Source organism: Cryobacterium sp. 10C3, assembly GCF_034314285.1.
GTDB lineage: Bacteria > Actinomycetota > Actinomycetes > Actinomycetales > Microbacteriaceae > Cryobacterium > Cryobacterium glucosi.
Genome location: NZ_JAVIWF010000002.1, coordinates 1,774,947 through 2,235,349 on the forward strand (window position 1 = coordinate 1,774,947; position 460,403 = coordinate 2,235,349).

Sequence of the window (460,403 nt, forward strand, 5' to 3'; positions counted from 1 at the left end):
AACATCCACGGGACCATCATCGACTTCGTGGTGGACGAGGCCAACCCCGCGGCCTGTGCCTTCCACCGGATGCCGCAGGGGCAGTTCATCGGCGGCTCGCTGCTCAACCCCATGCCGGCGGCGATCTCCGGGGCGCTCGGCGACCTCTGCGCGGAGGTCCTCGAGCAGGGTGTCCCCTGTCACCGCGACGGTTTCCGGGCCGCCTCACCTCACGGCGACCGGCCGGACCGGTGGTACGACTTCCACGCCGCTCCTGTCGGTGACCGCGTGTCCGTGATCTGGCGGGATGTGACCGGGCAGCACCTCGCCCTCCAGGCCCTGCAGGATTCGGAGCAGCCCTACCGGCTGCTCGCCGAAAACGCCTCCGACGTCGTACTCATGGTCGACTCCGCCGACCGGTATGTCTGGGCGTCGCCCTCCCTCGAAGAGGCGCTGGGCTGGAAGCACGATGACCTGCTGAATCGGATGTCCGCCGAATTCGTGCACCCCGACGACCTGCCGGGCGTGCTGGCGGCCCGCACCAACCAGAACGAGGGCGTGCGGCGCCATCGTCCGTTCCGGGTTCGGCGCAGTGACGGCACCTATCGCTCGGTGTCGACCATCACGCGCGACCTTCACGACGCGGCAGGCCAGACCGCCGGCCGGGTGATTCCCCTGCGCGACGTGCACGAGGAGACCGTCGCGCGGCAGTCCCTCGAGAAGTCGGAGGAGCTGTTCCGGGTCGTGCTGACGTCATCGACGACGGGAATGATCCTCTGTGACCTCACCGGACGCATCCAGGTCGTGAACGAGGCCTTGTGCACCATGCTCCTCCGCGACGAGGCCTGGCTTCTCGCCAGGCGCACCGACGAGCTGGTGCACCCCGACGACAGGGCGACCGTGATCCAGGCCAGGGCCTTGACGATCGCCATCGCCGCCAGGGCTCCTTTCCGCGAATTGCGGATGGTCAGGGCCGACGGGGCCATTATCTGGGCCCGCCGGACCGCGTCGGTGATCCGGACCAGTGCGGGCGCACCGGAACGTTTGGTCGTGCAGCTCGAAGATGTCACGGCCGAGCACGAGTCCCGCGAGGAGCTGCTGTTCCAGGCACACAACGACCGGCTGACCGGGATGCACAACCGGGACTGGATCCTCCGCGTTCTCGAGCAGGACCGTCGTCGTCGTTCCGAATGCATCCGAGCCCGCGGATGTCGAACGTGTCGCGGTGAACATCACGGCTGCTCTCAGCACCGAGCTCTCGATCCACGGACACCGGATCATCCCGACGGTGTCGATGGGAATCGCCCTCTCCACGGACAGTTCCACCGCCGCCAGTCTTCTTCGGGACACCGACTCCGCTCTCTTCCGGGCCAAGAAGTCGGGCAGGGCCCAGTGGCAGTTCTTCGACGACACGATGCACTCCCAGGCGATGGAGCGGCTCACCATCGAGGACGAAATCCGCATTTCGCTGCGGAAGGGCGATTTCGTCGTCTACTACCAGCCGATCGTCGCCCTCCTCGATCGCTCCACCGTCGGCTATGAGGCACTCGTCCGCTGGCAGCACCCCGGGCGGGGACTCCTTGCGCCGGCCGAGTTCCTCCCGATCGCCGAGGAATCCCGGCTCATCCTCGGAATCGATCGCTACGTGCTCGACCAGGTCTGCGCCGTCCTGGCCTCGGATCCCAACGGTGCGACAACGATCAGCGTCAACGTGTCCGCCGTCGACTTGGCCCACGAGTCCTGGGCCGAGACCTTCCGGTCGGCCCTCCGGACCCACGGCGTCGACCCGTCCCGACTCATCGTCGAGGTCACCGAAACGGCCGTGCTGTCACTGCGGCCATCCACCACAGGAAGCCTCGATGCGGTCCGCGATCTCGGCGTCGGCCTGCACGTCGACGATTTCGGCACCGGGTTCTCCTCCATCTCGCTGTTGCGCGACCTCCCGGTCACGGGACTCAAGCTCGACGCGAGCTTCGTCGCGGGCCTCGGTGACGGCAACCGCGGCGCAGATGCCCTGGCGGCAGACCTCGCGGGGCTCGTCGCGCACCTGGGCCTGACCGGTGTCGCCGAGGGCGTCGAGACCGAGACGCAGGCGCGGACCCTGCTGTCACAGGGCTGGCTGCACGGGCAGGGCTATCTCTTCGGCCGGCCGGCGCCCTGGCCCGGACAGGCCGGGCGAGCCCAATAGCCTGAACGACCCGAACGACCCGAACAGGTCTAGCCGATCCTGGATAGCCCGACCAGGACCATGTGAGTGCTGTCGCCGTTCAGGCAGGTCTGAAAGACGAGGTCGTGGCCACGCGGAACGTCGCTGACCATCGCGGTGCCAGCGCTCAGGGAGCCGATCACACCGGTCACCCGGTAGACGCCGGAGTCGATGCCGGCCAGGCGGACCTGCGCCCCGGTCCACCGCGGGAAGAGTTCGCCACCGCAGCCCCAGTGCTCGACGAGCATCGGCGTGCCGTACCAGGCTGTCGTGTCCACGAGCCCGGAACACAGGTCGATCTCGGGCTGCCGGCCGGCGAGCGTGACGGTGGACGTGTAATCGTCGCCCATCGACGATCGAGGCTGGACCGGGCCAGCGCCCTGGTCCACGATCGACGGGGAGGAGAGTACATCGACACTGAGCTCGATCCCGGAGTCATGGGAGTTGTCCAGGCCATCCACCGACTCCGCTGGGCCAGGGAGAGTCCCGGTCGCCACGGTCACGACGGAACCCGGTCCTGACGACGTTGCGCTCAGGTGCTGGCTGGCTCCGAAGACACAGACCGCAGAGACGACCGCCGTCGCGACGAGGAAACCGCCGACGATGAGGAGCCGGGCTCGAACCGACTGGCTACTGTCGCGCTGCGCATCTCTCGTGGGGTACTCCGGTCTCGGAAGCCCGGCGCACCGTGAGGCATCCGGTCGGCGTGACGGACCCGCGAAGCCCCACCGCTCATCGATACCAGCTCACGTTCACCGATCGATCAGGCTTCGTTCACCCGTTGTTCACCTTTTCAACATAGTCCGTTAAGAGTCGGGCAGGCGGCAGCCACGCCCCTGACGAGCAGGCAGGCCACCCGAAGGCTGAATCAGCGGATGAGCCCGGCCTCGCGCGCGGCAGCAACCGCCGCCGTGCGACTCGTCGCACCGAGCTTGGGGAAGATATGGGCGAGATGCGACTTGACGGTGGTCTCACTCAGGTGCAGCCCGCGCGCGATGTCGCCATTGCTGTGCCCGGCCGCCACGAGGGTCAGGACCTCGAGTTCGCGGATGCTCAGCGCCGACTGCGCGTCGCGCACCCGAGCGAGCAGCCGGGTGGCCACGGCCGGTGCCAGTGCCGACTGCCCGGACGCGGCGGCGATCACGGCAGTGATGAGATCGTCCGGCGGGGTGTCCTTCAGCAGGTATCCGGCGGCGCCGCTTTCGATCGCGGTGACGATGTCGCTTTCGGCGTCATAGTTCGTGAGGATCAGCACGGCGGGCGCGTTGTCGAGCGCGCGGATGCGCTGCGTCGCCGCGGCGCCCTCGAACTGGCCCTGGAACTGCAGGTCCATCAGCACGACGTCAGGGCCCAGGCGCACGGTTTCGGTGAGCGCTTCGGCGGTCGTACCGACCGCGGCGACGACAGTGATCGACGGTTCCGTGTCCAACAGGGCAAGCAGCCCGGTGCGCATGATGGGATGGTCGTCTGCGATCAGCACCCGGATGGTCATCGGGCGAGCTCGAAGCTGGCTACGACGCTGGTCCCGTGCCGGTTCCGGTCGCCATCCGGGCGCGTGCTCTCGACCGTGAGCGTCCCGCCCAGCTCGGTGACACGCTCCCGCATGGCGTGCAGGCCGAAGGTGTTGCGAGCGGTGGGGACGGCAGCGGGAACGACGGCAGCGGGTACGACGGTATCGGGTACGACCTGTGGGCCGGACTCGGGGTCGAACCCCACTCCGTCGTCGACCACGTCCAGAATGACCTCCGAATCGAGCCGGCTCAACGTGAGGTCGATCCGGCCGGCCCGGGCATGCTGCACGGCGTTGGCCAGCGACCCCTGCGCAATCCGGAGCAGGGCCGTTTCGAGCCGGGTCGGCAACAGGCCGATGTCCCCGGAGATCGTGACGTTGACCGGTACTCCGCTGGCCGCATCCGTCTCGGCGGCAAGCCGGCGGAGCGCCTCGACCAGCGTGGTCTGCCGCAACGCCGGTGGCGAGAGTTCGTCGATGAAAGAACGGGTTTCGCCGAGGGCCTGAGTCGCGGCATCCCTGGCCTGGCCCACGCGCATGCGCACGGCGGCACTCGAATCGGCGGAGCGCTCGGCAGCGTGCAGCAGCAGGACGATGCTGGAGAGGCTCTGGGACACCGTGTCATGGATCTCGCGCGCCAGCCGGCCGCGTTCGTCGAGCACTCCCGCGGCCCGCTCGGCCGCAGCGAGCTGGGTTCGGGTGTCCTGCAGCTCGGCGATCAGAAGGTCCCGCTCCCGGGCTTCCCTGGTGAGCGACCGGTACGCGAGCCCGATGACGACGGCGACCACGGCACCGATCACGGGACCGATCACGCCGCCCACGCTGAATCCGCGATGCACGCCGAATGCGACGATCGCGATCCCGGTCGCGAGGGCGATTGCTGCGGGGCCCGTCCAGCCGGGAAGCAGGTGCAGGTAGATGAAGAAGAGCGGGAAGAGCAGGTAGATGGCCTCCGGGCTGAAGACCGTGAGGACAACCCACTCGAGGCTCAGCGCGGCCGTCCAGGCCAGTGCCCACCCGGGCAGGGAACGGCTCGGGAGGTTGTATGCGACGAGTGTGCCGGTGGCATAGGTTCCGAGCAGCACGGCGGAAAGGCAGATGATGACTCCCGCGGCGGGCATCCCCGCCTGCCCGGCCATCGCGACCACGAGCACGACGAGGCCGAGCACCAACAGGTGCAGGCTCACGCGCAGACCCAGGAAGACGGAGTCGAGTCCGGAGCCGTGCGCGGTCATGGCGTTGCTTCTCTCACTCGGCGATCACCAGTCCACCGTACGGGGAATAGGCCGGGACGGCATCCTTCGAAAGGTGTAGCGGATGCTCCGCCCTTCGTCCCGGAATGACCGTTCGGGTGCACGATGACCGGGCGTTCGGTTCTCGGCAGAGTGGTCAGTGGCGGGCACGGGCTCGCCATCTGCAGCCGGTCCAGTGACGGGACCGGCGTGAAAAGGAGTCCTCTGTGTACGTAGCGTGGCGCGATCTGAGATTCGCCAGGGGGCGATTCGTCCTCATCGGAACCGTGGTGACCCTGATCACCCTGCTGGTCGGATTCCTGTCCGGCCTGACCGGCGGCCTGGCCGACCAGAACATCTCCGCGATCACCGGCCTCGGCGCCGATCGGATCGTCTTCTCTGCCCCGGTCGCGGACTCCGAACGCAGCTTCGCCGATTCCGCTGTGACCGAAGCGGATGCGATCCGGTGGCGAGACCAGGCCGGGGTCCGGGACGTGCACCCCCTGGGCATCAGCCAGCAGAGGGTATCGGCCGGCGACAACCAGGTCGCCGTCGCGCTGTTCGGCAGCGCCTCCGGGTTCGGTTCCGGCAGCGCTCCCGCGAGCGGGCACCTGACCCTGCCGCGGACGGCCGCTGCGAAACTCGGCATCGGGGCAGGCGATTCGGTCACCATCCTGGGTTCAACATTCGTCGTCGACCGGGTCACCGACGACACCTGGTACTCGCACACGCCGGTCAGCTGGCTGGCCCTGACCGACTGGCAGAAGCTCGCCGCCACGACCGGCAGCCCCGGCGCATACGCGACCGTCCTGGCCGTGACCGCCTCGGGAACCGACTGGTCCGCCGCGGACACGGCGACCGGCACGTCCTCGGCCGGCGTCCTGCAATCGCTGACGGCCCTGTCGGCATTCCGCTCCGAAATCGGCTCGCTGCTCCTGATGGTGGCCATGCTCTTCGGCATCTCCGCCCTCGTGGTCGGCGCGTTCTTCACCGTCTGGAGCATGCAACGCCAACCGGACGTCGCAGTCCTCAAGGCGCTCGGTGCGTCCAACCGGATGCTCGTCGGCGACGCTCTCGGCCAGGCCGCCCTCGTCCTCATCGTGGGCGTCGGGCTCGGCATCGCGCTCACCGCCCTGCTCGGCGCACTGGCCGGCACCGCGTTGCCGTTTGTGATCAGTCCCCTGACGACCCTCCTTCCCGGTGCGGCGATGATCGCGCTGGGTCTCGCCGGCGCGGCCTTCGCGCTCCGTTCCGTCACCACCGCCGACCCCCTCACCGCCCTCGGGAGCAACCGATGATCCGCCTTGACCACATCACCCTCAGCTTCCCGGACGGCGACCGGCGGATCACCGCCGTCGACGACGTCAGCCTCAGGGTCGATCGCGGTTCCGTGGTCGGGATCACCGGCCCATCCGGATCGGGGAAGTCGAGCCTGCTCGCCGTGGCTTCGACCCTGATCAGCCCGGATGCAGGAACCCTGCACGTCGATGACGTGGACGCGACCGCCCTCTCCCTCGCCGAACGGGCGGAGCTGCGAAGGGACAGCATCGGCATCGTCTTCCAGCAATCGAACCTGATCCCGTCGTTGACCGCAGAGGAGCAGCTTGTTGTGATGGGGGAACTCGACGGACCCCGCCGGGGTCGCAGTGCCCGCAACGCCGCACGGGCGCGGGCCAGGGAGCTCCTGGATGCCGTCGGCCTCGCCGATCACGCCGCCAAGCATCCGGCGCAACTCTCGGGAGGGCAACGCCAGCGGGTCAATATCGCCAGGGCACTGATGAATGAGCCGAGCGCACTGGTGGTCGACGAGCCCACGAGTGCGCTGGACCAGGAACGCGGTTCGAGCATCCTGGCCCTGATTCTGCGGCTGACAGCGGAGTTCGACACCGCCACGATCCTCGTCACCCACGACCAGCGCCTGCTCCCGCTGATGACCTCGGTGCATTCGATGGTCGACGGCGCGCTCACAACACGGTGAACGCCCGCTATCGCTACCAGGTCGCGTCCCCCGGATGACCACATCCGAACCCCGTCGATGAAAATCACCTGACCGCACAGGTGGGCGTTTTCCTCGCCGGCGAGCCACGCCAGGAGGTAGGCGACCGAGCGCGGTTCGAAGATCCCGTTGAGGGGCATCGGAACCATCGTGGCCATCGCCTCGCGCTGCTGCGGCGTCTTGATCATGTCGGAGGTCATCGGGGTGTCCACGACCCCGGGTGCGATCGCGTTCAGGGGGATCGAGGCGCCGGCCCAGTTGTCCGTCGCAGCGTTCCGGCGGATCCACCGGGCCAGGGCGCGCTTGGTCGTGCCGTAGATCAAGGCTCCCAGCTCCTCGCCGCCCGCTTCGAGCTCTGCGGCGCGGGCCAGGGCATCCGCTTCGTTGCCGGCGAGGAGTGCGGCGAGCAGGATGTCGTCCGGCGGGAAGAGCGAGGCCATCGACGCGACGGCGACGGCGCGGGGGCGGCCGAGCCGACCAGCAGGGGGCGCAGGTCCTCAAGCGTCGCGATGGTTCCGAAGTAGTTCACGGCCACGGTGGTGGCCGTCGGCGAAGCCAGACCGGCAACGGCGAGCACGGCGTCGACCGCACCGCCGCTCAGGTCGCTCACCTGTTCGACGAGGGACGCGCGCCCTGCAGCGGTGGACAGGTCGACGACCACGTCCGCATCATGGATATCGACGCCGATGACGGTCTCACCGCGCTCCATGAGAAGTTCTTTGGTTGCCTTCCCGATGCCGCTTGCCGAGCCGGTCACAACGGAGGTACGAGGCATGGGAACGACCTTTCGACGGTGAATCGGGCACGGTGTCCACGATGCATGGTGCCCCCACGACCGGGAGCACACAAGGGCGCCGGGCAGGGCGCCGGAACGGGGTGCACGGGGCCGGCCCACTGTCGACGGTCACCGCACCCCGCGCCGTCCTCGATAATGAAAAGGGTGACTCACCTCCAGGAACCCGCCGATATCCGCCTGATCGTCTCGGACATGGACGGCACTCTCCTCGATGATTCCGGCCGGGTGCCCGACGGCTTCTGGCCCGTGCTCGAGGCGCTGCTCCTCGCCGGAGTGATGTTCTCCCCTGCCAGTGGACGCCAATACCAGACCCTGCGGGAAACCTTCGGTGAGCGCGAGGGCCTGGTGTTCATCGCCGAGAACGGCACGAACGTCGTTCGCGACGGCACGAGCATCGCACTGGAACCCATCGTCTTGTCCGTCATCCCCGCCATCGTCGAGTGGGTGCGCACCGCGGCCGCCACGGGCTCCGACGTGGGCATCGTCGTGTGCGGGGTGCGAACGGCGTATATCGAGCGCACCGACGCCGAGTACTTCGCCAGGGTCAAGCCGTACTACGAGGCCCTGGCGATCGTGGACGATGTCCTCGCCGCGTCCTCCGACGACGAGGTGGTGAAACTCGCGATCTACGACTTCGCCTCAGCGGAAGAGCACACCGGGCCGTCCCTGCGCGGCCTCGGACTCGAGGCCGATGTCGTGGTCTCGGGCGAGCACTGGGTCGATGTGATGCGTCCAGGGGTCAACAAGGGGCGGGCGCTGATCCGCCTCCAGCGCGAACTCGGGATCACCCGGGAGCAGACGATGGCGTTCGGCGACTACCTCAACGACGCCGAGATGCTCGACGCCGCCGGAGAGTCCTACGCGATGGCCAATGCGCACCCGAGCATCCGTGCCCGTGCCCGCCACCTCGCTCCGTCGAACGACGATGACGGTGTCGTCACCAGCATCCTCGCCGCTTTTCCCGGCCTGATGCTGGGCGCTCGTTAAGCTGACACGCCCCGTGTCGGCCGGGCCCGATCGGGACCCGGCCGATGCACGAGTGACTACTTCAGGATGCGGATGAGCTTGCGGTTGGCGAACTCTGCGATCCCGAAGCGTCCCAGTTCCCGGCCGAAGCCGGACCGCTTCACGCCGCCGAAGGGGAGTTCCGGGCTGTCCAGGAGCGACCCGTTGATGAACACCATCCCGGCCTCGATCTGGTCGGCGACGCGCAGTGCCTGCTCCGGGTCGGTCGTGAAGAGGTAGGAACCGAGGCCGTAGGGGATGTCGTTGGCCACCTGAACCGCCTCCGCCTCGTCCTGCACACGGTAGATCGCGGCCACCGGGCCGAAGAATTCTTCCCGGTAGGCGTCGCTCTGCGGGGAGACCCCGGTGATCACCGTCGGCGAGAAGAAGGCGCCGTCCCGCGTTCCCCTGGCAACGACGGTGGCGCCCTGGGCCTCCGCCCGCTGGAGCTGTTCCTCGAGGTTTTCGGCGGCGCCGAGGGAGGAGAGCGGTCCCAGTGTCGTCTCCGGTGACGTCGGGTCTGCCGGCACGTTGCCGGTGATCTTGGCGGTGAAGCTCTCGGTGAAGGCGTCGAAGAGGCCGTCGATGACGATGAAACGCTTGGCCGCGTTGCAGGACTGCCCGGAGTTGTCCAGGCGGGCCGCGACGGCAGCGTCGACGGCTTCCTCGAGGTCGTCCGCGCTGAGCACGATGAACGGGTCGGATCCGCCCAGTTCGAGCACGACCTTCTTGAGATTGCGGCCGGCGACCTCCGCGACGGCCGCGCCTGCCCCCTCCGACCCGGTCAGGGAGACGCCGTGCACCCGCGGATCGGCGATGATGTCGGAGATCTGGGCGTTGGATGCGTAGAGGTTGCGGTATGCGCCGGCGGGGAACCCGGCATCCGTGAAGATCTCTTCGATGGCGGCGGCGGATTCCGGGCACTGCGAGGCGTGCTTGAGCAGGATGGTGTTGCCGAGCACCAGGTTCGGGCCGGCGAAACGGGCGACCTGGTAGTAGGGGAAGTTCCACGGCATGATGCCGAGGAGAACGCCGAGGGACGCGCTGCGCATGAACGCGGTGCCCTCGCCACCCAGAAGTTCGATCGGCTCGTCGGCGAGGAAGGCCTCGCCATGAGTCGCGTAGTAGGAGTAGATGTCGGCGGAGAAGTCGACCTCACCGAGGGCCTGCTCGACGGGCTTGCCCATTTCGCGCACGATGAGCTCGGCCAGGTGCTCGCGACGCTCGGTGTGCAGGTCGGCGACGCGCTGCATGAGTGCCGCCCGCTCCGCGACGGATGTGCGGCGCGAGAACTCCGTGTGGGCGCGGTCCGCCACGCCGATCGCGTCCGAAACCTCGTCGTCGGTTGCCAGCGTGAAACTGGGGCCGCTCGTCCCCGTGGCGGGGTTGGTGACAACGTACTTGTTCATGAATTTCTCCCTGGGTGTCCTCGTTAACGCCGAACGCACTCGCAGCATACCTGTCCGGGCAGGGCTCACGAGGCCGGGCTATCCTGTCATTTTCATTCCGACGATTCTTTGAAGGAGATCCCTCTTGCCGTACTTCAGCACATCCGACGGAACCGAGATCTACTACACCGACCAGGGCGAAGGACAGCCGGTCCTCCTCAGCCACGGCTGGCCGCTCTCGTCCGACGCCTGGCAGGTCGAGGTGAAACTGCTCGCCGACAACGGGTACCGTGCCATCGCACACGACCGCCGCGGGCACGGTCGCTCAGCGAAGACGTATACCGGAAACGACATGGACACGTATGCCCGCGACCTGGCCGAACTCGTCGAGTCGCTCGACCTGAAGAACCTCGCCGTGATCGGTCACTCCACGGGCGGCGGCGAGGTGGTGCGCTATGCGGCGCAGCACGGGGTCGGCCGGGTGACCAAGGTCATCACCGCCGGCGCGGTGCCGCCGCTCATGGTGAAGACGGAAAGCAACCCCGACGGCCTTCCGATCGAGGTGTTCGACGGCATCCGTGCGGGTGTCCTGAGCGATTCGTCCCAGTTCTACATCGAGCTCACCGAAGCGTTCTTCGGGGCGAACCGGCCCGGAAGCGCGGTCTCTGAGGGTGCCAAGCGCGAATTCTGGCGCCAGGGAATGCTGGTGAACCTCGCCGCGGCCTACGACTGCGTCAAGGCGTTCTCGGAGACCGACTTCACCGCAGACCTCACGGCGCTCGAGGTACCGATCTTCATCGCCCACGGAGACGACGACCAGATCGTTCCCATCAAGGACGCAGCACTTAAGTCGATCAAGCTGGTCAAGAACGGCACCCTCAAGGTCTATCCCGGCGCGCCCCACGGAATCTATGGCGACTACCAGGCGGAGCTCGACCAGGACATCCTCGCCTTCCTCGCGACCTAGGCCCCCCACGAACGGTGTGACCGGGCACCGGCCGACGGATAGGCTCGGCTCGTGCCCGTCACCCTGGAACCCCTGTCCCCCAAACGTCTTCCGAAATGGCTGCGACGCAGCGCGGAGGAGTACGCATCCGATCTGATCAGCCTCGGCCGCTCCCCCTCAGATGCTCATCGGCTCGCCGCCCGGAGTCTCGGAAATTCCTTCCCCGGCGGACAACCGGCATCCGGTCAGTACGTGTTCGACGTGCACGACGGCCCTGGCCGCCCGGTCGGCTACCTCTGGATCGGCCGCGCCCAGGGTGAGGACGATTCGGACTGGTGGGTCTGGGATATCTCCATCAACGAGGACGAACGTGGCAAGGGGCTGGGCCGGGAGACCATGCTGCTCGCGGAACAGTTCGCGAAGTCCCACGGCGCCAGGACCCTCGGCCTGAGCGTCTTCGGTTTCAATACGGTGGCGCGGCGGCTCTACGAGACGCTGGACTACGAGACGACGTCGATCAAGATGAAGAAGACCCTCGGCTGAGCCACCCGCTCACTCCGAGGCACCCGTCTCCGGGGCACGAGTCTCCGGGAGCACCGGCAGGGTGCGCACTCCGTCGAAGTAGCGCGGATGCCCGTCGATCGGATCGGTGAAGCTCACCTCGCTCGCCAGGAGCTGCAGCGGCCGGGAGAAGTCGTCGATGGCGACGTCCTGGACCACAGGGTAGAGCGGGTCGTCGATGATCGGGATGCCGAGGCCCAGCATGTGCATCCGCAGCTGGTGGGTGCGTCCCGTGCTCGGCGTCAGCCGGTAGACGGCGGCACTGCCGAGCGAGGTCTCCAGCTCGATCAGCGACTCGGCGTTGACCGGTGCCCCGGGCACGACCTCGGCCTGCCAGTGACCGCGCCGGGTGAGCAGGTGGTTGCGGACGGTGACGGGGAACTCAAGCCCCGGTCGGGCCGGGGCCAGGGCCCGGTAGGTCTTGTGGACTTCACCGCGCTGGAACATCGACTGGTACGCCCCGCGCCAGCGCCTCTCGGTCGCCAGCACAAGCAGCCCCGATGTCACCCGGTCCAGCCGATGCAGCGGAGAGAGCTCTGGCAGTCCGAGCTCGGCGCGCAGGCGCACCACGACACTCTGCACGACGTGCCGGCCGCGCGGGATCGTGGAGAGGAAGGCCGGCTTGTCGATCACGACGAGCCGCTCGTCGCGGTGGATCACATGAATGGTCCCCGGCACGACCACCTCCGCGGCGAGATCACGATGAAACCAGACGAAGGTGTGCGGCCGGTAGGGGTCGCTGGTAGCGACGGGCGTGCCCGTTTCGTAGGCGAAGCGCTCCGCGGCCAGGAACCCGGCCACGTCGACGAACCCGGCCAACCGTTCTGCCAGCCAGGCGCCCATGGTCGGCCACGGCTGCGGCCGGGATGGGTCGCGCTCCGGGGTGCAGACCCAGGCCGCGTCGAGCCCGTGACGTTGCGGAAGGGGCGAACGCGGGGGCATCCACTGATCGTACCCACCCGACGATCACAGGTCAGGGTCGCAGGGTCAGAACAGCGGCCAGGGGACCGCGGGCATCTGGCCGCGCGGGGCGGGGAACCGGCCCGCCGCCCGCAGCCGGTCACAGCGGGCGGCCAGGGCCTCGAGCTCGTCCGCGTCGAGCAGTTCCCCGAGGGTGACACCGAGGTCGCCGTCGAGCCCCGCGCGCACCCGGTCGACCCCGTCGAGCTCCTCGGCGCTGAGGGCATCGCCCAGCCAGCCCCACAGCACCGTGCGCAGCTTGTGCTCGACGTGGAACGTCAACCCGTGGTCCACGCCGTGCCGGTGGCCATCCGGCATGGCGAGAATGTGGTTGCCCTTGCGGTCGGCATTGTTGACGACGATGTCGAACACGGCCATCCGGCGCAGCGCGACCGAGTCTTCGTGCACGAGCGTGACCGCCCGGTCCTGCTCGTCGCGACCGTCGAAGACGCGGCGCCAGCCAGCGCCCGGCCCGATCTCCCAGGGCACCAGGTCGACGGCGTCCTGTTCGGGATCCGCGTCCTGCCACAGCTGCACCATCCCCGGGCCCATCGGACCGTCACGAAGCCATGTCCGGGGTACGACCTTCCACCCGAAGGCCTCGGAGACCCGGTATGCCGCAACCTCCCGGTTCGCGAGGGTCCCGTCGGGGAAATCCCAGAGCGGATGCTCGCCGGCGACCGGCTTGTAGACCACCGGGACGCCGCCAATGCTGCCGAGGAATGTCGCGTTCGAGGCGGTCGTGATGCGGCCCGTGAGTTCGAGCTCACCGCGTTCAAGCCCGCCGGCCTCGAGCTCGCCGGAGCCCGGCGTCATCAGGGCTCGTCGCGCAGCACGCAGTCGTGCCCGTCCGGGTCGATGGGGTCACCGCAGAGAGGGCAGAGGGGCCGCCCGGCGCCGACGACTTCGTGGGTGCGCTTCGCGAAGGCCCTGGCCGTGCCGACCGGAATCCGCAGCAACAGCATCTGCTCGGGGTCGGCCGTTGCGGCATCGACGACGGCGAGGGGGTCGTCTCCGAGGCCCTCCTCGTCGACCACCACGATCGGGAAGGCCTCGATCACGATCTGCACGGTCGAGGGGTCCCAGCCCAGGGTCATGGTTCCGGTGCGGAAATCCTCCTCGACGGGTTGCTCGAGCGGTTCGTTGTCCACGAGCTCCACAGGTGTCGCGGTGGGGACGCTGAAGGGATTCCCCTCTGTGGACATCAGCTGATCGAGGATCTCGTCGATGCTGTCGGCGAGGAGCGCCGACTGCTGCTTCTCCATGGCGATGCTGACGATCTGGGTTCCGCTGCGCACCTGCAGATAGAACGTGCGCGACCCCGGCCGGCCGACGGTTCCGACGACGACCCGGTCCGGCCAGTCGAACTCATACAGGATTGTAGGCATGGGGATATTTTAGGCTCCGGTTTCCTGCGGCCGCTCAGTGCCGGCCCCACCGCCGACCGGCGCATCGGCCACCGGGCCGGCCGCCGCCAGCCAGGACAGGTCGCCTGCGTCGGTGTTGATGGCGTGGACACTCGGGCGATGGGGCCCGTAGCGCACGATCGAGACGGATGCCGGTCCGACGTTGATCCGCTGGAACAGGTCCAGGTGCATCCCGAGTGCGTCGGCGAGGACGGACTTGATGATGTCGCCGTGGCTCACCGCGACCCACACCGCACCGGGACCATGCTCGGCTTCGAAGATCGCATCATGGCGCCGGATGGCCGCGACCGACCGCGCCTGCATGGCGGCCATCGATTCGCCGCCGGGAAAGACGACCGCAGAGGGGTGCGCCTGCACCACCGGCCACAGGGGCTCCTGGGCGAGGTCGATCAGGGTGCGGCCCTGCCAGTCGCCGTAGTCGCACTCGGTGATGTCCTCGTCAACGGGAGTCGAGGGAATGCCGCCCTGCAGGTCGAGGATCAGCCGGGAGGTCTCCCGGCATCGCTGCAGGGGGCTCGAGACCACGCCGACCAGAGGCACGACGGAGAGCCGCTCGCCGGCGCTCGCGGCCTGGGTGCGCCCGATCGCGTCGAGTCCGACCCCGAGAGATCGCCCTGCCAGGAGTCCGTCGGCATTCGCGGTGGTGCGGCCGTGCCGCACGAGGATGACTGTGGCCATGCGTACAGCCTAGGGAGTCGGCGGCCCGAGTCGCCGAACCCATCGGGCGCCGATGCGTGCGGAGTGCCCTCCCCGCGGTGATGCGAGGATGAGGTGCCGGCTGGCTCTCGGCCTGTCGCCGACTCTTCTCAGCGCAGCCGGGCGAGTGCCGACCGGAACGCGTCGATCGCGTGAGCGTTGAACAGCACGAACGTGACGACATCCACGGCCGTGGAGCTCGCGGCCACCGTCTCGACGGCGATACGCGCCGCGTCGTCCATCGGCCACCCGTAGACGCCGGCGCTCACCGCAGGAAAGGTCACGTGGTGGGCGCCGAGTTCGTCGGCGACCCGCAGCGACTCGACGTAGCAGGAGGCGAGCAGGTCCGATTGGTCGAGGGTCTTCGCCCATATCGGGCCGACGGTGTGGATGACCCACCGGACGGGGAGGAGCCCCGCCGTAGTCGCGACGGCGGCACCGGTCGGCAGCCCGTCCGGCAGCGTCGTGGCACGCAACCGGCGACACTCCGCGAGGATGCTCGGGCCTCCGGCCCGGTGAATCGCGCCGTCCACTCCCCCGCCCCGAGCAGCGTGTGATTCGCCGCGTTGACGATCGCGTCCGCGGGCAGCGCCGTGATGTCGCCTCGGACCAGCTCGATGAGTGCCATGATCCGACGTTACCAACCGCGTGCACGGGCGACGCACGAGGCTGATACGGCTGGAGCTACGCCAGCGTCGGCTGCAACAGCCCCTCGAGGCGCTGGTAGCTGGTCTCCATTCCGCCGGTCATGCCCGTAGCAAGCACCGCGTCACGCTGCTCCGCATTGGCGTAGGTGATGACGAGTGAGAGCAGGGTTCCGCCCTCGACTTCCGTGAGGGTCAGCTCGTTGAGCGTTGCCGGGAAGTCCATCCCGATCATCGCCTCGGTCGTGACCGCGCGGTGCGGTTCGACCGACTCGAGGAGCTCACCGGTGAAGCCGAATCGCTCCTCTCCGCCGTCCCGCTGCCACTCGTAGCGGTAGCTGTCACCGACGGCTGCTGCGATCTCACAGACGGGCATCGACCAACCGTCCGGTCCCAGGAGCCACCGCTTCATGAGCGCGGCATCGTTGTGGGCCCGCCACACCTGGTCGACGGTGCCGCGGATCACCCGTGCCACCCGCACCTGGGTGTCGCTGAGGATCTGCGCCTCCGCCAGGTGGTCGGCGGCGTATGACGCCAGGTCGGCCAGCACCTGGTCGATCTGGGCCATCGCCTGGCGGGTGCCTTCCAGCATTCCCATCTCGATGAGCTGCTGCATCTGGTCGAGGGAGCCGAAGTACGACGTCGTCTTCAGGCGACTGCCGCCGGGCGTCTCCTCAAAAGCGAAGTCCATTCGGGTGGTGGGGAGGTCGGCGTTGGGCACACCCGCCGCATCCGAGAAGCTGTCAAGCACTTCAAACGCGTGGGGAGCATCGGTCGAGGTCCAGTCCCAGCAGCCGTAGTGCGTATCGCCCTCCGGCCCGGTCATCGCATACACGCTGCGTCCCCCGGTCAGAGCGTCGTGCCGGTAGAACGTGGCCGGATAGGTCGGCGGGCCCCAGAACCGTTCGATCTGGCGTGGATCCGTGTACGCATCCCAGAGCCGGCGGAGGGGCACAGGGAAGTCGGCGACGATCGTGATCGTGAGCTGGTCGAGGTCTTTCTCGACGGAGGTGACGGGCATGATGATCCTTTCGGTTAGGTGTCAGGTGTAGCCGGAGAGTCTTCCGCGAGCAGGCTGTCGAGGCGGTCGATGCGCGAACGCCAGAGCTCCTCGAAGTGGTCGAGCAGGCGCTGGGCCTGACGGATGCGATCAAGGTTTCCCCGTACCATCCGCTCACGGCCCCGCGCTGCCTTCGTCACGAGATGGGCCTCCTCCAGCACGGCAATGTGTTTCTGGACGGCCGCGAAGGACATCTCGTAGGAGTCCGCCAACTGCGACACCGAGATGTCGGTGACCAGCGTGCGGCGCACGATATCCCGCCTCGTCGCGTCTGCGAGGGCGCGGAAGAGGCGGTTCACATCCTGTTCGGAAAGTTCTGATACAACCATTTGATTGTACGATACCCAGCCACAACGAATCGCGCAAGCGGTCACCGCGCTCGCCTTGACCGGTTTCGGAACGGCTCACTATGGTGTTGACGCGGAGTACCTGATCGATGACGCCCTGGAACGGCTCGTCGCAGGATGGACTGTTGAACTCGAGCCGCACCGCTTCGCGGCGCCGAGCAGGTGTTCGGCGCGCTTCCCGCGACGGCTACGTCAGCCGCGCGATCGCGAACGCGAAAGGAGCACGCAGAGTGGACGGTGCGTACATCGGGCTCACCTCCTCAGATCGTGTCACGTTCAGGACGATTCCAACGCCGGCCCCGCTATATTCGTGTCATGAAGCGCATCACGTACGCAGGCGGGTCCATTGTCACCGGTGATGCCGTTACAGCGGCCCTACTGGATTTCGCGACGCACCTGGATCCCGGCGCGGGGAGCCTGACCGTGGACATACCCGTTCGTGAGACGAACGGGGCTACGACTACGCACACGTTCCTGTTCGGTCCGGCAAGCCAATTCGAGGTGGCCGATGCCGAGAACTTGCCGGCCGGCGACGAAGGCGAGCTTTTTCCCGTTCCGGTCTTTCCGACCAGCAGACCGGTCGCCGTGACCGAGCCGTCCCCCGCCGCCGAAACGGGGGCGGAAGACTTCAATCGGGCAATCCTGGACATCGATGGCGGACTGGGGCAGGGCGCCACGACCTGAATCAGGAGAAGACCGGGGTTTCTCAATATGCACCGCGACCGCTTCGGCCTATGATCAGAATAATCGTCCCCAAAGCGCTGTTGCCCTCACCTCGGCCCTGTCGTCGATGTATTCCCATTCTCCCGATCACACGAGGTTTCCCGTGGGTAAATTCATTTACGGAACCCCGGCCATGTCGGTCGAGATTGACGATCGCACCCTGGCTCACCTGAAGGTCGTGATCATCGCGAAGCTGCGCCGCGGCGAGAGCTTCACGTTCTCCTGGGAGAAGTCGCCGGAATCGGGAAGCGGTCGCAGTTCAATCTGGCTCAACCCGGCCGTACCGCTCCAATTCGAATTCGCCGGCAGTCAGGAACCGCACCTGAACCGGGCCTGGTTGGAGCAATTGGTCGGCCTTTCCAACACGCCGGCCGGCCTGCGCATAGTCGCAGAACCGGCTGCGGCCGCTGCTCCTGGTGACGCCGAGTCGAGGCAGTTACATCAGCGACACCCGCACCCTCGCCCGTGACCCGTCCCCTGGCTGAGTAAGACGGTCCAAGCGCTGGGCTGCGTGCTCACCGCGGGGAAGGCTACCCGGCGGGCACCGACTTCGTCGGCCACCCGGAGCGACTCGACGCAACATGACGCGAGCTGCTCCGGGTGGTCGATCGCCCGACTAGCGGGCCGGGTCGGTCACCCGGATCAGCGGTTGCTTCCCCTGACGGCGCGAAGGACCCACCCGATGATCGCGATAATCAGGAGGACAGCACCAACCCAGAGCAGGAACTGGAGGGCTTGAACGAAACCACCCACCACAAGCAAGACAACCGCGATGATGGCGACGATGACAAAGAGATTCATTTTTTGCTCCCTTGACTTGCGAGAAAAACGGAGCTGCCAGGGTCTGGGGCAACCAGCGAAGTGTGTGTGAGTGATGCGGCACACGATGCCATGATCCAGCCTACGCGCGGGCATCGACGGCGGAGGAGCGGCGTCCCACCGTTCGTCCAACCTCCACAGCTCCGCGCACATACCCGTGACGACTCTGAACGGTAGCCAACCACAGTCGATTCAACGAGACTGGGGGTAAGCCCCCGAGAAAAAGGAACCCCCACCATGACTCGCAGCGACATCGGCCCCCACCCGGACTCTTTCGACCTGGAAACCGCCACCACCGAGAACACGAACTATCGAACAGTGGCCTGGAGCGGCAAGTATTTGCAGGTCACCCTGATGTGCATCCCTGCCGGAGAATCCATCGGACTTGAAATGCACCCCGACACCGACCAGTTCCTGCGCCTCGATGCGGGCGCCGGGAGGGCACAGATGGGGCCGGAGAAAGACAACCTCGTTTTCGAGCAGGACGTTTCTGACGGGTGGTGCATCCTCGTCCCCGCGGGCACCTGGCACAACGTCACCAATATCGGTGACGGACCCATGAACCTCTACGTCATCTACGCACCGGTCCACCACGCCGCCGGGAATATCCACAAGACGGCCGCCGAAGCCGCGGCCGACGAAAAGGCTGGAACGGACACACCGCCCGCCTGGACACAGCAACCCGCCTCGTCCCGACCCGACGAGGAAGCAAGCTCCTCGTAGCTCTCCTGAGCCCTGAGGCGGCTTCCTTCAGCGCCAGAACTCGGTAAGCCCCTCCGCACGGACCCGGCCTTGGTCGAATCCGGCCTGGGCGGCGGACGGGCGCAACGAGACGTCCATCGCCCTGGCGCCGAACAGGTATTCGGCGCTGCCCTCGGGGAAGATCGTTTCGACGCGGCTGCCGCCTGCGCGCAGCGCGTCGACCTGGGTTGCAAGATGCAGGCCCCACGCCACCGGCGTCAGTGCCCGGCCGCCGAACGGTGACAGCACCAGCACTCGCTCGGACCCGGCAGCCAGATCGGCATTCTCGGCGTTGGACCGGTAACCGCCGTCGATATATCGGCCGCCGCCGATACCGTAGGCGAAGCCACTGGCACAGCTGGCGGCCACGGCGTCCACCAGATCGACCCCGCTGTGCCGGTCGAACACCACCGGCGCACCGGTATCCGCATTGACCGCGGTGATCTGCACCCTTCGTTCGGGCCAGTCGTGGCTGGGCAGGCGCGAGGCGACGGTGGCGCGCCACCGGGCCTGCACCGCCGGGTCCGATGCCGCAGCCAGGTCGAGCGCAACGGCACCCATTCTGCGGCGCATGTCGGCCGCGTCCTCGGCGGCGGCGATGATGCGGCGCCGACGTTCCAGGTGATCGGTCACCGGACCACCCTGAGCGCGATGGCCGTCCGAACCGGCCGGGGCGGTGCGCTGCGCAGACACGGGCACGGGCACGGCGATCAGGGTGGGCGCCAGGAGGTCAGTGGGGTTCGCGCCCGTGAACTGAGCCGCAGCTGTCGCTCCGGCCGAGGTCCCGATGATGAGATCGGCGTCGGTCACGTCGAGACCGGCCTCGTACAGGCCGGCGATGACCCCGATCAGCCACGCGTTACCCGTCGATCCGCCGCCACCGAGGACCAGGGCCGTGCGGGAAGGGCGCGGGGAGACGTCGCGTGAGATCGGCTCCGCATTGTGCAAACGGTGTTGATTCATAGTCGTAGCTTTCTGAGAGTGCGCGAAGCGCTCCCCGCGACGGCTACGTCAGTCGCGCGATCGTGAACTCGAAAGGAGCGCCCAGAGTGGACAGTGTGTGCATCGGGCTCACCTCCTCAGATCGTGTCACGTTCAGGGGAACTCTACCGGTTCGGGGTCGGCGAGCCAACCGATGAGCCTCCTGGGAGATCATGCGGCGCCGGTCCTGTCGCATCGGGCCCGCCGCATGCGCCTGAGAACCCGACGCTCAGCGTCGAACGCTGTATCGGTGCTCGGGGCGACCGGTCGAACCGTAACGAAGGGTCACGTCGACATCACCGCGGGTTGCCAGGGCGGCAAGGTGCCGCTGCGCCGTCGCGCGCGACAGACCGGCACGGCCGGCAATCAGGCTTGCGGACGATTCCCCGTCCTGGAGCAGTTCGATGAGCAACTTCTCGGTCGTGGACCGCGACACCGACGCGACTCCACCATCCCGCCCGTGCAGCACCCGCTGGGCCCTGTCGATGGAATCCTGGTCGAGTTGGCGGTCCTCGGCGACCAGGGTGCGGAACCGGCGATATGCCCCCAGCCGTTCGCTCAACCGCGCGGGTTCGAACGGTTTGATGAGGTAGTCCAGCGCGCCGGCGCGGAGGGCACGGCGCACGGTGGCGCCATCCGACGCCGCACTGATCATGAACGCGTCCACGTCGATCTCCGCAATGAAGGCGATCCCGTCGCCGTCGGGAAGGTAGACGTCGCAGATGACGAGGTCGGGAGACAAATCCCGCACCGCCGCGCGCGCGGCCCGCACTCCCCGAACCGGCTCAAAAGCGGTGTAGCCGGTACACGCATCGACGATATCGCGATGAAGGCCGCCGACGTGGAAGTCGTCGTCGACGACGAGGACGGAAATCGGATCGGTCATTGTTCTTCTCCTTGTAGTGGGCGTGCCTGCTCCCCCATAACCCCGGGCAGCCGGGCGCAGAACACGGCACCGTGTCCTTCCCGGCCTCCGGCGTCGACCAGCCACACCTCTCCGCCGAGGCGCGCCGCGATCTCGCGCACGAGCGGAAGGCCGATGCCCCGCCCATGCACCGCGTCCGGGTCCAGATCCGTGCTCCGCACATCACTGAACACGCGTGCCCCGTTGGGCACGCCCTGCCCGGAGTCGGCCACGGTCATGACGAGCGTGTCGCCGTCGTCGAGCAGCTCCACCTCCACCCAACCCGGCTGCTGACCGCACACGGCCGCACTCACCGCGTTCTCAATGAGGTTGGCGAGCACGGTGGCCACATCCTCGGGCGCAGAGACGACCCCGCGCACCAGTGAGTCCAGACCCACCGACAGGCGGACTCCACGCTCACCGGCCTGAGCGGCCTTGGCTTCCACCAGCGACACCAGGAAGGGCTCGGTCAGGTGCTCGCCGGCGAACGGACCGCCGGGGGTGCGTGACGCCTGAAGCACGTCGTTGAGGTAGCCCCGAGCGTCGGACACGCGGCCCGCATCCATCAGACCGGCCGTCACGTGCAGGCGGTTTGCGAACTCGTGACGCTGCACCCGAAGTGCGTCGGTCATCGACGCCACGGTTTCCAGGCGGTCCGTGAGACTCACGATGTCGGTGCGGTCGCGGATCACCGCGATCAGGCCCAGGTCCCGATTCGCCCGCGACACCACGTGAGTGTCGATGTAGACGACATGGTTGGCGATTACGACCGGATCGGCGGCATCCGTTCCCCGCTTTCCCCGAGACGGTGGCTTCGGCTCACCGGCCAGAGCTGCGACCACCGGCCCCGGCAATTCGAGGTCGCGGATGCGCCGTCCGACCAGGTCCGAGATGCCGAGCAATCGCGCGGCCGTCGCGTTGGCGACGGTCACGACGCCGTCCGGTCCGGATGCGAGCACTCCGTCCCCGACGCCGTCGAGCACCGCCGCCTGATTCTGGACCAGCGCGGCCAGTTCCTCGGGCTGCAGGCCGAGGGTGAGTCGCTCGAGGCGGCGGCGAATGACGAACGACACGACAGCGCCCAGTGCGAGGGCAACGGCGGCAGCCAGCGCGACGCCCCCCAGCAGCAGGGGAAGCTCCTTGAAGACACTGCTCGGAGCGAATCCAACGCTCACCTCACCCACCGGCGCGCCGGTGGTGGGATCGCGGACAGGAACTTTTGCGCGAGCTGACTCGCCGAGGGTGCCCGATTCCCACGACACCGTCTCGCGTCCGGCCAGAGCCTCGGCGAACTCTGTGCTCACCACCGCTCCGAGCAGCTGAGGCTCGGGGTGTGCGAATCGGATTCCGTGATCGTCGGTGATCACGATGAACAGTGCACCGGTATTGGCTTCTGCCGCCGCGGCGAGGGTTGACAGCGGTCCGCCGCGGAGGCCCGCGTTCGTCGGCGTGCCGACGTCTGCAGAAGCGCGGGCGATACCCTCGCGCACATCGGAGTCGGCGGCGACCGTGCGGGCGATCGACAGCGCCGACGCCTCGGCCTCGGCCCGGAGCTGTTGCACGCCGATCCAGACGAACACGCCGGTGCAGATCACGACGACCGCGCTCACGCAGGCGAGTTGCAGCAGCAGCATCTGCGTCGAGAACCGCATCTCCGCCCCCTTGCGGCGCATTGTGCAGAATGCGCACAACCAACCATATGCGCAATACGTGCAGCAAAGGGAGATACCGGATGCTTCATCATCGGTCTGCCTAAGCTTCAGGCCATTCGTCATACGCCTCGGCAGTGACTGCCGATCGGGATTCGCCTGGCTCGGCTGCACCATTCAGACATAGACAAAGGAGTCGATGTGCTCGTCATCCTCGGATTCACCATGATCCTCACCTTCATGGTGCTCATCATGACCAGGCGGCTCACGCCGATGGTCGCCCTCATTCTCGTCCCCACGATCTTCGGCCTCTTCGCCGGTGCCGGCCTGGGCCTCGGCGACATGATCATCGAGTCGATCAGGGACCTGGCCCCGACGGCGGCGCTCCTCATGTTCGCGATCATGTTCTTCGGCATCATGATCGATGTCGGGCTGTTCGATCCCCTCATCCGGTTCATCACCCGCTTCCTCGGCAACGACCCGGCCAAGGTCGTCCTCGGCACGGCGATCCTGGCCGGTGCGGTGTCGCTCGACGGCGACGGGTCGACGACCTTCATCATCACGACCTCAGCGATGCTGCCGATCTACCTGCGTCTGGGCATGAGCCCGGTCGTACTCACCTGCGTTGCAGGCCTGATGAACGGCACGCTCAACATCGTTCCGTGGGGTGGCCCCACCGTGCGGGCGGCCTCGGCACTCGGCGTGTCGCCGACCGACATCTTCGTGCCGATGCTGCCGTCTCTTGCGACGGGAGTCATCATTGCACTGGCGTTCGCCTGGTTCCTCGGGCTCGGCGAACGCAAGCGCATCGGGTCGCTCGAGTACTCACAGGCTGCGCAGGCGAATGCCGCCCCGCTGGCGTCGCCCGGCTTCTGGCGCGGCTTCTTCGGCGGCAACCGCGTCGTGCGCGGCACGGAGGTCAGTCCGGGTGCAGCGGCAACCCTGTCGACGACCGGTATCGTGACGGTGCGGCCGGGCCAGCGTGTGCCGGTGGGTCACACGGCCCTGGCCGAACAGAAGGTGCTCGACGCCGAAGATCACGACACGATGATGGCCGACACGATGATGCGGGCGGATCGGCCGACGCTGCGGCCCAGACTCATTTGGGTGAACCTCGCGCTCACCGTCGCCGTCATGGTGCTGCTCGTGCTCGATGTCATGCCCTTGGCTTATATCTTCATGGTGGGCACCGGCGTGGCGCTCGTGATCAACTTTCCGAAGCTCCGCAGCCAGGCCGACGAGATCGTCGCGCACGCGCCCAGCATCGTCGGCGTCGTCTCGATGGTGCTCGCCGCGGGCGTCCTGGTCGGAGTGCTGAACGGTACCGGGATGGTCACGGCGATGGCCGACTGGGTTGTCCAGGTCGTGCCGGCATCGATGGGTGAGTACCTCGCGGTCATCACCGGAGTGCTCTCCATTCCGATGACCTTCTTCATGTCCAACGACGCGTTCTACTTCGGCATTCTTCCCGTGCTCGCCGAGAGCGCAGCAACCTACGGGATCTCCCCGGTCGAGATGGCCCGCGCCTCGATCATCGGTCAGCCCGTTCACCTGCAGAGCCCGCTGGTACCGGCCATTCTTCTGCTCGTCTCTCTTGCAGGCGTCAACCTCGGCGACCACCACAGGAAAGTGCTCTGGCGAGCCTGCGTGATCTCGCTTGTGATGCTGGTCGTCGGAGTGCTTGTCGGCGCCGTCCCGTTCGGCTGAACGCGGTTACAACCCGGACAGCCAGAGAGTCCCGGAGACCTGTGCGTTTCCGGGACTCGTGGTCGGGTCGACGGGATTCGAAACTGAGACCGGGCTCAAGTCCTCAGTGGGTCACCAGATGCATCGGAAGCCGACGGGGCCGGTCGGGCGGCGTGTTCAAACAAATCGCGCAATATGTTGAGTACGGGAATCGCGGACGCCAGAACGTCTTGTTCGGCGGGCGAGAGCATGTCGATGGCCGCGGCCACGGTCGCCGTGCTCGTCCGGTCGAACCGGTAGAGCATGTCCCTCGCGTGGGGCGTCGCGACGAGTATCGCTGAGCGGAGGTCCCCTGTCGAGGCGCGCTCAACCAATCCAGCCGCCGTCATGGCTTTCACGAGGTTGCTGACGGTCGGGCGAGCGATGCGGAGAGCGATCGCGGCGTCACGGGTATTGACCGGGCCGGAGGCGACGAGAACTCGCAGCAGCTCAATCTGCGCTTCGGGGATGTCCGGCAAGTCTTCGGCGGCCCGGGTCGCCCGGGACATCTCCCGACGCAAAGGCCCGAGCAATCGGGTGAGTTCGGTCGCGATCTCGCTCACGGACAGCCTCCGGCATCGATGTAGGTTTGCCACAAACATAGGTTTGTGGCAATCTCAGTTTAACGCGAATTTCAGGAAGCGACCGTTTCCGAAATCGCCCTGAGAGAAGGCCCTGACGATGCTTGAAGAAAAATACCGCGTTCTATTCGAACCCCTGAAAATTAAGAACCTGGAGATTAAGAACCGCTATGTGATGGAGCCGATGGGCCCCGGCGGATTCTGCGACGAACAGGGCGCCTACACGGAGCGTGCCGCGGACTATTACGTGGAGCGGGCCAAGGGTGGCGCCGGTCTCATCATTACGGGTACGACGATGGTGGAGAACGAGGTCGAGGTCTGCTCCCTGCCCTCCCTCCCCTGCGCCACGTTGAACCCGAACCACTTCATCCAGAACGCGAAGCAAATGACCGAGCGTGTGCACGCATACGGCGCCAAATTCTTCTGCCAGCTGACCGGAGGTTTCGGCCGCGTGTCGATTCCCTCCATTCTGGGCAAGACGGCCATTGCTCCATCACCCATCCCCCACCGCTGGATCGACGGAGTGGTCTGTCGCGAGATGACCGTTGACGAGATCCACTACATCGTCAGGAAGTTCGGTGAGGCCGCCCTGGTCTGCAAGAAAGCCGGGTTCGACGGTGTCGAGGATCCATGCCCTCCACGAGGGCTACCTGCTCGACCAGTTCGCGATCTCCTTCTTCAATCACCGCACCGATCAGTACGGCGGATCGCTGGAGAATCGCCTCCGATTCGCGACGGAGATCGTTCAGGAGATCAAGAAGACCTGCGGCGCGGATTACCCGGTCTCCCTGCGCTTCGGCCTCAAGTCGATGATCAAGGACTGGCGCCAGGGCGGACTCCCCGGCGAGGAATTCGAGGAGAAAGGCCGCGACATCGAAGAAGGCATCGAGACGGCCAAGGCCATGGAGGCTGCCGGCTACGACTGCCTCAACGCGGATGTCGGCACCTACGATTCCTGGTACTGGACCCACCCGCCGATGTACCAGGCCAAGGGCCTCTACCTGCCATACAACGAAATCCTCAAGCGGCACGTCGACATCCCCGTGATCACAGCCGGACGAATGGAAGATCCCGACCTCGCCTCGGACGCCATCCGGAACAAGCAGACCGACTTCATCGGCATGGCCCGCCCGCTCCTCGCCGACCCCGACATCCCCAACAAGATCCGTGCGGGCAAGTACAACACGGTCCGCCCGTGCCTGTCCTGCCAGGAGGCCTGCATGGGCCGTCTGCAGCACTTCACGTCGATCTCCTGCGCCGTGAATCCGGCCGCCGGTCGCGAGAAGACCTACGCCCTCGAGCCCGCGGTCACCAAGAAGAAGATCATGGTGGTCGGCGGCGGGGTCGCCGGTTGCGAAGCAGCCCGCAACCTCCACCTGCGCGGCCACGTCGTCGACGTGTTCGAGAAGTCCGATCACCTCGGCGGCAACCTCATTCCCGGCGGAGCGCCTGACTTCAAGGAAGACGACCTCGCTCTGGCCCGGTGGTACACCAACGAACTGGTGACCATGGACATCCCCGTTCACTACAACACCACCGTGACCCAGGAACAGCTTGAGGCCGGCGACTACGACTGTGTCATCATCGCCACGGGCTCCAAGCCCAAGCGCATGACCCTCGAGGGCTCCGACAGGGTCTTCACGGCGGAAGACGTCCTGCTCCTGAAAGAAGACGTCGGCGAATCTGCCGTGATCATCGGTGGAGGCCTCGTTGGTTGCGAGCTGGCCTTGTGGCTGGAGGGCCTGGGCAAGAAGGTCACTCTGGTTGAATACCAGCCGGACATCCTGCAGCTCGGTGGCCCACTCTGCACCGCGAACTCCGACATGATCCGGGACCTCATCGCGTTCAAGAACGTCGACCTGGTCGTGAACAGCATGGTGACCGGCGCCCGCGATGGCGGCTTCGTCATCAAGGACCGCGAGACCAACGAGGAGACGGTCCTGACGGCGGATTCGGCAGTTGTGGCCGTCGGCTACGTCTCGGAGCGCTCACTGTACGAGGAGCTGCGCTTCTCCGGTCCCGAATTGCACCTGATCGGAGATGCCGGCGAGGTCTCCAGCATCATGTACGCCATCTGGAATGCCTATGAGGTCACGAAGAACATCTGATCGTCATCGGTGGAGGCCCCCATCCCGCGTGAGCGTGGGTGCGGGGCCTTCACCGTGATTTGTGCGGTGACGAGCGCGTCATCTGTGCCTGTTCGCTGATCGCCATCGTGTTCACGCCTCCGGAATCACGAAGCGGTTCTCGTCGATGCGGCGGGTGTCGGGTTCGGGGCCGCGGCGGATGCCGAGGTCGAGCCCGTCGATCGCCGCGAGTTCGGCATCCGTCAGTTCGAAATCGAAGACATCGAAATTCTCGACGATGCGGGACGGCGTGATCGACTTCGGGATGGCACTGCGCCCCTGCTGGACGTGCCAGCGGATCATGACCTGCGCCGCCGACTTGCCGTGCACGGCTCCGATCGCCTCGATCACCGGGTCATGCAGCGGGTTCTTCGCAGTGCCGTCGCCCCAGCCCGGGTAGAAGTTGATGCCGCCGATCGGAGACCAGGCCTGGGTCAGGATGCCGCGGGCAGCATCCGCCGCCTGGGTCTCCTTCTGCACGAAGTACGGGTGCAGTTCGATCTGGTTGACGGCAGGAACGATGGTGCGCGCCTCGAGGAGCGCATCGAGGTGTTCCGGCTTGAAATTGCTCACGCCGATCGCCCGCACCTTGCCCTCGGCGAGGAGGGTCTCAAGCGCGCGGTAGGCCTCGAGAGTCTTGTCGAAGCTCAGCGGGACCGGCTGGTGCAGGATCAAGAGGTCGAGGTAGTCGAGGCCGAGCTTGCCGGTCGCGACGTCGAAGGCGTGCAGGGTCTCCTCGTAGCCGTACTGGCTGATCCAGACCTTGGTCTCGACGAAGACCTCGGCGCGATCGACACCCGAGTTGCGCAGTCCTTCGCCGACCTGCCGCTCGTTCATGTAGGCGGCAGCCGTGTCGATGTGGCGATACCCGGTACGCAGCGCGGTCTCGACGGCGGCCGCGGTGTCCTCCGCGGAACTCTGGAAGACCCCGAGACCTACCGCGGGGATATCGACGCCATTGTTGAGGGTGAACGAAGTAGTCATGCTTCGAGGCTACGTGCGGTCCCGTCAACGAGGGAGGGTGGCTCAGTACCTCCCTGTGCCACCCCGGCCCGCTGCCCGGCGAGGCCTGCTCACCACCGTTGCCGGGCACGCGGTTGGAGAGAATCGTCAGAGGACCTTCGCGCCCATGGCGATGTCGAAGCCTGCGCCATGGGCGGCCAGGCCCACCAGGAGGATGCCGGCCCATTCAAGGGCGTGGGCCATCTCAAGCGCTCCTGCGTCGAGGGGCCGCATGCCCAGGCTCTCCACAAACGCGGCGACCTCTGCCTTCGCCCCGGCGCTGTCGCCGGCGAAGAACACATCGACGGCCTTGTCCTCAGCAATGACGCCGCCGAAGATCGTGTTGAATGCCTTCACGACATGTGCGCCCTCGGGGCGGCCGCTGCCATCTGCTGCGACACAGAGTTACCCGGGGTCGTCACGACTCCACTGGCGTCAGCGTTGAACGGGTTGGTGATGTCGACGAGGATCTTGCCGGCCAGCGCATCGCCGTAGTGCGCGACCACGTCAACGGCGCCGGCGTAGAGGACGGCCACGATGACGATGTCCCCCGTCGGCCGTGCGCCGAACGCGCCGACGGTGGCACCGTTGCCGATCTGTTCGGCGAGAGCCTGCGCCTTGGCGGCGTTGCGGCTCATGAACTCGATGGTGTGGCCGTGCTTCGCCGCCCGTGTGCCGATGGCGGTCGCCATGTTGCCCGAGCCGATGATGCTGATGGTGGTCATGAGGTGTCTTCCAATCGCCGCGTCGATGTATGTACACCGATCTGAGTACCTAACCTAACGGGCTGATGCGCGGCGAGTCAAGCTATGCACACCGATCGGTACCAACGGGCTACGCTAGGGACTATGACGGAGTTGGAGAAGGGACCGCGCGGCCTGCGGAGCGGCAGGGGCGCTCGAGAGCGCCTTCTCAGCGCGTCCCAGCAACTGTTTCCCGATCAAGGCATCAACTGCACCGGCGTTGACCAACTCTGTGCGGTGGCCGGGGTCTCCAAGCGGACGCTGTACCAGCACTTCGACGGCAAGGACGAGCTCATCGCCGAGTATCTGCGCCGTTTCGATCCCGACATCCTGCCCGAAGTCTTCGACCGCTCCGACCTGACGCCGCGCGAGCGACTCCTCGCCATCTTCGACATCCACTCCCCCTGTGCCCGTTCATCGGAGCTGCCGTCGAAATCGAGGACCCGGGCCATCCAGCACGCGTCTTCGCCCGCACCTATAAAGAGGGCTTCGCCGCCCGGCTCGCTGATACCGCCCGCGAGGGCGGCGCCACCAACCCCGAACAGCTCGGCGAGCAACTGGCACTGCTCCTGGACGGTGCCTCGGCTCGCAGCCGAGTCCTCAACACCGACACGTTTGCCACCGCGGCCGCCATCGCCGTCGTCCTCATCGACGACGCCCTCCCCAAGGCGTCGGCCTAAGCATCGATCCTCGTCGACGCACGACAGTCCGAGCTTTGGTGTGACCGGCGGCAACGCTCCGCAGGACACGGGAATGGAGACTCGCGTGTCCTGGCAGTGAAACCGCCGGCCGGGCGCGGTGATCAGGCATTGCTCAGGGCCCTCAAGCAGAATGGCCGCAGAGCCCCTGACGGTTCCCGGACGATGGCCAAGTACCCGGTACGCGACAAGACTTGCCAGTGGAGTCATCATGTTGCCATGGGTCGTTCTGTCCCTCTCCGGAGTTCTCGAGGCCGTCTGGGCAACCGCCCTGGGCAAGTCGGCGGGATTCACAAAGCTCGTCCCGACCCTCGTGTTCGGTGCGGGGATCATCGCAAGCATGGCAGGACTCGCTTTCGCACTGAGAGAGATCCCGATCGGGACCGGCTATGCCGTCTGGGTCGGGATCGGTGCGACACTGACCGTCGTCTACGCGATGGTCACCGGCACCGAATCGCTCAGCATCCTCAAGATCGTGCTCCTCCTGGGACTGATCGGCTGCGTGATCGGACTGAAGCTCGTGAGCGACGCCGGTCACTAACATTCAAAACAGATACCCCGGCCGTTCGCTTTCACCGGCGAATGTCCGTGCCCGACGGCTGGAACCACCGCCTCGAAGCGCATTGGGCTCACCGCTTCGTGCCACGGGTCGAGCGCGGCATCGTTGACGATCGATCAGGTGTAGCCGCGGGTGCCGAATTGGAGTTTGTCGCCGGGATGGATGGTGGACATCCCGACCTTGCCGCCGACGAGGGTCTCGACCTGCTCGGGGTAGACGCCGAAGCGAGTGGCGATGGGTGTTCAGTCCCTGAGGTGTTCGGGCATTTGTGGGCATTGTTTGTAGATGCCTCGATCGGGGGCCCCTGGTCGATGTGTGCATAGGGCTGCCAGGTCACGGTTGCGGGGCCTTGGCCGGTGTAGTTGGCCATGAAGGATTCCAGGGTCGGTGGCGGATCAACCCGGATGTGGGCGGTTTCCAGGCACGGCATGAGGACCGTTGTTTGGTACTGGTAGAGGTAGGTGACCTGCGACTCGTTCAGCGGAACGGAGTTCTTCGGGTCGCTGGGAAACCGGGTATTGCAGACGTAGTCCGCGATCGCATGACGCTCCTCATCGCCGAGCGCCACGTAGGTTTCGATGCCGCCCTCAGGGCTCGCGACCGCAGGGACTCCTGCGGCGGTCAAGCAGGCGGCGATCACCGACGGGATTTCCTCCAGACTCAGGAACCTCTCCCGCGTCGCCGTCGGCACGGCCACGTCCGGATAGCTGGCGACGAATCCGTCGCGCAAGGCAGTTTGCGCCTGATCGGCCAGCTCCTGCCGGGCGGCCTCGGTCATCACGGGCGGGATGGGCGCCGGGATGGGCGTGGCCGACGGTGGAGCGACCGGCGCGGCGGCGCATCCGCTCAGCACGAGGAGCACGAGCGCAATGCCGAGGACCTTCCAGGACACCCGTGCCGCGCGCGGAGCCGGGACCTTCAGTGTTGGGCGCACCCGATGGATGCTGCCGTCAGGGAGAGACGCGGAAGGTGCCGAGAACGGTGGTGCCGTCGCTTCCGAAGAGCGGACACGGTCGAACAGCAACCCGGACGCGCGGCGATCCGCACTATTCGACCCGCGCGAAAAAACCAGATCGGACTCCCCCGCAGTCTTCATGACCACCCCCATGACTATTGAACGCCATCCGCGGGCATTCACGGCAAATTGCCCCTGATCGGGTCAGAAAATTTCAACGCGCCTTGTGCCGATCACGTGTCAGCATGGTCGCGTTCCCGCAGCCTGCGTCACGGTGTTCGGCGACTCACTCACGGCAACACCTCAAAGATGCCGCGCGCGCCCTTCTCGGCGTCCGACATGACGTGGCTCACGAACGGATAGTGCCCAGCCTCGGAGAAGGACAGCTCCACGAATCCGCCCTGCGCGGCGGCCAGATCGAGCACTTGCGAGCCACCCGTCCCGGTGCTGCCGCCGTCCTTGAGCGGGTAGTCGCCCTCCTTATAGACGGTATGGAACTGGCCGCCGACGATGTGGAAGGCGCTGCCCACGTTCGGGCCGGCATCCAGCACCCAGACCCGCACGGTCTCGCCGACACGGGCCGGAAGCGGACGGGCGGCGTACTGGTTGGAGTAGCCGTTGAAGACCATCAGGTCCGGGGTCTGCGCCTTGACCTTGACGGCGTCGACCTCGCCGCCCTGCGCGCCGAGGTAGAGCTCGGACTGCACCAGAAGGTACTCGCGGTCCACGTCGGCCAGGCCGGGCGGGTCGATGATCACGGCACCGAACATGCCGTTCGCGATGTGCACCGACATGGGCATTGTGGAGCAGTGATAGAGCCAGATGCCCGACCGGGTGGCGGTGAACGTGTAGACCAGGCTCTCACCGGGCTGGATGGTGCGCATCACGGCGTCGGGGGCGACGGCGCCTGCGTGGAAGTCGATGGAGTGCCCGACCGTGCCCTTGTTCACCAGGGTGATTTCGAACACGTCGCCCACCCTGCCGCGCAGTGTGGGGCCGGGCGCGGTGCCGTTGAAGGTCCAGAGCAACTGGGTGACACCGGGGGCCACCTCGGTTTCCACATTGCGCACGACCAAGGTACGGCGATGCACCGTGGCGTCTGGAGCGGGCGGCAGCACGGCATCGTGCGCCTCGAAATTCGCGTCGGGTACGGCCGAGGGGTCGATGTCGGCGGCCGCAGAGGTTCCGGTCGCGGCCGCGTCCTGGCCGGTGTGACTGCCGTCCGCGGACATGCCCGCCATGCCGCCCATCGAGGTGCTGTCGCCGGTGGCGGATGCGCCCGCGTCGCCCACCGCGACGATGCTGATCTCCATGCCCAGCAGCCGGTGTCCGGCGATCGAGCACCAGCCGTCCACGCTCGCGCCGATCACGCCAACGGCCACGGTCGTGGTGGTGCCCGGGTCAAGTGACCCCGACACAAGGCCGGACTCCAGCACCAGGTTGTGCGCCATGTCGTCGCTATTGGTGAGGGTGATCCTAAGTGCGTCGCCGAGCGGCACCTCGATGCGGTCGGGCACAAAGCGGGTGTGCACCATGTCCACGGCGACCGTGGTGGTGTGACCGGTCGCGGCAGCGGTTCCAGAGGAGCCCGCGGCCTGGGTCGACACCGCCGACAGTTCCACCGAGGCCGGGTCGACAACGATGCCCACGGTCACCGTGAGGAGCAGCACGCTCGCGGCCGCGAGCATCCGCCCGGTGCTGCGCGGTCGCGGGCCCGCCACCGGCCGTTCGCCCGGCGCCACGCGCACGAGCGGCAGGGCGCGCACCCGCCGGTTCGCGCGAAGGGCCCGGGTGAACAGCACCAGGAAGCTGGCCAGGGTCGCCACGATCAGCATCGACAACGCCACGGTGAGGGTGCTGGAGACCGGCAGCAGCGACAGGAGGAGGGCGCCGTTGACGACCACGACCCGGAACAAGCCGCCGCGATCGAGCTCGGCGGCGGTGGCTTTCAGGGCGGCCGGGCCGCCACCGAGCACGACGGGCACGAGGTGACTGAGGGCGCCGAGCAGGATCTGGGCGGCGAAGCCGATTGCGAAGTACGGCACCAGGGTTTCCACGCCGGCGGCCGCGACCGTCCAGCTGGGGGCGATCGCCACCCGCAGGCCGAACCCGAGGGTGCAGAGCGCGAACCAGATCTGCGCGGAGCCCAGGCTCCAGGCTGCGAAGGTCACGGCGGGCGCCCGGCGCAGGTGACCGACACCCTCCCAGAGCATGCGGCCGAGGGCCACCAGGTAGACCAGAACACCGAGTGCAACGACGAGGCGCAGGTCGGCAAGGCAGCCCAGCCCGACGAGAACCAGGCCACCCACCAGCACCGACAAGGTGCTGCCGGCCGCCACTGTGGCACCCGCGATTCGGGTGTGCAAGACGGTCGGCCAGAGCAGCGCGACGGTGCCGATCACGGTGAGGCCGACCCAGCCGAGCAGGTTGAACGCGAGGTGACCGATGAACAGGCGTTCGTAGTCTTCGCCTCCCCCGTCGAGCCGGGCCATCAGGATGCCCAGAGTCACGCCGGCGGCGAGCATCACCGCGCTCGCCACGTAGTAGCGCACCAGCGGGGCGAACCGGCCCGGCATCGCACCACGGGTCTGACCCACGATGACGGCGGCGTGGGCCAACGCGTTCAGGCCCACCAGGATGCCGCCGACCAGCACGAGCGGATACCCGCCGATGACAATGCCCGTCATCACCGCGATGGCGCCGACGGTGTGCGCACTCAACCGTAGCCCGAGCGAGAGACGATGGCCGAGGGCCTTGCGGCGCAGCAGCGTGTCGGCGAAGTGCTGGCTCCAGATCAGGATGGCCGTGCTCACCGCGCCGAGGAGCAGCAGGTGCACGAGCAGCCAGCCCGACGAGGGCAGTTGGCGGTGCACCACGGTGAGGATCACCGCGGCAGCCAGCCACGCGGGCACCAGGCTGCCCGAGACGATGTGCCAGAGCTTGTCTTTCACAGCAGCGACCTCCCCAGGGGCGGTGCTGACGGGGCCGCAGTGCTGCGCGGTGTTGTCCGCACGGGCAGCACAGTGGTTCCGCGCAGAACCGAGACTGCCGCAATCGCCACGAACAGCAGCACCGCGACGATGTTGAACACTCCGCCCCACTGCACCAGCACGGGCCGGCCATAGGTGTCGCCGAGGAGTACCCGCACCAGAAGCGACACATGCAGCAGCGACGCCGGCAGGTACATGACCGGCCGATACGGCAATGGCCGGCGCAGCACGGCCGGCAGGATGGTGGGAGCATGCGCCATGATCATCGACATGACGAAGCCCAGGAACACGGCGTGCATCATGGCGTCGTAACCGGGGCCGGAGTAGACCGGACCCCGCAGCAACCAGATGCCGCCCACGACGGCGAGCCAGCCATACCCGGCCAGCAGGCACCAGGCCATGTAGCGGGGCGACCCGACCGAGCGCACCATGCGGGTGGCGATGTCGTGCCGGAACAGCCAGGCCACCAGCGCCAGCATCCCGGCACCGAGCAGGGGGTAGCCGGCGATCGGCCAGACCAGGGCGACGACCGAGCCGAAGCTGAGCGCGAGGCTGATGCCGAGCATCCACTGTTCGGCGCGCCGGTTGACGGTGGGCGAGATGCGGGACAGTTCGAGGCGTTCGCCGGCGATCGTGAGCACCAGGAAGAGAATGAGCAACGGTGCGAGCTGCGGGATGCCGATTCCGCGCAGCCAGAAGATCGTGGCCATGAGCCCGGCCAGGGCGCCGAGCACCTGTACGGCGGTGGAGACCGAGCCCTGCTTGCGCCAGATCTCGCTGTAGATTGCCAGCAACATGGTGGTGCCGGCGACCAAGGCGGCCTGGCCCACGACCACCGGCAGCGGTGAGATGAGCGCGATGCCGCCGGCACCGAGCAGGCCGGGCGAGAGATAGGCCCACGTGCGGCGGACGGCCACGGCCCGCTCGAGCACCACGACGGTGCCGACGAAGCCGAACACCATCAGCGGGCCGTGCACCTCCGTTAGTCGGGTGCTGTCGACGGGCGCCCAGAGGCCGAGCAGGAGCAGCGCGCCGTTGAGTCCGGCGAGCAGGGCGATGCCCCCGAGGAGCAGGAAGACCAGCCGGGCGGTGACAGGAGGCCGCTCCATCGGGCCGGTGCCCCGCGTAGCGCTGCCGGTTCGGCGAAGAGGGCTCGGCGTAGTCATCGGCGTGGGTCAGGTCAGGATAGCGTCGGGGTCAGATGGCGCGCGTGGGCGCTTCGGCCGATGCTTCATGGTCGGCAGGTTCGGCACGGCGACGGTCCGATGACAGGATGATCGGTTCGACGGTCACGGCTTCTCCTTCGGGCGGGTCGAATGACCCCAGAGTGCCATTATAGAGGACGAACATCCTTTTAATAGGATCGTGCCATAAGAGCGCTGGCTGCTACACGCGGCCGGCGAACGACACGGCGAAACCGATGACGCGGTCGCACACGGAGATCCCGCTAATCTGCGGTCCAGGACGTGTGCTCGTGCGTGATCCAGACGTGTTCAGGATGCAGCGAGCGAATCAGTCGCTGGCCTTCGGTCTCGGGGTTGTCCAGCTCGCCGAACCACACCGCGGTGTCTCCGGCGATGATTGTCGGACGCTCGCCGGTATCGACGACAACGATCTGTGAGCCGCGGGTGTGGCCCGGCGCCGGGAGGAGTCGAATCCCGGGAAGCAGGTCGAATTCTCCATCGACGGGTACATAGTGCACGCCGGGCGGGTCCACCCATTCTCGGATGGTGTAGTCGTCTTCGGTGCGGGCATCGTCAAGTTCCTGGCGCTGGACGTAGATGGGCGTGCCGGGGAAGAGGTGGTTGCCGCCACAGTGGTCGAAGTGAAGGTGTGTGTTGATGACGATGTCGACGCTCTCGAGGTCGAATGCCTGCGCCTTGAGAGAGTGGGGGCGAGGGTCGAGATCGGCCGCTGCGGGGTGGATCTCTGTGAAACCGGTGTCGACGAGCACCCTCGCATCGGGATGTTCGATGAGGTGCACGTAGACGGGCATTGGGTACCCCTCTGCGGTCAAGTCACCGACATGAATGGGCGTGATTGTGATGGGGGCGTTCATGACGCGTCTCCTTCGCGAGTAGCGGATGTTGTCGTTCGTTCAGCCCAGATTCCGACGTTCACAGCACCCAACCTAGAAGCTCTACGGTCCAGCGTGAAGGGCCATTTATTGACCAGTTGAGTGGACCATTCGCCAAGGTGAGCGTGTGTCTGTGGACTGGGGGCGCGGAGGCCTCGACCTTCGCGACTCCCCCAGTTTGGGGCGGTGACCTCGGGTCGACACCTCTTGAGGGGAATGTCACTCAATGGGTCGATAGATTGGTGGGAGTTCTAGGGGGACTGTGGTTGATCGTTCGAGCGTCTGTCCTCGCGAACGCGACCTGTTCCGGAGCACTACCTCGAGTCTGCCTATTCCGGTGAGGCGCTGATGCGCGCGCGGATTCATACCGGACTGGTGTGGGCGATGGTCCTGGTCCTGGCCGCCAGCGTGGTCGGGCTGGCTGTGCATTGGGGCGGATGGGGCCCGGCAGGTGACGTCTGGTTCGAGCCGGTCCTTGTCGTCTCGGTAGGGCTGACGGACCTGTTACCCGTCGCAGTGTGCTGGATGGCTGTCGGAAGGGTCGGACTTCGGCGCCCGGAGGTTCTGCTCGCCGCGACCGCGATGACCGCCTACGTTGCTGGTGACTGTTACAGAGCCTGGGTAGAGGCCACGACCGGCTCGATTCCGTTCCCGTCGGTTGGCGACGTCCTGTATTCGCTGTTCTACCTGCTGATGCTGGCCGCTCTGATCGTTGCGGTGCGCCGCCACGTGCGGACGCTGGCATCGTCGGTCTGGCTGGACTGCGTGGTGGGGTCGCTCGGCGCAGCCGCGGTGCTGGCGATTCCGCTGAGCCCGGTGCTGGACTCGGCCCTGACCAGTTCATCGTGGTTGGCCACCGTGACGGCGATCTCCTTCCCACTCTTCGATCTGCTGCTCGTGGCCGCTATCGGCGGGATCGGCGCCTTGGGGGGCAGGCGGCTGGGAAGACGGTGGGTGTTGCTGTTCGTGGGCCTGCTGGTCTTTGCCGCGGCGGACGTGCTCTACGCGCTGCAGGTGAACGCCAACACCTATGTGCGCGGTACGCCGCTAGCCGCGGCCTGGGCGATCGGACTTGCCCTGTTGGCATTGTGGGTCGACGGTATGGAGCGAACTCATCCGGCCGCGGTACCCGAGACGAGCCCAGCGACCGGCAGGGCGGCACTGATGGTGCCGGTGGTGGCCACCGCCGCAGGGCTAGGGGTGCTCTTGGTGAGCAGCCGGGTGCCCTTGTCAACGTTTTCAGTCGCTCTTGCGGGGGCGACGTTGGTCGCGGCGACAGCTCGCACCCAGGTCGCCTTCCGTCAGGTCGCGTGGATGGCGCATCTGCGCCGCGTTGCCTCTGCAACGGACGACTTAACAGGCCTCCCGAACCGGCGGGCCCTCCACGTAGAGGGGCACGCGCGCTTGGTGGACCCGGAGCGTCGCCGCCAGTCGCTGCTGATGCTCGACCTGGATAAGTTCAAAGAGGTCAACGACAGCCTGGGCCACCACGCCGGAGACCAGCTGCTGGTCCAGGTCGGCGCCCGCCTGCGTGAGCACCTGCGGCCTGGGGACCTGCTGGCGCGTCTGGGCGGCGATGAATTCGTGGTCCTGCTCGAGGATGCCGGCCACGCCGAGGCCATTGACGTGACCGTCAAGTTGCGCGCCGCGCTGGCCGAGCCATTCGCTCTGGAGGACATCACACTGCACACCAGTGTCAGCGTCGGTATCGCGCTCTTCCCGGACCACGGTCTGGACCTGAGCTCCTTGTTACGCACGGCCGATATCGCCATGTACAAGGCCAAAACATCGGGCCGTGGCCAGCACGTCTACAACACCGCCGACGACACCGACGCCACCACCCGGCTGAAGACGGTCGAGGAACTGCGAACCGCACTGACCACCGACCAGCTCGTGGTGCATTACCAGCCCAAGATCGACCTGGACACCGGCGAGGTCCACAACGTGGAGGCGCTGGTGCGCTGGGATCACCCCACCCGAGGCCTGCTCTACCCCGACGCGTTCCTGGCCTTGGTCGAAGAATCAGGATTGATGCGGACCCTGACCCGGGTCGTCCTTCAGGTCGCCCTGGACCAGGCGGCGGTGTGGCACGCCGAAGGCCGACCCTCACGGTCGCAGTCAACCTCTCGGGCAGCACGCTGATCGACACCAGCCTGCCCGACGAGGTCGCAGCGATGCTGACGGTCCGTAACCTCCCGCCGGGTGCCCTCCAGCTGGAGATCACCGAGGAGTTCCTGATGGCCGACCGCGACCGGGCCCGGAGCATCCTGACCCGGCTGCGGAGCAGCGGTATCCAGATCTCCATCGACGACTTCGGCACCGGGTACAGCTCACTCTCCTACCTGCGCGATCTGCCCCTCGACGAGCTCAAGCTGGACCGCTCGTTCGTCTTCCCGATGGTCGACGACGCCCGGGCTGCAGCACTGGTCGCCTCCACGATTGGCCTGGCCCACAGCCTCGGCCTGCGGCTGGTTGCCGAAGGCGTCGAGACCAAGGCCGCTTACACCGAGCTCGTCCGCCTCGGCTGCGATCAAGCCCAGGGCTACTACATGTCCCGGCCCGTCCCCGCCGCCGAGCTCGACCTGTGGCTCAGCGCCCGAGACATCGCCGACGAGTTCACTGAGATGACTGGCCTGCTGCCTTCTCTCGACTGACCCAGTGCCATCGAGACCGACATCCCGCCAATCGTTCCCGCCGTCCGGCGAATCGAGAGCGCACGAATAGTCTCGACACTCGTGCCTCGGTTTGCGTGCGACCTCGGGTGGAACGCGGCACCGTTGGCCTTCGGTCACGTGTAGCCGCGGGTGCCGAATTGGAGTTTGTCTCCGGGGTGGATCGCGGACATCCCGACCTTGCCGCCGCCGAGGGTCTCGACTTGCTCGGGATAGACGCCGAAGCGAGTGGCGATCGTGCTCGCAGAGTCCCCGCTGACGACGGTGTAGGTGATCTTGCCCGAGCTGTCGATCGTCGTGGTACCTTCGGCGCCGTCAAACGGTCCTTGGTCTCGCGGCGTCGGATACTTCGACAGGTGCGAGGTCGCCGTCGGCGAGGGCGTGGCCGGCGGTGCAGGGATCGGCGCGGCGGCGCATCCGCTCAGCACGAGGAGCGCGAGCGCAATGCCGAGGACCTTCCAGGAGATCCGTGCCGGGCGCGGAGCCGGGACCTTCAGCGGTGTGTGCACCAGATGGATGCCCGTGTCAGAGAACGAGGCGGACGGTGCCGAGAACGGTGGTGCCGTCGCTTCCGAAGAGCGGAAACGGTCGAACCGCAGCCCGAATGCGCGGCCATGCGCTCTCTGCGACCGGTACGAAAGCACCAGGTCGGACTCCCCCGTAGTCTTCATGACCACCCCCATGACTAGTCAATGCCATCCGCGGGAAATTTACGACAAATTGCCCCTGATCGAGTCAGAAAATTTCACCGCGCCATATTCCGATCACGTGTCAGCATGTGCGCATACTGAATGTGAGCAGCTACCAGGATTCTGTAACAAATGGAGAAGGAGTCCAACTATGGGTGCACGCAGTTCCGGACGGGCACGCGCTCGCGACGTCCTCGCTGCGGTCGCAGTTTGGGTCCCCCTCGCCGCAGTCGTCACGACCTGGCTCATCTGGCGAGAAGAGCTTCCGACCGACCTGCCCCGCCAGTGGGGCAGCCATGGGGTCAGTTCGACGTGGCCGACGTGGATGGCAATCGCGCTCTTGGTCGTGGTCTGCTTAGCTTCGGCTCTCATCGCAACGTTCGCGTTGCGGGAGGGTGCGGCACCGACTCGCCGCAAGACATTCCTGTGGAGCGGCTTCGCGGCAGGGTTGGCAACCGGAGGCTGGCTGATGATCGCCGGATCAACGATCACGTCCGGTCCCGGCGCGGAACCGCAGGTCGGTGCGTGGCCACTGCTCCTCATGGCGTTGCTCGGGTACGGCCTGATTCCGTTCCTACTCGCGCACCGGTGGGTGGCTGCCGAACCCGAACATCATCCGGTGGAGGTCGTGCTTGGGCCGACAGAGATCGGTGCCTGGATCACCACAGTCACTGTTCCGTTGTTCGCGATCGTGAGCCTGGCACTGTTCGCCGCCGCAGCGGCATTGCTCATCCTCACAACCAGAGAGGGCGAGCCCGGGGCGGATGTCTTCGGTGCCGTGGTCCTTCTCCTTCTGGCCGTCCTCATGCTGGGGTTTGCCCGACTGCGGATCAGCGTGGACTGGCGCGGCCTGAAAGTCGTCACCTGGTTCCTGGGCATCGCACTGAAGACCATTCCGCTCACGGACATCGAGTCCGTGCACACCAATACGCTGGAACCGATGCACTGGGGAGGCTGGGGCTACCGATTCATGCCCGGGCGGTCAGCGATCATCCTCCGCACAGGACCAGGGGTCGTCGTCACCCTCACCAATGGGAAGCAGTTCGCACTCTCACTCAATGAGCCTGAAACACCTGCCGCGCTGCTGTCGACGCTGAGCACTTCCGCGAAGCAGCTGCGCCCGCCCACGGATTCCGGTGCAGAGCTTCCCGGCGGCCCTGGCTGCTCGTAGGGAGGAGGATTGGTGTCGTGAAGATTCTCTCGATTCAGTCGGCCGTCGCTTATGGCCACGTTGGCAACTCCGCAGCCGTGTTCCCCTCCAGCGCATCGGGGTCGAAGTGCTGCCGGTCAACACGGTGAACTTCTCCAATCACACGGGATATGGCGCGTGGCGCGGATCCCTCATCGCACCCGAGGACGTGCACGATGTCATCCTCGGTATCGAAGAACGTGGTGTGCTCCCCCAGATCGACGTCGTGCTCTCGGGATACCAGGGCGGCACCGGGATCGGCGACGTCATCGTGGATGCGGTGCAGCGGGTGAAGGCGGCGAACCCGTCGGCCATCTACGCGTGTGACCCCGTGATGGGTAACGCGAAGTCCGGGTGCTTCGTGGCGCCCGAGATCCCCCACCTGCTTCGGGATCGCGTCGTCCCCGTGGCCGACATCATCACTCCGAACCAGTTCGAGCTGGGATTCCTCACCGGAACCGAGCCCTCGACGCTGGACTCCACACTCGCATCCGTCGACATCGCCCGGGCGATGGGACCGGACACCGTGCTCGTGACCAGCGTGGAACGCCCCGACCGCGAACCCGGCACCGTCGAGATGCTCGCCGTGGATGCTACGGGAGCGTGGATCGTGCAGACGCCCCATCTCCCTTTCAAAGCGAACGGATCGGGCGACGTCACCGCGGCGCTTTTCTCGGCGCACTACCGCGCGACAGGTGACGCTGCGGTGGCGCTGGAACGGACCGTGTCCAGCGTGTTCGATCTCCTCGAGCTGACCTACCAGTCAGGTGAGCGAGAACTGCAGCTCGTTCAGGCGCAAGAATCCTATGCGCACCCACGCATGCAGTTCACCGCCCAGCGCGTGCGATAACCGCTGGAGGCCCCGAAAGCGGCCAACACAGCAGCCGGTGGATGCGCGACGTGCAGAGCGAATAACGCGTCGCCTCCACAAAGCGCACCATCTGTCGGGCCGCTTCGTTTCAATGGCAACCGCGCTCTGAATTGTCCTCAGGACAGCAACACTCGGTTGCAACTTTTTGGTTGCAGTTTTTCTTCGCTTGTGCAACGCTTAGGTTGCAGTAATCAACTGAAGGACTAATCCACCGAAGGGATGCACCATGAGCACGAAGATCAACGAGTTGTCCGTTATCGATGCCGACAAGTTCACCGTCTCACGAACCATCACCATCGCAGCCCCCATCGAGAAGGTCTGGGCCGCCGTCACCGAGGCGCAGCACATCGCCCGCTGGTTTCCCGAGCACGCAACCCTGTCACCGCTCGCGGTCGGCACCACCGGCGTCTTCGGCTGGTCCGACCATGGCGACTTCCCGGTCCGCATCGAGGAGCTCGACCCGCCGCACATGATCGCCTACCGCTGGGGCAACAGCAACGCCGCCGCATCCACTCTCGAGTCGGGCGAGACCACCGTCTTCCGCTTCACCCTCGAAACAGTGGATGCCGGCACGCAACTCACGGTCGTCGAATCCGGTTTCGACGCCCTCCGTGACCCCGCCGCGAGCATGGACGGCAACCGCGGTGGCTGGGACTTCGAGCTGGACGAGTTGGTCGCCTACCTCGAAGGTTCCGAGTGACCGCGTCCACCCTCGTTCCCGTTTTCGCCGCCCTCGGCGATGACACGCGCTGGAGCATCCTGGCAGCCCTCGGCGGGGCGGACGCATCGGCGTCCGCCCTCGCCGAGGTCCTCCCCGTCTCGCGCCAGGCGATCGCCAAGCACCTGGCGGTGCTGCAGGACGTCGGACTGGTCGAGCCAGTGCGAGTGGGTCGCGAAGTCCGGTACCGGGTGCTGGGCAGCCAGCTCGCCGAGACCGCCCGGCGGCTCGACCTGATCGGGGCGCAGTGGGACCGCCGGCTGGCGACGATCAAGCAGATCGCGGAGGCGCTGGAGTCGGAGTAACGCACTCGATCCCGAGACCCGGCGACATCCCCGCGGAATCTGTTCCCGACGCTGCCGTCGTCTGTGCGCGTACCTCGGAATCCGAGACAGTGGCGACGGGAAGGACCCCGGTGAACTATCGAACAGCAGCGCTGAACAAGCTCCTCTTTTCCAGGGCCACGATGGCCTGGGGGCTGAACCCTCTGAAGATCAGCCAGATGCCGAGCGAGAACTCGAATACGGCAACGAGGAGCGCTGAGGCTCCCGCCAATGCGTCGTGTTGACCGATGAGCCCGGTGAATACGGCGAGATAGCTCGCAAGGAGTACGGGGGCTCCAACGATTCCGATCAGGGACAGGGCCCGGGGCACCAGACGGGACTGGAACAGCAAGATCCCCAGGAGCAGGTCACAGACGGCCGGCATGAAACTCTGACTCAAGAGGAAGATGCGATCGTACAGGTAGGCGAGCGTGTGGCCGGCGACCACGACGTCTGTTCCAGTACCGCCCTGCCGTAATGCCACGATCGTCAGGATCACGGCAACGCCGAGCAAGATGGCGCTCGACTCCAGTATCCGTGCGGCCACCAGGCCCAGTGCGGCCGCTTCGTTCTGCTTCTTGAGCACGGGGAACAGAACGACGGCGGTGCCGATACCCGCGAGGGCGACAATGATCTCCGAGAGACCGCCGAGCAAGGCCCCGGTGTCCGGGCCGGGGCCAAGAACATAGTCCGCACCCTTTACCGGGCCGTACAGGACGAGGGACGGAATCGAGACGAAGGTGAGCACATAAAGGATGCCCGCGATCAACGAAGTCCTTCGATATGGGGAGCGAGCCGGGACGGTTGCGTGTTCGGTGGCCATGTTCGTTCCTCCACTTTTCGGTTTTCAGGTCGAGGCAGGTCGATCGGGCAACCACGATGGTCTCGACGGGATTCGCAAGATCCTGAGCTTCGTCAGCGTAGTCCCGCGTCCCCGCTGGGGATAGGAGCGCCCTCCAGTGGCCGTCCGAACCCCTTTGAGCGATGACAGCTACGACCCGGTGACGGATGATATGGACCTCACGCGACCGATGCTACGTGCCCACTCGCATCCGTCACTGGCTGAGTTGGGCGAGGAGTTGTAAGGCGTCGGCGTCGGGGGTGCCCGGCTGTGCCTGGTAGGTGAGGACGCGCAGGTTGGATTCAGCTGGCCGGAGGACGTCGAAGTCGAGGGTGAGCCGACCGACCAAGGGGTGGGCGAAAAGGTGTTGGCCATAGCTGAGGTCGTGCACGGGGTGCTCAGCCCAGATCCTGGCGAACGCGTCGCTGCGTTGTGCGAGCTCACCGATGACTCCGCTGAGTCGTTTGTCGTCGGGGCAGGTGCTCGACGAGTACCGGAGGAACCCAACGACTTCACGCGCCATGGTCTCTGAATCCTCGAACAGCTCGGGGCCAGCGCATCCGAGGAAGAAGCGCTGGGCGAAATTCGGACGGATGTCGTCCCGCTCGGTCGCGTCAAAGGGAAGGTCGTGGGCAAGTAGTAGGTGACCGAGCCTGTTCCAGGCGTAGATATCGTTGGCGTGATCGAAGACGATCGCAGGCCCGGGAAGGGCCGCGATGAGCCGCAAGATGCTCTGGCGCGGCCGTTCGGCTGGGACACCGATCGCACGCGCGTACGAGGGGCGCGCGAGGCGACGGAGGTGGAGTGCTTCATCGGGGTCGAGCCGCATGGCGCGAATGAGGGCTTCGATCACCTGATCAGATGCTCGCTCTGCATCCGCTGCCTGCTCGAGCCGGGTGTAATAGGCGACGCTCACGCCGACCAGCTGAGCGATCTCTTCTCGCCGCAGTCCGGGAACACGCCGCGCCCCATAGGCATTCACCCCAACCGCTTCCGGAGTCAGCGCGGCGCGGCGGCTGCGAAGGAAGTCCCCAAACTCTGTTGACATCATCCCAGTATGCGCGGTGCAGCGACCGGTCGGGAGGATCAGCCTGACCCTGCTGGTGGTACGCACACCGGGGGTCTGGCTGGTCATCACCGACAACGACAGGCTAGGGCAAATGCACTCACGTATGACCCGACACCAACTCGTCGCACTCCTGATCCTCCTTTCCTCGCAGTTCCTGCTCTCGGTGGACTTTTCGATTCTGAACGTCGCACTTCCGGAAATCGGGTCGGCATTGGGGTTTGCGTCCGCCGATGTGCAGTGGGTCGCGACGACGTTCGCGCTGTGCGCGGCGGGCTTCACGTTGTTGCTCGGGCGGCTGGGCGATTGGGTCGGACGTCGCCGGATGTTCGTCATCGGTATGGCAGTCCTCGCTGGAGCATCGCTCGTGGGCGGCTTCGCTGGCTCTCCCGCGGTTCTGCTCGTAGCGCGGGCGCTGCAGGGCTTGGCGACAGCGGCCGCGATGCCCGCCGCGCTCGCGCTGATCACCTCCATCTTCCCGGAGGGGCCGCTCCGACGCCGGGCACTCGGGCTGAGCAGCGTCCTCGCCTCGCTGGGATTCACTGCCGGCGCGGTGTTCGGCGGGATCTTGACGAACTACCTGTCCTGGCGGGCAGCGTTCCTCGTCAACGTCCCGATCGCCGCCGCAGTCGTTGTACTGGCGCTACTCATCATCCGCGAACCAACCAGAGAGCATCAGGCCCGCCTTGACGTGCGCGGTGCGGCGCTCATCACCACGGCGCTGATCACCCTGGTCTTCGCGATGTCCCGCTTCGGTGAGCACGGCGTCACGGACCCGAACGGCCTGATCTGTCTCGCCGCCAGCATTGTCCTGATCGTCTTCTTCATCCGCACCGAGCGACGCCACAGCGCCCCGCTGGTGCCCCTGAAGCTCCTGACACGGCCGAATATCCTCGCCGGTCACCTCATCGGCTTCGCATCGCTCGCGATGGAGACCGGCCTTGTGTTCCTGTCCACGATGTACTTCCAGCACGTGCTGGAACTCGACCCGCTCATCACCGGTCTGATCATCGGCTTGACAGGCGTCGGCGCTGTCGTCGGCGGCGTCATCGGGCCCCGCGTCGTCGGACGGCTGGGTATCCGCGGCGCGATGCTCCTTGGCCTCGGAACCCAGGCGCTGGCAACCGCCGCACTCGTCGCCGTGAACGACCACCCCGGATCGATCGCCCTCTACTCCGTGGTCGGCTTCATAGCCGCGATCGGTCATATGGTCGCCGTCGTCACATTCCTGGTTGCCGCGACGTCCGGTGTCGAACCGGGACAACAGGGCCTCGCGACCGGCTTGGTCACAATGACACAGCAGGTCGGCATGACCCTCGGCACCCCGATCGTGTCGGCGATCGCGACCGCTGCCGGCGGCCTCTCCAGCCTCCTCGCCCTACGCATCGGAATCGGCATCGACGCCCTCATCGTCGCCGCATTCATCGCGGTGGTCGCCATCGTCCTCCGACGAGTCAGCATCCGCCGTGCGCCAGGGTCACCGCTCGACGCACACCCCGACGCTCACTCCGAAGCAGAACAGGCGACAACCCTCTCGTGATCCTCCACAAGCACCCCCATCCCACGGTTCTCCCGCGAACAGAACGCACCTTTCTCCTCATCGACCCCGGCACGTTCACACCTGCTGCGCCTCGGCTGGTCGGCGGGACGTCCGCCGTCCTGGTCACACACGACCACCCCGACCACTTCGACGTCGACCTGCTCTCCGCGGCACTCGAGTCCCAGCGAGAGCTCCGGATCTGGGCGCCGGCAGACGTCGTGGCGCAGGTCCACAACAACGACGGCCGGGTTACGGTCGTCGCACCCGGGGACAGTGTCGATATCGATGGATTCCAGGTGGACGTCGTCGGAGGAACGCACGCGGTGATCCATCCGGACATGCCCGAGACTGACAACTCGGTCCTGCATCGAGACGATCGCGATCCTTGGATCCATGAGTGGTTCGTCAACCAACGCCGCGGTCGCCCGTGACACGACGCAGAGCAGCCTCTGCACGAACCGGCGAATGAAATAGTCGCCCGATGCGACTGTCATGGTCTAGAAGGCCCGGAAGTCCAGCTTCGATTCCGCGACGGCGAGAACCGACCAGGTGCCGCCCTCGGCATCCGTGAATGCGAACGCGGGAACCACCAGGACGCTCCCGTCCGGCTGCCACTGGGTGGTGAGACCTAGGCGTGCACTGACGATCTCGACCTTGTTCACCGGCCAGGAGACCGAGGTGCCGGCGACTGGTGTTGCCGGCGGCTCCGTCGGTGCCACCCACTCCTCGGTCGTCGACGCCTGATCGCGGAGGGCGATCGGCAGAGACGTCGCCGCTCCGCTGAACCGCGGGTCTGAGAGGCGTTCGAAGCCCTCTTGCTCGCTGACCACCGGGTACGTTCCCAGAGCGATGACGTCGGCGAGGGCACCGTTGGCGTTGACGACACCACCTTCGGCCATCTCCAAGGACCAGCCCTGGTCGACCTGCTGCCCGTCGATGACCGGTTTTGCCGTGACGGTTCGTGTGGGAGAGCCCTCCGACACCTGAGAGGTGAATTCGAACTCGGCGGGGTCCCGGCCGGCGGCGGCGAGGAGCGCACGAAGCGCTCCGATCGCGGCGTCTTCGCTCGGCGGCTGGCCGGTCGGCTCGCAGGCGCTGTCACCCTCGCACTTCCACGGGTTTATTTGCGGGTTCTGGAAGTAGAAGGACAGCATGCCGTCGAGACTCACGGACAGGCTCGGGGCGCTGCCATCCTGCGGGCCGGCGACCCAGCTGCCGTCCCGCAGTTCGGCTGGTGACCCGATGCCGAGCGCCGCGGCGAGCGCGGTGACCTTGTCTGAGCTGGATGCCGAACGAGGGTCGTAGGCGTAGGCCTGAGCTGTGCCCGCCTGTGTGCCAAGACCGGACGCGCTGAAGGCGTTCCGGCCGGATCCGTGGGGGTAGGTCGAGGAAGACATCTTCTGGTCGGTCGCGGCGCCAGAACCCACGGATGTCTCCATTCCGCCGTGCGCGACGCTGTCGGGGCGCCCATTGGACTGCAGAGTGATGGGCGGAGCAGCGCCGTCGGCCAGGCTCTTCGGCCCGCCTTCGCTCGCTCCGATCCCGTATCCCGCGGCACCGACGATCGCGATCGACGCCGCGACCGCGACGAACGGGAGCCAGCGCGGCCGTCGGCGTGCTCGTGCCGTCTCCAGGTCGGCCACGGGTGCCGATCCGGACATCGGTTCAGCCTCAGGGCCGGTCATCCGAGCGACGACCTCGTCGGCGAACCCGGCACGTGCCTCGATATCCCCCGCGGGGTCGGCGGCACGCAGCCGGGCGACCGGGTCTTGTTGTTTGTCGTCGTCGTTCATGTCAATCAGCCTCCGGGCTTTCGGTTCACCTGGTATATGTGCGCTCCGTGCCGCATCTTGCAGAAGCCCTAGAACGACATCCGCTCGCCCCAGGCTTCTCGCAATCGCTTGCGCGCACGCGACAGCGCGGCGTCCGCCCCGGATCGGGAGATACCGAGCACCTCGGCGAGCTCGGCTCCGTCCAGGCCCTCCCACGCGTGCAGAAGAAGGATCTGCCGGTCGCGCTCGCTCACGCTTGCCAGCGCGCCACGGAGTTCCGCATCGAACAGGCTGTTCAGCTCCGGATCGCCGTCGACTCGCGCCACGCCCGACTCGGGCACCTCGTCGACCGGAAGATCGATGTGCTTCCTGCGCGCATTCGCGAGCGTGAATCCCGCCGTGCGATACAGCCACGGCAGCACGGCCTCCCGGGGCACGTCGTTGCGTCGACGCCAGGCTGTCGCGAAGACCTCAGCGGCCAGGTCCTCGGCATCCTGACGCGGCCCGCGGCGGGCGAAATAGCGGATGAGCGCGGTCGAGTACTCGCGGACCATCACGGTGAACCAGTCCACATCGGCCGCAGTCGTGGGCGGGTCCGCACTGTCAGGCAGCGCCACTCCTCGCTCCTGTCCGCGGTGGCTGGGGTGTCGGCGATGCTCACCTACTGAATATGTCGCATCCGCCGTAACTCTTGCACGCAGCGCCCGAATTTTCGGAGAACATCGTCACCTTCCTGCCCTCTCGTAAGAAGCGAAAGCTTTCTGGGTCGGAATACTTTTGGTTTCGATGTCCTCCAACGTGCGGCCACGAGTTTCGGGGACACGAGTCCGAATGAAGATGACACCAAGAATGCAAATGGCACCAAAGATCGCGAACACCGCGTCCTGGCTCATCAGTGCGGTCATGATCGGGAACAAGAGACCGACAGCGAACGATCCGATCCAGTTGAAGGACGATGCGATACCAGAGGCCCTGCCGCGAATCGCCATTGGGAAGATCTCTCCAACGATCACCCAGGTGAGTGGGGCCCACGTGAACGAATAGGCTGCCACGTAGATGCTCAAGAACACCACGATCATCATCGGGTTCGCGTCCTTCATCACGGTATTCAGTATCGCGGGCAGCAGGAAGGACACACCCATGATCGTGCCGCCCACGGTCAGCAAGAGGCGTCGGTTGAACTTGTCCGCGATCACCAGGAACAGCAATGAGCCGAGCACTAGGAGCACGCCCTGGATGATCGGCCACATCAGCGCCGAACTTGCCGCATTACCTGTGGCCTTTTCCACGATCAACGGGATGTAGTAGAAGATCGCGTTGGCACCTTGGAGCTGCTGGAACGCGGCGACACCGACACCCGCAATGACGAGATACCGGTACTTGCTGTCGAACAACGTTGCAAGTGAGGTATTGCCAGCCGCCTGCTTCTCGACTTGGGCCGTTTCTGTGATCGATCTGAGCTCGGCATCGACCTCGTCTGGGCGGCGAATGTAGCGAAGTACCGTGAGTGCCTCGTCTTCCTTGCCGACTTTCACCAGGAACCGGGGCGATTCGGGCAACCGCAACACGCCCAGATACAGAATCACAGCCGGCACTGCGGCCGTCGCGAGCATCACTCGCCACGCCCACGCTTCGGGCAGATCCTTCAGCAGGAAATCCAAGATGTATGAGATCAGCATGCCGGAGACAATCATTGTCTGATTCAGGCCGGACAAGCGTCCACGTAGCCGCGCGGGTGCAAGCTCGGACATGTACGCGGGAACCGATGCGGACGCCGCGCCGACCGCCAGCCCCAGGAAGATTCGGGCGATGACCAGATAGATGACACCATCCTCGGGTGCCAGGCCGCAGAGAATTGATCCGAGCATGAAGACGACCGCTGCGGCGAGAATCATCTTGCGCCGTCCGAATCGATCGGAAAGCTGTCCGGCCACAGCGCCACCGAAGATGGCGCCGAACATGACGCCAGAGGTTACCCAACCGATGATGGCGGCATCGTCAAGGCCCCAGTCGCTTTGCAGGAACGGGAGCGCCCCAGTCATGACTCCGATGTCGTAGCCGAAAAGGATGCCTCCGAATGATCCGAAGAAGTAGATGAACTTGCTGTCGATCTTTTTTCTTTTTCCATTTTTCACTCCGAGTGAGGAACTAGTTTCAGCCCCGGTTGATCACTAGGAAGGATGGCTGGCCGGGACGTCGTCTCGGGCCTAGGCCGTTGTGCCATGAGTGCGTTCTCGGCGATGAAATGGAGCGCGGCACATTATGGTGTGCTCAGCTATTCCCTATCGCAGCTGTCCACTCTGACGCATGCCTCTGACGCATGCCCTTCCCGGTTATGGGACTTGGATGCCACGCCAGTGGGCTCTTTGGCCGAAAGTGATCGCTAACATCAAGCTTTTTGTTAGCCTAGCTCACAAGATTTCAGCATCGTGCCGCTGACCGACTTGGGTCGAGGCGGTGGTTCGCCGACCGGGCCCGCTCCTTCGGCCCGGCCGCGGGGTCAGTCTCCGGCTGTTCCCCGGCTGGAACACCACCACGACCACCAACCACGATGACAACCGTCTTGACTTCCGCCTCGGAGCCGGCGCAGCGGAGAACAGCGAGCTGGGGCACGTCGCCATCTAAGCTGGGCCTTCTGCCCACGGAAGGAACCTCAATGAGCATGGAAAGCGCGGCCTGGAGCTCGCTGTACAAGATCTCTTCCGCCAGGGACGGCAAGAACGGCTTCTCCCGTGAGTCCGTTCGGCGGATCCTGACGTTCGCGGTGCCCTACCGGTCCAAGCTTCTGATCTTCATCACCCTCTCCATCGTGGGAGCTTTCCTCGCGGTCGCGACGCCGGTACTCGCCGGCAAGGTGGTCGACGTCATCGTCGCCCAGGGCGCGGTCACCACGATCGTTTGGATCGCAGTGGTCATCGCCCTCGTGGCCGTGGCCGACGCCGCCGTATCACTCGTGACGCGCTGGTACTCGGCGCGGATCGGCGAAGGCGTGATCCTGGACCTCCGCACTGCCGTCTTCAACCACGTGCAGAAGATGCCGATCGCGTTCTTCACCCGCACGCGGACGGGCGCCCTCGTGAGCCGCCTCAACAACGATGTGATCGGCGCTCAGCAGGCCTTTAGCGGCACGCTGTCCGGCGTGGTCACGAACCTCGTGGCGCTGACCCTCACCCTGATCGTCATGCTCAGCACGTCCTGGCTCGTGACGGTTCTCGCCGTGATCATGCTCCCCATCTTTCTGGTGCCCGCGCGCCGCATGGGCAGCCGCCTCGCCGCGCTGCGCCGCGAGGCCGCCGACCACAATTCCGCCATGAGTACGCAGATGACCGAGCGCTTCTCGGCGCCCGGCGCCACCCTCGTCAAGCTGTTCGGCCGGCCCGACGAGGAGGCCGAGGAGTTCCGCGTCCGCGCCGCCCGCGTCCGCGACATCGGGGTCCGGACCGCGATGCTGCAGTTCGTCTTCTTCACCGCACTGATGCTCGTCTCTGCTCTCGCTCTGGCGCTCGTGTACGGGCTCGGCGGCTCCCTCGCACTCGCCGGCCAGCTGAATACGGGTGACGTGGTCACCTTGGCGCTCCTCCTCACCCGCCTCTACGCGCCGCTCACCGGCCTGGCAAACGCACGGGTGGAGATCATGAGCGCGGTGGTCAGCTTCGAGCGCGTCTTCGAGGTGCTGGACCTCGAACCGCTCATCCAGGAGAAGCCCGACGCCGTCCCCATCCCCGAAGGCCCAGTGGCCGTCGAGTTCGACAACGTCCGCTTCGCCTACCCGTCCGCGGACAAAGTCTCCCTCGCCTCCCTCGAAGAGGTTTCCACGCTGGACACCCGCGGCGGCGAGGAGGTGCTGCACGGCGTGTCCTTCAGGATTGAGCCGGGGCAGACCGTTGCCCTCGTTGGTTCGTCCGGTGCCGGAAAGTCCACAATTGCGCAGCTCCTCTCGCGCCTGTATGACGTCGACAGCGGCGCCGTACGCCTCGCGGGGACGGATGTCCGCGATGTCACGTTCGTCTCCATGCGGCACAGCCTGGGCATGGTGACGCAGGACGGCCACCTGTTCCACGAGACCATCCTCTCCAATCTGCGCCTTGCGAGGCCGGAGGCGTCCGACGACGAGGTGTGGGACGCCGTCCGCCGTGCGCGGCTCGAGCCGCTTATCCGGTCGCTGCCGGACCAGCTGGACACCATGGTGGGAGAGCGTGGCTACCGGCTGTCCGGGGGTGAGCGCCAGCGGATGACCATCGCGAGACTCCTGCTCGCCCAGCCGCGCGTCGTCATCCTCGATGAGGCAACGGCGGCGCTGGACTCGACGTCTGAGGCCGCCGTGCAGGCGGCGCTCAGCGAGGCGCTCAAGGGACGGACGGCGATGGTGATCGCACACCGCCTCTCCACCATCCGCAACGCGGACCTGATCCTCGTGGTTGAGGACGGCTCGATCGTGGAGCGCGGTACGCACGAGGAACTGCTGGCTGTGGGTGGTCGGTACGAGGAATTACACCGGACCCAGTTCGCCGTGCAGAAGAATGTTGCGGCCGATGAGGAAGCGCTGAGCCGGACCTAGTCGCTGAGCTCGGCCGTGTCGGCACAGGGAAGGATCCGTATATCGCTGTGCTCATGCCTCGATCACACACGCATGTGTGCTTGTATGGTAGTGTGCAGACATCCCCGGAACGAGCCTGGGACCCTGAAGCAGAAGGCACAATGACGTGAGCCCCCTCATCGACAAATCGACCCCACGCGTGTACACGGCCCGACCCATCACGCTTGCCCGGAGCATCGGCTTCGGTGTCCTGGACCTCATGGGCGGCGGCTGGAACACCATCATCAGCGGCCTGATGCTGTACTTCTTCACGACCTACGGGGACGTCAGCGCCGTCCAAGCCGGCACGATCCTCTTCATCGCCCGCATCGTCGACGCGGTCGTCAGCCTCATCATCGGCCCGCTGACCGACAACTTCTATCGGACCCGCCTGGGCAAAAAGTTCGGCCGCCGCCACTTCTTCCTGCTCATCGGCGCACCCTTGCTCCTCGTCGTCTTCCCCCTGCTGTGGATCTCGCAACAGGGCTTCTGGTACTACCTGATCGTCTACCTGGCTGTTGAGATGATCATGGCGATGATTCTCATCCCGTGGGAGACCCTGCCCACCGAGATGACGGACAACTACAAGCTGCGGACGAAGCTCAGCTCAACCCGCATGTTCCTGTCGGCCACGGGCACCTTCCTCGTCTTCTTCATCCCGGCCCAGATCAAGGGGACGAACAACCCGAACGCCTACCTCATCACCGGTCTCATCTTCTCCGTGCTGTTCGCCGGCGCCGTCATCACGACGTACTTCACCACCTGGGAGCGCAAGCTCACCCCGGAGTTCCTCGCGGAGCTCGACGCCCAGCCCAAGGTGCCTGTCGGAAAGCTCATCACCGACAACCTCAAGGACTGTCGGCTCGACGTTCAAGAACTCGAGCTTCCGCAAGCACCTGGCGATCTATCTCTTCTCCTTTACGGGCAAGGACATCTTCGCCACAGCGCTGACGTTCTTCGTCGTGTACGCCGTGCACGGCAGCGAGTCTTTCGGCCTCACCCTCCAGGCGCTGTCCATCATCGGGCTGCCGACCACGGTGCTCGCCGCATTCCTCATGATCCGCAAGGGCCCGCGCTACTTGTTTGCCATGTCCTACTCCGTGATCATCGCCTGCCTGCTCGCCCTCGGCGCGATCTACCTCATCCAGCCGTCCTCGACGATGGTGCTGCTCGTCATCGTCGGCCTCGCGTATCAGGCCGGACGATCCATCCTCGAGTTCACGCCGTGGAACGTCTTCCCGTTCATCCCCGACGTCGACCGGATTATGACCCGCCAGGACCGCGCCGGAATCTATGCCGCGGTGATGACCTTCGGCCGCAAGTCGACAGGCGCGGTCGCGACCCTCATCGTCTCGTGGTTCCTGGACCTGGGTGGATTCCTCAAGCCCGGCAGCGAGGGCGGCGTGCAGCTCGACGCCTCGTGCCTCAACTCCTGCCCCCTCGTTCAGAGCTCCGGCACCCAGCACGTCATCGCACTCGTCGTCATCGTCGGGCCGCTCGTCCTCATCGCTATCGCGTTCGCCATCTCACGGTTCATGTACCTCGACCCGCAGAACCACGCAGTTCTGCGCGCCGAGATCGACCGCCTCGAGGCCGGCGGCTCCAAGGACGAGGTCACCTCCGAGGCCCGTGTGGTCGTCGAGAAGCTGACCGGCCACCCGTACGAGTCGGCCTGGCCCGAGGACGCGATCTCCCCGACCGCCACGACCGTCTCCAACGGGGGCTGACCGGCACACCGGCTCGATGCCCCACACCCGTCGAGGGCCGCACGCACTAGGAGCGCTGAACCGTGACCGACACGTCGAGCAACACCGGCACCGCCAAGGAAGTTACGGACGTTCTTCCGCTTTCGCGGATGGAACGATTGAAAACGCTCGATCCTCGGCGCAAAGTGGAAGGTAGATCGGCGGGTCGGTGAGCCAGTCCATGTGCGAAATCCACGCGGCTGCTCCTGAAGGAGACATCACGGTCGTTTCATTGCCCGTTTGGCTGCATCAGATCCCCGGTGGAGGCACATCGGGATGGTTCCGGCAGCAGCACTTCCACGGATCCCTTATCCCACCCGAGGATGTGCAGGAGTGATCCTCGGCCTCGGATCGGTCGTGCCGTAAAGTGCATCGCGTGCGCACTGATCCGAGTACCTGGTTCCTCAGCCGGGCCGAGCGCGGAAACCTGTCCACGGACGTGCATGCGGGTAGTGCCGGATCGCCGGCCTGGTCGGAGGGCAACCTCGTGGTGCCCCTGGTGCATGGCACCACCTACTTCGCCCGGCTGCACGAGGAGTTGACGGCGTTGCAGGCGGGAGACCGCGTCTGGTTCACCGACTGGCGTGGCGATGCCGACGAGCGGATGCTGCCGGACGGGCCATCGATCGGCGATCTGCTCGCTGGACTGGCCCGCTCGGGAGTGGAAGTGCGCGGCCTCGTCTGGAGATCCCACGGGGAAAGCGTGTCGGCCCCGATGAGCGGCCGCTCCAACGAACGGCTGGGTCGCGAGATCAACGAGGCTGGCGGCGAGGTGCTGCTGGACGAGCGCGTGCGCCTCTTCGGCTCGCATCACCAGAAGTTCTTCGTCATCCGCCGTCGGGACGACCCGTCGCGGGACATCGCGTTCGTCGGCGGACTCGACCTTTGCCACGGCCGCCGGGACGACGCCGGACACACGGGAGACCCGCAGGCGCTGGATATGGATCCGCGGTACGGCAAACGCCCGCCGTGGCACGATGCCTCCCTCGAACTGCACGGCCCCGTGGTGGCAGACCTACTGGCGGTGTTCGCCGAGCGATGGAACGACCCTCACCCACTGGACCGGCGCACGCCCTACCGGATGCTGCTACAGCGTCTCGCCCGCATGCCCCGGCACCCCAGGCCCCTGCCGGAATCCGCGCCACCACCGCCGCCGGCGGGCCCGCACGCCGTGCAGCTGCTGCGCACCTACGGTGTGAAGCGCCCACCGTTCCCGTTCGCGCCTGCCGGGGAGCGCAGCATTGCCCGCGCCTACGGGAAGGCCTTCGCCCGCGCGCGCTCGCTGATCTACATAGAGGACCAGTATCTGTGGTCCACGGAAGTCGCAGCCGCTCTCGCGGCGGCCCTCACACGCAACCCCGAGTTGACCCTGATCGTCGTCGTGCCCCGGTATCCCGACTCCGACGGGCGTCTCGCCGGGCCGGCAAGCCGGCTGGGCCAGTTGCGGGCACTCAGCATGCTCCGCCGCGCCGCGCCAGGCCGGGTCGGCGTTTTCGACCTCGAGAACGCCGCGGGCACTCCGATCTACGTGCACGCCAAGGTCTGCATCGTCGACGACACGTGGGTCACCTGTGGCTCGGACAACTTCAATCGCCGATCGTGGACCACCGACAGCGAGCTCACGTGCGCCGTCATCGATACCACCCCGGGCACCCCGGAAGCACCCGGCGCAGGGAACGGCCCCGATGCTTCCGGGCGTCTGGCCCGGGACCTCCGCCTGCAACTGTGGTCGGAACACCTGGGCCTGGACCCGGACGATCCCGCGCTCGGCGACCCCGCCGCCGCGCTCCGCCTGTGGAACACCACCGCCGACGGCCTCGACGACTGGCACGCAACCGGCCACCGCGCGACCCGCCCCACGGGACGAGTGCGCCACCACACTCCCGAACCGGTCACGCGCATCCAGCGGCTCTGGGCGGTCCCCATCGGGCGCTTCGTCATGGACCCGGATGGCCGGCCCCGCCCGTTGCGAGGTACCGCGCGCTTTTAGGCCGCGCAGTTCTAGGTCCGACGGTTTCGCCCAGGCAGCCGCATCCGCGAAATGTTCAACCTCGCTCACATGCCGGCGCACCAGCAGCCGGCACCGAATCGCAAGTCCTTGGGCAGCCTGAGTTGCGTCTTAGGACTCCGAGGGCACCAAGGGAAGTTCGGCTCCGTAGTTCCAAGACACGATGGCCGGCTGCTCACGGTAGAAGCTGAGCACGGAGACTGATCCAGCATCCAGGGTGATTTGAGCACCGAATCGAGGGGCCATCCTCAGGTACACGGCGGTGAGAATGCGCAGGAAATGGCCGTGCGCGATCAGGGCGACATTTCCCTCCTCCATGGCAGGCAGCACCCGCGTGAGCACCCGCGACGCGCGGGCGGCGACCTCCTCGACCGTCTCACCGGGCGTGTGACCACGAATCACGCCGTGGGTGAATGCGCTCCAGTTGTAGCCGAGTTCGCTGCGGATATCGCGCGTCGTACGCCCCTCGTACCCGCCGTAGTCCCACTCAATGAGAAGCGGATCAACCTCCGCTTGAAGGCCAGCGAGCTCAGCAGTGCGTCGCGCACGCTGCAGCGGCGAGGTCAGCACGAGGGAGAAATCGTAGCCGGCCACTAACCTGCCCGCGCCGCGGGCCAGTTCCTCTCCCCGGTCGGTGAGCGGAACATCCGTGAGTCCAGTGTGTTTACCCTCCTTCGACCACTCCGTCTCCCCATGGCGCAAGAGAATCAGCTTCCCTGACGGGTTATCCGGAGCGGGGTGGCTGGGCAGCGGCTCGTTCATGAACATACGGCAACAGTAGTATCACCCCCGGTTTCGATGGAGGTTCTTGATTGATGGAAAGGCCAGCGTTCACCCCGCGGGCGTTCGAAACGGGTGGGGGAATGGGCATCCCAGCAATCACGCGGCTACGGCCGTTCATGGTGAGCGCAGACGACTCGGGAAGCGAAGAGATGCTCGCCCCCGGGAACCCCGGATGCCGCTCTCGACATGGACGTACTGCGCTCCCACGCGGGTGTGAGTTCTAGCGCTGCCCGTCGCGGCCGACCGAGAGGTCCACGAGACCTTCGACACGACCGCCCGGATGACCTCAGGAGCCTAGACGTTCCGTGGGCCTTTACGGTTTTAGCCGGGTGCCTCGATGAGACCGCTCGCGTAGCGCGGGGCTCTCGTTAAATCCTCTAACCAAAAAGTCCCGGAAACCCTTGAGTTTCCGGGACATTTGGTCGGGCTGACAGGATTTGAACCTGCGACCCCCTGACCCCCAGTCAGGTGCGCTACCAAGCTGCGCTACAGCCCGTCACCCTCCGCCAACACACTTCGAGAAGCGCATTCTGCAGGAGACAACTTAGAAAGCTTACCGCCTCCGGCGACCTCTTGTGTGCACAACGGACGCCCGGCGACGCCCGTCCCTCAGCGCGGCGTCCACCGGGGCGAACGACCGCTCCCGCCAGCGGACCGCCCGGCCCCGAACTCGCGGCGCAGCTGCCGCCAGATCCGGGGCAGGAGAACGGCGTCGCCGAGGAGCGGGCGGCGGTGCTGCACGATGACCGAACCGAATCCGGGGGCCGCCGGGCTGAAGCTGAGACGCTCCGGGAAATTCGCGAGCGTCCAGCCGCGCACGCCCAGGTCGACCGCGGAGACCGAGCCAGGTGCGGACGGCGAGGGCGGTGAGGACGGCCCGGACGCGGCGCGGGCCGGCATGGCCAGGCCGCGGGGGGCATCCACTTCGGCGGGCACGGCCGCTACTCCCCCGGCCCGACCGCTACGGAAATCGCCGAGGGCACTCGTGCGGATGAGCGCGGTGGACCCGACCCAGAACGAGGCTCCATACCGGGACGCGCTGCGGTGCAGGAGGCTGCGGATCCCCGGGAAGAATCGCCCGGTGCACTGGCCGCCCTGCGGGAACGACGGGGTTTGGACCACGGCGACACCGCGGTGCTCCGGTTCGTCCAGGAAGTAGATCGAGCGCAGGCAGTAATCGCTGAGGAGCTGGGCTTCCGGCCCGAGGGTGAGCAGGTAGTCCGTCTCGGCGACATCGCCGGTGCCGGTGCCGGTGGAAGTAGCAGTGGCACCGATCTGGTCCACGTAACCGGCGAGGCTGCCGTCGAAGATCTCCAGTTCGGCGGAGAACGTCCAGGCGAGGCGGCGCTGAAGACGGAGCATCCGCTCGGGGGTCTGCGGGATGTGCTCGGAGATGGCCCGGTCGAGGTCCGCGGCGATGCGGGCGAAGTCGGCGGCGGGACCGCCGAGGGTGTGCGTGCTGAAGACGGCACTCGACGGGTCGGTGACGGCCTCGTCGAGGCGCTGCCGGGCCAGCCAGGCGACGGCCCAGCGGTAGTCGGCGGCGAGGCCGTCGATGAGGTCTTCGGCCACCTCGTGGGCGTCGGTCGCGTCGTGGCCCCAGGCGAGTTCGAGCTCCAGCACGAACAGGGCGTCTTCGAACCGGGCGCGGGGTTCGGCCAGGGCATCGGTGAGCCGGCGCACGATCATCAGGGCCTCGGCCTGGGCGCTCGGCTCTGAGCTGGCGTCGAGCAGCAGCACGACCCGGAGCGTGGGGTATTCCTGCAGGGCCGCGGACCAGAGCGAGGCGCGCAGGGCGTGCGGCCCGGTTCGGGCACCGGCACTGTCGCCCCCGGCGACGAGCACGGTCAGGGCCTCCTGGCGTGCGGCGAAGTGACGCTCCAGTTCCCTGCGCGGGACGCGCACGTGCTCGTTCAGCCGGATCAGGGCGCCCTGCCGAGCGGCTAGGTAGCAGAGGAGCGCGATCGCACACAGGGTCGCGCCAGCCACGGACAGCGCGCGGTCGAGGATCGACCAGGGCGCGCCGTCGATTCCCGTCTGGCGGAGGATGACGACGGCGAGCAGGGCAGCCCAGCCGACCACCACGGTGAAGATGGCGGCGCGACCATAGGCGATCTCGGGGACTGCCTCGGCGCGATGCCCGGTCAGACGGGCGGCGCGATGCGGGCATCCGACGGCGCAGTCGACGCGAGTGGTGCGGCGGGCGGCACCGTTCGGGCGGCGAAACGTTTTCGGGTCAGCGAAGCAGGGAACTTCGTATGCATGGACAATCCTCGGGTAAGGCTTGAATGTCGAAATCCCCGATTCGGGCGGGGATCCGACACGTGTGGCGGGTGGCGAGCTCCCCGATTCGGGCGGGGATCCGACACCTGTGGCACCGCTGGGGCGCTAGCCCGAATGTAGAGGAGAGCGCCGATGCGCGACAGTCCCCGGTTCGGGGCGGCGGCGCATCCGTGCACGTCGATCGGCCCGGCAACATCGCCACAGGCGCTTAAACGACGGATGCGTCGCCTCCCCTACCGGGGACGGCGACGCATGCGTCAGGTCAAGCGTGGAACGACTGCTTAGCGCTTGCGCTTCTCGCGGACGCGCATGCTGATGTTGATCGGGCTGCCCTCGAAACCGTAGACCTCGCGGAGGCGACGCTGGATGAAGCGACGGTAGCCCGGGTCGAGGAACCCGGTGGTGAAGATGACGAAGGTCGGCGGGCGGCTCGAGGCCTGGGTGCCGAACAGGATGCGCGGCTGCTTGCCGCTGCGCACGGGGTGCGGGTGCTCTGCGGCGAGCTCGGCGAGGAAGGCGTTGAACTTGCCGGTGGCGACGCGGGTGTCCCACGACTCGAGGGCGACCTCGAGGGCGGGGACGAGCTTCTCCATGTGGCGGCCGGTCTTCGCCGAGATGTTCACGCGGGGGGCCCATGCCACGTGGGCGAGGTCGAGCTCGATCTCGCGCTCGAGGTACCGGCGACGGTCGTCGTCGATCTGGTCCCACTTGTTGAAGGCGAGCACGAGGGCGCGGCCGGATTCGAGGACGAGGTCGATGACGCGCACGTCCTGCTCGGAGATGACCTCGGTCACGTCGATGAGCACGACGGCGACCTCGGCCTTTTCGAGTGCGGCGCTCGTGCGGAGCGAGGCGTAGAAGTCGGCGCCCTGGGAGAGGTGCACGCGACGGCGGATGCCGGCGGTGTCGACGAAGCGCCAGACCTTGCCGCCGAGTTCGACCTGCTCGTCGACCGGGTCGCGGGTGGTGCCGGCGAGCTCGTTGACGACAACGCGCTCTTCGCCGACGACCTTGTTGAGGAGGCTGGACTTGCCGACGTTCGGGCGGCCGAGGATGGCGACGCGGCGGGGGCCGCCGACTTCCTGCTTGGCGACGGCGGAGATCTCGGGAAGCTTCTCGAGGATCGCGTCGAGCAGGTCGGCGACGCCGCGGCCGTGCAGGGCCGAGACGGGCCACGGCTGGCCGAGGCCGAGCGACCACAGGTTGGCCGATTCGGGCTCCTGGCGCACGTCGTCGACCTTGTTGGCGACGAGGAAGACCGGCTTGCCGGCCTTGCGGAGCAGGCGAACGACGGCTTCATCGGTCGAGGTCGGGCCCACGTTGGAGTCGACGACGAACATGACAACGTCGCACAGCTCGATGGCGAGCTCGGCCTGCATGGCGACGGAGGCGTCGATGCCCTTGGCGTCGGGCTCCCAGCCGCCGGTGTCGACGATGCTGAACTTGCGTTCGTGCCATTCGCCCTTGTAGGTGACGCGGTCGCGGGTGACGCCGGGGGTGTTCTCCACGACAGCCTCACGGCGGCCGAGGATGCGGTTGACGAGCGCCGACTTGCCGACGTTCGGGCGGCCGACGATGGCGATGACCGGCAGGGCCGGGAGGTAGGTGATCGCGTCGGGGTCGTCCGTCACCGAGTCGAGGACATCGAAGTCCTCGTCGTCGAGGTCGTAGTCGTTGAGCCCGGTGCGGAGGGCGGCGGCGCGCTGTGTCGCCAGGTCGTCGTCGAGATCGTCCAGTCTTGCCCCGAGGTCGGGGTCGAGATCGGGAAGTGTTTCGTCGTATTCGTTAGTCATGCGAGGTCCTCGCGGTACGTGTGTTGATGACCTCGATGACCGCGCCAATGGTCTGTTCGAAGTCGAGATGGGTGGAGTCGACGGTGTTCACACCGTCTGCGGCGCTCATGAATTCGACGACCTGTGAGTCGGCGCGATCCCTCGATCGCAACTGATCTGCCACGGTTTGAGCCGATTGAGTCGATATTTCCGCAGAGCGCCTAGCCATTCTAGCTTGTTCGGATGCCGTGAGCAGGATCCGGACCTCCGCCTCCGGTGCGACGACGGTCGTGATGTCCCGTCCTTCGACGACGATTCCGGGCCGGTCGACGCCCGCTGCGATGCTGCGGAACAGCGCGGTGAGGTGGGCGCGCACGGCGGGGACGCGGGCGACGGCGCTCACGATCGCCGAGACGGCCGGCTCCCGGATGGCCTCGGTGACGTCGACCGCTCCGACGCTGACGGCCGGGTCGTCGGGGTCTGTGCCGATCGCATAGTCGAAGGAGGGCAGGGCGCCGATGACGGCATCCGTGTCAGCGGGGTCGATGGCGCGGTCGCGCACGAACCAGGCGAGGGCCCGGTAGGCGGCGCCGGTGTCGAGGTAGCCGTAGCCGAGGCGGCGGGCGACGGCACGGCTGACGCTCGACTTGCCGCTCCCGGCGGGGCCGTCGATGGCGACGACGAGCGGATGCGTGGATTCAGTCATGTGCTAGCCGGCAATCCGCCAGCCGCGTGCGGCCAGCTCTTCGGTGAGGCGGGTGACGGCCTCTGGGAGCACGGAGATCTCGGCGAGGCCGAGTTCCGCACCGGGTGAGTGCTCGAGCCGGAGGTCTTCGACGTTGACGCCGAGGGCGCCGATCTCGTTGAGGAGCCGGGCGATCTGGCCGGGTGTGTCGTCGACCATCACGGTCAGGGAGACGAAGCGGCGGTCGTGGCCGTGCTTGCCGGGCAGCCGGGAGACGCCGGCGTTGCCGCCGGCGAGTTCTTCGGCGACGCGGCGGCGGGCGCCGGGGGCCGCCGGGTCGGCGAGGGCGGTGATGAACCGGTCGAGGTCGTCGCGGTATGCGGTGAGGATCTCGCGCACCGGGGCCGCGTTCGCGCCGAGGATCTGCACCCACAGTTCGGGGTCGCTCGCAGCGACGCGCGTCACGTCGCGAAGGCCCTGGCCGGCGAGGTTGAGGGACGCGGCGGGGGCATCCGTGAGACGCCGGGCCATCAGGGTCGAGACGACCTGGGGCACATGGGAGACGAGGGCGACGCCGCGGTCGTGGTCTTCGGGACTCATCTCCACGAGGGTCGCACCGAGGTCGAGGATGAGGTCGTCGATCGCGGTGGCCTGCTGGTAGCTGATGCCGTCGTGGGCGGCGACGACCCAGGGCCGACCGAGGAAGAGGTCGGCGCGTCCGGCGAGGGTCCCCGCGTTCGCGGCCGGCGAGGGGGTGCGAGCCGATGTAGCGGGAGATGTCGGCGCCGCGGGCGCGCAGTTCGGCGAGGGGCGCGAGCTTGACGCTCGCGACATCCGTCACGATGGCGTCGGGGAAGGATTCGAGTTCGCGGGCGACGATCTCGGCGGTCACGTCCGGCGGCACGCACACGACGATGAGCTGCGGCCGGTCGCCGGCCTGGGCGGCCCGGCCGGCGCCGTAGTCGATCGCGATGCTGAGGTTCGTCGGCGAGGCGTCGGCGAGGATGACCTCGATGCCGCGCGCGCGGAGGCCGAGGCCGATGCTCGTGCCGAGCAGCCCGGTGCCGACGACGCGCACGGGCCCGATCAGGCGACTTTCGACCACGGGTGTCTCCTGACTTCGTGCGTGTTGTGCCTCTAGTATTCGGTGTCCGCCCGCGAAATCGTGAGCAGCTGACCGAGTTCAACCTTAGTCAAGTCGCGCAGGTCACCGGCCCGCAGGGTGCCGAGGTGCAGGGGTCCGAACTGGCGGCGGACGAGGTCGACGACGGGGTGGCCGACGGCCTCCATCATCCGGCGCACGATCCGGTTGCGCCCGGAGTGCAGGGTGAGCTCGACGAGGCTGAAGCCGTCGCCGGGAGGGCTCGTCAGGATCCGGGCCTTGTCGGCGTTGATCGGGCCGTCGTCGAGTTCGATGCCGGTCTTCAGCAACTGGATGGTCTGCGCGGTGACGCGGCCCTCGACTTTGGCGATATAGGTCTTCATCACGCCGAAGGAGGGGTGCGCGAGGATGTGGGCGAGGTCGCCGTCGTTGGTCAGGATGAGCAGGCCGCTCGTCATGGCGTCGAGGCGGCCGACGTTGAAGAGGCGCTCCTCGAACTGCTCGGTGAATTCGCGCAGGTCGGGTCGGCCGCTCTCGTCCTGCATCGAGGAGACGACGCCGACGGGCTTGTTGAGCATCACGTAGCGGCGGCTGGTGTCGAGCTGGATGGCGACGTTGTCGACCATGATCTGGTCGTGGTCCGGGTGGATGCGGCGTCCCAGTTCGGTGACGACCTTGCCGTTCACGCGCACCCGGCCCGCGGCGATGAGGTCTTCGGAGACCCGGCGGGAGGCGACACCGGCCGAGGCCATCACCTTCTGCAGGCGCACGCCGTCCGCGGCGGCTTCCGGGTTGGTGGGCGTGCCCTGGGGGTCGATCGTCATGGTGAATCCTCAAATCCATTTGCGCCGTCTGCGAGCAGGGGCGATAAGTAGGGCAACTCGTCGAGCGAGTTGATTCCCAGCTGTGTGAGCAGCAAGTCTGTGGTGCCGTAGTTGATCGCACCGGTCTCACTATCGGTGAAGACCTCGGTGATCAGGCCGCGCCCCACGAGGGTGCGTACGACCGAGTCCACGTTAACGGCCCTGATTGAGGCTACCGCCCCGCGGCTGATCGGTTGCTTGTATGCGATCACGGCGAGGGTCTCGAGGGCCGCCTGGGACAGTTTGCTCGGGTTCTGGGTGAGCACGAAGTCGGCGACGGCGGTGTCGTATTCCGGTCGCACGTAGATGCGCCAGCCGCCGGCGACCTCGCGCAGCTCGAAACCGCGGCGCACGGTGCCTGCCGTGCCGTCGAAGTCGGCGACGAGCCGGGCGATCGAGCGGCGCACGTCGCTCAGCGGCCTGCGGAGCGCGGTGCCGAGGTGCAGCAGGCTCTGCGGTTCGTCGGCGACCATCAGGATCGCCTCGAGAGAGCGGTCCAGGGCGGCGGCCTCGACGGCAAGTGCGCTGCCGGGTGCAGGAGCTGCGCCGGGCGTGCGGGTCGCGCCGGTTCCTGCACCGGGGCCGGCCAGGGTGTCAGTTGTCATAGTCCGCTCCGAGGTTCGCGAGGGTGTCGTCCGACCAGTCCTCGTCCGGGGACGCCGCGGCACTCCAGTGCAGGCTCAGGTCGCCGAGGGGTTCGAGCTGGTCGAAGGAGAGGAAGCCGCGCCGGTAGAGCTCGAGCACGGCGAGAAAACGCGCGATGATCACGCCGGTCAGTTCGACGTCGGCAATGAGTTCACGGAAGGTGAGCGTGTCGCCTGAGCGCAGCATCCCGACGAGCCAGGCCGCCTGCTCACGGATGCTGACCAGCGGCGCGTGCAGGTGGTCCAGCCCCACGGTGGGCACCTCACGCGGGGTGAGCGCCCGGGTGGCGAGGGCGGCGAAGTCGGCGAGGGAGAGCGTCCAGACGAGCTCAGGGGTCTGCTGCCGGAACTTGTCCTCGAGGCGCACGGAACGCACGTGCCGGCCGGACTCGACCTCGATCCGGCCGAGGAACCAGGCCGAGGCGGTCTTGAAGGCGCGGTACTGCAGGAGCCGGGCGAACAGCAGGTCCCTGGCCTCGAGCAAGGCGGCATCCTCGGCGTCGACGAGCTCGCCCTGCGGCAGGAGCCCGGCGACCTTGAGGTCGAGCAGGGTCGCGGCGACGACGAGGAATTCGCTCGCCTGGTCGAGTTCCTCGGCCTGGTCGAGCCCCTTGAGGTGGGCGATGAACTCGTCGGTGACGCGGCTGAGCGACACCTCGGTGATGTCGAGTTCGTGCTTGCCGATCAGGGAGAGCAGCAGGTCGAACGGGCCCTCGAAGTTGCCCAGGGCGACCGAGAATGTCCGCGAGGGGACGGTGTCAGGCGACAGCGCCACGCTGGATCAGTTCCCGCGCCGCCTGGCGGTAGGCCTTGGCGGCCGCGTGTTCCGGCGCGAACTCGGTGATCGGCACCCCGGCGACGCTCGCGTCTGGAAACTTCACCGTGCGGCCGATGACGGTTTCGAGCACGCTGTCGCCGAAGGCGTCGACGACGCGCTCGAGGACCTCGCGGGAGTGCAGCGTGCGCGAGTCGAACATGGTCGCGAGGATGCCGTCGAGTTCGATCGCGGGGTTGAGGCGGTCGCGCACCTTGTCGATGGTCTCGATCAGGAGGGCGACGCCGCGCAGGGCGAAGAATTCGCACTCGAGCGGGATGAGCACGCCGTGGCTCGCGGTCAGGGCGTTGACGGTGAGGATGCCGAGCGAGGGCTGGCAGTCGATCAGGATGACGTCGTAGTCGGCGGACACCTTGCGGAGCACCCGGGCGAGGATCTGCTCGCGGGCGACCTCGTTGACGAGGTGCACCTCCGCGGCGGAGAGGTCGATGTTCGCGGGCATGATGTCGAGGTTCTCGACAGCGGTCTTCTGGATGACCTCGGCCGGGGTGTACTTGTTGCCGAGCAGCAGGTCGTAGACGGTCGGCAGGTCGTGCGTGGGGATGCCGAGGCCCGCGGAGAGTGCGCCCTGGGGGTCGAAGTCGATGGCGAGCACGCGGCGGCCGTAACCGGCGAGTGCGGCACCCAGGTTGATGGTGGTCGTCGTCTTGCCGACGCCGCCCTTCTGGTTGCAGAGCGAGATGATGCGCGCGGGGCCGTGGCTTTTCAGCGCCGCGGGTTCGTCGAATTCGTGTTTCGGCCGTCCGGTTGCACCGACGACCACGTCCTCGAATCCGGGGAGTAGTGTCCGGTCAGCTTTTTCGCGCTTCACTCCGGTGTCCTCGTTCCGTCCTGCACCCATCACTCAGTCGAGTGTAGCGAGCCGATCGGCGCCCTTCCGCAAGGATCGCCGGGAAGCCGCGGTTCCGCATCCGCCTGATACCGCGGATGCCCCGGATTCAGCGGGCTCAGCGGGCGCGCGGGTGTGCCGTGGTGTACATGTCGCGGAGGGTGTCCGCCGTGACGAGGGTGTACAGCTGGGTCGTCGCGACGGAGGAGTGGCCGAGGAGTTCCTGCACGACGCGCACGTCGGCGCCGCCGGCGAGGAGGTGCGTCGCGAAGGAGTGCCGGAGCGTGTGCGGCGAGACGTGGCCCTCGAGGCCGGCGCGCTCGGCGGCGGCGCGGATCAGGAGCCAGGCGTTCTGGCGGCCGAGGCGCCGGCCGCGCAGCCCGAGGAAGAGCGCGGGGGTCGCAGGGCCGCGTGCAGAGAGCAGGGGCCTCCCCCGCACCAGGTAGGCCTCAACGGCCGCACGGGCGAAGCTGCCGACCGGAACCAGGCGTTGCTTGGCGCCCTTTCCGGTGAGCCGTATGACGTCGAGGTCGAGCACGTCGTCGACGTTGAGGTCGACGGCCTCGGAGATGCGCGCGCCGGTCGCGTAGAGCAATTCGAGGAGCGCCTTGTCGCGCAGCTGGTGAACGTCCTCGCCGTCGGTCGCCGCGAGCAGCAGGGCCACCTGCTCGATGCTGATGGCCTTCGGCAGCCGGGTCGCGAGCTTCGGCGGTTTCACGTCGTGGGCGACGTCCGCGTCGACGAGGGATTCCTCGAGCAGGAACCGGTGCAGCCCGCGCACGGTCGACAGCATCCGCGCGATCGACGCGGCCGTGAGCGGCGACTCGGATCGGGTCGCGAGGTGCCGCACGAACGCGGAGACGTGCAGCGCCGTGACCTGACCGGGTTCGGTGAGGCCCTCGGCCTCGAGCCAGCCGGCGTAGACCACGAGGTCGCGCCGATAGGCGGCGACGGTGTTCGCGCTGAGCCCGCGCTCGATCGCGACGTGCCGCAGGAACGCTTCGACCGCCGCCGCGACCGTCATCGGCCGGTGTGATTCCAATTGTTCGGGTGCCGCGGCCAGGGCAGGTCTGCGGCGCCGAGGGTGCTCCAGTTGCGTTCCTTCGCGGCGAACGCGGCGAGCACCGAGATCACGAGCGCGGGGTTCTGCACCCGGCGTGCGAGCACGGCGTCGAGGCAGTCGGCGAAGGGGACCCAGCGGATCTCCATGTCGGCTTCCTCTTCGGTGCGGTTGAAGACCTCGGGCGCGGCGGTGAGGCCGCGGGCCAGGTAGACGCGCAAGGCCTCGTTGCTGCCGCCCGGTGACGTGTAGAACTCGCTCAGAACGTGCCACTCGGCGGCGACGTAGTCGGTTTCCTCGCCCAGTTCGCGCTTGGCCGCCTCGACCGGATGCTCGTTGGCCTCGTCGAGGAGGCCGGCGGGCAGTTCCCACTCGCGCATGCCGACGGGGTGCCGGTACTGCTTGATCAGCAGCACCCGGTCGTCCTCGTCGAGGGCGAAGACGGCGACGGCACCGGTGTGGTCGACGTAGTCGCGCACGATGTCGGAGTCGCCGTAGCGGAAGGTGTCCTTGCGGATGTCCCAGACGTGGCCGGCGAAGACCACATCGGACTCGGAGACCGCCGCGGAGGCGACCTCGTCCTCGAGGAGCTCAGTCACGGCTCAGGCCTCGGCGCCGACGACCGCAGCGACGTCGACGGTCTCGTCGCCCGTGTCGTTGCCCTCATTGACCTCGAACAGGCGGCTGGCCTGCTGGCGGTCGAGTGCGGCGCCGATCAGGCCGCGGAAGAGCGGATGCGCGTGGCTCGGGCGCGAGCGGAGCTCCGGGTGCGCCTGGGTCCCGACGTAGAACGGGTGCTCTGCACGCGGCAGCTCGACGTACTCGACCAGGTGGCCGTCGGGAGAGGTCCCGGAGAACCACATGCCGGCATCCGCGATCTGTTCGCGGAACGCGTTGTTGACCTCGTAGCGGTGACGGTGGCGTTCGGAGGCCGAGGGGGCCCCGTAGAGCTCGGCGACGAGGGAGCCCGCCGCGAGGTCGGCCGGGTAGAGGCCGAGGCGCATGGTGCCGCCGAGGTCGCCGCCGGCGATGATCTCGACCTGCTCTTCCATGGTCGCGATCACGGGGAACTCGGTGTCCGGGTCGAACTCGGAGGAGGACGCCCCGGTGAGGCCGGCCTTGTTGCGGGCGTATTCGATGACCATGCACTGCAGGCCGAGACAGAGGCCGAGCACGGGGATGCCGTTCTCGCGGGCGAAGCGGAGAGCCCCGAGCTTGCCCTCGATGCCGCGCACGCCGAAGCCGCCGGGAACGCAGATCCCGTCGAGGTCGCCGAGCAGGCGGGTGGCGCCTTCCTCGGTCTCGCACTCGTCTGAGGCGATCCAGCGGACGTGGACCTTGGTCTTGTGGGCGAAGCCGCCGGCGCGGAGGGCTTCGGTGACGGAGAGGTAGGCGTCGGGCAGGTCGATGTACTTGCCGACGAGGCCGATCGTGACCTCGTGCTTGGGTTCGCGCACGGCGTCGAGCACCTTCTGCCAGCCGGTCCAGTCGACGCTCGTGACGGGCAGGCCGAGGTGGTCGGTGATGTATTTGTCGAGGCCCTGCTCGTGCAGCACGGCGGGGATCTCGTAGATGCTGGGCACGTCGACGCAGTTGACCACGGCGTCTTCGTCGACGTCGCACATCAGCGCGATCTTCCGCTTGTTGGCGTCGGAGACGGGACGGTCGCTGCGCAGCACGAGCGCGTCGGGCTGGATACCGATCGAGCGGAGCGCAGCAACGGAGTGCTGGGTGGGCTTGGTCTTCTGCTCGCCGGCCGCGCCGAGGAAGGGCACGAGGGAGACGTGCACGAAGAACACGTTCTGGCGGCCGAGCTCGTGGCGCACCTGGCGGGCGGCCTCGAGGAACGGCTGCGACTCGATGTCGCCGACGGTGCCGCCGATCTCGGAGATGATCACGTCGGGGCGCAGCGCGTCGTCGGCCTGGAGGCGCATCCGGCGCTTGATCTCGTCGGTGATGTGCGGGATGACCTGTACGGTGTCGCCGAGGTACTCGCCGCGGCGTTCCTTCGCGATCACCTGCGAATAGACCTGGCCGGTGGTGACGTTCGCGGCCTGGTTGAGGTTGATGTCGAGGAACCGCTCGTAGTGACCGATGTCGAGGTCGGTCTCCGCGCCGTCGTCCGTGACGAAGACCTCGCCGTGCTGGAACGGGTTCATCGTTCCCGGGTCCACGTTGAGGTAGGGGTCGAGCTTCTGCATGACCACGCGTAAGCCGCTGGCCGTCAGGAGATTGCCGAGGCTTGCCGCCGTCAGGCCCTTGCCTAATGAAGAAACGACACCACCAGTCACAAAGATGTGCTTGGTCGTGCCGTCTGAATTGTCCGCGTTTCTATTTTCCACCACGGGCTTCGACTCTATCATCGGATCTTCGTGGATCCGCCAGCACTCGCGAGGTTCATCAGTTCGCGGGCGTGTTCGAGGCCGCTCACGGAGTCGGGCAGGCCGGACAACAGCCGGGCCATTTCGGCGGCGCGATCGTCGCCGGTCAGCTGGCGAACACTCGACTCTGTGACGGAACCGTCGCTGTCCTTGACGACGCTCAGGTGGTTGCCCGCGAAGGCCGCGACCTGGGCGAGATGGGTCACCACGATGACCTGGGCGGTTTCGGCAAGCCGGGCGAGCCTTCTGCCGATCTCGATCGCGGCCGCGCCGCCGACGCCGGCGTCGACCTCGTCGAAGACGAAGGTCGGAACCGGGTCTGTCGCGTTGATCACGACTTCGATGGCGAGCATCACCCGGGACAGTTCGCCGCCGGACGCGCCGCGGGCGAGGGTGCGCGGTTCGGCTCCCGCGTGCGGGCGCAGGAGGATGCCGACCTGGTCGCGGCCGTGCGCGGTGAGCTCTCCTCCGCTGTCGACCTCGACGACGAGGGCGGCGTCGGGCATCGCGAGGGCACTGAGCTCGGCCGTGACGGCGGTGCCGAGGGCTGCGGCCGCCGTGGTGCGGATGCCGGTGAGCCGGTCCGCGAGCGCCTCGACGACGAGCAGCTCGGCTTCGGTGTCGACGCGGAGCTGCTCGATCCGGTCGGTGTCCCCGTCGAGTTCGAGCAGGCGGGCGCTGCCGGTGTCGAGGAAGGCGATCGCCTCGTCGAGGCCGCCGGCGTACTTGCGGGCCAGGCCGGTCAGCACGGCCCTTCGCTCCTGCACGATCTCGAGCTCGCGGGCGCCGTCGGCGTCGAGGCCGGCGAGGTAGCTCGAGAGCTGCGCGGCGACATCCGCCACGAGGAAGCCGGCATTCGCGAGGCTCTGGGCGAGCTCGGACAGGGCAGGGTCGTGGTCGCCGGCGCGTTCGAGTTGCCGGCGCGCGGCGTCGAGCAGGGTGACGGCATCCGGAAGCCCGTCGGGGTTCTCTTCCGCGGAGAGGAGTTCACGGGACTGGGCGGCGGCGAGCCGGAGCTCCTCGAGGTTGCCGAGCCGTTCGGCGCGGGCGGCGAGGTCGTCGTCTTCGGCCGCCTGCGGGGCGATCGCCTCGATCTCGTCGATGGCGGCGCGGAGGTCGGCGGCCTCGCTCGTGCGCTCGTCCTGTTCGGTGACGAGGCGGGCGAGTTCGGCGCGGTCGTCCTGCCAGCGGTGGTAGTGGGTCTCGAAGTCGGTGAGCACCGGGCCGAGTTCGGGGCCGGCGAAGCGGTCGAGGGCGGCGCGCTGGGCGCCGGCGGAGCGGAGCCGGACCTGGTCGGACTGCCCGTGCACGACGACGAGGTCGCCGCCGAGGTCGCCGAGCACGCTCGCGGGGGCGCTGCGGCCGCCGACGATGGCGCGGCTGCGGCCCTCGGCCGAAACCGAACGGCTGAGGATGAGGTCCGGGCCGTCGAGGTCTCCCCCGGCGTCGCGCACGCGGCCGGCGACGGTGCCGTCGGCGTCGACCTGCCAGCGGCCCTCGACCCAGGTCTGCTGCGCGCCGTGGCGCACGAGGCCGGGGTCTGCGCGGGCGCCGAGCAGCAGGCCGAGCGCGGTGACGACCATGGTCTTGCCCGCGCCGGTCTCGCCCGTGACGGCGGTGAAGCCGGGGCCGAGCGGGAGGGTGGCTTCCTTGATCACGCCGAGGTCGCGGATGACGAGTTCTTCGATCACGAGCGGGCCTCCCCCGCGACGGGCCTGGTCACGCGCGGCTCACTCGCGCGAGGCGCGCAGGGCTCATCCACGCGGGGCTCACTCACGCGGCGCTCACTCACGTCCGACCGGTCCGCGCCAGCCCGTGACGGGCAGGTTGAACTTGTTCACCAGGCGGTCGGTGAACGGGCCGGAGTGCAGGCGGGCGAGGCGCACCGGCACCGGGGAGCGGCGCACGATCACGCGGGATCCGGCGGGCAGGTCGTGCACCCGGCGGCCGTCGGCGCAGAGCACCGCGGCTCCGCCGTAGTGCGCGAGCACCTCGACGGCGAGCGACGAGTCCGGCCCGACGACGAGCGGGCGGGAGAAGAGCGCGTGGGCGCTGAGCGGGACGAGCAGGAGCGCGTCGAGGCTCGGCCAGACGATCGGGCCGCCCGCCGAGAAGGCGTACGCGGTCGATCCGGTCGGGGTGGACATCACGATGCCGTCGCAGCCGAAGGAGGAGAGCGGCCGGCCGTCGACCTCGACGACGACTTCGAGCATCCGCTCACGGCTCGCCTTTTCGACGGTCGCCTCGTTGAGGGCCCAGGTTTCGTAGATGACCTCGTCGCCGAGTTTGACCCGCACGGCGAGGGCCATGCGCTCTTCGACGAGGTAGTCGCGGAGCAGGGCGCGGCGCACGGCTTCGCCGAGGTCGTCGCGTTCGCTCTCGGCGAGGAAGCCGACGTGGCCGAGGTTGATGCCGAGCAGGGGCGCCGAGCAGCCGCGCACGACCTCGGCGGCGCGCAGGATGGTGCCGTCCCCGCCGAGGACGATGACGAGCTCGAGCTCGGTCGCCTGCACGGTTTCGCCGAGGATGGCGAGACGGCCGTCGAGCTCGGGGCAGGCGGCGAGGATGTCGGTGAGTTCGGTGGGCGCGAGCACGGGGGTCGCGTCAGAGGCGAGGAGCTGCTGGCAGACGGTCACAGCAGCCCGGAGCGAGTCCGTGCGCCCGGTGTGCGCGACGACAAGGATGTGCCGGGGTGATGCAGTCATCTCGTCACGCTCCCACCAGTGCCGTTGTGCGGTCGATCCATTCTGTCGGATTGCTGCCCACCCGCGCGCTCATCCAGCACAGATACTCCCGATTGCCCGCGGCGCCGACGATCGGGGATGCGATCAGGCCGTTTGTGCGGAGGCCGAGGTCCCAGCCCGCCCAGAGCACGCCGGCGATCGCGTCGGCGCGCAGGGCCGGCCGGTGCACGACGCCCTCGCGGATGCTCTCCTTGCCGACCTCGAACTGCGGCTTGATCAGCAGCACGAAATCGGCGCCCTCCGCTGCCGTCGCCACGAGGGCAGGCAGCACGGTCGGGAGTGAGATGAACGACAGGTCGCCGACGACGAGGTCGGGGCGGGTGTCGACACCGGATGCCGCGGCGAGCGTTTCCGGCGTCGCGTAGCGCAGGTTGAACCCCTCGACGGCCGCGAGGCGCGGTTCGAGGGCGAGTTCGGGGGCGAGCTGGCCGTGGCCGACGTCGACGGCGAGCACCTGTGCGGCGCCGCGTTCGAGGAGCACCTGGCTGAAGCCGCCCGTCGAGGCGCCCGCGTCGAGCACGGTCCGGCCCGCGACGGGGATGTCGAACGCATCGAGCGCCGCGATGAGTTTGTGGGCGCCGCGGCTGACGTAGTGGTCGGTCGGGGCAACGACGAGCACCTGGTCGGCGCGCACCTTGGTGGACGCCTTGACGACGGGCTGGCCGTCGACCGTCACGAGGCCTCCGGCGATCACCTGCGCCGCTACCGTGCGCGAACGCACGAGCCCGCGGTCGGCGAGGGCCGTGTCGAGGCGCTGGTCGGGCATCCGCTCAGGAACAAGCTCAGCCTCGGACCCGGAGTCCGCCCCGGCATCCGCGTTCGCCTCAGGGCCGGGGTGCACTGTCGCCGCCCTCGAGGTGCGTGCGCAGCTCGTCGTGCAACTGCGCGTATGCCGCCGCGCGGTCTTCGAGGGGCAGGTCGCCGATGTCTCCGAGCCGGGACAGGAGTTCGTCCGCCATGGTCACATTTTCGTGGCTGACGCCCTGGGGGATGTCCGCTGGGTTCTGCTGCACCCTCTCCACGTTACCGTCTGAGATACAGTCGCTCCGGAACATTCAGCCCATAGACGGGCCGGCCGGACGCCCAGATCACGGCGCACGCGGCGCGGAGCAGATTGATCCCGCCGTCGCCCTCCGCGACGATCTCGACGTCAGCACCAGTGATGCGCACGCTCGCGCCTGCGACGCTCGCAGTGGCGCGGTCCTTGGAGAACACGGTCTCCGGGTAGGGCTCGTGCAGCTGGCGCAGGTCGTCGAGGATGAAGCGGGGGCGCTCCTTCTCTGCGGCGGCGAGGGCCTGCTTGGCCTTGTCGATGCCGGTGAGCACGAGCACCGCGGGAATGCCCGCCCGGTTGGCGCCGAGGATGTCGGTGTCGAGCCTGTCGCCGATGAAGAGCGCGTGCTTCGCCTGGAAGCGGGTCATGGCTTCGTCGAAGATCGCGACCTCCGGCTTGCCGGCCACGATCGGGAGACGGCCGACGGCGCTGTGCACGGCGGCGACGAGAGTGCCGTTGCCGGGCGCGATGCCGCGGGCGACGGGGATCGTCCAGTCGGTGTTCGTCGCGACCCAGGGGATCTCGATGCCGTCTTCGTTCGGGTGCAGAGCGAAAGCCGCCTCGGCGAGGTCCTTCCAGCCGAGTTCGGGCGTGAAGCCCTGGATCACGGCTGCGGGGTGGTCGTCGGCGGAGCGGGTGATCTCGAATCCACCCTTCTCGACCTCCTTCACAAGGCCGGCTCCCCCGATGACGAGGATGCGCGCGCCGGCGGGCACCTCCTGGGCGAGCAGCCGGACGGCGGCCTGCGGCGAGGTGACGATGTCCTCGGCGCGGGCGTGCAGCCCGAGCTCGGTGAGGTGGTCGGCGACGGTCTGGTCGGTGCGGGAGGCGTTGTTGGTGAGGTAGCCGACCCGCACGGTCTCCGCGGCCTTGTTCAGGCTCTCGATCGCGAACGGGATCGCGTGCGGTCCCTGGTACACGACTCCGTCGAGGTCAGCGAGCACCACGTCGACGCCGGTGAGCGGCGTCGTCGTTTCACTCATGCGTCGGCGCCTGAGCATCGGACTCCTCGTCGGTTCCCGTCGCCGGGTCCCCTTCGGAGTCCGGCAGCACCACGTCGATGGTCTCGTCGGCGACGTCGATCTCGTCGATCTCCTCGAGCTCTTCGACCTCGTCGATTTCGGCGGCGGGCTCGTCGGTTTCGGGCTCGTCACCGTCTTCGTCGTCGTCGTCGCTCGCATCGTCGACGTCGAAGTACTCGTCGTCGGTGTCCTCTTCGTCGATCTCGAGGATCTCGATGGTCTCGTCGATGTCGGCGGCGGATGCCTGGGCGGCATCCGCGCGGTCGGCGCGCTCATTCCACTGCGCGGCCTCGTCGGTGCGGCCGAGTTCCTCGAGCACCTCGGCATAGGCGGAGAACAGCTCGGCACTGTAGGAGAACGCGGTCTTCGGGTCGAGCTGCGGGATGTCGAGCTCGGCCAGGGCGGCCTCGGTCTCCCCGAGGTCGAGACGGGCACCGGACATCGCGATCGCCAGGGCGACCTGGACGCCGGCGGGCAGGGTGGAGCGGTCGACGGAACGGCCGAGCTCGAGGGCGCGGTCCGGGCGACCGACGCCGCGTTCGCTGTCGACCATGAGCGGCAGCTGCGAGTTGGACCCGGAGATGCGGCGGTAGGTGCGCAGTTCGCGCAGAGCAAGGGCGAAGTCGCCCGTGGCGTACGCGGTGATCGCGAGGCTCTCCCGCACGACCGCGATGCGGCCGGCACGGCGGGCGGCGCTCATCACGTGACGGTGGGCGAGCTCGGGGTCTTCGTCGATGACCCGGGCGGCCATGGCGAGGTGGGCGCCGACGGCCTCGGCGTTGTCCTTGGTCAGGGTCTTGAGTTCGTTCCGTGCGATCCGGTCGAGGTCGGCAGACGAGATGTCGTCGGGGAGCTCGGGGTCGTCGTGGCGCGGGCGCACCGAACGCAGCTCGCGCTGCATCCGCTGCTCTTCGGTCATTTCCTCTTCGACGGCGCGGGCATCGCGGTCGCCGCGGGCGGGGGCGCCGTCGCGGGTCCAGAGCTTCTTGCCGGCGTCGCCACGCGGTGCTCCGGCGCGGGTGGCCGAACCGCCGCGCTGGGTCGCGTTCGCCCAGGGCTTGCGGTCGCCGCCCGACTGCGGACGCTCGGTGCGCGGTGCGTCCTTCGACCACGGCTTGCGCTCGCCGGTCTGGGGACGATCGGAGTTGCCGCGGTACGCGGGACGTTCGCCGTCGCGCTGCGGGCGGTCGGTGCGGGGCGCGTCTTTCGACCAGGGCTTGCGCTCGGCGCCGCCCTGCGGACGGTCGGAGTTGCCACGGTACGGGGCGCGCTCGCCCGACTGCGGACGGTCGGAGTTGCCACGGTACGGAGGACGCTCACCATCACGCTGCGGGCGCTCAGTGTTGCCGCGGTAGGGCGCGCGCTCACCGGACTGCGGACGCTCGGAGTTGCCACGGTACGGAGCACGGTCGCCCTGGGGGCGCTCGGAATTGCCGCGGTACGGGGCACGCTCGCCCGACTGCGGACGCTCGGAATTACCGCGGTACGGAGGACGCTCACCATCACGCTGCGGGCGCTCAGTGTTGCCGCGGTAGGGCGCGCGCTCACCGGACTGCGGACGATCGGAGTTGCCACGGTACGGAGCACGGTCGCCCTGGGGACGGTCGGAGTTCCCGCGGTAGGGGGACGCTCACCATCACGCTGCGGACGATCGGAATTGCCACGGTAAGGGGCACGCTCGCCACTCTGCGGACGCTCGTTGTTGCCGCGGTACGGAGGACGATCGCCGTCGCGCTGCGGACGGTCGCTGTTTGCACGGTACTGGGGACGATCGCCCTGGGGGCGCTCGCTGTTCCCGCGGTACGGGGCACGCTCGCCGCTCTGCGGGCGGTCGGTGTTGCCGCGATAGGCGGGACGGTCGCCGTACTGGGAGCGGTCGCCCTGGGGACGGTCATTGTTTCCGCGGTACGGTGCACGTTCGCCACCCTGCGAACGGTCGTTGGTGCCACGGTAAGGGGGACGTTCGCCGTCACGCTGGGGACGGTCGGAGTTGCCCTTATAGGGAGGACGCTCACCGTCGCGCTGAGGGCGATCGGAGCGGCCCTGATAGCCGCCGGAGCCGTTGTTGCCGCGAGCCCCGGGCGGGCGTCCGCCGTCGCGTGCGTCATTACCGTTAGTTCCTGAAGGGCTCACTGTGTCTCCTGTGTAATTGGTTGCCTCGAAGGCAGACTCGTCAAGCCTACGGCTTAACGCAAAATGGCCACCCGTTAGGTGGCCATTTTGTGTATTTCTGGTGTGGCTAAGTTAAGTCCGGCGGTGTCCTACTCTCCCACAGGGTCCCCCTGCAGTACCATCGGCGCTGAGAGTCTTAGCTTCCGGGTTCGGAATGTGACCGGGCGTTTCCCTCTCGCTATAGCCGCCGAAACATCTTTCGATGGATCGATTCTATATTTTTCAGTTATAGACCCCGACTGCCTGTGAGGGCGATGCCGGGGTTGTTCTCGACCGTACGTCGAGAACCACATAGTGGACGCTTGCAGCTTATTCAAACTGGTGTGTTATCAAATTATTGGCTTATTAGTACCGGTCAGCTCCAAGGGTCTTTAGTCCCCTCTTCCACATCCGGCCTATCAACGCAGTAGTCTAGCTGCGAGCCTCTCCCCCGAAGGGATGGAAATCTCATCTCGAAGCCGGCTTCCCGCTTAGATGCTTTCAGCGGTTATCCTGTCTCCGAACGTAGCTAATCAGCGGTGCTCCTGGCGGAACAACTGACACACCAGAGGTTCGTCCATCCCGGTCCTCTCGTACTAGGGATAGATCTTCTCAAATTTCCTGCGCGCGCAGCAGATAGGGACCGAACTGTCTCACGACGTTCTAAACCCAGCTCGCGTACCACTTTAAAAGGCGAACAGCCATACCCTTGGGACCTACTCCAGCCCCAGGGATGTGATGAGCCGACATCGAGGTGCCAAACCTGCCGTCGATATGGACTCTTGGGCAAGATCAGCCTGTTATCCCCGAGGTACCTTTTATCCGTTGAGCGACAGCGCTTCCACAAGCCACTGCCGGATCACTAGTCCCGACTTTCGTCCCTGCTCGACTTGTCAGTCTCACAGTCAAGCTCCCTTGTGCACTTACACTCGACACCTGATTGCCAACCAGGTTGAGGGAACCTTTGGGCGCCTCCGTTACTTTTTAGGAGGCAACCGCCCCAGTTAAACTACCCACCAGGCACTGTCCCTGAACCGGATCACGGTTCGAAGTTAGATATCCAATATGACCAGAGTGGTATTTCAACGTTGACTCCACCTGAACTAGCGTCCAAGCTTCAAAGCCTCCCACCTATCCTACACAAGCCACATCCGAACACCAATGCCAAGCTGTAGTAAAGGTTCACGGGGTCTTTCCGTCCTGTCTGCGCGTAACGAGCATCTTTACTCGTAATGCAATTTCGCCGAGTTCGCGGTTGAGACAGCTGGGACAGTCGTTACGCCATTCGTGCAGGTCGGAACTTACCCGACAAGGAATTTCGCTACCTTAGGATGGTTATAGTTACCACCGCCGTTTACTGGGGCTTAAATTCTCAGCTTCGCCTTGCGGCTAACCGTTCCTCTTAACCTTCCAGCACCGGGCAGGCGTCAGTCCGTATACATCGTCTTGCGACTTGGCACGGACCTGTGTTTTTAGTAAACAGTCGCTTCCCACTGGTCTCTGCGGCCTTCGAACGCTCCAGGAGTAAATCCCTTCACGCCTCCGGCCCCCCTTCTCCCGAAGTTACGGGGGCATTTTGCCGAGTTCCTTAACCACGATTCTCTCGATCTCCTTAGTATTCTCTACCTGATCACCTGAGTCGGTTTGGGGTACGGGTGACTAAAACCTCGCGTCGATGCTTTTCTTGGCAGCATAGGATCACTGATTTCGCCCTTACGGGCTACCCATCGGGTCTCAGCCTTATATGAGAGACGGATTTGCCTATCTCTCGGCCTACATCCTTAGACCGGGACAACCATCGCCCGGCTCAGCTACCTTCCTGCGTCACACCTGTTAATACGCTAACCGCACCAGCATAGGGTCGCACGCTAGGCCTCACGCTTCACCCCGAAGGGATCCATCTAGAGGATTCAGATGCTTAGCATTACTGGATTAGCTTGGACGGTTTTTCGCCAGTACAGGAATATTAAACTGTTTTCCATCGACTACGCCTGTCGGCCTCGCCTTAGGTCCCGACTTACCCAGGGCGGATTAGCCTGGCCCTGGAAACCTTGATCTTTCGGAGGACGGGTTTCTCACCCGTCTTTCGCTACTCATGCCTGCATTCTCACTCGTGTAGCCTCCACGGCTGGTTTACACCGCCGCTTCGCTGGCCACACGACGCTCTCCTACCCATCAACACGGCTGAACCAACACAACAAGTGTGCGGCTTACCAAAAATATCAATGCCACAACTTCGGTGGCGTGCTTGAGCCCCGTTACATTGTCGGCGCGGAATCACTTGACTAGTGAGCTATTACGCTCTCTTTAAAGGGTGGCTGCTTCTAAGCCAACCTCCTGGTTGTCTGTGCAACTCCACATCCTTTCCCACTTAGCACGCGCTTTGGGACCTTAGTTGGTGGTCTGGGTTGTTTCCCTCTCGACGATGAAGCTTATCCCCCACCGTCTCACTGCTGCGCTCTCACTTACCGGCATTCGGAGTTTGGCTGACGTCAGTAAGCTTTTAGGCCCCATCGGCCATCCAGTAGCTCTACCTCCGGCAAGAAACACGCAACGCTGCACCTAAATGCATTTCGGAGAGAACCAGCTATCACGAAGTTTGATTGGCCTTTCACCCCTATCCACAGCTCATCCCCTCCATTTTCAACTGAAGTGGGTTCGGTCCTCCACGACGTCTTACCGTCGCTTCAACCTGGCCATGGATAGATCACTTCGCTTCGGGTCTAGGACATGCGACTGAATCGCCCTATTAAGACTCGCTTTCGCTACGCATTCCCCTCTCGGTTAAGCTCGCCACATATCACTAACTCGCAGGCTCATTCTTCAAAAGGCACGCTGTCACCAGAATCAGACTGGCTCCAACGGTTTGTAAGCAAACGGTTTCAGGTACTATTTCACTCCCCTCCCGGGGTACTTTTCACCTTTCCCTCACGGTACTTGTTCACTATCGGTCATGTAGGAGTATTTAGGCTTATCAGGTGGTCCTGACAGATTCACACGGGATTTCTCGGGCCCCGTGCTACTTGGGATACTCTTCGGGCGATTACTGCATTTCGACTACGGGGTTCGCACCCTCTATGACCAGGCTTTCAATCCTGTTCGTCTATACAACGCTCTAACCCTCACTGTTCGGCAGAATCAGCAGAAAAGTCCCGCAACCCCGACCATGCAACGCCTGCCGGCTATCACACATGATCGGTTTAGCCTCATCCGGGTTCGCTCGCCACTACTAAGGAATCACTATTGTTTTCTCTTCCTGTGGGTACTGAGATGTTTCACTTCCCCACGTTCCCTCTACCCGCCCTATATATTCAGGCGGGAGTCACCAGGTCACCTTACGGGCCTGGCGGGGTTTCCCCATTCGGACATCCTCGGATCACAGTTCGTTTATCAACTCCCCGAGGCTTATCGCAGATTACTACGTCCTTCTTCGGCTCTACATGCCAAGGCATTCACCGTTTGCTCTTAGAAATTTGAAATCACATGAGTTTGAATCGATTAAGAATCGTAAAACTTTCGTCTCACGATCGAAATTGACCAATGATCTATAAATAGATCTTTGTAATTTGCAGTCCGAAGACTGTCAAATTTAAGATGCTCGCGTCCACTGTGTAGTTCTCAAAGTACGGGCGGTACCCTCACCTGCCCACGATTGATGTGAACAGGAAAAGGTCCAGAGGAACAGTCCAACCAGGCAAAACCCAGTTGTTCCGGTCCCTCAGGACCCAACAGCGTGCATATATGTTTCCTTCATAACCGGACCTTTCCAACGAGGCACCGCAAGCGGTACCAGGCGTACTGGATCCAGAGATGATCTCTGCATATCAATGTCAATGTTCCACCCATGAGCGCCATCGAAGAACATTCGTCTTCGTATGGCTTGGCAGTGTTACTCCGCTGTATACAGACGGCACTGCTGTGCTCCTTAGAAAGGAGGTGATCCAGCCGCACCTTCCGGTACGGCTACCTTGTTACGACTTAGTCCTAATCACCGATCCCACCTTCGACAGCTCCTTCCCGTGAGGGTTAGGCCACCGGCTTCGGGTGTTACCGACTTTCATGACTTGACGGGCGGTGTGTACAAGGCCCGGGAACGTATTCACCGCGACAATCTGATTCGCGATTACTAGCGATTCCGACCTCACGCAGTCGAGTTGCAGACCTCAATCCGAACTGAGACCGGCTTTTTGGGATTCGCTCCACCTTGCGGTATTGCAGCCCTTTGTACCGGCCATTGTAGCATGCGTGAAGCCCAAGACATAAGGGGCATGATGATTTGACGTCATCCCCACCTTCCTCCGGATTGTCACCGGCAGTCTCCATAGAGTGCCCGCCATTACGCGCTGGTAACATAAGGACGAGGGTTGCGCTCGTTACGGGACTTAACCCAACATCTCACGACACGAGCTGACGACAGCCATGCAGCACCCTGTATAGAGACCTTGCGGGGCGACTGTTTCCAGCCGTTTCCTCTATATGTCAAGGCCTGGTAAGGTTCTTCGCGTTGCTTCGAATTAATCCGCATGCTCCGCCGCTTGTGCGGGCCCCCGTCAATTCATTTGAGTTTTAACCTTGCGGCCGTACTCCCCAGGCGGACAACTTAATGCGTTAGCTGCGCCACTAAGAGCTAAAGGCTCCCAACGGCTAGTTGACATCGTTTACGGCGTGGACTACCAGGGTATCTAATCCTGTTTGCTCCCACGCTTTCGCACCTCAGAGTCAGTTACGGCCCAGAGATCTGCCTTCGCCATTGGTGTTCCTCCTGATATCTGCGCATTCCACCGCTACACCAGGAATTCCAATCTCCCCTACCGCACTCTAGTCTGCCCGTACCCACTGCAGGCCCGAGGTTGAGCCTCGGGTTTTCACAGCAGACGCGACAAACCGCCTACGAGCTCTTTACGCCCAATAATTCCGGACAACGCTTGCACCCTACGTATTACCGCGGCTGCTGGCACGGAGTTAGCCGGTGCTTTTTCTGCAGGTACCGTCACTTTCGCTTCTTCCCTACTAAAAGAGGTTTACAACCCGAAGGCCGTCGTCCCTCCACGCGGCGTTGCTGCATCAGGCTTTCGCCCATTGTCCAATATTCCCCACTGCTGCCTCCCGTAGGAGTCTGGACCCTGTCTCAGTCCCAGTGTGGCCGGTCACCCTCTCAGGCCGGCTACCCGTCGTCGCCTTGGTGAGCCATTACCTCACCAACTAGCTGATAGGCCGCGAGCTCATCCCTGACCAAAATTCTTTCCACCCCCAGAGATGCCTCCAAGGGTCGTATCCGGTATTAGACGTCGTTTCCAACGCTTATCCCAGAGTCAAGGGCAGATTGCTCACGTGTTACTCACCCGTTCGCCACTAATCCGAAGAGCAAGCTCTCCATCATCGTTCGACTTGCATGTGTTAAGCACGCCGCCAGCGTTCGTCCTGAGCCAGGATCAAACTCTCCGTAAATGTTTGATTGCACAAGACCCGAAAGCCCCGGCACATCTAGTGTGACTGACCGCCGGAATGGGCGGACCAGACACAAGTTTGAAACTGACAGAACAAATCATTACTGACTTGCTTTGTTGTTATAAATGTTTTCCAAAGGAATCTCCTGGCCCTTCACCGCTAGAAACGGATCCAAACCACGAGGTTTTTGGCATTTGACATTGTGCACGCTGTTGAGTTCTCAAGGATCGGACGCACCCGGCTTCAGGCCACACCGTAACCGGCTTAGTGGCTGTCGCTCCGAGGCAACTTGTCTAACCTAACCTCCCCGCAGCCCCTGTCAAATCGGCCGGAACCCCGCTTCTCGACACGAAAACGCGTCCACAAAAGGAGTTCAACCAATCCGACAAAACTTACGGGAGGAAGACTTTCAAGCCTACGCCTCGCACATCCGAATCAAGGATTCGAGAGTGAGAAAAGCGTAAAACTTCGGTCCCACGTGAGGCCGGAAAGCACTGCGGCTTTTCCGCACCTTTGGGGTACGTGAAGACATTACGTGCCTCCACCACCCCCGTCAAAACCCGCACCACCCCGGGCGTGTCACGCCCCCGCCCACGCCGCCCCCAGCATCCGCGAGAGTACGATTTTGGCCCTTAAACCTCCGGTTTAAGGGCCAAAATCGTACTCTCGCGGCGGGGACTGCTCGACGAAGACGCCGGGCAGGGACTACTCGACGAAGACGCCGGCCAGGGTCTTCTTGCCGCGGCGGAGCACGGCGACACCACCGGGGAGCACGGCCCCCTCGATGGTCTGGTCCTCGCTGAGGACCTTGACGTTGTTCAGGTACACCCCGCCCTGCTTGATCGCGCGCCGGGCCTCGCTCAGGCTCGTCGTGAGTCCGGTGTCCACGAGCAACTGCATGACAGGTGCGTGCGGGGCCGTTGTCGTGTTGGGGAGTTCACGCAGGGCGGCCTCGAGGGTCTCCTCGTCGAGGTCGGCGAGGTCACCCTGGCCGAAGAGGGCCTGCGCGGCGTGGATGGCAGCATCCGTCGCCGCCCGCCCGTGCACGAGGCTCGTCACCGAGACGGCGAGGGTGCGCTGGGCGAGCCGCTTGAAGGGTTCCGTGGCAACCGATTCCTCGAGGCCCTCGATCTCGGCCCGCGTCAGGAACGTGAAGATCTTGAGGCGCAGGATCACATCGGCGTCGTCGGTGTTGAGCCAGAACTGGTAGAAGGCGTATGGGCTCGTCAGGGTGGGGTCGAGCCAGACGGCGTTGCCCTCGCTCTTGCCGAACTTGGTGCCGTCGCTGTTCGTGATCAGGGGTGTGCCGATGGCGTGCACGCTCGCACCCTCTGCCTTGCGGATCAGGTCCGTGCCGCTCGTGAGATTGCCCCACTGGTCGCTGCCCCCGGTCTGCAGCACGCAGCCGTGCGCGCGGAAGAGCTCGAGGAAGTCCAGGCCCTGCAGCACCTGGTAGCTGAACTCGGTGTAGCTGATGCCTGCGTCGGAGTTCAGCCGCGCGCTCACCGCATCCTTCTTGAGCATGGTGCCGACCCGGAAGTACTTGCCGATGTCGCGCAGGAAGTCGATCGCGCTGAGCGGACCGGTCCAGTCGAGGTTGTTCACCAGGGTGACGGGATTGTCGCCCTCCGCGCTCAGGAAGCGCGACACCTGCGCCTGCAGGTAGCCGACCCAGGTGCCGACGGTGTCCTTGGTGTTCAGCACCCGCTCCGCGGTGGGCCGCGGGTCGCCGATCAGACCGGTGGAACCGCCGACGAGGCCGAGCGGCCGGTGACCGGCGAGCTGCAGGCGGCGCATCAGCAGGAGCTGGACGAGATTTCCGAGGTGCAGGCTCGGCGCGGTCGGGTCGAACCCGCAATAGAAGGTGATCGGCTCCCCCGCGAGCAGCGCGCGCAGCTCGGCCTCGTCGGTCGACACCTGCACGAGGCCACGCCAGGAGATCTCCTCCCAGACATTCTCGAAGGTGACGTCGTTGGACTGCTGCTTGAGGATCACGGGATCTGACACGCAGCCCAGATTACCAGCGCGGCCGTGCCGGGCCGGGAGGACAGGCCTGAGCCTTCATCGTGAATAATTAAGCCTGAAGAATGAATATTGAGATATATAGCGTGTACGCTTACTTTATGCGGGCGAACTCCCGCGCTGCACAGCAATCGCACCGGAGGGCGCGCTCATGTTCGTGATCACCGCAGACCAGATCGACAGCCGCCACGACCGGGACCGGGCCGGCGAGATGATCGCCCGCCTCGCCGCCGACTTCGGCCCCGCCTTCCTCCTGCCGCCAGACCAGACCTCCGGCGACGAGATCCAGGCGCTGCTCACCGACGCCGCGACCGCGCTCGACGTCGTGTTCGCGCTGCACCGGTCGGGGCACTGGAGCATCGGCCTCGGCATCGGCCCGGTCCGGGTGCCGCTCCCCACGCCACCCGGCAGGCCTCCGGCGCGGCATTCATCGCCGCGCGGGCCGCCGTGACGCGAGCCAAGAAAGCGGATGCCCGCTTCGCCCTCGACGCAGACGGGTCCGGGGCCACGGCGGCCGGGGCATCCGCCGGCCGGCCCCACCCCGGCTTGCCGCTGGCGCACCGATTCTGGCCGGCGCCGAGGTCGAGGCGCTCATCGCGACCGTGCTCCTGCTCCGCCAGCGCCGCTCGCCGGAGGGCTGGGCGGCGGTCGACCTGCTGCGCGGCGGGCTCAGCCAGGTCGACATCGCCGCCCGGCTCGGGATCACGCCCGCCGCGGTGAGCCAGCGGATCAAGTCCTCGCTCTGGAGGGTCGAGGAGGCTGCACACCCCGCACTCGTTAGGCTCGTGGAAGACCTCGAGCAGACTTCGACAGAAACGGACACCGCCGGATGACGATCCAGTCCTTCCAGATCCTCGCCACGCTGTACTGGATGCTGCTGTTGCTCGTGACGATCGGCTCGCTCGTCTGCGCCGTGCTCGCGTTCCGGTGGCGGAAGCAGACCTTCGCGATCATCTCGGCGGGCGGCCTCGCCGGCGCCCTGCTGATCGCGGCGGCCCCCGCTCCGGGCGGCAGCGACACCTTCGGCGTCATCCTCGGACTGATCGCACTCGCCCTCGCCGTCGTCGGCGGCGGTCCGATGGCCCTGCTCGCACTCGACTTCGCCACCCACGATTCCGCGCGGCCCGGCCAGCACGGCGGCATCCTCGTCGACGACGGCGCGACGCCCGCAGTACCCGGCGCGGCCGGTGCCGTGCACGAGGTGCTCCGCGGCGGTCTCATGATCGGCATCCTCGAACGGCTCGCGGTCGCGGGGGCGATCCTTGCCGGGTTCCCCGAGGCGATCGCCGTCGTCGTCGCCATCAAGGGCGTCGGCCGGTTCACCGAACTCACCGAGGCCGAAACCCGTGAGCGCTTCATCATCGGCACCTTCGCGAGCCTGATCTGGGCCTGCGCGTGCGCCGCCCTCGTGAAGATCGCGACGAGCTGAGCGACTGCGTGCGCTGAGTTACGGCCCCTCTGCGCGATCGGGAGGGTGTTTTGTCCGTGACTCAAACCCCCGACGCGTTTCGAAGCTGCGGATGCCGCCGGTAGGGCGACACGGTCGGCTCGCCCGGGAGCCAGAATCGCCACGGGAACGCCACTCCCCCGCCGGGACCGCTGACGCCGGTGCGCGGACCGGTGCGTACCGCAGGCGCGGGAATGGCGGGCAGGGTCAGCTCGAACGGCAGGGCGCCGAGATCGGCGCCGTCGTCGCCGAGCCCGATACCGAGGGCGATCGTGAGCCGCGCCGGTCCCCTGGCCAGATCGCCGTCGGTCTTCGAGGTCGTGCGGCGCGACCGGGCTTCGGCCAGTCCGTCGACGATCTCGCCTCCGCGGAGCAGGAGCGCTGACGCGGCACCCTCCGGGGAACAGACGATGTTGGCGCAGACGTGCATCCCATAGCTGAAATACGCGTAGAGGTGCCCGGGCGGGCCGTACATGGCCGCATTACGCCGGGTGCGACCCCGGAAGGCATACGAGCCCGGGTCGGTTCCGTCGCCGAGGTAGGCCTCGACCTCGGTGATGCGCAGCGCGACCCCGCCGTGGCGGAGAACCGCACCGAGCACGAGCGGGGCGAGTTCGATCGCCGGCCGTGCGAGCAGCTCCCGGTCGAGGCTCACCGGCGGCGCCCGTCACGTCGCAGTTCCCGCGCGGCGTTCACCCGTGGCGCCCGCTAGAGCGCGAGTGCCGAGGCGAGCACGCGCACCCGGGCGACGAGCACGGCACGCTGCTCGGCAACGCGAACCGGGGCGGTGCCGCCCTGGCCGTCGCGACCCTCGACGGACCCGTGGATGCTCAGCACGCTGCGCACCTCGGGGGTCAGGTGCGCGGAGATCGTGAGGAGCGCGTCATCGTCGACCTCGTGGAGTTCGAGTTCGTTCTGCTCGGCGTACTTCACGAGGAGCCCGGTGATCTCGTGCGCGTCCCGGAACGACACACGCTGCTTGACGAGCCATTCGGCGACATCGGTGGCCAGGGAGTACCCCGCGGGGGCGAGTTCCGCCATCCGCTCGGTGTGGAAGGTCAACGTCGCGATCATGCCGGCGAAGGCGGGCAGGAGCACCTCGAGGGTGTCGATCGAGTCGAAGACGGGTTCCTTGTCCTCCTGCAGGTCGCGGTTGTACGCGAGCGGGAGACCCTTGAGGGTCGTGAGCAGGCCGGTGAGGTTGCCGATCATGCGACCGGACTTGCCGCGCGCGAGTTCGGCGATGTCGGGGTTCTTCTTCTGCGGCATGATCGAGGACCCGGTCGAGTACGCGTCGTCGAGGGTGACGAAACCGAATTCGCGGGTGTTCCAGAGGATGATCTCCTCGGCGAGGCGGGAGATGTCGATGCCGATCTGGGCGGTGATGTACGCGAACTCGGCGACGAGGTCGCGGCTCGCGGTTCCGTCGATCGAGTTCTCGACGACGTGGCCGAAGCCGAGGTCGGTCGCGACGAGCCGGGCGTCGAGGCCGAGGGTGTTCCCGGCGAGGGCGCCGGAACCGTACGGCGAGTAGTCCGCGCGCTTGCCCCAGTCGGTGAAGCGTTCGAGGTCGCGCACGAGTGGCCAGCAGTGGGCGAAGAGGTGGTGGGCGAGGAGCACCGGCTGCGCATGCTGCAGGTGGGTGCGCCCGGGAATGATCGCGGTCTCGTTGGCCTCGGCCTGGGCGGCGAGGGCATCGATCACCGTGATCAGGTGCGCGGAGATGCTCGCGGCCTTGTCGCGGAGCAGCATCCGGATCAGGGTGGCGACCTGGTCGTTCCGGCTGCGCCCGGCGCGGAGCTTGCCGCCGAGCGGGGCGCCGACGATGTCGATCAGGCCGCGTTCGAGGGCGGAGTGCACGTCCTCGTCGCTCTCGGCAGGCTGGAAGCTTCCATCGTTGATGGCGGCGTCGAGCCGGTCGAGCCCGGCGATCATGGCGGCGAGTTCTTCGGCGCTCAGGTAACCAGCGGCGGCCAGGGCACGGGCGTGAGCCCGGGAACCCCGGATGTCGTATGGCGCGAGTGGCCAGTCGAACTGGGTCGACTTGCTCAACCGTGCGAGCTCGGGGCTCGGTCCCCCGGCGAAGCGGCCACCCCAGAGGGCGCCCGCCTCACCGGCGCGGTTGACCGGAGAATCGCCTGTCATGCTCCGGACCCTACTTGCCGGCCAGGTCGCGGCGTGCGGAGATCTTGCTCGGCAGCGACCACAGCTCGATGAACCCCTTGGCCATGCTCTGGTCGAAGGTGTCTCCGGTGTCGTAGGTGGCGAGGTTGAAGTCGTAGAGGCTCTGCGGGCTCGTGCGGCCGGTGACGACCGCGGTGCCGGCGTGCAGCTTGAGGCGGATGTCGCCGGTCACGTACTTCTGCGTCTCGTCGATGAACACGTCGAGGGCACGCTTGAGGCCGGAGAACCAGAGCCCGTCGTAGACGAGTTCTGCCCACTTGGCCTCGACGCCGCGCTTGTAGCGGGCGAGGTCGCGTTCGATGGTCATGTTCTCGAGCTCTTCGTGCGCGGCGATGAGGGCGATGCCGGCGGGGGCCTCGTAGACCTCGCGGCTCTTGATGCCGACGAGGCGGTCTTCGACCATGTCGATCCGGCCGACGCCCTGGTCGCCGGCGAGCTTGTTCATGATCTCGATGGCCTGCAGAGGCGTGACGGGCTTGCCGTCGATCGCGACGGGGACGCCCTGGTCGAAGCGGATGACGACCTCGGTCGCGTCCCGCGTGACCGTGGGGTCCTGGGTGTACGTGTAGAGGTCCTCGATCGGCGCGTTCCACGGGTCTTCGAGGAAGCCGGTCTCGACCGCGCGGCCGTAGACGTTCTGGTCGATCGAGTACGGGCTCTTCGCGGACTGCTTGATCGGCAGGTTGTGCTCCGCGGCGTAGATGATGGCCTTGTCGCGGGTCAGCGCGAAGTCCCGGACCGGGGCGAGGGAGATCAGGTCGGGAGCAAGCGCGGCGACGGCGGCCTCGAACCGGACCTGGTCGTTGCCCTTGCCGGTGCAGCCGTGGGCGACGCTGTCGGCGCCGAGCGCCTTGGCGGTGGAGGCGAGGTACTTGGCGATCAGCGGGCGGCTGAGCGCGGAGACGAGCGGGTAGCGCTTCTGGTACAGCGCGTTGGCCTTGAGGGCCGGGACGATGTAGTCGTTGGCGAATTCGTCCTTCGCGTCGACGACGATGGCCTCGACGGCGCCGCAGTCGAGCGCACGCTGGCGGATGGCCTCCATGTCTTCGCCGTCCTGTCCGACGTCGATGGCGAGTGCTACGACCTCCTTGCCGGTCGCATCCTTCAGCCAGCCGATGCCGACCGAGGTATCCAGTCCACCGGAGTATGCGAGCACAACACGTTCAGCCATGGTTCTCCCTCTAAATATCTACTAAGTCTCAGTTTACGGGTTGGTGTTGTGGCCGAGCAGCCAGACCAGCAGCGCCTTCTGCGCGTGCAGGCGGTTCTCGGCCTCATCCCAGATGATGCTCTGCGGCCCGTCGATGACGTCCGCGGTGACCTCGTAACCGCGGTCGGCGGGAAGGCAGTGCATGAAGAGCGCGTCGGGCTTGGCGCGGGCGAGCAGCGCGCTGTCGACGCGGTAGGCGCCGAGGGAGGCGACGCGTGCGGCCTTCTCCTCCTCGAATCCCATCGACACCCAGGTGTCCGTGACGACGACGTCGACGCCGGTGACCGCTTCCGCGGGGTCGGTGTAGAGGGTGATCGAGCCGCCGGTCTTCGCGGCGATGGCCTCGGCATCCGCCAGCACCTGCGGCTGCGGGGTGTAGCCGGCCGGGGAGGCGACACGGATGTGCATGCCTGCCGTCGCGCCGGCGAGGAGGTAGGAGTGCGCCATGTTGCAGGCGCCGTCGCCGAGGAAAGTCAGGGTGAGGCCGGCGAGCTCGCCGCGGTGTTCGCGGATGGTGAGCAGGTCGGCGAGGAGCTGGCAGGGGTGGAAGTCGTCGGAGAGCGCGTTGACGACGGGCACGGTGGTGCCGAGGGCCATCTCCTCTAGGCCGGCCTGGCCGTAGGTGCGCCAGACGATCGCGGCGACCTGGCGTTCGAGCACGCGGGCGGTATCGCCCGCGGTCTCCTTGCCCCCGAGCTGGCTGTTTGCGGTGCTGATGATCAGCGGGCTTCCGCCGAGGTCGGCGATGCCGACGGCGAAGGACACCCGGGTGCGGGTCGACGACTTGTCGAAGATCACGGCGACGGTCTGGGGGCCCGCGAGGGGTTTCGCCTGGAATCGGTCGCGCTTGAGCTCAACGGCCAGGTCGAGGATCTCGGCTTGTTCGGCCGGGGAGATGTCGTCGTCGCGCAGGAAATGGCGGGTCACGGGGTCACTTTCGCTGGAATGGGGGATTCTTCAGCCTAGAGGCTGGCCAGGGCGAGCCCGAATCGGCGCCCGAATTCGGCCAGCTCGGCCTCGCCGACGATGAGGGCGGCGCGAGCCGGATGGTGGACTCGTTTGCGGCGTTGATGATGAGGCCGGCCTCGAGGGCCGCGTCGGCGAGCTTCAGGGCCACGGGCTCGGCGAGTCCGATTCCGAGCAGCAGGCCGCGGCCCCGCACCTCGAGGATGTGCGGGGAGTCGAAGCCGAGGATCAGGTCGCGGAGCTGCTCGCCGCGGCGGGCGGCGTTGGCGACGAGGCCGTCCCGCTCGATGATGCCGAGCACGGTGTTGGCGGTCGTGGTCGCGAGCGGGTTCCCGCCGAAGGTCGAGCCGTGCTGGCCGCGCTGGAACAGCTCGGACGTCGCACCGAAGGTGACGAGGGCGCCGATCGGCACCCCGCCGCCGATGCCCTTGGCGATCGAGATCGCATCGGGCAGGATGCCGTCGTGCTGGTACGCGAACCAGTCTCCGGTGCGTCCGGCACCGGTCTGCACCTCGTCGAGGATGAGCAGGACCCCGTGCCGGGTGCAGAGCTCTCGGGCGCGGCGCAGGAAGCCGTCCGGCAGGTCGATGACGCCGGCTTCCCCCTGCACGGGCTCGAGGAACAGGGCCGCGACGGTGTCGTCGATCGCGGCCTCGAGGGCCTCGAAGGTCGCGTGGATGTGCTCGACGCCGCCGGGCACCGGCAGGAACGGCGCCCGCATGGCGGGCTTGCCTGACAGGGCGAGGGCGCCCATGGTGCGGCCGTGGAAGGACTCGTGCAACGAGAGGATGCGGGTGCGCGGCCGACCGGGCTCACTCCCGATATTGAGGCGGGCGAGTTTGAAGGCCGCTTCGTTGGCCTCGGCGCCCGAGTTGCAGAAGTAGACGCGGCCGGCCGGGCCGGCCCCGGTGATGCGCTTGAGCCGTTCGGCGAGCTCGATCTGCGAGGGGGACGCGAAGTAGTTGGAGATGTGCGCGAGGGTGCCGACCTGGGCTGACACGGCGGCGACCAGCTCGGGGTGGGCGTGCCCGAGGGAGTTGACGGCGATGCCCGCGAGGAAGTCGAGGTATTCGGTGCCGTTCTCGTCCCAGACGTAACAGCCGGCGCCGCGGACGAGCATCGCGCGCGGCGGCGCGAAGGTGAGCATCATCGCCGCGGTGTATCGGTCACGCCAGCCCTCGCTGCGTTCCGCGAGCGTGGCCGCGTCGGTCGTGCCCGCGTAGGTTGCCGGTGAGTCGGTGATCGTTTCGCCTGTCATTCTCAAATCCGTCGTGTCGGTGGTGTGGTGCGGTTGGGCTCAGTTCGCCCGGGGTACTACTTCGGTGCCGATCGCCGCTCCCGGTGAAGACCTCGAGCAGGATCGGCAGTGCGGCACGCGCCCGTCGATGATGTGCCGCCTTGGCGACGCCGCCCTCGACGGCGTCGAGGCAGGCGGTCATCTTGGGGATCATCCCGGATTCCAGGTCGGGCAGCAGGGCGCGGAGCTCGGGCACTTCGATGATCGAGACGAGGGAGTCCCGGTTCGGCCAGTCGCTGTAGAGCCCGGCGACATCGGTGAGGATGACGAGCTTCTCGGCCCCGAGCGCGATGGCGAGGGACGCGGCGGCGGCGTCGGCGTTGATGTTCAGGGACTGGCCCGGGACATCCGTGTCTGGCGCGATCGAGGAGATCACCGGGATGCGGCCGGCGTCGAGCTGGGCGTGCACGGCCTCTGGGTCGACGCCGATCACGTCGCCGACGAGGCCGAGGTCGACCTCCTCGCCGTCGATCATCGTGCCGCGGCGGCGGCCCTGGAAGAGTCCGGCGTCCTCGCCGGAGAGGCCGGCCGCGAGGGGGCCGTGCTCGTTGATGTGGCTGACGAGCTCGCGGTTGATCTGGCCGGTGAGCACCATCCGCACGACGTCCATCGCCTCGGGGGTCGTCACGCGGTAGCCGCCGCGGAATTCGCTCTGGATGCCGAGGCGGTCGAGCATCGCCGAGATCTGCGGGCCGCCTCCGTGCACGACGACGGGGCGGAGGCCGGCATAACGCAGGTAGACCATGTCCTCGGCGAAGCTGCGCTGCAGCGCCTCGCTGACCATGGCGTTGCCGCCGAACTTGACGACGATGATCTTGTCGTGGAAGTGCTTGAGCCAGGGCAGCGACTCGATCAGGGTCTCGGCCTTGACCGCGGCCTCGGCCCGGGTGTTCGACTCGGCCTCGGTCGTGTCGACCTCCGCGTCGCTCGCGTGCGTTCCGGTGCCGGTGTCCGCGAGCGGATGCCGGTGCGAGGCCTTGCCGTGCGTGTGACGGGTCAACTCGAGTACGCGCTGTTCTCTTCGACGTAGGCGTGCGTGAGGTCGTTGGTCCAGATCGTCGCTTCCGCGTCCCCCGCGTGCAGGGTGATCAGCACCGTGACGGAGCGTGGCGTGAGGTCGACGAGTTCGCGGGGCTGGTCCGGCTCCCCCGCGGTGCAGACCTGCACCCCGTTGATCGTGACGTCGATGTTGTACGGGTCGAAGGCGGCATCCGTCGTGCCGACGGCGGCGAGCACGCGGCCCCAGTTCGGGTCGTTGCCGAAGATGGCGGTCTTGAACAGGTTGCTGCGGGAGACAGCGCGGGCCACGGTGACGGCGTCGGCTTCGGTCTCGGCGTTGCGCACGGTGATGGCGACGTCGTGGGCGCTGCCCTCCGCGTCGGCCTGCAGCTGCAGGGTGAGGTCCTGGCAGATCGCGGTGAGCGCGGCGGCGAATTCGGCTTCGTCCGGCGCGATGCCGCTCGCGCCAGAGCCGAGCAGGCTCACGGTGTCGTTGGTCGACATGCAGCCGTCGGAGTCGAGGCGGTCGAAGGTGATCCGGGTCGCGACCCGAAGCGCCCTGTCGAGCTGGGCGGAGTCGAGGACGGCGTCGGTCGTGATCACGACGAGCATTGTCGCGAGGCCGGGGGCGAGCATGCCTGCGCCCTTGGCCATCCCGCCGATCGACCAGCCGGCCGGCGCGGTCACGGCGGACTGCTTCGGAGTGGTGTCGGTCGTCATGATGGCCCTGGCGGCGGACAGGCCCGCTTCGGCGGACGTCGAGTCGTCCGTGCGCAGGGCGAGGGTGGCGTCCCAGATGCCTGCGGTGATCTTGTCCAGGTCGAGCTGTTCGCCGATCAGGCCGGTCGAGCAGACGAGCACCTCCCCGGCGGACACGCCGAGGCGGTCACCGACGGCCTCCGCGGTCGCATGGGTGGTCTGGAAGCCGATGCTGCCGGTGTAGCAGTTCGCACCGCCCGAGTTGAGCACGATCGCGCGGACGCTGCCGCCGCGCATGACCTGCTGGCTCCAGATCACCGGGTTCGCCTTGCAGCGATTGCTCGTGAACACGGTCGCGGCACTGGCGAGCGGGCCGAGGTTCTGCACGACGGCGAGGTCGAGTCCGCCGGACTTCTTGAGGCCGGCTGTGACGCCGGCTGCCGCGAATCCGGCGGGGGTTGTGACGCTCACGGGGCGACTCCATTCATGCTGAGGCCCAGGGTCTCGGGCAGCCCGAGGGCCAGGTTTGCGGATTGGATCGCGGCACCGGCGGTGCCCTTGGCGAGGTTGTCGACGGCGGTCACCGTGACGACGCGGCCGACGGCCTCGTCGACGGCGAGGCCGATCAGTGCGGTGTTGGCGCCGAGCACGTCGCTCGTGCGCGGGAAGTGTCCGGCCGGGAGCAGGTGCACAAACGGTTCGTCTGCGTATGCGCTCTCCCAGGCTGCGCGCACGGCGGCTGCGGAGGTGCCGGGCACGAGGCGCGCCGTCGCCGTCGCGAGGATGCCGCGGGACATCGGCACGATCACGGGCGTGAAGGAGATGGTCGGATTCACGGCGCCCGCCCAGCGCAGGCTCTGCTGGATTTCGGGAATGTGCCGGTGGGTGCCGCCGACCGCGTACGGGTTGGCGGATCCGAGCACCTCTGCGGCGAGGTTCGGGACTTTGAGGCTCTTGCCCGCACCCGATGGTCCGACGGCGAGCACGGCGACGAGGTCGGCCGGTTCGATCACGCCGGCGTGGATGCCGGGCGCGAGGGCCAGGGCGACCGTGCTCGCGTTGCATCCGGGCGCGGCGATCCGGCGGGCTCCGACCAGGCGGGAGCGCTGCTTGCCGCCACCGGGGATCGGGAGTTCGGGGACGCCGTACGCCCACGAGCCGAAGTAGTCGCCGCCGTAGAACGCCGCCCAGTCCGCTGCATCCTCCAGCCGGTGGTCCGCGCCGCAGTCGATCACGAGCGTGTCGGGCGACAGCTCCGCGCTCAGGGCACCGGATGCCCCGTGCGGCAGGGCGAGGAAGACGACGTCGTGCCCGGCGAGGTTGACGGCGTTCGTGTCCACGAGGGTGAGGTGCGCGAGGCCGCGAAGGTGCGGTTGCACGTCGATCAATCGCTGGCCCGCGTTGCTGTGCGCGGTCACCGTGCGCACCTCGAATTCAGGGTGTCCGGCGAGCATTCGCAGCAATTCTCCGCCCGCGTAACCGCTCGCGCCTGCAATTGCTACCGAAAAAGCCATGTGACAAACCTATCGCGCTGCCCCGCGCCCCCGGGAATCCGGGCGACATCGGGTCGGTTCCCGCCGGCATCCGCACCCGGCCACCCGAGCGCACGTCAGCTGCGCACGCAAGAAAGTTGCGCGCCACCTCCGCCGCGACGCGCCAATCGCGCCCGATCGCGCGCCATTTCCGCCGTTTCGCGCCAGGCGTGCCTGGCGCGAAACGGCGCACGTGGCGCGCACCCCGGAGACTTACTCGCGGAGGGTCGCGTCGAAGCGGGCGGCCGCGACGGCCACGCCGGCGAGCTTCGCGTCGCTCGCTTCCGCGGCGGTCAGGGTGCGGTCGGGGGCCCGGAATCGCAGCGCGAACGTCAGCGACTTGCGGCCGGGCTCGATCCCGGTGCCGCGGTAGTCGTCGACGAGCTCGATGTGGTCGAGCAGCGCGCCGGCCCCTTCAGCCACTGCCGCGAGCACCTCGGCTGCGGGCACCGTGGCGCTGACGACGAGCGAGAGGTCCTGGGTCGCTGCGGGCATCGTCTTGATCGGTGCGGCGTGCAGTTCGGAACCGGCCTGGGCGAAGACGTCGGAGAGGGTGATCTCGGCGACGGCGACCACGGCGGGCAGGTCGAAGCCGGTCGCGACGGCGGGCAGCAGTTCGCCCGCGAAGCCGACGCTCAGCTCCCCGTCTGCGGTGGCGACGAACAACTCGGCGGTGCGGCCGGGGTGCATCGCCGGGTGCACTCCCTGGCGCACCAGGATCGGCACGCCGGTCGCGAGCGCGACCTGCTGCACGGCGGCGAGGGCGTCCTGCCAGCCTGCGGCGATCGGCGCCCGGCCGGGCTGGTGCCGCACGGTGTTCCCGGTGAGAGCGACGGCGACGGAGTACGGCTGCGGCGGGATGCCCGCGTTGAGCTCGGCCTCGAGTGCCGTGCTGGGGCGGGTGGCACCCGCCGGTACGACGAGGCTGCCGTAGCGGATGCCCGCCACCGGCCGGAAGACGAGTCCCTGTTCGAAGACGGCCAGGTCGGTGATCCCGCGAGAACGGTTGCGGTGCGCGATCCGCAGCAGGCCAGGGAGGATCGAGGTGCGCAGGAAAGGCGCCTCGCCGTCGAGCGGATTGGCTACGCGGATCTGGGGGACCTCGGCGACGGCGGGGATGCCGGCGGCGGCACCGGCGGCATCCGTCGTGGTCGCGAGCGGTGCGAAGAGGCGGTTGTCGGCCTCGGATACGAACGGGTAGGCGAGCACCTCGGTGTGGCCGGTGGCCGCGAGGGTCTGCGCGACCGTGCGGCGCAGGCGCTGCACGAGGGTCAGGCCGCGGCCGGGCGGGGCGACCGGGAGCACAGAGGGGATGCTGTCGTAGCCGACGATGCGGGCGACCTCCTCTGCGAGGGTCCACTTGTCGGTGAGGTCGGGGCGCCAGGTCGGCGGGGTCACCGAGAGTCCGGTCGGGGTTTCGACGAGCAGGCCGCCGATCTCGGCGAGGGCTGAGCGCTCCTCGTCGTCCGAGTAGGTGCGCCCTATCAAGCCGGAGATGAAGTCGCGCGGGAGCTCGATCGCGACGGGCGGCACGGAGGAGTCGAGCGCGGAGCCGAGGCCGTCCGCGGTTCCGCCGGCGAGGTCGACGAGCAGCTGCACGACGCGGGCAGCTGCCACGGCGGCGACCTGAGGGTCCACTCCGCGTTCGAAGCGACGGGAGGCCTCGCTCGGGAGCTTGTGGCGGCGGGCGCTGCGGGCGATCGACACCGGGTCGAAGTTCGCGGCCTCGATGAGCACGTTCGTGGTGGATGCACCGATCTCGGTGCTGCGGCCGCCCATCACGCCGGCGAGGCCGATGGCACCGGACTCGTCGGTGATCAGGAGGTCCTCGGAGTGCAGGGCGCGCACGACGCCGTCGAGGGTCGTGAGCTTCTCCCCGGTTCCGCCCGGCGCACCAGGATGCCGCCGGCGAGGGCGTCGAGGTCGTAGCCGTGCAGCGGCTGGCCGAGTTCGAGCATGACGTAGTTGGTCACGTCGACGACGAGCGAGATGGACCGCATGCCCGCGAGGGCGAGCCGGGTGATCATCCAGGCCGGAGTGGGCCGGGACGGGTCGACGCCGCGCACGGCGCGGGTCACGAAGACGCTCGCGCCCACGCGACCGCGGATGGGGGAAGCGTCGGCGAGCGTGACGGGGAAATCAATCGTGGAAACCGCGGTCACCGTCGCGAGGGCGGGGTCGCGGAAGGCGGCCCCTGTCGCGTGCGAGTATTCGCGGGCGATGCCGCGGATCGAGAACGCGTAGCCGCGGTCGGGGGTCACGTTGACCTCGACGGCGGTGTCGTCGAGTCCGAGGAGGGCGATCGCGTCGGTGCCGACCGGGGCGTCGTCGAGGCCGAGGTTCTTCAGGAGCAGAATGCCATCATGCTCGTCGCCGAGGCCGAGCTCGCGGGCCGAGGCGATCATGCCGTCGGAGACGTGGCCGTAGGTCTTGCGGGGCGCGATCGGGAACGGGCCGGGGAGCACCGCGCCGGGCAGGGTCACGACGACCTTGTCGCCGACGACGAAGTTGTGGGCGCCGCAGACGATGCCGTGCACGGCGGGGCCGCCGTCGGCCGCGGTTTCGTCGCCGGGCGCGACGCGCACCTGGCACCAGTTGATGATCTTGCCGTTGGTCTGCGGCTCTCCGACGAACTCGAGCACCTCGCCGACGACGATCGGGCCGGTCAGCTCGAAGCGGTGGATCTCTTCTTCTTCGAGGCCGACGCTCACGAGGGCGGCGTGTACGGCTTCGGGGGTCGTGCCGGGTTCGAGGTCGACGAATTCGCCGAGCCAGCTCAGGGGAACGCGCATCAGACGGTCATCCCGTACTGCTGGCTGAACCGTGCGTCGCCTTCGACCATGTCGTGCATATCCTTCACATCGTTGCGGAACATCAGTGCTCGTTCGACGCCGACGCCGAACGCGAAGCCCGAGTAGACCTCGGGGTCGATCCCCGCGGAGCGGAGCACGTTGGCGTTGACCATGCCGCAGCCGCCCCACTCGATCCAGCGCGCGCCGCCCTTGAAGGTCGGGTGCCAGACGTCGAGCTCGGCGCTCGGTTCGGTGAACGGGAAGTAGTTCGGCCGCAGCCGCACCTTCGCCTCCGGGCCGAAGAGGGCCTGCACGAAGTGGTCGAGGGTGCCGCGGAGGTGCGCCATCGTGAGCCCCTTGTCGACGGCGATGCCCTCGATCTGGTGGAACACGGGAGTGTGGGTCGCATCGAGCTCGTCGGTGCGGTACACCCGGCCGGGCGCGACGACGTAGACCGGCAGCTCGCGGGAGAGCAGGGCGCGCATCTGCACGGGCGAGGTGTGCGTGCGCAGCACGAGGTGTGCCTCGGGCGGGTCGATGAAGAAGGTGTCCTGCATCGCGCGCGCCGGGTGGTCCTCGTCGAAGTTGAGCGCGTCGAAGTTGAACCACTCGCTTTCGAGCTCGGGGCCTTCCGCGACCTCCCAGCCCATCGCGACGAAGACGTCGGCGACGCGTTCCTGCAGCAGGGCGAGCGGATGCCGCGCCCCGGCGTGCCAGGTCGACGCCGCTGCCGTGACATCCACCGTTTCAGCGGCGAGCTGTGCGGCGGCCTCTGCCGCGCCGATCTCCGCCTCGCGGGCGGAGAGGGCCTGGTTGACCCGGGCCCTGGCCTGGCCGACGAGCTTGCCGGCCGCCGCCTTCTGTTCCTTCGACACCGAACGCATCAGTGCGTTCAGGCGGGAGAGCGGAGACGCCTCACCGGCGTGTTCGCTCCGGGCCGCCTTGAGGGCGGACGAGTCGGCGGCGGCGGATATGGCGGCCAGGGCGGCGGTGACCGCCGCGGTCACGGCCGCTTCGGAGATTTCGGCCGGTGCGGGGTTTTCGGTGGATTCAGACACAAGTCCCAAGTTTAGTGCGTGGGCTTCGAACCGCTCCGCCGGGCGATCCGCCGGGCCAGCCACGACAGCGACAGGTTCATCGCGAGGTAGATGACGAGCACGACGAAGAAGAAGGAGAAGGAGTATCGGTTGCCGAAGAAGTTGGTCAGGTCACGCATGCTGCGCAGGAGTTCGGAGTATCCCACCACGAAGGCGAGCGAGGTGTCCTTGAGCAGCACGACGAGCTGGGCGATGATGATCGGCAGCATCTGCCGGAAAGCCTGCGGGAATTCGATCCGGAGTCGCGTCGCGATGGGGGTCAGGCCGATCGCGAGACCGGCTTCGCGCTGGCCGCGTGGGAGCGCCTTGATACCGGCCCGGAGGGCCTCGCCGATGATCGCGCCGTTGTAGACGGCGAGGGCGGCGACGCCGGCCCAGAACGATCCGGTTGAGAAGACGAGCAGGACGAACAGCATCATCAGCAGCACGGGCATGCCGCGGAAGAATTCGAGGACGACCGTGGTCGGCACCCGGATCCAGGCCGTGTCGGAGGCGCGGCCGAAGGAGAACAGCACACCGAGGACGAGGGCGAGGACGGCCGCGACACCGGCCATCTCGAGGGTCGCGAGCGCGCCGCGGCCGAGCGAGCGCCAGACCTCGAGGTCGTTGAAGACGTCCCAGCGGCTCAGGTCCCAGAGTCCGGGCTGCACGGCGCCGTTGGCGCTCGCCTTCGGGGCTCCCAGGGCGAGCACGAGGGCGACGACACCGACGGCGATCACGGCGACGCCGACGTAGGAGATGATGCGGGACATCCGCCGGGCCTTGGGGCCTGGCGCATCGTAGAGGACCGAGGTCATCGGAGCACCGCCACTCTCTTCTCGACCCGGCCGGCGATGATGCCGAGGGTCACGGTGATCAGCAGGTAGAAGACGGCCACCGCGAGCAGGATTGCGAGAACCTGGTCGCCGCGGTCGTTGGTGACCTGGCGGGCGGCGCCGAAGAGTTCGAAGACGAAGAAGGCGCCGGCGACGGAGGTGTTCTTCGCGAGGGCGATGAACACGTTGATCAGGGGCGGCACGACCATCCGCAGCGCCTGCGGCAGGATCACGAAGGCGAGCGACTGGCCGAAGCCGAGCCCGATGCTGCGGGCGGCCTCGGCCTGGCCGACGTGCACGCCGTTGATACCGCTGCGCACGGCTTCGGCGACGAACGGCGAGGTGTAGACGGTGAGGCCGATCGCTGCGAGCGTGAAGTAGCCGGGCGAGAACTGCAGGTATGGCAGCAGGAACGCGCAGAAGAAGAGGATCAGGGTCAGGGGTGTGTTGCGGATGATCTCGGTGTAGACCGTGGCGAAGCCGCGGAACGAGCCGATGGGCGAGATGCGCAGGCCGGCAACGATCAGGCCGAGAATGAGTGCGCCCACCCCGGAGATGACGAGCAGGCCGAGGGTGTTTCGAAAGCCTTCGAGGAAGACCGGCAGGTTATCGATGACTGCGTCCATGCCTCAACTCCTCTTCTATGTCTGTGTCTGTGGGTGTCGGTGGGTGCATTCGAACGCGAGGCCGGGCGTATGCCGCATCAGGCATCCGCCCGGCGTCGCGCGGGTTCTAGTAGCGGTTGATGGTCGGCGGGGTGGGGGTGTCGAGGACCTTGCCTGCGGTGGCCTCCCAGGCCGCTGCCCAGGTTCCGTCGGTGAAGGAGGCGTCCAGGGTGTCGTTGATGAAGGCGCGGAATTCGGTGTCGTCCTTCTTCAGCCCGATGCCGTACGGCTCCTTGGTGAATGGCTTGCCGACGACCTCGAATTCGCCGGAGTTCTGGTCGGCGAGACCGGCGAGGATGACGTTGTCGGTCGTGACCGCGACGACTTCACCGCTGCGCAGCGGGCCGAGGCAGTTGGAGTAGGTGTCCGTCGCGATCACGTTGGTCGTGTACGCGGCGATGTTCTTCTCAGAGGTCGAGCCGCTCACGGTGCAGACCGGCTTCCCAGTGAGGTCTTCTGGCCCGGTGATCTTGTTCGGGTTCCCGGCGAGCACGAGCAGGTCCTGTCCGGCTTCGTAGTACGGGCCGGCGAAGGAGACGACCTCCTTGCGCTTGTCGTTGATCGTGTAGGTCGCGATGACGATGTCGACCTGGCCGTTCGTGATGAACGGTTCCCGGTTGGCCGACACGGTCTCGACCCAGTTGATCTTGTCCGCTGCGATGCCGAGCTTGGCCGCGATGAGCTTGCCGATCTCGACGTCGAATCCGACGGGGCCGTTCGGGCCCTTGAGTCCGAACAACGGCTGGTCGAACTTGGTGCCGATGGTGATCTTGCCTGCTTCGGCGAGCTTGGCCATGGTCGTGCCCGGCGCGAACGTCGGGGTGGCGGCGACGGGGGCCGCAGAGGGGGATGCACCGGAGTCGGTGCAGGCGCTGAGCGTGAGAACGCTCGCGAGGGCAATGGCAGAAATCACTAGACCTTTATTGAGTCGCATGGTGTCCTCCTGGGTGCTGTGTGCGGGGATCGCCGGTCGTGTGACCGGCAAGTACTGCGGGAAGAGGATCCTCAGTGCGCGAGGATCTTCGAAAGGAAGTCTTTGGCGCGGGTGGTCTGCGGGTTGGTGAAGAAACGGTCCGGGGTCGATTCCTCGACGATCTCGCCCTCGGTCCATGAAGATGACCCGGTTAGCGACCCTGCCGAGCGAAGCCCATCTCGTGGGTCACACACGAGCATGGTCATTCCGTCGTTGGCGAGATCGATCATGACCTCGAGAACCTCGTTGATCATTTCGGGGTCGAGTGCGCTCGTCGGCTCGTCGAGGAGGATGACCTTGGGTTCCATGGCGAGGGCCCTGGCGATCGCGACGCGCTGCTGCTGGCCGCCGGAGAGCTGAGCGGGCATCTTGTGGGCCTGGTCGGCGACGCCGACCCGCTCGAGGAGGGCCATCGCCCGGGTCTCGGCGTCGGCCTTGGACAGCCCGCGCACCTTGATCGGCCCGAGGGTGACGTTCTGCAGCACCGTCATGTGCGCGAACAGGTTGAACGCCTGGAAGACCATGCCGACGTCTGCCCGCAGCCGGGCCAGGCCCCTGCCCTCTTCGGGAAGGGCCTGACCGTCGATCGTGATGACGCCGGAGTCGATCGTCTCGAGGCGATTGATCGCCCGGCAGAGCGTGGACTTGCCCGACCCGCTCGGGCCGATGACGACGACGACCTCGCCACGGGTGACGACGGCGTTGATGTTCTTGAGGACGTGCAGCTCGCCGAAGTGCTTGTTGACATCGGTAACGACCACGAGGGGCTCGCCCCGACGCACCGTGATGTTCGACGTAGCCGGCGTGGGATCTGTAGGCTCCATATCCCCCAATCTAGGGGAAATTGTTAGCAGCGCAAACCAATCCGCACGCCGGCGGGCCCGGTTCCCGCGACTAGCTGCGCTGCGCGAAGGCGCTTTCGTACAGGCAGACGGATGCCGCGGTCGCGAGGTTCATCGATTCGGCGTGGCCGTAGATCGGCACGGTGATCGAGCGGTCGACGAGGGCCAGGTCCTCATCGGTCAGGCCGCGGGCCTCGTTGCCGAACAGCCAGGCTGTCGGCGCGAGAAGGAGTCCCTGATTGCGGGCGGCGAGCAGGTCGGTGCCCTTGATGTCGGCGGCGAAGATCTGGAGGCCGGCGAAGCGGGCGCGCTCGCGGACGTCGTCAAGGGTGACGCCGACGGCGACGGGCAGGTGGAAGATCGAGCCCGTGGACGAGCGCACGACCTTGGGGTTGTAGAGGTCGACGCTGCGACCGGTGAAGATCACGGCGTCGGCGCCGGCGGCATCCGCTGCCCGGATGATCGTGCCGGCGTTGCCCGGGTCGCGCACCTCTTCGAGGATCGCGATGAGCTTCGGTTCCTTGGCGAAGATCTCCTTGACCGAGGTGGGGAACTGGTGGCAGACCGCGACGAAGCCCTGCGGGGTGACGGTGTCCGCCATCGTCTCGAGGACCTGCTCGGTGACGAATTCGACGTCGACGCCCGCATCGACGGCGGTTTCGGCGATCTCGGGGTGGCGCTCGAGGGCCGTCGGGGTTGCGTACAGCTCGACGACGAGCTCCGGACGGAAGTTCAGGGCCTCGGCGACGGCCTGCGGGCCCTCGAGAAGGAACAGCCCGGTCTCGGAGCGCGCGGCCCGGTTCGACAGCTTCGCAACGGCCCGCACGCGCGGAGAACGGGGATTATCTAACATGCTCCCAGCCTACTTGCCGGGGCTGTGGCGGCGCGGTTGCCGCGCTGACAGCCGGCCATAGCCATCTCATAGCGCCGGCATAGCTGGCCCATGGACGCACTCGGCAAGCTCAAAGGATCAACCTTTGGAGGAGCCATGACCGGCCACATCGTTCCGGGTCACGTGACCCGCCCACCCGTATCCGTGCCGCGCACATCCGGCGCGACCACAGGGTCCAGCACGTCCGGCGCCGCAGCGCCGTCGACGGCGCGCCGCGGACTGATCGCCCGGATCATTCTCGGAGAGCGCACGGACGCCGCCTGGATCCGGCCGTCGTTCTGGGCGCTCCTGATCGTCACCGGCCTGCTCTACCTCTGGAACCTGAGCGAGAGCGGCTGGGCGAACAGCTTCTACGCCGCCGCGGTGCAGGCAGGGTCCAGGAGCTGGACCGCCCTGTTCTTCGGATCTCTCGACTCCTCGAACTTCATCACCGTCGACAAGCCGCCGGCATCGCTCTGGGTGATGGGGCTCTCGGCGCGGATCTTCGGTTTCTCGAGTTGGAGTGTGCTCGTGCCGCAGGCGCTGATGGGCGTCGCGGCCGTCGCCCTCGTCTTCGCGACCGTGCGGCGCAGCCTCGTGGCCTTCGGCCAACGGCTGGGCGCCGTCGGCGGGCTCGTGGCCGGCGCGGTGCTCGCGTTCACGCCCGCCGCGGCGCTGATGTTCCGCTTCGACAACCCCGATGCACTCCTGACGGTGCTGATGACGGCTGCCGCGTACTGCGTGGTCCGCGCGCTGCCCGCCGCGAGCTGGCGCTGGCTCGCCCTCGCCGGCGTCGCCCTCGGCTTCGCCTTCCTGACCAAGATGCTCCAGGGCCTCCTCGTGCTGCCGGCCTTCGGCCTCGCCTACCTGCTCCTGGCGAATACGACCGTCTGGCGCCGCCTCGCACACCTCGGCGTCGCCGCGGGCGCCCTCGTCGTGTCGGCGGGGTGGTGGGTGCTCGCGGTCGCCCTGTGGCCGGCATCCGCTCGCCCATACATCGGCGGGTCCACGGACAACACCGTGCTCGACCTCGTCTTCGGCTACAACGGCCTCGGTCGGATCTTCGGGGCGACCGCAGGCGGCGGCGGAAACGCGGGGGCAGCACGACAGCCGCGGCCGGCTCGAGCTTCGGCGGAGCGACCGGGCTCAGCCGCCTGTTCAGCAGCGAGATGGGCCTCGAGATCTCGTGGCTGCTGCCGACGGCGCTGCTCGCCCTGGTCCTCGGTCTCTGGGCCACCCGGAAGCGGCACCGTACCGACGGCGCCCGCGCTGCTCTCGTGATCTGGGGCGGCTGGCTGCTCGTGACGGGACTCGTCTTCAGCTACATGAGCGGCACCATCCACCCGTACTACACCGTCGCCCTCGCCCCGGCGATCGCGGGCCTCGTCGGAACCGGCGGCGTCGTGCTCTGGCACGGCCGTTCGCACTGGTTCGGCCGGCTCGGCCTCGCCGCGATGATCGCGGCCGCCGGCGCCTGGGGCTTCGTGCTCCTGTCCGAGAACGCGGACTGGCTGCCGTGGCTGCGCTGGACGCTGCTCACGGTGACCCTGCTCGGCGCGGCCGGTTTCGTCGTCGGTGCCGCATTGAGCTGGCGCCGCCTCACGACCGTCGCGGTTCTGGTCGGCATGCTCGGCGGCCTCGGCGGGAGCGCGGCATACGCGATCGCGACGGCTTCGGTCGCGCACAACGGCTCGATTCCCGCTGTCGGTTCTGTCTCGTCCTCGAGCGGAATGGGCGGCGGCGCGGGCGGCGCGATGGGCGGTGCCCCCACCGGCGACGGCGGCGGCACGAGGCCCGATGGCGGCACGGCGCCGGACGGCGCAGGCGGCACTCCCCCGACGGGAGGCACCGGCGGTCCGGACGGCTCGGGCACGACCGGAACGACGGGCACCGATACCGGCTCCGGCACGAGCGACACGGGCACGGATGCCGCGGCGAACGCCGGCGACTCCGGCTCCGCTCCCTCCGGCGCGGGTTCGGATTCCGCGACCTCGTCCGAGCTCACCGCCCTGCTCACGGCCTCGACGGCTCGCTGGGCCGCGGCGGTCGACGGATCGCAGTCCGCTGCGACGCTCGAACTGTCCACCGGCGTCGCCGTGATGGCGATCGGCGGCTGGAGCAGTGACCCGACGCCGACCCTCGCCGAGTTCCAGGCGTACGTCGCGACCGGTGACGTCGGCTACTACATCTCCGGAAGCCAGGGCGGCGGCATGGGCGGCGGCGACAGCACCGCGACGGCCATCGCGACCTGGGTGGCCGCGACATACACCGCGACCACGGTCGGCGGCTCGACGGTCTACGACCTCTCGACCCCCACCGCCTGACCCGGTTCCGGGCGCGGGAACGCAAAAACGGGAGTGGGCCCTGGGGCCCGCTCCCGTTTTGGGTGATGCGGAGTGCTGGTGGAACGAACTGCTCGCGAACTGAACGGCGCTGAAGCGTGAAGGCTAGGCCTTGACCTTCGGTGCGGACGTGTCGGCGGGCAGTGCTGCCTTGGCGCTCTCGACGATGGCGGCGAAGGTGGCCGCTTCGTTGACCGCGAGGTCGGCGAGGATACGACGGTCGACCTCGATGCCGGCCAGGGCGAGGCCCTGGATGAGGCGGTTGTAGGTCAGGCCGTTCTGGCGGGACGCAGCGTTGATCCGCTGGATCCACAGGCGACGGAAGTCACCCTTGCGTGCACGACGGTCACGGTAGCTGTAAGTGAAGGAGTGAGTGAGCTGCTCCTTGGCCTTCGTGACCAAACGGGAGCGCTGGCCGCGGTAACCCTTGGCGCGCTCGAGGATGACGCGGCGGCTCTTGTGAGCATTGACCGCTCTTTTTACTCTTGCCATTTTCTTGTTCCTTTAGGGGTACGGGGTCTAGCGACCGAGAAGCTTCTTGATGACCTTGGCGTCGGCCTTGGCCAACACCTGGTCGTGGTTCAGGCGGGACTTGCGCTGGGTGCTCTTGACCTCGAGGTTGTGGCGCAAACCGGCCTGCTGCTTCATGATCTTGCCGCTGCCGGTTACCTTGAAGCGCTTCTTAGTCCCGGAGTGGGTCTTCATCTTAGGCATTTTTTTCCTCCTGTTTCGCTGCCTTATCAGCAGCTCTATGTGCATTGGCCTCTGCCTTGGCCTCTGATTTGTTCTTCAGTGGGCCAATCACCATGACCATGTTTCGACCGTCGATAGTCGGGCTCGATTCGACCGAACCGAATTCCGCGACATCCTCGGCAAATCTTTGGAGCAGTCGTACGCCCTGGTCGGGACGGGACTGTTCACGGCCACGGAAAAGAATCATGGCCTTGACCTTGTCGCCGGCCTTGAGGAAGCCTTCGGCGCGTTTGCGCTTGGTCTCGTAGTCGTGCGTGTCAATCTTGAGGCGGAACCGAACTTCCTTAAGAATGGTGTTCGCCTGGTTGCGCCGGGCCTCCTTGGCCTTCTGCGCAGCCTCGTACTTGAACTTGCCGTAGTCCATGATCTTTGCGACCGGCGGCTTGGAGGTAGGGGCAACCTCGACGAGGTCCAGATCCGCCTCCTGTGCCATGCGCAGTGCGACGTCAATGGCCACGACCCCGATCTGCTCGCCGGCGGGGCCGACAAGACGGACTTCAGGGACGCGGATACGGTCATTTGTACGGGGATCGCTGATGCGTCTCTCCTTCTCTCATGCATCGTGACTACAGCCAGGCAACGGATGCCGCCTGGCGACGAAGAGAGGAAAATCGCGTGCGAAATGGTGGAGCGTTATTGCTCAAACACTGCGTACGGCACCCTGTCTACCTTCGCGCCACTGTTTCCAGTGCCACGACGGCGGAGTGCAAACAACCCGGTAACCTTTGTGAAGCGGTATGCGCGGGTGGGAGATTATCCACTTTCGTACCGAGATAAATACCTCGGAGCCCGGACGAGTCTAACAGAGGAATGCAGTGACCAGTAGCACAAGCCAGGATGCCAGCCAGGAAACCCGCGATATCGCCGATGTGGCCGCCGTGGAGATCATCACGACGGCGTGCGTGCACCTGATGAGCGCCGCTGCGGTGAAGTGCGGGCTCGCCGACGACCCCGACACGCAGATCGACCTCGACGAGGCCCGGAAGCTCATCAACGCCCTCGCCGGGCTCGTGACGGCGGCCGCCCCCGACATCGCCGACATGCACGCGCGGAGCCTGCGCGACGGGCTGCGTTCGCTGCAGCTCGCGTTCCGCGAGGCCTCCGCGATCCCGGACCCGATCGGCGCGGGCCCAGGCGAGAAGTACACCGGCCCGGTCAACTAGCCCGATCACCCTTCCCTGAGGTGTCGCATATCGACGTTCCCGCGACCCGCGAACGTCGATATGCGACACCTGAGCCGGCACGTCAGGTCTGGCAGCGGGGACACCAGTAGGTGACCCGCTGCTCGAGCTCAGAGCGGCCGAGCGTGCCCTGGCGGATGCGGGTGCCGCAGCGTCGGCAGGGCCGGCCGGCACGGCCGTAGACCCAGGACTGTTCGCCGCGGCGGGCGGAACCCGTGGTGATCCGGTCGGTCCTGCCGCGGTTCGCGACGATCAGCCGGTGCGCGAGGTCGACGAGACCGGCGACATCCGTCACGTCGGCCACCGGCCGGGTGGGCAGCACGCCCCGCAGGAAGCAGAGCTCGTTCACGTACTCGTTGCCGAGACCCGCGAGGTTCGCCTGGTCGGCGAGTGCGACCGCGATCGGACGCTCGGGCCGGTCCTCCAGGCGGCGCACGGCCTCGGCGGGGTCCCAGTCGGCGCCGAGCAGGTCGGGGCCGAGGTAGTCGAGCCTGGCGCCTTCCTCCCCGATGGGCAACACCTCGAGCACCCCGAGTTCGAAGCCGACCGCGATCCAGTCGGCCGTCTCGAGCACGGCCCTGGCCTGGAAGGCCGGCCGCTTCCAGGCCGAGCCGTGCCGGTAGAGGTGCCAGGCGCCCTCCATCTTCAGGTGTGAATGGATGCTGGCCTCCCCCACCCGGATCAGCACGTGTTTGCCGCGACTCGTGACCTCGTGCACGGTGTCGCCGGTGAGATCGACGGTCGCATAGGCCGGCACGCGGATGTCGCAGCGGGTCAGGACGGCCCCGCGCAGCGCCGTGTCGAGGTTGTGCGCGGTCAGCCAGACGGTGTCGCCCTCAGGCACGGTCGGCCTCAGGCATGCAGCTTCAGTCCCTTCGGCGTCACGCCGAATCCGGCGGCCTGGAGCGCGCGGCCGAACGGGGTGCCGATCACGAAGGCGCCATTGACCGTCTCGACGCCGAGTTTGGCGATCCGGCCGCTCGTCACCGTGGCGGCGAGGGCACCGGCCGCGGCCGCGAAGAGTGCGTCACGGGCGGCGGCGACGTCGGCACCGATGGGAGCACCAACGGCATCGTCGGCATCGGCGCGGTTACCCGCCGGCACGGCGCCGGCGTCGACATCGTCGGCCCCTCCGACCTGGCTTCCGTCGAAGGCGAGCACGGTCTTGCCGCCGCGTTCGACGTAGAGCGCGAGGGCGCCGTCGACGAGCACGACGATCGCGCCGGCCTTCCGGGCAGCACGGTGAGTGGTGCCGGCCGGCAGGGCCGGCCACGGCAGCACGGCCCCGTACGGGTTGGCCGGGTCGGTCGCGGCGAGCGTGACGACGACCGGCGCCCCCTGCCCTGCCGCGGCGGGACCCGCTCCCCGGCCACCGTGCGCGCCGGACTCCGACTCGGTGAAGGAACGCAACCGGTCGATCGTTCCGGCGGTCGCGAACTGTGCGGCGCCGAGCCCGTCGATGAAGTAGCCGCGCCGGCAGCGGCCGGATTCCTCGAAGCCGCTCAGGGTGCGGTAGACGAGCGCGAAGCCGCCAGTGACGCCCTCCCCACGACGGCGCCGCGGGTGACGACCCCGTAGCGTTCGAGCAGGGTCTCGCCGAGGGCATGGGCGCGGCGGGTGGGTGAATCGTCGGCGACAGGCACGATCGACCAGCGGCCGGACACCGTCGGCGGTCCGCCGCGCAACGGCATCGCCGACCGGGCAAACCCGCGGCCGCCGTGCAGGCGTGCCCGAGGCACCGCCCTCCGGGTGCTGTGCGCCGTGCGGCCTCCGGAAAGCAGCGCCCGCACCGGGGCGAAGGTGTCGTTGCCGACGAGGCCGGCCCAGACCAGGTCCCAGAGGGCGTCGGCGAGGAGCACGTCGTCCTGGCTGCCGACCGCGTCGGCGAGCTGCCGGAAGAAGAACCCTCCCCCGCCGCCGAGGGTCGCGAGCACCTCGCGCTGCAGCTCCGTGGTCTCGACGAGGGCTGGCGGCGGCAGGGTGAGCGCGGCGGTCTCGGCGAGGTACAGGCTGATCCAGCCGTCGTTGCCCGCGAGGGTGCCTGCCCCCGCCCAGAGCACCTCGCCCGCGTTGGTGAGTTCGTCCAGCATCGCCGGCCGGTAGTCGCTCACCCGGGCGGGCAGCACGAGCGATTCCCAGGCGGACGCCGGGATGCGGGCCCCCTCGAGCTGTTCGATGACGGATGCGACGCCGTCGACGCCGCGCAGCCGTCCGCCTACATGTTGCCAGGACGGCAGGAACCGGCCCATCGTGATTTGATCGACGGGCTCGACCTCGTGGCGGAGCGCCGCGAGGGACCGCCTGCGGAGTCGGCGCAGAACCTCGGCGTCGCACCATTCGCTGCCGGTGCCGTGCGGCCGGTACTCGCCCTCGATCACCCGGCGGGTGCCGGCGAGACGTCGCAGCGCCCCGAGGGCGACGACCGGACCGAGACCGAAGCGGTCGGCGACATCCGCCACCGTGAACGGGCCGTGCGTCCGCGCGTACCGGCTGACCAGGTCGCCGAGCGGGTCTGGCACGGCCTCGGTGAAGGCGGCGGGCACCCCGAGCGGCACCGGAACGCCGAGGGCGTCGCGAAGCCGGCTGGCGTCCTCGATCACGGCCCACCACTGGCGGCCGGCGAACCCGGCCCTGAGTGCCCTGCGTGCGGCGACGAGCTCGAGCAGGCCGGTTTCGGCGTCGGGGTCGTCCTGGGTATCGAGCCGGGCGGCGACCTCCTCGGTCGTGAGGGGCCCGAGCTGGCGGAGGAGGTCGGCGATACCCTCGACGCCCCGCGCGTGCCGGTCGGCGGGCAGGCGCTGGAGTTCGGCATCCGTCTGCTCGATCACGGCGGGGTCGAGGAGCTCTCGCAGTTCGACCCTGCCGAGCAGCTCCGCGAGGAGGCTCGAGTCGAGGGACAGCGCCGTGGCCCGGCGCTCGGCGAGCGGTGAGTCGCCCTCATACATGAACGCGGCGACGTAACCGAAGAGCAGGGTGCTCGCGAAGGGGCTCGGGGTCTCCGTGCGGGTCTCGACGAGGCGGATCGTGCGGCTGTTGATCTTGCGGGTGAGGTCGAGCAGGGCCGGCAGGTCGTACACGTCCTGCAGGCATTCCCGCACGGTCTCGAGGATGATCGGGAAAGTGGGGAACGTGCGGGCGACCTCGAGCAGCTGGGCGGCCTTCTGCCGCTGCTGCCAGAGCGGCGACCGGGTGCCGGGGTTGTACTTCGGGAGCAGCAGGGCGCGGGCGGCGCACTCACGGAACCGGGCGGCGAAGAGGGCGGAGCCGCCGACCTCATCGGTCACGAGCTGCTCGATCTCCTCCGCCTCGAAGACGAAGAGTTCGGCGCCGGGCGGTTCGGCGTCGGTGTCGGGGATGCGCGCGACGATTCCGTCGTCGCTTGCGACGCACCCGCCGTCGAGCCCGTAGCGTTCCCGCACCCGGGCGGCGACCGCGAGCGCCCACGGCGCGTGCACCTGCATGCCGTATGCGGAATGCAGGATCACCCGCCAGTCGCCGAGTTCGTCGCGGAACCGTTCGACGACGAGGGTGCGGTCGGTCGGCAGCTGGCCGGTGGCCGCGCGCTGGTCGGCGAGGAAGACCAGGAGGTTGTTCGCGGCGCGCTCATCGAGCCCCCGGCCGCGCAGCGGACCCGGGCGGCGGCCTCCGGCAACGCGGAGACCTCCCGGACGAAGGCGCCGACGGCCTCGCCGAGTTCCGCCGGCCGGCCCAGGCCGTCACCCTTCCAGAACGGCAGCCGCCCCGGCTCGCCGAACGCCGGGAGCACGAGCACCCGGTCGTGGGTGATCTCCTGGATCCGCCAGCTCGTCGTGCCGAGTGCGAAGACGTCGCCGACCCGGGATTCGTAGACCATCTCCTCGTCGAGTTCGCCGACACGACGCCCTGTGGTCTGCTCGCCGCCGACCATGAAGACGCCGAAAAGCCCGCGGTCGGGAATGGTGCCGCCGCTTGTGACGGCGAGGCGCTGCGCGCCGGGACGCCCGGTGAGCAGGCCGGTGTCGCGGTCCCAGACGATCCGGGGGCGGAGCTCGGCGAACTGGTCGGAGGGGTACCGCCCGGCCAGGAGGTCGAGCGTTGCCTCGTATGCCGAGCGGGGCAGGCCCTGGAATGGGGCGCTGCGGCGCACGATGTCGAACCAGTCCTCGGCCTGGATCGGCTCGAGCGCCACCGCCGCGACGGTCTGCTGGGCGAGAATGTCGAGCGGGTTCGAGGGCACCGCGATCGACTCGATCAGTCCGGCGACCATCCGCTCGGCGGCGACGGCGGCGTGGATGAGGTCGGCACGGTGCTTGGGGTAGATGACGCCGCGGGAGATCTCGCCGACCTGGTGCCCGGCGCGGCCGACCCGCTGCAGCCCGCTCGCGACAGAGGGCGGAGACTCGACCTGCACGACGAGGTCGACGGCACCCATGTCGATGCCGAGTTCGAGGCTCGACGTCGCGACGACGCAGCGCAGCCGCCCGGCCTTGAGGTCCTCCTCGATCATCGAACGCTGTTCCTTGCTCACCGAGCCGTGGTGCGCGCGGGCGAGCAGGGGCTCGGCCCCTGCGCTCTGGCCGCTCGCTCCCATCAGGTCTGCCGGCGGCCGCACAGGGCCCGCTGAACCGCGTGCTGAGCCTTCACCGACTGAGCCCGCACCGTCTGAGCCCGCACCGGCTGCGCCCGCTGCAGCGCCCTCGGCAGCGGATGCCGGTGCGACCCCTGCCCCGACCGGCGCGAGCTCGCCCGCGGCCTGCTCCGCGGCATCCGCCAGGCGCCCGGCGTAGATCTCGTTGAAGCGCGCGGTCAGTCGCTCGGCAAGGCGGCGCGAGTTCGCGAAGACGATGGACGAGGAATGCGCGAGCACCTCGTCGACAATGGCTTCTTCGACGTGCGGCCAGATCGAACCGGCCTGCGGCGCGGCGGCCGCTGTCGACCCCTCCCGTTCGGGAACGGGGCCCAGCTGCGTCATGTCGTCGACGGGGACGACGACGCGGAGGTCGAAGCGCTTGCCCGCGGCAGGATTGACGATCTGCACGGGGGCGGCGCCGCCGAGGAACCGGGCGACCTCCGCGGCCGGGCGGACGGTCGCAGAGAGACCGATCCGCTGCGCCGGCCGCGCGAGCAGCTCGTCGAGGCGTTCGAGAGAGACGGCGAGGTGGGCGCCGCGCTTGCTCGACGCGACGGCGTGCACTCGTCGATGATGACGGTGTCGACACCCCGCAGGGAGTCACGGGCGGCGGAGGTGAGCATCAGGAAGAGCGACTCGGGGGTCGTGATCAGGATGTCGGGGGGCGTCTTGACGAGGCTGCGCCGGTCGGCGGCCGGGGTATCCCCCGAGCGCACGCCGACGGTCACCGTGACCGGAGGGAAGCCGAGCCGGGCCGCCGCCTGGGTGATGCCGACGAGCGGAGCGCGGAGGTTCCGTTCCACGTCGACGCCGAGCGCTTTGAGCGGGGAGATGTAGAGCACCCGGGTGCGCGGCAGCGGGGCGGCGACCGTCCCTGCGGCATCCGTGGCCGCGGAAGACTCAGGGGCCGGCGTCGCCAGCCGGTCGATGGCCCACAGGAAGGCCGCGAGGGTCTTGCCCGAGCCGGTCGGGGCCACGACGAGCGCGTGCGAGCCACGGGAGATGGCGTCCCAGGCGCCGAGCTGGGCCTCGGTCGGCGCGGCGAAGGCCTGGCCGAACCAGGCCCGGGTGGCGGGCGAGAATCTCTGCAGGACCTCGGTCATCTCTCCATCTTCCCGCCCACCCCTGACAATCGGCCCCAGCGACCGGCCCGGTCAGCGTGACGCGGCGAGCTGCACGCGCAGGGAATCGACCTGGGTGGCGATCGTGTCGCTCGCCGACCACCGCGCGGCGAGCCGGGCGAGCGTCGCGTCGAGTTCGGCGCGGGTCAGGCCGTCGACGAGCTCGAGGCGCACCACGAGCTCTGGCCCGGCGAGCCGGCCGAGCGGGTCGCCGGCGGAGAGCGCGACGCCGAGCACGCTCAGCTCGCTCGTGATCGACGCCGCGAAGGCGTCGGCGACGGCGCGGCTCGCGTAGCTCGGCGTCCAGGGCTGGCCTTGCGCGATCGCCCACAGGGCCGGCCTCCGCACGACATATTCGGTCGGCGCGGTCGGGTCGAGCACGACGAGGTCGGTGTTCTCCTGTGCCGCGGCGAGGGCGATCCGGATGCCGTCGGCCGGCACCGGCCGCGCCGCACTGTTCCACGCTGCCATGGCTTCGGCCGAGGTGAACACCGGGAGCACGTTCCGACCGTCCGGTCCGGCGACCGTGATGACCGAGAGTTCCTGGGTCTTGTCGACGAGGAGACCGGCGTCGGTGTGCCCGGAGTCGCCGAGCGCCGTCACGAGCGGGATCAGCAGCCGGGACGAGCGGATCGCGTCGACGACGGCCTCCTCCCCGGACTCCCTGTCGCGGTAGCGGGCGAGGGCGGCGAGGAGGTCGAGCGGGGCCGATCCGTCGTCGTCGGCGTGGTCGTTGGCTTCGAAGGCACGGCCGGCCCAGGGCTGCCCGGCGGAGTCGGCAGGGACGCCGGCGCGACCGGGGCCTCCCTGGCCTTCTGGGCCCCCGGGGAGGCCGGTCGATCCGAGATTAACGGCCGGCGACATCCAGGGCCTCACCGAGGGTGAAGGCGCCGGCGTAGAGCGCCTTGCCCACGATCGCGCCCTCGAGTCCGAGCGGGACCAGCTCGCGCAGGGCGACGAGGTCGGCCAGGCTCGAGATGCCGCCGGAGGCGACGACGGGACGGTCGGTGTGCGCGAGCACCTGCCGGAGCAGGTCGAGGTTCGGACCCTGCAGAGTACCGTCCTTGGTGACGTCGGTCACGACGTAACGGGAGCAGCCCGCTTCCTCGAGGCGGGCGAGCACCTCCCAGAGGTCGCCGCCTTCCTTCGTCCAACCGCGGGCGGCAAGGGTCGTGCCGCGCACGTCCAGGCCGACGGCGACCTGGTCACCGTGTTCGGCGATCACGCGGGCAGCCCAGTCCGGGTTCTCCAGGGCCGCCGTGCCGAGGTTGATCCGGCTGACGCCCGCGCCGAGCGCCGCCTGCAGGGAGGCGTCGTCGCGGATCCCGCCGGACAGTTCGATCTTGACTCCGGAGACCTCGCGGATGACCCGGCTGATCACGTCGGTGTTCGTGCCGCGCCCGAAGGCCGCGTCGAGATCGACGAGGTGGATCCACTCGGCGCCCTGCCTCGCCCAGTCGAGGGCGGCGTCGACGGGGTCGCCGTAGTTGGTCTCGGTCCCGGCCTCGCCCTGGGTGAGGCGCACGGCCTTGCCGTCTGCGACGTCGACAGCCGGGAGCAGGACGAGGCGGGGGTGGTTTCAGTCACGGTAGTCCTCAGATCAGGGATGGGTGCGGCCGGGCCGCCGAACAAAAGCGAGAGGGGACGGTCAGTCCCGCAGGGTACCGATCCAGTTCTTCAGCAGGCGGATGCCGGCCTCGCCCGATTTCTCCGGGTGGAACTGGGTCGCGGAGAGCGGTCCGTTCTCGACAGCGGCGAGGAACGGTCCGCCGTGTTCCGCCCAGGTGAGCCGGGGCCGCGGGAACGGCGGCGTGACCTCGAGCGTCCACTCCTGGGCGGCGAAGGAGTGCACGAAGTAGAACCGCTCGTCCTCGATGCCGGCGAAGAGGCGCGAGTCCGGGTCGGGGGTGACGGTGTTCCAGCCCATGTGCGGCAGGATCTTGGCGGGCAACTGGGCGACGGTGCCGGGCCATTCGCCGAGTCCCTCGGTGTCCGAGCCGCGTTCGACGCCGTGCTCGAACAGGACCTGCATGCCGACGCAGATGCCGAGCACCGGCCGTCCCCCGGCGATGCGGCGGTCGACGATCTCGTCGCCGCGCACGGCGGTGAGGGCGCTCATCACGGCGCTGAACGCTCCGACGCCGGGCACGACGAGGCCGGAAGCCTCGAGGGCGGTGCGGCGGTCGCTCGTCAGGGTCACGTCGGCGCCGGCGAGTTCGAGGGCTTTGACGGCCGAGTGCACGTTGCCGGTGCCGTAGTCGAAGACGACGACGCTCGTCACAGGGCGCCCTTGGTCGAGGGGATGCCGGAGACGAGCGGGTCGTAGGCCTTGGCCTGACGGAAGGCGCGGGCGAAGGCCTTGAATTCGGCCTCGGCGATGTGGTGCGGGTCACGGCCGCCGAGCACGGTGACGTGCACGGTGAGGGCCGCGTTGAATGCGATCGCCTCGAAGACGTGGCGCACCATCGAGCCGGTGAAGTGTCCGCCGATGAGGTGGAACTCGAAGCCGGCAGGCTCCCCGGTGTGCACGAGGTACGGGCGGCCGGAGATGTCGACGACAGCCTGGGCGAGGGCGTCGTCGAGGGGCACGAGCGCGTCGCCGTAGCGGGAGATGCCGGACTTGTCTCCGAGCGCCTGCCGGATGGCGAGTCCGAGCACGATGGCGACGTCTTCGACGGTGTGGTGCACGTCGATCTCGATGTCCCCCGACGCGCGCACGGTGAGGTCGGTCAGCGAGTGCTTGGCGAACGCGGTGAGCATGTGGTCGTAGAACGGCACCGAGGTGTGGATGTCGGAGACGCCGGTGCCGTCGAGGTTGATCGTCAGGTCGATGCTCGACTCGCTCGTCTCCCGCTGCAGGTGCGCGATGCGGGCCTGTGCGGTCGATGACTGTGCGGCCGGTGACTGTGAGCTCATGCGGCTAGTTTATTGGCCCGGGCGGTTACGCGTGGCCCAGTGCTTCGAGGGCGTCGAGGAATACGCTCGTCTCGCGCTCGGTGCCGGCCGTGACCCGCAGGTGGCCGGGGATCCCGACGTCGCGCACGAGGATGCCCTCGGCGAGCAGCGCCTCGAAGGTTCCGCGCGGGTCGGAGACCCCGCCGAACAGCACGAAATTGCTCCAGCTCCGCAAGGGGCGGTAGCCCAGCCGGTGCAGCTCGGTGACGAGGCGGTCGCGCTGGCCGCGGATGTCGTCGACCATGCGCAGCATCTCCGGCGTGTGCGCGAAAGCGGCGACGGCCGCGGCCTGGGTCAGCGCGGAGAGGTGGTACGGCAGGCGCACGAGCCGCAGCGCATCCGTCACGGCCGGGTCGGCGGCGAGGTAGCCCACCCGGGCCCCGGCGAATGCGAAGGCCTTGCTCATCGTGCGGGAGACCAGCAGGCGTTCCCTGCCGGGCAGCAGGGTGAGAGCGGATGCCGTTCCCACCGGAGCGAATTCGGCGTAGGCCTCGTCGACGACCACGATGCCGTCACAGGCGTCGTAGACGGCGGCGATCACGTCGAGAGAGAGCGGGGTGCCGGTCGGGTTGTTCGGGGAGCACAGGAAGACGAGGTCGGGATTGACCCGGTTGACCCAGTCGACGGCGCGTTCCGGGGTGAGTTCGAAGTCGGCGTCGCGGTCACCGGCGACCCAGCGGGTTCCGGTTCCCGAGGCGAGCAACGGGTACATCGAATAGGTGGGGGCGAAACCGAGGAGGGTGCGTCCCGGCCCGCCGAAGGCCTGCAGCACCTGCTGGAGAACCTCGTTGGAGCCGTTGGCCGCCCAGATGTTCTGACGGGTGAGACCGTGTCCGAGGTAGCGGGCCATCGCCTCGCGCAGTTCCGTGAATTCCCGGTCCGGGTACCGGTTGATCCCCCGGATAGCGGCGGCCAGTGCTGCGGCGATGTCGACGGCCACGTCCTCGGGGATGCCGTGGGTGTTCTCATTCACGTTGAGCGCGACCGGCACGTGCAGCTGCGGCGCCCCATAGGGAGTGAGCCCGCGAAGATTGTCGCGGAGAGGCAGGTCGTTGAGACTGGTCACTCCCCCCATGTTACCGATGGGCCTCAGCACCGGCGGGTCATATTGCCCGTGGTTCAGTATTTGGCTTGCTCAGTACTCCGGTGGTTCAGTATCCGGCTTGCTCACTGTCCGGCTTGCTCAGTATCCGGCTTGCTCAGTATTCGGCAGGGAGAGCCAAGCGCTGGCCCGGCTGCACGCTCTCGGAGGGCAGCTGGTTCAGGTTGACGATCTCGGCGATGACCTCGCGCGGATCGGCAGAAGGGGCGATGCGCTCGGCAAGCTGCCACAACGACTGGCCCGACTGGATCGTGACGTAGTCGAAGGTCGTCGCACTTCCACCCGCGTCGGCGCTCATGCCGCTGCCGCTCAAGGTGCTGCCGTCTGCGGCGGCGAGGCCGCCGTTGAGGGCGAGGGCAAGCGCGCCGACGACGAGGGGGACGCCGGCGATCGCGGTCAGCACGGCACGACCGCGCCGGGTGATGCGCAGCCGGGTGTGCGCCCCCGGGACCAGCTCGATTGTTGTGCTCATGTCTGCCTCCTGTGTATTCGTATCCGGCTCTCGGCCGGGAGAGCCGGATACGAAGCTATGTTCCGAATATATATTCGATTGTTCGAACAATCAAGACTTTCTCCGGTTATTATTGGGGTGAAGTACACGACACACTCGAATGAATGTCTGCACTTCGCCCCAGGCTGGTTACAGTTTCGATTGACTGGTGTGAACTCAACCAGCGACCACTGACATTCGGATACGGTCGCCTCACGGCATCCACCGGGGCGACCGCCCGCCACCGTCCACCGCCACCGACAGGAGCGACATCGTGACCCAGGACAGCGTGACCCCGGACAGCGTGACCCCGTTCGCCGGCAGTTCCCCCGAGCGCGGCGGAACACGTCGGAGGAAGAGCCTCAGCGACAAGCAGCGCGCGATCATGGACGTGATCCAGCGCTCTGTCGGCCAGCGCGGCTATCCGCCGAGCATGCGGGAGATCGGTGACGCCGTGGGCCTGTCGTCGCTGTCGAGCGTCACCCACCAGCTCAACCAGCTCCAGCTGAGCGGCTACCTGCGCAGGGACCCGAACCGGCCCCGGGCGCTCGAGGTCCTGATCGAGCTGCCGCAGTCGCCGGAGGACACCGCGGCCGGCGCCGCCGAGAACTTCCAGCAGGGTACCCCGGTGGGCGACGCGGCAATGGTGCCGCTCGTCGGGCGGATCGCGGCCGGTGTTCCGATCATGGCCGACCAGCAGGTCGACGAGATCTTCCCGCTCCCGCGCCAGCTCGTCGGCAAGGGCGAGCTGTTCATGCTCAAGGTCGTCGGCGAATCGATGATCGACGCCGCGATCATGGACGGCGACTGGGTCGTCGTCCGCCAGCAGAAGACCGCGGAGAACGGCGAGATCGTCGCCGCGATGCTCGATGGCGAGGCGACGGTGAAGGTCTTCCGGCAGCGTGACGGCCACACCTGGCTGCTGCCGAGGAACACCAACTTCGAGCCGATCCTCGGTGACCACGCCGAGATCCTCGGCAAGATCGTCGCCGTCCTGCGTTCCCTGTAGCTCCCTGTAGATCCCCCGTGCGCGCCAACTGCGCCGCTTCGCGCCAGGCAAGCCTGGCGCGAAGCGGCGCAAACGGCGCGTCGCGCGCGGCGGGTGTTCGCCGCGAGGAGGATCAGGCGAGGGCGGGCACGCCTGCGGCGAGGCGGGCGCGCACGATGCGGGTCGCCTCGATCATGTTTCCGAGAGACTCGACCGTCTCCGCGTAGCCGCGGGTCTTGAGCCCGCAATCCGGGTTCACCCAGACCTGACCGGCCGGGATGGCGGCGACGGCACGGTCGAGCAGCTCCGTCAGCTCGGCAACGCCCGGCACCCGCGGTGAGTGGATGTCGTAGACGCCCGGGCCGATGCCGTGGTCGAAGCCATTGGCCTGAATGTCCGTCACGACCTCCATCCGGGAGCGGGCCGCCTCGATGCTCGTCACGTCGGCGTCGAGAGCGCGGATCGCCTCGAGCACGACACCGAACTCGGAGTAGCAGAGGTGGGTGTGGATCTGGGTGGCGTCCCGCACCCCGGCGGTCGCGAGCCGGAACGAGCCGACGGACCAGTCGAGGTAGTCTGCGTGGCCGGCCTTCTTGAGCGGAAGCAGTTCGCGCAGGGCCGGCTCGTCGACCTGGATGATGCCGATTCCGGCGGCCTCGAGGTCGGCGATCTCGTCGCGGAGGGCGAGGGCGACCTGGCGCGCCGTCTCGCCGAGGGGCTCGTCGTCGCGCACGAAGGACCAGGCGAGGATGGTGACCGGGCCGGTCAGCATGCCCTTGACCGGCTTCGCCGTCAGCCCCTGCGTGTAGGTCGACCAGTCGACGGTGATCGGCTTCGGGCGGGAGACATCGCCCCACAGGATGGACGGGCGGGTGCAGCGGCTGCCGTAGGACTGGACCCAGCCGTTCTCGGTGACCGCGAAGCCGTCGAGGTTCTCGGCGAAGTACTGCACCATGTCGTTGCGCTCGGGTTCGCCGTGCACGAGCACGTCGAGGCCGATCTCCTCCTGCAGGGCGACGACCCTGGCGATCTCCGCGCGCATCAGGTCGCGGTATTCGGCGTCGCTGAGCACTCCGGTGAGGAAACGGGCGCGGGCACGGCGGATCTCCCCGGTCTGCGGGAAGGAGCCGATGGTCGTCGTCGGCAGGAAGGGCAGCGCGAGTGCGGCCTCCTGGGCGGCGAGCCTGTCGGCGTAAACCCCTCGGCTGTACGAGGCGTCGGTGAGCTCCGCGGCACGGGCCCTCACGGCACCGTCGCGGACGCCGGGGGCGGCGCTGCGGGAGGCGAGTGCGCCGGTCGCAGCGTCCAGTTCGGCGCTGATGGCCTCCCGTCCGTCGGCCAGGCCGCGGGCGAGGGTCACAACCTGGCCGACTTTCTCGTCGGCGAATGCGAGCCAGCTCACGAGTTCGGCGCCGAGCGCGGTCTCGTCCGCGACGGTGTGCGGGACGTGCTGGAGGCTCGTCGAGGTCGAGACGGCGATCCGCGGCGACAGTGCGCCGGCCCCGGTGACCTGAGCGAAGGCATCCGCCAGGTCACCGCGCCAGATGTTGTGCCCGTCGATGACACCGGCGACGAGGGTCTTCCCGTCCAGCCCTGGGGCGGTCTCGGGGAGCGTGCCGCGGACGAGATCAAGGCCGATGGCCTCGATCGGTGCGCCGGCGAGCACGGGCAGGGCGTCGTCGAGGCTGCCGTAGGGGGCAGCGACGAAGATCGCCGGACGCTGGGCGAGGTGCCCGAGGGTCCCGTACGCCCACTGCACGGCGCTGAGGGTCTCGGCGCGGGGCACGTGGATGCTCTCGCTGACGAGGCCGGGTTCGTCGAGCTGCACCCACTCGGCACCGGCGTCGGCGAGGCGCTGCAGCAGGGTCGCGTACACCGGAATGAGGTCATCGAGCCGGTCGAGGGGCTCGAAGCCCGCAGGGGCTTCGTCGCTCGGCTTGCTGAGCAGCAGGAACGTGACCGGGCCGACGATGACGGGCCGGGTCAGGAAGCCGGCGGCGCGTGCCTCCTCGAATTCGCGCACGATCCGGTCGCTCGAGAGGGAGAACTCCGTTTCCGGCCCGATCTCGGGCACGAGGTAGTGGTAGTTCGAGTCGAACCACTTGGTCATCTCGAGCGGGAGGCTGTCCCCCTCGCCGCGGGCGAGGGTGAAGTATCCGGCGAGGTCGATGTGCCCGTCGGCGTCGACGAGTCCGGCGAAGCGGGCGGGCACGGCGCCGACCGTGCAGAGCGCGTCGAGCATCTGGTCGTAGTAGGAGAACGACTCCGGGATGGCGGAGTCGGTGCGGCCGAGGCCGAGGGCGGCGAGGCGGTCGCGGGTGGCCTGACGGAGTCCGGCCGCGGCGGCCTCGAGTTCGACGGCGCTCGATGTGCCGGCCCAGAAGGATTCGACGGCCTTCTTGAGTTCTCGGCGCGGGCCGATGCGCGGATAGCCGAGGATCGTGCCTGCGGGGAACGGGGCAGTGCTGGTCATAACGTTTCCTTTGCGGTTGGGCGGTGCAGCGGATGCTGGCGGGTGGTGTGTGGGGCGGATGCCGCGGCGTGCAGGGTGCTTTCGGGCGCGACGGAAATCCGAGGCGCCCGTACGGCGTTCGGTGGAGCGGGAGCGGCGCTGGCGACCGGGGCGGGGCGGGGCGCCAGGCCGGGTTACACGATCGTGGGCAGTGCCGTCGGTGTCCGGACCGGAGCCGGCGCGCCGAGCAGGCCGCAGCCGTCGAGCACCTCCAGTACGGTCTCGTGCTGATTGAAGGCGTAGAGGTGCAGACCGGGCGCTCCCCCGGCGATCACCTGGCTGGCGAGGTCGACGGCGTGCTGGATGCCGATCTCACGCTGTCCTTCCTTGGTCGGTTCGATCTCGAGCCGGATGGACAGGTCTGCCGGCATCTGCTCACCGGAGAGTTCGATGATCCGCCGCAGCCTGGCCGGGCTGGTCACCGGCATGATGCCGGGCAGGATCGGGAAGAGCACTCCGGCTTCCCTGGCGCGCTGGACGAAGCTCAGGAAGTGGTCGGCGTGGAAGAAGAGCTGGGTGATGCCGAGGTTCGCGCCCGCGGCCTGCTTGGCGAGCAGGGTGTCGATATCCTGCGCCGAGGAACGTGACCGGGGGTGGCCGTTCGGGAACGCCGCAACGGCGATCCGCACCTTCTCGTGGCCGGGCTTGACGGCGCGTGCGGCGGGGATACCGGGGATGATCGTCTCGCGGTACGGGGACTTCTCGGCCTGAACCCGGTGGATGAGCTGCACGAGTTCGGCGGCGCTGCCGAAGTCGCCGAGGAACGCCTCGCCCTCCTTCGTGCCTGCCGGGGGTCGCCGCGGAGGGCGAGGAAGCTGCGCACTCCGGCGTCGAGGAATTCGCGGATCAGCCGGTTCGCCTCGTCGTGGGTGGAGCCGACGCAGGTGAGGTGGGCCATCGCTTCGACGTTCGTCGTGCGGAGGATGCGGCTGAGAACGTCGAGCGAGGAGCGGCGTGAGGATCCGTTGGCCCCGTAGGTGACCGAGAGGAAGTCGGGGCCCGCCGCTGCGAGATGGTCGATCGTCGTCGCGAGAGCGGATGCTGCGGCATCCGTCTTCGGCGGATACAGCTCGAACGAAAAGGGGATGCGCCGTGTGCGGGCGGAGTCCGTTGGAGTGGACATTCATTCCTCATTCGACAGTAGCCAGTGTGTGCACTGAATGGCCGGGCGGCCGCGGACCGCCAGAAAGCCCTGGCGGGTGTTCGCGGGCGGGTGCCGGGCTCGGCTGTCGCTCCATGCCGGCGGAAGAAATCCGTCGGCAACGATTGAAGAAAACTCTAGCAATCCCTTAATCGGATTGCACGAGTGTGACCGTTCGTTACCTGGTTCAGCTTGCGACGGCGGGCACGGCGGCCGCCGGTGCGACGGCGAACGGTGCGAACTGGGACTGGATCTCCGTCGTGACGAGGGCGCGCACCCGGGTGCCGGTTTCGGCGTAGTCCGTCGTGAGCACCGTGCCCTGGGCGTGCAGCATCGCGATCAGGTCGCCACGCTCGTAGGGAATGAGCAGGTCGAGTTCGATGGACGGGCGCGGAAGCAGTCCGGCGATCGCGGCGAGCACCTCGTCGACGCCCTCACCCGTGCGGGTGGAGACGAAGATGCCCTTCGGCCAGAGGCCGCGCAGCACGAGACGATCGTCGTCCGTGACGAGGTCGCTCTTGTTGAAGACGACGAGCTCAGGGATCTCCCGGGCGCCGACCTCACCGATGACCTCGCGGACCGTCGCGAGCTGGCTCGCCGGGTCGGGGTGGGAGGCGTCGACGACGTGCACGATGACGTCGGCGTCGGCGACCTCTTCAAGGGTCGACCGGAAGGCCTCGACGAGTTGGTGCGGCAGGTTGCGGACGAAGCCGACGGTGTCGGTCAGCGTGTACAGCCGGCCGTCGCTCGTTGTCGACTTCCGGACGGTCGCGTCGAGCGTGGCGAAGAGGGAGTTCTCGACGAGCACGCCGGCGCGCGTGATCCGGTTGAGCAGGCTCGACTTGCCCGCGTTGGTGTAGCCGACGATGGCGACGGAGGGCACGGCGTTGCGCTTGCGGTTGGCGCGCTTGGCCTCGCGGGCCGGCTTCATGGCCAGGATCTGCTTGCGCAGCCGGGACATCCGGGTGTGGATGCGACGACGGTCGAGTTCGATCTTCGTCTCGCCGGGGCCGCGGGAACCCATTCCGGCACCGGTTCCGCCGACCTGGCCACCGGCCTGGCGCGACATGGAGTCACCCCAGCCGCGGAGGCGGGGCAGCAGGTATTCGAGCTGGGCGAGTTCGACCTGCGCCTTGCCCTCCCTGCTCTTGGCGTGCTGGCTGAAGATGTCGAGGATCGTGGCGGTGCGGTCGATGACCTTGACCTTGACGACGTCCTCGAGGGCGCGTCGCTGGCTGGGCGCGAGTTCGGTGTCGGCGATGACGGTGTCGGCGCCGAGCGCCTTGACGATGCCGGCGAGTTCCTGCGCTTTGCCCTTGCCGAGGTAGGTGCTCGTGTCCGGGGTGGCGCGGCGCTGCATGAGGCCGTCGAGCACGGTGGCGCCCGCGGTCTCGGCGAGGGCAGCGAGTTCGCGCATGGAGTTCTCGGCGTCCGCGACAGTGCCCTGGGTGTAGAGGCCGATCAGGATGACGTTCTCGAGGCGCAGCTGCCGGTATTCGACCTCGGTGACGTCCTCGAGCTCGGTGGAGAGGCTGGGAACGCGGCGGAGGGCGTTGCGGTCTTCGCGGTCGAGCTGGGCGCCGTCATGGCCGTCATCGTGTTCGTCGGAGCGGGGCTCGGCGTCGAGGGCCTGGGCGCTCCCGCTGCGGAACAGGGAGTAGCCGGCGGCCTTGGAATCGGCACTGGCAAGGACCCGTGCCACAACGTCGTCGTCCGGGGTTTCAACTGGTTCAATCATTCCTTTAACCTTACTTCCTCGAAGAGCGGTAGGTTCCCTCTATGCCCTCCGACCATTACTTCACCCCTGCCCCCGACAGCAAGCTCAGGCTGCAGCAGGTGACCGTGCACCTGGGCGGTCAGGCGCGGGAGGTCACGACCGCCAATTCGGTGTTCAGTCCCGACCACATCGACACGGGTACCAAGGTGCTCCTCGAGAACACGCCGGCGCCGCCGCCGGGGGCGACTTCCTCGACCTCGGCTGCGGCTGGGGTCCGATCAGCTTCCACCTCGCGCTCGCTTCGCCGCGCGCCACGATCTGGGCGGTCGACGTCAACGAGCGCGCCCTCGACCTCGTACGGCTGAATGCCGAGAAGCTCGGGCTGACGAACATCACGGCCGTCACACCCGACCAGGTTCCCTCGCACGTGCAGTTCCGCACGATCTGGTCGAACCCGCCGATCCGGGTCGGCAAGAACGAGCTGCACAACCTGCTGAGTAGCTGGCTACCGCGCCTCGAGCCCGATTCGGATGCCTGGCTCGTCGTGCAGCGCAACCTCGGGTCCGATTCCCTGCAGCGCTGGCTCGACGGCGAACTCCCCCACGACTTCGCGGTCTCCCGCTTCGCGATCAGCAAGGGCTTCCGGGTCCTCCGCGTCAAGCGCCACGGCGACCCCACCCTCTAACCGCGAGAGCACTCCCCCGCTGAGCCCGCGCCCGCAAGGTTCCGCGAGAGCGGAGATATGGCCCTTTCGCGGACCGCGAAGGGGCCATATTCGTACTCTCGCGGCAGGGACGGGCGAATCCCCGACCTGGGGGCCTTGGTCAGTTGAGGCGGAAGACGCCGTCGTAGACGAGCTCGGCCGGCCCGGAGAGCGCGACGTGCTCGCCGTCCTCTGCAGGGAACATCCGCACGCCGAGCGTGCCGCCGGTCACCTCGACGCGCCACTGGTTCGGGGCTCCCGCGCCCGCCCAGTGCCGGGTCGCGAGGGCGGCCGCTGCGGCTCCCGTGCCGCAGGAGAGCGTCTCGCCGCTGCCGCGTTCGTGGACGCGCATCCGGATGTGTCCGACGCCGTCGACGACCAGGGGGTCGCCCGGCACCACGAATTCGACGTTGGCCCCGTCGGCCGGTTCGGGGTCGAGCTGCGGGATGTAGCCGAGGTCCGCGCTCTCGAGTTCACCGAGGTCCGCGAGGGCGACCACGACGTGCGGGTTGCCGACGTTGATCCCGAGACCGGGCCGGGCGACGGCGAGGTTCCTGGCACGGACGAGCGGTTCGCCGCCGTCGAGCCGCCAGCGGCCCAGGTCGACCTGGTAGCCCGCAGCGTTCCGCTGCACGTCACGGACGCCCGCGCGCGTTCCGACGACGAGGGTGTCCCCGCCGGGCACGTCGGCGAGGCCCTGTTCGGCGAGGAACCGGGCGTAGACACGGATGCCGTTGCCGCACATCTCGGAGAGCGTCCCGTCGGCGTTCCAGTAGTCCATGAACCACTCGGCCTGGTCGTCCTCCGCGAGGGCTGGGGCGCCGGCCTCGAGGCTGCGCGAGCGGACCGCGCGGATGATGCCGTCGGCGCCGATGCCGAAGCGGCGGTCGCAGATCGCGCGGATCTGCGCCGGGGTCAGCTCGATCTCCCCGTCCGGATCGGCGAACAACACGAAGTCGTTGCCCGTGCCCTGGCCCTTGGTGAAGTTGAGATCGATGCCCATCAGACCAGTGTAGGGAGCAGACCGGGCACCACAGACCCACACTCCCCGTCGAATCGGTTCCGGGTCAGAGGTGCGAGCGGGCAGCCTCGACGCGGTCGGGGGCGTCGTAGTCGATCCAGTGCGTGTCCTGTGAGCGCTTGAACCAGCTGACCTGCCTGCGCGCGTAGCGACGGGTGAGCTGTTGGGTCTGCTCGATCGCCTCGGCCTGGCTGAGCCGGCCGCTGAGCTGGCCGAGCGCCTGCGCGTAGCCGATGGCGCGGCTCGCGGTCACCCCGGTTTCGAGGCCGGCCGGGATGAGGCCCCGCACCTCGTCAAGGAGACCGCCGGCCCACATCCGGTCGACACGGGCATCGAGGCGCGCGGTGAGTTCCTCGCGCGGCGCCCTCAGGCCGAGGGTCACGGCCGGACGCCAGTACACGGGCTCCCCCGGTAGGGCGGCGAGGTGCGGCGCTCCGGTGAGTTCGACGACCTCGAGCGCGCGCACGAGGCGGCGGCCGTTGCTCGCGCCGATCCGGGAGGCGGCGCCGGGGTCGACGACCTTCAGGCGCGCATAGAGGACGCCGGGGCCCTGCTCGACCAGGTCGGCCTCGAGCCGGGCGCGCAGTACCGGGTCGGTCGCCGGGAACTGGAAGTCGAAGACCACGGAGGAGACGTAGAGCCCGGATCCGCCGACGAGGATGGGCACGGCCCCGCGGGCGGCGATGTCCTCGATCGACGAACGGGCCTCGGTCTGGTAACGGGCGACCGCGGCCTCGTCGGTCACGGCGAGCACGTCGAGCAGGTGGTGCGGGATCCCCCGCTGCTCGTCGGCTCCAAGCTTGGCGGTGCCGATGTCCATGCCGCGATAGAGCTGCATGGCGTCGGCGTTGACGATTTCGGCCGGGGTGCCCTCTGCCCTGAGGCTCTCGGCGAGGTCGAGCGAGAGCTCGCTCTTGCCGGTGCCGGTCGGTCCGACGATGACGACAAGCACCCGGTTAGCGCTCACCGTCGTCGACGGCATAGATCGGTACCGTCGAGCTGGCATTGACCGCCGGGATCCGGCCGGAAGCGGTCGGAACGGCGGGCACCGGAGCAGGGCCCTGGGCCGCGGCGGAGGCCGCAACAGGATGCGGCGTGGCAGAGTGCGGCGTGGCAGAGTGCGGCGTGGCAGAGTGCGGCGTGGCAGAGTGCGGCGTGGCAGAGTGCGGCGTGGCGTGCGGGGCCGCGGGACGAAGGCCGAGCGTGGGCATCCCGAGCGAGACGGAACCAGCAGCGGAGGTGCCGGCGTGGCTCGGCACGCCGCAGGCATCCGCCTCGGCACGGTCCCAGGCGTCGCCGGCCGTGGTCCGGCGGATGCGCAGCGGCGCCCCGTCCGGGGAGTCGGCGATGAGGTGGAACGGTGCGGCCTGGGTCACCGTCACCGTGACGAGGTCCCCGGGACGCGGGCGCTCCGAACCGTCCGGCACGTCGAAGTGCACGAGGCGGCTGTCGGGCGCACGCCCGCTCATCCGATGGGTGTCCGAGTCCTTGCGGCCCTCCCCGTTCGCGACGAGCAGTTCGAGCTCCCGGCCGATCACGGCCTGGTTCTCTTCCCACGAGATGCGTTCCTGAAGCACTGCGAGGCGCTCGTACCGATCCTGGACGATCTCCTTGGGCACCTGGTCGGCCATCTCCGCGGCCGGTGTGCCCGGGCGGATCGAGTACTGGAAGGTGAAGGCCGTCGCGAACCGTGCCCGTTCGACGACACGGAGGGTCTCCTGGAAGTCCTCCTCCGTCTCGCCGGGGAAGCCGACGATGATGTCGGTGCTGATCGCCGCATCGGGCATCCGCGCACGAACCCGGTCGAGGATTCCGAGGAAACGCTCGGATCGGTAGGACCGGCGCATGGCTTTGAGCACCCGGTCGGAACCGGACTGCAGCGGCATGTGCAACTGCGGCATCACGGCGGGAGTGTCGGCCATGGCCTCGATGACGTCGTCGGTGAACGCGGCGGGGTGCGGGCTCGTGAAGCGGATGCGCTCGAGTCCCTCGATCTTCCCGGCGGCGCGGAGAAGTTTGCCGAAGGCGAGGCGGTCGCCGAATTCGACGCCGTAGGAGTTGACGTTCTGGCCGAGCAGCGTGACCTCGATGGCTCCGTCGTCGACGAGGGCCTGGATCTCGGCGAGGATCTCGCCCGGCCGACGGTCCTTCTCCTTGCCACGCAGGGCGGGGACGATGCAGAAGGTGCAGGTGTTGTTGCAGCCGACGGAGATGGAGACCCAGCCGCTGTAGCTCGAGTCGCGCTTGGTCGGCAGTGTCGAGGGGAAGGTCTCGAGGGCGTCGAGGATCTCGAGCTGGGCCTCGCCGTTGTGCCGGGCGCGTTCGAGCAGGCTCGGCAGCGCACCCATGTTGTGGGTTCCGAAGACGACGTCGACCCACGGCGCCTTCCCAAGGATGACGTCCTTGTCCTTCTGGGCGAGGCAGCCGCCGACGGCGATCTGCATGCCCGCGTGGCGCCGTTTGATCGACGCGAGCTGGCCGAGGTTGCCGTAGAGCTTGTTGTCGGCGTTCTCGCGCACCGCGCAGGTGTTGAGGACGACGATGTCGGCTTCGGCCCCGTCGGCGGGAACGTACCCGGCCGCCTCGAGGGAACCGCTCAGCCGTTCGGAGTCGTGCACGTTCATCTGGCAGCCGAAGGTGCGCACCTCATAGGTGCGTGCCCGGCCGTCGTCGTCGCGGGCCGCCGGCGACGGGGCGATCAGGGTCTTCATGCTCAGGGTCATAGTGACTCCAGTTTACGCGACCGCGCCGGACCTTCCCGATTCGGCTACTGGAACCGCACGCCGGACGAGCCGCCGCCGTTGCGCGAGTCGAGCGCGGCCTGGACCGCTTCGCGCACGACCGAGGACGGGTAACCCTTGCGCATCAGAAATGCATTGAGCCGGCGATCGATGGTGCGATCGTCGAGGCGGCCCAGCTGCTGCACGCGCTTGATCGCGACCTCGATGGCCCGTTCGGTCTCGTCGTCGGGCATGGCGTCGAGCGTCTCCGCGATGAGCTCCTTGTCGAGGCCGCGGCGGCGCATCTCGGCCTGGACGCCGGAGCGCCCAAGGCCCTTGCGCTCGTGCTGGCTGTAAACGATCTGCTCGGCGAGCTTCGCTTCGTCGAGATAGTCGAGGCGGATGAACCGTTCGACGATCTCTTCGATCTCGCTCTCCGGAAGGTCGAGTCCGACGAGCACGCCGCGGGCCTCGGAGATGGACAACGAGCGACCGCGAAGCCGCTGCAGGAGGACCTGCTCGGCGTGTTCGCTGTCCGGGTCGACGGCGTGGTCGAGGTCTCCGGTATCGACCGCACCCGAGGCGACCCCGCCGGAGTCAACCTCGGAGACGTCCCCGGCAGAGGAGGATGCCTGGGCGCCCGGCAGGTAGCTCACCGTCGCGAGAGTGCCCCGACGCTTGGCCGGGGCTCCGGTGGCCGCCGCGGCGGCCGGCTTGATGTCCGGCTCGGCCTTGGGTTCGAAGTGCACCATGCTTACGCGCCCTTCCGGGCGGCGAGCCTGGCCTGGGTGGTCTTCGGCTGAGTCACGTCGTCCCCTGCCGCCGCGCGGGCAGCGGTCGCGGCCTCCTTCGCGGCGAGCTCCGTCGCAGCTTCCGCGGCGGCGGCGGCCTTCTTGGCGGCTGCGCCTTCCGGCGAGATGCCGAGCTTGAAGAGGATCTTGCTCTCGATCTCGTTGGCCATGTCCGGGTTCTTCAGCAGGAAGTTCCGGGAGTTCTCCTTGCCCTGCCCGAGCTGGTCGCCGTCGTAGGTGTACCAGGCGCCGGACTTCTTCACGATTCCCTGTTCGACACCGAAGTCGATCAGGCTGCCCTCGCGGGAGATGCCGATGCCGTAGATGATGTCGAACTCGGCCTGCTTGAAGGGCGGCGCCATCTTGTTCTTGACGACCTTGACCCTGGTGCGGTTACCGACGGCTTCTGTGCCGTCCTTCAGGGTCTCGATCCGGCGGATGTCGAGGCGAACCGAGGCGTAGAACTTGAGTGCCTTGCCGCCCGCGGTGGTTTCCGGGCTGCCGAAGAAGACACCGATCTTCTCGCGGAGCTGGTTGATGAAGATCATCGTGGTGTTGGTCTGGCTGAGCCCGCCGGTGAGCTTGCGGAGGGCCTGCGACATCAGCCGGGCCTGGAGGCCGACATGGGAGTCGCCCATCTCGCCCTCGATCTCGGCGCGGGGCACGAGGGCGGCGACGGAGTCGATGACGATGAGGTCGATCGAGCCGCTGCGCACGAGCATGTCGGCGATTTCGAGCGCCTGCTCCCCCGTGTCGGGCTGGGAGACGAGGAGGGCATCGATGTCGACGCCGAGCTTCTTTGCGTAATCAGGGTCGAGCGCGTGCTCGGCGTCGATGAACGCGGCGATGCCGCCGCCCTTCTGGGCATTGGCGATGGCGTGCAGGGTGAGCGTGGTCTTACCGGAGGACTCCGGACCGTAGATCTCGACGATGCGCCCGCGCGGGAGCCCGCCGATGCCGAGGGCCACGTCCAGTGCGATCGAACCGGTGGAAATGGTTTCGACCGGTGCCCGGTCGTCGCTGCCGAGGCGCATGATCGAACCCTTGCCGAACTGGCGGTCGATCTGGGCGAGCGCGGTGTCGAGCGCCTTCTCGCGGTCTGCTGCTGATGCCATGGTGGGTCTCCTTCGGTCGTGCGTTTCGGCGCCTATAGGCTGTCGCGAAACACTCACCGGGAGGACCCCGGTGTGTGCTCTGGGACAAGGCATTCGCTGTCTGTCACTGACGAAGGCGACTGTACGCCGCACCCCCGACATTGATCGGGAAGCGCTACGACGGTGGACACTTCTGCACTGACTCCTGCTGGTGAGGAGCCTACCAAAGGTCGAACACGTATTCGAGCACCGACGCGCCGAAACGGGTGCGTCGTCGAAGTCCGGAGGAAGACTACGGGCGCGGCGCCGGCACCCCTGCGCCGAACCAACGGCTCTTGGGCACGTCGGTCTCCGCGCACAGCGCGAGCCAGACGTCGCGCGCCGGAACACCGCCGGCCAGGGCCTGGTCGGCGGTGTTCCCGAGCGAGGTGAGCACGAGGTCGCGGGTCAGCACACGACCGTACGACTCGCCGAATTCGTCTTTCAACGCCTGACGGAATTCACTGAGTCTCACGAAGCCACCTCAACGGCGGGGAAGGAGGGGATGGGGAAGGCCGGGGTCAACGAACCATCATGCCGGTGTCGTACGTCGCGACGAGCTCGTCGGGAACGGTGTCGGGGAAACGATCGATTCCCTCGATGACGGCGAGGCGGTCTCCCACCTCACGCATGATGACCGAGATCGGGGTGTCCAGCGCGTCAGCGACGGACGCCAGAATCTCGGATGACGCTTCCTTCTGGCCGCGCTCCACTTCGCTCAGGTAACCCAGGGCCACGCTGGCCTTGCTGGCGACCTGACGCAGTGTGCGCCCTTTCTGAAGTCGGAAGTCCCTGAGCACATCGCCGATTTCCTGTCGTACAAGAATCATCGGAACCTCCTTCTATTACTTATCAAGTGCAGCCTTATCAAGTAAAGCTACTTCGGTCATGCCGGTGGCGGATGGATAACAGTACTACATCCACCCGACTCCTGCAGACTACCCAGAACGACTGGGGTTTGCTTGTGAATATGTACTGTGTAACCCAGCGTTTACGCGAACTATTCCGTCGGTAACGTGGCTATCAGCCCACGCACAGCTTCGACGGCCGCCCGGACCGTTTTCGCCCGGATCGCGGCGCGGTCACCGGTGAGGGTGAGCAGGACCGCCGAGGATTCGGTTCCGATTGAGAGGCCGAGATAGACCGTCCCCGGTTGCCGGTCGCCCTGGGGGTCCGGACCGGCGACACCGGTCGTCGCGACCCCGATATCCGCGCCGCGGCCGCCGAGGGTGAGCCGCCTGCGCGCGCCCGCGGCCATCTGGCGCGCGACCTCCGGATCGACGGGGCCGTGCGCGGCGAGGAGTGCGGGGTCGACGCCGAGGAGGGTGTGCTTGAGTTCGGTCTGGTACGCGACGATGCCGCCGGCGACGACGACGGATGCCCCGGGGATCCTGATGAGTTCGGCCGCGAGTGCTCCCCGGTCAGGGACTCGGCCACGGCGATGGTGAGGCCCCGGCTGGTGAGTTCGAAGATCAGGGCCGCGGTCGGATCATCCGCTTCGGTCGCATTCACCGTCACATCGGTCGGCTCGGGCACATCAGTCGGATCGGGCACATCGGTCGTATGGATGGTCACGGCAGGTCAGCCGTCGTGCCGGGACTGGCGCGAGACACGCCGGGCGGCGACGAGGTAGTCGATGCCGGTCGACACGGTCAGCACGAGCGCGACGGCCATGGCCGCGTAGTTGACCCAGTGGATCCAGTCGCCGAGCACGAGCCAGAGCGGCACGAGGAAGAGCGAGATCGCGACGGACTGCATGATCGTCTTGAGCTTGCCGCCGCGGGAGGCCGGGATGACCCGGTCGCGGAGCATCACGAAGCGGAACGCCGTGATGCCGAGCTCGCGGACCAGGATCACGATCGTGACCCACCACCACAGTTCGCCGAGGATCGAGAGGGCGACGAGCGCTCCCCGGTGAGCACCTTGTCGGCGATCGGGTCGAGCAGCTTGCCGAGGTCGGTGACGAGGTTGTACTTGCGGGCGATCGCTCCGTCGATCCCGTCGGTGGCGATCGCGAGGATGAACAGCACGGCGGCCGCCCAGCGCAGCGCGCCGTCCTGGCCGGCGTCGGCGAGCAGCATCCAGATGAACAGCGGGGCGAGCAGGATCCGCACGACCGTGATGAGGTTGGGCAGGTTCCAGTTGCTGGGGTGTGCGACGGGTTCGGATGCTGTGGCCATGATCAGTCCCTGCCGGTGAGGTTCCAGGCATCCTCGTCTGCTGACGACGCCTCTTCCTCAGGGTAGCCCTCGCTCATTTTCGCGACCGGGTCGCCGGCGTAGCGGGGGTCGGGCTGGGAATCGCGGCGGGCATCCGCCTCGTGGGCGGCGTTGGCCTGGCGGGCCGCCGTTGCGGCGTGGTGCTCGTCGTCGGAGCCGCGGAGCAGGGCGAGCACGCTCGGGAGCTGTTCGACGGTGACGAGCACGTCGCGGGCCTTCGACCCCTCGGACGGGCCGACGATCTCGCGGGACTCGAGCAGGTCCATCAGCCGGCCGGCCTTGGCGAAGCCGACGCGCAGCTTGCGCTGCAGCATCGAGGTCGAGCCGAACTGGGTCGACACGACGAGTTCGGCGGCGGCGAGGAGCACCTCGAGGTCGTCTCCGATGTCGGAGTCGATCTCCTTGCGCGGCGCCTCCATCGAGACGTCCGGCCGGTAGTCGGGGCGGGCCTGCTGGGTGACGTGCTTGACGACCCGTTCGATCTCCGCCTCGCTGACCCAGGCGCCCTGCACGCGGATGGCCTTGGATGCGCCCATCGGCAGGAAGAGCGCGTCGCCCTGGCCGATGAGCTTGTCCGCGCCCGGCTGGTCGAGGATGACCCGGGAGTCGGTGACGCTCGTCACCGCGAACGCGAGGCGGGACGGCACGTTGGCCTTGATCAGGCCGGTGACGACGTCGACGCTCGGACGCTGGGTGGCGAGCACGAGGTGGATGCCGGAGGCACGGGCGAGCTGCGTGATCCGCACGATCGAGTCTTCGACGTCGCGCGGGGCGACCATCATCAGGTCGGCGAGCTCGTCGACGACGACGAGCAGGTACGGGTACGGCTTGAGGGTGCGGGCGCTCCCGGCCGGAAGCACGATCTCGTTGCCGACGACGGCCTTGTTGAAGTCGTCGATGTGGCGGAAGCCGAAGCTGGCCAGGTCGTCGTAGCGCATGTCCATCTCTTTGACGACCCACTGCAGCGCTTCGGCGGCCTTCTTCGGGCTCGTGATGATGGGCGTGATGAGGTGGGGCACGCCGGCGTATGCGGCGAGTTCGACCCGCTTCGGGTCGATCAGCACCATGCGCACGTCGCTCGGCTGGGCGCGCATCAACAGGCTCGTGATCATCGAGTTCACGAAGCTCGACTTACCGGAACCGGTCGAACCGGCGACGAGCAGGTGGGGCATCTTGGCGAGGTTGGCCACGACGAATCCGCCGCCGACGTCCTTGCCGACGCCGATGGTCATCGGGTGGGTGCTGTTCGTGGCCGCCGCCGAGCGGAGCACGTCGCCGAGGGTGACGATCTCGCGGTCGGTGTTCGGGATCTCGATGCCGATCGCGCTCTTGCCGGGGATCGGCGAGAGGATGCGCACCTCGTTGGACGCGACCGCGTACGAGAGGTTCTTGCTGAGGGCGGTGACCCGTTCGACCTTGACGCCGGGGCCGAGTTCGATCTCGTACTGGGTCACGGTCGGGCCGCGGGAGAACCCGGTCACCCGGGCGTCGACCTGGAACTGGGTGAGCACCTCGGTGATCGACGTGACGATGACGTCGTTCGCCGCCGAGCGCGCCTTCGCGGGAGGTCCGGCGGTCAGGGTCGTGTTCGACGGCAGCTCGTACGGCACGGCCGGGTGATCGCCGGTGTCCGGGTGCAGCGGATGCCCGTCCTCGCCGGGCACCGCACCGGTCGCCCCTGCGGCACCCAGGCCGTCGAGTCCCGGAAGCACCTCGGTGAGTCCCGCCGCCGCGGCCGAGCCTGGGCCGCCGGTCGCCTCGTCGTCGTGCAGGCCGAAGTCCGAGCCGCGCGGCACATCGATCTCGCCGGTGAAACGCTTGATGGCGTCCTCGGCGCGGAGCAGGTCCTCGAGTACCTCTGTGCCGTAGTGGTCGCCGCCGGAACCGCCGCCGGACAGCCCGACCGAGAACGGCGTGGCCGGTGTCGGCACCGGGGACCCGTCCGCGGGCGCGATGGCGCTGTCGAAGCCGCCGCGGCCGTCGCCGCCGAGAAGGGTGCTGAGGGGATCGTCGCCGGCCCCGGACGGGCCGTCGCCCGCCTTCGAACCGTGAGCGCCGGCATCCGACACGAGGGCGCCACCGAAGTCAGGGTCTTCCTCGCGCTTGCTGTTGTTGCGACGCCACCAGGGCAGGGCGCTGTTGCCGTCCGGCTCGCCGTCGAGACCGTCGAGTTCGACCTGGGCGGTCTTCTCGGCGCGCTCGATCTTCGCGGTCTTCGCCGCCGCGCGCTCGTCCTCCGTGGAGAGCTCCGCGCCGAACAGCCAGGCGTAGAGCTCGCGCGAACGCTGGCCGATCCGGTTCGGCGGGGTCTTCGTGATGATCAGCAGGCTCAGGGCGAGCAGCAGGATGATGATGGCGGTGGCGCCGATGGCTGTCGTGAGGGCGATCAGCGGGGCTGCGATCATCCAGCCGATCACGCCGCCGGAGAGGGCGAGCACGTTCATGCCCTGGGTGGGCGTCGGCTGGCCGCCGTAGACGTGGCAGAGCCCCGAGACGGAGACGAGCAGCAGGCTCAGGCCGATGCCGATGCGCCCGTTGTCGTGCACAGAACTGGGCTTGCGGAACAGCCAGATCGCGAAGACGAAGAGGATCACCGGCAGGGCGAACGCGACCCGGCCGAAGAGCCCGCCGAAGGTCCAGGCGTCGAAGTTGCGGGCGATCGCGTTGTCGATCAGGAACCATTCCACGACCGCGCCGGCAACGGCGAGCAGCACGAGGAAGAACGGCAGGCCGTCGCGGCGTTCCTCTTTGGAGAGCTTTTCCGGGCCGAGTGCGCGAGCGGCGGCGCCGGCGACATGGGCGAGGGCGAGCCAGGAGCGCACGAAGAGGCCGGGTTCGGCCTCCGCTGCGGCGAACTTGACCGTCTTCTGTGCTGTGGTGCGGGCAGCCGGCTTGCGCGCGGGCGTACCGCGGGCCGGCGTGGTGCGGGCGCGCCCGGTCGACTTAGTGCTCGTGGCCATGAAGTCCACGGTACCGCCGAGCCACCGATTCCGCGTGAGCCCACGCGGTCCTGGTCGTGGCGCCGCACACGCGAGCGCCTCCGGCGACCCTAGGCCTCGATGACGAGCGGCACGATCATCGGGCGGCGGCGGAACGTGACGTTGACCCACCGGCCGACCGTGCGGCGCACGATCTGCTGCAGCGCGTGCGGGTCGCGGACCCCGTTCTCGGCGGCCTCGCCGAGGGCGGCGCGAATCTTGGGCAGCACCGCATCGAAGACAGAGTCGTCCTCCGCGAAGCCCTTCGCGTGGATCTCCGGGCCGACGATGACGTTGCCGGTCTTGGCGTCGACGACGATGATGATCGAGATGAAGCCCTCCTCTGCGAGGGTGCGCCGGTCCTTGAGGTCGGCCTCGGTGATCTCGCCGACGGTGGAGCCGTCGACGTAGACGTAGCCGAGGTCGAGCTGGCCGACCTTCCGCACGACGCCGTCCTTGAGGTCGAACACGGTGCCGTCTTCGGCGAGGATGACGTTCTCCGGCGGCACCCCGGTCTCGGCGGCGAGCTTCGCGTTGGCGACGAGGTGCCGGTATTCGCCGTGCACCGGGAGCACGTTCTTGGGCTTCAGGATGTTGTAGCAGTAGGTGAGCTCGCCCGCGGCGGCGTGGCCGGAGACGTGGACCTTTGCGTTGCCCTTGTGCACGACGTTGGCACCGAGCTTGGTCAGGCCGTCGATGATGCGGTAGACCGCGTTCTCGTTGCCGGGGATGAGTGAGCTCGCGAGGATCACGGTGTCGCCGGGGCCGACCTCGACCTGGTGGTCCTGGTTGACCATCCGCGCGAGCACGGCCATCGGTTCGCCCTGGGAGCCGGTCGACATGTAGACGATCTTGTCGTCGGGGATGCTGCCGGCCTTCTTGAAGTCGACGAGCACCCCTTCCGGCACGGTCAGGTAGCCGAGATCGGCTGCGATGGTCATGTTGCGCACCATGGAGCGGCCGAGCAGGGCGACCCGGCGTCCGTTGGCGTGCGCGGCGTCGAGCACCTGCTGCACCCGGTGCACGTGGCTGGAGAAGCTCGCGACGATGACGCGGCGCGGAGCCCGGGCGATGACGTCGTCGAGGACGGGACCGATCAGCCGCTCCGAGGCGGTGAAGCCGGGGACATCCGCGTTGGTGGAGTCGACGAGGAAGAGGTCGACTCCCTCAGTGCCGAGCCTGGCGAACTCGCGCAGGTCGGTCAGCCGGTGGTCGAGAGGGAGCTGGTCCATCTTGAAGTCGCCGGTGTGCAGCACGGTGCCGCCCGCGGTCTTGATCGCGACGGCGAGGGCATCCGGGATGGAGTGGTTGACCGCGACGAACTCGAGGTTGAACGGGCCGAGCCGCTCGGTCTGCCCCTCGGCGACCTGGAGCGTGTACGGCACGATCCGGTGTTCCTTGAGCTTGGCTTCGATGAACGCGAGGGTGAGCCCCGAACCGATCAGGGGGATGTCCGCCCGCAGCTTGAGCAGGTACGGTACGGCGCCGATGTGGTCCTCGTGCCCGTGCGTCAGCACCACGCCGAGAATGTCGTCGAGGCGGTCCCTGATCGGGCTGAAGTCGGGCAGGATCAGGTCGACGCCCGGCTGGTGCTCCTCGGGGAAGAGCACGCCGCAGTCGACGATCAGGATCTTGCCGTCGATCTCGAACGACGTCATGTTCCGGCCGATCTCGCCGAGGCCGCCGATCGGGATGATCCGGAGCGTTCCCGGTTCGAGTGTGGCCGGTTCGTAGACGTCGATGGGCATGGGCCCTCCTCGTGGTTCGGTGTGCTGACTAGCGGGTGGTTCCGGCGATCTTGGGCAGGGCCCCGCCGGCGGCGGCGTTGCGGTCCGGGCGGAAGTTGGAGAAGTCCACACCGGGGATGTTCTTGACGAGGTCGATCTCGTCCTCGATCTCGGCGGCTTCCCATTCCTCCGGGCCGACGAGGGGCAGCCGCACGCGGGGGCTCGTGATGCGCCCGAGGCCGTGCAGGATGTACTTGGCGGCGACGGTTCCGGGCACGTGGGTCATCACGGCGCGCACGAGCGGCTCGAGCTGCTTGTGTGCGGCGGTTGCGGTCTTGAGGTCGCCGGCGTTGACCGCGTCGACCATCTGCCGGTACGGGGTCGCCGCGATGTTCGCGGTCACGCCGATCAGTCCGGTCGCGCCGATCGACAGGTGCGGGAGCACGTTGGGGTCGTCGCCGGAGAAGTAGAGCAGGTCGGTCTGGTTGAGCACGCGGCTCACCTGGGCGAGGTCGCCCTTGGCGTCCTTGACGGCGAGGATGTTGGGGTGCTTCGCGGCGCGCAGCAGAGTCTCGTATGCGATCGCGACGCCGGTGCGGCCGGGGATGTCGTAGAGGATCACCGGCAGGTCGGTCGCGTCGGCGATCATGCGGAAGTGGGTGAGGATGCCGGCCTGTGTGGGCTTGTTGTAGTACGGGGTGACGATCATGTTGCCGTCGGCGCCGGCCTTCTCGCTCTGCCTGGCCAGCTGCATCGCGTGCGCGGTCTCGTTCGAGCCACCGCCCATGATGATCTTCGCGCGGCCGGCCGCGACGTCCCTGCCGACCTCGACGAGGCGCAATTTCTCCGCGTCGGTGAGGGTCGAGGTCTCCCCGTTGTTCCGGTCACGACGATGCCGTCTGCTCCGGCCGTGATCACGTCGTCGATGTGCTTCGCCACGCCCGCCCAGTCGACCTCACCGTCGGCGGTGAAGGGGGTTACCAGGGCGACGAGGACCTGGCCGAACGGATTCTCAGACATAGACACGTGGACAGGCTATCGCCTTGCCGGCGTCCGGCGGCAGTCCCGGCCGCGTTAACCGGCCTTCTGGGCGCACGACTCGTCGGGATGCCCGAAGATCAGCCAGCCCGGAAGATCGCTGAGGAAGGCCGACCGTACCGCGGCGCTGCGGGCGAGGGTCCAGTCGACGCGCGCCCCGATCTCGGTCTCGTATTTCTCCCACTCGAACCAGTTGATCATGTGCAGCCTGGGGAACCTCGTCGCCGTGTCGGCCGAGAACACCTGGCGCCACCACGCCCGCTTGATCGCCAGTTCCTGGGCCGGATCTCCCCGGACACCACGAGCGCCGCGGTTTCCGGGATCGCGACGGGTTTGCCGTGCCCCTCGCCGTAGACGCCGTAGAAGTCGGGCGTGGCGGTCTCGTCGCCGGCGAGCCCTGCGTAGGTTCCGGTGAGCTGGGCGGCGAACTTGCCGGGCTCCGGCACTTCGTCCTCGCCCCAGGGGTATGCGGATCCCCAGTGGTACAGGGACATGCCGACCCAGTCCACCACGTCGTCTCCGGGGTAGTACGGCAGGTAGGGGTCGTCCCTGATGGTGAGCGTGCCGTCGCCGTCTGTGTCCAGGGCGGTGAAATCGGGCGTGCCGGGCTTCGCCGCGTACACTCCACCGGCGAAGGGATAGCCGCCGCCGTAGTTCGGCGCCCACATCATCGCCGAACCAGGGGCATCGCGTTTCACGGCGTCCGCGACCCTGCGGAACGCCGCGACATACTCCGTCGGCTGCTGGCCCCACTCGTACCAGGACCCGTTCATTTCGTGGGCGAAGCGCACGACGACGGGTACGCCGCGGTTGTTGAGTCCGCCGAGCAGGGCGCCGAGGTTGTCGGCAACGGCAGGGGTGATGGCGGCGAGACCCGCGCGAGGTTCGAGGGTGAGCAGGAGTTCGCCGCCGTTGGCGAGCACCTGGCCCGCTGCGGCCCCGACGTTGGCGCGGTCGTCCGCACTCATCGGCAGGCCGGAGAAGGAGACGGCGACCGCGGGACGGAGGCCGCTACCGCTGAATTCGGCGAGGGTCTCGGCGCCCCAGTCCAGGTTGACCCCGAACAGAACCCCCGTGTGTGGAACCAGGTCGGCCGTCGATGTGACCGCGCACGAGACCGTCGGAGACGCGGAGCCCGGTGCCGCTGTGCAGCCGGCGAGGAGCGCTACGACGCTGACGACTGCGCCGACAGCGGCGGAATGGCGGAGCGCGCGGGAGGGACGCGCCCGGGAATTGTGAGGCACGGGTCCCACCCTAACGGGGGTGCCGTCCGTAATCTCTCGTCACACGAAGATTCCTCGCTCGAGTCCCGCGTAACGTCGACCCCATGAACCCCTTCGGCGCCGCACTCGTCGTGGTCGCCCTCGTCGCGGTCGCGACCGTGCTCGGCCTCGTCTACCGCTCGCGCCAGGGGTTGTTCCGCGACGTCGCCGACACCGAAACGACCGTGCTGACCCCTGCGGATGTCGGCAGCCAGGTCCCCTTCGGCCCCGCGGCCACCCTCGTGCAGTTCTCCACGGAGTTCTGCAGCCACTGCCCCGGCACCCACCGACTCCTCAGCCAGATCGCCGATGGCCGTCCCGGCGTTGCCCACGTCGACGTCGACCTCACGCACCGGGCCGACCTCGCGAACCGCTTCGGTGTGCTGCAGACCCCGACGACGCTCATCCTCGACGGCGCGGGTCGCGTGCACGCCCGCGTCGGCGGCGCGCCGCACCGGGCGGATGTCCTCCGTCACCTCGACCATCTCGCCGGGCCCGAATCGGCGAACCCCCTCACCGCGTCACACCTGCCAGGGAGCCCCCATGCCCAGTGATTCCTCCGCGAACCGCGCAACCACGCCGAGCCCCGCCGCTCCGCCCCGTCGCGCGCCCGTCGACCCCCGAGGCCCGCGGTTCAGCGCCGCCATCACGGCCGTGCTCCTGCTCGTCGTGATCTTCCTCTCCCTGACCGGGGCATCCGTCGCCGCTCTCGTGTTGCTCGCCGCGATCGCGGCGCTCTTCGCCTGGGGAGCATTCGCAGGCGTCGGCCGGCACCCGTACGGCCTGCTGTTCAAGCGATTCGTACGTCCCCGCCTTGCACCGCCCGCCGAACTCGAAGACGCCGCTCCGCCGACCTTCGCCCAGGGCGTCGGCCTGTTCGTGACCGTCATCGGCGTCGTGCTCGGACTGTTCGGTCTCGCCCCCGCAGTCGGGATCGCCGCCGGTTTCGCGTTCATCGCGGCGTTCCTGAACTCGGTCTTCGACTACTGCCTCGGCTGCCAGCTCTACCTCCTGCTCGTGCGCGCCCGGATCCTCAGTCGCTCCCCCGCCGCGGCCTGACGCGCGTGGACCGGGCTCCCTGTCAACTCCCAGACTGAGCCTGTCCCTCTGAGTGGATGCCCGGTTAGGCTGGGGCTTTCACACCCAGGAGGTAACACCATGGCACTGACCAGCGAAGCGTCAACCGTCTGGACCGGAGACCTCAAGTCCGGCCATGGCACCGTCTCACTCGACTCCTCCCACGCCGGCGAGTTCCCGGTGACCTGGAAGGCACGGAGTGTCGGGAGCCCGAACACCACCAACCCGGAAGAGCTCCTCGGCGCCGCGCACGCCGCGTGCTTCTCGATGGCCCTCGCGAACGGGCTCGGCGCGGCCGGGCACACGCCGGAGAACATCCAGACGACCGCTGCCGTGACCTTCGAGGCCGGAGTCGGCATCGTCGGCAGCCACCTGCTCGTCAGCGCGAGCGTGCCCGGCCTCACCGAGGAACAGTTCGCGGCATTCGCCGAGGACGCGAAGGCGAACTGCCCGGTGTCGAAGGCCCTCGCCGGGATCCCGATCACGATCGAAGCGGAACTGGCCTAGGCGCAGGAGCGCCCGATGCGCGTACTGATCGCCGGAGCCTCCGGGCTCATCGGAACCGAACTCGTCCGCCAGCTCGGCGAAGCCGGGCACACCGTCGCCCGGCTCGTGCGCCATCCGGCCACCGGGCCGGACGAGGTGACCTGGAACCCCGCCGTCTTCGACATCGACCCTGCAGCCCTCGACGGGGTCGACGCGGTCGTCAACCTCTCGGGGGCCTCGCTCGCCCGTCTGCCGTGGACGAACGGCTACCGGACCGAGATCCTGGCCTCCCGGACCCACGCGACCCGCACCCTCGTCGAGGCGATCAGGAGGACTCCCACCCCGCCGGCCGTGTTCCTGAGCGGCTCGGCTGTCGGCCTGTACGGCAACCGGCCCGGTGAGATCCTCACCGAACGGTCCGCTCCCGCCGACGATTTCCTCGCTGCCGTCGTCGAGGCCTGGGAGGCCGAGGCCCTGCGCACACCGGCGCCGACCCGGGTCGTCCTGCTCCGCACCGGGCTCGTGATCGCGCGCGGCGGGGCGTTGAAACCATTGCTCCCCCTCGTCAGGCTCGGCCTCGGCGGCCCGCTCGGCCGCGGCATCCAGCACTGGCCGTGGATCAGCCTGCACGACGAGGCCGCCGCGATCGTGCACCTGCTCGGCTCCACCCTCAGCGGCCCGGTCAACCTCGTCGGACCGGCCCCGGCCTCGGCGAACGACGTGATCCGGGCCGTCACGGTCGCCCTGCACCGCCCGTTCCTCCTGCCGGTGCCGGAGTTCGCGCTGACATTCGCGCTCCGTGACGCCGCCCGCCAGCTGCTCCTCGCCGACCAACGGGTGAGCAGCGCCCTGCTGCAGGGCGACGGCTTCGTGTTCCGGCACGGCACGGTCGCCGAGGCCGTCGACGCGATGCTCGCCGAGGCGTGACCCGGCTGCGCGGCTCCACCGAGTGATGTCGCCGCCACGCCCCACCCTCATCCGGGGGTGATATTGCCTCGTTTTCCGCTACGCTGAGGCACAGGTCGCACCACCGTCGAGGGAGGCCGTCAGGCCAGACGTCGGGGGTAGCAGGTGCAGGTTTCCAGAGCACGCGGCTCCCGATCCCGTGTTCGACGGGTGGCCGCAGTGCTTGCCATGGTTCTGGCGCTGGCGCTTCCCCTGGCCACGCCGGCAACGGCCGCACGGGCCACCCCCACAACCTCGGCCACCGCCACCGCTACGGCCACGGAATCGGCAACGGCAACGGCAACGGCAACGCCGGAACCTGCGCCGACGCCCGCCGTGACGGTGACGCCGGCGCCCGCGACGGACGGCGCTCCCGTCAGCCTCGAGCCGACCGCCGGAGCGTACTTCGGGTCGATCCTCGACTGGAGCGGTGACAGCGCCACCGAGCAGGCGTCCCGCCTCGGCTCCCCGAGCGCTTTCTACGAGCACTCCGTCTCGATGCCGATGTCCGACGCCGACACGAGCTACAGCGCCCAATTCCTGCAGAAGACGAACGGTGCCGGCTCCCTCCCGTTACTCACCATCCGACCGACGACGAGCCTTCTGGCGATCACTGCGGATGCCGCGACGCGGCTGGTCGACGGCATCGCGGCCGCGCGGGGCACCAGCACCGCCCCGCTGTACCTGCGCTTCGCCCCCGACATGAACAGCACCTGGGTGTCCTGGGGACAGCAGCCCTCCGCATACCGCCAGGCCTTCGCCGCCGTCGCCGACGTCGTGCACCGCCGTCTGCCCGGGGCCGTGATGGTGTGGTCGCCGAACTGGGGAGGCGGGTATCCGTTCACCGGGACCCGGGCCGCGGACACCGACACGCTCCGCGAGCTCGACACCAACCGGGACGGCTCCGTCGACGGCGGCGACGCGTACGCCCCCTACTATCCCGGCGCCGTCGCCGACTGGGTGGGGCTCTCGGTGTACCACGACGACACCGCGGGAGGCGACGCCCGCAACACCGTTCCGCGCGACGGCGAGCTGCTCGCCCGCCTCGGCTCCCCCGCCGCAGACGCCGCAGGCGACGACGACTTCTTCGGCCGGTATTCGACGGCGACCGGCACGCCGTTCCTCTTGGAGACCGCGGCGTTCTACAGTCCCTCAGCGGGCGGCCCCGGCGAACTCGCGATCAAGCAGAACTGGTGGCGCCAGGTCTTCGCCGCCGTCGCCGACCCGCGATACGCCACGCTCAAGGCCGTGCTCTGGCAGGACACCACGGCGACCCGTGCGGTCGTCGGCGGGACCTTCGTCGACTGGAGCGTGACACTCGGCGACAAAACCCGGGCCGCCTTCGCTGCCGACCTTGCCGCAAGCGACCTCACGCTCGGCCCGCTGTTCGCGCCGACGACGACGAACGAGGCCGGGGCATCTGCCACCGGACCGGGGGTGACCATCGGCGGCTGGTGGGCCTGGCTCGTGGCCGCGCTCGTGATCGCCGCAGTCACGCTGCTTTTCGCGCTCGCGGTCGCGCGGCGCGGCCGGTCGGCGCTGAGCTATGACGGCCCGACCGACCGGGACCTGCGCATCGACCTGCTGCGCGGCCTCGCGATCGTGTTCGTCGTGGTCAACCACATCGGCCTGGTCTCCCTGTTCCAGGAGATCACCCAGGAGGCCATCGGAATCGTCTCCGGCGCCGAGCTGTTCGTGTTGTTCGCCGGCGTCGTGCTCGGCATGGTCTACCGGCCCAAGATCGCCATGAGCGGCATCGGCGAGGTGGTCATCCGAACCAGCCGGCGCGCCTGGAAGCTGTACTACACCGCCCTCGCCGTAGTGATCCTGATCTTCGCGGTGAGCCTGCTGCCCTTCGTCAACGCCGGCTACCTCACGACGTTCACCGACCAGGGCACCGGGGCGCGAGGCAGTTCGGCGTCGGGCCACGTCTACGACCTCTATGCCAACGCCGGGCAACTGCTGACCTACCCGGTGAACCCGCACATCCTCCTCGACCTGGCACTCCTCCGGCTCGGGCCGTGGCAGTTCAACGTGATGGGCCTGTACGTCGTGCTGCTCCTGGTCTGCCCGCTCGTGCTGTGGGCGTTGTCGAAGCGGTGGTGGGTGCCGGTGCTCGCGCTCAGCTGGGGCTTGTACCTGTTCAACGCGCTCGCGGGGGTGCGTCTGTTCCCCTCCGAGTTCGAGGACTCGTTCCCGCTGCTGACCTGGCAGGTGCTCTTCGTCACGGGAATCGTGGCCGGGTACCACCGTGTCGCCCTGCTCCGCTGGTTCGCCTCGCGGTGGGGCCTCGTGGCCGCTGCGGTGATCGTGCTGCTCGCGACAGCGTTGATGTTGTTCTCCTGGAGCAACCCGTATCTCCCCAGCGCCTTCTCCGTTCGCCTCGGACTCGTTCCTGACGCGCTCTTCCGCTCGATCTACGGCGCATTCTTCGGGCGCACCAACCTCGAGCCCGGTCGTCTCCTCAACGTGATGCTCGTGGTCGTCAGCCTCTACGCCCTGGTCAGCGCATACTGGCGTCCGATCCGGCGCGCCCTCGGCTGGTTCCTGATCCCGCTCGGGCAGGCCACCCTCTACGTCTTCATCATGCACGTGTTCTTCGCCCTGATCGCCGCCAACATCCCGGCGCTCCAGGACGGGAACGTGTGGCTGAACACCGGCGCATACGTCGTCATCCTGGCGCTGCTCTGGGTGATGGTCAGGACGAAATTCCTGTTCCGGATCGTGCCGCGATGAATCGTGCCGCGATGAGAGGGGTGCTCCGATGAGCCGGATGCTGGCACTGCGGATCGTGGTCGTGCTCACGCTCGCGCTCGGTATCAACTACGTGGCGTGGCGCTGGATGTTCTCGCTCAACTGGGACGCGTGGTGGATCGCCGTCGCCCTCGTCGCCGCCGAAACGTACAGCCTGATCGACGTCAGCCTCTTCGGCATGATGATGTGGCGCGCGTACACCCGCCCGGCACCGCCGGCGCCTCCGCGGACGCGACCGTCGACGTGCTGATCGCCACGTACAACGAGCCGATCGACCTCGTGATGACGACGGCACTCGCCGCGCGGGAGATCACCTTCCCCATCGCACCTGGGTGCTCGACGACGGCGCCCGGCCGGAGCTCGCAGCGGCGGCGGCGGCAGCCGGCATCGACTACCTCTCGCGGGGAACCGAATGGATCGACCGGCCGCGCCACGCGAAGGCCGGGAACGTCAACAACGCGCTGATGGAGACCCAGGGCGAATTCCTGCTCATCCTCGACGCCGACCAGATCCCCCGGCCGGAGATCCTCGACCACACCCTCGGTTACTTCACCGACCACAAGGTCGCGCTCGTGCAAACCCCGCAGGTTTTCAGCAACGTCACTGTCGAGGACCCGCTCGGCAGCCAGGCGCCCCTGTTCTACGGCCCGATCCAGCAGGGCAAGGACGGCTGGAATGCCGCCTTCTTCTGCGGATCGAACGCCGTGCTGCGCCGCGAGGCCCTGATGCACCTCGGCATTCTAGGGTACGTGCGCGAGGTGGAGGGTTCCGTGCGCACCGCGCTCCGCGACGCGAGCCGTGTGGTGCGGGGTGCCCGCCGGCATCCGGCCGCCCGCAACCCCGCGGTCGCGCACGCCCTCACGGAAGTCACCCACGCGATCAGGCAGGCGCGTGCCGCGATCCGGCGCGACGAGCCGCTCGCCGAAGTCACGTTCGTGCTGCACGAGCGGGTGGATGCCGCGGCCGCCGGCATTGTGGTCGGCGAGGTGACGTCGCTCGCGGACGACCTGCGCGAGATCAGCGAGTTGGCCGGCACACCGGAGTCGCCGTACCTCCTCGACATCGATGAGACGGTCGCGAGGCTCGCCACCCGCGAGCTCTCACCGTTCAAGGCGCTCGAGGCCGTACGCTCGGCCCTCGACACGATCGCGATCGACCGCGGCCACGAGGCCCAGCCGGTGATGCCGCTCGCGACCATCTCGGTCACCGAGGACATGGCCACGTCGATGCGGCTGCACGGCCTCGGCTGGAAGAGCGTCTACCACAACGAGCTGCTCGCGGACGGGCTCGCCCCCGAAGACGTGGGCACGATGCTCACCCAGCGGCTGCGCTGGGGCCAGGGCACCATGCAGGTCTTCCTCAGGGAGAACCCGCTGCTGCAGTGGAAGATGAGCCTGCCACAGCGCCTGATGTACTTCGCCACGATGTGGAGCTACCTCTCCGGTTATGCGGCGGTCATCTATTTCGCGGCGCCGATCGTGTTCCTCGTCTTCGGGATCCTGCCGGTGTCCACCAATGCCTGGGACTTCTTCCTGAGGTTCATCCCGTTCATGATCGCCAACCAGCTCCTGTTCTTCGTGGCCGCGCGGGGTATCCCCACCTGGCGGGGCCAGCAGTACAGCCTCGCCCTGTTCCCGGTGTGGATCGACGCCTGCACCACCGCCTTCAACAACGTCGTGCTCGGCATCCCGCTCAACTTCGCCGTGACGCCGAAGACAAGGCAGGCTCACACCGGACCGCAGTGGCACCTGATCAAGCCGCAGATCACGGTGATGGTGATGCTCGTCGTCGCGATCATCGTCGGTTGTGTGCGCCTGTTCGTCAACGGCGCCGAACCGATCGGCACCGGGGTCAACATCGGCTGGGCCGTCTACGACCTCGTCGTCCTGAGCGTGTTGTTCAAGGCGGCCACCTACCAAGGCTTCACCCCTGAGGCCGCACCAGAGGAGCACCCAGAGCAATGAATTTCCGGACTGAAACGATAGCCGGCAACGTGGCGGCCATTCGCGCGGACGGCCGACTCAACATGGTCTCCGCGCCGCTGTTGCGCGAGGTGGTGTCCGCAGCGATCGCCGCGGGGACGGTGCGGATCGTCGTCGACCTGAGCGGGGTCGACTTCATGGATTCGTCAGGGCTCGGAGCCCTCATCGGCGGCCTGAAGGTCGCCAGGCAGGCCGGCGGGGACCTCCGCATCGCCGGTGCGACGCCGCAGGTCGCGCTCGTGTTCGATCTGACCCATCTCGACCGCATCCTGCAGAACCACGCGACCGCAGAGACCGCATACCGTGACTGATTCCGACACCACCCTGGCGCTCAGCACTCCGCCCGACGATATCGACACCGTGCAGGACTTCGTCCAGCGCGTGCTCGAGCCCCACCCCGACATCGTCGACATCGACCGGTTCGCGTTCGAGACGGCCCTCGTCGAGCTGGCGTCGAACGTCATCCAGCACGCCGCCGCGGGAACCGGCATCACCTGCGTGCTGTCGATCCACGCCGACGACCACGAGCTCAGCGCCCGGATCAGCGACACCGGAACGGCCGGAGCGGTAACGCTGAGCGGACCTGTGCTCCCCGACGACCTCGCGGAGTCGGGCAGGGAGCTCGCGCTCATCCAGATGCTCGTCGATTCCGTGCACTTCGAACGGGTCGGAGACCGCAACGTCTGGACCATCTCCCGCGCCAGGCATCCGCTGCCCTGACGAATCAGACGGAGTCTTCGGGCGAGAGTCAGGCTGCGGCGCGCTCGAGCGTGATCGCTGTGCGGATGGCGCCGCGGGCGCGTTTCCGGTCCCCGGCGGCGTCGTACGCGAGGCCCAGCCGGAACCAGGCCTTCCAGTCCTCCGGTGCCGCGTCGACCGCGTCGCGGTACTGCGGGAAGTCCGCGTCGGCCGCGTCCCTGACCGGGCGGCCGCTCGCGCGGATCGGCAGGGTCTCGACCGGGAGTTCTCCGCTCGCCTCGAGCAGGCGAACGAGCCTGGCCGAGCGGGATCCGAAGGTGACCTCGAGCACGAGCGCCCAGATCCCGATCAGGGGCAGAACCAGCAGCGCCACGCCGATCGCGATGCCGACGGGTGCGCCACTCTGCAGGAAGAGCACCGCCCGCCACCCGACGAGCACCAGGTAGAAGGCGAGCAGGATCGCCATCATGCCGGCGCCGATGCGGCCCTTCATTCGAAGATCTCGGAGTCGGCGTCGATCTCGGGGACGCTGTCGAGGTCGGGCTCCGCTGCGATCGCGACGATCGCCGCCGGCGGGGTGGGGGGCGCGCCGAGGCCGAGGTCGACGACCTGGTCGAGGCCGACGGTCACGCCGACGGCAGTGCGGGCAGCGTCGAGGGCGAGCAGAATGCCGCGCCGGTACGCGTTGGCGGACAGCGTGTTATGGGAGATCGTGACCGTCTCCCCCGCGCCGCCGAAGATGACGTCCTGCCGGGCGAGCACGCCGTCGAGGCGCAGGCTGTGCACGGGCACGCTCGACACCTGCTGCCCGCGTGCTCGCTGGTCGTTGTGCGGTGCAGACACCGGGCCGAGCTCCGTGCGTGCGAGACCGATGAGCTCGGCGGTGCGGACCGCAGTCCCCGAGGGAGAGTCGACCTTGGCGGCCTGGTGCGTTTCGACGATCTCGATCGAGTCGAAGAGCCGGGCGAGCATGGCCGAGACGGCGGTCGCGACGACGGAACCGATCGAGAAGTTCGGCACGATCACGACGCCGGTGTCACTCCGGCCGCGGATCCGGCGCTCGAGCGTCGTGATGCGGGACTGGGACCAGCCGGAGGTGCCGACGAGCACCCGGATGCCGTTGTCGACGGCGAAGTCGACGACGCTCTGGCTCACGCCGGGCAGGGTGACGTCGACGACGACATCCGCCCCGAGCATGTCGGACAGCGGGCTGCGCGAGTCGAGGCCGGCGTGCAACTCGTACCCGTCGGTCTCCTCGACGAGCCCGCTGATCAGTCGGCCCATCGTGCCCGTAACGCCGACGATGGCCACCCGTGTTGTCATACGACTAATCTACCAAGCGGCAATCCGGCAATCCGGCATCCGGCATACGGGCCCCGCACGACCCGGCGCGAACTGGGCTCACCGGGTTCCCCGACGTAGCCTTGTGGCATGCCAGCCACCCCGAAAGCACCCGGCCCCGTCTTCCGCGAGGTATCCGTGACGGATGCCGGTTCCCTCGCCCTCCTGACGGCCTACTTCAGCGATCGGCAGTCGAGCTTCCCCGTCGAGCAGGGTGCCTACCGAACGACCTTCCCGGTGGCCGGGGACTTCCTGCCGCCGAACGGTGTCTTCCTGCTCGTCGGCGAACCCAGCGGGAACCCGGAGCAGGCCTGGGTCGGGTGCGGCGGCATCCGTCGGATCGGGGACACCCCGGGCGGCGGCGCCCGCTACGAGGTCAAGCACCTCTGGCTGCAGCCGGGCACACGCGGGAGGGGCTGGGGCCGGGCCTTGCTCGCCGAACTCGAGCGGCGGGCGCGATTGTTCGGCGCCGCCGAGCTCGTGCTCGACACGAACGCGAGCCTGCGGGCCGCCGGAGCGCTCTACCGGAGCGCCGGCTTTGCGGATTGCCCGCCGTACAACGACAACCCGAACGCCACCAACTGGTACCGGAAGGGCCTCGCTCGCGACTAGTACAGAGCCCCGCTCGCGCCTGAGAGAGAGTCTCGCTCGCGCCTAGTACAGCAGCGGGTCAGGCAGTCCGGTGCGCATCTCCACGGGCAGGTGCCCGGTGTCGTTGTGGGTGACGAGCGTCCACGGGCGGCCCGGCTTCTGCAACAGCACGGTGAGGCCGCAGTTGGCCTGGTTGATGCTGATCCAGCGCCAGTCCGGAGCACCCAGCACTGCGCGCACGAACCAGCCGATGACGAAGTTGTGCGTGATCAGCAGTTCGTGGCGCTCGCCTCTGCGGGGCTGCAGGAATTCGGCGACGGCGTCGTCCATCTGCGCACGGCCGGCTTCGATCTCCTCCTCGGTGACGGCACCGAAGAACGGGGCGTATGCCGCGGGCGTCTCCGGCGCCATGCCGGTCGGGATGCAGTCGAACAGCAGCGGGGAGGGAACCGGGGTGAGCGAGGGCAGCCGCCCGGCGACGATCTCTGCGGTCTCGGCCGCGCGCTGCAGGGGCGAGTGCCAGGCGTCGGTGAACGGCACGCCGCCGAGGCGTTCCGCGATCAGCTGCGCCTGCCGTTTGCCGCGCGCCGAGAGCGGCCCGTCGGGCAGGCCGTGTTCGGCATCCTGTTGCTCGCCGTGACGAACCAGGTAGATGTAGTGGGGCAACGGGTTCTCTTTCGGTTCGGGGCGTTCGGCCGGACGGCCGGGCGGTACAGGGCCAGGTGACCCGTTGGATCAGGGCCGGACGCCTGGAGGCACGATTCCCGCGAAGACGTCGTCGTCGAGCGCGCCGACGGCGGCGATGGACAGCGGGCCGGCCGCGAGGTCGACGGCGAGGGCCTGCACGTCGTCCGCGGTGACCAGGGCGAGCCGGCGCAGCGCCTCATCGAGGTCGACGAACTCACCGAGGGTGATCTCGGCGCGGCCGAGCCGGGACATCCGGGTGTCGGAGTCTTCGAGGGCCAGCGAGGAGGCACCGGAGAGCTGCCCGTTGGCGCGTTTCATCTCGTCCGCGGTGACACCGTGTTCGGCGAGCCGGTGCAGTTCGCTCAGGAGAAGCTCGGCGACCTGGCCCGCCTTCGCCGGGGTGCAGCCGGCGTACATGCCGAAGAGGCCCGCGTCGGAGTAGCCGGGGGCGAAGGAATAGACGGAGTACGCGAGCCCGCGCTTCTCGCGCACCTCCTGGAAGAGCCTCGACGACATGCCGCCGCCGAAGATGGAGGTCAGAACGCTCATCGTGACGCGGCGATCGTCGGTCGCGAGGAGTCCGGGGAACCCGAGCAGCAGGTTCGCCTGCTCGAGCGGGCGGCGCACGACTGTGACCGCGCTGCCCTGGTGGATCTCGGCGGGTCGCCCGTTGCGACGCCCGACGGGGGCGGCGTGTTCGCCCAGGTCCCAGCCTGCGGAGTAGAGCGCCCGGGTCACGTCTGCGACGAGCACGTCGTGGTCCACGGCGCCCGCGACCGTGACGACGAGGTCCTGCGGGCGGTAGTTGGCGCGGTAGTGCGCGAGCACGGCCTCCGGGGTGGCCGCCCTGATCGTGTCGGGGTTGCCGCCGATCGGGCGTCCGAGCGGATGCTTGCCCATCACGGCCTCGAAGAAGCGCTCGTTCGCAACGTCCGCCGGGTCATCGTCAGCCATGGCGAGTTCCTCGAGGATCACGCCGCGTTCGGTCTCGAATTCGACCGGGTCGATTGTGGACGAGGTGAGCATGTCGGTGAGCACCTCGACGGCCATCGGCAGGTCGCGGTCGCGGACCTTCGCGTAGTAACAGGTGTATTCCTTCGCGGTCATCGCGTTGTGCTCGCCGCCGACGGAGTCGAAGGCAATCGCGATGTCGAGGGCGCTGCGCTTGGCCGTGCCCTTGAAGAGCAGGTGTTCGAGGAAGTGGGTGGAGCCGTAATGCCCGGGCGCTTCGTCGCGGGAACCGACGGCGACCCAGTAGCCGATCGTCAGGCTCCGGCTGCCGGGGACGTGCTCGCTGAGAATGCGCACACCGCTCGGGAGGACGGTCCGGCGCACGACGGATTCGCCGGCGGCTCGGAAGGACAACTCGGCGAGTGTGAGGGGAAATTCAACGGCGCTGTTCATGACACCACCACCCTACGTCACGGCACCGACGGCATCAGGGTGCCTCGCGGAACCGAATTCGAGCGGCGGGCGGCGTCGGCGTCAGCGGCCGGCAGCGAGCCCCGTCACCCGCTCGAGGTCGACCATGTCGCTGCGGGTGAGCCGGATTCCGGCGGCCGCGATGAGGGAATCCACCTGGTCGGGCTGGCTGGCCCCTGCGACGGGCGCCGTGACCCCGGCCTGCGCGAGGAGCCACGCGAGCGCGATCGATGCGGCCCCGGTGTCGTGGTCGGCCGCGATCCGGTCCACCACGCTGAGAACCCTCAGCCCGGGCCTGCTGAGGTGCTTCGCGGCGCGGGCATCCCTCGTCGTACTGTGCAGGTCGGCCTTGGAGCGGTACCGGCCGGCCAGGAAGCCGTGCGCGAGGGAGAAGTAGGGCAGGACCGCGAGGCCTTGGGCCCGGGTGACGAGGGACAGCGAGGACTCGAAGCCTCTGCGCTGCAGCAGGCTGTACTCGGTCTGCAGGGCGACGAAGCGCGGCAGGCCGTTCGCGGCGAGGATGCGGGCCTCCATCAGGCGCTCCCCGGAGAAGTTCGAGGCGGCGAGGTACCGCACCTGGCCGCTGCGCATCAGCACGTCGACGGCGCCGAGGCTTTCCTCGAGCGGCACGGTCGGATCGTCGAAGTGGAAGTGCAGCAGGTCGATGTAGTCGGTGCCCAACCGGTCGAGGGACGCCTGGACCGCGCCGATGATACTCCGGGAGGACAGTCCGGGGTTGTCCCGGTTCTTGCCGATCTTGGTGGCGATCACGGTGCTGTCGCGCGCCTTGCGGGAACGCAGCCAGGAGCCGATGATCACTTCGCTCCGTCCGGAGGTGTAGCTGTCCGCGGTGTCGAGGAAGTTGCCGCCGAGTGCACGGTGCCGGTCGAGGATACGGTGGCTCGTCTCGCCGTCCGCGGTCCAGCCGAAGACGCTCGAGCCGAGGGCGACCGGGTGCACGGAGAGGTCTGTATCCGCGATGGTGCGCCGGGCGCCGACGAGAGGAGGCGCCCGTCCGGCTGGACCGGGATCGAGACGGAGATCGGCGGCGGCCCCTGGAGCGGGTGCGCGGTCACGTGGGCAGAGGCCGGGTGAAGAGCACGCTCGGAATCCTGAATGCCTGACTGGATCATCCGTCACTCCTTACTGCTTACCGCGACTGCTGGGTGTGGCCCCAAAACTGAGAGTAACCCGCGAATCGGCGCACGGAAAGGACACGCCCGAACCGTTATCAAAACGGATGCTGGGCGTCTGCCGCGAGGTCGCCGCGCCACGCCGGATAGAGTTGTACGGGAACGATTCCGGTTACGGCCTTCTGAGCAGGCGTGAGCCCGAACGAATCAGCCGCGAAAGAAGGATCCATGACGCAGCCCACCACCGGCGTGCCGACGACCGGCGCACCCGCGACCGAGATCACCGCAGAGGCGCGCAGGCGGCGCACCTTCGCCGTGATCAGCCACCCCGACGCGGGAAAGTCGACCCTCACCGAGGCGCTCCTCCTGCACGCGCACGCCATCACGACGGCGGGCGCGACCCACGGCAAGGCCGGCCGCCGCGGGACCGTGAGCGACTGGATGGCGATGGAGCAGGCCCGTGGCATCTCGGTGACGAGCGCGGCAATCCAGTTCGAATACCGCGACAGCGTGATCAACCTCGTCGACACCCCGGCCACGCCGACTTCTCCGAAGACACCTACCGGGTCCTGTCCGCGGTCGACGCCGCCGTGATGCTCGTCGACGCGAGCAAGGGCCTCGAGGTGCAGACCATGAAGCTCTTCGACGTCTGCCGTCAGCGCAACCTGCCCGTGATCACCGTGATCAACAAGTGGGACCGGCCCGGCCTCGACGCTCTCGCCCTGATGGACGAGATCCGCACCCGCACCGGACTGCTCCCGACACCCCTGACCTGGCCGGTCGGAGTGGCCGGCGACTTCCGCGGCGTCATCGACCGGTCGACCGAAGAGTTCATCCGCTTCACCCGCACGGCCGGCGGCGCGACCGCCGCAGACAGCGACCGGGTGCCGTTCGAGGTCGCCGCGACCGAGGAAGGCGAGGCCTGGGTCACCGCGACCGAAGAATCCGAACTCCTCGGCGAGGAAGGCCAGGACCACGACGAGGCCACGTTCCTCGCCAACCAGACCACCCCCGTGCTGTTCGCCGCGGCCGTGCTCAACTTCGGCGTGCAGCACATCCTCGACACCCTCGTGGACTTCGCCCCTGCCGCGGAGGCGCGTGTCGACGCGGCCGGCGGGCACCGCCCGGTCGCCTCACCGTTCTCCGGCTTCGTATTCAAGGTGCAGTCGGGCATGAACGCCTCGCACCGGGACTACGTCGCCTTCGTGCGGGTCTGTTCGGGCCAGTTCCGTCGCGGAATGATCGTCACCCACGCCGCAAGTGGCCGGCCCTTCGCGACCAAGTACGCCCAGCACCTCTTCGGACGCGAACGCGAAGTGGCCGACGAAGCCTGGCCCGGCGACATCGTCGGGCTCGTCAACGCGTCGGCACTCCGGGTCGGCGACTCCATCTTCGAGAGCGAACCCGTCGAGTTCCCGCCGCTGCCGATGTTCGCGCCCGAGCACTTCCGTGCTGTGCGCTCCGCGGACAGCAGCAAGCACAAGCAGTTCCGGCGCGGCATCGACCAGCTCGACCACGAGGGCGTCATCCAGGTGCTCCGCAGCGACCTGCGCGGCGACCAGGCCCCGGTGCTCGGCGCCGTCGGCCCGATGCAGTTCGAGGTCGTCGAGGAACGCATGACGCACGACTTCGGCGCCGCGATCCGTTCGGAGTCGCTCCCCTACCAGATCGCCCGCCGCACCAACCGGGAGAGCGCGGAGATCCTCGGCCACGACCGGCAGGTCGAGGTGCTGATGCGCTCAGACGGGACACTCCTCGCCCTGTTCAGCACCCCGTGGCGGTTGCGCAACACGGTCCGCGACCACCCGGAGCTGATGCTCGAAGACCTCGCCGCCGGCGCCCTGGAGCCGGCGCCCTCGGCCTAGTCCTCCCCGGCGGTATCGTTCACCGGAAGCCTCGTTCAGAACGGGGTGGGGTCGTCGGGTGTGGGGTCGAGGTTCCAGACGTCAACGATCGGGACCGGTGGTTTCGGTGCGGGTTTCGGTTTCCGGGGTGGTCTCATATCGGCGGAGGGTTCGACGATGTAGCTGTACCCGGCCGGGGAGGTCCATTCGATGCGACCATCGCCGAGGTGTCTCGGCGTCCACCGGGTGTAGCTCTTCACCGCGTGGTGATACGGGCAGAGGTGGGCGAGGTTCATCGCGTCGGTCTCCCCGCCGTGCTGCCACTCCACACTGTGGTCCAGATCGGACCGCTTGGCGGAGCGCCGGCAGCCCGGGAAGGTGCAGGTTTCATCGCGCACCTCGAGCCACTTCTTGAGCGCGGCGGGTGGTTTGTAGGTGTCGCGTCCCATCGAGAGCACGACCCCGGTTTCCGGGTGGGTGAGCAGCCGGGTGAAGCTCGGCGCCCCGGCCGCGAGACGCCTCGCGGTGTCGGGGTCGATCGGCCCGTACCCGGACAGATACCCGGGCTCCTCGCTCTTCCCCAGCAAGGTCAGCACCGGAACGGTGACGTTGACCTGCGCGGCCACCCCGGCACCGAGTCCGTCCGGGGTGACCCCGCCGATCAGGACGTCGGTGAGGACGTCCGCCGCCAGCTGGGTCAGCGTGCGGGTTTCCTCCGGGCCCTGCAGGGTCAGCGCCGTGTCGAGGGTGCGGTGGTAGGCCGCCTGCACCTTCTCCGCATTCCCGGTCAGATACAGGGAGGCCATGCCGTCGTTGAGGGCCTGGAACACCACGTGCCGGTCCTCCACACTCTTCTGGTGCCTCGCGGTGATGGTTTCCGGGCGGGTGCGTTCCCGCACCCTCCGGGCCCGATCGGCGAGCTTCGCCACGGTCAGCACTTCCGCGTCGGGCACGAGGACCTCCTCGAACACCGCACGCGCCCGCGCGGCCGCTTCCGGGTCATCATCGACTCGGATGCCCCAGGCCTGCTCCATGATCACCTGGGCGTGCCGGTAACTGATCGCCCCGGAGGCCAGGGCCTCCCGGGTCACGGGGAGGTCCTCCGCGAGGGTGCGGCTGGCTTCGATCAGGGTCTCCGCCGTCCGGCGCGGGAGCCGCAGCAGAGCGCCGACCTCGCAGGTGAATTCCTCTTTCGTGGCTTCCTCCGGAGACCACGGCGGGCGAGGCCCACCGGCGCGTTCAGCGGCCTCCGCACGGGCCCGCCCGACATCGGCGAGCACCCGCTGGGCGGTGTAGACCGCGGCGGCCCGGCGAGCGGTGGCCTGATTGATTTCCCGGTCCGCGTCCCGGATCGCGTCATACACCTCGGACAGGGGCGGATCCACAAGGCTCAGATGCCGGGGGTTCAGATACGGGTCGGGAGGGGTCCCGGGCGGGGTCCCGGGCGGGGGCTCCGCCGTGCTTTCCGAGCGAACTTCTGAGGGTTCTTCAGCTGTCATGCCGGTCACTCTACGGAGGACCACCGACATTCCACCGGCATCCGCGCGCCCATGAATCACCTGTGGATAACCCGGTCAAGGAGCACTTTTGTGGAGAAATTCTCTGACAGGCGCTAGCGCTCGGGGCCGACGGCTATCGCGTCACTTCTTCGAGCTCGCGTGCAAGTCTCCGATGTGGCCCGGCGCGGTGACGTCCAGGACGCGCTGGACGAACGCACCGTACTCATCCATGTAGTGCCGGAGAAAGTCCCTGGTGCCCGCATCGGTGATTTCGCCGTCGCCCGTGAAGACCGTCGGATCGAACTTGATGTACGCCTCCGGGGAGTTCAACTGGGGGGCATCGAGGAAGCTCAGCACGCTGCGCATGTTCGACTGCATGACGGCGGTGCCGATATTACCCACGGAGGCGCCGATGATTCCGGTGGGCTTCCGCGCGAAGGAGTTGGTCCCCCAGGGCCGCGAACCCCAGTCGATGGCATTCTTCAGGGCCCCCGGTATCGACCGGTTGTATTCGGGCGAAACGATCAGGATCCCGTCGGAGCCTTCGATGGCAGCTTTGAGGGCGCGCCCCTCCGGTGGATAGTCGGCGTCGAAGTCCTGGCTGTAGAGGGGAAGGTCCCGGATGGGGATTTCCGTGAAGTGCAGGTTCTCCGGGGCGAGCCGGATCAGCGCCCGGGAGAGCGTGCGATTGATGGAGGTGGAGGACAGGCTTCCGACGAAGTAGCCGATCGTGTGTGACGTCATTTCCGTGTTCTTTCCGGAGCGCCCGAACGGCCACGTCAAACGACTGTCCCCGGCATCTCCTGTGTGATGAGCCGACTCCTCCGTCCTATCACACAGTCGTGATCAGCCACACAGTCCGGATCAGCGGGTCATGCTCCGCGGCGGCACCGTGAAGCTGTCCCCGCCGTACTTCTCGTTGGCGACGCTCATGACATCCGGCCACATCCGGTGCCGGGCGGTCGCGGCCTGGCCGCTGTCGAAGTACGTCGTCCGCTGGTCCTGGCCGTCGCCGGACACGTTCACGACCCCGACGACGGTGGCGACCTTCGTGCTGGCCCCGCTCATCCAGGTGTCCTTGTTGTCGTCGGTGGTGCCGGTCTTGCCGATCATCGGCACCCGGGGCGTGGTGGCTCGGTAGGAGGCCGCCGCCGTTCCGCTCGTCATGACCCGTTGCATCGCATAACTCATCCCCGCGGCGACGTCCGTGCTGACGGACTGGGTGCAGTTCGACGTCGGCGCGGGAATCTCCGTACCATCCGGCCCGGTGATCCTGTCGATCAGGATCGGCGTGCACGTCACGCCGTCGTTTGCGATCCCGGCATAGGCGGCCGCCATGGTGAGGGGCGCGATCTCGTTTGTTCCGAGCACGGATGCCGCGCCCTGCTCGAGCGCATTCCCGTCGGCACGGTGCACGCCGAATGCTTCGGCCGTCTTGCGAATGCCGCACAGGTCGAGTTCCTTGGCCATACCGATGAAACCCGTGTTGATCGACTGGATGGTCGACTGCAACGCCGAACTGTACGAGCCGTTCTCCGACGAGGAATCGTTCTTCGGGTTGAACGCCGCCCCGTAGCTTTGCGGCCCGTTGCAACTGTCCTCGAACGTCCCCCAGTTCGACCGGGGCCGGGAACTCACGGACTCGGAGAGGGAATGGCCTTCGTTGAGCCACTCGGCAAGGGTGAAGACCTTGTACGTCGACCCGGTCTGGAACCCGTTGGAGCCGCCCTGGCCGAGGTCGGTGTTGTAGTTGATGCCGCTGAAGTTGTCTCCGGTCGCCTGAACGGCAGGATCCTGGCTGTAGTCCTTGTTCTGGGCCATGTCGAGGACTCGCCCGGTTCCGACCTCCACACTCGTGATGACCCCGCCGACGTCCCAGCCCGGATACGTCGCAGGCACGTTCGCCTTCATTGTGGTCTCGGCGGCGGACTGCAGATCGAGGTCTAGGGTCGTGTAGACGTTGTACCCGCCGAGTCGCACGTTGGCCAGCCGTGTCTCGGCATCCGCCCCGAATGCCGGGTCGTTGCGAAGCGTTTGCATGACGAGGTCGCAGAAGTAGGCGCTGCCGCCTGCTGTCTGGCACCCGGTGCTCGGCTCGGTGATGGTCGGTTCGATCGGGGCGTTGATCGCTGCATCGTGATCTGCCTGGCTGATCTTGCCGTGCTCGAGCATCGCATCGAGGATGTAATCGCGCCTGTCCTTGTTGTCGGCATAACCGTTGGCCGCACCGTTTGTCGCGCTGTCCGGCTTGTCGAGCTGGAATTTGACCGGGTTGTTGACGATCGCGACGAGGCTCGCGGCCTGTGGCAACGTGAGGTTGGCCGCCGTGGTGTTGAAGTAGTAGCTTGCCGCGGCCTCGATTCCGTAGACGGAGCCGCCGAAGCCCGTGATGTTCAGGTACTGAGCGCAGGATTTCGTCCTTGGAGTACTTCTTCTCGAGGCCGATGGCGAGGCTCATCTCCTTGAGCTTCCGGTCGGGGCTCGCCTCGGTGGCCGTGTTGTAGCAGTCCGCGCGTTCCGTCTCGTCGGTGAGCGCTTCGCACTTCTGCACGAGCACGTTCTTCACGTACTGCTGGGTGATCGAGGAGCCGCCCCTGGCTGTGCCGGTGAAGACGGTCGAGACGATGCCGGTCACGGTGCCCCAGATGTCGACGCCCCCGTGGTCGTAGAAGCCCGGATCCTCTCCCGAGGTCGCGGCATCCTTCACGAACGGGCTGATCGCGTCGAACGCGACCTCGACGCGGTTCTGGTCGTAGAACGACGCGAGGAGGTAGGGGTTCCCGCGCTCGTGGTCGCATAGAGGTTGCTCTTCTGCGACAGCCGGCCGATCTCGAGGTCGTCGGGCAGGTTCACGGCGATGACGGTCACGACGGTCGCGATGACGGCCACGACGACACCCATTGCGATCAGGACGATGGAACGACGGCGGAGTCGACGGCCCTTCTTCCTGCTGGGCGGCGAAATTGTCATGGTACGACTATGGCTTTCATTTCTGGACGAGTGGTACGAAGAAGGCGGATGCCGCCGGACCCGCGGGTCCACCGGCATCCGCCTTCGAGTGGCTGCTAGGCGTCGACGACGACGGAGGTGATCACCGGGATGCGGCGGTACTTACGCTGCATCCACCGTGTCACACTCTGGGTGAAGATCTCTTCGAGCTCGGGCCCGTCGACGATCTTGACCTTGTTCGCCGCGCGGAGAGCGTCGTCGATGGACTTCGTCGCGCCCTGGATCCAGGCGTTGTCCTGCACGAAGCCGCGGGCGATGAACTCGACCGGTTCGACGAGCGCGCCGGTGCGGGTGTCGAGGATGCCGAGGATCGTGACCGCGCCGTCGTTGGAGAGCTGCACGCGGTCGGCGAGGGCCTCCTCGGAGGCGACACCGCCGACGGTCATGCCATCGACGAGGACGATCTCGGCCGGAACGCGGCCGACGATCTTGGCGACGCCGTCGATGAGGTCGACGACCACGCCGTCTTCGACGACGAGCACCTGCGCCTCGGGGACACCCGTGCGGATCGCGAGCTCGGCGTTGGCCTTGAGGTGGCGCCATTCGCCGTGGATCGGCATGACGTTCTTGGGCTTGACGAGGTTGTAGCAGTAGACGAGCTCGCCGGCGCTCGCGTGGCCGGAGACGTGCACCTTGGCGTTGCCCTTGTGCACGACATTGGCGCCCCAGCGGGTGAGGCCGTTGATGACCCGGTAGATCGAGTTCTCATTGCCGGGAATGAGCGAGCTCGCGAGGAGGACGGTGTCGCCCTCGCCGATCTTGATCGTGTGTTCGCGGTTCGCCATCCGGGAGAGGGCTGCCATCGGCTCGCCCTGCGACCCGGTGCAGATCATCGTGACCTGGCTGTCCTTCATCCGCTCGAGCGCCTTGACGTCGACGATGAGGCCCTTCGGCACGTGCAGGAAGCCGAGCTTCTCCGCGATGGCCATGTTGCGCACCATCGAGCGGCCGACGAAGGCGACCTTGCGGTTGTGCCTGGCCGACGCGTCGATGACCTGCTGGATGCGGTGCACGTGGCTCGCGAAGCTCGACACGATGATACGGCGCGGCGCGGTGCGGAACACCGAGTCGATGGCCGGGCGGATGTCTTCCTCGGTCATCGTGAAGCCGGGAACCTCGGCGTTGGTCGAGTCCGTCATGAAGAGGTCGACGCCCTCTTCACCGAGACGGGCGAAGCCGGGGAGGTCGGTGAGGCGGTTGTCGAGCGGGAACTGGTCCATCTTGAAGTCACCGGTCGCGAGCACGAGGCCGGCTTCGGTGCGAATGGCGACGGCGAGTCCGTCGGGGATGGAGTGGTTCACCGCGAGGAATTCGAGGTCGAACGGGCCGAAGCTGCGACGCTGGCCTTCCTTGACCTGCTGGAGCTTGGGGGTGATCCGGTGTTCTTCGAGCTTGGCGCTCACGAAGGCGAGGGTGAGCTCGCTGCCGACGACGGGGATGTCCGCGCGCTCGCGGAGGAGGTACGGAACGCCGCCGATGTGGTCCTCGTGGCCGTGGGTCAGCACCACGGCGACGACGTCCTGCATCCGGCTGCGGATGTAGGAGAAGTCGGGCAGGATCACGTTGACGCCGGGCTGGGTCTCCTCGGGGAACAGCACCCCGCAGTCCACGATGAGCAGCTTGCCCTTGTGTTCGAAGACGGTCATGTTGCGACCGATCTCGCCGAGGCCGCCGAGGGGGACGATGCGCAGTCCCCGCTTGATGAGGGACGGCGGGCTGTTCAGGTCGAGTTCGTGCTTAGTCAATTAAATAAACTCATTTCTTGGCGAAACCGCGCACAGGGCAACCGGTCTCATAGCCGGCGCCGGGTCTATCCGGCAGCCGTGGTGACGGGGTTATGCAAATCAGAAGGTGATGCGCGCGTCAGGTCGCGAGGCCGTGAGCCTCATTCGACTGGGCGAAGCCGTGGAAAGCCATCCGGGTGTGTGGAACCGCAGAGCGTGAAAGCGCAGCTGTGGATGGCCGTTGAATCGCGCTGTCAACGCCCAATTCTACCGCATGCGGGCCGCCAGCTCCCCCGGCGGTTCTCCCGCCGTCCCCAGCCGACTCGGAGACTTCGCTAATAGCCTGCGATTATGCCTTCTTCTTCCCCCTGTACGACGCCCCGCTCACCCTCATCGACGGCACGGAGACGACATTCGCCGACTACCGCGGCAAGACCGTTCTCGTGGTCAATGTCGCATCCAAGTGCGGCTTCACGCCCCAGTACGCGGGCCTCGAGGCCCTCTACGAGCGCTTCAAGGACGACGGCCTCGTCGTCCTCGGCCTGCCGTGCAACCAGTTCATGGGCCAGGAGCCCGGGGAGTCCGCCGACATCGAGGCGTTCTGCCAGCTGAACTACGGTGTCACCTTCCCGATGACCGAGAAGGTGGATGTCCGGGGCAAGCACCAGCATCCGCTCTACGCCCAGCTCACCAGGTTCAAGTCCGGCCTGCTGCCCGGCCTCGTCAAGTGGAATTTCGAGAAGTTCCTCGTGAACGCAGAGGGCCAGATCGTGGACCGCTTCGCCTCGACCGTCGAACCCGAGTCACCAGAGCTCGTCGGCGCGATCGAGAAGACGCTCGCCTCCGCCGCCGCCTGACCCGGGTTCAGTAGCTCGAGGTGCAGACGCAGAGCTCGTTGCCCTCGACATCGGCGAGCACCCACCACTCGGGGCGTGCTCGTCAGTGAGCAGCGTGCCGCCGGCCTCGACGATCGCGCTGACGCGTTCCTCGGCGTCGTCACCCGGAACGTAGACGTCCAGATGGATACGATTCCGGTCGGTGCGGGCAATCTCCATGTGCTGGAACCAGACCCTCGGCCCATGACCCCGCGGGTCGACGAGTTCCACGTCGCCGTCGCCGTCGCCGTCGGCCGGCAGCTCGACATATCCGAGGCCGACGCGCCAGAACGGCCGGATCGAGTCGGCGTCCGTGCAGTCGATCGCAACGTCGTACCGGGCGGGCGTCACGGCCGTGCCTTCCGCACCGAGCTCATTCGCGAGCGCCTGGATCTGCAGGGCGAGCCGGAGGTCGCGTTCGGTCACGCCGCCGAGATCATGCGAGCGGAGCCGGAAGGCGACCGTCCCATAGCCGAGTTCGACGTCGGGATGGTGGCCTGCGGCATCCGCCGCCTCGGCGACGCGGTCGAGGAAGCGCACCGCAGAGGCGAAATCGCTCGTGCGGTAGCTCGCGTGCAACGCTCCATCGAGGTGTACGAACGGGCCGCCCGCGAGCACGGGGCCGGTCTGCACGGGACTCTGGATCGAACCGGTTGCGCTCATGTACCTCACTCTGCTCCGGCGCCCGCCGGCGGTCAAGAGAATGAGGCCTGCGAAAGCCGGCGGGAAGCGCGGCGGACCGCCGCGGTGACCCTCCCGACGCGTCCTTCACGGATGCGCCCTCGCGGGGCGTAACACTAATCACTTTGCCCTATTCTGCGGGCCTCCTGCGTGCTAATCTCATGCGTTATGCACAGTCTGGACAGGGTCGACCTCCAACTCCTCCGCGCCCTCTGCGTAGAGCCGCGCAGCACCTTCGTGGCCCTCGCCCAGCGGCTGGGATTGTCCAGGAACACCGTGCAGGCGCGGATGGCGCGGCTCGAAGAATCCAACGCGTTCCTGGCCTTCGATCGCCGGATCAATCCGATCGCCCTCGGCCACCCCTGACGGCGTTCATCCAGGTGCACCTGCAGCAGAAGAGGCTCAGCCAGATCGTCGCAGAACTCAACCAGATCCCCGAGATCGTTCAGGCCCACGGAATGAGCGGGTCGACGGACCTGCTCGTCCTCGTCGTGTGCACGGATGCCGACGACCTGTTCCGCATCGACGGCACGATCCTCGCGTGCGAGGGCGTCGATCGCACGGAGACCTCGCTCGCCATGGGCGAGCTGATCCCGTACCGGATCACCCCGTTGCTCGACCGGGTGACCCGGGAGCGCGGCCCGGCGAACCGCGCCGACGTCGATATCGACGACGAGGCCTGAGTCCGACGGAACGACCGCCCCGCACCGCGCAGTGTCCACAATCTATTTGATAAATTCATCATATAGGTATATAAAGAAGTAATGATGTTTAGTGGCGTAGACCCCCGGTGAGCGTCACCAGACTGACCTCCCTCATCCGTCGCAGCGGGCGGATCGCAGAGCAGGCCCCGCAGGCCCCGCCCTGTTCCCCGGCGCCGGGATCTTCGGCGGCAGCATCCAGGTGCGCTTCATCAATGCCGGCGGCTGCAACGACTGCGCCCAGGAAGTCGCCAGTGCCTTCGGCCCGGTCTACGACGTCGAGCGCTACGGCGTGCGGCTCGTCGCCTCGCCTCGTCATGCTGACGTGCTGCTGATCTGCGGTTCGGTGACCAGGAACATGATCGAACCGCTTCGGCGCACGGTCGTCGCGACCCCCACCCCCGTTTCGTCGTCGCCGTCGGCGACTGCGCGATCACGGGCGGCGTCTTCGCCGACGGCTACGGTGTCGCCGGCCCGGTGTCCGACTTCGTGCACGTCGACCTCGTTGTCCCCGGTACCCCGCCGGAACCTGCCGCCATCGTCGAAGCCCTCCGACGGATGACCGGGCGATGAACGCCGTCCAGTCCGGCCTCGTCGTCCAGGCCCTGCTCGCGCTCGCCGCCGTTGCGACCGGCCTGCTCAGTCCCGTCTCGTGGCGGTCCCGCGCGACCGGCGCGCTCTGCGCCCTCCTCGGCCTCGCCGGCATCGTCACCGGGGCCGCAGCGCTCGGCGGGGCGAACGGCACCCTGACCATCCCGCTCGCTCTCCCGATCGATCCCCTCGTGCTCTCCCCCGACCGGCTCGGCGGCCTCTTCATGATCGTCGTCTCCGCGGTCGGCGCCCTCGTCTCCCTCTTCGGGATCGGCTCGGCCCGCGGCGCGGAGGCCTCACGCACTTCCTGGGCGGCCATGGCCGTCTTCCTCGGCGGCATGCAGCTCGTTCCCGCCGCGACCGACGTCGTGTCCTTCCTGCTCCTCTGGGAGATCATGACCCTCGGCTCCACCGTGCTCCTCCTCGCCGACCACGCGAGCCGGAGCACCGTCTACTCCGCCGCGATCTGGTACTCGGCGATGTCCCAGCTGAGCTTCTTCTTCGTGCTCGCCGGCTTCGGCGTGCTCGTGGCCGCCACCGGCGGTACCGGCTTCCAGACGCTCGCGACCGTGCCGGCCGATTCCTGGCCGGCGAACCTCGCGTTCGTCCTCCTCCTGCTCGGCTTCGGCGGCAAGGCGGAGCTCGTCCCGCTGCACGTCTGGGTTCCCCGGGTGCTGCCAGAGGCGCCGAGCCACGTCGCCGCGGCGATGAGCGGCGCAATGGTCAAGATCGGCGTCTACGGCGCGCTCCTCGTCTGCGTGCGCCTGCTGCCCTCCGGCCCGCCGTGGTGGGGCGTGCTCATCCTCGTGCTCGGCGGTGTGTCCGCCGTGTACGGCATCCTGCAGGCCTCCGTCGCGAGCGACCTCAAGGTGCTGCTGGCCTACTCGACCACAGAGAACATGGGGCTCGTCTTCCTCGGCCTCGGGGCATCCGTGTTGCTGCGCAGTTACAACGCGACGGCCGCCGCCGACGCCGCCCTCGTCGCGGCCCTTCTGCTCATGGTGAGCCACGCCGCCTTCAAGACGACCCTCTTCCTCGGTGCCGGCGCCGTCGCGCACGCGACCGGCGAGCTCAACCTCGACCGCCTCGGCGGCCTGGGCAAACGGATGCCGTGGACGGCAGGCACGTTCGGCCTCGCCAGTCTCGGCGCGGCATCGCTCCCGATCACGAGCGGCTTCGTCGCCGAGTGGATGCTGCTGCAGGCGCTGATCCACGGTGCCCGGCTCGACGGTGAGGTCGTCTCCGTCGCCGCGTCGATCGCGATGCCGCTCGCCGTCGCCGTGCTCGCCCTCACCGCGGGACTCGCACTGCTGACCTTCGTCAAGGCATACGGCATCGCATTCCTGGCCCGGCCGCGCTCCCGGAAGGCGAGCATCGCCCGCGAGGTGCCCTGGGTGATGCGCGTCCCCCTCGTGCTCGGCGCCCTCGCCGTCGTCGGCCTCGGGCTCATGCCCGGCCCGCTCGCCGCGGCCATCGCCGCGGCCGTCGGCCCCGTCATCGTTCCCGACGTGCACACCGTCGGCCTCGCCGGCGTCAGCCTCTCCGGAATCGACGCCGTGCTCGACCCTGGCACCCTCGTCATCCTCGCGGGACTCGTCCTCGTGCCGATCCTCGTCATCGTCGCCCTCGGCGCCCGGCGCCACCCCACCCGGGTGGACCCGCTGCCCTGGGCCGGTGGCGGCTCGAGGCTCCGGCCCCGGATGCAGTACACCGCGACCTCATACGCCGAACCACTCGTGCGGGTCTTCGACGACGTGCTGCGTCCGTCGCGCGACGTCGAGGTCACCCATGTCGGCGAGTCCAGGTACCTCGTCGAGAAGGTGCACGTCGAACAGACCGTCTCCGACGTGATCGAGACCCGGCTCTACCGGCCGGTCCTGAACGCGGCCCAGCGCTTCGGCCTCGCCGCCCGGCGCGCCCAGGACGGCAGCATCCACCGCTACCTCGGCTATTCGTTCGCCGCCCTGCTCGTCGTGCTGATCGCGGTGTCGCTGTGATGCGCGTGGGCACGGGCGCTGCGGCGCACGCGGTTGAGCTGACCTGGGCCGGCATCGGGGCCCCGATCCTGATGGCCGTGCTGCAACTCGCGCTCTTCGTCTTCCTGGCCCCGCTGTTGATCGGCGTGATCCGCCAGGTGCGCGCCCGGCTCGAGGGCCGCGCGGGAGCCGGAATCTGGCAGCCCTGGCGCGACGTGCGGAAGCTCCTCGCCAAGGAGCCTGTGCACGCGGCGGACTCGAGCTGGATGCTGTCGGTCGGCCCGATCGTGCTGCTCGTCTCGAGCCTGCTGCTCTGCGTGCTGCTCCCCTCGTCGGCACCCTCGCGCTCCCGCTCATCCCGAGCGACCTCTTCGTGATCGTCTCTGTCATGCTGATCGGCGTCGTCGCGCTCGCCCTCGTCGGGCTCGACGGCGGCACCGCGTTCGGCGGGATGGGCTCGAGCAGGCACATGACGGTCGCCGCCCTCGTCGAGCCGACCCTGCTGCTCTCGATCTACGCCCTCTCGATCCCGGCGGGCAGTTCGACGCTGTCGCTGATCGTGCAGACCCGGCTCCAGACGCCCGCCGTGATCATCTCCCCCGTGAGCCTGCTCGCGATGGTCGCCCTCGCGATCGCGATCATGGCCGAGACGAGCCGGCTGCCCATCGACAACCCCTCGACGCACCTCGAACTCACGATGCTGCACGAGGCCATGGTGCTCGAAAGCTCCGGGCGCGACCTGGCCTGGCTCGAACTGGGCTCCTGGCTCAAGCTCGCCGCCCTGCTCGGCCTGCTCGGCAACCTCATCGTGCCGTGGGGCGTGCTCACCGACTTCACCGTGCCCGGTCTCCTCCTCGGCGCCGTCGCAGTCGCCGCCAAGGTGCTCGCCCTGGGCACCGCGCTGAGCGTCGGCGAGGTCTTCCTCGCCAAGGCGCGCCTGTTCAGCGTGCCCGAGCTGCTCGCGGGGTCGTTCGCCCTCGCCCTGCTCGCCGTCACCGCCTCCTACCTGGTCGCTTAGGAGCATCCGTGTTCGAAACCACCTACCCGCAACTCATCGGCCTCTGCACCGGCACGCTGCTGCTCACGAGCGCGCTGATGGTCTGGCGGCACTCGATGCTCGCCTCGATCCGCCTGCTCGCCGTACAGGGCCTCGCCCTGGCCGCGCTCGTCGCCGTGATCGGCGTGCAGAAGGGCGAGCTCGAGGTCATCCTCGTCGCCGTGCTCGTGCTGCTCGTCAAGGGCCTCGGCCTGCCGTGGGTGCTCGCCCACGAGTCGAAGGCGACGACCCGAACGGATGAGGCCCCGCGCCTGAACCCGACGGCCTCGCTCCTGACCGTGGCCCTGCTCACGATCCTCGCCTATGTGGTCTCGAGCCGGGTGCTGGCCAGGGACACGAGCGTGTCCGCGCACGCCGCGCCGATCGGGCTCGCGATGGTGCTGATCGGCTTCCTGCTGCTCGTCACCCGGAGGCAGGCGCGGTCGCAGCTGATCGGCTTCCTCGTGCTCGACAACGGCATCGCGACCGTAGCCTTCCTGACGAGCGGCGGCGTCCCGCTCGTGCTCGAGCTCGGCATCTCCCTCGACGTGCTCCTCGTCGTGATGATCCTCTACGTCTTCGCGGGGCGGATGCACAACAAGTTCGGCAACACGGACATCGACCAGCTGAGAAAGTTGCATGACTGATGGCCCCGTCCCTGTCCTTCGCACTCTGGACCCCGCTCGCCCTCCCGGTGCTGTTCGCGCTCCTGAGCCTCACGGTGCCGTCCCCGCGGCTGCGCCGGCTCGGTCCGATCGCCTCGAGCCTGGCCGTGCTCGCCTCCGGGGTGATCCTCGTCGTCGCCGTGTTGCACGACCAGGTGCCGACTCTCGGCGGCGTGCTCCGCGCCGACGCCCTCTCGGCCTACCTGCTCACGGTCGTCGGAGCCATCGGCCTCGTCTCGACCTGGGGCGGACTCGGCGGCGGCGGCCACTCCCAGACTCCCGCGCGCTGGGCGGGCTCCTACGACGGCCTGATCTCGGTGTTCCTCGCCGCCATGTCGCTCGCCGTCGTCGCAGACAACATCGGCCTGATGTGGGCCTCGATCGAGGCGACGACGATCACCACCGCGTTCCTGGTCGGCGCGCACCGCACCGGCAAGTCCCTCGAGGCCTCCTGGAAGTACGTGATCCTCGGCTCCGTCGGCGTCGCGATCGCCCTGCTCGGCATCCTGCTGATCTACGCAGCCTCCCGGGCCACCGGCGAGGCGACGCTGTCCTGGCTCGTGCTCAGCCAGCCTGGCCTGCCCCTCGACCCCGCACTCGTCCGTGCCGGCGGCGCCCTCGCTGTGCTCGGCTTCGCGACCAAGGCCGGCCTCGCACCGATGCACAGCTGGTTGCCGGATGCCCACAGCCAGGCGCCCGCGCCGGTGTCCGGCCTGATGAGCGGCGTGCTGCTCGCGGTCGCCCTGTACGCGATCCTGCGGGTGCAGACCATCACGGACGCCGTGATCGGCCCGGACTTCCTCCGGGCGATGCTGAGCGTGGCCGGCCTGCTCTCCCTGTTCGTCGCCGCCGCCCTGCTCATCCGCCAGCGCGACTTCAAGCGGATGCTCGCATACTCGAGCATCGAGCACATGGGCCTGATGGCGATCGGCGCCGCGGTCGGCGCCGCCGCCCTGCCGGCCGTGCTGCTCTACATGCTCGGCCACGGACTCGTGAAGGCGACGCTCTTCGTCGTCTCCGGCCGGATCCTCGAGGTCGAGGGCACACCGACGATCGCCAACGTCCGGGCGCTGCTCGTGCGCCGCCCAGGGCTGGCGATCCCGTGGCTCGTCGCGATGGCGGCGCTCGTCGGATTTCCCCCTTCAGCATCTTCTTCTCCGAGGTGGGCATCATCCTCACCGGCTGGTCCGCAGGCATGGGCGTCGTCGTCGGCATCGCCCTCGTCCTCCTGCTCGTGATCTTCGCGAGCCTCACCCGGCTCACCGTCGCGCTCACCATCGGTTCCCCGCACGACGCCCTCGACCACACCCCGCCGATCCTGCCGGAGCAGGTGACCCCGCGCGCGACCGCGCCGGGGGACGAATCGGACGCGGACCGCGAAGCCACGGTCCTGTCCCGCCGCGAGGCGGAGGCCGGGATCGACGGTGCCGGAGTCGTGAACGGTGTCGCTGACGTCGCTGACGGCGGGAACGGTCCTGAACCGTTCCCGATGACCTCCAACATCCGCGTGGCCGCTCCGTTCCCCGACACCGTCGCCGTGACCGTCGTCGACGTCGTCGTCGCGCCGGACCGCTCGACCCACGGCCCGCTGCTCCCCCTCGTGCTCGCCCTCGCCACCTGCGCCGTCGTTCCCTTCATCGCGAACCCGGTCGGCGTGCTGCTCGTGCGCGCCGCCGCCGTACTGGGAGGAGCCCACTGATGACCAACCGCGACACGCCTGACCTGAATTCGGCGACGCCCGGCCCGCCGGTCCCCCACGCTCCGGTCCCCCACGCTCCGGTCATGCCGGCGGCCCCGGCCCGGCCCGAGATCCGGGTGCTCGTCCGCGACCGGCTGCGGCAGGAGGCGTCCGCCCTGCTCGACAGCGGCAACCGGCTCGCGATGATCGCCTGCCATGACGACGGAGACGCCCTGCGCGTCGTCTACTCGTTCGCGGGCGTCTTTCCCCGCCGGCAGGTCGACCTCGTCGTTCCGGTGCCGTACACCGACGCCTGGGTGCCGAGCATCGCCGACCTGTCCTACCCGGCCGGCAACTTCGAGCGCGGGATGCGGGACCTGTACGGCGTGCGCCCGGCCGACCACCCGCAGCCGTACCGGCTCGTGCGGCACGGGCACTGGCCGCGCGGCTGGTACCCGATGCGCCGCGGCGCGCGGGTGACCCCCCGGTTCGAGCCGGACGTCGAGTCCTTCCCCTTCGTCGAGGTCGAGGGACCCGGCGTCTACGAGATCGCCGTCGGCCCGATCCACGCCGGGATCATCGACCCCGGCCACTTCCGGTTCTCCGTCGTCGGCGAGACGATCGTGCGCATGGAGGCCCGCCAGTGGTACATGCACCGCGGCGTCGAGCGGCTCTTCGAGGGCCGCAGGCCGGCAGACGGCCTCGAGCTCGCCGAGCAGGTCACCGGGGACACCGTCGTCGGGCACTCCCTCGCATACTGCATGGCCGTCGAGGCCGCGGCGGGCATCGAGGTCCGCGAGACCGACCGGCTGCTGCGCGCCCTCCTGCTCGAACTCGAGCGGATCTACAACCACGTCTCCGACCTCGGCTCGCTCGCGAACGACGTCGGCTTCGGGATCGTGCATTCGCACACCCAGCGGCTGCGTGAGACGCTCCTGCGACTCAACAAGACCGTCACGGGCCAGCGCTTCCTGCGCGGCGGCTTGCGGATCGGGGGCGCCCGGGTGCTCAGCCTGCCGGACCCCGAGGTGCTCCGCGGCGTGGCCGCAGACATGCAGGAGATCATCGCGATCACCCTCGGCCACGCGATCGTGCGCGACCGGTTCACCGGAACGGCGCCGCTGTCCGGGGCCCAGGCCCGCGCGATCGGCACCCTCGGTTACGTCGCGAGGGCGTCGGGGATCGACGCGGACTCCCGCAGGGACCACCCGTTCGTCGACCTCGGCCCGGCGTTCCACGTCGTCACCGAGACCGGCGGGGACGTGCTCGCCCGGTACCGGGTGCGCGCGGGCGAATTCGCGGTCTCGATGGCCGTGGTCATCGACCTCGTGGCGCGCCTCGGCGAGCACCTCGGCAGCGGCACCTCGGTCGACCCGGCCGGGCCCGGCACCGGGCTGGCCTTCGTCGAGGGCTGGCGCGGAAGCATCTGCCACCGGGTCGAGCTCGGAGCCGGCGGTGTGCTCAGCCGGGTCAAGATCGTCGACCCCTCGTTCTTCAACTGGCCGGCGCTGCCCGTCGCGCTCGCGGACACGATCGTGCCCGACTTCCCGCTCGTCAACAAGAGCTTCAACCAGTCCTACGCAGGCAACGACCTCTGATACCCGCCCGCCGTCGCGAAGCGGATGCCGCTAGCGCTCGTCCTGCTCGATCGTGCGGAGGAGCGCGTGGGAGTCTTCGAGACTCGCGACCAGCATCCGCTTCGCAACGGTGAGCAGTTCGGCGACGCCGGCGTCACGGACCGCGTAGAAGATGGTGTTGCCCTCACGGCGGGTGACGACCACGCCGGCGCGGCGCAGCACACCGAGTTGCTGGGAGAGGTTGGAGAGCTCGGAGCCGAGCACCTCCGCGAGGCTGCCGACCGAGCGTTCGCCGCCGACGAGCTGTTCGAGCACTTGCACGCGCAGCGGATGCCCCAGCGACTTGAACAATTCGGCCTTGAGCTGGGCCATGGGCAATCCGGTCATCGGCACCGTTTGATTATATCGCCAATTTATAATGTTCTCAAATAGGTGGGGTTGGGTACGGAAAAGGCCCGCCCTGCCGAAGCAGAACGGGCCTTCCGTCTAACCGACTAACCTGGCGAGAGGTTGTCGGCAGAACCCTAAGACTACGCCTCGGTGGACACCGATGCGACCTCGACGACGGATTCGGCGGACGCCGACTCGTCTTCGAGGACCGGGGCGAGCGACAGCTTGCCACGGTCGTCGATCTTGGTGATCTCGACGAGGACCTTCTGGCCGACTCCGAGCACGTCTTCGACGTTCTCGACGCGCTTGCCACCGGCGAGCTTGCGGACCTCGCTGATGTGCAGCAGGCCGTCCTTGCCGGGGAGGAGCGAGACGAAGGCGCCGAACGCGGCGATCTTCACGACGGTTCCGAGGAACTGCTCGCCGACCTCCGGGTTGGTCGGGTTCGCGATCGCGTTGACCTGGGCACGGGCGGCCTCCGCCGAGGGGCCGTCCACGGCGCCGATGTACACGGTGCCGTCTTCCTCGATCGAGATGTCTGCGCCGGTCTCGTCCTGGATCGCGTTGATCGTCTTGCCCTTCGGGCCGATCAGCTCTCCGATCTTGTCGACGGGGATCTGGACGCTGATCACGCGGGGCGCGGTCGGTGCCATCTCGTCGGGCTTGTCGATGGCGGCGTTCAGCACGGCGAGGATGGTCGTACGAGCATCCTTGGCCTGCGTGAGCGCACCGGCGAGCACAGAGGCGGGGATGCCGTCGAGCTTGGTGTCGAGCTGGATCGCGGTGACGAACTCGCTCGTGCCTGCGACCTTGAAGTCCATGTCGCCGAGGGCGTCTTCCGCACCGAGGATGTCGGTCAGGGCCGCGTAGCGGGTCTTCCCGTCAACGGTGTCGGAGATGAGGCCCATCGCGATGCCCGCGACCGGGGCGCGCAGCGGCACACCGGCGTTGAGCAGGGACAGGGTGGACGCACAGACGGAACCCATCGAGGTCGAGCCGTTGGAGCTCAGCGCCTCGGAGACCTGACGGATGGCGTACGGGAACTCCTCGCGCGACGGCAGCACGGGGACCAGGGCACGCTCAGCGAGCGCTCCGTGGCCGATCTCGCGACGCTTCGGCGTGCCGACCCGGCCGGTTTCACCGGTGGAGTACGGCGGGAAGTTGTAGTTGTGCATGTAGCGCTTCTTGGTGACCGGGCTCAGGGAGTCGATCGTCTGCTCGAGCTTGAGCATGTTCAGCGTCGTGACACCCAGGATCTGGGTCTCGCCGCGCTGGAAGATCGCCGAACCGTGCACGCGGGGGATGATCGCGACCTCGGCGTCGAGCGGGCGGATGTCCGCAAGCCCACGGCCGTCGATGCGGATGCCCTCGTTGAGCACGCGGGAGCGCACGACGAGCTTGGTGACCGACTTGTACGCGGCGGAAACCTGGCCTGCTGCGCTCGCGTCGAGCTCGCCGGCTTCGATCTTTGCGGCGATCGCCGTCTTGACGCTCGCCTTGAGGGCGTCGTCGGCGTTCTGACGGTCGACCTTGTCGGCGATCTGGTAGACGTTCTTCAGCTCGTCATAGGCGAGCGCGGCAACGGCGTCGTAGGTGGCGGGCACGTACGGCGGGAACACCGGGTAGTTGCCTGTCGGCTTCGCGGCCGCGGCTGCGACCTTCTGCTGCGCCTCGATGAGCTGCTTGATGAAGGGCTTCGAGGCTTCGATGCCCTCGGCGATGACCTCTTCGTTCGGCTTGATGGCGCCGCCCTGGATCAAGGTCCAGGCGTTGTCGGTGGCTTCGGCCTCGATCATCATGATCGCGACGTCTTCGCTGCCATCGGCATCCGTCACAACGCGGCCGGCGACGACCATGCTGAACACGGCCTCTTCAACCTGCGAGTGCTTCGGGAACGCGACCCACTGGCCGGAACCGTTCTGGTCGGGGATGAGCGCGACGCGGACGCCACCGATCGGGCCGGAGAACGGCAGGCCGGCGATCTGGGTCGACATCGACGCGGCGTTGATCGCCAGCACGTCGTAGTACATCGTCCGGCGCGATGGCGAGGACGGTGACGACGACCTGGATCTCGTTGCGGAGTCCGTCGACGAACGACGGGCGCAGCGGCCGGTCGATCAGGCGGCAGGTGAGGATCGCCTCGGTCGACGGGCGACCTTCGCGACGGAAGAAGCTGCCCGGGATGCGGCCGGCAGCGTACATACGCTCCTCGACATCGATGGTCAGCGGGAAGAAGTCGAAGTTTTCCTTGGGCTGCTTGCTCGCGCTCGTGGCGGACAGCAGCATCGTCTCTTCGTCGATGTATGCGGCGGCAGAACCCTGCGCCTGCTGGGCGAGACGGCCGGTCTCGAAGCGGATCGTGCGAGTGCCGTACTTGCCGTTGTCAATAACGGTTTCGGCGAACGTGATTTCTGGACCCTCCATATGGGGGTTCTCTCCTTTTGTGTTTGCTTCTCGCCATTCCGGCGATGAAGACTTGCGCACCCGTATGGCGCGCAAGGCGTGCGGACAATCCATAGATTGGCCTCGCCAAGTCTAACAGAGCGCTCTTGCTCCGGATCTGCGCTTAAACGGCGGCGTCGAAGACCGGGCCGTCGACGCAGACGAGGGGACCCTCGACCGCGGGATCCGTGCGGACCGGGGCCGCGCATCCGTGGCAGTAGCCGAGCCCGCACGCCATGTGCGCCTCGAGGGAGGCCTGCACGGGCACGCCCCATTCGGCGCCGAGTTCTGCGGCGAGCCGGGTGAGCACGCCGGCGCCGCAGACGAAGACGACGTCGGGCGGACCGGCGGCGAACTGGCGGCGCAGGAGAGCCCCGAGTGCGGGAAGGTCGGCGGTGCCCTCCGCGTCGGTGACCGGGATGAAGCGCGCACCGAGTTCGGCGCATTCGGCGGAGCCGATGAGGCTCCCCTGGTGCGTCCGCTCGCGACGAGCGTCGCCTCGATGCCGCGGGCCGCCGCATCCTCGACCGAACCCATCACGGCGCACACGCCGACGCCGCGGCCGATCATCAGCGCCCGGCGGGTTCCGGACGGGAACTCGAAGCCGCGGCCGAGCGGCCCGGTCACGAGCAGCCGCTGCCCCGGGTTGACCGCGGCGAGTGCGGTCGTGCCGCGGCCGGCGACGCCGTAGATGACCTCGATCGTGCCTCGCTCGGGGTTCCGGCGGTGGATCGCCATCGGGCGTGGCAGCAGGATCCGCTCTCCACCGTGCGGCGGGACCGTGATCATCAGGAACTGCCCGGCGAGCGCGGTTGCCGCGATCGTGCCGCAGGACAGGGTGAGCCGGTGGTAGCGCTCGCGCACGACCTCGTGATTGACAACCGTCGCCTCGTCCCAGACCGGCTCGGGGCGGGGCCCGGCCTCTGCGGGGCGCACGGACAACAGGCCGTCGAGGGCTGCGGCATCCGCTGCGGCGAAGGCGGCCTGCCTGGCGAGCGCCGCCCGGGTCTCCGCAGCGGTCGGCGGGGTCTTCATCGGGCTCATTGGGCTCTCCAGAGGTCGATGAGATCGCGGATGCCGGTGACCCGGTCGTCCGCGCAGCGCTGCTGCAGGGTGCGCACGATCTCGACCATCGCGAACGGGCGGGCGAAACTGGCGGTGCCGACCTGCACGGCGGACGCACCGACCGAGAAGTAGTCGAGGGCGTCGTCCGCGGTCTCGATGCCGCCGCAGGCGATCACCGGGATGTCGACGGAGCGGGCGGCGAGCCAGACCAGCCGGAGCACGATCGGCCGGATCGACGGCCCGGAGAGGCCGCCGATGACGTTGCCGATCGCGGGGGCGCGGGTGTACGCCTCGAGCGGCAGGGCGGGGATCGAGTTGGCGACGCAGACGGCGTCTGCGCCTGCTGCCTGGGCCGCCTGGGCGCACTCGGCGATCGAGGAGGCGAGGACAGGGAGCTTGACGATGATCGGCTTGTCGGTCTCGAGCCGCACCGCGGCGACCGCGCTCTCGATGGCGTCCGGGTCCGAGCCGATGTCGGTGCCGTCGCGGTCGAGGTTGGGGCACGAGACGTTGAGCTCGAAGGCGTCGCCTGCCGTGCCGAGGTCGCGCACGACGGGGGCGTACCCGGCAGGCCGGTGCGCGCCGACGCTGATGATCACGGGCGGGCCGAGGGCGGCGTAGCGCGGGTGCAGTTCGGCGAGGTAGCCGGCGGCGCCGCGGCTCGGGATGCCGACGCTGTTGACCATGCCGGCCCGGATCTCGGTGAGCCGGTGCGCCGGGTTGCCGCCGCGCGGCACGCCGAAGACGGTCTTGGTCACGACGGCGCCGAGCTCGTCGACGGGGATGAGCCGGCCGAGGGCGGGTCCGAAACACCCGGAGGCGGGCATCATCGGGTTCCTGAGCCGCAGGCCGCCGATGCTGACGCTGAGGTCGACCGTGGCGACGGGGGCCGGGCGGGCGGCGAAGAAGGTGCGGCGGGCATCCGTCGTCGGCCGCGGGGTCTCGCTCAACTGGCCTGCCTTCGGGTCCACGGGAGGGAATATCGTCCCGTTCCGCGGTCCAATTATCGCGTGCGTTTCCGTGGATGTTCAAATCAGCCGTTCGCCGCCGCCATCCTCGTCCTCCCCAGCCGCGCGGTCTAGGCTCGACCCCAGCGCCGGTCACCCGGCGCGAGGAAAGGATCCAGTCGTGACGAGCCCCACACCCGTGACCGATTCGATTGCCGGCCCCGAGGGAGGAGCCCCCTGGTGGACCTCGGGTGTCGTGTACCAGGTCTATCCGCGCAGCTTCGCGGATGCCGACGGTGACGGGATCGGTGACCTCGCCGGCATCCGCGGCAAGCTCGGCTACCTCGCAGAGCTCGGGGTGGATGCCCTCTGGCTGTCCCCGGTGTACCCGTCTCCGCAGCACGACAACGGCTACGACATCAAGGACTACGAGGACATCGACTCCGTCTTCGGTGACCTCGCCCAGTTCGACATGCTCGTCGCCGAGGCCCACGAGCGAGGGATCAGGATCGTGATGGATCTCGTGGTCAACCACACGAGCGATGAGCACCCCTGGTTCCTCGAGTCGAAGAGCAGCCTGACCAACCCGAAGAGGGACTGGTACTGGTGGCGCGAGCCGAACGCCTCGAACGGTCCGCCGAACGCGTGGGGCAGCTTCTTCAGCGGCCCGGCCTGGACCCTCGACGAGGCGACCGGCGAGTACTACCTGCACCTGTTCGCGGTGCAGCAGCCCGACCTCAACTGGGAGAACCCCGAGGTGCGGCAGGCCGTCTACGCGATGATGAACCGGTGGCTCGACCGCGGCGTCGACGGCTTCCGGATGGACGTGATCAACTTCATCGCCAAGCGGGTCGAGCTCGTCGACGGGCCCGCCCCGTCGCGGGACGCCTCCTGCCCGATGGGCCCGCAGATCCACGACTATCTGCAGGAGATGCACGCGGCCGTGTTCGCCGGGCGCCCCGGTGAGCACCTCACGGTCGGCGAGATGCCGGGGGTGACCACGGCGGACGCCGTGCTGTTCACCGACCCTGCCCGGCACGAGGTCGACATGATCTTCCAGTTCGAGCACGTCTCCCTCGACCAGGGCGCGAACAAGTTCGACGCCCTCCCCTTGACCTGCCCGCGCTCAAGCGGAACCTCGCGCACTGGCAGACCGACCTCGCGGAGACCGGCTGGAACAGCCTCTACCTGAACAACCACGACCAGCCCCGTCTGGTGTCCCGGTTCGGCAACGACGCCGAGTACCGCTACGAGTCCGCCACCCTCTGGGCGCTCGTGCTGCACCTGCAGCGCGGTACCCCGTACATCTACCAGGGTGAGGAGATCGGGATGACGAACGTGCGGTTCGACTCCATCGCCGACTATCGCGACATCGAAACGCTCAACCACTACCGGGAGGCCGTCGAGGAGTTCGACCGGTCACCTTCAGGCGTTCTCGCCGGGGTGCACGCGATGGGCCGCGACAACGCCCGAACGCCCATGCAGTGGGATGCGTCGCCGAACGCGGGCTTCAGCACGGGAACGCCGTGGCTCGCGGTCAACCCGAACCACACCGGGATCAACGTCGCCGCCGACCGTTCGGGCGAGAGGAGCGTGTTCCGGTTCTACCAGGAACTGATCCGGCTCCGGCACGAGAACCCGGTCGTCGCCCTCGGCGACTTCGGGCTGCTCGAGCCCGATCACGGGCAGCTCTACGCCTTCACCCGGTCGCTGGCCGGTGAGACGCTCCTCGTCTTGGCCAACGCAGCGGATGCCCCACTCGCCGCGCCACTGCCCGCCTCGGTCGCCGCTCTACTCGCGACGGCCACCCTCCTCCTCGGCAACTACCCGCCCCAGGAGTCGGCAACCCTCCGCCCCTGGGAGGCCACCCTCTACCGCCTCCCCTAGGAGCGTGAGTCAGTAACGCCTATTCGGCTTTGATGCCAATGAATGCCTCCGATGTCGTCGGGTTGGGTTGGGGCGTTGCCGACGCGATCGTCGTGGGCTGGGGCTCTGTATCCGTTCGCGTGCCGATCGAAAATAGGGCCACGGCCGTGTTGACGACGCAGGGCAGGATCGCTGTCGCCCGTCAGGGCGGTCTTGCCTGGTCTTTAGGTTGCCGGGTGGGGAGTGCTTTGCGTGGCGAGGCGGGCTTTGGTTTGCAGGGTGTGGAGTTTCATTAGGTTGTGGCAGGCGGCGATCAGGTCCCACTCGTGGGCTGCTTGCTCCAACCCGCGCAGCAGCAGGAATTTTCCTTGCCTCGTGTGGATTTGACCGAACACGGGCTCCACGATCGCTTTGCGCCTGGCGTAAACGGCGCGGCCTTTCTTCGTCTTCAACTTCCGGGCCATGCGTTCCCGGAGCGTCGCATCGGCGGGGATCCGGCCCCGAGGAACCTCGGGAACACGTTCGCCATGCTTGACCCGGCCGGTCGCGATGAAGAACTCGGTCCCGCCGTCGCTGGCCGTCTCAATGGTCTTGGCGTAGTCCAGGTTCGCGGCTGAACAATACCCGGCATCGGCGAGGACCTGCCGGGGCAGAACGCCCGTCGTGGTGTGGAGTTTCTCGACCAGGGGCACGACCTGTTCAACATCCACGCCAATATTCGTCAGCGTCGTCGCGACGATGATCTGATGATCCGCATCCACGATGGCCTGCGCGTTGTAGGCGTAATGGAAGGACCCGTCAGCGGTCTTCATGATCCGCGCGTCCGGGTCGGTGAAGTTGCGTTGAGCCTTCGGATTCACGACCGCGTTCTCGGCCGCATCCTCACCCTTCGCCGTGACAGCATCGTCGTCATCGCCCTTATCCCGGGCTTTCTTCTCGGCCTCTTTCCGCGCCCGGGCGGCCGCGTCCGCCTCCAAAGCGGCGCGCGCCTCGGCCAGTTTCACGAGGCGTGATTCCCGCCTCGCGAGCTCCGGCGGCAACTCATCACCGCGTTTGTCTTTCCCGAACCGGGCATCCTCGGCCTCATCGATCGCATCGGCGTCCGCCAGGAGGGCGGAGACTTCATCGGCGAGGACTTTCTGCTTCTCCGTCAACCGGGCGTAACTCATCGCTTTGCGCCTGGACGCGTTCGCCCGGACCTTGGTGCCGTCCAACGCGACCTGCCCCAGCGACACCATCCCAGCCGCACGACACAGTTCCAACGCCTGCAAAAACACGTTCCCCAGGCTCGCGAGGTGCCGTTTCCGGAACCGGGCGATCGAGCGAAAATCCGGTGCCTGCTGCGCGGCCAACCAACGAAAAGCGACCACGTCCACACAGACCCGCTCCAACTCCCGTGACGAGCGAACCCCGACGCAATACCCGTAAAGCAGCACGCGGACCATCAGCCGAGGGTCATAAGGCGGCTGGCCCTTCGACTTCGCGTAGGACGCGTAGAACTTCTTCAGGTCAATTTGAGTTTCGACGATGTCGGCGATGAAACGAGAGAGGTGGTTCTGCGGCAGCCACTCATCCAAAGACGGTGGAACCAACATCACGGCCGCCGGCTCGAACGCCCGGAACCGCTTGTTCACGCCGGCGCCAGCCTCGACTCCGTCGTCCATGACCAGGTCAACATGTTCGAGTTCTGTCGCGGGAAACAAACCATCAAAATCGCTCATAAGCAATTTTCCCAGACCAACAACCCCAGCCCAGGAAATCCGTCGGCGTTTTAAACTTCGCCGTTACTGACCCACGCTCCTAGGCGTCTTGCCCCCGCCCGGCCCGCGAGAGTACGAAAATGGCCCCTTCAGCCGCACGGAGAGGGCCGAATTCGTACTCTCGCGGAACGGATTGGCGGAAAGGGTTCGTCGCGGGAGGGGTCAGTCGCGGAGCGAGTTCTCCTCTCGGACGGCCTCGGTGCGTACGGTCTCGTCGAACACGCGCTTGGCCTCGATGCCGACCACGGAGTGGCGGCGCCCGTAGGCGAAGTACACGGCGAGGCCGATCAGGAGCCACACCGCGAAGCGCACCCAGGTCAGGGTTGTGAGGTTCAGCATCAGCCAGAAGCACAGCACGGCCGAGAGGATCGGCAGGTACGGGGAGAAGGGCACCTTGAAGGCGCGCTTGAGGTCCGGCCGCTTCTTCCGCAGCACGATCACGGCGATGCTGACGAGCACGAACGCCGAGAGCGTTCCGATGTTGATCATTTCCTCGAGGACGCCCACGTTGGTGAGGCCGGCGATCAGCGCGACCGCCGTGCCCGCAATGATCTGCACCCGCGCCGGCGTGCCGCGCTTCGCCGAGGTGACGCTGAGGCCGCGGGGCAGCAGGCCGTCACGGCTCATGGCGAAGAGCACCCGGGACAGCCCGAGGAGCAGCACCATGATCACGGTCGTCAGGCCGATCAGGATGCCGACCGAGATGACCTCGGCGGCCCAGCCGGCTCCGACGGCGACGAAGGCCGTTGCGAGGGAGGCGTTCGGGTCCTGCGCGAGCACCGTGTACGGCACCATCCCGGTCAGTACGAGGCTGACGCCGAGGTAGAGCACGGTCACGATCGCGAGCCCTGCGAAGATCCCGCGCGGCAGGGTCTTCTGCGGGTTCTTGACTTCCTCGGCGCTCGTGGCGACGACGTCGAAGCCGATGAATGCGAAGAAGACGAGGGAGGCGCCCGCAAGCAGGCCGAAGAGGCCGTACTGGGCCGGGTGCGCACCGGTCATGAAGGAGAAGAGGGACTGCATCCAGACGTCGCCGTCTCCACCCGTCGTCGGGATAGCGGCGGGGATGAACGGCGAGTAGTTCGCCGGGTTGATGAAGAAGGCGCCGGCGACGATGACGAAGAGCACGATCGCGACCTTGAGGATCGTGAAGACGCTCGCGACCCGCGCGGAGAGCTTGGTGCCGAGCACGAGGAGAGTCGTGAAGATCGCGACGATGACGAAGGCGCCCCAGCTCACGTCGAGGCCGAGAATGTTGATGGTCGCCGGCACGTTCCAGTGCAGGAGTTCGAAGACGCTCGAGAGGTAGATGCCCCAGTACTTGGCGATCACGGCGGCCGCGGTGAGCATCTCGAGGATCAGGTCCCAGCCGATGATCCAGGCCAGGAGCTCGCCGAGGGTCGCATAGGTGAAGGTGTACGCCGAGCCGGCGACCGGCACCGCCGACGCGAACTCCGCGTAACACATGATCGCGAGGGCGCAGGTGAGGGCGGCGAGCAGGAACGCGAGCGTCACCGACGGGCCAGCGTAGCTGCCGGCCGCCTTTGCTCCGACCGAGAAGATCCCGGCGCCGACGGCAACGGCGACACCCATGACCATGAGGTCCCAGGTGCCGAGGGTGCGCTTGAGATTGTGGCCCTTTTCGAGGGAGTCGGCCATCGAGGCCTCAATGCTTTTGGTGCGCCAAATGCTCATAACAGGGGGATATCCATTTCGTTGGGTACCCGCCCAGCCTACGACTCCCCTGTCCGGGGTCTCACGGAACGGTGACGACGACCTTCCCCCTGGCTTGTCCGGCGTGCTGGTAGCGGATGCCGTCTGCCGCATCCGCGAGGGGAAACGTCCGGTCGATCACGGGCCGGATGGTGCCGGCCTCGAGCAGTTTCCCGAGGGTCTCGAGGTCGTCGGCGCCCTCGGCGGAGACGACCCCGCGCAGGGTCTGCTTCACGAAGCCGGACAGCAGGAGGGCACGCAGCTGGCGGTCGATCCCGCCGAACACGGCGCCACCGCCCTCTCCGCCGACGATGACGAGGGTGCCGGTCGGGGTGAGCGCCCGGCGGAGCCGGGACAGGGTGGGATTTCCGGCAATGTCGAGGATCAGGTCCCAGGTGTTCCTTCCGTCCGCGAAGTCCTCGCGGGTGTAGTCGATCACCTGTGCGGCTCCGAGGGACCGGACGAGGTCGACCTTGCCGGTGCTGCAGACCCCGGTCACCGTCGCGCCGAGCGCCGTGGCGAGCTGGACGGCGAAGGTTCCGACGCCGCCGCCGGCGCCGATCACGAGGACCCTCTGGCCCGCCTCGACCTTCCCGGCGTCGCGGAGGGCGTGCAGGGCGGCGCACGCCGAGACGGGAACGGCGGCGGCATCCACGAACCCGAGGTTCGCCGGTTTCGGGGCGAGCCGGTCGGCCGGGACCCGGGTGTACTCGGCGAACGATCCGGTGAGCGAGGTGCCGAACACCTCGTCGCCGACCCGGAACCGGGTCACGCCGGCCCCGACGGCCGCGACCGTTCCCGAGACATCCCGCCCGCGCACCCGGAGCTTCGGGGCCCGGAGCCCGAAACCGAACAGCCGGAGCAGGTAGGGACGCCCGGCCATCAGATGCCAGACGCCGGCGTCGATCCCGGCGGCCTGGACCCGGACGAGCACCTCGTCGGCTCCGACCTCCGGCTCGTCGATGTCCTCGAGGTGGAGGACGTCTGCGGAACCGTACTGATTCTGGACGAGGGCCTTCATGATTCTTCTCCTGACGGGGTGAGGGGCGGGGTGAGGGATGGCGTCGGGTACTGGAACACGTCGTCGAGCGGGACGCCGAAGGCGTGGGCGATCAGGAACGCCAGCTCGAGCGACGGCGAATAGCGGCCCTGTTCGATGGCGATGATGGTCTGGCGGGTCACGCCGGTGCGGTCGGCGAGATCGGCCTGGGTCATCTCGCCGTGGGCGAAGCGGAGCCGCCTCATGTCGTTGGTGACCCGGGTCGGCTTCGCGGAGGTCGCTGACTTCGCCGGCCTCACCATTGGGGCAGGCCCCTCCGGTAGGCGACGAGCCGCGCGATTCCGCCGAGGACCGCCGAGAGCACGAACGCGAGGTACACCGCGTTGGCGATCCAGAAGTACGGCAGTTGCAGCAGGGCCATCAGGAGGGCGGCGACGCCGCCGATCACGACGAACGACTGGCCGACGGTGTCGCCGAACCGGGCGATCTCGCGGTCGCGCTGGTCAGCCTGCCCGGCGTCCCGCGGCGACAGGATCGAGACCAGGATGTCGAGCACGATCGACACGACGATGGCGCCGCCGATGGTCCAGAGCAGCGCAGGCACGTAGGGCACCTCAGGGAGAGGGATGCCGTCCTCCCGGATCAGGATGAAGCCGAGATAGGTCGCGTACGCGGCGATCGCGGTGCCGAGCCTGATCCAGGCTCGCTTTTCCAGGGCTGACATCGGACTCCTTGAGGGCCGTGAAACGGTGCGAAGTAAAGCTGACATGACTCAATGTAAAGAAAATCATACTTCGTGTCAAGGAAAAGCTACATCTTCGTTGCCGGCCCCCGGTTCGCGCCGGCTCAGTCCGATGCCCCGGTGAGGGACCACGCCGTGACGGAGACCTCTCCGCCGGCGACGATGTCGAGGGTGCTCGGCCAGGAGCCCCGATCGAGCCCGGGATACAGGGCCGCGTACAGCGTGTAGGTCACGGGCACGTCTGCGGTCGCCATGGCATCCCAGCCGAGTCGGGTGATGGCGAATCCGCCGGCCGGGACTTCGATGGGATGGGGGCCGTCGTCGGTGGTCATGAAGGAGCCGCCGTGCACGAGCGTGACGGGAGGTAGGAGCCGGCCTGGTCCGCGAAGGCGAGATCGGGGTAGCCGTTGAGCGTGCACGGGACGTCGCTGAAGTTCATGGCCTGGATCGACACGGTGCGGTGTCCGGTCGCGGCATCGGGATCCCCGAGCAGCACCGCCGTGTCTTCCTTCGTGCACCATCCGACGGGAGCCACCGCCGCGTCGGGAGCAACGGTCGGCGGGGGCGTGACCTGGACATCCGGATCGGGGACGGCGCCGAGGGTGTTGCCGTCGGCGAGGGCGTTCTCCGCCGCGGCGTGGAGTCGCTCGGCGCGGCTTCCGAATCCCGCCCCGAGGCCGGAGAGGACCAGGACGGCGACCATGATGCCACAGAGAACGGCGAGCGGGTGCCTGCGAAAGGGGCCGGTCGCGACGGGCGCAAGGGCGGCATCCGCGGTCGACCCGGTTGCGGAGGCGGGCACCCGGACCCGGCGCAGGGCGAGCAGGGCCGGCAACCAGCCCCAGGCGATCCCCCAGTATCCGCTGAGGAGCATGGACTCGCCGGCCGGATCGAGCACGAACGCCGCGCGCGACGGCGGGAATGCGGAGATGATCGCGCTGATCACCCACGGGAGGGTGGCAAGGAAGCCGGTCAGCACGGCCACGAACCAGAGGGCGAAGAACCGGGCGGCGCGGGATCCGTCCGTCCTGTCCACGATCAGGCGCGCCAGGACCAGGTAGACCACGAAGACGCCCGCCGCTGAGGCGAGCGGTGCCAGGCCGACCCACGGCCAGGACCAGAACCAGACGTTGCTCGGAATCGTCTCAGGCAGGAGGTGCTTCACGAAGGCGGTCGGGACGAGGCCGAACCAGGTCAGGAAGCCGAATGCGCCGGCGCACACGACCCACCATGCGGAGGCAACGAGGGCGGGAATCCAGAAAAATGGGCTGTGGCCGGGCCTTGTCATCATCCGAGCCTACGTCACTCCCCCGTCGACGGGCCCTCTCTGCGCTGGCGCGACCGGCGAGGAACTAGGGGTCGACGAGGGTGAGCGCCTGGCGTGGACAGAGGGACACGGCATCCGCTGCCGCGGCGAGCAGGGTGTCCGGGACCGGCACGTTCGAGCCGGCGCCGGCAGAACCGTAGCCGTAGGCGAGCGGGTAGCCCCAGTCGTCGCGGGCCAGCAGTTCCGGCAGGATCTCGGTGCAGAGCCCGCGGCCGTCGCACCTCGTCCAGTCGATGTGCAGGAGGGCGGCGGCCGGGCCGCGGGCCTCTGGGGTGCGCAGATTCATCGGTGGTCCTTTCGGCAGTGCCCGTTCAGGTGCGCGGTGACGTCATCGGCGAACACCGTGAGCGTGCTGAGCACGAACCGGGCGGTGCCGTCCGGGTGGTTGCAGGAGCCCCGCCCCGTGACGATGGCCGCGAGACGGCGTACCTCCCCGGGGAGCCCCGGGTCGCGGTCCCCGGTGGCGAGACGCCCGAGCACGGCGGCCATCGCCGGGAGCCCGTTGACACAGGGGCCGCACTGGCCGGCGGTCTCGCCGGCGAGGTAGCTGGCGACCGCGACCGCGACCGCGACCGGGCAGCGCCGTTCGCCGAGCCCCATCAGGATGCCGGCGCCGGGGTTCGCGCCGAATCCGGCGAGGTCGGCGCGGTCGAGGCGGGCCTCGAGGGCGTACGCCGGCAGCCAGGCGCCGTGGTAACCGCCGACGAGCACTGCCGAAAGGCTCCCGGTGTCGACTCCGGTGAACCGGAGCACGTCGCCGATGCGGGACCCGCCTGCGACCTCGAGCACCCTCGACGGATGCCCGTCGCTGCCGACCGTGACGAGTCGCGTCCCCGGATCCCCCGTCGTGCCCACCGACCGGAACCAGGCGGCGCCGAAGCGCGCGATCAGCGCGATGTGGGCGAGGGTTTCGACATTGTGCAGCAGGGTGGGCCGGCCACCGAGGCCGGATTCGGTCAGCCGCACGGTGCGGTCCTGGGGAATCGGCGCCCTGCCGGCGAGGGCGTTGACGACGGCGGATGCCTCACCCGAGATGAAGGTGTCCGCCGCTTCCCGCAGTTCGATCGCGGAGGCATCCGCCCGCTCGGCGAGGGCGCGGGTGGCGGACTCGATCACCGAGGCCTGGGCGTAAAGGTAGACGGAGTGGGCGCCGAGGGCGCCGGCGACGGTGAGGAGCCCGTCGATGACGAGGTGCGGCGACCGGAGCAGCAGGGTCGCGTCCTTCTGGCTGAGGGGTTCGCCCTCCGCGGCATTGCCGATCACGACGACGCGGCGGCGGCGGGCTCGTTCGCGGGCAGGGACGGCGGCGAGCTTGCGCCACGCCGGGAAGCCAGCGCCGCCGCGGCCCTCGAGACCGGAGTCGCGGAGGGCGGCGAGGAGTGCCGCCGAATCCGCGTGGGCGGGCAGCGGGCCGAAGGTCGACTGGTGGGTGGCGTAGTCGGCGGCAGGGGCGGCCGTGAGCCGGGCGGTGCCGACCGGGGCCTGGACGGCGGGGAACAGCCAGGTGTCCGCTGTGCTGCTCATGAGGCCCTCTCGACTCTGACGTTCTGGTACTCGATGAAACCGCGGCTCAGGCGCCAGACGAGCGCGGCGACCACGGCGATCGAACAGGTCGCGGCGAAGGCGATGAACCAGGTCTGGCCGACATCCGTGCCGTTGCCGATGGAGTGCAGCAGCGCAACGGGCCACATCAGGTAGGTGAGCCAGTGCACGGCCTTGAAGACCCGCACGCCGACGACACCGCGGAGGAGTGCTGTGATCACGATCGCGAGCATCAGGTCGACGGCGAGGGTGCCGAGACCGAGCCAGAAGGGCTTGGCCGCGCCGAGGAACGGCACGACGAAGTCGACGAGCCGGAGCTGGGCGTAGGAGTCCCCGAACAGCGTGACGAGGTGGATGGCGAGGAACGCGGTCGCGAGCAGAGCAACGTTGCGGTGCACGAGGGCGACAGAGAAGCGGGGCAACGTGAAGAGCGGCCTGCCGGACCGGTTCAGGATGCCGAGCAGGACGGACACGGTGAAGAGGGCGAGGGAGACGACCCCTGTCCCGCGACCGAGCGCCCAGAGCGCCTCGTTCACAGGAACGACCTTTCGGCTTCGGCGTCGGCTGCAGCCGGGGTTTCCGAGGTTTCCAGGGCCTCTGACCGGTTGTCGTCCGGCCAGCCGCCGAGGGAGACGACCACACCCTCGGCGTCGACGAGGCGCGCGGGAACGCCGAGTTCGCGCAGCCAGGCGACGGCCTTGTGGCCGCGGACGATCGCGGCCGTGCTGAGCGTGTTGGCCCGGTGACAGGTCCCGGCCGCGACCGTGACGCTGCGCCAGACGGGTTCGGCGGGCAGCCCGGAGGCGGGGTCGAGGATGTGGTGCTGGGGGCGGCCGGCCTTCGTCCAGCGGCGCTTCTGGGTGCTCGAGGTCGCGAGGGCGAGGCCCTCGGCGAGGGTCACGTGGGCGCTCGGGTCGAGCGGGGCATCCTGGACCAGGACCTGCCAGCCTCCCGCGGGCGCCGGACCTGCGGTCGCGATGTCGCCGCCGAGGCTCACGAGCACGCCGCAGCCGAGTTCTGCGACGATACGGGCGGCGACCTGGTCGGCGGCGGCGGCCTTCGCGGTCGCTCCGAGGTCGATGCCGAGGTGGGCCGGCACGGTCAGGCGGTTGCCGACGAGGCGCACACTCGCCCAGCCGGGCCGGGGTGAGGCGATCGCGCGCACCGGGACGCCGTCGTCGAGGATCAGGCGGATGTCGTGGTCGTAGCCGATCGCGCCGAGGGCGTTGGCCAGGGTCGGGTCGACATCGCCGTCGGTCTCCGCCGCGGAGGCGAGGGCGAGGCGCATCAGTTCGGCGAGTGTGTCGCTCACGAGGGCACCGACCGGGAAGAGCGGGGCCTTCGTCAGGATCTCGGAGTCCGGGCGGAACCGGCTCGAGGCGAGTTCCACGCGCTCGAGCACGGCGTCGGCGATCCGGCGGGCCTCCGGGAGGAGCGCGGGGTCGGTCACGACGAGGCGGGCGCTCGTGCTCCAGAGACTCCAGTCGTCGGTCGCGACGGTCGCGACGGCGGCCATCAGGACCCGCTCGTCTTGGCGTGCACCTTGGTTCCGCTGCCCGAGGACACACTCGGCGCAGCGGGCGCCGCGGGGGCGGCGGTCGCCTGGGTCGTCGTGCTCCCGGACGTCGTGCCCGAGTCGCCCGAGGTCGTCGTGGTCGTCGTGGTCGCGGAGGCGTCCTGCGTGGCGAGCGAGTCGGCCCAGTCGTGCAGGCCGAGCGCAGAGGCTGCGACGACGGCGAGGAGTCCGATCGTGCCGGTCACGATCCGGCTGAGCTTCTTACCGCGTTCGTGAGCATTCATCTCCGTGCCACCCTTCATTCGTTGACACTAACTACGGTGCCAGCGGACTCTATGGGTTTCCTATGCAGCCACCTTGAGGGAACAGGGTGTTAGGGAGAGGCGCACTGCGGAGGCTCACAGGTCCACGCGCAGGCAGACAAAACGGGCCGCCACCCGAAGGTGACGGCCCGTTTCGTTGAAGTTCAGCTTCAGAAGTGCGCGATATCGACGCGGCTTCCGGTTTCGTGCCTGACTAGCGACGCAGTCCGAGACGCTCGATGAGCGAGCGGTAGCGGGCGATGTCGATGTCGGACAGGTAGCCGAGCAGACGGCGACGCTGACCAACCATGAGAAGCAGGCCACGACGGGAGTGGTGGTCGTGCTTGTGCTCTTTCAGGTGCTCCGTGAGGTCGAGGATGCGCTGCGTGAGCATGGCAATCTGTACTTCGGGGGACCCGGTGTCGCCTGGGTGGGTAGCGTACTTTTCGATGATCGCCTTCTTAGCATTAGCTTCGAGTGCCATAGATGGGATCCCCTTTCTCTCACTGCGCGGTGCCCGTGGGCCGAATGCCTGGGCTCTCTTGTTCCGCGGCCGTTGGACGGCAACCTAGAGAGCTTAGCAGAATTCAGAGCACGCTGAACCGGTCGGTCAACGGTCCACGCCCCGTGCCGGCGAGAAGCAGCTCCGGGCCCTTGCCTCCGCGCACGGCGAGGTCGCCGAGCAGGTGCACGGCGATCGACACCGCGGACTCCGGCACCGTCGGCGGAATGCCGAGGCTCGCGGCGAGGTCGCAGCCGTGCACGGCGAGTTCGAACACGCGCGTGGGCAGGTAGTCGGCCAGCAACATCCCGCCGAAGGGCGTCAGCACGAACTCGTCGCCGGTCGCGCGGTCGACCTCGGCGAGCACGCGTCCGACGATGCCGGCGACGGATACCGCGGGCTCGGCCCCGAGGGCCCGTCCGGCCGCCCTGCCGCGCTCCGCGACCGCGGCAGGATCGCCGGCCCCGACGCCGATCACGCCGTAGTAGTCGACAGCGCTCCCGATCTCGACCTCCGGCGGGTGCTCCGGGTCGACGGACACCTCGCGCCCGGCCGCAAGATAACTCTCCACGGTGAGGAGCGAGCGACTGGTATGGCCGACGAGGTCGCGCACGGTCCACTCCCCGAGCGCGACCCGCTCCCACTGGTCCGTGATCGTCGCGGTGGTTCCGGCGAACCAGCCCGCGGCATCCCGGTAGGCGGCCCGGCTTTCATTCCAACTGGTCATCGCGTCATTCTAGAGCGGCGGCATCCGCTAGAACACGTGGGCGGCGATCTCGGCGGGCGCGGCCAACAGGCCCTCGATCTCGTCGTCGAGACGCACGAGCGTGAGCGAAGCCCCGGCCATGTCGAGGGAGGTGCAGTACTCCCCCACGTAGCTGCGCCCGACCATGATGCCGCGGCGGGTCAGTTCGTCGTGCGCGTGCCCGTAGAGGATGTAGAGCTCGCTGATCGGGGTGCCGCCGAGCCCGTTGATCATGAGAGCGACGCGGTCGCCCGCGACGAAGGGCAGGTCGTTCACGACGGCCTCAAGCATCTCGTCGGTCATCTCGTCAGCGGTCGTGAGCTTGGCCCGCCGGCGGCCGGGTTCGCCGTGGATTCCGACGCCCACCTCGATCTCGTCCTCGCCGAGCTCGAAGAGCGGTGACCCCTTCGCGGGCGGGGTGCAGGAAGTGAGGGCGATGCCCATCGTGCGGGTGACGCTGTCGACCTTCTCGCCGATCCGGACGAGCTCGTCGAGGGAGGCGCCGGCCTCGGAGGCCGCTCCAACGGCCTTCATCACGAAGAAGTTGCCCGCGACGCCGCGACGACCGACCGTCCAGGTCGAGTCCTGCACGGCGACGTCGTCGTCGATGAACAGGGTCTTGACGTTGATGCCGTCGGACGCGGCCATCTCCTGGGCCATTTCGAACGCCATCCGGTCGCCGGTGTAGTTGTTCACGAGCAGCAGCACGCCCTTGGGCGAGGCCATCAGCTTGGTGGTTTCGTAGACGTAGTCCATCGGCGGGGCGGCGAACACGTCGCCGGGGCAGGCCGCGTCGAGCATCCCCCGGCCGACGGTCATCACGTGGGCGGGTTCGTGCCCGGAACCGGAGCCCTGGATGATCGACACCTTGTTCGGGTTCGGGCCGCCCGCGCGCATGATCAGGTTGTACTTCGGCTCGTAGCGGAGGGTGTCCGGGTTGGCGAGGGCGATGCCCTTGAGCATGTCCGGCACGTACATTTTCGGGTCGTTGACGAATTTCTTCATGTGTCCATCTCCTTCGTGGGTGGTCCGGAACGTGCAGCAGATCGTGCGGAATAGCGTGCGGAAGGTCGTGTGGATCAGAGGTCGTCGCGCGCGGCCCATTCCCGGCTGAGCCGTTCGAAGATCACGGCGACGGCGACGGCCCCCGGGTCTGGGGAACCGATGCTGCGTTCCCCCGTGTAGCTCGCCCGGCCGCGGCGGGCCTGCAGGAAGCTCGTCGCGTCCGCGCGTTCCCGCGCGACGACGGCGGCACGGGCCAGCGCAACCGTGCCGGCACTCCCGGCGTGGATTTCGGCCTCGAAGGCATCCGTTGCCGGGACGAGGGCGTCGAGGAGGGTCTTGTCGCCGAGATCGGACTTGCCCCGCGCTTTGATGCCCTCTGTCGCTGCCCGGAGCATGGCGACGACGTCGTCGCCGTCGAGGTCGGTCTTGCCTGCGACGGCCGCCGATGCCCGCAGGAACGCGGTGCCCCAGAGCGGGCCGGAGGTTCCGCCGATCCGTCCGGAGATGACGAGGGCGATCTTCTTCAGGAAGTCGGCGGGGGAACTGCGGTCGAATTCCGGCCAGTCGGCGAGGACGATCTCGAAGCCGCGGGCGAGGGAGAACCCGAAGTCGCCGTCGCCGACGACGGCGTCGAGGTCGCCGAACTCGCGTTCGTTGTCGACCGCGGTCTGGGCGATGCTGTGCACGACGAATTCGGTGTCGTCGAGACTGCTGTGGGTCATGGGGTCTCCGGTTCCGGGGAGGTCGGTCCTGGTGTGATCGGTCCTGGTGCGGCCAGGATGGCGGTGAGATCGGTCAGTTCGACGGTGCGGCCGACGTCGAGGCGCAGCGGGTCCTTCAGGGTGATCGCGGTGGGGCCGCCGGGGTCGCCGAGCGAGGTGACGACGAGGGAGGCGCCGGTGAAGTCCTCGGCCGCCGTGTAGCCGCTGACGGTGATGAGCGTGCGGAGACCCGCGGCGAGCGCCGCCTGGAGGCCGTTGGCGCTGTCCTCGATGACGAGGGCCTCGGCTGCCGGGACACCGAGTTCGCGGAGGGCGAGGAGGTAGATGTCGGGGGCTGGTTTCTTGGCCGCGACGATGTCCCCCGCGAAGACCCGGAAGTGCGCGGCGAGGTCGGGTCCGACCGCCTCGGTGAGCACGGCGCGGACGGATGCCTCAGCCGACGTGGATGCGACGGCGAGCGTCCAGCCTGCCGCGTCCGCGTCCGCCGTGATCCGTCTGATGCCGGGGCGGCCGGGGAGTGCGCCGCGCGCCACGGCGTCGGTGTAGATCGCGGTCTTCCGTCGATGCCAGCGCGCGACGGCCTCGTCGAGGGCGCCCGGATCGTCCGGAAGGCCGATGACGGCGGCGACCGCGGGCGTCACGGCGCTCCGCATCCGCTCCTTGCCGCCACCGATCTTGACCTTGACGGCGTAGTCGGAATCGCTCCACCGTACAGGGACGGCGAATTCCCGGAAGGTCTGGTTGAACGCCGGCAGGTGGCCGTCGCGCTCGGTGTCGGCGAGGACGCCGTCGCAGTCGAAGATGAGGGCCGGCATCCGTCAGGCCTTCCCTGCGCTGCCGAATTGCTCGGCGAGTCCACGGGTCAGCGCGACGATGTCGGAACGAACCTGCCCGAACAAGGACGGCGGGTCCCACTTGTCGCGCGCCTCCGCGTCTTTGAGATAGGCGAGGCTCGACTGCATGAAGGTGATCTTGAGCGCCGTGGAAATGTTGACCTTGGCGCATCCGAGCGCGATGAGTTCGGCGAACTGGCCCGGGCTCAGGCCGCTCCCGCCGTGGAGGGCGATCGGGATCGGGTGCGCGGTGACGATGTCGCTCACCCGCCGGAAGTCGAGGACAGGTTCCCGGGTGTAGACGCCGTGGGCGTTGCCGATCGCGGGTGCGAAAACGTCGACGCCGGTCTCCTCGATGAAGCGCAGGGAGATCTCGAGGGACTGCCTCGCGGATGCCGTGTCCGAGCCGATGCCGTCCTCGACCCCGGTGATCGACTCGATCTCACCCTCGACGTGCGCACCGAAGGTGCGGGCCTCCGCGACGACCTCGATGGTCTGCCGCTGATTTTCCGCGACCGGGAGCCGGGACGCGTCGAAGAGCACCGAGTTCCAGCCGCACTCGAGGCATTCGGTGATGACCGCCCGGTCGGGGCAGTGGTCGAGGTGCAGCACCACCGGCACGTCGATGCCGGCGGTCATCGATTCCCACATGCTGAAGAGCACACGCGACCCGATCGACTTCACGGTCTTGACCGAGGTCTGCACGATCACCGGTGACCGCGCCTCGACCGCCCCGGCCAGGACGGCCTCCATCGTGAGGTCGTTCACGATGTTGATCGCCGGCACGCCGTAGCGTTCCGCGAACGCGCGGTCGACGACCGATTTCAGGGTGGACACCGACATTCCAGGCCTCCTCGCCGGAGTGGGGCCGGTGTCCGGGCCCGGGTGTCACCGGGTCGCCGTCAGCCGGATGCCGACATCGTAGGCTGCAACCCCGGCCCCGACAATGGCCTCTGCTCTCAGGCCTCACGGCCGGAGGAGGTGGATCCTGTCCCTGGGTCAGCCGTCGCGCTGGACGCGGGCAGCGGCCGACGTGCCGCCGGCACCGGACTTTCCGCGGAAGAATCGGCGCGGCGGCGGGCTCGGGGCGACGGGGTGGTCCCAGACGCGCACGATCGACCACGCGACGGCGACGAGCGGCACCGCGAGCACCGCGCCGGCGATGCCGCCGAGCACGGTGCCCGCCGTGAGGGCGACGAGGATCACGAGGGGTGCAGCTTGAGTGCGCCGGCCATAACGATCGGGTTCAGCAGGTCGCCTTCGAGCTGGTTGACCACGACGACGATGACCACGACGATGAGAGCGACGATCGGCCCGTTGAAGACGAGGGCGACGAGCGCGGCGAGGATCCCGGCGATCGTCGCGCCGATCAAGGGGATGAATGCCGTGAGGAAGACGATCGCCGCGAGCGGCAGGGCGAGCGGCACCTGCAGGATGGCCAGGCTCGCGCCGATGACGACGCCGTCGAAGAGCGCGATGGTCGCGGTCCCGCGCACGTATTGTCCGAGGACCGTCGGTGCGGTCGTGCCGATGCGGCGCGCGCGCGCGAGGGCGGAGCCGCGCAACGGCGTCAGGAAGAAGGCCCAGATCGACGCGGCGTCCTTGAGGAAGAAGAACAGGATGACGACGACGAGGGCGGCTCCGGTGAGCACCTCGGCCGCGGCGGACACCCCGGCGAGTGCGCCGCTGCCGAACTCGGCACTCGTCACGAAGCCGATCACGGCGTTCCTGGCGGCCTCGAATTGGGTGGCATCGAGCGACAGCGGGCCGGTCGTCAGGTAGCCCTGCAACTGGTCGAGGCCGTCGGAGGCCGCGGTGACGAGCTCGGACCACTGGTTGCGCACGGCGAAGACGATCAGGGTCACGATGCCCCCGAGCACGACGACCCCGCCGAGCAGGGTGAGCCAGGTCGCCAGCGTTCGTGGAACTCCACGGGCGCGCAGCCAGCGCACGAGTGGGCTGAGCGCCGCCGCCAGGATGAGTGCGACGAGCGTGGGGATCACGACGAGTTTGAGCTGCACGAGGGCGAACACCACGCCGATTCCCAGCACGATCACGACGATCAGCTGGGCGCTGCGGATGCTCAGCCACCCCAGCCGGTCGACGAGCAGCGACTTCAGGGTGCTGTCCCTGGCGCCAGAGTGCTCGGACCCGGCGGACTCAGCCGGAGTCTGCCGTGGTGTCTGCCGTTGTGCCTGCTGAGGGGTTCGCTCGGGCTTCGCTCGCATGCGTCCCATGGTAGGCCGGGTCGGGCCGCCGTCCCCGAACCTCACCAATTCGACGGAGTTTTTGAGTTTCACACCTGTGGGAGGCACATTTTCGGGGTGTTCAGCCCACAATCTCCGTCGAATTCGTCAGGGCGAAACGCTCAAGGACCTCGCCGATTCGGCCTCGGCACCCGCCGCAGCCGGTTCCGGCGCGGGTGGCCGAGCCGATGCAGGCGACGTCGGTGTTTCCGGCCGCCGCTGACGCGGTGATCGCGCCGACCGTGACCCCGTTGCACCAGCAGACCGTCGCGTCGAGGGCGAAGGCGTCGCCGCCGCCCGCCGGGTCGACGTCGGGGCCGTCGTAGCGCAGCAGCAGCGAACGGTCGGCGGGCAGTTCGCTGCCGCGCTCGAAAAGCAGGGTGAGTTCGGCACCGGTGCGCGGCATCCCGACGCAGATGAAGCCGGTGAGGATGCCGCCGCGCGTGACCATCTTCACGTAGCGGCCGTGCTCGGGGTCTGACCACTGCGACACGCCCAGGCGCGGCGCGGTCGCGCCCGGTGCCGCCGCGCAGTCCCTGCCGTGAACGGGCTCGGCGGCCCCGTGGCCGTCGTCCGGGTGCGCAGGGTCGATGTCCCAGGGGTCAGCGCTCGTGTCGCCGGCGGCGACGACGTCGATGCCCTCCGCCTTGAGCATGACGACGCCGTGCGCCTGCACGGCGAGCGCCGGCCCGAAATCGGCGGGAGCAGCCACATCGGCGGCGGCAGTCGCAGGAGAAGTGACTGCCCCAGCCCGGGCATCGTGCTCGATTTCCGCGGCGAAGCGGGCGGCGAGCCAGTCGGCCTGGCGCCAGCCGGGTCCGATCAGGCCGGTGGGCCCTCCGGCAGGCGTGGCCGTGGAGGCGCCGGGGGCCGGCCGGGGGCGACGTGCGCACAGTCGCCGATCGCGAAGACGGCGGGGTCCGTCCAGCTCCGCAGGGACTCGTCGACGAGGATGCCCGTCGACACGCTGAGGCCGGCGAGGCCGGCGAGTTCGGTGCGGGCGCCGATGCCGCAGCTGAGCACGAGCAGGTCCCCGGGGATCTGCTTGCCGTCGGCGCAGATGAGTGCGTCGAAGCGGTCGTGGCCGTCGGCGTCGACGGTGAAGAGAATGCTCTCGGCCCTGGCGTGGCTGACCATGGTGACGCCGGCCCTGCGGGCGCTGCGGGCGAGCACCGTTCCGCCGCCACGGTCGAGATTGCGGTTCAGCGGGATGTCGGCGTGGTAGACGACGCAGACGTCGCTCCCGGCCTGGGCCGCGGCGAGCGCGAACTCCATGCCGAGCACCCCGGCGCCGAGCACGACGATCCGGCCTCCGGAGCGGACGGTCTCGAGCACCGTCGCCGCGTCGTCGAGGTCGCGGAGCGCGGTGACCCCGCGCGGCAACGGCGCGTCGGCGGTGTCGAGTGCACCGGCATCCGTCGGCGGGCGCATCAGGGTGCGGCGCAGCCGGGTCACCCCGTCGAGGGTCGGGACGTTGGCCCGGGCACCGGTCGCAAGCACGAGCCGGTCGTAGCCGAGGTCCGTGCCGTCGCCGAGGGTCACCGTGCGTCGCACCCGGTTGATCCGGGTGACGATCTCGCCGGTGCGGATGTCGACGCCCGCCGCCCTGGCCGCGTCGGTGTCCGTCACCTCGAGGGTGTCCCGGTCGGAGCGGCCGACGGCGTAGTCGGCAATGAGCACCCGGTTGTAGGCGTCCGCCGACTCCGCTCCGACGACGGTCAGGGTGGCGAGGCCGGCCCGCACGACCGGGAGCAGCTCCTCGACGAGGCGGGCCCCGACCGGGCCGTAGCCGACGAGGACGATCCGGCTCGGCGCCGGGGAAGCGGGAACGGCTGCGGGAACGGCAGCGGGAACGGCAGCGGGAACGCTCCCGACGGGTGCTGCGGGGATCGGCTCAGGCATGGGCATCCGTTCGAATCGACGGGACGGAAACGGGACCGGCAGGCCCGGACCCCGGTGTCCGCACGAGCGCGCGCACCCGCACGGTCGTGCGCTTGAATTCCGGCATGCCCGAGACGGGGTCGGTGGCCCCGAGGGTGAGCAGGTTCGCGCGCTGGGCACCGGGGAAATGGAACGGCAGGAACACGGTGTCTGGGCGGATGCCGCCGGTCACCTCGGCGACACAGGTCACGGTTCCCTGCATGTTGCCGACCTCGACCTCGCCACCGTCGACGAGACCGAGTCGGGCCGCGGTCGCCGGGTGCACCTGGAGCCTGGCCTGAGGCTGGGCCTGGTGCAGCTCGGGGACCCGGCGGGTCTGGGCCCCCGACTGGTAGTGCTCGAGGAGCCGGCCGGTGATGAGCGTGACCGTACCGTCCCGTTGGGCCGGCGCATCCGTCACCCTCGCGTGCACGGCGACGATGCGCGCGCGGCCGTCTGCGTGCGCAAAACGGTCGAGGAAGAGCCGCGGGGTTCCGGTCGACCCGACCGGGTACGGCCAGTATGCGGCCTCCCCCGTGTCGAGCAGCCCGTAGCTCAGTCCGGAATAGTCGGCCAGGCCGCCCGCGCTCGCGAGGCAGAGCTCGTCGAACACCTCGGCCGGGTCGGCGCTGAAGGTGCCGGCGGAGCCGAGCCGGCGCGCGAGTTCCTGGAAGATCCAGAGTTCGCTCCGCACCCCGTCCGGCGCGCCGATCGCGGTACGGCGGCGGATGACCCTGCCCTCGAGCGAGGTCATCGTGCCGTCCTCCTCCGCCCACTGGGTGACCGGCAGCACGACGTCGGCGAAGCGCGCGGTCTCGGAGAAGAAGAAGTCGCAGACCACGAGGAAATCGAGAGCCTCGAGGCCGGCACGCACCCGGTTGGAGTCCGGGGCGGACACGACGACGTTCGAGCCGTGCACGAGCAGGCAGCGGACGCCGCCGGACACGCCGAGCGAGTCGAGCAGCTCGATCGCGGGCACGCCGGCCCCCGGCAGGCTCTCGGGCGTGACGCCCCAGACGCCGGCGACGTGGGCGCGGGCGGCCGGGTCGGTGATCTTGCGGTAGCCGGGGAGCTGGTCGCACTTCTGGCCGTGCTCGCGACCGCCCTGGCCGTTGCCCTGCCCGGTCAGGGTTCCATAGCCGGAATGGCGGGTGCCGACGAGGCCGAGCACGAGGGCGAGGTTGATCGCGGCGGTCGCGGTGTCCGTGCCGTCGACGTGCTGCTCGACGCCGCGCCCGGTGAGGATGTATGTGCCCGATCCGGCCGCGAGCCGGCGGGCGAGCTCGCGCAGCTGCGGCACCGGAACGCCGGTGAGCTGCTGCACCCGTTCGGGCCACCACCGGGAGACGCTGCGGCGGAGGGCCTCGAAGCCGACCGTGCGCCGTTCGAGGTAGTCGGTATCGATGAGGCGTTCGGTGATGACGATGTTGGTCAGGCCGAGCAGGAGCACGAGGTCGCTGCCGGGCGTCGGCTGGACGTGCATGCCACCGCCGTCCTCGGTGAGGCGCGCGGTCGCCGAGCGACGCGGGTCGACGACGATCAGGCCGCCGGCGCTCCGGGCGCCCTCGAGATGACCGATGAACGGCGGCATGGTCTGCGCGACGTTGGAGCCGAGGATGAGGATGGTGTCCGCCGCGTCGAGGTCCTCGACCGGGAACGGCAATCCCCGGTCTACGCCGAAGGCACGGTTGCCCGCTGCCGCGGCCGAGGACATGCAGAACCGGCCGTTGTAGTCGATCCGGGAAGAGCCGAGCGCGACCCGGGTGAACTTGCCCAGCTGGTAGGCCTTCTCGTTGGTCAGCCCGCCGCCGCCGAACACCCCGACCGAGTCGGCGCCGTGCCGCGCCCGGCTCCCGGCGAGCCGCTCGGCCACGAGGTCGAGCGCCTCCGCCCAGCTCGCCGGGGCGAAGCCGCCGTCCGGTTGCCGGAGCATCGGGGTCAGGATCCGTTCCGGGGATGTGAGCAGTTCCGCGGAGGTCCAGCCCTTCTTGCACAGGCCGCCCCGGTTGGTGGGGAACGCCCGGCCGGCGACGGTCAGACCGGGCCGCGCCGCGGTATCCGTGCCAGCACCGGCACCACCCGACTGCATGCCGATCTCGGCATACGTCGGTGTCAGGGTCATCGCGCACTGCAGCGCACAGTATGGGCAGTGCGTGTCGACGCCCGGGCGGGCGGCGGATGCGAGGGGTGCGGTCACGGGGTCTCCTGTTGCTGGTGGCGTCGGTGATGGCGCGGGAACGGGCGCGCGCTAGATGCGCTGCCCGGCCACGGAGGAGCCGCGGCGGAGGTAGAAGAACGCGGTGACGGCCATCATCACGAGGTAGGCGCCGATGAAACCGTAGATCGCGCCGGTGTAGCTGCCGGTCGCGATCTTCGAGTTGCCGAGGACCTGGGGAATGATGAATCCGCCGTATGCGCCGATCGCGGAGATGAGGCCGAGGGCTGCTGCGGTCTTCCGCTGGGTGCTCACGTCGCCCGAGTTGGTGTGGGCGTCGCTGACGCCGCTGCGGGCGGCGAAGACGCTCGGGATCATCCGGTACGTCGACCCGTTGCCGACACCGGTCGCGACGAAGATGAGCAGGAAGCTCGCGAGGAACAGCCAGAAGTTGCCGAGGGAGAGCACCGCGATCACGAGCAGCGCGCCGAGGGCCATCACGCCGAAGGCCGCGATCGTGACGCGGGCTCCGCCGAAACGGTCGGCGAGCTTGCCGCCGGCCGGGCGGGCGAGGGAACCGACGAGGGCGCCGAGGAAGGCGAGGGAGATCGACGCGGCCATGATGTGGAAGGTCGAGTATGCCGGGAACTGGTCGGCGATGAGCTTCGGGAAGACGCTCGCGAAGCCGATGAAGGAGCCGAAGGTGCCGATGTAGAGCAGGGCGAGGATCCAGAGGTGCGGTTCGCGGAGCGCGGCGAGCGAACCGGCGAAGTCGGCCTTGGCGCTCGACAGGTTGTCCATGTGCTTCCAGGCGCCCCACATCGCGACGAGGATGAACGGCACCCAGAACCAGCCGGCGAGCGAGAGGTTGAGTGTTCCGGCGGCACCGATGGTGATCACGATCGGGACGACGAGCTGGGCGACGGCGGCACCGAGGTTGCCTCCCGCCGCGTTGAGTCCGAGGGCCCAGCCCTTCTGGCTCTGCGGGTAGAAGTAGGTGATGTTGGACATCGAGCTTGCGAAGTTGCCGCCGCCGAGGCCGGCGAGAGCAGCCACGAAGAGCATCACCGGGAACGGGGTGGCCGGGTTGCCGACGCAGATCCCGAGGGCGATCGACGGGATCAGGAGCAGGCCGGCGGAGATGATGGTCCAGTTGCGGCCGCCGAAGCGGGCCACCATGAACGTGTATGGGAAGCGGAGCGTCGCACCGACGAGGCTCGGCATCGAGATGAGCCAGAAGATCTGGCCGGTGTCGAAGGTGAAGCCGGCCTTGGGCAGCTGCACGACGACGATGCTCCAGAGCTGCCAGATCACGAAGCCGAGGAATTCGGCGAAGATCGACCACTTCAGGTTGCGGGAGGCGATGGCCTTGCCGCCGTCGTTCCACTGGGTGGTGTCTTCGGCGTTCCAGTTGTCGATCCATCGGCCGGGGCGGTGGACGAGGCTCGGGCCGGTGCGGAGACCGGTTGTGGGGGTATCGACTGCAGTCATGGTGTTCTCCTCGGGAGGGGTGTGCAGGGGACGGACAGGGGAAGATCGGGGAAAGAGTCAGGGGAAACGTCGGGGGAAACGTCAGGCGGCTTCGGAGAGGTGCACATGCACCTCGCCGTCCTCGACCCTGACCGGATAGGTGCGCAGCGAGTACTCGGCGGTGGTGAAGCATTCGCCGGTCTCGAGGTCGTAGACCTGCTTGTGCAGGGGCGAGGCGATGGTGAACCGGTCACCGCGCGAGCCGACGATGCCGCGGCTCATCACGAACGACCCGGTTGCGGGGTCACGGTTGTCGACGGCGTAGAGGCCGCCGTTCGGAAGCAGCAGGATGGCGAGCTGCTCATCGCCGACGAGGGCGGCTTCGCCCCAGAGCGGCTCGAGTTCGTCGAGGGAACAGACGCGGATCCAGGTGCCGGGGTGGTTCACGAGTGATCCCGCTTTCTGTGAGGTATGCCTGCCGGGTGGGCGATTCCCTCACGCTAAATCGGCCACGTTTCGCGGGTCCGCGCCGGACGCGTCGAATGCGTAAAGAAGTCCTCACCCTCCCCGGGCGGGCCGGTGAGGTCCCGGTCACACCTTGTTACATGGGCGCAACCGAGGGGAAACGCGGCCCTTTTAGGCTGGCAGCACCACCTACGGAAGGCTCCGCCATGGACAACGTCACGTTCGACGCCGCTCAGGCTCACTCAGGGCCGTCCGGCGCCCCCCGACGCGTCCTCGTCATCGGCGGCGGCCCCGCCGCACACCGGTTCACCGAGGCCATGCAGGCCAGGTCCACCCCGGGTCATGGCCGCGAACTCCTCGTCCTCGGCGATGAGGACCACCTGCCGTACGACCGGGTCGCCCTGTCCCGCCGCCTCGTCGACTCCGAGGACCTCACCCTCGGCGACCGGGCACTCTGGGAGACCCCCGGCGTCACCTACCGTGGCGGCAGCCGGGTAGACAGCGTCGACACCGCCGGCCGCACGGTCACCCTCGCCGATGGCGAGACCCTCTCCTACGACGAGCTCGTGTTCGCGACGGGATCGTCCGCCACCGTGCCGCCCATTCCCGGCGCCGAAGCCGGCCACGTCTATCGCACCATCGAGGACGTCGACTTCCTCGTCGCAGAGGTCGCCCATCTCCGCGAGCGGCTCGGCCGGCCCGCGAACGTCGTCGTCGTCGGCGGCGGCCTTCTCGGCCTCGAGGCCGCGGGCGGCCTGCAGCGCCTCGGCGGGCTCGCCACGATCGTGCACTCCGGCCGCTGGCTGATGAGCGCCCAGCTCGACGAGGGAGCAGGGCAGGCGCTCGGCCGGCTGATCGAGGCCCAGGGCATCACCCTCGCCCTCGGCAACCGGCCCACCGAGGTGCTCACCTCCCCGACCGGCCGCGTCCTCGGCGTCACACTCACCAACGGCACCCAGCTGCACGCCGACCTCGTCGTGTTCTCGATCGGCATCACGCCGCGCGACGAACTCGCCCGCGCGGCGGGACTCGAGCTCGGCCCGCGCGGCGGCATCGAGATCACGGATGCCTGCGGCACGTCGATCCCGCACATCTGGGCCATCGGGGAGGTCGCGAGCGTCAACGGCAGCTGCGTCGGCCTCGTCGCCCCGGCGAACGCGATGGCCGAGGTCGTCGCCGACCGGCTGCACGGCGGCGCCGCCGTCTTCCCCGGCATCGACGACGCCACCAAGCTCAAGCTCTCCGGGGTCGAGGTCGCGAGCTTCGGAGACGCCCTCGCCGCCGCGGAACACTCCCTCGAGGTCGTCTACGCCGACCCGGCCAGGGGCCTGTACCAGAAGATCGTCGTCACGGGAGACGCGAAGACCCTCCTCGGCGGCATCTTCGTCGGCGACGCCTCGCCATACACGGCGCTCCGGCCCCTGCTCGGCCGCGAGCTCGGCGCCGAACCGAGCGCCTACCTCTCCGCGGCCGGCGCCGAGCCGCCGGCGAACACCGACCTGCCGGACGACGTGCAGCTCTGTTCCTGCAACAACGTCTCGGTCGGCGCTGTGCGCTCCGCCATCCGCGGCGACGAGCACACCGAGGCCTGCACCGAACTCGGCCCGCTCAAGGCGTGCACCCGCGCGGGCACCCAGTGCGGCTCGTGCGTTCCCCTCGTCAAGAAGATCCTCGAGACGGAACTGACCCGGGCAGGCATCGCCGTCTCGCACGCCCTCTGCGAGCACATCGCGCTCAGCCGGAGCGAGCTCTTCGAATCCGTCCGCATCCTGCAGCTCACCCACTTCGACGAGATCATGGGCCGGTTCGGCAGCGGACTCGGCTGCGACATCTGCAAGCCCGTGATCGCCTCGATCCTCGCGACGCAGACCTCGGGGTACATCCTCGACGGCGGCCGCGGCGCACCTGCAGGACACCAACGACACATTCATGGCCAACATGCAGAAGAACGGCACGTACTCGGTCGTGCCCCGGATCGCCGGGCGGCGAGATCACGCCGGCCAAGCTCGATGGTCATCGCCGAGGTCGCCGCCGACTTCAACCTCTATACCAAGATCACCGGCGGCCAACGCATCGACCTGTTCGGCGCCCGCCTGGAACAGCTTCCCGACATCTGGAAGATCCTCGTCGAGGCCGGGTTCGAGTCCGGCCAGGCATACGGCAAGTCCCTCCGCACGGTCAAGAGCTGCGTCGGGTCGACCTGGTGCCGCTTCGGCGTGCAGGACTCCGTCGCGATGGCGATCAACCTCGAGCTGCGCTACCGGGGACTCCGCGCACCGCACAAGTTCAAGCTCGGCCGTCTCCGGCTGCGCCGCGCGACTGTGCGGAGGCGCGCGAGCAAGGACGTCGGCATCATCGGCGACCGACCAGGGCTGGAACCTCTATGTCGGCGGTAACGGCGGCTTCCAGCCCGCCCACGCGCAGCTCCTCGCCCAGGACCTCGACGACGAGACCCTGATCAAGTACATCGACCGGTACCTGATGTACTACATCCGCACCGGCGACCGGCTGCAACGCACCGCCCGCTGGCAGGAAGACCTCGAGGGCGGGCTCGACCACGTGCGCGACGTCGTCTGCAACGACTCCCTCGGTATCGCCGAGGAGCTCGAGGCCGCCATGCTCGCCCACGTCGGCCACTACGAAGACGAATGGGCCGCGACCCTCAAGGATCCGGAGCGCCTGCGCCGGTTCCGCTCCTTCGTCAACGCCCCCGGAACCGCGGACCCCGCGCTCATGCAGGTCATCGAACGCGACCAGCCCCGGCCGGCGCGGCCTGCGGAGCGCGAGGCCGTGCTGCTCTCCGGTCCGAGCATCCCGGTCCGGCCCCGTGACACCACTGCCGCCGACACCGGTACCGCCATCACCACCGAACGCGCCATCGAACTGCGACAGGGAGTGTGAACCATGGACATCAGCCTCGACCTGGCCGGCCGCCGGGTCCTCGTCTTCGGAGGTGCCCTCGCGGCCAGGCGGGTGCTCGCCCGGTTCCTGGCCGCAGAGGCGATCGTCTACCTCGCCTCTGTCACCGTCGACGGGCATCCGCCGGAACGGCCGCACCCGCAGGTGCGCCCCGTCGAATACCCGCATTTCCCGCACGGCTGGCGTGACCTCGTCTCGGCGGTCGACCTGGTCGTGCTCGTCGAGGTCTCCGAGTCCACCGAGCGCATCATCGTCGATGCCTGCGCCGCGCAGCGCGTCTGGCTCAGTCGCGAACCCGCGGCGTCCGTCGCCCCGCTCGGCCGGGTGACCCTCGTCGGCGGCGGCCCCGGCGACGACGGTCTCCTCACGATGGCCGGTGTCCAGGCGCTCCGCGACGCCGACATCGTCTTCTACGACAAGCTCAGCCCGCACGACCGGCTCGACGAGTGGTGCCCCGGTGCCGAGCACGTCGACGTCGGCAAGACGCCGGGCCACCACGCCACCCCACAGGCCGACATCGAGCGGATGCTCGTCGACAGCGCCCTCGCCGGCCTCACCGTCGTCCGCCTCAAGGGCGGCGACCCGTTCGTGTTCGGGCGCGGCGGCGAGGAGGTACTCGCGTGCCGCGAGGCCGGCGTGCCGGTCACCGTCATCTCCGGGGTCACGAGCGCGATCTCGGTGCCGGCCGCCGCGGGCATCCCGGTCACCCACCGGGAACTCAGCCGGGTCTTCACCGTGCTCTCCGGCCACGCGCCGCTCAGCGAGAACGAGCTCGCCCACCTCGCCGGACTCGGCGGCACGATCGTGGTCCTGATGGGCGTCGGGACCCTGCCGCACCTCACAGCGGGGCTCGCCCGCCACGGGATGCGGACAGACATGCCCGTCGCGATCATCGAGCAGGGCTTCTCTTCCCGCCAGCGCACCACGAAGGCCCGGCTCGACACGATCACCCCGCTCGCCGCGAAACTCGGCGCCCGCTCCCCCGCCGTCCTCGTGATCGGTGAGGTCGTACGATTGTCCCAGCACGACGACGCCGCCAGCGAGGAGCTGTTGCAGGCCATCGCGGGCAACGCCGAGCACGCACTGAACGCCGAGCACTGACCGGGGACATCCGCCCCGCTTCCCCCAGCCACCTGCCACCATCCAACGAGCCGGAGACACCGTCAACGACACGAGCGCCGAAGCAAGCCAGCCCGGGTTCCGCGCAGACCAGCTCGAGGGCTTCCGCATCGCCGTCACGAGCGATCGGCGCTCCGAGGACCTCATCGCCGCCTTCGAACGCCGCGGCGCCGAGGTCGTCCACGCGCCCGCCATCCGCATCGCGGCCGCGGCGGACGACGCCCGCATCACGAGCGACACCCTGACGATCATCGCCGCCCGGCCCGACATCCTCCTTGCGACGACCTCGTACGGCATCCGGCGCTGGTTCGAGGCGGCGGATGCCGCGGGTGTCGGCCACGAACTCACCGACACCCTCGCGCACTCCAGCATCCTCGTGCGCGGCCCGAAGGCGCGCGGCGCCGTGCGGGCGGCAGGCCTCGACGACGACGGGATGAGCGACGAGGAGACCACCAAGTCCCTCGTCGACTACGTGCTGCGGGACGGCGCCGCCGGGAAGACGATCGCGGTGCAGCTGCACGGCTTCACCGACCAGCCCCAGCTCGAGCGCCTCGTCGCCGCCGGCGCGACGGTGCTGACCGTCGCGCCCTACCGCTGGCTGCTCCCGGAGGACTCCGCACGGGTGCTGCGGCTCGTCGACCTGATCTGCGCGGGCGGCGTCGACGCGGTCACCTTCACAAGCGCCCCTGCCGTGATGGCCCTGTTCGGCGTCGCCGACTCGATCGGCCGTCTGGAGGAGCTGCAGGACGCGTTCAGTGAGACCGTCGTCGCCGCGGCCGTCGGCCCCGTCACCGCCGGCCCCCTGCTCGCCGCCGGGCTGGCACCGATCGTGCCGGAGCGGTTCCGGATGGGCGCGCTGATCAAGCTCGTCTGCGACCACCTCGAGCAGCAGCGGGTGCTGCGCCTCGACACCCGGTTCGGGCCCGTCGAGCTTCGCGGCCGGCTGTTCTCCCTCGCCGGCGCCCAAACCACTCTGCCGCCGAGCTCACTGACGCTGCTGCGCGTGCTGCTCGCCGCCGGCGGAACGGTCACCTCCCGGGCGAGCCTCACCGCGACGCTGCCCGAGATGCAGGACGACCACGCCGTCGACGTCGCGATCAGCCGGCTGCGCCAGGCGCTCCCCGAGCCGGGCCTCGTCGCGACGGTGATCAAGCGCGGCTACCGCATCGACGTCTGACCCGCCCTCCCTCGTTCCGAATTCCGGAGTTGAGCGCGTTCCGGGACAGAATCAGACCGGAATCGTGCCGAAAACGGCTCAACTCCTGAATTCGGAACACACCGGGGGTCAGGGGCTGGGCTGCATCCGGGCGGCGGCGACGGCCTCGAGCACGTCCTCCGAGCCGGCGTAGATACCGGAGGCACGCGGCCAGTGGCTGATCACGTCGGTGAAGCCGAGTTCTTCGGCCCGGCCGACGGCGTCGTCGAAGGCTCCCACGCTCTGCAGGGAGTAGCCGCCACCGCTGTCGAGGTTGAGGTACCGGTCGATCGAGCGAGGATCGCGGCCGACGGCATCCGCCGCGTCGTCGAGGCGCTCGGCGAGCGCGGCGACCTTCGTCCACCAGGCGTCACCGGTCGCGCCGTCGGGACCCGTCGTCACCAGCCGGTGCCGTGGGTCGCCGCGAGGCGAAGCCCCTTCGGCCCGTTCGCCGCGATCACGAACGGGAGCCGGGGCGCCTGGGTCGGCGCGCCGACCATGCGTGCGCCGACGGCGGTGTACCAGTCGCCGGTGAAGTCGATGCCGGCCGTGCTGCCCTCCGGTTCCCCGCGGAGCAGCAGGTCGAGCAGGGTGACGAATTCGGTGAACCGCGCGTGCCGCTCCGGCCCGGTGTATGCCCGCTGGCCGAGCACGGTGGCGTCGAAGCCGGTGCCGCCCGATCCGACGCCGAGCAGGAACCGCCCGCCGGACAGCTCATCGAGTGTCGCGAGTTCCTTGGCGAAGGGCACCGGATGCCGGAAGTTCGGGTTCGAGACGAAGGTCCCGAGCCGCAGGTCACGCGTCACGAGTGCGGCAGCGGTCAGCGTCGGGATCGTGGCGTGCCACGGTTCGTCGGCGAGGCTGCGCCAGGACAGGTGATCGTAGGTCCAGCCGTGGTCGAAGCCGAGACGTTCGGCGCCCCGCCACTTGCGGGAGGCTTCCGGCCAGGGGTCCTGGGGGAGGATGACGATTCCGTAGCGCATGGTCACAGTCTAGGAGCGTGTTCTGTTCGGCCCCCGGACCCGGTGTTCTCCACAGCCGGGGGCGCGGAACCCGTGCGTTTGTCTGCGCTCAGTGACACACTCGAGCCATGAGCAGCAGAGAGCATGGGATCCGATGCGCCATCGTTCCGCCGTACCTCCTGGTTCGGCTCGCGAGACTCGACGACCCGCGGTACGCGGCCGCCGCTGACGCGGCGAGGCACTCGCTCCTGCGGGACGCGCCGCTGCGCGAGCGACGGAGCACGACGCATCCGCCGACCGTGCACCCGGCCGCCCGCGGCGGGGCAGCCACTCCCGGTGAGCTCGACAGGGCCGTTTCGGATGCCGGCGGCCTCGAACGCCTGCCCGGTCGCCTGGTGCGGTCGAAGGTCCAGGCCCCCGTCGGTGATGTCGCGGTGAACGAGGCCTGGGACGGCCTCGGCCACACCCATGCCCTGTTCTGGACCGGGTTCGGGCACGACTCGATCGACGGCCATGGACTGCCCCTCGAGGCGAGTGTGCACTACGGCCGCAACTACGACAACGCCTTCTGGGACGGCGAGCGGATGGTCTTCGGCGACGGCGACGGCGAGGTGTTCAACCGGTTCACGGCGTCACTGACGGTGATCGGCCACGAGCTCACCCACGGGGTCACCCAGTTCAGCGCCAACCTCGCCTATGAGGGACAGTCGGGGGCCCTCAACGAATCCGTGTCCGACGTGTTCGGGTCGCTCGTCGAGCAGTTCGCCCTCGGGCAGTCCGTCGCAGAGGCGAGCTGGCTGATCGGTGCCGGCCTCTTCACCGACCAGGTCCAGGGCGCGGCGCTGCGCTCGCTCAAGGCGCCGGGAACGGCGTACAACGACGACGTGCTCGGTATGGACCCGCAACCGTCGGACATGAGCGGCTACGTCGATTCCGTGGACGACAACGGAGGCGTGCACCTGAACTCGGGTATCCCGAACCGGGCGTTCTACCTCGTGGCCGCCGAGCTGGGCGGAAACGCGTGGGAGGGCGCCGGCCGGATCTGGTACGACACGCTCACGAGCGGAACGCTGCGGCCCCGCGTCGACTTCTCCGGGTTCGCCCGCGCAACCGTGACGGCCGCGACCAGGCGATTCGGCCCCGGCTCCCGCGAGCACAGCGCTGTCGTGGCCGGCTGGAGTGGTGTCGGGCTCGGGAAGGGACTCGGCGGAGTAACATCGCGGGCATGAAGGTCATCGTTTCGCGAAGCGGTGGCATCGCCGGAGTGCGGGTCACCTGGGAGGTCCAGGTCGACGAGCAGGCCGACGCGGCGGCGTGGACCGATTTTCTCGCGTCCCTGCCCTGGGACGACGTCGTCGAGAGGGCGCCGGAACCGGACCGCTACGTGTACCGCATCCGGTGCGCCCCCCACGAAGTCGTGCTCGCGGAACCGGACCTCTCCGGCCCGTGGCGGCAGCTCGTCGACCGGGTGCGCACCACGCACGACCGCGACTGAGGCCCGGACGGCCCTGCACCGGCTGCGCGCGGGGGTCGCGTCGGCCCGGTTTCGAGGCGGTGCGGCCCGACCGGGACATTCGGGTCTGCCGTGAGTTCACGTCGACAGCGGAGGGTGGTGGCGGAGCACCCGGTTGCGTGGGAATATGAACCATGGAAACCAACGACCTGTATCCGGTGCATGTCCTCGACGATGAGGAATGCTGGGACCTCCTGATCTCCTCGAGCTTCGGTCGCCTCGCCCTCAGCATCGCGGGCGAACCGGACATCTACCCGGTCAACTTCGTCGCCGCCGACCGGCGTCTGGTCTTCCGCACCGCGGAGGGAACTAAGCTCCTCGAACTCACCGTCAACAACAAGGTCGCCTTCGAGACGGACGGAATCGGACGCGACGAGGCCTGGAGCGTCGTCGCGAGGGGCCACGCACGGGTGCTGGAACAGCAGACCGACATCGATGCCGCCGACCAGCTGCCGTTGCGCCCGCTCATCCCGACGCTCAAGTACATCTACGTGGAGATCATTCCCGAGACGGTGAGCGGCCGCCGATTCCAGCTCGGACCAGAACCCGAACGGTACTGATGAGCGGCCCGGCCGTCCCCGGCACCGTCCTGGTCACCGGGACCTCCTCGGGCATCGGGCTCCAGGCCGCGGTCGCGGCCGCCCGCGCAGGACACACCGTCGTCGCGACCATGCGCACCCTCGAGGGAGCCCGCGCCCTCCGCAGCGCGGGCGAAACGGCGGGCGTGAACCTCGACATCCGCCGCCTCGACGTGACGGAGCCCGCGTCGATCACCGAGGTCATCGCGCACATGCTCGACCGGTACGGCCGGATCGACGCCCTGGTGAACAACGCAGGGGCCGGCCACGTCGGCACCATCGAGAACGAGGGCCTCGACGTCGTGCGCGCGGTCATGGAGGTCAATTTCTTCGGTGTCGTGAGCGTCACCCGCGCGGCGCTGCCGCACCTTCGGCAGAGCCGCGGCCGGCTGATCACCGTCACGAGCGTCGGCGGCGTCGTCGGCCAGCCGTTCAGCGAGGCGTACTGTGCGGCGAAATTCGCGGTCGAGGGATTCATGGAGAGCCTCGCCCCCGTCGCGGCGACCGCCGGTGTCACGGTCACGGTCGTCGAACCCGGCGCGGTCGCATCGTCGTTCGTCGACAACGTCGGCCTCGACCCGCGCGCCAGTCCGCCGAACGATCCGTACGCATCCGCCCTAGCGGGGTACCTCGCCAGGGCCGCGCAGTCATTCAGTGCCGCGCAGTCTGCGGAGAGCGCCGGGGCCTTCGTCGCCGCGCTGCTCGACGGCGAGCGTCCGCCGTTCCGGGTGCAGACCTCCGACGCGGCGCGCGCGTTCGTCGGCGTCAAACTCGCCGATGCCGACGGCTCAGCAGTGCAGCGCATGACCACGGCCTGGCTCGATTAGCAGCAGGCTCGACGGGCAGCAGGCTCGACTAGCGGCTGAGGCGCAGGAGGCGGAGCACCGCCAGCCCGTAGGCATCCGCCGCGTCGGTCGCCTCGACGGCCTCGAGCACCCCGGCGAGCAGCGCGGTGACCCGATAGGCGTCGTCGCCGAGCCGCTCGAGGGAGTGGAATGCACCCCCGAGCATCTCCCGGAGCTGGTCCTCCCGGGGGAGCCAGAGGGCGTCCTCGAGGGCGAGCGAGTCGAGTGCCCACTCGGTCGTGCCGTTGAAGCCGAGGATGGTGCCGGTGTCGAATTCATGCGGTTCGATGGTCATCTCGCTGACCGTGAACACCTCGACGTCGAAGCCGGCCCTTTCGATCCGGAACGCGTCGCCTGAGGCGGGCCGCCAGGCCAGTCCGGCGGCTTCGAGGGCACGTGCGCAGTCGATTGAGATCATGGGACATTCTCGTCCGGACGATCGCAGACCACTAGCGTTGAAAGGAAGAGTTTTCAGGAGGCAGTCCGTGACCCGAACCGTGAACCTGACGGTGCACGTCAAGCCCGGCAGCCGCAAGGGCCCGCTCGTCGCCGTCGACGACCCGGACTCCCTCGGCACTCCCGCGGCGACGAGCGCGCCGACGGATGCCTCGCTCACGGTCTACCTGCAGCAGCGGGCCGTCGAGGGCGCCGCCAACGACGCCCTCGTCAAGCTGCTCGCGAAGCACTTCGCCGTCTCGAAGAGCGCCGTCACGATCGTGCGCGGACACACCTCGCGGGTTAAACACGTGCGCATCGACCACGAGTCGTGATCGATGCGCACGGGTTGCGGGTGAGTGCGCGGCCTAGCTGACGCCGCGCAGGTCGATCACGAAGATGAGGGTCTGGCCGGAGAGGCGGTGTCCTCCGCCGGCGGGCCCGTACGCCAGATGCGGCGGCACGACGAGCTTGCGACGCCCGCCGACCTTCATGCCGGGGATGCCCTGCTGCCAGCCCGCGATGAGCGAGCGCAGCGGGAAATTGATCGACTGGCCACGGCTCCACGAGGAGTCGAATTCGTCGCCGGTGTCGTATTCGACGCCGAGGTAGTGCACGTCGACGGTCGCGCCGGCGGTCGCCTCGGCGCCCTCGCCAACCACGATGTCGGTAATGGTGAGCTCCGTGGGCGCTGGGCCCTCCGGTGCGTCGAGTTCGGGCTTGGTGTTCAGATCAGTCATGCACCCATCCAATCGGATTTCCCGGCATCATGCACGCTGGAAATTACCCCTTGCGCGAACGGCACCGGAGGGCGCACGATATCAGCAGGAACTCGTCATCCGGGAGAGTCGTCGGCAGTGCCACGCCACCGGATGACGAGTTCACTCGTTAACCGGCCGCGGGTCGACCGGCCGCGGGCGGCATCAGCCCTCTGAGAGCGGATGCCGGGCCTCAGCCGATCACGACCGCCCGGTGCGCCTGGACGAGAGCGAGAAGCTCGGCCTCGTCGGCGCGGGCGACCCGGTCGGCGGTGCCGTTCAGCATCCGCTGCCTGGCGAAGGCGAGCCGGGTCGCGTCGGCGATGAACAGGCGCATCGCGAGGCGACGTTCCCGTGGCTGCCGGGCGGCCCAGGCGCGCGCCTGCCGCCGCCCGGGTCCTGTCGCGAGCATCGAGACTTCCCTGGACGTGAACCAGCCGGCCACCGCGTACTCGCCGAGCCTGGCGACGGTGATCTTTTCCTCCTGGCGCCGGAGCAGCACGACGGCGACGATGTACCCGATGAAGAGCGGGAGCTGCACGAGCAGGTAGTAGAAGAGAAGCGCGGAGTCGTTCGTGTGCAGGTAGGCGGCGCCGTTCCAGAGGCCGTGCAGGGCGACCGCGAGCGCGAATCCGGCGAGAACGATGAGGACCCGGCCGAGCGCACCGCCGGCCCTGCGCCGGCTCACGATGCCGAACGCGATCCCGGTGCACGCGGTGAACGTGACGTGGGCGAACGGCGAGAAGACCCCGCGGACGAGGAACGTGAAACCGAGCCCGTCTGCACCGCTCTCGAGCATGGCCACGCCGAAGTACTGGATGTTCTCGGAGAACGCGAAACCGGCCGCGATCGTCGCCGCATAGACGATGCCGTCGACGGGCCCGTCGAACGTGCGCCGGAGCACGAGGAACAGCACCAGGATCCCGACGCCCTTCGCGCCCTCCTCGACGAGGGGCGCCTGCAGCACGGCGGCGAACGCATCCGTGCCCGAGCCCGCGCCGCCCGCCTCCGAGCCGGCGCGGGAGCTCCCCGCCGCGGCGAGCGCGAGCTGCACGCCGAAGTCGAAGACGAGGGCCGTGACGACGGAGATGCCGGCTCCCCAGAGGAACGCGAACCAGAGCGCGGGTCGGGGTTCCGGCTCCCAGCGATCGATCCAGCGCACCACGAGCAGGATGCCGGTGAGGGGCACGAGGGCGAGCAGGAGGCAGAGCACGAGGGCGGACGGACCGAGGAACGTGGAGAGGTAGACGAGGACGAGCAGGAGCGCCAGGCTCCCGAAGACGAGCCCGATGATCGTCAGTGCGATCAGGCCGCCCGGGGTACGGCGCACGGGAGCGGTCCACACCGGGGCGACGGGCGTCACCGGCCCGCCGAGGAGTGGGGCGGCGGAACCGGGTGCGGGCTCAGGCGTCATGACCCACAGGATACCGGGCGGGGCGGTTGCGGTTCTGACCGCATTCGGGGGTCGCGGACAGACCACGCGGTCCCGCGCGGGGCTTGTGCCGGGTTCGTGGGAGGCCGTCGGGCGGGCGCGCGATGTCCGAATTCCGCTACCGACGTCGGGTCGGGAATGGCAGGCTGGAGGGGTGAACCCTTCCGACGCCACGAGACGCACGCCCGGCCGATCCGGAACGACCGGCCGCTCCGGCGTCGCAGAGCGCGGCGACGACCGCCTCGCCGACCCGGTCTTCGCCGAACGGTACCGAGCGATGAGCTCCCGCGACGCGCGGTTCGACGGCCAGTTCATCACGGGCGTGCACTCGACCGGGATCTACTGCCGGCCGAGCTGCCCGGCGGCGACCCCCCGGCCAGGCAACGTCTCCTTCTACCTGACGAGCGCAGCGGCGCACGAGGCCGGCTTGCGCGCCTGCAAGCGCTGCCTGCCCGACGCGGTGCCCGGCTCCCCTGACTGGAACACCAGGGACGACCTCGCGGCGCGCGCGATGCGCCTGATCGACGACGGCACCGTCGAACGCGACGGCGTACCCGGCCTCGCCCGCCGCCTCGGCTACACCCCGCGCCACCTCACCCGGGTACTCGTCGCCGAGCTCGGCGCCGGTCCTCTCGCCCTCGCCAGGGCGCACCGCGCCCAGACCGCGCGCCTGCTCCTGCTCGGCACCGCCCTCCCGATCAGCGAGGTCGCCTTCGCCGCGGGATTCGGCAGCGTTCGCCAGTTCAACGACACGATCGCCGCGGTCTACGAGCGCACCCCCGGGGAGCTGCGCCGCTCTGCCCGCGCGCCGCGTGCGGGCAACACCGCCGGCGCACCCCGGGCCGCAGCCCGGGCGGCGACCGCGGCCGAGGCGACCGCCACCGCGCACGGCCAGGCCCCGCGGTCCCCCGGTCCACTGGTTGCTGCGGCCGGGTCCGCGCCCGGGCACGGGCACGCGACCGGACCGACCGCATCCGGGCGGTCCCCGTTCCTCGTGACCGACCGGGCGGATGCCGCCGGCCGCGCCGCCGCGGACCCCGGCATCCCCGCAGGGCCGGGCACCGGCATCCGCCTGCTGCTGCCCGCGCGGGCTCCGTTCGACGGTGCCGGTGTGCTGGCGTTTCTCGGCGCCCGGGCCATCCCGGGGGTCGAGGTGGCCGGCCCAGGTACCTATGCGCGCACGCTGCGCCTGCCGCACGGGGCCGCGACGGTCGAGCTGAGCCTCGCCGGAACCGAGGACGCGCCCCAGCTGGCCTGCGCGGCGCGGCTCGACAGCCTCGACGACCTCGCCCCGCTCGTGAGCCGGGTGCGGCGGCTGCTCGACCTCGACGCCGACGCGCAGGCGATCGACCACGCGCTCTCCGTCGACCCGCTCCTGGCCGGGGCCGTGCGCGCGGTCCCTGGCATCCGCCTGCCCGGCAGCATGGATCCGGAGGAGACCCTGTTCCGGGCGTTGTTCGGGCAGCAGGTCTCCGTCGCGTCCGCCCGCACCGCGCTTGCGCGGCTGTGCGCGGAGCTCGGAGCGCCCCTGCCGCTTTCCGTGCCGGGGCAGGCGACTCTGCCGGGGCAGGCGCCCGCGCAGCCGTCCGCGCCCGCAACCGGCGACGAGCCTGCGCCGCGCCTGGACCGGCTGTTCCCGACGGCCGAACGCATCGCGGCCGACGGGCACAGCGTGCTGCGCGGACCGGCGAGGAGGATCGCTGCGATCCTCGGCGTCGCAGAAGCGCTCGCGACCGGAGAGCTCACCCTGTCGACGGCGGATTCCCGGGAGTCCCTGACCGCGACGTTGACCGCGCTGCCCGGGATCGGACCGTGGACCGCAGGCTATGTGGCCATGCGCGTGCTCGGGAGCCCGGACATCCTCCTGACGAGCGACCTGGCCCTCCGCCAGGGCGCAGCCCGGCTCGGCCTCCCCGGCGACCCGCGCGCCCTCGCGGCCCACGGCGCCGGCTGGGCGCCCTGGCGCAGCTACGCCGGAATGCACCTCTGGCGGGCCGCCGCGCTCCCCGGGCCGGCTGCGGCGTAGCTCTCCCGATTGACGGCTACTCTAGGCAGGTGAAGTTTGCGCACCTCAGAGTTGATGGCCAGTCCACGCCCCGCCTGGCAGCGGTGTTCGCGGAATCCGCGCTTTTCCTCGACGAGATCCTCGAGGACGCCCCGCGCGACCTGCAGGACCTGATCGAACGAGGCAGCGGCGAGTACGACCGGGTGCGCGCCCTCAGCGAGAACGCGGTCGCCCACGGAGCGACGCTCACTCCGCTCGAGGAGCTGCGCTACTCATCCGCGGTGCTGCGGCCGCCGCAGATCATCGCGATCGGCGCCAACTACGCCGCGCACTCCGACGAGCTCAAGCTGCGGACGGAGACCGGCGCGATCGTGTTCTCACTCTGGCCGAATTCCCTCACCGGCCACGAGTCGACGATCTCGTGGGCCCCGGAGGTCGCCACCCAGGTCGACTACGAGGCGGAGCTCGGCGTCATCATCGGGCGCCCGGCCCGCAACGTGTCGGTGCGTGACGCCCTCGACTATGTGTTCGGCTACACGGTCGTCAACGACATCACGGCCCGCAACCTGCAGTTCTCCGAGGCGCAGTGGTCGCGGTGCAAGTCCTTCGACGGCTTCACCCCGACCGGCCCGGTCGTGGTGACCCGCGACGAGATCGCCGATCCGCAGGACCTCACGCTGACCACCCACGTCGACGGGCGCATCCTGCAGGATGCCTCGACCGGCGACATGATGCGGTCGGTCGCAGAGCTCGTGTCCTACCTCTCGCAGACCTCGACGCTGCTGCCCGGCACGCTCATCTCCACGGGCAGCCCCGGCGGCGCGGGCTACAGCCGCACTCCCCCGGTCTTCCTGCACGACGGCTCGACCGTGACGATCACCGTGGACAAGATCGGCTTCCTGACCACGCACTGCCGCACCCTCTGACGCCCCCTCGGGCGGGCCGGGAGTAGCATGTGCGGCGAGTCCGTACCCGACCCGAATCGGCGCGGCGAGAGGGGGCACCGTGACCTGCGTCTCGGTCGTGATCCCCTGCTACAACGACGCGGTCTTCCTCGAGGCGGTCCTCGCCGCACTCGGGGACCAGACCCGGCAGGCCGACGAGATCATCGTCGTCGACAACGCCTCAACGGATGCCTCGGCGCGCGTCGCCCGCGCGGCCGGCGCCGTTCTCGTGGTCGAACCGGTGCAGGGGATCTGGCCGGCCGCCGCCGCCGGCTATGACGCGGCGTCCGGCGACCTGATCGCGCGGCTCGACGCCGACTCCGTGCCACCGCCGGACTGGATCGAGCGCGTCGAGCGGATCCTCACGCTCGAGCCCCTCGTCGACGTCGTCACGGGGCCGGGTGATTTCTACGACTGCCCGCGGCTCGTGGCCGCGCTCGGGCGGTTCGTGTACCTCGGCGGGTACTTCCGGCTGATCGGGCTGTGGCTCGCGCAGCCGCCGATCTTCGGATCGAACTTCGTGATGCGGCGCACGGTCTGGGCCGAGGTGCGCACTCTCGTGCACCGGGAGCGGAACGACGTGCACGACGACCTCGACCTGAGCCTGCACCTGCCGCCCTCGGTGTCCGTGCGGTTCGACGCCACGCTCAGGGTCGGGATCTCCGCCCGGCCCTTCGACACCTGGCGCGGCGTGGCCAGGCGACTGGACTGGGCGTGCCGCACCCTTGCCCTGCACTGGCCGGACGGGTCGCCCTGGCGGCTGCGGCTGGCCCGCCGGGCCTGGGCGCGCCGCATCCGAGCCTGAGCGCTGTGCATCTGCGCCGGGCGCGGGAGTTCCGCCGCTGCGCCTGTGGTGCGCCACTCGCGCACCGGCGGATGCCCCGCGCTCGATCCGAGGAGCCCGGTGGGATTCAGGAGCGGGCGTAGAGGGCGAGCAGGTCGCGGGCGAGCTGGTGCGGCGTCGTCTCGCAGGGACTGTGGCCGGTGCGATACACGCGGAGTTGGGCGCCGATCCGCCCGGCGAACGCCCGGTGCAGCTCGAGCGGCCAGAGGTCCCGCTCGCCGACGGCGACAAGCAACGGAACCCGGCTCCGCGCGAGGTCCGCCCGCAGGTCGGGAGCGTTCTTCATCAGCTCCATGATCTCGTCGACGCTCCGGCGGATCGTGTCCTCGAAACGCAGCCGCACGAGGTGGAGCCGGCCGGGTGGCGCATGGTTGCGGTTGGTGACGAGCCCCCAGACCATCAGGCTCGCGATCGTGTGCGCGGGCAGCAGCCAGCTGAGCGGCCCGATCCAGCGCACGCCGCGGAAGGCCTGGCCGGCCAGGGGCGGGGCGCCGAGGAGCACGAGGCTCGCGAACAGCTCCGGATGCGTGGCGAGCGCGATCTCCGCGACGATCCCGGCGAAGGAGTACCCGAGCACGTGTGCGGGCGTCGCCCCGGCGTCGAGGACGGCCACGAGGTCGGCGGTGAACAGTCGGTAGTCATATCCCTGCCCCGCTCCAGGCCCCGCGCCGGCCGACCCGTACTGCCCCGCGAGGTCGTAGCTCTCCACGAAGTAGCCGGCTCCGGCGAGGAGCGGGGCGAGCAGCACGAAGTCCTCCTTCGAACCGGTCGCACCCGGCACGAGCACCACCCGCGGATGCCCCGGCTCGCCCCAGGCGAGCGCCGCGAGGGAACCGCTCGGCGCCTCGAACCGGAAGGCCCTGGCCCCCGGCGGCAGGCCGGTCCAGTCCCGGTCAGGGAGCGACAGGTCGAGCGCCGCTGCCGGATCGTCGCGCGCATCGCTTTCGATGACGCCGGCCGGCCGGTGCACCCCGCGGCGTCTCTCCCGGATGGACACGCTGACACAGTAGCGCGACCCCGTCGTCCCCGAAGCCCGCGACCGGCATCCGTTTCAGAGCGCGGGCTGCGCTCAGAGGGCGAGGGCGAAGGGCAGGAACGGCAGGAACGCGAGCCCGAAGATGAGCCCGAGCACCAACAGCAGGAACACGCCGGCGAGCATCACGGCGTTGAGCACGATGCCCCAGAGGGCCATGGTGCGGGCGTACGGTTCACGGCCGAGGGCGAGCACGCCGGTCACGAGGCCGGCGATCGGGGCCACGAAGGTCCAGCCGGCGAGGATCGAGACGAGCCCGAGCACGAGGCTCGTCAGCGCGAGCGGGCTCGCTGGTCGTTCCGGCGCGGCCGGCGCGTACGCGTACGCCGGCGGGGCCGGGTACGCGGCGGGCGGTGTCGTCTGGTCGGGATGCAGGGTGGACATTCTGGACTCTCCTTGGAATACGGCCGCGGTTCACGGCTCTCTTCCAGAGTACGAAGCCGGCCTTTCGCCGACCATGGGGCTATCCCCGGATCAGCCCCGGACCGGTCGGGGGTCAGCCGCCGATCAGGGTTTCGATCGGGCCACGCACGAAGAAGACCAGGAAGCCGACCGCGACGATCCAGAGCAGCGGGCTGATCTCGCGCGCCTTGCCGGAGAACGAGCGCACGACGACCCAGCTGATGAAGCCGGCGCCGATCCCGTTGGCGATCGAGTAGGTCAGCGGCATCACGATGATCGTGAGGAACACCGGGAAGACGATCGAGAACTCGCTGAAGTCGATGAAGCGGATCTGCGAGACCATCATCGCGCCGACGATCACGAGCGCCGCGGCGGCGACCTCGAGGGGCACGATCTGCGTGAGCGGGGTGAAGAACATCGCGGCGAGGAACAACAGCCCGGTGATGATGTTCGCGAACCCGGTGCGGGCTCCCTCGCCGATCCCGGCACCCGATTCGACGAACACGGTGTTGGAGGAGCCCGACGTCGCGCCGCCGAGCACCGCGCCGACACCCTCGACGATCAGTGCCGACTTCAGCCGGGGAAGTTGCCCTTCTTGTCCGCGAGGCCTGCCTCGGTCGCGAGGCCGGTCATGGTGCCCATTGCGTCGAAGAAGTTCGTGAACACGAGGGTGAAGACGAGCATGAGCGCCGCGAGCACGCCGATGCGGTCGAAGGCGCCGAAGCTGACGTGGCCGAGCAGGCTCAGGTCAGGCAGGGAGACCGCGGTCGTCGGGAGCACGGGGGCGTTGAGGTTCCAGCCGTACGCGTTGGTGCCGAGCGACGGCCCGACCTTGAAGATCGCCTCGAGGATCACGGCGATGACCGTGGTCGCGACGATCCCGATCAGGATGGCGGCCTTGACCTTGCGCGCGACGAGCACGCCGATCAGGAGCAGGCCGATCACGAACACGGTGGTCGGCAGGGTCACGATCGACCCGTTGTCGCCGAGCTGCACGGGCGGGCTCGCGGTCCCGCTCGAGCGGACGAATCCGGAGTCGACGAGGCCGATGAACGCGATGAACAGGCCGATGCCGACGGTGATGGCGATCTTGAGCTGGTGCGGAACGGCGTTGAAGATCATTTCGCGGAGCCCGGTCGAGGCCAGGAGCACGATGATGAGTCCGTTGATGAGCACGAGCCCCATCGCCTCCGGCCAGGTGACCTGGCCGACGACGCTCACGGCGAGGTAGGAGTTGATGCCGAGGCCGGCGGCGAAGCCGAACGGCAGCCGGGCGATCACGCCGAAGAGGATCGTCATGACGCCCGCGGTGAGCGCGGTGACCGCGGCGACCTGGGCGTTCGGGAGCCAGCCGCCGACGACGTCGACCGAGGCCTGGTCTGCGCTGAAACCGCCGAGGATGAGGGGGTTGAGGATGACGATGTACGCCATGGTCACGAAGGTGACGAGGCCGCCGCGGACTTCACGGCCCCAGCTCGAGCCGCGGGTCGTGATCTCGAAGTAGCGGTCGATACGCCCCTTCACACTGGTGCGGAGTGGTGCGGGCGTGTCGGTCTGTGTAACAGGAATGGGGTTCTCCAGGCTGCCGTCGCGGCTGATTCTCAGCTTCCAGCTTACGCGCGTTGAGATGCGGTCCCGGGTATGCGCCACCGCCTCCCACCTCAGACGTGCGGGACGAAGGCTCCCCACGCCAGCCGCCGCTCGGCCAGCGGATCGGACTCGACCCGGTCGGCCGCGTCGATGATGAGGGTCAGCCGGCGCGTCTCGTCGTAGAGCGGCCACGCGGCATCCGGTTCGCCCGTTGTCGCGAAGCCGAGCCACCAGCCCTGCATGCGCGCCCCGATCGCCTTGAACTCACGGCGGCCGCCGATGATCGTCATGCCCCGGCCGAACCAGCCGTCCAGCCGGTCGAAGAGCGGGAACAGTTCGAGGCCGTGGGTCGCGTCGAGTCCCATCCTCCGCACGAGTCGCGGAGCGAAGTCGAAACGGTAGAAGTGCACGGGGGCGTAGCGGGAATGGCGCTCGCCGACCTTGAGGCTCGGGTACCAGAACGAGAAGTCGCCGCCGAAGTCGAGGGCGGGGCGCAGCGCCGGGATGCCGGGGTACTGGGCTTTCAGCGCCTTCCTCGCCTTCTTCTTGGTGTTGGCGAAGATCGCACGGATGCGCTTGGGCGTCGAAGCGAGGATATCGATCCGTCCACTGAAGAGGGAACCCTCGCGGGCGTTGGTGCCGATGATCAGCGGGATCCGGGCCGCGCGACCGTCCCGGAACGCGTCGAGCGGGCGTTCGGGCAGGAAGTCGCCGTCAATGACGGGCGACAGCGGAATCGTGCCGGGGTACTGGTCGGGCGCCCGAACGGTGAGCTCCATCGTCGCGGCGGCGAGCCGGGCCGGAGACGCGTCGAGCAGCAGCGCACGGGATTGGCCGAGTGCGTCCGGGCGCGCGTCCGCCAGCGCGTCCTGGCCGGCGTGCTCCGGTACGCGTGCGATGCCGTCCGCTGTCGCGCGTGCCGCGAGGATGCTCACGAAGTCGCGCGCCCACTCCGCCGTGAGCGCCGGCGGATACACCGCGTTCGGCGGTGCGCTCTGCGCGATCGCGCGCTGGAAGAGCCCGTGGGCGCTCGGGACGGTCATCAGGGTCGTCACGGCATTGCCCCCTGCCGACTCGCCGAAGAGCGTCACGGCATCGGGGTCGCCGCCGAAGAAGCGGATGTTGTCCCGCACCCAGGCGAGGGCGGCGGCCTGGTCCCGCAGCCCGAGATTGCTCTCGAACGGGCGTTCCGGCGTCGAGTAGCTGCTGAAGTCGAGGTAGCCGAGAGCGCCGAGCCGGTAGTTCAGGCTCACGTAGAGGATGCCGCCGCGCCGGACGAGGCCTTCGCCCTGGGTGGGCACCTCGCGGGAGGACCCGACGCTGTACGCGCCGCCGTGGATGAACACCATCACCGGGCGGAGTGCGCCCGGGTCGACGGGCGCGTCAGGGGCGATCACGTTGAGATTGAGGCAGTCCTCGTCCTGCGGGATGTCCGGGCGCGCCCCGTTGAACTGTCCCTTGTGGCTCTGCGGGGAGACGGGTCCCCAGTCGGTCGCGTCGCGCACGCCCGGCCAGGCCGCCGGCGGCTGCGGGGCCCGGAACCGCAGCGGTCCGACGGGCGCAGCGGCATAGGGGATGCCCCGCCAGGCGCGTACGCCCCGCACCCGGATCCCGCGCACCAGGCCGGTCCCGATCCGCACCGTCAGTGCCGCGTCAAGCGAGTCGTCGTGGGCAGGCTGAACGGTTCGGGTCACTGTCCGATCCTAATTCTTCACTACGATCGGAATACGTCCCACTACGAAACGAGCGACAATGGCACTGCCCTGGACCCTGCACGGCGACGGAAAAACGGTCGGGGTCGGGGACGTGGTCGGGCCGGGTGAGCGCCTGAACTGGCCGCTCACGATCGGGATCGGCGCCCAGCACGTCGTCGCGATGTTCGGTGCGACCTTCCTCGTTCCGCTGCTCACCGGCTTCCCGCCGAGCACCACCCTCTTCTTCTCCGGCGTCGGAACGCTGCTCTTCCTGATCATCACGAAGAACAAGCTGCCGAGCTACCTCGGCAGCTCGTTCGCCTTCATCGCCCCGATCACCGCGGCCGTCACGACGGCGGGCATGGGCAGCGCCCTGTTCGGCATCCTCGCCGTCGGCGCGCTGCTCGCGATCATCGGCGTCGTCGTGCAGGTCACCGGCACCGGCTGGATCGACGCGCTGATGCCGCCCGTCGTGTCCGGCGCGATCGTCGCCCTGATCGGCTTCAACCTCGCCCCGGTCGCGAAGGCCAACTTCGCCCTCGCACCCCTGACCGCCGTGATCACCCTGGCCGCGGTCATCCTCTCGACCGTGCTGTTCCGCGGCATCCTCGGTCGCCTCTCGATCGTGATCGGTGTCGCGGTCGGCTACCTCGCCGCCGTCCTCTCCGGCCAGGTCGATTTCTCGAAGGTCAACGACGCCGCCTGGATCGGGCTGCCGCCGTTCACGCTGCCGACGAACCCCTTCGAGAACGCCGCCGTGCTCGGGGTGCTTCCCGCGTTCCTGCCGGTCGTGCTCGTGCTCGTCGCCGAGAACGTCGGCCACATCCGCGGCGTCGCCCAGATGACGGATGCGAAGGTGAACCGGTTCACCGGGCGCGCCCTGATGGCCGACGGGCTCGCGACGATGCTCGCCGGGTTCAGCGGCGGATCGGGCACGACGACCTACGGCGAGAACATCGGCGTGATGGCCGCGACCCGGATCTACTCGACCGCCGCGTACTGGGTCGCCGGGCTCGTCGCCGTGCTGCTCGGCCTCTCCCCCAAGATCGGCGCGGTCATCAACACCATCCCCGCCGGGGTGCTCGGCGGCGTCACGACCGCCCTCTACGGCCTGATCGGCATCATCGGCGTCAAGATCTGGCTCGACAACAAGGTCGACTTCAGCCGCCCGGTCAACCAGTTCACGGCCGCGACCGCGCTCATCATCGGCATCGCCGACTACACCTTCACCGCCGGTTCGCTGAGCTTCAACGGCATCGCGCTCGGCACGGTCGCCGCGATCGTGATCTACCACACCATGACCGTGATCGGCCGGCTCCGCCGCACCGACCGCTGACCCGCTGACCCGCGACACCGTCGTTCGACGCAACGTCGGAGTTTTTCGCGACACGCCGCATCCCCGGGCAGCGGATGCCGCGGGTCGCGAAATTCTCCGACATAACCGAGCCTGAGCCCCGACCGGGGAGCCGCTCCGAGCACGCGCGACCGGTCACGCGGACCGTGCGTGCGACATCCGGTCAGCGGTGCAGCGCGGGCACGATCAGGTAGACGCCGTACAGCACGGCCGCGACGCTGACCGAGAAGCAGGCATAGGCTCCGACGAGCGCGAGGCGCTTCTGGAACACGGTCAGCGGGTTCGCGGTCGCCGATTTGCGCCGCCGCTTGGCCTCTTTGGCCGCCCGCTTGGGCGTGAGCACCGTGATCGCGCCGGTGAAGGACGCCGGATCCACCACGAGCGCGCGGCCGGCACTCGTCAGCAGCCGGAGTCCGAGGGAGTACAGGCTCACGACGAGGGTCGACGAGAGGAGCGAAGCCCCGGCGACGACGAAGAATGCGCCCCAGTCGATCACAGCGATACCTTCTTCCGGTCGCGGCGCGCGATTCGCCTGGGCGTCTTCTTGATCTTCACGACGAGGGCGGCGTCGTCGATGTCGTGGAGGTTGTCGTGGGTGATGCGGGTGCGCCGCGACTGCCGGAACAGCAGGGCGACGATGACCGAGCCGAGGACCAGGTCGATGACGAGCCCGATCGGCCCGAGCAGGGTGAAGCCTGCGGCGAACGCGCCCATGACCGCGGAGGCGGGCAGGGTCAGCAGCCAGCCGAGCGCGATCTGGCCGGCCATACCCCAGCGCACGGTCGCCCCGCGGCGGCCGAGGCCGGAACCGATGACGGAGCCGGAGGCGACCTGGGTGGTCGAGAGCGCGAAGCCGAGGTGGCTCGAGGCGAGGATCGTCGCGGCCGTGCTCGTCTCCGCGGCGAAGCCCTGGGCGGGCTTGACGTCGGTGAGTCCCCTGCCCATCGTGAGGATGATCCGCCAGCCGCCGGTGTACGTGCCGATCGCGATGGCGAGCGCGCACGTGCAGATGACCCACCACTGCGGGCCGCTGCCGACCGCCTGGAATCCGCCGGCGATGAGGGTCAGCGTGATCACGCCCATCGTCTTCTGCGCGTCATTGGTGCCGTGGGCGAGGGCGACGAGGGAGGACGAGAAGATCTGCGCGTACCGGAAGCCGCCCCGGCCGTCCGCTTTGCCTGCGTCACGACGCGTGATGAAGTAGGCGAGCCTGGTCGCGACGAGCGCGACGACACCGACCGTGACCGGTGCGATCAGGGCAGGCAGGATCACCTTCGCGAAGACGACGGTGAAGTCGACCGACTGGACGCCGATGCCGATGATGGCCGCGCCGATCAGGCCGCCGAAGAGGGCGTGGCTCGAGCTCGACGGCAGGCCGCGGAGCCAGGTGATCAGGTTCCAGACGATCGCGCCGATGAGCCCGGCGAAGATGATCTGCGGCGTGATCTGCACCCCGCCGTTGCCCTCGCGGATGATGCCCCCCGACACGGTCTTCGCGACCTCGGTGGAGAGGAATGCGCCGACGAGGTTGAGCACGGCTGCGAGGCCGACGGCGACCTTGGGCCGCATCGCCCCGGTCGCGATGGGCGTCGCCATCGCGTTCGCGGTGTCGTGGAAGCCGTTGGTGAAGTCGAAGACGAGGGACAGCGCAATGACGAGCGCGACGATCAGGGTGAGATCCACCGGAGGCTTTCTTGTTCGGCTGCAACAGGGTGCAGCCGAATCCGCGCTGCTTCCCGGACGCCGGACGGACAAGCGACCTAACGATCCTGACACTCCCGGGAGGTCAGGTCAATTCAGCGGGAATACTGCTCGCGTTCAGACGCCGTTCACCGGCGGCCCCTGCCCGCCCAGCCGCCCGCCCGGCTGCCCGGCTGCCCGCTCAGCTGCTCGCGACCACCGTCGCCAGGTCCGCGCCGAAGGTGAACGTGCGGCGCACGGGCACGCCAGCGAGCACGCCAGGCAGCCAGTGCCTGGCATCGTCCCACATCTCGTCGAGGGGCAGCGCTGCGACGTCGAACCAGACCGGGTTGAGTTCGTCCGATTCCCGGGGAGTGCCGCTCCAGTCGCTGCACACGAAGACGGACGATTCCTGGCTCCATGCCTCCCGGTGCGGGAACAGGTAGGTCAGCACCCCGAGGGCGGTGAGAGCGGATGCCGCGACGGAGAGTCCGGACTCCTCCTCGATTTCGCGCACCGCGGCATCCACCGCGGTTTCACCGGGTTCGAGCTTGCCGCCGAGGCCGACGATGTTGCCGAGGCCGAGGCCCTTCTTCTTCCGGCCGAGGAGCACCTGGGTGCCTCCGGCGGGCGATTCGCGGGTGAGGTAGCACACGCACACCTGGGGCAGGGTCATGGACCCAGCTTAACGGCGGGGTTTGTTAGGCTGCGCCTATGAATTTCGTTCCCGAATCGGGCACCATCACCATGTTCACGACCAACTGGTGCGGCTATTGCTCCCGGCTGAAGTCCCAGCTGGACAAGGCCGGCGTCGGCTACACCGAGGTCAACGTCGAAGAAGTCGACGGCACGAGTGAGCTCGTGATGAGCCTGAACGGTGGAAACCGCACCGTGCCGACGGTCCTGTTCCCGGACGGGTCGAGCGCGACCAACCCCTCGCTCGCGCAGGTCCAGGCCAAACTCGCCTGACCCTCTCCTCCCCGGTTCCACCAGCTGAGGGGTCGTAAATCGACCTTGTAACACGCTGAGGGGTCGCAATTCGACCTTCCCGTGTGCTGCGAAGGTCGATCTGCGACCCCTCAGGGATGCGATCGGGTGATGCTGCCGGCTCTAGCCGAAGAGGACGGCGGCCTCGTCGTAGCGTGCCTGCGGGACGGTCTTCAGGCCGATCGTGGCGTCGGCGATGCTGACGATCTCGATGTCGGTGCCCTTGAGCGAGACCATGGAGCCCCACTGGCCGGCGTGGATCGCGTCGACGGCGGCCATGCCCAGGCGGGTGGCGAGCACGCGGTCGTATGCCGACGGGGAGCCGCCGCGCTGGGTGTGGCCGAGGACGGTCGCGCGGGTTTCGATGCCGGTGCGCTCTTCGACCATCGGGGCGATCATTTCGCTGATGCCGCCGAGGCGGGGACGGTTGAACGCGTCGAGGCCCTTGGTGGAGAGTGCTTCCTCCATGCCGGCGAGCTTGAAGCCCTCAGAGACGACGAGGACCGGCGCGCGGCCGCGGTCGCGGACGCTGAGGACCCACTCGCAGATCTGCTCGATGGTCTGGCTCTGCTCGGGGATGAGGATGGCGTGTGCTCCGCCGGCCATGCCGGAGTGCAGGGCGATCCAGCCGACGTGGCGGCCCATGACCTCGACGATCATGCAGCGGCCGTGCGACTCTGCGGTGGTGCGGAGGCGGTCGATGGCCTCGGTCGCGATCTCGACGGCGGTGTTGAAGCCGAACGAGTAGTCGGTGGCCTCGAGGTCGTTGTCGATGGTCTTCGGCACGCCGACGATGCGGATGCCTGCGTCGGTGAGGCGGCGGGCTGCGGTCAGCGTGCCCTCGCCACCGATCGCGATAATGGCGTCGATGCCCTCGGCATCCATCATCTTCTGGATGTTAACGGGTCCGCCGTTCTCGCCCTCGAACGGGTTCGTGCGCGAGCTGCCCAGAATGGTGCCGCCCTGACGGGATAATCCACGCACACTGTGGCGATCGAGGGTCATGAACTCCCCTGCACCAGCCCGCGCCAGCCGTTGCGGATTCCGATGAATTCATCATCGAGAACGCGGACACCTTTAAGGACGGAACCGCGAATAACCGCGTTCAACCCGGGGCAGTCTCCACCGCTCGTGAGGATACCAATTTTCATCTGTGACTGCTCCTTCATGCTCAAGTACTCATGTCGGCGCCTGCACCAACCCCTAATGATGGTCCCGAATCGGGGCCAGACTCAAATCCGCGCCGGGGAGTGCGGGCTACAGCTCCCCGTCGAGTGCCTGGGTGAGCAGGAACACGAGGGCGCTGGCCTGGATCGAGTCCTCGGACGAGGCCTCGCCCTCGACCCCGTCGAGCGCGCGGGCCGCGAGACCCTGCTTGCTGCCGATCAGTTCGGCGATGCGCGCGTCGATCGTGTGCGCGGCGATGATCCGCCACGCGGTGACCGGTTCCGACTGGCCGATGCGGTGCACCCGGTCGATGGCCTGGGTCTGCTCCGCGGCCGTCCAGCTGAGCTCGGCGAGCACGACGTTCGAGGCCGCCTGCAGGTTGACCCCGACGCCGGCGGCGCTGAGCGAGCAGACGACGACGGCGACACCCGGGTCGTTGTTGAACGAGTCGATCGCGGCCTGGCGGGCGAGCGCGGTCTGGTCGCCCCTGAGGGAGACGGAGCGCATGCCGCGCTTGGCGAAGATCTGCTCAGCGGTGTCCATGACGTCGATGTGCTTGGCGAAGAACACGACCTTGCCGACCGAGTGCGCGAGCTGCACGGCGTAGTCTGCGGCGAGCCCGGCCTTGGCCTGGCCGATCTTGCGCACCATGGTGAACACGTTCTCGCCCGTGGTCTGGCCCTTGGACTCCTCGAGCTCGGCGTGGGCGACCGCGCGGATGAACGCGGCCCGCTGGGCTCCGTCGAGGCTGGGCGCCGTGCGGCCGGGATGGCGCGCGGACACGAGGCCGTGGTACCGAGTGACGAGGCGGGCTGCGAGTTCCCGTTCGGCCTGGCGGATCGAGCGCCCGAGGTCGTCGTCGAGCTCGACCGGCAGGTCGGCGATGCGCTTGGCGGGCAGGTCCGTCGCGACGTCGACCTTGCGGCGGCGCACGATACCCATGTCGATGACCGCGGCCCTGGCTTCGGAGTAGAAACCGGCATCCGCCGGGGTGAGGCCGGTGGCCTCGAGCCGGGCCATCAGCTTCGCAGTCGGCTTGTCGCCGTCTATCCAGCCGAGGAACTGCCAGATGGCGCGGAAGTCGTCGACGTCGTTGATCAGGGGGTGCCGGTCAGGGCCATCAGCAGCGGGTTGCCGCCGGGGTGCGGCGGCGGATCTGCTCGGCGAGGGCGAGTACGTGGCGGGAGCGCTGCGACTGCAGGTTCTTGATGAAGTGCGCCTCATCGACGACCATGCCCTTGAAGCCGAGGGTGCCGAGCCAGGCCCTGTGCCGGTCGAGCACGTCGTAGTTCACGATGACGACGTCGGCGAAGGCGTCGAGGGTGTCGCCGTCGCCGTGGATGACGCTGCGGCGTCCACATCTCGACCTCGCGCACCCAGTTCATCTTGACGACGTTGGGCACGATGGCGAGCAGCGGGTACGCGCCGGCGACGGATGCCGCGAGCAGGCTCTGCGCGGTCTTGCCGAGACCAGGCTCATCGGCGAGCAGGTAACTGCGATGGCCGAGCCGTGCGCTCTCGATGAAGCGGGACTGGTGCCGCATGAGTTCCATGCCGGGCGGGGAAAGCCGGTCGATGACGGGCGCCTCCGGCAGGTCCATGCTCGCGGCCTGGCCGCCTGAGCCGTATTCGAAGGACTTGAAGAGCGGGCCGATCAGTTCCCAGTTGGCGAGGCGGCGCCCGGAGATGACGGGAGCGGCCTGGACGGCGCTGAAATCGGGGGCGAGGAAGGGGTTCGCGAGCTGGCGCGCCCGCACGGACTGCGGGACGACCTGGTTCTCCGGCTCATCGGGCTTGACCTCGGGCTCGCGGGTGATGATCAGTTCGTCCGGGCTCAGGTCCGCCCCGGATTCGAGGAGCCAGTCGCGGCGGAAGCGCTGTGCGACGGTCGACACTCCGGCGTCGGGTTCGAGGAGGGTGATCAGGCTCGTGTCGCGGGCCGCGGTCTTCGCGAGGATCTGCGCGATGCCGTCGAGGCGTTTGAGCAGCTCTGCCCTGTTCGCGTCGGTCAGTTCGCGGTCGCCCTTGACCCTGGCGCGTTCCTCGCGCATCAGGAGCGCGATGACCTGGTATTTCGTGCGGTTCGTCGGCCCGAGCTTGGTGCCCGACTGGGCCTTGGCTTCGACCTCGCGCACCTTGCGGGCGAGGATCGGGATGATCGGGGCGTCGTCGTCCCTCGAGCGTGCGCGCTGCCTGGCGCGGCCTCCGGCCGGGGCATGGTTGTTCGAGCCTGGGGCCTGGTGGCGGGTGTATGCCATTCTTCTCCAACTTCACAGCGGCTGTGGCAGCGTGATCCACGCGCGACGTCGTGCGGCATCCGTGGACACCAGAGCGATCAATCGAAAGAACCGGGCCGAGCCAACGAAACGATTGTGCTGCAGACCGCTTCGGTACTACACCGGGGAGGTCGAGACGACGACCGGGTTTCGACGCACCTGTAGTCTACGCCCGCGCATCCGCCCGATGACACACCCCGCACGACGCTCAGTGCACGGGGACCTTGACGCGCACCCCGACCACGATGAAGAGCAGCGCCGCGACATACTGTGCGGCCACCCAGCCTTGCCCGTTCAACCCGATCACGAAGATCGGGTTCCACAGCACGGCGATGGGGGCGAGGCCGATGAGCCACCACCAGGCCTTCCCCTGCACGGCAAAGACGCAGAGGATGAGGGCGAGGATGCTGACGGTGTACCGGATGATGATGAAACTGTCGGCGTCGATCAGGGCGAGACCGGCAAGCAGGGCGATGGCGCCGAGCAGGCCGGGCGCGAGAGCTGCCCGGGAAAAGGTGGGTGCGACCGGGGTGCCCATCAGACGCCCCCTCCCCCGCCGCCGCCGCCTCCGCCGCCGACGGACCCGCCGCCGCCGAACCCGGAACTCGAGGAGCTGGACGCGGTGCCCGACCACGCCGACGTCGTCGAGCTCGCGAAGCCGCTCAGGCTCGCCGCGAAGAACCCGGCGTTGAACGCACCGGTGCCGTAGTACCAGTCCGGCTGGGACCGGCTCTGCGCGTAGTACTCACCGAGCACGGCCGACCAGTCCTTCTCCTGCCCGAACAGCACGGCGAACGGCAACAGGCGCTCGTAGAGCTTGAGGACCTGCAACGGCTGCCCGGGGTCGACCATCATTTCCGGGCTCCCCGGCTCCGGGCGGTACGGCGAGCGCAGGGCGCCCTGGGGGCTCTGCAGCACCCGCAACCTGTCGGTCTCGGCGACTCCGATGTACAACCTGACTCCTTCGAGGTAATCGCGCAGTTCCGCCCCTGCTGCGGTGAGCGGGCGGATGCTCGACGCGAGTGACACGGTCGTGATGGCGCCGATCAGCCCGGCGAGGAGGACCAGGAACGGCCACGCCCCGCCGATCTCGAGCGCGAGACCGACGACGCCGCCGAGAACGGCGACGAGGCCGCCGACAACGGAGAGGCCGAGCAGCGCGGAACGCAGGGACCCGCCCTTCTTCTCACGGAAACCGGCGGGGATCGCCGCCCGGCGGGTCGCCCGCAGTTCGCCCTGAAGCGCGGTGGTGAGGCTGGTGCTCTTCTTCTTGAGGTCGCGCTGGGTGCCCGGTTTCAGCCCGGGAAAGAGGTGGCCGAGCATGGAGAGCTCCGTCGCGTCGACGCCCCGGGTGTCCCGCAGCTCGAGCAGGTAGTGCTTGGACCCTGAGCCTTCGAGCACCCGCACGTTGCCGCGCACGGCGAACTGCAGGAACTGGGCGGTGATGGCCTTCGTGGACGTGCGGGTCACCTCGCCGGCCTGGAGCAGGTTGACACCCTTCGGCGGCAGGTATTCGGCGATGATCGTGGGCCGGCCGGGCGCATTGCGCCAGCGGGTCGCCCGCAGGGCGATCGCGAGGGCGGCGCAGACGAGCGCGAGCACGGCACCGGCGAGGCCGACGGCGGGGATCGGGCTCGCGAAGAACGAGTTGTCCCTCGGCACGAAGGTACCCGGGGTGAAGCCGACGACCAGGGTGAGTCCCTCATGGGCGGCAAGGCTGCCGCTGCTCGCGCTGATCCGGGTTCCGGTCGTCGCCGCCGCACTCGAATCCGTGCTGATCTCGGAGCAGTCGGCCGAGGAATTCGTCGATCCCTGGAGGCACCTGGCCTGGCCGGTCAGCCGGCCGGTGAGCTCAGGGTCGACCGTGAGCGTCGCGGAGACGGAGCCGAAGGGCTGGGCCCAGCCGGTTCCGTTGACCTCCCAGTAGAACTCCTCATCCTGCGCATCCGTCGGAACGAGGGTCACGTCACGCTGCGTGTATGTGATCACATAGGTCTGCGCGCCGTGCACGTAGCCGTCGGCTGCGCTCGTCACGATGAAGAAGTCGCCGGCGTCGCTCTCGCTCGTGTCGCTCGGCCGCGGGGCACCGTTCTCGTCGGTGACGCTCACAAGGTCGATCCCGGTCGGATGCCCGTCGTAGTGGCTCGGGATCGACCGACGGATGCCGTGGTTCTGATCGAAGTCCGGGAACCGGGCGACGATGGTCTCCGTCGTCGTCAACGCGGAGTGCCCGTCCGCTGACCGGCTGAGCACGAAGTCGGAGTGCATCGAATCGAAGCTGAAGTCGTCGACGCCGCCGGGCACGGAGCCGGCGGGCTGCCCCAGGGGCGCGGCCGCGACGGCCGCCGCGGGCACCGACAGGGTGAGGAGGGCGAACGCGCCCAGGATGGTGACGAACAGGGATCGAGCCAATCGGCGCATGCCCCCACTCTAGCGAGCGGGCTGGGGCGCAGACGTCGCTTCGGCCGTGGCCGTGATGCGGTTGGCCATCCCGCTGAAGATGATCCCGTGGAACGGCAGGATCGAGAACCAGTAGAGCCGGCCACCGAGGCCGCGTGGGAAGAACACGGCACGCTGCCGGTAGACGGAGCCACCGTCCGCGGCCGGTTCGGCGGTCATCTCGAGCCAGGCCAGCCCGGGAACCCGCATCTCGGCACGGAGCCGGAGGAAACGCCCGCGCTCGAGGCTCTCCACCCGCCAGAAGTCGAGCACGTCGCCGGTGTGCAGCCGTTCCGCGTCGCGCCGGCCACGGCGGAGCCCGACGCCGCCGACGAGCTTGTCCGCCCAGCCGCGCACGGCCCAGGCGAGAGGGAATGAGTACCAGCCGTTGTCGCCGCCGATGCCCTCGATGATGCGCCACAGTTCGGCGGGCGCCGCGGGGGTGTGCTTCGTACGAACGTCGGTGTAGACGAGGTGCCCCGCCCACTCCGGGTCGCTCGGCAGCGGGTTGCTGCTCGCCCCCTCGATCGAGGCGTTCCGCCAGCTGGTCTCGACGTCGCCGTCGCGCATCCGCCCGAGCGCGAGCCGCACGGCCGTGCGGTACCCGGTGAGACCGCCGTCGGGGACGGGGATGTACCCGTCGATGTCGTGTTCGCCCATCACGCAGTCGTTCTGCAGGGAGGCGATGATCGGCACGGCGAGGTTGCGCGGGATCGGGGTGACGAGGTTGACCCACTGCGAGGCGAGCCACGGGGTCAGCACCGGCAATGAGGCGATCGGGCGCTGGCGAAGTCCCGCCTCGAGGGCGTAGCCGTTCATCATCTGCCCGTAGCGGAGCACGTCGGGACCGCCGATATCGAAGGTTCGGTTGACGGAGTCGGGCAGGTCCGCCGCGGCGACGAGGTAGTAGAGCACGTCGCGCACGGCGATCGGCTGGATCTTGTTCCGCACCCACTTCGGTGCGGGCATGTACGGCAGCACGTCGGTCAGGTGCCGGATCATCTCGAAGGACGTCGAGCCGCTCCCGATCACGACGCCGGCCTGCAGGGCGGCTGTCGGCACGCCGGAGGCCAGCAGGATCCGTCCGACCTCGGCCCGGGAACGCAGGTGCCGGGAGAGGGTCTCGGTGTCCGGGTGCAGCCCGCCGAGGTAGACGATCCGCGAGACGCCGGCCGCCGCAGCTGCCGACGCCACCGTGCGGGCGGCCCGCGCCTCGGCCTGCTCGAAGTCGCCCGAACTGCCCATCGCGTGCACGAGGTAGTAGACGACGTCGATCCCGGCGCACGCCGCGTCCACGGCGTCGGCGTCTGCGAGGTCGCCGACCCGGATGTCCACCCGGTCCCGCCAGGGGACGTCGGTGAGCTTCTGCGGCGAGCGCACGAGCACGGTCACCTCGAATCCGGCGTCGAGGAGGAGCGGAACCAGCCGCCCGCCGATGTAGCCGGTCGCCCCGGTCACGAGTGCTCGTCTGGCAGTCATGGTCAGAGCCTAGGGCGAATGCCGGCGCTGAGGCTGGGAGCCTGCCGGGCCTGTGGATGAATCGCTCGCGCTCGATGCGAATCCGGCAGGATCGGCGCATGACTCTTCGACTCGACCCCCGGTATCCGCTCGTCTGGCGCTCGCCGGACACCATCCAGCTCGGCGTCGACCACCCGGCGCTCCGCCTCCGCGTGCCCGGCCCCGGCCTCGAACGCGTCATCGACGCGCTCCGGTCCGGGGTGCCCCGCAGCGGCGCCGTCATGCTCGGCCGCACGGGCGGGGCGACTGCAGAATCCGTCTCCGCCCTCCTCGCCGCGCTCCGCCCGGTCCTGCTCGACGACCTCGGGCCGGAGTCCTCGACGCCGGCGCTCCGGCACTGGGTGTCCGTCGACGGGCGCGGCACGACGGCCGCGCGGCTCCGTTCCTTCCTCGACGACCTCGGGCTCGACACCCACGAACTCGACGACGGTGTCGGCGGAAGCGCACGGGTCGCCGACGATTCCGGCTACGGCACCGGCATCCGTTTCAGCACCGCGAGCCGCACCGGCGCGGATGCCGCCGCCCCCGCGGACACGGACCTCGCGGTGATCATCGGCCGGTTCGCGATCGAGCCGGCACGCTACCGGCGCTGGCTGAACCGCGACGTGCCGCACCTGCCGGTCGTGTTCGGAGACCGGAAGGTGCGGATCGGCCCGCTCGTGGAGCCGGGGTTGGGCCCGTGCCTGTTCTGCCTCGAGCAGGCCAGGGTCGACGCCGACCCGGCCTGGCCCGCGATGGCGAGCCAGCTGGCCCACCGGCCTGCGCCGACGGAGTCAGCGCGTCGTGGCCTCGAGGTCGCTGTCCGGGTTGCGGGGATCGTGCAGGATCGGGTGCTGTCCGGTCACTCGGCGCTCGCGGGCGTCTCCCTGTCGATCGACGCCGCGAGCGGAAGGATCACGCGCCGCGTCCACCGGCCGCACGAGCGTTGCGCATGCCGAGCTCTGTCAGGAACCGCGATCGTTCCCTCGGTGCCCGTTGCTGGTGCCCGGACGCGGACCAGCTCAGGGCGAGTCGCCGGCGTGCCCTGGTGATGCCGACGTAGAGCAGCCGGCGTTCCTCGTCGATCTGCTCGAAGGTACCCGCGTAGCTGATCGGGACGAGCCCCTCTGACAGCCCCACCACGAAGACGGCGTCCCATTCGAGGCCCTTGGCCGAGTGCAGCGTCGCGAGGGTCACCGCCGAGACGGTCGGTTCGTGCTGGCCTGCCTGCCGCTCCATCAGTTCGTCGGTGAACTGGCGGAACGTCGTTCCGGGCGCGGCCTGGTCGACGAGCCCCATGATGGCGTTGAGCGATTCCCAGCGGTCCCGCACCGCACCGGCGGCCTCCGGCGCTGTCTGGCTCCAGCCGAGCGAGCGCAGCACGTCGCTGGCCGACTTGAACAGCGGCTCGCCCACGATCGAAACGGATGCCGCTCGCAGCTGCATCACGGCCTGCTTGACCTCGGTGAGGTCGAAGAACCGCTTCGATCCACGGATCTGGTAGCTGATGGACAGGTCGCCGAGCGCGGTCTCGAGCGCCGCGGCCTGCACGTTGACCCGGTAGAGCACGGCGATGTCTTCCGGCCGGATGCCGGATTCGATCAGTTCGAGGATCTGCTGGGCGACCCCGCGTGCCTCCGCGAGGTCGTTCGCGTACTCGTGCACGCTCGGTTCGACCCCCGGCTCCGCCGAGTGCGCGCGCAGGGTGAGCGCCCCGGTGCGGCCGCGCATCAGCTGGTTCGCGGTCGTGACGATCGCCCCCGTCGACCGGTAGTTCTGTTCGAGGCGCACGACCGTCGCATCCTCCCAGCGCTTGGGGAAGTCGAGAAGGTAGTCGCTGCGGGCGCCCGCGAAGGAATAGATGGTCTGGCTGGCGTCGCCGACCACGCACAGGTCCCTGCGTGGCCCGACCCAGAGGGCGAGCAGGTCGTGCTGCAACGGCGACACGTCCTGATACTCGTCGACGACGAAGAACCGGTACTGCTCGCGCACCTGCAGGGCGACGGAGGGTTCGGACTCGATCATCCCGGCCATCGCGAGCAGGACATCCTCGAAGTCGATCTGCTTGCGCTCATCCTTCAGCCGCTCGTAGCGTTCGTGCATCGCCACGACCTGGTCGGCGTCGAGCCGGCCGGGCAGGCTGCGCCTGGCGATGCCGGCGGCGTAGTCCTCGATGCTGAGCCCGGTGGTCTTGCGCCACTCGACCTCGGCGGCGAGGTCGCGCAGGGTCGCGGTGTCGAGCCGGAGTTTGAGCTGTTCGGCGGCGTGGCCGAGCAACCGGCCCTTTCCGTCGAGGATGCGCGGCGCCTGGCCGCCGACGACGTGCGGCCAGAAGTAGTTGAGCTGGGAGAGCGCTGCGGCGTGGAAGGTGCGTGCCGCGACGCCGCCGGCGCCGAGTTGGCGCAGCCGGCCCCGGAGTTCCGCGGCGGCCCGCGAGGTGAAGGTGAGCGCCATCACCCGGTTCGGGGCGTACGCGCCGGTCATCACCCCGTAGGCGATCCGGTGGGTGATCGCGCGGGTCTTGCCGGTGCCTGCGCCCGCGAGCATGCACACCGGCCCGACGAGGGCCTCCGCGGCGATGCGCTGCTGGTCGTCGAGGCCGGCCAGAAGCGTCTCGGGGGTCAGCGCCATCCGGCGACCAGGTCGGGGCCGAAGTCGATCGGTCCGCCGTACCACTGCTCGATGATCGCGCGTGCGATCGAGGAGCGGCCGGGCAGGATGATGCTGTCGCCGGCCGCGGCCAGTTCGGAGCGGCTGAACCAGCGCAGGTCGAGGATCTCGTCACCGTCAGGCAGGACACCGTCCGGCTGCTGGCCGTCGGCGAGGCGCGCGGTGAAGCCGAACATGATCGAGGCGGGGAACGGCCACGGCTGGGAGCCGAGGTAGACCGGGTCGGTGACGCGGAGGCCGGACTCCTCGAACATCTCGCGGATGACGGCCGCCTCGAGGGACTCCCCCGGTTCGACGAAGCCCGCGAGCAGGGAATAGCGGTTGTTCTCCCACAGGGCGTTCGACCCGAGCAGGATGCGCTCGTCGGCATCGGTGATCAGCACGATCACGGCGGGGTCCGTTCGGGGGAACACCTGGCTGCCGTCCACGGGGCACCGGCGGCTCCAGCCGCCGCCCTCGACCTCGGTTGCGGCGCCGCAGCGCGGGCAGTGCGCGTGCGAGGCGTGCCAGTTCGCGAGCGCGAGCGCTTCGGTGAAGAGGCCGGCGTCGCGGTCGGAGAGGGCGCTCGCGACAGTGCGGAGCGGCACCCAGAGGGACTCGTCCGGTTCGAGGGTCGCGGCCGCGCCGTCGTCGAGGATAACGGCGACCAGGCGGGTGCCCGCGGGTTCCGCGCCCTCGTCGGCGAGGGACCTGCCGAGGTAGAGCTCGATCGGGGTCTGCGCGACGAGGGCGGGCGGGAACAGGCGCAGCCGGGGCCGGCGGCTTCCGGTATCGGTTGCGGCGAGCTCGTGGGTGCCTGCGGGGGCCGCACCCGGCGTTCCCGCCAGGAGGGTGGACCCGCGCCAGAGCGGGAGGACGCGCGTGGAGGCATCCGCCCGGAGCTCGTCGAAGAGTCCGGGTATGGCCCGGGTGAGGTGGTCCCTGTCGACGGCGTGGCGCGACAGTGGCAGTTGGGAGGTGAACGTGAACGGCATGAAGACCCTTCGGACTCTGGCGTGACTGCCGAAGTTATGTGGAGGCGTGGCGAACGACCACACCGAGGGGAAGTCGACCTAACCTAGTAGGCATGGCCAGATCCCATCTCACTCTAGCCGCGCTCGCCACTTCAGCCGTGCCCGGTCTCGACGTCGTCCAGGCCCGCAGCCATGGCTCCAGCGGGCGCTCCTCCGGCGCGCCCGGAGCATACGATTCCGCTGTCCTGCTGGACCGCGACGGACGCTCCCTGATCATCCGGGTGCCGCTTTCCCAGGCCGCGGAGACCGAGCAGTCCGCGGACCTCGTCGCGCTCCGCGCCCTGACCGTCGGCAATCGCAGCCGCCTGCCGTTCGACGTTCCGCAGTTCGTCGGGCAGGCCCCGCTCAGCGGGACGCGCGCCGTCGTCTACGAGTTCCTGCCCGGCGACACCTTCGACGCGGACGCCCTCACCGGACACGCCGGGGTCTCCGGGTCGATCGGCCGGGCCATCGCGGCCATACACGGCCTGCCGACCGCGGTGGTGAGCGATGCCGGGCTCACGCAACGCAGCGCCCAGGACTGCCGCACCGAGGTGATCGACCTGATCGGCCGCACCGAGGCGACCGGGTACCTGCCTGCGGCCCTGCTCCGCCGCTGGGAGCTCGCGACCGACGACGACGCGCTCTGGCAGTTCCTGCCCTGCGTCATCCACGGTTCACTGTCCGCGGAGTCCTTCCTGATCGGCGAGGATTCCGTGACGGCCGTGCTCGGCTGGGCGGCGCTGAGCGTCGGCGACCCGGCCAGGGACCTGAACTGGTTGCTCGCCTCCCGGGGAGCCGCCGGCGAAGCGGCGATCGCATCCTACGGCGGCGTGCGCCAGGGCAACGACCCGCGCATCACGCAGCGGGCGATGCTCTACGCAGAGCTCGAGCTCGCACGCTGGCTGCTGCACGGCACCGACACCCGCAACCAGGGAATCGTCGATGACGCCGTCGCGATGCTCGACGGGCTCGTCGAGAACGTGCACCACGCGACCTCGCACCCGCTGTCCCCGAAGACCGGCCCGATCCTGAACGTGTCCGAGGTCGAGAGACTGCTCGCCGCGACCCCGTACGCCGCGGTGAAGCGCGCGCCGGCCGCCGCGATGCACACGGATGCCTACACGCTGTCCGACTTCGAGACCGGCGAGTTCGCCGACGAACCGGACACCACCGGCGCGATCGACGTCGTGGGCGACGGCACGGACACCGGCACCGGCGCCGAGGTGCGGGACACGACCGAGGACCACGCCGCCACGAGGTCCGCCTCGGAGTAGAGCCGCTCGGGGGCGACCACGGTGTCGTCGGCGACGAAATAGAACACCGCGTCGACCTCGTCAGGGTCGATCCCCTTCCAGGTCGCGTACGCGAGGCGGTAGAGCGCGAGCTGCGTCTGCTTGAGTTCGAGGTCCGCTGCGTTCTTCGGCGCCCGGCCCGTCTTCCAGTCCACGACCTGGTAGCCCGTCCCTGTGCGGTACACCGCGTCGAGCTTGCAGATGAAGACCTGGCCGGCGAGCACGTAATGGATCTCGATTTCGACCTCCTCCGGTTTGAGGCCGGCCCAGGGCGACCGTTCGAAGGTCGCCTGGAGGCGTTCGAGCTGGGCCTGCTCGAGCGGCTGGTTCTGGTCGAGGTCGAGTTCGAAGGCATCGGCATCCGTGTCGGTGTCTGCTTCGAAGAGCCCGGCGTCGATCCGGTCGCCGCCGAGGAGGCCGCCGGCCCGTCGCTCGACCCAGGAGTGGAAGAGGGTGCCGAGCCGGGTGGCCCGGTACGGCCGCTCGGGCATGGGGCGGCGCACCTGTGCGGCGACCCCGGCGGGATCGTCGACGTAGTCCTTGAACCGCGAGGCGGGGATGCGGGCGGGCAGCGGTGCGACCGTGCCTGCGCCCAGGCGGAGGGCGCGTTCCTCGAGCAGCAGGGTCACGACGTGGGACCAGCGTGTCTCGCGGGCCAGGGCGTCCGGATCGTTCGCTGCGGCGCGCACCCCGGAAGCGGCCTCTTCGACGACGGCCCGGCGGGTGCCGAGCGGGTCGAAGGGCCAGGCCGGCGTGAGGCCGTCCTCCGGGGCCGGTTTCTCGGCGTTGGCGCTTTCCTCTGGCAGGGGGTCGATGAGGCCGGCCTCCGCGAGCTCGACGAGGTAGCGGCTCGGGGTGCGCACGGTCGAGCCAGAGCCCCAGAACGAACCGGTCAGCAGGAGTTCGTGCCTGGCCCGGGTGGTGGCGACGTAGATCAGCCGGCGTTCCTCGTCGTCGTGGCGGCCGGCGAGGTCCGCCTTGTACGCCTGGAAGGCGAGGTCGTAGGACAGCTGGCTGTCGTGGCCGGTCCAGTCGAGCTGGGGCAGTTCGGCGTGGTCGCCGCGGAACGGGTACGGCAGCTCGCCGAAGCGGATCCAGCCGGTGACCTCGCGCGCGGGGGCCGGCAGGCTCTTGTCTGTGAGGTTCGGGATCGCGACGTAGTCCCACTCGAGGCCCTTCGCGCCATGGATGGTGAGGAGTTGCACGGTGCCCTGTTCGGCCACCTCGGCGCGCGGTCCCCTGTCGTCGGCGAGTTCGGCCCGGCCGAGCCAGCGCAGGAAGCTCGCGGCGGTGCCGAGCTCGTCACTCGCGAGGAAGTCGGAGATGGTGTCGTGGAAGGCGTAAAGGTTCGCGAGGCCGAGGCTGTTGTTCTCGTTCGCGACGAGTTCGACGTCGAGGAGGAGCTCCTGTTCGACTAGGCGCACGAAGTCGAGCAGCGGAAGACCGGCCCGCGAGCGCAACCAGGCCAGCAGCTTGCCTGCTGCGCGCAGCCGCTCACGGCCGGTGTCGGTGAAGCCGGCGAGCTGGCCGTGACCGGGCGGCGCCGCCGCGGCGAAGTCGAGGGCGTCGACGAGGAGGCCCCCTCGTCGTCGGCGACGGACGCACGGAGCTTCTCCGTGAGCTCCCGGCTGACGGCCTTCTGCGCCCAGTCGTGGGCGGCGAGCCAGCGCGAGACGGCCGCGAGGTGCTGCAGGTCGCGCGGGCCGACCTGGAACCGGGCACCACTCAGCAACCGGACGAGTTCGCTTCCCGCCGAGGGATCGTGCACGACCCTGAGCACGCTGACGACGTCGGTGACTTCCGGGGTGGAGAGCAGCCCGCCGAGGCCGAGCACGTGGGCGCGGACGCCGTTCGCGCGGAGGACCCCGGCGAAGAAGTCCATGTCGCGCCGGGCGCGGAAGAGGATGGCGCCGGACTTGTCGCTGCCGGCGCCGAGCCGGGCGGCGAACCAGCTGGCGACGGCCTGGGCCTCGTCGGTGGCCGTCTCGGCGAGCTGTGCGGAGACAGCGCCGGGCCGGGTGCCGTCCGGCACCTTGAGCGTCTCGACCTGGATGCCGTCCGTCCGGCGGCGCAGGGCCTCGCTGAGCGGGGCGACGAGCGTGTTCGCGGCGTCGAGGACCGACCGGGGGTTGCGCCAGGTGAAGGAGAGCGACATGGACGGGGTGACCCGGCGTTCCGAGCGGGCGTCGGGGTCGAAGTCGGCGGAGAAGGCGAGCAGGTTCGCGGAGCTCGCACCGCGCCAGCCGTAGATGGACTGGTGCGGGTCGCCGACGGCCATCACCGGATGCCTGGCGAAGAGGGTGTGCAGGAGTTCGGTCTGGAGCACGGAGGTGTCCTGGTACTCGTCGAGCAGCACCACCGAGTACTGTTCGCGGTACCCCGCGACGACCCGCGGAACCCGCTGGCTCACCTGCAGGGCGAGGGCGACCTGGTCGGAGAATTCGATCAGGCCGAGCCGGCGCTTCTCCCGGTCGTACCAGTCGGCGAGTTCGGCGAGCACGGGCAGCGGCCCGACCGCGGCGAGTGAGTCGACGACGGAGGTGTACGGGACCTTCTTGCGCGGGTTGCCGTATGGAAGGTCTTCGAGGTAGGCGAAGCCGGCGGCGAGGCCGGCGAGATCGTGCCCGGCGCGGCCGGGGGCGCCTGCCGGGCCGGTCGTTGCCAGGCCGGTCGTTGCCAGGCCCGTTGTAAGGGGAGGCGGGTTCTCGGCGAGCAGGCGGCTGAACCGGAGCACGGCATCCGTCACGGCGTCGAGGCTCTTGCCCCAGGGCACGAGCCTGTGGTCGCCGTGTTCGATCACGACACGGCGGGCGAGCAGCCACGCGCTCGTCTCGGTGAGCAGGACGGACTCGGGTTCGCGGCCGAGCAGGAGGGCGTTGTCGGTGAAGAGACGGCTCGCGAAGGAGTTGTACGTCGACACGGTCGGGGTGTTGAACAGGCCGGAGTCGACGAGCTCGCCGGTGGTCTCTGCGCCCGCGGCCGGAGTCGGCGCGGGCAGCAGTCCGTTGGCGTCGAGCTGCGCGATGCGGTCGCCGATGCGCTCGGCGAGTTCGCCGGCCGCCTTGCGGGTGAAGGTGAGGCCGAGGACCTGGTCTGGGCGGGCGAGGCCGTTGGCGAGCAGCCAGAGCACCCGGTTGGCCATGGTCTCGGTCTTGCCGCTGCCGGCTCCGGCCACGACGAGGGTCGGCGCGAGCGGGGCCTCGATCACCGCCTGCTGTTCCGGGGTGGGCGGGAACATGCCGAGCGTGCCGGCGATCTCGAGGGCGCTGACCGGGTTCTGCGGACGATGCGGGTCGTGCGGCACGGGCGTTCCGTTCTGCCTCACGAGCTGACCTGCCCGATGATGTGGATGCGGCAGGCCCCGTGCGAGCGCGGGTCGAGGCAGTGTGTGGCGAGCTCGGCGACGAAGGTCGCCCCGCCCATCAGCGCCGCGTCGGCACCCACCCTGGTGCGGAAGGCGAGGAGCTGTTCCGCGGTGAAGGTGGTCTGGGTGGGGTTGCGGTAGTTCTGCTTAGCTGTGCCGGAGGAGACGATTACGAGGCGGGCTCCCGCGAGGGGCGTCCCGGCGGGGACGCCCTCGATCTGGCCTTCCTGGAAGGCGAGCTGGTAGGCGCCGAGCTGCGGGTGTTCCGCCACGCCCGCGTCGCTCACGGGGTCTCCGCGCCCGGTCTTGAGATCGACGATGACGGCGCTGCCGTCGGCGAGGCGTTCGACCCGGTCGACGGTGCCGGTGAGCCACGCGCCGTCGACGTCGAACCCGAAGCTGCCCTCGGCGCTCAGGAGTTCGCCGCCGGCGTGTTCGAAGTCGAGCAGGTAGGAGGCGAGCCGGTCGGTGAGGACGCGCGCGTCGGCGCGCTGCACCTCGGACTGCCACTCCGCGTCGAAGCGGAGCTCGCCCCAGCGCTCGTCGACCGCCTGCCACAGTGCTTCTGGCTGGCGGTCGGTCGACTCCTCCATGACCGCGTGGATGATCGTGCCGAGGTTCGCGGCCGTGTTCGAGCTGCCGCCGCCGAGCCGGCCGATCGCCCAGTGCAGCGGGCAGGTCTCGACAGCGGCCATCTTCGACGGGGAGACCCGCACCGGCTCGTCACCGGCCGTTGGGTCGTTGAGGGGTTGTAGCGTGCTGGGGCCCGCGAGGCCGTACCACTGGCCGGGGTCAGCACCGGGCACGGCTGCCGCGGCGAGCCTCGCGAGGGTTGCCGCGGCATCCGTTGCGCGCTCCGACCGTTCGGGGTGTTCGGACAGGGCGCCCGCCGCGACGCCCCTGGTGAGGTCGCGGCGCAACCGGCCGACGAGACCGCGGAGTGACACCGGGTAGCGCCCGGCGGGATCGGTGCCGTCAGCCCCGGCCGGCGGGGTCGGCCGCGGCAGCAGCTTGAGGAACACCGACGGTTCGTTCTCCTCGTTGTCGACGGCCGTGACGAGGAGTTCGCTCCGGGCCCGGCTCGCGGCCTGGGCGAACATGCGCAGCTCGTCGTGCAGGACCTCGGTGCGCGCGTCGCCGCCTCGGGGGTCGCGTCCGGAAGCGAGGGCGGCGAGATCGCCCGAACCGAGCAGCGAGCCGCGGATGCGCAGGTCCGGCCAGACGTTCTGCTGCACGTTCGCGATCACGACGAGGTCGAACTCGCGGCCGATCAGCCCGTTCGGGGTCGAGACGGTGACGGCGTCCCCGAGGGCGCGGGGGGCGAGGGTGTCCTCTGGGACGTCGGTGTCGACGAGGTGTTCGAGGAAGAGCACCGGCGGGGCCGCCGGGGTGCGTTCGACGTAGCGTTGCGCTGCGGAGAACAGGGCTACGACGGCGTCGAGGTTGTGGTTGGCCTCGTCGGCGATGATGCCGATTCCGGTGGACTGCTCGAGCCATTCCCTGGCGAGGCCGCTGCGCTGCCAGAGGCCCCAGAGCAGTTCCTCGATGGTGGCCCCCGCCTCGTATTCGACGGATGCGGCGAGCAGGCTCTCCGCGCAACTCGCCGCGCGGCGGGCGGTGCGGTTGTCGATCGCCGACAACAGCGACGGCGTCGCGAACACGGCGGCGAGAAGCTCGTCGGCACTGCGGGTACGGGCGGCGCTCGGGGTCGCGCCGGTTGCCGGCTCGCCGGGCTCCTGTTTGCCGAGTTCCTGTTGGCCGAGTTCCTGTTGGCGCAGCGCCGCGCGGAGGCGCCGCAGGGTGATCGGGTCGAGGCCACCGAGGGGGCCGCGCAGGAGTTCGGTCGCCGCTTCGGCGTCGAGGGGACGGCGGCCGAGAGTGACGTCGAGGGCGAGGATGAACGCACGCACCGCCCATTCGTCGCGGAGGGCGGTCTGCGCTGAGGGCACCTGGGTGGGCACCTCGAGGGCCGCGAGGCCGCGGGCGAGTGCCGGGATGGCCGAACCGCTCCGCGCGACCACGGCCATGCGGCCCCACGGCACTCCGTCGAGCACATGCCGTTCCCTCAGCCGCCCGGCGATGAGCGCGAGCTGGTCGGCGGGGCTCGCCGCGAGGAGGGTTTCGACAGAGGCGGCGGATGCTTCGGTGCCGGCCGCGTCGGTGCCGGACTTTGCGACGCCCGACTCTGCGGCTCCTGGGTCTGCGGTGCCGGACTCGACTGAGGGCACGTCGGACGGGGACTCGACGCTCCCGGCCCGGCGTTGGGTGCCCGCGGACGCGGTCCCGATCCGGTGGGTGATCTCCCGCACGACGCCCCGGATGGCGGGTCCATGCCGGTAGACGGTGTCGAGCACGAGGGTCGTGACGCGTGGTGCGCCCGGAGCGAGGTAGTCGGCGAGCCTGCCGAGGGCATCCGCGTGGGCGCCGTTGAACGAGCCGGTCGTGATGTCGGGGTCGCCTGCCGCCACGATCGCGACGCCGCGCGCCGCGAACTGGGCGAGCAGGGTGAGGGTGGCCCTGTTCAGTTCCTGGGCGTCGTCGACGACGATGAGGCGGAGGCCTGCAAGGGTGCCGAGGGTCGCGGCTCCCGCGGACCCGGGAGCCGCTGCGGCGACGACGGCCGCGGCGAAGCCGGCGAGCTCGGTGGAATCGTACTGGCCGGGCCGGCTCTGGTCTTTGACCTCGTCGTAGCCGCGGATGAACCGGGCAGCCGCGATCCATTCCGGGCGGTCGGTCGCTGCACCGAGCTCGACGAGGCGGGTGGGGGTGATCCCGTATTCCACGGCCCGCATCATCAGGTTGCGCAGTTCGGTGCGGAACCCGCGCAGCCGGCGCACGCCCGCGTCGAGGGTGGGCGGCCAGGCCGGGCCGGACGGACCCGCCCCGTCGCCGTCACGGACCCCGTCACGGTCGCGCACGCCGCCGAAGTCGCCGCTGCCATCGACGGGGTTGCCGTCGTCAAGGTCGCCCTGGAGGAGTTCGGCGATGATCTGGTCCTGCTCGCCACCGGTGAGCAGCGTCGGCGCCGGTCCGCCGGCCGCGGCCTCCGCTCCGCGCACGAGTTCGAACGCGACGGAGTTCGCCGTGCGGGCGAGCGGGCCGTTGGTCGGAACGCCGAGGCGGAGCGCAAGCCGGTCACGCAGCACGGTGGCGCCCGCCCGGGTCGGCACGAGCAGGAGGACCTCCCCGGCGCGTACCCGCGCTCGAGGACGCGTTCGGCGAGGAGCTCGATGAGGGTCGTGGTCTTCCCGGTGCCCGGGGCGCCGATGAGCGCGGCGGAGACCCCGTCGGCCAGCTCGAGGGCAGCCCGCTGGGAACCGTCGAGGGGGAAGGGAGGCGCGGAAACGTCGCGGTCGAGGGTCGGAATTCCGGGGCTGGTCACGTTTTCAAAGCTAGCGGGTTGCGCCGACAGTGAACGTTGTCCGGCTGCCCCGCCGTTCTGTCGTAATCTGGGCGCTTAGGCAACGAAAGGCGCATCTGGTGGATATCCGCATTGGCATCTTCAACTCTCCCCGTGAGATCAGCTTCGAGACGTCGCAGGCCGCGACCGAGGTCGAGGAAGCGGTAGCAGCCGCCCTCTCCGGTTCGACCGGGTACCTCAAGCTCGCCGACAGCAAGGGCCGGGTGTTCATCGTCCCGACGATCGGCCTCGCCTACGTCGAGCTGGGCTCCGAGGAGTCCCGTCGCGTCGGTTTCGTCGCGTAACACCGGCATGGAACTCCTCTTCGCCGCGCTCGGCGGGGCCGTCCTCGGCCTCGCGGCACGGTACGCGCTGCCCGGGCGCACGAACCACGGTGCCGTGCTGCTGCCCGCGATCGGCACGATCGTCGCCATGGTCGTCTGGGTCGCACTCACGTGGTTCGGCTGGGCCTGGGACGGTGGCTGGATCTGGTGGGCCACCCTCATCATCGCCGGCGGGGCATCCGTCGCGGCAGGCACGACCCTCGCGCGCTCACGCGTCGACGGTGACGCACGGATGCTGCACGAGCTGATGCGCACCGGTCGCCCGGGCCGCGCCTAGGCTTCCCTCGCGCCGAGCGCGAGTGTTCCGCCGTTGCGCGTGCGGTGCGCCACCCGCGCAGCGGCGAACCGCCCGCGCTCGAACGCGGGTTCATCGCCGCATGCTCAGGCGGTGAGGCCGAGGCCGTCCATTCGCCGGGTGTGCGCGGCGATCAGTTCGGTGAAGACCGGCTCGATGCGCTCCTCGGTGGGACCGGCTGCCAGAACGACGCCGGACGGGTCAGGCGTGCCCGCGAACGCGAGCGCGGAGCGGGCGATGAGCAGGGTGTCCCCGACCAGCCGGCGGCCCCAGAGGGCCAGGTGCGAGGCGAGCGGCGCATCCGCTGCGATCGCGGCCGCGAGCTGGGTCGCGAGGATCGCGGTCCCGGCATCCTCGCCGAGAAGGTGCGCGACCCGCGGGCCGACCTCACCGGGCAGCCCGTCGGAGAGCCGGATGAAGAAGTCGTCGAGCAGGCCCCCGGCGAGGTAGCAGCTCAGCAGCAGCTCGGTCCAGTCGGCGCCGCTGATCTCGGCACGGAAGGCGTCGAGGGCCGGTACGAACGGCGCCATCACGTCGGCGGGTTCCGCTCCGCGACGGCGGATCTCGGCGACGAGGCCCTGGTGCTTGGAGAGCGCGCGCCCAGCGGCGGTGCTGAGCGCCTGCTTGGCGGCGAGGTCCGGCGCGATCGCGACGGCGCGGGCGAGGCTCTCGAAGACGCCGAGCTCGAAGTATGCGGACTGGCCCAGGAACGGGAGCAGTTCGGGGGTGAGGTCCTTGATGTCCACTTTCGTGGTCGATGGACGTTCCCCCCGGGTGGTGAGCCGGGGGATAATCTCGACGCGCTTGGCGCGCCCATCAAACCAGGAGAACACCAGCCCAGCTTAGGACAGAGCTGCGGCATCCGCGCGGCCCGACACCGACCGCGCCCGCGTGGCTTCGGCTGCTTCCCAGACAGCTCCCGGTAAGGTGAGACAAGCCATCGGCGTGGATCGGTGGCTGGTGCCCGAGGCAGAAGACGGGCGCATCTTTCGTTTCCAGCTAATGACAGGCAAACTTTCGTGACTTTCTCCGAACTCAATATCGACCAGGACCTGGTTGACGCTCTCGCCAGCAAAGGCATCCTCGAGCCGTTCCCGATCCAGCTCCAGACCATCCCGCTCGCGATGAGCGGGCAGGACATCATCGGCCAGGCCCAGACCGGCACCGGCAAGACCCTCGGCTTCGGCCTCCCCTCATCCAGCGTCTCGGACTCGACCCCGAGCCCGGCGTGCAGGCGCTCGTGGTCGTCCCGACCCGCGAACTGTGTGCAGGTCAGCGAGGACCTCGAGATGGCCTCGCAGAACCGCAACACCAAGATCGTGTCCATCTACGGCGGCAAGGCGTACGAGGGCCAGATCGAGCAGCTCAAGGCCGGCGCCCAGATCGTCGTCGGCACCCCCGGCCGCCTGCTCGACCTCGCGAGCCAGCACCTGCTCAGCCTCGCCAACGTGCGCGAGATGGTCCTCGACGAGGCGGACAAGATGCTCGACCTCGGCTTCCTGTCCGACATCGAGCGGCTCTTCGCCCAGACGCCGTCGACCAGGCACACCATGCTCTTCTCCGCGACGATGCCCGGCCCGATCGTGGCCCTCGCCCGCCGGTTCATGAACCGGCCCATCCACATCCGCGCGCAGGAGCCCGACGAAGGCCTCATGCAGGCCAACATCCAGCACATCGTCTACCGTGCCCACAGCATGGACAAGGACGAGGTCATCGGCCGCATCCTGATGGCGGAGGGCCGCGGCAAGACCGTGATCTTCACCCGCACCAAGCGCGCGGCCGCCAAGCTCGTCGAGGAACTCGGCGACCGCGGCTTCAACGCGACCGCCGTCCACGGCGACCTCAACCAGGACCAGCGCGAACGCGCCATGGCCGCGTTCAAGGCAGGCAAGAAGGACATCCTGATCGCAACGGATGTCGCCGCTCGCGGAATCGACGTCGACGACGTCACCCACGTGATCAACCACACCATCCCCGAGGACGAGAAGGCGTACCTGCACCGCGTCGGGCGCACCGGGCGCGCGGGCAAGACCGGCATCGCGGTCACGTTCGTCGACTGGGACGACATGCACAAGTGGACGCTGATCAACACCGCACTCGACTTCGGCGTTCCGGTCCCCGTCGAAACGTACTCGTCCTCACCGCACCTGTACTCCGACCTCAACATCCCGGTCGGCTCGAAGGGGCGCCTGCGCATCTCGCCCGTGCGCGAGCACGCCGCGGGAAGCGGTCACTCCGACTCCGGCCGTTCGGACGGTCGCTCCGGTGGCGCCGGGCGCACCGGCGGCGCCGGCCGCTCCGGCGGATCGGGCCGCGGCGGAGACGGGGCACGCTCGGATTCGGGTCGCACCGCAGACGCCGGCCGTTCCGGTGCAGCACGCACCCGCACCCGTGTCAGCCAGTCCACCAACCCCGACGCCCCTGCTGTGACCCCCGCAGCGGGCACCCACGACGGCGGCGGAGCCCAGCACCACGACGGCAACAGCGCACCGCGCCGACGCAGCCGTTCGCGTCGCTCGGCTCCCGCGGCCGGCGGCGTCAACTAGCCGCTCCGGCCTCCAGCCGCCACTTTCGACAGAGAAGGGCGCGCCCGCTTCTGCGGGCGCGCCCTTCTGCGTGCCGCGACCGACAGCATCCGCGGCGGGTAGCTCGCTGAGGTGTCGCAGATCGAGGTTCCCGCAGCGCGCGAACCTCGATCTGCGACACCTCGCGGGGCCCTAGGCGAAGACGGGCTCCGAGCCGGTCGCCTGCTGCAGGATGCGGTCGAGCACCTCGGGCGTCGTGGTGTTCTCCCCGAGACGGTTCGGTTTGCCCTCGCCGTGGTAGTCGCTCGACCCCGTGACGACGAGACCGTACTTGGTCGCGAGCGAATAGAGCCGCGCCTTCGCGGCCGTCTTGTTCTCGCGGTGCTCGAGTTCGAGCCCGAAAAGCCCCGCCTCGACGAGGCGGGCGAGCCTGGCCTCCGGGATGACGTCGCCCGCTCCGCGGGTCGCGGGGTGCGCGATGACCGGCACTCCCCCGCCGCGACGACGAGGCCGACGGCGCGCAGCAGGTCGGGGGCGTAGTGCGGCTGGTAGTAGCCGGATTCCCAGTGCAGGATGCCCGCGAAGGCCTCGCTCCGAGTGAGGGCGAAGCCCCGGGCGACCAGGGCGTCGGCGATGTGCGGGCGGCCTACCGTGGCATCCGGTGTGGTCTGCGCGAGAACGTCATCCCAGGTGAGGGCGTAGTCGACACCGATCCTCTCGACCATCTCCTCGGCGCGGACGAGGCGGGCCTGCCGCACCCGCGCTGTCTCCGCGACGATTCCGGCGTCCGAAGGGTCGAAAAGATATGCCAGCAGGTGCACGCTCGCAGACGACACCCGAGTACTGAATTCCATTCCGGGAATGAGCGTGATGCCCGCGGTGCGGGCAGCTGCGGCCGCCTCGTGCCAGCCTGCCGTGGAGTCGTGGTCGGTCAGCGCGACGGTGCCGAGACCAGCGGCGGAAGCGGCCCGCACCAGCTGGGAGGGGGTCTCCGTGCCGTCTGAAACGCTCGAGTGCGCGTGCAGGTCGATGGGACCCCTGAATTGCCGTTCGCCTGCCATGACCCCATGCTAGTTGCGCAGGGACCGCCCACCGCCCGGTGCCCGCCCTCCCCTCGCCCCGGCGGCTCTCGCCGAAGATCCAGCGGGCAATGGGACAATGGGGCCATGGCCAATTCCACCGAAACCGTGCCCACCGTCACCGCCAAGCCCCGCCCGAACGAGAACCGTTCGACGACGCCGGGGTCGGACGGCTTCAAGTCCTACATCTCCAGCGGCTGGGCCGAGCGCGTCGACACGCTTCCGCCGGCCCGCGAGCAGGCGCCGTTCGCAGCGGCACGGCGTGCTCGCGTGTCCGCGATGTACCCGGGGCAGCGCCTCATCGTTCCGGCCGGCCGCCTCAAGCAGCGCTCGAACGACACCGACTACGCCTTCCGCGCCCACTCCGCCTTCTCGCACCTCACCGGCTGGGGCAGCGACGCCGAGCCCGGAGCCGTGCTCGTGCTCGAGCCGACGACGACCGGGCACGACGCGACGCTGTACTTCCGTGAGCGCGCCGGACGCGACTCCGACGAGTTCTACGCCAACGCGGACATCGGCGAGTTCTGGATCGGCCCGCGCCCCTCCATCGCCCAGGTGGCGAGCGACCTCGCCATCACCGTGCGCGGGATCGCCGACCTCGACTCTGTGCTCACGGTCGTCGACTCCGAGACGCTCGTCATCCGCGAGGCAGACCCGGCGTTCACCGTGGCCGTCGACGAGGGCCGCCTCCGCTTCGCCGCGGACAAGGTGCTCGGCGACAACGCCACGAACACTCCGTTCAGCCTCGAGGTCAACGGCGAGCACGAAACGGACGACCGTTTCGCCCGCGACCTGTCCGAGCTGCGCCTCGTGAAGGACTCCTACGAGATCGCCCAGATGCGCCTCGCGATCGCGGCCACCGGGCGGGGCTTCGAGGACGTCATTCGCGACCTGCCCCGGTCGAGCGCCCACGAACGCGGCGAACGCCTCGTCGAGGGCGTCTTCAACACCCGCGCCCGCTCCGACGGGAACGCGGTCGGGTACGACACGATCGCGGCCTCCGGCCCGCACGCGTGCATCCTGCACTGGACTCGCAACGACGGCCCGCTCAACCCGGGCGACCTGATCCTGCTCGATGCGGGTATCGAGGTCGACAGCTATTACACCGCTGACGTCACCCGCACCCTCCCCGTCGACGGCACCTTCTCCCCCGTGCAGCGTCGCGTGTATGAGGCCGTGCGCGAGGCAGCGGATGCCGCGTTCGCCGTGGCCAGGCCCGGCGCGATCTTCCGTGAGGTGCACGCCGCAGCCATGGCGGTCATCGCCCGCCGGACCGCGGAGTGGGGCATGCTCCCTGTCACCGCCGAGGAGGCGCTCAAGCCGGAGAACGGGCAGCACCGCCGGTACATGGTGCACGGCACGAGCCATCACCTCGGCATCGACGTGCACGACTGCGCCCAGGCCAGGCGCGACATGTACCTGGACGGCGTGATCGAGGCCGGGATGATCTTCACGATCGAACCGGGCCTGTACTTCCAGCCGGACGACCTCACCGTGCCGTTCGAGTTCCGCGGCATCGGTGTCCGCATCGAGGACGACGTGCTGATCACGGCGACGGGCGCCGAAAACCTGTCCGTCGGCATCCCCCGCACCGCCGACGACGTCGAGGCCTGGATCGCCTCTCTCACCGCCTGACCCGCCTCACCCGCCGCGAAAGCGGGTGAATCGTCGTTCTCACGAGGTCAAACCGACGATTCACCCGCCTTCGCGAGCCTGCGTGGGCTGTGGAGCTGCGGCTAGTCGGTGGATGCGGTGGGCGAGGCTTCCGGGGCGGGCGTGACCGCCGGAGGGGCGAACTGGCCGTACGGCGGGGCAGGCTGGTCCGGACGGGCCGCCGGGGCCGTGGGCTCCGGCTGGGCAGGCTCCGGATCGACGGACCTGACCGCGACGGGTTCCACTGTGCCGTGCAGGAGGTTGCGCGCCTTGTTCACGAGCGCGGCCTCGACGATGATCTGGTAGTTGCTCGCCATCACCTGCATCGTCGAGGTGAAGTCACGGCGCCTGCGGTTGAGCGCGTAGCTCACAACACCGAACAGCATCCCGAATCCGGCGCCCATCAGCACCGCAGCGAGGACGAAGGGCAGTCCAGCCCCGGTCGGCGAGAAGATGAAGAACAACAGGCCGAAGAAGATTCCGAGCCAGGCGCCGGAGGCCGCACCGGCGAGGGCGACGCGTCCCCAGGTCAGTTTCCCGGTGACTCGCTCGACGGTCTTGAGGTCGTTGCCGACGATTGAGAGCTGCTTGACCGGGAAATCAGCCTTCGCCAGGGTGTCGACTGCGGCCTGCGCCTCGGCATACGTCTCATAGGTCGCGAGCACCTCGCCCTTGGGTAAAACGGGGAACAGGGCCGGACCGCGATTGCCAAAAGGGTTCTGATTGCTCATGCCGCCATTCTTCCACAGCACGCCGAAGGGCCGCAGGTGGCCTACATTTGTAACGTGACTGCCACCAGAGTCTTCGTCGCCCGATTGGCCGGGTGTTCCGTCTTCGACCCCGCGGGCGACCGCGTCGGCAAGGTCCGTGACGTGCTCGTGGTCTACCGAAAAGACGATCCGCCCCTCGCGGTCGGACTCATTGTGGAAATCCCGGGCAAGCGCCGCGTCTTCGTGTCGATGAGCCGGGTAACGAGCATCGGCTCCGGCCAGATCATCACGACCGGCCTGATCAACGTGCGCCGCTTCGAACAGCGCGGCGGCGAGGTCCGCGTCATTGCCGAGCTCCTGGGCCGCGAGGTCATCTTCAACGACGGCTCCGGCGAGGCGACCGTCGAGGACGTGTCGATCGAGGAGACCAAGCAGGGAGCCTGGGAGATCGCCCAGCTCTTCGTCCGCCGTCCCAAGGCGAGCGTGTCCCTCTTCGCGAAGGGCGCGACGACGTTCGCCACCTGGAGCGACGTCCGCGAGAAGACCACCGTCGGCCAGGCCCAGTCCGCCGAGCAGCTCATCGCGACCTATTCCGACCTCAAGCCCGCCGACCTCGCCAACACGATGCTCGACCTTCCGCCCGAGCGCATGCACGAGGTCGCGAGCGAGCTTCCCGACGGCCGCCTCGCCGACGTCCTCGAGGAGATGCCGGAGACCGAACAGGTCGCCATCCTCACCCGGCTCGGCGACGCCCGCGCCGCCGACGTGCTCGACCACATGCAACCGGACGACGCAGCCGACCTCATCGCCCAGCTGCCTGAGGAACACGGCGAGCAGCTGCTCGACCTGATGGAGCCGGAGGAAGCCGACGACGTGCGCTTCCTGCTCACCTACGCGCCGGACACGGCCGGTGGCCTGATGACGACGGAGCCCATCATCGTCTCCGCCGACGCGACCGTCGCAGAGGGCCTCGCCCTGATCCGCCGCCACGACCTCGCGCCAGCGCTCGGAGCTGCGATCTGCGTCACCCTCCCGCCGTACGAGCCGCCGACCGGCCGTTTCCTCGGCATGGTGCATTTCCAGCGGATGCTGCGCTACCCGCCGCACGAGCGCCTCGGCACGCTGCTCGACCAGGGTCTCGACCCCGTCACCGCAGACACCTCGGCCGCGGAGGTCACCCGGATCCTCGCGAGCTACGACCTCGTCTCCGTTCCCGTTGTCGACGACAACCACCGACTCGTCGGGGTGGTGACAATTGACGATGTCCTCGACTACCTGTTGCCAGACGACTGGCGAAGTCACGACGGCAATGACGATGTACGCCGCCGGGCAGCCGCCCGCAGCGAGCTGAAGACGGGAAGTATCCCGCTGCCACACGGACGGAGGACCGGCAATGGCCCGAAGTGATCGCTCGGATCAACGCCTCGACTCGCCCAAGGGCCTGCGCGTCGCTCCCCTGTCGCGAACCAGGAACCGCAATCGCAACCGCGACCGGCCGTCGAGCGACCGTTTCGGCCGGCTGACAGAGGCCATCGCCCGCGGCATGGGCACCCCGTGGTTCCTGCTCGGGCTCACGCTTTTCGTTCTCTTCTGGATGGGCTGGAACACCCTCGCCCCCGTCGCATGGCGCTTCGACTCCGTCGCGCTCGGCTTCATCGCACTCACCCTCGTGCTCTCGATGCAGGCCTCCTATGCCGCCCCGATGATCCTGCTCGCGCAGAACCGTCAGGACGACCGCGACAGGGTCCAGTTCGAACAGGACCGGCAGCGCGCCGAACGCAACCTCGCCGACACCGAGTACCTCGCCCGCGAGGTCGTCGCCCTCCGCCTCGGCATGAAGGACCTCGCCTCCCGCGACTTCCTCCGCAGCGAACTCCGCGCCCTGCTCGAGAACCTCGAACAGCGTGAGGACGAGGAGAAGCGCAGCCGCAAACGCTCCCGCAAGGGCGACCGCGAGCGGGAAATCGACCACGACCACGACCACGACCGCGAGGCAGGCCAGGACAGGGCAACCGCCACGGCGCAGGCGACGGCACGGGGCGTCGAACCCACAACCGCACCAGCTGCGTCAGCCGTACCCGCACCATCAGCCGCACCGGCAACGCCCGCCTCACCCCCGGCATCCGCCAGGACCATCGAGGAGCGACCCCCGATTGGCCGCTGACTCGCCCCTGGCACCGGGTACGGCAACCGCCGACCCCGCCGGGATCGACGCCAGGGTCGGCGCTGCGCTCTCCCGGGTGATCGACCCGGAGATCCGCAAGCCGATCACCGAGCTCGGCATGGTCGCCGGGGTGCACACCGGGAACGGGCACACCACCGTCGACCTGCTGCTCACGATCGCCGGATGCCCCGCCGCACGCCAGATCGAACGGGACGTGCTCGAGACGGCAGAGTCCGTCGCCGGTCCAGGACACGTGACCGTGTCGGTCGGCGTGATGACCCGTGAGCAGCGCCGCACGATGACCGAGAAACTCCGCGGCGGCGCGGCCGCGCGCACGACGCAGTTCGGTGCGGGTTCCCTCACCCGGGTCTACCTCGTGACGAGCGGCAAGGGCGGCGTCGGCAAGTCGACGATCACGGCGAACCTCGCCGTCGCGCTCTCCGGCCGCGGCCTCAAGGTCGGCGTCGTCGACGCGGATGTCTACGGTTTCTCCATTCCCGGACTGCTCGGCCTCGTCACGCCCGGCGTCGACGGCGCCAAGGGGACAGCGGTCAAACCGACCAGGGTCGGCGACATGATCCTGCCGCCGATCAATTACGACGTGAAGGTCATCTCGATCGGCATGTTCGTGGAGGACGGCGGCGTCGCGGTCGCCTGGCGCGGGCCGATGCTGCACCGGACGATCACCCAGTTCCTCACCGAGGTCTACTTCGGCGACCTCGACGTGCTCCTGCTCGACCTCCCGCCAGGGACCGGCGACGTGGCGATCTCGATCGGTCAGCTGCTGCCCCAGGCCGAGGTCATCGTCGTGACGACCCCGCAGCCCGCCGCGGCGGACATCGCCGAACGCAGCGGCGTCGTCGCCCGCCAGACCGGGCAGACCATCTTCGGCGTGATCGAGAACATGTCCGGCGCCCTCCAGCCCGACGGCAGCCTGCTCGAGCTCTTCGGCGCCGGAGGCGGAGCCGAGGTCGCGCGGCGACTCTCGGCCGGCCAGGACACGCCGGTGCCGCTCCTGGCGAGCGTCCCTCTCAGCGTTCCGCTCCGCACCGGCGGCGACGACGGTCGCCCGGTCGTGCTGAGCGACCCGCTCGACCCGGCGGCCCTCGCGATCGACGCGGTCGCCGAGCGGCTGTTCTCCCGCGCCCGCGGCCTCTCCGGCCGCAGCCTCGGCGTCTCCCTCAAATAACGCCGGTCACCGCGCCGCGCGCCCGGGCGTGAGGTGTCGCATATCGACGTTCACACGGCCCGCGAACGTCGATGTGCGACACCTCAGGGTCGGGACGACGCTAGGGCTCGAGGTCGGCGAACAGCTCGGGCTGCGGGTCCGCGAACAGTTCGGGCTGCGAGGTCGGCGCGGCCGTACTCGTCGGCGGCTGCGGACGCCGCACGTGCACGGCCGCACCGGCCGCGAGGTACACCTCCCGCGGCTTGCCGGCGTCAGACTGCTTGACCGAGGAGATCCAGATCGCCTCCGGGTGAACGTCACGGCCCGCACGGACGTCCTCCGCGGTCCGGAGCTTGGCCACGCGGTGGAGCACGCCGCCGAACCAGATCTTCGCGACGATGTCGGCGACGGTGAGCATGATCTGCATGACCACGATGAGCGTCCCACCGGAGCCGACGAGCGGCATCGCGTACACGATCGGGTACACCGCCCACGAGGACAGCAGCAGTATGGTCGCGGAGCGCAGCAGTGCGGCCGAATCCACCGTGAGCACGGGCAGGGAGCGCCGCACCACGCTCGCGAGCAGGGCCGTCGTCGCCAGCCAGAACACTCCGGCGGCGATCCCCCACCCGACGAGCGCGGCGGCATCCGTGCCCCCCGAGGCGACGATCGCGCCCAGGTACGCCAGGAACACCATGAAGAAACCGCCGGCCATCGCGATCAGGCGGATGCGCCGGGCCACGCCGCCGAGGACGACGCACACGGCGAGGAGCTCGATGACGACGAGGGGAACCGCAACCGACCACTCGACGTAGCGCACGCCGAAGGTGAGGAGCGCAAGCCCGTTGGGCACGAACTCCGCGCCTTCACGGGTATACCCGAAGAGAAGACCGGACAGGAGGACGAGGTAGAGACAGGAACATGGCGCTCATGATGCCGAGCCGCGCGACAACGGCGGTCCGGTACCGGGCGCCGACCTCCCCCGGGTCACCCAGGCCCGCAGGAAACCCACGAAGAAGCACAGGGCGCCCATCCCCACGAAATAGCAGATGAGCTGGTACTGGGCCGGGGAGAGTCCGGCCTCCCACGGGGCGGCCAGGGATCGGACTAACACGGATACCCTTCATCAGCGACGGTGTCTTCGAAACGTGAGTGCGTCAGGAACGAGCAGGAGAGCCAGGAGCGAACGGTCGTGGAACGAGTGTCAGGATCGTGATTTCAGGACAGGGACGACCGGCGGCGGTTCCACGGAGAAGAACAGGCCGCCCGCGCTGTTCGCCGACACCATCAGCCGCTCGATCCAGTCCCGGTTGATGTTCGGCACCCGGCTGACCGAATAGCGGTAATAGAGTGTGCTGCTGGCATCGAGCCAGATGGCGCTGCGCCCGCTCTCGGTCTCGTCATCGGCCGACTCCGTCCACGAAAAAATGAAGCCCTCCCTGCGCCGCAGTTTCGTCGTAATGACGATCTGCAGGTGCATCAGGGCACGATCCTCAAAACTGACCACAATTCCTGGACTGCCGTACAACAACGTACCCATGAGCTCCCCCTCCGGATGGCTTACTCTAACGGACGAATCCCCCGCCGCCTAGCAGCTGCTATCCGGACGCGTCACCGGCTCCACCGAGCGTAGCCGCATGGTCGGGGACGGTGCGGTTGAGTTCGCGCGGCGGACGCTCGTAGTCGGCGCCCTGCGGCCGATGCGGAATCGAGACCCGCGGCGGTTCACGGTGCTCGTACGGCACGATCGAGAGCAGATGGTTGATCATGTTGAGCCTGGCCGCGAGCTTGTCCTCGCTCTCGACGACCCACCAGGGCGCCTCGGCGATGTCGGTGTGCACGAACATCTCATCCTTGGCCTTGGAGTAGTCCACCCACTTCGTGATCGAGAGCAGGTCGGTCTCCGAGAGCTTCCAGCGACGCATCGGGTCCTTGAGCCTCGAGCGGAACCGGGCCTCCTGCTCGTGGTCGGATACGGAGAACCAATACTTGACGAGGAGGATCCCGTCCTCGACCAGCATCCGCTCGAAGAGGGGCGCCTGGTGCAGGAACCGGCGGTACTCGTCGGGGGTGCAGTACCCCATCACGCGTTCGACGCCGGCCCGGTTGTACCAGGAGCGGTCCATCAGCACCATCTCCCCGTCGACGGCAGGTGCTCGATGTACCGCTGGAAATACCACTGGCCACGCTCACGGTCTGTCGGCACCGGCAGCGCGACGATCCGGGCGATCCGCGGATTCAGGTACTCCGTGACCCGCTTGATGGCCGAGCCCTTGCCCGCAGCATCGCGGCCCTCGAAGATCACGACGATGCGGGCGCCCGACTCGCGCACCCACTCCTGCATGGCGACGAGCTCCGTCTGCAGCCTGCGCAGCTCGGCGTTGTATTCGGCCTTGCGGATCCTGCCTGGTGTGGGTTTCTTCTTCGCCATCCCCGACCTTTCGTTCGCGTGATGACAGCCTAGGAGCCAGAACGACCCGGATGGCTCTATCCGGCGCGGGCGAGTCTGTCTATCCTGTTCCGAACAGTCGCGGGCGACAGGTTAGGAGCGGGATGGCGCTGGAACACCGCACCCTCATTTCCTCGGTCCAGCGCGCCCTGAGGATCGTTGACATCGTCTCGGGCGCCCCCGGCCGATGCCCGTCAAGGCGGTCGCCCAGGCCTCGGGGCTCAGCCTCGGCACGGCGTACAACCTGACCAGGACCCTCGTGCACGAGGGCTATCTCGGCACGGAGCCCGACGGCCTCGTCCTCGGGCTCCGGTTCCCGAGCCTCCGCGACGCAGACGCCGGCGTCTTTCTCGCCCGGGTGCGCCACACCCTCCGCCAGGTTGCCGGGGAGAACGGCGCGACGGCGTACCTCGCGCGCTTCAGCGACGGGAGGGTGGGCCTCATCGACATCGTCGACGCCGCGGGCACCCCGAGATCCGAGCCGTGGACAGGGCTCAGCGCCAGCCCGTACGCCTCCGCACTCGGCCGCCAGATCCTCTCCCAGCTCAGCCGCGAGCAGCGCGCCGACTTCCTCGCCGCGCACGGCCGTCCGCCGGGGGCCCACGCCGCGCCGGGGGCGCCAGACGCCCGTGGCATCCCCGCCGCGCACGCTGCCCATGTCGCATACGCCGCAAACGGTTCGAACGCTGCGCACCTGGCAGGCCCGGCGAGCGTGACGAACGCGGGCACGGCCGCCGGCACACACACGGCAACGCACCTCTATGGCACGGTCACGCTCCCCCGCCCGGCGGATGCCCGCGGCACGCACCAGGGAGCGGCCCACGGCAACGCGTGCCTCGCGGTCCCGGTGCGGGCGCCCGGCGTGATCGCCGCCCTCGGTGTCGCCGTGATCGGGGAGTGGGGGACAGCCGAACTCGGCGCGCTCACGCTGCGGTTGCGCGCATCGGCGAACGCTCTCGCGGCGCAGCTCGGCGCCGAACGGCCCGTGCAGGCCCGTGCCTGAGCGGACGGCCGTTGTCGGGTGCTGCTACGTGGCCTCCGAGTCGAACGGAGCGGGTTCCGCCGGCGCGAGGGCGTTCTCCTTCGCCCGCTTCCTGGACAGGTATGCGCCGTTCGGGTTCGGCGACACCCGGGACACGACGGCGGACTGCTCCTTGACCGGTTCATCCTCGATGAGGGCCTCACGGATGATCCGGCGCGGGTCGTACTGGCGCGGGTCGAGCTTCTTCCAGTCGACGTCGTCGAATTCGGGGCCCATCTCGTCGCGCATGCGTTCCTTGGCGCCGTTGGCCAGGTCCCGGAGCTGCCGGACGAGCCGGGCGAGCTGGGCCGCGTAGTGGGGAAGCTTCTCGGGTCCGAGCAGGAAGACGGCGACGATCCCGACCAGGAGGAGCTTCTCGAACGTCAAACCAAGCATAGGTTGAGGATAACGCGCGGCGGGGCCTCCTCCGACCGGCGGGGAGCCCCCTTAAGCTGGACCCATACAAAACTGGAGTTGCACCGTGTCTGACAAAGATTTGAACTGGAAGTTTTCCGACGACTCTGTCGTTGAGAGCGAGGCCGTCATCCGGGCGCGCCAGCAGTCGCTCGAGCTCGGCATCGACGCGATCTCCCCGGCGGTCGGTGCCCAGTCGGCCGTGATCGCCGCAGCGACCGGAGCACGCAGCATCCTCGAGGTCGGCACGGGGGCCGGCGTCTCCGGCATCTGGCTCCTGACCGGGGCGCCAGGGGCTACCCTCACCTCGATCGACACCGAGGTCGACCACCAGCAGCACGCCCGCGCCCTGTTCACGGAGGCGAAGATCCCGGCGAACCGGGTACGGCTGATCACGGGCAAGGCAGCGGATGTCCTCCCCGGATGAATGAGAACTCGTACGACATCGTCTTCATCGACGCCGACCCGCAGTCGGTCATCGAATACGTCGAGCACGGGCTGCGGCTGGCCCGGCCGGGCGGAACCGTGCTCGTGGCCCACGCCCTCTGGCGCGGCCGCGTCGCGAACCCGGCGCAGCGCGACGAGGTCGCCACCGGCTTCCGCACCCTGCTGAGCGAGATCAGCGGCTCGACCGCCGTGATCAGCGCCCTGTCGCCCGTCGGCGACGGCCTGCTGCAGATCACCAAGCTCCGCGCGTAGCGCACCGGCACGAAAAGATCGGCCGCGCAGCAGGGCTGCACGGCCGATCCGTAATTCTCCTCGGTTACGAGGTGGAGACGTGATCTCCGACGCTAGGCAACCGGGCGTACTACGCCGGCGAGTGCATCGTGAAGCTCCTTGGCTTCCGCGTCGTTCACAGAGACGACGAGTCGTCCTCCGCCCTCGAGCGGAACACGCACAATGATCAGGCGCCCCTCCTTTACAGCCTCCATTGGCCCGTCTCCGGTCCGTGGCTTCATGGCCGCCATGAACTCCCCTTCCACTCATTCGTCTGAACTTCTATTATCGACCATCGCGGCCCGAGACGAAAATTCACGAGGTCCGGGCGGGTAACGAAGGCGGTCGCGCACGGTTAGGGCGGCGTCCAGTCCTTACCGTCGACGCCCCAGCAGATCAGCAGCCACCCCCACTGGCCGAGGACGCACAGCACCACGATCCCGATCCGGTACCAGAGCCGTTTCGGCTGCGCGATCGCGCCGAGCACCGGGAACATCGGCATCAGCAGCCGGAAGGTGCTCGATTGCGGGAAGAAGACCGCGAAGAGGTAGAGCCCGTATGCGGCGAGCCAGAATCTCAGGTCCACGCCGAGCCGGCGGACCGCGGGAGTGAACAGCAGGACGGCGAAGCCGACGACGAGCGCGAGCACCACGACGATGCCGAGCGGTGTGCCGAGCCACCAGATCCCGCCCTGGAACCAGGCTGTGAAGGGCACGAGTTCCTGGTAACCGATGTACGAGGACCGCCAGGCGAGCTCGGTGTCGGTGTATGCGGTCGCCGAGCCGGTCGCGATCCAGGCGATGAGCGGCCAGGCGAAGCCGCTGAGGGCGCTGAAGACGGTGACGGATGCAGCGGTGAGGCGTTCTGCCGCTGGGAACGGGTCGCTGCGACGGGTCAGCCAGCGATGCACGATGTGGAACCCGAGTGCGAGGGCGAAGGCGAGGCCGCTCGGCCGGGTGAACGCCATCACCGCGACCACGGGGAACAGCAGCACGTAGCGCCGTTCGAGGAGCAGCAGGAGGGCGAGGGTGAGGAAGAAGAGGTACATCGCCTCGGCGTAGCCGAACTGCAGGATCGGGGTCAGGGGCGCGACGCAGAACAGCACGACGGCGAACAGTGCGGTGCCGCGGCCCTGGACGCGCAGCATCAGCCGGTAGAAGACCAGGGTGGCCCCGAGGCTGAAGGCGAGCGAGACGACCACGGCGGCCGGCGCCCACGGCGCCCCGGTGAGGAACATCAGGACGCGCACGACGGCGGGGTAGCCGGGCAGGAACGCCCACGCGTTCTCGCCGATGTGGCCGGTGCTCGTGACGGGCAGCACCGCCGGGTAGCCGGACACGGCGACGATATTGTACCAGCGGGCGTCCCAGATGTTGGCGAAGTCGAAGTACCCCGGGCTGGCGCCGGTCCACGGGTTCGCGCCCTGGACGCGCGCCAGGATCAGGACGAGGGTGGTCGTCACAACGCGGGACAGCACCCAGATGCCGGCGACACCGGCCCACCACGGGGCCAGCCGGGCGCGGGCCCGCCAGCGGGCCGGCAGCATCCGCTGCGCCGCCTGGGACGGCGGGACCCGCGGCGTTGGCGACGTCCCGCGCAGCGAGCGCGGCGGTCTCCCCCTCGGAGGACGAGGCGGGGCCTCCGCGGCCACGGCTAGAGCTTCCGGCCCGGGGCGGCGGTCAGCCAGGACCGGAGGGCGACCTCGCAGTCCGTGATCTGGTGCACGGCGACGCGCTCGTCGTCGGCGTGGGCCTTGAGCGGGTCGCCGGGCCCGTAGTTGACGGCAGGGATGCCGAGAGCGGAGAACCGGGCGACGTCCGTCCAGCCGTACTTGGGCCGGGCTTCGGCTCCGACGAAGGCGAGGAATTCCTGCGCGAGCGGGGCGTCGAGTCCCGGGCGCGCGCCCTCCGCGCGGTCGACGACGGTGATCTCGTACCCGGCGAACAGTTCGCGCACGTGCTCAAGGGCCTCCGCGGAGCTGCGGCTCGGGGCGAAGCGGTAGTTGATGTGCACCATGCACTCGTCGGGGATGACGTTGCCGGCGATGCCGCCGCTGATCCCGACGGCGTTCAGGCCCTCCCGGTAGACGAGGCCCTCGACCTCGACGGCGCGAGGCTCGTAGCCGGCGAGGACGGCGAGGATCGGGGCGGCCTTGTGGATGGCGTTCTCGCCCACCCAGCTGCGGGCGGAGTGCGCGCGCAGCCCGTGGGTGCGCACCTCGAACCGCAGGTTGCCGTTGCAGCCGCCCTCGACCTGGCCGTTGCTGGGTTCGCCGAGGATGGCGAAGTCGCCCTCGAAGAGGTCGGGGCGGTTCCGGGCGAGCCGGCCGAGGCCGTTGAGCTCGTCGGAGACCTCCTCGTGGTCGTACCACATCCAGGTCACGTCCAGGCCGGGGTCTGTGAGCTCGGCGGCGAGCTTCAGCTGAACGGCGACGCCGGCCTTCATGTCCACCGTGCCGCGGCCCCAGAGGTGCTCGACGCCGTCGACGGTCTCGAACCGGGTCGGCAGGTTGTCGTTGACCGGGACGGTGTCGAGGTGGCCGGCGATGATGACCCGCCGGTCGCGGCCGAGGCGGGTGCGGGCGACGACCGTGTCACCGTCGCGGATGACCTCGAGGTGCGCGAGTCCGGTGAGCGCCTGCTCGACGGCGTCCGCGAGGGGGTCTCATCACCCGAGACGGACTCGATGTCGCAGATCGCCTGTGTGATCGAAACGGAGGACGCGGCGAGGTCGAGCTGGCGGGCGCGGCGGGTGCCCGCTGCATCCGGTGCAGGGTTCACGTACGGGTTCACCGGCGGGGATACGGGCACGGACACGGGCTGGGGGGTCGAAGGCACCCTACTAATCTAGAGGAATGACCGAGACAGAGTCCCCGCAGTCCGCCGTCCCCACCACCGCCTGGGGCTACGGCCTGGCCACCGTCGCCGAGGACGGCACGGTCCTCGACACCTGGTTCCCCGCTCCCCTGCTCGGCTCGCTGCCCGCCGGCCGCGACCGGTGGATCGTGCCCGCCTCGGTCACCGAACTCGCCGGGGCGGACCCGCGGCGTGCCGTGCGCCTCGAGACCGTGACGATCGAGATCGACCTCACCGCGCCGCCGGCCGGCACTGCGGATGCCTACCTGCGGCTGCACCTGCTCTCGCACCTGCTCGTCAGGCCCAACAGCATCAACCTCGAGGGCATCTTCGGCCACCTGCCCGTCGTGGTGTGGACGAACGCCGGCCCGATGCTTCCCGCCGACTTCGACCGGCTGCGCCCGGCCTTGCAGCGCGCGGGCATCCAGGCCAGCGGCGTTGACAAGTTCCCGCCGCTGCTGAACTACGTCACCCCCGACCGGGTGCGGATCGCGGACGCCTCGCGGGTCCGCCTCGGCGCCTACCTCTCCCCCGGCACCACGGTCATGCACGAAGGTTTCGTCAACTTCAACGGCGGCACCCTCGGCGTCTCCATGGTCGAGGGGCGCATTTCGCAGGGGGTCGTCGTCGGCAACGGCGCTGACATCGGCGGCGGCGCCTCGATCATGGGCACCCTGTCCGGCGGCGGCACCGAGCGCGTGCGCATCGGCGAACGCGCCCTGCTCGGCGCGAACTCCGGCATCGGCATCTCGATCGGGAACGATTCCGTCGTCGAGGCCGGCCTCTACGTCACGGCAGGCACGAAGGTGTCCCTGCCCGACCAGCCGCGCACCGCGGACGGCCGCATGCAGACGATGAAGGCCGTCGAGCTGTCCGGGTTGCCGAATCTGCTCTTCCGACGCAACTCGATGTCGGGCGCCGTCGAGGTTCTCGCCCGCAGCGGGAACGGCATCGTCCTGAACGAGCAGTTGCACGCCTGACCCTGGTCCGACGAAAGCGGATGCCCGGCACGCGATCGCGTGCCGGGCATCCGTCGTTCTGCGGGTGTGCAGCTAGCGGCGGGGAAGTCCCTGGCCGGGGAGCCCGTGTACAACTGCTGTGGGCGGCCGATCTTCGTCGTCGGGTCCGCGTTCATCTCGCGCCAGTGCGCGACCCAGCCGGGAAGGCGGCCCACGGCGAAGAGGACCGTGAACATGCTCGTCGGGAAGCCCATCGCCTTGTAGATGACGCCGGTGTAGAAGTCGACGTTGGGGTAGAGCTTGCGCTCGCGGAAGTAGTCGTCGTTGAGGGCGATGTGCTCGAGCTCCTTGGCGATGTCGAGGAGGTCGTCCTTGACGCCGAGGGCGGCGAGCACCTCGTCGGCGCTCTCCTTGACGAGGGTCGCGCGCGGGTCGTAGTTCTTGTACACCCGGTGGCCGAAGCCCATCAGGCGCACGCCCTGCTCCTTGTTCTTGACCCGTTCGACGAACTTCTCCACGCTCTCGCCGGAGGCCCTGATCTCGCCGAGCATCTTGAGCACGGCCTCGTTCGCGCCGCCGTGCAGCGGACCGGAGAGAGCGCTGATGCCGGCGGACACAGAGGCGAAGAGGTTGGCCTCGGTGGAGCCGACGAGGCGCACGGTCGACGTCGAGGCGTTCTGCTCGTGGTCTTCGTGCAGCATCAGCAGGCGTTCGAGCGCCTTGCTCACCACGGGATCGACTTCGTACGGCTCCGCGAGGGTCCCGAAGATGAGCTTGAGGAAGTTGTCGACGTAGCCGAGGGAGTTGTCCGGGTAGAGGAAGGCCTGCCCGACGCTCTTCTTGTGGGCGTACGCCGCCATGACCGGAAGCTTGGCGAGCAGGTGGATCGTGGCGATTTCGACCTGGTCCGGGTCGTTCGGGTCGAGCGAGTCCTGGTAGTACGCGGCCATCGCGGAGACGCCGGAGGCGAGCACGGACATCGGGTGCGCGTTGAACGGCAGCACGTCGAAGAAGCGGCGCATGTCCTCGTGCAGCAGGGTGTGCTTGCGGATGCGCTTGTCGAAGGCCTCGAGCTCGCCTGCGCTCGGCAGTTCGCCGTAGATGAGCAGCCACGCGGTCTCAAGGAAGTTGGAGTTCTGGGCGATCTGTTCGATCGGGTAGCCGCGGTAGCGCAGGATGCCCTTGCCGCCGTCGATGTACGTGATCGCCGAACGGGTCGCCGCGGTGTTCACGAAGCCGGAGTCCAGGGTGACGAGCCCGGTCTGCCGGGTCAGTGTCGAGATATCGATGCCGGAGGGGCCCTCGGTCCCGTGGGCGATCGGGAACTCGGCGATGCCCCCTGGGAAGGCGAGCGTCGCCCCCAAGGGGTCGATGGACGGTGTTCGCTGTACGACGTCGCTCACGGCGCCTCCCTGAATATCACTGAGTGTCACTGAATCACTGCCTTACGGACTGGGGGTGGCCGCCATGGCACACCGGTGTGGCTAGAGACGTCCAAGCGAATACAGCCTAATCGGCCCCACCACCTACTGTTGCATCCGCCAAAATTTCGGCAGTTTCACCGGAGGAGTGCCACAAGAATGTCGATGTTACCCGCTCCGGGTACACCGTGGGCAGTTGCTACTCTAGCGACCGGAGCCGAGCGGCGGCTGCGTGGATGCGCTCATCCGTCGCCGTGAGCGAGAATCGAACGTGCTGCGGGTACCCGTCCCCGTAGAAGGATCCCGGTCCGGCGAGGATGCCGAGGCCGGCGAGTTCGGCGATCGACTGCCAGCAGTCGACCCCCTTCGTCGCCCACAGGTAGAGGCCGGCCTCGCTCCTGTCGATCCGGTACCCGGCGGCCTCGATCGCCGGCAGCAGCACGGCTCGCCTGCCCCGGTACCGTTCACGCTGGGCCGCAACGTGGGAGTCGTCGCCGAGGGCGGCCACCATCGCGGCCTGGAGCGGCTGCGGGAGCATCAGGCCGGCGTGCTTCCGCACGGTGAGCACGCGGGCGAGCACGTCGGCGCAGCCGGCCGCGAAGGCGCCGCGGTAGCCGGCCATGTTGGACTGCTTGCTGAGGGAGTAGATCGCGAGCACGTTGCGCCGGTCGGTGCCGATCACGCGCGGGTCGAGGATGCTGGGAATCGGCTCGGACGCCCAGGGTCCCGCCCAGCCGAGCTCGGCGTAACACTCATCGGACACGATGACGGCCCCGAGGTCCCGTGCGCGCGCGACGGCGGCACGCAACTCGGACACCGACAGCACGCGGCCATCGGGGTTTCCCGGGCTGTTCAGCCAGATGAGCTTCGTCGTTGCCGGCCACGCGGCCGGGTCGTCGGAGGCGAACGCGTCGCATCCGGCCATCGCGGCGCCGATGGCATAGGTGGGGTATGCCGCGAGCGGGTGGACGACGGTGTCGCCCTCGCCGAGGCCGAGCATGAAGGGCAGGAGGGCGACGAGTTCCTTGGAACCGATCGTGGGGAGCACGTTGGCCGGCGTCAGCCCGGCGACCCCGCGACGACGCGCATACCAGTCGACGATCGCGGCCTGCAGCTCAGGCGTGCCGACGGTCTGCGGGTACGCGTGGGCATCCGTTGCCGCGGCGAGGGCGGTGCGCACGACGTCCGGGGTCGGATCGACGGGCGAGCCGATCGACAGGTCGACGATGCCGTCGGCGTGCGCGCGGGCCTGGGCCGCGAACGGCGCCATCTGGTCCCACGGGTAGTCAGGGAGCGGCTTGAGCACGACCGGTCAGACCTGCGGGGGCAGGACGGCGATGATCGGGTGGTCCTTGTGGATCACGCCGACCTTCGCGGCGCCGCCGGGAGACCCGATGTCATCGAAGAATTCGACGTTGGCCTTGTAGTACTCGGCCCACTGCTCGGGGACGTCGTCCTCGTAGTAGATGGCCTCAACGGGGCAGACCGGTTCGCAGGCGCCGCAGTCGACGCATTCGTCCGGGTGGATGTAGAGGGAACGGTCGCCCTCGTAAATGCAGTCGACCGGGCATTCGTCCACGCAGGCGCGGTCTTTCACGTCGACACACGGCAGGGCAATGACATAGGTCACGAGCGGGGAGCTCCCTTCACGAGCTGAACGTCCAGTCTAGGTCAAGCGCCCCGGGTCAGGCGTCGTGGCTCAGGCGCCCTGGCTCAGGCACCCTGGCTCAGGCGCCCTGGCCCGACCGGCCCCTTCGCTGCGGGAGCCGCGGCCAGGCCAGCACGAGCGAGGCGACGAGGGTCGGCAGCACCGTCCACAGCGTGCCGGCCAGTCCGGCGGGCACGAGCACGGAACCGCCCGTGCTCTTGAGCGACAACAGGAAGATCGATCCGACGAGGCCGATCGTGCACGCGAGCACGACCACCCGGTCGTCGAGCACGAGCCGGAGGCCGACGAGGAGGGCGCTCGCCGCCAGTGTCGCGAGAACGAGGCCGACGGGCAGGGTCACGGGGCCGAGCACGAGGGTGGCCTGGTGCGCCACCGTGCCGAGCACCCCGAAGACCACGCCGGCGGCGAGAGCGAAGAGGCTCGCGACGGCGCGCAGCGCTCCGGTCGCGAAGGCGCGGGGCGGCGCCGGGTCCGCCGGGTCTGTCGGGTCCGCCGGGTCCGCCGGGGACGGCTGCTTCGCCGCGCCCTCCGGGTCCGCTCCGGGCTGTGGTGCCTGAACGGCGGATGCCGCGGCCCGGCCTGCGGGCGCGGCCGGCGGCGGTGTGGCCCTCAGGTAGGTTTCGGTTCCCGTGACCGACCCGGCGGGGTCCCCGGGACGGACGGCCGTCACGACGCGTCCGTCAACGGTCCAGCGGTCCGGGTATGCGGAGAGGGCGGCGAGCTTCTGCTCGATGTGGTCGCTGACGTCGATCGCGACGATCCGCTGCCCGATGGCCTCGGTGACCCCGCGACTCACGAAGACCGGCACCCGGGAGGCGTGCGCGGCATCCACTGCAGCAGCCTGGAGCAGCTCGCTGCGGGCGCCGATCACGATCGCCGTCGCCCGGACCTCGTCGAGCACGGCGCGCACGGCCGCGGCGGGGTCTGTCGAAGGGGGCAGGACACGCCAGTCGCTGACGCCGAGTGCGGAGAGTGCCGCACGCACATCGGAGCTCGCCCCCGAGGTGCTGTCACCGGTGTCACCCGGCGCCCGGGCGCCGAAGAGCACGACGACCCCTGCGTCATCGCCGCGCAGGCGGGCGATGGTCCCGCCGGTGAACCAGGCCTCGTCGCCGGGACGGTCGTGCACGAAGACGATGCGTTCTGCACTGCCGGACATGACCATCGATGAGCTCCCCAGGGTCGGATTGGCGGACACCCACCTCAGAATAATAACTGGACATTCGCGGCCGACCGCCGGTAGAGTCGCTCGAGTAAGGATAGCCTTACCAAACTCAACCGCTCCCGAAGACCAGGAAACCGTGCTCGCAAACTATCTGATCGGCCTCCGTGAGGGCCTCGAAGCCGCACTCATCGTGACGATCCTCGTCGCCTATGTCGTCAAGATCGGGCGGAAGGACGTTCTGCCGCGAATCTGGGCGGGCGTCGGACTCGCCGTGCTCCTCGCGCTCGCCATCGGCGCCCTGCTCACCTACGGCACATACGGCCTCTCGTTCGCGGCCCAGGAGACGATCGGCGGACTGCTCTCGATCGCCGCGACCGGGCTCGTGACCTGGATGGTGTTCTGGATGCTCCGCACCGCGCGCACCCTCTCGAGCCACCTCCGCGGCAGCATCGACAAGTCCCTGCTCGGCTCCGGCATCGGGCTCGTCGTCGTCGCCTTCATCGCCGTCGGCCGGGAGGGCATCGAAACGGCGCTGTTCCTCTGGGCCGCCGTGCAGGCGACCGGGGAGACCACCCTGCCGCTCCTCGGCGCCTTCCTCGGCATCGTCACGGCTGCCGGCCTCGGCTGGCTGATCTACTCGGGGATGCTGCGGATCAACCTCACGAAATTCTTCACCTGGACCGGCGGCATCCTCATCGTCGTCGCGGCCGGCGTGCTCTCCTACGGCGTGCACGACCTACAGGAGGCCGGCGTCCTGCCGGGCCTGCACAGCATCGCCTTCGACGTGAGCGCCGCCATCCCGCCGGACAGCTGGTACGGCACCCTGCTCAAGGGAACGCTCAACTTCTCCCCCGCGACGACCTGGCTCGAACTCCTGGTCTGGGTCGCCTACGTCGGAACCACGCTCACCTTCTTCGCCCGCGCAGTCCACCGCGGCCGCACCCGAACCACCTCGACGGAGGATCTGCCCGACACCGTGCTGGCAAGCGCCTGATCGCTCCGCAACCCGAAAACTCCCGTCGGCTCGGTTCGAATCGGCTCGGTTCGAATCGGCTCGGTTCGAATCGGTTCGGGCTCCCTCGCTCGCCCGTCGCACACCGGGCGCGCCCGGCATCCGCGCCGCGGACCATGTTCCCGCCCCACCACCCCTAAGGACTCCATGCAGCCCCGAATCCTCCCCCTCGCCGGGAGCGTCACCCTCGGCCTCGTCTCCCTGCTCGCCCTCACCGGCTGCGTCCCGAACGCCTCGGCGCCCGGCGCCGCGCACGCCGCCCTGACCGTCGACAGCAGCGCGACGGCGTGCACCGTGTCCGGAGCGGAGGCCCCGGCCGGCAACGTCACCTTCACCGTCTCGAACTCCGGAGACCAGGTCACCGAGTTCTACCTCCTCGGCGACGACCAGCTCCGCATCGTGGGTGAGGCGGAGAACATCGGCCCCGGCCTCAGCCGTACCCTCGTCGTCGACCTGAGCGCCGGCAGCTACTTCACGGCGTGCAAGCCCGGCATGACCGGTGCGGGCATCGGCCAGGCCCCGTTCACCGTGACTCCGGCGAGCGCTGCGGATGCCGCGACGAACGCCCCCGGCGACGCCGAACTCAGCGCGCGCATCGACACCGCGAACGCCAACTATGCGTCCTACGTGAAAGACCAGATCGGCCAGCTCGTCACCGGGACCGCCGCGTTCGCCGCCGCATACACCGCCGGCGACGACGACACCGCCCGCGGACTCTACGCGGCCACCCGCGCGCACTGGGAGCGGGTCGAGACCGTCGCGGAATCCTTCGGCGACCTGGATCCGAAGCTCGACCTCCGCGAGGCCGACCTCGAAGAGGGCCAGGACTGGACCGGCTGGCACGCCATCGAGAAGGACCTCTGGCCGACCGAGGCCGAAGCTGGCTTCGCCGCATACCCGGCCGCCGAGCGCGCTCGCCTTGCCGGACTGCTCGTCACGGACACGGCGACCCTGAACGAGAAGGTGCAGCCGCTCACGTTCACTCTTTCCCAGCAGACCAACGGCGCGATCGGTCTCCTCGACGAGGTCGCGAGCGGCAAGGTCACCGGCGAGGAGGAGGTCTGGTCACACACCGACCTCTGGGACTTCCAGGCCAACGTCGACGGCGCCCGGGTGCTCTACGCCGGGGTGCGGGACGTCCTCGTGCAGAAGGATGCCGCCCTCGCTGCAACCCTCGACACCCGCTTCACCGCCCTGCAGAGCCTCCTCGACGCCCAGCGAGTCGGCGACGGCTTCGTCCTGTACACCGACCTGTCCACCGGCACCGTCAAGGGCCTCGCCGACCAGGTCAACGCCCTCGCCGAACCCCTCGGCCAGCTCACCGCGGCTCTCGTCCTGTGATGAAGGGCGGCGATTCGCGAGAGCGGAAAAATGGCCCCTTCCCGCGCGCCGAAGGGGCCGAAACTCCGCTCTCGCGGGAGGAAGGGGACGACCAGGCGGATGCCGGCGCGAGCGCGTCGGGGACGGCGCCCGCCGTCGGGGCGCCAGCGAAAGCCCCGCGCGGCATCTCCCGGCGCGGCCTCCTCGGCCTCGCCGGGGCAGGCGTCGCGGGCCTCGGCATCGGTATCGCCGCTGACCGCGGGGTTCAGGCCCTCGCAGCAGCGGGCGCCCCGGCAGCGGGAAGCACCGTCTACCCGTTCTACCAGGATCACCAGGCCGGCATCGTGACGCCCGCCCAGGACCGGCTGCACTTCGCGGCGTTCGATCTGACCCCAGGAGCCAGCCGCGCCGACCTGGTCTCCCTGCTGCAGGACTGGACGACCGCGGCCGCCGCCCTGACCGCCGGTCACGACATCGGCCGGTACGGGGCCGTCGACGGGCCGTACGATGCCCCGCCAGAGGACACCGGCGAGGCGTTCGGGCTGCCTCCGGCCGGCCTGACGATCACGGTCGGCTTCGGCCCGACGCTCTTTGCGACGAGCGCAGGCGAGGACAGGTTCGGCCTCGCATCCGCTCGCCCGGACGCCCTCGTCGACCTGCCGCACTTTCCAGGAGACCAGCTCGATGCCACGCGCAGCGGCGGCGACCTCTGCGTCCAGGCCTGCGCCGACGACCCGCAGGTCGCGGTGCACGCGATCCGCAACCTGTCCAGGATCGCCTTCGGTCGCGCGGCGATCCGCTGGTCGCAGCTCGGCTTCGGTCGCACCTCGTCGACGAGCACGAGCCAGGCCACCCCGCGCAACCTCTTCGGGTTCAAGGACGGCACCGCCAACATCAAGGCCGAACAGCCGGCCGTCGTCGACGACCAGGTCTGGGTCGGCTCGGGCGACGGCCCCGCGTGGCTCACCGGGGGCTCCTACCTCGTCGCCCGGCGGATCCGGATGACGATCGAGACCTGGGACCGCACCGCACTGCGCGAACAGGAAACCGTGTTCGGCCGCACCAAGGGCGAAGGCGCCCCGCTCTCCGGCGGCACCGAATTCACCGAGCCCGACTTCGCCGGCACCGGCAAGGACGGCGCCCCGCTGATCGACCCGGCCTCACACGTGCGCCTAGCCCACCCCGCCCAGAACAAGGGGGTGCAGATGCTGCGGCGCGGTTACAACTTCGTGGACGGCAACGACGACCTCGGCCGGCTCGAGGCCGGGCTGTTCTTCATCAGCTACCAGCGCCGCCCCTCGCAGTTCACGACCGTGCAGCTCGCCCTCGCGCGGCACGACGCCATGAACGAGTACGTCCGGCACGTCGGTTCAGCCCTTTTCGCCGTCCCGCCCGGCGCCGCCCGCGGCAGCTACCTCGGCGCCGCCCTCTTCGCCTGACCGCCGCCGCGGCGCATCCGCCCGCCCTTTCCGCGAGAGCGCACTTGTGGCCCTGAAAACGCGGTGAGAAGGGCCACAAGTGCGCTCTCGCTGGCTGTCCGGGGATCTCGGAGCAACCCTCGCGGATTCTCACGATCGTGGAGCGATCGGTAAGGGTAGGCTAACCATCCCCGTGCTATCGTGATGCTGCATCAGTATCCAGACCAGAACCGGAGTGCCGTGCTCGCCAACTACCTGATCGGACTCCGAGAGGGGCTCGAAGGTGCCCTCATCGTCACCATTCTCGTCGCCTACCTCGTGAAGATCGCCCGCCGCGACCTGCTGGGCCGTCTCTGGACGGGCGTCGGCCTCGCCGTGCTCCTCGCCCTCACGATCGGCGCCGTGCTCACCTTCGGCACCGCGAGCCTTCCGGAATCGGCCGAACCGGCCATCGCCGGCACGCTCTCCATCGCCGCGACCGGCCTGGTCACCTGGATGGTGTTCTGGATGCTGCGCACGGCCCGCGACCTGAGCGGCCACCTCCGCGGCACGATCGACCGCTCCCTCGTCGGCACCGGCGTCGGCCTCGTCCTGATCGCCTTCCTCGCCGTCGGGCGGGAGGGCATCGAAACGGCCCTGTTCATCTGGGCCGCCGTGCAGTCCACCGGCGAGACCACGCTGCCGCTCATCGGGGCCGCGCTCGGCATCCTCAGCGCGGTCGGCCTCGGAGCGCTCATCTACTTCGGCATGCTCAAGATCAACCTCGCGCGGTTCTTCACCTGGAGCGGGGCGATCCTGATCGTCGTCGCGGCCGGGGTACTCTCCTACGGTGTGCATGACCTGCAGGAGTCCGGGATCCTCCCCGGCGAGCACAACCTCGCCTTCGACGTGAGCGCCGCCATCCCGCCGGAGAGCTGGTACGGCACGCTGCTGAAGGGCACCCTGAACTTCTCGCCGGAGACCACCTGGCTCTCGCTGCTGGTCTGGCTCGCATACACCGGAACGGTGCTCACGATCTTCCTCGTGTCGAGCGCCCGCAACCGGGCCGGGCGTCCGGTCGTCGCCCCCCGCGTCGATGCCGTGAAGATGGCCGCCACCGCCCGCTGAGCCCGCTGAACGCGCTGAACCCGCCGCACCGTCACACCGTCGCCAAAGGAGACCACAGATGCCCGAATTCGTCCGGTCGGCCGATGGCACTCGGATCGCGTACGACAGCCTCGGTTCCGGGGACCCGGTCATCGTCATCGGCGGTGCCTTCAACACCCGGTCCTCCCCGTATCCGCTCGTGACCCTGCTCGCCGAGCACGTCACGGCGTACACCTTCGACCGGCGCGGCAAGGGCGAGAGCCCGGAATCCGGGCCGTATGCGGTCGAACGCGAAATCGAGGACCTGGCCGCCCTCGTCGCCGTGGCCGGAGGCGCAGCCGGCGTGTACGGCCATTCCTCCGGAGCGATCCTGGCGATCGAGGCCGCCGCCGCCGGCGTGCACATCACCCGGCTCGCAGTCTACGAGCCGCCATACACCGCCGATCCGGAGCACCCGGCCCCGGCGGACGACCTCGGCCTCCAGGCCGCCCTCGACGCCGGAGACCCCGCTGCCGCAGCGGCGCTCTTCCTCCGCATCACCGGAATGGACGACGCGGCCGTACGCTCCATCACGTCCGCACCGTTCTGGCCTGGACTCGTCCACCTCGCCCCCACCCTGCCGCACGAACTCGCCCTGACAGGCGACGGCCTGCCCCCTCGTGAACGCCTGGCCGCGATCATGGCACCCACGCTGGCACTCGCCGGTGGCAGAAGCCCGGCCTGGGCAGCCCGTGCAGCCGTGGCCGTGGCGTCCTGCGTCGCCGACGGTACGGTGTTGACCGTGCCCGGCCAGGGTCACGACGTCGACCAGGCCGTGCTGGCCCCGCTGCTCGCCGACTTCTTCCTGGGCCGCTGACCTCGTTCCGCCGATTCCGTGCCGCCGCGGGAACCTTTTCCGCCGCCGCGGCGTTGGAACCTGCATGAGAGCAATCGTCTACAGCGAAACCGGCACCCCCGACGTCCTCCGTATCGTCGAACGCGATCTTCCGCAACCCGGACCCGGCGAGGTACGGGTGCGCATCCTCGTCTCGGGCGTGAACCCCACCGACTGGAAGTCGCGCGCGGGCAGCCGGCCCGGCGAAGCGCTCTTGTTCCCCGAGGTCGTGCCGAACCAGGACGGCGCCGGCATCGTCGACGCCGTCGGCGCGGGCGTCGAGCGCCTGGAGGTCGGCGACCGGGTCTGGACGGCCATCGCCGCGTACGGACTCGCGTCCGGCGGCACCGCCCAGGACTTCACCGTGCTCCCGGCCGAACGGGTGTACCCGCTGCCGGACTCGGCGAGCTTCGACCTCGGCGCGACCCTCGGCGTTCCGGCCATGACAGCGCACCGCGCGCTCACCGTCGCCGAAGACGGACCCCGGCGCCTCTCCCCGGTGCACTCACCGGACGGACTGTGCTCGTCGCCGGTGGCGCAGGCGCGGTCGGCCACGCGGCCATCGAGCTGGCCCGCTGGGCAGGGGCGACCGTCATCACGACGGTGAGCAGCGCGGAGAAGGGCGCACTCGCATCCGCCGCCGGCGCGCACCACGTCGTGAACTACCGCGAGGCGGATGCCGCCCGCGCCATCCGGGCGCTGGCGCCCGAAGGCGTCGACCTGGTCGTCGAAGTCGCTCCCGCGCAGAATGCGGTCCTCAACACGGCCGTGATCCGCACCCGCGGCTCGATCGCGGTGTACGCGACGACGGGAAAGCCGCTCGCGCTCGACATCCGTTCCCAGATGACCCTCAACGTGCGCTACCAGTTCCAGTTGCTCTACACGCTCGGCCAGGACCTCCTCGACGCCGCAGCCGCCGACATCGGTTCGGCCATCGGTGACGGCGCCCTCCACGTCGGTGCCGAAGCCGGCCTGCCCCTGCACCGCTTCCCCCTCGAGAGCACCGCGGGCGCGCACGCCGCCGTCGAGGCCGGCCTGGTTGGCAAGGTCCTCATCGACGTCGCCCCCTGAGGAATTCGGCGGGCAGGCGCCGTTCGGGGCCCGGCGGTCAGGAGACCGGCGTGACCGTATAGAGCAGGCCGTCCGTGTTTCCAGCGACGAGCACCGCGTAGTGATCGTTCTTCATCGAGACGAGACCTGCGGAGCCCACCGTCGCCGAGACGTCGCTCCCGGCCACGAAACCGGCGGCCGTCAGGGTCCGGGTGGCCTCGGCTACGGGATCGGCGGCGGTTGCCTTGACGGTCACGGTCCAGCCGGGCTTGTCACCCTTCTGGGCCGACGCGAACAGGATTTCGCCGTCGACGATGGGCACCTCGGACGGCCAGCCGGCCGGGAGCGCGCCGCCCAGGCTCACGTCTCCGTTTGTCGCACCCTGCACGGCCCCGTTCACGGCGTTCTGCGCGGCGTCGGCGCTGCATCCGGTCAGCAGCGTGCCGCCGACCAGGGCAAGCGCGATCGTCGCCAGGACGCGGGCGTGCAGGAGGGGTGTCGTCATCTTCTTCTCTTCCTCAGTCGTGGGGCAAAACAAACGGCGCCGGCGGTGCCGCTCTGGTCTACCAGAGCGTAACCGCCGGCGCCGCCGACAAGCTGGGACTAGTTCGCGTCCTGCTTCTTGATGCGCGAGACGTTGCGTGCGCGAGCGGATGCCGCGAGCTCGACCTTGCGGATACGCACGATCGCGGGGGTCACCTCGACACACTCGTCTTCACGGGCGAATTCGAGGCACTCCTCGAGCGTCAGCTGACGCGACGGCGTCATCGACTCGAAGGTGTCGGAGGTGGACTGACGCATGTTGGTCAGTTTCTTTTCCTTGGTGATGTTGACGTCCATGTCGTCGGCGCGCGAGTTCTCGCCGATGACCATGCCTTCGTAGACCTCTTCGGTCGGGTTGACGAAGAAGGACATCCGCTCCTGCAGGGCGATGATCGCGAACGGCGTCACGACGCCGTTGCGGTCGGCGACGATCGAGCCGTTGTTGCGGGTGATGATCGGGCCGGCCCAGGCCTCGTAGCCGTGGAAGATCGCGTTGGCGATACCGGTACCGCGGGTGTCGGTGAGGAACTGGGTGCGGAAGCCGATCAGGCCGCGGGACGGAACGATGAATTCCATCCGGACCCAGCCGGTGCCGTGGTTCGCCATGTTCTCCATGCGGCCCTTGCGCGCGGCGAGGAGCTGGGTGATCGCGCCGAGGTACTCTTCGGGCGAGTCGATGGTGAGGTGTTCGTACGGCTCGTGGATCTTGCCGTCGACGCGGTGCACGACGACCTGCGGCTTGCCGACGGTGAGCTCGAAGCCTTCGCGGCGCATCTGCTCGACGAGGATGGCGAGGGCGAGTTCGCCACGGCCCTGGACCTCCCAGGCGTCCGGGCGTCCGATGTCGACGACCTTCAGGGAGACGTTACCGACGAGTTCGCGGTCGAGACGGTCCTTGACCATGCGGGCGGTGAGCTTGTGGCCCTTGACCTTGCCCATGATGGGCGAGGTGTTGGTGCCGATCGTCATCGAGATGGCGGGCTCGTCGACCGTGATGGTCGGCAGCGCGCGGGGGTCGTCGGGGTCCGCGAGGGTCTCACCGATGGTGATGTCCTCGAAGCCGGCGACGGCGACGATGTCGCCGGGGCCCGCGCTCTCGGTCGGGTAGCGGTCGAGAGCCTTGGTGATCAGGAGCTCGGTGACGCGCACGTTGTGCACCGAACCGTCGTGCTTGATCCAGGCGACGGTCTGGCCCTTGCGGATCGTGCCGTGGAAGACGCGGAGCAGCGCGAGGCGGCCGAGGAACGGCGAGGCGTCGAGGTTGGTGACGTGGGCCTGCAGCGGGTGCTCGTCGTCGTAGACGGGGGCCGGGATGTGCTCGAGGATCGCTTCGAAGAGCGGCTCGAGGTCGGCGTTGTCGGGCAACTGGCCGTTCTCGGGCTGGTTGCGGCTCGCGGCGCCGTTACGGCCGGACGCGTAGACGACGGGGACGTCGAGAATGGCGTCGAGGTCGAGGTCGGGGTGCGTGTCGGCCATGTCGCTCGCGAGGCCGATGAGCAGGTCCTGGCTCTCCGCGACGACCTCTTCGATGCGCGCGTCCGGGCGGTCGGTCTTGTTGACCAGGAGGATCACGGGCAGGTGGGCCTCGAGCGCCTTGCGCAGCACGAAGCGGGTCTGCGGCAGCGGGCCCTCGCTCGCGTCGACGAGGAGAACGACACCGTCGACCATGGACAGGCCGCGCTCGACCTCGCCACCGAAGTCGGCGTGGCCGGGGGTGTCGATCACGTTGATCGTGATGGGGCCGTCGGTGGCGTGGATGCCCTTGTACGAGATCGCCGTGTTCTTGGCGAGGATGGTGATGCCCTTTTCGCGCTCGAGCTCGTTCGAGTCCATCGCGCGCTCGTCCACGTGCGAGTGGTCCGAGAACGAGTTGGTCTGCTGGAGCATCGCGTCAACCAGCGTGGTCTTGCCGTGGTCGACGTGGGCGACGATTGCGACATTTCGGAGGTTATTGCGCGTGGCAATCGCCATGAAGTGAATCCTTACGAAGAATGATGCCGCGGACAAACGGATGCGGCGAAGAATGGATGTATTTGGTCAAGGTCCGACCCAACGGATAATCCTACCGCACTCTCCCTGCCGGGAGGCTGGGAGCCCCGTTGTGGCCGCGTCTCCGGGGTGTTCCGGGCATCCGCTTGGACGACGAACGGGGCGGGGACCGCAGTCCCCGCCCCGTTTCCGGGCGCTGAAGCCGGTCGGTCCTGTCTAGCGCCCGAACTCGAAGTTGCCGCCCGGGATCGCGGCGAGCAGCTCTTGCGTGTATGTCTGACGCGGATTTTCGAAGACCTCGTCCGTCGTCGCGGCCTCGACGATCCGGCCCTGCTGCATGACGCAGACGTTGTCCGCGACGAGGCGGACGACGGCGAGGTCGTGGCTGATGAACAGGTAGGTCAGGTCGAGTTCCGTCTGCAGCTCGGTCAGGAGGTTGAGCACCTGGCCCTGCACGAGCACGTCGAGAGCGGAGACCGCCTCGTCGAGCACGAGCACGTCCGGCTTGAGCGCGAGCGCCCGAGCGATCGCGATACGCTGACGCTGGCCGCCCGAGAGTTCACTCGGGTAGCGGTGCCGGGACGCCCAGGGCAGCGAGACCTGGTCGAGGAGCTCCCGCACCCGGGCCTGGCGTTCCTTGGCGGTGCCGACCTTGTGGGCGAGCAACGGCTCTGCGATGGTGTTGCCGACGTTGTACTGCGGGTCGAGGGAGCCGTACGGGTCCTGGAAGACCGGCTGCACGCGGCGGCGGAACTTCAGCAGGTCCGCGCCCTTGAGGCCGGCGACGTCCTGGCCGTCGAACTCGATCTGCCCGCTCGTGATGGATTCGAGCTGCAGGATGAGCTTGGCGACCGTGGACTTGCCGGAGCCCGACTCGCCGACCAGCGCGGTCGTCGTGCCCTTCTTGATGCCGAAGGACACGTCGTTGACCGCGAGCAGTTCGTTGTACTTGAAGCCCTTGGTGCGAATGCGGTACATCTTCGAGATGCCCTGGACCGAGATCAGGTCCTTGGCCGGTGCGGTCTGCTCCCGCTCGATCGCGCGGTTCACGAGAACCTGGTCGTTCGAGCCGGCTGCGGAAACATCCGCTTCGACCGCGACGGAGTGCTTGGCCGACTGGATGCGCCGCGATGCGAGGCTCGGCGCCGCGGCGACGAGGCGCTGCGTGTACGGATGCTGCGGGTTGGCCAGGATCTCCTGCGAGGGACCGGACTCGACGACCTTGCCCTTGTACATCACGACGAGCTGTTCCGCGCGCTCGGCCGCGAGGCCGAGGTCGTGCGTGATGAACAGCACCGAGGTGCCGTAGTCGCGCGTGAGCGTCGCGAGGTGGTCGAGGATCTGGCGCTGTACCGTCACGTCGAGTGCGGTGGTCGGTTCGTCGGCGATCAGCAGCTTCAGGCTCGTTGGCCGAGGGCCGATGGCGATCATCACGCGCTGTCGCATGGCCGCCTGAGAACTGGTGCGGGAACTGCTTGAGCCGGTCCTCAGCGTCGCTGAGACCAGCTTCCTTGAGCACCTCGATGGTGCGCAGTTTCGCGGCCTTCCTGCTCATGGCGCCGCCGTTCGCCCGGATGGCCTCTTCGACCTGGAAGCCGATGTTCCAGACCGGGTTGAGGTTCGACATCGGGTCCTGGGGCACATAGCCGATCAGGCGCCCGCGGACGTCCTGCATGTCCTTGGGCTTGAGGGTCGTGAGGTCGCGTCCCTCGAACAGGATCTGGCCGGCGGTGACCTTGCCGGTGTTGGCGAGCAGGTTGATGATCGCCTGCGCCGTCGTGGTCTTGCCCGACCCGGACTCGCCAACGATCGCGAGGGTCTGGCCGGGATACAGCGTGAGGTTGACGCCGCGCACGGCGGGAACCACTCCGTGCTGGGTCTGGAAGCCGACCTCGAGATCGCGAATCTCGAGGATGGGGGAATTCTCGTCCCGGCCGGCGGTGGTCACGGGTTCAATCACGGTCTGGCTCATCGGCGTGCCCTCGATTCGGGGTCGAGTGCGTCGCGCACGGCGTCGCCGAGCATCAGGAAGGCGAGCACGGTCAGGGACAGGGCGATGGCGGGATAGATCAGCACCTGGGGGTTCGTTCGGATCGACGACTGGGCCGCGTTGATGTCATTGCCCCAGGACATGATCTGCGGCGGTAGCCCGATGCCGAGGAACGACAGCGTCGCCTCCGCGACGATGAACGTGCCGAGGGAAACCGTGGCGATCACGATTACGGGGGCGATCGCGTTGGGCACGACGTGGCGCACGAGGATCCGGAACTTCGAGACGCCGAGGGCGATCGACGCCGTGACGTAGTCCGAGTTCCGGGCCGAGAGCACCGAACCGCGCATGATCCTGGCGATTTGCGGCCAGGCGAAGATCGAAAGGACCAGGGCGATCGTGACCGGGGTGCGGTCCGGGAGGACCGACATCAGTACGATCGCACCGAGCACGGTCGGGACGGCGAAGAAGATGTCGCCGATCCGGGAGACGATCGCGTCGAACACGCCGCCGTAGTATCCCGCGAGGGCTCCCACGACGAGTCCGAAGAGAGTGACGATCATGGTTGCGAGCAGACCGACCGTGACGGAGGCCTGGGTCCCGTGGATCATCCGCGAGTACACGTCACAGCCCTGCCGGGTGAAGCCGAGCAGATGCCCTTCTTCCGGTCCCTTGTTGCTGTTGGCGAGCAGGCAGTTCTGGTCCGGTGCCACCTGGGTGAAGATGCCGGGGAACAGGGCCACGATCACGATCAGCAGAATAAGGGCGGACGAGATCCAGAAACTGGGCTTGCCGCGCAGCGATTCCCAGGCATCCGCCCAGGTACTGCGGGCCTTCTCGGTCTCGTCGAGGCGGTCGACCGCAGCGATGGGGGTGTCTTCGAGCGCAGCGACGAAGTGCGGCTGCGTTTGACGATTACTTGGCATAACGAATCCTCGGGTCCAGGGCTGCGTACAGCAGGTCGACGAGCAGGTTCGCCAGCACGAAGATCACGACCATGACGGCGATGAACGACACCACGGTCGGCCCTTCGCCGAGTTTGATCGCCTTGTAGACGGTGCCGCCGACACCGTTGATGTTGAAGATGCCCTCTGTCACGATCGCACCCACCATGAGAGAGCCGAGGTCGACGCCGAGGAAGGTGACGACGGGAACGAGCGAGTTCCGCAGCACGTGCACGGTGACGACGCGGCGTCTCGACAGCCCCTTCGCCGTCGCGGTGCGCACGAAGTCGGCGCCGAGGTTCTCGGAGACGCTCGCCCGGGTGAGCCGCACGATGTACGCGAACGAGACGGTGGCGAGCACGATGGCCGGCAGGACCAGTTCGGAGAGCGGGGCCTCGCTGCTGACCGTCGTGCGGGCCCAACCGAGCTTGATCGCGAAGACGTACTGCAGGATGAAGCCGATCACGAACGTCGGCACGCTGATCAGCAGCAGGCTGACGACGAGGGCGCTTGCGTCGAAGAGCTTGCCCTTGCGGAGACCCGCGACGAGGCCGACGAGGATACCGGCGACGGACTCGAAGAACAGTGCGAGAAGCGCGAGCCGGGCGGTGATCGGGAAGGCGGCGGCCATCACGTCGGAAACTGCGCGACCGGAGTACGTGGTGCCGAGATCCCCGTGGAAGAAGCCGCCGATGTAGATGAGGTACTGCACGATGAACGGCTGGTCCAGGTGGTACTGGACACGGAGCTGTTCGATCACCCCTGGCGCGGGTTGCCGGTCACCGAAGAGGGCGGCAATGGGATCTCCGGGGAGGGAGAACACCATGAAGTAGATGAGGAAGGTGGCGCCGAAGAATACCGGAATCATCTGGAGCAGGCGCTTGCCGGTGTACCAGAGCATCAGGTTCCCGCACTGGAACGAACGGTCATGAGAATCGCAATCACTGGTCGAGTCTAGCGAGCGATGCCCGGGACTGAGTGCCCCGGGCATCGCTACGCATGAAACTGGGTTCTATTTTTGGGGGTTGAGCGGGGGAACTAGCCCTTGGTGATTTCGTTGTACAGCGGCACGCCGTCCCAGCCGAAGACGACATTCTGAGTCTTGTCGGACCAGACACCAACGGCGTTGGAATACCAGAGCGGAACGGTCGGAAGGTCCTTGAGCAGCACTTCCTGGGCCTTCTGGTAGAGGGCGGTGGAATCGTCGACGGTCTTGGCAGCCGAACCCTGCTTGAGGAGGCCGTCGAACTCGGCGCTGCTGTATGCCTCGTAGTTCGAGCTGGCACCGGTCTGGTACAGCGGCGCGAGGAAGTTGAACATGCCCGGGTAGTCGCCCTGCCAGCCGGCGCGGGTGGCACCGGTCAGCGTCTTCGCCTTGCGGTCGGCGAGCGCGGCCTTGAAGGTCGCGTACGGCTTGCCGACTGCATTGATGCCCAGGGTGTTCTTGATGCTGTTGGCCACGGCGTCGACCCAGGCGGCGTGTCCACCGTCGGAGTTGTACGCGATGTCGAACGTGCCGGTGTACGGGGAGATCTTGTCAGCGGCAGCCCAGTCCTTGACGGCTTCTTCCTTGTTGAACTTGAGCACGTCGGAGCCCTTGAGAGCGTCGGTGTAGCCCGGGATGACCGGGGAGGTGAAGTCGGTCGCCGGGGTACGGGTGCCCTGGAAGATCACCTTGGTGATCTCATCACGGTCGATGGCCATCGAGATGGCCGCGCGACGCAGCTTGCCCTCTTCGCCACTCCAGTGCTCGAGGTAGTACGGCATGTTGAATGCCTGGAAGATCGCGGCGGGCTGGTTCACGAAGCGCTCCGGGAAGTCCGTCTGGTAGTTCGCGAACGCGGCGTCGGGGACGGCATCGAGCACGTCGAGGTTTCCACCCTGGGCGTCGGCGTATGCCGAGTCGAGGGAGGAGTAGAAGACGATGCTCAGTCCGCCGTTGGCGGGGGTGCGCAGGCCCTTGTAGTCGGGGTTCGTCTTGAGTTCGATCTTGACGTTGTGCTCCCACGCGCCGGTCTTGGCCAGCATGTACGGGCCGTTGCCGATCGGGTTCTCACCGAATGCTGCCATGTCGGTGAATGCGACGGACGGCAGCGGCATGAAGGCCGTGTAGCCGAGGGTGAGCGGGAAGTCCGCCTGCGGCGTGCTGAGAGCGACCGTGAAGGTCGAGTCGTCGACGACCTTGAGCCCGGTGAGTTCGGTGTCGGCTTCTTCGCTGTAGCCTTCGACGTTGCTGAAGAAGGACGATGCGCCCTGGGCGTTGCTCATTTTCGCGCCGTAGTTCCAGGCGTCGACGAACGACTTGGACGTGACGGCCTCGCCGTTGGTGAACTTCCAGCCCGTGTTGAGCGTGATGGTCCAGTGCTGAGCGTCGTCGGCCGAGATCGACTTGGCGACCTCGTTTTTGGCCTCGCCCTTGGCGTCGTAGGACACCAGTCCGGCGTAGATCGACGTCATGATCTTGCCGCCACCGGTTTCGGTGGTGTTCGTCGTGATCAACGGGTTCTGCGGTTCGGAACCGTTGGTCGAGATGATCGCAGACGTGTCACCCGTCTTCGCGGGTGTCGTCGAGCCGCTGGCGCAGCCGGAGAGCATGAGCGCTCCCGCTGTGGCCAGAGCGATGGGAATGCCCAGTCTCCTGATTTTCAATTTTCCTCCAGTGCGCAGGGAAACGCCGCGCGATTCGGGACCGCGAAGACGCCTCAGATACTTCTGACCCTAAGTATTCATTGAGCCAAAAGCACAATCGCGGATGGAATCGTTACCTCGACGAAACATCTTGCGCAAATTCGTTGCGCAGATAGGGAGTCTTTCGCCGAAATTGGCGTGGTCGCGCGAAGAACGCGCGCAGCCGCGCCGCGCTTTCATCGATGCGAGGATAGGGGTATGGATGCTGCTACACGTGCGCGCGCGACACTGCTGGTCTTCGACGGCGACTGTGCCTTCTGCACGACCGCCGTCGGGTGGATGCGCCGCCTGTTGCCCGTGATGCCGGACGCCGCGCCGTACCAGTGGACCGATCTCCCGGCGTACGGGCTCACCGAAGCGGATGCCCGCTCCCGGGTCTGGCTCGTCGACCCCGCTGGAGTGCGGTTCGGCGGTGCCGCCGCAGTGTCCGCCCTGCTTCGCCACCAGCCCACTCCCGGCTTGCGTTTCCTCGGCTGGCTCGGCACCGTGCCGCCGTGGTCCTGGGCCGCTGAGGCCGGCTACCGGGTGGTCGCCCGCAACCGGCACCGCCTGCCAGGCGGAACGCCGGCCTGCCGGATGAAACCCGCCGAGTGACAGCCGGCGGTACCAACCGGGCGCGACTGGCCTGGGAAGTCGTCATCGTCCTCGGGCTGTCGCTCGGGGCGTCCGCCGTCTATTCGATCGTGTCGATCGTCGCTCGCCTGACCGACACGACCCCGCTCGGCAACCAGTCGACAACCATCAACGGCTCGCAGTCGACACGGGAATGGCTCGACTTCACGTACCAGTTCCTCGGCATCTTCTTCGAGCTCTTCGCGGTCGCCCTCGTGCTCTACCTGCTCTGGCGGCCCGGGTCGAGCAGTTTCCGCCGCCTCGGCTTCGACCTGACCCAGCCGCGACGGGACCTGCTCGGCGGCGTCCTGCTCGTGCTTGCGATCGGCATCCCCGGCCTGGGCCTGTACCTCGCCGGGCGGGCGCTCGGCATCACGGTCGCGGTCGTCGCCTCCCCCATCAACACGTTCTGGTGGACGATCCCGATCCTGCTGTTCTCCGCGGTGCGCGCCGCGCTCAGCGAGGAGCTCATCGTGGTCGGGTACCTCTTCATCCGGCTCAGGGAGCTCGGCTGGTCGACCTGGACGATCATCACGGCATCGGCGCTGCTCCGCGGCAGCTATCACCTCTACCAGGGCATCGGACCGTTCGTCGGCAACGCCGCCATGGGCGTCGTCTTCGGCTGGTGCTACACCCGCTGGGGTCGCACGGCGCCGCTCGTCGTGGCGCACACGATCCTCGACGTGGTCTCTTTCGTCGGCTACCCGCTCGCTGTCGCCTGGTGGCCGGCCCTCCTGGCTCCCGCCACCTAAGCCCCCTCCTCCCCCTCGCCGGTACGGGCGAGGGGGTGGGGCGAGCGGATGCTGCTAGTCGGCGAAGGCCTCGGGCGGCGGGCAGGCGCAGACCAGGTTTCGGTCTCCGAAGGCGTTGTCGATGCGGCGCACCGGCGGCCAGTACTTGCCGCGGATGAGGCTGCGCAGCGGGTAGACGGCGGTCTCGCGGTCGTAGGCGTGCTCCCACTCCCCCTCGATCACGGACTGCGCCGTGTGCGGGGCGTTGTGCAGCGGGTTGTCGTCGGCCGGCCAGACTCCGGCGGCGACGGCATCCGCTTCGGCCTTGATTGCGATCATGGCCTCGATGAAGCGGTCGATCTCGCCGAGGTCCTCGCTCTCTGTCGGTTCGACCATGAGCGTTCCCGAGACCGGGAAGCTCATCGTCGGCGCGTGGAAGCCGTAGTCGACGAGGCGCTTGGCGACGTCGTCGACGGTCACTCCCGTCGCGGCGGTCAGCGGGCGCAGGTCGAGGATGCACTCGTGGGCGACGAGCCCGTTCTCCCCGGAGTAGAGCAGCGGGTATGCGCCCTCGAGGCCCTTGGCAACGTAGTTCGCCGCGAGCACGGCGGCGCCGGTGGCCTGCTTGAGGCCGGCCGCGCCCATCATGCGCACGTAGGCCCAGGAGATCGGCAGGATGCCCGGGCTCCCGTACGGTGCGGCCGAGACCGGGCCGCCGCCGTGCACGACGGTTCCGGCGCTGCCGTCGGCGCCCCGGAGGTAATGCTCCTCGTCCTGGGCGAGCGGGTGTCCGGGCAGGAACGGCGCGAGGTGCGCCTTCGCCGCGACCGGGCCGACACCGGGTCCGCCGCCGCCGTGCGGGATGCAGAAGGTCTTGTGCAGGTTGAGGTGCGACACGTCGCCGCCGAAGTCGCCGTACCGGGCGAAGCCGAGCAGCGCGTTGAGGTTGGCGCCGTCGACGTAGACCTGCCCGCCGGCCGCGTGCACGGCCTGGCAGATGGTGCCGACCTCGTGCTCGTAGACGCCGTGCGTCGAGGGGTAGGTGATCATGAGCGCGGCGAGGCTGTCGGCGTGCTCGGCGATCTTCGCGCGCAGGTCGTCGAGGTCGACGTTCCCGAGGTCGTCGCACGCGACGACGACGACCTTCATGCCGGCGAGCACGGCGGATGCCGCGTTCGTGCCGTGCGCGCTCGACGGGATCAGGCAGATGGTCGCGTTCAGCGTTGCCGTTGGCGAGGTGATAGCCGCGGATGGCGAGCAGCCCGGACAGTTCGCCCTGGCTCCCCGCGTTCGGCTGGAGCGACACGGAATCGTACCCCGTGACATCCGTCAGCCACGTCTCGAGCTGCCGGATGAGTTCGAGGTAGCCGTCGACGTCGTCGCGTGGGGCGAAGGGGTGGATTCCGCTGAATTCGGGCCAGCTGACGGCCTCCATCTCGGTCGCCGCATTGAGCTTCATGGTGCATGAGCCCAGCGGGATCATGCCGCGGTCGAGCGCGTAGTCGTAGTCGGCGAGGCGCTTGAGGTAGCGCATCATGCTCGTCTCGGAGCGGTGCGTGTTGAAGACAGGGTGCTCGAGGTACGTCGTGGTGCGGGCGAGCTCCTCGGGGAGCCCGGTGACGGATGCCTCGAGGTCGACGTGTCCGAAGGCATCGGTTCCGCCGAACGCGCCGAGCACCGCGGCGAGGTCGCTCCGGGTGGTGGTCTCGTCGACACTGATGCCGATCGTGTCGCAGTCGACCTGGTAGAGGTTGACGCCGGCGCCCGAGGCGCGGGCGACGATCTCGGCGGCACGGGACGGCATCGAGACCCGCACGGTGTCGAAGAAGGTGTCGTTCAGCACCGTCACGTCGGCGGCGCGGAGTGCGGCGACGAGCCGGCCGGCGTTCTCGTGCACCCCGCGGGCGATCTGGCGGAGCCCGTCCGGGCCGTGGTAGACCGCGTACATGCCCGCCATGACGGCGAGGAGCACCTGGGCGGTGCAGATGTTCGAGGTTGCCTTGTCCCGGCGGATGTGCTGCTCGCGCACCTGGAGCGACAGGCGGTAGGCCGGGTGGCCGGCCGCGTCGACGCTCACGCCGACGAGGCGCCCGGGCATCTGGCGTTCGAGGCCCTTGCGCACGGCGAGGTAGCCGGCGTGCGGACCGCCGAAGCCCATCGGCACGCCGAAGCGCTGGCTCGTGCCGACGGCCACGTCAGCACCGAGTTCGCCGGGCGACATGATCAGGGTGAGCGCGAGCAGGTCGGCGACGACGACGGCGAGAGCGCCCTGGGCGTGTGCTGCCTCGATCACGGCGGCAGGATTCCAGACCGTCCCGGTCGCGCCGGGGTACTGCACGAACACGCCGAAGTAGTCGCCGAGCCCGGCGGAGGCATCGGCGTCACCGGCGGCGGCGGGCTCCGCGTCGGCGCCGGGCGTGCCGAAGTCGGTCTCCACGAGCTCGATCCCGAGCGCGGCGGCCCGGTTCGCGAGCAGTGCCTTCGTCTGTGGGAGCGCGTCGGCGTCGACGAGGAACCGGTGGGACGGCGACTTCGAGCCGCGCCGGGCGAGGAGCATGCCCTCGACGACGGCTGTCGACTCGTCGAGCATCGACGCGTTCGCGGTGTGCAGACCGGTCAGGTCGGCGATCATCGTCTGGAAGTTGATCAGCGCCTCGAGCCGGCCCTGGGAGATCTCGGGCTGGTAGGGGGTGTACGCCGTGTACCAGCTCGGGTTCTCGAGGACATTGCGCTTGATCACGGCCGGCGTGATCGTGTCGTAGTAGCCGAGCCCGATCATCGAGCGCTGTACGGTGTTGCGGCCGGCGAGGGCGCGCAGCTCCGCGAGCGCCTCGCGCTCGCTCGCTGCGGGCGGAAGCAGGGTGTCCGACTCCGACCGGAACGCGTCGACGTGGATCGAGGCGGGAACGGCGGCGGCCACGAGGGCGTTGACGGAGTCGTAGCCGAGGCGGGCGAGCATCGTGGCCTGCGCCGCGGTATCCGTGCCGATGTGCCGCTCGGTGAACGGGCGCTCGGTGGCCTGGGCTGAGGCCTGGGCGGTCAGGGTGGGACTGAGGTGCTTGGTCATCTGGCGCTGCCTGCTTCCTGGGAGCTTATTCGCCGGTGAGGGCGGAGTATTCGGCGTGGCTGAGGAGGGGCGGCAGCTCGAGGAAGGTGACCTTGATCAGCCAGCCCTCTCCGAAGGGGTCGCTGTTGACGAGCTCGGGGCTGTCGACGACACCGTCGTTGGTGGCCGTGACCGTGCCACTGACCGGCGCGAAGAGCTCGCCGACCGACTTGGTGGATTCGATCTCGCCGACGATCGAGCCGGCGATGACACCGGTTCCGACGGCGGGCAGCTCGACGAAGACGACGTCCCCGAGCTTCTCTGCCGCGTACGCCGTGATTCCGACGGTTGCGGTGTCGCCCTCGATGAGGACCCACTCGTGTTCTGCGGTGTACTGGAGGGTGGTCTGGTCGGTCATGGGGTGTCCTTTCGGCGGAACAACGGGCAGTGCGTGCTGGTCTGGAGGGGTGCCGGCGAGAATCGCCGACGGGAGTGCGTGGGCGGATGCCCTCGGGGTCAGGGCTTGCGGGAGTAGAACGGGAGCGCGGTCACGGTCGCCGGGATGCGCGTGCCGCGCACGTCGACGAAGACCTCGGTGCCGAGCCGGGCGATCGACGGCGAGACGTACGCCATCATGACCGGATGTCCCAGGGTCGGGGAGAGGGCGCCGCTCGTGATCATCCCCTCCGGTGTGTGCGCGTCAGCGCTGCGGAAGACGTCGTAGGAGGCGCGGCCGGCGCGCTTGCCCGCGGACACGAGTCCGACGAGCACGGCGGACCCCGCCTGCGGCCCCTCTTCGCTCGCGGCGCGGCCGATGAAGTCGGTCTCCTTGGCGAGGTTGACGACCCGGCCGAGTCCGGCCTGGGCCGGGTAGGTCGCCTCGCTCAGTTCGTGGCCGTAGAGCGGCATGCCGGCCTCGAGGCGCAGGGTGTCGCGGCTCGCGAGTCCGGCGGGCACGAGGCCGTGGTCGGCGCCGGCCGCGGTGAGCGCATTCCAGAGGGCGAGGGCCCGATCGATGGGCACGTACAGTTCGAAGCCGTCCTCCCCGGTGTACCCGGTGCGGGCGATCAGCACCGGGACGTCGGTGAAGGTGCCCGTCATGGCCCGGTAGTAGCGGAGGGCGCCGAGGTCGTCGGTGGCCGTGAGACCGGCGGTCGCCTGGAGGATGGCGAGGGAGTTCGGGCCCTGGACGGCGATGAGCGCGGTGTCGTCGCTCTCGTCGGTCACGGTCACGTCGAAACGGGCAGCGCGCTTGGTGAGGGCCTCGAGCGCCGGGAAGTGGTTGCCGGCATTGGCGATCACGAGGAACTCGGTCTCCCCGGTGCGGTAGACGACGATGTCGTCGACGATGCCGCCTGCCGCGTTCAGGATCAGGCTGTACTTCGCCTGGAAGAGGGCGATCGCGGAGAGCTTTCCGGCGAGGGCGTAGTCGAGGTACGCCGCGGCATCCGCCCCGCTCACGCGGATCTCGGCCATGTGGGAGAGGTCGAACAGGCCGGCGGCGGTACGCACCGCGTGGTGCTCGGCGAGATCGCTCGAGTAGCGCACCGGCATCTGCCAGCCGGCGAAGTCGGTGAAGCTGGCTCCGGCGTCGACGTGCGCCTGGTGCAGCGGGGAATACCGTTCGGTCAGATCCGGGGTCATGAGTTCTCCAGGCAGGTCGGCCGCGGCCGAGCGAGATTCTCGGGGTCGTGGCGACCCCGTGGGAACTCCCCTCTGTCGTCAGGCCTGAGAGCTTCGCCGCGTCCTGGTCGGGACGTGACTTTCACCATGGGCGAGCCGCATTGTGCTGCGACTACTTTTCAGAGTGGCCAGTCCGATGCGGTACGAGTACCTGAGAGATTGTCGGGGAGGATTGCTCCTTCGGTGTCCGGCCGCCGAGGCGCCGGACTCTCCCGCATCGGCCGTGTCGGCCCGGTATTCAGTTGGACGGCGCGCCTGGTCGGGCTCAACCGCTTCGCGAGCAGCTTAGCAGCCGGAGTTCCACTGGGACCGGCTCCGGCCTGCCCGATCGCGCAGCACGCCGACGCCGGATCCTGCCTCGCCGGGCACCCCGGTCAGGCGCCGAAGGAGTCGGCGACCGCCTCGGTGACCTCGACCAGCCGGGTGAGCAGGGCCTCCATCGACTCCGACCGCAGCAGCTCGATCTGGTCGAGGGGGCCGACCGGCGCGATCGCCGCGAGCTGCCAGGCCGCGACAGCCGGGTCGCCGGAGAGTTCGACGTCGGGCGCCCAGGGCTGCTCGGTGAATTCGCTCGCGAGCGCAAGCGCCCGGCGCACGACCCGTTCGGCCCGCTCCCGCAGAGGGAACAGCTCGTCGTCCCACTCCAGCTCGGGGAGCTCGCGGACGCTCGCCTGCGGATACGGGTCGTCGTCGAGCCACTCGAGCACCTCGATGCGCCGCTCGCCGTGGGCGACCACGCCGACGAACCCCTCTGGGGCCTCGATCTGCGTGATCCTGGCCACCGTCCCGATCCCGAACCGGTGCTCACCGCCGCCGACTTCCTGGCCGCGCTCGATCAGCACGACGCCGAAGACCGCGGTCTCGGCGTCGAGCACCCGCGCCATCATCACCAGGTAGCGCTGTTCGAACACGCGCAGGTGCAGTGGCATGTGCGGAAACAGCACCGCGCCCAGCGGGAACATCGGCAGAGTGGTCACCCGCCCACCCAACCACGCTCGAGCCCGCGGACCAAGCCCCTCCCCTCCCGGAGCGCGAGGGTCAGGATTCGGTGACGGTGCCTGCGACGACCTTCCAGTGCCGGTCGGTGTGGACCGTGGCAAGCATCCGCCGGTCGTGGGTGACCAGGAGGAGCGTGCCGGTGTACCCCGCGAGCGCCTGCTCGAGCTGCTCGATCGCGGCGAGGTCGAGGTGGTTCGTCGGTTCGTCGAGCACGAGCAGGTTGACGCCGCGGGCCTGGAGCAGGGCGAGGGCCGCGCGGGTGCGCTCCCCGGCGACAACTCGCCCGCCGGCCGGGTGACGTGATCGGCCTTGAGCCCGAACTTGGCGAGCAGGGTGCGTACCTCCGCCGTCGAGAGGTCGGGCACAAGCTCCTCGAAGCCCTCGGCGAGCGGCCGGGAACCCAGCAGCAATGACCTGGCCTGGTCGATCTCGCCGATCCGTACGCTCGCGCCAACGCTCGCGGTGCCGCTGTCCGGAACCGAGCGGCCGAGGAGGGCGCCCAGCAGGGTGGTCTTGCCCGCGCCGTTCGGCCCGGTGATGCCGATCCGTTCGCCCGCGTTGACCTGGAGCGACACCGGCCCGAGGGTGAACCCGCCCCGGCGGAAGACGGCCTCGTTGAGGGTCGCGACGACCGCGCCCGACCGCGGCGCCTCGCCGATCGTGAAGTCGAGCTGCCATTCCTTGCGCGGTTCCTCGACCTCGTCGAGGCGTTTGATCCGGCTCTCCATCTGCCGCACCTTCTGCGCCTGCTTCTCGCTCGATTCAGCGGATGCCTTCCGCCGGATCTTATCGTTGTCCGGCGACTTCTTCATCGCGTTGCGCACGCCCTGGCTCGACCACTCCCGCTGGACGCGGGCCCGGCCGACGAGGTCGGCCTTCTTCTCGGCGAACTCCTCATAGTGTTCGCGCTTGTGCCTCCTGTCGGTTTCGCGCTCCTCGAGGTAGGAGTCGTAGCCGCCGCCGAAGACCCGGTTGGCGCCCTGGGCGAGATCGAGTTCGAGCACCCGGGTGACGCAGCGGGCCAGGAATTCCCGGTCGTGGCTGACGAGCACGACCCCGCCCCTGAGTCCGTGCACGAAGGCCTCGAGCCGTTCGAGTCCGTCGAGGTCGAGGTCGTTCGTGGGCTCGTCGAGCAGCACGACGTCGAAGCGGCTGAGCAGCAGGGCCGCCAAGCCCACCCGGGCGGCCTGACCGCCGGAGAGCGAGGTCATCGCCGCGTCGGCGGCGAGGCTGAGCCCGAGGTCGGCGAGCTGGGCGGGCATCCGCTCGTCGAGGTCGGCGGCGCCGCTCGCGAGCCAGCGATCGAGGGCAGCGGAGTAGACGTCGCCGGGATCGCGTCCGTCGGGGCCACCGCCGGCGCCGCCATCGCCGACGGTCGCCTCACCCGCGAGCAGGGCGGCGGCGGCATCGAGCTCGCGGCTCGCGTCGGCGCAGCCCGTGCGGCGGCCGATGTAGTCCGCGATCGATTCGCCCGGCCTGCGGTCCGGCTCCTGCGGCAACCAGCCGACGAAGGCATCCGCCGGGGAGAGTCCGACGCTGCCGGCCTGCGGGGCGAGCCGGCCGGCGATGCAGCCGCAGCAGCGTCGACTTGCCGGAGCCGTTGACCCCGACCACCCCGACGACGTCGCCGGGCGCGACGGTGAGGTCGAGTGAATCGAAAAGGGTACGGTGCGCGTACCCGCCGGCGAGGCCCTTGGCCACGAGCGTTGCGGTCATTACTCCATGGTCTCATTGCACCTGTTCTCCCGGCACCGCGTAGCCTGTTACTGTCCCGTGACCGGCACGGCGGCAGTTCGAAGGGCTTTCTTGTGGACACCACCCTGCTCCGGCGTTTCGTCACGACCGCCGAAGCCACTAACTGGGGTGCCGCGGCGAAGACCCTCAACATGACCCGCGCCACCCTCCTGATCTCCATCAGGAAGCTCGAGGAGGAGGTCGGCGGCGAACTGTTCGTCACCGTCGACGACGTGCCCACCCTGACGAGCGCCGGACTCGAGCTGCTCGAGGTCGCGCGTCCCGTGGTGCGGAAGCCCGCTGCAGCAGCAGCCCCGCAGAAGCCGGCGAAGGCCGGCGGCAAGGCGAAAGCCTCCAAGGGCCAGGGCCGGGCACCCGCGGTCAAGGGCGCGCCGAAGCCCAAGGGGCGCCGCCAGTCCCGCTGAGCGGCGTGACCGGCCCGCCCGATAGGGTGGTCTCGTCCACCCCGAGGAAGGGCACGATCATCAGAGAACCACGGCGAATCGATTCAGAGTCCGTCCAGCGGATGGCTTCCGCATGAACTGGGTGATCGCCGGGCTTCCCCTGCACCCACTTCTCGTGCACGCGAGCGTGATCCTGATCCCTCTTGCCGCCCTGTGCGCGATCCTGACTCTGGTCTGGCCGGCCGCCCGGCGGCGGCTCGGCATCGTCACGCCGCTGCTCGCGTTCGCCGCGCTCGGCGCGACCCTGCTGACCGTGCAAGCCGGGGAGGCCCTGGCGCAGATCATCACCCCGACCGCGCTGAGCGGGGCGCACGTCGCCATCGGCGAGACCGTGCGGCCGTGGGTCTTCGGGCTGTTTCTCGTGGCTGCGGCCCAGTGGCTGTGGTTCCGGTATTTCGGGACCGGGCAGAAGTACGGCGCCCGGATCCCCTCCCCGGGAACCCGCACGGCCCTGACAGTCGTACTCGCTGTCGCAGTGGCCCTGACGAGCGTCGGATCCGTCGTTTCGGTCGTCGTCGTGGGCGATTCCGGCGCCAGGGCCGTGTGGTCGCCGGTCGTCGACGGCACGAAGTAGGGACGGCCGACGGGCCTGATTCCCACCCTCCTGCGGTGCCTTGACCACGGCCCGCGATGGGTGTACTACGGACGCCGTGAGGGCCCGGACCGGTTCCGGGCATGCCGTCCAAAGGAGGAATCATGGCACCCTTCACCCTTGACTCTCTGCGTGAACGAGTCCGCGGATCCGTGATCGGACCTGACGACCCGGGGTACGACGACGCGAGAGCCGTCTACAACGGGATGATCAACAAACGTCCGGCCGTCGTCGTCAGGCCCTCGCAGGTCGCCGACGTGATGACGAGCGTCGCGTTCGCCAGGGAACACGAACTCCCCGTCGCCGTTCGCGGCGGCGGGCACAGCGCCCCCGGGTTCGGCACGGTCGACGGCGGCCTCGTCATCGACTTCGTCGCGCAGACCGGTGTTCGGGTCGATCCGGCCGCGGAAACGGCACGTTCCGGGCCCGGGGCGACCTGGGCGGACTTCAACCACGCGACCCACGCCTTCGGCCTCGCAACGACCGGCGGGATCATCGGCTCGACGGGCGTGTCCGGGCTCACCCTCGGCGGCGGAATCGGGTACCTCTCGCGGCAATTCGGATTGTCGTGTGACAACCTGCTCTCCGCCGATGTCGTGACCGCGGACGGACGGTTCCTCGTGGCGAGTGAAACCGAGAACGCGGACCTGTTCTGGGCGCTGCGCGGCGGGGGCGGTAACTTCGGAGTGGTCACCTCGCTCGAGTTCCGGCTGCACCCGGTCTCCACCATCTACGGGGGCCTGGTGATCTACCCCGCGGCGGAGGCAGACACCGTCGGCCGCTTCTACCGGGATTTCATCGCGAACGCCCCGGAGGAGTTCGGCGTGTTCCTCGGGTTCCACCAGGGACCGCCGGTGCCGTTCCTGCCCGAGCAGTGGCACGGTCAACCCGTCTGCGTCATCGTCGGCGCCTGGACCGGACCCCTCGACGAGGGCGAGAAGCGCTGGCAGCCGATCCTCGACGCCGCGCCCGTCGCCGGTTCGTTTGTCGGGCCGCTCCCGTACCCCGTGCTGAACGGTCTGTTCGACCCGATGCTGCCGAAGGGCATGCAGGCGTACTGGAAGGCGGACTTCCTCGCCTCCCTGAGCGATGACGCGCTGCGGGTCGCCGTCGACTTCGGCAGCCGGATCCCGAGCATGGAGTCCGCGAACCACTACTACCCGATCGACGGGGCGGTGCAGCGGGTCGCACCGGGGGCGACGGCATTCCCCTACCGGAACGTGGACTTCGCGCCGGTCATCGCCGGGATGTGGCACGACCCCGCGGACAATGCGGCGAACATCCGCTGGGTTCGGGACTACTGGGAGGCGCTGCACCCCTTTGCCGAGCCCGGCGGCTACATCAATTTCATGGACGCCGACGATCAGGGCAGGATCGCGCAGAACTACGGGCCGAACTACGAGCGGCTCGCGGAGGTGAAGGCCGTCTACGACCCGGACAACGTGTTCCGCGTCAATCAGAACATCAGTCCGCGCGTCAGTGCCCCGTCCGCCGGCACCCAGGCTCCGGGGGTCCAGGAGGGAGGCGTCACGAGCGTCGAGGACTGACCGGTCGTCGCGTGACCTTGCGTGGCCTCGGGTCAGGCCTTCTTGACCACGCTCGACTTCAGCTGCATCGCTCCGACGCCGTCGATCTTGCAGTCGATGTCGTGGTCGCCGACGCCGTCGACCAGGCGGATGCCGCGCACCTTCGTGCCGACCTTCACCACGGTCGAGCTGCCCTTGACCTTGAGGTCCTTGATCACGGTGACGGTGTCGCCGTCCGCGAGGACGGTTCCGAAGGCATCCGTGATCACGCGCTCGGCGGATGCGTCACCCGGGTCGGCCGTCAGGCTCACGTCGGCCGCGGCCCATTCGTGCCCGCACAGCGGGCAGACGAGCAGTGCGCCCATCTCGTAGGCGAGGTCGCTGGAACATTCGGGGCACGGGGGCAGGGTATCGGTCACTTCCCCACCGTAGTCGAGCGGGGTCGAGCATCAGGCGGTTAGCGCCAGCTCCCGATGATCAGGCCCATGATCGTGAGATTGAGCACGTCGCTCGAGACCTCGATCAGCCAGACCCGGAATCCGGCCCCGGCGAAGAGCCGGTGCGAGAGCGACGAGGCAGCGGCGAGCCCGATGCCGAGCAGGAAGCCGGTGAGTGCGCCCTGGAGCGGGCCGAAACCGGGAGTGGCGGGCGCGACGAACGAGATCACGACGGCGACGCTGACGGCTTCGACGAACGCGGCGACGGCCGTCGCACCGAAGACGACGGCCATGTTGCTGGCGGCGCCCGGCACCGCCGCCGGGTCCTTGCCCATCAGTTTCCACCAGAGCGGGAAGAACGTCTTCGGGCCGAACCAGATGCCGCCCGCGATGAAGGCGGCGACGGTGGCGGCCAGAATCGCCAGCCAGTTGAGGTGGGTCAGGTCCACAATCGTTCCTATCGGTCGTCCGGCGCGAAGAACTCGACTGTATCGACAAGCGGATGTCCGCGGCTACCGGTACTGGGCTTCCGTTCGCCGTCGGCGATCGTGGTGACCGGCAGCAGGCGCCGCGTGTCTCGATCCCGGAACCGATCCTTCCCACCGGTCCGGGCTGGATCCCTCACAGTGACAGGAGAGGGAAGACGTGCGAAGCTTCTGGTCAGGGGTGATTTTCGTCGTCCCTGTGATGGGGGATGCACGATGAGACGTCCGGTCCTGTTCCTTGCTGCGGCTTGTGCCGCCGCGCTCCTGCTGAGCGGATGCGCCGGGCCGGCCACGGGGGCACCGCAGCCGATTCGTCCCCGCTCGCAACCCCGTCCCCCTCCCCTGCGCTGGTCTCGCCTGCGCCCACAGCCACGGCGAGCGCCGCCCGCCTCTCGATCGGCGCGCTCACCGTCAGCACCATCGACGCGACCGGCGCGACGATCGCGACAACCCCGTACTCCGACGGCGCCCCGGCCATGGTCGCCTTCCTCTCCGCGGCGATCGGGGTCGCGCCGACCGTGGCCCGCGCCGACCCCGAGACCGGCTGCTCGGGGGCGGCAACCACGTACTCCTGGGCCGCCGGGTTCCTCGTCAACGTTCCAGACACCGAGAGCCCGCCGCTCTACACCTGGACAGTCCAGGCCCGCTCCGCGCAGGTGGGCGCCGCCGGGGTGACCGTGCAGTCCAGCACGGGGCTCGTCGTCGGCACGGATGTCTCCGCGAGCGCCGCGAATCTCCCCGCCGACCAGAAGATCGACGAGTACAACGACGGCACCGGTCCCCTCGTCTTCGAGGTCGCCGGCCGGAACGCGGAGGGCAAGCCGTACGGCGGCGCTGCCCTCGTCGGGGAGGGGGCGTGTTGTCCGCGATCGCGGCCCCCGCCGGCCTCGGCCAGTTCTACTGCTGACACGGACTCAGCCGGCCACCGGCATCCGCCTCCTGTAATGGCCGTAACGGCGTAACGACGAGATTAGGCCGTCGTCTTCGCGGCCGCCTTGGCCGCCCGCTTGGTCTCCCGTACCCGCGCGAGCGACTCGGCATCGACGATGTCGGCAACGGATGCGTGCGAGCCGTCCTGCCCGTACGGCGCAGACGCCTCCTGCCAGCCCGGCGCGGCGAGAGCGAATCGCTTCCCGAGGATGGCCAGGAAGATCTTCGCCTTCTGCTCGCCGAAACCGGGCAGCGCCCTGAGTCGACGGAGCACCTCTGCGCCGTCGGGGGCCCCGGAGGTCCAGATCGCGGAGGCGTCGCTGTTCCAGTCCCGCGCGACGACCTCGGCGAGCGCTTGCACCCGTCCGGCCATCGAGCCGGGAAAACGGTGCACGGCCGGCGTCGTTCGGAAGACTTCGACAAAGGAATCGGCGTCGAGCGCCGCAATCCTCGCGGGTTCCAGGGTGCCGATCCGGTCCCGGATCTTGGCCGGCCCGGCGAATGCCGTCTCCATCGGTACCTGCTGGTCCAGGAGCATCCCGACCAGGAGGGCGAACGGGTCTTCGCTGAGCAGGGCGTCTGAGGCGTCGTCGCCGGTGATGTGCAGCGTCATGCCGCCATTGTGGCACCGGCGGGGCAGGGCCGCGCGGTCGACGCCGCGAGAAACCAGCGGCAGCGACAGCGGCTGCCGGAGTGATCAGCGTGCCCGCTTCGGCAGCCCGCGCCCGAAACGGCTGGCGCGGTTTGCCGATCAGGGTGCATCGGCGACGGTACCCCGCCTTCGGGGCATGAGGGGCGAGCCGACCGGAGCGGATGCCTCCTGGTTCACGCGCGCGTGTCATACTCCGCGGGTGACGCTCTTCGAATCCGGCCAGGACTGGGCCCCGCGCCCGGCGCGGCGACCGCCCCGGTGGCGACTGCGGGGCACCGTCTTCGGAATCGTGCTCGGGACCGTCGCCGGTGTGACGCTGGCCGCCACCTACCTCCCATCGAGCCCGCTCGCTGGTTCCGCAGCGTACTCGCTCTCGGCGGATCTCTCGCCGATCGCCGACCGGATCGGCTTCAGTGACGAAGGCAGGGATATCTTCCTGACCACACGTCCGCAGCTCCTCGACAGCGGTGATTTTCGCAAGGCCTGCGAAGGGACACCGGATGGGACCGTCCACGGGGACTTCGCGACCGTCGGTTGCTTCTACGGTCTCGGGGAACACTTCGGACGGATAGCGATCTTCCGCCCCACCGACGCCAGGCTGGCCGACCAGATCGTGGTGACGGCTGCCCACGAGTTCCTGCACGCCGCGTACGCCCGGCTCACGTCCGTCGAGCAGGCGCGCCTCGACGCGCTCCTCGACAAGCGCTGGTCCACCATTGCGGCGGACGACCCGATTCAGGCCAGCGTCGATTCCTCGGTGGGGTCGGCGGCCGAGAACCGGTCCACCGAGGAATTCGCGTATTTCGGGACCGAGATCGCCGATGCGGTCGACCCGGCGCTCGAGGCGTACTACGCCCGCTATTTCCGCGACCGGGGTGCGCTCGTCGCGATCCACGACGCCGACCGCGCCCTCCGCGACGGCCTGGAGGCCGACTACAGCGCGAAAGCGGATGCCCTCGCCATCCGGGAACAGGCGAACGCGGACGCGGGCGCGCAGTTGCAGGCCGACCGTGCGCAACTGGCCGCCGACCGCGCCTGGTACAACCGGCAGGCCGATGAGTACAACGCTCTCTCCCCGGAGGTCCGCGCCCGCACCTACGTTGCAGACTCCGGCGGCACCGCGGGCGGTGAGCCGTATGGTAGCTATCTGGCCGGCAGACTGGCCGAATTCGCGACGAGGGAGTCAGACCAGTCGCAGCGTCAGAGCGAACTCGACGCGGCCGAAGCCGCAGCCCCGGCGGCGCGCACGGAGGTGGAACGACTCTATGCGGACATCGAGGCGCTCAATGTCGCCGCCGTGCCCGCCACGTGACGCGGCGCCGTTGTTGCCGAAAGCCGGCCGAGGTGCTCTGATGAGCGAATGAGCGAATCGCCCCTGCCCGTTCTGGCCACGAAGCTCTTCATCCCGTCGCCCCGACCGAACGCCGTCTCCCGCCCCCGCCTCATCGCGCGTTTGCGGGAGGGGCTCCGCGCCGGTCACCGGGCGACTCTTCTGTCGGCGCCGGCCGGATTCGGTAAGACCACGGTGGCGAGCCAGTGGATCGCCGACACCGTGGCCGGTGAACCCGGCGCTCGTGTCGCCTGGCTCTCGCTCGACGCGAGCGATAACGATCCCTCACGGTTCCTCACGTACCTCGTAGCGGCCCTGCACCGAGCCGATCCCGCGGTCGCCGCGGATGCACACGCACTTCCGCTTTCGTCGATCGAGGGCACGATGGCCGCGCTCATCAATGACGTGGCGGCAGCACAGCACCCGATGGTCCTGGTGCTCGACGACTTCCACCTCATCGAGGACGGCACGATCCGCGACGGGCTCGTGTTCCTGATCGATCACCTGCCGCCGAACCTGCACCTGGCCATCCTGAGTCGCTCCGACCCGCTCCTGCCGCTGGCCAGGCTGCGCGCGCGGGGCGAGTTGACCGAGTTGCGTGCCGCGGACCTGCGCTTCACTCCCGATGAGGCCGCAGCGTTCCTGAACGAGGTCATGCACCTGGGGCTCTCCCCCGCGCACGTCGCCGCCCTCGACACCCGGACGGAGGGCTGGATCGCAGGCCTCCAGCTTGCGGCACTGTCCATGCGGGACCGCTCGGACGTGGGCGGTTTCATCCAGGGCTTCACCGGCAGTCACCGGTTCGTGATCGACTACCTCGCCGAAGAGGTGCTGCACCGCCAGCCCGATCACGTCCGCGCCTTCCTCTTCGACACCGCGATCCTCGGCCGACTGAGCGCTCCCCTGTGCGACGCGGTCACCGGTCGCTCCGACAGCGGCGAGATGCTCGCGGCCCTCGAGCGGGACAACCTCTTCGTCGTCCCCCTCGACGACCGGCGCGAGTGGTATCGCTATCACCACCTCTTCGCCGACGTGCTGACGGCTCGCGTGCTTGCGGACGGTCCCGACCGGGTACCGGACCTGCACCGGCGCGCCAGCGAGTGGTTCGAACGGAATGGGCTGCCGGAAGATGCAGTCGCTCAGGCCCTGGCCGCCGGGGATTTCGGGCGGGCCGCCAGGGTGATCGAGTCGACGGTGCCCGGCGTGCGCAAGAGCAGGCAGGATGCGACCCTGCTCGGCTGGCTCGCGCTGCTTCCGGGCGACGTCATCAGGCGCAGGCCCGTTCTGGGCGTCTACCGCGCCTGGTCATTGCTCGTGTCCGGTGATGTGGATGCCGTCGAACCGTTGCTGGCGGACGCCGAGCGGGCTCTCGGCGCACCAACGGACGACGGCACGCCGGCCCATGATTCGGCAGCAGGCGCGGAACTGCGGATACTCCCCGTCACGATCGCCCTGTACCGTGCCGCGGTCGCACAGGCGCGCGGCGACGTCGCGGGAACCCAGGTGCAGGCGCGCCGGGCCCTCGATCTCACCGGCCCCGACGACCACTTCGGGCGCGGCGCAGCATCCGGTTTTCTCGGGCTGGCGTCCTGGGCCGTCGGCGACCTCGGCGCCGCGGTCGACGCGTTCGGCGAGGTCGCGACGAGCCTCCGGCGATCCGGCAACCTGGCCGACATGCTCGGCACCACGATCGTCATGGCCGACCTCCTCATCCAACAGGGGCGGCTGCGAGACGCCCAGCGCGCCTGCGAGGATGCCCTGCGCCTCGCGGCGGAACAGGGAGAGCCGGTTCCCCAGTCGACGGCAGACCTCCACGTCGCCGTCAGTGAGCTCCTTCGTGAACGCTCCGACCTGCCCGCCGCCCGGGAGCAATTACTGATCGGCCAGGCACTCGGCGAGCGGGCGTCCCTGCCCGAAAACCGGTATCGCTGGTTCGCCGCGATGTCCCGGATCGACGAGGCGGAGGGACGACTCGACGACGCCCTTGACGCGCTCGGCGCCGCGGAGCGCCTGTACCGGCCCGGGTTCTTCCCGGAGGTGCGGCCTCTTGCCGCGATGAAGGCCAGGCTCTGGATCAAGCAGGGACGGCTCGGTGATGCCCAGGGCTGGGCAGACAGCCAGGGGCTCGCGACAACGGATGCGCCGGGTTACCTGCGCGAGTTCGACCACCTCACGCTGGCGAGGCTCTCGATCGCACGGCACACGTCCGATCCACAGGCCGGCTCCCTCGACGCGACAGCGGCCCTGCTCGACCGCTTGCTCGAAGCGGCGGATGCCGGTGGCCGCGCCGGCCGGGTGAACGAGATCCTGGTCCTGCAGACGTTGGCGCACGCGGCAGCCGGCAACACGGACCTGGCGCTCCGCCCGCTCGCGCGCGCCCTCGCCCAGGCGGAACCAGAGGGGTACGTACGGCTCTTCCTGGACGAGGGCGAGCCGATGGCCGCGCTTCTCCGAACGGCAGCCGACGAGGGAATCGCCCCCGACTATGCTCGCGGCCTCAGCGCGGCGTTCGTGCGCGAGGACGATCCGGGGGCATCCGCCCGGCCGCTCGCCGAAACGCTGAGCGAACGCGAACTGCACGTGCTCAGGCTTCTGGCGACCGAGTTGAGCGGGCCCGAGATCGCCCGCGAACTGTACGTCTCCGTGAACACCCTGCGCACCCACACCCGGCATATCTTCGGCAAACTCGAGGTCACCAACCGGGCGGATGCGATCCGTCGCGCTGAAAAGCTCGGCCTCGTCTGACAATCACCACAGGGATCACCACGTGGAGTGATGCCCCGTCATCACATGTCTCCCTAGATTCAGGGTGTCTTCAGGCAACCGCCTGGGTCACGCAGAACATCGGAGCCTCTCATGAGCATCACGACATCCACCCTCACCCGCGCGGCCGCCGGAGCGGCCGCACTCTCCGGGCTCATCTACATCATCATCCAGTTCATCCACCCGGCCGACGTGGTCGCCTCGCTCTCCACTCAGATGTGGATCACGGTGCACGTCCTCAGCTTCGGCATGGCCGTTCTGGCCATGATCGGTCTCACCGGAATCTACCTGCGGCAGGTGCAGAAGTTCGGGCTGCTCGGCCTGATCGCCTACCTGATGTTCGGATTCTTCTTCATCCTGCAGGCATCCTTCAACTTCACCGAAGCCCTCATCGCGCCCCTGGTCGCGACCGCAGCCCCCAGCTCGCCGTGGACATCGTCGGACTGTTCGGCCGCTACCCGGCCGTGAACGACCTCGGCCCCCTCGCGGCGCTCCCCCAGGTCGGCGGTCTGCTCTACGTCGTCGGCGCCCTGCTGTTCGGCATTTCCATCCTCCGGGCCCGTGTCCTGTCACGCGGGGCCGGCATCCTTCTGATCGTCGCAGCGGCCGTGACGCCCATCGCGGGCGCACTGCTCCCGCACACCCTCGAACGGATGGCCGCCATCCCCATGGGCCTGGCCCTGATCTGGCTCCGATACTCCCTGTGGTCGAACCTGCGCACAACGACGGCGCCCGCGGCGGTCAACCCTGCACGGCTCGACACGACGCCGACGGTCTGACCCGGATTCGCCGGACCACCGAGGAGGAATGACATGAAAAACGGACACGTGGCGCCCCTCGGGCGCGGTGAACTCGACACCTACGAGATCCGGCTTCAGGGGCAGCTGGATGCCTGTTGGACCGACTGGTTCGACGGCTTCCGGCTGACCGAGGCGAACGACGGGACAACGACCCTCACCGGCCCGGTCGTGGACCAGGCCGCCCTGCACGGGCTACTGAGACGGGTCGCAGACCTCGGAGCCACGTTGATCTCGGTCAACGTCCTGACAAGGAGTGACCGGTGACGAACCACAAGATCACTCGAGACACGTCGACACGGGACAAGGCGACACGGGACAGGCCGACACAAGACGGTGCAACGCAGGACAGGCCGGCTGCCGCGGTTCCTCGCGCTGATCGCACCCGGGCACGCACGCGAACTCCGCGGCCGCAATGGCTCGCACCGGCCGGACTGATCCTGCTGAGCCTCATCCCGATTCTCGCCGGGGCTGCGCGCCTCACCGAGCTGACAGGGGGCTCCACCGCCACCGAGCACAACGTCCGGTTCCTCGACTCCCCCATGCCCGTCGTCACGCACATCGTCAGCGTGACCGTCTTCTGCCTCCTCGGCGCCTTCCAGTTCGTTCCCGCCCTGCGGCGCCGGGCGAGCAGGTGGCACCGCATCGCGGGAGTCATCCTCATCCCCGCCGGCCTGCTCTCCGCGCTGTCCGGCCTGTGGATGGTGGTGCTCTACCCGCACCCGCCGGGTGACGGCATCGCCCTCGGCGTGATTCGGCTCTTCTTCGGATCGGCGATGGCCGTGAGCCTCGTTCTCGGTATCCGCGCGATCCTGCGCCGCGATTTCGTCAGGCACGGCGAGTGGATGACTCGGGCCTACGCGATAGCCGTCGCCGCAGGCACGCAGGCGCTGCTGCTGATCCCGGGGGCGATCCTTTTCGGGGCGCAGGACGAGCCCTCCCGCGCGGTCCTGATGGGTGCCGCCTGGGTCCTGAACCTGACGGTCGCCGAGTACCTCATCCGCAGTCGGCGCCGTCGCCGTCCCTAGACGGCGTCGGCCCAGGTCCGTTCTAGAACGGTGTCGGGTCGTCGGGGTCGTCGGGTGCGGGGTCAAGGTTCCAGACGTCAACGATCGGGACCGGTGGTTTCGGTTCGGGTTTGGGTTTCCGGGGTGGTCTCATGTCGGCGGAGGGTTCGACGATGTAGCTGTACCCGGCGGGGGAGGTCCATTCGATGCGACCGTCGCCGAGGTGCCTGGGCGTCCACCGGGTGTAGCTCTTGACCGCGTGGTGATACGGGCAGAGATGGGCGAGGTTCATCGCGTCGGTCTCCCCGCCGTGTTGCCACTCCACACTGTGATCGAGGTCTGATCGTTTGGCGGAGCGGCGGCAGCCGGGGAAGGTGCAGGTTTCATCCCGTACCTCGAGCCACTTCTTCAAAGCCGCGGGCGGTTTGTAGGTGTCGCGTCCCATCGAGAGCACGACGCCGGTTTCCGGGTGGGTGAGGAGCCGGGTGAAGCTCGGCGCCCCGGCGGCGAGACGCCTCGCGGTGTCGGGGTCGATGGGTCCGTACCCGGTCAGATACCCGGGCTCCTCGCTCTTCCCCAACAAGGTCAGCACCGGAACGGTGACGTTGACCTGCGCGGTCACCCCTTTGCCCAGTCCATCCGGGGTGACCCCACTGATCAGGACGTCGGTGAGCACATCGGCCGCGATCTGGGTCAGGGTGCGGACCTCGTCCGGGCCCTGCAGGGTCAGGGCGGTGTCGAGAGTGCGGTGGTACGCGGCCTGCACCTTCTCGGCATCCCCGGTCAGGTACAGCGACGCCATGCCGTCGTTGAGGGCCTGGAACACCACATGCCGGTCCTCGACGCTTTTCTGGTGCCTCGCGGTGATGGTTTCCGGGTGGGTGCGTTCCCGCACCCTTCGGGCCCGGTCGGCGAGCTTCGCCACGGTCAGCACTTCCGCATCCGGGACAAGGACCTCCTCGAACACCGCACGCGCCCGCGCGGCCGCTTCCGGGTCATCGACCCGGATGCCCCAGGCCTGCTCCATGATCACCTGCGCGTGCCGGTAACTGATCACCCCGGAGGCCAGGGCATCCCGGGTCACGGGGAGGTCCTCCGCGAGGGTGCGGCTGGCTTCGATCAGGGTCTCCGCCGTCCGGCGCGGGAGCCGCAGCAGGGCGCCGACCTCGCACGTGAACTCCTCCTTCGTGGCCTCCTCCGGCGACCACGGCGGGCGCAGGCCGCTGGCGCGTTCAGCGGCCTCCGCCCGGGCCCGGCCGACATCGGCGAGCACCCGTTGGGCGGTGTAGACCGCGGCCGCCCGCTTCGCGGCGGCCCGGTTCATCTCCCGGTCCGCCTCCCGGATCGCGTCATAGAAATCGGCGAGGGACGGCTCTACCAGGCTGAGATGCCGGGGGTTCAGGTAGGTGTCGGGAGGACTGTCGGGCGGGGTCCCGGGCGGGGGTTCCGCCGTGCTTTCGGGCTGAGGTTCTGAGGTATTTTCAGTTGTCATACCGGTCACTCTACGAACGACCACCGACATTCTTGAGGCATCCGCACGCCCACGAATCACCTGTGGAAAACCCGGTCAGAAGCACTTTGTTGAGGACAAGCCGGCGCCTAAGCCACACTCGTCCGGACGGTGCCACAGGTGCGCCACGGACTATCGACGTCGACGGGTCGGGAACTCAGTACTCGCCCTTGATCACGAAGTAGGAACCCCGGATGACGCCGGCCAGTTTCGATTTCTGCCTTGCGAATTTGAATCGAGTGGCCAGTTCTTCGGGCACCTCCATGCCGCCGGCGAGCTTGAACCCGACGGCTCGCTTCTGACCGTCCTCGATGCCGTACATGACGTTGATCGACAATCCGGACTCGTAGAACACGTAGGCCATCCGAGTTCCCTCGACTTCGAAGGCGGTCACCTCGAGCGGGCTCGAGGCGATGACGATGTCACGCTCCTCCCTGAGGATGCGGCTCACCCACTCGAGCACGTCCGGAGCGTCGCTCACAGGGCTGACGGTGAAGACATGATCGTATTTGTTCTTGAAGTAGCGCGCCTCGTTGGCCCGCAAGCCGGCGAGCGCGTCCGTCACCGGCGACGATTCAAGTCCGACGGTCGATACGTTCACGAAGTCGACAATGTACGACATGCGGCCCCTCTTCGTTTGTGGTGCCGCCCACGCTAGCGCCGCATCCGCCTTCAGAGTATCGAACTAGCCGCAGAGTTCTTTAGCGATGCCGGCCTGCGGCGACACGATGATCTGGCTCACCTTGTCCTCCAGTACCACAAAATGGATCCACTTCCCCTCTCCGCTGGCCAGTGCGTACTGGGCGATGGGAGTGCCGGCATCCTGGTACGTGATCGCGGGGTACGCGATCGTGAGCTGGTCGAGCGTGGCACCGATTCCGATTCCCGCACTCGTCCGCGCCGACGACGTGGCGGAGCCAGCCGCGCTCTCCCCGGTCTGCACGACAACCTGCTGGATGATGCCGTCGCCGCCCTGATCGGCGATGACGAAGCTGGGGGATCCGGCCTCGGCGAAAGTGACGACAGAACGTGAGGGGCACTCGTCCCAGAGGGTCTGGCTGAAGGCGGTCATCGACTCCTTGGTCGAAGTCAGATCAGCCCCGAGCACCATCGGTCCGACACCGGAGAAGCCGATGATCCACGAGCTCGGGTCGTTCAGGTTAAGTGGAGCCGCTGTTGCGGTCACCGTAGGTGCAGACGTAGGCGCCGCGGTGGGCTGGATCGTGCTGGCGATCGGAACGGCAGAAGCGGTCGAACCCGGCGCCGGCGCATCCGCGTGCTGGCTGGAGCATCCGGACAGCAGGAGGCCCAGCGCCAGGATTCCGGCGAGCCTTGCCGTGGTGAGTCCGGATAGGTCGTGCACCATGTCGATTCCCCCGAGTTCTTGCTGATCAACCTAGCCAGAAGGCTAGCGCACCCAGAGTTCCGGCCCGCATAGGCCAAAATCGCGACTGATGTGGGATTTCGGCTCCGGCGGTTGGGCGCCCCATTGCACAGTGGAATGAACAGTGGTTCCGTGGATCCACGGATGCCGGAACCCCCTCCCATCATCTCAACGACATTCACCATTCGACCTTCGAGCAGAGGAACCCGAACATGAATCTCGATCTTGCCGGAAAGACAGCCGTCGTCACGGGTGCCAGCAAGGGCATCGGACTCGCGGTGACCACCGCGCTCGTCGCCGAGGGAGCGCAGGTGATCGCAGGCTCCCGATCGTCGTCCTCCGAACTCGACGCTCTCGGCGACGCTGTCCGATTCGTTGCGGTTGATCTGTCGACCCCGACCGGCCCGGACAGGCTGATCGCCGAAGCCGCCGATGGCCTCGACATCCTCGTCAACAACGTCGGTGCGCTCACACCGCGCACTACGGGATTCCTCGACGTGACCGACGAGGACTGGCTCAACACCCTGAACCTCGATCTGATGGCCGTTGTGCGCACGACCCGAGCGGCCATTCCCCGGCTGATCGAGCGGGGAGGCGGAACCGTGGTCACCATCGCTTCCGTGAACGCTTACCTTCCCGACCCCGGAGTCATCGACTATTCCGTCGCGAAAGCAGGGGTCTGGAACCTCTCGAAGGCGCTCTCCAAGGAGTTCGGTGACCGGGGCATCCGCTTCAACACGGTCAGCCCCGGGCCGGTTTCGACGCCGCTGTGGTTGGGCGAAACCGGGGTGGCGTCGACGGTCGCTAAGGCCATGGGCGTCTCCCCCGACGAGGCACGCAAGCGCATCATCGAAGCCGGCGGCGGATTCTCCACCGGCCGCTTCACCGAACCAGGGGAAGTCGCGGACCTCGTGCTCCTGCTGGCCAGTGGGCGGGCCGGCAACGTCACGGGTGCCGACTTCAGAATCGACGGCGGGCTGACGAAGGAACTCTAGAACGACAGCGTGAGACGTCGCCGAGTGGGCGGAGAAGTTCCTGCTCACTCAGCGGGTGGCCGTCGCCCCGGGTTCCGCCTTTGGATCCGCCGGCGAGGGCTGGATCCGGGTCTGTCTGGCCGGACAGCAGGAACCGCTCCTGACGGCGCTCTCCCGCCTGCCCACACCCTGAGCCTTCACCCGGACGATGCCTGCGGTCGCGGGCTGGGCAGGGTGGCTACCTACTCCCGGCCGTCCTCAAGCGGGATGAGCATGGTGCGGAACGGTCCGGCGACGGCGTGGAGGTCCCAGATGCGATCGGCGACGCCGTCGATGCCGTTGGCCAACTGAAGCTGGGGAATGCCGCCCGGGATCACAAGCTGGCTGACCCGGATGCCCTCATCCGACAGGGCATCGTGGAGCATCTCGCCGTAGGCGCTCTCGGCCGGGAAGGCCACCGAGGTTCCCGCGAAGCCGGCGCGGGCCTTCACAGAGGTTCCGCCGTTGATCAGGATGATGCTGCCGCTCCCCGCCAGCCGCATTGCCGGGAGCACCGCACGCGCCGCGTGGATGAGCCCGAGGGCCGAGAACTGCAGTGCCTCCAGAGCCAGCTCCGGAGTCATCTCGAGAACCGGCTTCAGGTAGTCGCGGGACGGGAGCGGGCTGTACTGCAACACCGTGATGGCTCCGAGCTCCGCTTCGGCACGCGCAAGGGCCGCCTCGAGCGATGCCGGCGTGAGGACATCCGCTGCGTACGCCCTCGCGGTGAAGCCGGCGGCGGCCAGCTCGGCTGCCATGGCGTCGAGTTTCGACTGATTCCTGGCGATCAGGGCAATAGAGAAGCCTTCGCGCCCGAACCTTCGCGCGACGGCGGCGCCGAGTCCCGGTCCGGCTCCGATGATGGCGATGACGGGCACGGTGGTCTCCTTCGATGGATGCTGCTGCGATGACTATCGCAAGGAGCACGAGCCTAACGCGAAAGCGGGTCTCAACCGGACGAGCGCAGACCGCGACCGGTTACTTTTCGGCCACTTTCGCTTGCCGCGCGCGCAGATATCCGCGCACAAATTGCCACTCCATGATGAGGCCGAGAGCTGTCAGGATGAATGCGGTCGGGGTCCGGTCATCCCCATCACAACCGAAACCACGACGATGGCCGCACAGATCAACATGTTCCACAACGCCGCTACTATTCGACCGTTTGGTGAAGTGAGCCAACCGAGTCCGTTGTGATCACTCACCGAATCTGCCCTGTGAGTGCTCCGATTGATACGCAGGTACCGAGAACCACGAGGAGTGCGCCGCTCACCGCCATCAGTGCGGGTGATTGAGTTCGCTGCGATACGCGGAGGCCCTGCTGGCGTCGTTGGCGTCTCGCCAACTCCGATATCCGAGCGCGCTTCACGATGAACGTCACTCCGAATGCAATCGCGAACGGTCCCCATAGGAGCGCAAATACCTGGCCGGAGCTCATGGTGTGAATCCTACGGGCCGAAGAAAGTTCGCCCGGCTGTTTCGCGCTCGGAGTCTCCTGCGCGGTTCGGGTGCCATCCGCGCGACGCCAACAACGGAAGAGCGACGACCGGCACCTCTGCCGGTCGTCGCTCAGAAATTGGGATGCCGGAGGCTAGACGTTGAAGCGGAACTCCACGACGTCGCCGTCCTGCATGACGTATTCCTTGCCCTCGATACGGGCCTTGCCCTTGGCGCGGGCCTCGGCGATGGAGCCGGCGGCGATCAGGTCGTCGAAGGAGAAGACTTCGGCCTTGATGAAGCCCTTCTGGAAGTCGGTGTGGATCACGCCGGCGGCCTGCGGGGCGGTCCAGCCCTTGTGGATCGTCCACGCGCGGGTCTCCTTCGGGCCTGCCGTCAGGTAGGTCTGCAGGCCGAGGGTGTCGAAGCCGATGCGGGCGAGCTGGTCGAGACCGCTCTCGGCCTGGCCGGTCGAGGCGAGCATCTCCGCGGCGTCGGCCGCGTCGAGCTCGCTGAGCTCTGACTCGAGCTTGGCGTCGAGGAACACTGCGTTGGCCGGGGCGACGAGGGCGGCCAGCACGGCAAGCTTCTCGGCGTCCTGCAGCACGGCCTCGTCGACGTTGAACACGTAGATGAAGGGCTTGGCGGTGAGGAGGCCGAGTTCCCGGATCGGCTCGATGTCGAGCTTCGCGGACGACAGCGGCTGGCCGGCGTCGAGCACGGCCTGCGCCTTGAGCGCGGTCTCGAGCACGATCGGAGGCATCTTGCGGCCCTTGACCTCCTTCTCGAAACGACTGATGGCCTTCTCGAGGGTCTGCAGGTCCGCGAGGATGAGCTCGGTGTTGATGGTCTCCATGTCGCCGGCCGGGTTCACGGCGCCGTCGACGTGCACCACGTCGGGGTCGGCGAATCCGCGGATGACCTGCGCGATGGCATCCGCTTCACGGATGTTCGCGAGGAACTTGTTGCCGAGGCCTTCGCCCTCGCTCGCGCCGCGCACGATGCCGGCGATGTCGACGAAGGACACCGGTGCCGGGAGCAGGCGTTCGCTGCCGAAGATCGCGGCGAGCGCGGCGAGCCGGGAGTCCGGCAGGTTCACGATCCCCACGTTCGGCTCGATCGTGGCGAACGGGTAGTTCGCCGCGAGCACGTTGTTCTTGGTCAACGCGTTGAAGAGGGTGGACTTGCCGACATTGGGCAGTCCGACGATTGCAATAGTAAGAGCCACGAGAATCCATCGTACCGGGCGGGCCCCGCCGGGCCTGTCGGTGGGCCGTGAGAGCATGAAGGGGTGCCCCTCAACTTCACCGCGATCGACTTCGAAACCGCCAACTCCTCAAGCGCCTCCGCGTGTTCGGTCGGGCTCGTGAAGGTGCGTGACGGGCTCGTGACCGATCGGGTCGGCTGGTTCATCCAGCCCGCGCCCGGGCACGACGAGTTCCTGAAGTGGAACATCAAGATCCACGGCATCTACCCGGCGGATGTCTTCGGCGCCCCGACCTGGGCCCAGCAGCTCCCGGCACTGGTCGCCTTCGCCGACGGTGACACCCTAGTGGCCCACAACGCCGGCTTCGACCTCGGCGTCATCAAGACCGCCTCGACGGTCGCGGGACTCCCGGTGCCCGACTTCAGCTATGTGTGCAGCCTGCAGGTCGCCCGCCGCACGTACCACCTCGACTCGTACCGGCTCCCGGTCGCCGCGATGGCGGCCGGTTTCGAGGACTTCGCGCACCACGACGCCCTCGCCGACGCGGAGGCGTGCGCCGCCATCATCATCCACGCGGCGAAACGGCACGGCGCGGACACGGTCGAAGACCTGGCCCGGATCACCAAGGTCGCGGTCGGAGCCATCGGGCCCGTCGCCATCGCAGCGAAGGCCGCGGTCCACGGGCCGATGGCCCTGAGCTAGCAGCAAGACGATCCGGGCCGCCATCGTGGACTCCGAAGACCTGCCACTGAGCCCCTGGCCCCAGGACATGCAGATCAACGTCGAGGAGTGCTGGTCGCCCCTGACCTTCCTGCTCTTCGTGCGCAGCGCCTGGCACCTCGAGATCGACAGCGTTCCGCGCCTGGATTCGGAGCCGGACCCGGGTACCTCGCGCCGGCCGTCCGACCTCGACGTCGACGCCGCCGTGCAGCGCTGGCTGGCCGAGTGGCGGCGGGCCTGGACCCACTTCGACGTGGCCGAACCGACCGTGAGCATCCCGGACGAGGAGATCCAGCGCCTCCTGGACACCCTCACCGACGCGGAGCTGTGGGCGGCGACATCGACCTCGACCTGGCCCTCGGACTTCTGGAACTCCGGCATCGACCAGGAAGCCTATGGAATGTGGCGCACGACGATGCCCGCACCGCTCGGCGCCCTGCCGGAGAACCGCGTCATCCCCGCGCTCGTCACGGCAGGACAGGGCGGCCTCACGACGATCATCCAGCTGCCGTACCTCGGATTCTTCGCGCAGCGGATCAACCGGGAACACCTCGTCGTGTCGCGGACCACCCGGAACGACCCGGAAATGCTGACTCTCGCGCTCGCGCTCGAAGCCTGACGCGCTCCCAGCTCACCGGGTCGCCAGACCGGTGAACCCTCCTCGGCGGGTTCCCGCCTGCCGCGACGCCAATGTCGGTGGCCACTGGCAGGGTTGAGACATGGATCCCTGGCTCACCCTCCTTCTCGGCATCGCCCTCGGCGCCGTACTCGGCGCCCTCTGCACGGTCATCGTGCTGCAACGCCGCGCCGCCCGGGACGGCGCAGCCACGCCCACCGTCGATCCCGCCGTTCTCGAAGCCCGCCACCAGGTCGACCTCGCCGAACTGCGGTCCTCCGAGGCCGCCGTCTCGGCCATCCTGCGTGAAGAACTGGCCTCGGTGCAGGCCACGACGGATGCCCTCCGCGAGCAACTCGCCGAGGCGCAGCGCCGGGGACGCGAGTTCGACGAGCGGCACCGCGAGGAGGCCGCCGCCCGCACCGAACGCGAACAGCGGGAGAGCAAGGTCCTGCAGGCCCTGGCCCCGGTGCGGGAAAGCCTGCACGACATGCAGCTGAAGGTCTCCGAACTCGAGGCCCAGCGCAGCCTGCAGCACGGCGAGCTCAGCCAGCAACTCCGCAGTGCCACTGAATCCGAAGAGCGCCTGCGCAGCACCGCCGAGTCACTGGCTTCCGCTTTACGCGCCAACAACACGCGCGGAGTCTGGGGCGAGACCCAGCTGCGCAGCGTCGTCGAGGCCGCCGGGCTCATCGAGCGGGTCGATTTCGACGTGCAGTCGAGCATCAGCTCAGACGCGGGCGCCGGCCGGCCTGACATGGTCGTGCACCTGCCCGGAGGCAAGAACATCGCCGTCGACGCCAAGGTGCCGTTCACGGCGTTCCTCGAGGCGAGCCAGATCCCGGCGACGGCCACCGGTGCGGAGGGCGCACGGCGCACGGCTCTCCTGGGCGCCCACGTGAAGGCAGTGCGCGACCACATCACCGCCCTCGGCAGCAAGGCATACTGGCAGGGCCTCGAGGCCTCCCCGAGATCGTGATCGCGTTCATCCCGAGCGAGTCGCTCGTGTCGTCCGCTCTCGAAGCCGACCCTTCGATCATGGAGTTCGCCTTCTCCAAACGGGTCGCGCTCGCCTCCCCCGTGACGCTCTGGTCGGTGCTCAAGACCGTCGCGTTCACCTGGCAACAGGATGTGCTCACGCACGACGCGAAAATGCTCTTCGACCTCAGCCGCGAGCTCTACGCCCGGCTGGCCGTCACCGCCACCCACATCGAGAAGCTGGGGCGCTCCATCGAGCGCACCGTCAAGGACTACAACGGTTTCGTCGGTTCGATGGAACGCCAGGTCCTGCCGACGGCGCGCAAGCTCAACGCACTCGACGAGTCCAAAGTGCTCGCCCCGCTGGCGGGCGTCGAGGAGTCCCCGCGGGAACTCGTCGCCTGGGAGTTCGTGACCGAACTGGAAGCCGCGGGACTCGCCGAGGCAGAACTCGAGGCATCCGCCCACCGCGCGGACTGAGCGGGCGCAATACGACAATCGCCGTTCCGGCCGAGCGTCTCCCGAAGAACGGGGGTACTCGGCCGAAACGGCGATTGTTGTAGGGAGATGCGGGGGTGCGGTCAGTGCGAGGTCAGTGCCCGCGGGCTACAGCCACTTGGCGGCGAGGTGGTCGGCCACGACCCGGCGGACGGTGCCGGACTTGCCGCGCATGACGATGCTCTCGGTGCGAATGATCGGACCCTTACGACGCACGCCGTCGACGAGACCGCCGTCGGTCACGCCGGTAGCGACGAAGAAGGTGTTGTCTCCCGAGACCATGTCGTCGAGGTCGAGCACCTTGTCGACGTCGAGTCCGGCAGCAATGGCCCTGGCACGTTCGGCGTCGTCCTTGGGGGCGAGTCGGCCCTGCATGAAGCCGCCGAGTGCCTTGAGCGCGCACGCCGTCGTGATGCCCTCCGGGCTGCCGCCGATACCGACGCACATGTCGATGCGGGTGCCGTAACGGGCGGCGTTGATGCCGCCGGCGACGTCGCCGTCGGACATGAGACGGGTGCCGGCTCCCGCGCTCCGGATCGCGTCGATCAGGCCTTCGTGGCGCGGACGGTTGAGCACGGCGACGACCATCTCGCCGATGGGCTTGCCGGTGGCCTGGGACAGCGCGCGCAGGTTGTCGCCGATTGGCTGGTCCAGGTGCACGACGCCGAAGCCGGCGGCGCCCGTGACGATCTTGTCCATGTAGAACACCGAGGAGGCATCGAGCATCGTGCCCCGGGACGATACGGCGATCACCGAGAGCGCGTTCTGGCGCCCCTCGGCCGTGAGGCTCGTGCCGTCGATGGGGTCCACGGCGATGTCGCAGGCCGGACCGGTGCCGTTTCCGACGTGCTCGCCGTTGAAGAGCATCGGGGCCTTGTCCTTCTCGCCCTCGCCGATGACGATGACTCCATCGAAGTTGACGGTACCGAGGAAGACTCGCATCGCGTCGACGGCGGCCTTGTCAGCCGCGTTCTTGTCTCCGCGGCCGATGAACGGCACCGCGCGGATAGCCGCGGCTTCGGTCGCGCGCACCAGCTCCATGGCCAGGTTTCGGTCCGGGTGGGTGAAATTGGGGGCGATTTCGGGGCTGTTCACAGATGGTCCTTCCCGGACGAAGAGTGCGGCAGTGGCAAGGCCCAGCGTTGGGCCGGCGCCGGTCGCCCAGCGCTGCCGTTTAAGAGCCTAGCGCCCGCCCAGCGGGAACGGCTGATGTTTCCCGTCCAGCCATCCAGCCGCCATCGGTAGGATGGGAAGACCGAATCTGTACAACCGAGGAGACGCAGAAACATGCCCATCGCAACCCCAGACCAGTATGCAGAGATGCTCAACAAAGCCAAGACCCAGGGTTTCGCTTACCCGGCGTTCAACGTTGCGTCTTCCCAGAGCATTAATGCCGTCCTGCAGGGCCTGACTGAAGCCGGCTCCGACGGCATCATCCAGGTCACCACCGGTGGCGCCGATTATTTCGCCGGCCACACGGTCAAGAACCGCGCATCCGGTGCGCTCGCCATGGCTCACTTCGTGCAGTCCGTCGCCGACAATTACCCCGTTACCGTTGCCCTGCACACGGACCACTGCCCCAAGGGCGCCCTGGACGACTTCGTCCTCCCCTCATCGCCGCTTCGGAAGCCGAAGTCAAGGCCGGGCGCAACCCGATCTTCCAGTCGCACATGTGGGACGGTTCCGCCATCCCGCTCGCCGAGAACCTCGTCATCGCGAAGGACATCCTCAAGCGCACCAAGAACATCAACGCGATCCTCGAGGTCGAGATCGGCGCCGTCGGAGGCGAAGAAGACGGTGTCGAGGGCGACATCAACGAGAACCTGTACACGACCCTCGCCGACGCGAGCGCCATGATCGACGCCCTCGGCCTCGGCGAAGACGGCCGCTACATGGCCGCGCTGACCTTCGGCAACGTCCACGGTGTCTACAAGCCCGGCAACGTGAAGCTGCGCCCGGAGCTCCTCAAGGAGATCCAGGACGGCCTCGCCGCCAAGTACGGCACCGGCCCGAAGCCGCTTGACCTCGTCTTCCACGGCGGGTCCGGCTCGACCGCCGACGAGATCGCCGAAGCCGTCGCCAACGGCGTCGTGAAGATGAACATCGACACCGACACCCAGTACGCGTTCACGCGTGCCGTCGCCGGCTACATGCTGAAGAACTACGACGGCGTCCTCAAGATCGACGGCGAAGTCGGCAACAAGAAGCTGTATGACCCGCGCGCCTGGGGCAAGGTCGCCGAGACGGCGATGGCCGCCCGCGTCGTCGAAGCCACCCAGCAGCTCGGCTCCGCTGGACACTCGGAGAGCTAATCCGGAGTAAATTCATCCAATGGGCGAAACATCGGCGTACTCCAGCCACCTGTTCGTGCGGGGAACCCGCAACAACAGCTGGTCCAACATGCTCTCCTTCATTCCTGAAGGATCGAGGGTGCTGGATGTGGGGTGCTCGGCCGGAAATTTCGGTGAAGCCCTGGAACAGATGAATAACTGCACCGTCGTCGGTGTCGACCTGAATCCGGTCGACATCGACGAGGCGCGGGGCAAGATCTCCGAGGCCTACGTGCTCGACGTGAGCGACACGGCCGCCGTCGCCGGGCTCGGAGCTTTCGACGTCGTGCTGTTCGCCGACGTCCTCGAACACCTGCCAGACCCGCGCGCGACCCTCGTGGCCATTCGCGCCCTGCTGCGGCCCGGCGGAGTAGTGGTCTACTCGATTCCCAATATGGGTCACCTTTCCGTACGGCTGGACCTGCTCGAGGGCCGGTTCACCTACACGGAGACCGGGCTGCTCGACAAGACCCACCTGCATTTCTACGATGCCTTCGAGATCGAAGACATGTTCACGGCCGCCGGTTACGGCATCCGTGAGGAGGACCCCGTCGTCTCGGAATATCCGGAACGCTGGGTGACCGAACGTCTTGCCGGCCTCGGACTCACCGCGGACGAGACGTTCTTCGACCTCCTCAAGGCCACGGACAGCCACGTCTACCAGTACGTCGGAGTCGCGATCCCCCTGGCCTCCCTGCCGCGGAACACCGCGCCGATCCGCACGCGTGCAACACCACCCGACGAGATCCTCGGATTCGCGAACCGGATCGCCGCCGAGAACGAGGCGCTCAAGAACACGGATGCCGCCCTCGTCACAGCCGCCCAGGCCCGCCTCGAGGCGGACCTCCTCGCCGCTGACAAAGCAACCGCCCTGGCCGAACGGGACGCCGCGACGGCCGAGCTCGTCGCCACCTCCGCCGCCAGGGATGCCCTGGCCGGCGAAGTAGCCGGTCTCCGGGCGCACCTCACCTATATGAAGACGCACCCCGTCGCCTTCCTCACCCGCAAATTAGTCGAACGGCTCCCCCGTGCCCAGCGAAAACGTCCCTGACAGCCCCCGCCGGGACCCCCGGCCCCAGCCCCGCTACGGGGAGCTGGCCCCTGAGGGCTGGAGCTGGGATCCGGGCGTCACAACGCCACGCTCGCCAACCGCTGGCCCGAACTCCGCTGTCTCCGCGCCGTCGCTTGGTACTCTGACCGGACCGGCCAGGCCCGATGTTCCCGCCTGGGACCGGCGGGTCACCCTCGGCCTGCTCGCGCTCGGCCTCGCCGCGACCTTCATGTCGATCGGGGTGCTCAACGCCCTCCCCGACGCCATCCAGATGCTCTACACCCAGTCCCACCTCGGTACCTACGTGCCGGACTCCTCCGTCGCCGGGCTCGTCACGGCGGGCGGAATCACCGAAGCGATCGTCTGGCTGCTCACCGCCGCCGCGGCGATCCTGCTCATCTCACGCCGCAAGCGGGCGTTCTACGTCCCGGTGATCGGCGCGGTGATCGCGCTCGTGGTGATCTTCGCCTTCATGATGGTCGTCGTGACCACCGACCCGACGCTGATCGACTTCTACAGCCAGCCGTAGGCATCCACGCGGGCGCCCCCACCGGCGCCCCACGATGATCGGCGCTACTCGACCCGGGTCACTCGCCCGCCGAGGGCCCGTGCGTCGTTGTTGCCCGCAAGGTCCTTGCGCAGTTCCTTCGGGAGCGAGAACAGCAGGTCCTCCTCGGCGGTCTTCACTTCCTGCACGTCACCGAATCCGGCGCCGGCGAGGTCGCGCAGGAGTTCGGTCACGAGTTCCTCGGGCACGGATGCCCCGCTCGTCACTCCGACGGTCGCGACGCCGTCGAGCCACTCCTGCTTGACCTCGCTCGCGAAGTCGACCCGGTAGGCGGCGCGGGCGCCGTATTCGAGGGCGACCTCGACGAGGCGCACCGAATTGGACGAGTTCGCCGAACCGACGACGAGCACGAGGTCTGAGGCCTCGGCGATCTTCTTGATCGCCACCTGCCGGTTCTGGGTGGCGTAGCAGATGTCATCGCTCGGCGGATCCTGCAGCAGCGGGAACCGGGCGCGGAGCCGGCTCACGGTCTCCATGGTCTCGTCGACGCTGAGGGTGGTCTGCGACAGCCAGACGACCTTCTCCGGGTTGCGCACCACGATCGTGTCGGCCTCGTCCGGGCTGCCCACGAGGGTCGTGTGTTCCGGTGCCTCCCCTGCCGTGCCCTCGACCTCTTCATGTCCTTCGTGGCCGATCAGCAGGATCTCGAAATCATCGCGGGCGAAGCGCACGGCCTCGCGGTGCACCTTGGTGACGAGCGGGCAGGTCGCGTCGATCGCGCGCAGCCCCGCGCAGCGGCCGCGCTGACGACGGCCGGCGACACTCCATGGGCGCTGAAGACGAGGTGCGAGCCGCGGGGCACCTCATCGACCTCGTCGACGAAGATGGCGCCCTGCTTCTCGAGTTCGGAGACGACGTGCACGTTGTGCACGATCTGCTTGCGCACGTAGACGGGCGCTCCGTACAGCTCGAGCGCCTTCTCGACCGCGATGACGGCCCGGTCGACACCCGCGCAGTAGCCGCGCGGGGCAGCGAGCAGCACCCGTTTCGGCCCATCCACCGGGGTATCCTTGAGGACGTTGCGTGCCCGGGGAATCCGGGGCATGCCGAGGCCGATAACGCTTGAATCCGAGCTGATAGTCACCGGCTCATTCTATGGGTGCGTGGCTGGACAGGCCGTGGGAGGAACGATTCATGACCGATGCACCACCCACCCTCGAGGCTCCGTGGCCCGTCGCCCTGCTGGCGAACAAGATCCGCGGCTACATCGAGCGGCTCGGCACAGCCTGGGTCGAGGGTGAGATCACCCAGTGGGGCGTCAGTGGCGGCAATGTGTACGGCAAGCTCAAAGACCTCAGCGAGGACGCCACCGTCGGCTTCACCGTGTGGTCGTCCGTCAAGGCCCGGCTGAGCGACGAGTTTAAGCAGGGCGACCGCGTCATCGCCCTGGTCAAGCCGAATTACTGGGTCAAGGGCGGCACACTCACCATGCAGGTCTTCGACCTGCGCCACGTCGGCCTCGGCGACATGCTCGAACGCCTCGAGCGTCTCCGCAAGCAGCTCGCGGCCGAAGGCCTCTTCGCCGCCTCCCGCAAGAAACCGCTCCCGTTCCTGCCGCACTGCATCGGCCTCGTCACCGGCAAGGACTCCGACGCCGAGAAGGACGTCATCCGCAACGCCCAGCTGCGCTGGCCCGCCGTCGATTTCCACCTCGCGTACGCGGCCATGCAGGGCGACCGCTCGGTGGCCGAGGTCGTCGCCGCGATCCAGCGCCTCGATGCCGACCCCGACGTCGACGTCATCATCGTCGCCCGCGGCGGCGGCGACTTCCAGAACCTGCTCGGCTTCAGCGACGAACGCGTGCTCCGCGCCGCGGCGGCCTGCACCACCCCCTGGTCAGTGCGATCGGCCACGAGGCCGACCGGCCCCTGCTCGACGAGGTCGCCGACCTCCGGGCCTCCACCCCGACGGATGCCGCCAAGCGGGTCGTTCCCGACGTCTCGGACGAGCTCAACCGCGTCCAGCAGGCCAGGGCCCGGTTGGGCACCCGGCTGACCGGAATCCTCGCCGCCGAGGTCGACCGGATCGGCCAGCTCCGGTCACGCCCCGTGCTCAGCAGCACGGCCTGGATCGTCGATTCCCGTGCCGAGGACCTCACCCGGTACGTCGCCCGGGGAACGGAGCTAGTGGAACGCGTCGTCGAGGCATCCGCCGGCGTCGTCACGGAGCTCCGCACGAGGCTCCGCACGCTGTCCCCGCAGGGCACCCTCGACCGCGGTTACGCGATCGTGCAGGTGCGGGACGGCCACGTGCTGCGTGCCGCCGCCGATGCTCCGGACGGTACCCGGCTCAGGATCACGCTCGGCGCGGGAACCCTCGCGGCCACAGCAGGCCCGTCCGCCGAGCCGGCCGCAGACCCGGCCGCGGACCCGGCAGCTGACCCGGCCACCGGGCCGAAGACGACAGCCAGGACTCAATAGAATGGACGCCATGACCGCTCCCGCCGACATCTCCACCCTGAGCTACGAGCAGGCCAGGGACGAACTCGTACGGGTCGTGAGCGCCCTCGAACAGGGCTCTTCGACCCTCGAAGAGTCCCTCGCCCTGTGGGAACGCGGCGAGGAACTCGCGAGCCGCTGTGAGGAATGGCTGATCGGAGCCAAGGCCCGCCTCGACGCCGCTCGCGCGCGCCAACTGGACTCCGCCTCCCCCTCGACCGGCCCCGGCACCGAATGACCACCACGAAGCGCCCGCCCCGGGTCGTCGCCGAGCTCGGCAGGCCTGAGACCGCCCAGGAGACGGCGGACCGCCTCGCGACGAACTCGCGGAACTACCGGTCGCGCAAGACCGTCAACAACCTGGTCCTGTCCCTCCTCGCCACCCTCGGTGCGGTCTTCGTTCTCGTCCTCCTCGTCCCGCGCAGCGACGGGCCCGTCGACCGCACCGTCGATTTCGCCGCCGTCGCGAGCCAGGTGCAGGTCGGGATCGACGAGCCGCTTGTGGTCCCTGAGCTCCCGGATGGCTGGCGGGCGAATGCCGCCCAGTGGCGTCTCGGAGGCACAGACAAGATCCCGTCCTGGTACATCGGCCTGCTGACCCCCCGCAACGAGTTCATCGGCCGTCACCCAGGCCCTCGGCGCGAATCCGACCTGGATCGGGCAGCAGTTGAACGACGCCCCCGCAGCCCAGACGCTCACCCTCGCAGGAGTCACCTGGGACGTCTACCGGAACCCGGCGGCCGAGAAGGACCGCGGCAACTTCGAATACGCCCTCGTGACGAGCGCAGGGACGAGCAGCTACCTGCTCGTCGGAACGGCAGACGAAGACGAATTCGCGGCGGTCGCGACCGCGATCGCCGCCCAGATCAGTGCCAACGGACAGGCGGTGACCCAGTGACCGGACGGGGCAAAGACGTGCTCATCAGCCAGGCTGCGGCCCCGGGCGACGCCGTGGGCCCGGCAGCGGTGTGGAGCCGGCTGCAGCGCGGCAACCAGCGATTCGTGGACGGCGAGCCGCAGCATCCGCGCCAGGACGTCGACCGGCGCACCGAGCTCGCGACCGCGCAGACCCCGGCCGCGGCCCTCTTCGGGTGCAGCGACTCGCGTCTCGCCGCCGAGATCATCTTCGACATGGGCCTCGGCGACCTTTTCGTCGTGCGGAACGCCGGGCAGGTCATCTCCGATTCCGTGCTCGGCTCCCTCGAGTACGCGGTCGCCGTGCTCAAGGTCCCGCTCATCCTCGTGCTCGGCCACGACGGCTGCGGCGCGGTCCAGGCCGCCGTTGACGCGCAGGCGCCCGGGGCGGCTCCCCTGCCCGTGCACATCGGCCGGATCATTGAGAAGATCGTGCCCGCCGTGCACCGGGTGGTCGCGGCGACGGATGCGACGCTGACCGAACCCGGGAGCATCGATGCACTCATGGTCGGCAGAGAACACCTGCGCGACACCGTGACCGAGCTCCTGGAACAGTCCGAGTTGATCAGCGACGCCGTCGCAGCGGGTACATTGGCTATCGTCGGCGCCAATTACCGACTGCTCGAAGGCCGGGCCGTTCCCGACGTCGTCGTCGGCAACGTCTGATCCCACAGCCCGGGCAGTACCGTCTCCCAATCGAAAGGTCTTACACACAGTGGTGCAAAAACCGCAGATGCCGGCTACCGAATCGAACACGACACGATGGGCGAGGTGCAGGTTCCCGTCGACGCCCTCTACGGCGCCCAGACCCAGCGGGCCGTTGAGAACTTCCCGATCTCCGGCTCCGTCCTCGAACCCGCGCAGATCTCGGCCCTCGCCCGCATCAAGAAATCCGCCGCCCTCGCGAACGCGCAGCTCGGGGTGCTCGACGGCGACATCGCCGAGGCGATCGCCGGAGCAGCAGACGAGGTCATCACCGGTCTCTACGACGACCAGTTCCCGATCGACGTCTACCAGACCGGCAGCGGCACCTCCTCGAACATGAACATGAACGAGGTGCTCGCGACCCTCGCCACCCGCACCCTCGGCCGCCCGGTGCACCCGAACGACCACGTCAACGCCTCGCAGTCCTCGAACGACGTCTTCCCCACGTCGGTGCACCTCGCCGTCACGAGCGCGCTCATCGACGACCTCATCCCCGGGCTCGACCACCTCGCCGTCGCCCTCGAGGCCAAGTCGGTGCTCTGGGCCGATGCCGTCAAGGCCGGCCGTACCCACCTGATGGACGCGACCCCGGTCACCCTCGGCCAGGAGTTCGGCGGCTACGCCCGCCAGATGCGGCTCGGCATCGAGCGCATCCGCAGCGCCCTCCCCGCGTCGCCGAGGTGCCCCTGGGCGGCACTGCAGTGGGCACCGGCATCAACACCCCCGCCGGCTTCCCCCAGCTCGTGATCGAGCTCCTGGTCGCCGAGACCGAGCTTCCCGTGACGGAAGCGCGCGACCACTTCGAAGCGCAGGCCAACCGCGACGGCCTCGTCGACGCATCCGGTGCCCTGCGCACCATCGCGGTCAGCCTCACCAAGATCTGCAACGACCTGCGCTGGATGGGCTCCGGCCCCAACACCGGCTTCGGCGAGCTGCAGATCCCCGATCTTCAGCCAGGCAGCTCGATCATGCCCGGCAAGGTCAACCCGGTTATCCCCGAGGCCGTGCTGATGGTCTGCTCCCGCGTGATCGGGAACGACGCGACCGTGGCATGGTCGGGCGCGTCTGGCTCCTTCGAGCTCAACGTGGCCATCCCCGTGATGGGCACCGCGCTGCTCGAGTCGATCCGCCTGCTCTCGAACGCGACGCGGGTGCTCGCCGACAAGACCATCGACGGGCTCGAGGCCAACCTCGACCGGGCGAAGGCCCTGGCCGGCTCCTCCCCCGCCATCGTGACGCCGCTCAACCGGGTGATCGGCTACGAGGCCGCGGCGAAGGTCGCCAAGCACGCGGTCGCGCACGGCGTCCCGGTGCGCCAGGCCGTCATCGACCTCGGTTTCGTGGAACGCGGCGAAGTCACCCTGGCCCAGCTCGACACGGCCCTGGACCTGCTCAGCATGACGCGTCCCCCGCGCGCACCGCCTAGCCCCGGTACCTTTCCGGTCGAGGGCGCCCTTTCCGCGGGTCACTCTCGACCGGAAAGGGCACCTTCGCCGGATCGCGGGGTCAGTTCGGGTCGTTGCCCTCGAGCATCTCGGTGACGAGCGCGGCGATCGCGCTGCGCTCCGAGCGGGTGAGCGTCATGTGGGCGAACAGCGGATGCCCCTTGAGCGTCTCGATCACGGATGCGACGCCGTCGAAGCGGCCGACCCGGAGATTGTCCCGCTGGGCGACGTCGTGGGTGAGGACCACCCGCGAGTTCTGCCCGATGCGACTGAGCACCGTGAGCAGCACGTTGCGCTCGAGGGACTGCGCCTCATCGACGATCACGAACGCGTCGTGCAGCGAACGGCCCCGGATGTGGGTGAGCGGCAGGACCTCGAGGATCCCCCGCTCGAGGACCTCTTCGAGCACGTTCTCGGACACGAGCGCGCCGAGGGTGTCGAAGACCGCCTGGGCCCACGGGCTCATCTTCTCGCTCGCGTCACCGGGCAGATAGCCGAGTTCCTGGCCGCCGACCGCGTAGAGCGGGCGGAACACCATAATCTTGCGATGCTGCTGGCGTTCCAGGACGGCTTCGAGTCCCGCACAGAGCGCGAGCGCCGACTTCCCCGTCCCCGCTCGCCCTCCCAGGGAGAGGATCCCGATCTCAGGGTCGAGCAGCAGGTCGATCGCCAGGCGCTGCTCCGCCGACCGGCCCTTGAGGCCGAACAGGTCCCGGTCGCCGCGCACGAGCCGCATTTCGCCCTTGCCGGTGACCCGGCCGAGCGCCGAGCCGCGGTCAGAATGGACCACGAGGCCGGTGTTGATCGGCATGTCCTGCACCAGACGGGTGTTGAGCACCTCGTTGTCGTAGAGTTCGCTGATCTGGTTCGACCCGAGAGTGATCTCGTCCATCCCCGTCCAGCCGGAATCGACCGCGAGCTCGTGTCGGTACTCATCCGCGAGCAGGCCGATCGATGCCGCCTTGACCCGCAATGGCAGGTCCTTGGAGACGACCGTGACGGCGAGACCGTCGTTGGCGAGGTTCATCGCGACCGCGAGGATCCTCGAATCGTTGTCGCCGAGTTGCAGGCCCGAGGGGAGCACCGACATGTTGGAGTGGTTCAGCTCGACACGCAGGCTGCCACCCTCTCCGACCGGGATCGGGAAGTCGAGGCGTTCATGCTTGACACGCAATTCGTCCAGGAGCCGGAGGGCCTGGCGGGCGAAGTACCCGATCTCCGGGTCGTTGCGCTTGGATTCGAGTTCGGCGATCACGACGACCGGCAGCACGATGGCATGCTCGGCGAACCGGAAGATCGCCTTGGGATCCGACAGGAGGACCGAGGTGTCCAGCACGAAGGTGCGCTCGGTTTGCTTGATGTCGGAAGCCGTCTGGTTCGAACCCTGATAGTCGGTCTGATTAGCGGTCACAACCACTCCCACCCCGTGCCTCGAAAGGCGCGGATTGTGTTGGCGAGCTGGCCACGGGGGTTCTCGAGCCGTACTTATGTGGCCGTCTCGATCAGGCGCCGTACCTGATGGGGATGACGCTACTTACACTCGGTGAATATCGGAAGTGCGACACACACATTGTCACCAGACGTTAATGGGCGCGGCATCTGGGACTCAGTAAATGGCCGCCGTCGCATACGACGTGAATGCCCCGCGCAGCATGTCCACGGTTTCGACGCTGAGCACGGCGTGGGCGCTGAGCCGCACCCGGCCGTCGCGGGTCGTTGCGGTGATCCCGTGGTTGTGCAGGGCGATCGTGAGCGTGTTGAGCTGGGCGGGAGGGGGCTCGAGCACGAGGATCCCGGCCCGCTCGCGTTCATCCCTCGGCGACACCACGGGTACCGCGTACTCGTCGGCGAGGTCGATCAGTTGCGACACGTTGTCCGCGACCGCGGCCTCGATGTTATGAATGCCCGTCACGGCAATCTCTTCGAGAGCCGCGGAGAACCGCGCCTGCGCGATCGCGTCTCCATTGCTGACCCGGAATGCGCGGGCGCTGTGGCTGGGCGGCAGCACCTCGTCCCACGGCTCGGCAACGTCCGTTCCCGCGAAGCCCGAGAACACCGGAACGAGTCGTTCGACCGCACGGTCGCTCAGCGCCAGGAAACCGGTGCCCCAGCCCGAGCGCACCCATTTCTGGCCACCGGATGCGACGACATCCGCCATCTCATAGGCTGCGTCGGTGACACCGAAGCCCTGGATCGCGTCAACGATCAACAGACGGTCGCCGATCACCTGGCGGATGCCGTCGAGGTCCACCCGGAATCCGGTCCGCGAGTCGACGAGGCAGACCGCGACGGCGACCGTCGCGGGAGTGAGCTGCTCGCGGATCTCGCCGGGGGTCACCCTGCCGTGCTCGGTCCCCAGCCAGATCGGGGTCACGACGCGCAGGGCCTCAGCCGCGCGCACGGCAGCAAAGGGGACGGTGGGGAAATCGCCGGGCGAGAGCAGCACGCCCCCGGTCAGGCCGAACATGGCCTGCATGATGCCGGTCGTCGTGTTCGGCTCGCAGACGACCTGGTCGGCCCGGAAACCGGTCACGGCGGAGACGGCCTCGCGCATCCGCTCGTCCTGCTGGAAGAGGTGGTCGAGGCTGCCGAAGCGGGCGCGGGACAGGATCTCGGTCTGGCCGAGGCTCTCGGCCACCACCGTCGCCGAGAGCGGTCCGACGCGGCCGTAGTCGAGGTAACCGGGCTCCTCGACGAACCCCGCGGCATAGGCATCGATCTCGGTCATCCGGTCTCCTAGCTTCCGAAGCGGCGCTGGCGTTTGGCGAAGTCGCGCAGGGCGCGCAGGAAGTCGACCTGGCGGAGGTCGGGTCCGAGCGCCTCGACGAAGTAGAACTCGCTGTGGGCGCTCTGCCAGAGCATGAAGTCGCTGATCCGCTGCTCACCGGAGGTGCGGATCACGAGGTCGGGGTCGGGCTGGCCACCGGTGTAGAGGTGCTGGCCGATGAGCTCGGGAGTAAGCGTCTCAGCGAGGTCCGCGAGGGTGTGCCCGTTCTCGAGGTGCGCGGCGACGATGCTGCGCATGGCGTCGGTGATCTCGGTGCGTCCGCCGTAGCCGACCGCGAGATTGATGTGCATGCCCTTCTTGCCCGCGGTGCGGGTCTCGGCGTCGCAGAGCGCCGCGATGAGCGGCGCGGGCAGGCCCTTCTTCGTGCCGACCTGCTGGACCCGCCAGTTGCGCTGGCGCGAGAGCTCCTCGGCGAGCTTGGCGATGATCTTGGTGAGCTCGGAGAGTTCCTCGCTCGGGCGGTTGGTGAGGTTGTCCGAGGAGAGTAGGTAGAGCGTGACCACCGAGATGCCGAGGTCGTCGCACCAGCTCAGGAACTCCCGCATCTTCGCCGCGCCGGCACGGTGGCCGTGTGCGGCGGACTCGAGCCCGAGCTGCCGGGCCCAGCGGCGGTTGCCGTCGATGATCATCGCGACGTGGCGTGGCAGGTTCTCCGGCGTCAGCCCGCGACGAAGGCGGCGCTCGTACAACCGGTAGAGGATGTCGCGCGCCAAGGGGACCTGCCTCTTCTGCACGTATTTACGCTAGCCCACTCGGGCAGCCCGTGCTTCTTCCGGCATGTTCGCTGTCGTATTCTGGCTGCATGGCCGCAGAGAGCAGCACCGGGGACGACGCAACCGCACGACAGCCGCTGAAGGCGCCCGACGACGAGTTCATCCCGCAGCTGCCGCTGCTCGAGTCGGAGGTGCCCCGGCCGGAGGATCTCAAGCCCACCTGGCGCGGCTGGATCCACGCGGGCACCTTCCCGGTCACGATCGTCGCGGGGATCGTGCTTCTGTCCCTCGCAGAGGGACCCGCGGCGAAGTGGAGCTGCCTCGTCTTCGTGATCAGCTCCCTGCTCCTGTTCGGTAACTCGGCGCTGTACCACCGCATCAACTGGAAGCCGCGCACGAAGCTCGTCTTCAAGCGCATCGACCACGCCAACATCTTCCTGCTGATCGCCGGTTCCTACACGCCGATCACGGTGCTCGCGCTACCGCCGTCGAAGTCCGTGCTCCTGCTCTCCCTCGTCTGGGGCGGCGCACTTCTCGGCATCGCCTTCCGGGTGTTCTGGATCACCGCACCGCGCTGGCTCTACGTGCCGTTGTACCTGCTTCTCGGCTGGGGCTCACTGATGTTCATCGTCGACTTCTTCCAGGCGAACGCCGCGATGATGACCCTCATCATGATCGGCGGCCTGTGCTACTCGGTCGGCGCTGTCATCTACGCGCTCAAGAAGCCCAACCCGTTTCCCGGGGTCTTCGGGTTCCACGAGATCTTCCACAGCCTGACCGTTGTCGCGTTCCTCTGCCACTGGGCGGCGATCCTGATCATCGCCACGCATCCGCTCTACCCCTGAGGCTGCTGGGTCTCCCGCGGGGTGGATGCCTCACCCGGGTGCGTCTCCGCCTCGACGCAGGCAGCGAGTTCCGCCTGCAGGCGCTCGGCGATCTCCGCGCGATACGTCGTGCGGCGGATGCGGCGGACCAGATCGAAGCCGAGCAGCACGACGGCGACCACGACGAAGAGGATCGCCAGGAAGCCGGCGGGCCCCGGCGTGACGGTGTCGGGGTTGAATTCGGGCGGCGGCGTGTTGGCGAGCATGAAGCCCGTCACCGCGTCGACGAGGTGCGGGAACAGGACGGCGCTCATGCCTCGTCCCGGATACCGGCGAACAGATCTGATTCAGGCATGACCGTTTCAACTTTCGATTCGACGAGCTGGAAGTCCTCGTACGGCCACGCCTCACGGATGAGGTCGTTCGGCCAGAAGAAGAAGCTGCTCGTGGGGGAAACCTGGCTCGCGTGGGCCCGCAGCGCCGCGTCCCTCGCGTCCAGGAAGTCGCCGACCGGAACGTGGGTCGTCGCCAGGGCCGGGTAGTTCTTCATCCAGTCGCGGGCCTCCCCGAGCGGCTCGAGCAGCGGGGACTCCGGTTCCTTGACGCTCAGCAGCAGGAAGAGGGCATCGATGCGTTCGAGGTTGAAGATGCGATCGTAGTAGAGCTTGTCGATCTGCCATGGTTCCCCGTCACCCGGGTACCGGGTGGGGTCCGCGGCGGCGCGATACGCGGCCATCGAGACCTCGTGGCAGCGGATGTGGTCCGGGTGCGGGTATCCGCCGTTCTCGTCGTACGTGATCAGGACCTGGGGGCGGAATTCGCGGATGATCCGCACGAGCGGTTCCGCGGAGAACTCGAGGTCGATGGTCGAGAAGGAATTCGGCGGGACCGAACCGTCTTCGTTCATGCCGGAATCCTGGTAGCCGAGCCACCGGTGTTCGATGCCGAGGGCCTTCTGCGCCTGGCGCATCTCCCGTCGGCGCAGGCCGGCCATGTCTCGCTCGGCCATCGCCGTGTCGGCGAGGGCGTCGTTGAGGATGCTGCCGCCCTCTCCGCCCGTGCAGCTCACGACCATGACCTCGGCGCCGCGGCTCCGGTAGTACGCATAGCTCGCAGCCCCCTTGCTCGACTCGTCGTCGGGATGGGCGTGAACGGCCAGGAGGCGCAGTGTCATCGGACTCCTCAGAAATGGCGGATAACCTAGGGACAAGACTAATCGTTGAACCGTGAGTGTGGAGTCTGAGTGACCGGCAGCAGGAACGTCGACAGCGGTACCCGCAGCGAGGGCACCCTGGATTCCCGGTACGGTCGCGCCCCGAACCGGCGCCTGCGCGACCGTCGGTCCCTGTGGATCACCGCCGGGGCCTTCGCCGTCGTGCTGGTGGGCTGGGTCGTCTGGGTTGGGCTCGGCGCCTCCCAGCCCCTGCTCGAAACCAGGGACATCCGCAACGTCGTCCAGGACGACCGGAACGTGACGGTGACCTTCGAGGCCTCGATTCCGGTGGGGTCACCGGCGAGTTGCGCGGTCGAGGCGCTCAACCAGAGCTTCGCGGTCGTAGGGTGGAAGGTGATCGACCTGCCGCCGAGTGACCAGTATTCACGTACGTTCACGGAGCAGCTACTGACGAGCGAGCCCGCCACCACCGGATTGATTTACCGGTGCTGGCTGACCTAGACTGACGTATTCGCCCCGACGTTCTTCGCCGGGGCGAGCGTTGTTTTCCTGCTGCGATCCGCCCGGAATCACGCACACAACACCGCACGATCACGCACATCCGGTACCACACGCATGACTCGAGCATGAGGAGGAGACCCACCCATGACTACTGAAACCACCGTCACCTGGCTGACGCAGGAGGCGTACGACCGCCTCGCCTCCGAGCTGGAGGCCCTGAGCACCGTCGGCCGGATCGAGATCGCGAAGAAGATCGAATCCGCGCGTGAAGAGGGCGACCTCAAGGAGAACTCGGGGTACCACGCGGCGAAGGACGAACAGGGCAAGCAGGAGGCGCGCATCCGCACGCTCATCGTGCTGCTCCGCAACGCCGAGGTCGGCCACGCCCCCGAGAGCAAGGGCGTTGTCGAGTCCGGAACCGTGATCACCGCCACCATCGCCGGTGACGAAGAGCGCTTCCTGATCGGCAGCCGCGAGATCGCCGGCGACAGCGACCTCAACGTCTACAGCGAGCAGAGCCCGCTCGGCGCCGCGATCCTCGGCCTCAAGGTCGGATCGAAGACGAGCTACACCACCCCGAACGGCAAGGAAATCGCCGTGGAGATCTTCGCCGTCGAAACCTGGGGCGGCGACTAGCAGCATCCGCGGCAACTGTGGCCGTTACGGTCGACTGCGCCCCGTGCACGGGCCGCAGTCGACCGTAACGGCCACAGTCGTCCCGCGACGCGACCCTCAGTCGATCTGGGGGTCGTAACCGGCCGAGGTGAGTACGTCGACGACGTGCTGGCGGTGGTCGGGGCCGCGGGTCTCGACGCTGACGTTGAGTTCGACCTCGCTGATCTGCAGTCCGACGCCGTGCCGGGTGTGCAGGACCTCGACGACATTGGCGTGCGCTTCGGCGAGCAGCTCGGAGATGCGGGCGAGCTGTCCGGGGCGGTCCGGCAGCATGATGCGCAGGGTGAGATACCGACCGGATGCCGCAAGGCCGTGGCTGATGACACGCTGCATCAGCAGGGGGTCGATATTGCCCCCGCTGAGGATCGCAACGGTGGGGCCATCCGGGGTGACCTTGCCGGCCAGGATGGCTGCGACCGCGACGGCGCCGGCCGGTTCGACGACGAGCTTCGCGCGTTCGAGGAGCACGAGAAGCGCACGGGCGGTGTCGTCCTCTGTGACGGTGACGATCTCGTCGACCACGTCCCTGATGATCTCGAAGTTGAGCAGCCCCGGCTTCGCTACGGCGATGCCGTCGGCGATCGTCGGCAGGATCGGCACCTCGATCGCCTTCCCCGCCTCGATGGATGGCGGGTAGGCGGCGGCGTTGGCGGCCTGCACGCCGATGATCCGGATCGTGCGACCGTCGAGGAGCGCCTTCTGCTTCAGCGCGCTCGCGACGCCGGAGATGAGTCCGCCGCCGCCGATCGGGACGACGACGGTGTGCAGGTCGGGAACCTGGTCGAGGATCTCGAGGCCCAGCGTTCCCTGGCCGGCGATCACGTCCGCGTGGTCGAACGGCGGGATCAGGATCGCACCGGTCTCCGCGGCGTACGCCGCGGCGGCAAGCAACGGCTCGGCGACCGTGCTGCCCCGGAGGATGACGTGCGCGCCATAGTCCCTGGTGGCCTGGAGCTTGGGCAGGGCGACGCCGACGGGCATGAAGATCGTGGCCTTGATGCCGAGCTCGCGGGCGGCGAACGCAACGCCCTGGGCGTGGTTCCCGGCCGAGGCCGCCACGACGCCGTGTTCCTTCTCCTCGTCGGTGAGCTTCGAGAGGCGGTTGTACGCTCCACGGATCTTGTACGAACCGGTGCGTTGCAGGTTCTCGCACTTGAGGTGCACCTCGGCGCCGAGGACCGCGCTCAGGTAGCGGGAGCCTTCCATCGGGGTCACGGCGGCGACCTGGGAGACCACGGCGCGGGCGGCTTCGAACTCGGCGAGGCTCGGCCCGACGAGGGACAGGTTGGTCATGGGGTGCCTTCGGTAGTGGTCGTGCTGGACGGATTTCTTCTGGTCCTGGTGAAGCCGGGTCGTTGCGGGACGGTCCGCCACAGCGGCGATCCGGTACCCCGCGGAACGTCAGGGAGGTCGGCACGCCAACTGCCGCCCTGAATGTAGTTGATCATGACATTGAGCACGGCCGCGACCGGAACCGCGAAGAGCGCCCCCGGGATCCCGGCGAGCAACGAACCCGCAGCGACGACGAGCACAACGCCGAGCGGATGCACCTTGACCGCCGTTCCCATGATGAGTGGCTGGAGGACGTGCCCTTCGACCTGCTGGACCAGGAGCACGACCCCGAGCATGGCGAGCGCGATCGGCCAGGAGTTGAAGAGCAGAGCGATCACGACGGCGACGGCGCCGGTCGCGACGGCGCCCACGATCGGGATGAAGGAACCGAGGAAGACCAGGACACCGATCGGGATGGCGAGCGGGACGCCGAGCAGGAACGCGCCGAGCCCGATGCCGAGGGCGTCGATCGAGGCGACGAGGATCTGCACCTTCGCGAAATTGCCGAGGGTGGTCCAGCCGGCCTGCCCGGCGCCGTCGATCGCCGCCCGTGCCCGCCTCGGGAAGATCCGCACGATCCAGGCCCAGATTCCGGGGCCGTCGATCAGGAGGAAGAGCAGGCTGAAGAGCGTGAGCAGCAGCCCGGTGAGACCGTGGCCGAGCGAGGTGCCGAGCGAGAGTGCGCCGCTCAGGAAGACCTGGCTGTCGGCCTGGATCGCCGCAAGCGCCTGCTGCAGGTAGTCGTTGATCTGCGGTTCCGTGAGGTGCAGCGGTGACGCGAGCAGCAACGCCTTGAGGTCGCCGTAGGAGCCGGCGAGCCGGTCGCTGAGGCCGGAGAGGCCGCCGGCGAGCTGGGTCGCCGCGAGCGTGATCAGGGCGGCAGGGACGAGGAGAGTGGTGAGCACCGCGACGGCGATGGCCAGGCCCTTGGGCCAGCGGTGCCGCACGAGAAAGGAGACGAAGGGCGCCACGATCGAGGAGACCAGCACGGCGATGAGCAGCGGGATGACGATGAGCCGGAGCTGCACGACGACGAACAGGAAGACGGCGATGACGGCGAAGACGGCGAGGAGCCGCCACGACCACGCGCCGGCGAGCCGGATTCCCGCCGGGACGTTCTCATCGACGCCGTTCGGCGGAGCAGAGACGACGGCGATCGCTGCCGCTCCGGCCCGTTCGCCGGCCGCGGTGCGAGCTCCCGTACCTGGCCCGCTGCCGGGCTCCCGGCCGATCGGGGCGGCACGTCTGCGCCGCCCGGTGAGGAGTGCGCTCCAGCCCGGCCTACCCGCGGATTCCGTCATCGGACCAGTCTAGGCAATCGGAGGCAGTCACTGTCCCCGGTCCTCGCTAGGGTCGAGGAATGGTCCAGTCCCTCTCCCCCGCACTCGCCAGGCGCGTGGCCCTGGCCGCCCAGGGATTCGGGCGTCCCGTCCCGGCCGTCCCCGGCATCCGCCAGCTGGACGCCCTGGTGACGCGGCTCGGCCTGTTGCAGATCGACTCGGTCAACGTCTTCGAGCGCAGCCATTACCTGCCGGCCTTCAGTCGGCTCGGCGGCTACGACAAGGCGCAGCTCGACCGGCTGACCTTCGCTGTCGGCAAGCAGGCCCGCTATACCGAGTACTGGGCGCACGAGGCCTCGTTCGTGCCCCTCGAGAGCTGGCCGCTGTTCGCCTGGCGGATGGACGATTTCCGCGAGCGGTCGGCGCGGACGCCGGGCGCCTGGTCGCAGGGCAACCGGCCGATGCTCGACTGGCTGCTCGCGGAACTGGCCGATAAGGGCCCGTTGCCGGCGAGTGCGATCGAGCACGACGCGAACAAGCGCAGCGGCCCGTGGTGGGGCTGGTCGGACGTCAAGAGCGGTCTCGAGACGCTGTTCCGCTGGGGCGACGTCGTCACCGCGGGCCGCAGCCGGTTCGAGCGGGTCTACGCGCTGCCTGGACAGGTTCTTTCCCAGGAGCTGCTGGCCCGCCGGGTGCACCGGGACGATGCACATCGCGAACTCGTCCGCCGGTCGGCGCGGGCGCACGGCATCGGCACGGCGAAGGACTTCGCCGACTACTTCCGCCTGAAGACGCCGGCGACTCTCGTCGCGATCCATGAACTCGAGGACGCCGGCGAGCTGATCCCCGTCGTCGTGCCCGGCTGGGGCCCGGGTGGCACGCCCGGTGCCGCCTGGCTGCACCGGGACGCCCGGCTGCCGCGGGCCCTGGACGCCGCGGCGGTGCTCTCGCCGTTCGACCCCATGGTCTGGGACCGGGCCAGGGCTCTCCGCCTGTTCGGATTCCACTACCGCATCGAGATCTACACCCCCGAACCGAAACGGGTCTTCGGGTACTACTCGCTGCCGATCCTGCTCGGCGACACCCTCGTCGGGCGCGTCGACCTCAAGAACGACCGGCAGGCCGGCGTGCTGCGCGTTCAGGCGGCGTGGGCCGAAGCGGATGCCCCGGCCGACACCGCAGAGCGCCTCGCGCCGGTGCTGCGCGCGACCGCCCTCTGGCAGGGGCTCACCGAGATCACGGTCGCGCAGCGGGTACTCTCGCGCCGGCACTCGCCGCCCTTCTCGCCTGAGCGCAGTCGTCAGAACTTGTTGCCCATGGCGTGCAGGCGGTCGATCCGGTCCTCGATCGGCGGGTGCGTGCTGAACAGCTTCGCCATCATGCCGGGCTTGAGCGGGTTCGCGATCCACAGGTGCGCCATCGACGTGTTCTGCTTCTGCATCGGGCGCCCGTAGGTCTCGAGCTTGGCGAGGGCGCTCGCGAGGGCATCCGGATGCCGCGTCGTCAGCGCGCTCGTGGCATCGGCGAGGTATTCGCGCTGCCGGGAGACGGCGAGCTGCACCATGCTGGCGACGAGCGGTGCCACGATCATCGCGACCAGGCCGAAGACCATCACGACGGGGTTGCCGTTGTTGTTGTTATTGCGACCGAAGAACGCCATCCGCAGGAACATGTCCGAGATGAAGCCGACCGCGACGACGAGGCCGAACACGACCATCGACACCCGGATGTCGTAGTTGCGGACGTGCCCGAGTTCGTGGGCCATCACGCCCTCGAGTTCGGAGTCATCCATGATGGCGAGCAGGCCCGTCGTCGCGGCGACGATCGCGTGCTGCGGGTCGCGCCCGGTCGCGAACGCGTTCGGCGCGGGGTCGTTGATGATGTAGATCTCCGGCATCGGCGTTCCGGTCGTGATCGACAGGTTCTCGACGGTGTTCCAGAGCCGCGGATGCTCCGCCTTGCTGTTCACCCGGATGCCGCCGCTCATCGCGATCGCCTGGCGCCCGGCCGCGAAGTACTGCACGAGGGCGTAACCCGCGGCGACGACGATCGTGAGGATCAGGATGCCGTAGCCGCCGCGACCGTAGACGGCGTTGGCAATCCAGCCGAGGCCGGCGATGATCCCCAGGAAGAGGATGATGATGAAAACGGTGTTGCGCTTGTTCCGCGCGATCGCACTGTACATCTGGGCCTGCCGCTAGAACTGGACGCGAGGCGGCTCCGCGATGGCTGCGGAGTCGGTGACCTCGAAGAAGTCGCGCTGGGTGAATCCGAGGTTCTTCGCGATCAGGTTGTTCGGGAAGACCTGGATCTTCGTGTTGAGCTCCCGCACCCCGCCGTTGTAGAAGCGGCGCGACGCCTGGATCTTGTCCTCGGTGTCGACGAGCTCAGCCTGCAGCTGCAGGTAGTTCTGGCTGGCCTGGAGCTGCGGGTACGCTTCCGCGACCGCGAAGATGCTGCGCAGGGCGGACTGCATGTGGTTCTCGGCGGCTGCGGCATCCGCAGGGGTCGTCGCACTGATCGACTCGGCGCGGGCCTTGGCGACGTTCTCGAAGACCGCCTTCTCGTGCGCCGCGTAGCCCTTGACCGTCTCGATGAGGTTCGGGATGAGGTCGGCACGCCGCTTGAGCTGCACCGTGATGTCGCTCCACGCTTCGTCCACCCGCACCTTGAGGGTCACGAGGGAGTTGTACGTCGCCCAGAAGTAGATTCCGACGATGACGACAAGCACAACAACGATGAGTAGCGGGATGAGCCATTCCATGGCAGCGTCTCCTTGTATTTCAGCGGTGCGAGCGAGCGGGCCGCGGCGGCATACGAACAATGGTGCCATCATAACGACGCCGCCTGACACTCTCATCCGCTTCCCACCAGACTCCAAGAAACACCCCCGATCCATGGTTCTTTCCGGCCGAACCGGCGAATAATCAAAGGCATGAGCCATCTGTCTGCACCCGCGGTCCACGTGACGGACCTGTTCGCCCGCCGGGGCAGGCATCCGGTGCTGCACGGGTTGAGCCTCACGGTGCCCCGTGGCCTCGTCGTGGGCCTGATCGGGCCGAGCGGATGCGGCAAGACGACCCTGATGCGCTCGATCGTCGGCGTCCAGCTCGTGCAGTCCGGGGAGGTCACCGTGCTCGGCCGCCCCGCCGGCTCCGTCTCGCTCCGGAACAGGGTCGGCTATGTCACGCAGGATGCGAGTGTCTACGACGATCTCACCGTGCGGCAGAACCTGAGGTACTTCCGGTCGGTGCTCGGCGCCCCCGCGAGCGATGTCGACCGGGTGATCGACGCGACCGACCTGGGAAGATATGCCGGCCAGCTGGCGGGTTCGCTCTCGGGCGGCCAGCGCAGCCGGGTGTCGCTCGCCGGCGCCCTGCTCGGGTCCCCCGAGCTGCTCGTGCTCGACGAACCCACCGTCGGCCTCGACCCGGTCCTCCGGGTGGAGCTCTGGGAGCTGTTCCACCGGCTCGCGGCCGGAGGGACGAGCCTGCTCGTGTCGAGCCACGTCATGGACGAAGCGAGCCGCTGCGACCGGCTGCTCCTGATGCGGGACGGTGAGATCCTCGCAGACGACACCCCGGCCGGGCTGCTCGCGTCGACCGCGACCGACGACGTCGAGGCGGCGTTCCTGAGCCTGATCCGGCGGCATCCGTCGCCAGAAGACCCGCAAGCCGATGACCCGTCGTCCGAAGGCCGGCCGACCGGGACCGGGTCGACCGGATTCGATGGTGCGCTGTGAACCCGCGCCGTACGCTCGCAACGGCCGGACGGGTGCTCGCCCAGATCCGGCACGACCCCCGCACGATCGTGCTGCTCCTCGTCGTCCCGAGCCTGCTGATCGGCCTGGTGGCGTGGATCTTCTCCGACACGCCCGTGTTCGACAGGATCGGGCCGGCGATGATCGCCCTGTTCCCGTTCATCGTGATGTTCCTCGTGACGAGCATCACGACCCTGCGGGAACGCCGCACCGGGACGCTGGAACGGCTGCTCTCGATGCCGCTCGGCAAGGGCGACTTCATCCTCGGCTACACCCTCGCCTTCGGGCTGCTCGCGGTGCTGCAGTCCGCGGTCGCGGTCGGGTACGCGGTCTGGGTCTGCGGCCTCACGATCGCCGGTTCGGTCTGGTTGCTTCTCGCGGTCGCCGTCGCCGACGCGGTTCTCGGCACGACATTCGGGCTGCTCGCGAGCGCGTTCGCCCGCACCGAGTTCCAGGTCGTGCAGTTCATGCCCGCGCTCGTGTTCCCGCAGATCCTGCTCGGCGGTATCTTCCTCCCCCGCGACCAGCTTCCGGACGCCCTGCGGATCATCAGCGACTGGCTTCCGCTCTCGCACGCGATCGACGCCCTCCAGGCGGTCGCCTCGAATTCGCAGGACGCCGCGTACATCGGCGGCGAACTGCTCATCATCGGGGCGTGGATCGTGGGAGCGGTCGTCGTCGGCTCGATCACGCTCCGCCGCCGCACCCCTGACCCATCCCCCGCCGCGGATTTCGGCGGGCGGGAACGGGCGGGAACCGGACGCCGGTCAGCGGGCGGCGAGCACCTTCTGGAGCCAGCGGTACGAGGACTTCGGCGTGCGCTTCCGCTCGGGGTCTGCGAAGTCGACCCGCACCAGGCCGTAACGCTGGGTGTAGCCCGCGGTCCACTCGAAGCCGTCGAGCAGCGACCAGACAAAGGCCCCGCGCATGCTCACCCCCGCCGCCGGCTTGCCCGGTGCAACGGCGTCGAGTGCGGCCACGAGGTGTTCGGCGAGGTAGTCGATCCTGGCCGGGTCGTCGACGGCGCCGCGGCTGTCGACCTGGTCAGGGAAACTCGCTCCGAGGCTCGTGAGGTACACCGGCGGGAGTGCGTCGCCGTACCGGGTCGCGAGCTCGGTGAGGGCGACGCCGAGGTAGGCCGGCGCGATCGCGCGTCCCGCCCCCGTGACCGTGAACTCGCGGAACGGGAGCACGTGGAACGGGAAGGAGACCACGGGCGCGTTCTCGTCGACCCTGCCTGCGTTCGCGGCGGTCCGCGGCCCGACGCCCGAGCCGGCGGCACCCGGTCCGCCAGGGCCGCCCGCCCGGCTCGCCGGCCCGCGGGAGCCGGGACCGCGGGAGCCGGGACCGCGGGAGCCGGGGCCGCGCGGACCCGAGCCAGCGCCGGCCTCCCCGCGCGCCCCGCCCGCTCCGTTGCCGGAGGGGCCGCCGCCGGCGACCGCACCGCTCACGACCGGAACGGGCCCGGCCGCCACCCGTGACGGCTGCACGTAGTTGAGACCGTAGAAGTCGAGCGGCTGGTGGATCGTGCGCAGGTCCTCCGGCTCCGTCTCGAGCAGCAGCCGCAGCTCGGTCTCGTAGGGTTCCGGCGGCACCGGGTAGCTCCCGAGGAGGACGGCGTCGGCGAAAACGCGGTTGTGCAGCAGGTCGAAGAGCGCGGCGGCGACTTCGTCTGCCTCTCTGTCGCTCGCCGGCTGCACGGGCGAGTACGCGTTGGCGATTCCGATGCCGCCGCGCACGTCGGCGGCGCGCAGGCCCTGGACGGCGAGGCCGTGGCCGAGGAGCTGATGGTGCGCGGCCGGCAGTGCGGCGAAGAGGCGGGCCTCGCCGGGGGCATCCGTGCCGAGGGCGTAGCCGGCGAGCGTCACGGTCGCCGGCTCGTCGAGAGTGACCCAGGCATCGACCCGGTCGCCGAACACGGCCCCGAGCTCGTAGGCGTAGTCGGCGAAGCGCGAGGCGGTGTCGCGGTTCAGCCAGCCGCCGCGCAGGGCAAGCGGCAGGTCGCGCTGGTGCAGCGTCGCCATCGGGCGGATGCCGGCCGCGAGCAGCCCGTCGACGAGCCGGTCGTAGAACGCGAGTCCGGTGCGCGCGAGCGCCCCGCGTCCGTCCGGCTGCACCCGGGACCACGCGAACGAGAACCGGTAGGCGTCGACGCCGAGCTCGCCCAGGAGGGTGAGGTCCCCGGGCAGCTTGTTGTAGTGGTCCGCAGAAACGGATGCGTTCGACCCGTCCACGATGCGGCCGGCGGTCGCCGTGAACGGGTCCCAGGCCGACTCGGCGCGCCCGCCGTCGCGGGCGGCGCCCTCGATCTGGAACGCCGAACTCGCGACCCCGATCGTGAAGCCGTCGGGGAGCCGGTCGCCGAGTTCGCTGGCGCGGTGCGGCCAGGCCCGGCCGGCGACCGTGTTGGTGTTGATCGGCTTGCTGCTCATCTCGGAGGACTCTCTGTACTGTGTCGGTCGGGTGCTGTGCGGTCCGTCGGGTGCTGGGCGGTCGACCGGTTCGTGGAGCGGCCGTGGGCCGCGGTCACCAGCCTGTCACGCGCGGCGCGAGAATTCGCACCCCGAGGTCGCCCGGCCGGCCGGTTACCGCCCGAGGACCCGTTCGAGGTACCGGTTCGTGAAACGGCGCTCGGGGTCGAGCCTGTCGCGTACGGCGACGAAATCGTCGAAGTGCGGATAGGTCTCGCGAAGGGATTCGGCGTCCCTCGTGTGCATCTTCCCCCAGTGCGGGCGCCCGTCATGGGAGCGCATGATGGCCTCGACGGCGGTGAAGTACTCGGCCGGTTTCTCCCGGTAGAAACGATGCACGGCGATGTACCCGGTCTCACGGCCGTGGGCCGTGGACAGCCACACGTCATCCGCGGCTGCGGACCGCACCTCGATCGGGAACGAGATCCGCCAGCCGGAGCGCTGGATGAGTTCGCGGACCTCGCGCACGGCAGCCGGAATCGCGGCGATCGGGAGCGCGTATTCCATCTCGTGAAAACGCACGGCGCGCCGGCTCACGAAAATGCGCGTCGAGGCATCCGTGTAATCCCGCCGGGCCATGAAACGCTCGGCCACCCGGTTGATCGTCGGCACGGACTGCGGGAGCACGGCTCCGATCGTGCAGAGTGCCCCGAAGACGCCGTTGGCGAGCAGTTCGTCGTCGATCCAGCGGGAGACCGGCGCGAGCGGCGCGCGCCCGGCGGCCGGGTTTAGCCGGGTGTTCGTCTTGGTGAGGGCCTTCTCGGTGTGCGGGAACCAGTAGAACTCGAAGTGGTCGGCGGCGCGGCTGCGCTCGTCGAAGGTGTCGAGCACCTCGCCGAGCGGCTCGGCCTGTTCGACGGCGTGCAGGAGGAAGTCCGGGACGCACTGGATCGTCACGTCGACGAGGATCCCGAGCGCGCCGAGACCGAGGCGGGCGGCGGGGAAGATCTCCGCGTTCTCGGTCTCGCTCACGTGCAGGAGTTCGCCGTCGCCGGTGACGAGGGTGAGGCCGACGATCTGGGTGACGAGTCCGCCGAAGGCCGACCCGGTTCCGTGGGTTCCCGTCGAGGTCGCACCGGAAATCGTCTGCCGGTCGACGTCCCCCATGTTGGCGAGCGCCAGCCCGTATGGCGCGAGCAAGCCGCGGATCCGGTGCAGTCGGGTGCCGGCGGCGAGGGTGACACGGCCGGTGGCCGTGTCGACGCCGACGATGCCGGAGAGGTCGGCCAGGTCGAGGAGCACGCCGGGGGCGACGGCGATGCCGGAGAAACTGTGCCCCGATCCGACGGCCTTGATCGGCATCCCGGATTTCGCGGCGGCGATCACCGCACGCTGCACGGCCGCGACGCTCGTGGGCCGCTCAACCCTGGCCGGACGTACGGACTCGCTGCGCGCCCAGTTCTGCCAGAGAGCACCGGTGTTCGTCACAGGAACGCCTTTCCCTCGCCGCGGTAGCTGGGCAGCATGTCGACGACCCGCCCGTCGTCCACCACTGCGAATTCTGTCACGTGTTCGCTGAGCTCCCCGGACTTGGTGTGCCGCAGCCAGACCCGGTCGCCGACGTCCAGGGCCGCGGCTCCGGGGCCAGCGAGCGGGGTCTGCACCTCGCCGGCCGCTTCCCGCGTCACGACGGCGAGCCCGGGCGGCCAGGCGAGGGCAGGCATCCGGTCGGCACCCGGCGGTCCGGATGCGACCCAGCCGCCGCCGAGGAGCGTTGCGGTCGCCGCGCTCGGCTTCCGCACGACGGAGAGGGCGAATGCCGCGGCGGGAGCGGGCGTGAATGCCGAATAGTTGTCGAAGAGGTGGCCGCCGAAGAAGCCGCTGCCCGCGGCGATATCGGTGACCGAGGCATCCGCGTGGGTGCTCTCGAGGGAACCGGTGCCGCCACCGTTGACGAATTCCAGGGGCGCGACCTCGCGCACGGCCGCGACGGCGGCGGCGCGGCGCACTCCGAGCTCGGCGATCGAGTGGCGACGCACCCATCGGTTCACGATCCCGGTGGTGAGCGCACGGGGGCGGCGACCGGCCGGCCGGTCACCGAGGCCGGCGACCTGCGATTCGTATGCCATCAGGCCGACGAGAGCGAAGCCGGGGCGCGCGACGATGGCCGCCGCGAAGTCCCTGGCCTCCGCGGCGGTATGCACCGGCGAGCGCAGCACGCCGAGGTGCCCGAGCACCGGGTTCTTCCAGCCGGCGTCGAGCTCGATGCACAGTCGGATGGTCTCGCGCCGGTGCGGGGGGATCACCGTGTCGATGAGATCGAGCTGGGCGAGCGAGTCGACCATCAGGGCGACCCGGGAGGCGAGCAGTGCCGAGCGGCCGAGGACCCCGATCGCCCCCCGGTCCACGCTCGGATAGCCGACGACGATGTCGTCGAGGGATTCCGCGAGCCAGAGCGCCTCGGCGAGGGTGTACGCGAGCACGCCCTGGTAGCCGGGCACGGCGAGGATGGCCTCGAGCACGCCACGGACGCGGATCGACTTCGAAGCAACGCGGATCGGGGTTCCGCCCGCGCGTCGCAGCATGTCGTGGGTGTTGTGGCGGAGCGCTCCGAGGTGCAGCGCCGCGACGGGCGTGTCGAGATGGCGAGTGGCCTCGGTCAGGGCCGGCCAGTAGCTCTCCGGTCGGAGCCAGGGCGCTCCGGTGGCGGGAACGCGCAGGTCAGGAAGCGTCATGGCGAGATCGGGCCTGTCTCACGGAGGGGCGGCGAATCCGCCTCGTGTCCGTCAGTATGCCCTACGCCCGCGTCCCGCGCCGGATAACAATCCCGTGCGGGATCGTGCCTGTTGCGCGTTGCACGTTGACAATCGGGGAGATGACCCCTGAAATGGAGGCAGGGGGACCTATGCATCGCTCACGTTTCGCTTGCCCCGGCCCGCCGCAGGCCCGTCATGGTCGACGGCCGCGGCGGATGCCCATCGCGCTTCGTCACGCCCGGTCACCGATCCGGCTGGTCGCGCCGGTATTCCTCGTCACCGCGGCGCTTCTGCTCCTGAGCCTCGGCGGTTTCCTGCCGGGCACGGATGCCGCCCGCGCCGCGACCTCCCCCGCCCCGCCCCCGAGCGGGCCGGCCGCAACCCCGCTTTCGCCATCCCCCACGATCGACAGTCCTCCGGCCCATACCTTCGTCGGCCGCTCGACCACGACGGTCTCCGGCACTCGCGCGGCCAATCAGGAGATCCAGCTCCTCAACCCCGGTGAGGGCGACCCGCTCTGCATCATCGAAGCCACCCCGTCGACGGACTGGTCCTGCCCCGCAAACCTCCCGAGCGGGCAGAACGTCCGGCTGAAGGTCGTCGTGACAGGCGATTCGAGCCTCACCGCCGAGGAGACCATCGACGTCCTCGGTGAACCCGTCGTGACGGGCGGGCCGCTCGGCAACCCGGCGTCGAACGGAACCGTCCGGGGGTCCGCGTACCCGGGGGCATCCGTCGTCGCCACGGTGTCGACCGGCGAGAGCTGCCCGGCGACGGCAGACACGGGAGGGGCGTGGGCGTGCACCTTCCCTGACCTGCCGAGCAGCGGCATCCACACCGTGACGGCAGCGCAGCAGACCGGGTTCAGCGCGCCCTCCTGGTCGAACGACAGTGCAGCGCTCAGTATCCGTTTCGACTTCGACCGGCCCGCCGCTCCCGTCGTCTCGTCACCGACCGCCGGCGCGCGGGTGGCCCAGACGGGGTCGACGTACACGGGGACGGGTGAGGACGGCGCCACCGTCACCGTGTTCGCCGGCCCGTACTCGCTGTGCACCGTCGCCGTCGCCGCGGGAGCCTGGGCCTGCACCGCGACAGGCACGGTCGCCGCGGGCAACCACCTCGTGATCGCCGCCCAACAGGATGCCGCAGGCAACCAGAGCCAGGGAAGCCCCGGCCTCGGCGTCGACTTCGGTCCCGCACCGGACGCATCACCGTCGGCCACCCCTCCGTCGTCGTCGCCCTCTGCCGAGGCAGGGAGCAGCTCCCCGACAGCCACGGCTCCGGCGTCGGCGCCCGGCACACCGTCCGAGAGCGCCACCGCCACCCCGGCACCCTCGGCGACCCCGACGGCGGTCGCACCGGCACCACCGGGCGGCGGTTCGTCATCCGGACATGATCCCGCCCTCCCCGGCGGCTGGAACGACCCCACCCAGTTCACGAGCGCGGTACTGCCGCCGGGCGCGAACGCCGACTTCTCCTGGCTCGAGGCCGTACTCTTCGCCATCGGCGCCCTCGTGCTCCTCGTCATTCCCGCCCGTTTGCTGAGCGGCACGATCGTGCGGGCACGGGACGGCCGCCCGCTCTGGAACACGGCCGCCCTCTCCGGCCGCAACCAGGCGAGGGAGGAATTCGACAAGGCCCCCACCGTGATCGTGAACCGCTGGCTCATCGCGGCCGCCTCGGTCGCCGCTGCAGCGACGCTCATCATGCTCTCCGGCACCGTGTCGAGTCAGCCGGCCTTCCTGCGACTGCTGCTCGCGGTCATGCTCGCCCTCATCGTCGTCAACACGGTCGGAGCCCTCGTGCCGCAGTGGTGGAGCTCGCGGGTGTGGGGCGTGCCGGCATCCGTCACATTCCTGCCGCGGTACCTGCTGCTCGTCGCGGTGACCGCGCTCGGCTCGCGCGCGTTCGAGATCCATCCGGCACTGCTCTTCGGGCTGCTCGGCAGCGTCGCCGTCTCGAGCGGCCACAGCGCGATCCATCGCGGCCAGCTTGCGGCGCTGCGTGCCGGAAGCCTGCTCGCGCTCGCGCTCCTCGGCTGGCTCGTGCTCGGGATACTGCCGACCGGCGCGGATTTCGGGGACCTGCTCGCCGCCGAGGTCGCCAACAGCGTCGTGCTGACCGCGATCGGATCGGCGCTTCTCGTGCTCATCCCGATCGGCAGCACGAGCGGGCGCAGCATCGTCGCCTGGTCGCCGCTCGCCTGGATCGGGTTGACCCTCGCCGCCTTCACGATCATGTTCGCCGTGCTGAACCCCGTCGTCGGACTGTGGCACGGCGAGGGCAGCGTGACCCTGATGTGGGTCGCCTCCGGTCTCTTCGCGGCCCTCAGCGTCAGCGCCTGGGCATGGCAGCGCTTCGTGGTCCCTGAGCCCACCCTGTAGGCGACGACGTGTCCTCCGGCTTGGTATCGTCAGACTGTGCGCCTCGGAGTCATTGACGTCGGTTCGAATACCGTCCACCTGCTCGTCGTCGACGCCCATGCCGGCGCCCAGCCGGTCCCGATGGCTTCCGACAAGGCCGTCCTCCGGTTGATGCGGTATCTCACCCCGGAAGGGGCGATCACCGGGGAGGGCTGCGCTGCCGTGCTGTCCGCGGTGCAGCACGCGGCCGACGTCGCGAGCCGGCACGAGGTCGACGACCTGCTCCCCTTCGCGACCTCCGCCCTCCGCGACGCCACGAACGGCCCGGAACTGCTCGCGACGATCGAGAGGGAGACCGGCGTCGCCCTGCAGGTCCTCTCCGGCGAGGACGAGGCCCGCCTCACCTTCCTCGCGGTGCGACGGTGGTACGGCTGGTCGGCTCGGGACATCCTGCTGTTCGACATCGGCGGCGGGTCGCTCGAGATCGCCGCCGGCGCGAATGAGACACCGGCGGTGGCCCTCTCTGTCCCGCTCGGCGCCGGGCGCACGACCGTGGGATTCCTGCACCACGATCCCCCGCTCGCCGAGGAGGTTGCGGCCCTGCGCGCACACGCGGCCGACGTGCTCGCCGAGGCCGTCGCATCCTTCGCCGGACAGCCGGCCCCGCACCACGTCGTCGGCTCGTCCAAGACGATCAGGTCCCTGGCGAAGCTCGCAGGGTATACCTCGGACGGTTTCGGTTCGGGTGAGCGGATGCTGCTCAGCCGCGCCCAGCTTGCGGACTGGGTACCCCGGCTGGCCCGCATTCCTGCGGACGCCCGCCCCGCCCTGCCCGGTATCACCGCCAACCGCACATTCCAGATCGTGGCGGGCGGGATCGTGCTCCAGGCAGCGATGGCCGCCCTGAAGGTGGACGAACTCGAGGTCTCGCCCTGGGCCCTCCGCGAGGGCATCATCCTCCGCTACCTCGACCGGCTCGGCTGACCCCGGCTGGGCTAGGCACCCGCTGCGGCCGACGGATCGGGAGCGAATCGTTGCTGGCCGAGCACCGCGAGTAGTTGCAGCTTGTCGTAGCCGGGGGTGCCGGGCGCGGCCGTCAGCACCAGGAGAGTCTGAGCCTGGTTCTCGGTGAACAGCGCCTGGCAGTCGAGCTCGATCTCGCCGAGCTCGGGATGCACGATGGTCTTGTGGTCGTCGAAGCGTGCGGCGACTTCGTGCTGGTCCCACAGGGCCGCGAACTCCGGGCTGAGGTGCAGCAGCCGCGCCACGATCTGTTCGGCCCGGTGGTCGGGGCCGCCGGCCGTCAACGCCAGCCGGAGACCTGCGGCCTGGATCCGGCCCTGGTGGGCATGGGCGGCCTCCGGGTAGTACCGGCGCTCGTCGGGATCGGTGAACCACCGGTAGAAGGCGCTCCTGGCCAGGCCGGAATGGCGGGTCTGGTCCCCGAGAAGTGCGGTGGCGAGCCGGTTCTGCACCAGGGTGTCTGCGAGGTCGGACAGCACGAGGGCGGGAGTGTCGTCGAGCCTGTCGAGCACGCGCAGGAGGGCCGGGCTGATGTGGTCGGTCCGCCGGATCCGCGGGGGCGCCGTGTGACCGGCCAGCCGGAAGAGGTGGTCGCGTTCGTCGAGGCTCAGGCGGAGTCCTCGGGCGATGGCGGCCAGCATCTGGTCGGATGGCTGGGGGCCACGCTGCTGTTCCAGCCGGGCGTAATAGTCAACGGACATGCCGGCGAGATTCGCGATTTCCTCCCGCCGCAGGCCGGTGGCCCGCCGCCGCGGTCCCTTCATGAGACCGACATCTTCCGGCTGCAGCAGCTCGCGGCGCTTGCGCAGGAAATCGGCCAGCCCCGGTCTGTCCATTCCTCGTACGTCCATCTCCCCATCATCACCGCTTAACGCGACCGGTGACAGGGATCGCCGGTCCGTGGACAAGGGCTCCTCTCCCGCCGGCGGACAGGAGGCGGCAGAGTCGTAACACCGCGCATCCGTCACCGGCGGCGCACGCCGCGCGACAACTGACACCCGGCACCGTCGACACCGTCGACGAGCGCATGAGAGAAAGCGACACCATGAAGACCACAGGCAACACCATTCTGATCACCGGCGGCACGTCCGGCATCGGGCACGGCCTCGCGCTGCGCTTCCACCAGGCCGGGAACACGGTGATCGTCGCCGGGCGCCGACAGGAACTCCTCGACGCGATCGTCGCCGAGAACGACGGCATCGAGTCTCTCGTTCTCGATGTCACGGACCCGGACTCGATAGCGAGTGCATTCCGCACCGTGACCGCCGAGCACCCCGAGCTCAATGTGTTGGTCAACATGGCCGGCATCATGCTCCCCGAGAACCTGCTCGATTCCGGGTTTCTGGCGACCGCAGAAGCGACGGTCACGACGAACCTGCTCGGGCCGCTGCGGATGCTGAGCGCGTTCACGCCGTTCCTGATCGGACAGCCCGACGCGGTCATCATGAACGTGTCCTCGGGACTGGCGTTCGTTCCGCTGCCGATGACGCCGACGTACAACGCGACCAAGGCCGCCATCCACTCCTTGACCGAAAGCCTGCGCGTGCAGCTGTCCGGCACCTCGGTGCAGGTGCTCGAGCTGATTCCCCCGCCGTCCGCACGACGCTCCTGAACCAGGAGAACAGCGAGCAGGCCATGCCGCTGGACGACTTCCTGTCGGAGGTTATGGGCATACTCGAGGCCGAACCCGACGTCGAGCAGGTCACGGTGGAGAACGTGAAGTTCCTGCGGTTCGCTGAGGCCGACGGCGCGTACGACCGGGTGCTCCGGCTGCTCGGCGGTCACTGAGCCGGGCGGGGTCGCCGACCGCTCAGACCCCGCATGTGGTTGACTCGCCCCATGACTGAAACGGGGCGTGAGCGGGTGGCGGCGGATGCCCGCGCCCGCGGACTCGACATCGACATCGTCCCCCGGCCCGCGGCCGACAGCCTCGAAAGCGCCGCACGGCTCCTCGGGATCGACCCGTCCGGCATCGTCAAGTCGCTCGTCGTCAAGCGGCATGACGGCGACTATCTCTTTGCGCTCGTGCCCGGCGACCGGCAGATCAGCTGGGCGAAGCTGCGCGCACTCGTCGGCGTGAACAAGCTCTCGCTCCCGCACGAGGACGTCGCCCTGGCGGCGACCGGCTACTCCCGCGGCACCATCACCCCGCTCGGCAGCACGACCCCCTGGCCCGTCTTCGCCGACGAACGCCTGCGCGGCAACCGGGTCGCGATGGGCGCGGGCGAGCATGGTTACTCCGCATTCGTCGACGCCGACGCCCTGATCGACGCTTACGGCGCAACCGTGGCCGACATCACCGACCCGTTCAAGCCGCGGGCGTAACCACGGCGCGTAACCGCAGCGCCGGCGACGGCCGGCTGCCGGCTACAGCTCGGTGCGTTCGATGAGGTCGATCACGGAGATGTTCAGGTAGCGACAGATCCGCTCGAGTTCCTCGACGTAGAACGATTTCTCCCCGGTGAGCCGTCGACGCAGAATGGCCATCGAGATTCCGGTCGCCGCCGACAGCTCCTTCAGGGTCCGGCCCTGGTACCCCATCTCGCCGCGGATCTCCTCGGCGATCCTGGCGCTTCGGCGCGGCGCATGCTCGAGCATCGGTTCCTCCCGCATCGCACGGTGGCTGGGTGACACAGCGGCTGTCGCGGACATTCAACCGCCATCTGTCGCGCTCCGAAAGAGCCTCCGACCGGAAGTGGAAGAATCGGGTCATGCACATAGCCGATCTGACTCCGGCGGACCTCGGTAGCGCATCCGCGCTCTGGGACCAGGCCGGACTCACCCGACCCTGGAACCCGCCCGAGCTCGACCTGCTGCGCGCGCTGGCCGGGGAGACATCGACCGTGCTCGGGCTGTTCGACGGGAAGACCCTCGTCGGAACCGTGATGGTCGGCCACGACGGCCACCGAGGCTGGGTGTACTACCTCGCCGTCGACGACACCCACCGCGGTACCGGACTCGGACGGCGACTGATGGTCGCCGCGGAGGATTGGCTCCGGGAACGTGGCGTCGTGAAGCTGCAGCTGATGGTCCGCTCGGCCAATGCGGCAGTACTGTCCTTCTATGATCGCCTCGGCTACGAGGACGCCGATGTCCAGGTTCGCGCGAAATGGCTCCGCTGAAGCGATAGCCTGTCATCGATACCCCTATGGGTATGCCGGAATCAGCAACGAACGGAAGGCACCTGTGTCCAACGAACCGTCAGCCGCCGAGACCTCGCTGGCCGGGCAACCCGCCCACGGACCGCTGCAGCGCAAGGTCGTCGGCGTACTCGTCGCGGGGCAGATTCTCGGCGGAATAGGCATGGGGGCGACACTCTCCCTCGGTGCCCTTCTGGCGGCTCAGCTCTCCGGGTCGAGCTCCTGGTCGGGCATGGCCGCCACGATGAGCACTCTCGGCGCGGCCCTCGTCGCCGTGCCCCTCGCCCGGCTCGCCCAGGCCAGGGGGCGGCGACTTTCCCTTGCGACCGGTTCGCTCGTTGCCGGCGCCGGCGCCGTGCTTGCGATCACCGCGGTCTCCGTCAACGTCTTCGCTCTCCTGCTCCTGGCATTGATGATGCTCGGCGCCGGATCGGCCGCCAACCTGCAGGCCCGATTCGCCGCCACAGACCTGGCGAGCCAGGCCTTCCGGGCCCGCGATCTGTCGATTGTGGTCTGGTCCACGACGATCGGCGCCGTTCTCGGACCGAACCTGTTCGGCCCCGGCGAGGTCGTCGGCGCCTTCCTCGGCCTGCCCCCGATGACGGGTGCCTTCGCGTTCTCCCTGCTCGCCACGGTGGGCGCGGCGATCGTGTACACGGTCGGGCTCCGGCCCGACCCACTGCTGACGGCGCTCAGGTCCCGGGGGACGGATTCCGCCGCGCCGCGCCCACGCGGCGGCCTGGACATCCTGCGCTCCACCCCTTCCGCGCGCTATGCCGTCGCGGTGATCGCCCTGAGCCACGCCACGATGGTCGCCCTGATGTCCATGGCTCCGGTGCACCTGCGCGAGCACGGCGCCACCCTCACCGTCGTGGGGCTCACGATCAGCCTCCACGTCGCCGGCATGTACGCCTTCTCCCCCGTGTTCGGCTGGCTGGCCGACCGGGTAGGACGGATGCCCGTCATCCTCGCCGGCCAGGCCCTGCTGTTGTCGTCGCTCACGCTTTTCTGGCTCGCGGGAGACTCGAGCACCGCCATGACCGCTGGCCTGATCCTGCTCGGCCTCGGCTGGTCGGCATCCGTCGTCGCGGGCTCAGCCCTCATCGGCGAGGCGGTCGGGCTGAATGACCGGGCGGCCCTGCAGGGCTTCTCCGACCTGTCGATGAACGCGGCCGGCGCCCTCGGCGGCGCCCTGGCCGGTCTGGTGCTCGGCGCCGTCGGTTATTCCGGCCTCGGCCTGGCCACCATGATCCTGGTGGGCGTCGTCGTGACCTGGTCGATCAACCGGGCCGCCGGCGCCCGCCGCACCGCTGCTGCCTGAGCATGCCGTGTCTACCGGCTGCTCCGCTCCGCTCGCAGTGAGGGATAGCCGCCCGCCCAGCTGCCGAGCAGATGCGCCGACTGACGGTCATCAAGAGTCAGGAACACGCTCGCTCCGAACATGATGTCGCCGACCGCCTCCGGGTCATCTTCGGCGAGCGAACCGGCGAGGGCCCGGCAGGCCGATTGTTCACGCGCGAAGCCGGCTTCGACGTGCACATCGAAGTACCGGGCCACACTGTCGTCGAAACCGAGGCGCTGGAATCCATCGGAGTACAAGCGGCTGGGAATCGCCGACGTCATCTCGAACGCGGCCAGGTGCCCGACGAGCGCGCCACGCAGGCGCCGGTTGAGCCCGAACATCGAAATCGCGTTGACGGAAGCGAGCGTGACAGCCGGCACCGCGTCGACGGATGCGACGTAGTCTCCCTCGAGCCCCGCCGCCCTCAGGGCATCCGCGAAAAGGACCGAATGCATCCGCTCGACCCGGCCGCCGCCGTATTCACCGGCAAGGATTTCGATGAGTGCCGACTTGGACCGGCCGGCCAGGCGCGGGATTCCCCAGGCGTACGGATCCGCCTCTCTGAGCGCGTAGACCGAGCGGTGGACGAGGAACTCGACGGCCTGCTGCCCGGTGGCCGCGCGCGCCACGTAGAGTGCCAGGCCTGGGTTGTGCTCGTGCCCGGTCAGGGTGAAGAGTGCACGGGCGACGTCGTCGCGGGTCGCCGCGGGAATCGGAGGCTGCGGCGCCGAGGCCCGCAATGCGGCCTCGAAACCGCGCTCGAGGACGACACGTGCAGCCAGGAGGGCGGGATGCCATTCCCACTCGTCGTCGCCCGGCACGACACCGTCGTAGTGCAGGCGGTACAGCAGGAACAGAGTCAGCTGCAGGTCCTCGTCGACCAGGATGTCCGGGACTCGGCCGAGGGCACGTGCGGCCAGCGCCTCGAACCCGGCCAGGCCGGACCCTCCCGTTTCAGTGGACTCGGAGAGCGCGGCGAGGAGCCGCTCGCTGACCGGGCCGCGGGCCGACAGGGCCGCACGGGCAAGGGCGGAGGGGAGCATGAAGCCTCGTTCCAGTACTGCGATCGAGTCGCGCCGGCAGGCCGGCGGGACGATTCAAACGCCCTCCACCGTAGAGAGGGGGCAGGCGTGGACTGTTCGCCGGATCGGAATTGGGAACAGTCACTAATAGGACGTACCCCGAAGGCGAATCGTCACGATCATCCGAATGTTGCTTCCTCACCGACGCGTCATGCTCTGCGATACAGTCAGGGAATGCTGAGTCGTGTTCCATTCTGCCGCGATACCCGAGCATGAAGCCAGAGACGGGTGCGCCGTCGCGCGGCCTGGATCCCCGGCGCAGAGGAGTCCTGCAGCGCCGGATCCGCTGGATCGTCGCTATCACGATCAGCTACAACGTGGTCGAGGCCATCATCGCCCTCGCCGCCGGAACCGTCGCCACCTCGGCCGCGCTGATCGGGTTCGGCCTCGATTCCATCGTGGAGGTCCTGTCCGCCGCCGCGATCGCGTGGCAGTTCTCCGCACCCGATCCGGAGAAGCGCGAACGGGTCGCCCTGCGGGTCATCGCTTTCTCGTTCTTCGGGCTCGCCGCCTACGTGAGTGTCGACGCCACCCTGTCCCTCTTCGGAGTCCGGGAGGCCGTGCACAGCCCGGTCGGCATCGGGCTCGCCATGGCCAGCCTGCTCGTGATGCCGTTCCTGAGCTGGTGGGAACGTCGCACCGGGACCGAACTCGGCTCGGTTTCAGCCGTGGCTGATTCCAAGCAGACCCTGATCTGCGCCTACCTCTCGGCCGCTCTTCTGATCGGGCTGTTACTGAATACCCTGCTCGGCTGGGCGTGGGCGGACTCGCTCGCGGCGCTGTTCATCGCCGGCTTCGCGGTCCGGGAAGGAATCGAAGCGTGGAAGGGCGACACCTGCGCCGTTCCCGTGGCCGCACTGACCGGCGAACGCACGGTCGATCCCTGCGACTGAGCTCTCTCCGACAGCCGAAGGGACCGGGTCCCCGAGGGGTCCCGGTCCGGGCACTGCGTTCAGTCGAGGTCTTCGACGCCGAGGGCGAGTGCCTGCTCGCGGCGCTTGCTCATCGACGGCGCTGCGAGCGCTGCGATGATCGCGACAACGGCCACGGCGGCACAGACCCAGAAGCCGATCGTGAAGGCGTCGTCCAGGGGCAGGCCCTGCGAGGTGCTGTGCGACGTGATCAACGCGGCGATCACGGCTGTGCCGATGCTGCTGCCGATGGTGCGCGCAATCGTGTTGACGCTGCTCGCCTCTCCGGTCTGGTGGATCGGCACGCTCTCGATGATCGCGTTGGACATCGCTGCGAAGGCCAGGCCGATGCCGGCACCGGTGAGCAGGCCCGACACGACGACCTGCCAGAGTTCGGCGTGGTTGAGTGCGGGAATCACGAATGCGGCGGTCACGAAGAGGGCGCCGAAGACCATCGGCGGCTTCGGGCCGATCTTGCGCACGAGGATGCCGGCGACGGGACCGAAGACCACCATCATGAGCACGGTGGGGAGCAGGAACAGGCCGGCAGAGGACACCGACTCGCCGAAGCCGTAGCCCGTCACGGTCGGCAGCTGGAGCAGCGTCGGCACGAGGACGAAGGTGCCGAACATGGCGAAACCGAAGACGAGTCCCACCACGTTCGCCGTCCACACGCCGCGGATCTTGAACAGGCGCATGTCGATCAGGGGTTCCTTCACCCGCAGCTCGACGAACACGAACACGACGAGGGCGAGGGCGCCGAGGGCCAGGAGGCCGATCGTGCTGCCGGAGTCCCAGCCCCAGGACTGTCCCTTGCTGATCGCCAGGAGAAGCGAAACGAGGCCGACCGTCAGGATGACAGCACCGAGCACGTCGAGGTGGCCGGGTCGCTTGACCGGTGACTCCGGCATCCCGAAGATGACACCGAGCAGGGCGATGACGACGAGGATTCCCGGCAGCCAGAACAGCCACGGCCAGGACAGGTTCTCCACAATGGGTCCCGCGGCGACGATGCCGACCCCGGCACCGACGCCGAAGATCGCCGACAGCAACCCGATGGTCACCCCGACCTTCTCGTGCGGAAGTTCATCGCGCACGATGCCGATCGAAAGCGGCATCACCGCACCGGCCGCACCCTGCAGCACGCGGGCCACGATCAGGACACCCAGGTTGGGGGCGAGCGCCGCCAATACGGTGCCCGCGAGGAGCAGGGCGAGCACGACGATCATGATCCGGCGCTTGCCGACCATATCGCCGAGACGTCCCAGGATGGGCGTCAACACGGATGCCGACAGCAGATACGCCGTCAGGATCCAGCTGACATCGGCGGTCGAGGCGCCGAGGTCTTTCCCGATCGTCGCGAGTGCCGGGGCGACGAGCGACTGCAGGACCGAGAAGGCCAGGCCACCGAGGGACAGGTAGAGGACGATGAGCGTGCTGTTTCGGCTACGGGCGGGCGTCGGAATCGAGCCCGTGGCCGGCCGTTCGGTTGTTTGGGACATATCTCTCCGGATGCTATGTAAACAGTTGGCGACTTAGGCCAGCATAGCCATGATCGCCCGTAAGTCAAAGCATGTTTACATCGGTTCTGCCGGCCTGTACCGTGGAGGGGAACGAAAGGATGCCATGACACCGGGTATGCCGACCATCGATGCCGCCCCCTCCGAGTCCGACGCCCCGGGCGGCGTCCGGCAGCGCGACGCCGCCAATACGCGGCAGTGCCTGCTGCAGGCGGCACGGCGTCGATTCGCGCACGACGGCTACGCGGCGACGACGGTCCGGGACATCGCCACGGACGCCGGCGTGAACGTGGCACTGATCAACCGGTATTTCACATCCAAGGAAGGCCTCTTCGAGGCGTGCCTGACCCGTGCCGTTGAAGAGCTCGACCGCCCGATCCCGGAGAGCGACACCGTTGAGCTGATGCTGCAGACCATGCTCAGGCACCTCGCGGAGCTGCCGAGCGGTGAGCATCCGCTCGGGCTCCTCCTGCTCTTGCGTTCCTCCGGGGATGAATCGGCGGAACGGATCCGCCGTAATACGTTCCGTCATTTCGCCGAACGGTTGGCCGCGGCCGCCGGCTGGCGGCCGGATGACGCCGAAACCGAGCATCTCATGCTGCGCGCCCAGATCGCCCTGTCCGTCGGCTTCGGCATCGTGCTGTTGCGAACCACCTCGGGATTGGAGGCCCTGTCATCGGCCTCCGCAGGAGACCTGGCCGGTCCACTCGGCGACGTTTTCGCCGCACTCCTGGAGCCTGCACCCGACGCCCGCCCCTGACTTCCGCCGGGTGGGGTCAGGTTTTCCCGAGAAGGCAACAGCTGGGAACGACGGCTCGTTGCGAGGCTGTCACCGGGCTCGCATCACACTCGGTTCAATGATCAGGGCGCGTCGCGACCGGGAGCCAGACGCGCATCGTGGACGGGCCACGGTTCGCCCAGTCGAAGTAGGGAATGAGCTCGACGTCACAGGCGGCATTCTCAGCCGTGAACCCGCCGTCGTGGCCATAGGGCCAGTCAGGATTCGGCGATTGGGCTGACTGCGCGTGCACCCGCGCTCCCCGCACGGTCTCGGTCAGGCCGACGCGATCGTCGATGGACACGCCTGCGAGGTCGTGTCCCTCCCGGAGGTCGCAGGATTCCAGGCACATCACGAGTGGGCCACGCTCGATGGCGACCGTTCCGCGGACCGCGTCGATCGACGGATGCGGGTGGGTCACCCGCGGCGCCATCGGCAGGTCGAGCGTCAATTGATCACCTGCGCGGAAGGCGCGACTGATGGTGACCGTCGATCCGGAGCAATCGACTCGTGCCCCGTTGACCGTGACGACGGCGCGGCCGATGGCCCACCGTGGGATGCGCAGGGAGACCGATGATTCCGCTTCCGGCGCCTCGCGGATGTGAACCGAGACGGTACCGTCGAACGGGTAGCCCGTTCTCACCTCGAGGGCGATCTGGCCGGTCGCAAGATTCGTCGCGACGTCATAGTCGCCGTATTGGTGCAGTTGCACCCCGGTTTCCGTTGCGGTTGCGAAGTACAGGTTGACGCTGGCCAGGGTGCGGGCGATGTTCGTCGGGCAACACGACACCTCGAACCAGGGAGCACGAAGGCTGGACTGCGCGCGCGCGTTGATTTCATCCTCCTCCGGCACGGTACCGTCCACGCGCTGGTGAAGGGTGTTGGTGTAGAAGAACGCCCGGCCATCGGCGCGCGGGGAGGCGAGGATGTTGTTGAGGAGTGTGCGCTCGATGAGGTCCGCGTACTTGGCGTCGCCGGTCTGCAGCAACAGGCGCCAGCTCAGCATCACCGATGCGATTCCAGCACAGGTCTCCGCGTAGGCGCGGTCCGGCGGCAGCTCGTAGTCTTCGCCGAATGCTTCGTCGAGATGGTGTGATCCAACGCCGCCGGTGATGTACGTGCGCCTGGCCACGGTGTTGTCCCACTGCGCGGCCACCGCGCTCGCGAGCGCCGAATCGTCGGTCTCGACGGCCACGTCCAGGGCGCCCGAAGCCAGGTACAGCGCACGCACCGCATGACCGCGGAGAACGGTGGCGTCCCGCACCGGCATGTCATCGAGGAAATACTCTGCTCCGAACCTGTCGGGTACGAGCAGGCCGCGCCCACGACGTTCGACGAGGATGCGGGCGAGTTCGAGGTAGCGCGGCTCGCCTGTCGCTCGGGAGAATTCAACGAGGGCGACCTCGATCTCGGGATGCCCGCAGACGGCGTCACGACCGTCCGGCCCGAACTCGCCGTAGACGTGGTCGGCGAGACGCCGAGCCACCCGCACGAGCTCGTCATCGGAACCGGACCGTAGCCGCGCGACGGCAGCCTGGATGAGGTGCCCGAAGCAGTAGAGCTCGTGTCCCCATTCCAGGTTCGAATAGCGCGGCGGTTGCCCGGAGCGCCCGAAGCTCGTGTGCAGGTATCCGTCGGCCTCCTGGGCCGACTCGACACGGGCGACCAGGGCGCGGTATCTGAATTCGAGATCGGCGTCGGGCTTTCGTCCGAGTTCCCAGGCCAGAGCCTCAAGCAATTTGTACACTTCGGAGTCGACGAACTCGATCCCGGCGTGGTCGCTGCCGAGCGCGCCGTTGGCGGCGCGATCGAAGTTCCCGATCCACCCGATCCGCTCCATCCACCGCTGGCAGTGGTCGAGGATGACTTCGGAGTTCAGGGTTTGCTTCTCCTGCCAGAATCCCCCGGTGAGAGACACTTCGTCCGGTCCGAGTGCCCGCAGCGCGCTCGTCGACGGCCGCACGGGGCCTCCGCGGAGTGTCGGGGGTGCGATAAGAGAAGGCATGTGTCGTGTTCTTTCGGTCAGTTGTCGGACGCTCGGATGAACGCTTCGTGCGCGAGCAGGAGGTAGGAGCTCGCGGTCCAGGTGTATGCACGGTCGCGGAGACCGTCGCCGCTCAGCGCGTCAAAATTCTCAGCGAACCCCGACCTTTCGCAGAGGCGGCGAAAGCGCTCGCTGACGGTATCCGCGAGTGTCGCGAAGCCTGCCCTGCGTAACCCGTCTTCGACGATCACGGTGGAGGGCGCCCAGATCGGGCCCCGCCAATAGCCGTCGGATTCGTACAGCGGTGATGAGGGCAGCTCGGTCGCCGGTCCCCAATCGGTGAGATGACCCGTGATGGAATCGGCCACACGCTCGCGCACCTCCACCGGCAGGAAATCCGCCGCGACGATCGTCAACAGGTTGAGGAGGCTCGTCGTGGAACTCGTGCGCCCGCTCAGCGGGGCGCGGGCCACGAAGTGCTCGCCGTCCCAGAGCTCGGCCAGCAGGGCGGTCGCCATGGAGTCACGCTGGCCGCGCCTGCTGGCTCCGTCGTCCCGGCCCAGTTCGTCCGCGAGCCGCGCGAGAGTGTCGAGTTGCAGAATCAGGAAGGCGGCGAGGTCGGGGGCCTCGATGACGCGGTCGCGGTCGAAGGTCGAGGAATTGTCCCAACCGCTGTCATTGCCGTGCTGGTAGTGCGCGAGCTCGTGCCCGGCGATGCGCCGGGAGTTGAGCCAGAAATCCGTCCAGGCCGACAACTGGTCGTATACGGCCGCGAGGACGTCCACGGGAATGGCGTCGGGCATCCGCTGGCGCAGCTTGTCGAATGCCCAACCGTGAATCGGCGGCTTCACGAAGTTGTACAGGATTTCTGAGTGCGTCACGGAGTCGGGTAGAGCGCCGGAGGAGTCCTGGTGGTCGAAGATGAGCCGAAACTGGCCGAGCGCAGCGCCGGGATCGCCGGGGGCCAGGGCCAGCGCGTTGAAACAGTGGTCCCAGCTCCAGACCTTGTCCATCCAGTGCTTGGACATCAGGATGGATTCGTGCTCGAGGAAGCCGAGCGGGCGAACCGTCGCCGACCACATCACGTAGCCGGCGAGCGCGGCGGTCGGCGTGCGCGCGTCGCTCCAGCCCGCCACACGGTCCAGGTACCCCGCGAAGTCCTGGCGGGTCGACAGGACGACCTGGTCGAATGAGAGAGCCGGGCGATAGCTCGGCCGGGCGGACTCGAACTCCTCGATCGCCACTTCCCAGCCGTCGGCTCCGGAAACGACGACGTCACGGACATGCGCACCGAGGGCCTCGGCGCCGTGCACGTCGAGCTCGCCGCGCAGGCTCGTGACCCGGTAGCGGCGACCCGTTTCGTAGGAGGTGAAGACGGCGGCGCCGTCCATCGGGTCGCGCAAGAGGTAGGAGCCCGTGAACGGAGTCAGCCCCGTCGACGCATCGCCAATCGTCAGGTCGACGCCGCGACCGCGGATGCGCAGGCAGGCCACCCCGTCGAAGGCCGCATCGATCTTTCCTTCTGCCGCGGTCCACGACAGGAGTGCAGGCGAGGCCGTGACGGTCGTCTCCGTCCGGACGCCGTCCACCTGCGGCACGAGAATGAAGACCGCGTGCATTCCGTTCTGGTGGGCGACCAGATGCAGGTCCTGATGCACGGTGTGCAGCGCAACGACGGGCGAGATGTCGAACCACGCTCCCCTCGCGCTGAAGGGAATGTCACGCACATCGAAGGCCGGCAGGTCAGGCCCCGACGGGGTCGGGTTGGGTGTGGGGACGGTGATGCCCTGGCCTGGAATGAGTCAGTCCTTTACTGCGCCGGCGGTCACGCCGGCGGCGACGTAGCGCTGGGCGACGATGAGCAGGATGGCCGCCGGTATCGACGCGACGACTGCGGTAGCCATGATCGCGTTCCATTGCGAGGTGTTGTTGCCGATGTACTTGTAGATACCCAGGGTGATCGGCAGGAATTGCCCGCTCCGGGAGAGGGTCGACGCGAAGATGAAGTCGGACCACGCCCACAGGAAGGCGAACAGGGAGACCGTGATCGCGGAGTTCCGGCTCACGGGCAGCACGATCGACCGGAAGGTGCGCCACGGTCCTGCTCCATCGACCGTGGCCGCCTGGATGAGTTCGTTGGGGATACCGGACATGAAGGCAGTGAAGAGGAGGACACCGAACGGAACGGCGATCGTCGAATCAGCGAGGATCAGGCCACCGACGGTATTGAGGAGTCCGCTGTTCAGGTAGATGGCGTAGAACCCCATCGCCATCACGACTCCGGGGATCATCTGCGCGACCAGCAGGATGAACGTGAGCGGGGCAGCACCTCGCAAGCGCAATTTGGCGAGCGCGTAGCCGGCAGGCGCGGAGATGACGAGCGTGACGACAACCGTGCCGAGGCCGATCAGCAGACTCGTGCCGAGGTATGGCAATTGCTGCGAAAGCACCGCGGTGTAGCCGTCGAGCGTCGGTGAGAATGGGAAGAGGTTGGGCGGTGAATCGCGCAGATCGCTTGTCTTCGTGAAGGAGACGTTGATCATCCAGTACACGGGAAAGAGCATGACAGCGGTGAGGAGGAGTCCGATCGCGGTGTTCCACCAGGAGCGTCGATGAGACATTATTTCTCCGTCCTGTTCTGAATGCGCAGATAGATGAACCCGAAGATCAGGGCGATCAGGATCAGGACGTTGCCCACGGCTGCAGCCGGGCTGAAGTCGGGGTTGCCCGTTCCGAAGGCCTCCCGGTACGACCAGGTGGCGAAGGTGGTCGAGGAATCCCCCGGGCCGCCGGCCGTCATGATCCAGATGATGTCGACGACTTTCAGCGTGTAGATCAGCCCGAGCAGGATCGTGATCAGCGAAACCGGACGCAGCAACGGGAAGGTGATCCGCCAGAATTTCTGCCACGCGTTCGCACCATCGAGGGAGGCAGCCTCGTAGAGGTCTTCGGGAATGTTTTGCAGACCCGAGTAGAGGACGACGAGGTTGAACGGGATCCCCAGCCAGATATTCGCGATGATCACGGAGGCAAGCACCAGATCGGGCGAGGTCAGCCAGTTCACGGGTGCGACCCCGATCACGCTGAGGGCCGAGTTGATCACCCCGTTGTCCGAGTTCATCATGGACGACCAGGTCGACGCGGACACGATCAGCGGGAGCAGCCACGGGACCAGGAACAACCCTCGCAAGACGCCGTTGAGTCGGAAGTTGTTCCGGAAGAAGACGGCGAGGATGAGGCCGATGCCGAACTGGAACGCGATTGAGACGACGGTGAACAGCGCCGTGTTGGTCAGCGCCTTGGCGAACGTTTTCGATCCGAAGACGGCGACATAGTTTTCGATGCCGACGAACGCGGCATTGCCCTGCACGAAGGCGCGCGGGGTGTAGTCGTGGAGGCTCAGTTCGATGTTCCGATAGAGCGGGAACGCGTAGAAGATGATGAGGTAGGCGATGAGAGGGGCGACGAAGGCCAGGGCAACCCACTGGCTGGTGCCGAAAGAAGTTCGCCTCGATCTTTTTTTCGGGGGAGTGGAGCGGATGTGCCGACCGCCCCACCCGCGTCGGGGCGTGCGGCCCCGACGCGGGCAGGAAGTGTGGTCATGGTGGGATGCCCTTCGTGTTCTCGGTGGGAGGCTTCGGTCTACTTGGCGATAGCTGCTGCGGCAGCAGTCTGGGCTTCCTTCAGCGCTTCCGTGGGCGTCATCGCACCGCTCAGTGCGTTCTGGATGGCGGTATAGACCTGCTCTGAGATCTTCGGGTAGTTGGCACCGAGGTTGTCGCTGGTGCGCCCCTTGGCTGCCTTCACGGCGTCGACCCACACCGAGAGTTCCGGGTGTTCGACAAGCAGGGCGGCCTGGCCTGCCGTGGTCGCGGGGATGTAGTACGCGAACGTGTCGGCGGTCTTGACCTGGCCTGCGGTGGTGCTCATGCATTCGACGATCTTCTTGGACACGTCGTAGCGCGCCGTGTCCTTCTGGGTCGGGATGACCATGAATTCGCCGCCGGTCGGTGCGGGAGCCGCTCCCCGGCCTCGGCCGGGATGGTGATGTAGCCGGTCTTGAAGCTGGCCTTCGCTGCGCTGTTGACCTGCCACGTGCCGTTCACCGCGAAGCCGAAGTCACCGGTGAGGAATTCCTCCCAGTTGGTGTTCTGCGAATTCGTGATGACTGAGTTCGGCGCGAGGCCCTGGCTGACCCAGTCGGTCCACAGTGTCAACGCAGAAATCGCCTGGGTCGAGTCGAGCTTGTTGAGGTTGGCTCCGGCTCCCCAGAAGAACGGCAGGAACTGGAAGGTTCCTTCTTCACTCGCGAAGCCGGCGAAGGTGATGCCCTTGTGACCGGCGGTCTTGACCTGCTGCAGGGCTGCGGTGAGGCTGGCCCAGTCCGTGACCGTCGCAGGATTGACGCCCGCCGCGTCAAGGACGTCCTTGTTGTAATAGAGCGCGAGGGTGTTGGCGCCGACGGGAATGCCGTACGTCTTGCCGTCGAGGACACCGGCCCCGAGGAGATTGGGGTCGATCGCGGATGTGTCGAGCCCGATGGACTCCATGTCGTTCAGGGCGCCAGTGTCTGCCAGGGTCGTCACGGCCGGGTTGTCGAGGAGGATGACGTCGGCTGCGGTGCCCTCCTGGGCGGCAAGCAGGGACTGGTTGGTCAACGACTGGGAGTCGTACGCCGTGCGTTTGATGGTCACGCCGGCGTCGACACCGCAGGCATCGATGCGCTTGGCCCAGTCGGAGCTGGCGTCGTGCTGGGGATACGGATCCCACACTGTGTATTCGGTGCTGCCGGCACTGCTGGAGCTGCCACCGGCAGCCGAGCATCCGGCCATGGCCAGTGCGAGGGTCGCGACCCCGGCGACTGCCATCGTGCTACGTACGAACTTCATTGTCATCACGTTTTTCCTTCATTGGAATAGGGCAGGAATATCAGAGCAGAATTGTGAAACAAATAAAACTAGTTTCAATAGGGCGAGGCTAGCACTGAGCTTCCCGGTACGTCAATCGGAATTTGTCTCTTTTGTCAGTGAATTGCGGGGCACGCGGGGTACAGTCTTTTCTCGTAGGGTTTCACGCGACTCGGCCGAACAACGACCCGGCCTCGACATCGGTTTCATAGGCGAAAGGACACCATGGGCAAGACGAATGACGCAGTCACCCTCGCCGACGTGGCGCGTGCCGCCGGCGTGTCCATTGCGACGGCGTCCAAGGCTCTCAACGGCAAGACCGTCGTGCGCGAGGCAACCCGGCAGCACGTCGAGGAGGTGGCCCGGAGCCTCGCCTTCACGCCCAACCCGTTCGCCCGCGCACTCAATTCGTCGATCACGGGTACCATCGGCGTCCTGACCGCAGACCTCGCCAACCGGTTCGTCGTTCCGATTCTTCTCGGCGTCGAGGACGCCTTCGGTGCGGACTCCACGTCGGTCATCCTCACGGATGCCCGGAACGACTCCATCCGGGAGTCGCACCAGTTGCGCACCCTCATGGCGAAACGCGTCGACGGCATCATCGTCCTGGGCGACAGTGACACGTCCCGCCCTTCGATCACGGAACAGGTGACGGTACCGGTCGCCTATGCGTTCGCCGCCAGCCAGGACCCGAAGGACTCCTCATTCACGACGGACAATTCCCAGGGCACCGATCTCGCCATCGACCACCTCGTCTCCCGGGGCCGACGCGGTATCGTCGCGATCAGCGGCGATCCCACCTTCTCGGCGGCCGTCGAACGGCTCACCGGCGCCACCCAGGCGATGAAGCGGCATGGCCTGCAGCTCGTCGGCGGTGAGAACCTGTACGGCGACTGGAGCGAGGACTGGGGCCGCCAGTGCGTGCATGCCCTCATCGAGGCCGGGCACCACTTCGATGCGATCTTCTGCGCCAGCGACCAGATCGCCCGGGGCGCCATCGAGCAATTGCGCGATGAGAACCTCCGCGTGCCCGAGGACGTCGCCGTCGTCGGCTACGACAACTGGGAACTGTTCAGCGTGCATTCACGCCCGCCGATCACCACGATCGACATGAATCTCCAGGAGCTGGGCCGGGCGGTGGCACGCGAACTCATCGACGCCATCAAGGGACAGCCGCATCCGGGAGTGCACCGTGTCCCGGTGCGCCTCATCCCGCGCGCATCCACGACGCGGCTCTGACCCCGTCGTTTCGCACACCGGCGACGCCGCGCCCTGTCGGTACCGGCATCCGCTCAGATCAGGCCATGGCGGCGGAAGGCGTTCCAGACCCCGTCGTCGAGCACGGCGGTGGTGACCTCGTCGGCGTGGGACTTGACCTCGTCGGTGGCATTGCCCATCGCGATGCCGACACCGCACACCTGGAGCATTTCGATGTCGTTGCTGCTGTCGCCGATGCCGATGGCCGATGCCGCGTCGAGGCCGAGCAGGTCGAGCAACTTCAGGATCGTGCTGCCCTTGTTCACCCCCCAGGGTCACCTCGCCGCTGCCGCGACCCATGTGGGGAATGGTGCCGGTGATGACGTGGAAATCGTCGCCGAGCGCGTTCGAGACTCGATCGAAGGCCCGAAGGTCACCGGCCAGGAAGACCGACTTGGCGATGCCCGTGAATGACAGCGGCCGCACGTCCCCGAAAGCCTTCAGGACCGGGTGTTCCTCGGCCCCGGTGACGGAGGCGAGGTCGGGCCGGGGATCACCCTTTCGTTCCCTGTCGTCCTCGAGGTAGGTCGCGAAGCGCGAGCGCACCCCGGGGCTCGGGTAGAGCTTGTCGTAGGACTGGAGGTAGAAGTCGTAGCCCGCGGCCTCGTAGAACCCGACCATTCGCGCCACCGCCGGTTCGGGCATCGTGCGGGAGATCACGACGTCGCCGCCGACTTCGGCGAACCCGCCGCCGGCGCTGATCGCCCCGTCGAAGCCGATGTCCCGGATCGCCGGGTAGATCTCCACCGACGCCCGCCCCGTGCTGAGGTACACGAGGTGACCGTTCTTCCGGGCGCTGCGCACCGCCTCGATCGACGATGGTGCGATCGCCTCGCCGGAGTCGATGAGGGTGCCGTCGACGTCGAGGAAAGCGATGCGGGGGAAATCATGATCTGCTCCAGACGAGGCCGCCTCCGGGACAGTGCATCCAGGAGGCAGCCGACGGGACGAACCCGTTTGGTTCTACGCTATCGGGTGAGGCTCGCACCATTGGATCGGATGACCTCGGCGTACCAGTCGAACGACTTCTTCTTGAAACGGTCGAGGGTGCCCGTTCCGTCATCGTTGCGGTCGACGTAGATGAACCCGTACCGCTTGCTCATCTGTGCCGTGCTGGCGCTGACGAGGTCGATGCACCCCCAGGAGGTGTAGCCCATCACGTCGACGCCGTCGGCGACGGCCTCGCCGACCTGCACGAGGTGATCGTTGAAGTACTCGATGCGGTAGTCGTCGATGACGGTCTTCCGGCCGTCGACCGTGACGAGCTCATCCTTCGCTCCGAGACCGTTCTCGACGATGAACAGCGGCTTCTGCCAGCGGTCCCAGAACTGGTTCAGCACGATGCGCAGGCCGACCGGGTCGATCTGCCAGCCCCACTCGGATGCCTTCAGCGTCGGGTTGGCGACCCCGGGGAAGATGTTCCCTTCGCCCGTGACACGATTCGATGTGTCGGCGGTTTCCGCCACGCTCACGTAGTAGCTGAAGGAGACGAAGTCGACGGTGTTCTCCTTGAGCAGTGCCCGGTCGTCGTCGGTGATCACCAGTTCGACGCCCTGGTCGCGCAGGCTGCGCAGGTAGTACCCCGGGTATTCTCCGCGCACGTGGATGTCGCCGAAGGCGAGGTTGGTGCGCTCGGTGGTGAGCGAGGCCATCACGTCGTCGGGATCGGGCGACAACGGATAGACCGGCATCGCGAGGATCATGCAGCCGATCAGGGCGGACGGGGCGAGCTCGCGGGCGGCCTTGGTCGCGAGCGCACTCGCCACCAGCTCGTTGTGCACGGCCTGATACAGGTCGGTCCGGGTGAGCTGGTCCTTCGGTGTGTTGATGCCGCCAGACAACAGCGGGGCGTGCAGCACGGAGTTGATCTCGTTGAAGGTGAGCCAGTACTTCACCCGGGCGCCGTATCGGGCGAAGAGCACCCGCGCGTACCGCTCGTAGAATCCGATCAGGTCACGGTTGACCCAACCGTCGTAGGTCTCCGTCAGGTGCAGCGGGGTCTCGTAGTGCGAGATGGTGACCAACGGTTCGATGCCGTGCTTCTCGCACTCGTCGATGACGCGGTCGTAGAACGCGAGGCCCTCCTCATTGGGCTCCGCCTCGTCGCCGAGCGGGAAGATCCTGCTCCAGGCGATCGAGAAGCGGAAGGTCCGGAAGCCCATGTCGGCAAACAGGGCGATGTCCTCGGCATAGCGGTGGTAGAAGTCGATGGCCACCTGCTTGAGGTTGTCGTCCGTGGGGCCCGCGGTGCGCGGCGTCGTGATTCCCTGCGGCATGACGTCCTGGATGGACAGGCCTTTGCCGCCCTCGTTGTATGCACCCTCGATCTGGTTCGCGGCGGTCGCACCGCCCCAGAGAAAGCCCTGCGGGAATGTGACGGGTGTTGAATCGGTCATTCGTGTACTCCTTTTACTACTGACTACGTATTACGCAGATGGCCGGTGGAGGAGCAGCCGAGCCGCTCCTCCACCGGGACGTACAAACCGCCCTCGCTTACTTCGCGGTGGCCAGTTCTTCCTCGGCGATCGCCAGGAAGAGGGGGTCTCCGTGCGCTACCGGGCCCGAGGCTGGTGAGCCGATGGCCGGATACTTCTTCGGGTTCGTGATGATGACCGGCGTCGTGATGTCGTATCCGGCTGCCGTGATCGCGTTGATGTCGAACTCGAGAAGGAGATCGCCGGCCTTGACCTGCTGGCCCTTCTCCACCTTCAGGGAGAAGTACTTGCCACCGAGCTTGACCGTGTCGATGCCGACGTGGATCAACACGTCCGCTCCATCCGCGTGCTGCAGCCCGATGGCATGCCCGGTCGGGAATGCGGCTACGACGAGAGCGTCGAACGGGGCGTAGACGGCGCCGACACGGGGAATGATCGCAACACCCTTGCCGAGGTCGCCGCCGGCGAAGACGGCGTCGGGAACCTCGCTCAGTGCAACGGCGGTGCCGTCGAGCGGGCTCAGCACCTCGAGGTCGGTGCCGTCCACGACTGCGGCGGCCTCGTTGGCCGGATCCTTGAATCCGAGGATCACGGTCAGGCCGAACGGCACGATGATGGCGACGAGAAGGCCCAGAATCAGCATCACGGTGTTTCCGGTACCGAACAGGGCTGGCAGCGCCAGCAGCGAGGGCAGCACGAAGGCGTTCGCGGCGACGCCGCCGGCCGAGATCAGGGCTCCACCGAGGACACCACCGACGACTCCGAAGACGAACGGCCGCTTGAGCGGCAGGTTCACGCCGTAGATGGCCGGCTCCGTGATACCGGCGAGGAAGCCCGACACGGTGGCCGGGGCAGCGAGCGACTTCAGGTTCGAGTTGCGGGTGCGCACCCAGACCCCGGCGACGGCCGCAGCCTGTGCCAGCACCGCGGCGAAGAGCGGCGCGGTGATGTAGATCAACCCGGTGCTCTGCAGTTCGGCGGTCATCAGCGGGACGAAGCCCCAGTGCAGGCCGAAGATGACGAAGACCTGCCAGAGGCCGCCCATGATGGCTCCACCGAGCCAGGGCACGACCGTGAAGACCCAGCCGATACCGCCGGCCAGTCCCGTGCTGATCAGGTTGGAGAGCGGGCCGATCACCAGGAAGGTGAGCGGTACCAGGATGATCACCATGATCATGGGTGTCACGAATCGGCGGATCGCGGCCGGCAGTGCGGCGTACAGGAACCGCTCTCCGTGACTCTGCAACCACACGATGACGATGATCGGGATGACGCTCGAGACGTAGCTGACCATCGTCACCGGGATGCCGAAGAAGGTGATGTCCGGCGCGCCGTTGAGCGCGACGATCGAGGGGTACACGAAGGAACCGGCGATGGCGAGCGACGTGAACTGGCTCGCGTTGAAGTACTTCGCCGCGGTGATCGCGAGCGCCAGCGGCAGGAAGTTGATGAAGGCATCCGAGAGTGCGTTCAGGATCGTGTACGTCGTCGTCGTGTTGTCGATCCAGGCGAACGTGACCGCTGCCGCCAGGAAGGCCTTCAGGAGGCCGGTGCCCGCGAGCGCCCACACCAGCGGGGTGAAGATCGCCGAGATCATCGCGATGAAGCGGTTGACGAGGTTGCCCTTCGGGCCGTCCTGGGCGGCCTGGCCGCCGGAGGAGGAGGCGCCGCCGAGCTTCGAGATCTTCGTGATCTCGGCGAAGACCTCGGGTACCTCATTGCCGATGACGACCTGGTACTGACCGCCGGCCTCGGCCGTCGCGATGACGCCGGGTGTGGCCTTGACCGCCGCCTTGTCGACCTTCGCGTCGTCCTTGATGACGAATCTCAGCCGCGTCGCGCAATGCACGAGCGACTGGACGTTTTCTTCGCCGCCCACACCCTTGAGGACCGCAGCTGCGGTCTTGGAGTAGTCCATCGGTCTCATTCACCTTCCGCCGCGACATCGCGACTTCCATGCTCAGGAAGCGATCAATCGGTGTTTTGGGCAAAAAAGACCTGAACTCATTCATCGCCGTACTGGCGATGCGAGTTCAGGTTTTGCCCGCTGATGCGGTAACAATCCGAAAATGCTTCCACAGAGCGTCGTCGCCCTGCGGTCTCAACGTAGCACACGATCAGGTGGCGGCGCCATCCACCATCTGGTTCGCCAGTCGCTCGACGTGCACGATCACGTACAGGAGCTCTTCGTCGGTGAGGTCGCGATGCCGGTGGCGGCACTGACGTACGACTTGACGTCGGCGGCGATGGCGTAGGAGCGGGGGTAGCTGTGTTTGGCGAATTCGAAGAAGGACGTGTCCGAGCCGCGCAACATCGACTTCGCCACCAGCCGCTGCAGGAGGAATTGGATGTGCAGGATGAACCGCGCGTAGTCCGGGCTCGCCGTGTCCAGGTGCACGCCGAGGCCGCCCTCGACCGTCGTCACCACGTGCTGCACCCGACGGAAGAGCAGTGCCGCGGTTCCATTGGGCTCGTCCCTGGTCGCGTTGAGGAGATGCATGGTGAGGAACACCGCTTCCTCGTCCGGGAGGGCGGTGTCCAGGCTGGCGCTGACCGATCGGGCCATTGCCGTCGCGGCGTCGAACTCCTGCGGATGCAGGACGCGTAATTCGGGCATCGACGTCGTCGGGATGCGGATGCCTTTCTGCATCCGTTCGAGCACGAATTGGATGTGGTCGATGATGGCGAGCGGCAATCGGCGACCGAGGCTTCGGCCCAGGGTCCGTTCCGCCTCGTCGACCGCCCGCGTGACCGCTTCGATGACCGGGTACGGCACGGACGCGAGGAGTTGGCGGGCATGGTCGGCTTCACTGCCCTGATCGAGGACGAAGGTCTTCTCGACCTTGGCGGGATCGATCGTGTCGCTGGGAAGCAGTTGGAATCCCAGCCCGCGTCCCATCAGCACGCGTTCCTGACCGGACTCGTCGATCGAGATGACGACGTTGTTGTTGAGCACCTTGTGCACCACCTTGTCCGGTGTGCGTGCTGCCCCGTCTTGCCTCGCCATAACGCTAGTTTAGGGCGCTCGCCTTTTCGCGGCCGCCCTGCTCGACGGACACGGGCGCTAACCAACCGTGCGGGCCGAGAGCACGCAGAATTCATTGCCCTCCGGGTCCGCCAGGACTACCCAGGGGACGTCTCGCTGGCCCACATCGGCACGGGTCGCCCCGAGGCCGAGCAGGCGCCCGACCTCGGCGGCCTGGTCGTCGGGGACGAAGTCGAGGTGGAGCCGGTTCTTCACGGTCTTTCCCTCGGGGACAGCGCCGAACAGCAGGGTCGGGTGCGCACCCTCGGCCGCGGCGAGTTCGAGCTCGTCGTCGCTCTCGCCGACCACGATCCAGCCGAGAGCCTCCTGCCACCATCGCCCGAGCCCCTTCGGGTCGCGACAATCGACGACGACTTCTTCCCAGAACAGCGACATGCCGGACACACTACGCCGGGCCGCGACCCCAGGTCCAGACGCAGGGCATTCCGGGTGCAGCCGTAGCGGTACCGCGCTCGGCTCAGGCGGCCAGGTGAAACGTGCTCGCGAAGCGACCGAGGAGGGCACGGCGACCACGCAGCACCTCGACGACCCCGGTCTCGATCGCGCGCTCCGGGCCGAGCTCACCGGAAATGAGCCGGCGGATGCCCGGACCAGCGGCGAAGGCGAGGTCGACGGGCCCGTCCCCGCGCGTCACATCGAGGGTGGAGCCGTCCACCCGGATCAGAAGCTCGGCATGACCGAACCGCGCCGCGTACGCGGTCGCCGGGAGCTGCTCCGCGACCTGCGGCCGAAACGCGGTCCGGAGGTCCATCGTCATGGCGTCAGGGGTGATGACCTGCTCCTCCCGCGGATCGCCCAGGGATTTGAATCCCCACGCCCCGAGTGCGAGCACCACGGGCTCGAGCTCGCGGCCGTACGGCGTCAGCTCGTAGACGATGACGCGCGAATGAGGCACCCGTCGGATGATGCCCGCCGCCTGCAGCTCCTTCAGCCGTGCGGCCAGGATGTTGCTCGGGATCCGAGCGAGTCCCCCGGCGAGTTCGCCGTAGCGCCGCGGCCCGACGAGCAGGTCGCGGACGATGAGCAGGGCCCAGCGCTCTCCCACAAGCTCCAGGCCTCGCGTGACGCCACCGTATTGACCATAGTCGCGTGCGGCCATCGACCTCAGTCCTGCTGATTCGCGAAGGCTTCGGGGCCCTGAGCGGCTGCTACCGGGTCCATCCAGCCGAACTCGAGGAAGTTGCCGTCGGGGTCGTTCAGCTGGCGCTGGTACATGAAGCCGTAGTCCGAGGCCGGTTTGGGCTCAGAGCCTCCAGCGGCGACGCCGTCGGTGACGGCCTTGTCGACCGCCTCGCGACTGTCCAGGAAGATCGCGGTCGACACGGAGGGGTTCACGGCCGGATCTCCGATCGGAAGGTCGGTGAAGGTCTGAAAGTACTCGCGGACAAGGATCATAAAGTAGCTGTGGTCTTCTTCGACGACGACGCAGGCCGCGTTGTGGTCCGAGAAGGCCGGGTTGATGGTGAATCCGAGCGCCGTGTAGAACGCCTTTGCGCGCTCCAGGTCGGTCACCGGCAGGTTGACGAACATCGCGGTCATCGTGTCTCCTTGTAGAGGTTCCCATGTGGACTGACGTCATACTTGCAAAAAACAAGTGTGCTGTCAAGACCTCTGTCGTGCCCTTCCGGACGCGAGCGCTCAGCCCGCCCCAGCGCACCCCGGTCTACCGGGGTGGCGGCGTCGTGTCGTAACGTAGGCGATATGACGATCTCGCCCGGATTTCAGATTCCTGATTTCACCCATCCGGGCGTCGTCGAGTCGCTGCCGCCACATCATGACTGACACCACCATCCAGGCCGTCGTGCCCACGAGTCACCCGATCCGACGCCTCCTCGCCGACTGGACCGTCACCGCGCTCGACGGCCCTGTCCCCCGGGCCGTGCGCCAGCACACAATTCCGGCAAGCGTTCCCGGGTCGGTGCACACCGACCTCCTCGCCGCGGGCCTCATCCCCGACCCGTACCTCGACGGCAATGAGCAGTTGCTCGGCTGGATCGGACTCACCGACTGGCGATACACGACGACCTTTGTCTGGCAGCCGAACAGCAGCACCCAGAGCGAGATCGTCTTCGACGGTCTCGACACGATCGCGACGGTTGAACTCAACGGCCACCGGATCGGCGTGACCAGGAATATGCACCGCCGTTACCGATTCGACCTGCGCACCCATCTGCGCGCCGGCCTGAACGAGCTCGCCGTCACGTTCTCCTCTCCGATCCGGGCCGCGGATGCCGCCAGCCTCGAACTCGGCTATCGCCCGCACGTGAACCACCACCCGTACAACGCGATCCGCAAGATGGCCTGCAGCTTCGGCTGGGACTGGGGCATCGACACGAGCACATCGGGCATCTGGCGCCCGGTCGCCCTCGAATGCTGGGCGACGGCGCGGATCGAGTCCGTGCGCCCGATCGCCACCGTGGACACCCTTGTCCGGGCAGACGGGACGGCCCGGCACTCGGGCACGGTCGCCGTGCACGTCGAGGTCGCCCGGGCGAGCGACGCAGATCTCATCGTGACGGCATCCGTCGGAGGCGTGACCGGCTCGGCCACTCTGAACGCGGGCCAGACGAGCGCGGTCGTGACGCTGCATGTTGCCGAGGTGTCGCGGTGGTGGCCGCGGGGCTACGGCGAGCAGCCGCTCTATGACGTCGACGTGACGTTGCACGGTTCGGGCGCGGACGACGCCGAAGCACTCGAACTCGATTCGGCACACCGGCGCGTGGGCTTCCGGACCGTGTCGTTCGACACCGAGCCGGATGCCACAGGGACACCGTTCACGATCGCCGTCAACGGGCAGCCGGTCTTCGTTCGCGGGGCCAACTGGATCCCCGACGACTCCTTTCCGCACCGGGTCGACCGGGACCGGTACCGGGACCGCATCGAGCAGGCCGAATTCGCCAACATCAACCTGCTCCGGGTCTGGGGCGGCGGCATCTTCGAGGCCGACGACTTCTTCGAGCTCTGCGACGAACGCGGCATGCTCACGTGGCAGGACTTCCTTCTCGCCTGCGCCGCCTACTCCGAAGAGGCGCCCCTGTTCGGCGAGATCGAAGCGGAGGCCCGCGACAACGTGGCCAGGCTGGCGTCGCACCCATCGCTGATCGTGCTCAACGGCAACAACGAGAACCTCTGGGGCCACGAGGAGTGGAACTGGAAGACGAGACTGGATGGCAAGACCTGGGGCGCGGGCTACTACTACGAGCTCTTCCCGCGCATCGTGGCCGAACTGGCGCCGCACATCGGATACACGCCGGGAAGCCCGTTCACCCCGGGCGGCACCGACGGTCTCGGCCGTGACGGAACACTCACGCCGAACGATTCGAACAACGGCACGATGCACATCTGGGACCTGTGGAACCAGCGCGACTACCCCGCCTACCGTGAGTACACGCCCCGCTTCGTAGCGGAATTCGGCTGGCAGGGCCCACCGACCTGGTCGACCATGCGCGCATCGATCAGCGACTCCCCGCTCACTCCCGAGTCCCCCGGCATGCTGGTGCACCAGAAGGCGATGGAGGGCAACGTGAAGCTCACCGACGGCCTGCTCGCCCACTACCCGTTGCCCGACGACATCGACGACTGGCACTGGGCGATGTCGCTCAACCAGGCCAACGCCATCGGCACCGCCATCGAACACTTCCGTTCCCTGCAACCGCACTGCATGGGCAGCATCGTCTGGCAACTCAACGACTGCTGGCCGGTCACGTCCTGGGCGGCCGTCGACGGCTATGGGCGACCCAAACCGCTGCTCTACGCGATCCGCCACGCGTACGCCGACAGACTCGTGACCATTCAACCGCGCGCCGGAGGAACCCTGGCGGCGGTCGTCGTCAACGACGAGGCTTCACCGTGGTCGGGCGAGCTCATCGTCCGACGCCTCACAGACGCGGGAATCGTGTTGGCCGAACACGCGGAACAGGTCACCCTGCCCGCGCGGTCCACGGTGACCGTGCCGCTGCCCGCATCCGTCTCCGCGACAACGGATGCGGCAGCGGAACTCCTCCGGGCCGAGCTCAGCAGGGTGCGTGGCCATTGGTTCTTCGCCGAGCCCCGCGACACCCGGCTCGGTGCCCCGTCCCTGTCCTCGTCACTCGAACGGGTCGCGAACGGCTACCTGCTCACGGTGACGGCCGCAACGCTCACCCGCGATCTTTCCGTCCTGGTGGACAGGGTAGACCAGTCCGCCCGAGTCGACGACATGCTGATCACGCTGCTCCCGGGCGAAAGTGCGGTGTTCAGCATCCGCTCCACTGTCGAGCTGGACCGTGCGACCCTGACGGCACCGACGGTGCTGCGCAGCGCGAACCAGCTTGTGCGGCCGAGATCCCGCCGACGAGGATGAGTCCCGCCGCTGGGACTCGAACCCACACTGTGACGATTTCAAGTCGTCTGCCTCTGCGATTGGGCTACGGGGCGCGTCCGAGTGCATCCGCGCTGAGCGAACTCAGTCCGAACAGACTCCGACGCTTCAAGCGCAGGTACCGCCGGAGCAGCCGCTTACCAGGCGGGCGTGGCCGGGACCCAAGACTGGCCAGGGCCAGCCCGAAGCAGTCGTCGGAACCGGGCATCCGCGGTCGTTCCGGAGCAGGACAAGCACCCCTACTGCCGCGCGCCCAGCGCACTGAACGGAGCTGGGGCAGACGTTGGCCACCTGTCCTGGTGACGTCGTCGATCCAGGTGGATTCCGGCGAGCATACACCGGATGGAACCGCCGGCCAGTTCTATCGTCGGCACGTCCACGGGCACAAGACGGCAGGACTCCTCGAGTGTTTCCCGCTGGCGTTCCGTCAACGCCGTGAACGCCCGACGGGACAGCGCGAGGATCCTGCCCCGGTCTCCCTCGAGTTCGATGGCGTTACCGCAGAATTCCTTGATCTGGGCGGACGACAATTCGATGACGGTGCGGCCCGAAGACGTCAGACGCTCAACGACCTCGTCACGACGATCGCGCGAAGTCATGAGCTCAAGCCCGATCAATGCGAACCGGGTCCCCACACACATCATCACGTTGGTGTGGTAAATCGGGATACCCGAATCATCGACGGCGTCGAAAACCAACGGTTCGTAGCCGAAGTTGGTGCAGAAGCGTTCGAGGGCGACAGGATCCGCACGCTGTGACCTGGCCACATAGGCGACTCTGCTGACGTGGTCGAGTACCATCGCACCGGTGCCTTCGAGGTAGATCCCGTCGAATTCGAGGCCGGAGTAGTCGATCACGTCCTGCACGCGATAGTTCTGTTTGAGCAGTTCCAGGATGTCCTGGCGACGTTCCGTGCGGCGGTTGGGCGTGCGCATCGGATAGACGGCGATATGGCCGCCGGCGTGGGTGGAAAACCAGTTGTTGGGGAAGACGCTGTCGGGACGGCCCTCGTGCTCGTCCTCGAAGAGGTGCACGGTGATTCCATTGGCGCGCAGGGTCTCGGCCACGACGGTCACTTCGCCGTGGGCCGTGTGGTGATGTTCGTTCAGGTTCGACAGGTCGACGAGCGGCTGGAACGTGTTGTCATCGGCGGTTTGAGAGTTGGGCGTGAACCGGTGCGGACGGATGAGGACGACCGTGCCCGGTGACTGAACCGACACGACGGTCAGACCCTGGTGAAGACGTGGGCTGGAATGGGTAGACTCCCGGACACGCGGCTCCGGGAGCTGTTGGTCATTTCTGCGCACTGCACCACTCGGCGCCTCCTTCGATCAGGATTCCAACGCTACGGTGCGCGAATACCTCATCGATAGTGGATTTTCCCACTAATTACGATGAGGAATCGCACACTTTGCATACCCGAGCCGTACTCTATGCGTATGCCCCTGGATGACCTCGACCACAGGCTGATCAGTCTGCTCCGGGTGAACGGGCGAGAACCAGTCGCTGCACTCGCTCGTGAGCTCGGCGTGACCCGCTCCACCGTCGACAATCGATTGGCCCGTCTTGTGCAGTCGGGCACTGTCGTGGGGTTCTCCATCCGGGTGCGTGAGGACCAGGATCCGGGCGTGGTGCAGGCCATCTCGTTCATCGAGGTAGAGGGTCGGGCGACGAGTGACGTCATCCGGGCCCTGCGCGGCTATCCGGAGGTCAGTTCGCTGCACACGACCAACGGGGCCTGGGACCTCGTCGCCGAGTTGCGCACCGCTGACCTGGGCGAGTTCGACCGGCTCCTTGGACGAATCCGTTCCATCCCCGGTGTCCTCAACAGCGAGACCAGTCTCCTGCTCAGCTCCGTCTCCGAGCGTGCCGTCGGCGCCTGACCCGCCGATCGCCTTCGACGTCATCGTCGGTGGAGAGAAGCGTGTCGGCCTGGGAGAGTCCGCCGAGTCCGGCCTCAGTCGGAAGTTCGGTGCCGGATGATGGTGCCCCCGCTGGGACTCGAACCCAGACTGTGACGATTTTAAGTCGTCTGCCTCTGCCATTGGGCTACGGGGGCGCGTCCGAGTACATCCGGGCTGAGCGAACTCAGTCCGAACAGACTCCGACGCTTCAAGCGTAGGTGCTGCCGGAGCAGCCGCTTACTTGACGGGCGTGGTCGCCTCGGTCGCGGCATCCGCTGCCACGATCGCCGGTGCGGCGGCGGGAGCCTTGACCGGCGTCTTGCGCGGCGCGCGGGGCGCCGTGACCTTGGCGGCGGGGGCTGCCGCGGCAGCCGCTGCCGGCACGGTGACCGGTGCCGGGGGCGTGACCGCAGCGGATGCGGCCTTCGCCGGCGCCGCGGCACCCGCGGCGGGCTTCGGGCGGGAGGCGAACTCGACGAACACGGCGCGCGGGGTCTCGACGGCGGCGAGGGACACGATGTCGCGACCGAGGAAGAAGTTGTTCGCCCAGCCCCAGACGACGCGCAGCTTGCGCTCCCAGCTCGGCATGGCGAGGCCGTGGTAGCCGCGGTGCGCGATCCAGGCCAGCGGGCCCTTGATGGCCAGTTTGCCGGACTGGAAGACACCCTGTCCGACACCGAGACCGGCGACGGCGCCCAGGTTCTTGTGGATGTAGTCCTTGGGGCCCTCGCCGCGGAGGATGGCGACGATGTTCTTGGCCATGAGCTTGCCCTGACGCACGGCGTGCTGGGCGTTGGGAACGCAGAAGCCGCCCACTCCCCCGCCACTGAGGTCGGGGACGGCGGTGATGTCGCCGGCGCCCCAGGCGTCTTCGATGATCTCGTCTGCGGTGCCGACGCGGAGGTCGGGGCGCACCTGCAGGCGGCCGCGCTCCTCGATGGGGAGGTCGGTGTGACGCACGATGCCGGGGTTCGCCATCACGCCAGCAGTCCAGACGATCAGGTCGGTCTCGAACTTCTCGCCGGTGGAGAGCTCGACGACACCGTCGACGGCGCTCGTCAGCTGGGTGTTGAGGTGGATCTTCGCACCGCGCTTGTCGAGGTTGTCGATGACCCAGAGGCTCGTCGGCACGGACACCTCTGGCATGATCCGGCCCATCGCCTCGACGAGGTGGAACTGGATGTCGTCGAACCCGATCTGCGGGTAGGACTTGAGCAGCGAGGTCGCGAACGAGCGCAGTTCGGCGAAGACCTCGCATGACCGCCGAAGCCGCCGCCGATGACGACGAAGGTGAGCAGGCGGTCGCGCTCGGGTCCGGCGGGGAGCAGGGAGGCCTTGTCGAAGTTGGTGAGCACGGTGTCGCGGATGGCGACGGCTTCCTCGATGGTCTTGAGTCCGAGCGCCTGGTCGGCGACCCCGGGGATCGGGAAGGTGCGCGAGACGGCTCCTGCGGTGACGACGACGATGTCGTAGTTGAACTCATACGGCTCGCCGACCGGCGGGGTGATCGTCGCGGTCTTCGACGCGTGGTCGATGTGGGTGACCTTCGCGGTGACGACGTTCGTCTTCGAGAGGTGGCGACGGTGCGCGACCACGGCGTGGCGGGCTTCGATCGAGCCGGCGGCAACCTCGGGGAGGAAGGGCTGGTAGGTCATGTACGGGAGGGGGTCGACCATGGTGACCTCGGCCTCGCCTTTTCGCAGCCACTTCTCAAGCTTCCAGGCGGTGTAGAAGCCCGCGTAGCCGCCACCGACAATGAGAATTTTTGGCACGATAAGGGTCCTCCTACATGATGGAATATGCGAAAACTTACCGATTCGATCGATTTCGCTTGAGCCGCCGAAGAGCACCTATGCCGAACAGCGTTACTAGGATAGCAAACCCCAACAGAACGAGAAGCGGAACGGTGATATAGGTCAGGGTCAGCTCGGTCGGCAGCCAGGGACTCGCGGCGGTGTCGGTCGGCAGCGGCGGGTCGCTGCTCGGCACGGCGCGGGCAACGGGTGCGGCCGTCGGCGCGGCTGTCGGGACGGTGTCGATGCGCCGATGCAGGTGAATCCAGTCCTGGAGCAGGGCCGTCGGCGTCGGAGACGTCGAGGGCGCCACGGACGCGGTGACCGCGGCGGCCGCGTCGATCAGGCCGTTGCCGTAGACGGGGCTGGGGACGACGTGGCCGTTCGGGTTGGCGGTCGCGATCACCCGGTTCATCACCTCGGCGGCGTTGAGCTTCGGGTAGGCGGCGCGCACGAGGGCGACGAGGCCGGAGACGATCGGGGCGGAGGCGCTCGTGCCGCTCCACTGCACGTACCCGCCGTTCGGCACCACGCCGACGAGTTGTTCGCTCGGGGCGGCGACGGCGATCGTGATGCCCTGTGAGGAGGCGTCGAAGCTCGCGGTCTTGTTGCGATCGACGCCCCCGACGGTGAGCACGCCGGGGATCGTCGCCGGGGCGCCGACCTCCGTGGTGCCGCTCCCCCGGTTTCCGGCCGCGGCCACGACGACGACGTCATGCTGGAACGCGTACAGGAAGGCGTCGTCCCAGCTCGACGGCCAGTCCAGGGTGTTCCGGGTCAGCGACATGTTGATCACGTCGGCGCCGTGGTCGACGGCCCAGCGGATGCCTGCCGCGATCTGGTCGTCGTTGCTGAGCTTTGCGCCGCTGCTCCCGAACGCGACCGACACCGCGAGAATGGACGCCTCGGGTGCCACGCCGATGACTCCTGTCCCGTCCGCGGAACCGCGGCCAGCCATCAGGGAGGCGACCAGGGTGCCGTGCTCGCTGCCGTCCCCCACGGGGTCTGGCCGTTACTCGAGCCCAGGCCCGAGACATCCGTGCCACCGACGACGGCGCCGGCGAGTTCGGGGACGCTCGTGCTCACCCCGGTGTCGATCACGGCGACCGTCACGCCGGCGCCCTTGGTCGTCGCCCAGGCCTGCGTGAAACCGTAATCGTTGAGCCAGTACTCGAGGTCGCGCACCTGGTCGGCGTGCGCGGGTGCCGCGTCGCCGACGACGGAGGCGCCTCCCAGAACAATGGTCAGCGCCACCGCGAGCGCGGCGCCGAGGCGCCGCTGCAGCAGGGAACGGGTCACGCGTCCGCCGCGGAATAGTCGAGGCACTCGCAGACGGCCGGGGTCCAGGCTGCCCGCGCGAGCGCGAGGTCACCGATCGGGTTGACGCCCGGGCCTGCGGCGAGCGAGTGTGCGGCGAGGGCGTGCAGACACTTGACCCGGTCGGGCATGCCGCCCGAGGAGATGCCGGCGATCTCGGGTACGTCGCCGAGCATGGCGCGATCGGCGAGGAATCCCGCGTGGGCGCGGCGGTACTGGTCGTGGACGGCCTCATCGTCGGCGAGCAGCTGGTTGAACTCGTTCATCACCTGGGTCGCCTCGAGGAAGGAGAGCGCAGCGGTCGCGGCCGGGTGGGTCAGGTAGTAGAGAGTGGGGAACGGCGTGCCGTCGCTCAGCCGGGGTGCGGTGGCGACGACGGTGGGAGCACCGCACACGCAGCGCGCCGCGATGCCGACGGCGTCGCGGGCCGGGCGGCCGAGCTGTGCGCTGACGATCTTCAGGTCGTCGGCGGTGACGGGCGCGAACGGCGGCCGGGTCACTGGGTGGCCTGGGGGGCGAGGCCGGCGGTCATGACGGAAGCGAACATGGACGATACCCAATCGATGTCGGTGTTCTGGATGGCCGTGGTCGCGGCGGGCGCGGCGGCAGCGGCGGCCGGCAGCGGCAGGTCGTTGATAACGAGGAAGCTCACGTCGCCCGGCAGCACATAGGACAGCCGGGCGCGGGCCTGGGTCGTGACGTAGGTGCGGTCGTTCCAGCGCTCCCGCTCGGTCTTGAGCTGGTCGACGGTGGTCTGCTGGGCAGACACGTCGGCGGTGAGCCGGCTGATTTCCTGCTGCTGCTCACCGTAGGTGCGGAGGCCGGGGGCGAGCACGACGACCGCGAGGATGAGGATGCCCATCATCATGAGCGAGAACCCGGACAGGCGCAGGCCGCGAAGCCAGCCACTCATCGGGGTCTCGTCGAGGCCGAGCGCGACGGGCTGCCGTTCAGTGCGTTTCGCGGCCATGGCAACTCCTTTCGCCGGATCCTCGCCGGTTCTCACCGGATAAAAAACAGAGCTCTCGAAGCGCGGGATTCACCCCGCGCTTCGAGAGCTCCAGTCGAAACTAGGCCTTGAAACGGGGGAAGGCAGAGCGGCCCGCGTACACGGCGGCCTCGCCCAGCTCTTCTTCGATCCTCAGCAGCTGATTGTACTTGGCAACGCGCTCGGAGCGGGCAGGCGCTCCGGTCTTGATCTGGCCGGCATCCGTCGCGACCGCGAGGTCGGCGATGAAGGTGTCCTCGGTCTCGCCGGAGCGGTGCGAGATGACAGCCGTATAGCCGGCGCGCTGCGCGTGGCCGTCTGAATGGCGTCGAGGGTCTCGGTCAGGGTGCCGATCTGGTTGACCTTGATCGAGGATCGAGTTGGCCGATGCCGAGGGCCGAGGCCTTCTTGGCAAGACGCTCCGGTGTTGGTCACGAACAGGTCGTCTCCGACCGATCTGCACGAGGCTCGCCGAGTTTCGGCGGTCAGAGCGTGCACGTAGCCATCCCAGTCGGTCTTCCTCGATGCGGGTCTTCGATCGACACGAGCGGGTAACGGACTTGACAAGACCGGTCGACGTAGTCACGCGGACAGCTCGCTGGGTCAGAAAGTCTGACCTTCGCCAGCTCAGAAGTGGTAGACGCCGTCCTTGTAGAACTCGCTGACGCGGCGCAGTCGAGCGCCAGGGCCGATGTCCTTGCCGGGCGTGTAGCCGGCGTTGGTGATGGCTTCGACGATGAGCGTCCGAGTGCCGCACGGTTCGCTCGAGGCCAGGTTCGGAGCGAATCCACCCTCGTCGCCGACGGCCGGTGGAGAGGCCCTTCGGACTTGAGCAGGGCCTTCAGGGCGATGGTACGTCTCGGTGCCCCATGCGCAGGCGCCTCGGCGAAGGTCTCGGCACCGAGCCGGACTGCACCATGAACTCCTGGATATCGATGTTGTTATCGGCATGCTCGCCACCGTTGATGATGTTCATCATCGGCACCGGAAGGGTGTGCGCGTTCGGGCCACCGAGGTAGCGGAACAGGGGCAGGCCGGCCGAGGTGGCTGCGGCCTTGGCGACGGCCAGGCTCACGCCGAGGATGGCGTTGGCGCCGACGCGGTGCTTGTTCTCGGTGCCGTCGGTTTCGATAAGTACGGCGTCGACGATGCGCTGGTCGGTGGCGTCGAGGTCCTCGACTGCCGGGCCGAGCTCGTCGATAACGGCGTCGACGGCCTTGAGGACGCCCTTGCCGAGGTAACGCGACTTGTCGCCGTCGTGAAGTTCATAAGCTTCGAACGCACCGGTGGATGCGCCCGACGGAACGGCGGCACGGCTTACGGAGCCGTCATCAAGCAATACCTCGACCTCGACGGTCGGGTTGCCTCTGGAGTCGAGAATCTCGCGCGCTACTACTGCCTCAATGAGAGCCACAGCTATCTCCTGTTTCCTGTTATTTCCTAATGGGTGGGGTGTTGGTATGGGGGGAACGTGCAGGAAGACGACACTGTGTTCCAATCATGTAACAGTCTAGCGACGGAGGCTCCGAGCGCGGGAATCAGCCCGCGAGCGGGCGGAAGTCGAGCGCGGCGGCGTCCGCTGTTTCATCGGTGACGAAGGCGTACCGCCCATAGCCCGCCTCGGCAGCGCGACCGAGCAGGGCCTTGAGGTTCTTGGTGCGGTGTTCGAGCCGCACCCGCAGGCCCTCGGCGACGAGTGCGGTCTTCAGGGCGACGAGGCGGCCGGGAGCCGCGTCCTTCTCGTGGATGAGCACAACGGCGTTCTCGGCGGATGCGCCGGTGCCGCCGAGCAGGTCGACGATGCGTTCGAAGCCGATCGAGAAGCCGCATGCGGGAACGTCGACGCCGAGGAATCGGCCGATCATGCCGTCGTACCGGCCGCCGCCGCCGAGCGAGTAACCGAGATCGGGGTGCGCGATCTCGAAGATCGTTCCGGTGTAGTAGCCCATGCCGCGCACGAGCGTCGGGTCGAAGACGAGGTCGGCGCCGGGGAGCGCGTCGCGGAGGGCGAGCAGGTCGGCGTAGGCGACCGGGTCGAGCCAGGCGGGTGCTGCGGACGCATCGGGCTCGCCGGCCGAGCCGAGCAGGTCCCAGCCGGCCGAGGCTATCGAGCGGAGGGTCTCCGCGATGCCGTCGGTGGGGATGCCGAGGCCGTCGAGTTCGGTGACGACGCCGTCGACGCCGATCTTGTCGAGCTTGTCGATCGTGATCAGGGCCCGCTCGAACAGATCCGCAGGGACCTGCCAGTACGCGAGCAGGGCGGTGAGGATGCGGCGGTCGTTGATGCGCACCGAGCAGCCGGTGAGGCCGAGGGCGTCGAGGGCGGCCATCGTCGCCGTGATGAGTTCGATCTCGGCGAGCGGGCCCGCCTCGCCGATGATGTCGATGTCGCACTGCACGAACTGGCGGTACCGGCCCTTCTGCGGGCGTTCGGCCCGCCAGACCGGGGCGATCTGGATCGCCCGGAACACCGTGGGCAGGGCGGCGCGGTGCGTCGCGTAGAACCGGGCGAGCGGGACGGTGAGGTCGAAGCGGAGGCCGAGGTCGGCGAGGCCGAGCAGGTCGCCGGACTCCGCGGCGGCGAGGGCGTCGGCAGGGGCGAGGCCGCGCTTGAGCACCGCGAAGCCGAGCTTCTCGTTGTCGCCGCCGAGGCCGGAGTGCAGCCGGGCGGAGTCTTCCATGACCGGGGTCTCGATCTCGTCGAAGCCGTGCGCGGCGAAACTGCGCCGGATCACGCCGAGCGCGTGCTCGCGACCGGCCTTCTCAGCGGGGAGGAAGTCGCGCATGCCGCGCGGCGGGGTCACCTGTGTTGCCATGGAATCCATTGTCTCAGGTCGGGCCGGGCGGCCCGGCCCAGTGGCGGTCAGTCGTTGTCGGCGGGGAGGCCGATGATGCCGGCATCCGAGAAGTCGGTCGCGGCATCCGCTGCACCGTCGAACCCCGCGCTGTCGAACCCCGCACCGTCGAGCCCCGCGCTGTCGAGCTCAGCGGCACGGATCTCGTCCTGGAGCCCGCGCACGGCGGTGCGCAGGGCGCGTTCGGAGTCGAGGCCGCGAGCCTTCGCCGCGGAGACGATCGCGAGCAGCAGGGGGCCGAGCTCGTCCTCGCTCTCGAGCGGGAGCGGGAAGTCGGCGCCGTCCGCATCGAGCAGCCCGATCTTCTGGGCGCGCCCGAGCACCTTGTCAGCGAGGGCGAGAGCGGGCATGCCTTGCGGGATGCCGTCGAGTACGCTCGTGCGGCCGGGCTTCTCGGTGGCCTTGAAACCGTCCCAGGCCGCGGCGACGTCGTCCGCGGTCGCGAGGTCGAGGTCTCCGAAGACGTGCGGATGCCGGCCCTCGAGTTTCCGGGTGAGGCTCGCGGCGACATCCTGCAGGTCGAAGTCCTCGCCGGCGGTGTGCGCGGCGAGGTCGGCATGGAAGAGGACCTGGTAGAGCACGTCGCCGAGTTCCTCGAGGAGTTCCTCGCGGCCACCGGCCTCGATCGCCTCGACCAGCTCGTGGCTTTCCTCGAGCAGGTAGGGCACGAGGGAGGCGTGGGTCTGCTCCATGTCCCAGGGGCAGCCGCCGGGAGCGCGCAGCCGCGCGACCGTCCGGACGAGGACGTCGATCGGGGTATCGGTCCGCGGGTCGATCGGGGCGTCGATCGGGTTGGCGTCGGTCACGACTTCCTCCTGGGGTTGGGGTTCTGCGTGGTCGTCGGTGCAGCCTTGGGTGCGGCGCCCGGCGCAACGGGCTCCTCGATGGGACGGGGGAAGATCGCGGCGAGCAGGGAGCCGGCCCAGGCGATCAGGGCGGCGTCGCCGAGCGGTTCGTCGTTGATCCGCGGCATCGGCACCATGATGGCCCCGGTTGCGACGGTGTACCGCGAGCCGGGGTACATCCGCTTCAGGCGTACCTGCATCGAGTCGGCGAGGTCGGCAGAGGCGACCCGCAGGTTGGAGCCCATCGCGACGACCTCGCTCAGGCCGGCCTGCTGGGAGAGCCAGCGCAGCCGGGAGACCAGGATCAGGTTCTGCACCGGTTGCGGGGGTTCGCCGTAGCGGTCGGTGAGTTCCTCGAGCACGAGGTCGATCTGGTCCCTGGCCGCGGTCGGCGAGCTCGCCGCGGAGAGCTTCTGGTAGGCCTCGAGGCGGAGGCGCTCGCTGTCGACGTAGTCCTCGGGGATGTGCGCGTCGACGGGCAGCTCGAGCCGGAGCTCGGTCTGGCCCTCTGCGACGTCGCCGCGGAAGGCGCTCACCGCCTCGCCGATCATCCGCAGGTAGAGGTCGAAACCGACCCCGGCGATGTGCCCGGCCTGTTCGCCGCCGAGCAGGTTGCCTGCCCCGCGGATCTCGAGGTCTTTCAGGGCGACCTGCATGCCGGCGCCGAGCTCGTTGTTCGCGGCGATCGTGGAGAGCCGGTCGTGGGCGATCTCGGTGAGCGGCTTGTTCTCGTCGTAGAGGAAGTATGCGTACGCGCGCTCCCGGCCGCGGCCGACCCGGCCACGTAATTGGTGCAATTGCGCCAGACCGAATTTGTCGGCACGTTCGATGATGATGGTGTTCGCGCTGGGCGACGTCAATACCCGTCTCGATGATCGTCGTCGAGACGAGCACGTCGAACTTGCGCTCCCAGAAGTCGACGACGACCTGTTCGAGCTGCGCCTCGGGCAGCTGCCCGTGTGCGACGGCGATCCGGGCCTCCGGTACGAGTTCGGCGATGTGAGCGGCGATCCTGTTGATGCTCGACACCCGGTTGTGCACGACGAAGATCTGGCCTTCGCGGAGCAGCTCGCGCCGGATGGCCGCGGCGACCTGCCGGTCGGAGTACGGCCCGACGAACGTGAGGATCGGGTGCCGGTCCTCCGGCGGGGTCGCGAGGGTCGACATCTCGCGGATGCCCGTGACCGCCATCTCGAGGGTGCGCGGGATCGGCGTCGCGCTCATGGCGAGGATGTCGACGTTGGTCTTGAGCTTCTTGAGGGCGTCCTTGTGCTCGACGCCGAACCGCTGCTCCTCATCGATGATGACGAGGCCGAGGTCCTTGAAGATGATCGACCCGGTCAGGAGCCGGTGGGTGCCGATCACCAGGTCGACCGTGCCGTCGAGGATGCCGGCGACGGTCTCCCGGGATTCCTTCTCGGTCTGGAACCGGCTCAGGGCGCGGATGTGCACGGGGAACCCGGCGAATCGCTCCTGGAAGGTCTCCATGTGTTGGCGCACCAGCAGGGTCGTCGGCACCAGGATCGCGACCTGCTTGCCGTCCTGGATCGCCTTGAATGCTGCGCGCACGGCGACCTCGGTCTTGCCGAAGCCGACGTCGCCGGAGAGGAGCCGGTCCATCGGGATGGGCCGTTCCATGTCGGCCTTGACCTCGTCGATCGTCGTGAGCTGGTCGGGGGTCTCCGCGAACGGGAACGCCTCCTCGAGCTCGCGCTGCCAGGGCGTGTCGGGCCCGAAGGCATGGCCCTTGCTCGCCATCCGTGCCGAGTAGAGCTTGACGAGCTCGACGGCGATGTCCCGCACCGCGTGCCGGGCCTTCGACTTCGCGCTCGACCAGTCGCTGCCGCCCATCTTGCTGAGCGCGGGCGCCTCACCGCCGATGTACCGGCTGACGAGGTCGAGCTGGTCGGTGGGCACGAAGAGCTTGTCGCCGGGGTGCCCGCGCTTGGACGGTGCGTACTCGAGCACGAGGTACTCGCGCTTGGTCTTGACCGGGTTGCGGCCGCCGCTCGACACCTCGCGCTGGGTCAGTTCCACGAACCGGCCGATGCCGTGGGTCTGGTGCACGACGTGGTCGCCGGCCTTGAGCTGCAGCGGGTCGACGACGTTCTTGCGCCGGCTCGCGAGCTTCTTCACCTGGCGGGCGTCATAGCCGACCGTGCGTCCGTAGAACTCGGACTCGCTGACGAGGGTGAGCTTCGTCTCGGCGAGCTCGAAACCGTGGTCGACGGATGCCTTCAGCAGGTAGGCGATGCCGGGTTCCGGCTCTGACGGCCATTCGGTCACGATCCGGGCGGGGAGTTCGTGCTCGGCGAGCACCGCGGCGGCTCGTTCGACGAGCCCGGCACCCTGTGCGAGCACGCCGACGGTCCAGCCGTCCTTCATCCGGCTGCTGAGGTGCCCGATGGCGCCCTCGACGCTGCCCTGGAAACTGGGGACCGCCTCGCCCTCGACCCTGAGGGTGAGGAGGTCGTCGATTTCGCGGTGCTCTGGCAGGACCGGGGCATCCGTCGGGGCGGCCTGGAAGGAACTGAAAGTCCACCAGACGTGCGCGGAGGCCGGCGCGCCGGGAGCGGTGTGCGTGACCGAGTCGCGCAGCCGGCCGAGGGTGAGGAAGTCGCCGGACTCGAGGTCGATCGGGGCGTCTGCACCCGCGGTCGCTGCGCTCCAGGCCGCCCCGAGGAACTCGCGGTTCGTCTCGGCGAGGCTGATCGCCCTGCTGGCGACACGTTCGGGCGAGACCACGGCGACGGCGGCTTCGGCGGGGAGGTAGTGCGTGATCGGCACGAGCCGGTCGACGAGGGCGGGCGCGAGGCTCTCCATGCCCTCGACAGGGATACCCTCCGCGATCTTCGCGAGGAGGCCGGCGAGGCTGGGGAACTCGTGCTGCATCTCGCGGGCGCGCTGCCGCACGGCGGGGCTCAGCAGCAGCTCGCGGCTCGGCGGCAGACTCACCGAGGCGACCGGTTCTGGCAGGGAGCGCTGGTCGGCGACGGAGAAGGCGCGGATCTGTTCGACCTCGTCGCCGAAGAACTCGACGCGGGACGGATGCGGGGCGATCGAGGGGAACACGTCGAGGATGCCGCCGCGCACGGCGAACTCGCCGCGGCGGGTCACCATGTCGACGCGGGTGTACGCGAGTTCGACGAGCTGCACGGCGAGCGCGCCCAGGTCGTTGCCGCGGGCGCCGGCCGTGAGCACGATGGGCGCGAAGTCGGTGAGGTTGTCCGCGACGGGCTGCAGGGCTGCGCGCACGGATGCGATCACGATGAGCGGGCGGCGAAGGGCCGGGTCGGTCTCCTCCCACTCGCGCATCCGCCGCAGTGCGAAGAGCCGCTTGCCGACGATCTCGGCACTCGGGCTCAGCCGCTCGTGCGGGAGCGTCTCCCAGGCCGGGAAACCGATGATCTCGGCGTCTTCGGTGAAGCAGTCGAGGTTGTCGTGCAGGTATTCGGACTCACGCCCGGTGGCGGTGATGACCAGCAGGGCCGGGGCCTTGCCGAGCCGGGCGCGCTGTTCGAGGAGCGCGGCGAGCACGGGAGCCCTGAGGCCTTCGGTGAGCGAGAAGTCGGCGTCGCGGCCCGCGCACGCGAGGGCTCGGTCGAACGTGGAGGCGCGCGAAAGTGTGGCAATTACGCCGTGGAGGGTCACCCGGCAATTCTACGCAGCACCGCCGACAGTCGCCTTTCCGGTCGACAGTCGCCGCCACACCGGTGACTCTCGACCGGAACGGCGATTCTCGCGGTCGGGACGGTCACTGTCGCGGACGGTCACTGTCGCGGGCGGGTCAGGGCGCGTGGAACTTCTGCTGGGCGACGGTGACGCCCTCCGCCGCGATCAGCTGGATCGCATCCGCTGCGTCTTCGAGCAGGTTCGGCAGGGTCTCGCGCTCGACCTTGGAGAAGTCGTGCAACACGAAGTCGGCCGGCGCCTGGCGACCGGGCGGGCGGCCCAGGCCGAGGCGGATACGCACGAAGTCCTTCGTGCCGATGGCCGCGATGATGTCGCGGAGCCCGTTGTGGCCCCCGTGACCGCCGCCGACCTTGATCTTGAGCGTGTCGAATGGCAGGTCGAGCTCGTCGTGCACGACGATCAGGCGATCCGGTTCGAGCGAGTAGAACCGCAGCAGGGCGGCCACCGGTCCGCCGGACACGTTCATATAGGTGTTCGGCGTCGCGAGCACGAGCCCGGGGCCCCCGGGGAAACTGCGCCCGGAAGCAACCGTCGAGTTGGTCTTGTGGGTCTTGAAATTCGCCGACAGTCGGTCGGCGAGCACGGCGGTCACCATGTGGCCGACGTTGTGGCGGTTTCCGGCGTAGTCGGGCCCGGGGTTACCGAGCCCGACTACGAGCCAGAGATTCTCGTCCAGGGAAATCCTCCTTGTTCGACGAGATCAGGCAGAAAGCGTGAAGCGAATGCTACTCGGCGGGGGCTTCCTCGACAACGGCCTCGGCGTCGGCGTCGGCAACGGCCTCTTCCTCTTCCTCGGCCTCGGGCAGGTGCACGCTGATGACGACGGCGTCTGCATCGGAGATGAGCACGGCACCGTCGGGAAGGACGATCTCGCCGGCCTTGATCTGGGCACCCTCGTCGAGGCCATCGACGTTGACAACGATGTTCTGCGGGATGTTGGTCGCTTCGACCTCGAGCAGCAGGCTCTTGATGTCCAGGTCGATGACGTTTCCGGCGATGATCTCACCGGTCAGGTGCACGGCGACGTCAACCTGGACCTTTTCACCCTTGCGGATGACGATGAGGTCGAGGTGTTCGATGATCTGACGGACCGGGTCCTTCTGGACGTCCTTGACGAGGGTCAGGTGGGTCTCGCCGTTGACCTCGAGCTCGAGCACCGCGTTGGCGCGACGCAGGATCAGGCCGATCTGGTGGGACGGAAGTGCAACGTGCACCGGGTCGGTGCCGTGGCCGTAGATGACGGCCGGAATCTTGCCGAGCACGCGCAGCTTGCGGGCCGCACCCTTGCCGAACTTGGTGCGCAGGTCGGCATCGATCTTGTTGTCGATGACCTTTTTGTCCTTGGCCTCAGCCATGATGTGTCTCCTTGTCAGGCCTCTACGGCCCAGATCAGTTGCGCAGCCGATGGCCGCGCGTATGGGTGCTGGTTCAACTCGAACGCGTGTCGCGTGAGGAAAGGCCGTGAAGCATTTCGCCGCGTCGATAACGGATGCCGAGCGTGCGTGACACGCCTGGCAGCCCTCGCCGAAGTTCAACTGCTAAGCCTAGCGGAGTGTGCGGGAACCTTGCACCAGCATCCGCCCGCCCCCGTCGGGCAGGTGCCCAGCCCGACCGACTAACCTTGAACATGGTTCTAGACCAACCATTTTGAAGGAGCGAACGTGACCGAAACCGGTACAGCACAGGCAAATATTGGCGTCGTCGGACTGGCGGTGATGGGCTCGAATCTCGCCCGCAACCTCGCCAGCCGGGAGGGGAACACCGTCGCGGTCTACAACCGCTCGTACGTGCGCACCCAGACCCTCATGACGGAACACCCCGAGGCCGGCTTCGTCGCCTCGGAGACCATCGAGGACTTCGTCGCGTCGCTGAGCCGCCCGCGCACCGCCATCATCATGGTCCAGGCCGGAAAGGGCACGGACGCGGTCATCAGCCAGCTCGCCGAGCTGTTCGAGCCCGGCGACATCATCGTCGACGGCGGCAACGCGGACTTCCACGACACCATCCGCCGCGAAAAGGCGATCAGCGCGACCGGCATCAACTTCGTCGGCGCCGGCATCTCCGGCGGCGAAGAGGGCGCGCTCAAGGGCCCGAGCATCATGCCCGGCGGCTCCGCGCTCGCCTACGAGACCCTCGGCCCGATCCTCGAGTCGATCGCCGCCGTCGTCGACGGCGTGCCGTGCGTCACCCACATCGGCACCGACGGCGCAGGCCACTTCGTCAAGATGGTGCACAACGGCATCGAATACGCCGACATGCAGCTCATCGCCGAGGCGTACGACCTGCTCCGTCATGTGACCGGCCACTCCCCCGCCGCCATCGCCGACGTGTTCACCGAGTGGAACAAGGGCGACCTCGAGAGCTACCTGATCGAGATCACCGCCGAGGTGCTCCGCCAGGTCGACGCCGAGACCGGACTGCCGTTCATCGACATCGTCCTCGACGAGGCCGGCTCCAAGGGAACCGGCGTCTGGACCGTGCAGAACGCGCTCGACCTCGGCGTGCCCGTCGCCGGAATCGCGGAGGCCGTGTTCGCCCGCGCCGTGTCGAGCCACCCCGAGCAGCGCGGACCGGTGCGCGCCTCGATCAGCGCCCGCCCCGAGATCGCCGTCGTCGGCCACACCTTCGTCGACGACGTGCGCCAGGCGCTCTACGCGTCGAAGGTCGTCGCGTACGCGCAGGGCTTCGACGAGATCATCGCCGGTGCCGCCAAGTACAACTGGAGCATCGACAAGGGCGCCGTCGCCACGATCTGGCGCGGCGGCTGCATCATCCGCGCCCAGTTCCTGAACCGCATCGTGGATGCCTACGCGAACGACCCGTCGATCCCGACGCTGCTCGTCGACCCGTTCTTCGCCGCGGCCGTCGCCGCCGGCGAGTCGGCCTGGCGTCGCGTCGTCTCGACCGCTGCGCTTTCGGGCATCCCGGTTCCCGGCTTCGCCTCGGCCCTGAGCTACTTCGACTCGCTCGCCGCGGAACGTCTGCCCGCCGCCCTCGTGCAGGGCCAGCGCGACTTCTTCGGAGCGCACACATACAAGCGCGTCGACAAGCCCGGCGTGTTCCACACCCTGTGGTCGGGCGACCGCACCGAAATCGCCACGGAGGCCTCCACTCACTAGTCGCGGCATCCACCTCTCTCCGCGAGAGCGTAAAAGTGCCCCTTCCCGCTGCGGGAAGGGGCACTTTTACGCTCTCGCGGAGAATGGGAGCGCAATTTGCGATACTGGACCCCACGATGAACGACGACGACGGTAGCGAGCAGCACGAGTACCCCGAGCTCGCCGGGTATGAGCCGCACGACAGCGCGCGGCCGCTGCGCAGCAGGCGGATGCTGCTGGTGATGCGCCTCGCCGTCGTGCTCGGGCTCGTGACGCTGATCGTGCCGGGGATCCTCACGTCGATGCAGATCGCATCCGTCACAGCCACGAACGCGTGCTCCGTTGCGGTCGCTCACTACTACCCGCTCGCGGAGGGGTCCACCGCGCGCTTCGACCTGGCCGGGCCCGGCGGGTTCGGCTGGCAGTGTTACGCGATCGACGTGCACGAGCGGGAGACCTGGGTGATCTCGCTCGGCCTGATCCCCCGCGCGCCGGGGTTCGGCCCACCGGTCGTGCCGGCCTAGGCATCCGCTGCCCGTGCGCGCCCCACAGGGTGTCGCGGCGGTTAACGACGGATGCCCCGCTCGGGTGAGCGGGGCATCCGTCGGTCGGGGCAGCGTGGGTTACGCGGCGCCCTCGAACATCGACGTGACGGATCCCTCGTCGAAGACCTCGTGGATCGCGCGGGCCAGAAGCGGGGCGATCGGCAGAACGGTCAGGGTCGGGAAGCGCTTCTCCGGGGGGATCGGCAGGGTGTCGGTGACGACGACCTCGGTGATCGCCGGGTTCTGCAGCAGCTCGAGCGCGGGGTGGCTGAACACGGCGTGGGTCGCGGCGACGACGACGCCGATCGCTCCGGCGGCACGCAGTGCCTCGGCGGCGAGGACGATGGTGCGTCCGGTGTCGATCATGTCGTCGACAAGCAGGCAGACGCGACCGGAGACCTGACCGACGATCTCGTGCACGGAGACGCGGTTCGGCACCAGCGGGTCACGGCGCTTGTGGATGATCGCCAGGGGGGCGCCGAGCTTGTCGCTCCAGATGTCGGCGACGCGGACGCGGCCCATGTCGGGCGACACCACGGTCAGCGTTGCGGGGTCGAGCTTCTCCTGGAAGTGCTCGAGCAGCACCGGCATCGCGAAGAGGTGGTCGACGGGGCCGTCGAAGAAGCCCTGGATCTGGGCGGCGTGCAGGTCGATCGACATAATGCGGTCGGCGCCGGCGACCTTGAACAGGTCGGCGACGAGGCGGGCCGATACCGGCTCGCGGCCGCGGCCCTTCTTGTCCTGGCGGGCGTAAGGGTAGAACGGCGCAACAACCGTGATGCGCTTGGCGGAGGCCCGCTTGAGCGCGTCGACCATGATGAGCTGTTCCATCAGCCATTCATTGATCGGGTTGGTGTGCGACTGGATCACAAAGGTGTCACTGCCGCGCACGCTCTCGTCGAAACGGGCGTAGATCTCGCCGTTCGCGAAGGTACGTGCGTCGGTGTGCACGAGTTCGGTACCGAGCTCCTTGGCGATGTCCAGTGCCAGTTGCGGGTGTGCTCGCCCCGAAACCAATACAAGTCGTTTCTCGCCGCTGGCATTGATTCCAGGCACCTAGTCTCCGCTCTTAGCCGCGGCTTCCGCCGCGTCGGTTCCCGGGCGGTTGGTCTGAACCCAGCCGTCCATATTGCGTTGTGGGGCCACGGTGAGAGCCAAAGCTCCGGCCGGCACGTCCTTGCGGACGATGGTACCGGCACCGGTGTAAGCCCCGTCCCCAATCCTAACGGGCGCGACGAAGACGTTGTGCGACCCGGTGCGCACATGCGACCCCACGACGCTCGGCGATTTCGTCACGCCGTTGTAGTTCGCGAAGATCGTCCCCGCCCCGATGTTGGAGTGCACACCGACCGTCGCGTCGCCGACGTAGCTCAGGTGCGGCACCTTGCTGCCCTCGCCGATGACGGCGTTCTTGGTCTCGACAAAGGTGCCGATCTTGCCGTCCGCGCCGAGAATCGTGCCGGGCCGCAGGTACGAGAACGGGCCGACGGATGCGCCGGCACCGATCACCGCGAGGGTCGCGTCCGTGCGCTTCACCTCGGCGTTCGCGCCGATCTCGCAGTCCACGAGGGTCGTGTCCGGTCCGACGACGGCGCCGGTCTCGATGACCGTCGCCCCGAGGATCTGGGTGCCCGGCTTGATCGTGACGTCGGGCGCGATCGTGACGGCGAGGTCGATCCAGGTCGTCGCAGGGTCCTGCACGGTCACGCCGGCGAGCTGCCAGCCGCGCACGATGAGCGCATTGAGCTGCCGGGCGGACTCGGCGAGCTGGGCCCGGTCGTTGATGCCGGCCACGAGCCAGGCATCCGCTACCGGAACGGCGCGCACATCGGAGCCGGACTCGCGGAGCAGGCCGATCACGTCGGTGAGGTACTTCTCGCCCTGGACGTTCTCAGTCGTGATGCGGGCGAGCTGCGCACGCAGTTCGGTGATGCCGAAGACGTAGACGCCGGCGTTCGTCTCCGTGATCAGGCGTTCCTCGGGGCTGGCGTCCTTCTGTTCCACGATGCGGTCGAAGGCTCCGGCTTCGTCGCGCACGATGCGGCCGTAGCCGGTGGAGTCGTCGGGGAAGGCGGACAGCACGGTCGCCGCGACGGCGCGTTCGCGGTGCGCGGTGATGAAGCTCGCGAGGGTCGCCGCGTTCAGGAGGGGAACGTCGCCGCTGACGACGAGCACGTCGCCCTCGAAGTCGGCGGGCAGGGCCTCGATGGCCTGCTCGACGGCCCGGCCGGTTCCCGGGACCTCGTCCTGGTCGACGACGATGCTCTCGGGCAGGTCGGCCTCGACGATGTCGACGAGCCGGTCGCGTTCGTGGCGCACGACGGTCACGACGTGCGCGGCGTTCAACGCGGATGCCGTCGCGAGCACGTGGCTGAGGATGGGCAGCCCGGCGAGGGGGTGCAACAGCTTGGGAGTCGCGGATTTCATCCGGGTGCCCTGGCCTGCGGCCAGGACGACGATGGCGAGACGGGAATCGGTCACGGGGTCCTCGTGCTTCTGTGTTGCCGGCCGGGAAGACCGGGTGCGGGCGCCACTGGAATGCAGCACTGGTAATGATCTACGGCTCCGCCGCCAGGACTCGAACCTGGACCTAACAGCTCCAAAGGCTGTCGTGCTGCCATTACACCACGGCGGAATTCGCCGGCCGGAGCCGACCAACGCTGATAAGTCTGCCAGAAGTATCGGCTGCGGCGCGCAGCCGGGCGTACCGATGACCCGTGCTGTGCAGGCGGATGCCCCGGCTGGCCGGATAATAGGACGATGCCCGGCAATGACGAAGTAGACCGCATCGTGGATGCCTGGCTGCGCGAGCGGCCGGACCTCGATTTCGCCCCGTTGCAGGTGCTCAGCCGGGTCGGTCGCCTCGCCAAGCACCTTGACCGGGCCAGGCGCACCGCGTTCTCCCGCTCCGAACTGGAGTCGTGGGAGTTCGACGTGCTGTCGGCGCTCCGCCGCGAGGGCGCACCGTACGAACTCAGCCCCAAGGCGCTGCTGCAACAGACGCTCGTGTCGAGCGGAACCATGACGAACCGGATCGACCGGCTCGTCGAGCGCGGCCTCGTCACCCGGCGCACCGACCCCAACGACGGCCGCGGCATCTTCGTCGTGATGAACCCCGACGGGCTGATCCGGGTCGATGCCGCGATCACCCGCCTCGTCGACGCCGAGGCCGAGCTGCTCGCGACGCTCACGGCCAGCGAACGCGAACGCCTCGCCTCCCTGCTGCGCAAGCTCAGCCTTGACTTCGACTGAGCTCGCGCGCACCGCAAGAATCGCGGCGGAGCCCTGACCGGGGTCGACGGCGTCAGAGCACGGACTTGGGGAAGCTTTTCCACGCCGACCGGAACCGGCTCTCGAGGTGCGCACCCCGGAACTGTTCGGTCGCGTGGAGGCGGCCGTACGTGAACGAGTTCTCATTGTCGATGAAGGCGCGCATGCCGAGGGTGAGCAGCACCCCGCGGGCGACGACGCTGTCGTGGTGCTCGCCGAGGATGTCCTGGACCAGTCGGGCGGCGGCCACAAGCCTGGCCGCACGTTTCGGACTCAGGATGAGCGCAGACTCCGTCGTATACCGCAGGCGCTTGGCGATCTTGCGCACCTCGTGCAGGGCTGCGTCGTGATCGGGGCCCTGCGGCACGGCGCGAGCGTCGCGAACGGCCTTGCGCAGTCGGGCGCCATCACGCTTGACGAGACCAGGTACCACCGACTTGGCCGACTTCTTCGCGAGCGCGGTGAACGGCGGCTCCGCGATGAGGGCGTCGAGTGCGTCGAGCAGCCGGAAGTAGCGTGGGCTGTCGAGCACGACATCCGCCGCCTGCTGCGCCGTGGCGAGGTCGGCCGCGAAGTGCGCGTCCAGGCGCTTCCTGACGTGCCCGACCACGAGCTTCGCCGGCTCGGACGAGAGCGACCTGGCGAGGTTGTGGTGCAGGACCTCGTTGTCGCGGGCGGCGCCGAGCACACGGGCGATCCACTGGAGTTCGTCCCCGAGGGTGTTGGCCAGCCCGTTCGGAAGCAGGTCGCGATAGGTGGCCAGCACCGAGCGCATCCGCCGGGTCGCGACCCGCATCTGGTGCACGGCTTCGGCGTCGTCGCGCCTCACGAGCGGGTCCTGGTGGACGAGTACCCGCATCTGGGCGTCGAGGTAGGCGAGCAGCAGGGCCCCCGTCGTACTCGACCGGGTCGGCGTCGCCGGTGGGGCCGGCGGGGCTGCGGGAATGCGGTCGCCGAGGGCACGGCCGAGCTTCGAGGGGTAGCCTGCGCGACGGACTCCCCGGCGGCGAAGGCCTCCGCGACGGCGTCGAGCAGCTCGGGGGCGCCGTCGACGAGTTCGATCTCCCATTCCCGCCATTCCTGGCGGAGCGGGTCGACACCGAGGCGGTCGGCCAGGACACTGTCGTCGCAGACCTCGGCGAGCACGGCGCCGTTGTCCCCGCGCAGCACGTGCACGATCCGGTGGTTGCGGAGCCGCACGACGGGCACGAGCACCCGGTCGCGCACGAGGACGCGAACCCGCTGCTGGAGGCCGGCCGGCACGAGCTCGGGGTCGCTGCCGAGGGGTTCGTGCACCTCGCGGCGTTCGTCGGGGCCGCGACCGTCGACGCCGGACGGGAGCTTGAGGTGCCAGCCGGCGTCGTCCCCGCCGGTGCGGCGCCGCAGTGTGATCCGGTGCGCGGCAAGGGTGAGGTCGGCCGTGTCGAAGTAGACGGCGTCGAGCGACTGGTCGACAGGGGCATCCACCCAGGTCACGCCGGGGAGCTCATGCAGCGGCGGGAGAACGGATGCCGCGTCGACGTCGTATTTGCGCTCAACCTCGGAAAAATCCACGGCATTCATGCCCGACAGTGTACGCCCGGGCGCCTCCCGGCCCGCGCCACACGCGGCTAGACGGTGGGCTTGACCGCCTTGACGATGGCGCCGTGCATGTCGGGGGCGACCTCGTGGGTGTAGTCGACGCTGATCCCGGTGAATCCCGCCCCGGCCAGGGTGTCGAGGTACTCCCGGTGGGAGAGCGCGCCGGCGATACAGCCGGCGTAGCTGCCGCGCTCGATGCGGTCCTGCTCGCTGAGGTGGTCCTCCGCGACGACGTCGGAGATCCCGAGCCGCCCGCTGGGCTTGAGGACCCGGAACATCTCCGTGATGACGGCGGTCTTGTCGGCGGAGAGGTTGATCACACAATTGGAGATGATGACGTCGACGGATGCGTCGGGCAGCGGGATCTCCTCGATCCGGCCCTTGATGAATTCGACGTTCGTGGCGCCGGCCTTGTCCGCGTTGGCCCGGGCGAGGGACAGCATCTCGTCGGTCATGTCGAGGCCGTATGCAAAACCGGTGGGGCCGACCCGCCGCGCGGAGAGGAGCACGTCGATGCCGCCTCCGGAGCCGAGGTCGAGCACGGTTTCGCCGGCGCGCAGGTCGGCGACCGCCGTGGGGTTGCCGCAGCCGAGGCTCGCCAGCAGCGCTTCCTCGGGCACTTCGGACCCCTCCCCGCCCGTATAGAGGACCGATCCGAAGACGTCGCCGTTCCCGAGGTCGGTGGGAACGCAGCACGAGCCGGATGCAGCCGACACGTCGGTGAGCTGCAGCGCCGCGGCGGCGTAGCGTTCGCGGACGAGCTCGGTGATGTCTGTCTTTTCAGTCATGGGTGGTTCCTTCCTTCGGATGATCGCTGCGAGGTCATGCGCTGGTCAGCAGCCGCGCGACCGAGTCGAGCGCGCCGGGTACGAGCGCAAAATGGGCCCAGTTGCCGCGCTGGGTGCGGCTGAGGAATCCGGCGTCGGTCAGGACTTTGAGGTGGTGGGACACAGTGGGCTGGCTCAGCCCGACCGGTGCCGTCAGGTCGCAGGCGCAGGCTTCCTGACCTTCGGATGCGGCCACGATCGAGATCAGGCGCAGCCGGGTCGGGTCCGCGAGGGCCTTGAGCGAGCGCGCGAGGTCAACGGCATCCGCCGCGGCGAGCGTCTCGCGCGTGAGCGGCGCGCAGCACGCGCCACGCGAGGCGATGGGGAGCAGGGAGGTGATCGACATGGGCCCAGCATAGTCGCGTATTGACACTTGTCGATATAGAGGGTCATACTGGGGGTATCGATGAATGTCGATATAGTGAATTGAGGAGTACGAGATGGCTGCCATTCGAATCTACGAGCCGGCCCTGTGTTGCGAGTCCGGGGTCTGCGGAACCGACACCGACGCATCCCTGGTCACCGTGACCGCCGACGTGCGCCGGCTCAAGGACCTGGGCGCCGACATCGAACGCCACAACCTCGCCACCGACCCGACCGCCTTCACCACCGACGAGACGGTCCGCGGCTTCATGCACACCGTGGGCTCGAAGGGCCTCCCTGACCGTCGTCGACGGCGTCACCGTCGCGACCGGCACCTATCCGAGCCGCGACGAACTGCTCGGCTTCGCCGGCCTCGGTGACTCGTCCAACGTCGCGTCGAAGGTCGCGTCGACGGTCGCGTCGCAGGTCGAGCCGGCCCGGTCCGAGCTGGGCCTCACCGCAAAATCGGGCGGATGCTGCGGCGGCGCCTCCGGCTGCTGCTAAGCCGCCCCGATGCGATTCCTTGAGGACCCACCCCGCTTCCTGTTCTTCACCGGCAAGGGCGGCGTCGGAAAGACCTCGGTCGCCTGCGCCACCGCCCTCGACCTCGCCGGCCGGGGCAGGAAGGTGCTGCTGGTCAGCACCGACCCCGCCTCCAACGTCGGCCAGGTATTCGGCCTGACGATCGGCAACACGGTCACTCCCCTCGCGAGTGTGCCCGGCCTCTCCGCCCTCGAGATCGACCCGGAACAGGCCGCAGCGGCCTACCGGGAGCGCATCGTCGCGCCCGTGCGCGGCCTGCTTCCGGAGGACGAACTCGCTGGCATCATCGAGGGCCTGTCCGGTTCCTGCACGACCGAGATCGCGTCCTTCGACGAATTCACCGGCCTGCTCGCCGACGAAGCCGTCTTCGGGCAGTACGACCACATCGTCTTCGACACGGCACCGACCGGGCACACCATCCGCCTGCTGCAGCTGCCGGGCTCCTGGACCGACTTTCTCGAGGCCGGCAAAGGCGACCCGTCCTGCCTCGGCCCGCTCTCGGGGCTCGACAAGCACCGTTCGATGTACGCCGCCGCTGTCGCCGCGCTGACCGACCCGGCGCGTACGCGACTGGTCCTCGTCGCCCGGGCGCAGGCATCCTCGCTGGCCGAAATCGAACGCACCTACCTCGAGCTGAATCAGATCGGCATCGTCGGCGGTTTCGTCGTCGTCAACGGACTGCTGCCCGCTGCCGCCGGCGACGAGGACCTCACCCGGGCCGTCCGCGCCCGCGAGGGAGCCGCGCTGGCCGCCATGCCCGCCGCTCTCTCCCGCCTCCCGCTGGACGTGCTCGAGCTCAAGGCCGCCAACATGGTCGGCATCCCGGCGCTGCAGTCTCTCTTCTCGGCGAGCGCCGGGACGGGCGAATCCGACGAGATCGTTGAGGCCGGGGAACCCCTCCCCGACGCCCCGCTCGCGGCCCTCGTGGATGCGATCGAACGGGACGACCACGGCCTGGTGCTCTGCATGGGGAAGGGCGGGGTGGGCAAGACCACGATCGCCGCGGCCATCGCGGTCGCACTCGCCGAACGCGGCCACGCCGTGCACCTCACCACCACCGACCCCGCCGCTCACCTCACCGAGACCCTGCACGGCAGCGTGCCCGGGCTCGCGGTGTCCCGTATCGACCCGGCCTTGGCCGTGCAGACGTATCGCGACCACGTGATGGCCACCAAGGGCACGGCCCTGGACGCGGAGGGTCGCGCGGCACTGGCCGAGGACCTCCTCTCCCCTGCACCGAGGAAGTCGCCGTCTTCCAGCAGTTCTCCCGGGTCGTCCATGAGTCGCGCCGGAAATTCGTCGTCGTCGACACCGCCCCGACCGGGCACACGCTCCTCCTGCTGGATGCGACCGGTTCCTATCACCGCGAAATGGCGCGGCAGATCGGCGACTCGCTTCCGTTCACGACACCATTGATGCGTCTGCAGGACCCGGCCCTGACCAAGGTCATTCTGGTTACCCTCGCGGAGACGACCCCGGTGCTCGAGGCCGAAGGTCTGCAGGACGACCTCGAACGTGCCGGCATCCACCCGTGGGCCTGGGTCGTCAACGCCTCCCTGGCCGCGGCCCGCCCGGCGTCACCGTTCCTTCGAGCACGCGCTTCGAGCGAGGTCGAACAGATCGACCGGGTGCGTCTCCTCGCGGATCGAATGGCCATCGTCGCCCTCCTGCCGGCGGAGCCCATCGGAAAGGAGAAGCTGGCGGCACTGACCGCACTCAGCCCCCAACCGGCACGGTGACCGTGAATCGACATTCGTCGATAGAGTGGGAACGCGTCATATCGACGTTCATCTATTCATTTTCTGATGGTGCGGAGCCCCATGCCCTTCCCTGAAACCCCGACCGTTCCATCCGTCGCCACCCCGATCACCGCTCCGGCCCGTCTCGGGTTCACCGACCGGCTCCTCCCGGTCTGGATTCTCGCGGCGATGGGTTTCGGCCTCCTGCTCGCGGTCGCCGCCCCCGGCATCGGCACGCTGCTCGGCGCGTTCACGATCGGCTCGGTCAGCGTGCCGATCGCCATCGGCCTGCTCGTGATGATGTATCCGGTGCTCGCGAAGGTGCGGTATTCGGATGCCCGCGCCGTGGCCGGCGATAAGCGCCTTCTGGTCTCGTCGCTCGTGATGAACTGGCTCGTCGGGCCCGCGCTGATGTTCACGCTCGCCTGGATCTTCCTGCCCGACCTGCCCGAGTACCGCACCGGGCTGATCATCGTCGGCCTCGCCCGCTGCATCGCGATGGTGCTGATCTGGAACGAACTAGCCTGCGGGGACCGCGAGGCCGCCGCCTTCCTCGTCGCCATCAACTCCGTCTTCCAGGTCTTCGCCTTCGCGGCGCTCGGCTGGTTCTACCTGCAGATCCTTCCGGCCTGGCTCGGCCTGTCCACCACGAGCGCGGACTTCTCGATCTGGGCCATCACGGCGAGCGTGCTCGTGTTCCTCGGCATCCCGCTCCTGGCCGGATACCTGTCCCGCCGGGTGGGCGAGGCCACCCGCGGCCGGGACTGGTACGAGGCCCGGTTCCTGCCGAAGGTCGGGCCGTTCGCCCTCTACGGGCTCCTCTTCACGATCGTGCTCCTGTTCGCCCTGCAGGGCAGGCAGGTCATCGACCGGCCGCAGGACGTCGCCCGCATCGCCCTGCCGCTCCTCGTCTACTTCCTTGTGACGTTCCTCACCGGCTTCCTGCTCGGGAAGCTCATCGGCCTGCCGTACGAGCGCACCGCGACCCTCGCCTTCACTGCGGCGGGCAACAACTTCGAGCTCGCGATCGCGGTCGCGATCGGCACCTTCGGTGCCGGCAGCGGTCAGGCCCTCGCGGGCATCGTTGGCCCGTTGATCGAGGTCCCCGTCCTCGTCGCCCTCGTCTACGTGGCGCTCTGGCTCCGGCCCCGCCTGTTCCCGGCGCCGCGCAGCTGGCGCTCAACCACGACGAATCCCGCCAAGAGCGCAGGCCGAAGTGGCCACCCGAGCAGCGGCACCCGTCGTGGCCGTCGGCTTAGACGCTCGCGGGCAGGAGCTCGGCGAGGAGGGCCTCGACGCGCGCCTTGATGTCGTCGCGGATCGGGCGCACCTCGTCGATGCTCTTGCCCTTGGGGTCGACGAGCTCCCAGTCCTCGTAACGCTTGCCGGGGAAGATCGGGCAGACGTCGCCGCAGCCCATGGTGATGACGACGTCGGACTCGCGCACCTGCTCGGTGGTCATCAGCTGCGGAACGGCCTGGGAGATGTCGATGCCCTCTTCGCTCATGGCCTGGATCGCCATCGAATTGATCTGGTCACCCGGCTCCGAGCCGCCGGAGCGCACCTCGACGGCGCCGCCGGACAGGGCGCGCATATAGCCGGCGGCCATCTGCGAGCGACCGGCATTGTGGATGCAGACGAACAGGACGGTGGGCTTCTCAGACACGGGGGTTCCTCACTCTCGATGTCCTCAAAGTATAGACGTTTGTCTATGCTTTGAGAATCCCCCATCGTTTCTTTACCCGGCCGGGGCTAGCCGAAACGGCCGTTGACGTAGTCGGCGGTGCGGCTGTCGATCGGGTTGCCGAACATGGCGTCGGTCGGCCCGTGCTCCACGATGCCGCCGGGCGTGCCCTGGGCGGCGAGGAAGAACGCGCAGTTCTGCGACACGCGCTGTGCCTGCTGCATGTTGTGCGTCACGATCACGATCGTGACCTCGTGGGCGAGCTCGAGCATGTCTCCTCGATCACCCGCGTGGAAGTCGGGTCGAGGGCCGAGCACGGTTCGTCCATCAAGAGGATGCGCGGGGTCACCGCGAGCGACCGCGCGATGCACAGACGCTGCTGCTGCCCTCCGGAGAGTCCGGAACCGGGCGCGCGCAACCGGTCGCGCACCTCCTTCCAGAGCCCGGCCTTGGTCAGGCAGCTCTCGACGAGGAAGTCTTTCTCATCGTTGGAGGCACGCTTGCCGGTGAGGGTGAGCCCGGCGATGACGTTGTCGTAGATCGACATGGCCGGGAACGGGTTGGGCTTCTGGAACACCATGCCGATGCTCTTGCGGGCGTCGACGAGCTTGCGTTCGGGGTCGTAGATGTCCTCACCGTCGAGGAGGACTTCACCGGCGAGGCTCGCGGACGGCACGAGCTCGTTCATCCGGTTGAACGTGCGCAACAAGGTTGACTTGCCGCAGCCGGACGGGCCGATCAGGGAGGTGATGATGCCGGCCGGCATGGTGAGGTTGACCCGGTCGAGCACCTGGCGTTCGCCGAACCAGGCCGAGACGTTGCGGCCCTCGAGGGTTGCGAGTGGTGCGATCTCGCGCACCGGCGGGCTGAAGCTCGCGTAGACCCCGGCATCCGCGGCAGACGGCCGCTTCAGCCAGGGCGCGCTGAAGCCTCCGAGCCGGGGAGCCTTGACCGGCGCGTCGGCCACGACCTCGGGCCGGGCCTCGGTCCTCGCCTGCGCGCGCTGCTTGCGGTCACGCCGGACCGGTCCCTTCACCGGCGGCAGCACCTGGGTGAGCTCGTCGTTCTGCACATTGTCGGTCATGACACTCGTTTCATTGGTCTACAGCAGTTTCGGGACTGAAGCAGGTTCGGGACTACAGCAGGTTCGGGAGGAGGCGCACGAGTTGGTCGGCCACGAAGAGCCCCCCGACAGTGACAACCGGAAGGAAGACGATCCAGGTCTTGCGGAGGCCGACCCGGCGGAACGCCCAGACGGCGGCGAGTTCGATGACCAGCAGGAACTGCAGGGCGAAGACGAGGGCCCACACCGTTGTGGTGTCGGTCGCGAGTTCCTTGTCCTGCAGGGGCAGGGTCGCGAAGGTGGTCTGGCGCTTGCCGGCGGGCTTCGTCTCGGAGACGAGTTCGGCATCCACGCGCACGACGCCGCTCGGCACGTAGGCCGGCCCGCGGGCGCTCTCGAGGATCAGTCGGCTCTTGCCTGCACCGAGGCTTGCGGGTGCGGGGTCGCCGGCGTAGCGCAGGCCGAGCACCGAGAACGTCTGCTCGCCCTGGCCGGTGACCACGGTGAACTGCTGGCCGGGGCGCAGTTCCTGCAGCCGGGCGAACGGACCACCGTAGGCGGCGGCGCGGCCCATGAGCACGCTGATGCCGGACTGGCCGGGTAGCGGCGTGTCGCGGCGATGGCCGGGGCCGGCGCGCAGGGTGCCGGAGTCTGTGCCCTCGACGACGATCTCGTGCACGTCGATCGAGGGGATGTCGAGCACGGCCACGGGTGTGCCGGAGGTGAGCAGCACCTTGTCGACGGTGCCCTCGCTGACCGGGGCCGTTCCCTGGGCGAGCTCGTACCGGAAGGTGTTCGTGAGCTGCTGCTGGGACACGATGTGCTGCAGCTGGCCGAGCACAGTCAGGTTGGCGAGGAACCCGAAGATGAGGATGGCGAGAATCGCCAGGGTCGAGCGGATGACCTGGTCGCGCTGGGTGAGCACGACCGGCGGCCGAGGGGCGGCGGGCTACGCCGCGGCGGCGTCGGGATCTTCGGTGGTTTCGGCGGCTTGCCCTGGCGGCCGCGCTCCGGCGGTGTGCCGGGGAGTCCGCCACCACCGCCCAGAGTGCCCGGGCCGGGCGGTGACCAGTCCCGGGGTCCCGCGGACTGTCCCGCGAGGGGTGGACCGCCTGCATCTCGGAAACGCCGGGCGAAACCGGCGGGACCCAGCCTCGCGGCATTCTCGGCACCTTCGGCACCGTGGGGCGTTGGGGACGACGGGGCAGCCTGGCTGTCGTCATGACGCCACCTCTTCCGCGAGTTTGGGGGTGGGCCGCGGTACGAGGAGCACGAAGCGGAGGATCAGGGTCAGCGTGCCGGCGATCGCGAGCGCGATCAGGGCGAAGTAGGGCGGGATGATGCTGAACGAGTCCCGGGTGACGGGCGAGAGCGCCGTGCCGCCGATGTCCGCGGGAGGCGTCATGGTGACGTGACCCTTGAACCAGGCCCACTGGCCGACGTCCCGAATGGTGGCCGAGACGGTGCGGGTCTCATTGGGGGCGAGGCTGTCGATACTGACCTTGTCGACGATGGCGACGGGGAGGTCGACCGCGTTGTCGAGCCAGAAGCGCAGGCTCGAGGTGATCGGGGCATCCGTGATGTTGCGCATCGTGAAGTCGAGAACCATGGTGCCGCCGCCCGGCCCGGCCTCAGAATCGATGCGCGTCGTGAGGCCGCTCACGTAGAAGACGCCCGCGATCTTGGTCGGGTTCGCGCCGAGCGCCGAGGCCGCGGCGGCGGTGTCCTTGATCGTCGTTTGGGTCACCGCGGGCACGGCCACGGGTTTCACCGGGTTCGTGACGGCCGGGGTTGTCGTCGCCCGGCTCGACGGCCCGACGACACCCACGCTGATGCCCACACCGTTCGGGTCATCCGTCGCCGCCTGTGCACTCATGGCGCGTCCGGCCAGGCCCGCCACCGGCGCGAACGCGATGAGGGCCACGACCAGAATCAGGCGCGCGTGAGCGGATGTGAGCACAGTCAAGTTAGTCCATTCGAGGTTTCGGCGAGCTGACGGGCGGGCAAACAAGAGGCAAACACAGCAGGAAACCGAGCCTCGCTCATTCCGTGCCGTACGAGCGCGACAGGATAGAGTCGGCGACCGGCCGGCTACTGGGAAACGAGGGTGAGGGAGAGGGTGGACCGGTAGGTGCCGACTGACTTCTCGGGCGGCGCGACGAAAGTGAGGCCGGCGTTGAGCACGGTCGTGCCCACGGTCTGGGCCGGGGCGGCCACGGCGAGGTTCATCGGATACGTCGCCGAACCCGCGGTCTGGGCGGTGACGAGGCTCACCCCGGTGGCGTCGGTGCTGACCAGCTGCGGCGCGAGCCCGAGCTGGGAAGCACCGATCACGCTGCCGTCCGCGGCGTTCACGAAGTCGGCGACATCGGCCGACAGGATCCAGCCTTCCTGGGTGAGCACCCGAGAGTCGCTGACCGCGAAGCTGCCCAGGACACCGGTGGTCGTCGACCGGTTCGAGACCAGGACCGGGGCATTGAACGCGGCGACGGCAGCGGCGGGCACGACGAGGCTGAGCACGCCGTTGGTGTCGCTCGTCGTTGCAGATCCGATTGTTCCGGCGTCCGTCACGGCGAAGGATGCCGCCACCTGGCTGAACGGGTCGTCCGCGGCCGTGGTGCCGATCACCTCGATGGTGTGTCCTCCGGCCTCGAGGTCGGGGGAAGGGTGCCGCTGCCTGCGAAGTCACCGGCAGCGTCGGCGTTTCCGCTGATCAGCAGGAACGGAGTGGAGTGCACCCAGACCTCGACGTGCGAAAACGGCTTGAGCCCGTGGACGGTGACGAACACCGGCGCCGAATCGACCCGCGAGCCGACCGGGAGCACACAGTGGATCTCGACGGGCCCGTTCGGAAGCTTGTCGGCCACACTCACCGTGAGCGCAACCACCCCACTGTCATCGGCCTGCGCCACGGACGAGATGGAGACCGTCCCGACCAGAGCCAGCAGGGCGACCAGTGCGCCGGTTATGAGAGTCGAACGGATGGGCAGTTGGAACATGTGTTTCCCCGATGGATCCTGGTGCGGTGGAGCTGCGGTGCCTGGGTGAAACTGCAGGGCAGTGGAGCAAGGCGTGCGGAAGTGCAGTGGTTACGGTGTCGGGTTGTGCGCGGCGGCGCCGTCCGCGCTGGCGCCCACGAGGGCCTCTTCGCGAGCCTTGCGGCGCGCTTCCGCCTCGGTGTATTCGATCCACGCCGCAGCCCGGGCCGAGTCGCGCTTGCGGCTGAGCCTCACGATGAGCCAGGTCACGGCCGCGACGAGAAGGAGGATCAGGAAGGCCCACGGCACCACGACGAGGCTCGAATCGCGTTCCGCGGTCGGCAGGGCTCCTGGGTTGAGTGCGTCGGGGTCGATCGTGCCGACGAGGGAGACATGCGGGTTGAGGTAGACCCAGGCGCCGACGCCGGAGACGGTCAGCGTCACGGTGCGGGAACTTCCCGGAAGCATCTCCGAGATCTCCTGGTCGGTCAGCCCGGACAGTGGGATGCCGAAGATGCCCTTGATTTGGGAGACCGTATTGGCCCCGAGGGACACGTTGCCGGTGTTGGTGAGGCTCACGCGGATCTTCGTGTCGCCGGCGAAGGGGTTGATGCTGCCCTCATAGGCGGATTCAATGCTGCTGATCGTCAGCGCCGGCTGCAGGAGACCCTTGACGCGCACATACAGGCGGATGGCGACGCGCCGGTCGACCGAGACCTGCCCGGCCGGGGAGAGGGCCGAGACGACGATGCCGCCGGCGTGGTCGCCGGGCTTCGCATCGGCCGGGGTCTTCATTGTGAACGGGAGCACCTGCTGGGCGCCCGGTTCCAGGGTGACCGAGACACGGCCGGTACCGTTCTCGAAGGTGACCCAGCTGCCGGCATCCTTGGGGGCTTCACTGCCTTCGAGGAGGGCGAACGTGCCGTCCTCGGCGTTGTACGCGTCGGTGGCGTAGACGGTGACGGCCTGCGTGGTCGTACCGGTGTTCTCGACGAGGTATTCGTCGTTGATGACCTGGCCCGGATCGACCTGGTAGGTGAAACGCGATCGGTCCTGGTCCACGCCGCCGTTGGACGACGGGGCCCCGGCGATGCCGTCGGAACCGTCCGCGGCCCAGGCACCCGCGACTCCGAGGGTCAGGGTCAGTCCGAGGGTTACCAGCACTCCGGCGGCACCGAGGGCGACGCTGCGGGAGAGGGAGTGGCGGGGAATCACGATCGGCGTTCTCTTTTCTGCGGGCGGATCCGAAATCTTGGGGGTGGAGCGGAATGCGGGGTGGCGCGGTGGAAAGGGAGGGACGGCGCGGGCGCCGCCCCTCCCCCTCTACTCGGGTAGCGCTACTACTTCGAGACGACCGTGAGGGTCAGCGTCGACGTGTAGGTGCCGGCCGCCTTCTCCTGCGGTGCGACGAAGGTCAGGCCGGCGTTGAGAACGCTGTCGCCGACCGTGTTGGCTGCCGCGCCGGAGGCGAAGGCGGCCGGGTAGGACGCCGAACCGGCGACCTGGGCTGCGGCGGCGGTGACGCCGGTCGCGGAGGTGCCGGCAACGGTGACCGACGGGGCAAGGCCGAGCTGGATCTTGCTAATGGTGCTGGTCGCGTCAGTGGAGTTGACGAAGTTCGCAACGTTCGCGGACAGGTCCCAGCCGTTGCGGGAGACGACGCGGCCGTCGTTGACCGTGACGGCACCGAGGGTACCGACCGTGGTCGACTTGTTGTTCACGAGCGACGGAGCGGAGAACGTCGCCGCGGCGCCGGCCGGAACCGTGAGGGCGAGCGCACCGTTGGTGGCGTTCGCGGTGGTCGGCGCGAGAGCGACGGTACCGGTCGTGCCGGCCGGGGCGGTCGGGGTCGGGGTCGGGGTGGCGGTCGGCGTCGTGACGACGTCGGTCGTGGCGGAGGCCGTGAAGGCACCGGTCACCGGCGTGACCGAGATCGAACGGAAGAACGCGGAGGTGACCGCAACACCGTTCAGGTTGGTGCAGGCAATGCCGAGGCTGTAGTTTCCACCGGCGGCCTTAGCGGCGCCCTGGGCGCCGTTGTACAGCGAAACCGGGGTGATGAACGGGTTCAGCACGTTGAGGGTGGCACCGTTGAAGCCGAGGGGGCGTATGCCTTCCAGGTGCCAGGGACCGTCTCGGTGCCGGGGGCCGAGAGGAACGCGAAGATTCCGGTGGTGCCGACGGGGCAGGCGAACTCTCCGCTGGGGTCGTTGTTGACCGAGGAACCGATCATGTCATCGCCCCACCCCAGGCTGGCGCCGTCGACAAGCAGAATGCCGTTGCCGTCGTAGAGGTAGAGGGGTGCTGCGGAGCCGTTGGTCTGGGTGGTGGCCGAGGCGACCATGGAGGCGCCGGCAACGAGGGCGAGGGAGACGACGCCGACGGCGGCGAAGCGGAGCTTGTTGTTGAGCTTCATGAGATTCAATTACCTTTTCTGGAAGTAGGTCGGGCTACTTGGAGATACGGACAGCAGTGGTGGTGGAGGGGGCCAGGATGCCGAACTTCTTCTTCAGCGAACCGGCCTTGGAGGCGAGGGAGGTCTGCGAGTTGGTCAGGCTGGTGCTCTTGGTCGGGTCAAGCAGGCCGGCCAGTGTGGCGTCGTAAGAGGCGTTGGTCGGGTCGACGCGGGCGTACTGCACGACCAGGTAGGTGTCGCGACCCCAGACGGAGTCAGCATAGTAAGTGGCGTTCGGGACCATCGAGGTGCCGGTGCCGGTGACGGGGGTGGTGCCGGCAACGAGCGAGCCGAGAACCGTGGTGTCCTTCTTCTTGGGGTAGCTGGCACCGGTGTTCATGGCGACCCAGCGTGAGACCGACATCGGCATGATCTGGTTGATGCCGAGGTTGGACGCGTCGTGCTCCTGGCCGGTCTGGACACAGGAACCGAGAGTGGCGTCGGTGACGCCGATCTTGGACATGAAGTCCTTGCGGGTGCCGGAACCGGCCTGCGGGATGATCGGGGTGACCGTGACGCCGCCGAGGGTGGTGACGCTGCAGGTGTAGAGGCTCGTCATGGTCGCGGTGTCGATCGTGTCGATGCCGGTCGCGGTAGAGCCATTGTCGTAGGCGTAGGCGATGGCGTCACGGCCGAAGGGAACCTGGATCAGGCTTCCGGCGGCGTCGACGGTGCCGGAGCCCGAGGAACGCGCGATGTCAACCTGACCGCTGATCACGACAGCGGCAGGCGCGCCGACCGTACCAGACGTGTATGCCGCGCCATCGATGGAGCGGAGGAGCGCCGTGCGACCGTCACCCGACCCGTTCGGGCGTCCAAAGCGCACGCCTGAGGATTTCGTGGTGATGTAGGCCGTGCCGGTCGCGTCGAACGATCCGATGGTCGCGCCACCTGCGGTCGTCGAGCGAACCGAAGATCCGGAGAGCGAGGATCCGTTGGCCAGGGCGCTGACCACGTCTTCCAGGGTGTCCGAGCCGACGGCGACGTAGCTGTTGGAAACGGGCTCGGCGTTGGCCGGCGTCGCGATGGCGAAACCGGTGAGGGCGACGCCGACGGTCGCGCAGAGCGCAATTGCCTTCTTCGAAATCACTGTGATGATGCCTTTCGGGTGTACTGCATGAGACGAACCCGGGCGGGAACGTCTTTCCTGATGTCTGGTCCCAAGCCGAAACCCGGAATCTGGACGTCAAGCTGTGCGCGCATCAGGATCGTCTCCGGACACGCGAAATCAGGGGGACTCCACCGGCTGCGAGCAGCCCGGAGAGGAATCCGACAGGGATGGCTGCCGGAATGGGGCCGATGACCGGATCGGAAGGCGTCGGCTTGCCGACGAGGGGTCCGGCCGACGCGCCGGTCGCCGCAGGGTCGGTCGCGGTCGCGGTCCCGGCGACGGCGGCGGCGACGGCCGCGACCGCTGCCGTTCCACTGCCTGCGTTCGGGTTGACGTAGGCCGCCGCAGGGGCGGCGGCAGTGGCCGCGACGGTCGGTGAGGGAGTGGGTGTCGGAGTCGCCGAGACGATCGGGCTGATGCCCTTTTCGATGGCTGTCGCGGCTGCGAGGGCCTGGGCGACCCAGCTGGCCGGAATCGACGCGTACCCCTCGGGGAGCTGGCCGATCGCACTGCCGGGAACCTGACCGGCGGCAACGGCGTAGCGGATCATGTTGGCGTAAATGGCGCGGGCGGAGGCATCCGTCTGCAGTGGGTTGAGCGCCGCGTAGACCGGCATGGTCATCGGGTAGGCCGACGCCGCCGCCCTGGCGCTCGCGCTCGTGGGGTTGTATTCGAGCACGGCCGCGTTCTCGGTGGTCGGGGTCATCGCCGCGGCCGCGGCCAGCAGGGATGCGGAGTTCGCGGCAACGAAAGTGCCCGCCGAGTTTCGCAGTGACGCCGTCACCGTCTGGTACCGGGCTGCTGCCGCCGTTGTCGTGAGTCCGAGCACCCGCTGGGTGCCGACGAGGTTGCGAACGCTCTTGCCCCATTTCGGCGGAACCGTGTTCGGGCTCCAGTCGCCGAGCTCCTGGCCGTCACCGCGCAGGGTGAGGTAGGCGCCGTTCTCGAAGTCGCTCGCGTACGGGCGCCAGGTGACGAGGTTGACTTCGGTCTGGCCGTCGGCCGTGGCCACCCGTGCGATTGGGTCAGCCTTGGGGAAGTTGGTGCGGGGCACGGTCATTTTTGTGCCGGAGGAGTTGACGGCGTCCTTTGTTGCGTACCAGGGGTTGACCTTCATGCCCCACTTGTCGGCTTCGCCGTTGAGGAAAGCCACGGCATCCGGATCTGAGAGCACGTAGCGCCACAGCTGTAGGGCCTCGTCGGAGCGCCCCGAGGGCAGGAGCATGTCGCCGAGGGACGGACCCGTCAGGTCCTGGTACTGCCATTCCGCGTCGTTCACGGCGAGGAAGTCGGGGTCAACGGTCAGGTTCCTCGCGTTGTGGTTTACCTTCTCGGGGTTATCGACGAAGAACGCGAGCGATTTGGAGGTAGCGGGGGCCCCCGTCGGCAAGGAGTCCAGATATGAGTTCGTCAACAGCTTCGCGATCAGGCGCGGGGTGAGGTTCATCGAGGTGAAGGACTCGGTGTTCTTGTCCTTGTATTCCTGAGGCACGGCGCCGACGGGTTTCACCCTCCGGTCGATCGAGAAGGACACGGCGAGTCCGGAGAGTGCGATCGGCGCGTACTGCACGGGATCCGCCTTCGTCGTCTGTAGGGCACGCGATGTCAGGGCGAGAGGACTCGGGGTCTTCTGGCTTGCGGAGAGGAGAGAGTCTTCCTCGTTGCCGGTGCTGAGCACGAAGGAGGATCCGGTCGAGCCGGTGCAGAGGTTGGGCTGCCAGGACGCGACGGCCGCCGAGGCGAGTTCGCTTCCGGAGAGTTGCTTCTCGGCCGAGCCGATGGAGCAGCGCAGACCGATCGGCTTGAAGTCGAGCTTGACGGCCACACTGTGCTGCCAGGCGTCCCAGAACAGGCCGGACTTGGTGATGTACGACTCGCCGACGTCGTTGGTGCCGCGCGGGATGACGACGAGCCAGCAGGACTTGCCCGTGACCGTGCCGTCCGTGGCCGTGACCGGCATACCGCAGCCGAGGCCGGGAGACTGCATCGCGGTCTGGACCTCGAACTTGACGGAGCCGGCGCCAGTGTCACTCGACCCCACCCACGGCACCTCGTTGGTCGTGTACTGCGTGTAGAACTCGTTCGTGGCGAGGTCGACGCCCACGATCGGGGAGGGCAGGGTCACGCCAGTGGCAGCCGGCGTGCCGTTCGCGGTCTGAACAAGCCCTGTCAGGGGATCGAGGATGTAATGGGTGAGGACGCCGGCGCCATTCTTGAAGACGGACGAGATCGTTCCGCCCGTCGAGGCACGGTACGGGATCGCCGTGACCGCCGGGATCGTGAAGCCGTTCGAGGGCGATGTGTATTGGGTGTCCTTGGCGTTGACGAATTCGTCAGAAACCGAGGTGTCGCGCGTGGACGCGGCCTTGCCGGGAAAACCGCCGTACTGGCAGGTGGTGCGGTCGGGATGCCCGGGGTTCAGCGGGTCCTCACCCCAGCACTGCGCGATCTGCAGGAAGTTCTGGCCGCCCGAGCTGGCGTCAGGCCGGACCGACTTCGCGCCCGAGCCGGTCCAGTTGACGACGATTCCCTGCGAGACGAGGTCCTTCGTCTGAGAGACTGTCACCTTGAGGTCGGGGAACGGTGCCGTCGAGATGTCGAGGTCATAGCCCTTGGCGGCCACCGTGACGGCGCTCGAGGTGTCCGCGGATGCTGCGGGCGGGGTAATGGAGGCCAGCATGGACACTCCGATGCCGACGACAACGCCCACGACGATGCCGCTTGCGCCGGCGCGGGTCCACATCGAGTCCGTGGACAGGATCAGGCGCTTCACTTGGTGCCCACCTTCGGACCGCGTGGCTTGAGCCGGCGCCAGAGCACCGGGGGCAGCACGGCAGAGCCGATGAGCAACACGCCGGCGAACAGCATGATCGACTGCTGCGCACCCCAGCCGTTGTCGGCGAGGGTGAAGGGCGACGCCACCGCGGACCCGGCCACTCCGGTCGAGGCCGTGCCACCGGTGCCGCCGGAGACGAGAGCACCGTTCTCGTCGTAGACCGCGGCCGCGGCATCGCCCGTGCCCGCTGCCCCGGCGTTTGCCGTCGTCGCCGCTGCTCCGGCCCCTGCTCCTGCGGCGGCCGCTGCCGCCGCGGCCGTGTCGGCCGTGGCTGCGGAGCCGCCGGTACCGGTTCCGGTCGTCGCCGTGTCATCGGGCGCCCCTGCTGTTCCGGTGACACACTGGCTCGTGCCGACCTTGTCACAGTCGGCGGGCTTGAGTGCGTTGGTCGCGAGCAGGTTGCTCGATGGGGAGTCGCCGGCCTTGAAGGTCGGGTTGTTGCAGTTGTTGATGTCGACGCCCGAGACATCCGCTCCCGGCACTCGTTTGATCTGGTCGAACCCGGCGAGCACAAGGTTCATCGGGAGCGGCGAGTAGCCCAGGGCCGCCGCTTGCTGCTGGCCCTCGCAGAGCATGTAGTTCGCGAACGCGCCGAGGGTGAGGCCCTTCTTCGCGGTGAAGACACCGCCGACCTCGGTCGGCACGATCATGTAGGAGTAGCTCGACAGCGGGTACGTGCGCGGGTCGGGGTTGTTGTAGACGCCGTCGAGGATCTGGGTGAGGTAGTCGGGGCTCGAGACCGGGACATCCGTCTTGATCTTTGCCTGCAGCAGGGCAACGGCGACGGAGTTCGCGGTCGGCTCGACGTAGTATCCGGCGGTGTTCAGGACCTTGGCGACCGGGAAGCCGGCCTTGAGCGCGTAGGAATACTCGACGTACGTGATGGCGCCTTCGCCATAGTCCTGGGCGACATACCCGGCGACGCCCGCCGAACCGCTCTGGGCCTTCGCGTTGCCGTAGGTCGGGTACTGCGAGGTGAGGCCGCAGGAGGCCGGTTTGCCGACCTTGACGCAGAACTGCCCCCAGAGGGAGTTGTACTGCTTGGACATCCAGAGGCTGAACTGGGCGGTCGAGCCCGAGCCGTCCGACCGCACGACAGGGACGATGCCCTTGTCCGGCATCTTCAGTCCGGGGTTGTCCGTCTGGATCGCCGGGTCGTTCCACTTGGTGATGACGCCGGTGAAGATCTTGGTGACGACCTCGCCACTCAGGCGCAGGTTGGAGACGCGGGCACCGTTGATCTTGAGGTTGTACATGAACGAGGTGCCACCGGCGACGATCGGCATGTATGCGTAGCCGCGACTCGGAACCTCGGGCGCTGAACCGTCTTCGGGAGCGGTCTGGAACGGGATCTCGCTGACGGCGAAGTCGACGTTTCCGGCCACGAAGTCCCGGCGGCCCGCGGAGGAGCCGACACCGGAATAGTTGACGGTCATGCCGTAGTTCGAGGCCACGTTCTTGCGCCACTGGTCGAGGGCGTTCTGGGACCAGGTCGAGCCGGTTCCTGTGATGGGGTCGTAGGAAACGGCCTGGGCAGACAGCGTTCCGGACAGACCGAGAATCACCACGACGGCGAGGGCGAAGAGGGCGCGGATCGCACGGATCCAACGGGGCTGCGGCGTCACGAGGACGGCTCCTTTGTGCTGAGGTCGATCGTCGGCGCTGGGCTGCTGTGGTGGTTCGGTGGTGCCGTCGGCGGCGGCCAGGCCCCCGACGTGTTCGCCTCGAGGAGGATGCGGCGGTCGGCGGCAATGGTGATCCGCTTGAGGTCGCGCCCGGAGGCCGCGACGACCCGCTGCTGCTGGGCGCGGGACAGGTCGCCCGGCCCCTTGCCGCCGATGAGGCGGGCGATCGCGAACAGGGTGAGCACGAGGAGGATCAGCACGGCCGCCGCCCCGAAGCCACGGGCGATCATGTTCGGTTCCGGCGACTTGACGAAGTCGAAGACCTGCAGCGGCAACGAGATCATCGGTCCCTCGAAGGGGTTGAGGTTGACGACGGCGGTGACGCCGGACGTGAGCAGCACGGGGCTGGTCTCGCCGATTCCGCGGGCGGTGCCGAGGATGACGGCGGTCGCGAGCCCGGGGCGGGCGGTCGGCAGCACGACATGCCAGACCGTGCGCCAGCGCGTGGACCCGAGCGCGTACGCGGCTTCGCGAAGGTTTCCCGCGACGAGACGGAGGACGATGTCGGAGGCGCGGATCACGATCGGGAGCATCATCACCGTGATGGCCATCGAGGCGGCGAACCCGCTGCGCTGGTGGGTGATCAGCACGATGATCGCCGAGTACACGAAGAGGCCGGCGACGATCGAGGGCAGCGCGGTCATCGCGTCCGAGATGGTGCGCACGAAGCGGGCGAACTTTCCGCCGACTTCGTTGAGGAACAGGGCCGTGAGGATGCCGAGCGGAACGGTGACGATGAGCGCCATCGTGATCTGCATCAGGGTACCGAGGATGGCGTGGAAGATTCCGCCGAGTTCGAGGCCGTCGAGCGGGCCGGCGAGCTCCATGCTGTCGGTGAAGAAGTTGAGGTGCGGGAGGGCTTCCTGGCCGCGCACGAGGGTGTACGCGACGACGAAGACGAGGGCGCCGAAGAGCAGCACGCCGGCGCTCGAAAGGACAACCGACATGACCCGGTCCTTGACCTCCTGCCAGTCGCTCTTCAGGCTGACGAGCAGGGCGTAGAAGCCGATGAAAGCGATGAACGCGACGATCACGAAACCGACATAGCCGGAGAGCGGGCCGAACCAGCCGAACAGCAGAACGGCGACGGCCACGCCGGCCGCTGCCGCGCCGAGGATGTTGAACTGGTCGTCGACCCTGGCGGCGCGCATCCGGCGGCGCGGGCCGATCTCGATGCCGACCGAGGAGGGGATGTTCGTGGTGTGCCGGACTGCTGCGGCCTGGAGTTCGAGCTCGGCCTCGAGCTCGACGGCGGTCTCGGTCATCACGAGGGTCGAGGGGCCGGCGGATGCCGCGGGATCCGTCGCCTGGGTGCTGTGTGCGCTGGTCATCAGTCGCTCTCCGCCCCGGAGCGGGACCGCGCCACGATCGACGAGGCCGTGAAGTTGATCACGAGGGTGATCAGGAAGAGCACGAGGCCGGCGGCCATCAGTGCGGAGAGGCCGAAGGAGCTCGACTCGCCGTACCGGAGCGCGATGAGCGCGGACACCGAGTTCGTGCCGGTCTTGAGCACCTCCCAGTTGATCGTGAAGATCGGGGAGATGATCATGTAGACGGCGATGGTCTCGCCGAGGGCCCGGCCGAGGCCGAGCATGGTGCCGCCGATGATGCCGCCGCGGCCGAACGGGAGCACCACGGACGTGATCATTCCCCATCGGGTCGACCCGAGGGCGAAGGCCGCCTCACGTTCACCGATCGGCGCCTGGGAGAAGGCTTCGCGCATCACCGAGGTCTGGGTGGGCACGACCATGAGGCCCACCACGATTCCGGCGATGAAGGCCGAGGAGGTGAAGGCGCTCGCCTCGGTGAGGGCCTGGCCCGTCGCATCCGTCACGCTGAAGAACGGGATCCAGCCGAAGTAGGTGGAGATCCAGGTGGCGACCGGGATGACGTTCGCCTGGAGGAAGAACACGCCCCAGAGGCCGAACACCACGCTGGGAACGGCGGCCATCAGGTCGACGAGGGTGACGAGCGTGGACTTGAGCCGCCCCTGGGCGACCTCGGAGATGAGGAGCGCCGTGCCGAGGGCGAGGGGCACCGCGACGCACATTGCGATGACGGCGATCGTGATGGTGCCGAAGAGAACGGATGCGATGCCGAACTTCTTCGTTTCCGGCGACCAGTCCTGCTCGAAGAGGAAGTTGAACCCAGCGACCCCGAGGGCGTCGCCGGCGCGCAGCGAGAGGAAGACACCGACCGCGAGCATGATCAGCACGGTGATCGTGCCCGCGCTGAACGCGACCGAGCGGAACACCGAGTCGGAGATCGACGGGCGGGAGACCAGGGAGCGCCGCGGCCGGGAGTCGGGGTTCGACGGGTCGAAAACGGCCGGGTCTGTCCCGAAGGCGTCGCCCAGGGGCGAGTCGCCCAGGGGCGGCGAGACGAGGCTCGAAATCGGCATGGCTGTCCTTGGAAAAGACTCGGGAGGGGGTGAACGCACGGGTGGGGGTAACGCGTCCGAAACATATGTTCGGGGCGGTTGGTGAACGATTGGCGTCGATTTCTCAACCGAGATGTGGACGCCGCGTGGAGAGTTGTGGCGGTCGATTCGGGAGCCGTCAGCCCGTGGGCGCCTGCGTCGGAGCGGGGGTCTGTGTCGGGCCCGGCGGGGGCGTCGACGTAGCTGTGGGGGCGGCAGACGGCTCGGGCGCCGTGGCCAGGGTGAGGGTGATGGAGGTGCCGAGACGCAGGGTCTTCTGACCGGACGGGGCGACCGCGATCACGGTTCCCGGCGTCGCGGCGGCGTCGGGCCTCGAGTCGGTGAGGACCAGGAATCCCGCGTTTTCGAGGGCGGCGATCGCCTCCGCCTTGCTGAGACCGACGGTGTCCGGCACCGTGTTCGAGCCGGACGCCACGGTGAGGTCGACCGGGTCTCCGGGGTCCAGGAAGGTACCGGCCGCCGGGCTGACGCCGAGCACCGTGTCGAGGGGGCGCCCCGAGTCCTGGAGGGTGAGCGCGCCGAGGCGGAGCCCGAGGGCGGCGAGCGCGGCCCGTGCCCCGTCGAGGGTCATCACGGAGACCTCCGGCACCCGGATGGTCTTCGGCGCCGCCGTGGCGTGGGCGGTGATCATCGGCTCGGGGGTGGCGCTCGCGGGCGCGGGCGTGCTGCTCGTGACGGCCACCGACGTCGGCGCCGCGCCGCCGGCAGCGAGGACCCAGGCGAATGCTCCCCCGATCACGAGGATCATCGAGACGGCCCAGAGCCCGCCGCCGCGACGGCGGCTGCGGCCGCTCCGCACCCAGGCCGGGTTGTCCGGCGGGACGACGACCGCGGCGGATGCCGTTCCCGCGCGTGCGTTTCCGGTCGCGTGCACGATCGTGGCCGGGGCGGGATGGGCGGTCGGGATCGGGTGCGGAACAGGCACAGGATCCGGGACCGGGACCGGTACCGCACCGAGCACCATCGTGCGCTCAGCGAGCTCCGCGAGGTCGCCCGGCCGGAACAGTCCCGTGGTGTCGTCCGCGGGCAAGACGCGACCGCCGCCGGGCAGGGCCCCCTCTGGCGGGGCCGCGGCGCGACCCGGCACTCCCCCGGCCCCGATGCGGTCCAGGGCCGCGTCGACGGCCGCGCCCATCGCCGCGGCGGAGGGGAACCGGGCGTCCGGGTCTTTGAGGAGCGCCTTGACGACGAGCCGGTCGACACTCCGCGGGATGCCGGAGTGCTGCACCGACGGCACCGGCGGCGGAGACTGCACGTGGGCGCGCATCACCGCGGCGACGGAATCCCGGACGAACGGCGCCCGTGCGGTGAGCGCGAAGTACAACACCCCGCCGAGCTGGTACACGTCGCCGCGTTCGTCGACGGCGTCGCCCCGCGCCTGCTCCGGCGACATGTAGTTCACGCTCCCGAGCACGCTCTGCACGACCGGGATTTCCTGCGTTGTCGCATCGGGTGCGCTGCGGAGGACGTCGGTGCCGAGGGCAGGGCGACCGGCGGCATCCGCGAGGCCGAAGTCGAGCAGGCGCACTCCGTCGATACCGACGTGACCGGCCGGGTCCGGGTCGACCATGATGTTGGCCGGGGAGACGTCGCGGTGGACCAGGCCGATGTCGTGCGCGGCCTCGAGGGCGCGCAGCACCGCGGACGCGACGGTGAGCGCCTGCCTGACGGGCAGCGCCCCGCGATGCTCGACGTATTCGGCGAGGCTGATCCCCGGCGCGCGGTCGAGCGCGATCCAGGCCTGCGGCTCCTCGGCGTTCGCACCGGTGCCTGTGCCGGTGCGGGGCTCGGTCCCGGCGCCGATCCCCGGGCCGTGACCGGTGTGGTGCACGCCGACGCCGAGCACCGCGACGATGTTCGGGTGCCGCAACACGGCCGCGGCCCTGGCCTCCGCAAAGAACGCTTCCCTGGCCCGGTCGGAGCGGGACAGGTGCGGGTGCAGGATCTTGAGGGCGATCTCTCTGACTGCGCCCTCCCTGCCTGCGTGTCCACGGCGGAGAAGACGGATGCCGACCCGCCCGTCCCGAGGAGTTCGCCGAGCCGGTAGCGGCCCGAGATCAGCCCCTCGCCAGCGCCGACCGTGCGCCGGCCTGCCGGTGCACCGGAGGCATCCGTCGTCTCGGCGGGATCGATCGCGCCTGTCACAGGGGGCTACTTCGCCCGGGCGGCGTAGGTGTTCGCGTAACCGGCGACGGCGGTGACATAGGAGTCGACGTGGTTGTACGCGAAGACGGCCGCGCGCCAGCGGTCGGGCAGCGCGAGGTCGCCGTAGTTGCACAGGTAGCGCCCGGCTGCGAGGGCGGCGTCGTCGATCTGCTGCGGGTCGTCGACACCGTCCCGGTTGCCGTCGGCGCCCCAGCGCTGCCAGGTCGCGGGGATGAACTGCAGCGGGCCGACTGCACGGTCCCACGCCGCACTGCCGTCCCAGGCGCCGCCGTCGGTGTCGCTCATCGCTGCGAAATCAGAGCCGTCGAGGGCCGGACCGAAGATGCCGGGCCGGGCGGTACCGTCGGTACCGAGCGCCGAGCCCGCGTGGGTGCCGTGCCCGGACTCGATGTTGCCGAGGCCGGCGAGGGTGCTCCAGCCGAGTCGGCAACCGGGCTGTTCGGCGGCGAGGGCGAGCGAGGCACCCGCATAGCCGAGCATGGCCCGCCGCGGGATGCCGGTGGCCGCGGCCACGCGGGCAGCCCAGTCCGCGTCCACGAGCGCAGCGTTCCCGGTGAGCAGCGCGGTTTCGCCTGTCGACGCGAGGGACGAGCCGGCGCCGGCGGCGGACTGGTCGGCCGCCGGAGCGGGAGTCGCCGGCGTCACGGTCACGGTCGCTGCGGCATCCGCTGCCGTGGGAACGGAGGGAACAGCGTCGGCGGCCACGGCCGCCACGCTCGCCCGGATGCCCTCCGGTGCGGTGAAGCCGGGTACGAGCCAGCCGAAGACGACCCAGCAGAGCAGCCCGGCGGTCGCTGCGGCACCGATCCAGCCGCGCAGGCCGCGGAGCCGTGTGCCGTTCACCACGCCTGGGCCCGTTCGGCCTCGCTGAGCACCCGGCTGCCCCGGCGGCCGGCCTCGGTCGCGTGGCGGGCGTCTTCGGCGACGAGCGCGACGCGGAAGGCTTCGATCGTGCCGGCGGCGGCTTCCCGGCTCGCGGAGGCGGCGCCGTACCAGCGTCCCGCTGTCATCACGATGCGTTCGCCGATGGTGACCACCCAGCCATGGGTGCCTGCCGACGGCCCGGTGACGACGGTCGCGACCATCGCGTCGCACTGGTCCTTGAGTTCGAGGACGTGCGCCCGCGCGCCGGCGAAGGAGCCGTAGACCGAGGAGCTGCGGCCGAGCTCGCGGCTGTTCGAGGCGAGCAGCCGCCAGATGCCGGAGTGGCCGGAGTCGGCGACGGTGGCGAGGCCACGGGAGCGATCCCGGCCCTCGGCCACCCGGTCGGTCGTTCCGGTGCGGGCGAGTTCTCCCGCGCGGGCGAGTTCGCCGGCGCGTGCGAGTCCGCTGACGCGGGCGACGTCGCCGCCGTGGGCACCGGACTGAACGCTCTCCCGGAAGGCGACCCAGCCCTGCAGGCGCGGGTCCGCGTTGGAACGGAAGGCCGAGAAGACCACACTTGGGCGGGGCGACACAGCGACTCCAACGGCCTGAACCAAACAGCGACGGGTGCAGTCGAGACTGTGTGCCGGCTCGGGTGGGCCAGCCCCGGCAATACTGTGCTGGCCTCAGGTGTCCGGCCCGGGAGTGTCACCTTGCCGGGGGTGAACGGAAGCTGTCCGGCCCGGCAACAGTTTCGAGAACGCCTAGCGGCGGAACGCCTTTCGCGCCAGCGTGTTCCCGAGGTACTGCACCAACTGGACGAGCACGATGATCAGCAGCACGGCAGCCCAGGTCACGATCGGGTTGAACTGGCGGTACCCGTAGAGCAGGGCGAAGTTACCGAGGCCGCCGCCACCGACGTAGCCGGCGACCGCCGACATGTCGACGAGCGCGACGAAGATGAACGTGTAGCCGAGGATCAGCGGACCGAGCGCCTCGGGCAGGAGCACGGTGAAGATGATCCGGGCCGTTCCGGCGCCCACGCTGCGGGCGGCCTCGATCACGCCGGGCGTCACGGTGAGCAGGTTCTGCTCGACGATACGGCCCATCGCGAAGGATGCCGCGAGCGAGATCGTGAAGATGATCGCGTTATTGCCGATTCCGGTTCCGACCACGAGCCGGGCGAGCGGCTGCGCGGCGGCGAGGAAGATGATGAACGGGATGGGCCGCACGAAGTTGACCAGCAGGTTCAGCACCACGAACACGGGTTTGTTGGCGAGCAGGCTGCCGCCGCGGGTCAGGTACAGGCCGAGGCCGACGATCAGGCCGCCGAGGCCCCCGAAGAACAGGGTGAGGCCGACGATGTAGAGCGTCTCCCCTGCGGCCTTCCAGAGCTGGGGCAGCAGTTCGATGAGGGATTCCATCAGCGCACCTCCGTGACGGTCGTGAGTGTTCTGATCCGATCGAGGACCGCATCGATGCGGTCGTCCGCGCTGCCGGCAGACGCTGTGCGGGCATCCGCCGCCGTGGCGTCGCTGAGCGCGAGGGTGAGATGCCCGAAGGAGCGGCCCTGCACTTCGTTGATGCCGCCGAAGACGACCTCGAATGCGACGCCGGCGCGAGCCAGTTCGCCGAAGACACGGGCCTGGTCGACCGTGTTGTCGCGGAAGGCGAGGGACACGATCCGCCCGGGGTGGCGTCTGCGCAGCACGGCGAGCTCGTCGGCGCTCGGGATGCCCTTGACGACGGTCGAGACGAACCGGGCGGATGCCGGCTGCTGCGGGTTCGAGAACACATCGAACACGTCACCGCGTTCGATGACCCGGCCCTGGTCCATCACCGCGACCTTGCTCGCGATCGTCTGGATCACGTCCATCTCGTGGGTGATCACGATGATCGTCACACCGAATTCCCGGTTGACCCGGGTCAGCAGGTCGAGCACTTCGTGGGTCGTCTCGGGGTCGAGGGCGCTCGTGGCCTCGTCGGCGAGGAGGATGGCGGGCTGGCTCGCGAGGGCGCGGGCGATGCCGACGCGCTGCTTCTGGCCGCCGGAGAGCTGGTCGGGGTACGCGCGGGCCTTGTCGGCGAGGCCGACGAAGTCGAGCATCTCGGCGACCCGCTTGGCGCGTTCGGCCTTGGGCCGGTGCGCCACCTCGAGCGGATAGGACACGTTGGCCGCGACGCTGCGCGAGCCGAGCAGGTTGAACTGCTGGAAGATCATGCCGATGCCGAGACGCACGCTGCGCAGTTCGCGCTCTGCCAGGCCGGCGATGTCCCGTCCGTTGATCAGGATCTCTCCGGACGTTGACCGTTCGAGCGCGTTCACGAGGCGCACGAGGGTGCTCTTGCCGGCTCCCGAGTAGCCGATGATCCCGTAGACGTCGCCGGCCTCGACGGCCAGGCTGACGTCGTCGATCGCGACGACGTCGCTGCCGCCCTTTTCGTGGGGTGGGTAGATCTTGCTGACACCGCGCAATTCGACGATCGGCATTCAACTCTCCTGGAATTCTCTGGTTTCACACCGGATGCCCGCCTCGCGAGTGCGAAGCGGGCATCCGGGCAACCGGGGCGACTACTTCTTGTTGGCCTTGGTGTCCGCGACGACCGTGGCGAGCGAGGAGACCAGGTCGGCGACCGGGGTCTTCACGAGAACACCGGAGCCGCCGGAGACGGCGAGCACGCCGTCCTGCACGGCCTGGGTGTCCTGATAGATCTGGACGAGCTTCTGGTAGGTCGCGTTGTCCTTGTCCGCGGCGCGGGCGACGAACACGTTGACGTAGGGGATGGCGGTCGGGTCGGCCGGGTCATCCTTGGCGAGGGCGTCGGTGAACTTCAGTCCGGCCTTCTCGACGAAGTCGTTGTTGATGATCGCGCCGGCGACGTCAGGAAGCGAAGTCGCGGTGAGGGAGGCCTCGAGCGCGGTGACGGTGACCTTGGAGGCCGACGTGTCGATGTCGTCGAGGGTCGAGAAGATCGAGCCGCCGTCCTTCAGCGTGATGAGCTTGGCCGACTGCAGCACGAGGAGCGCGCGGGCCAGGTTGCTCGCGTCGTTCGGCACCGCGATGGTGTCGCCCTTCTGGATCTCGCTGACCTTCTTGTACTTCGTCGAGTACAGGCCGAGCGGGTAGATCGCCGTCGAACCGATCGGGGTGAGGTCCGCGTTGCTCGCCGTGTTGTACTGCGCGAGGTAGACGAGGTGCTGGAACTGGTTGAGGTCGATCTCACCGGCGGTCAGCGCGGGGTTCGGCTGGTCGTATGCGGAGAAGTCGACGATCTCGACCTTGATTCCCGCATCGGCGGCGGCCTTCGTGTAGACGGCCCAGTACGGGTCGCTCGCGCCGACGACGCCGATCTTGACGGTCTTGTCGCTGCCGGCATCCGCCGTGCCGCAGGCGCACCCGGCGAGCAGGGCGAGGAGCGGGACGGTCGCGAGAGCCGCGAGCAAGCGCTTGGACAGAGTTGACTTTTTCACGTGGTGAATCCCCTTGGGTGTGCTGCGGGTGAGAGCCGCGAGTGCTGTCTCGTGGACGGGCCCCGGCAATCGACGGCACAGCAAAGCCACGGCACGAAGGGGTGGGAGTCTGTGCCGCTGCATCGCGAGGCACACCTTCAGGTTAACAAAGGATGCTGCGCCGCGCACGCCGCTGCGTAACACGCGGTCACAGCATCCGCGGTTTTAACCCTCGATCAGCGTCGAAAGTTCGAGCCAGCGAGTTTCGAAGCTCGAGATGGAGGATTCGAGACCCTGCAGCTCGGTGCCGAGCTCGCCGAGGCCTGCGTAGTCGTTCTGGTCGTGGCTGACCATGTTCTGGTTCAACACCACGATCCGGGACTTCTGCTTGGCGACCTTGCGCTCGATGGAGGCGAGCTCCTTCTGCGCGTTGCGGAGCTCTGCGCCGCCGATGGCCAGGTTCCTGGCCGGCTTGCCGCCGGAGGTGTTCGAGGCGTTCGCCTCTGCGGGCTTGTCGGAGTCGTTGATCTGCTGCTTGCGCATCTCGAGGTACTGGTCGACGCCGCCGGGCAGGTGGCGGAAGCCGCCCTCGGTGACCGCGTACTGGTTGTCGGTGACGCGTTCGATCAGGTACCGGTCGTGCGAGACGACGAGCAGGGTGCCGGGGAAGGAGTCGAGCAGGTCCTCCATGGCCGCGAGCATGTCGGTGTCCAGGTCGTTGGTGGGCTCGTCGAGGATGAGCACGTTCGGCTCGTCGAGCACGATCAGCAGCAGCTGCAGGCGGCGCTTCTGGCCACCGGAGAGGTCCTTGACCTGGGTGACGAGCTGGGCGCTCATGAAGCCCATCCGCTCGAGCATCTGGCCGGGGGTGATCTCCTTGCCTCCGGCGATGTAGCTCGTCTTCTGGCGGCCGATGACCTCGCTGACCCGGTCGTTCTGGATGCCCTCGAGCTCGAAGAGCTGCTGGGTGAGCACGGCGACCTTGATGGTCTTGCCGCGCTTGACGTGGCCGCTCGTCGGCTGGAGGGTACCGGCGACGAGGTTCAGCAGCGTGGACTTGCCCGCGCCGTTGACGCCCATGATGCCGGTGCGTTCCCCGGGGGCGATCCGCCAGGTGATGTCCTTCAGCACGTGCTTGTCCTCGAAGTCCACCGAGACGTCGATGAGGTCGACGACGTCCTTGCCGAGGCGCTGCATCGCCATCGACTGCATCGTGACGGTGTCGCGGGGCGGCGGCTCGTTCTCGATGAGCTCGTTGGCCGCGTCGATGCGGAACTTGGGCTTGGCGGTGCGGGCGGGGGCGCCGCGGCGGAGCCAGGCGAGCTCCTTCTTCATCAGGTTCTGGCGCTTCGACTCTGTCGCGGCGCTCATCCGGTCGCGCTCGACGCGCTGCAGGATGTACGCGGCGTAGCCGCCCTCGAAGGGTTCGATCAGACGGTCGTGCACCTCCCAGGTCTGGTTGCAGACCTCGTCGAGGAACCACCGGTCGTGGGTCACGACCACGAGGCCGCCGGAGTTCGTCGCCCAGCGGTTGCGCAGGTGCCCGGCGAGCCAGGTGATGCCCTCGACATCGAGGTGGTTGGTGGGCTCATCGAGGAAGATCACGTCGTGGTCGCCGATCAGCACGGCGGCGAGGGCGACCCGGCGGCGCTGGCCACCGGAAAGGTCGTCGACAAGGGCGTCCCAGGGGATGTCGCGCACGAGTCCGCCGATGACGTCGCGGACCTTGGCGTCCCCGGCCCAGAGGTGCTCGTCCATGGTGCCGACGACGGTGTGGCCGACGGTCTGGCCTGAGGCGAGGGCGTCGGACTGGTCGAGCACGCCGATCGTGACGCCGCGGCGGCGGGTGACGCGGCCGGAGTCGGGTTCGATGCGTCCGGCGAGGAGGCTCAGCAGGGTGGACTTGCCGTCACCGTTGCGCCCCACGACTCCGATGCGGTCGCCCTCGTTGAGTCCGACGGTGACGGAGTCGAAGATGACGCGGGTGGGGTATTCAAGGTGCAGGGACTCGGCCCCGAGCAAATGTGCCATAGCTTACAACTTTACCGTGCGCGGCTGGGAGCCCGGCGCGCGGGTCGGGGCAGGCGGATGCCGCGGCTCAGTCGTGGACGAGACGGGCGCCGTGGACCGGGCCCGTCGCCCGCACCACGTGCAGGCGGGAGGCGCTCAGCGCGACCTGGAGCTCGAGCGCGCTGTCGGCATCCGCCACGAGGAACGCGACCGTTGGGCCGGACCCGGAGACGATGCCGGCGAGGGCGCCGTTCTCCTCGCCGAGCTCGATGACCTTGCCGAGGCCGGGGGCGAGGTGCAGCGCCGGGGCCTGGAGGTCGTTGTGCAGGGACTCGGCGAGCATCCGGGCATCGCCGGCGCGCAGGGCCTGGAGCACGTTGGCGTCGACCGTCGGCTGCGCCTGCGCCGGGAAGATGTCCTGGGCATGGCGCTCACGGTGGCGGTCGAGTTCCTGGTACACGCCGGGGGTGGACATGCCGAAGTCGGCCAGGGCGAGCACCCAGTGGAACTGGCCCTTGGCGAGCGCGGGGCTCAACTGGTCGCCGCGGCCGGTGCCGACGGCGGTGCCGCCCGTGAACGCGAAGGGGACGTCGGCGCCGAGAGTCGCGGCGATGGCGAGCAGTTCCTCGCGGGTCGCCTCGGTGCCCCAGAGGGCGTCGCACGCGAGCAGGGTTGCGGCGGCGTCGGCCGATCCGCCGCCCATTCCCCGGCGATCGGCACGTTCTTCTCAAGTTTGAGATGAACGCCGCCACGATAGCCGGACCGGCGGGCAAGGGCGCGAGCGGCCCGGATCGCGAGGTTGCTGCCGTCGGTCGCAAGGCCGGAGGTGTCGATCGAGCCGGTGAATTCGCAGGAGAAGTCGTCGGCGGGATAGGCGCGCACGTCTTCGCTGAGCGACACGGCCTGGTAGGCGGTCGCGACTTCGTGGTAGCCGTCTTCGAGCACGGCACCGACCTTCAGGAAGACGTTGATCTTGCCCGGCGCCCGCGCGTGCACAACATGAGATGTGGCCGCGTTGGTCATGGTTCTAACCTAGCTCAGCCGCACAGCCCCCTCGTGCGCGGGGTCAGGACGGGTCGGCGGCGGTCCAGGACCTGGCGATGGCGAGGAAGGCGTCGACGGTGAGCTGTTCGCCGCGCTCGGTGGGGTCGATGCCGGCAGCTTCGAGGATCGCGGTCGCCGTTGCCGAGTCACCGAGCACGGTCGAGAGCGACTGGCGGAGCATCTTGCGGCGCTGCTGGAAGGCGCCGTCGACGAGCGCGAACGTCGCGAGGCGCAGGTCCTCGCTCTCGAGCGGGCTCTCGCGGCGCTGGAACGCGATCAGGATCGAGTCGACGTTCGGCACCGGCCAGAACACCTGGCGGCTGACCTTGCCCGCGGTGCGGAAGGCCCCGTACCAGGCGGCCTTGACGCTCGGGCTGCCGTAGACCTTCGAGCCGGGGGCGCGGCGAGCCGTTCGCCGACCTCGGCCTGCACCATCACGACGCCGGCGCGGATCGACGGGAAGTGCTCGAGCATGTGCAGCAGCACCGGCACCGAGACGTTGTACGGCAGGTTGGCGACGAGCCGGGTCGGCTCCCCCGGCAGGTCAGTGATCTTGAGCGCGTCGGCGCGGAGCACGACGAGCGGCGCGTCCGGGTGCATCAGCTCGACGGTGAGCGGGAGCTGCTCGGCGAGGCGGTCGTCGATCTCGACGGCGACGACGCGCGCACCGGTCTCGAGCAGGCCGAGGGTGAGCGAGCCGAGGCCGGGTCCGACCTCGACGACGGTGTCCTCTGGGGTGATCGCGGCGACCTTGACGATGCGGCGGACGGTGTTGCCGTCGATCACGAAGTTCTGGCCGAGCTTCTTGGTCGGGTTCACGCCGAGCATCTCGGCGAGGTCGCGGATCTCGGCGGGGCCGAGCAGTGAGCGCGGTGTGGGCGCGGCGGATGCCGCGGGCTCGACGGGCAGGGCGGCATCCGTGGCCGGGGTCACCGGAGTGTTCTCGGCGTCGCTCACTGGAGACCCCCGAGGCTGACGGTCGGCGCGGACGGCGCCGGCACGACGGGTTCGGCGTCCCAGCGCCCGTAGACGTGTTCGGTGGTGGTGGAGATCTGGGCGGCCAGCATGGCGACATCCGTTTCGAGGTGGTTGGCCATCGCGCGCAGGGTGTGCGGCAGCAGGTACGGCGCGTTCGGGCGGCCGCGGAAGGGTGCGGGGGTGAGGAAGGGGGCGTCCGTCTCGACGAGCAGCAGCTCGCGGGGAGCAGCGGCGAGGGCCGCGCGGAGCGTGCCGGCATTCTTGAACGTGACGTTGCCGGCGAAGGAGAGGTACCAGCCGTGTTCGGCGCAGATCGCGGCCATCTCGGCGTCCCCGGAGAAGCAGTGGAAGACCGTGCGCTCGGGGGCGCCGACCCGCAGCAGGGTCGCGATGACCTCGGCGTGCGCGTTGCGGTCGTGGATCTGCAGGGCGAGGCCGTTCTGCTTCGCGATCTCGATGTGCGCCTCGAAGCTGCGGTACTGGGCGGCGAGCCCCTCCGGCCCGGTGCGGAAGAAGTCGAGACCGGTCTCGCCGATCGCGACGACCCGCGGGCGCCCGGCGAGTTCGCTGATCTCGGCGAGGGCGTCGTCGAGCGTGCCGGCCTGCTCGTAGTCCGGTGCCTCGTTCGGGTGGATCGCGACGGCCGCGAGCATGCGTGGCTCGCTCGCGGCGGCCTCGGCCGACCAGCGGGAGGTCTCCCGGTCGCCGCCGACCTGGATCACGCCCTGCACGCCCACGCTCACGGCCCGGTCGAGCTGTTCGGCGAGGCTGAGCGGATGCTCGCCGTCGCTGATCTCGAGATGGGTGTGGTTGTCGTACACCGGCACGGGGAGCGGCTCCGGCGGGGCCGGGTAGCTCAGGTCGCGGCCGGCGGTCTGCTCACGCTGGCGGACGGGTTCGTTAGCCAACCGTCGCCTCGATGCGCGGGAAGAGCGCCTCGAGCGGGGAGACGTGGGTGCCTCCGGTCCACTCCCACGCGCGGTCGATGCGCTGGTCGGTGACGAGGCCCTCGCCGCCGAGGGCGGACCAGAGCTTGGCGCACGCCTCGGGGACGACCGGGGAGAGCAGCACGGCGAGGGTGCCGAGGCCGCGCACGGCGGTGAACAGCACGGCGTCGAGCCGGTCGCGGTCGGCGGGGTCCTTGGCGAGGCCCCACGGTTCCTGGGTCGTGATGTAGCCGTTGAGCTCGTCGACGAGTTCCCAGACGGATGCGATCGCCTCGTGGATCGCGAGGCGGGAGATGGCCTCGCCCGCGGCATCCGTCACCCGGATCTCGGTGGCCCGGATGGCCGCGTCCGCCTCGGTGAAGGCCGTCGTGACCGGGATCTCGCCATCGCAGTAGCGCACGACCATGGCGATGACGCGGGAGGCGAGGTTGCCGAAGCCGTTGGCGAGCTCGGACTGGTACCGGGCGGAGAGGTCCTCCCAGGAGAACGAGCCGTCCTGTCCGAAGCTGATGGCGCGCATGAAGTAGTAGCGGAACGCGTCGGAGCCGAAGGTGTCGGTGATCTGGCTCGGGGCGATGCCGGTGAGCTTGGACTTGCTCATCTTCTCGCCGCCGACGAGCAACCAGCCGTGGCCGAAGACCCGGCGCGGCACCGGGAGCCCGGCGGCCATCAGCATGGCGGGCCAGATCACGGCGTGGAACCGGAGGATGTCCTTGCCGACGATGTGCGTGGCCGGCCAGAGCCTGCTGAACCGCTCGTCGTCCTGCCCGTAACCGGCGGCGGTGATGTAGTTGAGCAGCGCGTCGAACCAGACGTAGACGACGTGGCTGTCGTCCCACGGCACCTTGATGCCCCAGTCGAAGCTCGAGCGCGAGATCGACAGGTCGGAAAGGCCCTGCTTCACGAAGGAGATGACCTCGTTGCGGGCGCTCTCGGGCTGGACGAAGTCGGGGTCTTCCTCGTAGAGGGCGAGCAGGCGCTCGGCGAAGGTGCTCATCCGGAAGAAGTAGTTCTTCTCGTGGAGCAGCTCGACCGGGAGGGAGTGGATGGCGCAGACCTGCTGGCCGATGAACTCGCCGGTGCCCTCGATCAGGTCGCTCGGCTGCTTGTATTCCTCGCAGCCGACGCAGTAGAAGCCCTCGTACTCGCCCGTGTAGATATGGCCGGCGTCGTAGAGGTGCTGCAGGAACTTCTGCGCGTTGACCTCGTGGCGTTCGTCGGTCGTGCGGATGAAGTCGTCGTTGCGAATGTCGACAGTCTTGAGCAGCGGCTTCCACGCGGTCTCGACGAGGCGGTCGGCCCATTCCTTCGGGGTGACGCCGTTCGCGGTCGCGGTCCGCAGGATCTTCTGGCCGTGCTCGTCGGTACCGGTGAGCAGCCAGGCGTCCTCGCCGGCCTGCCGGTGCCAGCGCGCGAGGAGGTCTGCGGCCACTTCCGTGTACGCGTGACCGATGTGGGGCACATCATTCACATAGAAAATGGGCGTGGTGATGTAAAAGGATGCTCCGGCGGACATGCCCCCAGTCTATTGGGAGCAACGGATGCCCCGGGCCGGGTTACGTCCCGCCTCGGTTCGGGTCAGAACGGCAGGGGCGGATGCTGCGGCGCGGCCGGCCCACGCGCCCCCGGCTTCTGCGCGAGGGCGGCCTCGTAGAGGTCGCGCTTGCCGAGGCCGGACACCGCGGACACGTCTGCTGCGGCCTCCTTGAGCCGGGCGCCGGCCGCGACCTGGGCGAGCACCTCCGCGACCCCGGTCGCGAGGTCGAGCACGCGCTTCTCGGCCCCGGCGACGACGATCGCGATCTCGCCCTTGACGCCCGCTGCCGCCCACTCGGCCAGTTCGGCGGCGGTGCCGCGCTTGACCTCCTCGAAGAACTTGGTGAGCTCGCGGCAGACCACGACGCGGCGGTCGGCGCCGAGCACCTCGGCGAGGTCGATGAGGGAGGCGGCGAGCCGGTTCGGCGACTCGAAGAAGACCATGGTGCGGCGTTCGTCGGCCACCTCGCGGAGGGCAGACATCCGGTCGCCGTGCTTGCGGGGCAGGAAGCCCTCGAAGGTGAACCGGTCGGTCGGCAGCCCGGAGACGGCGAGGGCGGTGAGCACTGCGGACGGGCCGGGCAGCACGGTGACCGTGACGCCGGCTGCGACGGCGGCGTCGACGAGGTGGAAGCCGGGGTCGGAGACGGTCGGCATGCCGGCGTCGCTCAGCACGAGCAGGTCGGTGTCCCGGGCCAGCTCGACGAGCTCAGCCGCCTTCACCCGTTCGTTGTGGTCGTGCAGGCTGATCAACTGCGGACGGTTCTCGATCGCGAGGGCCTTGAGCAGGTGCACGGTGACGCGGGTGTCCTCCGCCGCGATGACCGTGGCGGTCGTGAGCGCCTCGACCAGCCGGCGCGAGACGTCGCCGAGGTTTCCAATCGGGGTGGCAGCGAGGATGATCATTCCCCCAGTCTCGCAGTCCGCGCATAACCACCGCTCACTACGATGGTCAGCGTGCTCCTCATACGCCGCTGGTTCCCGTGGGCCGGCCCCCTGTTCGTGGTCGTCGTGGCCTCCGTTCTCCGCCTCTGGAACCTCGGCTCCCCGCACGCGCTCGTCTTCGACGAGACCTTCTACGTCAAGGATGCCTGGAGCCTCTTCAACAACGGCTACGAGTCCACCTGGCCGGACAAGGCCGACGAGATCTTCGCAAACGGCAATGCGAATATCTTCACCGACGTCGGATCGTTCGTCGTGCATCCGCCGCTCGGGAAGTGGCTGATCTCACTCGGGATGGCCGCATTCGGGCCGGGAAACAGCTGGGGCTGGCGCATCGTGACGGCCCTGATCGGCATTCTCGCGGTCGTGCTGCTGATGCTCATCATCAGGAAGCTGTTCGGCTCGACCCTGCTCGCGGTCATCGGCGGGTTCCTGTTCGCGATCGACGGCAACGCGATCGTGATGAGCCGGGTGGCGTTGCTCGACAACTATGTGATGTTCTTCGCGCTTCTCGGGTTCGGGGCGATCCTGCTCGACCGGGAGTGGCACGCGACCCGCCTTGCCGCCTGGATGGCGAAACGGGCGGAGACGGGCGAGTGGCCCGGCTGGGGGCCCGCGATGTGGTTCCGGCCGTGGCTCCTCGCCGCGGGCCTCGCCTTCGGGTTGACCATGAGCGTCAAGTGGTCCGGCCTGTACTTCCTCGCCGCTTTCGGCGTCTACGTCGTGGTCGTGGACGCCCTCACCCGCCGGCGGGCCGGCATCCCGTTCTGGGCGAGCGGTGCCATCCTCAAGCAGGGTCCGATCAGCTTCCTGCTGATGGTGCCGATCGCGGTCGTGACCTTCCTCAGCTCGTGGACGGGCTGGTTCGTCACCACGGGCGGCTTCTACCGCACCTGGGCAGACTCACCCGAGACGGCCTGGACCGGGGCATTCGCCTGGGTGCCGCATGTCGTCCAGAGTTTCTGGCACTACCAGGTCGCCGCATACACCTATCACGTCGGCCTCGTCACGCCGCACCCGTACCAGTCGAACCCGCTGACCTGGCTGTTCATGGTGCGCCCGACGAGCATGTATTACCAGTCGTCTGCGGCCGGTGAGGGCACCTGCAGCTTCTCGACCTGCTCAGAGGCGATCACCGAGATCGCCAACCCGCTGATCTGGTGGGCCGGGACCGCCGCCGTGCTCTACCTCGTCTATCGCCTCGCCCGGTACCGGGAATGGCGGGTGGGCCTGATTCTGATGGGCATGGTCGCCGGGTACCTGCCCTGGCTGATGTACACCGGCCGAACGGTCTTCCAGTTCTACTCGATCGCCTTCGAGCCGTACCTGATCCTCGCGCTCACGTTCGTGATCGGTCTCGTGCTCGGACTCGCGCCGGGCACCGGCGGGGTCGGGGCGGACGCCGTGACGCGCGAACCGGACCGGACCGTCGGCATCCGTGTGCTGATCGGCTACCTCGTGGCTGCGGTGCTGGTCAGCGCCTTCTTCTACCCGCTCTGGACGGGAATGCAGATCCCGTTCTCGTTCTGGCAGATGCATATTTGGCTGCCGAGCTGGCGATAGCCGCGCCCGGATCCCCGGAATTCCGGGCGAAGGAGACCCTGCGGTTTCGTGCCGTTTCGGCGATTTGAGGACTCTTCATATGCCGTTTGGGCCATATAGCGACTGGGAAACCGTTGTGAATCCGACCCACGGACCGGGGGTGCGCCCGTAGGATACTTCTATCTGCACCACGAGTGATTGCTCCAGAACCGACTGAGAAGTCCAGATCCAAACCAAAGGCCTCATGTCGGAAGCATCCGTCGCACCCACGGTGCGCATCGTCAAGACCCGTCGGGGTGGCGACTCGAAGAATCCCACCACCGAGTACTCCTCGCTGCTGCACACTGTGCGCAACCTGGGCCTCCTGAAGCGCGCGACCGGGTTCTACTGGTTCGTCTTCGGCATGCTCATCCTCGCAACTGCGGGTCTCGGCACCGGTTTCGTGCTCCTCGGCGACAGCTGGTACCAGCTGATCATCGCCGGCGTGCTCGGCATCATCCTCACCCAGTTCGCGTTCCTCGCCCACGAGGCCTCGCACCGGCAGGTGTTCGAGTCCGGACCCGCCAACGACAAGGCCGGCCGTATCCTCGCGAACCTCTTCGTCGGCATCAGCTACGCCTGGTGGATGAACAAGCACAGCCGCCACCACGCCAACCCGAACGTGATCGGCAAAGACCCCGACATCGACCCCGACTTCATCGTCTTCCGCGAGGAGGACGCCGCGAAGGTGTCCTGGCTCGGCTCGTTCGTCACGCGCAAGCAGGGCTACCTGTTCTTCCCGCTCCTGATGGCCGAGGGCTTCAACCTTCACGTCCAGGGCTTCCGCACGGTCTTCGGCCGCGGCAAGGTCGACAAGCGCTGGCTCGAGATCAGCATGCTCACGACCCGCATCGTGCTCTACGTCGCCGTGATCTTCTACTTCCTGCCGCTCGGCATGGCCTTCGCCTTCATCGGCGTGCAGCTCGCCGTCTTCGGGGTCTACATGGGCGCATCCTTCGCCCCGAACCACAAGGGGATGCCGCAACTCCCCCACGACAGCAAGGTCGACTTCCTGCGCCGCCAGGTCCTGACCTCGCGCAACATCCGCGGCGGCACCTTCATGGACACCTTCATGGGCGGCCTGAACTACCAGGTCGAGCACCACCTGTTCCCGAACATGGCCCGCCCGCACCTGCGGAAGGCGCAGGAGATCACCAAGGAATACTGCCAGTCGCACAACATCCTGTACACGGAGACGGGCCTGTTCCAGTCGTACGGGATCGTCATCGAGTACCTGAACACGGTCGGCCTCGCCGCCCGCGATCCGTTCGACTGCCCCATGGTCGCGCGCTTCCACCACCGCTGACGGCTTTCCGCCGAGCGCGGGTGTTCTGCCGTTGCGCGGGTGGTGCACCACCAGCGGAGCGGCGCAACGCCAGCGCTCGGCGTGAGGGACGGGCGCCGGTGACGCGGGAGTAGGCTCGAATCCATGTGGCTGCCGGGCGTGCTCGTCGCGGTCGCCGCCGCACTCCTTGCCGGGCTCGTGCACGCCCTCGTCCCCGGGATCCCGCTTCTCACGGCCGCCGTGGTGTTCGGAATCGTCGCCGGCCAACTGCCGGTTGCGCGCCGGCAACTCACCGGAGTGCTCGCGCCGGGCCTCTCGGTCGCCTCCAAACGCATCATGCGCCTCGGAATCGTGCTGCTCGGCCTCAAGCTCAGCCTCGTCGACATCCTCGGCCTCGGCTGGGTGACGATCGCGACGACCATCGCGATCGTCGTTCTCACCTTCTTCGGCACGCTGTGGTTCGGTCGGAGGATCGGCCTGCCCGGGCAGCAGCCCCTGCTGATCGCGACCGGATTCTCGGTCTGCGGCGCGTCCGCGATCGGCGCCATGAGTGCCGTCGTGCACGCGGACGACGACGACACCGCCACACCGATCGCCCTCGTCACCCTCTGCGGTACCCTCGCGATCGCGGTCCTGCCCGTCCTGTGGCATCCGCTCGGCCTCGACGCACTGCAGTACGGCCAGTGGGTCGGCGCGAGCGTGCACGATGTCGGCCAGGTCGTCGCCACCGCGCAGGTCGCCGGGCCGGCCGCCCTCGCCGTGGCGATCGTCGTCAAGCTCACCCGGGTGCTCATGCTCGCGCCGATCGTCGCCGGGGTGTCCCTGCAGGAACGCCGCAGAGACGGCCGCGCGGCAGCCTCGACCTCGGATGCGATGCCCCTGCGGACCGGCACCCTCGCTGCGGTGTCCGCGGATGCCTCGACGCGGCATCCCCCGATCGTTCCGCTTTTCGTCGTCGGCTTTCTGGCTGCCGTGGTGCTGCGCACCCTCGTGCCGTTGCCCGACGGTGTGCTCCTCGTCGCGGACACCCTGCAGACCTACTTACTCGCGACCGCGCTCTTCGGCCTCGGCGCTGCCGTGCAGCTCGAGGTGCTCGTGCGCACCGGCGGACGTGCCCTAACGGTCGGCCTCGGTTCCTGGGCGCTCATCGCCGCCCTCGCCTACGGCGCCGTCCTCCTCGCCTGACCGGTCGCCTGTCGCGGGTCGACCGCCGCGGTTCGCGCAGGTCGGGTCGCGCCGCAGCGATACCACGTGTCGCACGCTTCGGGTCCCGCGAGTAGCACTTTTGGCCCTTTAAACCGCAAGTTCGAGGGCCAAAGTGTACTCTCGCGGGTGCTGCGAGCGCGGGTGCCGCGAGCGCGGGTGCCGCGCGGGCTGGTCGGGCAGCGGCGCACGTGGCGCCGCGCGGATCAGCCGCGGGCGAGCCAGCCGCCGGGGCCAGCGTTGGGTGTCCGGGACAGGGCGAAGCGGGGCGGCGCGGCCGCGGCATACGTGGCCAGGTCCGCGAGGATCCGCCCGACCGTCGGCGTGAACTTGAACCCGTGCCCGCTGAAGCCCGCGCCGACCGTGACCGGTCCGACCCTGTCGAGCACGAAGTCCTCGTCTGCCGTGGTCGTGTATGTGCAGCTGACCGGCTCGAGGACGTCGGCATCGGCACCCGGCAACCACTCGCGCACGTAGCGCTGCAGGGCCGCGAGCTGCACGGGCTCGGGCAGGAAGCTGCGTCGGTCCGGATCGGTGACCGGACCGACACCGTGCCAGCCGGCCTTGATCCCCTCTCCCGGGGTGCGCATGCCGTAGACCGGGGAGTACCAGTAGCCGTACCGCGGGTCCGTGGTGTCGCGGGCGTGGTTGAAGCCGGGCCAGTCCTGGGCCGCCGCGTCGCGCTGGGCGAAGTGCGCCGGCTGCTCCTGGGTCACCCGAAGCCGCGGCACCGCGAGCACCCCGGTGAGCAGGCCGGAGGTCCACGCGCCGACCGTGACGACGACGTGTCGCGCTTCGATGACGCCGGTCTCCGTCGTCACGCGCACCCGGTCGTCCCCGAGCACGTCGACCCGCAGCACCCGCACACCGTTCCGAACCTCGGCCCCTGCTGCGGCCGCGGCCGCCTGCAGTGCCGCCACCGCAGCATCCGCGTTGATGCGCCCGGCGTCGGGGTTGTGCAGCACCCGGCCGTCGAAGCGGATGCCCGGCCAACGCTCCCCCGCCGCCTCCGGAGTGAGGAACTCGGCTCCGAGCCCCGCTGAGCGGAGCGCATCCGCGACGGCGTCGAACGCCGGGTTCGGCCCATGGTTGACCACGCCGACCTGGTCGAAGACCGCGGCCCCCGACTCGGCCTCGAGCTCGCGCCAGAGCGGCACGGCCTCCGCGAGCATGCCGACGTAGGTGGGATCGGCGTACGCGGTGTTGAAGTTGCGCGATGCGCCGTGCGAGGCGCCGTTCTTGTGGCCCGGCTCGAAGCGCTCGAGGAGGAGCACGGGCCGTCCGCGCCGCGCGAGCTGCCACGCCGTCGCCGACCCCATGGCACCGCCGCCGATGACGACGGTGCCGACGCGCTCGACGGGGGCGGTGTGCACAACTGATCCGAGGCTCATGCGCCCATCCTGCCAGCCTGCGCGGGCACCGGCCCAGCCCGCGAGTTGCGCGGCGTCACAGACCGGCTGAGGTGTCGCAGATCGACGTTCCCCGGCCCAGGGAACGTCGATCTGCGACACCTCAGCACCGGCCGGGCGAGCCGACACCCGGACAGGGCGACCGCGCGCCCCCGGACGCGGGCGGCCGACGCGCATACGATGGACGGATGTCCGCGTATGTCTCGGCCCTCGATCTGTTCTCCATCGGGATCGGCCCCTCCAGCTCCCACACGGTCGGCCCGATGCGGGCCGCCCGCGCCTTCGCCGCCCACCTCACCGAAAGCGGCCGGCTCGGCGAGGTCACCCGGGTGAGCTGCTCGCTCTACGGTTCGCTCGGCTCGACGGGCCTCGGCCACGGCACCCCCGACGCCGTCCTCGCCGGTCTCACCGGCTTGCACCCGGAGACCTGCGACCCTGCCGCCGTCCACGGATCGTGGGCCGACCTGGACGAGGGCGCAACGCTGCTCCTCGACGGCCGCCACGCGATCGCGGTCGAGCGCGGCGACATCCGCTTCGAAGCGCGCACCAGGCTGCCCGGCCACCCCAACGCGCTCACCCTGCAAGCGTGGTCGGCGACGGATGCCCTCCCCTGTTCGAGGAGACCTGGTACTCGATCGGAGGCGGCTTCATCCGGCGCGAGGGCGACCCCATGGTTCCGCCGACGACCTCTCCCCGGCCGATGGACTACGACTCGAGCGCCGAGCTGCTCGCACTCTGCGATGCCCGCGGGGTCGATATCGCCGCGATCGCCCGCGAGAACGAGGAGTCCATCCACGGGGCCGAAGCCCTCGACGCCGGGCTCGACGCGATCTGGGACGCGATGCACGTCTGCGTCGAGGCCGGATTGGCCACGGCCGGCACCCTTCCCGGGGGCCTCAAGGTCAAGCGCCGTGCCGCCGCCATTCGCATGCAGCTCGAGGAATATGAGCTGCTGCCCCTGCGCGAGCGAGACACCTCGACCGAGTGGCTGCACGCCTTCGCCCTCGCGGTCAACGAGGAGAACGCCTCCGGAGGCCGCGTCGTCACGGCACCGACCAACGGTGCGGCGGGAATCATCCCGGCCGTCGGGCACTACTACCTGCGGTTCGTCCCTGGGGCGAACGCCGAGGGCATCCGCCGCTACCTGCTCACGGCGGCCGCGATCGGATCCCTCGTGAAGGCCAACGCCTCCATATCCGGCGCGGAAGGCGGCTGCCAGGCCGAGGTCGGATCAGCGTGCGCGATGGCCTCCGGCGCGCTCTGCGCGGTGCTCGGCGGCACCCCGCGCCAGGTCGAGAACGCCGCCGAGATCGCGATGGAGCACCACCTCGGTCTCACCTGCGATCCGGTCGGCGGGCTGGTGCAGGTGCCGTGCATCGAGCGCAACGCGATCGCGTCGTCGACGGCGGTCTCCGCTGCCCGCCTCGCCCTGCACGGCGACGGCACCCACCTCGTCTCCCTCGACACCGTCATCGAGACCATGCGCCAGACCGGCCTCGACATGATGACGAAGTACAAGGAAACGAGCGAGGGCGGTCTCGCCGTCAACGTGATCGAATGTTGACCCGACCAGCCTAAACTGGGCAGGCACACGCGATACGGATGTCGGGCGCAGCCCTTTCGTTCCCCTGTCGCGCCGCATTCATCACGTTCACGGCATTCCGGGGGTCTCATGCGTATTCGGTCGTCCCAGCACTCATTCCGGGCCGCGGGCCCATCCACCGCGATCCTGGTCTCCGGGATCCTCGTTCTCGGCCTGTCCGGGTGCGCGGCGGCTCCGGCGCCTGCGGTCGTCACGGCCACCGTCGTCGTCACCCAGACACCGACTCCCACGCCGACGCCGACGCCCACGCCCACCCCGACGCCCGTGGAGGTGCCGCTCATCCCCAACCCGCCGAAGGGATCGGCACCCACGACAACCCCGAACGCCGCTGCAATCCCCGTCGCGCCGATTCCGGAGGGGCCTGCGACCGATCTGGGAGCGACAGCGGGCGCCGAGGGATCCGCCGCGTCAAACGGCGCCGGCGCACTCCAGACCTACACGGTCGTCGAGGGCGACGACTTCTTCGCGATCGCGCAGCGCTTCGACGTGCCCGTGCAACAGCTCCTCCGGATGAATCCGTCGGTGCCCGGCCTCGGCGAGGACATCTACATCAACGACGTCATCAACCTCGACTGGACCACGAAGCGCTAGTCACACGCCATTCCCGGCGCACGCGCATCAGATTCCCCGCGGATCGCTCCACAGCCCGCACGCGCCTTCCCGGCAGCTTCGTCCGGCAGGGTGGAACCGGCGCCGATACCCGGTCGCCGGGAGGCCGGGAAACGGCACCTCTCGTTCAGTCAATCCACACTGCTCGTTCATCTCGGTGAACGAGAGTACAACCAGTCCCAACGTGTTGGGGCGCTGAAGCCGACCGGCATCGGTCGGACCGGAAGAACGTGATGCGCGGGCGAGCACACGGTTGCCCGGTCCGGCCGGGGCCGGTCGCTTACTTAAGCGGGCATCCACCGCACCGAGCGCGGGTGTTCCGCCGGTGCGCGGGTGGTCGACCACGCGCGGAGCGGCGCAACACCAGCGCTCGACGTCGACGTTCGACCGCCCGGCGAGCGGATGCCGCTAGCGGGTCTGGCGGAAGATCCGCTCGATGATCCCGACCACGCGCAGCGAGTCCTCCGGGTCGACGGGAGCAGGCGCACCGCGCAGCAGCGCGTCGGCGAGTCCCCGGTAGAAGGCCGCGTAGTCGCCGGGTTCGGTGGGCACCGCGTGCTGGGCGCCGTCGAGCCCGAGCATGCCCCAGGCCGACTCGTGCTCGATACCGAAACCGGCATCCGTCGGAAGAGCACCGGCGGCGAGGGTGGCCTCCTGGCCGTCGAGGCCCCACTTCGTGTACCCCGATTCAGAGCCGAGCACGTGGAAACGCGGCCCGACCTGGGCGGCGGTCCCGTTCATCCACAGGTGCGATCGCACCCCGGAACCGTGGTGCAGCGACACGAAGGTGTCGTCGTCGGCGTTCCCGCCGGGCACGCGGGTCGCGATCTCTGCGTAGATGTCGTCGACCGGCCCGAAGAGCTGCAGGGCCTGGTCGATGAGGTGCGCGCCGAGGTCGAAGAGAATCCCGCCGCCCTCACGGATGCCGGCGCTCGCCTTCCAGGCCTTGGCCGACGGTGTCGGGCGCCAGAACTCGAACCGCGACTCGAAGTGCCGCACCTCGCCGAGGGCGCCCTCTGCGATGAGCGCCTTCAGGGTCAGGAAGTCACCGTCCCAGCGCCGGTTCTGGAACACGGTGAGCAGCAGGCCGAGGCGTTTGGCCTTCTCGATGAGCCCCTGGCCTGCGATGCTCGTGGGAGCGAACGGCTTGTCGATAACGACGGCGAGGCCCGCGTCGAGCGCGGCATGGGCGAGTGCGACGTGACTGCCCGGCGGGGAGCCGATCACGACGAGGTCGAGGTCGTCCGCTGCGGCGAGGAGCTCGTCGACGGTGTGCATCAGGCGCACACCCGGATAGGTCTCTGCAGCCTGCTGGCGCCGCACGGGGTCGCCCGTGACGATCGCGTCGAGGGAGAATTCTGGGTTCGCGGCGAGGAACGGGCTGTGGAACACCCTCCCGGAGAGGCCGAAGCCGATCACGGCGGATCGGATCGGACGGGCGATGTTGTCGGCTGCACTCATGCTTCCACGCTACTCCGCGGGGCACCCGCCGCCCGCCGCCACCGCGCTCCAAGCACCAGGTACGGTCTGCACCAGGCACGGGCCGACCTTAGAGCCGATTGACCGCCGTGACCCGGACGTGCGCGGCGACGAGGTCGTCCGATTCGGCGAGATCGATCGTCGCGCTGATCCCCCAGTCGTGATCGCCCGCCGGGTCGTCGAGGATCTGCCGCACGGTCCACTCCGTTGCGCCCTCGTCGAGGATCAGCATGCCGGACCCGCGCGCGTTGGCGCCGGTGAGGACCTCGTCGTGTTCGGCGAAGTATCCGTCCATGGCGTCTCCCCAGGCATCCGCCGTGAAGCCGTGCTCGCGGTCGAGCTCGCCGAGCGCGTCGTAGTTCTCGAGCGCCGCGAGCTGAACGCGCCGGAACAGCTCGTTGCGCACGAGGATCCGGAAGGCGCGCACGTTCGTGGTGAGCCGGCGCGGGGGCGGCGGCAGCACGGAGACGGCGCCCTGCTCGTGCGCTTCGAGGTCGGGGTGGATGAGCTCCTCCCACTCGTCGAGGAGGCTCGAGTCGACCTGGCGCACGAGTTCGCCGAGCCACTCGATCAGGTCGAGCAGGTCCTCGGTCTTGGCCTCGTCCGGGATGGTCTGCCGGGCGGCCCGGTAGGCGTCGGACAGGTAGCGCAGCACGACGCCCTCTGAGCGAGCGAGCTTGTAGAACGCGATGAACTCACCGAACGACATCGCCCGTTCGTACATGTCGCGCACGACCGTCTTGGGGCTGAGCTCGAAGTCCGCGATCCAGGGCTGCGACTCCTTGTAGGTCGTGAAGGTGTAGGTCAGCAGCTCCTCGAGGGGCTTCGGCCAGGTGATCTCCTCGAGCAGCGCCATCCGCTCGTCGTATTCGATGCCCTCGCGCTTCATCGCGTTGACAGCTTCGCCGCGGGCGGCGAACTGCTGGCCCATCAGCACCGGGCGCGGGTCGTCGAGGGTCGCCTCGACGATCGACATCATGTCGAGCGCGTAGGTCGGCGACTCCGGGTCGAGCAGGTCGAACGCGGCGAGCGCGAACGGCGAGAGCGGCTGGTTGAGAGCGAAGTTCGGCTGCAGGTCGACGGTCAGGCGGATGTCCCCGCTCGCGCTCTGCTCGACGATCCCGGCCGCGCGCAGCGTCTTGTAGATGCCGAGGGCACGGCGGGCGTGCCCGAGCTGGCGCTTCCACGGCTCGTGGTTGTCGAACACGAGCTCGTAGACGTGCGCGAAGGCGTCGCCGCCGCGGCCGATCACGTTGATCAGCATCGCCGCGGTCATCTGCATGCTCGAGTGCAGAGTCTCCGGCTCTGCGCTGACGAGGCGCTGGAACGAGGGCTCGCCCCAGGACACGAAGCCCTCCGGCGCCTTCTTGCGGATGATCTTGCGCTTCTTCTTGGGGTCGTCCCCGGCCTTCTCGATCGCCTTGAGGTTCTCGGTCTCGTGGTCGGGGGCCTGGATCACGACGGTTCCCGCGGTGTCGTACCCGGCCCGGCCGGCGCGCCCGGCGATCTGGTGGAACTCGCGGGCGTTGAGCTGGCGCATCTTGACGCCGTCGTACTTTGTCAGGGCGGTGAAGAGCACCGTGCGGATCGGCACGTTGATGCCGACTCCGAGGGTGTCGGTGCCGCAGATCACCCGGAGCAGGCCGCGCTGGGCGAGCTGCTCGACGAGTCGGCGGTACTTCGGCAGCATGCCGGCGTGGTGCACGCCGATGCCCATCCGGATCAGCCGAGAGAGGGTCTTGCCGAAGCTCGTCGTGAAGCGGAACTCGCCGATCAGCTCAGCGATCGCCTCCTTCTGCTCCTTGGTGGCGACCTTGACGCTCGAGAGCGCCTGCGCGCGTTCGAGGGCGGCGGCCTGGGAGAAGTGCACGATGTAGACGGGCGCCTGGCCGGTCTTGAGCAGGTCCTCGACCGTCTCGTGCACCGGCGTGGTCTCGTAGTAGTAGTTGAGCGGGACCGGGCGTTCGACGCCCGTGACGACCGCGACCGGCCGGCCGGTGCGGCGGGCGAGGTCGTCGGCGATCTCGGTCACGTCCCCGAGGGTCGCGCTCATCAGGATGAACTGCACCCGGGGCAGCAGGAGGAGCGGCACCTGCCAGGCCCAGCCGCGGTCGGGGTCGCCGTAGAAGTGGAATTCGTCCATGACGACCTGGTCGACCTGGGTGTCCTCGCCGCTGCGGAGGGCGAGGTTCGCGAGGATCTCGGCCGTGCAGCAGATGATCGGGGCGTCCGAGTTGACCGAGGAGTCCCCCGTCATCATCCCGACGTTCTCCGCGCCGAAGATCTCGACGAGGGAGAAGAACTTCTCGCTCACGAGCGCCTTGATCGGCGCGGTGTAGAAACTGCGCTTGCCCGCGGAGAGCGCGGCGAAGTGCGCTCCGACCGCGACGAGGGACTTCCCGGTTCCGGTCGGCGTGCTCAGGATCAGGTTCGCCCCCGAGACGATCTCGATGAGCGCCTCCTCCTGGGCGGGGTACAGCGAGAGGCCCTGGTCCGTCGCCCACTCTTCGAATGCCGCGAACAGGGCGTCGGGATCGGTGACGGACGGGAGGGCGCTCAGAGTTGCCATGATCCTTCGATCCTGCCCTATCGCGCTGGCCGTTGCCTGCGGAGGGGGCGGAGGACGGGCAAGCGACGGCTGGAGACTCTGGCGAAAACACCAGCGAATCGTAAGGAATGCGCGGGCGCGCCCCGGTGCGGCCGCCTTAGGCTGAACGGATGACCGGCCCCGACGCGCGCACGCCCTCCCCTGGTTCCCGCGCGCGCCGGACGTGGACCCGCAGGCCCACCGTGCTCGCGGCCCTCGCCGGGATCGCGGCCGCCCTCGCCGGTCTCGGCGCCGCCGAACTGGCCGCTGCGCTGCTCGCGCCGGCCGGCAGTCCGGTCCTCGCCGTCGGCGCCCTCGTGATCGACCTCGTGCCCGGCTGGGTCAAGGAACTCGTCATCTCCCTCTTCGGCACGAACGACAAGGCCGTGCTGATCGTGACCCTCGCCCTCGGCGCAGCGGTGCTCGCCGCGGCCGCCGGGGTGCTCGAACTCCTGCGCCCGCCGGTCGGGCGCGTGCTCACGGTCGCGGCGGGCGGACTCGCCGTGTTCGCGGTGCTCAGCAGGTCGAGCGCTTCGACCCTCGACGCCCTTCCCTCCGTCGTCGCCATGGTCGTCGCGGCCGTGCTCCTGACCGTGCTGATCACCCGGCTCCGCGCCGAGACGGCTCCCGCGCCCGCGCACACCGCACCGGGCGGCGCTGACGTCGACCGTCGCCGCTTCCTCGCATACACGGGCGCGAGTGCTGCCGTCGGCGCGGTCGCCCTCGTGATCGGCCAGGTCGTGTCCGCCGGCACCCGGGCAGCGGATGCCGCCCGCGCGCTCTTCACCCTGCCAGCGCCGTCCGTCACGGCGCCCGCGATCCCGCCAGCGGCATCCGTCTCCGTTGACGGCATCTCGCCGCTCATCACCGCCAATGCGGACTTCTACCGGATCGACACCGCACTCCAGGTGCCCAGGATCGACCCGAGCACGTGGAGGCTCAAGGTCACCGGAATGGTCGAGAACGAGGTCGAACTGAGCTTCGCCGACCTGCTCGCCCTGCCCCTCGAAGAGAGCACGACAACGCTGATGTGCGTTTCGAACCCGGTCGGCGGCGACCTGTTCGGCAACGCGACGTGGCTCGGATACCCGATCAGGAACCTGCTCTCCCGTGCCGTGCCGACCGCGGGCGCCGACATGGTGCTCTCCCGCAGCCAGGACGGCTGGACCGCGAGCACCCCGCTCGAGGTCCTCACCGACACGGGCCGCAACGCGATCCTCGCGGTCGGCATGAACGGCGTCCCGCTCCCGCTCGAACACGGCTACCCGGTGCGGATGGTCGTGCCCGGCCTCTACGGCTACGTCTCGGCCACGAAATGGGTCGTCGAACTCAACGTCACCCGGTTCGACCAGCACACCGCGTACTGGACGGACCGCGGCTGGTCCGAGCGGGGCCCGGTCAAGGTGTCCTCCCGGATCGACGTGCCGCGCTCGGGCGCCAGGGCCGGAGCGGGCACCGTGACCGTCGCGGGTGTCGCGTGGGCCCAGCACACCGGCATCCGCAGGGTGGAAGTGCAGGTCGACGGCGGCGCCTGGGCCGAGGCGACCCTCGCCACGGCGATCTCGGCCGACACCTGGCGCCAGTGGACCTGGTCCTGGCCTGCGACGGCCGGTGCACACACCCTTCGGGTCCGGGCGACGGATGCCGCCGGCCTCGTCCAGACGGATATCAGGCAAGACGTCATCCCCGACGGTGCGACGGGTCTCGACGAGGTCAGCGTCACGATCGCATAGGGGTCGCGGTTCCCCCCGCCACTCCATCAGCCACTCCATCCGCCCTCCCCCGGCGCCGGTTCGAGCACGTTGTGCACCAATGCGCAAGCCCCGAGACAGCCCGGAATGCCGGGCGTATTCTCGTCAGAACATTCTGGCTGCCCGTTCCACGGGTGGCCTCAGCGCGAAAGGACCAACCATGCGCACCCACGCCAACTTCACCGCCGCAGAACTCCGTCGCTTCGAGCGTCTTCTCCTCGAAGAACGCCACGACGCCTTCCTGGCCAAGGGCCGCATGGACGAGACCCTCTCCGGGGTGCTCGACGCCCGCAACAGCGGAACCGACGACGACGAGCACGACCCCGACGGCCCGACGCTCACGATGGAGTGGTCCCGGATGTCGGGCGTGCACAGTGAACTCGTCGCGAAGTCCGCAGCGATCGACCGTGCGCTCGCCAGGATCCACGAGGGCACCTATGGCCTGTGCGTGCGCCGCGGTGAGCTGATCAGCCGCGAACGGCTCGAGGCCCGTCCTGCCGCGGAACTCTGCATCGACTGCGCCCGCGAGATCGAGGCCGGCGCGCGATAACAGCACCGGCGAAGAAACCCCCGGCGTTCGTCACGCCGTGACGACCCGTCCCACGACGCACAGCACGGCGAGCAGGCCGAGCGCACAGGTCGCGGCGGCGAGCGCCGCGAACGGCCACGCACCACGGGAGGCGAGCGTTGCGGAGTCCCGCAACTCGGCGTGCACTCGCCGGTAGCGGTAGCGCACGCCGATGTACGCGGCAAGGGCGAGCGCGAGCCCGGCCGCGCCGAAGAACACGGCCACGACCCCCACGAGCGGTGCCGCGAACCGCACCCCGGCCGCCACGGCGACGGCGAGCGCGAGCACCGTGCGCTGCCACGCCAGCAGGGTCCGTTCGGGTTGCAGTCCGGGATCGAACGGATGCTCGGCGCCCTCCGGTACCTCCGTCACGACCCCGCCCGCCGGCATCCGCTCACCGGAACTGACCGCTGTTCACGAGACTGCGCCCCGTCAGAGGGCTGCGCCCCTTCACAGGACTGCGCCGCTTCACGGGGCTGCATCGCTTCACAGAAACAAGCCCGCGAAGATCAGCAGCCCGCCCACGACGATTCCGACGGCGAGAACACCGGACAGCGCTGGGGCCGGCAGTGGCCGGTCCTCGCGGAGGGCGCGTTCGATCCGGCTCCAGTTCAGCCACGCGTGCACGGGAGCCAGCAGCCCGAGCACCAGGAAGACGACGGCCGAGGCGACCCGGAAGTCCCCCGGATCGGCAGCTCGAGCACCTCGAGGGCGACGCCGACCGCGAGGAGGGCGAGCGAGGTGCGGATCCAGGCGAGGAAGGTGCGCTCGTTGGCGAGGCTGAACCGGGGTCCGGTTCCCGGCCGTGTCCGTAGACCGACCGGGGAAACCGTCCTTCGGGCATCTGCCTAGACCTCGTCGGTGACGGGAGCGGCGAACTGGGAGTTGTAGAGGGCGAAGTACGCGCCCCCGGCGAGCAGCAGTTCCTCGTGCGTGCCGAGCTCGACGATCCGGCCGGACTCCATCACGAGGATGAGGTCGGCGTCGCGGATCGTGGAGAGCCGGTGCGCGATCACGAAGCTCGTGCGGTCGGCGCGGAGCGCGCTCATCGCCTTCTGCACGAGCACCTCGGTGCGGGTGTCGACGGAGCTCGTCGCCTCGTCGAGGATCAGCACGCTCGGCTTCGCGAGGAACGCCCGTGCGATCGTCAGCAACTGCTTCTCACCGGCGCTGACGTTGCCGCCCTCGTCGTCGAGCACCGTGTCGTAGCCGTCCGGCAGCGAGTGCACGAACCGGTCGACGTAGGTGGCGCGCGCGGCGGCCTGGATGTCCTCCTCCGAAGCGTCCGGACGGCCGTAGGCGATGTTCTCCCGGATCGTGCCGCCGAACAGCCAGGTGTCCTGCAGGACCATGCCCATCCTGCCGCGCAGGTCGTCCCTGGTCATCTTCGCGATGTCGATGCCGTCGAGGGTGATCCGGCCGGAGTCCAGCTCGTAGAAGCGCATCATCAGGTTGACCAGGGTCGTCTTGCCCGCCCCGGTCGGACCGACGATCGCGACCGTCTGGCCCGGTTCCGCGACGAGGTTGATGTGCTCGATGAGCGGCTGGTCTGCCGAGTAGCTGAACGACACGTCCTCGAAGGTGAGCCGGCCGTGGTTGTCCGTCGGGCTCTCAGCGGGCTCGGGGTCTGCGCTCTGCTCTTCGGCGTCGAGCAGGCTGAAGACGCGCTCAGCGGATGCGACGCCGGACTGCAGCAGGTTGGCCATCGACCCGAGCTGCGCGAGCGGCTGGGTGAACTGGCGCGAGTACTGGATGAAGGCCTGCACGTCACCGAGCTGCATGGCGCCGGAGGCGACCTGCAGCCCGCCGACGACGGCGATGCCGACGTAGACGAGGTTGCCGATGAACGTCATCGCTGGCATGATCAGGCCGCTGATGAACTGGGCGCCGAAGCTCGCGACGTTGAGTTCCTCGTTCTTGGCCGCGAAGCGCTCCTCGACCTCCTTCTGGCGTCCGAACACCTTGACGAGGGCGTGGCCGGTGAAGGTCTCCTCGATCTGGCCGTTGAGCTCGCCGGTGTTGGTCCACTGGCCGACGAAGAGCTTCTGCGAGCGCTTCGCGATCAGCATCGTCGTCACGAGGGTGAGCGGGATCGTGACGAGGGCGATCAGGGCCAGGAGCGGCGAGAGCAGGAACATCATCACGATGACGCCGACCACGGTCAGCAAAGACGTGACGATCTGGCTCATCGACTGCTGCAGGCTCTGCGAAACGTTGTCGACGTCGTTGGTCACGCGGCTGAGCAGCTCGCCGCGCTGAACGGTGTCGAAGTACTTGAGCGGAAGCCGGTTGATCTTCGCTTCGATCTCCGCGCGGAGGCGGAACACCGTGCGCTGTACGACGCCGTTGAGCACGTAGGCCTGGATCCAGCTGAACGCCGAGGACAGCACGTAGAGGATCATCGCCCAGAGCAGAACAGTGGAGAGCGCGGCGAAGTCGATGCCGAGGCCCGGGGTCAGGGTCATGCCGCTCAACAGGTCGGCCTTGCCGGTGTCGCCGGAGGCGCGGAGGCCCGCGATGACCTGGTCCTGGGTGACCCCGGCCGGGAGCGCCTTCGAGACGATGCCCGCGAAGATCAGGTTGGTGCCCTGGCCGAGGAGGCGCGGGCCGATCACGGAGAAGGTGACGCTGATCACGGCGAGCACGACGACGACCAGGAGCCAGAGCCGTTCCGGCCGGAGCTTGCCCATCAGGCGCTTGGCGGAGGGGCCGAAGTTCATGGCCTTCTCCACGGGCATGCTCATTCCGCCCATCGGGCCGTGGCCGCCGCCGGGACCGCGTCCGCCTGGCCCGCGGGCCGGTGCTGCCGCCGCTGGGCGTTCGGTTGACTCGCTCATGCTGCTTCCTCCGCTGTGAGCTGTGAAGACACGATTTCCTGGTAGGTCGTGTTGGTGTCGAGGAGCTCCTCGTGGGTGCCCCGTCCGACGATCCGGCCGTCTTCGAGAACGAGGATCTGGTCGGCGTCGATGATCGTCGATACCCGCTGGGCGACGATGATCATCGTGGCCCCGTCGGTGCCGACCTTGAGCGCCGCCCGGAGCCGGGCATCCGTTGCGAGGTCGAGCGCGGAGAAGGAGTCGTCGAAGATGTAGATCTCCGGCCGTTTGACCAGGGCCCGCGCGATCGCGAGCCGTTGCCGCTGCCCGCCGGAGACGTTGGTGCCGCCCTGGGAGATGGGCGCGTCGAGGCCTTCTGGCATCTCCTCGACGAAGTCCTTCGCCTGCGCGATCGTGAGCGCCTGCCACAGTTCGGCTTCGGTCGCGTCGGGCTTGCCGTAGAGCAGGTTGCTGCGCACGGTGCCGGAGAACAGGTAGGGCTTCTGCGGCACGAGGCCGATGTGACCCCAGAGCAGGTCGGGGTTGAGCTCGCGCACACCGACGCCGTCGACGAGCACGGTGCCGCTCGTCGCGTCGAAGAGCCGTGGGATCAGGTTGATCAGGGTGGTCTTTCCGGAGCCGGTGCTGCCGATGATCGCGGTCGTCTCGCCGGAACGGGCGAGGAAGCTCACGTTGCTGAGCACGGGCTGCGCGGCGCCGGGGTATTCGAAGCCCACGTCGAGCAGTTCGAGCTCGCCGTGGCCGACGGTGGCGTTGACCGGGTTCTGCGGCGGGCGCACGCTCGACGGGGTGGCGAGCACCTCGCCGATGCGGTCGGCGGAGACGGTCGCCCTCGGGATCATCACGGCCATGAAGGTCGCCATCATGACGGCCATCAGGATCTGCATCAGGTAGCTGAGGAACGCGATCAGGGTACCGACCTGCATCGAGCCGTCCTGGATCCGGAAGGCGCCGAACCAGATCACGGCGACGCTCGACACGTTCAGCACGAGCATCACGATCGGGAACATCAGCGCCATCAGGCGGCCGGCGCGAAGTGCAACGTCGGTGACGTCCTCGTTGGCGACCGCGAAGCGGGCCGTCTCCCGGTCCTCGCGCACGAAGGCGCGAATGACCCGTATGCCGGTGAGCTGTTCCCGGAGGACCCGGTTGACGGTGTCGATCTTGACCTGCATCGTGCGGAACAGGGGAATCATCCGCACGATGATGAGCCCGACGGCGATGAGGAGGACCGGAACGCTCACGGCGATCAGCCAGGACAGCTGCACGTCCTGGCGAATGGCCATGATCACGCCGCCGATGGAAAGGATCGGGGCCGAAACCATCAGGGTCGAGGTCATCAGCACGAGCATCTGCACCTGCTGCACGTCGTTCGTGGAGCGGGTGATCAGCGACGCGGCGCCGAACCTGGTCACCTCCTGCTCGGAGAACTCACCGACCCGGGTGAAGACCGCGCCGCGCAGGTCGCGGCCCAGGGCCATAGCCGACTTCGCGCCGAAGTAGACGGCGATGATCGAACAGATGATCTGCGCCAGGGTGATCAGCAGCATCAGCCCGCCGGTGCGGAGGATGTAGCCGGTGTCACCGGTGGCGACGCCCTGGTCGATGATGTCGGCGTTGAGCGTCGGCAGGTACAGCGAAGCGATCGACTGCGCGAGCTGGAACACCACCACCGCCGTCAACAGCCGCCAGTATGGCCGTAAGTACTTCACGAGTAATTTCCAGAGCATCGGTTCTCCTAGGGCAAAGCGGGGATCAGGGTGGAGTCTGTGGCCGGCGCGGGGGCCGGAAGGGTGGCGTCGACGAGTGGTGAGCCGGGCGCCGTCGGGCCGGGCGCGGGGGATCCGTCGATCCCGTGCAGGATCAGGGCGGCGATCTCGGCGTCGTCGAACTCGGGCCCGTTACGGACGTGAGGGACCGACGCGGCCAGGGTCAGCATCCGGATGACCTGGGCCGCACGCTCGGCGGACACCGTGAGCCGGTCGAGGTCCGGCGCGAGGATCCGCGCGATGATCTCGACGAATTCCCGTCGAGAGTCGTCGCCGGGGTGCGGGCCGCGGTGGCCGATCACGGACATCAGGCTGAACACCGTCGTGAACCGGTCCCGCATCAGGGCGACGATCGCGGTGATGCGTTGCTCGAGGGGCAGGGTGGTGTCGATGCCGCGCAGCCGGCGCCGGAACGGTTCGGGGTCGACCTGCCGGGCGACGACGGCATCGATCAGGTCGTCCTTGCTGTCGAAGGCCCGGAAAATGGTGCCCTCCGCAATACCGGCCCTGTCGGCGATCTGCCGGGTCGTGACGGCGTTCCCGTGCTCGAGCAGCAACGGAAGGGTCGCTTCGATGAGCATCGCCCTCCGGTCCTCGACCGGCAGCGGCTTGGCACGGGGCGGCTTGGCTGACATCCCCCCAGCTTAGATGAGTGAGCGCTCACTCACAAGCGGATGCCCGGCGAATTTCTCGTGAACAGCCGTCGGCTTCCGGAAACTGCTTGCACACTCCCCGAGAGTGAGTGTACAGTCACTCACATGCCAGCCCCCACCGTTCGCCTGTCCACCGCCGAAGCGCGCCGATCGATCGTCATCGACAGCGCGATCGAGGTGTTCGCGCGGACCGGGTACCTCGGCACGCCGATCGCGGCGATCGCCGAACACGCCAGGATCTCCCCCGCCTACGTCTCCAAACTGTTCCCGAACAAGGAGGCGCTCTTCGTCGCCGCACTGGACGAATGCTTCGATCGTGCGGGGGCCGCCCTTTCCCGCGGGGCGGACACCGGCGTCGACCGGAGCCCCGACGGCATCCTCTCCGCGATGGGCGGCGCATACGCCGACCTCATCGCCGACAGGTCGCTCCTGATGCTCCAGGTGCACGCGCAGTCCGCCGCCAGCGTTCCCGAGATCGGTGCGGCGCTCCGGCGGGGCATCGAATCGATCACGACCCTGGTCCGCTCACGCTCGGGGGCATCGGACGAAGCGGTGCAGCGCTTCGTCGCCTATGGCCAGCTCTGCCACCTCATCGTCACCACCGGACTCGACGAGATACCGTCCGAGTGGGCGCGCCTGCTCACGGCCGGCATCCGCCACCCCTGACGCGCTCCCCCTCATCGGGCGCCGCAGCCCGACCCAGCATTCGTCTCTCTCGCATCGTTCATTCTCGCCATCAGTGAGTGATCAGTCACCCACTTCCCGTTTCCGACACGACACCAACACCAACACCAACACCAACACCAGGAGAACACCATGACGAACAACATCCAGCCCGCAATGACACCCGCGACGGCCACCGCTACACCGAACGCCTCCCCCACGCTCACCACCGAGATCGTGATGCCCGGCGTGGTCGAACCGGACGGCTTCCAGATCCGGCGACGGATGCTGCCGGCACCGTCCCGCGGCCAGGCCCGGGTGCGCGTCGAGGCGAGCGGCATCTCGTTCGCCGAACAGTCGATGCGTCGCGGGCGCTACCCCGGCCAGCCCGCGTTCCCGTTCGTTCCCGGCTACGACCTCGTCGGCGTCGTTGAGGCCGTCGGCCCGGGCGTCGATTCCGCTCTCATCGGCGGGCGTGTCGCCGCAGCGACCAAGACCGGCGGCTGGGCGAGCGAAGCGCTCGTGCCCGCCGCCGACCTCGTGCCGGTGCCAGCCGGGCTCGATCCGGCGATCATCGAGTCTGTCATCGTCAACGGGATCACCGCCTGGCAGATGCTGCACCGGAAGGCGCGTGTCGGGAGCGGCCAGACCATCCTCGTGCACGGGGCGAGCGGCGGAGTCGGCACGATTCTCGTGCAGCTCGCCCGCCACGCGGGAATCCGGGTGATAGGAACGGCCGCTCCCCGGCACCATGAGGCCCTCCGCGGCCTCGGGGTCGAGCCGGTCGACTACTCGGACCCGGACCTCGCCGCCCGCGTCCGCGAGCTCGCCCCCAGCGGTGTCCACGCCGCCTTCGACCACCTCGGCCTCGCGAGCGCCCGGATCTCGAAGAGCCTGCTTGCTCGCGGAGGCACCCTGGTCTCGTACGGCATCGCCTCGGCCCTCAAGGACACCGGGTCCCTCCTGCCGCTCTTCATCGGGCTGCTCGCCCGGCTCACCCTCTGGAACACCCTGCCGGGCGGCCACCGCGCCCTGTTCTACGACTTCTGGGCCGGGCACCGGGTCACGCCGGCCGCCTATCGCAGGCACCACAGGGAGGACCTCACCGCGGTCCTCGACCTCGTCGAGCGCGGCATCGTCACCCCGCAGATCGCCGCACGGTTCCCGCTCGTCGAGGCCGCGGCCGCGATGCAGCTCGCGGAGTCGCGCAGCGCCCTCGGCAAGGTGATCCTGATCCCCTGAGCCGAGGCCTCCGGCCCGGGCACGGATGCCGCGCCTCCCCACCAGGCGCGGCTCGCGCCGGGATTTCCCCAGGTCCGAAACCCGCCAGAGGCGCGCGCGGACGCCGACTACAGTCGAACCATGGACAGCATCCCGACCGCCTTGATCCGTCTCCCCAGCCCCATCGGCCGGCTGGAACTCACCGGCGACGACGTCGGCGTCCTCACGCTCGCCATCGAGCGCGACGGGCACCTGCCGCTCGAAACCCAGCCGGAGCACCCCTCCCCCGTGCTCGAAGAAGCCGCGAAACAGCTCACCGAGTACTTCGCGGGCACCCGCACCCGTTTCGACGTTCCGATGCACCTCGCCGGCGGCACCGCATTCCAGCGTGCGGTCTGGGCGCGCCTCGACGAGCTCGACTTCGGAACGGTCACGAGTTACGGCGAACTCGGCCTCTCCATCGACCGGCCGGGCTCCGGGCGAGCGATCGGCGGGGCCGTCGGCGCGAACCCGCTGCCGATCCTGATCGGCTGCCACCGCGTGCTCGCGAGCAACGGCCGCATCACCGGCTACAGCGGCGGCAGCGGCATCCCGACCAAGGAGTGGTTGCTCGGCCACGAGGGCATCGAGTACCGTTCGTGACCGACCCGGCACCCAGGGGCGGTGCGACGGCACTCCCGGCGGTGCCCCCGAGCGCCCTCCGCACCGGTGACGACGGAGTCGTACGCTGCGCGTGGGCGAACGGCGACCCCGAGTACCGCCGGTACCACGACGAGGAGTGGGGTCGCCCCCTCCGCGACGATGAGCGGCTCTTCGAGAAGCTCTGCCTCGAGGGGTTCCAGGCCGGGCTCTCCTGGATCACGATCCTTCGTCGTCGACCGGCGTTCCGTGCGGCGTTCCACGGCTTCGACGTCGACAGGGTCGCGGCCATGACCGCGGCCGACGTCGAACGGCTCCTCGACAACGCCGCCATCATCCGGCACCGCGGCAAGATCGAGGCCGCGATCGGCAATGCCAGGGTCACCCAGAACCTCGGCGAGAGTCTCAGCGACCTGATCTGGAGCTTCGCTCCGCCCGCCCGCGCCATCCGGCCGCGGGAACTCGGAGACGTCCCGGCGATCACCCCGGAATCGACGGCGCTCAGCAAGGATCTCCGCACCCGCGGCTACCGTTTCGTCGGCCCGACGACGATGTACGCGCTGATGCAGTCCGCGGGCCTCGTCGACGACCACATCGCCGGCTGCCACCGCGCCCCCTGACCGAGCGAGAGTTCCTTTTCCGGTCGAGAGTGACCGACGCATCTGGCACTTTCGACCGGAAAGGTAACCCTGGCCGAGAGCGAAGAGGCGGTCAGCGGGCGGCGGGAAGAAGGCCGAGGGCGCGCACGTGGTCGCGTTCCTCGATGAGTTCGGCAACGGATGCGTCGATCCGGGTCCGGGAGAAGGCGTTCAGTTCGAGGCCCTGCACGATCTGCCACTGGCCGTCGACCGACCGCACCGGGAAGGAGCAGACCAGGCCCTCCGGCACCCCGTATGAGCCGTCGGAGACGATTGCGGCGGATGTCCAGCGCGCGCCGGTGCCGTGCACCCAGTCGTAGACGTGGTCGATCGTCGCCTCGGCTGCCGACCCCGCCGAGGAGGCGCCGCGCGCGGTGATGATCTCGTAGCCGCGCTTCTCGACCCGCGGAATGAAGGTTCCGGCGAGCCAGTCCACGTCGACGAGCTCGCGAACCGGTCGCCCAGCGGCCGTCGCGTGGAAGACGTCCGGATACTGCGTCGCCGAGTGGTTGCCCCAGATGGCGAGGCCGTCGATCTCGGAGACGTGCACCCCGAGCCGCACCGCGAGCTGGGCGACGCCGCGGTTGTGGTCGAGCCGGGTCAGCGCGGTGAAGCGCTCGGCGGGAATGTCCGGTGCGAACGCGGCGGCGACGAGCGCGTTCGTGTTGGCCGGATTCCCCACGACGAGCACGCGAACGTCGGATGCCGCCCCCGCGTTGATGGCGGTGCCGTGCGGCCCGAAGATGCGGCCGTTCCCCTCGAGTAGCGCAACGCGTTCCTCGCCGATGCCGCGCGGACGGGAGCCCACGAGGAGGGCGACGTTCACCCCGTCGAAGGCGCGCGTGGGGTCATCCGTCACCATCACGTCCCGCAACAGTGGGAAGGCGCAGTCCTCGAGTTCGAGGGCCGTCCCCGCCGCGGCAGCGAGCCCGGCCGGGATTTCGAGGAGCCGGAGGTTGACCGGGGTCGTCGGGCCGAACATCTGGCCGGACGCGATCCGGAAGAGCAGCGCGTAGCCGATCTGGCCGCCGGCGCCGGTTACGGTGACATTCATCGTTGGAGTGGACACGCTGCCAGCATACGGCCGGGTGCCGGGGTTCGTCAGGCGAGGGCCCTGGCGAGCGGCGCGTCTTCCAGAAGCTCGAGCGAGGCGGGCCCCGCCGCACGCAGGGTGAAGCCGGCGCCGGGAGCCCAGTCCAGCAAGTCGTCGACAGTCGCGAGCTCGGGGGCGCTCCGGATCAGGGCACGGGTGAACCGGCCCTTCGCGGTCTTGTTGAAGTGGTTGAGGGCGCGCACCTGCCCGTCGGGGGTCTCCGTCACGACGCGGAGCACGACCGAGCCGACCCGGGCCGGTGCGGCACCGAGGGCGACGTAACCCGCGGAGCGGAGGTCGAGCACGAGGCCGGACTCCTGGGCGAGCAGTGCCGCGATGCGCGGGCCCCAGTGCTGCTTCAGCACGAGGCCGGGCAGCCGGCTCGTCGTCGACAGCCGGTAGGCCGGAATCGGATCGAGGGCGCCGATCGGACCGAACAGGGCCGAGTGGACCAGCACGTGGGCCGCGGCCCAGTCGCGGTCGGCGAGGGTCAGGGTCTGGGCGTCGAGCGCGTCGTAGAGCACCCCGGTGTACCGGTCGAGGGCCGCCATCGTCGGGGCGGTTGTGAGCGCCCGGTTGTGGGCGACCTCGCCGGACTGGGTGCGGCCGAGCTTGAGGGCGGCCATCATGGCTTCGGGGTGCCGGGCGAGTGAGCGCAGCTCACGCACGAGTACCCGCCGCTGAGCGTTCAGCGACGGGTACCTGAGATGGTTCAGATCGAGCGGTTCGCCGGTACCGCCTGTGCGTTTCGTCTCGGAAGGCGGCAGCAGGAGCAGCACGGGCTAGATCGACACGGCTAGACGAGCCCCGCTTTGCGCGCGACGATCGTGACCTGGTTGTTGGCGACCGACAGGAAGCCGTCCTCCGCCTGCGCGACGATCTTCTCGCCGCCGGGCAGGGTCAGGCGCACTTCGCCGCTCGCCAGGATGGCGAGCAACGGCTCGTGGCCAGGCAGGATGCCGATCTGGCCTTCGACGGTGCGCGCGACGACCATGGTCGCCTCGCCGGACCAGACTTCCTGGTCGGCAGAGACGACGCTGACGGTGAGCGGGGCTCCTGCCATGGCTAGTCGTTCTCCTTCTGGATTTTCGCCCACTTCTCTTCGACGTCGGAGATGCCACCGACGTTGAAGAATGCCTGCTCGGCGACGTGGTCGAAGTCACCATTGGCGATCGCGGTGAAGGATTCGATGGTGTCCTTGAGCGAAACCGTCGAGCCCTCGACACCGGTGAACTTCTTCGCCATGTAGGTGTTCTGCGAGAGGAACTGCTGGATGCGACGGGCCCGCGAAACGGTGACCTTGTCTTCCTCGGAGAGTTCGTCAACACCGAGGATCGCGATGATCTCCTGGAGTTCCTTGTTCTTCTGGAGGATCGCCTTGACGCGGACGGCCGTGTTGTAGTGGTCGACGCCCAGGTAACGGGGGTCGAGGATACGGCTGGTCGAGGTGAGCGGGTCGACGGCCGGGTAGAGGCCCTTCGACGCGATCTCGCGGGACAGCTCGGTCGTGGCGTCGAGGTGGGCGAAGGTCGTCGCCGGTGCCGGGTCGGTGTAGTCGTCAGCGGGCACGTAGATGGCCTGCAGCGACGTGATCGAGTGGCCACGGGTCGAGGTGATGCGCTCCTGGAGGATGCCCATCTCGTCGGCCAGGGTCGGCTGGTAGCCCACGGCGCTCGGCATGCGACCCAGCAGGGTCGACACCTCGGAGCCGGCCTGGGTGAAGCGGAAGATGTTGTCGATGAAGAGCAACACGTCCTGCTTGGCGACGTCGCGGAAGTACTCGGCCATGGTCAGCGCGGAGAGGGCGACGCGGAGACGCGTTCCCGGCGGCTCGTCCATCTGGCCGAACACGAGGGCGGTCTTGTCGAAGACTCCGGCCTCTTCCATTTCCTTGATGAGGTCGTTGCCCTCACGGGTGCGCTCGCCGACTCCGGCGAACACCGAGACACCGCCGTGGTCCTGCGCGACGCGCTGGATCATTTCCTGGATCAGGACGGTCTTGCCGACGCCGGCTCCACCGAAGAGGCCGATCTTGCCGCCGAGGACGTACGGCGTGAGCAGGTCGATGACCTTGATGCCGGTCTCGAACAGCTGGGTCTTGGCCTCGAGCTGGTCGAAGGGCGGCGGCTTGCGGTGGATGGGCCAGCGCTCCGTGATCTCGATCTTCTCGCCGGGCTCGGCGTTGAGCACCTCACCGATGGCGTTGAAGACGCGGCCCTTGGTGACCTCGCCGACCGGAACCATGATGGGAGCTCCGGTGTCCCGGACCTCCTGGCCGCGGACGAGGCCGTCGGTCGGGTTCAGCGCGATCGCTCGGATCAGGTCGTCTCCGAGGTGCAGGGCGACCTCGAGGGTGATCTCAGTGGAGACGTCACCGATGACGATGGTGGTCTTCAGTGCGTTGTACATGCCCGGGATCGAGTCGTGCGCGAACTCGATGTCGACGACCGGGCCCGTGACGCGGGCGATCCGGCCGACGGCAACGGTCGGGGCCGGCGCGTGGACTGGCGCGGTTGCGATGTCAGTCATTGCTCTTCTTCTCTGGTTTAGTTCTTGGCGGATGAGAGCGCATCGGCCCCACCCACGATCTCGGAAATCTGCGAGGTGATCTCGGTCTGCCTGGCGTTGTTGGACAGCCGGGTGAAGGTCGTGATCAACTTGTCGGCGTTGTCGGCGGCCGACTGCATCGCCTTCTGGCGTGCTGCGTGCTCGGCGGCGGCCGACTGGAGCATCGCGTTGAACACGCGACTCTCGATGTACACCGGCAGGAGCGCGTCCAGGACCGTCTCGACGTCCGGCTCGAATTCGTAGAGCGGCAGGACCTGCCCGTCTCCGGGCTCCTCCACGCCTTCGACGACCTCGAGGGGAAGCAGGCGGACGACCTGGGGCACCTGGGTGACCATGCTCACGAAGCGGTTGAACACCACGTGAATCTCGTCGACGCCACCGTCTTCGGCATCGCGAAGGAAGGTCTCGAGCAGCGACTCGCTGATCTCCCGCGCGATCTCGAACTGCGGCTGGTCGGTGCCGCCGGTCCAGACCCGCTCGGACGCACGCCGGCGGAAGCCGAAGTAGGCGACGGCCTTGCGTCCGACGAGGAAGTAAACGACGTCCTTGCCCTGGCTGCGCAGCAGTTCGCTGAGTGACTCCGCTTCGCGCAGCACCTGGGAACTGAATGCTCCTGCGAGGCCTCGGTCCGACGTGAAGATGACGACCGCGGCGCGCTCGATCTTCTCCGGTTCGGTGGTCAGAACGTGCGCGACGTTGGAATACGTCGCGACGGCCGAGACCGCCCGGGTGATCGACTGCGAATACGGAGTCGAGGCCGAAACCCTCGCCCTCGCCTTCTGAATGCGCGAGGCCGAAATCAACTCCATGGCCCGAGTGATCTTCTTCATCGTCTGGGCAGACTTGATCTTCTGCCGGTAGACCCGAAGTTGCGCTCCCATGTGTCTCCTGTGCTTCCTTCTCAGTGAATAGTGGTTGTCTCAGCGCGCGGGTTAGCGGCGGTGCTTGACAATCTTTTCCTGGTTCACGTCGTCGGCGGTGATCGCTTCGAACTGTTCCTTGCCGACGGAGGCGAGCGGCTTGCCCTCACCGGTCTGGAATTCGCGCTTGAAGACGCTGACCTCACGCTCGAGGATCTCAACGGTCTCATCGCTCAGCACGTTCGTGTCGCGCAGCGTCTTCAAAACCTCGGTGTTGCGTCCGAGGTGGTCGAGGAGGCCACGCTCGAAACGGAGCACGTCCTCGACGGGAACCTCGTCGAACTTGCCGGTCGTGCCTGCCCAGATCGAGACGACCTGGTCCTCGACCGGATACGGCGAGTACTGCGGCTGCTTGAGCAGCTCGGTCAGGCGGGCGCCGCGGGCGAGCTGGCGACGGCTGGCGGCGTCGAGGTCGGATGCGAACATCGCGAAGGCTTCGAGCGAGCGGTACTGCGCCAGTTCGAGCTTGAGCGTTCCGGAGACCTTCTTGATCGACTTGACCTGCGCATCGCCACCGACGCGCGAGACCGAGATACCCACGTCGACCGCCGGACGCTGGTTGGCGTTGAAGAGGTCGGACTGCAGGAAGATCTGGCCGTCGGTGATCGAGATCACGTTGGTCGGGATGTACGCAGACACGTCGTTCGCCTTGGTCTCGATGATCGGCAGGCCGGTCATCGATCCCGCGCCGAGCGCGTCGGACAGCTTGGCGCAACGCTCGAGCAGACGGGAGTGCAGGTAGAACACATCGCCGGGGTACGCTTCGCGTCCCGGCGGACGACGCAGCAGCAGCGAAACGGCGCGGTAGGCCTCCGCCTGCTTGGACAGGTCGTCGAAGATGATGAGGACGTGCTTGCCCGCGTACATCCAGTGCTGGCCGATTGCCGAACCGGTGTACGGCGCGAGGTACTTGAAGCCGGCCGGGTCGGACGCCGGGGAGGCGACGATGGTCGTGTACTCCATCACGCCGGCATCCTCGAGCGCGCCCTTGACGGCGGCGATCGTGGAGCCCTTCTGGCCGATGGCGACGTAGATGCAGCGAACCTGCTTGTTCACGTCTCCCGAGGCCCAGTTGGCCTTCTGGTTGATGATGGTGTCGATCGCGATGGCGGTCTTGCCGGTCTGGCGGTCACCGATGATGAGCTGGCGCTGTCCGCGGCCGATCGGGATCATCGCGTCGATCGCCTTGATGCCGGTCTGCATCGGCTCGTGCACGGACTTGCGGTCCATGACGCCGGGCGCCTGCAGCTCGAGGGCACGACGGCCTTCGCTCTCGATCGGGCCGAGGCCGTCGATCGGGGCGCCGAGCGGGTCCACGACGCGACCGAGGTAGCCGTCGCCGACGGGAACGGAGAGCACCTCTCCGGTGCGGTGCACCTCCATGCCTTCGACGATGCCGGCGAACTCGCCGAGCACGACAACACCGATCTCGTCTTCGTCGAGGTTCTGGGCGAGGCCCAGGGTGCCATCGGCGAACTTGATGAGCTCGTTGGCCATCACGCTGGGCAGGCCCTCGACGTGGGCGATACCGTCGCCGGCTGTCGTGACGTAGCCGACCTCCGCGGTCGCGGTCTTGCTCGGCTCGTAGGACTTGACGAAGTCCTGGAGAGCATCGCGGATCTCATCGGGGCTGATCGTTAGTTCTGCCATCATCTTCCCTTTCCCGTACGGCTGTACAGGTTCTGTCTTGAACGAAGCGTTGCCGCTCGTGGTTTTTCTGTTCCGTCTGACCAGAGGTCAGCCGGCAAGCTGGAGTCGCAAATCCTTGAGGCGGGTGGCGATGGTGCCGTCGATGACGTCGTCACCGATCTGCACGCGGACACCGCCGACAAGGGAGCGGTCGATGACCTGGTTGATCGTCAGCGTACGTCCGTATCGTGCCGTGAGGCTGGTGCGCAGGCGCTCCAGCTGTGCGGAACTCAGTAGCTCGGCCGTCGAGACGGTCGCAATCGCGGTGCCGCCCTCGTCCGCGACGATTGTCGCGGAGAAACGCAGGAGTGCACCGATGCGACGGCCGCGGGGCTGCTGCACGAGGTGGCGCACGATCACGAGGGTCTGTTCCGAAACCTTGCCGGTGAGCAGGGAATCGATGAGCCCGACCTTGGCGCTGACCGCGCCGAGCTTCGAGGCAAGTGCCAGTTCGAGTTCACCGTTCGACGCGACGGCCGTTCCGAATTCGAACAATTCCGCTTCCACGGCACCCGCGACCGGGGCAGAGGCCGCAACGGCCCGCAGCCCCAGTTCTTCGATGCCGGCGAGCAGGTCGGAGTGACTCGACCAGCGCGCGGCGGCCACCGACTGGAGCAGGTCCAGTGCCGTGGGGGTCAGTTTCGCCGAGAACACGGCGGCAACGAGTGCCGCCTTGGCTGCGGCATCCGCGGCGGGATCGACCAGGGCAGACAGCAGCTGCGCAGAGTCGCCGATGACACGGCCGGAGTCGAGCAGGCCTTCGCCCGTTGCGAGATCGGTCGTTCGGCCGTGGGCGGCGAGAACCGCCCTCGTTGAGGCCAAAGCTTCCCTGGTGGCGCTTCCCATTACTTAGCTGCTTTCTCCGAGGCCTCAAGGTCGGCCAGGAAACGGTCGACGATGGCACTCGCCTTCGCGTCGTCCGTCAGGCTTTCGCCGATGACACCGGACGCGAGGTCGATGGCCAGGGTGCCGACTTCGGCACGGAGGGACAGGACTGCCGCCTGACGTTCCGCTTCGATCTGGGCCTTGGCACTCGCGGTGATGCGGGCCGCCTCAGCGCCGGCCTGCTCCTTGAGTTCGGAGATGATCTTCTGGCCGTCCGCACGGGCTACGTCGCGGATCTTGCCTGCTTCCGCACGGGCGTCGGCGAGCTGGGCCGTGTACTGCTCGAGAGCGGCCTCGGCCTTGCGCTGGGCGTCATCCGCCTTGGCGATGTTGCCCTCGATGGCCTCAGCACGGTCGTCGAGCATCTTCTGCATCCTCGGAAGGATGAGCTTCCAGAAGAAGAACAGAATCACGACAAAGCACACCGCGGACCAAATGATGTCCGGCCATGCGGGAAGGAGCGGGTTGTGCGCCTCTTCCGCGGCGGCTGCAATTACTGCGTGAAGCATCATGCCTCCATATCTAGGTGAAAAAGAGGACGATTAGGACGTGAAGATGAAGTACGTTGCGATACCGATGAACGCGAGCGCCTCGGTGAAGGCGATGCCGATGTACATCAGGACCTGGAGCTGGCCGGCCAGTTCGGGCTGACGAGCAACGCCCTCGATGGTCTTGCCGACGACGATACCCACGCCGATTGCCGGGCCGATTGCGGCGAGGCCGTAACCGACAGTGGCGATGTTTCCTGAGATTGCCGCGAGAACGGTAGTTGCGTCCACGTTTGTTTCCTTCCGTTGTGACGAATACGGCGAGTGCCGGGTTCGAGGTTAGTGTTCTTCAGCCACCGCGAGCTGGATGTAAACGGCGGTGAGCAGGGCGAAGATATACGCCTGGAGCACGGCGATCAGCACCTCGAAGAGGGTGAACGCGAGTCCGAAGACGAGGGTGCCCGCACCGAAGAGCTTGAAGGCTCCATCGGCCGTGAAGAAGAAGAACTGGGTCGCCGTGAAGAACAGCACCAGCAGCAGGTGGCCGACGATCATGTTCATCAGCAGTCGCAGGGTCAGCGTGACCGGGCGCACGAGGAAGGTCGAGATGAACTCGATCGGCGTCACGATGATGTAGAGCGCCTTCGGCACGCCGGGCGGGAAGAGCGAGTTCCGGACGAAATTGCCCGGGTTCTTCTTGAGGCCGGCGTAGATGAAGGTGCAGTACGAGATGACGGCGAGGAGCAGCGGAACGCCGATCACCGACGTGCCCGCGATGTTGAAGAACGGGATCGGTCCGGTGAGGTTCATGAACAGCACGAGGAAGAAGATCGTCGTGAGGAGAGGCAGGAAACGCTTGCCCTCCTTCTTGCCGAGGATGCTTTCCGCGATGTTGACCCTGGCGAAGTCGAGGCCCATCTCCACGAGGCTCTGCAGCCGGGTCGGTACGACCTTCATGCGGCGCGTGCCGAGCCAGAAGAGCAGGATCAGGGCGGCCATCGCAATGAAGCGGATGAGCATGATCCGGTTGATCTCGAATGGCGTCCCCACGAAGAAGACGCCCTCGGGGAAGAACTCATTGATGGATGGACCTTGGAAGGTACCGTCGCCGGTAGCCAACGGGAGCATCAGGTTTACGGCGGTTTCTAGCAGCGCTTTCTCCTGGTTCGGGGCGGGGAGCTCTGCTCTCGCGAAGACGAAAAATGGGTCGGAACGTCGAGCACGACAAAAGCAGCGCTGCGGGGCGAACCGGTCATTACCCTACCAAGAAACCCACCTCGGGCCGAATCCTGCGGGTGAATATTCATCGGTTTTTCTGTTCTCCGCTGCGGGGCAGATCACTCACGTACGGAACGCGGCTCTTGCGGATGACCACCACGTCGACGATCAGGGATCCGATGACGCCGGCGATGATACTCAGGAACAGCACGACCGGCTGCACCCAGGGCTGCCCCTTGAGCAGCACGACGAGCACGAGGAAGATCACGAATTTGAGCAGCCAGCCGCCCAGGACGATTCCGAAGAACGCGCCGACGGCGGCTGCGGTCCCGGCGAAGCGGTTGGCGATCAGGATGCTGCCTGCCGTGATCCCCATGAACACGAGCGCCATCCCGGTGCCGATCAGGGCGCTGAGCACTCCGATGCCGCCGGCGGCGAGCCCGCCGGCGATCATCCCGACCACGGCGATGCCGCCGGCGAGGTAGCCGCCGTAGACGAGGATGCTGCGGAACACCCGGTTGGACGTCGGCTGCAGGGATCCGGCTGGCTGGGTGGCGCTCATACGTGCTCCTCGGCTTGCGTCGATGCCTCGTCGAGGCGATCGAGCTTCACGATGTCGTGGGGAAGGGTGGCTGGGTGGGCAAGCTGGGTGGCCGCTTCGATCTTCTTGGAGCGGCTGAGCGGCGCGAGGGTCACGATCGTGCAGGCGACCAGGGCGCAGATCAGGAAGATCGTCGCCCACCAGGTCTGCACGCCGAAGTAGACGGGCAACACGAAATAGAGCAGGCAACCGACGGCTACGGCGGCCGTCCAGCCGTAGAAGATCAGCACGGCGTGCAGGTGCGAGTGCCCCATGTCGAGCAGCCGGTGGTGCAGGTGCTTCCGGTCGGCGCTGAACGGGGACTTGCCCGCGCGCACCCGGCGGAACACGGCGAGTGCGAAATCGAGCAGCGGGATGATCAGGATCGCGAACGGCAACAGAATGGGGATGAACGCGGGAAAGAGCTGGGACCGGTTCACCGCGGTCGGGTCGACCTGGCCGGTGATCGCGATCGCCGAGGTCGCCATCAGGAGGCCGACGAGCATGGAGCCGGAGTCGCCCATGAAGATCTTGGCGGGACGCCAGTTGAGCGGCAGGAAGCCGATGCAGGCACCCACGAGGATCGCGGCGATCACCGAGGCGAGGTTGAAGTAGTTGCTCGGGGAGGTGTCCCGTACGAGCAGGTAGCTGTAGATGAAGAAGACGCCGTTGGCGATGAGGGCGACCCCGGCGACGAGGCCGTCGAGGCCGTCGATGAAGTTGATCATGTTCATCACGAGCACGATCACGAAGACGGTGATCAGGATCGACATCCACGAGGAGCCGACGGTGAGCCCGCCGATCGGGAGGGAGAGCACCTGGACGCCCTGCCAGGCGACGAGCCCTGCCGCGATGAACTGGCCGGCGAGTTTGGTCATCCAGTCGAGGTCCCAGAGGTCGTCCGCGACGCCCAGCAGCACGATCATCAGGGCGGCGCCGACAATGGCGAGGATCTGCTCAGGATCGGAGAAGACAAGCCGGAGCGGCGCGAACTGGGCGGAGATGAGGTAGGCGACCCCGAAGGCCGCGACAACGCCGAAGAAGATGGCGACCCCGCCGAGCCGGGGGTCGGCCGGGTGTGCACGTCCCGCAGGCGGATCTTCGGATAGATCTTGTAGCGGTGGCTGACCTTGAGCACGACCCAGGAGAGGACGGCCGTGACAACAGCCGAGACGATGGCCAGCAGGACGAATACGGTCATGGCTAGCCCGCGACATCCGTTTCGGTCGAATCGCCGGTCGCGTCTTCGCGGGCGGATGCTGCGGGCACCTCGTCCTGCGGAGTCGCGGCAACGGGGGCGACGAAGCCTTCCGGTGCGAGCGCGTCGCCGACGACGGCTGCGAGGGCCTCCCGGGAGATCACGCCCTTCCGCACGATCACGAGCTTGCCGCCATTGGTGTGGAAGCCGGTCGCATCGATGATCGTCGAGGAGGTGTCGCCGGCCCGGTCGCCGATCGGCTCGTAGCCGGTGCCGGCCACTCCCCGTCGAGGTAGACCTCGACGCTCTCGCCGAGCATCTCGGCGGCGGTCGCCGCGTCGACCGCTGACGGCAGGCCGCTCGTATTAGCACTCGAGACGGCGAGGGGGCCGGTGTCGGCGAGGAGGTCGAGGGCGATCGGGTTGCTCGGCATCCGCAGGGCGACGGTGCCGCGGGTGTCGCCGAGGTCCCAGACCAGGGAGGGCTGGGCGTGGAGCACCACAGTCAGCCCGCCCGGCCAGAATTCCGCGACGAGCTCCCGCACGGGCTGAGGAATATTGACCGCGAGCGCGTCGAGGGTGCCGATACCCGGAATCAACACGGGCGGCGGCGACTGCCGGCCGCGGCCCTTCGCGTCGAGCAGGCGTTGCACGGCCTCTGGGCTGAACGCGTCGGCGGCAAGGCCGTAGACCGTGTCGGTGGGGATGACGACGAGCGCGCCGCGAGCGATCGCCGAGCGTGCCAGTCTCATGCCGGTTGCGTAGTCCGAGACAACCGTGCAGTCGTAGATGCGTGTCATTGCGCCCAATTCTAGTGCAGGGGTGTTTCCCAAGGCTGGGAGTGGGGGTCAGGGCGTAGGGCGGATGGCCGTGGTCGCCCGGTCGCGGGTGGTGTAGTCGCGGTGGGTCGCGGTCGCGCGCCAGCCGTCGCCGGTCAGCAGGGCACGGATGTCGGCGCCCTGCAGTTCGCCGTGCTCGATCACGAGCACTCCGCCGGGGCGCAGCAGGCGCAGGGCCGTCTGCGAGACGTGCCGGACGACGTCGAGGCCGTCCGCCCCGCCGAAGAGTGCGTGCGCGGGATCGAAGAGACGCACCTCGGGGTCGCGCGGCACGGCATCCGCCGGTATATAGGGAGGGTTCGAGATCAGGACGGCGACGGTGCCGTCGAGTTCGGCGAGGATGCCCGTGTCTGCGAGGTCGCCGAAGACGAGGGTCGCATTGGCCGCGTTCACCGCCGTGAAGTTGCGGGTCGTCCAGGCGAAGGCCTCCGGCGAGTTCTCGACGGCCCAGATCCGCGCGTTCGGCACTTCGACGGCGAGGGAGAGCGCGATCGCGCCGCTCCCGGTGCCGAGGTCCACGCCGATCGGGTCAGGGTCGGGCACGGAGCGGAGGGCGTCGATCGCGAACTGGGCCACCTGCTCGGTCTCGGGTCGGGGTACGAAGACGCCCGGGCCGACGAGGAGTTCGATCGACCGGAACGGGGCTCGCCCGGTGATGTGCTGCAGCGGTTCGCGCAGGGCGCGGCGAGAGACGAGGACGTCGATAGCGGCGGCATCCGCCGACGTGACACCGGTGCGAAGGATGACGGCGGCCTGCACCTCTCCGCGGCTCCGGCCGAGCACGTGGCCGATCAGGAGGTCGGCGTCGACCTCGGGGTCGGCGATGCCCGCGGCGGCGAGGATGCCGATGGTGCGGGCACGGATCGTGTCCACCGCGTCCGGGACCGCTTCGCCCGCGTCGGGGGCGGAAAAAGTGCCGGGAATGGAATGGTCGTCGTCTTCAGTTGTCACACCTTGGAATGTAACGTAATGAAGCGCGCTCTCCCAATGCCGGAGCCGTAGGCTGAGCGAGGTTCCCGATCCGAATGACCCGATGACCCGACCGAAAGGCACTGCGATGACCGCACGCATCTACTCCGACATCACCAAGGCAGTTGGAGGGACACCGCTGGTCAAGCTCAACCGCCTCACGGCGGGCCTCGACGCGACCGTGCTCGTCAAGCTCGAGTTCTACAACCCCTCCGCGAGCGTCAAGGACCGGATCGGCATCGCGATCGTCGACGCCGCAGAGGCCTCCGGCGAACTCCTGCCCGGCGGCACCATCGTCGAGGGCACGAGCGGCAACACCGGCATCGCGCTCGCGCTCGTCGGAGCGGCCCGCGGCTACAAGGTCATCCTGGCGATGCCGGAGACCATGAGCAAGGAACGCCGCGTCCTCCTTCGCGCCTATGGCGCCGAGATCGTGCTGACCCCGGGGGCCGCCGGCATGCGCGGCGCCGTCGAGAAGGCCGAAGAGATCGTCGCGAACACGCCCGGTGCGATTCTCGCCCGTCAGTTCGACAACCCCGCCAACCCGGCGATCCACTTCGCGACGACCGGCGTTGAGATCTGGGACGACACCGAAGGCGCCGTCGACATCTTCGTCGCGGGCATCGGCACCGGCGGCACCATCACGGGCGCCGGACGACTGCTCAAGGAACGCAAGCCCTCCGTGCACATCGTCGGCGTCGAGCCGATCGACTCCCCGATCCTCACCGGCGGCAAGCCGGGTCCGCACAAGATCCAGGGCATCGGCGCGAACTTCATCCCGTCCGTTCTCGACACCGACCTCTACGATGAGGTGACCGATGTCACCCTCGCCGATTCCCTCACCACCGCTCGCGCACTCGCGACCGACGAGGGAATCCTTTCCGGCATCTCGGGCGGCTCCGCCGTCTGGGCGGCCATCGAGCAGGCGAAGAAGCCGGAGAACGCCGGCAAGACCATCGTCGCCATCCTCCCGAGCTTCGGAGAGCGTTACATCTCCACCGTGCTGTATGAGGACCTGCTCGACTAACAAGAACGGGAACAACTGAAAACCGACATGGGAGTCATTTCACGCATCCGTGAGGACATGGCGATGGCGCGCGCCCACGACCCGGCAGCCCGCAGCAACGTGGAGGTCTTCCTCGCGTACAGCGGGCTGCACGCCGTCTGGTCGTACCGCATCGCGCACCGGATGTGGGTGGCCGGGTTGTACCTGCCCGCCCGGCTGGTCTCCCAGTTCACCCGGTTCCTCACCGGGATCGAGATCCACCCCGGCGCCCGGATCGGGCGCCGGTTGTTCATCGACCACGGCATGGGCGTCGTGATCGGGGAAACCGCCGATGTGGGCGACGACGTGATGCTCTATCACGGCGTCACTCTCGGCGGGAAGACCCGGCACGGCGTCGTCCGCGGTGAGAAGCGGCATCCCACCCTCGGCGATGGCGTCACGATCGGCGCGGGCGCGAAGGTGCTCGGTCCGATCACGATCGGCGCCTGGAGCACGATCGGCGCGAACGCCGTCGTCACGAGGGACGCCCCGCCGAAGTCCCTGCTGCTCGGCATCCCCGCGACGATCCAGCCGGTGCGCGCGCAGACGATCGAGGGCGCGCGCGGTCTCCCGGTCTCCGACGAGGACTAGCCGGCTCGCGGCATCTGCCGCCGCCGCCGACCAGAGTCACCAGAAATGCCCAGAATCGCCGTTCGACCGGCGATTCTGGGCATCTTCTGCGACACTCGAGCGCGAAACCGGTTAGTCGTGGTCCCCGATTTCGGCGAGGCGGGTGGCCTCGTCCGCGAGGATGCAGGACTCGATGACGGCGTCGAGGGCGCCGTTCATCACGGTGTCGAGGTTGTACGCCTTGTAGCCGGTGCGGTGGTCGGCGATACGGTTCTCCGGGAAGTTGTACGTGCGGATGCGCTCTGACCGGTCCATCGTGCGGATCTGGCCCTTGCGGACCAGGGACGCGGCCGCGTCGATCTCTTCCTGCTGCCGGGCGAGGACGCGGGCGCGCAGGACGCGCATCCCGGCTTCCTTGTTCTGCAGCTGGCTCTTCTCGTTCTGCATCGCGACCACGATTCCGGTCGGAAGGTGGGTGATGCGCACCGCGGAGTCCGTCGTGTTGACGGACTGGCCGCCGGGGCCGCTCGACCGGTAGACGTCGATCTTGAGGTCGTTGTGGTTGATCTCGACTTCTTCGGGCTCATCGACCTCTGGAAACACGAGCACGCCCGCCGCAGAGGTGTGGATGCGTCCCTGCGACTCGGTCGCCGGCACCCGCTGGACGCGGTGCACGCCGCCCTCGTACTTGAGGTGCGCCCAGACGCCCTCAGCGGGGTCGTTGGTGTTGCTCTTGATCGCGAGCTGGATGTCCTTGATACCGCCGAGGTCGCTCGTGGTCTGCTCGATGATCTCGGTTTTCCACTTTTTCGACTCGGCGTAGTGCAGGTACATCCGGAGCAGGTCGGCGGCGAACAGTGCGGACTCCGCACCGCCCTCCCCCATCTTGATCTCCATGATCACGTCGCGGGCGTCGAGCTCATCGCGTGGGATGAGCAGACGGCGCAGCTTCGCGGAGGTGTCCTCGAGCTGGACCTCGAGCCCGGGGATCTCCTCGGCGAAGGACGAGTCCTCCTCCGCGAGCTCCCGGGCGGCGTCGAGGTTCTCACCGATTTCTTTCCACTCGTTCCAGGCCGCGATGATACGGCTCAGCTCGGCGTAGCGCCGGTTGACCTTCTTCGAACGGGCCGGGTTGGAGTGCAACTCCGGGTCGGCCAGTTCAGACTGCAGCTCGTCGAATTCGGCCTGCAGAGTCAGAACAGACTCGAACATTACTTGTCCTTGTCTGACCCGTTCAGGGACGGCATCGACTTCTGAACCTGCATGAGGAACTCCACGTTGGAGGACGTCTCCTTGAGGCGACCGAGGACGACCTCGAGTGCCTGCTGCTGGTCGAGTCCGGCAAGCGCACGACGGAGCTTCCAGGTGACCTTGACCTCGTCCGAGCTCATCAGCATTTCTTCACGACGGGTTCCCGATGCGTTGACATCGACCGCCGGGAAGATCCGCTTGTCGGCGAGCTGGCGCGAGAGGCGCAGCTCCATGTTGCCGGTGCCCTTGAACTCCTCGAAGATGACCTCGTCCATCTTGGAGCCGGTCTCGACGAGCGCGGACGCGAGGATGGTGAGCGAGCCACCGTTCTCGATGTTGCGCGCGGCGCCGAAGAAGCGCTTGGGCGGGTACAGGGCGGATGCGTCGACTCCACCGGAGAGGATCCGGCCCGACGGCGGCGCGGTCAGGTTGTACGCCCGCCCGAGTCGCGTGATCGAGTCGAGGAGCACGACGACGTCGTGTCCGAGTTCCACGAGGCGCTTGGCACGCTCGATGGCGAGCTCGGCGACCGTGGTGTGGTCCTCGGCCGGGCGGTCGAAGGTGGAGGCGATGACCTCACCCTTGACCGTGCGCTGCATGTCGGTGACCTCTTCCGGCCGCTCATCGACCAGCACGACCATGAGGTGGACCTCGGGGTTGTTGGTAGCGATGGCGTTCGCGATCTGCTGCATGACGATGGTCTTGCCGGCCTTGGGCGGCGCGACGATGAGGCCGCGCTGGCCCTTCCCGATCGGGGCGACGAGGTCGATGATGCGCTGGGTGAGCTTGCCGGGCTCGGTCTCGAGGCGGAGACGCTCCTGCGGGTACAGCGGGGTGAGCTTCTGGAACTCGACGCGATTGGCGGCTTCCTCGACGGACAGGCCGTTGATCGAGTCGACCTTGACGATCGCGTTGTAC

General features: G+C 68.5%; 393 protein-coding genes, 4 tRNA genes, 3 rRNA genes, 57 pseudogenes and 2 riboswitches (2 of these 459 cut by a window edge). Of the genes and pseudogenes, 153 read left to right on the plus strand and 304 right to left on the minus strand.

Features of this window, described 5'->3' with window-relative positions:
* The 3 genes and pseudogenes from RGU41_RS09280 to RGU41_RS09285 form a co-directional block, all read left to right on the plus strand.
* Positions 1–1,065, plus strand: a pseudogene (locus tag RGU41_RS09280) (PAS domain S-box protein); its annotated part reaches 180 nt to the left of the window's first position; the annotation flags it as partial.
* 139 nt (positions 1,066–1,204) lie between these two features.
* Positions 1,205–1,309, plus strand: a pseudogene (locus RGU41_RS20845) (hypothetical protein); the annotation flags it as partial.
* A 99-nt stretch (positions 1,310–1,408) separates the two neighbouring features.
* Positions 1,409–2,167, plus strand: a complete 759-nt coding sequence (locus RGU41_RS09285) for an EAL domain-containing protein (RefSeq protein WP_166791031.1) — start codon at positions 1,409–1,411, stop codon at positions 2,165–2,167.
* A gap of 29 nt (positions 2,168–2,196) precedes the next feature.
* On the opposite strand, the gene RGU41_RS09290 is transcribed toward RGU41_RS09285, so the two are convergent.
* The 3 genes from RGU41_RS09290 to RGU41_RS09300 all read right to left on the minus strand — a co-directional run bounded on the left by RGU41_RS09290 (position 2,197) and on the right by RGU41_RS09300 (position 4,930).
* The gene (locus RGU41_RS09290; RefSeq protein ID WP_322136081.1) at positions 2,197–2,688 is read right to left on the minus strand and encodes a hypothetical protein; all 492 of its coding nucleotides are present in this window, start codon (positions 2,686–2,688) and stop codon (positions 2,197–2,199) included.
* A gap of 365 nt (positions 2,689–3,053) precedes the next feature.
* On the minus strand, positions 3,054–3,677 hold the full coding sequence (locus tag RGU41_RS09295) for a response regulator transcription factor (protein WP_322136082.1): 624 nt from the start codon (positions 3,675–3,677) through the stop codon (positions 3,054–3,056).
* Positions 3,674–4,930 (minus strand): sensor histidine kinase, encoded by a 1,257-nt coding sequence (locus RGU41_RS09300; protein WP_322136083.1) that lies wholly within the window; start codon positions 4,928–4,930, stop codon positions 3,674–3,676. Before RGU41_RS09300 ends, RGU41_RS09295 begins: the two co-directional genes overlap by 4 nt.
* 224 nt (positions 4,931–5,154) lie before the next feature.
* Here RGU41_RS09300 and RGU41_RS09305 point away from each other — a divergent pair, with 224 nt between their 5' ends.
* Positions 5,155–6,225 (plus strand): FtsX-like permease family protein, encoded by a 1,071-nt coding sequence (locus tag RGU41_RS09305; protein ID WP_134558526.1) that lies wholly within the window; start codon positions 5,155–5,157, stop codon positions 6,223–6,225.
* Positions 6,222–6,905 carry an ABC transporter ATP-binding protein gene (locus RGU41_RS09310; RefSeq protein WP_322136084.1) on the plus strand — a complete coding sequence of 228 codons (684 nt, stop codon included), beginning with the start codon at positions 6,222–6,224 and terminating at the stop codon, positions 6,903–6,905. Before RGU41_RS09305 ends, RGU41_RS09310 begins: the two co-directional genes overlap by 4 nt.
* 110 nt (positions 6,906–7,015) lie before the next feature.
* On the opposite strand, the pseudogene RGU41_RS09315 reads toward RGU41_RS09310, so the two are convergent.
* Positions 7,016–7,246 (minus strand): annotated as a pseudogene (locus tag RGU41_RS09315) (SDR family oxidoreductase); the annotation flags it as partial.
* On the minus strand, positions 7,243–7,698 hold the full coding sequence (locus RGU41_RS09320) for a hypothetical protein (RefSeq protein ID WP_322136085.1): 456 nt from the start codon (positions 7,696–7,698) through the stop codon (positions 7,243–7,245). The gene RGU41_RS09320 and the pseudogene RGU41_RS09315, both read right to left, overlap by 4 nt.
* Positions 7,699–7,863: 165 nt before the next feature.
* On the opposite strand from RGU41_RS09320, the gene RGU41_RS09325 reads away from it, so the two are divergent.
* Positions 7,864–8,706: a Cof-type HAD-IIB family hydrolase gene (locus RGU41_RS09325; RefSeq protein ID WP_322136086.1), complete on the plus strand. Its 843-nt coding sequence runs from the start codon at positions 7,864–7,866 to the stop codon at positions 8,704–8,706.
* A 56-nt stretch (positions 8,707–8,762) separates the two neighbouring features.
* Here RGU41_RS09325 and RGU41_RS09330 read toward each other — a convergent pair whose 3' ends face one another.
* Positions 8,763–10,133: an NAD-dependent succinate-semialdehyde dehydrogenase gene (locus RGU41_RS09330; protein ID WP_134558530.1), complete on the minus strand. Its 1,371-nt coding sequence runs from the start codon at positions 10,131–10,133 to the stop codon at positions 8,763–8,765.
* Positions 10,134–10,257: 124 nt separating this feature from the next.
* Between RGU41_RS09330 and RGU41_RS09335 the strand changes: the two genes are divergently transcribed.
* Both RGU41_RS09335 and RGU41_RS09340 read left to right on the plus strand, forming a co-directional pair.
* The gene (locus RGU41_RS09335) at positions 10,258–11,079 is read left to right on the plus strand and encodes an alpha/beta fold hydrolase (protein WP_134558531.1); all 822 of its coding nucleotides are present in this window, start codon (positions 10,258–10,260) and stop codon (positions 11,077–11,079) included.
* A gap of 51 nt (positions 11,080–11,130) precedes the next feature.
* Positions 11,131–11,601 (plus strand): GNAT family N-acetyltransferase, encoded by a 471-nt coding sequence (locus tag RGU41_RS09340; RefSeq protein WP_134450218.1) that lies wholly within the window; start codon positions 11,131–11,133, stop codon positions 11,599–11,601.
* A 9-nt stretch (positions 11,602–11,610) separates the two neighbouring features.
* Here RGU41_RS09340 and RGU41_RS09345 read toward each other — a convergent pair whose 3' ends face one another.
* The 7 genes and pseudogenes from RGU41_RS09345 to RGU41_RS09375 all read right to left on the minus strand — a co-directional run bounded on the left by RGU41_RS09345 (position 11,611) and on the right by RGU41_RS09375 (position 16,735).
* Positions 11,611–12,561, minus strand: coding sequence for a pseudouridine synthase (locus tag RGU41_RS09345; RefSeq protein ID WP_322136087.1), 951 nt, complete (start codon positions 12,559–12,561; stop codon positions 11,611–11,613).
* 45 nt (positions 12,562–12,606) lie between these two features.
* On the minus strand, positions 12,607–13,395 hold the full coding sequence (locus tag RGU41_RS09350) for an SCO1664 family protein (protein ID WP_134450216.1): 789 nt from the start codon (positions 13,393–13,395) through the stop codon (positions 12,607–12,609).
* Positions 13,395–13,967, minus strand: coding sequence for a DUF3090 domain-containing protein (locus RGU41_RS09355; RefSeq protein WP_322136088.1), 573 nt, complete (start codon positions 13,965–13,967; stop codon positions 13,395–13,397). The genes RGU41_RS09350 and RGU41_RS09355 overlap by 1 nt, the downstream gene beginning before the upstream one ends.
* 9 nt (positions 13,968–13,976) lie before the next feature.
* Positions 13,977–14,684: a histidine phosphatase family protein gene (locus RGU41_RS09360; protein WP_322136089.1), complete on the minus strand. Its 708-nt coding sequence runs from the start codon at positions 14,682–14,684 to the stop codon at positions 13,977–13,979.
* 128 nt (positions 14,685–14,812) lie between these two features.
* Positions 14,813–15,330: pseudogene (locus tag RGU41_RS09365) on the minus strand (O-acetyl-ADP-ribose deacetylase).
* Between the two features lie 56 nt (positions 15,331–15,386).
* Positions 15,387–16,367 (minus strand): SRPBCC family protein, encoded by a 981-nt coding sequence (locus tag RGU41_RS09370; protein ID WP_134558535.1) that lies wholly within the window; start codon positions 16,365–16,367, stop codon positions 15,387–15,389.
* Positions 16,368–16,381: 14 nt separating this feature from the next.
* A complete protein-coding gene (locus RGU41_RS09375) occupies positions 16,382–16,735 on the minus strand; it encodes an ArsR/SmtB family transcription factor (protein ID WP_134450211.1) in 354 nt (117 codons plus the stop codon).
* Positions 16,736–17,068: 333 nt separating this feature from the next.
* Here RGU41_RS09375 and RGU41_RS09380 point away from each other — a divergent pair, with 333 nt between their 5' ends.
* Positions 17,069–17,437 (plus strand): hypothetical protein, encoded by a 369-nt coding sequence (locus RGU41_RS09380; RefSeq protein WP_322136090.1) that lies wholly within the window; start codon positions 17,069–17,071, stop codon positions 17,435–17,437.
* 172 nt (positions 17,438–17,609) lie between these two features.
* Positions 17,610–17,945: an ATP-dependent DNA ligase gene (locus tag RGU41_RS09385; RefSeq protein ID WP_322136091.1), complete on the plus strand. Its 336-nt coding sequence runs from the start codon at positions 17,610–17,612 to the stop codon at positions 17,943–17,945.
* Here RGU41_RS09385 and RGU41_RS20850 read toward each other — a convergent pair.
* Both RGU41_RS20850 and RGU41_RS09390 read right to left on the minus strand, forming a co-directional pair.
* A complete protein-coding gene (locus RGU41_RS20850; protein ID WP_323505066.1) occupies positions 17,918–18,085 on the minus strand; it encodes a macro domain-containing protein in 168 nt (55 codons plus the stop codon). The two genes, RGU41_RS09385 and RGU41_RS20850, sit on opposite strands and share 28 nt — an antisense overlap.
* A 33-nt stretch (positions 18,086–18,118) precedes the next feature.
* Positions 18,119–18,277, minus strand: a complete 159-nt coding sequence (locus RGU41_RS09390; protein ID WP_166787437.1) for a hypothetical protein — start codon at positions 18,275–18,277, stop codon at positions 18,119–18,121.
* Between the two features lie 255 nt (positions 18,278–18,532).
* On the opposite strand from RGU41_RS09390, the gene RGU41_RS09395 reads away from it, so the two are divergent.
* Positions 18,533–19,018: a cupin domain-containing protein gene (locus RGU41_RS09395; protein ID WP_134450208.1), complete on the plus strand. Its 486-nt coding sequence runs from the start codon at positions 18,533–18,535 to the stop codon at positions 19,016–19,018.
* Positions 19,019–19,045: 27 nt separating this feature from the next.
* Here RGU41_RS09395 and RGU41_RS09400 read toward each other — a convergent pair whose 3' ends face one another.
* From RGU41_RS09400 to RGU41_RS09410, 3 genes are all read right to left on the minus strand, one after another.
* Positions 19,046–19,999 carry a patatin-like phospholipase family protein gene (locus tag RGU41_RS09400; protein WP_322136092.1) on the minus strand — a complete coding sequence of 318 codons (954 nt, stop codon included), beginning with the start codon at positions 19,997–19,999 and terminating at the stop codon, positions 19,046–19,048.
* Between the two features lie 247 nt (positions 20,000–20,246).
* Positions 20,247–20,903, minus strand: a complete 657-nt coding sequence (locus RGU41_RS09405) for a response regulator (protein ID WP_134450207.1) — start codon at positions 20,901–20,903, stop codon at positions 20,247–20,249.
* Positions 20,900–22,594 carry a sensor histidine kinase gene (locus tag RGU41_RS09410; protein ID WP_322136093.1) on the minus strand — a complete coding sequence of 565 codons (1,695 nt, stop codon included), beginning with the start codon at positions 22,592–22,594 and terminating at the stop codon, positions 20,900–20,902. Before RGU41_RS09410 ends, RGU41_RS09405 begins: the two co-directional genes overlap by 4 nt.
* Before the next feature lie 201 nt (positions 22,595–22,795).
* Here RGU41_RS09410 and RGU41_RS09415 point away from each other — a divergent pair, with 201 nt between their 5' ends.
* On the plus strand, positions 22,796–24,277 hold the full coding sequence (locus tag RGU41_RS09415; protein ID WP_416172974.1) for a CitMHS family transporter: 1,482 nt from the start codon (positions 22,796–22,798) through the stop codon (positions 24,275–24,277).
* A 95-nt stretch (positions 24,278–24,372) separates the two neighbouring features.
* Here the strand turns inward: RGU41_RS09415 and RGU41_RS09420 are convergent, their stop codons facing one another.
* Complete coding sequence (locus RGU41_RS09420) at positions 24,373–24,858, minus strand: MarR family winged helix-turn-helix transcriptional regulator (RefSeq protein WP_198413690.1); 486 nt, start codon at positions 24,856–24,858, stop codon at positions 24,373–24,375.
* Between the two features lie 202 nt (positions 24,859–25,060).
* On the opposite strand from RGU41_RS09420, the pseudogene RGU41_RS20855 reads away from it, so the two are divergent.
* Positions 25,061–25,438: pseudogene (locus RGU41_RS20855) on the plus strand (2-enoate reductase); the annotation flags it as partial.
* 55 nt (positions 25,439–25,493) lie between these two features.
* Positions 25,494–26,984: an FAD-dependent oxidoreductase gene (locus tag RGU41_RS09425; protein WP_322136095.1), complete on the plus strand. Its 1,491-nt coding sequence runs from the start codon at positions 25,494–25,496 to the stop codon at positions 26,982–26,984.
* A 111-nt stretch (positions 26,985–27,095) separates the two neighbouring features.
* Here the strand turns inward: RGU41_RS09425 and RGU41_RS09430 are convergent, their stop codons facing one another.
* The 3 genes from RGU41_RS09430 to RGU41_RS09440 form a co-directional block, all read right to left on the minus strand.
* Complete coding sequence (locus tag RGU41_RS09430; RefSeq protein WP_134450204.1) at positions 27,096–27,986, minus strand: aldo/keto reductase; 891 nt, start codon at positions 27,984–27,986, stop codon at positions 27,096–27,098.
* 126 nt (positions 27,987–28,112) lie between these two features.
* Positions 28,113–28,361 carry a hypothetical protein gene (locus tag RGU41_RS09435; protein ID WP_322136096.1) on the minus strand — a complete coding sequence of 83 codons (249 nt, stop codon included), beginning with the start codon at positions 28,359–28,361 and terminating at the stop codon, positions 28,113–28,115.
* A complete protein-coding gene (locus RGU41_RS09440; protein ID WP_322136097.1) occupies positions 28,358–28,729 on the minus strand; it encodes an NADPH-dependent F420 reductase in 372 nt (123 codons plus the stop codon). Before RGU41_RS09440 ends, RGU41_RS09435 begins: the two co-directional genes overlap by 4 nt.
* 123 nt (positions 28,730–28,852) lie before the next feature.
* Between RGU41_RS09440 and RGU41_RS20860 the strand changes: the two genes are divergently transcribed.
* Both RGU41_RS20860 and RGU41_RS09450 read left to right on the plus strand, forming a co-directional pair.
* A complete protein-coding gene (locus RGU41_RS20860; RefSeq protein WP_416173146.1) occupies positions 28,853–29,527 on the plus strand; it encodes a TetR/AcrR family transcriptional regulator in 675 nt (224 codons plus the stop codon).
* Positions 29,528–29,584: 57 nt separating this feature from the next.
* A riboswitch (guanidine-III (ykkC-III) riboswitch) is annotated at positions 29,585–29,647 on the plus strand.
* Positions 29,648–29,659: 12 nt separating this feature from the next.
* Positions 29,660–29,986, plus strand: coding sequence for a multidrug efflux SMR transporter (locus RGU41_RS09450; RefSeq protein WP_322137331.1), 327 nt, complete (start codon positions 29,660–29,662; stop codon positions 29,984–29,986).
* Positions 29,987–30,074: 88 nt separating this feature from the next.
* Here the strand turns inward: RGU41_RS09450 and RGU41_RS09455 are convergent, their stop codons facing one another.
* From RGU41_RS09455 to RGU41_RS09470, 4 genes are all read right to left on the minus strand, one after another.
* The gene (locus RGU41_RS09455; protein ID WP_322136099.1) at positions 30,075–30,938 is read right to left on the minus strand and encodes a hypothetical protein; all 864 of its coding nucleotides are present in this window, start codon (positions 30,936–30,938) and stop codon (positions 30,075–30,077) included.
* Between the two features lie 311 nt (positions 30,939–31,249).
* On the minus strand, positions 31,250–33,910 hold the full coding sequence (locus RGU41_RS09460; protein ID WP_322136100.1) for a multicopper oxidase domain-containing protein: 2,661 nt from the start codon (positions 33,908–33,910) through the stop codon (positions 31,250–31,252).
* Positions 33,907–35,058, minus strand: coding sequence for a hypothetical protein (locus tag RGU41_RS09465; RefSeq protein ID WP_322136101.1), 1,152 nt, complete (start codon positions 35,056–35,058; stop codon positions 33,907–33,909). The genes RGU41_RS09460 and RGU41_RS09465 overlap by 4 nt, the downstream gene beginning before the upstream one ends.
* Positions 35,059–35,396: 338 nt before the next feature.
* Positions 35,397–36,008 carry an MBL fold metallo-hydrolase gene (locus RGU41_RS09470; RefSeq protein WP_134558546.1) on the minus strand — a complete coding sequence of 204 codons (612 nt, stop codon included), beginning with the start codon at positions 36,006–36,008 and terminating at the stop codon, positions 35,397–35,399.
* A 1,332-nt stretch (positions 36,009–37,340) separates the two neighbouring features.
* On the opposite strand from RGU41_RS09470, the pseudogene RGU41_RS20865 reads away from it, so the two are divergent.
* Positions 37,341–38,680, plus strand: a pseudogene (locus RGU41_RS20865) (putative bifunctional diguanylate cyclase/phosphodiesterase).
* A gap of 134 nt (positions 38,681–38,814) precedes the next feature.
* Here the strand turns inward: RGU41_RS20865 and RGU41_RS09485 are convergent.
* Positions 38,815–39,207 carry a LysM domain-containing protein gene (locus RGU41_RS09485; protein WP_322136104.1) on the minus strand — a complete coding sequence of 131 codons (393 nt, stop codon included), beginning with the start codon at positions 39,205–39,207 and terminating at the stop codon, positions 38,815–38,817.
* Positions 39,208–39,538: 331 nt separating this feature from the next.
* On the opposite strand from RGU41_RS09485, the gene RGU41_RS09490 reads away from it, so the two are divergent.
* The 4 genes and pseudogenes from RGU41_RS09490 to RGU41_RS09505 all read left to right on the plus strand — a co-directional run bounded on the left by RGU41_RS09490 (position 39,539) and on the right by RGU41_RS09505 (position 42,470).
* Positions 39,539–40,558 (plus strand): hypothetical protein, encoded by a 1,020-nt coding sequence (locus RGU41_RS09490; RefSeq protein ID WP_322136105.1) that lies wholly within the window; start codon positions 39,539–39,541, stop codon positions 40,556–40,558.
* A gap of 17 nt (positions 40,559–40,575) precedes the next feature.
* A pseudogene (gene pdxY, locus RGU41_RS09495) lies at positions 40,576–41,426 on the plus strand (pyridoxal kinase PdxY).
* A 247-nt stretch (positions 41,427–41,673) separates the two neighbouring features.
* On the plus strand, positions 41,674–42,147 hold the full coding sequence (locus RGU41_RS09500; protein ID WP_322136106.1) for an SRPBCC family protein: 474 nt from the start codon (positions 41,674–41,676) through the stop codon (positions 42,145–42,147).
* Positions 42,144–42,470, plus strand: a complete 327-nt coding sequence (locus RGU41_RS09505) for an ArsR/SmtB family transcription factor (RefSeq protein ID WP_134450194.1) — start codon at positions 42,144–42,146, stop codon at positions 42,468–42,470. Before RGU41_RS09500 ends, RGU41_RS09505 begins: the two co-directional genes overlap by 4 nt.
* Before the next feature lie 115 nt (positions 42,471–42,585).
* Here RGU41_RS09505 and RGU41_RS09510 read toward each other — a convergent pair whose 3' ends face one another.
* Entirely contained in the window at positions 42,586–43,257 is a 672-nt protein-coding gene (locus RGU41_RS09510) for a DUF4386 domain-containing protein (protein WP_322136107.1), read from the minus strand.
* A gap of 286 nt (positions 43,258–43,543) precedes the next feature.
* Positions 43,544–44,464: a helix-turn-helix transcriptional regulator gene (locus tag RGU41_RS09515; protein WP_198413404.1), complete on the minus strand. Its 921-nt coding sequence runs from the start codon at positions 44,462–44,464 to the stop codon at positions 43,544–43,546.
* A gap of 37 nt (positions 44,465–44,501) precedes the next feature.
* Between RGU41_RS09515 and RGU41_RS09520 the strand changes: the two genes are divergently transcribed.
* Both RGU41_RS09520 and RGU41_RS20870 read left to right on the plus strand, forming a co-directional pair.
* Positions 44,502–45,935 carry an MFS transporter gene (locus tag RGU41_RS09520; RefSeq protein ID WP_322136108.1) on the plus strand — a complete coding sequence of 478 codons (1,434 nt, stop codon included), beginning with the start codon at positions 44,502–44,504 and terminating at the stop codon, positions 45,933–45,935.
* Positions 45,932–46,366: an MBL fold metallo-hydrolase gene (locus RGU41_RS20870; RefSeq protein WP_369125143.1), complete on the plus strand. Its 435-nt coding sequence runs from the start codon at positions 45,932–45,934 to the stop codon at positions 46,364–46,366. The genes RGU41_RS09520 and RGU41_RS20870 overlap by 4 nt, the downstream gene beginning before the upstream one ends.
* A gap of 66 nt (positions 46,367–46,432) precedes the next feature.
* On the opposite strand, the gene RGU41_RS09530 is transcribed toward RGU41_RS20870, so the two are convergent.
* From RGU41_RS09530 to RGU41_RS09540, 3 genes are all read right to left on the minus strand, one after another.
* Positions 46,433–47,728 carry a hypothetical protein gene (locus RGU41_RS09530; RefSeq protein ID WP_322136110.1) on the minus strand — a complete coding sequence of 432 codons (1,296 nt, stop codon included), beginning with the start codon at positions 47,726–47,728 and terminating at the stop codon, positions 46,433–46,435.
* Between the two features lie 68 nt (positions 47,729–47,796).
* A complete protein-coding gene (locus RGU41_RS09535) occupies positions 47,797–48,324 on the minus strand; it encodes a sigma-70 family RNA polymerase sigma factor (protein WP_322136111.1) in 528 nt (175 codons plus the stop codon).
* Between the two features lie 108 nt (positions 48,325–48,432).
* Positions 48,433–49,842 carry a sugar porter family MFS transporter gene (locus tag RGU41_RS09540; RefSeq protein ID WP_322136112.1) on the minus strand — a complete coding sequence of 470 codons (1,410 nt, stop codon included), beginning with the start codon at positions 49,840–49,842 and terminating at the stop codon, positions 48,433–48,435.
* 322 nt (positions 49,843–50,164) lie between these two features.
* Between RGU41_RS09540 and RGU41_RS09545 the strand changes: the two genes are divergently transcribed.
* From RGU41_RS09545 to RGU41_RS20875, 3 genes and pseudogenes are all read left to right on the plus strand, one after another.
* A complete protein-coding gene (locus RGU41_RS09545; protein WP_198413402.1) occupies positions 50,165–50,332 on the plus strand; it encodes a hypothetical protein in 168 nt (55 codons plus the stop codon).
* Between the two features lie 31 nt (positions 50,333–50,363).
* Positions 50,364–52,265, plus strand: a complete 1,902-nt coding sequence (locus RGU41_RS09550; protein ID WP_322136113.1) for an ABC transporter ATP-binding protein — start codon at positions 50,364–50,366, stop codon at positions 52,263–52,265.
* A gap of 274 nt (positions 52,266–52,539) precedes the next feature.
* Positions 52,540–53,004: pseudogene (locus RGU41_RS20875) on the plus strand (MFS transporter); the annotation flags it as partial.
* Here RGU41_RS20875 and RGU41_RS09555 read toward each other — a convergent pair.
* Positions 52,891–53,175 (minus strand): hypothetical protein, encoded by a 285-nt coding sequence (locus RGU41_RS09555; protein ID WP_322136114.1) that lies wholly within the window; start codon positions 53,173–53,175, stop codon positions 52,891–52,893. The pseudogene RGU41_RS20875 and the gene RGU41_RS09555 sit on opposite strands and share 114 nt — an antisense overlap.
* Here RGU41_RS09555 and RGU41_RS09560 point away from each other — a divergent pair.
* Positions 53,105–54,010 carry an MFS transporter gene (locus RGU41_RS09560; RefSeq protein WP_322137332.1) on the plus strand — a complete coding sequence of 302 codons (906 nt, stop codon included), beginning with the start codon at positions 53,105–53,107 and terminating at the stop codon, positions 54,008–54,010. The two genes, RGU41_RS09555 and RGU41_RS09560, sit on opposite strands and share 71 nt — an antisense overlap.
* Positions 54,011–54,404: 394 nt before the next feature.
* Complete coding sequence (locus RGU41_RS09565) at positions 54,405–56,018, plus strand: phospholipase D family protein (RefSeq protein ID WP_322136115.1); 1,614 nt, start codon at positions 54,405–54,407, stop codon at positions 56,016–56,018.
* Positions 56,019–56,147: 129 nt separating this feature from the next.
* On the opposite strand, the gene RGU41_RS09570 is transcribed toward RGU41_RS09565, so the two are convergent.
* The 23 genes and pseudogenes from RGU41_RS09570 to tyrS all read right to left on the minus strand — a co-directional run bounded on the left by RGU41_RS09570 (position 56,148) and on the right by tyrS (position 83,699).
* Positions 56,148–56,798: a histidine phosphatase family protein gene (locus RGU41_RS09570; RefSeq protein ID WP_322136116.1), complete on the minus strand. Its 651-nt coding sequence runs from the start codon at positions 56,796–56,798 to the stop codon at positions 56,148–56,150.
* Positions 56,799–57,238: 440 nt separating this feature from the next.
* Positions 57,239–57,315 (minus strand) — tRNA-Pro (locus RGU41_RS09575).
* Positions 57,316–57,428: 113 nt separating this feature from the next.
* Positions 57,429–58,904, minus strand: coding sequence for a hypothetical protein (locus RGU41_RS09580; RefSeq protein ID WP_322136117.1), 1,476 nt, complete (start codon positions 58,902–58,904; stop codon positions 57,429–57,431).
* Positions 58,905–59,383: 479 nt separating this feature from the next.
* Positions 59,384–60,895, minus strand: a complete 1,512-nt coding sequence (der, locus tag RGU41_RS09585) for a ribosome biogenesis GTPase Der (protein WP_134450163.1) — start codon at positions 60,893–60,895, stop codon at positions 59,384–59,386.
* Positions 60,888–61,580, minus strand: coding sequence for a (d)CMP kinase (cmk, locus tag RGU41_RS09590; RefSeq protein ID WP_134450162.1), 693 nt, complete (start codon positions 61,578–61,580; stop codon positions 60,888–60,890). The genes der and cmk overlap by 8 nt, the downstream gene beginning before the upstream one ends.
* A 3-nt stretch (positions 61,581–61,583) precedes the next feature.
* Positions 61,584–62,703: pseudogene (locus tag RGU41_RS09595) on the minus strand (prephenate dehydrogenase).
* Entirely contained in the window at positions 62,697–63,485 is a 789-nt protein-coding gene (locus RGU41_RS09600) for a pseudouridine synthase (protein WP_322136118.1), read from the minus strand. Before RGU41_RS09600 ends, RGU41_RS09595 begins: the two are co-directional and overlap by 7 nt.
* Positions 63,482–64,129 carry an SMC-Scp complex subunit ScpB gene (gene scpB, locus RGU41_RS09605; RefSeq protein WP_134562271.1) on the minus strand — a complete coding sequence of 216 codons (648 nt, stop codon included), beginning with the start codon at positions 64,127–64,129 and terminating at the stop codon, positions 63,482–63,484. Before scpB ends, RGU41_RS09600 begins: the two co-directional genes overlap by 4 nt.
* Positions 64,119–64,943 (minus strand): segregation and condensation protein A, encoded by an 825-nt coding sequence (locus tag RGU41_RS09610; protein WP_134558558.1) that lies wholly within the window; start codon positions 64,941–64,943, stop codon positions 64,119–64,121. The genes scpB and RGU41_RS09610 overlap by 11 nt, the downstream gene beginning before the upstream one ends.
* Complete coding sequence (locus RGU41_RS09615) at positions 64,927–65,814, minus strand: ParA family protein (protein WP_241975279.1); 888 nt, start codon at positions 65,812–65,814, stop codon at positions 64,927–64,929. Before RGU41_RS09615 ends, RGU41_RS09610 begins: the two co-directional genes overlap by 17 nt.
* A 136-nt stretch (positions 65,815–65,950) precedes the next feature.
* The gene (gene xerD / locus RGU41_RS09620) at positions 65,951–66,856 is read right to left on the minus strand and encodes a site-specific tyrosine recombinase XerD (protein WP_322136119.1); all 906 of its coding nucleotides are present in this window, start codon (positions 66,854–66,856) and stop codon (positions 65,951–65,953) included.
* The gene (locus tag RGU41_RS09625) at positions 66,853–67,491 is read right to left on the minus strand and encodes an NUDIX domain-containing protein (RefSeq protein WP_134558560.1); all 639 of its coding nucleotides are present in this window, start codon (positions 67,489–67,491) and stop codon (positions 66,853–66,855) included. Before RGU41_RS09625 ends, xerD begins: the two co-directional genes overlap by 4 nt.
* Positions 67,492–67,494: 3 nt before the next feature.
* Positions 67,495–69,255: a CTP synthase gene (locus RGU41_RS09630; protein ID WP_134558561.1), complete on the minus strand. Its 1,761-nt coding sequence runs from the start codon at positions 69,253–69,255 to the stop codon at positions 67,495–67,497.
* Positions 69,252–70,964, minus strand: coding sequence for a DNA repair protein RecN (gene recN / locus RGU41_RS09635; RefSeq protein ID WP_134562269.1), 1,713 nt, complete (start codon positions 70,962–70,964; stop codon positions 69,252–69,254). The genes RGU41_RS09630 and recN overlap by 4 nt, the downstream gene beginning before the upstream one ends.
* 93 nt (positions 70,965–71,057) lie before the next feature.
* The gene (locus RGU41_RS09640) at positions 71,058–71,978 is read right to left on the minus strand and encodes an NAD kinase (protein WP_134450153.1); all 921 of its coding nucleotides are present in this window, start codon (positions 71,976–71,978) and stop codon (positions 71,058–71,060) included.
* Positions 71,979–71,982: 4 nt separating this feature from the next.
* A complete protein-coding gene (locus tag RGU41_RS09645; protein WP_134450266.1) occupies positions 71,983–72,783 on the minus strand; it encodes a TlyA family RNA methyltransferase in 801 nt (266 codons plus the stop codon).
* A gap of 58 nt (positions 72,784–72,841) precedes the next feature.
* Positions 72,842–73,030 carry a hypothetical protein gene (locus RGU41_RS09650; RefSeq protein ID WP_322136120.1) on the minus strand — a complete coding sequence of 63 codons (189 nt, stop codon included), beginning with the start codon at positions 73,028–73,030 and terminating at the stop codon, positions 72,842–72,844.
* A 10-nt stretch (positions 73,031–73,040) separates the two neighbouring features.
* On the minus strand, positions 73,041–74,054 hold the full coding sequence (locus RGU41_RS09655; RefSeq protein WP_416172936.1) for an HAD-IIA family hydrolase: 1,014 nt from the start codon (positions 74,052–74,054) through the stop codon (positions 73,041–73,043).
* On the minus strand, positions 74,047–75,012 hold the full coding sequence (locus RGU41_RS09660) for a hypothetical protein (protein ID WP_322136122.1): 966 nt from the start codon (positions 75,010–75,012) through the stop codon (positions 74,047–74,049). The genes RGU41_RS09655 and RGU41_RS09660 overlap by 8 nt, the downstream gene beginning before the upstream one ends.
* Positions 75,013–76,341: 1,329 nt before the next feature.
* A 5S ribosomal RNA gene (rrf, locus tag RGU41_RS09665) occupies positions 76,342–76,457 on the minus strand.
* Between the two features lie 133 nt (positions 76,458–76,590).
* Positions 76,591–79,723, minus strand: a 23S ribosomal RNA gene (locus tag RGU41_RS09670).
* 450 nt (positions 79,724–80,173) lie between these two features.
* Positions 80,174–81,692 (minus strand): 16S ribosomal RNA (locus RGU41_RS09675).
* Together the 16S, 23S and 5S rRNA genes form the textbook arrangement of a ribosomal RNA operon.
* Before the next feature lie 705 nt (positions 81,693–82,397).
* On the minus strand, positions 82,398–83,699 hold the full coding sequence (gene tyrS / locus RGU41_RS09680; protein WP_241975411.1) for a tyrosine--tRNA ligase: 1,302 nt from the start codon (positions 83,697–83,699) through the stop codon (positions 82,398–82,400).
* A 166-nt stretch (positions 83,700–83,865) separates the two neighbouring features.
* Here tyrS and RGU41_RS09685 point away from each other — a divergent pair, with 166 nt between their 5' ends.
* The 3 genes from RGU41_RS09685 (at position 83,866) to RGU41_RS09695 (ending at position 85,143) form a co-directional block, all read left to right on the plus strand.
* Positions 83,866–84,165 (plus strand): hypothetical protein, encoded by a 300-nt coding sequence (locus tag RGU41_RS09685; protein WP_322136123.1) that lies wholly within the window; start codon positions 83,866–83,868, stop codon positions 84,163–84,165.
* A gap of 151 nt (positions 84,166–84,316) precedes the next feature.
* Positions 84,317–84,547 (plus strand): winged helix-turn-helix transcriptional regulator, encoded by a 231-nt coding sequence (locus RGU41_RS09690; RefSeq protein WP_322136124.1) that lies wholly within the window; start codon positions 84,317–84,319, stop codon positions 84,545–84,547.
* Positions 84,544–85,143 carry a hypothetical protein gene (locus tag RGU41_RS09695; protein WP_322136125.1) on the plus strand — a complete coding sequence of 200 codons (600 nt, stop codon included), beginning with the start codon at positions 84,544–84,546 and terminating at the stop codon, positions 85,141–85,143. Before RGU41_RS09690 ends, RGU41_RS09695 begins: the two co-directional genes overlap by 4 nt.
* A gap of 61 nt (positions 85,144–85,204) precedes the next feature.
* On the opposite strand, the gene RGU41_RS09700 is transcribed toward RGU41_RS09695, so the two are convergent.
* The 15 genes and pseudogenes from RGU41_RS09700 to RGU41_RS09770 form a co-directional block, all read right to left on the minus strand.
* Positions 85,205–85,816 carry a DNA-3-methyladenine glycosylase gene (locus tag RGU41_RS09700; protein ID WP_322136126.1) on the minus strand — a complete coding sequence of 204 codons (612 nt, stop codon included), beginning with the start codon at positions 85,814–85,816 and terminating at the stop codon, positions 85,205–85,207.
* Between the two features lie 53 nt (positions 85,817–85,869).
* Positions 85,870–87,306 carry an argininosuccinate lyase gene (gene argH / locus RGU41_RS09705; RefSeq protein WP_322136127.1) on the minus strand — a complete coding sequence of 479 codons (1,437 nt, stop codon included), beginning with the start codon at positions 87,304–87,306 and terminating at the stop codon, positions 85,870–85,872.
* 10 nt (positions 87,307–87,316) lie between these two features.
* The gene (locus RGU41_RS09710; protein WP_134447017.1) at positions 87,317–88,516 is read right to left on the minus strand and encodes an argininosuccinate synthase; all 1,200 of its coding nucleotides are present in this window, start codon (positions 88,514–88,516) and stop codon (positions 87,317–87,319) included.
* 33 nt (positions 88,517–88,549) lie between these two features.
* A complete protein-coding gene (argF, locus tag RGU41_RS09715) occupies positions 88,550–89,482 on the minus strand; it encodes an ornithine carbamoyltransferase (RefSeq protein ID WP_134447015.1) in 933 nt (310 codons plus the stop codon).
* A gap of 35 nt (positions 89,483–89,517) precedes the next feature.
* Positions 89,518–90,671 (minus strand): annotated as a pseudogene (locus RGU41_RS09720) (acetylornithine transaminase).
* 147 nt (positions 90,672–90,818) lie between these two features.
* Positions 90,819–91,674 (minus strand): annotated as a pseudogene (argB, locus tag RGU41_RS09725) (acetylglutamate kinase).
* A 140-nt stretch (positions 91,675–91,814) separates the two neighbouring features.
* Positions 91,815–92,987, minus strand: coding sequence for a bifunctional glutamate N-acetyltransferase/amino-acid acetyltransferase ArgJ (argJ, locus tag RGU41_RS09730; protein WP_134559715.1), 1,173 nt, complete (start codon positions 92,985–92,987; stop codon positions 91,815–91,817).
* Positions 92,984–94,030, minus strand: coding sequence for an N-acetyl-gamma-glutamyl-phosphate reductase (gene argC / locus RGU41_RS09735; RefSeq protein ID WP_134447007.1), 1,047 nt, complete (start codon positions 94,028–94,030; stop codon positions 92,984–92,986). The genes argJ and argC overlap by 4 nt, the downstream gene beginning before the upstream one ends.
* A gap of 231 nt (positions 94,031–94,261) precedes the next feature.
* Positions 94,262–96,840, minus strand: a pseudogene (gene pheT / locus RGU41_RS09740) (phenylalanine--tRNA ligase subunit beta).
* Entirely contained in the window at positions 96,840–97,898 is a 1,059-nt protein-coding gene (gene pheS / locus RGU41_RS09745) for a phenylalanine--tRNA ligase subunit alpha (RefSeq protein WP_134447003.1), read from the minus strand. Before pheS ends, pheT begins: the two are co-directional and overlap by 1 nt.
* Positions 97,899–97,909: 11 nt before the next feature.
* Positions 97,910–98,734, minus strand: a complete 825-nt coding sequence (locus tag RGU41_RS09750; RefSeq protein ID WP_134447001.1) for an amino acid ABC transporter permease — start codon at positions 98,732–98,734, stop codon at positions 97,910–97,912.
* On the minus strand, positions 98,731–99,378 hold the full coding sequence (locus RGU41_RS09755; RefSeq protein ID WP_134446999.1) for an amino acid ABC transporter permease: 648 nt from the start codon (positions 99,376–99,378) through the stop codon (positions 98,731–98,733). The genes RGU41_RS09750 and RGU41_RS09755 overlap by 4 nt, the downstream gene beginning before the upstream one ends.
* Positions 99,379–99,484: 106 nt before the next feature.
* Complete coding sequence (locus RGU41_RS09760; RefSeq protein WP_134559719.1) at positions 99,485–100,351, minus strand: glutamate ABC transporter substrate-binding protein; 867 nt, start codon at positions 100,349–100,351, stop codon at positions 99,485–99,487.
* 71 nt (positions 100,352–100,422) lie between these two features.
* Positions 100,423–101,214, minus strand: a pseudogene (locus RGU41_RS09765) (amino acid ABC transporter ATP-binding protein).
* 70 nt (positions 101,215–101,284) lie between these two features.
* Positions 101,285–102,085, minus strand: coding sequence for an RNA methyltransferase (locus tag RGU41_RS09770; RefSeq protein ID WP_322136128.1), 801 nt, complete (start codon positions 102,083–102,085; stop codon positions 101,285–101,287).
* 135 nt (positions 102,086–102,220) lie between these two features.
* On the opposite strand from RGU41_RS09770, the gene RGU41_RS09775 reads away from it, so the two are divergent.
* Positions 102,221–103,384 carry a glycosyltransferase family 39 protein gene (locus RGU41_RS09775; RefSeq protein WP_322136129.1) on the plus strand — a complete coding sequence of 388 codons (1,164 nt, stop codon included), beginning with the start codon at positions 102,221–102,223 and terminating at the stop codon, positions 103,382–103,384.
* On the plus strand, positions 103,273–104,427 hold the full coding sequence (locus tag RGU41_RS09780) for a hypothetical protein (RefSeq protein WP_322136130.1): 1,155 nt from the start codon (positions 103,273–103,275) through the stop codon (positions 104,425–104,427). Before RGU41_RS09775 ends, RGU41_RS09780 begins: the two co-directional genes overlap by 112 nt.
* A 123-nt stretch (positions 104,428–104,550) precedes the next feature.
* Here RGU41_RS09780 and rplT read toward each other — a convergent pair whose 3' ends face one another.
* The 3 genes from rplT to infC are packed head-to-tail and all read right to left on the minus strand — an operon-like array spanning position 104,551 to position 105,736.
* Positions 104,551–104,937 carry a 50S ribosomal protein L20 gene (gene rplT / locus RGU41_RS09785; protein WP_134446990.1) on the minus strand — a complete coding sequence of 129 codons (387 nt, stop codon included), beginning with the start codon at positions 104,935–104,937 and terminating at the stop codon, positions 104,551–104,553.
* A 27-nt stretch (positions 104,938–104,964) separates the two neighbouring features.
* Positions 104,965–105,159: a 50S ribosomal protein L35 gene (gene rpmI, locus RGU41_RS09790; protein ID WP_134446988.1), complete on the minus strand. Its 195-nt coding sequence runs from the start codon at positions 105,157–105,159 to the stop codon at positions 104,965–104,967.
* Positions 105,152–105,736, minus strand: coding sequence for a translation initiation factor IF-3 (gene infC, locus RGU41_RS09795; RefSeq protein ID WP_134446986.1), 585 nt, complete (start codon positions 105,734–105,736; stop codon positions 105,152–105,154). The genes rpmI and infC overlap by 8 nt, the downstream gene beginning before the upstream one ends.
* A gap of 277 nt (positions 105,737–106,013) precedes the next feature.
* Between infC and RGU41_RS09800 the strand changes: the two genes are divergently transcribed.
* Positions 106,014–106,361, plus strand: coding sequence for a DUF1844 domain-containing protein (locus RGU41_RS09800; protein WP_134446984.1), 348 nt, complete (start codon positions 106,014–106,016; stop codon positions 106,359–106,361).
* A gap of 82 nt (positions 106,362–106,443) precedes the next feature.
* On the opposite strand, the gene RGU41_RS09805 is transcribed toward RGU41_RS09800, so the two are convergent.
* The 8 genes and pseudogenes from RGU41_RS09805 to RGU41_RS09840 all read right to left on the minus strand — a co-directional run bounded on the left by RGU41_RS09805 (position 106,444) and on the right by RGU41_RS09840 (position 116,638).
* Complete coding sequence (locus RGU41_RS09805) at positions 106,444–107,223, minus strand: DNA-formamidopyrimidine glycosylase family protein (RefSeq protein ID WP_134446982.1); 780 nt, start codon at positions 107,221–107,223, stop codon at positions 106,444–106,446.
* Positions 107,224–107,231: 8 nt separating this feature from the next.
* Positions 107,232–112,091: pseudogene (locus RGU41_RS09810) on the minus strand (DEAD/DEAH box helicase).
* Between the two features lie 51 nt (positions 112,092–112,142).
* Complete coding sequence (locus RGU41_RS09815) at positions 112,143–112,973, minus strand: SseB family protein (protein ID WP_134559727.1); 831 nt, start codon at positions 112,971–112,973, stop codon at positions 112,143–112,145.
* Positions 112,957–113,634, minus strand: coding sequence for a bifunctional 1-(5-phosphoribosyl)-5-((5-phosphoribosylamino)methylideneamino)imidazole-4-carboxamide isomerase/phosphoribosylanthranilate isomerase PriA (gene priA, locus RGU41_RS09820; RefSeq protein WP_416173147.1), 678 nt, complete (start codon positions 113,632–113,634; stop codon positions 112,957–112,959). Before priA ends, RGU41_RS09815 begins: the two co-directional genes overlap by 17 nt.
* A gap of 123 nt (positions 113,635–113,757) precedes the next feature.
* A complete protein-coding gene (gene hisH / locus RGU41_RS09825) occupies positions 113,758–114,390 on the minus strand; it encodes an imidazole glycerol phosphate synthase subunit HisH (RefSeq protein WP_322136131.1) in 633 nt (210 codons plus the stop codon).
* Positions 114,387–115,025 (minus strand): imidazoleglycerol-phosphate dehydratase HisB, encoded by a 639-nt coding sequence (hisB, locus tag RGU41_RS09830; RefSeq protein ID WP_134446973.1) that lies wholly within the window; start codon positions 115,023–115,025, stop codon positions 114,387–114,389. The genes hisH and hisB overlap by 4 nt, the downstream gene beginning before the upstream one ends.
* Positions 115,026–115,050: 25 nt before the next feature.
* Positions 115,051–116,130: a histidinol-phosphate transaminase gene (locus RGU41_RS09835; RefSeq protein WP_370294541.1), complete on the minus strand. Its 1,080-nt coding sequence runs from the start codon at positions 116,128–116,130 to the stop codon at positions 115,051–115,053.
* A 133-nt stretch (positions 116,131–116,263) separates the two neighbouring features.
* Entirely contained in the window at positions 116,264–116,638 is a 375-nt protein-coding gene (locus RGU41_RS09840) for a LysM peptidoglycan-binding domain-containing protein (protein WP_134446971.1), read from the minus strand.
* A gap of 403 nt (positions 116,639–117,041) precedes the next feature.
* Between RGU41_RS09840 and lexA the strand changes: the two genes are divergently transcribed.
* The gene (gene lexA / locus RGU41_RS09845; RefSeq protein ID WP_241975417.1) at positions 117,042–117,665 is read left to right on the plus strand and encodes a transcriptional repressor LexA; all 624 of its coding nucleotides are present in this window, start codon (positions 117,042–117,044) and stop codon (positions 117,663–117,665) included.
* Between the two features lie 112 nt (positions 117,666–117,777).
* Here the strand turns inward: lexA and metE are convergent, their stop codons facing one another.
* The 4 genes and pseudogenes from metE to hflX all read right to left on the minus strand — a co-directional run bounded on the left by metE (position 117,778) and on the right by hflX (position 123,035).
* Entirely contained in the window at positions 117,778–120,117 is a 2,340-nt protein-coding gene (metE, locus tag RGU41_RS09850) for a 5-methyltetrahydropteroyltriglutamate--homocysteine S-methyltransferase (RefSeq protein ID WP_322136132.1), read from the minus strand.
* A 173-nt stretch (positions 120,118–120,290) separates the two neighbouring features.
* Positions 120,291–120,887, minus strand: a complete 597-nt coding sequence (locus RGU41_RS09855; protein WP_322136133.1) for a methylenetetrahydrofolate reductase — start codon at positions 120,885–120,887, stop codon at positions 120,291–120,293.
* A gap of 101 nt (positions 120,888–120,988) precedes the next feature.
* A pseudogene (locus RGU41_RS09860) lies at positions 120,989–121,279 on the minus strand (methylenetetrahydrofolate reductase); the annotation flags it as partial.
* 205 nt (positions 121,280–121,484) lie between these two features.
* Entirely contained in the window at positions 121,485–123,035 is a 1,551-nt protein-coding gene (hflX, locus tag RGU41_RS09865) for a GTPase HflX (RefSeq protein WP_134559735.1), read from the minus strand.
* Between the two features lie 41 nt (positions 123,036–123,076).
* On the opposite strand from hflX, the pseudogene RGU41_RS09870 reads away from it, so the two are divergent.
* A pseudogene (locus RGU41_RS09870) lies at positions 123,077–123,699 on the plus strand (class I SAM-dependent methyltransferase).
* 139 nt (positions 123,700–123,838) lie between these two features.
* Here RGU41_RS09870 and dapF read toward each other — a convergent pair.
* The 14 genes and pseudogenes from dapF to RGU41_RS09940 form a co-directional block, all read right to left on the minus strand.
* Positions 123,839–124,720 (minus strand): diaminopimelate epimerase, encoded by an 882-nt coding sequence (gene dapF, locus RGU41_RS09875; protein ID WP_134446962.1) that lies wholly within the window; start codon positions 124,718–124,720, stop codon positions 123,839–123,841.
* Between the two features lie 64 nt (positions 124,721–124,784).
* The gene (gene miaA, locus RGU41_RS09880; protein ID WP_134446960.1) at positions 124,785–125,720 is read right to left on the minus strand and encodes a tRNA (adenosine(37)-N6)-dimethylallyltransferase MiaA; all 936 of its coding nucleotides are present in this window, start codon (positions 125,718–125,720) and stop codon (positions 124,785–124,787) included.
* The gene (miaB, locus tag RGU41_RS09885) at positions 125,695–127,461 is read right to left on the minus strand and encodes a tRNA (N6-isopentenyl adenosine(37)-C2)-methylthiotransferase MiaB (protein WP_416172935.1); all 1,767 of its coding nucleotides are present in this window, start codon (positions 127,459–127,461) and stop codon (positions 125,695–125,697) included. The genes miaA and miaB overlap by 26 nt, the downstream gene beginning before the upstream one ends.
* Positions 127,462–127,505: 44 nt before the next feature.
* Complete coding sequence (locus RGU41_RS09890; RefSeq protein ID WP_134561837.1) at positions 127,506–128,210, minus strand: regulatory protein RecX; 705 nt, start codon at positions 128,208–128,210, stop codon at positions 127,506–127,508.
* A gap of 2 nt (positions 128,211–128,212) precedes the next feature.
* Positions 128,213–129,364: a recombinase RecA gene (recA, locus tag RGU41_RS09895; RefSeq protein WP_134446953.1), complete on the minus strand. Its 1,152-nt coding sequence runs from the start codon at positions 129,362–129,364 to the stop codon at positions 128,213–128,215.
* 271 nt (positions 129,365–129,635) lie between these two features.
* Positions 129,636–129,857 (minus strand): DUF3046 domain-containing protein, encoded by a 222-nt coding sequence (locus RGU41_RS09900; RefSeq protein WP_134446951.1) that lies wholly within the window; start codon positions 129,855–129,857, stop codon positions 129,636–129,638.
* 46 nt (positions 129,858–129,903) lie between these two features.
* Positions 129,904–130,212 (minus strand): helix-turn-helix domain-containing protein, encoded by a 309-nt coding sequence (locus RGU41_RS09905; RefSeq protein ID WP_134446949.1) that lies wholly within the window; start codon positions 130,210–130,212, stop codon positions 129,904–129,906.
* A gap of 170 nt (positions 130,213–130,382) precedes the next feature.
* Positions 130,383–130,778 carry a CinA family protein gene (locus RGU41_RS09910; RefSeq protein WP_322137335.1) on the minus strand — a complete coding sequence of 132 codons (396 nt, stop codon included), beginning with the start codon at positions 130,776–130,778 and terminating at the stop codon, positions 130,383–130,385.
* A 185-nt stretch (positions 130,779–130,963) separates the two neighbouring features.
* Positions 130,964–131,562 (minus strand): annotated as a pseudogene (pgsA, locus tag RGU41_RS09915) (CDP-diacylglycerol--glycerol-3-phosphate 3-phosphatidyltransferase).
* Positions 131,563–131,564: 2 nt separating this feature from the next.
* The gene (locus tag RGU41_RS09920) at positions 131,565–134,561 is read right to left on the minus strand and encodes an FtsK/SpoIIIE family DNA translocase (protein ID WP_134559741.1); all 2,997 of its coding nucleotides are present in this window, start codon (positions 134,559–134,561) and stop codon (positions 131,565–131,567) included.
* A gap of 89 nt (positions 134,562–134,650) precedes the next feature.
* Complete coding sequence (locus tag RGU41_RS09925; RefSeq protein ID WP_322136134.1) at positions 134,651–136,327, minus strand: ribonuclease J; 1,677 nt, start codon at positions 136,325–136,327, stop codon at positions 134,651–134,653.
* Between the two features lie 28 nt (positions 136,328–136,355).
* Positions 136,356–137,332, minus strand: a pseudogene (gene dapA / locus RGU41_RS09930) (4-hydroxy-tetrahydrodipicolinate synthase).
* 48 nt (positions 137,333–137,380) lie between these two features.
* Complete coding sequence (locus tag RGU41_RS09935; protein ID WP_322136135.1) at positions 137,381–137,545, minus strand: hypothetical protein; 165 nt, start codon at positions 137,543–137,545, stop codon at positions 137,381–137,383.
* Positions 137,542–138,588 carry a glycoside hydrolase family 26 protein gene (locus RGU41_RS09940; protein ID WP_322136136.1) on the minus strand — a complete coding sequence of 349 codons (1,047 nt, stop codon included), beginning with the start codon at positions 138,586–138,588 and terminating at the stop codon, positions 137,542–137,544. The genes RGU41_RS09935 and RGU41_RS09940 overlap by 4 nt, the downstream gene beginning before the upstream one ends.
* A gap of 83 nt (positions 138,589–138,671) precedes the next feature.
* Here RGU41_RS09940 and RGU41_RS09945 point away from each other — a divergent pair, with 83 nt between their 5' ends.
* The 8 genes and pseudogenes from RGU41_RS09945 to RGU41_RS09980 all read left to right on the plus strand — a co-directional run bounded on the left by RGU41_RS09945 (position 138,672) and on the right by RGU41_RS09980 (position 146,570).
* Entirely contained in the window at positions 138,672–139,160 is a 489-nt protein-coding gene (locus RGU41_RS09945; protein ID WP_322136137.1) for a thioredoxin family protein, read from the plus strand.
* Positions 139,150–139,665 carry a DUF4395 domain-containing protein gene (locus RGU41_RS09950; protein WP_134559751.1) on the plus strand — a complete coding sequence of 172 codons (516 nt, stop codon included), beginning with the start codon at positions 139,150–139,152 and terminating at the stop codon, positions 139,663–139,665. The genes RGU41_RS09945 and RGU41_RS09950 overlap by 11 nt, the downstream gene beginning before the upstream one ends.
* Before the next feature lie 99 nt (positions 139,666–139,764).
* Positions 139,765–140,190 (plus strand): OsmC family peroxiredoxin, encoded by a 426-nt coding sequence (locus RGU41_RS09955; RefSeq protein WP_134446935.1) that lies wholly within the window; start codon positions 139,765–139,767, stop codon positions 140,188–140,190.
* Between the two features lie 15 nt (positions 140,191–140,205).
* Positions 140,206–141,096, plus strand: a complete 891-nt coding sequence (locus RGU41_RS09960; protein WP_134559753.1) for a TIGR01777 family oxidoreductase — start codon at positions 140,206–140,208, stop codon at positions 141,094–141,096.
* Between the two features lie 189 nt (positions 141,097–141,285).
* A complete protein-coding gene (locus RGU41_RS09965; protein WP_322136138.1) occupies positions 141,286–143,850 on the plus strand; it encodes an OpgC family protein in 2,565 nt (854 codons plus the stop codon).
* A gap of 28 nt (positions 143,851–143,878) precedes the next feature.
* A pseudogene (locus tag RGU41_RS09970) lies at positions 143,879–145,832 on the plus strand (glycosyltransferase).
* Positions 145,829–146,161, plus strand: a complete 333-nt coding sequence (locus RGU41_RS09975) for an STAS domain-containing protein (RefSeq protein ID WP_322136139.1) — start codon at positions 145,829–145,831, stop codon at positions 146,159–146,161. Before RGU41_RS09970 ends, RGU41_RS09975 begins: the two are co-directional and overlap by 4 nt.
* Complete coding sequence (locus RGU41_RS09980; RefSeq protein ID WP_322136140.1) at positions 146,154–146,570, plus strand: ATP-binding protein; 417 nt, start codon at positions 146,154–146,156, stop codon at positions 146,568–146,570. The genes RGU41_RS09975 and RGU41_RS09980 overlap by 8 nt, the downstream gene beginning before the upstream one ends.
* A gap of 28 nt (positions 146,571–146,598) precedes the next feature.
* On the opposite strand, the gene RGU41_RS09985 is transcribed toward RGU41_RS09980, so the two are convergent.
* Positions 146,599–147,042, minus strand: coding sequence for a tetratricopeptide repeat protein (locus tag RGU41_RS09985; protein ID WP_134559762.1), 444 nt, complete (start codon positions 147,040–147,042; stop codon positions 146,599–146,601).
* Positions 147,039–147,872 carry a 4-hydroxy-tetrahydrodipicolinate reductase gene (gene dapB / locus RGU41_RS09990; protein ID WP_134446930.1) on the minus strand — a complete coding sequence of 278 codons (834 nt, stop codon included), beginning with the start codon at positions 147,870–147,872 and terminating at the stop codon, positions 147,039–147,041. Before dapB ends, RGU41_RS09985 begins: the two co-directional genes overlap by 4 nt.
* Positions 147,873–147,980: 108 nt before the next feature.
* Between dapB and RGU41_RS09995 the strand changes: the two genes are divergently transcribed.
* Positions 147,981–148,502 carry a GNAT family N-acetyltransferase gene (locus RGU41_RS09995; protein WP_134559764.1) on the plus strand — a complete coding sequence of 174 codons (522 nt, stop codon included), beginning with the start codon at positions 147,981–147,983 and terminating at the stop codon, positions 148,500–148,502.
* Positions 148,503–148,544: 42 nt separating this feature from the next.
* Here RGU41_RS09995 and RGU41_RS10000 read toward each other — a convergent pair whose 3' ends face one another.
* The 3 genes from RGU41_RS10000 to RGU41_RS10010 form a co-directional block, all read right to left on the minus strand.
* Positions 148,545–149,147: a histidine phosphatase family protein gene (locus tag RGU41_RS10000; RefSeq protein ID WP_134446926.1), complete on the minus strand. Its 603-nt coding sequence runs from the start codon at positions 149,145–149,147 to the stop codon at positions 148,545–148,547.
* Positions 149,148–149,216: 69 nt separating this feature from the next.
* On the minus strand, positions 149,217–150,572 hold the full coding sequence (locus RGU41_RS10005; RefSeq protein ID WP_134446924.1) for a M16 family metallopeptidase: 1,356 nt from the start codon (positions 150,570–150,572) through the stop codon (positions 149,217–149,219).
* A gap of 81 nt (positions 150,573–150,653) precedes the next feature.
* Positions 150,654–151,550 carry an aldo/keto reductase gene (locus tag RGU41_RS10010; RefSeq protein WP_322136141.1) on the minus strand — a complete coding sequence of 299 codons (897 nt, stop codon included), beginning with the start codon at positions 151,548–151,550 and terminating at the stop codon, positions 150,654–150,656.
* A gap of 401 nt (positions 151,551–151,951) precedes the next feature.
* Between RGU41_RS10010 and RGU41_RS10015 the strand changes: the two are divergent.
* Positions 151,952–153,588, plus strand: a pseudogene (locus tag RGU41_RS10015) (peptide chain release factor 3).
* A gap of 35 nt (positions 153,589–153,623) precedes the next feature.
* On the opposite strand, the gene RGU41_RS10020 reads toward RGU41_RS10015, so the two are convergent.
* The 6 genes and pseudogenes from RGU41_RS10020 to RGU41_RS10045 form a co-directional block, all read right to left on the minus strand.
* Positions 153,624–155,066 (minus strand): HNH endonuclease signature motif containing protein, encoded by a 1,443-nt coding sequence (locus RGU41_RS10020; protein ID WP_322136142.1) that lies wholly within the window; start codon positions 155,064–155,066, stop codon positions 153,624–153,626.
* Positions 155,067–155,207: 141 nt separating this feature from the next.
* Positions 155,208–155,810: an NADPH-dependent FMN reductase gene (locus tag RGU41_RS10025; RefSeq protein WP_134449613.1), complete on the minus strand. Its 603-nt coding sequence runs from the start codon at positions 155,808–155,810 to the stop codon at positions 155,208–155,210.
* 120 nt (positions 155,811–155,930) lie between these two features.
* On the minus strand, positions 155,931–157,463 hold the full coding sequence (locus tag RGU41_RS10030) for a transglycosylase domain-containing protein (protein WP_322137336.1): 1,533 nt from the start codon (positions 157,461–157,463) through the stop codon (positions 155,931–155,933).
* A 67-nt stretch (positions 157,464–157,530) separates the two neighbouring features.
* A pseudogene (locus tag RGU41_RS20880) lies at positions 157,531–157,773 on the minus strand (transglycosylase domain-containing protein); the annotation flags it as partial.
* Positions 157,770–158,036 (minus strand): hypothetical protein, encoded by a 267-nt coding sequence (locus tag RGU41_RS10040; protein WP_322136144.1) that lies wholly within the window; start codon positions 158,034–158,036, stop codon positions 157,770–157,772. The pseudogene RGU41_RS20880 and the gene RGU41_RS10040, both read right to left, overlap by 4 nt.
* 95 nt (positions 158,037–158,131) lie before the next feature.
* Positions 158,132–159,820 (minus strand): ribonuclease J, encoded by a 1,689-nt coding sequence (locus tag RGU41_RS10045; RefSeq protein ID WP_322136145.1) that lies wholly within the window; start codon positions 159,818–159,820, stop codon positions 158,132–158,134.
* 347 nt (positions 159,821–160,167) lie between these two features.
* On the opposite strand from RGU41_RS10045, the gene RGU41_RS10050 reads away from it, so the two are divergent.
* Positions 160,168–160,656, plus strand: coding sequence for a glutathione peroxidase (locus tag RGU41_RS10050; RefSeq protein WP_416173181.1), 489 nt, complete (start codon positions 160,168–160,170; stop codon positions 160,654–160,656).
* On the opposite strand, the gene RGU41_RS10055 is transcribed toward RGU41_RS10050, so the two are convergent.
* On the minus strand, positions 160,603–161,337 hold the full coding sequence (locus RGU41_RS10055; protein WP_322136146.1) for a 4a-hydroxytetrahydrobiopterin dehydratase: 735 nt from the start codon (positions 161,335–161,337) through the stop codon (positions 160,603–160,605). The genes RGU41_RS10050 and RGU41_RS10055 overlap by 54 nt on opposite strands.
* 186 nt (positions 161,338–161,523) lie before the next feature.
* On the opposite strand from RGU41_RS10055, the pseudogene RGU41_RS10060 reads away from it, so the two are divergent.
* Positions 161,524–162,038: pseudogene (locus tag RGU41_RS10060) on the plus strand (Lrp/AsnC family transcriptional regulator).
* Between the two features lie 88 nt (positions 162,039–162,126).
* Here RGU41_RS10060 and RGU41_RS10065 read toward each other — a convergent pair.
* A complete protein-coding gene (locus RGU41_RS10065; protein ID WP_322136147.1) occupies positions 162,127–162,375 on the minus strand; it encodes a hypothetical protein in 249 nt (82 codons plus the stop codon).
* Between RGU41_RS10065 and RGU41_RS20885 the strand changes: the two are divergent.
* The 8 genes and pseudogenes from RGU41_RS20885 to RGU41_RS10105 all read left to right on the plus strand — a co-directional run bounded on the left by RGU41_RS20885 (position 162,259) and on the right by RGU41_RS10105 (position 169,600).
* Positions 162,259–162,629: pseudogene (locus tag RGU41_RS20885) on the plus strand (NADH-quinone oxidoreductase subunit B family protein). The gene RGU41_RS10065 and the pseudogene RGU41_RS20885 overlap by 117 nt on opposite strands.
* The gene (locus RGU41_RS10075) at positions 162,626–164,644 is read left to right on the plus strand and encodes a proton-conducting transporter membrane subunit (protein ID WP_134558602.1); all 2,019 of its coding nucleotides are present in this window, start codon (positions 162,626–162,628) and stop codon (positions 164,642–164,644) included. Before RGU41_RS20885 ends, RGU41_RS10075 begins: the two are co-directional and overlap by 4 nt.
* Positions 164,644–165,000: an NADH-quinone oxidoreductase subunit H gene (locus RGU41_RS10080; protein WP_322137338.1), complete on the plus strand. Its 357-nt coding sequence runs from the start codon at positions 164,644–164,646 to the stop codon at positions 164,998–165,000. The genes RGU41_RS10075 and RGU41_RS10080 overlap by 1 nt, the downstream gene beginning before the upstream one ends.
* Positions 164,997–165,641: a respiratory chain complex I subunit 1 family protein gene (locus RGU41_RS10085; RefSeq protein WP_322136149.1), complete on the plus strand. Its 645-nt coding sequence runs from the start codon at positions 164,997–164,999 to the stop codon at positions 165,639–165,641. The genes RGU41_RS10080 and RGU41_RS10085 overlap by 4 nt, the downstream gene beginning before the upstream one ends.
* A gap of 8 nt (positions 165,642–165,649) precedes the next feature.
* A complete protein-coding gene (locus RGU41_RS10090) occupies positions 165,650–166,306 on the plus strand; it encodes a hypothetical protein (RefSeq protein ID WP_134449605.1) in 657 nt (218 codons plus the stop codon).
* Positions 166,306–167,562, plus strand: coding sequence for a proton-conducting transporter membrane subunit (locus RGU41_RS10095; protein WP_322136150.1), 1,257 nt, complete (start codon positions 166,306–166,308; stop codon positions 167,560–167,562). The genes RGU41_RS10090 and RGU41_RS10095 overlap by 1 nt, the downstream gene beginning before the upstream one ends.
* Positions 167,487–168,023 carry a hypothetical protein gene (locus RGU41_RS10100; RefSeq protein WP_322136151.1) on the plus strand — a complete coding sequence of 179 codons (537 nt, stop codon included), beginning with the start codon at positions 167,487–167,489 and terminating at the stop codon, positions 168,021–168,023. The genes RGU41_RS10095 and RGU41_RS10100 overlap by 76 nt, the downstream gene beginning before the upstream one ends.
* Positions 168,023–169,600 (plus strand): NADH-quinone oxidoreductase subunit C, encoded by a 1,578-nt coding sequence (locus RGU41_RS10105; protein WP_322136152.1) that lies wholly within the window; start codon positions 168,023–168,025, stop codon positions 169,598–169,600. Before RGU41_RS10100 ends, RGU41_RS10105 begins: the two co-directional genes overlap by 1 nt.
* Before the next feature lie 30 nt (positions 169,601–169,630).
* On the opposite strand, the gene RGU41_RS10110 is transcribed toward RGU41_RS10105, so the two are convergent.
* The 4 genes and pseudogenes from RGU41_RS10110 to RGU41_RS10125 all read right to left on the minus strand — a co-directional run bounded on the left by RGU41_RS10110 (position 169,631) and on the right by RGU41_RS10125 (position 174,447).
* On the minus strand, positions 169,631–169,966 hold the full coding sequence (locus tag RGU41_RS10110) for an ArsR/SmtB family transcription factor (protein ID WP_134449604.1): 336 nt from the start codon (positions 169,964–169,966) through the stop codon (positions 169,631–169,633).
* 143 nt (positions 169,967–170,109) lie between these two features.
* A pseudogene (locus RGU41_RS10115) lies at positions 170,110–172,393 on the minus strand (polyribonucleotide nucleotidyltransferase).
* 142 nt (positions 172,394–172,535) lie between these two features.
* Positions 172,536–172,649 (minus strand): hypothetical protein, encoded by a 114-nt coding sequence (locus tag RGU41_RS20890; protein WP_416173182.1) that lies wholly within the window; start codon positions 172,647–172,649, stop codon positions 172,536–172,538.
* A gap of 802 nt (positions 172,650–173,451) precedes the next feature.
* Positions 173,452–174,447, minus strand: coding sequence for a dihydroorotate dehydrogenase (locus RGU41_RS10125; RefSeq protein ID WP_322136154.1), 996 nt, complete (start codon positions 174,445–174,447; stop codon positions 173,452–173,454).
* Positions 174,448–174,622: 175 nt separating this feature from the next.
* Between RGU41_RS10125 and RGU41_RS10130 the strand changes: the two are divergent.
* A pseudogene (locus RGU41_RS10130) lies at positions 174,623–176,310 on the plus strand (alpha-glucosidase).
* A 203-nt stretch (positions 176,311–176,513) separates the two neighbouring features.
* On the opposite strand, the gene RGU41_RS10135 reads toward RGU41_RS10130, so the two are convergent.
* The 25 genes from RGU41_RS10135 to nirD all read right to left on the minus strand — a co-directional run bounded on the left by RGU41_RS10135 (position 176,514) and on the right by nirD (position 198,236).
* A complete protein-coding gene (locus RGU41_RS10135) occupies positions 176,514–177,953 on the minus strand; it encodes an IS1182 family transposase (protein WP_322135178.1) in 1,440 nt (479 codons plus the stop codon).
* A gap of 258 nt (positions 177,954–178,211) precedes the next feature.
* Positions 178,212–179,744, minus strand: coding sequence for an amino acid permease (locus RGU41_RS10140; protein ID WP_134449600.1), 1,533 nt, complete (start codon positions 179,742–179,744; stop codon positions 178,212–178,214).
* Between the two features lie 61 nt (positions 179,745–179,805).
* The gene (locus RGU41_RS10145; RefSeq protein WP_134558599.1) at positions 179,806–180,783 is read right to left on the minus strand and encodes an NAD(P)-dependent alcohol dehydrogenase; all 978 of its coding nucleotides are present in this window, start codon (positions 180,781–180,783) and stop codon (positions 179,806–179,808) included.
* Positions 180,780–181,064, minus strand: a complete 285-nt coding sequence (locus RGU41_RS10150) for a helix-turn-helix transcriptional regulator (RefSeq protein ID WP_134449598.1) — start codon at positions 181,062–181,064, stop codon at positions 180,780–180,782. The genes RGU41_RS10145 and RGU41_RS10150 overlap by 4 nt, the downstream gene beginning before the upstream one ends.
* A complete protein-coding gene (locus RGU41_RS10155; RefSeq protein WP_134561024.1) occupies positions 181,058–181,486 on the minus strand; it encodes a hypothetical protein in 429 nt (142 codons plus the stop codon). Before RGU41_RS10155 ends, RGU41_RS10150 begins: the two co-directional genes overlap by 7 nt.
* A 122-nt stretch (positions 181,487–181,608) precedes the next feature.
* Positions 181,609–181,836, minus strand: a complete 228-nt coding sequence (locus RGU41_RS10160) for a hypothetical protein (RefSeq protein ID WP_322136155.1) — start codon at positions 181,834–181,836, stop codon at positions 181,609–181,611.
* Positions 181,833–182,726, minus strand: a complete 894-nt coding sequence (locus tag RGU41_RS10165; protein ID WP_322136156.1) for a DUF4232 domain-containing protein — start codon at positions 182,724–182,726, stop codon at positions 181,833–181,835. The genes RGU41_RS10160 and RGU41_RS10165 overlap by 4 nt, the downstream gene beginning before the upstream one ends.
* A 130-nt stretch (positions 182,727–182,856) precedes the next feature.
* Complete coding sequence (locus RGU41_RS10170) at positions 182,857–183,117, minus strand: ferredoxin (RefSeq protein WP_134449596.1); 261 nt, start codon at positions 183,115–183,117, stop codon at positions 182,857–182,859.
* Entirely contained in the window at positions 183,114–184,355 is a 1,242-nt protein-coding gene (locus RGU41_RS10175) for an NADH-ubiquinone oxidoreductase-F iron-sulfur binding region domain-containing protein (protein ID WP_322136157.1), read from the minus strand. Before RGU41_RS10175 ends, RGU41_RS10170 begins: the two co-directional genes overlap by 4 nt.
* The gene (locus RGU41_RS10180) at positions 184,352–184,909 is read right to left on the minus strand and encodes a ferric reductase-like transmembrane domain-containing protein (RefSeq protein WP_134561026.1); all 558 of its coding nucleotides are present in this window, start codon (positions 184,907–184,909) and stop codon (positions 184,352–184,354) included. The genes RGU41_RS10175 and RGU41_RS10180 overlap by 4 nt, the downstream gene beginning before the upstream one ends.
* Entirely contained in the window at positions 184,906–185,889 is a 984-nt protein-coding gene (locus RGU41_RS10185) for an FAD:protein FMN transferase (RefSeq protein WP_134449593.1), read from the minus strand. Before RGU41_RS10185 ends, RGU41_RS10180 begins: the two co-directional genes overlap by 4 nt.
* Positions 185,889–186,191, minus strand: coding sequence for a hypothetical protein (locus RGU41_RS10190; RefSeq protein WP_134561028.1), 303 nt, complete (start codon positions 186,189–186,191; stop codon positions 185,889–185,891). The genes RGU41_RS10185 and RGU41_RS10190 overlap by 1 nt, the downstream gene beginning before the upstream one ends.
* A gap of 214 nt (positions 186,192–186,405) precedes the next feature.
* Positions 186,406–186,675, minus strand: coding sequence for a 30S ribosomal protein S15 (gene rpsO / locus RGU41_RS10195; protein WP_134449591.1), 270 nt, complete (start codon positions 186,673–186,675; stop codon positions 186,406–186,408).
* A 103-nt stretch (positions 186,676–186,778) separates the two neighbouring features.
* On the minus strand, positions 186,779–187,420 hold the full coding sequence (locus tag RGU41_RS10200; RefSeq protein WP_134561029.1) for a maleylpyruvate isomerase N-terminal domain-containing protein: 642 nt from the start codon (positions 187,418–187,420) through the stop codon (positions 186,779–186,781).
* 27 nt (positions 187,421–187,447) lie between these two features.
* Positions 187,448–188,443, minus strand: a complete 996-nt coding sequence (gene dhaK / locus RGU41_RS10205) for a dihydroxyacetone kinase subunit DhaK (protein ID WP_322136158.1) — start codon at positions 188,441–188,443, stop codon at positions 187,448–187,450.
* Between the two features lie 74 nt (positions 188,444–188,517).
* Complete coding sequence (gene dhaL / locus RGU41_RS10210; protein ID WP_322136159.1) at positions 188,518–189,165, minus strand: dihydroxyacetone kinase subunit DhaL; 648 nt, start codon at positions 189,163–189,165, stop codon at positions 188,518–188,520.
* Complete coding sequence (locus RGU41_RS10215; protein WP_134558590.1) at positions 189,162–189,980, minus strand: HAD-IA family hydrolase; 819 nt, start codon at positions 189,978–189,980, stop codon at positions 189,162–189,164. Before RGU41_RS10215 ends, dhaL begins: the two co-directional genes overlap by 4 nt.
* Before the next feature lie 3 nt (positions 189,981–189,983).
* A complete protein-coding gene (locus RGU41_RS10220) occupies positions 189,984–190,841 on the minus strand; it encodes a class II fructose-bisphosphate aldolase (protein ID WP_134558589.1) in 858 nt (285 codons plus the stop codon).
* A gap of 156 nt (positions 190,842–190,997) precedes the next feature.
* A complete protein-coding gene (locus tag RGU41_RS10225; RefSeq protein ID WP_322136160.1) occupies positions 190,998–191,204 on the minus strand; it encodes a hypothetical protein in 207 nt (68 codons plus the stop codon).
* On the minus strand, positions 191,201–192,226 hold the full coding sequence (locus RGU41_RS10230) for an AI-2E family transporter (RefSeq protein WP_322136161.1): 1,026 nt from the start codon (positions 192,224–192,226) through the stop codon (positions 191,201–191,203). The genes RGU41_RS10225 and RGU41_RS10230 overlap by 4 nt, the downstream gene beginning before the upstream one ends.
* A 100-nt stretch (positions 192,227–192,326) precedes the next feature.
* The gene (locus RGU41_RS10235) at positions 192,327–192,956 is read right to left on the minus strand and encodes a (2Fe-2S)-binding protein (protein ID WP_322136162.1); all 630 of its coding nucleotides are present in this window, start codon (positions 192,954–192,956) and stop codon (positions 192,327–192,329) included.
* 110 nt (positions 192,957–193,066) lie between these two features.
* A complete protein-coding gene (locus RGU41_RS10240) occupies positions 193,067–194,146 on the minus strand; it encodes an NAD(P)/FAD-dependent oxidoreductase (RefSeq protein ID WP_322136163.1) in 1,080 nt (359 codons plus the stop codon).
* The gene (locus RGU41_RS10245; protein ID WP_134561041.1) at positions 194,139–196,286 is read right to left on the minus strand and encodes a molybdopterin oxidoreductase family protein; all 2,148 of its coding nucleotides are present in this window, start codon (positions 196,284–196,286) and stop codon (positions 194,139–194,141) included. The genes RGU41_RS10240 and RGU41_RS10245 overlap by 8 nt, the downstream gene beginning before the upstream one ends.
* Positions 196,287–196,412: 126 nt before the next feature.
* Positions 196,413–197,810, minus strand: a complete 1,398-nt coding sequence (locus RGU41_RS10250) for an MFS transporter (RefSeq protein ID WP_134449584.1) — start codon at positions 197,808–197,810, stop codon at positions 196,413–196,415.
* An 81-nt stretch (positions 197,811–197,891) separates the two neighbouring features.
* Positions 197,892–198,236, minus strand: a complete 345-nt coding sequence (gene nirD, locus RGU41_RS10255) for a nitrite reductase small subunit NirD (RefSeq protein WP_134449583.1) — start codon at positions 198,234–198,236, stop codon at positions 197,892–197,894.
* A 224-nt stretch (positions 198,237–198,460) separates the two neighbouring features.
* On the opposite strand from nirD, the gene nirB reads away from it, so the two are divergent.
* From nirB to RGU41_RS10275, 4 genes are all read left to right on the plus strand, one after another.
* On the plus strand, positions 198,461–200,650 hold the full coding sequence (gene nirB / locus RGU41_RS10260; protein WP_322136164.1) for a nitrite reductase large subunit NirB: 2,190 nt from the start codon (positions 198,461–198,463) through the stop codon (positions 200,648–200,650).
* Positions 200,651–200,735: 85 nt separating this feature from the next.
* Positions 200,736–201,155, plus strand: coding sequence for a hypothetical protein (locus RGU41_RS10265; RefSeq protein WP_322136165.1), 420 nt, complete (start codon positions 200,736–200,738; stop codon positions 201,153–201,155).
* A gap of 3 nt (positions 201,156–201,158) precedes the next feature.
* Entirely contained in the window at positions 201,159–202,274 is a 1,116-nt protein-coding gene (gene cobA / locus RGU41_RS10270; RefSeq protein ID WP_134558838.1) for a uroporphyrinogen-III C-methyltransferase, read from the plus strand.
* Between the two features lie 163 nt (positions 202,275–202,437).
* Positions 202,438–203,469, plus strand: coding sequence for a uroporphyrinogen-III synthase (locus RGU41_RS10275; RefSeq protein ID WP_241984937.1), 1,032 nt, complete (start codon positions 202,438–202,440; stop codon positions 203,467–203,469).
* 108 nt (positions 203,470–203,577) lie between these two features.
* Here RGU41_RS10275 and RGU41_RS10280 read toward each other — a convergent pair whose 3' ends face one another.
* Both RGU41_RS10280 and RGU41_RS10285 read right to left on the minus strand, forming a co-directional pair.
* Positions 203,578–203,889, minus strand: a complete 312-nt coding sequence (locus tag RGU41_RS10280) for a hypothetical protein (protein ID WP_322136166.1) — start codon at positions 203,887–203,889, stop codon at positions 203,578–203,580.
* A complete protein-coding gene (locus RGU41_RS10285; protein ID WP_322136167.1) occupies positions 203,886–204,470 on the minus strand; it encodes an LLM class flavin-dependent oxidoreductase in 585 nt (194 codons plus the stop codon). The genes RGU41_RS10280 and RGU41_RS10285 overlap by 4 nt, the downstream gene beginning before the upstream one ends.
* Positions 204,471–204,577: 107 nt before the next feature.
* Here RGU41_RS10285 and RGU41_RS10290 point away from each other — a divergent pair, with 107 nt between their 5' ends.
* The 4 genes from RGU41_RS10290 (at position 204,578) to RGU41_RS10305 (ending at position 207,367) form a co-directional block, all read left to right on the plus strand.
* Positions 204,578–205,678, plus strand: coding sequence for a M4 family metallopeptidase (locus RGU41_RS10290; protein WP_134561035.1), 1,101 nt, complete (start codon positions 204,578–204,580; stop codon positions 205,676–205,678).
* Complete coding sequence (locus tag RGU41_RS10295; RefSeq protein ID WP_134449577.1) at positions 205,675–205,944, plus strand: protealysin inhibitor emfourin; 270 nt, start codon at positions 205,675–205,677, stop codon at positions 205,942–205,944. Before RGU41_RS10290 ends, RGU41_RS10295 begins: the two co-directional genes overlap by 4 nt.
* 152 nt (positions 205,945–206,096) lie before the next feature.
* On the plus strand, positions 206,097–206,522 hold the full coding sequence (locus RGU41_RS10300; RefSeq protein ID WP_134449576.1) for a pyridoxamine 5'-phosphate oxidase family protein: 426 nt from the start codon (positions 206,097–206,099) through the stop codon (positions 206,520–206,522).
* Positions 206,522–207,367, plus strand: coding sequence for an SDR family oxidoreductase (locus RGU41_RS10305; RefSeq protein ID WP_134558836.1), 846 nt, complete (start codon positions 206,522–206,524; stop codon positions 207,365–207,367). The genes RGU41_RS10300 and RGU41_RS10305 overlap by 1 nt, the downstream gene beginning before the upstream one ends.
* 28 nt (positions 207,368–207,395) lie before the next feature.
* On the opposite strand, the gene RGU41_RS10310 is transcribed toward RGU41_RS10305, so the two are convergent.
* Positions 207,396–207,803, minus strand: coding sequence for a hypothetical protein (locus RGU41_RS10310; protein ID WP_134449574.1), 408 nt, complete (start codon positions 207,801–207,803; stop codon positions 207,396–207,398).
* 67 nt (positions 207,804–207,870) lie between these two features.
* On the opposite strand from RGU41_RS10310, the gene RGU41_RS10315 reads away from it, so the two are divergent.
* Positions 207,871–208,155, plus strand: coding sequence for a DUF167 domain-containing protein (locus RGU41_RS10315; protein ID WP_241975325.1), 285 nt, complete (start codon positions 207,871–207,873; stop codon positions 208,153–208,155).
* 33 nt (positions 208,156–208,188) lie between these two features.
* Here RGU41_RS10315 and RGU41_RS10320 read toward each other — a convergent pair whose 3' ends face one another.
* Both RGU41_RS10320 and RGU41_RS10325 read right to left on the minus strand, forming a co-directional pair.
* Entirely contained in the window at positions 208,189–208,560 is a 372-nt protein-coding gene (locus tag RGU41_RS10320; protein WP_166788266.1) for an FKBP-type peptidyl-prolyl cis-trans isomerase, read from the minus strand.
* Positions 208,561–208,771: 211 nt separating this feature from the next.
* Positions 208,772–209,992, minus strand: a complete 1,221-nt coding sequence (locus RGU41_RS10325; protein WP_322136168.1) for a PrsW family intramembrane metalloprotease — start codon at positions 209,990–209,992, stop codon at positions 208,772–208,774.
* 172 nt (positions 209,993–210,164) lie between these two features.
* On the opposite strand from RGU41_RS10325, the gene RGU41_RS10330 reads away from it, so the two are divergent.
* The 3 genes from RGU41_RS10330 to RGU41_RS10340 all read left to right on the plus strand — a co-directional run bounded on the left by RGU41_RS10330 (position 210,165) and on the right by RGU41_RS10340 (position 213,764).
* A complete protein-coding gene (locus tag RGU41_RS10330) occupies positions 210,165–212,036 on the plus strand; it encodes an AlkA N-terminal domain-containing protein (protein ID WP_322136169.1) in 1,872 nt (623 codons plus the stop codon).
* Positions 212,037–212,065: 29 nt separating this feature from the next.
* Positions 212,066–212,941 carry a fumarylacetoacetate hydrolase family protein gene (locus RGU41_RS10335; protein ID WP_134449571.1) on the plus strand — a complete coding sequence of 292 codons (876 nt, stop codon included), beginning with the start codon at positions 212,066–212,068 and terminating at the stop codon, positions 212,939–212,941.
* A 79-nt stretch (positions 212,942–213,020) separates the two neighbouring features.
* Positions 213,021–213,764, plus strand: a complete 744-nt coding sequence (locus RGU41_RS10340; protein WP_322136170.1) for a glycosyltransferase family A protein — start codon at positions 213,021–213,023, stop codon at positions 213,762–213,764.
* 106 nt (positions 213,765–213,870) lie between these two features.
* On the opposite strand, the gene RGU41_RS10345 is transcribed toward RGU41_RS10340, so the two are convergent.
* From RGU41_RS10345 to RGU41_RS10360, 4 genes and pseudogenes are all read right to left on the minus strand, one after another.
* Positions 213,871–214,800, minus strand: a complete 930-nt coding sequence (locus RGU41_RS10345; RefSeq protein WP_322136171.1) for an alpha/beta hydrolase — start codon at positions 214,798–214,800, stop codon at positions 213,871–213,873.
* Between the two features lie 72 nt (positions 214,801–214,872).
* A complete protein-coding gene (locus RGU41_RS10350; RefSeq protein ID WP_241975350.1) occupies positions 214,873–215,220 on the minus strand; it encodes a hypothetical protein in 348 nt (115 codons plus the stop codon).
* A 112-nt stretch (positions 215,221–215,332) separates the two neighbouring features.
* Positions 215,333–216,807: pseudogene (locus tag RGU41_RS10355) on the minus strand (NCS2 family permease).
* Between the two features lie 92 nt (positions 216,808–216,899).
* Positions 216,900–218,522: a carboxylesterase/lipase family protein gene (locus RGU41_RS10360; RefSeq protein ID WP_134449568.1), complete on the minus strand. Its 1,623-nt coding sequence runs from the start codon at positions 218,520–218,522 to the stop codon at positions 216,900–216,902.
* 58 nt (positions 218,523–218,580) lie between these two features.
* Between RGU41_RS10360 and RGU41_RS10365 the strand changes: the two genes are divergently transcribed.
* The gene (locus RGU41_RS10365; RefSeq protein ID WP_134449567.1) at positions 218,581–219,858 is read left to right on the plus strand and encodes a uracil-xanthine permease family protein; all 1,278 of its coding nucleotides are present in this window, start codon (positions 218,581–218,583) and stop codon (positions 219,856–219,858) included.
* 181 nt (positions 219,859–220,039) lie between these two features.
* Here the strand turns inward: RGU41_RS10365 and RGU41_RS10370 are convergent, their stop codons facing one another.
* From RGU41_RS10370 to RGU41_RS10380, 3 genes are all read right to left on the minus strand, one after another.
* Positions 220,040–220,372 carry a peptidase gene (locus RGU41_RS10370; RefSeq protein ID WP_134449566.1) on the minus strand — a complete coding sequence of 111 codons (333 nt, stop codon included), beginning with the start codon at positions 220,370–220,372 and terminating at the stop codon, positions 220,040–220,042.
* Entirely contained in the window at positions 220,369–221,559 is a 1,191-nt protein-coding gene (locus tag RGU41_RS10375) for an inorganic phosphate transporter (RefSeq protein WP_134449565.1), read from the minus strand. Before RGU41_RS10375 ends, RGU41_RS10370 begins: the two co-directional genes overlap by 4 nt.
* A 199-nt stretch (positions 221,560–221,758) precedes the next feature.
* On the minus strand, positions 221,759–222,232 hold the full coding sequence (locus tag RGU41_RS10380) for an 8-oxo-dGTP diphosphatase (RefSeq protein ID WP_134449564.1): 474 nt from the start codon (positions 222,230–222,232) through the stop codon (positions 221,759–221,761).
* Positions 222,233–222,270: 38 nt separating this feature from the next.
* Here RGU41_RS10380 and RGU41_RS10385 point away from each other — a divergent pair, with 38 nt between their 5' ends.
* Positions 222,271–222,525: a mycoredoxin gene (locus tag RGU41_RS10385; protein ID WP_134449563.1), complete on the plus strand. Its 255-nt coding sequence runs from the start codon at positions 222,271–222,273 to the stop codon at positions 222,523–222,525.
* A 141-nt stretch (positions 222,526–222,666) separates the two neighbouring features.
* Here RGU41_RS10385 and RGU41_RS10390 read toward each other — a convergent pair.
* The 7 genes and pseudogenes from RGU41_RS10390 to nudC all read right to left on the minus strand — a co-directional run bounded on the left by RGU41_RS10390 (position 222,667) and on the right by nudC (position 233,566).
* Positions 222,667–223,694, minus strand: a pseudogene (locus RGU41_RS10390) (6-phosphofructokinase).
* 106 nt (positions 223,695–223,800) lie between these two features.
* A pseudogene (locus RGU41_RS10395) lies at positions 223,801–225,968 on the minus strand (DEAD/DEAH box helicase).
* Between the two features lie 226 nt (positions 225,969–226,194).
* Positions 226,195–226,524, minus strand: coding sequence for a DUF6804 family protein (locus tag RGU41_RS10400; RefSeq protein WP_241975349.1), 330 nt, complete (start codon positions 226,522–226,524; stop codon positions 226,195–226,197).
* Positions 226,524–228,407, minus strand: a complete 1,884-nt coding sequence (locus RGU41_RS10405) for a DUF2207 domain-containing protein (protein WP_322136172.1) — start codon at positions 228,405–228,407, stop codon at positions 226,524–226,526. Before RGU41_RS10405 ends, RGU41_RS10400 begins: the two co-directional genes overlap by 1 nt.
* A 9-nt stretch (positions 228,408–228,416) precedes the next feature.
* A complete protein-coding gene (locus tag RGU41_RS10410) occupies positions 228,417–229,904 on the minus strand; it encodes an SDR family oxidoreductase (protein ID WP_134449560.1) in 1,488 nt (495 codons plus the stop codon).
* Positions 229,905–230,837: 933 nt separating this feature from the next.
* Positions 230,838–232,553 carry an ATP-dependent helicase gene (locus RGU41_RS10415; RefSeq protein WP_134449559.1) on the minus strand — a complete coding sequence of 572 codons (1,716 nt, stop codon included), beginning with the start codon at positions 232,551–232,553 and terminating at the stop codon, positions 230,838–230,840.
* Complete coding sequence (gene nudC / locus RGU41_RS10420; RefSeq protein WP_134559129.1) at positions 232,544–233,566, minus strand: NAD(+) diphosphatase; 1,023 nt, start codon at positions 233,564–233,566, stop codon at positions 232,544–232,546. The genes RGU41_RS10415 and nudC overlap by 10 nt, the downstream gene beginning before the upstream one ends.
* Before the next feature lie 92 nt (positions 233,567–233,658).
* On the opposite strand from nudC, the gene RGU41_RS10425 reads away from it, so the two are divergent.
* Complete coding sequence (locus RGU41_RS10425) at positions 233,659–234,861, plus strand: phosphotransferase (RefSeq protein WP_322136173.1); 1,203 nt, start codon at positions 233,659–233,661, stop codon at positions 234,859–234,861.
* A 17-nt stretch (positions 234,862–234,878) separates the two neighbouring features.
* On the opposite strand, the pseudogene RGU41_RS10430 reads toward RGU41_RS10425, so the two are convergent.
* The 3 genes and pseudogenes from RGU41_RS10430 to RGU41_RS10440 form a co-directional block, all read right to left on the minus strand.
* Positions 234,879–236,303: pseudogene (locus tag RGU41_RS10430) on the minus strand (3'-5' exonuclease); the annotation flags it as partial.
* Positions 236,294–238,204 (minus strand): ATP-dependent helicase, encoded by a 1,911-nt coding sequence (locus tag RGU41_RS10435; RefSeq protein WP_322136174.1) that lies wholly within the window; start codon positions 238,202–238,204, stop codon positions 236,294–236,296. The pseudogene RGU41_RS10430 and the gene RGU41_RS10435, both read right to left, overlap by 10 nt.
* Positions 238,201–241,413: a PD-(D/E)XK nuclease family protein gene (locus RGU41_RS10440; RefSeq protein WP_322136175.1), complete on the minus strand. Its 3,213-nt coding sequence runs from the start codon at positions 241,411–241,413 to the stop codon at positions 238,201–238,203. Before RGU41_RS10440 ends, RGU41_RS10435 begins: the two co-directional genes overlap by 4 nt.
* A 310-nt stretch (positions 241,414–241,723) precedes the next feature.
* Here RGU41_RS10440 and RGU41_RS10445 point away from each other — a divergent pair, with 310 nt between their 5' ends.
* Together RGU41_RS10445 and RGU41_RS10450 are read left to right on the plus strand one after the other, a co-directional pair.
* Positions 241,724–241,948 carry a DUF3107 domain-containing protein gene (locus tag RGU41_RS10445; RefSeq protein WP_134449555.1) on the plus strand — a complete coding sequence of 75 codons (225 nt, stop codon included), beginning with the start codon at positions 241,724–241,726 and terminating at the stop codon, positions 241,946–241,948.
* Positions 241,949–241,955: 7 nt separating this feature from the next.
* On the plus strand, positions 241,956–242,264 hold the full coding sequence (locus RGU41_RS10450) for a hypothetical protein (protein ID WP_134449554.1): 309 nt from the start codon (positions 241,956–241,958) through the stop codon (positions 242,262–242,264).
* A 104-nt stretch (positions 242,265–242,368) separates the two neighbouring features.
* Here RGU41_RS10450 and RGU41_RS10455 read toward each other — a convergent pair whose 3' ends face one another.
* A complete protein-coding gene (locus RGU41_RS10455; protein WP_322136176.1) occupies positions 242,369–243,028 on the minus strand; it encodes a ferritin-like fold-containing protein in 660 nt (219 codons plus the stop codon).
* Between the two features lie 273 nt (positions 243,029–243,301).
* Here RGU41_RS10455 and RGU41_RS10460 point away from each other — a divergent pair, with 273 nt between their 5' ends.
* A complete protein-coding gene (locus RGU41_RS10460; RefSeq protein ID WP_322136177.1) occupies positions 243,302–244,828 on the plus strand; it encodes a DEAD/DEAH box helicase in 1,527 nt (508 codons plus the stop codon).
* 171 nt (positions 244,829–244,999) lie between these two features.
* On the opposite strand, the pseudogene RGU41_RS10465 reads toward RGU41_RS10460, so the two are convergent.
* A pseudogene (locus RGU41_RS10465) lies at positions 245,000–245,868 on the minus strand (PHP domain-containing protein).
* Positions 245,869–245,973: 105 nt separating this feature from the next.
* Between RGU41_RS10465 and RGU41_RS10470 the strand changes: the two are divergent.
* Positions 245,974–247,521 (plus strand): aminopeptidase P family protein, encoded by a 1,548-nt coding sequence (locus RGU41_RS10470; protein WP_174774611.1) that lies wholly within the window; start codon positions 245,974–245,976, stop codon positions 247,519–247,521.
* A 101-nt stretch (positions 247,522–247,622) separates the two neighbouring features.
* Here RGU41_RS10470 and RGU41_RS10475 read toward each other — a convergent pair whose 3' ends face one another.
* Positions 247,623–248,270, minus strand: coding sequence for a general stress protein (locus tag RGU41_RS10475; RefSeq protein WP_134449549.1), 648 nt, complete (start codon positions 248,268–248,270; stop codon positions 247,623–247,625).
* Positions 248,271–248,324: 54 nt separating this feature from the next.
* Between RGU41_RS10475 and RGU41_RS10480 the strand changes: the two genes are divergently transcribed.
* The 3 genes and pseudogenes from RGU41_RS10480 (at position 248,325) to RGU41_RS10490 (ending at position 251,602) form a co-directional block, all read left to right on the plus strand.
* Complete coding sequence (locus tag RGU41_RS10480; RefSeq protein WP_134449548.1) at positions 248,325–249,656, plus strand: magnesium transporter MgtE N-terminal domain-containing protein; 1,332 nt, start codon at positions 248,325–248,327, stop codon at positions 249,654–249,656.
* Positions 249,643–250,167 (plus strand): annotated as a pseudogene (locus RGU41_RS10485) (DUF1003 domain-containing protein); the annotation flags it as partial. The gene RGU41_RS10480 and the pseudogene RGU41_RS10485, both read left to right, overlap by 14 nt.
* Positions 250,168–250,402: 235 nt before the next feature.
* Positions 250,403–251,602 (plus strand): P-loop NTPase, encoded by a 1,200-nt coding sequence (locus RGU41_RS10490; RefSeq protein ID WP_134449546.1) that lies wholly within the window; start codon positions 250,403–250,405, stop codon positions 251,600–251,602.
* Between the two features lie 100 nt (positions 251,603–251,702).
* Here RGU41_RS10490 and RGU41_RS10495 read toward each other — a convergent pair whose 3' ends face one another.
* The 4 genes and pseudogenes from RGU41_RS10495 to ppk2 all read right to left on the minus strand — a co-directional run bounded on the left by RGU41_RS10495 (position 251,703) and on the right by ppk2 (position 254,012).
* Positions 251,703–252,434 carry a bacteriorhodopsin gene (locus RGU41_RS10495; protein WP_322136178.1) on the minus strand — a complete coding sequence of 244 codons (732 nt, stop codon included), beginning with the start codon at positions 252,432–252,434 and terminating at the stop codon, positions 251,703–251,705.
* A gap of 75 nt (positions 252,435–252,509) precedes the next feature.
* Entirely contained in the window at positions 252,510–252,695 is a 186-nt protein-coding gene (locus RGU41_RS10500; protein ID WP_322136179.1) for a hypothetical protein, read from the minus strand.
* A 90-nt stretch (positions 252,696–252,785) separates the two neighbouring features.
* Positions 252,786–253,061 (minus strand): ATP-dependent DNA ligase, encoded by a 276-nt coding sequence (locus RGU41_RS10505; RefSeq protein WP_241975346.1) that lies wholly within the window; start codon positions 253,059–253,061, stop codon positions 252,786–252,788.
* Positions 253,062–253,179: 118 nt separating this feature from the next.
* Positions 253,180–254,012 (minus strand): annotated as a pseudogene (gene ppk2 / locus RGU41_RS10510) (polyphosphate kinase 2).
* Positions 254,013–254,217: 205 nt separating this feature from the next.
* Here ppk2 and RGU41_RS10515 point away from each other — a divergent pair.
* On the plus strand, positions 254,218–255,033 hold the full coding sequence (locus tag RGU41_RS10515) for a helix-turn-helix domain-containing protein (protein WP_322136180.1): 816 nt from the start codon (positions 254,218–254,220) through the stop codon (positions 255,031–255,033).
* Between the two features lie 24 nt (positions 255,034–255,057).
* On the opposite strand, the gene RGU41_RS10520 is transcribed toward RGU41_RS10515, so the two are convergent.
* Positions 255,058–255,447, minus strand: a complete 390-nt coding sequence (locus RGU41_RS10520; RefSeq protein WP_134449542.1) for a Sec-independent protein translocase TatB — start codon at positions 255,445–255,447, stop codon at positions 255,058–255,060.
* An 85-nt stretch (positions 255,448–255,532) separates the two neighbouring features.
* Between RGU41_RS10520 and RGU41_RS10525 the strand changes: the two are divergent.
* A pseudogene (locus RGU41_RS10525) lies at positions 255,533–256,164 on the plus strand (O-methyltransferase).
* A gap of 92 nt (positions 256,165–256,256) precedes the next feature.
* Here the strand turns inward: RGU41_RS10525 and RGU41_RS10530 are convergent.
* From RGU41_RS10530 to dapE, 3 genes and pseudogenes are all read right to left on the minus strand, one after another.
* On the minus strand, positions 256,257–256,433 hold the full coding sequence (locus RGU41_RS10530) for a DUF3117 domain-containing protein (protein ID WP_134449540.1): 177 nt from the start codon (positions 256,431–256,433) through the stop codon (positions 256,257–256,259).
* A 104-nt stretch (positions 256,434–256,537) separates the two neighbouring features.
* Complete coding sequence (locus RGU41_RS10535; protein ID WP_134449539.1) at positions 256,538–257,728, minus strand: hypothetical protein; 1,191 nt, start codon at positions 257,726–257,728, stop codon at positions 256,538–256,540.
* A 107-nt stretch (positions 257,729–257,835) separates the two neighbouring features.
* Positions 257,836–258,962: pseudogene (gene dapE / locus RGU41_RS10540) on the minus strand (succinyl-diaminopimelate desuccinylase).
* 74 nt (positions 258,963–259,036) lie between these two features.
* On the opposite strand from dapE, the gene dapD reads away from it, so the two are divergent.
* Entirely contained in the window at positions 259,037–260,017 is a 981-nt protein-coding gene (gene dapD / locus RGU41_RS10545; protein WP_322136181.1) for a 2,3,4,5-tetrahydropyridine-2,6-dicarboxylate N-succinyltransferase, read from the plus strand.
* Positions 260,018–260,097: 80 nt separating this feature from the next.
* On the opposite strand, the pseudogene RGU41_RS10550 reads toward dapD, so the two are convergent.
* The 4 genes and pseudogenes from RGU41_RS10550 to RGU41_RS10565 all read right to left on the minus strand — a co-directional run.
* Positions 260,098–261,369: pseudogene (locus RGU41_RS10550) on the minus strand (citrate synthase); the annotation flags it as partial.
* Positions 261,370–261,616: 247 nt separating this feature from the next.
* On the minus strand, positions 261,617–262,723 hold the full coding sequence (gene dapC, locus RGU41_RS10555) for a succinyldiaminopimelate transaminase (protein WP_255454132.1): 1,107 nt from the start codon (positions 262,721–262,723) through the stop codon (positions 261,617–261,619).
* 6 nt (positions 262,724–262,729) lie between these two features.
* Complete coding sequence (gene fdxA, locus RGU41_RS10560; RefSeq protein ID WP_104099174.1) at positions 262,730–263,047, minus strand: ferredoxin; 318 nt, start codon at positions 263,045–263,047, stop codon at positions 262,730–262,732.
* A 97-nt stretch (positions 263,048–263,144) separates the two neighbouring features.
* A complete protein-coding gene (locus RGU41_RS10565; protein ID WP_322136182.1) occupies positions 263,145–264,284 on the minus strand; it encodes a hypothetical protein in 1,140 nt (379 codons plus the stop codon).
* A gap of 103 nt (positions 264,285–264,387) precedes the next feature.
* Here RGU41_RS10565 and efeU (RGU41_RS10570) point away from each other — a divergent pair, with 103 nt between their 5' ends.
* From efeU (RGU41_RS10570) to RGU41_RS10595, 6 genes and pseudogenes are all read left to right on the plus strand, one after another.
* Entirely contained in the window at positions 264,388–265,245 is an 858-nt protein-coding gene (gene efeU / locus RGU41_RS10570) for an iron uptake transporter permease EfeU (protein ID WP_134559108.1), read from the plus strand.
* A 165-nt stretch (positions 265,246–265,410) separates the two neighbouring features.
* A complete protein-coding gene (efeO, locus tag RGU41_RS10575) occupies positions 265,411–266,604 on the plus strand; it encodes an iron uptake system protein EfeO (protein WP_322136183.1) in 1,194 nt (397 codons plus the stop codon).
* Positions 266,604–268,022 (plus strand): iron uptake transporter deferrochelatase/peroxidase subunit, encoded by a 1,419-nt coding sequence (gene efeB / locus RGU41_RS10580; protein WP_322136184.1) that lies wholly within the window; start codon positions 266,604–266,606, stop codon positions 268,020–268,022. Before efeO ends, efeB begins: the two co-directional genes overlap by 1 nt.
* Before the next feature lie 219 nt (positions 268,023–268,241).
* On the plus strand, positions 268,242–269,108 hold the full coding sequence (efeU, locus tag RGU41_RS10585) for an iron uptake transporter permease EfeU (RefSeq protein WP_134449622.1): 867 nt from the start codon (positions 268,242–268,244) through the stop codon (positions 269,106–269,108).
* 58 nt (positions 269,109–269,166) lie between these two features.
* Positions 269,167–269,943 carry an alpha/beta hydrolase gene (locus tag RGU41_RS10590; RefSeq protein ID WP_322136185.1) on the plus strand — a complete coding sequence of 259 codons (777 nt, stop codon included), beginning with the start codon at positions 269,167–269,169 and terminating at the stop codon, positions 269,941–269,943.
* A gap of 64 nt (positions 269,944–270,007) precedes the next feature.
* Positions 270,008–271,032 (plus strand): annotated as a pseudogene (locus tag RGU41_RS10595) (NADPH:quinone reductase).
* 37 nt (positions 271,033–271,069) lie between these two features.
* On the opposite strand, the gene RGU41_RS10600 reads toward RGU41_RS10595, so the two are convergent.
* The 6 genes and pseudogenes from RGU41_RS10600 to RGU41_RS10625 all read right to left on the minus strand — a co-directional run bounded on the left by RGU41_RS10600 (position 271,070) and on the right by RGU41_RS10625 (position 279,072).
* Positions 271,070–271,516 carry a hypothetical protein gene (locus RGU41_RS10600; RefSeq protein ID WP_322136186.1) on the minus strand — a complete coding sequence of 149 codons (447 nt, stop codon included), beginning with the start codon at positions 271,514–271,516 and terminating at the stop codon, positions 271,070–271,072.
* Positions 271,517–271,614: 98 nt separating this feature from the next.
* Complete coding sequence (typA, locus tag RGU41_RS10605; protein ID WP_134449530.1) at positions 271,615–273,525, minus strand: translational GTPase TypA; 1,911 nt, start codon at positions 273,523–273,525, stop codon at positions 271,615–271,617.
* Between the two features lie 234 nt (positions 273,526–273,759).
* Positions 273,760–275,515: pseudogene (locus RGU41_RS10610) on the minus strand (dipeptide ABC transporter ATP-binding protein).
* Positions 275,512–276,459, minus strand: coding sequence for an ABC transporter permease (locus RGU41_RS10615; protein WP_322136187.1), 948 nt, complete (start codon positions 276,457–276,459; stop codon positions 275,512–275,514). Before RGU41_RS10615 ends, RGU41_RS10610 begins: the two are co-directional and overlap by 4 nt.
* Entirely contained in the window at positions 276,449–277,378 is a 930-nt protein-coding gene (locus tag RGU41_RS10620) for an ABC transporter permease (protein ID WP_322136188.1), read from the minus strand. The genes RGU41_RS10615 and RGU41_RS10620 overlap by 11 nt, the downstream gene beginning before the upstream one ends.
* Before the next feature lie 137 nt (positions 277,379–277,515).
* Positions 277,516–279,072, minus strand: coding sequence for an ABC transporter substrate-binding protein (locus RGU41_RS10625; RefSeq protein WP_322136189.1), 1,557 nt, complete (start codon positions 279,070–279,072; stop codon positions 277,516–277,518).
* Positions 279,073–279,363: 291 nt separating this feature from the next.
* Here RGU41_RS10625 and RGU41_RS10630 point away from each other — a divergent pair, with 291 nt between their 5' ends.
* The gene (locus tag RGU41_RS10630) at positions 279,364–279,759 is read left to right on the plus strand and encodes a DUF393 domain-containing protein (protein WP_322136190.1); all 396 of its coding nucleotides are present in this window, start codon (positions 279,364–279,366) and stop codon (positions 279,757–279,759) included.
* The gene (locus tag RGU41_RS10635) at positions 279,756–280,529 is read left to right on the plus strand and encodes a CPBP family intramembrane glutamic endopeptidase (RefSeq protein WP_322136191.1); all 774 of its coding nucleotides are present in this window, start codon (positions 279,756–279,758) and stop codon (positions 280,527–280,529) included. The genes RGU41_RS10630 and RGU41_RS10635 overlap by 4 nt, the downstream gene beginning before the upstream one ends.
* A 54-nt stretch (positions 280,530–280,583) precedes the next feature.
* Here RGU41_RS10635 and gcvP read toward each other — a convergent pair.
* The 5 genes and pseudogenes from gcvP to RGU41_RS10660 all read right to left on the minus strand — a co-directional run bounded on the left by gcvP (position 280,584) and on the right by RGU41_RS10660 (position 287,952).
* A pseudogene (gcvP, locus tag RGU41_RS10640) lies at positions 280,584–283,467 on the minus strand (aminomethyl-transferring glycine dehydrogenase).
* Between the two features lie 133 nt (positions 283,468–283,600).
* Positions 283,601–283,972 carry a glycine cleavage system protein GcvH gene (gene gcvH, locus RGU41_RS10645; RefSeq protein WP_134562225.1) on the minus strand — a complete coding sequence of 124 codons (372 nt, stop codon included), beginning with the start codon at positions 283,970–283,972 and terminating at the stop codon, positions 283,601–283,603.
* Between the two features lie 98 nt (positions 283,973–284,070).
* On the minus strand, positions 284,071–285,198 hold the full coding sequence (gene gcvT, locus RGU41_RS10650; protein WP_134449522.1) for a glycine cleavage system aminomethyltransferase GcvT: 1,128 nt from the start codon (positions 285,196–285,198) through the stop codon (positions 284,071–284,073).
* A 168-nt stretch (positions 285,199–285,366) separates the two neighbouring features.
* Positions 285,367–285,462, minus strand: a riboswitch (glycine riboswitch).
* Positions 285,463–285,611: 149 nt separating this feature from the next.
* Positions 285,612–286,199, minus strand: coding sequence for an LON peptidase substrate-binding domain-containing protein (locus RGU41_RS10655; protein WP_322137339.1), 588 nt, complete (start codon positions 286,197–286,199; stop codon positions 285,612–285,614).
* Between the two features lie 76 nt (positions 286,200–286,275).
* A pseudogene (locus RGU41_RS10660) lies at positions 286,276–287,952 on the minus strand (ABC-F family ATP-binding cassette domain-containing protein).
* A gap of 92 nt (positions 287,953–288,044) precedes the next feature.
* On the opposite strand from RGU41_RS10660, the gene RGU41_RS10665 reads away from it, so the two are divergent.
* From RGU41_RS10665 to RGU41_RS10675, 3 genes are all read left to right on the plus strand, one after another.
* Positions 288,045–288,395 (plus strand): LysR family transcriptional regulator, encoded by a 351-nt coding sequence (locus tag RGU41_RS10665; RefSeq protein ID WP_134449519.1) that lies wholly within the window; start codon positions 288,045–288,047, stop codon positions 288,393–288,395.
* Between the two features lie 112 nt (positions 288,396–288,507).
* A complete protein-coding gene (locus tag RGU41_RS10670; RefSeq protein WP_322136192.1) occupies positions 288,508–289,008 on the plus strand; it encodes a DUF2231 domain-containing protein in 501 nt (166 codons plus the stop codon).
* Between the two features lie 122 nt (positions 289,009–289,130).
* The gene (locus RGU41_RS10675) at positions 289,131–290,573 is read left to right on the plus strand and encodes an FAD-binding oxidoreductase (protein WP_134559093.1); all 1,443 of its coding nucleotides are present in this window, start codon (positions 289,131–289,133) and stop codon (positions 290,571–290,573) included.
* Between the two features lie 32 nt (positions 290,574–290,605).
* Here the strand turns inward: RGU41_RS10675 and RGU41_RS10680 are convergent, their stop codons facing one another.
* Together RGU41_RS10680 and RGU41_RS10685 are read right to left on the minus strand one after the other, a co-directional pair.
* Entirely contained in the window at positions 290,606–290,971 is a 366-nt protein-coding gene (locus tag RGU41_RS10680; protein WP_134449516.1) for a zinc ribbon domain-containing protein YjdM, read from the minus strand.
* A gap of 38 nt (positions 290,972–291,009) precedes the next feature.
* Positions 291,010–291,438 (minus strand): DUF1761 domain-containing protein, encoded by a 429-nt coding sequence (locus RGU41_RS10685; protein ID WP_166787384.1) that lies wholly within the window; start codon positions 291,436–291,438, stop codon positions 291,010–291,012.
* Between the two features lie 311 nt (positions 291,439–291,749).
* On the opposite strand from RGU41_RS10685, the gene RGU41_RS10690 reads away from it, so the two are divergent.
* Positions 291,750–292,436: a hypothetical protein gene (locus RGU41_RS10690; protein ID WP_322136193.1), complete on the plus strand. Its 687-nt coding sequence runs from the start codon at positions 291,750–291,752 to the stop codon at positions 292,434–292,436.
* Between the two features lie 8 nt (positions 292,437–292,444).
* On the opposite strand, the gene RGU41_RS10695 is transcribed toward RGU41_RS10690, so the two are convergent.
* Positions 292,445–293,017, minus strand: a complete 573-nt coding sequence (locus tag RGU41_RS10695) for an HhH-GPD-type base excision DNA repair protein (protein WP_322136194.1) — start codon at positions 293,015–293,017, stop codon at positions 292,445–292,447.
* 238 nt (positions 293,018–293,255) lie between these two features.
* On the opposite strand from RGU41_RS10695, the gene RGU41_RS10700 reads away from it, so the two are divergent.
* From RGU41_RS10700 to RGU41_RS10725, 6 genes are all read left to right on the plus strand, one after another.
* A complete protein-coding gene (locus RGU41_RS10700; protein WP_322136195.1) occupies positions 293,256–294,368 on the plus strand; it encodes a hypothetical protein in 1,113 nt (370 codons plus the stop codon).
* Positions 294,369–294,416: 48 nt separating this feature from the next.
* Positions 294,417–297,131 carry a LuxR C-terminal-related transcriptional regulator gene (locus tag RGU41_RS10705; protein WP_322136196.1) on the plus strand — a complete coding sequence of 905 codons (2,715 nt, stop codon included), beginning with the start codon at positions 294,417–294,419 and terminating at the stop codon, positions 297,129–297,131.
* Positions 297,132–297,242: 111 nt separating this feature from the next.
* Positions 297,243–297,617, plus strand: a complete 375-nt coding sequence (locus RGU41_RS10710; RefSeq protein ID WP_322136197.1) for a hypothetical protein — start codon at positions 297,243–297,245, stop codon at positions 297,615–297,617.
* Complete coding sequence (locus RGU41_RS10715; RefSeq protein ID WP_322136198.1) at positions 297,578–297,928, plus strand: hypothetical protein; 351 nt, start codon at positions 297,578–297,580, stop codon at positions 297,926–297,928. The genes RGU41_RS10710 and RGU41_RS10715 overlap by 40 nt, the downstream gene beginning before the upstream one ends.
* 33 nt (positions 297,929–297,961) lie before the next feature.
* The gene (locus RGU41_RS10720) at positions 297,962–298,213 is read left to right on the plus strand and encodes a hypothetical protein (RefSeq protein ID WP_134449509.1); all 252 of its coding nucleotides are present in this window, start codon (positions 297,962–297,964) and stop codon (positions 298,211–298,213) included.
* The gene (locus RGU41_RS10725) at positions 298,210–298,974 is read left to right on the plus strand and encodes a DUF2306 domain-containing protein (RefSeq protein ID WP_322136199.1); all 765 of its coding nucleotides are present in this window, start codon (positions 298,210–298,212) and stop codon (positions 298,972–298,974) included. The genes RGU41_RS10720 and RGU41_RS10725 overlap by 4 nt, the downstream gene beginning before the upstream one ends.
* Positions 298,975–298,996: 22 nt before the next feature.
* Here RGU41_RS10725 and RGU41_RS10730 read toward each other — a convergent pair whose 3' ends face one another.
* The 3 genes from RGU41_RS10730 to RGU41_RS10740 form a co-directional block, all read right to left on the minus strand.
* Positions 298,997–300,445 carry an HNH endonuclease signature motif containing protein gene (locus RGU41_RS10730; protein ID WP_322136200.1) on the minus strand — a complete coding sequence of 483 codons (1,449 nt, stop codon included), beginning with the start codon at positions 300,443–300,445 and terminating at the stop codon, positions 298,997–298,999.
* 175 nt (positions 300,446–300,620) lie between these two features.
* Complete coding sequence (locus RGU41_RS10735) at positions 300,621–301,085, minus strand: phage tail protein (RefSeq protein WP_322136201.1); 465 nt, start codon at positions 301,083–301,085, stop codon at positions 300,621–300,623.
* 63 nt (positions 301,086–301,148) lie between these two features.
* A complete protein-coding gene (locus RGU41_RS10740) occupies positions 301,149–301,829 on the minus strand; it encodes a hypothetical protein (RefSeq protein WP_322136202.1) in 681 nt (226 codons plus the stop codon).
* A 230-nt stretch (positions 301,830–302,059) separates the two neighbouring features.
* Between RGU41_RS10740 and RGU41_RS10745 the strand changes: the two genes are divergently transcribed.
* Positions 302,060–302,842, plus strand: coding sequence for an SDR family oxidoreductase (locus RGU41_RS10745; protein WP_134449505.1), 783 nt, complete (start codon positions 302,060–302,062; stop codon positions 302,840–302,842).
* 221 nt (positions 302,843–303,063) lie between these two features.
* On the opposite strand, the gene RGU41_RS10750 is transcribed toward RGU41_RS10745, so the two are convergent.
* Positions 303,064–303,738: an SDR family NAD(P)-dependent oxidoreductase gene (locus tag RGU41_RS10750; protein WP_322136203.1), complete on the minus strand. Its 675-nt coding sequence runs from the start codon at positions 303,736–303,738 to the stop codon at positions 303,064–303,066.
* Here RGU41_RS10750 and RGU41_RS10755 point away from each other — a divergent pair.
* Entirely contained in the window at positions 303,728–304,054 is a 327-nt protein-coding gene (locus RGU41_RS10755) for a hypothetical protein (RefSeq protein ID WP_322136204.1), read from the plus strand. The genes RGU41_RS10750 and RGU41_RS10755 overlap by 11 nt on opposite strands.
* 394 nt (positions 304,055–304,448) lie before the next feature.
* Here the strand turns inward: RGU41_RS10755 and ychF are convergent, their stop codons facing one another.
* The gene (gene ychF / locus RGU41_RS10760; RefSeq protein ID WP_134449502.1) at positions 304,449–305,522 is read right to left on the minus strand and encodes a redox-regulated ATPase YchF; all 1,074 of its coding nucleotides are present in this window, start codon (positions 305,520–305,522) and stop codon (positions 304,449–304,451) included.
* Positions 305,523–305,585: 63 nt separating this feature from the next.
* Between ychF and RGU41_RS10765 the strand changes: the two genes are divergently transcribed.
* The 4 genes from RGU41_RS10765 to rmuC (RGU41_RS10780) all read left to right on the plus strand — a co-directional run bounded on the left by RGU41_RS10765 (position 305,586) and on the right by rmuC (RGU41_RS10780) (position 308,295).
* A complete protein-coding gene (locus RGU41_RS10765) occupies positions 305,586–306,203 on the plus strand; it encodes an exonuclease domain-containing protein (RefSeq protein WP_134449501.1) in 618 nt (205 codons plus the stop codon).
* Positions 306,204–306,228: 25 nt separating this feature from the next.
* Positions 306,229–306,840: a hypothetical protein gene (locus RGU41_RS10770; RefSeq protein WP_322136205.1), complete on the plus strand. Its 612-nt coding sequence runs from the start codon at positions 306,229–306,231 to the stop codon at positions 306,838–306,840.
* Positions 306,841–306,940: 100 nt separating this feature from the next.
* Positions 306,941–307,816, plus strand: coding sequence for a DNA recombination protein RmuC (gene rmuC, locus RGU41_RS10775; protein ID WP_322136206.1), 876 nt, complete (start codon positions 306,941–306,943; stop codon positions 307,814–307,816).
* Entirely contained in the window at positions 307,813–308,295 is a 483-nt protein-coding gene (gene rmuC / locus RGU41_RS10780) for a DNA recombination protein RmuC (RefSeq protein WP_322136207.1), read from the plus strand. The genes rmuC (RGU41_RS10775) and rmuC (RGU41_RS10780) overlap by 4 nt, the downstream gene beginning before the upstream one ends.
* A 126-nt stretch (positions 308,296–308,421) precedes the next feature.
* Here rmuC (RGU41_RS10780) and glpX read toward each other — a convergent pair whose 3' ends face one another.
* Complete coding sequence (gene glpX / locus RGU41_RS10785) at positions 308,422–309,354, minus strand: class II fructose-bisphosphatase (protein WP_134449619.1); 933 nt, start codon at positions 309,352–309,354, stop codon at positions 308,422–308,424.
* A gap of 246 nt (positions 309,355–309,600) precedes the next feature.
* Here glpX and fbaA point away from each other — a divergent pair.
* From fbaA to RGU41_RS10800, 3 genes and pseudogenes are all read left to right on the plus strand, one after another.
* A pseudogene (fbaA, locus tag RGU41_RS10790) lies at positions 309,601–310,625 on the plus strand (class II fructose-bisphosphate aldolase).
* Positions 310,626–310,644: 19 nt separating this feature from the next.
* Positions 310,645–311,694 carry a class I SAM-dependent methyltransferase gene (locus RGU41_RS10795; RefSeq protein WP_134558099.1) on the plus strand — a complete coding sequence of 350 codons (1,050 nt, stop codon included), beginning with the start codon at positions 310,645–310,647 and terminating at the stop codon, positions 311,692–311,694.
* Positions 311,672–312,223, plus strand: a complete 552-nt coding sequence (locus RGU41_RS10800; RefSeq protein WP_134449496.1) for a DUF6264 family protein — start codon at positions 311,672–311,674, stop codon at positions 312,221–312,223. The genes RGU41_RS10795 and RGU41_RS10800 overlap by 23 nt, the downstream gene beginning before the upstream one ends.
* A 44-nt stretch (positions 312,224–312,267) precedes the next feature.
* Here the strand turns inward: RGU41_RS10800 and RGU41_RS10805 are convergent.
* A pseudogene (locus RGU41_RS10805) lies at positions 312,268–313,307 on the minus strand (4-hydroxy-3-methylbut-2-enyl diphosphate reductase).
* 89 nt (positions 313,308–313,396) lie between these two features.
* Between RGU41_RS10805 and xseA the strand changes: the two are divergent.
* The 6 genes and pseudogenes from xseA to RGU41_RS10835 form a co-directional block, all read left to right on the plus strand.
* Positions 313,397–314,682 (plus strand): annotated as a pseudogene (gene xseA / locus RGU41_RS10810) (exodeoxyribonuclease VII large subunit).
* 1 nt (position 314,683) lies between these two features.
* Positions 314,684–314,938 carry an exodeoxyribonuclease VII small subunit gene (locus tag RGU41_RS10815; RefSeq protein WP_134449494.1) on the plus strand — a complete coding sequence of 85 codons (255 nt, stop codon included), beginning with the start codon at positions 314,684–314,686 and terminating at the stop codon, positions 314,936–314,938.
* Positions 314,935–315,255 (plus strand): annotated as a pseudogene (locus RGU41_RS10820) (DUF4245 family protein); the annotation flags it as partial. The gene RGU41_RS10815 and the pseudogene RGU41_RS10820, both read left to right, overlap by 4 nt.
* Positions 315,256–315,367: 112 nt before the next feature.
* Complete coding sequence (locus RGU41_RS10825; protein WP_322137340.1) at positions 315,368–315,598, plus strand: DUF4245 family protein; 231 nt, start codon at positions 315,368–315,370, stop codon at positions 315,596–315,598.
* Positions 315,599–315,621: 23 nt separating this feature from the next.
* Positions 315,622–316,281 carry a carbonic anhydrase gene (locus RGU41_RS10830; RefSeq protein WP_370294599.1) on the plus strand — a complete coding sequence of 220 codons (660 nt, stop codon included), beginning with the start codon at positions 315,622–315,624 and terminating at the stop codon, positions 316,279–316,281.
* Positions 316,282–316,377: 96 nt separating this feature from the next.
* Positions 316,378–317,729 (plus strand): annotated as a pseudogene (locus tag RGU41_RS10835) (class II fumarate hydratase); the annotation flags it as partial.
* Positions 317,730–317,826: 97 nt separating this feature from the next.
* Here RGU41_RS10835 and RGU41_RS10840 read toward each other — a convergent pair.
* From RGU41_RS10840 to RGU41_RS10850, 3 genes are all read right to left on the minus strand, one after another.
* On the minus strand, positions 317,827–319,125 hold the full coding sequence (locus RGU41_RS10840) for a PhoH family protein (protein WP_241984953.1): 1,299 nt from the start codon (positions 319,123–319,125) through the stop codon (positions 317,827–317,829).
* 246 nt (positions 319,126–319,371) lie between these two features.
* Positions 319,372–320,493 carry an aminotransferase class V-fold PLP-dependent enzyme gene (locus RGU41_RS10845; protein WP_134558102.1) on the minus strand — a complete coding sequence of 374 codons (1,122 nt, stop codon included), beginning with the start codon at positions 320,491–320,493 and terminating at the stop codon, positions 319,372–319,374.
* Between the two features lie 8 nt (positions 320,494–320,501).
* The gene (locus RGU41_RS10850; RefSeq protein WP_134449490.1) at positions 320,502–321,287 is read right to left on the minus strand and encodes an isoprenyl transferase; all 786 of its coding nucleotides are present in this window, start codon (positions 321,285–321,287) and stop codon (positions 320,502–320,504) included.
* Positions 321,288–321,355: 68 nt separating this feature from the next.
* Here RGU41_RS10850 and trhA point away from each other — a divergent pair, with 68 nt between their 5' ends.
* Positions 321,356–322,111 (plus strand): PAQR family membrane homeostasis protein TrhA, encoded by a 756-nt coding sequence (gene trhA, locus RGU41_RS10855; RefSeq protein ID WP_134449489.1) that lies wholly within the window; start codon positions 321,356–321,358, stop codon positions 322,109–322,111.
* Here the strand turns inward: trhA and RGU41_RS10860 are convergent.
* Both RGU41_RS10860 and mca read right to left on the minus strand, forming a co-directional pair.
* The gene (locus RGU41_RS10860; protein ID WP_322136208.1) at positions 322,102–322,404 is read right to left on the minus strand and encodes a hypothetical protein; all 303 of its coding nucleotides are present in this window, start codon (positions 322,402–322,404) and stop codon (positions 322,102–322,104) included. The genes trhA and RGU41_RS10860 overlap by 10 nt on opposite strands.
* Positions 322,401–323,264 carry a mycothiol conjugate amidase Mca gene (gene mca, locus RGU41_RS10865; protein WP_322136209.1) on the minus strand — a complete coding sequence of 288 codons (864 nt, stop codon included), beginning with the start codon at positions 323,262–323,264 and terminating at the stop codon, positions 322,401–322,403. Before mca ends, RGU41_RS10860 begins: the two co-directional genes overlap by 4 nt.
* Before the next feature lie 69 nt (positions 323,265–323,333).
* Here mca and RGU41_RS10870 point away from each other — a divergent pair, with 69 nt between their 5' ends.
* Positions 323,334–323,765 (plus strand): DUF4307 domain-containing protein, encoded by a 432-nt coding sequence (locus RGU41_RS10870; RefSeq protein ID WP_134449487.1) that lies wholly within the window; start codon positions 323,334–323,336, stop codon positions 323,763–323,765.
* A 144-nt stretch (positions 323,766–323,909) separates the two neighbouring features.
* The gene (gene greA / locus RGU41_RS10875; RefSeq protein ID WP_134449486.1) at positions 323,910–324,401 is read left to right on the plus strand and encodes a transcription elongation factor GreA; all 492 of its coding nucleotides are present in this window, start codon (positions 323,910–323,912) and stop codon (positions 324,399–324,401) included.
* Between the two features lie 96 nt (positions 324,402–324,497).
* On the opposite strand, the gene ilvA is transcribed toward greA, so the two are convergent.
* Complete coding sequence (gene ilvA, locus RGU41_RS10880; protein ID WP_134449485.1) at positions 324,498–325,733, minus strand: threonine ammonia-lyase; 1,236 nt, start codon at positions 325,731–325,733, stop codon at positions 324,498–324,500.
* On the minus strand, positions 325,730–327,073 hold the full coding sequence (locus RGU41_RS10885; RefSeq protein WP_134449484.1) for an AI-2E family transporter: 1,344 nt from the start codon (positions 327,071–327,073) through the stop codon (positions 325,730–325,732). The genes ilvA and RGU41_RS10885 overlap by 4 nt, the downstream gene beginning before the upstream one ends.
* Before the next feature lie 59 nt (positions 327,074–327,132).
* On the opposite strand from RGU41_RS10885, the pseudogene RGU41_RS10890 reads away from it, so the two are divergent.
* A pseudogene (locus RGU41_RS10890) lies at positions 327,133–328,164 on the plus strand (winged helix-turn-helix domain-containing protein); the annotation flags it as partial.
* Positions 328,165–328,352: 188 nt separating this feature from the next.
* Here RGU41_RS10890 and RGU41_RS10895 read toward each other — a convergent pair.
* Together RGU41_RS10895 and RGU41_RS10900 are read right to left on the minus strand one after the other, a co-directional pair.
* On the minus strand, positions 328,353–329,237 hold the full coding sequence (locus RGU41_RS10895; RefSeq protein WP_134449482.1) for a M48 family metalloprotease: 885 nt from the start codon (positions 329,235–329,237) through the stop codon (positions 328,353–328,355).
* A gap of 12 nt (positions 329,238–329,249) precedes the next feature.
* The gene (locus RGU41_RS10900; protein ID WP_134449481.1) at positions 329,250–329,816 is read right to left on the minus strand and encodes a LemA family protein; all 567 of its coding nucleotides are present in this window, start codon (positions 329,814–329,816) and stop codon (positions 329,250–329,252) included.
* Between the two features lie 171 nt (positions 329,817–329,987).
* Between RGU41_RS10900 and RGU41_RS10905 the strand changes: the two genes are divergently transcribed.
* Positions 329,988–330,794, plus strand: a complete 807-nt coding sequence (locus tag RGU41_RS10905) for an ABC transporter ATP-binding protein (RefSeq protein WP_134449480.1) — start codon at positions 329,988–329,990, stop codon at positions 330,792–330,794.
* Positions 330,791–331,519: pseudogene (locus RGU41_RS10910) on the plus strand (ABC transporter permease); the annotation flags it as partial. The gene RGU41_RS10905 and the pseudogene RGU41_RS10910, both read left to right, overlap by 4 nt.
* Positions 331,520–331,579: 60 nt before the next feature.
* Here the strand turns inward: RGU41_RS10910 and RGU41_RS10915 are convergent.
* From RGU41_RS10915 to RGU41_RS10925, 3 genes are all read right to left on the minus strand, one after another.
* Positions 331,580–333,244 carry a glycoside hydrolase family 1 protein gene (locus RGU41_RS10915; protein WP_322136210.1) on the minus strand — a complete coding sequence of 555 codons (1,665 nt, stop codon included), beginning with the start codon at positions 333,242–333,244 and terminating at the stop codon, positions 331,580–331,582.
* A gap of 153 nt (positions 333,245–333,397) precedes the next feature.
* A complete protein-coding gene (locus tag RGU41_RS10920; protein WP_134562006.1) occupies positions 333,398–334,711 on the minus strand; it encodes a D-arabinono-1,4-lactone oxidase in 1,314 nt (437 codons plus the stop codon).
* Positions 334,708–335,958 carry an alanine racemase gene (locus RGU41_RS10925; protein WP_322136211.1) on the minus strand — a complete coding sequence of 417 codons (1,251 nt, stop codon included), beginning with the start codon at positions 335,956–335,958 and terminating at the stop codon, positions 334,708–334,710. The genes RGU41_RS10920 and RGU41_RS10925 overlap by 4 nt, the downstream gene beginning before the upstream one ends.
* Positions 335,959–336,194: 236 nt before the next feature.
* Between RGU41_RS10925 and RGU41_RS10930 the strand changes: the two genes are divergently transcribed.
* Complete coding sequence (locus RGU41_RS10930; protein ID WP_322136212.1) at positions 336,195–338,363, plus strand: Ig-like domain-containing protein; 2,169 nt, start codon at positions 336,195–336,197, stop codon at positions 338,361–338,363.
* Positions 338,364–338,399: 36 nt separating this feature from the next.
* On the plus strand, positions 338,400–339,326 hold the full coding sequence (locus RGU41_RS10935; protein ID WP_134448313.1) for a Ppx/GppA phosphatase family protein: 927 nt from the start codon (positions 338,400–338,402) through the stop codon (positions 339,324–339,326).
* Between the two features lie 11 nt (positions 339,327–339,337).
* Here the strand turns inward: RGU41_RS10935 and RGU41_RS10940 are convergent, their stop codons facing one another.
* On the minus strand, positions 339,338–340,201 hold the full coding sequence (locus RGU41_RS10940; RefSeq protein ID WP_322136213.1) for a helix-turn-helix transcriptional regulator: 864 nt from the start codon (positions 340,199–340,201) through the stop codon (positions 339,338–339,340).
* Between the two features lie 191 nt (positions 340,202–340,392).
* Here RGU41_RS10940 and RGU41_RS10945 point away from each other — a divergent pair, with 191 nt between their 5' ends.
* From RGU41_RS10945 to RGU41_RS10955, 3 genes are read left to right on the plus strand one after another with little or no spacing between them, the layout of a single operon-like run.
* A complete protein-coding gene (locus RGU41_RS10945; RefSeq protein ID WP_322136214.1) occupies positions 340,393–340,977 on the plus strand; it encodes an SDR family oxidoreductase in 585 nt (194 codons plus the stop codon).
* A gap of 23 nt (positions 340,978–341,000) precedes the next feature.
* A complete protein-coding gene (locus tag RGU41_RS10950) occupies positions 341,001–341,153 on the plus strand; it encodes a hypothetical protein (protein ID WP_322136215.1) in 153 nt (50 codons plus the stop codon).
* 51 nt (positions 341,154–341,204) lie between these two features.
* Entirely contained in the window at positions 341,205–341,690 is a 486-nt protein-coding gene (locus RGU41_RS10955; RefSeq protein WP_134448309.1) for an aminoacyl-tRNA deacylase, read from the plus strand.
* Positions 341,691–341,732: 42 nt separating this feature from the next.
* Here RGU41_RS10955 and RGU41_RS10960 read toward each other — a convergent pair whose 3' ends face one another.
* A complete protein-coding gene (locus tag RGU41_RS10960; RefSeq protein WP_134558272.1) occupies positions 341,733–342,017 on the minus strand; it encodes a helix-turn-helix domain-containing protein in 285 nt (94 codons plus the stop codon).
* A gap of 59 nt (positions 342,018–342,076) precedes the next feature.
* Here RGU41_RS10960 and RGU41_RS10965 point away from each other — a divergent pair, with 59 nt between their 5' ends.
* Together RGU41_RS10965 and RGU41_RS10970 are read left to right on the plus strand one after the other, a co-directional pair.
* Positions 342,077–342,487 (plus strand): GNAT family acetyltransferase, encoded by a 411-nt coding sequence (locus tag RGU41_RS10965; protein WP_135100929.1) that lies wholly within the window; start codon positions 342,077–342,079, stop codon positions 342,485–342,487.
* 64 nt (positions 342,488–342,551) lie between these two features.
* Positions 342,552–343,826 (plus strand): MFS transporter, encoded by a 1,275-nt coding sequence (locus RGU41_RS10970; protein WP_241987485.1) that lies wholly within the window; start codon positions 342,552–342,554, stop codon positions 343,824–343,826.
* An 11-nt stretch (positions 343,827–343,837) separates the two neighbouring features.
* Here the strand turns inward: RGU41_RS10970 and RGU41_RS10975 are convergent, their stop codons facing one another.
* Complete coding sequence (locus RGU41_RS10975; protein ID WP_322136216.1) at positions 343,838–344,890, minus strand: iron-containing redox enzyme family protein; 1,053 nt, start codon at positions 344,888–344,890, stop codon at positions 343,838–343,840.
* 251 nt (positions 344,891–345,141) lie between these two features.
* Here RGU41_RS10975 and RGU41_RS10980 point away from each other — a divergent pair, with 251 nt between their 5' ends.
* On the plus strand, positions 345,142–345,822 hold the full coding sequence (locus tag RGU41_RS10980; protein WP_134558269.1) for a cation transporter: 681 nt from the start codon (positions 345,142–345,144) through the stop codon (positions 345,820–345,822).
* Between the two features lie 59 nt (positions 345,823–345,881).
* On the opposite strand, the gene RGU41_RS10985 is transcribed toward RGU41_RS10980, so the two are convergent.
* Complete coding sequence (locus RGU41_RS10985; RefSeq protein ID WP_134563969.1) at positions 345,882–347,342, minus strand: MFS transporter; 1,461 nt, start codon at positions 347,340–347,342, stop codon at positions 345,882–345,884.
* 124 nt (positions 347,343–347,466) lie between these two features.
* Between RGU41_RS10985 and RGU41_RS10990 the strand changes: the two genes are divergently transcribed.
* Positions 347,467–348,120 (plus strand): TetR/AcrR family transcriptional regulator, encoded by a 654-nt coding sequence (locus RGU41_RS10990; RefSeq protein WP_198413436.1) that lies wholly within the window; start codon positions 347,467–347,469, stop codon positions 348,118–348,120.
* Positions 348,121–348,214: 94 nt separating this feature from the next.
* Here RGU41_RS10990 and RGU41_RS10995 read toward each other — a convergent pair whose 3' ends face one another.
* From RGU41_RS10995 to RGU41_RS11020, 6 genes are all read right to left on the minus strand, one after another.
* Entirely contained in the window at positions 348,215–350,143 is a 1,929-nt protein-coding gene (locus RGU41_RS10995; RefSeq protein WP_322136217.1) for a glycoside hydrolase family 127 protein, read from the minus strand.
* Positions 350,144–350,160: 17 nt separating this feature from the next.
* Positions 350,161–351,849 carry an amylo-alpha-1,6-glucosidase gene (locus tag RGU41_RS11000; RefSeq protein WP_322136218.1) on the minus strand — a complete coding sequence of 563 codons (1,689 nt, stop codon included), beginning with the start codon at positions 351,847–351,849 and terminating at the stop codon, positions 350,161–350,163.
* Positions 351,850–351,924: 75 nt separating this feature from the next.
* Positions 351,925–352,743 (minus strand): carbohydrate ABC transporter permease, encoded by an 819-nt coding sequence (locus RGU41_RS11005; RefSeq protein WP_322136219.1) that lies wholly within the window; start codon positions 352,741–352,743, stop codon positions 351,925–351,927.
* Positions 352,743–353,492, minus strand: coding sequence for a sugar ABC transporter permease (locus RGU41_RS11010; RefSeq protein WP_322136220.1), 750 nt, complete (start codon positions 353,490–353,492; stop codon positions 352,743–352,745). The genes RGU41_RS11005 and RGU41_RS11010 overlap by 1 nt, the downstream gene beginning before the upstream one ends.
* A 272-nt stretch (positions 353,493–353,764) precedes the next feature.
* Positions 353,765–354,052: a hypothetical protein gene (locus RGU41_RS11015; protein WP_322136221.1), complete on the minus strand. Its 288-nt coding sequence runs from the start codon at positions 354,050–354,052 to the stop codon at positions 353,765–353,767.
* Positions 354,049–355,011, minus strand: coding sequence for a sugar ABC transporter substrate-binding protein (locus tag RGU41_RS11020; RefSeq protein ID WP_322136222.1), 963 nt, complete (start codon positions 355,009–355,011; stop codon positions 354,049–354,051). Before RGU41_RS11020 ends, RGU41_RS11015 begins: the two co-directional genes overlap by 4 nt.
* Positions 355,012–355,254: 243 nt before the next feature.
* Here RGU41_RS11020 and RGU41_RS11025 point away from each other — a divergent pair, with 243 nt between their 5' ends.
* Positions 355,255–356,268: a LacI family DNA-binding transcriptional regulator gene (locus tag RGU41_RS11025; protein ID WP_134448289.1), complete on the plus strand. Its 1,014-nt coding sequence runs from the start codon at positions 355,255–355,257 to the stop codon at positions 356,266–356,268.
* A 53-nt stretch (positions 356,269–356,321) separates the two neighbouring features.
* Here RGU41_RS11025 and RGU41_RS11030 read toward each other — a convergent pair whose 3' ends face one another.
* The 8 genes and pseudogenes from RGU41_RS11030 to RGU41_RS11060 form a co-directional block, all read right to left on the minus strand.
* On the minus strand, positions 356,322–356,552 hold the full coding sequence (locus RGU41_RS11030; RefSeq protein ID WP_322136223.1) for an HAD family hydrolase: 231 nt from the start codon (positions 356,550–356,552) through the stop codon (positions 356,322–356,324).
* Positions 356,553–356,844: 292 nt separating this feature from the next.
* Positions 356,845–357,225 (minus strand): annotated as a pseudogene (locus tag RGU41_RS20895) (HAD hydrolase family protein); the annotation flags it as partial.
* A 29-nt stretch (positions 357,226–357,254) separates the two neighbouring features.
* Positions 357,255–358,682, minus strand: coding sequence for a glycoside hydrolase family 1 protein (locus RGU41_RS11035; RefSeq protein ID WP_134562015.1), 1,428 nt, complete (start codon positions 358,680–358,682; stop codon positions 357,255–357,257).
* A gap of 97 nt (positions 358,683–358,779) precedes the next feature.
* On the minus strand, positions 358,780–360,639 hold the full coding sequence (locus tag RGU41_RS11040) for a beta-glucoside-specific PTS transporter subunit IIABC (RefSeq protein WP_322136224.1): 1,860 nt from the start codon (positions 360,637–360,639) through the stop codon (positions 358,780–358,782).
* A gap of 252 nt (positions 360,640–360,891) precedes the next feature.
* Positions 360,892–361,728, minus strand: a complete 837-nt coding sequence (locus RGU41_RS11045) for a PRD domain-containing protein (protein ID WP_322136225.1) — start codon at positions 361,726–361,728, stop codon at positions 360,892–360,894.
* Positions 361,729–361,785: 57 nt separating this feature from the next.
* Complete coding sequence (locus RGU41_RS11050) at positions 361,786–362,142, minus strand: VOC family protein (RefSeq protein ID WP_134448281.1); 357 nt, start codon at positions 362,140–362,142, stop codon at positions 361,786–361,788.
* Between the two features lie 82 nt (positions 362,143–362,224).
* The gene (locus RGU41_RS11055) at positions 362,225–362,866 is read right to left on the minus strand and encodes a winged helix-turn-helix transcriptional regulator (protein ID WP_134448280.1); all 642 of its coding nucleotides are present in this window, start codon (positions 362,864–362,866) and stop codon (positions 362,225–362,227) included.
* A gap of 5 nt (positions 362,867–362,871) precedes the next feature.
* A complete protein-coding gene (locus RGU41_RS11060) occupies positions 362,872–363,306 on the minus strand; it encodes a VOC family protein (RefSeq protein ID WP_134448278.1) in 435 nt (144 codons plus the stop codon).
* Between the two features lie 235 nt (positions 363,307–363,541).
* Between RGU41_RS11060 and RGU41_RS11065 the strand changes: the two genes are divergently transcribed.
* Positions 363,542–366,109 carry a glycoside hydrolase family 2 protein gene (locus RGU41_RS11065; RefSeq protein WP_322136226.1) on the plus strand — a complete coding sequence of 856 codons (2,568 nt, stop codon included), beginning with the start codon at positions 363,542–363,544 and terminating at the stop codon, positions 366,107–366,109.
* A 1-nt stretch (position 366,110) separates the two neighbouring features.
* Here the strand turns inward: RGU41_RS11065 and RGU41_RS11070 are convergent.
* Both RGU41_RS11070 and ctlX read right to left on the minus strand, forming a co-directional pair.
* Positions 366,111–366,185: transfer RNA gene (locus RGU41_RS11070), tRNA-Ser, on the minus strand.
* A 181-nt stretch (positions 366,186–366,366) separates the two neighbouring features.
* Positions 366,367–367,347, minus strand: coding sequence for a citrulline utilization hydrolase CtlX (gene ctlX / locus RGU41_RS11075; protein ID WP_198413729.1), 981 nt, complete (start codon positions 367,345–367,347; stop codon positions 366,367–366,369).
* 219 nt (positions 367,348–367,566) lie between these two features.
* Between ctlX and RGU41_RS11080 the strand changes: the two genes are divergently transcribed.
* Positions 367,567–368,010, plus strand: coding sequence for an Lrp/AsnC family transcriptional regulator (locus tag RGU41_RS11080; RefSeq protein ID WP_134558260.1), 444 nt, complete (start codon positions 367,567–367,569; stop codon positions 368,008–368,010).
* 100 nt (positions 368,011–368,110) lie between these two features.
* Here RGU41_RS11080 and RGU41_RS11085 read toward each other — a convergent pair.
* The 14 genes and pseudogenes from RGU41_RS11085 to RGU41_RS11150 form a co-directional block, all read right to left on the minus strand.
* A tRNA-Leu gene (locus tag RGU41_RS11085) sits at positions 368,111–368,186 on the minus strand.
* Positions 368,187–368,268: 82 nt separating this feature from the next.
* Positions 368,269–369,803 (minus strand): annotated as a pseudogene (locus RGU41_RS11090) (NAD(P)/FAD-dependent oxidoreductase).
* Between the two features lie 37 nt (positions 369,804–369,840).
* Positions 369,841–370,824, minus strand: a complete 984-nt coding sequence (locus tag RGU41_RS11095) for a S8 family peptidase (protein WP_322136227.1) — start codon at positions 370,822–370,824, stop codon at positions 369,841–369,843.
* Entirely contained in the window at positions 370,782–371,123 is a 342-nt protein-coding gene (locus RGU41_RS11100) for a hypothetical protein (protein WP_322136228.1), read from the minus strand. The genes RGU41_RS11095 and RGU41_RS11100 overlap by 43 nt, the downstream gene beginning before the upstream one ends.
* Entirely contained in the window at positions 371,120–371,641 is a 522-nt protein-coding gene (locus RGU41_RS11105) for a DUF501 domain-containing protein (RefSeq protein ID WP_134448272.1), read from the minus strand. The genes RGU41_RS11100 and RGU41_RS11105 overlap by 4 nt, the downstream gene beginning before the upstream one ends.
* On the minus strand, positions 371,638–372,111 hold the full coding sequence (locus tag RGU41_RS11110; RefSeq protein WP_134448270.1) for an FtsB family cell division protein: 474 nt from the start codon (positions 372,109–372,111) through the stop codon (positions 371,638–371,640). The genes RGU41_RS11105 and RGU41_RS11110 overlap by 4 nt, the downstream gene beginning before the upstream one ends.
* Before the next feature lie 100 nt (positions 372,112–372,211).
* Positions 372,212–372,340 (minus strand): hypothetical protein, encoded by a 129-nt coding sequence (locus tag RGU41_RS20900; RefSeq protein ID WP_416173183.1) that lies wholly within the window; start codon positions 372,338–372,340, stop codon positions 372,212–372,214.
* A pseudogene (locus RGU41_RS11120) lies at positions 372,283–373,080 on the minus strand (hypothetical protein). The gene RGU41_RS20900 and the pseudogene RGU41_RS11120 overlap by 58 nt, the downstream one beginning before the upstream one ends.
* Complete coding sequence (locus RGU41_RS11125) at positions 372,971–373,543, minus strand: hypothetical protein (RefSeq protein WP_322136230.1); 573 nt, start codon at positions 373,541–373,543, stop codon at positions 372,971–372,973. The pseudogene RGU41_RS11120 and the gene RGU41_RS11125 overlap by 110 nt, the downstream one beginning before the upstream one ends.
* Positions 373,544–373,667: 124 nt before the next feature.
* Positions 373,668–374,945, minus strand: a complete 1,278-nt coding sequence (gene hisS, locus RGU41_RS11130) for a histidine--tRNA ligase (protein ID WP_322136231.1) — start codon at positions 374,943–374,945, stop codon at positions 373,668–373,670.
* A gap of 47 nt (positions 374,946–374,992) precedes the next feature.
* Positions 374,993–375,676, minus strand: a complete 684-nt coding sequence (locus RGU41_RS11135) for a MazG family protein (protein WP_322137341.1) — start codon at positions 375,674–375,676, stop codon at positions 374,993–374,995.
* Positions 375,677–375,786: 110 nt separating this feature from the next.
* A pseudogene (mfd, locus tag RGU41_RS11140) lies at positions 375,787–379,480 on the minus strand (transcription-repair coupling factor).
* 136 nt (positions 379,481–379,616) lie between these two features.
* Entirely contained in the window at positions 379,617–380,198 is a 582-nt protein-coding gene (pth, locus tag RGU41_RS11145) for an aminoacyl-tRNA hydrolase (RefSeq protein ID WP_134448262.1), read from the minus strand.
* A gap of 49 nt (positions 380,199–380,247) precedes the next feature.
* Entirely contained in the window at positions 380,248–380,877 is a 630-nt protein-coding gene (locus RGU41_RS11150) for a 50S ribosomal protein L25/general stress protein Ctc (RefSeq protein ID WP_134448261.1), read from the minus strand.
* A 360-nt stretch (positions 380,878–381,237) separates the two neighbouring features.
* On the opposite strand from RGU41_RS11150, the gene gndA reads away from it, so the two are divergent.
* Together gndA and RGU41_RS11160 are read left to right on the plus strand one after the other, a co-directional pair.
* Positions 381,238–382,641: an NADP-dependent phosphogluconate dehydrogenase gene (gene gndA / locus RGU41_RS11155; protein ID WP_241975212.1), complete on the plus strand. Its 1,404-nt coding sequence runs from the start codon at positions 381,238–381,240 to the stop codon at positions 382,639–382,641.
* A gap of 116 nt (positions 382,642–382,757) precedes the next feature.
* The gene (locus RGU41_RS11160) at positions 382,758–383,144 is read left to right on the plus strand and encodes a hypothetical protein (RefSeq protein ID WP_322136232.1); all 387 of its coding nucleotides are present in this window, start codon (positions 382,758–382,760) and stop codon (positions 383,142–383,144) included.
* Between the two features lie 99 nt (positions 383,145–383,243).
* Here the strand turns inward: RGU41_RS11160 and RGU41_RS11165 are convergent, their stop codons facing one another.
* From RGU41_RS11165 to RGU41_RS11175, 3 genes are all read right to left on the minus strand, one after another.
* Positions 383,244–384,221 carry a ribose-phosphate diphosphokinase gene (locus tag RGU41_RS11165; protein ID WP_134448255.1) on the minus strand — a complete coding sequence of 326 codons (978 nt, stop codon included), beginning with the start codon at positions 384,219–384,221 and terminating at the stop codon, positions 383,244–383,246.
* On the minus strand, positions 384,222–385,646 hold the full coding sequence (gene glmU / locus RGU41_RS11170) for a bifunctional UDP-N-acetylglucosamine diphosphorylase/glucosamine-1-phosphate N-acetyltransferase GlmU (protein WP_134448253.1): 1,425 nt from the start codon (positions 385,644–385,646) through the stop codon (positions 384,222–384,224).
* An 82-nt stretch (positions 385,647–385,728) separates the two neighbouring features.
* Positions 385,729–385,800 (minus strand) — tRNA-Gln (locus RGU41_RS11175).
* A 125-nt stretch (positions 385,801–385,925) separates the two neighbouring features.
* Between RGU41_RS11175 and RGU41_RS11180 the strand changes: the two genes are divergently transcribed.
* Complete coding sequence (locus RGU41_RS11180; protein WP_134448251.1) at positions 385,926–386,417, plus strand: MarR family winged helix-turn-helix transcriptional regulator; 492 nt, start codon at positions 385,926–385,928, stop codon at positions 386,415–386,417.
* Positions 386,418–386,469: 52 nt separating this feature from the next.
* On the opposite strand, the gene RGU41_RS11185 is transcribed toward RGU41_RS11180, so the two are convergent.
* The 4 genes from RGU41_RS11185 to RGU41_RS11200 are packed head-to-tail and all read right to left on the minus strand — an operon-like array spanning position 386,470 to position 389,189.
* The gene (locus RGU41_RS11185) at positions 386,470–387,264 is read right to left on the minus strand and encodes a CHAD domain-containing protein (RefSeq protein ID WP_322136233.1); all 795 of its coding nucleotides are present in this window, start codon (positions 387,262–387,264) and stop codon (positions 386,470–386,472) included.
* A complete protein-coding gene (locus RGU41_RS11190; protein ID WP_322136234.1) occupies positions 387,261–387,998 on the minus strand; it encodes a CYTH domain-containing protein in 738 nt (245 codons plus the stop codon). The genes RGU41_RS11185 and RGU41_RS11190 overlap by 4 nt, the downstream gene beginning before the upstream one ends.
* Before the next feature lie 47 nt (positions 387,999–388,045).
* Positions 388,046–388,804 carry an arsenite methyltransferase gene (gene arsM / locus RGU41_RS11195; protein WP_134563956.1) on the minus strand — a complete coding sequence of 253 codons (759 nt, stop codon included), beginning with the start codon at positions 388,802–388,804 and terminating at the stop codon, positions 388,046–388,048.
* 34 nt (positions 388,805–388,838) lie between these two features.
* Complete coding sequence (locus RGU41_RS11200; protein WP_134448245.1) at positions 388,839–389,189, minus strand: ArsR/SmtB family transcription factor; 351 nt, start codon at positions 389,187–389,189, stop codon at positions 388,839–388,841.
* Positions 389,190–389,283: 94 nt separating this feature from the next.
* Here RGU41_RS11200 and RGU41_RS11205 point away from each other — a divergent pair, with 94 nt between their 5' ends.
* The 4 genes and pseudogenes from RGU41_RS11205 (at position 389,284) to arsB (ending at position 392,796) form a co-directional block, all read left to right on the plus strand.
* Entirely contained in the window at positions 389,284–389,586 is a 303-nt protein-coding gene (locus tag RGU41_RS11205; protein WP_416173148.1) for an arsenic metallochaperone ArsD family protein, read from the plus strand.
* Positions 389,587–389,719: 133 nt separating this feature from the next.
* Positions 389,720–390,907 (plus strand): annotated as a pseudogene (locus RGU41_RS11210) (TRC40/GET3/ArsA family transport-energizing ATPase); the annotation flags it as partial.
* 212 nt (positions 390,908–391,119) lie between these two features.
* Positions 391,120–391,488 (plus strand): ArsA-related P-loop ATPase, encoded by a 369-nt coding sequence (locus RGU41_RS11215; protein WP_322136235.1) that lies wholly within the window; start codon positions 391,120–391,122, stop codon positions 391,486–391,488.
* Positions 391,489–391,569: 81 nt separating this feature from the next.
* Positions 391,570–392,796 carry an ACR3 family arsenite efflux transporter gene (gene arsB, locus RGU41_RS11220; RefSeq protein WP_322136236.1) on the plus strand — a complete coding sequence of 409 codons (1,227 nt, stop codon included), beginning with the start codon at positions 391,570–391,572 and terminating at the stop codon, positions 392,794–392,796.
* Here arsB and RGU41_RS11225 read toward each other — a convergent pair.
* The 26 genes and pseudogenes from RGU41_RS11225 to rsmI all read right to left on the minus strand — a co-directional run bounded on the left by RGU41_RS11225 (position 392,744) and on the right by rsmI (position 421,642).
* Positions 392,744–393,154 carry an arsenate reductase ArsC gene (locus RGU41_RS11225; RefSeq protein ID WP_322136237.1) on the minus strand — a complete coding sequence of 137 codons (411 nt, stop codon included), beginning with the start codon at positions 393,152–393,154 and terminating at the stop codon, positions 392,744–392,746. The genes arsB and RGU41_RS11225 overlap by 53 nt on opposite strands.
* 86 nt (positions 393,155–393,240) lie before the next feature.
* A pseudogene (locus RGU41_RS11230) lies at positions 393,241–394,022 on the minus strand (phosphate ABC transporter ATP-binding protein).
* Positions 394,023–394,308: 286 nt separating this feature from the next.
* Positions 394,309–395,160 (minus strand): sortase, encoded by an 852-nt coding sequence (locus RGU41_RS11235; protein WP_322136238.1) that lies wholly within the window; start codon positions 395,158–395,160, stop codon positions 394,309–394,311.
* Between the two features lie 294 nt (positions 395,161–395,454).
* Positions 395,455–396,201 carry a hypothetical protein gene (locus tag RGU41_RS11240; RefSeq protein WP_322136239.1) on the minus strand — a complete coding sequence of 249 codons (747 nt, stop codon included), beginning with the start codon at positions 396,199–396,201 and terminating at the stop codon, positions 395,455–395,457.
* 125 nt (positions 396,202–396,326) lie between these two features.
* The gene (locus RGU41_RS11245; RefSeq protein ID WP_322136240.1) at positions 396,327–396,863 is read right to left on the minus strand and encodes a hypothetical protein; all 537 of its coding nucleotides are present in this window, start codon (positions 396,861–396,863) and stop codon (positions 396,327–396,329) included.
* Positions 396,860–397,234: a hypothetical protein gene (locus RGU41_RS11250; RefSeq protein ID WP_322136241.1), complete on the minus strand. Its 375-nt coding sequence runs from the start codon at positions 397,232–397,234 to the stop codon at positions 396,860–396,862. The genes RGU41_RS11245 and RGU41_RS11250 overlap by 4 nt, the downstream gene beginning before the upstream one ends.
* Before the next feature lie 90 nt (positions 397,235–397,324).
* Entirely contained in the window at positions 397,325–398,428 is a 1,104-nt protein-coding gene (locus RGU41_RS11255; protein WP_322136242.1) for a WxL protein peptidoglycan domain-containing protein, read from the minus strand.
* Between the two features lie 125 nt (positions 398,429–398,553).
* The gene (locus RGU41_RS11260) at positions 398,554–399,288 is read right to left on the minus strand and encodes a hypothetical protein (protein WP_322136243.1); all 735 of its coding nucleotides are present in this window, start codon (positions 399,286–399,288) and stop codon (positions 398,554–398,556) included.
* Positions 399,282–399,629, minus strand: a complete 348-nt coding sequence (locus tag RGU41_RS11265; RefSeq protein ID WP_322136244.1) for a hypothetical protein — start codon at positions 399,627–399,629, stop codon at positions 399,282–399,284. Before RGU41_RS11265 ends, RGU41_RS11260 begins: the two co-directional genes overlap by 7 nt.
* A gap of 34 nt (positions 399,630–399,663) precedes the next feature.
* The gene (locus RGU41_RS11270; protein ID WP_134448229.1) at positions 399,664–400,758 is read right to left on the minus strand and encodes a hypothetical protein; all 1,095 of its coding nucleotides are present in this window, start codon (positions 400,756–400,758) and stop codon (positions 399,664–399,666) included.
* Between the two features lie 112 nt (positions 400,759–400,870).
* Positions 400,871–403,552 (minus strand): hypothetical protein, encoded by a 2,682-nt coding sequence (locus tag RGU41_RS11275; RefSeq protein ID WP_134448227.1) that lies wholly within the window; start codon positions 403,550–403,552, stop codon positions 400,871–400,873.
* The gene (pstS, locus tag RGU41_RS11280) at positions 403,549–405,240 is read right to left on the minus strand and encodes a phosphate ABC transporter substrate-binding protein PstS (RefSeq protein ID WP_322136245.1); all 1,692 of its coding nucleotides are present in this window, start codon (positions 405,238–405,240) and stop codon (positions 403,549–403,551) included. The genes RGU41_RS11275 and pstS overlap by 4 nt, the downstream gene beginning before the upstream one ends.
* Positions 405,237–406,631 carry a phosphate ABC transporter permease PstA gene (gene pstA, locus RGU41_RS11285; RefSeq protein ID WP_322136246.1) on the minus strand — a complete coding sequence of 465 codons (1,395 nt, stop codon included), beginning with the start codon at positions 406,629–406,631 and terminating at the stop codon, positions 405,237–405,239. Before pstA ends, pstS begins: the two co-directional genes overlap by 4 nt.
* Entirely contained in the window at positions 406,631–407,701 is a 1,071-nt protein-coding gene (gene pstC / locus RGU41_RS11290; protein ID WP_134448225.1) for a phosphate ABC transporter permease subunit PstC, read from the minus strand. The genes pstA and pstC overlap by 1 nt, the downstream gene beginning before the upstream one ends.
* 157 nt (positions 407,702–407,858) lie before the next feature.
* Positions 407,859–409,985 (minus strand): protein kinase domain-containing protein, encoded by a 2,127-nt coding sequence (locus tag RGU41_RS11295; RefSeq protein WP_322137342.1) that lies wholly within the window; start codon positions 409,983–409,985, stop codon positions 407,859–407,861.
* Positions 409,892–410,752, minus strand: coding sequence for a lytic transglycosylase domain-containing protein (locus tag RGU41_RS11300; protein WP_322136247.1), 861 nt, complete (start codon positions 410,750–410,752; stop codon positions 409,892–409,894). The genes RGU41_RS11295 and RGU41_RS11300 overlap by 94 nt, the downstream gene beginning before the upstream one ends.
* Complete coding sequence (locus RGU41_RS11305) at positions 410,746–411,363, minus strand: hypothetical protein (RefSeq protein WP_322136248.1); 618 nt, start codon at positions 411,361–411,363, stop codon at positions 410,746–410,748. Before RGU41_RS11305 ends, RGU41_RS11300 begins: the two co-directional genes overlap by 7 nt.
* Positions 411,364–411,534: 171 nt before the next feature.
* Positions 411,535–412,194, minus strand: a complete 660-nt coding sequence (locus tag RGU41_RS11310) for a methionine ABC transporter permease (RefSeq protein ID WP_134448217.1) — start codon at positions 412,192–412,194, stop codon at positions 411,535–411,537.
* On the minus strand, positions 412,194–413,261 hold the full coding sequence (locus RGU41_RS11315) for a methionine ABC transporter ATP-binding protein (RefSeq protein ID WP_134558184.1): 1,068 nt from the start codon (positions 413,259–413,261) through the stop codon (positions 412,194–412,196). Before RGU41_RS11315 ends, RGU41_RS11310 begins: the two co-directional genes overlap by 1 nt.
* Positions 413,262–413,342: 81 nt before the next feature.
* The gene (locus RGU41_RS11320; RefSeq protein ID WP_322137343.1) at positions 413,343–414,227 is read right to left on the minus strand and encodes a MetQ/NlpA family ABC transporter substrate-binding protein; all 885 of its coding nucleotides are present in this window, start codon (positions 414,225–414,227) and stop codon (positions 413,343–413,345) included.
* Positions 414,228–414,446: 219 nt separating this feature from the next.
* Positions 414,447–416,252 carry an ABC-F family ATP-binding cassette domain-containing protein gene (locus RGU41_RS11325; RefSeq protein ID WP_134448213.1) on the minus strand — a complete coding sequence of 602 codons (1,806 nt, stop codon included), beginning with the start codon at positions 416,250–416,252 and terminating at the stop codon, positions 414,447–414,449.
* 67 nt (positions 416,253–416,319) lie between these two features.
* A pseudogene (locus RGU41_RS11330) lies at positions 416,320–417,254 on the minus strand (4-(cytidine 5'-diphospho)-2-C-methyl-D-erythritol kinase).
* A gap of 43 nt (positions 417,255–417,297) precedes the next feature.
* Positions 417,298–418,103: pseudogene (rsmA, locus tag RGU41_RS11335) on the minus strand (16S rRNA (adenine(1518)-N(6)/adenine(1519)-N(6))-dimethyltransferase RsmA).
* A gap of 125 nt (positions 418,104–418,228) precedes the next feature.
* Complete coding sequence (locus tag RGU41_RS11340; protein WP_322136249.1) at positions 418,229–419,161, minus strand: TatD family hydrolase; 933 nt, start codon at positions 419,159–419,161, stop codon at positions 418,229–418,231.
* A complete protein-coding gene (gene metG / locus RGU41_RS11345) occupies positions 419,154–420,716 on the minus strand; it encodes a methionine--tRNA ligase (protein ID WP_134448207.1) in 1,563 nt (520 codons plus the stop codon). Before metG ends, RGU41_RS11340 begins: the two co-directional genes overlap by 8 nt.
* Before the next feature lie 62 nt (positions 420,717–420,778).
* On the minus strand, positions 420,779–421,642 hold the full coding sequence (rsmI, locus tag RGU41_RS11350; protein WP_134448205.1) for a 16S rRNA (cytidine(1402)-2'-O)-methyltransferase: 864 nt from the start codon (positions 421,640–421,642) through the stop codon (positions 420,779–420,781).
* A 51-nt stretch (positions 421,643–421,693) separates the two neighbouring features.
* Here rsmI and RGU41_RS11355 point away from each other — a divergent pair, with 51 nt between their 5' ends.
* From RGU41_RS11355 to RGU41_RS11365, 3 genes are all read left to right on the plus strand, one after another.
* On the plus strand, positions 421,694–423,241 hold the full coding sequence (locus tag RGU41_RS11355) for a dolichyl-phosphate-mannose--protein mannosyltransferase (protein WP_322136250.1): 1,548 nt from the start codon (positions 421,694–421,696) through the stop codon (positions 423,239–423,241).
* Positions 423,242–423,464: 223 nt separating this feature from the next.
* A complete protein-coding gene (locus RGU41_RS11360; protein ID WP_134448201.1) occupies positions 423,465–424,565 on the plus strand; it encodes a fatty acid desaturase family protein in 1,101 nt (366 codons plus the stop codon).
* 123 nt (positions 424,566–424,688) lie between these two features.
* Entirely contained in the window at positions 424,689–425,729 is a 1,041-nt protein-coding gene (locus RGU41_RS11365; RefSeq protein ID WP_322136251.1) for a YeiH family protein, read from the plus strand.
* A gap of 224 nt (positions 425,730–425,953) precedes the next feature.
* On the opposite strand, the gene RGU41_RS11370 is transcribed toward RGU41_RS11365, so the two are convergent.
* Positions 425,954–427,138: an FAD-dependent oxidoreductase gene (locus RGU41_RS11370; RefSeq protein WP_322136252.1), complete on the minus strand. Its 1,185-nt coding sequence runs from the start codon at positions 427,136–427,138 to the stop codon at positions 425,954–425,956.
* A gap of 206 nt (positions 427,139–427,344) precedes the next feature.
* Here RGU41_RS11370 and RGU41_RS11380 point away from each other — a divergent pair.
* Together RGU41_RS11380 and RGU41_RS11385 are read left to right on the plus strand one after the other, a co-directional pair.
* A pseudogene (locus RGU41_RS11380) lies at positions 427,345–428,720 on the plus strand (L-serine ammonia-lyase).
* Positions 428,721–428,828: 108 nt separating this feature from the next.
* Positions 428,829–429,350: a LysM peptidoglycan-binding domain-containing protein gene (locus RGU41_RS11385; protein WP_174775150.1), complete on the plus strand. Its 522-nt coding sequence runs from the start codon at positions 428,829–428,831 to the stop codon at positions 429,348–429,350.
* Between the two features lie 426 nt (positions 429,351–429,776).
* Here RGU41_RS11385 and RGU41_RS11390 read toward each other — a convergent pair whose 3' ends face one another.
* The gene (locus RGU41_RS11390) at positions 429,777–430,829 is read right to left on the minus strand and encodes a Gfo/Idh/MocA family oxidoreductase (protein WP_322136254.1); all 1,053 of its coding nucleotides are present in this window, start codon (positions 430,827–430,829) and stop codon (positions 429,777–429,779) included.
* A gap of 88 nt (positions 430,830–430,917) precedes the next feature.
* The gene (locus tag RGU41_RS11395) at positions 430,918–433,416 is read right to left on the minus strand and encodes a DEAD/DEAH box helicase (protein ID WP_322136255.1); all 2,499 of its coding nucleotides are present in this window, start codon (positions 433,414–433,416) and stop codon (positions 430,918–430,920) included.
* Between the two features lie 149 nt (positions 433,417–433,565).
* Between RGU41_RS11395 and RGU41_RS11400 the strand changes: the two genes are divergently transcribed.
* Together RGU41_RS11400 and RGU41_RS11405 are read left to right on the plus strand one after the other, a co-directional pair.
* A complete protein-coding gene (locus tag RGU41_RS11400; RefSeq protein WP_322136256.1) occupies positions 433,566–435,167 on the plus strand; it encodes a molybdopterin-dependent oxidoreductase in 1,602 nt (533 codons plus the stop codon).
* A 178-nt stretch (positions 435,168–435,345) separates the two neighbouring features.
* On the plus strand, positions 435,346–435,735 hold the full coding sequence (locus RGU41_RS11405; RefSeq protein ID WP_166787332.1) for a TraR/DksA family transcriptional regulator: 390 nt from the start codon (positions 435,346–435,348) through the stop codon (positions 435,733–435,735).
* Positions 435,736–435,765: 30 nt separating this feature from the next.
* On the opposite strand, the gene RGU41_RS11410 is transcribed toward RGU41_RS11405, so the two are convergent.
* From RGU41_RS11410 to RGU41_RS11435, 6 genes are all read right to left on the minus strand, one after another.
* The gene (locus RGU41_RS11410; RefSeq protein ID WP_322136257.1) at positions 435,766–436,143 is read right to left on the minus strand and encodes a DUF202 domain-containing protein; all 378 of its coding nucleotides are present in this window, start codon (positions 436,141–436,143) and stop codon (positions 435,766–435,768) included.
* Positions 436,144–436,239: 96 nt separating this feature from the next.
* Positions 436,240–436,401, minus strand: coding sequence for a hypothetical protein (locus RGU41_RS11415; RefSeq protein WP_322136258.1), 162 nt, complete (start codon positions 436,399–436,401; stop codon positions 436,240–436,242).
* Positions 436,365–436,502, minus strand: coding sequence for a hypothetical protein (locus RGU41_RS11420; protein ID WP_322137344.1), 138 nt, complete (start codon positions 436,500–436,502; stop codon positions 436,365–436,367). Before RGU41_RS11420 ends, RGU41_RS11415 begins: the two co-directional genes overlap by 37 nt.
* A gap of 99 nt (positions 436,503–436,601) precedes the next feature.
* Positions 436,602–438,590, minus strand: a complete 1,989-nt coding sequence (locus RGU41_RS11425) for an ABC transporter ATP-binding protein (RefSeq protein ID WP_322136259.1) — start codon at positions 438,588–438,590, stop codon at positions 436,602–436,604.
* Positions 438,587–440,320, minus strand: a complete 1,734-nt coding sequence (locus tag RGU41_RS11430) for an ABC transporter ATP-binding protein (protein WP_134448180.1) — start codon at positions 440,318–440,320, stop codon at positions 438,587–438,589. The genes RGU41_RS11425 and RGU41_RS11430 overlap by 4 nt, the downstream gene beginning before the upstream one ends.
* An 8-nt stretch (positions 440,321–440,328) precedes the next feature.
* Positions 440,329–440,994 carry a TetR/AcrR family transcriptional regulator gene (locus RGU41_RS11435; RefSeq protein WP_322136260.1) on the minus strand — a complete coding sequence of 222 codons (666 nt, stop codon included), beginning with the start codon at positions 440,992–440,994 and terminating at the stop codon, positions 440,329–440,331.
* Positions 440,995–441,117: 123 nt separating this feature from the next.
* Here RGU41_RS11435 and RGU41_RS11440 point away from each other — a divergent pair, with 123 nt between their 5' ends.
* From RGU41_RS11440 to RGU41_RS11455, 4 genes are all read left to right on the plus strand, one after another.
* A complete protein-coding gene (locus RGU41_RS11440) occupies positions 441,118–441,678 on the plus strand; it encodes a TetR/AcrR family transcriptional regulator (protein ID WP_134558693.1) in 561 nt (186 codons plus the stop codon).
* Positions 441,679–441,828: 150 nt separating this feature from the next.
* Entirely contained in the window at positions 441,829–442,917 is a 1,089-nt protein-coding gene (locus tag RGU41_RS11445) for a medium chain dehydrogenase/reductase family protein (RefSeq protein WP_322136261.1), read from the plus strand.
* A 120-nt stretch (positions 442,918–443,037) separates the two neighbouring features.
* Positions 443,038–443,538: a methylated-DNA--[protein]-cysteine S-methyltransferase gene (locus RGU41_RS11450; RefSeq protein ID WP_134561989.1), complete on the plus strand. Its 501-nt coding sequence runs from the start codon at positions 443,038–443,040 to the stop codon at positions 443,536–443,538.
* A 41-nt stretch (positions 443,539–443,579) separates the two neighbouring features.
* A complete protein-coding gene (locus RGU41_RS11455; protein ID WP_322137345.1) occupies positions 443,580–444,155 on the plus strand; it encodes a DNA-3-methyladenine glycosylase I in 576 nt (191 codons plus the stop codon).
* 91 nt (positions 444,156–444,246) lie between these two features.
* Here the strand turns inward: RGU41_RS11455 and RGU41_RS11460 are convergent, their stop codons facing one another.
* The 14 genes and pseudogenes from RGU41_RS11460 to prmC form a co-directional block, all read right to left on the minus strand.
* Entirely contained in the window at positions 444,247–445,242 is a 996-nt protein-coding gene (locus RGU41_RS11460; protein WP_322136262.1) for a malate dehydrogenase, read from the minus strand.
* A 32-nt stretch (positions 445,243–445,274) separates the two neighbouring features.
* Entirely contained in the window at positions 445,275–446,045 is a 771-nt protein-coding gene (locus RGU41_RS11465; protein WP_322136263.1) for a peroxide stress protein YaaA, read from the minus strand.
* 17 nt (positions 446,046–446,062) lie between these two features.
* Complete coding sequence (locus RGU41_RS11470; protein WP_134448166.1) at positions 446,063–446,329, minus strand: F0F1 ATP synthase subunit epsilon; 267 nt, start codon at positions 446,327–446,329, stop codon at positions 446,063–446,065.
* A gap of 2 nt (positions 446,330–446,331) precedes the next feature.
* A complete protein-coding gene (atpD, locus tag RGU41_RS11475) occupies positions 446,332–447,795 on the minus strand; it encodes a F0F1 ATP synthase subunit beta (protein WP_134448164.1) in 1,464 nt (487 codons plus the stop codon).
* A gap of 17 nt (positions 447,796–447,812) precedes the next feature.
* Complete coding sequence (locus tag RGU41_RS11480; RefSeq protein WP_134448163.1) at positions 447,813–448,715, minus strand: F0F1 ATP synthase subunit gamma; 903 nt, start codon at positions 448,713–448,715, stop codon at positions 447,813–447,815.
* 51 nt (positions 448,716–448,766) lie between these two features.
* Positions 448,767–450,404 carry a F0F1 ATP synthase subunit alpha gene (gene atpA, locus RGU41_RS11485; RefSeq protein WP_134448325.1) on the minus strand — a complete coding sequence of 546 codons (1,638 nt, stop codon included), beginning with the start codon at positions 450,402–450,404 and terminating at the stop codon, positions 448,767–448,769.
* 87 nt (positions 450,405–450,491) lie between these two features.
* Positions 450,492–451,289: a F0F1 ATP synthase subunit delta gene (locus RGU41_RS11490; RefSeq protein WP_134448161.1), complete on the minus strand. Its 798-nt coding sequence runs from the start codon at positions 451,287–451,289 to the stop codon at positions 450,492–450,494.
* Complete coding sequence (locus RGU41_RS11495; protein ID WP_134558703.1) at positions 451,289–451,837, minus strand: F0F1 ATP synthase subunit B; 549 nt, start codon at positions 451,835–451,837, stop codon at positions 451,289–451,291. Before RGU41_RS11495 ends, RGU41_RS11490 begins: the two co-directional genes overlap by 1 nt.
* A 33-nt stretch (positions 451,838–451,870) precedes the next feature.
* Complete coding sequence (gene atpE, locus RGU41_RS11500; RefSeq protein ID WP_134448159.1) at positions 451,871–452,107, minus strand: ATP synthase F0 subunit C; 237 nt, start codon at positions 452,105–452,107, stop codon at positions 451,871–451,873.
* A gap of 48 nt (positions 452,108–452,155) precedes the next feature.
* Positions 452,156–452,944, minus strand: coding sequence for a F0F1 ATP synthase subunit A (atpB, locus tag RGU41_RS11505; protein ID WP_134448157.1), 789 nt, complete (start codon positions 452,942–452,944; stop codon positions 452,156–452,158).
* A gap of 175 nt (positions 452,945–453,119) precedes the next feature.
* Positions 453,120–453,596: a hypothetical protein gene (locus RGU41_RS11510; protein ID WP_134448155.1), complete on the minus strand. Its 477-nt coding sequence runs from the start codon at positions 453,594–453,596 to the stop codon at positions 453,120–453,122.
* Positions 453,593–454,815: pseudogene (locus RGU41_RS11515) on the minus strand (MraY family glycosyltransferase). The gene RGU41_RS11510 and the pseudogene RGU41_RS11515 overlap by 4 nt, the downstream one beginning before the upstream one ends.
* Before the next feature lie 2 nt (positions 454,816–454,817).
* Positions 454,818–455,611, minus strand: a pseudogene (locus RGU41_RS11520) (L-threonylcarbamoyladenylate synthase).
* A gap of 48 nt (positions 455,612–455,659) precedes the next feature.
* Positions 455,660–456,574 carry a peptide chain release factor N(5)-glutamine methyltransferase gene (gene prmC, locus RGU41_RS11525; RefSeq protein ID WP_370294889.1) on the minus strand — a complete coding sequence of 305 codons (915 nt, stop codon included), beginning with the start codon at positions 456,572–456,574 and terminating at the stop codon, positions 455,660–455,662.
* A gap of 133 nt (positions 456,575–456,707) precedes the next feature.
* On the opposite strand from prmC, the gene cysK reads away from it, so the two are divergent.
* Together cysK and epsC are read left to right on the plus strand one after the other, a co-directional pair.
* Entirely contained in the window at positions 456,708–457,646 is a 939-nt protein-coding gene (gene cysK / locus RGU41_RS11530) for a cysteine synthase A (RefSeq protein WP_134448145.1), read from the plus strand.
* A 27-nt stretch (positions 457,647–457,673) separates the two neighbouring features.
* Positions 457,674–458,255 carry a serine O-acetyltransferase EpsC gene (gene epsC / locus RGU41_RS11535; protein WP_134558685.1) on the plus strand — a complete coding sequence of 194 codons (582 nt, stop codon included), beginning with the start codon at positions 457,674–457,676 and terminating at the stop codon, positions 458,253–458,255.
* Positions 458,256–458,366: 111 nt separating this feature from the next.
* On the opposite strand, the gene prfA is transcribed toward epsC, so the two are convergent.
* Both prfA and rho read right to left on the minus strand, forming a co-directional pair.
* A complete protein-coding gene (gene prfA, locus RGU41_RS11540) occupies positions 458,367–459,446 on the minus strand; it encodes a peptide chain release factor 1 (RefSeq protein WP_134448141.1) in 1,080 nt (359 codons plus the stop codon).
* A protein-coding gene (gene rho / locus RGU41_RS11545; protein ID WP_322136264.1) for a transcription termination factor Rho crosses the window boundary here: on the minus strand, positions 459,446–460,403 show its end. It continues 1,700 nt past the right edge of the window; only the last 958 of its 2,658 coding nucleotides appear in the window; its start codon lies beyond the right edge, outside the window; it ends in the stop codon at positions 459,446–459,448. The genes prfA and rho overlap by 1 nt, the downstream gene beginning before the upstream one ends.

Excerpts from the sequence above, each read along its gene's own strand:
- RGU41_RS09285 (WP_166791031.1), top strand. The coding sequence starts at position 1,409 with ATGGAGCGGCTCACCATCGAGGACGAAATCCGCATTTCGCTGCGGAAG.
- RGU41_RS09295 (WP_322136082.1), bottom strand. The coding sequence starts at position 3,677 with ATGACCATCCGGGTGCTGATCGCAGACGACCATCCCATCATGCGCACC.
- RGU41_RS09300 (WP_322136083.1), bottom strand. The coding sequence starts at position 4,930 with ATGACCGCGCACGGCTCCGGACTCGACTCCGTCTTCCTGGGTCTGCGC.
- RGU41_RS09310 (WP_322136084.1), top strand. The coding sequence starts at position 6,222 with ATGATCCGCCTTGACCACATCACCCTCAGCTTCCCGGACGGCGACCGG.
- RGU41_RS09320 (WP_322136085.1), bottom strand. The coding sequence starts at position 7,698 with ATGCCTCGTACCTCCGTTGTGACCGGCTCGGCAAGCGGCATCGGGAAG.
- RGU41_RS09330 (WP_134558530.1), bottom strand. The coding sequence starts at position 10,133 with ATGAACAAGTACGTTGTCACCAACCCCGCCACGGGGACGAGCGGCCCC.
- RGU41_RS09345 (WP_322136087.1), bottom strand. The coding sequence starts at position 12,561 with ATGCCCCCGCGTTCGCCCCTTCCGCAACGTCACGGGCTCGACGCGGCC.
- RGU41_RS09350 (WP_134450216.1), bottom strand. The coding sequence starts at position 13,395 with ATGACGCCGGGCTCCGGCGAGCTCGAGGCCGGCGGGCTTGAACGCGGT.
- RGU41_RS09355 (WP_322136088.1), bottom strand. The coding sequence starts at position 13,967 with ATGCCTACAATCCTGTATGAGTTCGACTGGCCGGACCGGGTCGTCGTC.
- RGU41_RS09360 (WP_322136089.1), bottom strand. The coding sequence starts at position 14,684 with ATGGCCACAGTCATCCTCGTGCGGCACGGCCGCACCACCGCGAATGCC.
- RGU41_RS09370 (WP_134558535.1), bottom strand. The coding sequence starts at position 16,367 with ATGCCCGTCACCTCCGTCGAGAAAGACCTCGACCAGCTCACGATCACG.
- RGU41_RS09375 (WP_134450211.1), bottom strand. The coding sequence starts at position 16,735 with ATGGTTGTATCAGAACTTTCCGAACAGGATGTGAACCGCCTCTTCCGC.
- RGU41_RS09380 (WP_322136090.1), top strand. The coding sequence starts at position 17,069 with ATGAAGCGCATCACGTACGCAGGCGGGTCCATTGTCACCGGTGATGCC.
- RGU41_RS09385 (WP_322136091.1), top strand. The coding sequence starts at position 17,610 with ATGTCGGTCGAGATTGACGATCGCACCCTGGCTCACCTGAAGGTCGTG.
- RGU41_RS09390 (WP_166787437.1), bottom strand. The coding sequence starts at position 18,277 with ATGAATCTCTTTGTCATCGTCGCCATCATCGCGGTTGTCTTGCTTGTG.
- RGU41_RS09395 (WP_134450208.1), top strand. The coding sequence starts at position 18,533 with ATGACTCGCAGCGACATCGGCCCCCACCCGGACTCTTTCGACCTGGAA.
- RGU41_RS09400 (WP_322136092.1), bottom strand. The coding sequence starts at position 19,999 with ATGAATCAACACCGTTTGCACAATGCGGAGCCGATCTCACGCGACGTC.
- RGU41_RS09405 (WP_134450207.1), bottom strand. The coding sequence starts at position 20,903 with ATGACCGATCCGATTTCCGTCCTCGTCGTCGACGACGACTTCCACGTC.
- RGU41_RS09410 (WP_322136093.1), bottom strand. The coding sequence starts at position 22,594 with ATGCGCCGCAAGGGGGCGGAGATGCGGTTCTCGACGCAGATGCTGCTG.
- RGU41_RS09415 (WP_416172974.1), top strand. The coding sequence starts at position 22,796 with ATGATCCTCACCTTCATGGTGCTCATCATGACCAGGCGGCTCACGCCG.
- RGU41_RS09430 (WP_134450204.1), bottom strand. The coding sequence starts at position 27,986 with ATGACTACTTCGTTCACCCTCAACAATGGCGTCGATATCCCCGCGGTA.
- RGU41_RS09440 (WP_322136097.1), bottom strand. The coding sequence starts at position 28,729 with ATGACCACCATCAGCATCATCGGCTCGGGCAACATGGCGACCGCCATC.
- RGU41_RS20860 (WP_416173146.1), top strand. The coding sequence starts at position 28,853 with ATGACGGAGTTGGAGAAGGGACCGCGCGGCCTGCGGAGCGGCAGGGGC.
- RGU41_RS09465 (WP_322136101.1), bottom strand. The coding sequence starts at position 35,058 with ATGGAGCGGCCTCCTGTCACCGCCCGGCTGGTCTTCCTGCTCCTCGGG.
- RGU41_RS09470 (WP_134558546.1), bottom strand. The coding sequence starts at position 36,008 with ATGAACGCCCCCATCACAATCACGCCCATTCATGTCGGTGACTTGACC.
- RGU41_RS09490 (WP_322136105.1), top strand. The coding sequence starts at position 39,539 with ATGGGTGCACGCAGTTCCGGACGGGCACGCGCTCGCGACGTCCTCGCT.
- RGU41_RS09500 (WP_322136106.1), top strand. The coding sequence starts at position 41,674 with ATGAGCACGAAGATCAACGAGTTGTCCGTTATCGATGCCGACAAGTTC.
- RGU41_RS09515 (WP_198413404.1), bottom strand. The coding sequence starts at position 44,464 with ATGACCAGCCAGACCCCCGGTGTGCGTACCACCAGCAGGGTCAGGCTG.
- RGU41_RS09520 (WP_322136108.1), top strand. The coding sequence starts at position 44,502 with ATGACCCGACACCAACTCGTCGCACTCCTGATCCTCCTTTCCTCGCAG.
- RGU41_RS09530 (WP_322136110.1), bottom strand. The coding sequence starts at position 47,728 with ATGAACGACGACGACAAACAACAAGACCCGGTCGCCCGGCTGCGTGCC.
- RGU41_RS09550 (WP_322136113.1), top strand. The coding sequence starts at position 50,364 with ATGAGCATGGAAAGCGCGGCCTGGAGCTCGCTGTACAAGATCTCTTCC.
- RGU41_RS09570 (WP_322136116.1), bottom strand. The coding sequence starts at position 56,798 with ATGAACGAGCCGCTGCCCAGCCACCCCGCTCCGGATAACCCGTCAGGG.
- der (WP_134450163.1), bottom strand. The coding sequence starts at position 60,895 with ATGACTAACGAATACGACGAAACACTTCCCGATCTCGACCCCGACCTC.
- cmk (WP_134450162.1), bottom strand. The coding sequence starts at position 61,580 with ATGACTGAATCCACGCATCCGCTCGTCGTCGCCATCGACGGCCCCGCC.
- RGU41_RS09600 (WP_322136118.1), bottom strand. The coding sequence starts at position 63,485 with ATGACGATCGACCCCCAGGGCACGCCCACCAACCCGGAAGCCGCCGCG.
- scpB (WP_134562271.1), bottom strand. The coding sequence starts at position 64,129 with ATGACAACTGACACCCTGGCCGGCCCCGGTGCAGGAACCGGCGCGACC.
- xerD (WP_322136119.1), bottom strand. The coding sequence starts at position 66,856 with ATGACGGTCGCGGCGGCGGTCGAAGCGTTCCTGCGGCACGTCGCGATC.
- RGU41_RS09630 (WP_134558561.1), bottom strand. The coding sequence starts at position 69,255 with ATGATAGAGTCGAAGCCCGTGGTGGAAAATAGAAACGCGGACAATTCA.
- RGU41_RS09640 (WP_134450153.1), bottom strand. The coding sequence starts at position 71,978 with ATGACTGCATCACCCCGGCACATCCTTGTCGTCGCGCACACCGGGCGC.
- RGU41_RS09645 (WP_134450266.1), bottom strand. The coding sequence starts at position 72,783 with ATGCCCGACCAGCGCCTCGACACGGCCCTCGCCGACCGCGGGCTCGTG.
- RGU41_RS09655 (WP_416172936.1), bottom strand. The coding sequence starts at position 74,054 with ATGAGTGAAACGACGACGCCGCTCACCGGCGTCGACGTGGTGCTCGCT.
- RGU41_RS09660 (WP_322136122.1), bottom strand. The coding sequence starts at position 75,012 with ATGACCGAAGAGCAGCGGATGCAGCGCGAGCTGCGTTCGGTGCGCCCG.
- RGU41_RS09685 (WP_322136123.1), top strand. The coding sequence starts at position 83,866 with ATGTTCGTGATCACCGCAGACCAGATCGACAGCCGCCACGACCGGGAC.
- RGU41_RS09695 (WP_322136125.1), top strand. The coding sequence starts at position 84,544 with ATGACGATCCAGTCCTTCCAGATCCTCGCCACGCTGTACTGGATGCTG.
- argH (WP_322136127.1), bottom strand. The coding sequence starts at position 87,306 with ATGACAGGCGATTCTCCGGTCAACCGCGCCGGTGAGGCGGGCGCCCTC.
- RGU41_RS09710 (WP_134447017.1), bottom strand. The coding sequence starts at position 88,516 with ATGGCTGAACGTGTTGTGCTCGCATACTCCGGTGGACTGGATACCTCG.
- argC (WP_134447007.1), bottom strand. The coding sequence starts at position 94,030 with ATGGCTTTTTCGGTAGCAATTGCAGGCGCGAGCGGTTACGCGGGCGGA.
- RGU41_RS09750 (WP_134447001.1), bottom strand. The coding sequence starts at position 98,734 with ATGACCTCGGTCCTCTACGATGCGCCAGGCCCCAAGGCCCGGCGGATG.
- RGU41_RS09755 (WP_134446999.1), bottom strand. The coding sequence starts at position 99,378 with ATGGACGCAGTCATCGATAACCTGCCGGTCTTCCTCGAAGGCTTTCGA.
- RGU41_RS09760 (WP_134559719.1), bottom strand. The coding sequence starts at position 100,351 with ATGCGACTCAATAAAGGTCTAGTGATTTCTGCCATTGCCCTCGCGAGC.
- RGU41_RS09770 (WP_322136128.1), bottom strand. The coding sequence starts at position 102,085 with ATGTTAGATAATCCCCGTTCTCCGCGCGTGCGGGCCGTTGCGAAGCTG.
- RGU41_RS09775 (WP_322136129.1), top strand. The coding sequence starts at position 102,221 with ATGACCGGCCACATCGTTCCGGGTCACGTGACCCGCCCACCCGTATCC.
- RGU41_RS09780 (WP_322136130.1), top strand. The coding sequence starts at position 103,273 with ATGGGCCTCGAGATCTCGTGGCTGCTGCCGACGGCGCTGCTCGCCCTG.
- rplT (WP_134446990.1), bottom strand. The coding sequence starts at position 104,937 with ATGGCAAGAGTAAAAAGAGCGGTCAATGCTCACAAGAGCCGCCGCGTC.
- rpmI (WP_134446988.1), bottom strand. The coding sequence starts at position 105,159 with ATGCCTAAGATGAAGACCCACTCCGGGACTAAGAAGCGCTTCAAGGTA.
- RGU41_RS09815 (WP_134559727.1), bottom strand. The coding sequence starts at position 112,973 with ATGTCGCCGGCCGTTAATCTCGGATCGACCGGCCTCCCCGGGGGCCCA.
- hisB (WP_134446973.1), bottom strand. The coding sequence starts at position 115,025 with ATGAGCTCACAGTCACCGGCCGCACAGTCATCGACCGCACAGGCCCGC.
- RGU41_RS09840 (WP_134446971.1), bottom strand. The coding sequence starts at position 116,638 with ATGAGCACAACAATCGAGCTGGTCCCGGGGGCGCACACCCGGCTGCGC.
- lexA (WP_241975417.1), top strand. The coding sequence starts at position 117,042 with ATGGACGTGATCCAGCGCTCTGTCGGCCAGCGCGGCTATCCGCCGAGC.
- metE (WP_322136132.1), bottom strand. The coding sequence starts at position 120,117 with ATGACCAGCACTGCCCCGTTCCCCGCAGGCACGATCCTCGGCTATCCG.
- hflX (WP_134559735.1), bottom strand. The coding sequence starts at position 123,035 with ATGATTGAACCAGTTGAAACCCCGGACGACGACGTTGTGGCACGGGTC.
- dapF (WP_134446962.1), bottom strand. The coding sequence starts at position 124,720 with ATGGGCATCGATCTCAACTTCACCAAGGGCCAGGGCACGGGCAACGAC.
- miaA (WP_134446960.1), bottom strand. The coding sequence starts at position 125,720 with ATGCCGTCGACGACGGTGAGCGCTAACCGGGTGCTTGTCGTCATCGTC.
- miaB (WP_416172935.1), bottom strand. The coding sequence starts at position 127,461 with ATGACCCTGAGCATGAAGACCCTGATCGCCCCGTCGCCGGCGGCCCGC.
- RGU41_RS09890 (WP_134561837.1), bottom strand. The coding sequence starts at position 128,210 with ATGGTGCACTTCGAACCCAAGGCCGAGCCGGACATCAAGCCGGCCGCC.
- recA (WP_134446953.1), bottom strand. The coding sequence starts at position 129,364 with ATGGCATCAGCAGCAGACCGCGAGAAGGCGCTCGACACCGCGCTCGCC.
- RGU41_RS09905 (WP_134446949.1), bottom strand. The coding sequence starts at position 130,212 with ATGATTCTTGTACGACAGGAAATCGGCGATGTGCTCAGGGACTTCCGA.
- RGU41_RS09920 (WP_134559741.1), bottom strand. The coding sequence starts at position 134,561 with ATGGCCACGAGCACTAAGTCGACCGGGCGCGCCCGCACCACGCCGGCC.
- RGU41_RS09925 (WP_322136134.1), bottom strand. The coding sequence starts at position 136,327 with ATGCCCATCGACGTCTACGAACCGGCCACACTCGAACCGGGAACGCTC.
- RGU41_RS09935 (WP_322136135.1), bottom strand. The coding sequence starts at position 137,545 with ATGATCAACTGGTTCGAGTGGGAGAAATACGAGACCGAGATCGGGGCG.
- RGU41_RS09945 (WP_322136137.1), top strand. The coding sequence starts at position 138,672 with ATGAACCCCTTCGGCGCCGCACTCGTCGTGGTCGCCCTCGTCGCGGTC.
- RGU41_RS09950 (WP_134559751.1), top strand. The coding sequence starts at position 139,150 with ATGCCCAGTGATTCCTCCGCGAACCGCGCAACCACGCCGAGCCCCGCC.
- RGU41_RS09955 (WP_134446935.1), top strand. The coding sequence starts at position 139,765 with ATGGCACTGACCAGCGAAGCGTCAACCGTCTGGACCGGAGACCTCAAG.
- RGU41_RS09960 (WP_134559753.1), top strand. The coding sequence starts at position 140,206 with ATGCGCGTACTGATCGCCGGAGCCTCCGGGCTCATCGGAACCGAACTC.
- RGU41_RS09975 (WP_322136139.1), top strand. The coding sequence starts at position 145,829 with ATGAATTTCCGGACTGAAACGATAGCCGGCAACGTGGCGGCCATTCGC.
- RGU41_RS09985 (WP_134559762.1), bottom strand. The coding sequence starts at position 147,042 with ATGAAGGGCCGCATCGGCGCCGGCATGATGGCGATCCTGCTCGCCTTC.
- dapB (WP_134446930.1), bottom strand. The coding sequence starts at position 147,872 with ATGACAACACGGGTGGCCATCGTCGGCGTTACGGGCACGATGGGCCGA.
- RGU41_RS09995 (WP_134559764.1), top strand. The coding sequence starts at position 147,981 with ATGCCAGCCACCCCGAAAGCACCCGGCCCCGTCTTCCGCGAGGTATCC.
- RGU41_RS10005 (WP_134446924.1), bottom strand. The coding sequence starts at position 150,572 with ATGAACAGCGCCGTTGAATTTCCCCTCACACTCGCCGAGTTGTCCTTC.
- RGU41_RS10020 (WP_322136142.1), bottom strand. The coding sequence starts at position 155,066 with ATGACAGCTGAAGAACCCTCAGAAGTTCGCTCGGAAAGCACGGCGGAG.
- RGU41_RS10025 (WP_134449613.1), bottom strand. The coding sequence starts at position 155,810 with ATGACGTCACACACGATCGGCTACTTCGTCGGAAGCCTGTCCTCCACC.
- RGU41_RS10040 (WP_322136144.1), bottom strand. The coding sequence starts at position 158,036 with ATGACAATTTCGCCGCCCAGCAGGAAGAAGGGCCGTCGACTCCGCCGT.
- RGU41_RS10055 (WP_322136146.1), bottom strand. The coding sequence starts at position 161,337 with ATGAGCGCAACCGGTTCGATCCAGAGTCCCGTGCAGACCGGCCCCGTG.
- RGU41_RS10065 (WP_322136147.1), bottom strand. The coding sequence starts at position 162,375 with ATGACGAGGCGAGGCGACGAGCCGCACGCCGTAGCGCTCGACGTCGTA.
- RGU41_RS10075 (WP_134558602.1), top strand. The coding sequence starts at position 162,626 with ATGAACGCCGTCCAGTCCGGCCTCGTCGTCCAGGCCCTGCTCGCGCTC.
- RGU41_RS10080 (WP_322137338.1), top strand. The coding sequence starts at position 164,644 with ATGCGCGTGGGCACGGGCGCTGCGGCGCACGCGGTTGAGCTGACCTGG.
- RGU41_RS10095 (WP_322136150.1), top strand. The coding sequence starts at position 166,306 with ATGGCCCCGTCCCTGTCCTTCGCACTCTGGACCCCGCTCGCCCTCCCG.
- RGU41_RS10105 (WP_322136152.1), top strand. The coding sequence starts at position 168,023 with ATGACCAACCGCGACACGCCTGACCTGAATTCGGCGACGCCCGGCCCG.
- RGU41_RS10110 (WP_134449604.1), bottom strand. The coding sequence starts at position 169,966 with ATGACCGGATTGCCCATGGCCCAGCTCAAGGCCGAATTGTTCAAGTCG.
- RGU41_RS20890 (WP_416173182.1), bottom strand. The coding sequence starts at position 172,649 with ATGGCGTGCGGGCTCGGCTACTGCCACGGATGCGCGGCCCCGGTCCGC.
- RGU41_RS10135 (WP_322135178.1), bottom strand. The coding sequence starts at position 177,953 with ATGGACGACGGAGTCGAGGCTGGCGCCGGCGTGAACAAGCGGTTCCGG.
- RGU41_RS10140 (WP_134449600.1), bottom strand. The coding sequence starts at position 179,744 with ATGAGCATTTGGCGCACCAAAAGCATTGAGGCCTCGATGGCCGACTCC.
- RGU41_RS10145 (WP_134558599.1), bottom strand. The coding sequence starts at position 180,783 with ATGAAGGCCCTCGTCCAGAATCAGTACGGTTCCGCAGACGTCCTCCAC.
- RGU41_RS10150 (WP_134449598.1), bottom strand. The coding sequence starts at position 181,064 with ATGGTGAGGCCGGCGAAGTCAGCGACCTCCGCGAAGCCGACCCGGGTC.
- RGU41_RS10155 (WP_134561024.1), bottom strand. The coding sequence starts at position 181,486 with ATGTCAGCCCTGGAAAAGCGAGCCTGGATCAGGCTCGGCACCGCGATC.
- RGU41_RS10160 (WP_322136155.1), bottom strand. The coding sequence starts at position 181,836 with ATGACCACCGACGACGGCCCCCATCCCATCGAAGTCCCGGCCGGCGGA.
- RGU41_RS10170 (WP_134449596.1), bottom strand. The coding sequence starts at position 183,117 with ATGAATCTGCGCACCCCAGAGGCCCGCGGCCCGGCCGCCGCCCTCCTG.
- RGU41_RS10175 (WP_322136157.1), bottom strand. The coding sequence starts at position 184,355 with ATGAGCAGCACAGCGGACACCTGGCTGTTCCCCGCCGTCCAGGCCCCG.
- RGU41_RS10185 (WP_134449593.1), bottom strand. The coding sequence starts at position 185,889 with ATGGCCGCCGTCGCGACCGTCGCGACCGACGACTGGAGTCTCTGGAGC.
- RGU41_RS10190 (WP_134561028.1), bottom strand. The coding sequence starts at position 186,191 with ATGAAGGGTGGCACGGAGATGAATGCTCACGAACGCGGTAAGAAGCTC.
- rpsO (WP_134449591.1), bottom strand. The coding sequence starts at position 186,675 with ATGGCACTCGAAGCTAATGCTAAGAAGGCGATCATCGAAAAGTACGCT.
- RGU41_RS10200 (WP_134561029.1), bottom strand. The coding sequence starts at position 187,420 with ATGACCAGTTGGAATGAAAGCCGGGCCGCCTACCGGGATGCCGCGGGC.
- dhaK (WP_322136158.1), bottom strand. The coding sequence starts at position 188,443 with ATGAAGAAATTCGTCAACGACCCGAAAATGTACGTGCCGGACATGCTC.
- dhaL (WP_322136159.1), bottom strand. The coding sequence starts at position 189,165 with ATGACCCACAGCAGTCTCGACGACACCGAATTCGTCGTGCACAGCATC.
- RGU41_RS10215 (WP_134558590.1), bottom strand. The coding sequence starts at position 189,980 with ATGCCGGCCCTCATCTTCGACTGCGACGGCGTCCTCGCCGACACCGAG.
- RGU41_RS10220 (WP_134558589.1), bottom strand. The coding sequence starts at position 190,841 with ATGTCGGTGTCCACCCTGAAATCGGTCGTCGACCGCGCGTTCGCGGAA.
- RGU41_RS10230 (WP_322136161.1), bottom strand. The coding sequence starts at position 192,226 with ATGCGAGCGAAGCCCGAGCGAACCCCTCAGCAGGCACAACGGCAGACA.
- RGU41_RS10240 (WP_322136163.1), bottom strand. The coding sequence starts at position 194,146 with ATGCCTGAGCCGATCCCCGCAGCACCCGTCGGGAGCGTTCCCGCTGCC.
- RGU41_RS10245 (WP_134561041.1), bottom strand. The coding sequence starts at position 196,286 with ATGACCCTGACACCGACGTATGCCGAGATCGGCATGCAGTCGGGTGGT.
- RGU41_RS10250 (WP_134449584.1), bottom strand. The coding sequence starts at position 197,810 with ATGACTGCAGTCGATACCCCCACAACCGGTCTCCGCACCGGCCCGAGC.
- nirB (WP_322136164.1), top strand. The coding sequence starts at position 198,461 with ATGGACAACGTCACGTTCGACGCCGCTCAGGCTCACTCAGGGCCGTCC.
- RGU41_RS10265 (WP_322136165.1), top strand. The coding sequence starts at position 200,736 with ATGTACTACATCCGCACCGGCGACCGGCTGCAACGCACCGCCCGCTGG.
- cobA (WP_134558838.1), top strand. The coding sequence starts at position 201,159 with ATGGACATCAGCCTCGACCTGGCCGGCCGCCGGGTCCTCGTCTTCGGA.
- RGU41_RS10285 (WP_322136167.1), bottom strand. The coding sequence starts at position 204,470 with ATGCGCTACGGAATCGTCATCCTCCCCCAGGACCCCTGGCCGGAAGCC.
- RGU41_RS10290 (WP_134561035.1), top strand. The coding sequence starts at position 204,578 with ATGAGCAGCAGAGAGCATGGGATCCGATGCGCCATCGTTCCGCCGTAC.
- RGU41_RS10295 (WP_134449577.1), top strand. The coding sequence starts at position 205,675 with ATGAAGGTCATCGTTTCGCGAAGCGGTGGCATCGCCGGAGTGCGGGTC.
- RGU41_RS10300 (WP_134449576.1), top strand. The coding sequence starts at position 206,097 with ATGGAAACCAACGACCTGTATCCGGTGCATGTCCTCGACGATGAGGAA.
- RGU41_RS10305 (WP_134558836.1), top strand. The coding sequence starts at position 206,522 with ATGAGCGGCCCGGCCGTCCCCGGCACCGTCCTGGTCACCGGGACCTCC.
- RGU41_RS10310 (WP_134449574.1), bottom strand. The coding sequence starts at position 207,803 with ATGATCTCAATCGACTGCGCACGTGCCCTCGAAGCCGCCGGACTGGCC.
- RGU41_RS10320 (WP_166788266.1), bottom strand. The coding sequence starts at position 208,560 with ATGACTGATCTGAACACCAAGCCCGAACTCGACGCACCGGAGGGCCCA.
- RGU41_RS10325 (WP_322136168.1), bottom strand. The coding sequence starts at position 209,992 with ATGACGCCTGAGCCCGCACCCGGTTCCGCCGCCCCACTCCTCGGCGGG.
- RGU41_RS10350 (WP_241975350.1), bottom strand. The coding sequence starts at position 215,220 with ATGTCCACCCTGCATCCCGACCAGACGACACCGCCCGCCGCGTACCCG.
- RGU41_RS10365 (WP_134449567.1), top strand. The coding sequence starts at position 218,581 with ATGGCACTGCCCTGGACCCTGCACGGCGACGGAAAAACGGTCGGGGTC.
- RGU41_RS10380 (WP_134449564.1), bottom strand. The coding sequence starts at position 222,232 with ATGACCCTGCCCCAGGTGTGCGTGTGCTACCTCACCCGCGAATCGCCC.
- RGU41_RS10385 (WP_134449563.1), top strand. The coding sequence starts at position 222,271 with ATGAATTTCGTTCCCGAATCGGGCACCATCACCATGTTCACGACCAAC.
- RGU41_RS10400 (WP_241975349.1), bottom strand. The coding sequence starts at position 226,524 with ATGGGCACCCCGGTCGCACCCACCTTTTCCCGGGCAGCTCTCGCGCCC.
- RGU41_RS10405 (WP_322136172.1), bottom strand. The coding sequence starts at position 228,407 with ATGCGCCGATTGGCTCGATCCCTGTTCGTCACCATCCTGGGCGCGTTC.
- RGU41_RS10410 (WP_134449560.1), bottom strand. The coding sequence starts at position 229,904 with ATGACTGCCAGACGAGCACTCGTGACCGGGGCGACCGGCTACATCGGC.
- RGU41_RS10415 (WP_134449559.1), bottom strand. The coding sequence starts at position 232,553 with ATGGCGCTGACCCCCGAGACGCTTCTGGCCGGCCTCGACGACCAGCAG.
- nudC (WP_134559129.1), bottom strand. The coding sequence starts at position 233,566 with ATGCCGTTCACGTTCACCTCCCAACTGCCACTGTCGCGCCACGCCGTC.
- RGU41_RS10425 (WP_322136173.1), top strand. The coding sequence starts at position 233,659 with ATGGCCAGATCCCATCTCACTCTAGCCGCGCTCGCCACTTCAGCCGTG.
- RGU41_RS10450 (WP_134449554.1), top strand. The coding sequence starts at position 241,956 with ATGGAACTCCTCTTCGCCGCGCTCGGCGGGGCCGTCCTCGGCCTCGCG.
- RGU41_RS10470 (WP_174774611.1), top strand. The coding sequence starts at position 245,974 with ATGGCCAATTCCACCGAAACCGTGCCCACCGTCACCGCCAAGCCCCGC.
- RGU41_RS10475 (WP_134449549.1), bottom strand. The coding sequence starts at position 248,270 with ATGAGCAATCAGAACCCTTTTGGCAATCGCGGTCCGGCCCTGTTCCCC.
- RGU41_RS10505 (WP_241975346.1), bottom strand. The coding sequence starts at position 253,061 with ATGCACCTGCAGATCGTCATTACGACGAAACTGCGGCGCAGGGAGGGC.
- RGU41_RS10515 (WP_322136180.1), top strand. The coding sequence starts at position 254,218 with ATGCCCGTCAAGGCGGTCGCCCAGGCCTCGGGGCTCAGCCTCGGCACG.
- RGU41_RS10520 (WP_134449542.1), bottom strand. The coding sequence starts at position 255,447 with ATGCTTGGTTTGACGTTCGAGAAGCTCCTCCTGGTCGGGATCGTCGCC.
- RGU41_RS10530 (WP_134449540.1), bottom strand. The coding sequence starts at position 256,433 with ATGGCGGCCATGAAGCCACGGACCGGAGACGGGCCAATGGAGGCTGTA.
- RGU41_RS10535 (WP_134449539.1), bottom strand. The coding sequence starts at position 257,728 with ATGCTGCCGGCCCGCTGGCGGGCCCGCGCCCGGCTGGCCCCGTGGTGG.
- dapD (WP_322136181.1), top strand. The coding sequence starts at position 259,037 with ATGACCGAGACAGAGTCCCCGCAGTCCGCCGTCCCCACCACCGCCTGG.
- efeO (WP_322136183.1), top strand. The coding sequence starts at position 265,411 with ATGCAGCCCCGAATCCTCCCCCTCGCCGGGAGCGTCACCCTCGGCCTC.
- efeB (WP_322136184.1), top strand. The coding sequence starts at position 266,604 with ATGAAGGGCGGCGATTCGCGAGAGCGGAAAAATGGCCCCTTCCCGCGC.
- RGU41_RS10590 (WP_322136185.1), top strand. The coding sequence starts at position 269,167 with ATGCCCGAATTCGTCCGGTCGGCCGATGGCACTCGGATCGCGTACGAC.
- RGU41_RS10600 (WP_322136186.1), bottom strand. The coding sequence starts at position 271,516 with ATGACGACACCCCTCCTGCACGCCCGCGTCCTGGCGACGATCGCGCTT.
- typA (WP_134449530.1), bottom strand. The coding sequence starts at position 273,525 with ATGGCGATTGCCACGCGCAATAACCTCCGAAATGTCGCAATCGTCGCC.
- RGU41_RS10615 (WP_322136187.1), bottom strand. The coding sequence starts at position 276,459 with ATGCCAAGTAATCGTCAAACGCAGCCGCACTTCGTCGCTGCGCTCGAA.
- RGU41_RS10620 (WP_322136188.1), bottom strand. The coding sequence starts at position 277,378 with ATGCTCTGGTACACCGGCAAGCGCCTGCTCCAGATGATTCCGGTATTC.
- RGU41_RS10625 (WP_322136189.1), bottom strand. The coding sequence starts at position 279,072 with ATGCTCTCCGGCTGCGCCAGCGGCTCGACGACACCCGCGAAGACGGGT.
- RGU41_RS10630 (WP_322136190.1), top strand. The coding sequence starts at position 279,364 with ATGGATGCTGCTACACGTGCGCGCGCGACACTGCTGGTCTTCGACGGC.
- gcvH (WP_134562225.1), bottom strand. The coding sequence starts at position 283,972 with ATGACCGACCAGACCACCCTCCAGTACACCGCAGAACACGAGTGGGTC.
- gcvT (WP_134449522.1), bottom strand. The coding sequence starts at position 285,198 with ATGACCCCGGATCTGACCGAACGGTATTCCCCGCTGCACCAGGCGCAC.
- RGU41_RS10655 (WP_322137339.1), bottom strand. The coding sequence starts at position 286,199 with ATGTTCCCGCTGGGCGCGGTGCTGTTTCCGCACATGCCACTGCACCTG.
- RGU41_RS10670 (WP_322136192.1), top strand. The coding sequence starts at position 288,508 with ATGAACTGGGTGATCGCCGGGCTTCCCCTGCACCCACTTCTCGTGCAC.
- RGU41_RS10675 (WP_134559093.1), top strand. The coding sequence starts at position 289,131 with ATGGCACCCTTCACCCTTGACTCTCTGCGTGAACGAGTCCGCGGATCC.
- RGU41_RS10690 (WP_322136193.1), top strand. The coding sequence starts at position 291,750 with ATGCGCCGGGCCGGCCACGGGGGCACCGCAGCCGATTCGTCCCCGCTC.
- RGU41_RS10695 (WP_322136194.1), bottom strand. The coding sequence starts at position 293,017 with ATGACGCTGCACATCACCGGCGACGACGCCTCAGACGCCCTGCTCAGC.
- RGU41_RS10705 (WP_322136196.1), top strand. The coding sequence starts at position 294,417 with ATGAGCGAATCGCCCCTGCCCGTTCTGGCCACGAAGCTCTTCATCCCG.
- RGU41_RS10710 (WP_322136197.1), top strand. The coding sequence starts at position 297,243 with ATGAGCATCACGACATCCACCCTCACCCGCGCGGCCGCCGGAGCGGCC.
- RGU41_RS10720 (WP_134449509.1), top strand. The coding sequence starts at position 297,962 with ATGAAAAACGGACACGTGGCGCCCCTCGGGCGCGGTGAACTCGACACC.
- RGU41_RS10730 (WP_322136200.1), bottom strand. The coding sequence starts at position 300,445 with ATGACAACTGAAAATACCTCAGAACCTCAGCCCGAAAGCACGGCGGAA.
- RGU41_RS10735 (WP_322136201.1), bottom strand. The coding sequence starts at position 301,085 with ATGTCGTACATTGTCGACTTCGTGAACGTATCGACCGTCGGACTTGAA.
- RGU41_RS10740 (WP_322136202.1), bottom strand. The coding sequence starts at position 301,829 with ATGGTGCACGACCTATCCGGACTCACCACGGCAAGGCTCGCCGGAATC.
- RGU41_RS10745 (WP_134449505.1), top strand. The coding sequence starts at position 302,060 with ATGAATCTCGATCTTGCCGGAAAGACAGCCGTCGTCACGGGTGCCAGC.
- RGU41_RS10755 (WP_322136204.1), top strand. The coding sequence starts at position 303,728 with ATGACGGGCACGGTGGTCTCCTTCGATGGATGCTGCTGCGATGACTAT.
- rmuC (WP_322136206.1), top strand. The coding sequence starts at position 306,941 with ATGGATCCCTGGCTCACCCTCCTTCTCGGCATCGCCCTCGGCGCCGTA.
- glpX (WP_134449619.1), bottom strand. The coding sequence starts at position 309,354 with ATGGAGCTGGTGCGCGCGACCGAAGCCGCGGCTATCCGCGCGGTGCCG.
- RGU41_RS10795 (WP_134558099.1), top strand. The coding sequence starts at position 310,645 with ATGGGCGAAACATCGGCGTACTCCAGCCACCTGTTCGTGCGGGGAACC.
- RGU41_RS10815 (WP_134449494.1), top strand. The coding sequence starts at position 314,684 with ATGGACGCCATGACCGCTCCCGCCGACATCTCCACCCTGAGCTACGAG.
- RGU41_RS10845 (WP_134558102.1), bottom strand. The coding sequence starts at position 320,493 with ATGACCGAGATCGATGCCTATGCCGCGGGGTTCGTCGAGGAGCCCGGT.
- trhA (WP_134449489.1), top strand. The coding sequence starts at position 321,356 with ATGGCCGCAGAGAGCAGCACCGGGGACGACGCAACCGCACGACAGCCG.
- RGU41_RS10860 (WP_322136208.1), bottom strand. The coding sequence starts at position 322,404 with ATGAGCGCCGTCCTGTTCCCGCACCTCGTCGACGCGGTGACGGGCTTC.
- mca (WP_322136209.1), bottom strand. The coding sequence starts at position 323,264 with ATGACACTGCGCCTCCTGGCCGTTCACGCCCATCCCGACGACGAGTCG.
- greA (WP_134449486.1), top strand. The coding sequence starts at position 323,910 with ATGACTACTGAAACCACCGTCACCTGGCTGACGCAGGAGGCGTACGAC.
- ilvA (WP_134449485.1), bottom strand. The coding sequence starts at position 325,733 with ATGACCAACCTGTCCCTCGTCGGGCCGAGCCTCGCCGAGTTCGAAGCC.
- RGU41_RS10885 (WP_134449484.1), bottom strand. The coding sequence starts at position 327,073 with ATGACGGAATCCGCGGGTAGGCCGGGCTGGAGCGCACTCCTCACCGGG.
- RGU41_RS10895 (WP_134449482.1), bottom strand. The coding sequence starts at position 329,237 with ATGTACAGTGCGATCGCGCGGAACAAGCGCAACACCGTTTTCATCATC.
- RGU41_RS10900 (WP_134449481.1), bottom strand. The coding sequence starts at position 329,816 with ATGGAATGGCTCATCCCGCTACTCATCGTTGTTGTGCTTGTCGTCATC.
- RGU41_RS10905 (WP_134449480.1), top strand. The coding sequence starts at position 329,988 with ATGAGCCATCTGTCTGCACCCGCGGTCCACGTGACGGACCTGTTCGCC.
- RGU41_RS10915 (WP_322136210.1), bottom strand. The coding sequence starts at position 333,244 with ATGAGCAGCAAGCCGATCAACACCAACACGGTCGCCGGCCGGGCCTGG.
- RGU41_RS10925 (WP_322136211.1), bottom strand. The coding sequence starts at position 335,958 with ATGACGCTTCCTGACCTGCGCGTTCCCGCCACCGGAGCGCCCTGGCTC.
- RGU41_RS10930 (WP_322136212.1), top strand. The coding sequence starts at position 336,195 with ATGCCCATCGCGCTTCGTCACGCCCGGTCACCGATCCGGCTGGTCGCG.
- RGU41_RS10940 (WP_322136213.1), bottom strand. The coding sequence starts at position 340,201 with ATGGACAGACCGGGGCTGGCCGATTTCCTGCGCAAGCGCCGCGAGCTG.
- RGU41_RS10945 (WP_322136214.1), top strand. The coding sequence starts at position 340,393 with ATGAGAGAAAGCGACACCATGAAGACCACAGGCAACACCATTCTGATC.
- RGU41_RS10950 (WP_322136215.1), top strand. The coding sequence starts at position 341,001 with ATGCCGCTGGACGACTTCCTGTCGGAGGTTATGGGCATACTCGAGGCC.
- RGU41_RS10955 (WP_134448309.1), top strand. The coding sequence starts at position 341,205 with ATGACTGAAACGGGGCGTGAGCGGGTGGCGGCGGATGCCCGCGCCCGC.
- RGU41_RS10960 (WP_134558272.1), bottom strand. The coding sequence starts at position 342,017 with ATGTCCGCGACAGCCGCTGTGTCACCCAGCCACCGTGCGATGCGGGAG.
- RGU41_RS10965 (WP_135100929.1), top strand. The coding sequence starts at position 342,077 with ATGCACATAGCCGATCTGACTCCGGCGGACCTCGGTAGCGCATCCGCG.
- RGU41_RS10975 (WP_322136216.1), bottom strand. The coding sequence starts at position 344,890 with ATGCTCCCCTCCGCCCTTGCCCGTGCGGCCCTGTCGGCCCGCGGCCCG.
- RGU41_RS10980 (WP_134558269.1), top strand. The coding sequence starts at position 345,142 with ATGAAGCCAGAGACGGGTGCGCCGTCGCGCGGCCTGGATCCCCGGCGC.
- RGU41_RS10985 (WP_134563969.1), bottom strand. The coding sequence starts at position 347,342 with ATGTCCCAAACAACCGAACGGCCGGCCACGGGCTCGATTCCGACGCCC.
- RGU41_RS10990 (WP_198413436.1), top strand. The coding sequence starts at position 347,467 with ATGACACCGGGTATGCCGACCATCGATGCCGCCCCCTCCGAGTCCGAC.
- RGU41_RS10995 (WP_322136217.1), bottom strand. The coding sequence starts at position 350,143 with ATGCCTTCTCTTATCGCACCCCCGACACTCCGCGGAGGCCCCGTGCGG.
- RGU41_RS11005 (WP_322136219.1), bottom strand. The coding sequence starts at position 352,743 with ATGTCTCATCGACGCTCCTGGTGGAACACCGCGATCGGACTCCTCCTC.
- RGU41_RS11015 (WP_322136221.1), bottom strand. The coding sequence starts at position 354,052 with ATGAGCACCACCGCAGGCCAGGTCAAGACCGCCGACACGTTCGCGTAC.
- RGU41_RS11020 (WP_322136222.1), bottom strand. The coding sequence starts at position 355,011 with ATGAAGTTCGTACGTAGCACGATGGCAGTCGCCGGGGTCGCGACCCTC.
- RGU41_RS11025 (WP_134448289.1), top strand. The coding sequence starts at position 355,255 with ATGGGCAAGACGAATGACGCAGTCACCCTCGCCGACGTGGCGCGTGCC.
- RGU41_RS11035 (WP_134562015.1), bottom strand. The coding sequence starts at position 358,682 with ATGACCGATTCAACACCCGTCACATTCCCGCAGGGCTTTCTCTGGGGC.
- RGU41_RS11040 (WP_322136224.1), bottom strand. The coding sequence starts at position 360,639 with ATGGACTACTCCAAGACCGCAGCTGCGGTCCTCAAGGGTGTGGGCGGC.
- RGU41_RS11045 (WP_322136225.1), bottom strand. The coding sequence starts at position 361,728 with ATGGCGAGGCAAGACGGGGCAGCACGCACACCGGACAAGGTGGTGCAC.
- RGU41_RS11050 (WP_134448281.1), bottom strand. The coding sequence starts at position 362,142 with ATGTCGCTGTTCTGGGAAGAAGTCGTCGTCGATTGTCGCGACCCGAAG.
- RGU41_RS11055 (WP_134448280.1), bottom strand. The coding sequence starts at position 362,866 with ATGGCCGCACGCGACTATGGTCAATACGGTGGCGTCACGCGAGGCCTG.
- RGU41_RS11060 (WP_134448278.1), bottom strand. The coding sequence starts at position 363,306 with ATGACCGCGATGTTCGTCAACCTGCCGGTGACCGACCTGGAGCGCGCA.
- RGU41_RS11065 (WP_322136226.1), top strand. The coding sequence starts at position 363,542 with ATGACTGACACCACCATCCAGGCCGTCGTGCCCACGAGTCACCCGATC.
- RGU41_RS11080 (WP_134558260.1), top strand. The coding sequence starts at position 367,567 with ATGCCCCTGGATGACCTCGACCACAGGCTGATCAGTCTGCTCCGGGTG.
- RGU41_RS11110 (WP_134448270.1), bottom strand. The coding sequence starts at position 372,111 with ATGGCCGCGAAACGCACTGAACGGCAGCCCGTCGCGCTCGGCCTCGAC.
- hisS (WP_322136231.1), bottom strand. The coding sequence starts at position 374,945 with ATGGCAACACAGGTGACCCCGCCGCGCGGCATGCGCGACTTCCTCCCC.
- RGU41_RS11135 (WP_322137341.1), bottom strand. The coding sequence starts at position 375,676 with ATGGAGCAGACCCACGCCTCCCTCGTGCCCTACCTGCTCGAGGAAAGC.
- RGU41_RS11150 (WP_134448261.1), bottom strand. The coding sequence starts at position 380,877 with ATGGCTGAGGCCAAGGACAAAAAGGTCATCGACAACAAGATCGATGCC.
- gndA (WP_241975212.1), top strand. The coding sequence starts at position 381,238 with ATGGGCTCGAATCTCGCCCGCAACCTCGCCAGCCGGGAGGGGAACACC.
- RGU41_RS11160 (WP_322136232.1), top strand. The coding sequence starts at position 382,758 with ATGAACGACGACGACGGTAGCGAGCAGCACGAGTACCCCGAGCTCGCC.
- RGU41_RS11180 (WP_134448251.1), top strand. The coding sequence starts at position 385,926 with ATGCCCGGCAATGACGAAGTAGACCGCATCGTGGATGCCTGGCTGCGC.
- RGU41_RS11190 (WP_322136234.1), bottom strand. The coding sequence starts at position 387,998 with ATGAATGCCGTGGATTTTTCCGAGGTTGAGCGCAAATACGACGTCGAC.
- arsM (WP_134563956.1), bottom strand. The coding sequence starts at position 388,804 with ATGACTGAAAAGACAGACATCACCGAGCTCGTCCGCGAACGCTACGCC.
- RGU41_RS11200 (WP_134448245.1), bottom strand. The coding sequence starts at position 389,189 with ATGTCGATCACCTCCCTGCTCCCCATCGCCTCGCGTGGCGCGTGCTGC.
- RGU41_RS11205 (WP_416173148.1), top strand. The coding sequence starts at position 389,284 with ATGGCTGCCATTCGAATCTACGAGCCGGCCCTGTGTTGCGAGTCCGGG.
- RGU41_RS11215 (WP_322136235.1), top strand. The coding sequence starts at position 391,120 with ATGGCGCGGCAGATCGGCGACTCGCTTCCGTTCACGACACCATTGATG.
- arsB (WP_322136236.1), top strand. The coding sequence starts at position 391,570 with ATGCCCTTCCCTGAAACCCCGACCGTTCCATCCGTCGCCACCCCGATC.
- RGU41_RS11250 (WP_322136241.1), bottom strand. The coding sequence starts at position 397,234 with ATGTTCCAACTGCCCATCCGTTCGACTCTCATAACCGGCGCACTGGTC.
- RGU41_RS11265 (WP_322136244.1), bottom strand. The coding sequence starts at position 399,629 with ATGAAGCTCAACAACAAGCTCCGCTTCGCCGCCGTCGGCGTCGTCTCC.
- pstA (WP_322136246.1), bottom strand. The coding sequence starts at position 406,631 with ATGACCAGCGCACACAGCACCCAGGCGACGGATCCCGCGGCATCCGCC.
- pstC (WP_134448225.1), bottom strand. The coding sequence starts at position 407,701 with ATGCCGATTTCGAGCCTCGTCTCGCCGCCCCTGGGCGACTCGCCCCTG.
- RGU41_RS11310 (WP_134448217.1), bottom strand. The coding sequence starts at position 412,194 with ATGGAATCCCTCATCGAACTGCTGCCCCAGCTCTGGAAGGCCGCAGGG.
- RGU41_RS11315 (WP_134558184.1), bottom strand. The coding sequence starts at position 413,261 with ATGCCGATCGTCGAATTGCGCGGTGTCAGCAAGATCTACCCACCCCAC.
- RGU41_RS11325 (WP_134448213.1), bottom strand. The coding sequence starts at position 416,252 with ATGGCACATTTGCTCGGGGCCGAGTCCCTGCACCTTGAATACCCCACC.
- metG (WP_134448207.1), bottom strand. The coding sequence starts at position 420,716 with ATGTCCGCCGGAGCATCCTTTTACATCACCACGCCCATTTTCTATGTG.
- rsmI (WP_134448205.1), bottom strand. The coding sequence starts at position 421,642 with ATGATCATCCTCGCTGCCACCCCGATTGGAAACCTCGGCGACGTCTCG.
- RGU41_RS11360 (WP_134448201.1), top strand. The coding sequence starts at position 423,465 with ATGTCGGAAGCATCCGTCGCACCCACGGTGCGCATCGTCAAGACCCGT.
- RGU41_RS11365 (WP_322136251.1), top strand. The coding sequence starts at position 424,689 with ATGTGGCTGCCGGGCGTGCTCGTCGCGGTCGCCGCCGCACTCCTTGCC.
- RGU41_RS11370 (WP_322136252.1), bottom strand. The coding sequence starts at position 427,138 with ATGAGCCTCGGATCAGTTGTGCACACCGCCCCCGTCGAGCGCGTCGGC.
- RGU41_RS11385 (WP_174775150.1), top strand. The coding sequence starts at position 428,829 with ATGCGTATTCGGTCGTCCCAGCACTCATTCCGGGCCGCGGGCCCATCC.
- RGU41_RS11390 (WP_322136254.1), bottom strand. The coding sequence starts at position 430,829 with ATGAGTGCAGCCGACAACATCGCCCGTCCGATCCGATCCGCCGTGATC.
- RGU41_RS11395 (WP_322136255.1), bottom strand. The coding sequence starts at position 433,416 with ATGGCAACTCTGAGCGCCCTCCCGTCCGTCACCGATCCCGACGCCCTG.
- RGU41_RS11400 (WP_322136256.1), top strand. The coding sequence starts at position 433,566 with ATGACCGGCCCCGACGCGCGCACGCCCTCCCCTGGTTCCCGCGCGCGC.
- RGU41_RS11405 (WP_166787332.1), top strand. The coding sequence starts at position 435,346 with ATGCGCACCCACGCCAACTTCACCGCCGCAGAACTCCGTCGCTTCGAG.
- RGU41_RS11410 (WP_322136257.1), bottom strand. The coding sequence starts at position 436,143 with ATGCCGGCGGGCGGGGTCGTGACGGAGGTACCGGAGGGCGCCGAGCAT.
- RGU41_RS11425 (WP_322136259.1), bottom strand. The coding sequence starts at position 438,590 with ATGAGCGAGTCAACCGAACGCCCAGCGGCGGCAGCACCGGCCCGCGGG.
- RGU41_RS11430 (WP_134448180.1), bottom strand. The coding sequence starts at position 440,320 with ATGCTCTGGAAATTACTCGTGAAGTACTTACGGCCATACTGGCGGCTG.
- RGU41_RS11435 (WP_322136260.1), bottom strand. The coding sequence starts at position 440,994 with ATGTCAGCCAAGCCGCCCCGTGCCAAGCCGCTGCCGGTCGAGGACCGG.
- RGU41_RS11440 (WP_134558693.1), top strand. The coding sequence starts at position 441,118 with ATGCCAGCCCCCACCGTTCGCCTGTCCACCGCCGAAGCGCGCCGATCG.
- RGU41_RS11445 (WP_322136261.1), top strand. The coding sequence starts at position 441,829 with ATGACGAACAACATCCAGCCCGCAATGACACCCGCGACGGCCACCGCT.
- RGU41_RS11450 (WP_134561989.1), top strand. The coding sequence starts at position 443,038 with ATGGACAGCATCCCGACCGCCTTGATCCGTCTCCCCAGCCCCATCGGC.
- RGU41_RS11470 (WP_134448166.1), bottom strand. The coding sequence starts at position 446,329 with ATGGCAGGAGCCCCGCTCACCGTCAGCGTCGTCTCTGCCGACCAGGAA.
- atpD (WP_134448164.1), bottom strand. The coding sequence starts at position 447,795 with ATGACTGACATCGCAACCGCGCCAGTCCACGCGCCGGCCCCGACCGTT.
- RGU41_RS11480 (WP_134448163.1), bottom strand. The coding sequence starts at position 448,715 with ATGGGAGCGCAACTTCGGGTCTACCGGCAGAAGATCAAGTCTGCCCAG.
- atpA (WP_134448325.1), bottom strand. The coding sequence starts at position 450,404 with ATGGCAGAACTAACGATCAGCCCCGATGAGATCCGCGATGCTCTCCAG.
- RGU41_RS11490 (WP_134448161.1), bottom strand. The coding sequence starts at position 451,289 with ATGGGAAGCGCCACCAGGGAAGCTTTGGCCTCAACGAGGGCGGTTCTC.
- RGU41_RS11495 (WP_134558703.1), bottom strand. The coding sequence starts at position 451,837 with ATGCTTCACGCAGTAATTGCAGCCGCCGCGGAAGAGGCGCACAACCCG.
- atpB (WP_134448157.1), bottom strand. The coding sequence starts at position 452,944 with ATGCTCCCGTTGGCTACCGGCGACGGTACCTTCCAAGGTCCATCCATC.
- RGU41_RS11510 (WP_134448155.1), bottom strand. The coding sequence starts at position 453,596 with ATGAGCGCCACCCAGCCAGCCGGATCCCTGCAGCCGACGTCCAACCGG.
- cysK (WP_134448145.1), top strand. The coding sequence starts at position 456,708 with ATGACCGCACGCATCTACTCCGACATCACCAAGGCAGTTGGAGGGACA.
- epsC (WP_134558685.1), top strand. The coding sequence starts at position 457,674 with ATGGGAGTCATTTCACGCATCCGTGAGGACATGGCGATGGCGCGCGCC.
- prfA (WP_134448141.1), bottom strand. The coding sequence starts at position 459,446 with ATGTTCGAGTCTGTTCTGACTCTGCAGGCCGAATTCGACGAGCTGCAG.